The 461,373-nt window shown below is 30.3% G+C and carries 465 protein-coding genes, 6 tRNA genes, 3 rRNA genes, 2 other RNA genes, 8 pseudogenes and 4 riboswitches (1 of these 488 only partly in view); of the genes and pseudogenes, 404 read left to right on the top strand and 80 right to left on the bottom strand.

Annotated features, from left to right (window positions below):
• The 11 genes from grdD to EBB51_RS01200 all read left to right on the top strand — a co-directional run.
• Positions 1-804: the 3' portion of a glycine/sarcosine/betaine reductase complex component C subunit alpha gene (grdD, locus tag EBB51_RS01150; protein WP_123052760.1), read on the top strand. 354 nt of this gene lie to the left of the window's left edge; 804 of the gene's 1,158 nt are visible here — the last part of the coding sequence; its start codon lies beyond the left edge, outside the window; its stop codon occupies positions 802-804.
• A 236-nt stretch (positions 805-1,040) separates the two neighbouring features.
• Entirely contained in the window at positions 1,041-2,405 is a 1,365-nt protein-coding gene (gene rpoN / locus EBB51_RS01155) for an RNA polymerase factor sigma-54 (protein ID WP_190285344.1), read from the top strand.
• Positions 2,406-2,538: 133 nt separating this feature from the next.
• Entirely contained in the window at positions 2,539-3,567 is a 1,029-nt protein-coding gene (locus EBB51_RS01160; RefSeq protein ID WP_123052762.1) for a sugar-binding domain-containing protein, read from the top strand.
• A 105-nt stretch (positions 3,568-3,672) separates the two neighbouring features.
• Positions 3,673-4,677 (top strand): type I glyceraldehyde-3-phosphate dehydrogenase, encoded by a 1,005-nt coding sequence (gene gap, locus EBB51_RS01165; RefSeq protein ID WP_123052763.1) that lies wholly within the window; start codon positions 3,673-3,675, stop codon positions 4,675-4,677.
• 149 nt (positions 4,678-4,826) lie between these two features.
• Positions 4,827-6,026 carry a phosphoglycerate kinase gene (locus EBB51_RS01170; RefSeq protein ID WP_123052764.1) on the top strand — a complete coding sequence of 400 codons (1,200 nt, stop codon included), beginning with the start codon at positions 4,827-4,829 and terminating at the stop codon, positions 6,024-6,026.
• A gap of 62 nt (positions 6,027-6,088) precedes the next feature.
• On the top strand, positions 6,089-6,835 hold the full coding sequence (gene tpiA, locus EBB51_RS01175; protein WP_123052765.1) for a triose-phosphate isomerase: 747 nt from the start codon (positions 6,089-6,091) through the stop codon (positions 6,833-6,835).
• A 145-nt stretch (positions 6,836-6,980) separates the two neighbouring features.
• Positions 6,981-8,504 (top strand): 2,3-bisphosphoglycerate-independent phosphoglycerate mutase, encoded by a 1,524-nt coding sequence (gene gpmI / locus EBB51_RS01180; protein ID WP_123052766.1) that lies wholly within the window; start codon positions 6,981-6,983, stop codon positions 8,502-8,504.
• 48 nt (positions 8,505-8,552) lie between these two features.
• Positions 8,553-9,857, top strand: coding sequence for a phosphopyruvate hydratase (gene eno, locus EBB51_RS01185; RefSeq protein ID WP_123052767.1), 1,305 nt, complete (start codon positions 8,553-8,555; stop codon positions 9,855-9,857).
• Between the two features lie 153 nt (positions 9,858-10,010).
• Positions 10,011-11,603 (top strand): ClC family H(+)/Cl(-) exchange transporter, encoded by a 1,593-nt coding sequence (locus EBB51_RS01190; protein ID WP_123054946.1) that lies wholly within the window; start codon positions 10,011-10,013, stop codon positions 11,601-11,603.
• 48 nt (positions 11,604-11,651) lie between these two features.
• Complete coding sequence (locus EBB51_RS01195) at positions 11,652-12,656, top strand: acyltransferase (RefSeq protein WP_243103883.1); 1,005 nt, start codon at positions 11,652-11,654, stop codon at positions 12,654-12,656.
• 341 nt (positions 12,657-12,997) lie between these two features.
• Complete coding sequence (locus EBB51_RS01200) at positions 12,998-13,342, top strand: hypothetical protein (protein ID WP_123052768.1); 345 nt, start codon at positions 12,998-13,000, stop codon at positions 13,340-13,342.
• 140 nt (positions 13,343-13,482) lie between these two features.
• Here the strand turns inward: EBB51_RS01200 and EBB51_RS01205 are convergent, their stop codons facing one another.
• The 4 genes from EBB51_RS01205 to EBB51_RS01220 all read right to left on the bottom strand — a co-directional run bounded on the left by EBB51_RS01205 (position 13,483) and on the right by EBB51_RS01220 (position 18,032).
• Positions 13,483-14,757 (bottom strand): NCS2 family permease, encoded by a 1,275-nt coding sequence (locus EBB51_RS01205; protein WP_123052769.1) that lies wholly within the window; start codon positions 14,755-14,757, stop codon positions 13,483-13,485.
• Between the two features lie 24 nt (positions 14,758-14,781).
• On the bottom strand, positions 14,782-15,981 hold the full coding sequence (locus EBB51_RS01210; protein ID WP_123052770.1) for a nucleoside transporter C-terminal domain-containing protein: 1,200 nt from the start codon (positions 15,979-15,981) through the stop codon (positions 14,782-14,784).
• Between the two features lie 28 nt (positions 15,982-16,009).
• Positions 16,010-16,717, bottom strand: a complete 708-nt coding sequence (deoD, locus tag EBB51_RS01215; RefSeq protein ID WP_123052771.1) for a purine-nucleoside phosphorylase — start codon at positions 16,715-16,717, stop codon at positions 16,010-16,012.
• 295 nt (positions 16,718-17,012) lie between these two features.
• On the bottom strand, positions 17,013-18,032 hold the full coding sequence (locus EBB51_RS01220) for a LacI family DNA-binding transcriptional regulator (RefSeq protein WP_123052772.1): 1,020 nt from the start codon (positions 18,030-18,032) through the stop codon (positions 17,013-17,015).
• 249 nt (positions 18,033-18,281) lie between these two features.
• Here EBB51_RS01220 and secG point away from each other — a divergent pair, with 249 nt between their 5' ends.
• The 5 genes from secG (at position 18,282) to ssrA (ending at position 23,709) form a co-directional block, all read left to right on the top strand.
• Positions 18,282-18,515, top strand: a complete 234-nt coding sequence (secG, locus tag EBB51_RS01225; RefSeq protein ID WP_123052773.1) for a preprotein translocase subunit SecG — start codon at positions 18,282-18,284, stop codon at positions 18,513-18,515.
• 131 nt (positions 18,516-18,646) lie between these two features.
• Positions 18,647-20,791, top strand: a complete 2,145-nt coding sequence (gene rnr, locus EBB51_RS01230) for a ribonuclease R (protein WP_123052774.1) — start codon at positions 18,647-18,649, stop codon at positions 20,789-20,791.
• Between the two features lie 204 nt (positions 20,792-20,995).
• Complete coding sequence (smpB, locus tag EBB51_RS01235; protein ID WP_123052775.1) at positions 20,996-21,463, top strand: SsrA-binding protein SmpB; 468 nt, start codon at positions 20,996-20,998, stop codon at positions 21,461-21,463.
• A 112-nt stretch (positions 21,464-21,575) separates the two neighbouring features.
• Entirely contained in the window at positions 21,576-22,967 is a 1,392-nt protein-coding gene (locus tag EBB51_RS01240; protein ID WP_123052776.1) for a hypothetical protein, read from the top strand.
• A 382-nt stretch (positions 22,968-23,349) separates the two neighbouring features.
• Positions 23,350-23,709: a transfer-messenger RNA gene (gene ssrA, locus EBB51_RS01245) on the top strand.
• A gap of 20 nt (positions 23,710-23,729) precedes the next feature.
• Here ssrA and EBB51_RS13920 read toward each other — a convergent pair.
• The 3 genes and pseudogenes from EBB51_RS13920 to EBB51_RS01260 form a co-directional block, all read right to left on the bottom strand.
• Positions 23,730-23,972: pseudogene (locus tag EBB51_RS13920) on the bottom strand (tyrosine-type recombinase/integrase); the annotation flags it as partial.
• 25 nt (positions 23,973-23,997) lie between these two features.
• On the bottom strand, positions 23,998-24,162 hold the full coding sequence (locus EBB51_RS14005; protein ID WP_347560939.1) for a hypothetical protein: 165 nt from the start codon (positions 24,160-24,162) through the stop codon (positions 23,998-24,000).
• Between the two features lie 7 nt (positions 24,163-24,169).
• Positions 24,170-24,484, bottom strand: coding sequence for a hypothetical protein (locus EBB51_RS01260; protein WP_123052779.1), 315 nt, complete (start codon positions 24,482-24,484; stop codon positions 24,170-24,172).
• A 575-nt stretch (positions 24,485-25,059) separates the two neighbouring features.
• On the opposite strand from EBB51_RS01260, the gene EBB51_RS01270 reads away from it, so the two are divergent.
• The 9 genes and pseudogenes from EBB51_RS01270 to EBB51_RS01310 all read left to right on the top strand — a co-directional run.
• The gene (locus EBB51_RS01270) at positions 25,060-25,350 is read left to right on the top strand and encodes a hypothetical protein (protein ID WP_123052780.1); all 291 of its coding nucleotides are present in this window, start codon (positions 25,060-25,062) and stop codon (positions 25,348-25,350) included.
• 160 nt (positions 25,351-25,510) lie between these two features.
• Positions 25,511-25,753, top strand: a complete 243-nt coding sequence (locus EBB51_RS01275; RefSeq protein ID WP_123052781.1) for a hypothetical protein — start codon at positions 25,511-25,513, stop codon at positions 25,751-25,753.
• Between the two features lie 42 nt (positions 25,754-25,795).
• Positions 25,796-26,161 (top strand): type II toxin-antitoxin system HicB family antitoxin, encoded by a 366-nt coding sequence (locus EBB51_RS01280; protein WP_123052782.1) that lies wholly within the window; start codon positions 25,796-25,798, stop codon positions 26,159-26,161.
• A 250-nt stretch (positions 26,162-26,411) separates the two neighbouring features.
• Positions 26,412-26,543 (top strand): hypothetical protein, encoded by a 132-nt coding sequence (locus EBB51_RS13930; RefSeq protein WP_279221810.1) that lies wholly within the window; start codon positions 26,412-26,414, stop codon positions 26,541-26,543.
• Positions 26,544-26,640: 97 nt separating this feature from the next.
• Positions 26,641-27,213: a TetR/AcrR family transcriptional regulator gene (locus tag EBB51_RS01290; protein WP_123052784.1), complete on the top strand. Its 573-nt coding sequence runs from the start codon at positions 26,641-26,643 to the stop codon at positions 27,211-27,213.
• A 163-nt stretch (positions 27,214-27,376) separates the two neighbouring features.
• On the top strand, positions 27,377-28,732 hold the full coding sequence (locus tag EBB51_RS01295) for an MATE family efflux transporter (protein ID WP_123052785.1): 1,356 nt from the start codon (positions 27,377-27,379) through the stop codon (positions 28,730-28,732).
• Positions 28,733-28,951: 219 nt separating this feature from the next.
• Positions 28,952-29,533, top strand: a complete 582-nt coding sequence (locus EBB51_RS01300; RefSeq protein WP_123052786.1) for a TetR/AcrR family transcriptional regulator — start codon at positions 28,952-28,954, stop codon at positions 29,531-29,533.
• Between the two features lie 3 nt (positions 29,534-29,536).
• Entirely contained in the window at positions 29,537-30,514 is a 978-nt protein-coding gene (locus EBB51_RS01305) for a 2-dehydropantoate 2-reductase N-terminal domain-containing protein (RefSeq protein WP_123052787.1), read from the top strand.
• Between the two features lie 397 nt (positions 30,515-30,911).
• Positions 30,912-31,279 (top strand): annotated as a pseudogene (locus EBB51_RS01310) (transposase); the annotation flags it as partial.
• A 229-nt stretch (positions 31,280-31,508) separates the two neighbouring features.
• Here EBB51_RS01310 and EBB51_RS01315 read toward each other — a convergent pair.
• The 3 genes from EBB51_RS01315 to EBB51_RS01325 all read right to left on the bottom strand — a co-directional run bounded on the left by EBB51_RS01315 (position 31,509) and on the right by EBB51_RS01325 (position 33,623).
• The gene (locus EBB51_RS01315; protein ID WP_123052788.1) at positions 31,509-32,030 is read right to left on the bottom strand and encodes a DUF4489 domain-containing protein; all 522 of its coding nucleotides are present in this window, start codon (positions 32,028-32,030) and stop codon (positions 31,509-31,511) included.
• Positions 32,031-32,382: 352 nt separating this feature from the next.
• Positions 32,383-33,291, bottom strand: a complete 909-nt coding sequence (locus EBB51_RS01320) for an IS3 family transposase (protein WP_123052789.1) — start codon at positions 33,289-33,291, stop codon at positions 32,383-32,385.
• Entirely contained in the window at positions 33,288-33,623 is a 336-nt protein-coding gene (locus tag EBB51_RS01325; protein ID WP_123054948.1) for a transposase, read from the bottom strand. The genes EBB51_RS01320 and EBB51_RS01325 overlap by 4 nt, the downstream gene beginning before the upstream one ends.
• A 74-nt stretch (positions 33,624-33,697) precedes the next feature.
• On the opposite strand from EBB51_RS01325, the gene EBB51_RS01330 reads away from it, so the two are divergent.
• The 13 genes from EBB51_RS01330 (at position 33,698) to recQ (ending at position 46,662) form a co-directional block, all read left to right on the top strand.
• Positions 33,698-34,144 (top strand): TetR/AcrR family transcriptional regulator, encoded by a 447-nt coding sequence (locus EBB51_RS01330; RefSeq protein ID WP_123052790.1) that lies wholly within the window; start codon positions 33,698-33,700, stop codon positions 34,142-34,144.
• Between the two features lie 59 nt (positions 34,145-34,203).
• Complete coding sequence (locus EBB51_RS01335) at positions 34,204-34,857, top strand: hypothetical protein (protein WP_243103885.1); 654 nt, start codon at positions 34,204-34,206, stop codon at positions 34,855-34,857.
• 1,027 nt (positions 34,858-35,884) lie between these two features.
• Positions 35,885-36,136, top strand: coding sequence for a hypothetical protein (locus tag EBB51_RS01340; protein WP_123052791.1), 252 nt, complete (start codon positions 35,885-35,887; stop codon positions 36,134-36,136).
• Between the two features lie 110 nt (positions 36,137-36,246).
• Positions 36,247-36,948 (top strand): response regulator transcription factor, encoded by a 702-nt coding sequence (locus tag EBB51_RS01345; protein ID WP_123052792.1) that lies wholly within the window; start codon positions 36,247-36,249, stop codon positions 36,946-36,948.
• A gap of 171 nt (positions 36,949-37,119) precedes the next feature.
• Complete coding sequence (locus EBB51_RS01350) at positions 37,120-38,040, top strand: ABC transporter ATP-binding protein (RefSeq protein ID WP_123052793.1); 921 nt, start codon at positions 37,120-37,122, stop codon at positions 38,038-38,040.
• Positions 38,033-38,788, top strand: coding sequence for an ABC transporter permease (locus EBB51_RS01355; RefSeq protein ID WP_123052794.1), 756 nt, complete (start codon positions 38,033-38,035; stop codon positions 38,786-38,788). Before EBB51_RS01350 ends, EBB51_RS01355 begins: the two co-directional genes overlap by 8 nt.
• 81 nt (positions 38,789-38,869) lie before the next feature.
• The gene (locus EBB51_RS01360; RefSeq protein WP_123052795.1) at positions 38,870-39,778 is read left to right on the top strand and encodes a HAMP domain-containing sensor histidine kinase; all 909 of its coding nucleotides are present in this window, start codon (positions 38,870-38,872) and stop codon (positions 39,776-39,778) included.
• A gap of 170 nt (positions 39,779-39,948) precedes the next feature.
• Positions 39,949-40,644, top strand: coding sequence for a response regulator transcription factor (locus EBB51_RS01365; RefSeq protein ID WP_347560940.1), 696 nt, complete (start codon positions 39,949-39,951; stop codon positions 40,642-40,644).
• Position 40,645: 1 nt separating this feature from the next.
• Positions 40,646-41,563 carry a sensor histidine kinase gene (locus EBB51_RS01370; protein WP_190285300.1) on the top strand — a complete coding sequence of 306 codons (918 nt, stop codon included), beginning with the start codon at positions 40,646-40,648 and terminating at the stop codon, positions 41,561-41,563.
• Positions 41,564-41,644: 81 nt separating this feature from the next.
• Positions 41,645-42,574 carry an ABC transporter ATP-binding protein gene (locus EBB51_RS01375; RefSeq protein ID WP_123052797.1) on the top strand — a complete coding sequence of 310 codons (930 nt, stop codon included), beginning with the start codon at positions 41,645-41,647 and terminating at the stop codon, positions 42,572-42,574.
• Positions 42,558-43,265 (top strand): ABC transporter permease, encoded by a 708-nt coding sequence (locus EBB51_RS01380; protein WP_123052798.1) that lies wholly within the window; start codon positions 42,558-42,560, stop codon positions 43,263-43,265. The genes EBB51_RS01375 and EBB51_RS01380 overlap by 17 nt, the downstream gene beginning before the upstream one ends.
• Positions 43,266-43,585: 320 nt before the next feature.
• On the top strand, positions 43,586-44,413 hold the full coding sequence (locus EBB51_RS01385) for an alpha/beta hydrolase (protein ID WP_123052799.1): 828 nt from the start codon (positions 43,586-43,588) through the stop codon (positions 44,411-44,413).
• Between the two features lie 44 nt (positions 44,414-44,457).
• Entirely contained in the window at positions 44,458-46,662 is a 2,205-nt protein-coding gene (recQ, locus tag EBB51_RS01390) for a DNA helicase RecQ (protein ID WP_123052800.1), read from the top strand.
• A 92-nt stretch (positions 46,663-46,754) separates the two neighbouring features.
• On the opposite strand, the gene EBB51_RS01395 is transcribed toward recQ, so the two are convergent.
• The 4 genes from EBB51_RS01395 to EBB51_RS01410 form a co-directional block, all read right to left on the bottom strand.
• Positions 46,755-47,606: a Cof-type HAD-IIB family hydrolase gene (locus tag EBB51_RS01395; protein WP_123052801.1), complete on the bottom strand. Its 852-nt coding sequence runs from the start codon at positions 47,604-47,606 to the stop codon at positions 46,755-46,757.
• Positions 47,607-47,743: 137 nt separating this feature from the next.
• Positions 47,744-48,460 carry an ABC transporter permease gene (locus tag EBB51_RS01400; RefSeq protein WP_123052802.1) on the bottom strand — a complete coding sequence of 239 codons (717 nt, stop codon included), beginning with the start codon at positions 48,458-48,460 and terminating at the stop codon, positions 47,744-47,746.
• Positions 48,460-49,323 carry an ABC transporter ATP-binding protein gene (locus tag EBB51_RS01405; RefSeq protein WP_123052803.1) on the bottom strand — a complete coding sequence of 288 codons (864 nt, stop codon included), beginning with the start codon at positions 49,321-49,323 and terminating at the stop codon, positions 48,460-48,462. Before EBB51_RS01405 ends, EBB51_RS01400 begins: the two co-directional genes overlap by 1 nt.
• Positions 49,301-50,119 (bottom strand): MerR family transcriptional regulator, encoded by an 819-nt coding sequence (locus EBB51_RS01410; RefSeq protein ID WP_123052804.1) that lies wholly within the window; start codon positions 50,117-50,119, stop codon positions 49,301-49,303. Before EBB51_RS01410 ends, EBB51_RS01405 begins: the two co-directional genes overlap by 23 nt.
• A gap of 49 nt (positions 50,120-50,168) precedes the next feature.
• Between EBB51_RS01410 and EBB51_RS13790 the strand changes: the two are divergent.
• Positions 50,169-50,359: pseudogene (locus tag EBB51_RS13790) on the top strand (histidine--tRNA ligase); the annotation flags it as partial.
• Positions 50,360-50,372: 13 nt separating this feature from the next.
• Positions 50,373-50,537 carry a hypothetical protein gene (locus EBB51_RS13570; protein ID WP_190285301.1) on the top strand — a complete coding sequence of 55 codons (165 nt, stop codon included), beginning with the start codon at positions 50,373-50,375 and terminating at the stop codon, positions 50,535-50,537.
• Positions 50,538-51,231: 694 nt separating this feature from the next.
• Here EBB51_RS13570 and EBB51_RS01420 read toward each other — a convergent pair.
• Complete coding sequence (locus EBB51_RS01420) at positions 51,232-51,897, bottom strand: hypothetical protein (protein ID WP_243103887.1); 666 nt, start codon at positions 51,895-51,897, stop codon at positions 51,232-51,234.
• A gap of 278 nt (positions 51,898-52,175) precedes the next feature.
• Here EBB51_RS01420 and EBB51_RS01425 point away from each other — a divergent pair, with 278 nt between their 5' ends.
• The 5 genes from EBB51_RS01425 (at position 52,176) to EBB51_RS01445 (ending at position 55,231) form a co-directional block, all read left to right on the top strand.
• A complete protein-coding gene (locus EBB51_RS01425) occupies positions 52,176-52,430 on the top strand; it encodes a spore coat associated protein CotJA (protein ID WP_123052805.1) in 255 nt (84 codons plus the stop codon).
• Positions 52,423-52,683: a spore coat protein CotJB gene (locus tag EBB51_RS01430; RefSeq protein WP_243103889.1), complete on the top strand. Its 261-nt coding sequence runs from the start codon at positions 52,423-52,425 to the stop codon at positions 52,681-52,683. Before EBB51_RS01425 ends, EBB51_RS01430 begins: the two co-directional genes overlap by 8 nt.
• Before the next feature lie 17 nt (positions 52,684-52,700).
• Positions 52,701-53,300, top strand: coding sequence for a manganese catalase family protein (locus tag EBB51_RS01435; RefSeq protein WP_123052807.1), 600 nt, complete (start codon positions 52,701-52,703; stop codon positions 53,298-53,300).
• Positions 53,301-53,466: 166 nt separating this feature from the next.
• Positions 53,467-53,910 carry a hypothetical protein gene (locus tag EBB51_RS01440; RefSeq protein WP_123052808.1) on the top strand — a complete coding sequence of 148 codons (444 nt, stop codon included), beginning with the start codon at positions 53,467-53,469 and terminating at the stop codon, positions 53,908-53,910.
• Between the two features lie 136 nt (positions 53,911-54,046).
• Positions 54,047-55,231: a pyridoxal phosphate-dependent aminotransferase gene (locus tag EBB51_RS01445; RefSeq protein ID WP_123052809.1), complete on the top strand. Its 1,185-nt coding sequence runs from the start codon at positions 54,047-54,049 to the stop codon at positions 55,229-55,231.
• Between the two features lie 63 nt (positions 55,232-55,294).
• Here EBB51_RS01445 and EBB51_RS01450 read toward each other — a convergent pair whose 3' ends face one another.
• A complete protein-coding gene (locus EBB51_RS01450) occupies positions 55,295-55,864 on the bottom strand; it encodes a DUF6143 family protein (protein ID WP_123052810.1) in 570 nt (189 codons plus the stop codon).
• Between the two features lie 22 nt (positions 55,865-55,886).
• Positions 55,887-56,468, bottom strand: a complete 582-nt coding sequence (locus EBB51_RS01455; RefSeq protein WP_123052811.1) for a DUF6143 family protein — start codon at positions 56,466-56,468, stop codon at positions 55,887-55,889.
• A 261-nt stretch (positions 56,469-56,729) separates the two neighbouring features.
• Between EBB51_RS01455 and EBB51_RS01460 the strand changes: the two genes are divergently transcribed.
• Both EBB51_RS01460 and EBB51_RS01465 read left to right on the top strand, forming a co-directional pair.
• Positions 56,730-58,583 (top strand): APC family permease, encoded by a 1,854-nt coding sequence (locus EBB51_RS01460; RefSeq protein WP_123052812.1) that lies wholly within the window; start codon positions 56,730-56,732, stop codon positions 58,581-58,583.
• Positions 58,584-58,818: 235 nt separating this feature from the next.
• Positions 58,819-59,016 (top strand): cold-shock protein, encoded by a 198-nt coding sequence (locus EBB51_RS01465; protein ID WP_123052813.1) that lies wholly within the window; start codon positions 58,819-58,821, stop codon positions 59,014-59,016.
• A gap of 65 nt (positions 59,017-59,081) precedes the next feature.
• On the opposite strand, the gene EBB51_RS01470 is transcribed toward EBB51_RS01465, so the two are convergent.
• Complete coding sequence (locus tag EBB51_RS01470; RefSeq protein ID WP_123052814.1) at positions 59,082-60,143, bottom strand: Gfo/Idh/MocA family oxidoreductase; 1,062 nt, start codon at positions 60,141-60,143, stop codon at positions 59,082-59,084.
• A 189-nt stretch (positions 60,144-60,332) separates the two neighbouring features.
• On the opposite strand from EBB51_RS01470, the gene EBB51_RS01475 reads away from it, so the two are divergent.
• From EBB51_RS01475 to EBB51_RS01510, 8 genes are all read left to right on the top strand, one after another.
• Entirely contained in the window at positions 60,333-61,268 is a 936-nt protein-coding gene (locus tag EBB51_RS01475; protein ID WP_123052815.1) for a sugar-binding transcriptional regulator, read from the top strand.
• 94 nt (positions 61,269-61,362) lie between these two features.
• On the top strand, positions 61,363-61,761 hold the full coding sequence (locus EBB51_RS01480) for a cytidine deaminase (protein WP_123052816.1): 399 nt from the start codon (positions 61,363-61,365) through the stop codon (positions 61,759-61,761).
• 174 nt (positions 61,762-61,935) lie between these two features.
• Positions 61,936-62,580: a deoxyribose-phosphate aldolase gene (gene deoC, locus EBB51_RS01485; RefSeq protein WP_123052817.1), complete on the top strand. Its 645-nt coding sequence runs from the start codon at positions 61,936-61,938 to the stop codon at positions 62,578-62,580.
• Between the two features lie 95 nt (positions 62,581-62,675).
• Positions 62,676-63,857 (top strand): NupC/NupG family nucleoside CNT transporter, encoded by a 1,182-nt coding sequence (locus EBB51_RS01490; RefSeq protein WP_123052818.1) that lies wholly within the window; start codon positions 62,676-62,678, stop codon positions 63,855-63,857.
• 22 nt (positions 63,858-63,879) lie between these two features.
• Positions 63,880-65,061, top strand: coding sequence for a phosphopentomutase (gene deoB, locus EBB51_RS01495; RefSeq protein WP_123052819.1), 1,182 nt, complete (start codon positions 63,880-63,882; stop codon positions 65,059-65,061).
• A gap of 15 nt (positions 65,062-65,076) precedes the next feature.
• Complete coding sequence (locus tag EBB51_RS01500; protein ID WP_123052820.1) at positions 65,077-66,378, top strand: pyrimidine-nucleoside phosphorylase; 1,302 nt, start codon at positions 65,077-65,079, stop codon at positions 66,376-66,378.
• A 136-nt stretch (positions 66,379-66,514) separates the two neighbouring features.
• On the top strand, positions 66,515-68,581 hold the full coding sequence (locus EBB51_RS01505; RefSeq protein WP_123052821.1) for a helix-turn-helix domain-containing protein: 2,067 nt from the start codon (positions 66,515-66,517) through the stop codon (positions 68,579-68,581).
• Positions 68,582-68,754: 173 nt separating this feature from the next.
• Positions 68,755-70,155: an MATE family efflux transporter gene (locus tag EBB51_RS01510; RefSeq protein ID WP_123052822.1), complete on the top strand. Its 1,401-nt coding sequence runs from the start codon at positions 68,755-68,757 to the stop codon at positions 70,153-70,155.
• 343 nt (positions 70,156-70,498) lie between these two features.
• Here the strand turns inward: EBB51_RS01510 and EBB51_RS01515 are convergent, their stop codons facing one another.
• Positions 70,499-71,647, bottom strand: coding sequence for an SH3 domain-containing protein (locus tag EBB51_RS01515; protein ID WP_190285302.1), 1,149 nt, complete (start codon positions 71,645-71,647; stop codon positions 70,499-70,501).
• Positions 71,648-71,943: 296 nt separating this feature from the next.
• On the opposite strand from EBB51_RS01515, the gene aroD reads away from it, so the two are divergent.
• From aroD to EBB51_RS01530, 3 genes are all read left to right on the top strand, one after another.
• Positions 71,944-72,711 (top strand): type I 3-dehydroquinate dehydratase, encoded by a 768-nt coding sequence (gene aroD / locus EBB51_RS01520; RefSeq protein ID WP_123052824.1) that lies wholly within the window; start codon positions 71,944-71,946, stop codon positions 72,709-72,711.
• 87 nt (positions 72,712-72,798) lie between these two features.
• Positions 72,799-73,701 (top strand): 3'-5' exoribonuclease YhaM family protein, encoded by a 903-nt coding sequence (locus EBB51_RS01525; protein WP_123054952.1) that lies wholly within the window; start codon positions 72,799-72,801, stop codon positions 73,699-73,701.
• A 17-nt stretch (positions 73,702-73,718) separates the two neighbouring features.
• The gene (locus EBB51_RS01530) at positions 73,719-74,009 is read left to right on the top strand and encodes a DUF503 domain-containing protein (RefSeq protein ID WP_123052825.1); all 291 of its coding nucleotides are present in this window, start codon (positions 73,719-73,721) and stop codon (positions 74,007-74,009) included.
• Positions 74,010-74,380: 371 nt separating this feature from the next.
• Here EBB51_RS01530 and EBB51_RS01535 read toward each other — a convergent pair whose 3' ends face one another.
• Together EBB51_RS01535 and EBB51_RS01540 are read right to left on the bottom strand one after the other, a co-directional pair.
• Complete coding sequence (locus EBB51_RS01535) at positions 74,381-75,166, bottom strand: hypothetical protein (protein ID WP_123052826.1); 786 nt, start codon at positions 75,164-75,166, stop codon at positions 74,381-74,383.
• Positions 75,167-75,281: 115 nt separating this feature from the next.
• The gene (locus EBB51_RS01540; protein WP_123052827.1) at positions 75,282-76,049 is read right to left on the bottom strand and encodes a CsxC family protein; all 768 of its coding nucleotides are present in this window, start codon (positions 76,047-76,049) and stop codon (positions 75,282-75,284) included.
• A gap of 183 nt (positions 76,050-76,232) precedes the next feature.
• Here EBB51_RS01540 and EBB51_RS01545 point away from each other — a divergent pair, with 183 nt between their 5' ends.
• From EBB51_RS01545 to EBB51_RS01565, 5 genes are read left to right on the top strand one after another with little or no spacing between them, the layout of a single operon-like run.
• Positions 76,233-77,114 (top strand): hydrogenase small subunit, encoded by an 882-nt coding sequence (locus EBB51_RS01545; protein WP_123054953.1) that lies wholly within the window; start codon positions 76,233-76,235, stop codon positions 77,112-77,114.
• Between the two features lie 12 nt (positions 77,115-77,126).
• A complete protein-coding gene (locus EBB51_RS01550; RefSeq protein WP_123052828.1) occupies positions 77,127-78,515 on the top strand; it encodes a nickel-dependent hydrogenase large subunit in 1,389 nt (462 codons plus the stop codon).
• Entirely contained in the window at positions 78,512-78,964 is a 453-nt protein-coding gene (locus EBB51_RS01555) for a hydrogenase maturation protease (RefSeq protein ID WP_123052829.1), read from the top strand. Before EBB51_RS01550 ends, EBB51_RS01555 begins: the two co-directional genes overlap by 4 nt.
• A 12-nt stretch (positions 78,965-78,976) precedes the next feature.
• A complete protein-coding gene (locus tag EBB51_RS01560) occupies positions 78,977-79,396 on the top strand; it encodes a cytochrome b5 domain-containing protein (RefSeq protein ID WP_243103890.1) in 420 nt (139 codons plus the stop codon).
• A gap of 24 nt (positions 79,397-79,420) precedes the next feature.
• The gene (locus tag EBB51_RS01565; protein WP_123052830.1) at positions 79,421-79,702 is read left to right on the top strand and encodes a hypothetical protein; all 282 of its coding nucleotides are present in this window, start codon (positions 79,421-79,423) and stop codon (positions 79,700-79,702) included.
• 150 nt (positions 79,703-79,852) lie between these two features.
• Here the strand turns inward: EBB51_RS01565 and EBB51_RS01570 are convergent, their stop codons facing one another.
• Positions 79,853-82,909 carry a GtrA family protein gene (locus EBB51_RS01570; protein ID WP_123052831.1) on the bottom strand — a complete coding sequence of 1,019 codons (3,057 nt, stop codon included), beginning with the start codon at positions 82,907-82,909 and terminating at the stop codon, positions 79,853-79,855.
• Positions 82,893-83,870 carry a glycosyltransferase family 2 protein gene (locus EBB51_RS01575; RefSeq protein WP_123052832.1) on the bottom strand — a complete coding sequence of 326 codons (978 nt, stop codon included), beginning with the start codon at positions 83,868-83,870 and terminating at the stop codon, positions 82,893-82,895. Before EBB51_RS01575 ends, EBB51_RS01570 begins: the two co-directional genes overlap by 17 nt.
• Positions 83,871-84,106: 236 nt before the next feature.
• Here EBB51_RS01575 and EBB51_RS01580 point away from each other — a divergent pair, with 236 nt between their 5' ends.
• Entirely contained in the window at positions 84,107-85,024 is a 918-nt protein-coding gene (locus EBB51_RS01580) for a ketopantoate reductase family protein (protein WP_123052833.1), read from the top strand.
• Positions 85,025-86,365: 1,341 nt separating this feature from the next.
• On the opposite strand, the gene panC is transcribed toward EBB51_RS01580, so the two are convergent.
• The 3 genes from panC to EBB51_RS01595 are packed head-to-tail and all read right to left on the bottom strand — an operon-like array spanning position 86,366 to position 88,916.
• Positions 86,366-87,208, bottom strand: a complete 843-nt coding sequence (gene panC, locus EBB51_RS01585; RefSeq protein ID WP_123052834.1) for a pantoate--beta-alanine ligase — start codon at positions 87,206-87,208, stop codon at positions 86,366-86,368.
• Positions 87,209-87,223: 15 nt separating this feature from the next.
• Positions 87,224-88,051 (bottom strand): 3-methyl-2-oxobutanoate hydroxymethyltransferase, encoded by an 828-nt coding sequence (gene panB, locus EBB51_RS01590; protein WP_123052835.1) that lies wholly within the window; start codon positions 88,049-88,051, stop codon positions 87,224-87,226.
• Entirely contained in the window at positions 88,035-88,916 is an 882-nt protein-coding gene (locus EBB51_RS01595) for a Rossmann-like and DUF2520 domain-containing protein (RefSeq protein ID WP_347560941.1), read from the bottom strand. The genes panB and EBB51_RS01595 overlap by 17 nt, the downstream gene beginning before the upstream one ends.
• A 263-nt stretch (positions 88,917-89,179) precedes the next feature.
• On the opposite strand from EBB51_RS01595, the gene EBB51_RS01600 reads away from it, so the two are divergent.
• The 16 genes from EBB51_RS01600 (at position 89,180) to EBB51_RS01675 (ending at position 106,961) form a co-directional block, all read left to right on the top strand.
• Entirely contained in the window at positions 89,180-90,343 is a 1,164-nt protein-coding gene (locus EBB51_RS01600; protein ID WP_123052837.1) for an iron-containing alcohol dehydrogenase, read from the top strand.
• 133 nt (positions 90,344-90,476) lie between these two features.
• Positions 90,477-91,712 carry a serine hydroxymethyltransferase gene (gene glyA, locus EBB51_RS01605; RefSeq protein WP_123052838.1) on the top strand — a complete coding sequence of 412 codons (1,236 nt, stop codon included), beginning with the start codon at positions 90,477-90,479 and terminating at the stop codon, positions 91,710-91,712.
• A 218-nt stretch (positions 91,713-91,930) separates the two neighbouring features.
• Entirely contained in the window at positions 91,931-92,911 is a 981-nt protein-coding gene (locus tag EBB51_RS01610) for a type I phosphomannose isomerase catalytic subunit (protein ID WP_123052839.1), read from the top strand.
• A 1,347-nt stretch (positions 92,912-94,258) separates the two neighbouring features.
• Positions 94,259-95,344, top strand: coding sequence for a GerAB/ArcD/ProY family transporter (locus tag EBB51_RS01615; protein ID WP_123052840.1), 1,086 nt, complete (start codon positions 94,259-94,261; stop codon positions 95,342-95,344).
• Positions 95,345-95,371: 27 nt separating this feature from the next.
• The gene (locus tag EBB51_RS01620; protein WP_123052841.1) at positions 95,372-95,590 is read left to right on the top strand and encodes a hypothetical protein; all 219 of its coding nucleotides are present in this window, start codon (positions 95,372-95,374) and stop codon (positions 95,588-95,590) included.
• Between the two features lie 15 nt (positions 95,591-95,605).
• The gene (locus tag EBB51_RS01625; protein ID WP_123052842.1) at positions 95,606-97,213 is read left to right on the top strand and encodes a spore germination protein; all 1,608 of its coding nucleotides are present in this window, start codon (positions 95,606-95,608) and stop codon (positions 97,211-97,213) included.
• A 21-nt stretch (positions 97,214-97,234) separates the two neighbouring features.
• Positions 97,235-98,401, top strand: coding sequence for a Ger(x)C family spore germination protein (locus EBB51_RS01630; RefSeq protein WP_123052843.1), 1,167 nt, complete (start codon positions 97,235-97,237; stop codon positions 98,399-98,401).
• Between the two features lie 12 nt (positions 98,402-98,413).
• Entirely contained in the window at positions 98,414-98,629 is a 216-nt protein-coding gene (locus EBB51_RS01635) for a hypothetical protein (RefSeq protein WP_123052844.1), read from the top strand.
• A 35-nt stretch (positions 98,630-98,664) separates the two neighbouring features.
• Positions 98,665-99,765 (top strand): endospore germination permease, encoded by a 1,101-nt coding sequence (locus tag EBB51_RS01640; RefSeq protein ID WP_123052845.1) that lies wholly within the window; start codon positions 98,665-98,667, stop codon positions 99,763-99,765.
• Between the two features lie 141 nt (positions 99,766-99,906).
• Positions 99,907-100,500, top strand: a complete 594-nt coding sequence (locus tag EBB51_RS01645; RefSeq protein ID WP_243103932.1) for a type II toxin-antitoxin system PemK/MazF family toxin — start codon at positions 99,907-99,909, stop codon at positions 100,498-100,500.
• A 359-nt stretch (positions 100,501-100,859) separates the two neighbouring features.
• Positions 100,860-101,219 carry a hypothetical protein gene (locus EBB51_RS01650; RefSeq protein WP_123052846.1) on the top strand — a complete coding sequence of 120 codons (360 nt, stop codon included), beginning with the start codon at positions 100,860-100,862 and terminating at the stop codon, positions 101,217-101,219.
• A gap of 188 nt (positions 101,220-101,407) precedes the next feature.
• Complete coding sequence (locus EBB51_RS01655; RefSeq protein ID WP_123052847.1) at positions 101,408-102,739, top strand: transglutaminase-like domain-containing protein; 1,332 nt, start codon at positions 101,408-101,410, stop codon at positions 102,737-102,739.
• A 76-nt stretch (positions 102,740-102,815) separates the two neighbouring features.
• Complete coding sequence (locus EBB51_RS01660) at positions 102,816-104,492, top strand: WG repeat-containing protein (RefSeq protein WP_123052848.1); 1,677 nt, start codon at positions 102,816-102,818, stop codon at positions 104,490-104,492.
• Between the two features lie 257 nt (positions 104,493-104,749).
• Positions 104,750-105,625: an SLAP domain-containing protein gene (locus tag EBB51_RS01665; protein WP_123052849.1), complete on the top strand. Its 876-nt coding sequence runs from the start codon at positions 104,750-104,752 to the stop codon at positions 105,623-105,625.
• A 326-nt stretch (positions 105,626-105,951) separates the two neighbouring features.
• A complete protein-coding gene (locus tag EBB51_RS01670) occupies positions 105,952-106,503 on the top strand; it encodes a manganese efflux pump (protein ID WP_123052850.1) in 552 nt (183 codons plus the stop codon).
• Positions 106,503-106,961, top strand: coding sequence for a Fur family transcriptional regulator (locus EBB51_RS01675; RefSeq protein WP_243103891.1), 459 nt, complete (start codon positions 106,503-106,505; stop codon positions 106,959-106,961). Before EBB51_RS01670 ends, EBB51_RS01675 begins: the two co-directional genes overlap by 1 nt.
• Positions 106,962-106,968: 7 nt before the next feature.
• Here the strand turns inward: EBB51_RS01675 and EBB51_RS01680 are convergent, their stop codons facing one another.
• Positions 106,969-107,310, bottom strand: a complete 342-nt coding sequence (locus tag EBB51_RS01680; RefSeq protein ID WP_123052851.1) for a hypothetical protein — start codon at positions 107,308-107,310, stop codon at positions 106,969-106,971.
• 125 nt (positions 107,311-107,435) lie between these two features.
• Between EBB51_RS01680 and EBB51_RS01685 the strand changes: the two genes are divergently transcribed.
• Complete coding sequence (locus tag EBB51_RS01685; RefSeq protein ID WP_123052852.1) at positions 107,436-108,497, top strand: HD-GYP domain-containing protein; 1,062 nt, start codon at positions 107,436-107,438, stop codon at positions 108,495-108,497.
• 159 nt (positions 108,498-108,656) lie between these two features.
• Complete coding sequence (locus tag EBB51_RS01690) at positions 108,657-109,676, top strand: rhomboid family intramembrane serine protease (protein WP_123052853.1); 1,020 nt, start codon at positions 108,657-108,659, stop codon at positions 109,674-109,676.
• Between the two features lie 56 nt (positions 109,677-109,732).
• On the opposite strand, the gene EBB51_RS01695 is transcribed toward EBB51_RS01690, so the two are convergent.
• The gene (locus EBB51_RS01695) at positions 109,733-110,659 is read right to left on the bottom strand and encodes a DUF1232 domain-containing protein (RefSeq protein WP_123052854.1); all 927 of its coding nucleotides are present in this window, start codon (positions 110,657-110,659) and stop codon (positions 109,733-109,735) included.
• A gap of 247 nt (positions 110,660-110,906) precedes the next feature.
• Here EBB51_RS01695 and EBB51_RS01700 point away from each other — a divergent pair, with 247 nt between their 5' ends.
• From EBB51_RS01700 to EBB51_RS01780, 17 genes are all read left to right on the top strand, one after another.
• Positions 110,907-112,643, top strand: coding sequence for an FtsH/Yme1/Tma family ATP-dependent metallopeptidase (locus EBB51_RS01700; protein ID WP_123052855.1), 1,737 nt, complete (start codon positions 110,907-110,909; stop codon positions 112,641-112,643).
• Between the two features lie 91 nt (positions 112,644-112,734).
• Positions 112,735-112,914 (top strand): YtxH domain-containing protein, encoded by a 180-nt coding sequence (locus EBB51_RS01705; protein WP_123052856.1) that lies wholly within the window; start codon positions 112,735-112,737, stop codon positions 112,912-112,914.
• 238 nt (positions 112,915-113,152) lie between these two features.
• The gene (locus EBB51_RS01710) at positions 113,153-114,457 is read left to right on the top strand and encodes a helix-turn-helix transcriptional regulator (RefSeq protein ID WP_123052857.1); all 1,305 of its coding nucleotides are present in this window, start codon (positions 113,153-113,155) and stop codon (positions 114,455-114,457) included.
• Positions 114,458-114,475: 18 nt separating this feature from the next.
• Positions 114,476-115,729 (top strand): transcriptional regulator, encoded by a 1,254-nt coding sequence (locus tag EBB51_RS01715; RefSeq protein WP_123052858.1) that lies wholly within the window; start codon positions 114,476-114,478, stop codon positions 115,727-115,729.
• 132 nt (positions 115,730-115,861) lie between these two features.
• Complete coding sequence (gene clpB, locus EBB51_RS01720) at positions 115,862-118,477, top strand: ATP-dependent chaperone ClpB (protein ID WP_123052859.1); 2,616 nt, start codon at positions 115,862-115,864, stop codon at positions 118,475-118,477.
• 320 nt (positions 118,478-118,797) lie between these two features.
• Positions 118,798-119,040 carry an acyl carrier protein gene (locus EBB51_RS01725; protein WP_123052860.1) on the top strand — a complete coding sequence of 81 codons (243 nt, stop codon included), beginning with the start codon at positions 118,798-118,800 and terminating at the stop codon, positions 119,038-119,040.
• Positions 119,037-120,524, top strand: coding sequence for an AMP-binding protein (locus EBB51_RS01730; protein ID WP_123052861.1), 1,488 nt, complete (start codon positions 119,037-119,039; stop codon positions 120,522-120,524). The genes EBB51_RS01725 and EBB51_RS01730 overlap by 4 nt, the downstream gene beginning before the upstream one ends.
• Before the next feature lie 16 nt (positions 120,525-120,540).
• Positions 120,541-121,653 carry an acyl-protein synthetase gene (locus tag EBB51_RS01735; RefSeq protein WP_123052862.1) on the top strand — a complete coding sequence of 371 codons (1,113 nt, stop codon included), beginning with the start codon at positions 120,541-120,543 and terminating at the stop codon, positions 121,651-121,653.
• The gene (locus EBB51_RS01740; RefSeq protein WP_123052863.1) at positions 121,650-122,942 is read left to right on the top strand and encodes an acyl-CoA reductase; all 1,293 of its coding nucleotides are present in this window, start codon (positions 121,650-121,652) and stop codon (positions 122,940-122,942) included. Before EBB51_RS01735 ends, EBB51_RS01740 begins: the two co-directional genes overlap by 4 nt.
• Positions 122,943-123,075: 133 nt before the next feature.
• Positions 123,076-124,254: an acetyl-CoA C-acetyltransferase gene (locus EBB51_RS01745; protein WP_123052864.1), complete on the top strand. Its 1,179-nt coding sequence runs from the start codon at positions 123,076-123,078 to the stop codon at positions 124,252-124,254.
• 241 nt (positions 124,255-124,495) lie between these two features.
• Positions 124,496-125,941: a sigma 54-interacting transcriptional regulator gene (locus tag EBB51_RS01750; protein ID WP_123052865.1), complete on the top strand. Its 1,446-nt coding sequence runs from the start codon at positions 124,496-124,498 to the stop codon at positions 125,939-125,941.
• A 279-nt stretch (positions 125,942-126,220) separates the two neighbouring features.
• A complete protein-coding gene (locus EBB51_RS01755; protein WP_123052866.1) occupies positions 126,221-127,672 on the top strand; it encodes a 4-hydroxyphenylacetate 3-hydroxylase family protein in 1,452 nt (483 codons plus the stop codon).
• A gap of 57 nt (positions 127,673-127,729) precedes the next feature.
• Positions 127,730-128,011 carry a NifU family protein gene (locus tag EBB51_RS01760; protein WP_123052867.1) on the top strand — a complete coding sequence of 94 codons (282 nt, stop codon included), beginning with the start codon at positions 127,730-127,732 and terminating at the stop codon, positions 128,009-128,011.
• 6 nt (positions 128,012-128,017) lie between these two features.
• Positions 128,018-128,284 (top strand): hypothetical protein, encoded by a 267-nt coding sequence (locus EBB51_RS01765; protein ID WP_123052868.1) that lies wholly within the window; start codon positions 128,018-128,020, stop codon positions 128,282-128,284.
• A gap of 14 nt (positions 128,285-128,298) precedes the next feature.
• Positions 128,299-129,606, top strand: a complete 1,308-nt coding sequence (locus EBB51_RS01770; protein ID WP_123052869.1) for an acetyl-CoA hydrolase/transferase C-terminal domain-containing protein — start codon at positions 128,299-128,301, stop codon at positions 129,604-129,606.
• Between the two features lie 172 nt (positions 129,607-129,778).
• A complete protein-coding gene (locus tag EBB51_RS01775) occupies positions 129,779-131,146 on the top strand; it encodes a hypothetical protein (RefSeq protein WP_123052870.1) in 1,368 nt (455 codons plus the stop codon).
• Between the two features lie 291 nt (positions 131,147-131,437).
• Complete coding sequence (locus EBB51_RS01780) at positions 131,438-132,553, top strand: 4-hydroxybutyrate dehydrogenase (RefSeq protein ID WP_123052871.1); 1,116 nt, start codon at positions 131,438-131,440, stop codon at positions 132,551-132,553.
• Between the two features lie 117 nt (positions 132,554-132,670).
• Here EBB51_RS01780 and EBB51_RS01785 read toward each other — a convergent pair whose 3' ends face one another.
• Entirely contained in the window at positions 132,671-132,988 is a 318-nt protein-coding gene (locus tag EBB51_RS01785) for a thioredoxin family protein (protein WP_243103933.1), read from the bottom strand.
• 457 nt (positions 132,989-133,445) lie between these two features.
• On the opposite strand from EBB51_RS01785, the gene EBB51_RS01790 reads away from it, so the two are divergent.
• From EBB51_RS01790 to EBB51_RS01805, 4 genes are all read left to right on the top strand, one after another.
• Entirely contained in the window at positions 133,446-134,753 is a 1,308-nt protein-coding gene (locus tag EBB51_RS01790) for an acetyl-CoA hydrolase/transferase C-terminal domain-containing protein (protein ID WP_123052873.1), read from the top strand.
• A gap of 362 nt (positions 134,754-135,115) precedes the next feature.
• Positions 135,116-136,423 carry an acetyl-CoA hydrolase/transferase C-terminal domain-containing protein gene (locus EBB51_RS01795; protein WP_123052874.1) on the top strand — a complete coding sequence of 436 codons (1,308 nt, stop codon included), beginning with the start codon at positions 135,116-135,118 and terminating at the stop codon, positions 136,421-136,423.
• Between the two features lie 293 nt (positions 136,424-136,716).
• Positions 136,717-137,703: a UDP-glucose 4-epimerase GalE gene (gene galE / locus EBB51_RS01800; RefSeq protein WP_123052875.1), complete on the top strand. Its 987-nt coding sequence runs from the start codon at positions 136,717-136,719 to the stop codon at positions 137,701-137,703.
• Between the two features lie 114 nt (positions 137,704-137,817).
• The gene (locus EBB51_RS01805) at positions 137,818-138,660 is read left to right on the top strand and encodes a polysaccharide deacetylase family protein (protein WP_123052876.1); all 843 of its coding nucleotides are present in this window, start codon (positions 137,818-137,820) and stop codon (positions 138,658-138,660) included.
• Positions 138,661-138,725: 65 nt separating this feature from the next.
• On the opposite strand, the gene EBB51_RS01810 is transcribed toward EBB51_RS01805, so the two are convergent.
• The gene (locus tag EBB51_RS01810; protein WP_123052877.1) at positions 138,726-139,457 is read right to left on the bottom strand and encodes a type 1 glutamine amidotransferase; all 732 of its coding nucleotides are present in this window, start codon (positions 139,455-139,457) and stop codon (positions 138,726-138,728) included.
• Between the two features lie 25 nt (positions 139,458-139,482).
• On the bottom strand, positions 139,483-140,841 hold the full coding sequence (locus EBB51_RS01815) for a Mur ligase family protein (RefSeq protein ID WP_123052878.1): 1,359 nt from the start codon (positions 140,839-140,841) through the stop codon (positions 139,483-139,485).
• Positions 140,842-141,295: 454 nt separating this feature from the next.
• Between EBB51_RS01815 and pckA the strand changes: the two genes are divergently transcribed.
• The 8 genes from pckA to EBB51_RS01855 all read left to right on the top strand — a co-directional run bounded on the left by pckA (position 141,296) and on the right by EBB51_RS01855 (position 149,843).
• Positions 141,296-142,888 carry a phosphoenolpyruvate carboxykinase (ATP) gene (pckA, locus tag EBB51_RS01820; RefSeq protein ID WP_123052879.1) on the top strand — a complete coding sequence of 531 codons (1,593 nt, stop codon included), beginning with the start codon at positions 141,296-141,298 and terminating at the stop codon, positions 142,886-142,888.
• 107 nt (positions 142,889-142,995) lie between these two features.
• A complete protein-coding gene (locus EBB51_RS01825) occupies positions 142,996-143,829 on the top strand; it encodes an undecaprenyl-diphosphate phosphatase (RefSeq protein ID WP_123052880.1) in 834 nt (277 codons plus the stop codon).
• 615 nt (positions 143,830-144,444) lie between these two features.
• A 16S ribosomal RNA gene (locus EBB51_RS01830) occupies positions 144,445-145,957 on the top strand.
• Between the two features lie 87 nt (positions 145,958-146,044).
• Positions 146,045-146,120: transfer RNA gene (locus EBB51_RS01835), tRNA-Ala, on the top strand.
• A gap of 3 nt (positions 146,121-146,123) precedes the next feature.
• Positions 146,124-146,200 (top strand) — tRNA-Ile (locus EBB51_RS01840).
• A gap of 302 nt (positions 146,201-146,502) precedes the next feature.
• Positions 146,503-149,402: ribosomal RNA gene (locus EBB51_RS01845) — 23S ribosomal RNA — on the top strand.
• A 235-nt stretch (positions 149,403-149,637) separates the two neighbouring features.
• Positions 149,638-149,754: ribosomal RNA gene (rrf, locus tag EBB51_RS01850) — 5S ribosomal RNA — on the top strand.
• Together the 16S, 23S and 5S rRNA genes with 3 tRNA genes alongside form the textbook arrangement of a ribosomal RNA operon.
• 14 nt (positions 149,755-149,768) lie before the next feature.
• A tRNA-Asn gene (locus tag EBB51_RS01855) sits at positions 149,769-149,843 on the top strand.
• A gap of 115 nt (positions 149,844-149,958) precedes the next feature.
• Here the strand turns inward: EBB51_RS01855 and EBB51_RS01860 are convergent.
• Complete coding sequence (locus EBB51_RS01860) at positions 149,959-150,786, bottom strand: ComEC/Rec2 family competence protein (RefSeq protein WP_243103934.1); 828 nt, start codon at positions 150,784-150,786, stop codon at positions 149,959-149,961.
• Between the two features lie 496 nt (positions 150,787-151,282).
• On the opposite strand from EBB51_RS01860, the gene EBB51_RS01865 reads away from it, so the two are divergent.
• The 9 genes and pseudogenes from EBB51_RS01865 (at position 151,283) to argH (ending at position 162,068) form a co-directional block, all read left to right on the top strand.
• Complete coding sequence (locus EBB51_RS01865; protein WP_207667296.1) at positions 151,283-152,656, top strand: 2-isopropylmalate synthase; 1,374 nt, start codon at positions 151,283-151,285, stop codon at positions 152,654-152,656.
• 31 nt (positions 152,657-152,687) lie between these two features.
• Entirely contained in the window at positions 152,688-154,613 is a 1,926-nt protein-coding gene (locus tag EBB51_RS01870) for an aconitate hydratase (protein ID WP_123052882.1), read from the top strand.
• A gap of 107 nt (positions 154,614-154,720) precedes the next feature.
• Positions 154,721-155,725, top strand: coding sequence for an isocitrate dehydrogenase (NAD(+)) (locus tag EBB51_RS01875; protein WP_123052883.1), 1,005 nt, complete (start codon positions 154,721-154,723; stop codon positions 155,723-155,725).
• Between the two features lie 143 nt (positions 155,726-155,868).
• Positions 155,869-156,563 (top strand): annotated as a pseudogene (locus tag EBB51_RS01880) (hydrolase).
• A 429-nt stretch (positions 156,564-156,992) separates the two neighbouring features.
• Positions 156,993-157,817, top strand: a complete 825-nt coding sequence (locus EBB51_RS01885; protein ID WP_123052884.1) for an ABC transporter substrate-binding protein — start codon at positions 156,993-156,995, stop codon at positions 157,815-157,817.
• An 83-nt stretch (positions 157,818-157,900) separates the two neighbouring features.
• Complete coding sequence (locus tag EBB51_RS01890) at positions 157,901-158,551, top strand: amino acid ABC transporter permease (protein ID WP_123052885.1); 651 nt, start codon at positions 157,901-157,903, stop codon at positions 158,549-158,551.
• Positions 158,552-158,577: 26 nt separating this feature from the next.
• A complete protein-coding gene (locus tag EBB51_RS01895; RefSeq protein ID WP_123052886.1) occupies positions 158,578-159,357 on the top strand; it encodes an amino acid ABC transporter ATP-binding protein in 780 nt (259 codons plus the stop codon).
• A 189-nt stretch (positions 159,358-159,546) separates the two neighbouring features.
• Positions 159,547-160,749, top strand: a complete 1,203-nt coding sequence (locus EBB51_RS01900; RefSeq protein ID WP_123052887.1) for an argininosuccinate synthase — start codon at positions 159,547-159,549, stop codon at positions 160,747-160,749.
• 2 nt (positions 160,750-160,751) lie between these two features.
• Complete coding sequence (argH, locus tag EBB51_RS01905; RefSeq protein WP_123052888.1) at positions 160,752-162,068, top strand: argininosuccinate lyase; 1,317 nt, start codon at positions 160,752-160,754, stop codon at positions 162,066-162,068.
• A 60-nt stretch (positions 162,069-162,128) separates the two neighbouring features.
• Here argH and EBB51_RS01910 read toward each other — a convergent pair whose 3' ends face one another.
• Both EBB51_RS01910 and EBB51_RS01915 read right to left on the bottom strand, forming a co-directional pair.
• The gene (locus EBB51_RS01910; RefSeq protein ID WP_123052889.1) at positions 162,129-162,338 is read right to left on the bottom strand and encodes a DUF378 domain-containing protein; all 210 of its coding nucleotides are present in this window, start codon (positions 162,336-162,338) and stop codon (positions 162,129-162,131) included.
• Between the two features lie 209 nt (positions 162,339-162,547).
• Complete coding sequence (locus tag EBB51_RS01915; protein WP_123052890.1) at positions 162,548-163,033, bottom strand: Lrp/AsnC ligand binding domain-containing protein; 486 nt, start codon at positions 163,031-163,033, stop codon at positions 162,548-162,550.
• A 239-nt stretch (positions 163,034-163,272) separates the two neighbouring features.
• Between EBB51_RS01915 and EBB51_RS01920 the strand changes: the two genes are divergently transcribed.
• The 5 genes from EBB51_RS01920 to EBB51_RS01940 all read left to right on the top strand — a co-directional run bounded on the left by EBB51_RS01920 (position 163,273) and on the right by EBB51_RS01940 (position 167,493).
• On the top strand, positions 163,273-163,644 hold the full coding sequence (locus tag EBB51_RS01920) for a hypothetical protein (RefSeq protein ID WP_123052891.1): 372 nt from the start codon (positions 163,273-163,275) through the stop codon (positions 163,642-163,644).
• Between the two features lie 395 nt (positions 163,645-164,039).
• Positions 164,040-164,918: an ADP-ribosylglycohydrolase family protein gene (locus EBB51_RS01925; RefSeq protein WP_123052892.1), complete on the top strand. Its 879-nt coding sequence runs from the start codon at positions 164,040-164,042 to the stop codon at positions 164,916-164,918.
• Positions 164,919-165,079: 161 nt separating this feature from the next.
• Positions 165,080-165,931 (top strand): S1-like domain-containing RNA-binding protein, encoded by an 852-nt coding sequence (locus EBB51_RS01930; protein WP_123052893.1) that lies wholly within the window; start codon positions 165,080-165,082, stop codon positions 165,929-165,931.
• A gap of 127 nt (positions 165,932-166,058) precedes the next feature.
• Positions 166,059-166,877, top strand: a complete 819-nt coding sequence (locus tag EBB51_RS01935) for an MBL fold metallo-hydrolase (RefSeq protein ID WP_123052894.1) — start codon at positions 166,059-166,061, stop codon at positions 166,875-166,877.
• A gap of 193 nt (positions 166,878-167,070) precedes the next feature.
• Complete coding sequence (locus EBB51_RS01940; RefSeq protein ID WP_123052895.1) at positions 167,071-167,493, top strand: YaaR family protein; 423 nt, start codon at positions 167,071-167,073, stop codon at positions 167,491-167,493.
• Positions 167,494-168,326: 833 nt separating this feature from the next.
• Here the strand turns inward: EBB51_RS01940 and EBB51_RS01945 are convergent.
• Entirely contained in the window at positions 168,327-170,255 is a 1,929-nt protein-coding gene (locus EBB51_RS01945) for an NAD(+) synthase (RefSeq protein ID WP_190285346.1), read from the bottom strand.
• A 305-nt stretch (positions 170,256-170,560) separates the two neighbouring features.
• On the opposite strand from EBB51_RS01945, the gene EBB51_RS01950 reads away from it, so the two are divergent.
• The 4 genes from EBB51_RS01950 (at position 170,561) to EBB51_RS01965 (ending at position 173,485) form a co-directional block, all read left to right on the top strand.
• Entirely contained in the window at positions 170,561-170,992 is a 432-nt protein-coding gene (locus EBB51_RS01950) for an NfeD family protein (protein ID WP_123052897.1), read from the top strand.
• 14 nt (positions 170,993-171,006) lie between these two features.
• Positions 171,007-171,945: an SPFH domain-containing protein gene (locus tag EBB51_RS01955; RefSeq protein WP_123052898.1), complete on the top strand. Its 939-nt coding sequence runs from the start codon at positions 171,007-171,009 to the stop codon at positions 171,943-171,945.
• A 271-nt stretch (positions 171,946-172,216) separates the two neighbouring features.
• A complete protein-coding gene (locus tag EBB51_RS01960) occupies positions 172,217-172,939 on the top strand; it encodes a DUF434 domain-containing protein (protein ID WP_123052899.1) in 723 nt (240 codons plus the stop codon).
• Positions 172,940-173,068: 129 nt separating this feature from the next.
• The gene (locus EBB51_RS01965; protein WP_123052900.1) at positions 173,069-173,485 is read left to right on the top strand and encodes a hemerythrin domain-containing protein; all 417 of its coding nucleotides are present in this window, start codon (positions 173,069-173,071) and stop codon (positions 173,483-173,485) included.
• Between the two features lie 121 nt (positions 173,486-173,606).
• Here EBB51_RS01965 and EBB51_RS01970 read toward each other — a convergent pair.
• A pseudogene (locus tag EBB51_RS01970) lies at positions 173,607-173,794 on the bottom strand (ATP-binding cassette domain-containing protein); the annotation flags it as partial.
• Positions 173,795-174,318: 524 nt separating this feature from the next.
• Complete coding sequence (locus EBB51_RS01975) at positions 174,319-175,545, bottom strand: C39 family peptidase (RefSeq protein ID WP_123052901.1); 1,227 nt, start codon at positions 175,543-175,545, stop codon at positions 174,319-174,321.
• Between the two features lie 160 nt (positions 175,546-175,705).
• Between EBB51_RS01975 and EBB51_RS01980 the strand changes: the two genes are divergently transcribed.
• From EBB51_RS01980 to EBB51_RS02050, 15 genes are all read left to right on the top strand, one after another.
• Positions 175,706-175,957: a hypothetical protein gene (locus EBB51_RS01980; RefSeq protein WP_123052902.1), complete on the top strand. Its 252-nt coding sequence runs from the start codon at positions 175,706-175,708 to the stop codon at positions 175,955-175,957.
• 796 nt (positions 175,958-176,753) lie between these two features.
• Positions 176,754-177,434 carry an Ig-like domain-containing protein gene (locus tag EBB51_RS01985; protein WP_190285303.1) on the top strand — a complete coding sequence of 227 codons (681 nt, stop codon included), beginning with the start codon at positions 176,754-176,756 and terminating at the stop codon, positions 177,432-177,434.
• A 281-nt stretch (positions 177,435-177,715) separates the two neighbouring features.
• The gene (locus EBB51_RS01990; protein WP_123052904.1) at positions 177,716-178,441 is read left to right on the top strand and encodes a GntR family transcriptional regulator; all 726 of its coding nucleotides are present in this window, start codon (positions 177,716-177,718) and stop codon (positions 178,439-178,441) included.
• A 134-nt stretch (positions 178,442-178,575) separates the two neighbouring features.
• Entirely contained in the window at positions 178,576-179,757 is a 1,182-nt protein-coding gene (locus tag EBB51_RS01995) for an SIS domain-containing protein (protein WP_123052905.1), read from the top strand.
• 30 nt (positions 179,758-179,787) lie between these two features.
• The gene (agaV, locus tag EBB51_RS02000; protein WP_123052906.1) at positions 179,788-180,261 is read left to right on the top strand and encodes a PTS N-acetylgalactosamine transporter subunit IIB; all 474 of its coding nucleotides are present in this window, start codon (positions 179,788-179,790) and stop codon (positions 180,259-180,261) included.
• A gap of 69 nt (positions 180,262-180,330) precedes the next feature.
• Positions 180,331-181,098 carry a PTS N-acetylgalactosamine transporter subunit IIC gene (gene agaW, locus EBB51_RS02005; RefSeq protein WP_123052907.1) on the top strand — a complete coding sequence of 256 codons (768 nt, stop codon included), beginning with the start codon at positions 180,331-180,333 and terminating at the stop codon, positions 181,096-181,098.
• On the top strand, positions 181,088-181,909 hold the full coding sequence (locus EBB51_RS02010; RefSeq protein WP_123052908.1) for a PTS system mannose/fructose/sorbose family transporter subunit IID: 822 nt from the start codon (positions 181,088-181,090) through the stop codon (positions 181,907-181,909). Before agaW ends, EBB51_RS02010 begins: the two co-directional genes overlap by 11 nt.
• Before the next feature lie 107 nt (positions 181,910-182,016).
• Positions 182,017-182,439 (top strand): PTS galactosamine/N-acetylgalactosamine transporter subunit IIA, encoded by a 423-nt coding sequence (gene agaF, locus EBB51_RS02015; protein WP_123052909.1) that lies wholly within the window; start codon positions 182,017-182,019, stop codon positions 182,437-182,439.
• An 18-nt stretch (positions 182,440-182,457) separates the two neighbouring features.
• Positions 182,458-183,609: an N-acetylglucosamine-6-phosphate deacetylase gene (gene nagA, locus EBB51_RS02020; protein ID WP_123052910.1), complete on the top strand. Its 1,152-nt coding sequence runs from the start codon at positions 182,458-182,460 to the stop codon at positions 183,607-183,609.
• Between the two features lie 27 nt (positions 183,610-183,636).
• Entirely contained in the window at positions 183,637-184,494 is an 858-nt protein-coding gene (locus EBB51_RS02025) for a tagatose bisphosphate family class II aldolase (RefSeq protein ID WP_123052911.1), read from the top strand.
• Positions 184,495-184,589: 95 nt separating this feature from the next.
• Positions 184,590-185,069: an S-ribosylhomocysteine lyase gene (locus EBB51_RS02030; RefSeq protein ID WP_123052912.1), complete on the top strand. Its 480-nt coding sequence runs from the start codon at positions 184,590-184,592 to the stop codon at positions 185,067-185,069.
• Between the two features lie 151 nt (positions 185,070-185,220).
• Entirely contained in the window at positions 185,221-186,477 is a 1,257-nt protein-coding gene (locus tag EBB51_RS02035; RefSeq protein WP_243103892.1) for an MFS transporter, read from the top strand.
• 95 nt (positions 186,478-186,572) lie between these two features.
• A complete protein-coding gene (locus EBB51_RS02040) occupies positions 186,573-187,217 on the top strand; it encodes a DUF4397 domain-containing protein (protein ID WP_123052913.1) in 645 nt (214 codons plus the stop codon).
• Between the two features lie 79 nt (positions 187,218-187,296).
• Positions 187,297-190,752 (top strand): helicase-exonuclease AddAB subunit AddB, encoded by a 3,456-nt coding sequence (gene addB, locus EBB51_RS02045; protein WP_123052914.1) that lies wholly within the window; start codon positions 187,297-187,299, stop codon positions 190,750-190,752.
• A 290-nt stretch (positions 190,753-191,042) separates the two neighbouring features.
• Positions 191,043-191,582 (top strand): serine/threonine protein kinase, encoded by a 540-nt coding sequence (locus tag EBB51_RS02050; RefSeq protein ID WP_123052915.1) that lies wholly within the window; start codon positions 191,043-191,045, stop codon positions 191,580-191,582.
• Between the two features lie 54 nt (positions 191,583-191,636).
• On the opposite strand, the gene EBB51_RS02055 is transcribed toward EBB51_RS02050, so the two are convergent.
• Positions 191,637-192,587, bottom strand: a complete 951-nt coding sequence (locus EBB51_RS02055; RefSeq protein ID WP_190285304.1) for a C40 family peptidase — start codon at positions 192,585-192,587, stop codon at positions 191,637-191,639.
• Positions 192,588-193,218: 631 nt separating this feature from the next.
• Between EBB51_RS02055 and EBB51_RS02060 the strand changes: the two genes are divergently transcribed.
• The 7 genes from EBB51_RS02060 (at position 193,219) to EBB51_RS02090 (ending at position 202,325) form a co-directional block, all read left to right on the top strand.
• On the top strand, positions 193,219-194,277 hold the full coding sequence (locus tag EBB51_RS02060) for a sensor domain-containing diguanylate cyclase (RefSeq protein WP_123052917.1): 1,059 nt from the start codon (positions 193,219-193,221) through the stop codon (positions 194,275-194,277).
• Between the two features lie 89 nt (positions 194,278-194,366).
• Complete coding sequence (gene addA / locus EBB51_RS02065; RefSeq protein WP_123052918.1) at positions 194,367-198,101, top strand: helicase-exonuclease AddAB subunit AddA; 3,735 nt, start codon at positions 194,367-194,369, stop codon at positions 198,099-198,101.
• Positions 198,102-198,138: 37 nt separating this feature from the next.
• Positions 198,139-198,240: riboswitch (TPP riboswitch) on the top strand.
• 83 nt (positions 198,241-198,323) lie between these two features.
• Entirely contained in the window at positions 198,324-199,124 is an 801-nt protein-coding gene (gene thiD, locus EBB51_RS02070) for a bifunctional hydroxymethylpyrimidine kinase/phosphomethylpyrimidine kinase (protein WP_123052919.1), read from the top strand.
• Positions 199,125-199,183: 59 nt separating this feature from the next.
• Positions 199,184-199,981: a hydroxyethylthiazole kinase gene (thiM, locus tag EBB51_RS02075; protein WP_190285347.1), complete on the top strand. Its 798-nt coding sequence runs from the start codon at positions 199,184-199,186 to the stop codon at positions 199,979-199,981.
• Positions 199,972-200,580, top strand: a complete 609-nt coding sequence (thiE, locus tag EBB51_RS02080) for a thiamine phosphate synthase (RefSeq protein WP_123052921.1) — start codon at positions 199,972-199,974, stop codon at positions 200,578-200,580. The genes thiM and thiE overlap by 10 nt, the downstream gene beginning before the upstream one ends.
• A 271-nt stretch (positions 200,581-200,851) precedes the next feature.
• Positions 200,852-201,658: an amino acid ABC transporter substrate-binding protein gene (locus EBB51_RS02085; protein ID WP_123052922.1), complete on the top strand. Its 807-nt coding sequence runs from the start codon at positions 200,852-200,854 to the stop codon at positions 201,656-201,658.
• Between the two features lie 22 nt (positions 201,659-201,680).
• Complete coding sequence (locus EBB51_RS02090) at positions 201,681-202,325, top strand: amino acid ABC transporter permease (protein ID WP_123052923.1); 645 nt, start codon at positions 201,681-201,683, stop codon at positions 202,323-202,325.
• Positions 202,326-202,912: 587 nt separating this feature from the next.
• Here EBB51_RS02090 and EBB51_RS02095 read toward each other — a convergent pair.
• Positions 202,913-203,911, bottom strand: coding sequence for a hypothetical protein (locus EBB51_RS02095; RefSeq protein ID WP_123052924.1), 999 nt, complete (start codon positions 203,909-203,911; stop codon positions 202,913-202,915).
• Between the two features lie 137 nt (positions 203,912-204,048).
• On the opposite strand from EBB51_RS02095, the gene EBB51_RS13575 reads away from it, so the two are divergent.
• Complete coding sequence (locus EBB51_RS13575) at positions 204,049-204,216, top strand: hypothetical protein (protein WP_190285305.1); 168 nt, start codon at positions 204,049-204,051, stop codon at positions 204,214-204,216.
• A 94-nt stretch (positions 204,217-204,310) separates the two neighbouring features.
• Here EBB51_RS13575 and EBB51_RS02100 read toward each other — a convergent pair whose 3' ends face one another.
• The gene (locus tag EBB51_RS02100) at positions 204,311-204,637 is read right to left on the bottom strand and encodes a hypothetical protein (RefSeq protein ID WP_123052925.1); all 327 of its coding nucleotides are present in this window, start codon (positions 204,635-204,637) and stop codon (positions 204,311-204,313) included.
• Positions 204,638-204,758: 121 nt separating this feature from the next.
• On the opposite strand from EBB51_RS02100, the gene EBB51_RS02105 reads away from it, so the two are divergent.
• From EBB51_RS02105 to EBB51_RS02115, 3 genes are all read left to right on the top strand, one after another.
• Positions 204,759-205,232, top strand: a complete 474-nt coding sequence (locus EBB51_RS02105; protein WP_123052926.1) for a methylated-DNA--[protein]-cysteine S-methyltransferase — start codon at positions 204,759-204,761, stop codon at positions 205,230-205,232.
• 87 nt (positions 205,233-205,319) lie between these two features.
• On the top strand, positions 205,320-206,876 hold the full coding sequence (locus tag EBB51_RS02110) for an ABC-F family ATP-binding cassette domain-containing protein (protein WP_123052927.1): 1,557 nt from the start codon (positions 205,320-205,322) through the stop codon (positions 206,874-206,876).
• A gap of 239 nt (positions 206,877-207,115) precedes the next feature.
• Entirely contained in the window at positions 207,116-207,538 is a 423-nt protein-coding gene (locus tag EBB51_RS02115) for a YjdF family protein (RefSeq protein ID WP_123052928.1), read from the top strand.
• A 165-nt stretch (positions 207,539-207,703) separates the two neighbouring features.
• On the opposite strand, the gene EBB51_RS13580 is transcribed toward EBB51_RS02115, so the two are convergent.
• Positions 207,704-207,874 carry a hypothetical protein gene (locus EBB51_RS13580; RefSeq protein ID WP_190285306.1) on the bottom strand — a complete coding sequence of 57 codons (171 nt, stop codon included), beginning with the start codon at positions 207,872-207,874 and terminating at the stop codon, positions 207,704-207,706.
• A gap of 545 nt (positions 207,875-208,419) precedes the next feature.
• On the opposite strand from EBB51_RS13580, the gene htpG reads away from it, so the two are divergent.
• The 8 genes from htpG to cobO all read left to right on the top strand — a co-directional run bounded on the left by htpG (position 208,420) and on the right by cobO (position 218,063).
• Positions 208,420-210,294, top strand: coding sequence for a molecular chaperone HtpG (htpG, locus tag EBB51_RS02120; RefSeq protein WP_123052929.1), 1,875 nt, complete (start codon positions 208,420-208,422; stop codon positions 210,292-210,294).
• A gap of 175 nt (positions 210,295-210,469) precedes the next feature.
• Complete coding sequence (locus EBB51_RS02125; RefSeq protein WP_123052930.1) at positions 210,470-211,231, top strand: alpha/beta hydrolase; 762 nt, start codon at positions 210,470-210,472, stop codon at positions 211,229-211,231.
• A gap of 2 nt (positions 211,232-211,233) precedes the next feature.
• Positions 211,234-212,847 carry a UDP-N-acetylmuramoyl-tripeptide--D-alanyl-D-alanine ligase gene (murF, locus tag EBB51_RS02130; protein ID WP_123052931.1) on the top strand — a complete coding sequence of 538 codons (1,614 nt, stop codon included), beginning with the start codon at positions 211,234-211,236 and terminating at the stop codon, positions 212,845-212,847.
• Positions 212,848-212,897: 50 nt separating this feature from the next.
• Positions 212,898-214,088 (top strand): D-alanine--D-alanine ligase family protein, encoded by a 1,191-nt coding sequence (locus EBB51_RS02135; protein ID WP_123052932.1) that lies wholly within the window; start codon positions 212,898-212,900, stop codon positions 214,086-214,088.
• Positions 214,089-214,413: 325 nt separating this feature from the next.
• The gene (locus tag EBB51_RS02140; RefSeq protein WP_123054959.1) at positions 214,414-215,391 is read left to right on the top strand and encodes a membrane dipeptidase; all 978 of its coding nucleotides are present in this window, start codon (positions 214,414-214,416) and stop codon (positions 215,389-215,391) included.
• A 108-nt stretch (positions 215,392-215,499) separates the two neighbouring features.
• On the top strand, positions 215,500-216,954 hold the full coding sequence (locus EBB51_RS02145; protein ID WP_123052933.1) for a PLP-dependent aminotransferase family protein: 1,455 nt from the start codon (positions 215,500-215,502) through the stop codon (positions 216,952-216,954).
• A 21-nt stretch (positions 216,955-216,975) separates the two neighbouring features.
• Positions 216,976-217,527, top strand: a complete 552-nt coding sequence (locus EBB51_RS02150; protein WP_123052934.1) for an NUDIX hydrolase — start codon at positions 216,976-216,978, stop codon at positions 217,525-217,527.
• A 20-nt stretch (positions 217,528-217,547) separates the two neighbouring features.
• Positions 217,548-218,063, top strand: a complete 516-nt coding sequence (gene cobO, locus EBB51_RS02155; protein ID WP_123052935.1) for a cob(I)yrinic acid a,c-diamide adenosyltransferase — start codon at positions 217,548-217,550, stop codon at positions 218,061-218,063.
• A gap of 76 nt (positions 218,064-218,139) precedes the next feature.
• Here cobO and EBB51_RS02160 read toward each other — a convergent pair whose 3' ends face one another.
• Positions 218,140-218,742: a hypothetical protein gene (locus EBB51_RS02160; RefSeq protein WP_123052936.1), complete on the bottom strand. Its 603-nt coding sequence runs from the start codon at positions 218,740-218,742 to the stop codon at positions 218,140-218,142.
• Positions 218,743-218,928: 186 nt separating this feature from the next.
• Here EBB51_RS02160 and yjeM point away from each other — a divergent pair, with 186 nt between their 5' ends.
• The 4 genes from yjeM to EBB51_RS02180 all read left to right on the top strand — a co-directional run bounded on the left by yjeM (position 218,929) and on the right by EBB51_RS02180 (position 222,127).
• Positions 218,929-220,428 carry a glutamate/gamma-aminobutyrate family transporter YjeM gene (yjeM, locus tag EBB51_RS02165; protein WP_123052937.1) on the top strand — a complete coding sequence of 500 codons (1,500 nt, stop codon included), beginning with the start codon at positions 218,929-218,931 and terminating at the stop codon, positions 220,426-220,428.
• Between the two features lie 186 nt (positions 220,429-220,614).
• Positions 220,615-221,154 carry an XRE family transcriptional regulator gene (locus EBB51_RS02170; RefSeq protein ID WP_123052938.1) on the top strand — a complete coding sequence of 180 codons (540 nt, stop codon included), beginning with the start codon at positions 220,615-220,617 and terminating at the stop codon, positions 221,152-221,154.
• Between the two features lie 301 nt (positions 221,155-221,455).
• Positions 221,456-221,869, top strand: a complete 414-nt coding sequence (locus tag EBB51_RS13730) for a hypothetical protein (protein ID WP_207667288.1) — start codon at positions 221,456-221,458, stop codon at positions 221,867-221,869.
• 183 nt (positions 221,870-222,052) lie between these two features.
• Positions 222,053-222,127, top strand: a tRNA-Glu gene (locus tag EBB51_RS02180).
• A 103-nt stretch (positions 222,128-222,230) separates the two neighbouring features.
• Here EBB51_RS02180 and EBB51_RS02185 read toward each other — a convergent pair.
• Both EBB51_RS02185 and EBB51_RS02190 read right to left on the bottom strand, forming a co-directional pair.
• Entirely contained in the window at positions 222,231-222,740 is a 510-nt protein-coding gene (locus tag EBB51_RS02185) for a hypothetical protein (protein ID WP_123052939.1), read from the bottom strand.
• Positions 222,741-222,956, bottom strand: coding sequence for a hypothetical protein (locus EBB51_RS02190; protein ID WP_123052940.1), 216 nt, complete (start codon positions 222,954-222,956; stop codon positions 222,741-222,743).
• A 166-nt stretch (positions 222,957-223,122) separates the two neighbouring features.
• On the opposite strand from EBB51_RS02190, the gene EBB51_RS02195 reads away from it, so the two are divergent.
• From EBB51_RS02195 to EBB51_RS02265, 15 genes are all read left to right on the top strand, one after another.
• A complete protein-coding gene (locus tag EBB51_RS02195; RefSeq protein ID WP_243103893.1) occupies positions 223,123-223,308 on the top strand; it encodes an H-type small acid-soluble spore protein in 186 nt (61 codons plus the stop codon).
• 148 nt (positions 223,309-223,456) lie between these two features.
• On the top strand, positions 223,457-224,278 hold the full coding sequence (locus EBB51_RS13935; protein WP_279221815.1) for a M23 family metallopeptidase: 822 nt from the start codon (positions 223,457-223,459) through the stop codon (positions 224,276-224,278).
• Between the two features lie 20 nt (positions 224,279-224,298).
• Entirely contained in the window at positions 224,299-225,153 is an 855-nt protein-coding gene (locus EBB51_RS02205; RefSeq protein WP_123052943.1) for a M50 family metallopeptidase, read from the top strand.
• 68 nt (positions 225,154-225,221) lie between these two features.
• Positions 225,222-227,081, top strand: coding sequence for a TIGR03960 family B12-binding radical SAM protein (locus tag EBB51_RS02210; RefSeq protein WP_123052944.1), 1,860 nt, complete (start codon positions 225,222-225,224; stop codon positions 227,079-227,081).
• Positions 227,050-227,766, top strand: coding sequence for a TIGR03936 family radical SAM-associated protein (locus tag EBB51_RS02215; RefSeq protein ID WP_123052945.1), 717 nt, complete (start codon positions 227,050-227,052; stop codon positions 227,764-227,766). The genes EBB51_RS02210 and EBB51_RS02215 overlap by 32 nt, the downstream gene beginning before the upstream one ends.
• 87 nt (positions 227,767-227,853) lie before the next feature.
• On the top strand, positions 227,854-229,305 hold the full coding sequence (locus EBB51_RS02220; RefSeq protein WP_243103935.1) for an Rne/Rng family ribonuclease: 1,452 nt from the start codon (positions 227,854-227,856) through the stop codon (positions 229,303-229,305).
• Positions 229,306-229,453: 148 nt separating this feature from the next.
• A complete protein-coding gene (gene rplU, locus EBB51_RS02225; protein WP_123052947.1) occupies positions 229,454-229,768 on the top strand; it encodes a 50S ribosomal protein L21 in 315 nt (104 codons plus the stop codon).
• Positions 229,769-229,770: 2 nt separating this feature from the next.
• Complete coding sequence (locus EBB51_RS02230) at positions 229,771-230,097, top strand: ribosomal-processing cysteine protease Prp (RefSeq protein ID WP_123052948.1); 327 nt, start codon at positions 229,771-229,773, stop codon at positions 230,095-230,097.
• A gap of 3 nt (positions 230,098-230,100) precedes the next feature.
• Entirely contained in the window at positions 230,101-230,412 is a 312-nt protein-coding gene (gene rpmA, locus EBB51_RS02235; RefSeq protein ID WP_123052949.1) for a 50S ribosomal protein L27, read from the top strand.
• An 82-nt stretch (positions 230,413-230,494) separates the two neighbouring features.
• Positions 230,495-231,037, top strand: a complete 543-nt coding sequence (locus EBB51_RS02240) for a Spo0B domain-containing protein (RefSeq protein WP_123052950.1) — start codon at positions 230,495-230,497, stop codon at positions 231,035-231,037.
• Between the two features lie 18 nt (positions 231,038-231,055).
• Positions 231,056-232,330: a GTPase ObgE gene (gene obgE / locus EBB51_RS02245; RefSeq protein WP_123052951.1), complete on the top strand. Its 1,275-nt coding sequence runs from the start codon at positions 231,056-231,058 to the stop codon at positions 232,328-232,330.
• A 43-nt stretch (positions 232,331-232,373) separates the two neighbouring features.
• Positions 232,374-232,982, top strand: a complete 609-nt coding sequence (nadD, locus tag EBB51_RS02250) for a nicotinate-nucleotide adenylyltransferase (protein ID WP_123052952.1) — start codon at positions 232,374-232,376, stop codon at positions 232,980-232,982.
• Between the two features lie 25 nt (positions 232,983-233,007).
• Positions 233,008-233,577 (top strand): bis(5'-nucleosyl)-tetraphosphatase (symmetrical) YqeK, encoded by a 570-nt coding sequence (gene yqeK / locus EBB51_RS02255; RefSeq protein WP_123052953.1) that lies wholly within the window; start codon positions 233,008-233,010, stop codon positions 233,575-233,577.
• A gap of 203 nt (positions 233,578-233,780) precedes the next feature.
• Complete coding sequence (locus tag EBB51_RS02260; protein WP_123052954.1) at positions 233,781-234,161, top strand: RidA family protein; 381 nt, start codon at positions 233,781-233,783, stop codon at positions 234,159-234,161.
• A gap of 92 nt (positions 234,162-234,253) precedes the next feature.
• The gene (locus EBB51_RS02265) at positions 234,254-235,156 is read left to right on the top strand and encodes an RluA family pseudouridine synthase (protein ID WP_123052955.1); all 903 of its coding nucleotides are present in this window, start codon (positions 234,254-234,256) and stop codon (positions 235,154-235,156) included.
• Positions 235,157-235,209: 53 nt separating this feature from the next.
• Here the strand turns inward: EBB51_RS02265 and EBB51_RS02270 are convergent, their stop codons facing one another.
• On the bottom strand, positions 235,210-236,427 hold the full coding sequence (locus EBB51_RS02270) for a D-alanyl-D-alanine carboxypeptidase family protein (RefSeq protein ID WP_123052956.1): 1,218 nt from the start codon (positions 236,425-236,427) through the stop codon (positions 235,210-235,212).
• A gap of 127 nt (positions 236,428-236,554) precedes the next feature.
• Here EBB51_RS02270 and EBB51_RS02275 point away from each other — a divergent pair, with 127 nt between their 5' ends.
• The 31 genes from EBB51_RS02275 (at position 236,555) to EBB51_RS13535 (ending at position 262,567) form a co-directional block, all read left to right on the top strand.
• Positions 236,555-237,166, top strand: a complete 612-nt coding sequence (locus EBB51_RS02275) for a helix-hairpin-helix domain-containing protein (RefSeq protein ID WP_123052957.1) — start codon at positions 236,555-236,557, stop codon at positions 237,164-237,166.
• Between the two features lie 80 nt (positions 237,167-237,246).
• Positions 237,247-238,284: a selenide, water dikinase SelD gene (gene selD, locus EBB51_RS02280; RefSeq protein WP_190285307.1), complete on the top strand. Its 1,038-nt coding sequence runs from the start codon at positions 237,247-237,249 to the stop codon at positions 238,282-238,284.
• A 37-nt stretch (positions 238,285-238,321) separates the two neighbouring features.
• Positions 238,322-239,704, top strand: coding sequence for an L-seryl-tRNA(Sec) selenium transferase (selA, locus tag EBB51_RS02285; RefSeq protein ID WP_123052959.1), 1,383 nt, complete (start codon positions 238,322-238,324; stop codon positions 239,702-239,704).
• Positions 239,705-239,751: 47 nt separating this feature from the next.
• Positions 239,752-241,683, top strand: coding sequence for a selenocysteine-specific translation elongation factor (gene selB / locus EBB51_RS02290; protein WP_123052960.1), 1,932 nt, complete (start codon positions 239,752-239,754; stop codon positions 241,681-241,683).
• Positions 241,684-241,741: 58 nt separating this feature from the next.
• A tRNA-Sec gene (locus EBB51_RS13530) sits at positions 241,742-241,838 on the top strand.
• A gap of 153 nt (positions 241,839-241,991) precedes the next feature.
• Entirely contained in the window at positions 241,992-242,981 is a 990-nt protein-coding gene (locus tag EBB51_RS02295) for a tyrosine-type recombinase/integrase (protein ID WP_123052961.1), read from the top strand.
• A 112-nt stretch (positions 242,982-243,093) separates the two neighbouring features.
• Entirely contained in the window at positions 243,094-243,336 is a 243-nt protein-coding gene (locus tag EBB51_RS02300; protein WP_123052962.1) for a hypothetical protein, read from the top strand.
• A gap of 822 nt (positions 243,337-244,158) precedes the next feature.
• Entirely contained in the window at positions 244,159-244,341 is a 183-nt protein-coding gene (locus EBB51_RS02305; RefSeq protein WP_123052963.1) for a hypothetical protein, read from the top strand.
• Positions 244,342-244,374: 33 nt separating this feature from the next.
• Positions 244,375-244,668, top strand: a complete 294-nt coding sequence (locus EBB51_RS02310; protein WP_123052964.1) for a hypothetical protein — start codon at positions 244,375-244,377, stop codon at positions 244,666-244,668.
• Positions 244,669-246,748: 2,080 nt separating this feature from the next.
• On the top strand, positions 246,749-246,937 hold the full coding sequence (locus tag EBB51_RS02315) for a hypothetical protein (RefSeq protein ID WP_123052965.1): 189 nt from the start codon (positions 246,749-246,751) through the stop codon (positions 246,935-246,937).
• Positions 246,938-247,035: 98 nt separating this feature from the next.
• Complete coding sequence (locus tag EBB51_RS02320) at positions 247,036-247,602, top strand: DUF4355 domain-containing protein (protein WP_123052966.1); 567 nt, start codon at positions 247,036-247,038, stop codon at positions 247,600-247,602.
• Positions 247,603-247,680: 78 nt separating this feature from the next.
• On the top strand, positions 247,681-248,508 hold the full coding sequence (locus EBB51_RS02325) for a hypothetical protein (RefSeq protein WP_123052967.1): 828 nt from the start codon (positions 247,681-247,683) through the stop codon (positions 248,506-248,508).
• Positions 248,509-248,606: 98 nt separating this feature from the next.
• Positions 248,607-248,798 carry a hypothetical protein gene (locus tag EBB51_RS02330; RefSeq protein ID WP_123052968.1) on the top strand — a complete coding sequence of 64 codons (192 nt, stop codon included), beginning with the start codon at positions 248,607-248,609 and terminating at the stop codon, positions 248,796-248,798.
• Between the two features lie 2 nt (positions 248,799-248,800).
• Positions 248,801-249,121 (top strand): helix-turn-helix transcriptional regulator, encoded by a 321-nt coding sequence (locus tag EBB51_RS02335; RefSeq protein WP_123052969.1) that lies wholly within the window; start codon positions 248,801-248,803, stop codon positions 249,119-249,121.
• Positions 249,122-249,137: 16 nt separating this feature from the next.
• Positions 249,138-249,281, top strand: a complete 144-nt coding sequence (locus EBB51_RS13585) for a hypothetical protein (RefSeq protein WP_190285308.1) — start codon at positions 249,138-249,140, stop codon at positions 249,279-249,281.
• Positions 249,282-249,569: 288 nt separating this feature from the next.
• Entirely contained in the window at positions 249,570-250,382 is an 813-nt protein-coding gene (locus EBB51_RS02345; protein WP_123052971.1) for a hypothetical protein, read from the top strand.
• Between the two features lie 22 nt (positions 250,383-250,404).
• Positions 250,405-250,914, top strand: a complete 510-nt coding sequence (locus tag EBB51_RS02350; protein ID WP_123052972.1) for a hypothetical protein — start codon at positions 250,405-250,407, stop codon at positions 250,912-250,914.
• A 1-nt stretch (position 250,915) separates the two neighbouring features.
• On the top strand, positions 250,916-251,083 hold the full coding sequence (locus EBB51_RS13590) for a hypothetical protein (RefSeq protein WP_190285309.1): 168 nt from the start codon (positions 250,916-250,918) through the stop codon (positions 251,081-251,083).
• An 81-nt stretch (positions 251,084-251,164) separates the two neighbouring features.
• Positions 251,165-251,362, top strand: coding sequence for a hypothetical protein (locus EBB51_RS02355; protein WP_123052973.1), 198 nt, complete (start codon positions 251,165-251,167; stop codon positions 251,360-251,362).
• A gap of 73 nt (positions 251,363-251,435) precedes the next feature.
• The gene (locus EBB51_RS02360) at positions 251,436-252,320 is read left to right on the top strand and encodes a hypothetical protein (RefSeq protein WP_123052974.1); all 885 of its coding nucleotides are present in this window, start codon (positions 251,436-251,438) and stop codon (positions 252,318-252,320) included.
• Positions 252,321-253,042: 722 nt separating this feature from the next.
• Positions 253,043-253,372 carry a hypothetical protein gene (locus EBB51_RS02365; RefSeq protein ID WP_123052975.1) on the top strand — a complete coding sequence of 110 codons (330 nt, stop codon included), beginning with the start codon at positions 253,043-253,045 and terminating at the stop codon, positions 253,370-253,372.
• Positions 253,373-253,605: 233 nt separating this feature from the next.
• Positions 253,606-253,800: a hypothetical protein gene (locus EBB51_RS02370; RefSeq protein ID WP_190285371.1), complete on the top strand. Its 195-nt coding sequence runs from the start codon at positions 253,606-253,608 to the stop codon at positions 253,798-253,800.
• 1,174 nt (positions 253,801-254,974) lie between these two features.
• Positions 254,975-255,376 (top strand): hypothetical protein, encoded by a 402-nt coding sequence (locus EBB51_RS02375; RefSeq protein ID WP_123052977.1) that lies wholly within the window; start codon positions 254,975-254,977, stop codon positions 255,374-255,376.
• Positions 255,376-256,941: a terminase large subunit gene (locus EBB51_RS02380; RefSeq protein WP_123052978.1), complete on the top strand. Its 1,566-nt coding sequence runs from the start codon at positions 255,376-255,378 to the stop codon at positions 256,939-256,941. Before EBB51_RS02375 ends, EBB51_RS02380 begins: the two co-directional genes overlap by 1 nt.
• Positions 256,942-256,955: 14 nt before the next feature.
• Complete coding sequence (locus EBB51_RS02385; RefSeq protein ID WP_243103894.1) at positions 256,956-258,332, top strand: phage portal protein; 1,377 nt, start codon at positions 256,956-256,958, stop codon at positions 258,330-258,332.
• A gap of 1,047 nt (positions 258,333-259,379) precedes the next feature.
• The gene (locus EBB51_RS02390) at positions 259,380-259,718 is read left to right on the top strand and encodes a hypothetical protein (RefSeq protein WP_123052979.1); all 339 of its coding nucleotides are present in this window, start codon (positions 259,380-259,382) and stop codon (positions 259,716-259,718) included.
• A gap of 31 nt (positions 259,719-259,749) precedes the next feature.
• Complete coding sequence (locus tag EBB51_RS02395; RefSeq protein WP_123052980.1) at positions 259,750-260,196, top strand: hypothetical protein; 447 nt, start codon at positions 259,750-259,752, stop codon at positions 260,194-260,196.
• 86 nt (positions 260,197-260,282) lie between these two features.
• Entirely contained in the window at positions 260,283-260,576 is a 294-nt protein-coding gene (locus tag EBB51_RS02400) for a hypothetical protein (protein ID WP_123052981.1), read from the top strand.
• A 17-nt stretch (positions 260,577-260,593) separates the two neighbouring features.
• Positions 260,594-260,947 carry a hypothetical protein gene (locus tag EBB51_RS02405; RefSeq protein WP_123052982.1) on the top strand — a complete coding sequence of 118 codons (354 nt, stop codon included), beginning with the start codon at positions 260,594-260,596 and terminating at the stop codon, positions 260,945-260,947.
• Positions 260,948-260,958: 11 nt separating this feature from the next.
• On the top strand, positions 260,959-262,365 hold the full coding sequence (locus EBB51_RS02410; RefSeq protein ID WP_123052983.1) for an Ig-like domain-containing protein: 1,407 nt from the start codon (positions 260,959-260,961) through the stop codon (positions 262,363-262,365).
• Positions 262,366-262,487: 122 nt separating this feature from the next.
• Positions 262,488-262,567: transfer RNA gene (locus EBB51_RS13535), tRNA-OTHER, on the top strand.
• Positions 262,568-262,678: 111 nt separating this feature from the next.
• On the opposite strand, the gene EBB51_RS02415 is transcribed toward EBB51_RS13535, so the two are convergent.
• Positions 262,679-263,236: an SPOCS domain-containing protein gene (locus EBB51_RS02415; RefSeq protein WP_123052984.1), complete on the bottom strand. Its 558-nt coding sequence runs from the start codon at positions 263,234-263,236 to the stop codon at positions 262,679-262,681.
• Between the two features lie 267 nt (positions 263,237-263,503).
• Between EBB51_RS02415 and EBB51_RS02420 the strand changes: the two genes are divergently transcribed.
• The 3 genes from EBB51_RS02420 to holA all read left to right on the top strand — a co-directional run bounded on the left by EBB51_RS02420 (position 263,504) and on the right by holA (position 268,973).
• Entirely contained in the window at positions 263,504-266,110 is a 2,607-nt protein-coding gene (locus tag EBB51_RS02420; RefSeq protein WP_123052985.1) for a cation-transporting P-type ATPase, read from the top strand.
• An 80-nt stretch (positions 266,111-266,190) separates the two neighbouring features.
• Positions 266,191-267,909 carry a ComEC/Rec2 family competence protein gene (locus EBB51_RS02425; RefSeq protein WP_123052986.1) on the top strand — a complete coding sequence of 573 codons (1,719 nt, stop codon included), beginning with the start codon at positions 266,191-266,193 and terminating at the stop codon, positions 267,907-267,909.
• A gap of 20 nt (positions 267,910-267,929) precedes the next feature.
• On the top strand, positions 267,930-268,973 hold the full coding sequence (holA, locus tag EBB51_RS02430; RefSeq protein WP_123052987.1) for a DNA polymerase III subunit delta: 1,044 nt from the start codon (positions 267,930-267,932) through the stop codon (positions 268,971-268,973).
• Between the two features lie 32 nt (positions 268,974-269,005).
• Here the strand turns inward: holA and rpsT are convergent, their stop codons facing one another.
• On the bottom strand, positions 269,006-269,272 hold the full coding sequence (gene rpsT, locus EBB51_RS02435) for a 30S ribosomal protein S20 (RefSeq protein WP_123052988.1): 267 nt from the start codon (positions 269,270-269,272) through the stop codon (positions 269,006-269,008).
• Between the two features lie 219 nt (positions 269,273-269,491).
• On the opposite strand from rpsT, the gene gpr reads away from it, so the two are divergent.
• From gpr to ppdK, 25 genes are all read left to right on the top strand, one after another.
• A complete protein-coding gene (gpr, locus tag EBB51_RS02440) occupies positions 269,492-270,466 on the top strand; it encodes a GPR endopeptidase (protein WP_123052989.1) in 975 nt (324 codons plus the stop codon).
• Between the two features lie 80 nt (positions 270,467-270,546).
• The gene (locus EBB51_RS02445; protein ID WP_123052990.1) at positions 270,547-271,617 is read left to right on the top strand and encodes a stage II sporulation protein P; all 1,071 of its coding nucleotides are present in this window, start codon (positions 270,547-270,549) and stop codon (positions 271,615-271,617) included.
• Between the two features lie 101 nt (positions 271,618-271,718).
• A complete protein-coding gene (locus tag EBB51_RS02450; RefSeq protein ID WP_123052991.1) occupies positions 271,719-272,039 on the top strand; it encodes a hypothetical protein in 321 nt (106 codons plus the stop codon).
• A 114-nt stretch (positions 272,040-272,153) separates the two neighbouring features.
• Complete coding sequence (gene lepA / locus EBB51_RS02455; RefSeq protein ID WP_123052992.1) at positions 272,154-273,962, top strand: translation elongation factor 4; 1,809 nt, start codon at positions 272,154-272,156, stop codon at positions 273,960-273,962.
• A gap of 26 nt (positions 273,963-273,988) precedes the next feature.
• Positions 273,989-275,119 (top strand): radical SAM family heme chaperone HemW, encoded by a 1,131-nt coding sequence (hemW, locus tag EBB51_RS02460; RefSeq protein WP_123052993.1) that lies wholly within the window; start codon positions 273,989-273,991, stop codon positions 275,117-275,119.
• A 207-nt stretch (positions 275,120-275,326) separates the two neighbouring features.
• Positions 275,327-276,364 carry a heat-inducible transcriptional repressor HrcA gene (gene hrcA, locus EBB51_RS02465; RefSeq protein WP_123052994.1) on the top strand — a complete coding sequence of 346 codons (1,038 nt, stop codon included), beginning with the start codon at positions 275,327-275,329 and terminating at the stop codon, positions 276,362-276,364.
• A 42-nt stretch (positions 276,365-276,406) separates the two neighbouring features.
• A complete protein-coding gene (grpE, locus tag EBB51_RS02470) occupies positions 276,407-277,099 on the top strand; it encodes a nucleotide exchange factor GrpE (protein WP_123052995.1) in 693 nt (230 codons plus the stop codon).
• Between the two features lie 89 nt (positions 277,100-277,188).
• Positions 277,189-279,057, top strand: a complete 1,869-nt coding sequence (gene dnaK / locus EBB51_RS02475) for a molecular chaperone DnaK (RefSeq protein ID WP_123052996.1) — start codon at positions 277,189-277,191, stop codon at positions 279,055-279,057.
• Between the two features lie 140 nt (positions 279,058-279,197).
• Positions 279,198-280,346: a molecular chaperone DnaJ gene (gene dnaJ / locus EBB51_RS02480; protein WP_123052997.1), complete on the top strand. Its 1,149-nt coding sequence runs from the start codon at positions 279,198-279,200 to the stop codon at positions 280,344-280,346.
• 142 nt (positions 280,347-280,488) lie between these two features.
• Complete coding sequence (prmA, locus tag EBB51_RS02485; RefSeq protein WP_123052998.1) at positions 280,489-281,427, top strand: 50S ribosomal protein L11 methyltransferase; 939 nt, start codon at positions 280,489-280,491, stop codon at positions 281,425-281,427.
• A gap of 43 nt (positions 281,428-281,470) precedes the next feature.
• On the top strand, positions 281,471-282,223 hold the full coding sequence (locus EBB51_RS02490) for a 16S rRNA (uracil(1498)-N(3))-methyltransferase (RefSeq protein WP_123052999.1): 753 nt from the start codon (positions 281,471-281,473) through the stop codon (positions 282,221-282,223).
• The gene (mtaB, locus tag EBB51_RS02495; protein ID WP_123053000.1) at positions 282,223-283,521 is read left to right on the top strand and encodes a tRNA (N(6)-L-threonylcarbamoyladenosine(37)-C(2))-methylthiotransferase MtaB; all 1,299 of its coding nucleotides are present in this window, start codon (positions 282,223-282,225) and stop codon (positions 283,519-283,521) included. The genes EBB51_RS02490 and mtaB overlap by 1 nt, the downstream gene beginning before the upstream one ends.
• 79 nt (positions 283,522-283,600) lie before the next feature.
• Positions 283,601-283,945: a histidine triad nucleotide-binding protein gene (locus tag EBB51_RS02500; RefSeq protein ID WP_123053001.1), complete on the top strand. Its 345-nt coding sequence runs from the start codon at positions 283,601-283,603 to the stop codon at positions 283,943-283,945.
• Positions 283,946-284,070: 125 nt separating this feature from the next.
• Entirely contained in the window at positions 284,071-284,247 is a 177-nt protein-coding gene (gene rpsU / locus EBB51_RS02505) for a 30S ribosomal protein S21 (protein WP_066618478.1), read from the top strand.
• Between the two features lie 28 nt (positions 284,248-284,275).
• Complete coding sequence (locus EBB51_RS02510; protein ID WP_123053002.1) at positions 284,276-284,722, top strand: GatB/YqeY domain-containing protein; 447 nt, start codon at positions 284,276-284,278, stop codon at positions 284,720-284,722.
• 99 nt (positions 284,723-284,821) lie between these two features.
• The gene (yqfC, locus tag EBB51_RS02515; RefSeq protein WP_123053003.1) at positions 284,822-285,106 is read left to right on the top strand and encodes a sporulation protein YqfC; all 285 of its coding nucleotides are present in this window, start codon (positions 284,822-284,824) and stop codon (positions 285,104-285,106) included.
• Positions 285,090-286,250, top strand: coding sequence for a sporulation protein YqfD (gene yqfD / locus EBB51_RS02520; protein ID WP_123053004.1), 1,161 nt, complete (start codon positions 285,090-285,092; stop codon positions 286,248-286,250). Before yqfC ends, yqfD begins: the two co-directional genes overlap by 17 nt.
• 36 nt (positions 286,251-286,286) lie before the next feature.
• Positions 286,287-288,401, top strand: coding sequence for an HD family phosphohydrolase (locus tag EBB51_RS02525; RefSeq protein ID WP_123053005.1), 2,115 nt, complete (start codon positions 286,287-286,289; stop codon positions 288,399-288,401).
• 11 nt (positions 288,402-288,412) lie between these two features.
• Positions 288,413-288,913, top strand: a complete 501-nt coding sequence (ybeY, locus tag EBB51_RS02530) for an rRNA maturation RNase YbeY (protein ID WP_123053006.1) — start codon at positions 288,413-288,415, stop codon at positions 288,911-288,913.
• A 34-nt stretch (positions 288,914-288,947) separates the two neighbouring features.
• Positions 288,948-289,652, top strand: a complete 705-nt coding sequence (locus EBB51_RS02535) for a diacylglycerol kinase (protein WP_123053007.1) — start codon at positions 288,948-288,950, stop codon at positions 289,650-289,652.
• 156 nt (positions 289,653-289,808) lie between these two features.
• Positions 289,809-290,690: a GTPase Era gene (gene era, locus EBB51_RS02540; protein ID WP_123053008.1), complete on the top strand. Its 882-nt coding sequence runs from the start codon at positions 289,809-289,811 to the stop codon at positions 290,688-290,690.
• 41 nt (positions 290,691-290,731) lie between these two features.
• Entirely contained in the window at positions 290,732-291,481 is a 750-nt protein-coding gene (recO, locus tag EBB51_RS02545) for a DNA repair protein RecO (protein ID WP_123053009.1), read from the top strand.
• Positions 291,482-291,538: 57 nt separating this feature from the next.
• On the top strand, positions 291,539-292,168 hold the full coding sequence (locus tag EBB51_RS02550; RefSeq protein WP_123053010.1) for a DUF4342 domain-containing protein: 630 nt from the start codon (positions 291,539-291,541) through the stop codon (positions 292,166-292,168).
• A gap of 307 nt (positions 292,169-292,475) precedes the next feature.
• On the top strand, positions 292,476-293,117 hold the full coding sequence (locus EBB51_RS02555) for a helix-turn-helix transcriptional regulator (protein WP_123053011.1): 642 nt from the start codon (positions 292,476-292,478) through the stop codon (positions 293,115-293,117).
• 66 nt (positions 293,118-293,183) lie between these two features.
• Complete coding sequence (ppdK, locus tag EBB51_RS02560; RefSeq protein WP_123053012.1) at positions 293,184-295,817, top strand: pyruvate, phosphate dikinase; 2,634 nt, start codon at positions 293,184-293,186, stop codon at positions 295,815-295,817.
• Positions 295,818-295,857: 40 nt separating this feature from the next.
• Here ppdK and EBB51_RS02565 read toward each other — a convergent pair whose 3' ends face one another.
• Positions 295,858-296,928: a CotS family spore coat protein gene (locus tag EBB51_RS02565; protein ID WP_123053013.1), complete on the bottom strand. Its 1,071-nt coding sequence runs from the start codon at positions 296,926-296,928 to the stop codon at positions 295,858-295,860.
• A gap of 336 nt (positions 296,929-297,264) precedes the next feature.
• On the opposite strand from EBB51_RS02565, the gene dnaG reads away from it, so the two are divergent.
• The 7 genes from dnaG (at position 297,265) to rnpB (ending at position 303,915) form a co-directional block, all read left to right on the top strand.
• Entirely contained in the window at positions 297,265-299,037 is a 1,773-nt protein-coding gene (gene dnaG / locus EBB51_RS02570) for a DNA primase (RefSeq protein ID WP_123053014.1), read from the top strand.
• Positions 299,037-300,128: an RNA polymerase sigma factor RpoD gene (gene rpoD, locus EBB51_RS02575; RefSeq protein ID WP_123053015.1), complete on the top strand. Its 1,092-nt coding sequence runs from the start codon at positions 299,037-299,039 to the stop codon at positions 300,126-300,128. The genes dnaG and rpoD overlap by 1 nt, the downstream gene beginning before the upstream one ends.
• 87 nt (positions 300,129-300,215) lie before the next feature.
• A complete protein-coding gene (locus EBB51_RS02580; RefSeq protein ID WP_123053016.1) occupies positions 300,216-301,103 on the top strand; it encodes a PH domain-containing protein in 888 nt (295 codons plus the stop codon).
• Positions 301,104-301,130: 27 nt separating this feature from the next.
• Complete coding sequence (locus EBB51_RS02585) at positions 301,131-301,820, top strand: class I SAM-dependent methyltransferase (protein ID WP_123053017.1); 690 nt, start codon at positions 301,131-301,133, stop codon at positions 301,818-301,820.
• Positions 301,811-302,626 (top strand): Nif3-like dinuclear metal center hexameric protein, encoded by an 816-nt coding sequence (locus tag EBB51_RS02590; RefSeq protein WP_123053018.1) that lies wholly within the window; start codon positions 301,811-301,813, stop codon positions 302,624-302,626. The genes EBB51_RS02585 and EBB51_RS02590 overlap by 10 nt, the downstream gene beginning before the upstream one ends.
• Positions 302,627-302,750: 124 nt before the next feature.
• A complete protein-coding gene (locus tag EBB51_RS02595) occupies positions 302,751-303,467 on the top strand; it encodes a C4-type zinc ribbon domain-containing protein (RefSeq protein ID WP_123053019.1) in 717 nt (238 codons plus the stop codon).
• A 77-nt stretch (positions 303,468-303,544) separates the two neighbouring features.
• Positions 303,545-303,915: RNase P RNA component class A (gene rnpB, locus EBB51_RS02600), an RNA gene on the top strand.
• A gap of 252 nt (positions 303,916-304,167) precedes the next feature.
• Here the strand turns inward: rnpB and EBB51_RS02605 are convergent.
• Positions 304,168-305,364 carry a trypsin-like peptidase domain-containing protein gene (locus tag EBB51_RS02605; protein WP_123053020.1) on the bottom strand — a complete coding sequence of 399 codons (1,197 nt, stop codon included), beginning with the start codon at positions 305,362-305,364 and terminating at the stop codon, positions 304,168-304,170.
• Between the two features lie 465 nt (positions 305,365-305,829).
• Here EBB51_RS02605 and EBB51_RS02610 point away from each other — a divergent pair, with 465 nt between their 5' ends.
• From EBB51_RS02610 to EBB51_RS02630, 5 genes are all read left to right on the top strand, one after another.
• A complete protein-coding gene (locus EBB51_RS02610; protein ID WP_123053021.1) occupies positions 305,830-307,227 on the top strand; it encodes an MATE family efflux transporter in 1,398 nt (465 codons plus the stop codon).
• 40 nt (positions 307,228-307,267) lie between these two features.
• Positions 307,268-308,929 (top strand): TaqI-like C-terminal specificity domain-containing protein, encoded by a 1,662-nt coding sequence (locus EBB51_RS02615; protein ID WP_123053022.1) that lies wholly within the window; start codon positions 307,268-307,270, stop codon positions 308,927-308,929.
• A gap of 60 nt (positions 308,930-308,989) precedes the next feature.
• Positions 308,990-309,090: riboswitch (purine riboswitch) on the top strand.
• A gap of 87 nt (positions 309,091-309,177) precedes the next feature.
• On the top strand, positions 309,178-310,611 hold the full coding sequence (locus EBB51_RS02620) for an NCS2 family permease (protein WP_123053023.1): 1,434 nt from the start codon (positions 309,178-309,180) through the stop codon (positions 310,609-310,611).
• A 188-nt stretch (positions 310,612-310,799) separates the two neighbouring features.
• On the top strand, positions 310,800-311,390 hold the full coding sequence (locus EBB51_RS02625) for a YdcF family protein (RefSeq protein WP_123053024.1): 591 nt from the start codon (positions 310,800-310,802) through the stop codon (positions 311,388-311,390).
• Between the two features lie 72 nt (positions 311,391-311,462).
• On the top strand, positions 311,463-311,708 hold the full coding sequence (locus tag EBB51_RS02630; protein WP_123053025.1) for a hypothetical protein: 246 nt from the start codon (positions 311,463-311,465) through the stop codon (positions 311,706-311,708).
• Between the two features lie 65 nt (positions 311,709-311,773).
• On the opposite strand, the gene EBB51_RS02635 is transcribed toward EBB51_RS02630, so the two are convergent.
• Together EBB51_RS02635 and EBB51_RS02640 are read right to left on the bottom strand one after the other, a co-directional pair.
• Positions 311,774-311,965: a hypothetical protein gene (locus tag EBB51_RS02635; protein WP_123053026.1), complete on the bottom strand. Its 192-nt coding sequence runs from the start codon at positions 311,963-311,965 to the stop codon at positions 311,774-311,776.
• A 207-nt stretch (positions 311,966-312,172) separates the two neighbouring features.
• Positions 312,173-312,766, bottom strand: a complete 594-nt coding sequence (locus EBB51_RS02640; protein ID WP_123053027.1) for a GDSL-type esterase/lipase family protein — start codon at positions 312,764-312,766, stop codon at positions 312,173-312,175.
• Positions 312,767-313,007: 241 nt separating this feature from the next.
• Positions 313,008-313,108, top strand: a riboswitch (purine riboswitch).
• 126 nt (positions 313,109-313,234) lie between these two features.
• On the opposite strand from EBB51_RS02640, the gene purE reads away from it, so the two are divergent.
• The 10 genes from purE to EBB51_RS02690 all read left to right on the top strand — a co-directional run bounded on the left by purE (position 313,235) and on the right by EBB51_RS02690 (position 324,446).
• The gene (gene purE, locus EBB51_RS02645) at positions 313,235-313,711 is read left to right on the top strand and encodes a 5-(carboxyamino)imidazole ribonucleotide mutase (RefSeq protein WP_123053028.1); all 477 of its coding nucleotides are present in this window, start codon (positions 313,235-313,237) and stop codon (positions 313,709-313,711) included.
• 1 nt (position 313,712) lies between these two features.
• Entirely contained in the window at positions 313,713-314,420 is a 708-nt protein-coding gene (gene purC, locus EBB51_RS02650; protein WP_123053029.1) for a phosphoribosylaminoimidazolesuccinocarboxamide synthase, read from the top strand.
• Positions 314,421-314,469: 49 nt separating this feature from the next.
• Positions 314,470-315,915 carry an amidophosphoribosyltransferase gene (purF, locus tag EBB51_RS02655; protein ID WP_123053030.1) on the top strand — a complete coding sequence of 482 codons (1,446 nt, stop codon included), beginning with the start codon at positions 314,470-314,472 and terminating at the stop codon, positions 315,913-315,915.
• Positions 315,916-315,957: 42 nt separating this feature from the next.
• A complete protein-coding gene (gene purM / locus EBB51_RS02660) occupies positions 315,958-316,953 on the top strand; it encodes a phosphoribosylformylglycinamidine cyclo-ligase (protein ID WP_123053031.1) in 996 nt (331 codons plus the stop codon).
• Positions 316,941-317,552 carry a phosphoribosylglycinamide formyltransferase gene (gene purN / locus EBB51_RS02665; RefSeq protein ID WP_123053032.1) on the top strand — a complete coding sequence of 204 codons (612 nt, stop codon included), beginning with the start codon at positions 316,941-316,943 and terminating at the stop codon, positions 317,550-317,552. The genes purM and purN overlap by 13 nt, the downstream gene beginning before the upstream one ends.
• A 17-nt stretch (positions 317,553-317,569) precedes the next feature.
• Entirely contained in the window at positions 317,570-319,069 is a 1,500-nt protein-coding gene (gene purH / locus EBB51_RS02670) for a bifunctional phosphoribosylaminoimidazolecarboxamide formyltransferase/IMP cyclohydrolase (protein ID WP_123053033.1), read from the top strand.
• Between the two features lie 17 nt (positions 319,070-319,086).
• Positions 319,087-320,334, top strand: a complete 1,248-nt coding sequence (gene purD / locus EBB51_RS02675) for a phosphoribosylamine--glycine ligase (protein WP_123053034.1) — start codon at positions 319,087-319,089, stop codon at positions 320,332-320,334.
• A gap of 217 nt (positions 320,335-320,551) precedes the next feature.
• On the top strand, positions 320,552-321,565 hold the full coding sequence (locus EBB51_RS02680; RefSeq protein ID WP_123053035.1) for a phosphodiester glycosidase family protein: 1,014 nt from the start codon (positions 320,552-320,554) through the stop codon (positions 321,563-321,565).
• A gap of 13 nt (positions 321,566-321,578) precedes the next feature.
• Positions 321,579-322,634, top strand: coding sequence for a hypothetical protein (locus EBB51_RS02685; protein ID WP_123053036.1), 1,056 nt, complete (start codon positions 321,579-321,581; stop codon positions 322,632-322,634).
• Between the two features lie 414 nt (positions 322,635-323,048).
• The gene (locus EBB51_RS02690) at positions 323,049-324,446 is read left to right on the top strand and encodes an amino acid permease (protein WP_123053037.1); all 1,398 of its coding nucleotides are present in this window, start codon (positions 323,049-323,051) and stop codon (positions 324,444-324,446) included.
• A gap of 105 nt (positions 324,447-324,551) precedes the next feature.
• On the opposite strand, the gene EBB51_RS02695 is transcribed toward EBB51_RS02690, so the two are convergent.
• A complete protein-coding gene (locus EBB51_RS02695) occupies positions 324,552-325,445 on the bottom strand; it encodes an MBL fold metallo-hydrolase (RefSeq protein WP_123053038.1) in 894 nt (297 codons plus the stop codon).
• Between the two features lie 283 nt (positions 325,446-325,728).
• The gene (locus EBB51_RS02700) at positions 325,729-326,217 is read right to left on the bottom strand and encodes a DUF4883 family protein (protein ID WP_123053039.1); all 489 of its coding nucleotides are present in this window, start codon (positions 326,215-326,217) and stop codon (positions 325,729-325,731) included.
• A gap of 71 nt (positions 326,218-326,288) precedes the next feature.
• Here EBB51_RS02700 and EBB51_RS02705 point away from each other — a divergent pair, with 71 nt between their 5' ends.
• Both EBB51_RS02705 and EBB51_RS02710 read left to right on the top strand, forming a co-directional pair.
• On the top strand, positions 326,289-327,125 hold the full coding sequence (locus EBB51_RS02705; RefSeq protein WP_123053040.1) for a Cof-type HAD-IIB family hydrolase: 837 nt from the start codon (positions 326,289-326,291) through the stop codon (positions 327,123-327,125).
• Positions 327,126-327,218: 93 nt separating this feature from the next.
• Complete coding sequence (locus EBB51_RS02710; RefSeq protein WP_190285310.1) at positions 327,219-327,491, top strand: metal-sensitive transcriptional regulator; 273 nt, start codon at positions 327,219-327,221, stop codon at positions 327,489-327,491.
• A 5-nt stretch (positions 327,492-327,496) separates the two neighbouring features.
• Here EBB51_RS02710 and EBB51_RS02715 read toward each other — a convergent pair whose 3' ends face one another.
• A complete protein-coding gene (locus tag EBB51_RS02715; RefSeq protein WP_123054960.1) occupies positions 327,497-327,952 on the bottom strand; it encodes a threonine/serine exporter family protein in 456 nt (151 codons plus the stop codon).
• Positions 327,953-327,959: 7 nt separating this feature from the next.
• Positions 327,960-328,727: a threonine/serine exporter family protein gene (locus EBB51_RS02720; RefSeq protein WP_123053042.1), complete on the bottom strand. Its 768-nt coding sequence runs from the start codon at positions 328,725-328,727 to the stop codon at positions 327,960-327,962.
• A gap of 194 nt (positions 328,728-328,921) precedes the next feature.
• Between EBB51_RS02720 and EBB51_RS02725 the strand changes: the two genes are divergently transcribed.
• The 6 genes from EBB51_RS02725 to ribE all read left to right on the top strand — a co-directional run bounded on the left by EBB51_RS02725 (position 328,922) and on the right by ribE (position 333,509).
• Positions 328,922-329,161 (top strand): hypothetical protein, encoded by a 240-nt coding sequence (locus EBB51_RS02725; RefSeq protein WP_123053043.1) that lies wholly within the window; start codon positions 328,922-328,924, stop codon positions 329,159-329,161.
• 128 nt (positions 329,162-329,289) lie between these two features.
• Positions 329,290-329,607 (top strand): hypothetical protein, encoded by a 318-nt coding sequence (locus tag EBB51_RS02730; protein ID WP_123053044.1) that lies wholly within the window; start codon positions 329,290-329,292, stop codon positions 329,605-329,607.
• A gap of 62 nt (positions 329,608-329,669) precedes the next feature.
• Positions 329,670-329,787, top strand: a riboswitch (FMN riboswitch).
• Positions 329,788-329,973: 186 nt separating this feature from the next.
• Positions 329,974-331,047 (top strand): bifunctional diaminohydroxyphosphoribosylaminopyrimidine deaminase/5-amino-6-(5-phosphoribosylamino)uracil reductase RibD, encoded by a 1,074-nt coding sequence (gene ribD / locus EBB51_RS02735; RefSeq protein WP_123054961.1) that lies wholly within the window; start codon positions 329,974-329,976, stop codon positions 331,045-331,047.
• A 35-nt stretch (positions 331,048-331,082) separates the two neighbouring features.
• Entirely contained in the window at positions 331,083-331,748 is a 666-nt protein-coding gene (locus tag EBB51_RS02740; protein WP_123053045.1) for a riboflavin synthase, read from the top strand.
• A gap of 54 nt (positions 331,749-331,802) precedes the next feature.
• Complete coding sequence (locus tag EBB51_RS02745) at positions 331,803-333,005, top strand: bifunctional 3,4-dihydroxy-2-butanone-4-phosphate synthase/GTP cyclohydrolase II (protein ID WP_123053046.1); 1,203 nt, start codon at positions 331,803-331,805, stop codon at positions 333,003-333,005.
• A gap of 39 nt (positions 333,006-333,044) precedes the next feature.
• The gene (gene ribE / locus EBB51_RS02750; RefSeq protein ID WP_123053047.1) at positions 333,045-333,509 is read left to right on the top strand and encodes a 6,7-dimethyl-8-ribityllumazine synthase; all 465 of its coding nucleotides are present in this window, start codon (positions 333,045-333,047) and stop codon (positions 333,507-333,509) included.
• Between the two features lie 145 nt (positions 333,510-333,654).
• Here the strand turns inward: ribE and EBB51_RS02755 are convergent.
• Positions 333,655-334,408: pseudogene (locus EBB51_RS02755) on the bottom strand (TSUP family transporter).
• Positions 334,409-334,583: 175 nt separating this feature from the next.
• On the opposite strand from EBB51_RS02755, the gene EBB51_RS02760 reads away from it, so the two are divergent.
• The 6 genes from EBB51_RS02760 (at position 334,584) to EBB51_RS02785 (ending at position 340,744) form a co-directional block, all read left to right on the top strand.
• On the top strand, positions 334,584-335,822 hold the full coding sequence (locus EBB51_RS02760) for a DUF4434 domain-containing protein (protein ID WP_123053048.1): 1,239 nt from the start codon (positions 334,584-334,586) through the stop codon (positions 335,820-335,822).
• A 225-nt stretch (positions 335,823-336,047) separates the two neighbouring features.
• A complete protein-coding gene (locus EBB51_RS02765) occupies positions 336,048-336,755 on the top strand; it encodes an RDD family protein (protein WP_123053049.1) in 708 nt (235 codons plus the stop codon).
• 3 nt (positions 336,756-336,758) lie between these two features.
• A complete protein-coding gene (rlmD, locus tag EBB51_RS02770; protein ID WP_123053050.1) occupies positions 336,759-338,114 on the top strand; it encodes a 23S rRNA (uracil(1939)-C(5))-methyltransferase RlmD in 1,356 nt (451 codons plus the stop codon).
• Positions 338,115-338,363: 249 nt separating this feature from the next.
• Entirely contained in the window at positions 338,364-339,260 is an 897-nt protein-coding gene (locus EBB51_RS02775; protein ID WP_123053051.1) for a DUF5655 domain-containing protein, read from the top strand.
• 324 nt (positions 339,261-339,584) lie between these two features.
• Positions 339,585-340,193, top strand: coding sequence for a TIR domain-containing protein (locus tag EBB51_RS02780; RefSeq protein ID WP_123053052.1), 609 nt, complete (start codon positions 339,585-339,587; stop codon positions 340,191-340,193).
• 242 nt (positions 340,194-340,435) lie between these two features.
• On the top strand, positions 340,436-340,744 hold the full coding sequence (locus EBB51_RS02785) for a hypothetical protein (protein WP_123053053.1): 309 nt from the start codon (positions 340,436-340,438) through the stop codon (positions 340,742-340,744).
• Between the two features lie 76 nt (positions 340,745-340,820).
• On the opposite strand, the gene EBB51_RS02790 is transcribed toward EBB51_RS02785, so the two are convergent.
• Complete coding sequence (locus EBB51_RS02790) at positions 340,821-341,471, bottom strand: MutH/Sau3AI family endonuclease (protein ID WP_123053054.1); 651 nt, start codon at positions 341,469-341,471, stop codon at positions 340,821-340,823.
• 121 nt (positions 341,472-341,592) lie between these two features.
• Here EBB51_RS02790 and EBB51_RS02795 point away from each other — a divergent pair, with 121 nt between their 5' ends.
• The 54 genes from EBB51_RS02795 to EBB51_RS03055 all read left to right on the top strand — a co-directional run bounded on the left by EBB51_RS02795 (position 341,593) and on the right by EBB51_RS03055 (position 392,126).
• The gene (locus tag EBB51_RS02795; protein ID WP_035150410.1) at positions 341,593-342,309 is read left to right on the top strand and encodes a DNA methyltransferase; all 717 of its coding nucleotides are present in this window, start codon (positions 341,593-341,595) and stop codon (positions 342,307-342,309) included.
• 70 nt (positions 342,310-342,379) lie between these two features.
• Entirely contained in the window at positions 342,380-343,159 is a 780-nt protein-coding gene (locus EBB51_RS02800) for a site-specific DNA-methyltransferase (RefSeq protein ID WP_123053055.1), read from the top strand.
• Between the two features lie 17 nt (positions 343,160-343,176).
• Complete coding sequence (locus tag EBB51_RS13595; RefSeq protein WP_207667289.1) at positions 343,177-345,063, top strand: DpnII family type II restriction endonuclease; 1,887 nt, start codon at positions 343,177-343,179, stop codon at positions 345,061-345,063.
• Positions 345,064-345,380: 317 nt separating this feature from the next.
• On the top strand, positions 345,381-346,067 hold the full coding sequence (locus EBB51_RS02810) for an ImmA/IrrE family metallo-endopeptidase (RefSeq protein WP_243103895.1): 687 nt from the start codon (positions 345,381-345,383) through the stop codon (positions 346,065-346,067).
• A 64-nt stretch (positions 346,068-346,131) separates the two neighbouring features.
• Positions 346,132-346,518, top strand: a complete 387-nt coding sequence (locus tag EBB51_RS02815; RefSeq protein ID WP_123053056.1) for a helix-turn-helix transcriptional regulator — start codon at positions 346,132-346,134, stop codon at positions 346,516-346,518.
• Between the two features lie 12 nt (positions 346,519-346,530).
• Positions 346,531-346,899: a hypothetical protein gene (locus EBB51_RS02820; protein WP_123053057.1), complete on the top strand. Its 369-nt coding sequence runs from the start codon at positions 346,531-346,533 to the stop codon at positions 346,897-346,899.
• Positions 346,900-346,917: 18 nt separating this feature from the next.
• Entirely contained in the window at positions 346,918-347,628 is a 711-nt protein-coding gene (locus EBB51_RS02825) for an ImmA/IrrE family metallo-endopeptidase (protein ID WP_123053058.1), read from the top strand.
• A 206-nt stretch (positions 347,629-347,834) separates the two neighbouring features.
• Positions 347,835-348,062, top strand: coding sequence for a hypothetical protein (locus tag EBB51_RS02830; RefSeq protein ID WP_123053059.1), 228 nt, complete (start codon positions 347,835-347,837; stop codon positions 348,060-348,062).
• 196 nt (positions 348,063-348,258) lie between these two features.
• Complete coding sequence (locus EBB51_RS02835) at positions 348,259-348,693, top strand: sigma factor-like helix-turn-helix DNA-binding protein (RefSeq protein WP_123053060.1); 435 nt, start codon at positions 348,259-348,261, stop codon at positions 348,691-348,693.
• An 80-nt stretch (positions 348,694-348,773) separates the two neighbouring features.
• Entirely contained in the window at positions 348,774-349,475 is a 702-nt protein-coding gene (locus EBB51_RS02840) for an antA/AntB antirepressor family protein (RefSeq protein ID WP_123053061.1), read from the top strand.
• Positions 349,476-349,689: 214 nt separating this feature from the next.
• Positions 349,690-349,839, top strand: coding sequence for a hypothetical protein (locus EBB51_RS13600; RefSeq protein WP_164468663.1), 150 nt, complete (start codon positions 349,690-349,692; stop codon positions 349,837-349,839).
• Complete coding sequence (locus EBB51_RS02845; RefSeq protein ID WP_123053062.1) at positions 349,826-350,170, top strand: hypothetical protein; 345 nt, start codon at positions 349,826-349,828, stop codon at positions 350,168-350,170. The genes EBB51_RS13600 and EBB51_RS02845 overlap by 14 nt, the downstream gene beginning before the upstream one ends.
• Positions 350,167-351,303, top strand: coding sequence for a DUF2800 domain-containing protein (locus tag EBB51_RS02850; protein ID WP_123053063.1), 1,137 nt, complete (start codon positions 350,167-350,169; stop codon positions 351,301-351,303). The genes EBB51_RS02845 and EBB51_RS02850 overlap by 4 nt, the downstream gene beginning before the upstream one ends.
• 47 nt (positions 351,304-351,350) lie before the next feature.
• A complete protein-coding gene (locus EBB51_RS02855) occupies positions 351,351-351,887 on the top strand; it encodes a DUF2815 family protein (protein ID WP_123053064.1) in 537 nt (178 codons plus the stop codon).
• A 69-nt stretch (positions 351,888-351,956) separates the two neighbouring features.
• The gene (locus EBB51_RS02860) at positions 351,957-353,912 is read left to right on the top strand and encodes a DNA polymerase (RefSeq protein WP_123053065.1); all 1,956 of its coding nucleotides are present in this window, start codon (positions 351,957-351,959) and stop codon (positions 353,910-353,912) included.
• A gap of 68 nt (positions 353,913-353,980) precedes the next feature.
• Positions 353,981-356,350: a virulence-associated E family protein gene (locus EBB51_RS02865; RefSeq protein WP_123053066.1), complete on the top strand. Its 2,370-nt coding sequence runs from the start codon at positions 353,981-353,983 to the stop codon at positions 356,348-356,350.
• 296 nt (positions 356,351-356,646) lie between these two features.
• Entirely contained in the window at positions 356,647-356,934 is a 288-nt protein-coding gene (locus tag EBB51_RS02870; protein WP_190285312.1) for a VRR-NUC domain-containing protein, read from the top strand.
• The gene (locus EBB51_RS02875) at positions 356,909-358,288 is read left to right on the top strand and encodes a DEAD/DEAH box helicase (RefSeq protein WP_123053068.1); all 1,380 of its coding nucleotides are present in this window, start codon (positions 356,909-356,911) and stop codon (positions 358,286-358,288) included. Before EBB51_RS02870 ends, EBB51_RS02875 begins: the two co-directional genes overlap by 26 nt.
• Before the next feature lies 1 nt (position 358,289).
• Positions 358,290-358,712, top strand: coding sequence for a DUF1492 domain-containing protein (locus tag EBB51_RS02880; RefSeq protein WP_123053069.1), 423 nt, complete (start codon positions 358,290-358,292; stop codon positions 358,710-358,712).
• Between the two features lie 210 nt (positions 358,713-358,922).
• Entirely contained in the window at positions 358,923-359,276 is a 354-nt protein-coding gene (locus EBB51_RS02885) for an HNH endonuclease signature motif containing protein (RefSeq protein WP_123053070.1), read from the top strand.
• A 62-nt stretch (positions 359,277-359,338) separates the two neighbouring features.
• The gene (locus EBB51_RS02890) at positions 359,339-359,848 is read left to right on the top strand and encodes a hypothetical protein (RefSeq protein ID WP_123053071.1); all 510 of its coding nucleotides are present in this window, start codon (positions 359,339-359,341) and stop codon (positions 359,846-359,848) included.
• 224 nt (positions 359,849-360,072) lie between these two features.
• Positions 360,073-360,513, top strand: a complete 441-nt coding sequence (locus tag EBB51_RS02895; RefSeq protein WP_123053072.1) for an RNA polymerase subunit sigma-70 — start codon at positions 360,073-360,075, stop codon at positions 360,511-360,513.
• Positions 360,503-361,726, top strand: coding sequence for a site-specific DNA-methyltransferase (locus EBB51_RS02900; protein WP_123053073.1), 1,224 nt, complete (start codon positions 360,503-360,505; stop codon positions 361,724-361,726). Before EBB51_RS02895 ends, EBB51_RS02900 begins: the two co-directional genes overlap by 11 nt.
• Before the next feature lie 68 nt (positions 361,727-361,794).
• Positions 361,795-362,106 (top strand): DUF6329 domain-containing protein, encoded by a 312-nt coding sequence (locus EBB51_RS02905; protein ID WP_123053074.1) that lies wholly within the window; start codon positions 361,795-361,797, stop codon positions 362,104-362,106.
• Between the two features lie 178 nt (positions 362,107-362,284).
• Entirely contained in the window at positions 362,285-363,190 is a 906-nt protein-coding gene (locus EBB51_RS02910; RefSeq protein WP_123053075.1) for an amidoligase family protein, read from the top strand.
• A gap of 68 nt (positions 363,191-363,258) precedes the next feature.
• Positions 363,259-363,468 carry a gamma-glutamylcyclotransferase gene (locus EBB51_RS02915; RefSeq protein WP_123053076.1) on the top strand — a complete coding sequence of 70 codons (210 nt, stop codon included), beginning with the start codon at positions 363,259-363,261 and terminating at the stop codon, positions 363,466-363,468.
• 80 nt (positions 363,469-363,548) lie between these two features.
• Positions 363,549-364,031, top strand: a complete 483-nt coding sequence (locus tag EBB51_RS02920) for a phage terminase small subunit P27 family (RefSeq protein WP_069678882.1) — start codon at positions 363,549-363,551, stop codon at positions 364,029-364,031.
• Entirely contained in the window at positions 364,024-365,571 is a 1,548-nt protein-coding gene (locus EBB51_RS02925) for a terminase TerL endonuclease subunit (protein WP_123053077.1), read from the top strand. The genes EBB51_RS02920 and EBB51_RS02925 overlap by 8 nt, the downstream gene beginning before the upstream one ends.
• A gap of 92 nt (positions 365,572-365,663) precedes the next feature.
• Positions 365,664-366,923, top strand: coding sequence for a hypothetical protein (locus tag EBB51_RS02930; protein ID WP_123053078.1), 1,260 nt, complete (start codon positions 365,664-365,666; stop codon positions 366,921-366,923).
• Entirely contained in the window at positions 366,916-367,434 is a 519-nt protein-coding gene (locus EBB51_RS02935) for a hypothetical protein (RefSeq protein ID WP_123053079.1), read from the top strand. Before EBB51_RS02930 ends, EBB51_RS02935 begins: the two co-directional genes overlap by 8 nt.
• A complete protein-coding gene (locus EBB51_RS02940; RefSeq protein ID WP_123053080.1) occupies positions 367,422-369,350 on the top strand; it encodes an AAA family ATPase in 1,929 nt (642 codons plus the stop codon). The genes EBB51_RS02935 and EBB51_RS02940 overlap by 13 nt, the downstream gene beginning before the upstream one ends.
• Before the next feature lie 60 nt (positions 369,351-369,410).
• Positions 369,411-370,652, top strand: coding sequence for a phage portal protein (locus tag EBB51_RS02945; RefSeq protein WP_123054962.1), 1,242 nt, complete (start codon positions 369,411-369,413; stop codon positions 370,650-370,652).
• Positions 370,649-371,335 (top strand): head maturation protease, ClpP-related, encoded by a 687-nt coding sequence (locus EBB51_RS02950; protein ID WP_123053081.1) that lies wholly within the window; start codon positions 370,649-370,651, stop codon positions 371,333-371,335. The genes EBB51_RS02945 and EBB51_RS02950 overlap by 4 nt, the downstream gene beginning before the upstream one ends.
• Before the next feature lie 13 nt (positions 371,336-371,348).
• Positions 371,349-372,551, top strand: a complete 1,203-nt coding sequence (locus tag EBB51_RS02955) for a phage major capsid protein (RefSeq protein WP_123053082.1) — start codon at positions 371,349-371,351, stop codon at positions 372,549-372,551.
• A 23-nt stretch (positions 372,552-372,574) separates the two neighbouring features.
• Positions 372,575-372,850: a head-tail connector protein gene (locus tag EBB51_RS02960; RefSeq protein WP_123053083.1), complete on the top strand. Its 276-nt coding sequence runs from the start codon at positions 372,575-372,577 to the stop codon at positions 372,848-372,850.
• 6 nt (positions 372,851-372,856) lie between these two features.
• Entirely contained in the window at positions 372,857-373,183 is a 327-nt protein-coding gene (locus EBB51_RS02965; RefSeq protein WP_123053084.1) for a phage head closure protein, read from the top strand.
• Positions 373,176-373,562 (top strand): HK97-gp10 family putative phage morphogenesis protein, encoded by a 387-nt coding sequence (locus EBB51_RS02970; protein ID WP_123053085.1) that lies wholly within the window; start codon positions 373,176-373,178, stop codon positions 373,560-373,562. The genes EBB51_RS02965 and EBB51_RS02970 overlap by 8 nt, the downstream gene beginning before the upstream one ends.
• The gene (locus tag EBB51_RS02975) at positions 373,559-373,888 is read left to right on the top strand and encodes a hypothetical protein (protein WP_123053086.1); all 330 of its coding nucleotides are present in this window, start codon (positions 373,559-373,561) and stop codon (positions 373,886-373,888) included. Before EBB51_RS02970 ends, EBB51_RS02975 begins: the two co-directional genes overlap by 4 nt.
• A 3-nt stretch (positions 373,889-373,891) precedes the next feature.
• A complete protein-coding gene (locus EBB51_RS02980; protein ID WP_123053087.1) occupies positions 373,892-374,473 on the top strand; it encodes a major tail protein in 582 nt (193 codons plus the stop codon).
• 44 nt (positions 374,474-374,517) lie between these two features.
• Complete coding sequence (locus EBB51_RS02985) at positions 374,518-374,802, top strand: hypothetical protein (RefSeq protein WP_123053088.1); 285 nt, start codon at positions 374,518-374,520, stop codon at positions 374,800-374,802.
• Between the two features lie 201 nt (positions 374,803-375,003).
• The gene (locus EBB51_RS02990) at positions 375,004-377,448 is read left to right on the top strand and encodes a phage tail tape measure protein (protein ID WP_123053089.1); all 2,445 of its coding nucleotides are present in this window, start codon (positions 375,004-375,006) and stop codon (positions 377,446-377,448) included.
• Positions 377,448-378,152: a distal tail protein Dit gene (locus EBB51_RS02995; RefSeq protein WP_123053090.1), complete on the top strand. Its 705-nt coding sequence runs from the start codon at positions 377,448-377,450 to the stop codon at positions 378,150-378,152. The genes EBB51_RS02990 and EBB51_RS02995 overlap by 1 nt, the downstream gene beginning before the upstream one ends.
• A 195-nt stretch (positions 378,153-378,347) precedes the next feature.
• The gene (locus EBB51_RS03000; protein ID WP_150131712.1) at positions 378,348-379,319 is read left to right on the top strand and encodes a hypothetical protein; all 972 of its coding nucleotides are present in this window, start codon (positions 378,348-378,350) and stop codon (positions 379,317-379,319) included.
• 95 nt (positions 379,320-379,414) lie between these two features.
• Positions 379,415-381,268: a phage tail spike protein gene (locus tag EBB51_RS03005; protein ID WP_123053092.1), complete on the top strand. Its 1,854-nt coding sequence runs from the start codon at positions 379,415-379,417 to the stop codon at positions 381,266-381,268.
• Between the two features lie 2 nt (positions 381,269-381,270).
• Positions 381,271-382,392 carry a hypothetical protein gene (locus tag EBB51_RS03010; protein WP_243103896.1) on the top strand — a complete coding sequence of 374 codons (1,122 nt, stop codon included), beginning with the start codon at positions 381,271-381,273 and terminating at the stop codon, positions 382,390-382,392.
• A gap of 77 nt (positions 382,393-382,469) precedes the next feature.
• Positions 382,470-383,828, top strand: coding sequence for a hypothetical protein (locus EBB51_RS03015; protein ID WP_123053094.1), 1,359 nt, complete (start codon positions 382,470-382,472; stop codon positions 383,826-383,828).
• Positions 383,829-383,868: 40 nt separating this feature from the next.
• Complete coding sequence (locus tag EBB51_RS03020) at positions 383,869-384,276, top strand: phage holin family protein (RefSeq protein ID WP_123053095.1); 408 nt, start codon at positions 383,869-383,871, stop codon at positions 384,274-384,276.
• Positions 384,269-384,973 (top strand): N-acetylmuramoyl-L-alanine amidase, encoded by a 705-nt coding sequence (locus EBB51_RS03025; protein WP_123053096.1) that lies wholly within the window; start codon positions 384,269-384,271, stop codon positions 384,971-384,973. The genes EBB51_RS03020 and EBB51_RS03025 overlap by 8 nt, the downstream gene beginning before the upstream one ends.
• Positions 384,974-385,058: 85 nt before the next feature.
• Entirely contained in the window at positions 385,059-386,348 is a 1,290-nt protein-coding gene (locus EBB51_RS03030) for a recombinase family protein (RefSeq protein WP_123053097.1), read from the top strand.
• On the top strand, positions 386,293-387,624 hold the full coding sequence (locus tag EBB51_RS03035) for a recombinase family protein (protein WP_123054963.1): 1,332 nt from the start codon (positions 386,293-386,295) through the stop codon (positions 387,622-387,624). Before EBB51_RS03030 ends, EBB51_RS03035 begins: the two co-directional genes overlap by 56 nt.
• A gap of 143 nt (positions 387,625-387,767) precedes the next feature.
• Complete coding sequence (locus EBB51_RS03040) at positions 387,768-389,426, top strand: hypothetical protein (protein ID WP_243103897.1); 1,659 nt, start codon at positions 387,768-387,770, stop codon at positions 389,424-389,426.
• Positions 389,416-390,390, top strand: coding sequence for a hypothetical protein (locus tag EBB51_RS03045; protein WP_123053099.1), 975 nt, complete (start codon positions 389,416-389,418; stop codon positions 390,388-390,390). Before EBB51_RS03040 ends, EBB51_RS03045 begins: the two co-directional genes overlap by 11 nt.
• A gap of 13 nt (positions 390,391-390,403) precedes the next feature.
• Entirely contained in the window at positions 390,404-391,495 is a 1,092-nt protein-coding gene (locus EBB51_RS03050) for a hypothetical protein (protein ID WP_123053100.1), read from the top strand.
• Positions 391,496-391,616: 121 nt separating this feature from the next.
• Complete coding sequence (locus EBB51_RS03055; protein ID WP_123053101.1) at positions 391,617-392,126, top strand: helix-turn-helix domain-containing protein; 510 nt, start codon at positions 391,617-391,619, stop codon at positions 392,124-392,126.
• Between the two features lie 352 nt (positions 392,127-392,478).
• Here the strand turns inward: EBB51_RS03055 and EBB51_RS03060 are convergent, their stop codons facing one another.
• The 7 genes from EBB51_RS03060 to EBB51_RS03085 form a co-directional block, all read right to left on the bottom strand.
• Positions 392,479-393,627 (bottom strand): site-specific integrase, encoded by a 1,149-nt coding sequence (locus EBB51_RS03060; protein ID WP_123053102.1) that lies wholly within the window; start codon positions 393,625-393,627, stop codon positions 392,479-392,481.
• Between the two features lie 92 nt (positions 393,628-393,719).
• A complete protein-coding gene (locus EBB51_RS03065; RefSeq protein WP_123053103.1) occupies positions 393,720-394,028 on the bottom strand; it encodes a hypothetical protein in 309 nt (102 codons plus the stop codon).
• 38 nt (positions 394,029-394,066) lie between these two features.
• Positions 394,067-394,870: a hypothetical protein gene (locus EBB51_RS03070; protein ID WP_123053104.1), complete on the bottom strand. Its 804-nt coding sequence runs from the start codon at positions 394,868-394,870 to the stop codon at positions 394,067-394,069.
• Entirely contained in the window at positions 394,825-394,974 is a 150-nt protein-coding gene (locus tag EBB51_RS13605) for a hypothetical protein (RefSeq protein ID WP_190285313.1), read from the bottom strand. Before EBB51_RS13605 ends, EBB51_RS03070 begins: the two co-directional genes overlap by 46 nt.
• Before the next feature lie 278 nt (positions 394,975-395,252).
• Positions 395,253-395,582 (bottom strand): hypothetical protein, encoded by a 330-nt coding sequence (locus EBB51_RS03075; RefSeq protein ID WP_123053105.1) that lies wholly within the window; start codon positions 395,580-395,582, stop codon positions 395,253-395,255.
• A 27-nt stretch (positions 395,583-395,609) separates the two neighbouring features.
• On the bottom strand, positions 395,610-396,734 hold the full coding sequence (locus EBB51_RS03080) for a hypothetical protein (RefSeq protein ID WP_123053106.1): 1,125 nt from the start codon (positions 396,732-396,734) through the stop codon (positions 395,610-395,612).
• A 49-nt stretch (positions 396,735-396,783) separates the two neighbouring features.
• On the bottom strand, positions 396,784-397,206 hold the full coding sequence (locus EBB51_RS03085) for a helix-turn-helix transcriptional regulator (protein WP_123053107.1): 423 nt from the start codon (positions 397,204-397,206) through the stop codon (positions 396,784-396,786).
• 150 nt (positions 397,207-397,356) lie between these two features.
• Here EBB51_RS03085 and EBB51_RS03090 point away from each other — a divergent pair, with 150 nt between their 5' ends.
• Positions 397,357-397,584 carry a helix-turn-helix transcriptional regulator gene (locus EBB51_RS03090; RefSeq protein ID WP_347560942.1) on the top strand — a complete coding sequence of 76 codons (228 nt, stop codon included), beginning with the start codon at positions 397,357-397,359 and terminating at the stop codon, positions 397,582-397,584.
• Between the two features lie 121 nt (positions 397,585-397,705).
• Here the strand turns inward: EBB51_RS03090 and EBB51_RS03095 are convergent, their stop codons facing one another.
• Positions 397,706-397,972 carry a hypothetical protein gene (locus tag EBB51_RS03095; RefSeq protein ID WP_123053109.1) on the bottom strand — a complete coding sequence of 89 codons (267 nt, stop codon included), beginning with the start codon at positions 397,970-397,972 and terminating at the stop codon, positions 397,706-397,708.
• A gap of 12 nt (positions 397,973-397,984) precedes the next feature.
• Complete coding sequence (locus EBB51_RS03100; RefSeq protein WP_123053110.1) at positions 397,985-398,299, bottom strand: helix-turn-helix transcriptional regulator; 315 nt, start codon at positions 398,297-398,299, stop codon at positions 397,985-397,987.
• Between the two features lie 140 nt (positions 398,300-398,439).
• Here EBB51_RS03100 and EBB51_RS03105 point away from each other — a divergent pair, with 140 nt between their 5' ends.
• Both EBB51_RS03105 and EBB51_RS03110 read left to right on the top strand, forming a co-directional pair.
• Entirely contained in the window at positions 398,440-398,688 is a 249-nt protein-coding gene (locus EBB51_RS03105; RefSeq protein ID WP_123053111.1) for a helix-turn-helix transcriptional regulator, read from the top strand.
• Entirely contained in the window at positions 398,688-398,882 is a 195-nt protein-coding gene (locus EBB51_RS03110; RefSeq protein ID WP_123053112.1) for a hypothetical protein, read from the top strand. The genes EBB51_RS03105 and EBB51_RS03110 overlap by 1 nt, the downstream gene beginning before the upstream one ends.
• A gap of 1 nt (position 398,883) precedes the next feature.
• Here the strand turns inward: EBB51_RS03110 and EBB51_RS03115 are convergent, their stop codons facing one another.
• Complete coding sequence (locus tag EBB51_RS03115; RefSeq protein ID WP_123053113.1) at positions 398,884-399,120, bottom strand: hypothetical protein; 237 nt, start codon at positions 399,118-399,120, stop codon at positions 398,884-398,886.
• Between the two features lie 93 nt (positions 399,121-399,213).
• On the opposite strand from EBB51_RS03115, the gene EBB51_RS03120 reads away from it, so the two are divergent.
• The 19 genes and pseudogenes from EBB51_RS03120 to EBB51_RS03195 all read left to right on the top strand — a co-directional run bounded on the left by EBB51_RS03120 (position 399,214) and on the right by EBB51_RS03195 (position 407,654).
• Positions 399,214-399,660 carry a helix-turn-helix transcriptional regulator gene (locus EBB51_RS03120; protein WP_123053114.1) on the top strand — a complete coding sequence of 149 codons (447 nt, stop codon included), beginning with the start codon at positions 399,214-399,216 and terminating at the stop codon, positions 399,658-399,660.
• A 16-nt stretch (positions 399,661-399,676) separates the two neighbouring features.
• Entirely contained in the window at positions 399,677-399,904 is a 228-nt protein-coding gene (locus tag EBB51_RS03125; RefSeq protein WP_123053115.1) for a helix-turn-helix domain-containing protein, read from the top strand.
• A 139-nt stretch (positions 399,905-400,043) separates the two neighbouring features.
• A pseudogene (locus EBB51_RS03130) lies at positions 400,044-400,265 on the top strand (phage antirepressor KilAC domain-containing protein); the annotation flags it as partial.
• Positions 400,247-400,399, top strand: a complete 153-nt coding sequence (locus tag EBB51_RS13610; protein ID WP_190285314.1) for a hypothetical protein — start codon at positions 400,247-400,249, stop codon at positions 400,397-400,399. The pseudogene EBB51_RS03130 and the gene EBB51_RS13610, both read left to right, overlap by 19 nt.
• Positions 400,400-400,415: 16 nt before the next feature.
• Positions 400,416-400,652 (top strand): hypothetical protein, encoded by a 237-nt coding sequence (locus EBB51_RS03135; RefSeq protein WP_243103898.1) that lies wholly within the window; start codon positions 400,416-400,418, stop codon positions 400,650-400,652.
• Positions 400,649-400,873 carry a hypothetical protein gene (locus tag EBB51_RS03140; protein ID WP_123053116.1) on the top strand — a complete coding sequence of 75 codons (225 nt, stop codon included), beginning with the start codon at positions 400,649-400,651 and terminating at the stop codon, positions 400,871-400,873. The genes EBB51_RS03135 and EBB51_RS03140 overlap by 4 nt, the downstream gene beginning before the upstream one ends.
• Before the next feature lie 81 nt (positions 400,874-400,954).
• The gene (locus EBB51_RS03145) at positions 400,955-401,899 is read left to right on the top strand and encodes a lambda-exonuclease family protein (protein WP_243103899.1); all 945 of its coding nucleotides are present in this window, start codon (positions 400,955-400,957) and stop codon (positions 401,897-401,899) included.
• On the top strand, positions 401,899-402,087 hold the full coding sequence (locus EBB51_RS03150; RefSeq protein ID WP_123053117.1) for a hypothetical protein: 189 nt from the start codon (positions 401,899-401,901) through the stop codon (positions 402,085-402,087). Before EBB51_RS03145 ends, EBB51_RS03150 begins: the two co-directional genes overlap by 1 nt.
• A gap of 3 nt (positions 402,088-402,090) precedes the next feature.
• Positions 402,091-402,960, top strand: a complete 870-nt coding sequence (locus EBB51_RS03155) for a recombinase RecT (protein ID WP_123053118.1) — start codon at positions 402,091-402,093, stop codon at positions 402,958-402,960.
• 33 nt (positions 402,961-402,993) lie between these two features.
• Positions 402,994-403,878 carry a DUF4373 domain-containing protein gene (locus EBB51_RS03160; protein WP_123053119.1) on the top strand — a complete coding sequence of 295 codons (885 nt, stop codon included), beginning with the start codon at positions 402,994-402,996 and terminating at the stop codon, positions 403,876-403,878.
• Between the two features lie 6 nt (positions 403,879-403,884).
• A complete protein-coding gene (locus tag EBB51_RS03165; protein WP_123053120.1) occupies positions 403,885-404,712 on the top strand; it encodes a DNA adenine methylase in 828 nt (275 codons plus the stop codon).
• 154 nt (positions 404,713-404,866) lie between these two features.
• Positions 404,867-405,031, top strand: coding sequence for a hypothetical protein (locus tag EBB51_RS13615; protein ID WP_190285315.1), 165 nt, complete (start codon positions 404,867-404,869; stop codon positions 405,029-405,031).
• Positions 405,028-405,429 (top strand): DUF1064 domain-containing protein, encoded by a 402-nt coding sequence (locus EBB51_RS03170; protein WP_123053121.1) that lies wholly within the window; start codon positions 405,028-405,030, stop codon positions 405,427-405,429. Before EBB51_RS13615 ends, EBB51_RS03170 begins: the two co-directional genes overlap by 4 nt.
• Before the next feature lie 2 nt (positions 405,430-405,431).
• Positions 405,432-405,644 carry a DUF6011 domain-containing protein gene (locus tag EBB51_RS03175; protein ID WP_123053122.1) on the top strand — a complete coding sequence of 71 codons (213 nt, stop codon included), beginning with the start codon at positions 405,432-405,434 and terminating at the stop codon, positions 405,642-405,644.
• A gap of 32 nt (positions 405,645-405,676) precedes the next feature.
• On the top strand, positions 405,677-405,853 hold the full coding sequence (locus EBB51_RS03180) for a hypothetical protein (RefSeq protein ID WP_190285316.1): 177 nt from the start codon (positions 405,677-405,679) through the stop codon (positions 405,851-405,853).
• A gap of 46 nt (positions 405,854-405,899) precedes the next feature.
• Entirely contained in the window at positions 405,900-406,532 is a 633-nt protein-coding gene (locus EBB51_RS03185) for a hypothetical protein (protein WP_123053124.1), read from the top strand.
• Positions 406,533-406,562: 30 nt separating this feature from the next.
• Complete coding sequence (locus EBB51_RS03190) at positions 406,563-406,847, top strand: hypothetical protein (protein WP_123053125.1); 285 nt, start codon at positions 406,563-406,565, stop codon at positions 406,845-406,847.
• Position 406,848: 1 nt separating this feature from the next.
• Positions 406,849-406,989: a hypothetical protein gene (locus tag EBB51_RS13620; protein WP_190285317.1), complete on the top strand. Its 141-nt coding sequence runs from the start codon at positions 406,849-406,851 to the stop codon at positions 406,987-406,989.
• A gap of 143 nt (positions 406,990-407,132) precedes the next feature.
• Entirely contained in the window at positions 407,133-407,654 is a 522-nt protein-coding gene (locus EBB51_RS03195) for a hypothetical protein (protein ID WP_243103900.1), read from the top strand.
• Positions 407,655-407,815: 161 nt separating this feature from the next.
• On the opposite strand, the gene EBB51_RS03200 is transcribed toward EBB51_RS03195, so the two are convergent.
• Entirely contained in the window at positions 407,816-408,178 is a 363-nt protein-coding gene (locus EBB51_RS03200) for a DUF2513 domain-containing protein (protein ID WP_123053126.1), read from the bottom strand.
• A 147-nt stretch (positions 408,179-408,325) separates the two neighbouring features.
• Here EBB51_RS03200 and EBB51_RS03205 point away from each other — a divergent pair, with 147 nt between their 5' ends.
• Positions 408,326-408,544, top strand: coding sequence for a hypothetical protein (locus EBB51_RS03205; RefSeq protein ID WP_123053127.1), 219 nt, complete (start codon positions 408,326-408,328; stop codon positions 408,542-408,544).
• Positions 408,545-408,998: 454 nt separating this feature from the next.
• Here EBB51_RS03205 and EBB51_RS03210 read toward each other — a convergent pair whose 3' ends face one another.
• Both EBB51_RS03210 and EBB51_RS03215 read right to left on the bottom strand, forming a co-directional pair.
• Positions 408,999-409,403, bottom strand: coding sequence for a type II toxin-antitoxin system HicB family antitoxin (locus tag EBB51_RS03210; protein ID WP_123053128.1), 405 nt, complete (start codon positions 409,401-409,403; stop codon positions 408,999-409,001).
• A gap of 59 nt (positions 409,404-409,462) precedes the next feature.
• Positions 409,463-409,654: a type II toxin-antitoxin system HicA family toxin gene (locus tag EBB51_RS03215; protein ID WP_123053129.1), complete on the bottom strand. Its 192-nt coding sequence runs from the start codon at positions 409,652-409,654 to the stop codon at positions 409,463-409,465.
• Between the two features lie 111 nt (positions 409,655-409,765).
• On the opposite strand from EBB51_RS03215, the gene EBB51_RS03220 reads away from it, so the two are divergent.
• Together EBB51_RS03220 and EBB51_RS03225 are read left to right on the top strand one after the other, a co-directional pair.
• Complete coding sequence (locus tag EBB51_RS03220) at positions 409,766-409,948, top strand: hypothetical protein (RefSeq protein WP_123053130.1); 183 nt, start codon at positions 409,766-409,768, stop codon at positions 409,946-409,948.
• Between the two features lie 6 nt (positions 409,949-409,954).
• A complete protein-coding gene (locus EBB51_RS03225) occupies positions 409,955-410,242 on the top strand; it encodes a hypothetical protein (RefSeq protein WP_123053131.1) in 288 nt (95 codons plus the stop codon).
• Between the two features lie 22 nt (positions 410,243-410,264).
• On the opposite strand, the gene EBB51_RS03230 is transcribed toward EBB51_RS03225, so the two are convergent.
• A complete protein-coding gene (locus EBB51_RS03230) occupies positions 410,265-410,486 on the bottom strand; it encodes a hypothetical protein (RefSeq protein WP_207667303.1) in 222 nt (73 codons plus the stop codon).
• A gap of 83 nt (positions 410,487-410,569) precedes the next feature.
• Between EBB51_RS03230 and EBB51_RS03235 the strand changes: the two genes are divergently transcribed.
• The 38 genes from EBB51_RS03235 (at position 410,570) to EBB51_RS03415 (ending at position 438,832) form a co-directional block, all read left to right on the top strand.
• A complete protein-coding gene (locus EBB51_RS03235) occupies positions 410,570-411,076 on the top strand; it encodes a hypothetical protein (RefSeq protein ID WP_123053132.1) in 507 nt (168 codons plus the stop codon).
• 81 nt (positions 411,077-411,157) lie between these two features.
• Positions 411,158-411,370, top strand: coding sequence for a hypothetical protein (locus tag EBB51_RS03240; RefSeq protein WP_123053133.1), 213 nt, complete (start codon positions 411,158-411,160; stop codon positions 411,368-411,370).
• 300 nt (positions 411,371-411,670) lie between these two features.
• Complete coding sequence (locus EBB51_RS03245; protein ID WP_123053134.1) at positions 411,671-412,570, top strand: terminase small subunit; 900 nt, start codon at positions 411,671-411,673, stop codon at positions 412,568-412,570.
• The gene (locus tag EBB51_RS03250; protein WP_123053135.1) at positions 412,548-413,879 is read left to right on the top strand and encodes a PBSX family phage terminase large subunit; all 1,332 of its coding nucleotides are present in this window, start codon (positions 412,548-412,550) and stop codon (positions 413,877-413,879) included. The genes EBB51_RS03245 and EBB51_RS03250 overlap by 23 nt, the downstream gene beginning before the upstream one ends.
• Entirely contained in the window at positions 413,879-415,330 is a 1,452-nt protein-coding gene (locus EBB51_RS03255; protein ID WP_123053136.1) for a phage portal protein, read from the top strand. Before EBB51_RS03250 ends, EBB51_RS03255 begins: the two co-directional genes overlap by 1 nt.
• The gene (locus EBB51_RS03260; RefSeq protein ID WP_123053137.1) at positions 415,323-416,657 is read left to right on the top strand and encodes a hypothetical protein; all 1,335 of its coding nucleotides are present in this window, start codon (positions 415,323-415,325) and stop codon (positions 416,655-416,657) included. Before EBB51_RS03255 ends, EBB51_RS03260 begins: the two co-directional genes overlap by 8 nt.
• A complete protein-coding gene (locus tag EBB51_RS03265; protein ID WP_123053138.1) occupies positions 416,647-416,916 on the top strand; it encodes a colicin immunity domain-containing protein in 270 nt (89 codons plus the stop codon). Before EBB51_RS03260 ends, EBB51_RS03265 begins: the two co-directional genes overlap by 11 nt.
• Before the next feature lie 50 nt (positions 416,917-416,966).
• Positions 416,967-417,248 (top strand): hypothetical protein, encoded by a 282-nt coding sequence (locus EBB51_RS03270; RefSeq protein WP_123053139.1) that lies wholly within the window; start codon positions 416,967-416,969, stop codon positions 417,246-417,248.
• Positions 417,249-417,259: 11 nt separating this feature from the next.
• Entirely contained in the window at positions 417,260-417,484 is a 225-nt protein-coding gene (locus tag EBB51_RS03275) for a hypothetical protein (protein ID WP_123053140.1), read from the top strand.
• A gap of 48 nt (positions 417,485-417,532) precedes the next feature.
• Entirely contained in the window at positions 417,533-418,177 is a 645-nt protein-coding gene (locus EBB51_RS03280; RefSeq protein ID WP_123053141.1) for a phage scaffolding protein, read from the top strand.
• A 12-nt stretch (positions 418,178-418,189) separates the two neighbouring features.
• Positions 418,190-418,531 (top strand): hypothetical protein, encoded by a 342-nt coding sequence (locus EBB51_RS03285; protein WP_123053142.1) that lies wholly within the window; start codon positions 418,190-418,192, stop codon positions 418,529-418,531.
• A gap of 17 nt (positions 418,532-418,548) precedes the next feature.
• On the top strand, positions 418,549-419,589 hold the full coding sequence (locus EBB51_RS03290; protein ID WP_123053143.1) for a major capsid protein: 1,041 nt from the start codon (positions 418,549-418,551) through the stop codon (positions 419,587-419,589).
• Between the two features lie 51 nt (positions 419,590-419,640).
• Positions 419,641-419,838, top strand: coding sequence for a hypothetical protein (locus EBB51_RS03295; RefSeq protein ID WP_123053144.1), 198 nt, complete (start codon positions 419,641-419,643; stop codon positions 419,836-419,838).
• A gap of 35 nt (positions 419,839-419,873) precedes the next feature.
• A complete protein-coding gene (locus tag EBB51_RS03300; RefSeq protein WP_123053145.1) occupies positions 419,874-420,149 on the top strand; it encodes a hypothetical protein in 276 nt (91 codons plus the stop codon).
• Positions 420,146-420,520 carry a hypothetical protein gene (locus EBB51_RS03305; RefSeq protein ID WP_123053146.1) on the top strand — a complete coding sequence of 125 codons (375 nt, stop codon included), beginning with the start codon at positions 420,146-420,148 and terminating at the stop codon, positions 420,518-420,520. Before EBB51_RS03300 ends, EBB51_RS03305 begins: the two co-directional genes overlap by 4 nt.
• A gap of 5 nt (positions 420,521-420,525) precedes the next feature.
• Positions 420,526-420,960 (top strand): hypothetical protein, encoded by a 435-nt coding sequence (locus EBB51_RS03310; RefSeq protein ID WP_123053147.1) that lies wholly within the window; start codon positions 420,526-420,528, stop codon positions 420,958-420,960.
• Between the two features lie 9 nt (positions 420,961-420,969).
• A complete protein-coding gene (locus EBB51_RS03315; RefSeq protein WP_123053148.1) occupies positions 420,970-421,401 on the top strand; it encodes a hypothetical protein in 432 nt (143 codons plus the stop codon).
• Positions 421,402-421,406: 5 nt separating this feature from the next.
• A complete protein-coding gene (locus tag EBB51_RS03320; protein WP_123053149.1) occupies positions 421,407-422,327 on the top strand; it encodes an Ig-like domain-containing protein in 921 nt (306 codons plus the stop codon).
• Between the two features lie 21 nt (positions 422,328-422,348).
• Complete coding sequence (locus EBB51_RS03325) at positions 422,349-422,804, top strand: hypothetical protein (protein ID WP_123053150.1); 456 nt, start codon at positions 422,349-422,351, stop codon at positions 422,802-422,804.
• Positions 422,752-422,964, top strand: a complete 213-nt coding sequence (locus EBB51_RS03330) for a hypothetical protein (protein WP_123053151.1) — start codon at positions 422,752-422,754, stop codon at positions 422,962-422,964. The genes EBB51_RS03325 and EBB51_RS03330 overlap by 53 nt, the downstream gene beginning before the upstream one ends.
• 77 nt (positions 422,965-423,041) lie before the next feature.
• Positions 423,042-423,401 carry a hypothetical protein gene (locus EBB51_RS03335; protein ID WP_123053152.1) on the top strand — a complete coding sequence of 120 codons (360 nt, stop codon included), beginning with the start codon at positions 423,042-423,044 and terminating at the stop codon, positions 423,399-423,401.
• 251 nt (positions 423,402-423,652) lie between these two features.
• A complete protein-coding gene (locus EBB51_RS03340; RefSeq protein ID WP_123053153.1) occupies positions 423,653-425,869 on the top strand; it encodes a phage tail tape measure protein in 2,217 nt (738 codons plus the stop codon).
• Between the two features lie 19 nt (positions 425,870-425,888).
• Positions 425,889-426,323, top strand: a complete 435-nt coding sequence (locus tag EBB51_RS03345; protein WP_123053154.1) for a hypothetical protein — start codon at positions 425,889-425,891, stop codon at positions 426,321-426,323.
• Complete coding sequence (locus EBB51_RS03350; RefSeq protein ID WP_123053155.1) at positions 426,313-427,428, top strand: hypothetical protein; 1,116 nt, start codon at positions 426,313-426,315, stop codon at positions 427,426-427,428. Before EBB51_RS03345 ends, EBB51_RS03350 begins: the two co-directional genes overlap by 11 nt.
• Positions 427,429-427,432: 4 nt before the next feature.
• Positions 427,433-427,774, top strand: coding sequence for a hypothetical protein (locus EBB51_RS03355; RefSeq protein WP_243103901.1), 342 nt, complete (start codon positions 427,433-427,435; stop codon positions 427,772-427,774).
• A gap of 11 nt (positions 427,775-427,785) precedes the next feature.
• Entirely contained in the window at positions 427,786-428,349 is a 564-nt protein-coding gene (locus EBB51_RS03360; protein ID WP_123053156.1) for a hypothetical protein, read from the top strand.
• Positions 428,349-429,392: a hypothetical protein gene (locus EBB51_RS13625; RefSeq protein WP_190285318.1), complete on the top strand. Its 1,044-nt coding sequence runs from the start codon at positions 428,349-428,351 to the stop codon at positions 429,390-429,392. Before EBB51_RS03360 ends, EBB51_RS13625 begins: the two co-directional genes overlap by 1 nt.
• 7 nt (positions 429,393-429,399) lie before the next feature.
• A complete protein-coding gene (locus EBB51_RS03370; RefSeq protein ID WP_123053157.1) occupies positions 429,400-430,638 on the top strand; it encodes a hypothetical protein in 1,239 nt (412 codons plus the stop codon).
• Between the two features lie 12 nt (positions 430,639-430,650).
• Positions 430,651-432,678, top strand: coding sequence for a hypothetical protein (locus tag EBB51_RS03375; RefSeq protein ID WP_123053158.1), 2,028 nt, complete (start codon positions 430,651-430,653; stop codon positions 432,676-432,678).
• A 4-nt stretch (positions 432,679-432,682) separates the two neighbouring features.
• On the top strand, positions 432,683-432,940 hold the full coding sequence (locus EBB51_RS03380; RefSeq protein ID WP_123053159.1) for a hypothetical protein: 258 nt from the start codon (positions 432,683-432,685) through the stop codon (positions 432,938-432,940).
• Between the two features lie 11 nt (positions 432,941-432,951).
• The gene (locus EBB51_RS03385) at positions 432,952-433,947 is read left to right on the top strand and encodes a hypothetical protein (protein ID WP_123053160.1); all 996 of its coding nucleotides are present in this window, start codon (positions 432,952-432,954) and stop codon (positions 433,945-433,947) included.
• 11 nt (positions 433,948-433,958) lie between these two features.
• Positions 433,959-434,396: a hypothetical protein gene (locus EBB51_RS03390; RefSeq protein WP_123053161.1), complete on the top strand. Its 438-nt coding sequence runs from the start codon at positions 433,959-433,961 to the stop codon at positions 434,394-434,396.
• Entirely contained in the window at positions 434,397-436,145 is a 1,749-nt protein-coding gene (locus tag EBB51_RS03395) for a hypothetical protein (RefSeq protein WP_123053162.1), read from the top strand.
• An 18-nt stretch (positions 436,146-436,163) separates the two neighbouring features.
• Entirely contained in the window at positions 436,164-436,826 is a 663-nt protein-coding gene (locus EBB51_RS03400) for a hypothetical protein (RefSeq protein WP_123053163.1), read from the top strand.
• Positions 436,827-436,840: 14 nt separating this feature from the next.
• Positions 436,841-437,011 (top strand): hypothetical protein, encoded by a 171-nt coding sequence (locus tag EBB51_RS13630; protein ID WP_190285319.1) that lies wholly within the window; start codon positions 436,841-436,843, stop codon positions 437,009-437,011.
• Between the two features lie 235 nt (positions 437,012-437,246).
• A complete protein-coding gene (locus EBB51_RS03405) occupies positions 437,247-437,510 on the top strand; it encodes a hemolysin XhlA family protein (RefSeq protein ID WP_123053164.1) in 264 nt (87 codons plus the stop codon).
• A gap of 20 nt (positions 437,511-437,530) precedes the next feature.
• Positions 437,531-438,292: an N-acetylmuramoyl-L-alanine amidase gene (locus tag EBB51_RS03410; protein ID WP_123053165.1), complete on the top strand. Its 762-nt coding sequence runs from the start codon at positions 437,531-437,533 to the stop codon at positions 438,290-438,292.
• 60 nt (positions 438,293-438,352) lie between these two features.
• Positions 438,353-438,832 carry a hypothetical protein gene (locus tag EBB51_RS03415; protein ID WP_190285320.1) on the top strand — a complete coding sequence of 160 codons (480 nt, stop codon included), beginning with the start codon at positions 438,353-438,355 and terminating at the stop codon, positions 438,830-438,832.
• A 59-nt stretch (positions 438,833-438,891) separates the two neighbouring features.
• On the opposite strand, the gene EBB51_RS03420 is transcribed toward EBB51_RS03415, so the two are convergent.
• Positions 438,892-439,938 (bottom strand): hypothetical protein, encoded by a 1,047-nt coding sequence (locus tag EBB51_RS03420; RefSeq protein WP_123053166.1) that lies wholly within the window; start codon positions 439,936-439,938, stop codon positions 438,892-438,894.
• Between the two features lie 791 nt (positions 439,939-440,729).
• On the opposite strand from EBB51_RS03420, the gene EBB51_RS03425 reads away from it, so the two are divergent.
• From EBB51_RS03425 to EBB51_RS03440, 4 genes are all read left to right on the top strand, one after another.
• A complete protein-coding gene (locus EBB51_RS03425) occupies positions 440,730-441,251 on the top strand; it encodes a hypothetical protein (RefSeq protein WP_123053167.1) in 522 nt (173 codons plus the stop codon).
• A gap of 20 nt (positions 441,252-441,271) precedes the next feature.
• A complete protein-coding gene (locus tag EBB51_RS03430; RefSeq protein WP_123053168.1) occupies positions 441,272-441,838 on the top strand; it encodes a hypothetical protein in 567 nt (188 codons plus the stop codon).
• A 534-nt stretch (positions 441,839-442,372) separates the two neighbouring features.
• A complete protein-coding gene (locus tag EBB51_RS03435; protein ID WP_347560953.1) occupies positions 442,373-443,281 on the top strand; it encodes a PhzF family isomerase in 909 nt (302 codons plus the stop codon).
• A gap of 48 nt (positions 443,282-443,329) precedes the next feature.
• Entirely contained in the window at positions 443,330-444,250 is a 921-nt protein-coding gene (locus EBB51_RS03440) for a recombinase family protein (RefSeq protein ID WP_123053170.1), read from the top strand.
• 396 nt (positions 444,251-444,646) lie between these two features.
• Here EBB51_RS03440 and EBB51_RS03445 read toward each other — a convergent pair.
• From EBB51_RS03445 to EBB51_RS03455, 3 genes and pseudogenes are all read right to left on the bottom strand, one after another.
• Positions 444,647-444,805, bottom strand: a pseudogene (locus EBB51_RS03445) (DUF255 domain-containing protein); the annotation flags it as partial.
• 630 nt (positions 444,806-445,435) lie between these two features.
• Positions 445,436-445,666, bottom strand: a complete 231-nt coding sequence (locus EBB51_RS03450) for a transposase (RefSeq protein ID WP_347560954.1) — start codon at positions 445,664-445,666, stop codon at positions 445,436-445,438.
• Between the two features lie 163 nt (positions 445,667-445,829).
• Complete coding sequence (locus EBB51_RS03455) at positions 445,830-446,093, bottom strand: PepSY domain-containing protein (protein ID WP_123053172.1); 264 nt, start codon at positions 446,091-446,093, stop codon at positions 445,830-445,832.
• A gap of 146 nt (positions 446,094-446,239) precedes the next feature.
• Between EBB51_RS03455 and EBB51_RS13800 the strand changes: the two genes are divergently transcribed.
• Entirely contained in the window at positions 446,240-446,428 is a 189-nt protein-coding gene (locus EBB51_RS13800; RefSeq protein ID WP_243103903.1) for a hypothetical protein, read from the top strand.
• A gap of 457 nt (positions 446,429-446,885) precedes the next feature.
• Here EBB51_RS13800 and EBB51_RS03465 read toward each other — a convergent pair whose 3' ends face one another.
• The 5 genes from EBB51_RS03465 to EBB51_RS03485 form a co-directional block, all read right to left on the bottom strand.
• Positions 446,886-448,694 carry an ABC transporter permease gene (locus EBB51_RS03465; RefSeq protein WP_123053173.1) on the bottom strand — a complete coding sequence of 603 codons (1,809 nt, stop codon included), beginning with the start codon at positions 448,692-448,694 and terminating at the stop codon, positions 446,886-446,888.
• Complete coding sequence (locus EBB51_RS03470; protein WP_123053174.1) at positions 448,691-449,374, bottom strand: ABC transporter ATP-binding protein; 684 nt, start codon at positions 449,372-449,374, stop codon at positions 448,691-448,693. The genes EBB51_RS03465 and EBB51_RS03470 overlap by 4 nt, the downstream gene beginning before the upstream one ends.
• 72 nt (positions 449,375-449,446) lie before the next feature.
• Positions 449,447-450,484 carry a HAMP domain-containing sensor histidine kinase gene (locus EBB51_RS03475; protein WP_123053175.1) on the bottom strand — a complete coding sequence of 346 codons (1,038 nt, stop codon included), beginning with the start codon at positions 450,482-450,484 and terminating at the stop codon, positions 449,447-449,449.
• A gap of 8 nt (positions 450,485-450,492) precedes the next feature.
• Positions 450,493-451,179 (bottom strand): response regulator transcription factor, encoded by a 687-nt coding sequence (locus EBB51_RS03480; protein WP_123053176.1) that lies wholly within the window; start codon positions 451,177-451,179, stop codon positions 450,493-450,495.
• A 252-nt stretch (positions 451,180-451,431) separates the two neighbouring features.
• A complete protein-coding gene (locus EBB51_RS03485) occupies positions 451,432-452,856 on the bottom strand; it encodes a sigma 54-interacting transcriptional regulator (protein WP_123053177.1) in 1,425 nt (474 codons plus the stop codon).
• A 329-nt stretch (positions 452,857-453,185) separates the two neighbouring features.
• On the opposite strand from EBB51_RS03485, the gene EBB51_RS03490 reads away from it, so the two are divergent.
• The 5 genes from EBB51_RS03490 to EBB51_RS03510 all read left to right on the top strand — a co-directional run bounded on the left by EBB51_RS03490 (position 453,186) and on the right by EBB51_RS03510 (position 461,287).
• Entirely contained in the window at positions 453,186-454,604 is a 1,419-nt protein-coding gene (locus tag EBB51_RS03490) for an alanine racemase (protein ID WP_123053178.1), read from the top strand.
• A 19-nt stretch (positions 454,605-454,623) separates the two neighbouring features.
• Entirely contained in the window at positions 454,624-456,033 is a 1,410-nt protein-coding gene (locus EBB51_RS03495; RefSeq protein WP_123053179.1) for an APC family permease, read from the top strand.
• Between the two features lie 3 nt (positions 456,034-456,036).
• A complete protein-coding gene (locus EBB51_RS03500) occupies positions 456,037-457,149 on the top strand; it encodes an alanine/ornithine racemase family PLP-dependent enzyme (protein WP_243103904.1) in 1,113 nt (370 codons plus the stop codon).
• A 356-nt stretch (positions 457,150-457,505) separates the two neighbouring features.
• Positions 457,506-458,081 (top strand): restriction endonuclease subunit S, encoded by a 576-nt coding sequence (locus EBB51_RS03505; protein ID WP_123053181.1) that lies wholly within the window; start codon positions 457,506-457,508, stop codon positions 458,079-458,081.
• Entirely contained in the window at positions 458,078-461,287 is a 3,210-nt protein-coding gene (locus EBB51_RS03510; RefSeq protein ID WP_123053182.1) for an HsdR family type I site-specific deoxyribonuclease, read from the top strand. The genes EBB51_RS03505 and EBB51_RS03510 overlap by 4 nt, the downstream gene beginning before the upstream one ends.
• Positions 461,288-461,373: the final 86 nt, after the last annotated feature.

The following is a 461,373-nucleotide window of genomic DNA, read 5'->3' on the forward strand; positions in this document are numbered from 1 at the left end:
GCAAATGGAAAGGAAGTTATAATTGCAACTACGACAGGAACTACTTCTACAAATAGAGTTGAGGGAATGATAAGAAATTCAATATCTGGAATTGCAGTTGCAAAATCAGCAGGAATAGTAAATCCAACAGTTGGAATCTTAAATATAGATGGTGCAAGAAAAGTTGAAAGAGCTTTAAGGGAATTACAAAGTAATGGATATGAAATAAAATTTGCAGAATCACTCAGAAAAGATGGTGGAGCAGTTATGAGGGGAAATGACATATTAGCTGGTACACCAGATGTTATGGTATGTGATTCCCTTACTGGAAACTTGCTTATAAAGATTTTTTCAGCTTATACGACAGGTGGTAACTATGAAGTTTTAGGATATGGATATGGACCTGGAATTGGAGAAGATTACGACAAACTTATAAATATAGTATCTCGTGCATCGGGAGCACCACTTATATGTGAAGCACTAAAATATTGTTCAGTATGTGCTGAAGGAAAAGTTTTAAAGCTTGCAGGGGATGAATTCAAAAAAGCCCAAAAAGCAGGACTTTGTGATATATTAAAAAATACAATTGAAAGGGAAAAACAAACTTCAAGTAATAAAGAAGAAGTTAAAGTTCCTCCAAAGACTGTTGTTACCTATGCAATACCTGGAATAGATATACTTGAACTAGATGATGCATGTAATGCATTATGGAAGCAAAATATATATTGTGAAAGCGGCATGGGATGTACAGGACCTGTAATTTTGGTAGCAGATGATAAATCTGAAAATGCAATAAAGGTTTTGGAAGGCGAAGGATATAAATAAAAATTTAATATCTAAATAATTTAATCTAAACAGCTGTAATATTTAAAACTTAAGGAGAATTGCAATAGTTTTAAATATTATAGCTGTTTTTAAATTACTTATTCCGGTGGCATATGGTAAAACATATCAAAAATAAACGTTATATGTAGTTTTATATATTTTATCATTTTTCATGATATAATAAATTAAAGGGATAATTTTAAGTTTTATTATGGAAATGAGGTGTCACTGTGAATTTGGATTTTAGTCTAAACTTAACACAGGAGCAGAAGTTAGTTATGACGCAGCAGATGCAGCTTTCGATAAAGCTGCTTCAAATGTCGAGTCTTGAACTGGAACAATATGTTCAAAAAGAAGTTCAGGAAAATCCTGTACTTGAAGCTAAAGACACATCTAATAATGTAAATTCAGAAGAAGACAGTATAGATTATAAAAAGTTAATTAAATATTTAGAATTTGATAACTATAGTCATCACAATTATGTAAAGGATGATCAAGAGGAAGTATCACCGTTTGCATTTATTTCAGAAAAAAAGTCCCTAAAAGAATACTTAAAAGAGCAAGTAAGAGATATAAGCGAAAGTGATTATATGAAATCAATTTGTTTCTATATGATTGAAAACATAGATAGCAGAGGCTATCTTGATATAAGTGATGAAGAAATTATAAGAGAAGTTAACATATCAAAAGAATCAGAAAGGCATGCTTTAAAGATTATTCAAAGTTTAGAACCATATGGAGTAGGAGCTAGAAATATTAAAGAGTGTTTGAAAATACAAGTTGAAAAAAAAGGAATAATGGACAGCAATATTTATAAAATAATAGATGAATATCTAGAGCTAATAGCTGAAAATAAATACAGTACCATAGCTAAAAAGCTTAAAATAGATGTAAAACAAGCACAAGAATATGGAGATATAATAAAATTGTTAGAACCAAAGCCTTCAAGAGGTTTTTATACAGGTGAAGAAACAAAGTATATAGTTCCAGATGCGTATATAAGGAAGATAGATGATAAGTATTATATAGTAATGAATGATGATTTACTGCCAAGGCTTAGCATAAATACTATGTATAAAGATATAATAAATCATGAAGATGACAAGGATGCAGTTGATTATGTGAAGGAAAAACTCAATGGTGCTGTATTTTTAATCAAGAGTATACAGCATAGAAAGAGTACTATATATAGAGTTATAGAGAAAATATTAGAACTTCAAAAAGAGTACTTTGATTATGGTGAACAGTACTTAAAGCCAATGACATTGAAGCAAATAGCAGAAATTTTAAATATGCATGAATCCACTATAAGTAGAGCAGTAAGAGATAAATATATATACACGAATATGGGTACTATAAAGATTAAAGACTTATTCACTACTGGCATATCATCACCTTTTAATGGAGAAGATGTTTCTGTAAATTTAATAAAGAAAACTATAAGAGAATTAGTTGATAATGAAGATAAGAAAAAGCCGTTATCCGATCAAAGTATATGTAATATATTAAATCGAAAAAACATGAATATTTCTAGAAGAACTGTAGCAAAATATAGAGAGGAATTAGGAATAAAGTCATCTAAGGGGAGAAAAAGATTTTAATTCTCCCTATTGTTCACAATTTGTTCATGACTTTCGGAAAAAATACTATTTAAAAAAATTATGATTTGATTTATAATATAGGTGGGACGAAAAAGTTATCAGCGGGACGCTTTGTGACCAAAGAGGTGTTTGAATGGAGCAATTATTGAAATTACAACAAAAAATAGTTCCCGAAATGCTAGAGTTATTGGAAAAGAGGTACAGCATACTGAGGACGATATATTATAATCAGCCTATAGGCAGAAGAGTGCTTGCCAATAATTTAGGTATAGGTGAGAGAATAGTCCGTACAGAGATAAACTTTTTCAAGAGTCAGAATTTTATCGAAATAAATACTCCAGGTATGACAATAACAAAAGAGGGAGAAAAGATCATTGATAACCTTAAAGATTTCATACATGAAATGAAGGGTTTATCAGATATAGAATACATAATAAAAGATTACTTAAAATTGAAAGGTATAATAGTTGTTCCAGGGAATTTAGATGAAGATAATACTGTTATGAATGAACTTGGAAGAACAGCTGCATCTTATTTGAAAAGTATTATAAAAGATAATAGTATAATTGCGTTAACTGGTGGATATACGGTTAAAGAAGTAGTTGATAATATGGCTAGAATTTCAGGACTTAAAAATGTTAAAGTAATTCCAGCAAGGGGCGGTATGGGTAAAGATGTACAGACCCAAGCAAATACTTTGGCAGCAAATTTAGCAGGTAAATTAGATGCAAATTATAAGTTACTTCACGTTCCAGATAACTTAAGTGATAAGGCGTTAAGTACTATTATACAAGAAAAGGATATTAAAGAAACTTTAAATATAATACATAACTCCAATATTCTGATTTATGGTATTGGTAGAGCAGATCAAATGGCTAGAAGAAGAGGATTAAGTGAAGATGATGTACAAAAAATCGAACAAGTAGGCGCAGTTGGAGAAGCTTTTGGTTACTATTTTGATAAGAATGGTAAAGTTGTTTATTCAACTCCAACCATAGGAGTTAAAAATGAAAACATAGATAAGATTGAATTTCTTGTAGCAGTTGCAGGTGGAAAGGAAAAAGCAGAAGCTATAATTTCCACTGAAATAAACAATACAAATAGTGTACTTATTACAGATGAAGGAGCAGCACGAGAAATTGTAAATATTATAAATAGCTAAAAATAATTATTAATATAAATGTTGTATTTTTGTTAGTTTTACCTTATTTTATATTGTTTAACTAAATAAAAAGCAAATTATTTAAATAACAGGAGGAATTTTTAAATGATTAAAGTTGGAATTAATGGTTTTGGAAGAATAGGAAGAAATGTATTTAAAGCATTGGTAAAACATTATGCTAATGAATTACAAGTAGTTGGTATAAATGACTTAACTGATGCAGAGACATTAGCTCACTTATTAAAGTATGACTCATTATATGGAAAATTTGATGGAACAGTTGAAGCTAAAGAAAACTCAATAGTTGTAAATGGAAATGAAATAAAGATTTTCTCAGAAAGAAACCCTAAAGATATAGATTGGAATGGCGTTGGAGCTGAAATAGTTATAGAATCTACTGGATTATTCAGGGATGAAAAAGCTAAAGCTCATCTTGGAGGAACAGTTAAAAAAGTTCTTATATCAGCACCAGCAAAAAATGAAGATATTACAATAGTTATGGGTGTTAACGAAGAAAAATATGATCCAGCAAAACACAATGTAATTTCAAATGCTTCTTGTACTACAAACTGCTTAGCACCATTTGCTAAGGTTCTTGACAGAGAATTTGGAATAGTAAAAGGATTAATGACAACAGTTCATTCATATACTGGGGACCAAAGATTACTTGATGCTCCACACAAAGATTTAAGAAGAGCTAGAGCAGCTTGTGAATCAATGATACCAACAACTACAGGAGCTGCAAAAGCAGTTGCACTTGTATTACCTCAATTAAAAGGAAAATTAAATGGATTTTCACTTAGAGTTCCTACTCCTACAGTATCATGTACAGATTTAGTTGCAGAACTTAAGAAAGATGTAACAGTTGAAGAAGTAAATGCAGCATTCAAAAAAGCAGCTGAAACTGATATGAAGGGAGTACTTGGTTACAGCGATGAACCATTAGTATCTATAGACTATAGAGGAGACGAAAGATCTTCAATAGTAGATGGAATGTCAACTATGGTTGTTGAAGGAAACATGGTTAAAGTTGTTTCATGGTATGATAATGAATTTGGATATTCAAATAGATTAGCAGACTTAACTAAGTATGTTGCTGATAGACTATAGTAGATAAATATTATAAGGTCTGGTTTTGTAGTTTTGGCTATAAGGCTGGACCTTTTTGACCTGAATATATATGTATTGCTTTTGCGAATAATAAAATATATGGTAAGATAAAGTTATTGATAAATTTTAATTAAAAGAGGTGTACTTAAATGGCAGTTTATAACAAAAAGACTATAGAGGATATAGTTGTAAAAGGAAAAAAAGTTTTGGTAAGATGCGATTTTAATGTACCACTAGTTGATGGTAAGATTACAGATGAAAACAGATTAGTTGGAGCACTTCCAACAATCAAATACCTAGTAGAACACAATGCTAAAGTTATACTTTGTTCACATCTTGGAAAGCCAAAGGGAGAACCAAAACTTGAATTATCTCTAGCTCCTGTTGCAAAAAGACTTTCTGAATTACTTGGAAAAGAAGTTTTATTTGCTGCTGATAAAAACGTAGTTGGTGAAAATGCTAAAAAAGCAGTTAGTGAAATGAAAGATGGAGATATAGTTCTTCTTGAAAATACAAGATATAGAAAAGAAGAAACTAAAAATGAAGAAAACTTCTCAAAGGAATTAGCATCACTTGCTGAAATATTTGTAAATGATGCTTTTGGAACAGCTCACAGGGCTCATTGTTCAACAGTAGGGGTTACTCAATTTGTACCAACAGCAGTATGTGGATATTTAATACAAAAAGAATTGAAGTTCTTAGGAAATGCTGTTGAAAAACCTCAAAGACCATTTGTAGCAATTTTAGGTGGAGCAAAGGTTTCAGATAAACTTGGTGTTATAAATAATCTTTTAGATAAAGTTGACACACTTATAATAGGTGGTGGAATGGGTTATACATTCTTAAAGGCACTTGGCAACGAAATAGGTCAGTCACTTCTAGAAGCTGATAAGATTGATTATGCAAAAGATATGATAAAGAAAGCAGAAGAAAAGGGAGTAAAATTACTATTACCTATAGATATAACTTATACTAAGGATTTTGGAAAAGATGAAACTCCTTTTATTTCAGAAGGAAGAAGTATTCCAGCTGATCATATGGGAATGGATATAGGACCTAAGACAGCAAAACTTTTTGCAGATGCAGTAAAAACTGCAAAGACAGTTGTATGGAATGGACCAATGGGAGTATTTGAATTCCCTAACTTTGCAAAAGGAACTCGTGCTGTAGCTGAAGCAATGGCAGAATCAAATGCTATAACAATTATAGGCGGAGGAGATAGTGCTTCTGCTGTTAATAACTTTGGACTCGGGGACAAAATGACACACATATCCACAGGCGGTGGAGCATCACTTGAATTTTTGGAAGGAAAAGTTCTTCCTGGTATAGCAGCATTAAATGACAAATAATTTAAGTGCCGCATAAATAAATTAGTCAAAAATAGTAGAATATGATCGGGGGATTTTAGATTATGAGAAAAGCAATAATAGCAGGAAACTGGAAGATGAATAATACTGTTGATGATGCAAAAAAATTAGTAGAAGAGTTAATACCTCTTGTAAAGGACGCAAAGTGTGATGTAGTTGTATGTCCAACTTTTGTATGCTTAGATGCTGTATTAAAAGCAGTTAAGGATACAAACATAAAAGTTGGTGCACAAAATATGTACTTTGAAGAAAAGGGTGCATTTACTGGAGAAGTATCACCATCTATGTTAGAAAAAATGGGTGTTAATTATGTAATAATAGGACACAGTGAAAGAAGACAGTATTTTAATGAAACAGATGAAACTGTAAATAAGAAAGTAAAGAAAGCATTTGAACACAATATTCTTCCTATAGTTTGCTGCGGCGAAACATTACAAGAAAGAGAATCAAATGTAACTAGTGAAGTTTTAGGAAAACAAATAAAATTAGACTTGGCAGGTCTTACAAATGATCAGGTTGAAAAATTAGTAGTTGCTTATGAACCAATTTGGGCTATAGGAACTGGTAAAACAGCAACAGATGATCAGGCAAATGAAACTATAGGATACATAAGAAGTGTTATAGCCTCAATGTATGGAAAAGAAACTGCAGAAAAAACTAGAATTCAATATGGTGGTTCTGTAAAGCCAGCTACAATAAAAGCTCAAATGGCAAAGCCAGAAATAGATGGAGCACTAGTTGGAGGAGCAAGTTTAAAATCAGCTGATTTTTCAGCAATAGTAAATTATTAAAAACTATAATGCAATTTTTTAAAAGAGCAAAGTATAGATACAAATGATAATTAAAGGTGATTTTCTTGCTAATTTAAGAAAATCATCTTTATTTGAAGTTTGATATTTGAGCTTTAAACCTTTTTTAAAAGTTTTGGAGGTAAATATGAGTAAAAAACCAGTGTTATTAATGATACTTGATGGATTTGGATTAACAGATAGAGAAGATGGAAATGCAGTAAAAGCAGCACATAAACCAAATATTGATAAGCTTTGGGAGAGTTATCCCCATACACAAATTGGAGCAAGTGGAGAAAGTGTTGGTCTTCCAGATGGACAAATGGGAAATTCAGAAGTTGGACACTTAAATATTGGTGCAGGAAGAGTAGTGTATCAATCATTAACTAGGATAACTAAGTCCATAAAAGATGGAGATTTCTTTAAAAATCCAGAATTAAATAAAGCTGTAGACAATGCAATTAAGAATAATTCGACATTACACTTATTAGGACTTTTATCACCTGGTGGTGTTCATTCCCACATTGATCATTTAAAAGGACTTTTAAAACTTGCAAAGCAAAAAGGAGTTCAAAAAGTTTATCTTCATGCTTTCTTAGACGGAAGAGATGTTCCGCCGGCATCTGCTAAACTTTACATAAAAGATATAGAAGATTTCATGAAAGAAATTGGAATAGGCAAAATAGCAACTGTATCTGGAAGATACTATGCTATGGATAGAGATAAACGTTGGGAAAGAATACAACTTGCATATAATGCTTTAGTTCTTGGAAAAGGTGAAACAGCAGATAGTGCAATAGACGCAGTAGATAAATCTTATAATGATAATAAAACAGATGAATTTGTACTTCCCACAGTAATAGTAAAAAATAAGGATGCATCTATAAAAAATAATGATTCAGTAATTTTCTTCAACTTTAGACCAGATAGAGCTAGAGAACTTACGAGAGCTATAAATGATGAAATTTTTGATGGATTCTCAAGAGAAAGACTAAATCTTACATTTGTAACAATGACAGAATATGATGTTACTATCAAAGGTGTAGATGTAGCATTTAAAAATGATACTTATGTAAATACATTAGGTGAATACATAAGTAGTGTTGGTAAAAAACAACTTAGAGTAGCAGAAACAGAAAAGTATGCTCATGTTACTTTCTTCTTTAATGGTGGAGTAGAAAAACCAAATCCTGGAGAAGATAGAGTACTTGTACCATCACCTAAAGTAGCAACTTATGATATGCAGCCTGAGATGAGTGCATATACAGTAACAGAAAAACTGCTTGAAAAATTAGATGAAGATAAATATGACTTAATAATATTAAATTTTGCAAATCCAGACATGGTAGGTCACACTGGTGTATTTGAAGCAGCTAAAAAAGCTATAGAAGCTGTTGATGTATGTGTAGGAAAGATTATGGATAAGATATTAGAGAAGGATGGAACAGCATTTATAACAGCAGATCACGGTAATGCAGAACAGATGATTGATTATTCCACAGGAAAACCTATGACAGCACATACAATAGACCCAGTTCCATTTGTATATGCAGCAAAGGATGCTAAACCTCTAAGAGATGGTGGAATATTGGCTGATATAGCTCCAACTATTCTTCAAGTAATGGGAGTAGAATCTCCAAAGGAAATGACAGGTAAGAGTCTTATAAAGTAAGTTCTAAAACCATCAAATTTTTAAGTTAATTAATAAAGAGGTGTTTTTATGAAAAATTATGTTGAAATTGTCGATGTTGCTGCTAGACAAATTCTTGATTCAAGATGTAATCCTACAGTTGAAGTAGAAGTTGTACTCGAAGATGGAACAGTAGGAAGAGCGGCAGTTCCGTCAGGAGCGTCCACTGGAGCATTTGAAGCTGTGGAATTAAGAGATGAGGACAAATCTAAATATCTCGGCAAGGGAGTTCTAAAAGCTGTAGATAATGTTAATAACATGATAGCTGAAGAATTAATTGGACTAAATGTATTTGATCAAGTTTATATTGATAAAACCATGATAGAATTAGACAATACACCAAATAAAGCAAAGCTTGGAGCTAATGCAATGCTTGGAGTTTCATTAGCATGTGCAAGGGCTGCAGCTGATTATCTAGGGTTGAGCTTATATCAGTATATAGGCGGAGTAAATGCAAAAGTTCTGCCAGTACCTATGATGAACATAATAAATGGAGGAAAACATGCGGATAATAATGTTGATCTTCAGGAATTTATGATTATGCCAGCAGGAGCACCAAGTTTTAGTGAAGCACTTAGAATGAGTGCTGAAGTTTACCATACACTTAAGTCTATTTTAAAATCAAAAGGATATGATACTGGTGTTGGAGATGAAGGCGGCTTTGCCCCAAATTTAAAATCTAATGAAGAGGCAATACAAGTAATAGTTGAAGCTATAGAAAAAGCAGGTTATGCACCAGGAAAAGAAATATTTATAGCCCTTGATCCAGCTTCATCTGAAATATATGAAGGTGGAAAGTATAATTTAAAGGGTGAAGGAAAAGTTTTGACTCCTGAACAAATGGTTGATTACTATGTATCTCTTGTAGATAAATATCCTATAATATCAATTGAAGATGGCATGGCAGAAGAAGATTGGGAAGGCTGGAAGGTAATGACTCAAAAGCTAGGTGATAGAATACAACTTGTAGGTGATGATTTGTTTGTAACTAATACAAATAGATTAAAGACTGGTATAGAAAAAGGAGTAGCTAATTCTATATTGATAAAGTTAAATCAAATAGGTACTTTAACTGAAACTCTAAATGCTATAGAAATGGCAGAAAGAGCAGGATATACAGCAGTTGTTTCACATAGATCAGGAGAAACAGAAGATACAACTATAGCAGATCTTGTTGTTGCAGTAAATGCAGGACAAATAAAGACAGGAGCTCCAGCAAGAACTGAGAGAGTTGCTAAGTACAATCAGCTTTTAAGAATAGAAGAAGAATTAGAAGAAGCAGCAGAATACAGAGGATTAAATGCATTTTACAATGTAAAAAACATAGCAAAATAAATCTCTTGCAGTATATTAACTTAAGATAGCAAAATTAGAGCTTTTCTTAAATAAAAGCTCTAATTTTTATTGATAATTATTAAAAACCCTCTAAAAACATATGATTCCAGAATGCAATTTAAATAAGGAGGAATTTATGTGAAGAGTATAGCTATGGAAGAGGACAAAGATAATGTTCTATTTTACTGGTATAATTCTAAATTTAAGCTAGTATTAGAAAGTATAATAGTAGGCATATTTACAGGTCTTGTAGTAGTTTCTTTTAGGATTGGAATAGAACAATTAACAGTTTGTGTTAGTAATATTTATAAAGTTTTGCAGACAAAATTATGGCTTTTGCCATTATGGATTATACTTCTTATCTTGATAGGATATTTGTTAGGAAAAATAGTTAAACATGATCCTATGACAGGTGGAAGCGGCATTCCGCAAGTTGAAGGAGTTTTACTTAGAAAACTTGATATGAAATGGTATAGAGTTATCCTTGGAAAGTTTTTTGGTGGAATCCTTGGAATTGGATTAGGACTTTCACTTGGAAGGGAAGGTCCTTCAGTTCAACTTGGAGCTGCTGTTGGACAAGGTGTAAGTAAAATATTAAAGAAGATAAAAATAGAAGAAAAGTACTTGATTACGAGTGGTGCAAGTGCCGGACTTGCAGCTGCATTTAATGCACCTCTAGCAGGAACTATGTTTGCTTTAGAAGAAGTGCATAAAAATTTTTCCCCGCTCATTTTAATTTCAGCATTTTCAGCAGCATTATCTTCAGACTTTATAGCTAGCGGGCTTTTGGGATTTAAACCTGTATTTGACTTTAAGCATATATCGCCGATACCATTAAACTACTATATTTATATAATAATATTTGGTCTTATAATGGGAGTTACTGGCGTTATTTTTAATACTGTGCTTTTAAGAAGTTCAAATTTATATTCAAAACAAAAGTGGATTCCAAAGGAGTTTAATGCAGCGTTCCCACTTTTAATTTCAATAATGTTTGGATTCTTTTTACCTCAAGTTTTAGGTGGAGGCAATAATCTTATAATGTTATTAACTAATGTACATTTTTCAATTGCCTTTATTTTAATTTTACTTATCATAAAGTTTTTATTTACTATGGTATGTTACGGCTCAGGAGCTCCCGGCGGAATTTTTCTTCCACTTCTTACAATTGGAGCACTAATTGGGTGTGTATATGGAAGTTTAGTTGTAAATGTGCTTGGAATTGATGCAAGCTATGTAAATAACTTTATAATACTTGGAATGGCAGGCTATTTTACAGCTGTTGTAAAATCACCTATAACAGGTATCATATTGATTACAGAAATGACAGGATCATTTAACAATTTTCTCTCACTTAGTATTGTTGCAATAATTGCATATTTGACTTCAGATGTATTGGGTTCACGTCCTGTTTATGAATCTTTACTTGAAAAGTTTTTAATCAATAATTCAAATAATAAGAAAGTAAAAATAGAAGATACTAAAGAAAAATTTATATTACAAGTTTCAATTTGTATGGGATCTTATTTAGATGGTAAAAAAGTAAGCTCTATAAAATGGCCGGAGTACTGCTTAATAACTGAAATAAAGAGAGGATCTCAAAGAATAATACCAAATGGAGATACTGTTATATGCGGCGGCGATTATATTACAGTTCTTACAAATGAAGATAGAGCAGGTAAGATAAATGACATTTTATCTAATATGTCGCAGGACAATAGAAAATTTAATGAAAATGAAAGTTGAGATATGTTACAATATATATAAAAATAGATTAAGTGGTAAAATTGAGGGGTGATTGCAATAAAACAACGTATTTTAGCTATGGATGTAATAAGGGCTTTTGCTATTATTGCAGTTATTTTGATTCATGTAACAGGGTTAATGCTTTCGTACAGTACATTTAATACAAAAATTTATATGCAGTCGCTTATGGTAAACCAATTGGCAAGGTTTTCTGTACCAGCTTTTATAGCTTTATCTGGAATAGGAATTTCAATTAGCTATAAAAAAGATCAAGGTTACTTTAAGTTTTTAGGCCATAGATTATATAAAGTTGTGCCAAGGTACATAGTGTGGTGCATAATATATATATGCATTATAAATAAGAGTTTTAATATAAGTTCAGCAGTTAGTGATATATTACATGGAACAGCTTTTTATCATTTGTACTTTGTACCATTAATAGTTGAATTTTATATCATTTTCCCATTTGTATATAAGTTTATAGGATCTAAATCTTCACTGATTTTAAATTTTATAATAACTATGTTTATATTAATAGGGCTCCATAATTATGTATTTCCAAGCAGCCTTGAGAGTTTCCTTGATAGAAAAAATATGATTGATTGGATATTTTATTTTTCATTTGGGGCGTTTATAGGAAATAATCGTAATCTATTTACTGAAAAAATCCATAAGTTTAGGAAAGTAATATGTATAGCATTTGTTTTAGTTGTTTTTGGATTTATATATGAAATTATCATAAATACAAGAATGACTAAAAATATAGACTATACAACTACATTTTTAAGACCCAGCGTGCTCATATATAGTGTGATACTGATTTTATTTATTTTCAGCATAAATTGGAAGAACAACTTATTTATGAAAATAGTACAGTATATATCAAAATCATCTTATGGGATATATTTATCACATCCACTTATACTATATTATTTTTCAAAGTATTATACTGATAACTTGCTGCAAATAAATAGTATAGCATTTGGTGTTAAAGGTTTTTTAATTGCATTTTTTGGCGGAATCATTATAAATCAAATAAGAAAGTTTCCATAAAGATTAAAGTATAGTTCATATGAATTATACTTTTATTTTTTTTAAATAATTTTAACATTAAATATATGTTACTTTTATAACTATCTATAGTAATTATTTGGGTTTCTATACATGATTTGAAATTTGAATGCAAGATTATGTAATTAGGTATAATAGCACTTCACATAAATTAAAACATAATATATATAATAACAATGGTAATATAAAAAACTGTAAGAAAACCTATTGAATATGTGTTATTTATCTTGCATTTCATGAGTAATCTAGTGTATAATTAAGCTAACAAAGATTAATAAATTTTTAACAATCTTAAAATATATTAAGTAAAGGAGTTGGTTTGCATGAGTAAATATAAAGTTGGAGACGAGCTATTGATAATACAAAATCCTTCAGAGGATGCAAAAAAATTAGAAAGTTTAACTAAATTGCAAGTAAAAGGTGATTTTGCTCAAATATCATGGGGATTAAAAATAGTAGATATAGAATATGATAAACCTAATGTTACTTTAACTTACCAAAACTCATATGGCGATATAAACAAGGTATTTGCAGTATGTACAGATGTAGCTAACTTTAATCATGAAAAAGTTTTAGAAAAGGCACTGCTCAAAGCCTTTCAATCTGAGATTATAGATATAACTACAATTAAAAATGTTAAAAAAAATGAAAAGCACAGCATTAAGTAATTTTATGACGTGATTAGTTTTCTTATAATTATTTTGAATACTAGTAAGAGAGAGTTGATTAACTATTTATAAATAATTTTTCAACTCTCTCTTTTTATAAATAATAAAAAGTTTATATATTTTCCGCAAAATAATTTCAACTAAATAAGTGTAATAGAAATTAAGTTAAGTAAAAATAGAAAGGAAATAATATATAAAGGTGTTCTTAATTTTTTACCTTCTCCCTTCATTATCTTTAAAATAGGGTATATAATAAAACCAAATGCTAAACCATTTGCAATACTTGATGTAAGTGGAATCATTACAATAATTAAAAAAGCAGGGAACCATTCAGTAAATGAACTAAAGTCAATATACCTTAAGTTTTCCATCATGATTGCTCCAGTAATTACAATAACGGGACAAATAGCAGCAGAAGGTATGAATTTCAAAAGCGGTGTACATAGTATTGAAATCAAAAATAACATTCCACATACAACAGCTGTTAATCCAGTCTTTCCACCTTCTTTTATTCCAGCTGCACTTTCAGCAGCTGCAACAGTAGGGCTTGTTCCTAATATACTTGATAAACCTACCGTAAGTGCACTTATTTTAAAAGCATTATTAAATCTTTCTTTTTTCTCGATAAGACCTTGGAGCAATCCTATTGATTCAAATATTAAGATCATTGAAAGAGAGAAAACTGCGAGAAAAAATTTTACTGAAAAAAATGAAGAAAAATCAAGCTTAAAAAACAATTTATTATAATTAACAATGTTTGCAATAGAAAAAGAAGTAGAAACGCCATCATGTATGTTAAATAAAAAAGCAAAAACAGATATTATAACAATTCCAATAAAGAAGCTTCCTCTTATATTCTTTATATAAAGTGCTGCTGAAATTAATATACCAAATAAAGCCAGTAGGACTTGTGGCTCTGCTAAATTATTCATTGTCATAATTGTGTTTTTACCAGAGATTATTATGGAGCCTTTTTCAAGACCAATGACAACTAAGAATAACCCAATACCAACAGTTATACCGGTTTTTAAACTATCTGGAATAGCCTTTGCTATTGTGTTTCCAATCCCCGTAAATGCAATTATCATATAAATTATACTTGATATGAAAACAACAGCTAAACTTTGCTGCCAAGTAAGTTTCATGCTTACTACCATTGTATACGTAAAAAATGCATTAACACCCATACCTGGAGTTAAGATAATGGGCACATTTGCGAATATACCCATTAACATACAACCAATAAAAGAAATTAATACAGTAGCAATAGCACTTAAAGCTTTTGGCATACCAGCATCCGATAGTATTATAGGATTTACTATAATGATATAGGAGATAGCAAAAAAAGATGTTATACCTGCTAGTACTTCTTGACGTATTGTTGTATTATTTTCTTTTAATTTAAAAGTTTCCATTTTCACCGTTCCTTTATTATTATTTTACCAGACAAATAATCCTACTAATCCAGCACTCATTAAAGAAACTAAAATACCAGATAACAACATATACCAAACTCCTTTAGATAATTCGTTAGTTGTATCTTTATCTACTATTCCCTTAAAACATCCAATAATCATTCCAACTGTTGAAAAGTTAGCAAATGAAATAAGAAATGTGGATAAAACAGCTCTCATATGTGGAGTAAAGGTATTTATAATAGGATGGATTTGTCCCATAACTACAAATTCGTTTGTAACTAATTTTGTTCCCATGTATTGTGCCGTTTGGAACGCTTCACCTAATGGCAATCCTAATAGAAAACTAAATGGAGTCATAACTACTCCTAACATAACTTCCAAGGATAAATGCGGGTTAATTAAACCTAATAGTTTATCAATAACTGATGCCAAAGCCACAAATGAAATAACCATTGCTGTAATTATTAATACAAGTTTACCTGCCCCAATAATTGAATCACCTAAAAAAGAAAAGAAAGGTTGTCTTTCATTATTATCAATATCTACAATAATATCATCTTCCTTTCTAACAACTACAGGATTTAGTATACTTGTTATAATGATTGAGTTAATAATATTTAGTGGTATTGCAGTTAAAACAAACTGACCTGGCAGTAGTTGGGTATAAGCACCAACTATAGCAGCAGATACACAGCTCATAGACATAAGTGAGAGAGTTAAGAGTCTTTCAGGCTTCATTTCCTTTATTTGACCTGCTGATACAGCTAGGGCTTCTGTATTTCCTAAAAACATCATTTCTACTGCAAAAAAAGATTCGAATTTAGGTTTTCCAGTAATCTTAGATAATGCCCAACCAAGACCTTTTACAATACGAGGTAGTATATGAAAATATGTAAGTATATCAAATAGTGGTACAACAAGCAAAATTGGAAGTAAAGCACTTATTGCCATATCCATTTGCTTTTTAGCAACAAAACTTGCAAATGCAAAACCAATACCGTCATAGGCACACTGTACAAGCCAATTGAAACCTGCTGCCATTCCATTTACTATTGCTCTTCCAATTGGAAATGCAGTTAAAAACCATGCTAAAAACAAGTTTAGTAAAATCATTATACCTATTGATTTCCATTCAATAAGTTTTCTATTTTTTGAAAATAAAAAAGCCACACCAATAAAAACAACTATTCCAATTATATTTATAATGAGATAAATATTCATAATTAACCCTCTGCTTTCTAAAGAATGTTTATATGCTAGTGCCTGTTTTTAAAGCTATCTCAATCATATCGTTAAAAGTTTTTTGACGTTCATCTGGAGTAGTTGTTTCACCAGTTAAAATATGATTACTGATTGTTAAAATAGATAGTGCCCTGCAATTAAATTTAGCAGCTAATGTATAAAGTGCTGTAGTTTCCATCTCAATTCCTAAAATACCGTACTGATTTAATTTTTTTAAGTCCATTTCATCATCGTAAAAACGATCTGCTGAAAATACATTACCAACTTTAACTCTCTTTCCTTCTTCTTCAGCAATTTCATTTGCCAAACTTAATAACTTAAAGTCAGCAAGTGGTGAATAATCTATGTTATTTCCAAATACATTTCTATTTACAGATGAATCTGTAGATGAACCTTGTGCTAATACAACATCTCTAACTTTAATATCATCACGAATTCCACCCATAGTTCCAACACGAATTAAGTTTTTAACACCATAGTATGAAATTAATTCATTTACGTATATAGATATGGATGGAATGCCCATTCCTGTACCTTGAACTGAAATTCTTTTCCCGTTGTATTCTCCAGTATATCCAAGTATACCTCTAACATTATTGTACTGTTTAGCATTCTTTAAAAAGTTTGCAGCAATATATTTTGCCCTAAGTGGGTCTCCAGGTAATATAATTGTTTCAGCAACTTCTCCTTTTTTAGCTTCAATGTGTTCACTCATTTTTTATCCCTCTTTCTTTCATATTAAAGTTTTATTTTAATTGTTTGCTATTATTTAGCAAATTGATAAACGATTACATTATGCGCTTTAGTGTATGTTCTATTGTATTTTTAATGCTTAAAATCAATATATTACTTAGTAAACGCTTTTACTAAACCAGTTTACCAAAATGAGTTATTATATTTTAATAAGCATTAGTACAATTGATAATCAGTAAAGTTGTTATATTCTAACATGTATTAGCACAATTAACCATTAGTAAACAGGTTTACTAATAAACAATTACATCATACTCCTATTTATAAACGTTGTCAATTTCTTTTACACTCTTTCTTATAATAAAATTAGTTTTTAATAAAACATTCTTTTTTTCACAATCAGGATTTTTTATTTGATTCATTAAAGTAACTGCTGCATTTTTGCCTATGTCATAAATAGGAAGAGATACTGTAGTTAATGGCGGTGTTAAGTATTTGGATATATCTATGTCGTCAAATCCTATGATCGATATATCGTCTGGAATCTTCAATCCTTTTTCATAAATAGCAGAATAGGCCCCAACAGCAAGTTGATCATTTTCAGCAAAAATAGCTGTTACTGAAGCATTTTCTAGAAGATTTTTAGCTGCTAAGTAACCACCATTGAAAGCTAAAATTCCCTGGCTAATCCAATTTTCAGGTACGTGAATATTATTTTGTTCCATGCATTTAAGATAAATTTCTAATCTATTGTTTAAATTATAATATTGATTATCTGAAACCAAAATACCTATTTTTCTATGTCCCATTTTTACAAGATAAGATATTGCCTTGCTAACTCCAGCTTCCTCGTCAGCTAAGACCTTACTTCCTAAGTTTTCATTTAAATTCCTATCCAATAAAAGATATGGTGTATTGTGTTCGTTTAACATACCTAAGGTTTCTTTTGATATTTTATTAGGACTTGCAATTATGACTCCTTCAACTTTTCTATAAATAAACTTTTCAATATATTTTTTTTCTCTATTAGGATCATGAGAAGAATTGCATAATATTAGCGAATATCCTTTTTCTTCTAAATAATCTTCTACGCCCTTGACGACTAATGAGAAAAATGGATCTGTTACTTCTGGTACAATCATACCTATAGTTTCAGTATCATTTTTAATCATATTTTTTGCATAGTAATTTGGCTTATAATTCATTTTTTTAACAGTATCAAACACTATTTTCTTTGTTTCATCACTAAATCTTTCACCTTTATTATTTAGTATTTGTGAAATTGTAGTTATGGATAATCCTGTTTTTTTTGCCAAGTCCCTAATTCGAGTAGTCATAAAAATTCTCCTTTTATATAAAAAACTTAAGATCTTTAAATATAGAATACATCAGCATTTATTAAAAATCAATCTTGATTCTAAGTTAGTAATACAGTATGATTGTATTACTGAAATATTGGAAGTTATAATTTTAAAATATCCTTAGTGATTAGTACATGAGAAGTTGAGTTTGAAAGTACTTATTATTGTACTTTAATTTTTAATATGTTAAAATATATCTTGTGTTGTGCATGGAGGTGAGTTATTTTGAGAACCTTTTTAATAATTCTGCAAACTATAATAGCTATTGCAATAATTGCAGTTATTTTAGTTCAACCTGGTAAAACAAATGGATTGAGTGGATTCATATCAGGTGGAGTTAATGAAACATTTTATTCTAAGAATAAATCGAGAACATCTGAAGCTATGCTTATTAGAACAACAGCTGTGCTTTCTATAATATTTGCAGTGCTTTGTATTGTTCAAAATTTAATAAAATAAAGTGTATTTATTATGTAATTTATGTTAATAATAAGAATATGTTAGTGATTATCATGCCTTTAGGTAGGGACAGCTCTGCTTAAAGGCATAGTTTATATTACAGGAGTTTAAGCATGAAAGGGGTGTTGACCTTGAATATAAGGGAAACAATATTAGACTTTATGAAAGAGCAAGCATATAAACCTATGAATATAATAGAACTTGAAAAAATATTCAGTATACCAAAAGAAGAGAGAAAAGAATTTTCTAATGTACTCAAGTCAATGGAAAAAGATGGTGAGATAGTTAAAACACGTACAGATTATTATGGAATACCCGATAGAATGGGGCTTGTAGTTGGAAAGGTTCAAGGTCATCAAAAGGGATTTGCTTTTGTAATACCAGAAGATGAGGAACGACCAGACATATTTATACCATCATCTTATTTAAATGGAGCAATGAACGGTGATAAAGTAGTAGCAAAAATAAATAAACAAGAGAATAATGGGAAAAAGTGTGAAGGCGAGATAATAAGAATACTTGACAGAGCAAATAAAACTGTAATAGGAACTTATGAAGATAGTAAAAATTTTGGATTTGTAGTTCCAGAGGAAGTTAGAATATATCAAGATATTTTTATACCTAAACATTGTAAAGGTAGTGCAAAAACTGGAGATATAGTAGTAGCAGAGATAACTACATGGCCAGAAAAAAGAAGAAATCCAGAAGGAAAAATATTAGAGGTAGTTGGTAGAAAAGGTGAAAAGGGAATAGATATATTAACCATAATAAAGAAAAATAATCTTCCCGAAAAATTTCCTGAAAAAGTTGAAGAATATGCACAGTCAATATCTGAAGAAATACCAGAAGAAGAATATAAGAGAAGAAAAGATTTAAGGGATTTGACTGTGGTCACTATAGATGGAGAAGATGCAAAAGACTTAGACGATGCAGTTTCATTAGAAAAACTTCCTAATGGCAATTACTATTTGGGAGTACATATTGCAGATGTATCAAATTATGTTAGAGAAAAAAATCCTATAGATAAGGAAGCATTAAAAAGGGGAACTTCAGTTTATCTTATAGACAGGGTAATACCAATGCTGCCTAAAAAGTTGTCAAATGGAGTATGCAGTTTGAATCCTAAAGTTGATAGGTTAACCTTAAGTTGTTTTATGGAAATAGATAAAACAGGTAAAGTTCTTGATCATAATATAACTGAAAGTATTATAAATAGTAATGAAAGAATGACTTACACCGATGTAACCAAAATACTCAGAGATCATGATGAAGAAACTATAAAAAGATATGATTATTTAGTAGATACTTTTAAGTTAATGGAAGAGCTTTGTAAAATACTTTATAAAAAGAGAATTTCAAGGGGAGCCATAGATTTTGACTTTGAAGAATGTAAGATAATTTTGGATGAAAAAGGCAAGCCAGTTGAAATCAAGCCTTATGAAAGGGCTGTAGCAAACAGGATAATAGAAGAATTTATGCTTGTATGTAATGAAACCATAGCAGAGCATATGTTTTGGAATAACACACCGTTTGTATACAGGATTCATGAGGACCCCGATGACGAAAAGCTCATGAAGTTTAATGAGTTCGTTCATAACCTTGGTTATATTGTAAAGATGAATAAGGAAAAAGTACATCCTAAATCACTTCAAGAAGTAGTTGAGAAAGTAAGAGGTAAATCAGAAGAAATAGTAGTAAACACTTTGCTTTTGCGTTCTATGAAGCGAGCAAGATATTCACCTGAATGTGTAGGTCACTTTGGATTGGCAGCAAGGTATTATTGCCACTTTACTTCTCCAATAAGAAGATATCCGGATCTTATGATCCACAGAATAATAAAGGAATTTATAAATGGTAAGCTGGATCAAAAGAGGTCAAGTAAACTTGTACCTCAAGTCGAGTATGCATCAAAGCAGTCTTCAGAAATGGAGAGAATTGCACAAGATGCAGAAAGGGAAGTTGATGATTTAAAGAAAGCTGAATACATGAGCGAAAGAATTGGTCAGGAATTTGAAGGTATAATATCATCTGTAACCAACTTTGGAATGTTTGTAGAACTTTCCAATACCGTAGAAGGACTTGTACACATGAGTACCCTAGAAGATGACTATTATATTTACGATGAAAAACATCTTAGTCTTATAGGTGAAAGAACTAAAAAGATATATAGACTTGGGGATAAAGTTAAGATTAGAGTTTCAAGAGTTGATATGTTTGCACATGAAATTTACTTTGACTTACTTAAGGAAAATCAAGAAAACGAAGATGCGGATTAGCAGCAAATTACATGATAGATATGTCTACCATGTAATTTATTGTATAATTAACCATATATATGATGTAAATGATAAATGTTATTGAGTTTGCCCTGCAGTTATAATAATATTATATTATAGAATATTATATAAATTTTATAGTTTATAATATATTAATAATAGTTAATGGCTTATGTTAACTTATAAATTGGAGTAGGTGTTTATATGAAAAAGAATAGTGGTAATAAAACTCTTGCTGAAAATAGGAAGGCAAGACATGATTATTTTATAGAAGAATCTATGGAAGCTGGAATAGCTTTAGTTGGTACAGAAGTTAAATCCATAAGAGCCGGCAGAGCAAACTTAAAGGACAGTTATGCAGAAGTTCGAAATGGAGAAATATTTATTTGTAATATGCATGTAAGCCCATATGAAAAGGGAAATGTATTTAATAGAGATCCCCTAAGGGAAAGAAGATTGCTTTTGCATAAGAATGAAATAAGTAGGTTAGTTGGCTTTACTGCACAGCAGGGATATACGCTTATTCCACTTGCATTATACTTAAAAAGTGGAAAGGTAAAAGTCAATTTAGCAGTAGCTAAAGGTAAAAAGAATTATGACAAGAGAGATGCAATGCTTGAGAAGGCAGCTAAGAGAGATATAGACAGGCAGATGAAACAAAGATTTAGATAAGGTGTTTTCAAAGAAATATAATAATGTTGTATAAGTAGTTAATGAATACAGTCACCATTATAGTATATCAGCATAATTTATTAGTAAATAATATTTTATGTAAGGTAACAGAATGAGTATAACGCTGACTTCAATACATTATATTTACTTGGCTTTTATATTTATAATTATAGCGGCGATGATAAAAAAGAAGGATATATCTTTAATTTGTATAATTGGAATATTCCTTCTTGGACTTGTGAGTACAGGTTCTATATACAGATCTGCTATGGGTGTATTTAATAGTTTCGTCTATGCGGCAAAAGAACTTATGCCTACCATATTTATTATATCTGTTATAGTTGCAATGAGTAATGTTTTAATAGAAGCTGGTATAAATGAAGAAATGGTTTCACCATTTAAAGGTATAATAACAAATTATTGTATTGCTTATTGGGTTATAGGAATAGTTATGATGGTACTATCATGGTTTTTTTGGCCGTCACCAGCTGTAGCGCTTGTAGGAGCATTATTTTTGCCGATAGCTAAAAAGGCAGGTTTACCGGCTATAGGAGCAGCTATATCAATGAATTTGTTTGGACATGGAATTGCCTTATCAAGTGATTATGTAATTCAAGCAGCCCCTAAACTCACTGCAGATGCCGCTGGAATACCAGTATCTCAAGTAGTTTATGCTAGTATTCCATTAACTATTACTATGGGACTAGTGACTACCACAGCAGCATTTTATTTTCTTTCGAAAGACATTAAATCAAAAAATGTTCCTGCGGAATATAAATTTGAAGAAGAACAAGATGAAACCAAGAAATTATTAATCACTTCAAAAAGAACGAGGATACTTTTAGCGGTATTAATTTTGGCTTTATTTTTGGGAGACATTTTGATAATGTATATTGCTAAACTGCAAGGCGGAGATGCAACGGCGTTAATAGGCGGCACAGCTATATTTGTATTAAGCTTAATATCAATATTGACTTATAAACATGAATCTTTAGAAAAAATAACAATTAACCTTGTGAAAGGTTTGCAGTTTGGATTTAAGATATTTGGAGTAGTTATACCAATAGCAGCTTTTTTTTATCTAGGTGATTCTGCATTTAATGATATATTTGGAAAAGTTTTACCACAGGGTTCTCAAGGAATTGTTAATGACTTAGGTGTATACTTAGCAAGTGTAGTTCCTATTAATTCTATTGTTGCATCTATAACACTTACTATTGTAGGAGCTATAACAGGTTTAGACGGTTCAGGTTTTTCCGGAATATCATTGGCAGGTTCTATAGCTAATTTATTTTCTAAAGCTTTAGGTGGTGGTACAGCTACACTTACTGCATTAGGACAATTAGCAGGCATATGGGTTGGCGGAGGAACTATAATACCTTGGGCAGTAATACCAGTAGCTGCTATATGCAAAGTAGATCCTTTCGAACTTGCTAAAAGGAATATCAAACCAGTTGTAATAGGTCTTGTTGTTACAACTATTGTGGCAATGTTTATAATATAGAACTTACAACTTGTAATGTGCAAAAATGCGAGGCATTTTTAGAGGACATAGGACAGGGAAGGAGGATTTTTCTCCACTGCGCTTAAGAAAAATCTTTAATTAAATTTTTAGTAAATCGTTTCGATAAAGCGAACATTGCCAACTTATATAAATTTAAAAATTCTTTTGCGTTAGCAAAAAATCAACCTTCACTGTCAATTGTCCCCTGTCCTCTGCTTTTAAGTTATGTATTAGGGATTAACTTAATTTACTATTGATTATTAACTTAATTTGATGTATTATAGTAATCGTTGAGAATTGAATATTACTCAAATTAACTTACATTTGCGTTATTTATCAATTTTAAATTAAAAATTTTTAATTGATTACAATTTACAAACATGGGGGCGTATTTGGCTTCGACGGGGGTAAGTTGGGCTTGAGCAGCGAGTCGAAGGTTTCCTGGACCTGCGTTAAAAAACTGGGAATTAAATTTAAACGCAAATAACGAAGATAATTTAGCTTTAGCAGCTTAGTCTGCTAGCCGTCCTTCCTTTGAGTCCCGCGGCTTAGGAAAGGGCGTCGATAGCGGGGAAACGAGCCTCACAAAGCTTTGAGTGAGGAACGGAATTTATGAAGCTACTGAAACTAAAAGCCTGTTTGTAGGCGTTTAGTAGAGGGAAATTTAAAATACAAACTGCACTCGGAGATACTCAGGTGTTTCTACTTTCGGACAGGGGTTCGACACCCCTCGCCTCCACCATATTTATCAAGGGTTCAGAACTATTTGACATCCATTTTGACATCCGAATTTTTTATAATACTATCAAGAATATCAGCGGGTTTAGTTTTCATGTTACCTAGTATATGCTGATATTTTTTAGTCATATTTATATCAGAGTGACCTAGTCTTTCAGCTGCCTCTTTATCAGGAACCCCATGTTTTAAAATCATAGCAGCATTAAAATGTCTTAAGTCATGAAAACGTGTATGCGGCAACCCCGCATTTTTTAATATTCTTGAAAATCTTTTGCCATAATTTCCACCATTTTCAGCAGATCCATCTTTCTATTACATATGAAGGGGCAACTACCTTTCTATAAGATGTTCTTGTCTTCGTGCTTTTTTCTATTACTGCACAATTTACGTGTACATTAGTTCTTCTAATGTATATTACATGGCTATTAAAATTAATATCATTCCATGTCAGACCCATAATCTCGCTAACTCTTAAGCCGCAAAGACCTGCCAAGCAGTATAGGAAATTCTTCTCTAGTACCTGTAACAGTGGCAAGTAATTTATTAAATTCAGCCTCATTATAAATGTAATATTGGTATTTATTAGTATCAAGTAGTATTTTAATATCTTCACCAATATATTTAATAGCATATTTTACATATTTTTTATATCCATCTATAGTAGTAGGAGATAAATTAACACAATATGTATCTAACCAAATCTCAGCAAATTCTTTAAAGGTAGCTTTAGTTGGATTTATTTTCTTTGACGTAAGCGTTAATCCCAGTAGTATCAGCAATTATAATTTTTGATAGGTTGGAATTCAGTTGCTGTCAGATAGTTCGGTAATATCAACTAAATGATTAAAAAAATCTTGAATATTAGCAATAAAGTCAGTTTTAAATCTTGAGAATTGAGATTCATCTTCTTTAAAATAGTCTTCGACTTCTTCAAATACATCTCAGAGATGAATTTAGTTTTTTAATTTGTTCATAAAGGATACCTCACAATGCATATTTTTTCTTGATAATAATATATATTCGACATTAAGTGGGGGAAATCCTTTTTGATATATCTTGAAAATTCTTGAACCCTAACGGGTTCGAGGTTTAGCAAGTGGCTAAATTATATATGTAAGGAGGTGATAGCAATGTGGTCAAAAAACAAAGAAAATAGTTACTCACTAAAAGAATTTTAAATGTTTATTGAATACTGCACCGACAATAAACAAAAGCCAACAGTTGAAAATCTAATAAAATTTCTAAGATTGTTGAGAGAAATCCAAGAAAATGAGTAACTAAATTCAGTATGGAAGGTAGCCACTAACTACCTTCCATATGTAAATTATATTAAAAGTAAAAGGGGTTGTCAATTATGATAGATATAACTAAATTGCCACCAGACACAATAATTACAAATGAAAGGTTATCCACCCAACAAGGTAAACGTTTTATGGTTATAGAAGATGAGGGAAAATGTAATGAGATAGTGAGGGAAAACACCACGATTGAATTAAAAGCATACAGAGCATATCATAACATTAAACATAAAGACAAAGTTTTAATTAGAGCCATGGTAACTTACTCAGATTTGGGTAAACATTTTTATGATGATGAATTTATATTAGACTATGAAACAATAGAGATATTAGAAAAAGGGATGTAACAGTGGATAGAGGGCAACTTGTAAAATTAGCCCAGATTTATTACTTAATGTAAATGAAGGATTATTTAATAGTTATTTTTAAGGTATTTTTATTTAAAATATTTGATACCATATGCGGTACCATGATATAATTATATATGTAAGGGGGAAGGGAAAACATATGAGTAAATTTGAGAAACTAATCATGAAACTAAAAAATAATCCTAAGAATGCTAGATTTGAAGAATTAGAAAAAATTCTAAATATCTTGGGGTACATAATGAATCAAACAAATAAAGGTAGTAGTCATTACGTGTTTAGGAAAAAAGGTGCTTATAGTATAACAATTCCATATGCAAAACCAATTAACCAAGCATATGTAAAGTTAGTTTTAGAAGTACTTAAAAATGAAATGGGGGAATAACCCCCACTTCCTCCTAATAAAATTTAAAATGAGGTGTTGTAAATGGTTAAAGACTTGGATTACTACATGGGACTTAAATATAAAGTTGAATTAATTCCGGATGAAGACGGGACCTATGCTGTAAGAATACCAAAACTTAGGGGTTGTATAAGTTGTGGTGACACTGTACAAGAAGCTTTGGAAATGATAGAAGACGCTAAAAAATGCTGGTTAGAAGCAGCATTAGAAGATGGTATCAACATTCCTGAACCTGGTGAAGTAAATTCATATTCCGGAGAATTTAGAATAAGAATGCCAAAATCATTACATCAAGACTTAGCAATTGAAGCTGAAAAAGAAGGTATTAGCATGAACCAATATTGCATATACCTATTAAGTAAAGAATTTGGAAAAAATAAGAGGGCATAATTTGTGCCCTTTATTTTATAGTGCGTCCAGCGAAGCTGGACCATGCTTACTGGTGAAAGTCTAGTCTAGGTAATTACCACAGGAAGCCTAGCAGCCAATCACAATGCACAGTAGAAATACTGGGTGGGAAACGTGAGGGTAAAGTAACCCACAAGGGTGCGAGTAAGAATACAGGCTGCAACATAAAGTGAATTCTGCCGTATCGTTAAAAAGGACTGCGAAAGCAGACAAAAAGGAAGTTCATAAACTAATGAAAATGCTGAATGATGGACAGGTGGAAGAAAGTTTTGAATACCTAACAAAGTTAATTAGTATTATATTGGGACATGCATATCTTGCAGTGACTACCTGGCTTATGCCTTGTCCACTTAAAATAAAATAATAATAGCAATAGTTGAAAAGTCAATGAATATGGTTCATTGACTTTAATTCATTCGAGTAGTATACTATGTTTAGAATAATAAAAGGAGGTTTTAAATATGGCACGAATTTCAAAGGCGCCTGAAGTTCGCAAACAGGAAATATTAGATACAGCAATGAGATTATTTTATACTAAAGGATATGAATCAACTTCTATGGCTGACATAGCAAAGGAAATGGATGTGGTACCAGGGTTATGCTATCGTTACTTTAAATCAAAACAAGAACTTTTTGAAATTGCAATGGATAGTTATGTTGAGGAATGTGGACAAAAATTTTTAAAAGTTATTTGTGATGATAAAAAAACATTAATAGAGCGTATGGATGATATGGCTAAATTAATGCTAATTGAAGAAGATAACAGCAAATATCATGATTTTTATCATAAGACTGGTAATGAAATATTGCATGAACAACTTACTATAAAAATTGCAAAATATTTAATCCCAAGTTTATGCAAAGAGTTTAAAAAGCTATGTGAAAAAGGGGAAATTCATATTGAAAATGTTGAAATAATGACTAATTTCATTATGTATGGACAAATAGGTGTTTTGTCATGTAAAAACGCTTCTATAGAAGAAAAAGTTAAACAAATTCGTGAATTTATAAATTCAATATTAGAAATAAAGTAAATTTAAAGTATAAATATTATGATGCTTAGTTATTAAATAAACATCCCTAATAAGGTATTGCTATAAAGTGATATTTTGTTAGGGTAAAAAAATGCTTAATGGGTGAATATAATTCATTGACTGCAATTCATTAAGCGATAATCAAAGAAAGAAGGGGATTTAAGTGAATAATAAATTAGAAAAAGATTTTACAACAGGTAGTGTAAGCAAAAGATTAATGGAAGCTACTATTCCAGTACTTATAGCATTTATATTTAGTATGGCATACAACATAGTTGACAGCCTTTGGGTTGGAAACTTACTTGGTGAAAAAGCAATGGCAGCGCTTACTGTATCAATGCCACCTATACTGCTAACAACTTCTATTGCAATGGGTGCTACTAATGGAGCAGCAATTTTGTTATCAAAACATATTGGAGCAAAGGATAAGGATAATCAAAATAAAGTAATTTCAACATCTTTTATAGCAGCAATTATTTTCAGCATAATTATAACTGTTATTTGTGAATTTAGTGCTAAAGCTATTTTAAATCTTTTAAATACACCAGATGGGATATTTTCTATGGCAAAAGAGTACCTTATTTTATATATGGCTGGGTATGTTTTTTTATTTATGTACTTATATTTTGCTGCTGTATTACGAAGTTTTGGAAATACAACTATGCAAATGATACCTATTATTATCTGTACAATGCTTAATATAATTTTAGATCCTATATTCATTAATAAAATTGGATTTAAGGGAGCAGCAATTGCAACCTTATTGTCTCAGGGAATAATGATGTTTATTATGATTGTATATATTATTAAAAGAAAATTAATTGTAATTGATTTTAAGTTGTTTGATAAAAATACTTTAAAGGAACTTACACTTAAAGCAATCCCATCTATTATTCAACAAAGTATTCCTGCAATAAGCACAAGTTTTATTACTTACTTAGTTAGTGCATTTGGGGTAATGCCTCTAGCTGCATTTGGTATTTCGGGAAAGCTGGAAACAATTTTATTTTATCCTGCTATGGCACTTAATATGACAATTACTACTTGTATTGGTCAATGCTTTGGTGCTAAGAATATAAAAAAAGCAAATGAGTATCTTAAATCTGGGATACTATTAGGTAGTGGATTTTTAATTATACTGACAATTATAGTAGTGCTTTTTTCAAGAAGCTTGGCACAAATGTTTGGAGCAAGCACAAGTGTTCAAAATTTAGTTAAAGTTTATTTTTCAACTATTTCAGTTGGATATATTTGTAATGTTATTACTAATTCTGTTCTCGGTGCAGTAAATGGTTTTGGAAAACCAATGGAATCAATGTTTTTAATGATTTTTTACTATATTATTGTTCGTATGCCTATGGCAAAGATATTATCTATGAGTAATTTGGGGTTAAATGGAATTTGGGCAGCTGTTTTGATAAGTCATATTGCAGCAGCCATAGCAGGGATTTGCTATTTTAAAATATTACTAAAAAAAGATTATATGAAATTAGATATGGACTCAGTGACTAATTATTAAGTTGAAACTAAAATGATGTTTTATTTATTTATTTAAACAACTCAATAAATGCTATGTATTGTACACAGTATGAGAAAAAGGCTGATAGAAAGATGTTCACAATAATATAATTACGTGCATCTGTTTAAGCAGGTGCATTTATTATGTGTTGACAAAAACGACATGCGTGTCTTATAATTAAAGCGACAAGTATGTCGTTTTTAAAAAGGGGATGTGAGTATGAAAAAAGGTGAAGAAACAAAAAGGTTAATTATAGAAAATTCATATAAGATTTTTGCACAGAAAGGTTATAAAGATGTAACTATGAAGGATATCTGTGAAGCGTGTAAACTTAGTCGAGGGGGTCTTTATAGACATTATCAAAGTACCTATGATATTTTTCAAGATGTATTAATGCTTACTCAAAAAGAAGATATAGATGAATTTGAAGAAATGATGAAAAATAAAATTTCTGCTGTTAACATTTTAGAGAATTTTATAGATGATTTTATTTTGCAAATCCAGTGCAAAGGGGCTTCTATTAATAATGCAATATATGAATTCTGTATTGTACATAAAAATGAAATAGGAAAAAGGATTTTTGAAAAACAATTTAGAAGAGGAATTGAAGTATGGACTAAACTAATACAGTATGGAATTTCTTTAGGTAAATTTAAAGAGGTTGATGCAAAAGCTGTAGCTCAGATGATTTTATTTTCAACAGAAGGATTAAAACTATCTGGAGAAGTTTTAGAAATATCATCTGAAATTGCGAAAAATTACAAGAAACAAATTTTAAATTTATTATTAAAGGAGATATAGAATATGAAAATTATGATATTAGGTTTGGGGGTTATAGGAACAACTTATGGATACATATTTCAGAAGGCTGGATTTGAAACAGAACATTTTGTCCGTGAAGAAAGAAGGCATAATGTACCAGAAATAATTAAGATAAAATTATTAGATGGAAGAAATAAAAAGACACAACAAGTTGAGGACATATATAAAGTAAAGAACGCTGAACCTAACTCTGAATATGATTTCATCTTAGTAAGTATTTCAAGCAATAAACTAGAAGCAGCAATTAGAACTTTAAATGATAATAATATTTCAGGAACTATTTTATTGTTTAATGGAGTTTGGCAAAATAAATCTCAGATTGAAAACATTATGGGATGTAGAAAATACATTTTGGGATATCCAGTTGCTGGTGGAAAGATGGATTTGAAAAATGGAATATTGGATTGTGTTATATTTGATAGATTTATGCTGGAAAGAGAAGCTAAAACTAATGTGGAAAATTATAATAATATATTAAAGGTCTTTGAAAAATCAGCAATAAAAGCAGAATATCCATATGATATGTTGGAATGGATTTGGATACATATGGCTTTAAATGCTGGGGTAATATCCACAGCTGCTAAATATGGAAATATTAATGATCCTACTGGAGCTGCAAGAACACTTATGGAAAGTACAAAGGCTTTAAAAGAAACAATTTTATCTATTAGGGAAGCAATGAATATTATTAAAACAAGAGGGGTAAAACTCAAAAATTACAGGAATGAATTATTATCTTATTATATGCCATCAAATATTGCAGCTATCTTAATGAAAAAAATGTTTAAGACTAATGAACTTAGCAGAAAAATAATGGAACTTCATAGTAACAAGAATGATTTATTTTATGTTTGTAGTAATGTATATAATACTGGTAAGCAAAATAATGTTTCATCAGTTAATCTATATAATAATTATGAGATGTATATTAGCCATCTTTTAACGAATATTGATGCTTAGCTTATATTTTACAAAACAATTAGTTTCTTTAAAAAACTTGATGTACATGTAGTGTATAGCAATATATGTATATTATAGTTGTGTGCATCTTTTAGAAGAAATCCCATACAATTTAGCGATAATAAAATCAATAATCTTATTGAAAAGTCGCTAAATTGTATCAAAATCATAGTCATTAGACAAATAAGAACTTAAATATTGATACAAACGAAACCCACTGATTTCAGTGGGATTCAGCGTTTTTTGAAGAAAATTAAGGCGCTAAAAATAAGTTTTGAATTTAAAAATATGAAAAATTACTGGATAAAATGCACACACCTATGGATTTTAACTAAGGGGTGTGCATTTTTTAGCAGTATTATTTGCAAATATGTGAACTAAACATACAACAGAAAAAAAGTATGAAAGAAATTCTAAGAACAATGGTAAGAATTATCAGAATGGATATAGTAAAAAAACATAATAAGTAGTTTTAAGGATATAGATGTAGATATTCCAAGAGACGGAAACTCTAAATTTGAACCAAAGGTAATAAAAAAATATTAAACAGTTTGTAGAGAATTAGATAAGAAATTTATTGCTCTTTATGCAAGGTGGATGTCTACCCGTGATATACAAGCATAGATAAAGGAGCTTTATGGGATAATAATATCACCACTATCAATAGTATCAAAAATAACCGATAAGGTTATGGGGGAAGCCACTGCATGGCAAAATAGGATGCTTGATAAAATCTATCCTATAGTTTATATGGATGCTATGCATATTAAAAAAATTTTAACATATAATATAATTAGGTATAAATAAGTATTATTAGGATCTGTTAAACATAAAAAAATATTACTAGAAAAACTAATTTCCAGTAATATTTTATGATAGTTTTATAAATTACACAAATCTATTTATATTCTCCTGAATTCAAAATAATTCAATCCATTTATTTGAAGCAATACTAACAACTAAATAAAGATTTAATATTTTATATTTCTTTTATTTAGCAACAATCGTTTTCTACAGCTATAGCAGAAACTGTTCCACTAACAGTAGTTCCTGCTTGAGCCAATGTGGCATTAGATATCTCTACAGTATAAGTAGTGCATCCACAACAGTCTCCACAGTCACAAAATTGGAATGAAAAAGATTCACTATGAATAAGCTCAAAAGCACTACTGAAGGTATAACTTCCACCAACAGATTGTGAAGAACCATTACATGTTTTTATCAACCTAAATGTTATACTGGGTATTACCCCTGCAGGTACATTTATAAGTCCAGTAAAATTAATTAATACACTTGGGCATTTTAATCTTCTTGTATCTATTGTAACACTAGCAACTGAGTAAGGATTTATTATGCTAGCTCCTGCCAAATCTAAAATTGGCAATGGTCCAGTAGCTCCAGAACCACATTTCATAACAGCTCCTCCAACTTCTGGAGAGCATGAACATTGATTTGAGCATTCCTTTGATAAATTATAATTTAAATTATCACAATTTGAATTTTTACAGTTATTCATAATATATGCCTCCCTTTAGTAAAAACGTTATATTGATTTTAAATTTATCTTGTATAATTTTATATTATGCTATATATTATAAAAAGTGATATATTAATTCTGGAATTTGTTAAATAGGGATACAAACTTTTTCTGGATTACTCCCTTTATTTTGGATATTGTCCAAAATAAAGGGATCAATTTGCAATTTCCTTTTTATGATTATTCAAACCTTATACTTTTTAAAGTTTTTATAACCATACATAAACTTATAGTTATCATTAAATCATATGGAAGAACTTAGTTAACAACTAAACGAGGTGAGGTGATATTGTCAATATTACTTGACAGTTTTTTCTCGCATAGTTCGTTATTAAGCAGCTGTATTTAGAGATCCATAGTATCTGTGTCTCTTAACCATAGGCGGTAACCTACCATTGGCAGAGCAAATCCTTCTGTTATTCCAATAACTGATGAAATATCGCCATATAAGAATCTTAAGTTCTTCAACAGTCATTTCTTTAGTGTTGTAGCGACCATAAAGCAGTTCTTCCTTCATTCTGGCCCACATACTTTCGCACCTTGCATTGTCATGGCATCTGCCACCATCACTGTTCATACTTTGCTGTATGCCATATTTATTTATTACATTGCAATATTCATTGCTGGTGTACTGTGTACCTCTATCAGAGTGAACAATGGCACCCCTGAGTTTAGGATAAGCTTTAAAAGCATTATCAAGAGTATTTACACACAAGATAGCTTTAATATTTGTATCCATTGAAAGCCCAAGAACTGCCAAATCATAGCAGTCAAAAATTGCAGATACATAAAGTTTACCATCCTTTGCTTTAATTTCTGATATGTCTGTTACAGCCTTTTTAAGAGGCTCAGATGCTTTGAAATCACGCTTAAGAAGATCAGCAGATTTTCTGGCTTCGCGGTCAGCTTTGGTTATACCATTAAGCTTACGTTTAGGTTTATGACTAAGACCAATTTCCTCCATAACTCTATAAACAGTACGTTCACTAGGGATATGGACATTTTCAGGATTTTTTAGAAATAAGGCTTGATGCATACGGATTCTTCCATAGGTATCATTGTACTCATCTTCAGAATTGATTTTTATCATTTCTTCAGCGAAAGCCTCATACTTCCAAGGTTTATCTTTATTTGCAATGTAATTATGAAAGCCTTGACGGCTAACTTTAAGCATCTTACAATAAAATGATATTTTGCCCTTAGTCATGCCATCATCAGTCTTAATAGCTATAAATCTCATTCGTGAGTTTTTGCTGACTTCCGACGGCTGGCGGCGAAAAAAGCGCTTGCTTCTTCAAGAAATTCATTTTCTTCCTTCAAACGTTTGATTTCCTTGTTTTGCTCTTTAACCTGTTTTTTTAGGGCAATAAGCTCTTCTGTGATGGGAAGAGCGCTATCAGGAGTGTGTGTACCAGCTTCCAAATCAAGTGTTCCTTCTTTGGCGACCTTTACCCATCCATTTATCGTGTTTGGAGCAACTCCTATTTCTTTAGCAACTTTGTTAATACCAATTTCCTTGGCTAGCTTAACTGCCTGAATTTTATAATCCTTATAATAACGTTTCTGTGCCATAATAAGCACCTCATTATCCTCTTAATTATACGAGAATAAGGTGTAAACTTTATTTATACGACATCAATACTATTTTGCCAAAATCTTTTGCAGATTCATTTGGAAACTTCAATTATAATATATTTACGATTTTAACAGAAGTGTTTATAAATAATCCTCAAGACATAGAAAAGTATATTCCAACAGATGAACGTATAGATTATTTAATAGCAAATCGTAAAAGATTATTAATTTTGTTAAGGTACAGCAAAGGAACAATTTATGAAAATTTGAAAGAAAAGATGATAGAAAATATAATCCAATGTCAAAGTGTATTTTTACAAAAATCTGATTTGCTGGATAATTGTAATATAGGTAAAAAGTTTAAAATTATAAGAATGGTATTTGAAAATATACTTAATATGTTGCTTGATTCATTGGAAGATGATATAGGTGTAGAGGAACGAAGATATATAATAAAATTTTCTTATGAATATAACTTATGTGGATTTAAGAGGTTAGTTAAAGAATATGTTAAGTAAAACTACTTTTAGTATTTAAGTATTGAACAAAAATTACAATTAATATGGAGGGAAAAGTGATGAATTATTATGAAGGTGCAGATTTTCTGGGTAATTGGGAGTTAAGAAATAGATGTCAGACCAATCCTATATATCAAGTAAATCTTAATATTGAAAAGACAGGAGAAACATACAAATGTATTTGGAAGATAAATAAGGCGAACACTCAACATGAATATTTAGGAATTGGAATAGTTATTGATAATCAACTATTTGTATCAAGATTTTCTAACAAAGTGCCTGGAGGGGGAGTAGGTTTATATAGACCAATTGGTGACTTAAGGTCTAACTCAGCACTTTGGGCATCTACACAAAATTTCAATACATTAGGTTCAGGAATCGCATTAAGGGAAGACACGAGTGAAAATTTTGAATATAATTATAAAGTTAGATATTTTATTAAAGGAAATGAATCTCCGACTTTTGATTTAAAAATTCTTAAAAGTCAACAAAATGAAATATATTTACTTAATTGGTCTGTAGATGATGAAGTTAAATTACATGGTGTTGGAATGATTAGTAAAGGACAAATGCCCCTTGCCTATGGAGGTACAAATTTTGATTATGAAGTAGTTATCCTAAATATTGAACATGAAAATGGTAGAACCACTTTGAAGGAAAAATGCGGTTCATTAAGTAATGGGTTAGCAGTAGAAACATTAGTTAGATGTTAGTTTTATAGTATCTTTACATTGGCTGGAAGAAAAGTGAACTTAGATTCAGTAAGAAAACTGCTCCTACATGGTTTTTCTGTATGTCTTACTTCCTTACTAATGGCTACAGGAATATACTGATACTTACTGATTATATTAATAGCGATTTGTGAAATCGACATTAGTACTGTTTACTCGCCAGCCCTTTGGTCTGTCGGTATCCTGTATACTATAAAAATAATCTATCTACATAATTACAATAATATAGTAAACTGGCACGAGATACATTTATGCATCGAAGTGACAGGATACCACAACCGAATGAAGTGAGGGCGTGAGTTAACAGTTTATCATTCCTGTTTCTTTGCTGTATATTTCAGATATTCATTAATACTAATAGCAAATCTTTTTGCAAAATGGCCCTCTATACATTGGTATGACTAGGCTGAAAGGCGTTTTTAGGTAGTGCTAAAAACAGTGCATTGATTTTTCAGCAAAACAGATAAAAAAGAATACCAGCAGGAGTTAACCTACTGGCTTCACTGTTAACCTATTTTCTTTCTGTATATCTTAAAACGTATCTTCTAAACTCCCAAATACTCTATAATCTATATTTTTAATTGCTCTACGGATTATTACAGGATTTGCAAGATAAGCATTAACCCTGCTGCCCCCAGCAGAGCATTTTCCAAATACAGGCACTTTGTATCAACTTTCTTTAAATTCATATTCAAAAGTCATTTTAAAATATTTAGACAGTACATTTCTTGTCATACCTAAATACTCACATAGGCTGGAAATGTCATGAAGATTATCAATGTCATCCTCACTATTACTTCTATCTTTAATCAGTACATATCTATTGCAAGCTAATAGGAACAATACTGCATCATATATAAAGCCTATTTCTGATAATGATAGACCTGCTTCTGTAGCGCCTTAACTCCATCTACATAAGTTCTTGCAGATTTATTAGCTTGTGGGATTTCCGCCAACAAAATGATAGTTGCTGTTGATTATATATACAGGCTTCTTGGGAGTACCCTCTGTGATAACTATTCCGCAAGCTTTTAATTCATCCATAACCCTTATAAAAGTTCTTCGTGGAGTAATTAGTCATGTTTATTATAGTTCAGCAGTAGAAAGTGGTTTGTCTTTCTATGTAGCCAGTGTATTGTCACCATTATTCAATCTACAGTATAAGAGTAATAGAAGTCACATAGCAGACATGCTGATTTTTTCCTCTTATAACAATGAACTAATATCATCCAAGTTTTTCCAATCAACTCAGAATGGTTGAACTTTACCAAGGGTGTAGAAAAGGTTATGGTAAGATATACATGTGGCAATATATACATATAGAAATTACAGAATAAAAAATAATTTTATATAAATTAGAAGGGATAAATTATGAATAAAAGGGTTAGAATTTTAGTAGTTGAAGATGACAATGATATTAATAAATTACTTTGTAGTATTTTTGAAAATAAGGGATATAGAGCTAGAGCGGCTTTTTCAGGAACAGAAGCTTTAATGTGTGTGGAAAACAAAAGTTGGGATATGATCTTATTAGATCTGATGATTCCAGGGCTTAGTGGAGAAGAAACTATATTAAAAATAAGGGGAATCACAAAAGCTCCAATTATTATTGTTAGTGCAAAAACATCTAAAAGGACTAAACTAGAATTATTAGAAAAGGGAGCAGATGACTTTATTTGTAAGCCTTTTGATCCAGATGAAGTGGCTGCAAGGGTTAACTCTAATTTGAGAAGATATTTAGAATTTTCCACAGATGATGAAAGGAAAAATAACATTTTAAGTTATAAAGATATTACTTTAAATACAGAAAGTAAGGAAGTAAAAGTTGGACAAACTATAATTACATTAACAGCAAGAGAATTTGCAGTATTGGAGTTATTATTAACTAATCCTAATAAGGTGTACAGTAAAGCTAACATTTTTGAAAGTATATGGGGAGAAGAATTCTTAGGTGGCGATAATACTGTAAATGTACATGTAAGTAGGTTAAGAAATAAGCTATCTAGAGCTAATAATAATGGTGAAGATTACATAGAAACAGTTTGGGCAATGGGGTATAGATTAAGGAAATAGTTAATTAAAATTTAATAAAAAAGTATATAGTAAAAAGATTTAATACTTTTGAAAGGTTTTAGCAAAGTTTTCTTATAAAATATTGCTTATTATAAACAGAGTGCGATGGAAGTATTAGAGCAGGTAGTCATTGGATAAAAGCATGTTTTATAAGAGGAGGTAAAATTTTAAATGAATGAATATGTAATTAGATCTAATAGAATCACGAAAATATATAAAAAACATAAGGTGCTAGACAATATATCTATTAATATTAAGAAAGGTGATATATATGGATTCGTAGGAAAAAATGGTGCTGGTAAAACAACTATGATCAGGGTACTTACAGGACTTGTTATACCTAATGAGGGACAAGTTGAACTATTTGGAAGTAGTGAAGAGAAAGAAGTTATAAAAGAAAGAAGAAGAATTGGTACATTAATAGAATCACCGCAGCTATATCCAAATATGACCGCAAAAGAAAATCTTGAACTTATAAAAATTCAAAGAGGAATTCCAGGAACTAAATGTATTGATGAAGTTTTAGATTTAGTAGGACTTAATAATACAGCAAAAAAGAAAACTAAAAATTTTTCACTAGGAATGAAACAGCGACTAGGAATTGCTGTGGCACTTTTAAGTGATCCAGAACTTTTGATTTTAGATGAACCTATAAATGGACTGGACCCAATTGGAATAAAAGAAATAAGAGAACTTTTAATTAAATTAAATAAAGAAAGAGGAACTACCATTTTAATATCAAGTCATATATTATCTGAACTTACTCAAATTTCAAATAGATATGGTTTTATAAATGACGGAAAATTAATTGAAGAGGTAACCGCAAGTGAACTTTCTAATAAATGTAGAATGTATCTTCACCTTAAAATAAACGATTCTTCAGATGTTTCAATTATTCTAGAAAATGAACTTGGAATAAAAGATTATGAAGTTTTCCCAGATAACATTATAAGAATATACAATGAATTTGACGGGGAAAAAATTACTTTGGCTCTAGCTAAGCATAACATAGGAGTTAAGGAAATAATGAAAATGGGTGAATCCCTAGAAGATTATTTTACTAAATTAGTTGGAGGCGAAGATAATGAGTAATTTAATTAGAGGAGAATTTTATAAATTAAGAAAAAGTAAGTATCTTATTGCAATTATATTAGCAATATTGGCGGTTATATTTATTTTGCCTAAAGGTTTTGATGCAAATATGACAAGTATGAGAGGTTCACTTCCTGAACAAGTCGCAAATGGAATATATTCAATAGGTTATGCATTTGCATGGATTCCAATGACAAGTTTTATATTTGCTTTATTTGCGGGAGAATTTATCGCCAAAGATTTAAAAAATACTATGAGCAAAAGTTTTATTTATGGATATAAGAGAAGTAAAGTTATATTAAGTAAATTAATAGTTTTTATAATATCTTTTTTGTTTTTAGAATTAATATATATAACGTCTTTATGTATATATGCTTCAATTAACTATGGATTTTGTAGAACTTTAAATTATAGTACTATATTATATTTAATTAGAGTGATTGGTATTGGAATAATGTATAGTGCAGCAACCATGTCTATAGTTTATATGATTGCTATAATAACAAAAAGTAATGTGTGCACAACTATTTCACCATTTTTATTTATGTTAGCAATGGCAGCATTAAATGATAAAGAACCTACCGCCTCAATAATTAAATTTATATTCCCTTTTATGAGCGGCAGTGAGGCAATGGCTAGATTTGCACCAAAATCAGTTATTATAACGGGGATAACTTCATCAATAGTAATTTTTGCAGTAACAACATTAATAAGTATTTTATATGTAAAGTATGAAGATATTAAATAATTAGGGAAAAAAAGGTTTAGATATATGTTAGAATAAAAGATCTATAGAATTTTGTTTATTACATAAGTTAGGAGAATTGAGATGTATTTATTAGCTATTATCTTATTTATAATTTTTATAATTATACTTTCAATAGTAATGTGTATTAAATTATTTGCATATAAAAGGCAAATACGGTATATCACGGATCAGATAAGAGAGTTTAAGGAGAGAAAAACAAATAAAAAGATTAATACTGAAATAAAAGATAAAAATATAGAAGAACTTGCTTATGAGATTAATGAGTACCTAGAACTTTATAAAAAAAATGAACAGGAAAAGATAGTATTTGAAAATACATTAAAACAAGGAATAGCTAATATGTCTCATGATTTAAGAACTCCATTAACTTCAATAATAGGGTACTTAAAGTTACTTCAAAATGATGAAATAGATAAAAAAGAAGCGCTGGATATACTTAAGGATAAAACTAATAAATTAAATGTACTTATAAATGATTTTTTTGAGCTAGCTTCAATAGAAAGTGAAGATTATGAATTAGATATGACAAAAGTAAACCTAACTAATGTATTAAATGATGAAATCTTATCACTTTATGAGGCTTTTCAAAGCAAAGGATTTGAACCAAATATAAATATTTTGGATAAACCAATTTTTATAATAGGTGATAAAGACAGCTTAGAGAGAATAATAGATAATTTACTTTCTAATACATTGAAATATGCAGAAAAAGACATCGAAATAAATTTAAAAGAATCTAATGATAAAGTTATTTTAAAAATCTCCAATATATGTACAAGCATTGATGAAAAAGATGTATTGCATATGTTTGATAGATTTTATGTGGCAGATAAGGTAAGAAAAGAACAAGGAATAGGACTTGGCCTTTCTATTGTAAAAAGTTTAATGGAAAAAATGGACGGAATCATAACTTCAAAGTTTGAACAAAATAGAGTTTCCATAATATGCGAGTGGGAATGTATAAAATAATATTGTTTTATATGTTTTTTAAGATGGTACACATAGAAACGGTAATAAAGTTCGTAAAGAAACAAGAATAAATAGGTTAAGGCCCTTGAGTGTAGATTGTACACTTGAGGGCTTTGTTGTTTTGGAATATAGTAATTATAGTTAATAAAATGAAGGGGATGAGAGGTATTTTGCCTAAAATATTATTAGTAGAAGATGATAAAAATATAAGCGAAATGATTACTGAGTATTTAATAAATGACACATATGAGATTACACAAGTTTATGACGGAGAATCAGCAATTGATGAATTTCGAGCACATTCCTATGATTTGGTTTTGTTAGATTTAATGATTCCTAAAATTAATGGCATGAATGTTATGAAGAAAATAAGAGAGCATGATGTTACACCTATTATTATTATAACAGCTAAAGATAATGATACAGATAAGGCAATGGGGTTAGGATTTGGAGCAGATGATTATTTAACAAAACCATTTTCTTTAATTGAACTTTCAGCAAGAATTAAAGCAAATATAAGGCGTGTAACAAAGTATAACAAAGAAAAAAGTGGTCATGAAGATGAGATAATTTATGTGAAGGACTTGGAAATTAATATATATAAACACTCTGTTATTAAAGAAGGAAAACAATTAAATTTGACTTGTAAAGAATTCGAAATTTTAAAGCTGCTTGCTTCAAATTTGGGAAGAGTTTTTTCAAAAGAACAAATTTACAATCAAGTTTGGAAGGATCCTTATTATGGAGATGAAAATGTCATTAATGTACATATGAAAAGATTAAGAAATAAATTATCTGATGGTAAATCTAATTTTGAATATATTAAGACTTTGTGGGGAATTGGATATAAGATGGAGGAAAAATAGGATGATAATATTATTATGTGTGTTAATTTTAATATTAGGGACAAGTTATATATTGGAACATAGAAAATATACTCTTCAATCAAAACAAATTCAATATATATCTAACAAAATAGAATCTATTATTAAAAATGAAACAAGAGAATTAATTTTGATTCCTACAGAAAATGAATCAATAAAATCTATTGCGTCAAGTGTTAATCATTTATTGGATTATAGCAATCAGAATAAGAGTGCATATGAACATTCTAAGATATCTATGATGAGAATGTTATCAAATATTTCACATGATTTGAAGACCCCCTTAACTACTTTAAAAGGATATGTGGAAATGTTAAGGATTAGATTCAATAATGATCAGATGATTATGAAAGTTGATTTGAGAATTAATGAAGTTGTGGAATTAATAAATAAATTTTTTAATCTTGCTAAGTTAGAATCTGGTGATAAAATACTTAATATTGTTAAGGTAAATGCATGTGAAATATGCAGAAAAAATATGTTTGAACTTTATAATATACTTTCGCAGGAAGAATTTCATGTTGATATTAATATACCGGAAAAACCTATTTATGTTAGTGCAGATGAAGAAGCATTGAATCGTGTATTAAAAAATATATTGAATAATGCTATTGAATATGGAAGTGATGGGAAATACATAGGTATAAGTATTGATGCATATGAAAACACAGTTTGTATTGAAATTGAAGATCATGGCAAGGGAATTTTGGAAAAAGATAAAGAGAATGTTTTTGAAAGATTGTATACATTAGAAGATTCAAGAAGTAAAGATTATCAAGGCAGCGGATTGGGATTAACAATATCGAAGGAACTTATTGAACATATGAATGGAAAAATTGAGCTAACTAGCATTCCAAATAATAAAACAATATTTAATATAATATTACCAAAAGAAAAATAGCAACTTAATAAAAAAGTAAGATTCATGACAGAAAAAAGATAAATTGGTTTGTTATATTAACTTATGAAAGGAGAGATCAATATGGATTATATATTAAAAACAAATGGACTTACTAAAATATATAAAGATAAGAAAGTAGTAGACAATGTAGAAATGCATATAAGAAAAGGTGAAATTTACGGATTTCTAGGCCCAAATGGAGCAGGAAAAAGTACAATACTTAAAATGATCCTTAATTTAGTAAGACCCAGTAAAGGGCAAATTATTCTTTTTGGAAAAGAAGTTAATGACAATAACTTTGAAACCTTAAAAAGGATAGGTTCTATTATAGAAAGCCCTTATTTTTACAGTAAATTAACAGGGAGGGAAAATCTAGAGCTTCATTGCGATTACATGGGTTATCACAATATAGAAAGAATAGATGAAGTTTTAAGCTTAGTAGGGTTATTGGATATTGAAGGAAAGGCAGTTTGCAATTATTCATTAGGTATGAAACAAAGATTAGCAATTGCAAGAGCAATTCTTGCAAAACCAGAATTTCTTATATTGGATGAGCCAATTAATGGCTTGGATCCAGAGGGGATTAAGGAAGTTCGTTCACTTATAAAAGCATTAAATGAAAAATACGGAATGACAATAATTATTTCAAGTCATATCCTTTCTGAAATAGAATTAATTGCAGATACAGTTGGTATTATAAAAAATGGTAAGTTATTAGAAGAAGTATCTATGGAGAAAGTTCATGAGTATAGCAGCGAATTTATAGAATTAGAAGTAAATAATCCAAGTAAAGCAGGATACTTAATTAAAGAAGAAATGGGGATTTCAAACTATAAGATGATTTCTGAAAACAAAATTCGCATATATGATATGGAGAAGTCCCCGAAGGTAATTTCAAGAGTACTCATTGAAAACGGTGTTGAATTAGAAAGCATAGGTAAAAAGGAAAGCACTTTGGAAGAATATTTCTTGAAATTGATACAGGAGGATAATTATGCTGCAATTAATTAAATTGGAAATAAAGAAATATAAACTTAAAAGGTATATTAAAGGAGTAATTATAGCTATTCTTTGTATAATGGCTTTTTTAACTATGTCATTTATTGATAACAAGGTAAATACACCAAATGATTTAGATACATATGAAAGTGTTATATGGATGATAAATATTTTATCATTTGATGTTTCTTTGATATTTTCTTCAACAATAATTGGAAAGATTATTATAGGAGAATATAGGGATAAAACAATTTTAGTAATGTTTTCTTATCCCATAAATAGAAAAAAAATAATGTTGGCAAAACTATTTATAGTTGTTGTATTTGCAATGTTATGTGTACTTGTTAGCAATATATTGTGCATACTATATACAGTAATTTTAGATTCTATTGTGGATGTGGCTGCAGGAAATTTTAGTTTTAGTTATATTTCTGCTGCATCTTTAACATTCTTGGCATTTACTGTAATGGCAGGAATCATGTCATTACTTCCCTTTATTGTTGGCATGAAGAAAAAATCAGTACCTTCAACAGTTGTAACAGCAGTTGTAATATCAGCTTTAATGCAGCCTGTAATAGGGCATGATCCAGAATTAACAGAAACGCTTGCTAAATTAATTATTATTACTTTGATTACCCTGTTTTTTGCAGCATATACCATAATAAAAAGGATAAATAATATAGATGATGCAGATGCTGCTTAATTTAATAATTACAGATGGGAGCTTTAAGGTGCAGTAATTAATTTGGCTTGAATACAGGGACTTTTGGTATTTTTTTTGTGAAGTGTGTAACCCTTGGCAGAAATGGATATAATTTAACATAGGGTTATTAAGTGGAATTATCTATGTTATAATATTTATGTAAAATATAGTATGAAGTCACTAAAATGTGTAATATAGAGTTGCTTTAGAGATTTTATCAAAAGGCCTAGCAGCACCTGCTTGGGTAAACCTATTAGAAACATATTGATATTACCATACTTCAAATTTTTATATAATTATTTATAGGGGAGAGTGATTATATGTTAAATCATTTAGAAGGTAAATTTAATACATTTGATGGTATTGAATTATTTTATACTAAAGATATAGTAGATTCTGCAAAAGCAGTAATTGTAATAGTACATGGACTTTGTGAACACCTAGGAAGATATGATTATTTTACAAAAAGATTAAATGATTTTGGTTATACAGTTTATAGATTTGATAATAGGGGACATGGAAGATCTGGAGGAGAAAGAGGTTATGTAGAAAATTTTCAGGACTTTTTTAAGGATGCAGATAAAGTTGTAGATATGGCTTTAGAAGAAAATAAAGGGTTACCTGTATTTATGTTTGGTCATAGTATGGGAGGATTTATTGCTGCGGGTTATGGAATAAAATATAAAGATAAATTAAAGGGCCAAATATTATCAGGAGCTGCAGTTATAGAGCCGCCTGCTTTTAAAAGTTTAAAAAAAGATGACTATTTTGAAAAGCATCCAAGAGAAAAATCACCTAATCTTTTAGCTAAACTTATGTGCAGAGATAAGGATGTAGTTGAAGGCTATAATAATGACCCTCTTGTACTTAAAGAAACTAATATAAAGCTCTTAGGAGAAGTGTTTATAAAGGGCTCTAGGTGGATTAATGAGAATATTAAAAAATATGAGTATCCATGTCTCATACTTCATGGAGAAATGGATAGACTAGTTAAAGTTGAGGCTTCTAAATGGATGATTAACAATATCAATTCAAGTGATAAATCTATAAAAATATACCCTGAATGTTATCATGAAATATTAAGTGAAAAAAATGAAAAAGAAGGTGTTATACAGGATATATATAAATGGATTGAAGAAAGAATCTAATTCTCTAAGAGTGCAAATTAGGATATTATAATTTCTATGTTATAATGAAAAATATAGATTATGGTATAGGGGTGAAATCGTTGCTTAGCAGTGCTTTGGAAGTTCTCCATAAATATTATGGATATAGTGATTTTAGAAAAGATCAAGAAAAGGTAATTACAAGTATATTAAATGGAAAAGATACTTTAGCTGTAATGCCAACTGGAGGAGGTAAGTCCATATGCTATCAAATACCTGCAGTATTATTTGATGGGGTAACAATTGTCATATCTCCTCTTATTTCACTTATGAAAGATCAGGTAGATAGTATAAGGGATTTAGGTATAGGAGCAGCTTATATAAATAGTTCTATTTCACACCAAGATATTTTACATATATGTGAAAGCTTAATTGCAGGAAATGTAAAGATTTTATATGCTGCGCCAGAAAGATTGGAATCTCCTGAATTTTGCAATATCATGAAAAATATAAATGTATCTCAAGTAGCAGTAGATGAAGCACATTGTGTCTCACAATGGGGACATGATTTTAGATCTAGCTACACATATATATGGAGGTTTATAGAAAACCTTCCTAAAAGACCAGTGGTTACAGCTTTTACAGCTACTGCTACTAGGGAAGTTAGAAAAGATATCATAGACCAAATAAAGCTGGATAGACCAGCGGTTTTTATATCTGGCTTTGATAGAGAAAACTTAAAAATTGGATGCTTGAAAATTGGAAATAGACTAGGGTATATAATAAAATACATAAAAACTAATGAAGAACAATCTGGTATAATATATGCATCTACTAGAAAAGAAGTAGATAGCATATATGAAAAGCTTAAAGACAACAACATATCTGTTACTGAATATCATGCAGGTCTTTCTGATAAGGAGAGAAAAAATAATCAAGAGGATTTCGTATATGATAGGGTAAATGTAATAGTTGCAACCAATGCCTTCGGAATGGGTATTGATAAATCAAATGTACGATACGTGATACATTACAATATGCCTAAGAATATAGAAAGTTACTATCAGGAAATAGGTAGGGCAGGTCGTGATGGGGAGAAGAGTGAATGTATTTTAATGTTTGCTCCCCAGGATGTTATCACTCAAAAATATCTAATTGAAATGAGTATTCAATCTCCTAAAAGAAGATTAAATGAATATAAAAAGCTCCAGCAAATGATAGATTTTGTTTACTATAATGGATGTTTGCGAAAATATATATTGAATTATTTCGGAGAACATGTGGATCATGAGGAATGTGGAAATTGCAGTAATTGCGTAAGCGAAGGAGAGTATGTAGATAAAACTATAGATTGCCAAAAAGTACTTTCTTGTATATATAGAATGAAAAGAGAATTTGGAGTAAACATGATAGTAGATGTACTTAGGGGCTCTTCTCAAAAAAAAGTAATCCAATATGGATTTGACAAATTGTCCACTTATGGCATAATGAAAAATTATTCAAAGGAAGAACTTTCAAATTTTATAAATACTCTTATAGCTCATGGGTATATTTCATTAAAAGAAGGTGAATACCCTACAGTAGTACTCAATCCAAGTTCTATAAAGGTTTTAAAAGGAGAAGAAAAGGTAACATTAAAAGAAATTACTAAGACCAAAAAGATAGTTTTAAATAATGATTTGTTTGAAATTTTAAGGGCTTTGAGAAGAGAGATAGCAAGTGAGGAAGCTATACCTCCTTATGTGATATTCCCAGATACTACATTAAAGGAACTTAGCAGTAGATGTCCTACAGATTTTGAGCAGATGTTAGATATATCTGGAGTAGGTCAATTGAAATTAAAAAAATATGGTGAAAGATTTTTAGAAGCTATAAAAAGTTATTTGGATGAAAATAAGATAGAACCGCAGTGGGTATTCAAGGACGAGTTAAAAAGCAGGAAAAATAAGAAAAATAATAAGAATTCAAAACCAAAAACGCATGAAATAACGGTAGAGATGATTAAAGAGCATAAAGACATTAAGCAGATAGCAAGGGATAGGCAGATTACATTATCTACGGTAATTTCACATATAACAAAGTATGCAGAAGAAAAAGGTATTTTGGATTTAAATATAAATTTTGGTGGAATATTTACAAGTGAAGAAGAGGACCAAGTTTTAAAAGTTGCAAAAAAAACAGGAATATCAAAATTAAAACCTATAAAGGAGGAACTTCCTAAAGATATAAGTTATGATAAGATAAGAGCGATTATATTAAAAGATTATGTTTTAACAGACAAAAATGCGTAGTGGTACTATAAATTAATATGTTTTTTTATTTTGTATATTTTCAAGTAATTCTCAAGTTTGTATATAATAAGTGCTTTAAGGATATAGATATTCTAAATATCTATATCCTTTATATATTTACCTAGTGTATAAGCAATGCCGTCTTCTTCATTAGATAAAGTCACTTCATCAGCTATAGATTTTAAATCATCTACAGCATTAGCCATAGCTACTCCGATCCCAGCATATTTAACCATTGAAGCATCATTATGGCCATCTCCAAAAGCAATCATTTCTTCTTTTTTATATCCCATAGGAATTAATACAGAATCTAAGGCTTTAGCTTTATCAATTCCTTTAGCAGTAAATTCAAAGTAGAAATCTGCTGTAAACATACAATTTAAAGTGTCCTTGAATGGCTCCATCATTTTTTTATAATTGGCTTCTAAATATTTAGGTTCTCCTGCAGTTAAAATTTTGTTTAATGGATAATCAGCAAAGGCTGCTAAATCATCAGTTTCGCACAGCTTGAATTTATCACCACGAGCTTCATATTGAATTATGTTAAAAGGTTTACCTTTGTATTTTATTTGATTGTTGAAAACATCATTAACATACATATAGTCACCTTTGTCTATCATAGGTTTAACATCAAAATTCTTCATGTGTTCAAGTACTGCTTGTCCTTCTTCGATGCTCATAGTTTCATTAAATAAAACTTCATTAGTTTGACAATCAATAACCTTAGATCCATTAAAAGAAACTAAAAATCCATTGTTTTCATCCATTTTTAATTCTCTAGCAAAATTTATTAATCCAGATGTGGGTCTTCCTGATGCTAAAACCAAGATGGCTCCTGCTTTTTGTGATTTAATTAAAGCATTTTTAGTCTTTTCGGTGATTACTTTTTTACTATTGGTTAATGTACCATCCACATCCATAATAATTACTTTTATATTACTCATATATTTTCTCCTCTGTATAGTTCTTTTTATTTAATTATACAATATTACTTTTATAAGTGAATAGACTAATTAAATAATGAGTAATACATATCAAAAATGATAAAAAAATTATGCAGTGATTAGGTTCATAATCTGTATTAATCAATCCTCAGCTTCCTAATGCGCCAAGCACTTGTGCAGCCACAAATGATGATAATAATCAAAAGGGGCAGCAGAAGCTTAAAGTTCATGCTATTCTCTTTCATCATTTCAAAACCCAATGCTGCTGGAAATATCTTGCCAACAGCTGTAAGATGTTTTGGCAGCATTTTAGTAGGGAACATTATACCAGAAAGCATAAGTGACGGTAGAAATATGAGCTGAGACACCATTGTAAGTTTTGATGTAGTTTTAATTGTAAGCCCCAAAATGGCTCCAATGCTTAAACTGGCAATAATGAAAATAGCCAACATGATAAAGTACATTGTAGTATTTTTCGGAAGGGATGCCTTAAAAGCAAGAGGTGCAATAAAATATATTATAGTGCTCATTATAAGGAGATGTACAAATGCCGAGATCAAATTGTTTATAACAGGTATGCACATAGGAATACCACCTATTTGATATGACTTTTTTAGTTCGCTTTTGTAAGTTTCTGAAATGGAAGCCGGAGCACCTAAAATTGCCCCCATTGTAACACCAAAAATAGACATGGACTGTATCAGTGTACTTTTAGTATCTGGTGTTATTGAGGTAAATATTACACTCATAAAGCCGAAGAATACAAGCGGTATCACATAGTATGTGAGCAGAATCCCTTTATTTCTTAGATCAAGCTTCCACTGAAGCAATATACCATATAAAAATGCTTCCATCATTTACCCTCCTTTGCAATATCCAAAAAACTTTCTTCCAAAGACTGATGAACAATCCTGATATCAAGGACAGGATTGAATGAACTTTTAAGAAAAGTTAATAGTTCGATTAGAACGTCACTGATATTGGTAGTGATAAAAGTATGATAATCATTTTCAGTTTCAACATAGGTAGAATGGACGAAATCAGTCTTTTTCAGAGGCTTACCAGTTTTGATTTGTAGTCTGATTTTTGAATGTATCTGTGTAGTAAGCTCTCTAGCAGTGCCTATATAAGCGATTTTACCATCCTTTAATATGGCTAGCCTGTCGCATAAATTTTCAATTTCATTCATATCATGACTTGATAGAACTATTGTCTTGCCGTTACATTTAAGCTTTCTGATTTGCTCATGAAGTGCTGCTCTGCCCTCTACGTCAAGTCCAGCGGTTGGTTCATCAAGAAAGATGATATCTGGGTTACCTATCAATCCAAGTGCAAGATGCAGACGTCTTTTTTGTCCCGTAGACAATTGACCATACTGCTTATTTTTTATTACTGATAACCCAAGGCTTTCAAAAATGGATGGGTCTATATTTGATTTATTCCACTTGCAAAACAGCGTAAATGCTTCAATTACTTTTATATTAGCTGGCAGAGAAGATGACTGGAGTTGTACCCCAAAGTTGCCATCAATTGAAACTTTACCGCTTTCATATTTCCTAAGGCCTTCGATGCATTCAAGGGTGGTAGTTTTACCAGCGCCATTTGTACCCAAAAGTGCAAAGACTTCACCTTTTTTTACATCAAAGGATATTCCTTTAATAACTGTATTTTGTCCATAATTTTTTATCAGGTTTTCAACCTTTATTGCTAATGTCATTATACTTCTCCTTTCTAAATGGATTTTGTTTACCACTGGCTTGAAAATATATATCCAGCGCCTTTCCTATAAACCCATCAGCTATTTGCTGTTTTTTCTGCATTTCTTTGCTCCATCCTTGTTTGGTCTCGCTGAACTTCTTAAGCTTTGGGAGCATACTCATATCACCACCTGTGAAATCCATTATGAGTGACCACCATTGTTTAGCAAGTTCTTGTCCTTTGCTACTTTCTGGAGTTATCTTTTGCTCACTAAGCAGTACAATCTCATCACACATGCTTTTCCATTTTTTAAAGAGTGCAAGGCCACAGTCAGGTTGATTTGTGAATCTGTCTTTAATGTGCGTCATAAGGGTGTCATCAAAAAATTTAACAACCCAATATCCTTCGTTGTTTTTACGAATCAGTGTAATTATATCAGCATATTTATTGAAGTCCACTTCATGAATAAGGGATACCTCATCCCTTAAGGACTGTACCGCAGATATAGCCTCCGTTAACTTTTCTATTTGAGATTTCAATGACTGTTCTTGAGAATTCAGCATTTTTACAACATCATCAGGGTTGTCTAGGGAGATTAGTTTGTCCTTAATATCTTCCAAAGAAAAACCTAAATATTTAAAAGATAATATTTGATGAAGCTTTACTATATCTTTTTTAGTATAAAGTCTCCTGCCGCCTTCGCTTTTGCATGATGGAGTAAGCAATCCTTCTTTGTCATAATATTGAAGGGTACGTACGGTTATGCCCATTAGCTTTGCAAGTTCGCCTACTGTTAACAAATCTTTATTTTTCATTTACTTTACCTCCTTATTCACATTATACAATATGACGTAACGTCACAAACAAGAGATATTAGATGAACTATTGAAACTTGACATAAAAAATGAGTATTTTATTGAAGAAATAAATGAATTAAGTCAGGTTAAACCAATGCTAGAAGATTTAGAATAAATATAAAGACTATTAGAGGACTAGATTACTATACTGGAACTGTTTTTGAAACAATACTAGTAGAAGACTATGGTTCAATTTGTTGAGGTGTAAGATATGATAATTAAGGGAGATTTAGTTGTCATGAGTATTGAAATTTATGAAAAACTTGTGGGTAGATTTCAATTGTATAAATTGATTGATGAAGGTATAGATGCGATGGAAAAGAAAAAAGTGAGACCATTTAAGGAAGCATTTGATGATATACAGAAAGGTTTATAAAATGGGTATGTATAATGTTGAAATTACTGAACCTGCTGAAAAAGATCTATATGAAATTGGTTAAATTTATTATAGACAAAAATGTTGATTCCAATATTGTATTGAATATGCAGTATGATTTAAAAAAATATAATAAAAAAGTATTGACTTATACAAACGTTTACTATATAATAAAATCAAGAAGAAAGATATAACTTCTTCTAGCAATCCTAACTCGAAAAGAGTACTAAGGAAATTGTTTTAAAGAGGTAGAAAGTTTAAAAAATCAGATATTAATACACTTATTTAGAACGAAAGTAAATATGATTAAATATTCACTGGAGTAAGTTATAAGAAAGTATCTGAAAAATGCTTGTGGATATTTAATTTGTAAGAATGTTCAACAAGAATGTATGAAATTTGGTAAGTTTAGATTAAAGCGTTATATAATAAAGCAGTATAGTTTTAAAGGTAAGTCTTTTGTTAGAAAGTTAATTGAAGTTTTTTAGAAGTGTGTTTGAAGAAAAATAATAAATTAAATTTTTATAGTGTATTAATACATTGTAATGGTAATTGGAAAAAGGTGATAAATATTCAGGTAAGATCAGAGTACTCAAAAGAGTTAGGATTTGCTTAACCACCAGTTAGTTATATGATAGCTAATTGGTGGTTTTAATTTTATTTAGAAAAGTTAAAATGTGCCCAAATAATCAGTTTAATCTTCCATATCCTTAATTATCATCTTTACAATTCGTATATTTTTGCCTTTTATATAAAGATACATAAGAAAGCATGAAAAGCTTCCACCTGTAGTTCCACAAATAATGTCACACATAGTATCATGAAGACTATTATTTTGTGCTGTAAATCCAAAAATTTGATCTGTTGTAAATTCCCAAATTTCCCATGCCCCTGCACATGCAATTGCAAATAGCAGCGGAAATATAACCATAGTTATAGGTTTCATTGACGGATTCTCTTTGTTACCACATAAAAAAATATATATAATCAATCCGTAAAATGCCAATAATGCTCCGGATATCAAATGTAAAAATTTATCATAATGTGATATGCTATAAAAATTCATTATATTTGTTAAATACATGGAAAAAAATATAAAGACCAGTGCTAATAAATAACCTACTTTAGACTTTTTTAAAAATGTTTTATTAAATAACCATCTTATTATAAATATAGTTATATAAATTAATACAATTCTAAAGACTTTTCCGCCGCCTCTGGCAAATACATCCCATACTAATGTAATGGTTAATAATACATAAAATATATAAGTAATTATTGTGTTATATTTCATATGCTTTTTTATTGAATATCTCCTAACTAACATGCTTTCGTAATTATTATACCATAAAATTTCCATACGGTTTGCATGCTTTTATTTTTAGTTTGTGTAAAATTACTGCAGGATATTACTAAACAAAAAATAGAAAAGAAATTTAGTTTGTTGTTTTTTATTAAAATCTTATAGTAGGGATAGATACTTAGCCCATCGAATCAATCAAATGATTTGATGGGCTTTTTTTTGAAAAAGTGGACACTCTAGAGTTAAGTATTCTTTTAATATCGAAAGTAACAATCATATATAGCTAATCATAAGATAAGACTAGGTAAGCAAAAAATGAGGAGGATATAATAAGTATGACTAAAGGTACAAAACTAGATCTTGAAGATATCAACTTGCCACAGGACAAATGTATTCCACAAGAAACAGTAATAAAAAATGTAAGATTGGCAGCTGCATACGTGCCATATCAAAAATTATGCACACTTCTATGCCCTATTGAAGCCCTTAAACACGGAACTGTATTTCCTGAGCTTTATAGCCCTTATGAAGGAAAAGAAAAAAAAATAAAGAAGTTTGGAAAAGATGGAGGGGGCGCTTATTGTGAATGATAAAAAAGAACTTTTAAAACAAATTACTGCTGTAGATTTCATGGTTATAGATCTTCATTTATATCTTAACACTCATCCCAATGATCGTAATGCCCTTTCAAAGTATAACTCATTTGCAGTTGAAGCTAATAGGTTAAAACAAAATTATGAAAGATGTTTTGGACCTTTATCTTATGGAGCTTGCAGTGAGTATCCATGGCAATGGATAAGTGAACCATGGCCGTGGGAATATGAAGCTAATTTTAGGCTTTAAAGGGAGGAGAGAAGTATATGTGGTCATATGAAAAAAGGTTGGAATATTCAGTAAAGATTAAAAATCCTGATCCTCGAATGGCAAAGATAATTATTACACAATATGGTGGTCCTGATGGAGAGTTAGGAGCATCACTTAGATACCTTAGCCAGAGATTCTCTATGCTGACATCTCAAGCTATAGCAACGTTAAATGATATTGGTACAGAGGAATTAGCACATCTTGAAATGGTTGGAGCAATGTTTCATCAGCTCATAGAAGGTGCAAGCCTTGAAGAACTTAAAGCAGCAGGTCTTGAAGCATACTATGCAGATCATGGTAAAGGGATTTATCCTGTAAGTGCTTCGGGTGTCCCATTTACTGCAGCTTATATCCAATCAAAAGGAGATCCTATAGTGGACTTAACTGAGGATTTAGCAGCTGAACAAAAAGCAAGAGCAACTTATGAATATCTTCTAAATTTCGCTGATGATCCAGATGTTATAGAACCTTTAAAATTTCTTAGGGAAAGAGAAATTGTACATTACCAAAGATTCGGTGAATCGCTTAGAATAGTGCAGGAGTATTTACAAGAACCTAAGTTATTTATGATGTCAAAACATGATCTTATGAAATAACGTAAAGTATCTAAGTACTTATATAATCATTTTCAATTAACCCTTGATGTTTCAAGGGCTTTTTACTGCTATTAAAAAGATAGGATTATTTAAAATACTAATATGCATAAAAAATGTACTAAAACAAAAACTAATATGTAAATATTAGTTTTTGTAGGAGGAAAATATGAAAATTGAAGCATTTTTTAGAGGAATAAAAAATACAAATGAAGTTGTTGATAAACTCAAAAGTGAAGGTATTAATGCTTATGCAGATATAAATGATCACTATCAATTAAATATGGGCGTAGAAAGTAACAAAGGACACCTTTTATCTAGTCCAACTAATTCTGGTTTAGTGATTAATTCTGGACTTCCAATGGAAGATAGAGATAAATCTCCTTTGCTTGCAGCTAGCCCTATGGTAAGTGGAATGGGAAATTTTGAAGAAATAGAAGATATAAATTACAGAGTTATAGTAGATACAGATTCTAGCAGTAAAGAAAGAGCTGAGGAAATAATAAAATCCCTTGGAGGATCATTAGATGACCCTAATTTAAATATTCAAAATCATGTAAAAGCAGTAGATCTTACTAAAGCAGATCCGGGATTTTTGAAAACACTTAAATGAGTAAAGCCCTTGTTATTTCAAGGGCTTTAATTTTTATAATAAAAATTTAGATTAAGTAATTTAGGTAAATAAATGTTGACATACTAGTTACTATATGGATTATAATATTAAGTATATCTAAAAGGGGGTAAATTTTATGGTTTCGGAAAAAATGTATGAACTAGGTAGTAAAGAATCAACAATAAGGGCTATTTCTGAATATGGGAAAAAAAGAGCAAGCATAGTTGGACAAGACAATATATTTGATTTTAGTTTAGGAAATCCAAATGTTCCAGCACCAAAATATATCAAAAAAGCAATAATAGATATTTTAAATACTGAAGATCCTTGTAGTGTTCATGGTTATACAGCTGCACCTGGAGACTTAGAAGTTAGAAAATTAATAGCAGAGAGTTTAAATAAAAGATTTGAAACAAGTTTTTCAGCTAAGAATTTATTTATGACAAATGGAGCAACTGCTTCGATAAGTACTTGTTTTAAAGCATTAAGTGAACCAGAGGATGAATTTATTGTTTTTGCACCATATTTCCCTGAATATAAATGCTTTGTAGAAGCTGCAGGGGCAAAACTCATAGTTGTTCCAGCTAATATAAATGATTTCCAAGTTAATTTTTCAGAATTTGAAAAAAAAATTAATAAAAATACTAAAGCGGTTATTGTAAATTCACCTAATAATCCAAGTGGAGTAGTTTATTCAGAAAAAACAATTATTAAATTAGTAAATATATTGAGAGAAAAGGAAAAGGAATATAATCACCCAATATTCTTAATATCAGATGAGCCTTATCGTGAAATTGCATATGATAATATTCAAGTACCATACTTAACAAAGTATTATAATAATACTTTAGTATGTTATTCATATAGTAAGTCTTTTTCACTGCCTGGTGAAAGAATTGGATACATAGTAATTCCTAATGAAATTATCAATTTTGATGTCATATTTAACGCTATTTCTGGTGCAGCAAGAGTTTTAACTCATGTAAATGCTCCATCATTATTTCAAAAAGTAGTTGCAAAATGTGCAGGTATGCCTTCTGATATAAGTATTTATGAAAAGAATAAAGATTTATTATACAATGGTTTAATTAAAGCAGGGTTTTCGTGTGTAAAGCCTGAGGGAGCTTTTTACTTGTTTCCACAGTCATTAGAAGAGGATGATGCAGCTTTTTGTGAAAGAGCAAAAAAGTACGATTTATTATTAGTTCCGGGAAGAGATTTTGGCTGCCCAGGTCATTTTAGAGCAGCATACTGTGTTAAAACTTCAACAATTGAAAGATCACTTCCACTATTTAAAAAGTTGGCAGATGAATATAAATAAGTTATGTAATAAAATATACAAAAAGTACTAAGAAGTCAATTGATTTCTTAGTACTTTTTTACTCTAACGACTTATCTTTTCTTCCCACCATGAATAACCTACAGTTGCTGCAGCAGGTTGATTAGGTGTCTCAGGATTTGATAAGAAAATTAAAAATGATCCGCCAGGAGGGAAAATGAACTTCCCAACTTCTTCATCACCAACAGTAGTATCTGGAAGAGCTCTTCTAACAAATGCTTTTGTTCCGCCGCGTGGATCATTAATTACATTAATTGCTTCAAGCAATCCTATTTTTGGTTCTGGTAGTGGACAAAGAGTTGTATTACCAGGGGTTACTGTTGTAACTCTTTTTGGGTGTCCTGATGGATGACTGTTAAACAATATTTGTACCCTTATTGGTGATTCTCCGGTATTTGTAACCTGCCAAGAATAAACGTGCAAGTTAACATCGGAACTAGTAGGATTAAATAAGCCTGCCCATGCATTCCTGCCATTTCCAAATTTCAATTCATTTGTAGCACCGATAAAGTACTTTCCTTGAAGCGATAGATACAAGGCATATGGCATGCCGGCTGCTTGAGTTATTGGATTTGGTAAAAAAGTTGAGTTCTTATTATTATTGCATGTTTCCATTTAGGTTAATTCCTCCTATCGTTTATTTATTTTCTCGAATTTTTTCTTCCCACCATCCAAAAGCAACTCGGCCTTTTCCAATTTGATTTGATGCTTCTAAATTGGATAAGGAAATAATAAATGATCCCCCTGGTGGAAATATAAATTTACCAACTTCTTCACTTGCAATTGTAACCTCTGAAGTAACTTTTATTGTAAATATATTGTCTCCATCATATGGTTCATCAATTACATTGTTTGCTTGAAGCAAGTTTACTCTTGGTTTTGGCAGTGGTCTAAGAGCAGTATTAGCTGGTGTTACTAATTCTGATTTAATAGATTCTCCAGATGGCTCTGCATTAAACCATATTCGTGCTATTAATGGTGCTTCTCCAATATTAGTAACAGTCCAAACGTATACGTGAAGATTTACTCTAGAATTAACTGGGTTTACTAGTCCTGCCCATGCTATATTTTCATTTTCAAATTCCATATTATCTGCATATCCTACAAAGTATTTTCCTTGAAGCGATAAATATAAAGCATAAGGCATATTAGCTGCTTGAGTTATTGGATTAGGCAAAAAAATTGAATTTTTATAATTGTTATACTCTCCCAATTTCATCACACCTCCTATTAGAGCATTTCCTAATAGAAATACCCTCCTTAGTCATATAATATTTAGAATTTATTAGTTTGGTGCGAATAGATACATAAAAACTGTTTAAGACAAGATATTTTATTTTTATGAGCAAAATATAATAGAAAAGTATAAATTAAAAAAAATAACTAATAATAGGTGATATAAATGATTACAGTATGCATTTAAAAGCATTACTGCCATAAAATATTTTCCGTAATGTGATATAGGGGGATAGGATAACTAATGCTTAAAAAGTTTTTAGACGTTTTATTAGGAGAACCTTTATCTAATGAACAAGGTAGTCATGAGAAGTATAATATTCCTTTTGGACTTGCAATCATGGCTAGTGATGCAATATCATCTGTGGCATATGCAGCTCAGGAAATTCTTTTTGTCTTAATAGTTTTGGGATCAGCAGCTTATAAGTGGCTAACATGGACTTCTTTTATGATCATAGGATTACTTATAATACTTACTATTTCATATATTCAAATCATTAGAGCTTATCCTCAAGGAGGAGGAGCCTATAAAGTAGCAAGAGAAAACCTAGGAGATAAGCCAGGATTAATTGCTAGTGCAGGTTTAATAATCGATTATATACTTACAGTTGCAGTTAGTGCTAGTGCTGGTGCAGATGCCATTGCCTCTGCATTTAGCAGCTTAATGCAGTATAAGGTTATTTTTGTTTTAATTATAATTACAGTTTTGACTATTTTAAATCTAAGGGGTATAAGTGAATCGTCAAGGATTTTTGCCGTACCTACATATATCTTCATTTTTAGTATGATTTTCATGATCGTTTATGGTTTGTTTAAGTATTTTATTTTGAACATTCATCCGCAGCCTATGTATGCTGTACCAAAAGTTGTAGGAGATTTATCAATATTTCTTATTTTAAGAGCTTTTTCTTCTGGATGTTCTGCCTTAACTGGATTAGAATCAGTAAGTAATTCAGTTCCAAACTTTAAGGAACCCAGCCAGAGAAATGCAAAGATTGTTATGATATTATTGGCAGCTTTAATACTTTTTATATTTGGAGGTACTTCAGTACTCGCAATATTTTATACAGCGATACCAATTACAAATGGGCCTACAGTTGTTTCACAAATAGCTTCTGCTATTTTTAGCAATGGAATAATGTACTATGTTATACAATTTAGTACTGCTGTAATTTTACTTATGGCATGTAATACGGCTTACACAGGCTTCCCGATGCTGATGTACGTAATTGGGAAGGATGGTTTTGCTCCAAGACAGTTTACTATTAGAGGCAAAAGACTTAGTTTTTCCTTTGGTATTGTTTCCTTATCATTTATAGCTTGTATTTTAGTTATTATATTTGGGGCTGATACGCATAGGTTGATTCCATTGTATGCAGTTGGAGTATTTACTTCTTTTACTTTGGGTCAATTTGGTATGGTAAGTCACTGGAGAAAAGAGCACAGTAAAGGTTGGATGAAACGTGCTATTATAAATGGCTTAGGTGCTGTGATTAGTTTGATGGCAACAGTAATAATTTTAGTTGAGAAATTTAGCCAAGGTGCATATATAGTTGTAATTTTAATTCCAATAATAATTTTAATTCAGTTAAAGATTAAAGCTCATTATAATAAAGTTGCCGAAGGACTTAGTATTAGCAGATTAAATTTAAAAAAGATAAACTTTAGAATAAAATATAATCATATTGTAGTAGTTCCAATTGCAAGTTTAACCAGGGCAACTATAGGAGCACTTCAATATGCTCAAAGTGTAAGTGAGAATGTTATTGCCCTTAATATTTCAACAGATAAGGAAGAAATGGAAAAGTTAAAACGCAGGTGGAATGAATTAGATACAGATATATTACTTGTTACAAGGTATTCACCTTATAGAACTGTGGTTACTCCTTTGTTAAGAAGTATAGAACTAATTGCAAAGGCAGCAGGTGAAGATGAGAAGGTAACGGTGGTAGTACCGCAGTTTGTTACTCATGAACGATTTGGAGAAATCTTGCATAATCACACAAGTTTTTTTATTAGGGAATCACTGCTCAGAAATGATAATATAATAGTATCTACTTTCCCATATCATTTATCAGATGAAGATATTGATAAATGATATATAAACTTAGAGTATAATTTCAGTAGGCAAAGATAGTAATAATTACTATATAAAAAATAACTTGATTTATATAATAAACTATGATAGAATAAATCGTAACTTAAATTAATGATAAATAATGTAACGCAAATATATTTCAATTGGTACCTAATAATATAGTATACTAAATCGAGAGTTTGTTGGTTAGTTATTACAGTGATTTAAGAATAATATTATTTTTGGAGGTATACATATGAATGGTATAGTAAAATGGTTTAATTCACAAAAAGGATTTGGATTTCTTACAGGAGACGATGGAAAAGATGTTTTCGTACATTTTTCTCAAATAAAAACAGATGGTTATAAGACACTTGAAGAAGGTCAAAAAGTTTCTTTCGACGTAGTTGAAGGACCAAAAGGACCTCAAGCAGAAAATGTTAAAATTCTTTAATTAGTGAATACTTAACCCCTTGAATAGTTTGCTATTCAAGGGGTTTTTGTTTTTAAAATATAGACTTATTCAAACTTTACCCACTTTCTTTCTAAGCTGCTCTTTTGGGCAAGCTCAATTATTCTTATTGTATTTCTTGCTTGTTTAGGAGTTACCTGCAATTCAGCTTCTCCAAGAATTGAAAGATAGACATTTTCATAAAATTTTCTATAGTCACCTGCTTCACTTTCAATTTTACCTGTAAAATGCAAGTTATTTGTTTCGGTATTTATATTTCCCCACAGAGAGCTTGGTTCTACACCCCAATTTTCAATATCTTTTGGCATTAGACCATTTTTCAAGTTTTCTTCTTGAACATCCATACCATATTTAATAAAAGAGCCTTTTTTACCTAAAATAGTGAAATGAGGTCCTTGTTCTCTTACAAGCATTCCTGCTTTTAATGTAACCTTTAAATTGTTGTAAGCTAGGATAACCTCGAAGTTATCAATGACTTTTCCAGAATTCCTTTGAATTCTCAAGTCACCAAATACTTCATCTGGGAGCCCAAAAAGGCATTGAGCTTGATCTATGAGATGAGAGCCAAGATCATATAAAATTCCGGAACCTGGCAAGTCCTTTTCTTTCCATGGACTCTTTTTAATATAATTTCTAAATCTATCAAAATGGGCTTCATACTCTACTATATTCCCAAGAAGACCGCTTTCTATAACTTTTTTTACAGTTCTGAAGTCACTATCCCATCTTCTATTTTGGTTTACAGTTAATATCTTATTTTTTGACTTTGCAAGTTTTAAAAGTTCGTCAGCTTCCTTTGAAGTTACTGTAAGTGGTTTTTCAACTATTACATTTTTATAGTTTTCAAGAGCAGCTTTTGCAAGTTTAAAGTGTATACTGTTTGGAACTGCAAGTACAACGAGATCTATATTTTTGTCATTTAAAATTTCGTCTGTATTAGAAGTTATAAGTGTATTTGGATATTTGGAATTTAGGTTTTTTATATTATCTTCCTTTGTTTCGTAGACCTTATATAAGTTTAATCCAGATACACTTTCAATTATAGGTGCGTGGAAAACCCTCCCGGCACCCCCGTACCCAATTAGTCCAACATTAATTTCTTTACTCATGAAAATCTCTCTCCTTTGATTAATATTATCCTTATGATATGTATAATGAAGATATTTACTTTTATTAATTATTATAACATCTATTCTAGAAAGTATTTTTAAAATCCAAAATATTTTTAATTTTGATTTGTCTTGTAAAGGATTATATAATATGTTTGAGGGATAATGTATAAAAGGGAAGTGTATTTTGTGGACAGTGAAAAACAGCAATTGAGTATTGAAGCAGCAAAGTTATACTATAAGTCAGATTATAGTCAGCAGCAGATTGCATGCCAACTTGGAATATCAAGACCTACTGTGTCGAGGCTTCTACAATATGCTAAAGAAAAGGGTTTCGTGAAAATTAACATTGTAGATCCATTTGATGATTTAGATAAGATGTCATATCAATTAAAGGAAAAATATGAACTAAAAGATGTCCGCGTTGTTTTTTCACCAAAAGATGACTATGAACTTATAAGAAAATATATTAGTAAAGAAGCAGCAGAATATTTAAGCGAAGTTTTAAAAAATGGTGATATGCTTGGAGTGAGTTGGGGAACGACCATGTACGAGGTTGCAAAGAATCTTGTACCTAAAAACCTTAAGGGTATTCAAGTAATTCAGTTAAAAGGAGGTATTAGTTATTCAGAAGTAAATACATATGCTTTTGAAACTATGGAGCTCTTTGCTGAAGCATTTCATACAGTACCAAGGTATTTGCCACTGCCTGTGATATTTGATAATGCAGCCGTAAAAGAAATGGTTGAAAATGATAGAAATATTAAGAGTATTATAGAAATGGGAGTACACGCCAATATAGCAATTTTTACAGTTGGTACTGTGAGAGATGACGCATTACTGTTTCGTCTTGGATATTTAAATGAATCTGAAAAGAAGAGATTAAAACAAGAAAGTGTAGGAGATATCTGTTCAAGATTTTTCGATGAGAATGGTAAAGTTTGTAGTGAGGAGATAAATAATCGTACTATAGGAATATCTCTAGAAAATTTAAGGAAAAAGGAAAAGTCAATTTTAGTTGCAGGAGGATCACATAAAGTTAAGGCAATTAGGGCAGCTTTAAAAGGAAAAGATGCTAATATATTTATTACAGATAAATATACTGCAAAAAAGCTTTTAGAATAGCAGCGTGAAATAAATTTCATACTACTATTTACAATTGTTCAAAAAAGATTTATTATGTATTTGTAATAGAAATTGAAGGGAGGATGTAATTTCAATGGATTATAAAAATTTAGTTTCCAAGGCTTTTGAAGGAAGAAAAAATGCGTATGCTCCTTATTCTAATTTTAAAGTTGGTGCAGCTGTACTTGCTGAAGATGGGAAGGTTTATACGGGCTGTAATATAGAAAATGCTTCATATGGTGCAACAAATTGTGCAGAAAGAACTGCTATATTCAAAGCTGTATCAGAAGGAAATAAAACCATAAAAGCTATTGCGATTGTAGGAGTAGAAAACGATTATACATACCCTTGTGGTGTTTGCAGACAGGTTATATCAGAATTTGCCTCAAAGGACACAAAAATAATATTGGGGAAAAATGAAGACGAATATTTAGTTAAAACATTGGATGAATTACTGCCGGGAGCTTTTACTAAAGAAGATTTAAATAAATAAATGTTTTAATTTTAAGTAAAAAATATATTAAATGAATTATAAAGAAGTGTTCTTTTATTTTGAAATTGGTTAAAAGAATGCTTTTAATTTGGAAACTTGTGAACAAAATTTTATAGGGTTTACAAATGTTCAAAAAATTTATTATTATATTGTAGTATGAAAGGAAGATTTATTATGAATATTGCTAAGATGATTGATCATACATTATTAAAGCCAGAAACAACAAAAAATCAGATTGTTAAATTGACAGAAGAAGCAAAACAATATAATTTTGCTTCAGTTTGTGTAAATCCAACATGGGTTAAACTAGCAAGTGAGAAGTTAAAGGGCAGTGAAGTTAAAGTATGTACTGTTATTGGATTTCCTCTCGGAGCTAATACAACTGCAGTAAAAGTATTTGAAGCAGAAGATGCAATTAAAAATGGTGCAGAAGAAATTGACATGGTTATTAATATTGGGGAATTAAAAGATAAAAATGATGCTTATGTAGAAAATGATATAAAATCTGTTGTAGAAGCTGCAAAGGGAAAAGCAATAGTAAAGGTTATTATAGAAACTTGTCTTTTAACGCAGGAAGAGAAAGTTAGGGTTTGCAATATAGCTAAAAAAGCAGGTGCAAATTTTGTAAAGACATCAACAGGATTTTCAAAGTATGGAGCAAAAGTAGAGGATGTTAAACTTATGCGTGAAACAGTAGGAAATGATATGGGAGTTAAGGCATCTGGCGGTATTCATACTAAACAAGAAACTTTAGACATGATTGAAGCAGGTGCAAGTCGTATAGGTGCAAGTGCAGGTATTGCTATTGTATCTGAATAAAATTTTATATAGAATTAAACGTTAGTTAAAATAGGATGTAATCGTTACTTAAATATTTAAACATTTAAATTAAAGGTATTCGTGGAGGACTAAAGATGAAATTTGTTATTGGAATAATTGGATTAGCTATTGTAATTGGGCTTGCAGTACTTGCCAGTAATGATAGAAAAAACATAAAGATAAAACCTATAATCACAATGGTTGTTTTACAATTTATTTTCGGATTTATTTTATTAAATACTGAAATAGGTAATATTTTAGTAGGTGGAGTAGCAAGCGGTTTTGAAGCACTCTTGAAGTGTGCAGCAGAAGGTGTAAACTTTGTATTTGGTGGTATGGTGAATGATGGTAAATATACATTCTTTATAAGCGTTCTTATGCCAATCGTGTTTATTTCAGCTTTAATTGGTATCTTACAGTATTGTAAAGTACTACCTTTCATAATTAAGTACGTTGGAAAGGGATTAAGTAAAGTAAATGGCATGGGTAAATTAGAATCTTATAATGGAATAGCATCAGCAATTCTTGGGCAGTCAGAAGTGTTTATTTCAGTAAAGAAGCAGCTTGGGCTATTACCTAAAAATCGATTATATACTCTTTGTGCGTCTGCTATGTCAACAGTATCAGCATCTGTTATTGGTTCCTATATGGTTCTTATAAATCCTAAATATGTTGTAACAGCACTTATACTAAATTTATTTGGTGGATTCATTATTGCTTCAATTATAAACCCATATACTGTAAAAGAAGAAGATGATATTTTAGAGGTTGAAGCGAAAGAAAAACAATCATTCTTTGAAATGCTTGGTGAATATATTATGGACGGATTTAAAGTAGCCATTACAGTTGGTGCAATGCTTATTGGATTCGTTTCAATAATTGCCTTAGTTAATGCAATATTTAAAGGCATATTCGGTATTTCATTCCAAGACATTCTTGGATACATTTTCTCACCATTTGCATTTTTCATGGGTATACCATTTAATGAAGCAGTAAAAGCAGGAGGTATAATGGCAATAAAGCTTGTATCAAATGAGTTTGTTGCAATGACTACACTTGCACAGGGAAGTATTGAGCTGTCTTATAGGGCAACAGCCATTGTATCTGTATTTTTAGTTTCATTTGCAAACTTTTCATCAATTGGAATTATAGCAGGTGCAGTTAAAGGATTAAATGAAAAACAGGGTAATGTAGCTGCACGTTTTGGATTAAAATTGTTATATGGAGCAACACTAGTAAGTATACTTACAGCAACTATTGTTGGATTAATTATATAAATATGTGTAAGGAGTGATTTTAATGAATGAATTTAAGAGAATACATGTTATAGTTATGGATTCTGTCGGTATTGGTGAAGCACCAGATTCCAAAGAATTTGGTGATGTTGGTGTCAATACATTAGCACACATTGCAGAAAAAAAGAACGGATTAAATATACCTAATATGGAAGCTATGGGGTTATCTAATATTTATCAAATTAAAGGAGTAAAAAAGGCAGCACGTCCAAAAGCTTATTTTACGAAAATGCAGGAATCTTCCCGCGGGAAAGATACTATGACAGGTCACTGGGAAATGATGGGGTTATACATTGATAAGCCATTTAAAGTTTTCCCTAATGGTTTCCCAGATGAATTAATTAAGAAGATTGAAGACTTTTCTGGAAGAAAAGTTATAGCAAATAAACCGGCTAGTGGTACGGAAATCATAAAAGAACTTGGTGAAAGACAGCTTAAAACTGGTGAATTAATAGTATATACATCTGCAGATTCTGTACTTCAAATTGCTGCACATGAAGAAGTTATACCATTAGATGAGTTATATAAGATATGCCAGTATTGTCGTGACATAACACTTGATGAACCATATAAATTAGGAAGAATAATTGCTAGACCGTTTGTTGGAAAAACAGCAGATACATTTGAGAGAACTTCAAATAGACATGACTATGCACTAAAACCTTTTGGTGAAACAGTAATGAATTACTTAAAGGATGCAAGTTTAGATTCTATTGCCATCGGAAAAATTCGAGATATATTTGATGGTGAAGGAGTTACAAGAGCAATTAGAACTAAATCAAATATGGATGGTATGGATAAGTTTATTTCACTATTGGATGAAGATTTTCACGGACTTAGTTTTACTAATTTAGTTGATTTTGATGCAGTTTATGGTCACAGACGTAATCCAATAGGATATGGAGAGGCTATAGAAGCATTTGATAAAAGACTTACTGAAGTATTTGAAAAGTTAAAAGAAGATGATTTACTTATAATTACAGCAGATCACGGCAATGATCCAACATATACAGGAACAGATCATACGCGTGAATTTGTACCTTTACTTGTTTATTCAAAAAGATTTGAAGGAGGAAATGATTTAGGAATCCGCAGGACTTTTTCAGATTTAGGTGCAACAATTGCAGATAATTTTAAAGTTAAGATGCCTAAATACGGTCAAAGCTTTTTACAAAAATTAATATAAAGGTGGTATGTAAAGATGAGAATGGTAGATATAATTGAAAAGAAACGTGAAGGTGGAGAATTAACTACAGAAGAAATTAAGTTTTTTATAGAAGGTTATACTAATGGCACAATTCCTGATTATCAAGCAAGTGCACTTGCAATGGCAATTTATTTTAAAGATATGACTGATCGCGAAAGAGCAGATCTTACTATGGCAATGGTTAACTCTGGAGAAACTATTGATCTTTCAGCAATTGATGGTGTAAAAGTTGATAAACATTCAACAGGCGGAGTAGGAGATACAACAACACTTGTTCTTGCACCTATGGTTGCATCTCTAGGTGTACCTGTTGCAAAGATGTCAGGACGCGGACTTGGACATACAGGTGGAACTATTGATAAACTTGAATCAGTAAAGGGATTCCATGTTGAACTTACAAAGGAACAATTTATTGATTTTGTTAACCACAGCAAAGTTGCAGTTATGGGTCAAAGTGGCAACTTAACTCCAGCAGATAAAAAGTTATATGCACTTCGTGATGTAACTGGAACTGTAAACTCAATTCCACTAATTGCAAGTTCAATAATGAGTAAGAAAATTGCAGCAGGAGCAGATGCAATAGTACTTGATGTTAAAACTGGTGCAGGAGCTTTTATGAAGACAGAAGAGGATTCAGAAAAACTTGCACATGCTATGGTCAAAATAGGTAATAATGTAGGCAGAAATACTATGGCAATAATTTCTGATATGTCTCAACCTTTAGGATTTGCAATTGGAAATGCTCTTGAAGTAAAAGAAGCTGTCGATACATTAAAAGGCAAGGGACCAGAAGATTTAACAGAACTTGTTTTAACTCTCGGAAGTCAAATGGTTGTACTTGGTAAAAAGGCAAATACATTAGAAGAAGCAAGACAAAAGTTACTTGAATCAATAAAGAATGGTAAGGCACTAGAAAAATTCAAGGAATTCCTTAAAAATCAAGGTGGAGATCCATCAGTTGTAGATAATACTGAAAAATTACCCCAAGCAAAATATAAAATTGCTGTTCCTGCAAGAACAAGTGGATATGTTTCAAATATAGTAGCTGACCAAATTGGTATAGCAGCAATGCTTTTAGGTGCAGGAAGAGCTACAAAAGAAGATAAAATTGATTTAGCTGTAGGAATAGTTCTTAATAAAAAAGTTGGCGATAAGGTAGAAAAAGGTGAATCACTTATGACTATTTATTCAAATCGTGAAAATGTAGAAGATGTAAAGAATAAGATTTATGAAAATATTTCTATTAGTGATCATGCAGAAAAACCAGTTTTAATCCACAAGATTATTACAGAATAAATTAAAGATTTCACAGCTGCTTAATAAAACATATAAACCCGGCATCCTTTTATAGATTATTTAAAAGAGTGTCGGGTTTTATATTAACTCAATATGGTATAATATTTACAAACTGATTGAGGAGCGTTACTTACTTATGAGAAGAGAATATATAAGTTATCCACAAAGTATTCCAGTTTCAATATCATGTGCAAATGTAACTGAATATCCAGTACACTGGCATAATTCCATAGAAATTCTTTATGTACTTAAGGGAAATTTTTATATAACAATAGATTCAGATAAATATGAACTTGTTGAAAAGGATGTAGAAATTGTAAATATAGATGAAGCACACAGTATCCACGGTATGGATAAAGATAATATGATTCTTATATTTCACATAGACCCTAACTTTTTTGAAAAATATTATAGTGATATTCAAAACATGTTTTTCTATACAAATATGACTGATGATAATGGACAAGAAGGGGAAGAGTACGATGAACTTAGAATATTTCTTTCCATGATAACATGTGAAGTAATACAAAAACAGGATAACTATGATGAGGAAGTTGAGGATATACTTGTAAGGGTTTTGTATCATCTTATAAATAACTTTCATTACCTTACAAGCAGTATGGAGGATATTGGGGAAAACGAAGAGGTATTTGAGAGATATCATAGAATTATAAAGTATATTTTTAACAATTATAATGATAATATAACACTTCAGGAAATAGCAAAAAAAGAATTTTTAAGTACCCACTATTTATCACATGGAATTAAAAATACAACAGGTTACAACTTTACGGATTTGCTCAACTTAACTAGAGTAGATGAAGCATTAAAACTTTTACTTGATACAGATAAGACAATATCTGAAATATCAGAAGAAGTTGGATTTTCTCATACAAGGTATTTTAATAAGCATTTTAAAATTCATTTTAAGTGCTCACCATCTCAATATAGAAAGAAATTAAAGGTAGATTCCGAAACTTTAGAAAGTCATAAGAAAATAAAATATATGGATCTTTCAAAAAGTCTTGAATTTATAAGTTACTATCTTGAAGGTTATGACAGATTTAATTATGAAGATAAAATAACAAAAATAAATTTAGATATGTCTCAAGATATTGGAGAGTTTGATAAAAGTTTTAAAGAAGTTATAAATATTGGAGATGCGTTTGATCTTTTAATTGAAGATAATAAGGATATATTAGAAATGCTTCAAGATGAAATTGGATTTAAGTATGCTAGAATATTAAATGTTTTTAGTCAAGACATGGGAATATTTCCGGAATCAAGATTTTGCAACTGGAATCGTGCAAGAGATGTATTTGAATTTTTAGATACTATTTCAATAGGTGTCATTATAGTAATTAATAACAAAGGATTTAAAGAAGATGAGTTTAAAATAATACTAAAGTCATTTTTAAAATATTTCAGTGAACTTGAGAGTGTAGATTTTAAATCTTTTAAATTTGAATTTGCATCTAGTATGGATCAAACTTATGTTAATGAAATTGCTGATATTTTGGCTAATGAGTATGAACTTGAAGTTTGCATGGATAGAGTATCATATGATGACAGTGTTAATTTTATTTATGATACTGCATATATGCTGCCTTTTACAATTAACAGTATAATAAATAAAAGCGATAGTTATAATGTTTTAAGAGCATTTGATGTTTTAGATAAACAAGTTAATCTTACAAATGAAGTGTTTTTTGGATATCCTGGTTTAATTAATGATAAGGGTATAAAGAAACCTTCGTATTATGCATATTTTTTAATAAATAAGCTTGGAGATACCTTGGTTGAAAAAGGTGATGGATATATAGTTACAAAAGACTGCAGCGAATATCAAATTTTACTTTATAGTTATCATGAAGATATTGATAATCTCAATTTATTTGAAAACTTTTCTAAATTTAGAGGAAGTAAAAGCTTAACTGAAAAGAAATTTTCACTTAATATTGTAAGCATATCTTCTGCTGTTAGAGTGACTACTTATGAAATAAATGAAAAGGTTGGTTCATCATATAACTATTGGGTAGACATGGGCAAACCAAAGCGGCTTAACAAGGAAGAAAAAGAAATATTACACAAAGCTTCTTTTCCGAGGATACATTTTAAAAGTATAAAGAAGAGTACAGTACTTAATATAAGAACTAAAATTCAAGGTTATGGGGCAGTACTTATAATAATAAAAGAGGTATGAATAAGTAAAAAAAGCTGGTTTTTCCTGCTTTTTTTATAAAAAATCTAAAGTATCAATATAGCATATTGGTACTTTTATGTGAGCATTTTAGTTGATGAAATCCACCCGCACAAAGTATTATAATTAACTTATAGTTAAATGTGCTTCTAAACTTAAGAAATTGAGGTGGTTTAATGGGAGCAGACGACAAGACTTTTTTTAATCAGCGGATTAATAGTTTGCTTTTTAGATTTGCTGTTCCTGCGATATTTTCATTATTGGTAAACGAGATGTATAATATGGTAGCTACAATATTCGCTGGAAGATATATAGGTGCTAATGCTATAGGTGCTCTTACAGTAGAGTTTCCAATACAGAGATTTTTTGTAGCATTAGGATTACTTATAGCAATTGGAACATCAACGTATACTGCAAGGGTAATAGGACAAAAGAATATTATTGAATTGAAAAAGATAATAGTAAATTCCTTTATGTTAACTTTAACTTCTCTAATATTAATTTCGATTTTGGTTTTTATTTTCAAAAATCCTATTCTTCATGCACTTGGTGCCAGCCAGGAAACATATCCTATGGCAAATATTTATGTATCAATTGTACTTTTTGGAACTGTATTTCAAGCATTATCTATTGTAGCTTGTTATATAATGATATCCTTTGGTCAAACCAAAATGATGGTATATACAAATTTAATAGGAGTTTCACTTAATATTGCAATTAATTATGTTTTAGTTGTTAAAGTGGGCATGGGGATAGAAGGCAGTGCTATTGCAGCTGTAATTGCTCAAGTAGTTTCATTTATATTTGCGGCTTCCAAGTTTGTAAGTATAAATAGAAAACTTCATATAAGGATTTCAGATAAGTTGATTTTAAAATCTTTAAATACTGATATTTTAAATGAAATAATTATTGGTGGTTTTTCAACTTTTGTAGTTGAAATATCAGATGCGGTTGTAACGGCAGTATTAAATAATGTACTGTATGCAAGCGGTGGAGATTCTGCAATAATAATTGTCGGAATAGTCACAAAAGTCTCAATGTTTCTTTATATTACAGTGATAGGGATAAGCTATGGTCTGCAGCCTATAGTTGGATATAATTTTGGAGCAGGGAATTATAAGAGAGTCAAGGAAACTTTAAAAGTTTCACTTAAGTATGTAGTTATAATTTCCACTGTATTTTGGGTTATATTCGTGTATTTTTCATATGATATAATAGGCTTTTTCCTTAAAGATAAAGTATTACTTACTCAAACTGTAAGTGCTTTTAAGATATGTGTTTTAATGCTTCCACTGCTTGGAATATATTATGTAATAATGTATTATTATCAGGCAATAGGCGAGGCAAAGAAGAGCTTTTTATTATCTATATACCGAGAAATGGTTATTTTTATACCGCTTGCAGTTCTTCTTACGAGAATACTTGGAGTAAAAGGTGCAATTATAGCATATCCGATAACTGATATTTTTGTAATACTAACTTCAGCTTATTTTATAAGGAAAGCTTTTAAAGAGGAGCTTGGATCAGAAACAACTGAAGACAAACATAACCAACTTGTAGATGTAAATGCAAAATAAAATTAACAATGCTGAATCTGCAATAGTAATATGCTAAAAATGCAAAGCATTTTTTAGAGGACAGAGGACATAGGACAATGAAGGTAAGTTTTCTTCCTTACGTCAGAAAACTAATTTATTTTTTAGGCTTGTTTTGCTAATGCAAAACATCGCTTAAGCAGGCATCTAAAATCTATGATTTTTAGATGCCTGCTTACTTTTGATAATTCGTTTCGCTAAAAGCGAAACATTGCTAACTTATATAAACTTAAAGATTTTTTTGCGTTAGCAAAAAATCAACCTTCTCTGTCCTATGTCCTCTCAAAAAAATATTGCATCGCAATATTTTTAAATTGTGAGTGCATTATTGAATATAGATTAAATATTTGCTGTAAGACCAGCCTTGAATTCCATTTATGCTTAATTTATACCAGCTTCCGTCTGAAGTTTCTTCAATTTTTTGAGCATATTGTCCTTTAGAAATTATTCCAAGTATTTGTGCTATTGATGATGGATTTGCTCTTATATTTAAGTGATAAACACCATTAATTTTGACATAGGTATTTAAAGGAACTTGTCCAAGAACAGTTTCTGAAATCCAGCCAGTTTGATCGTTGTAAGTGATATTATACCATCCATTTGAATAACTCATTAAATTTAATACAGTACCTTTGGGAATAGTAGTTAAAATAGTATAATTTGTCCCCGTGTTTGCTCTTAAATTTGCATAATTTATTACATTTGAAACCTGTGCATATCCTCCAATTTTAAATTTAGGAGTTAGGGTAGTTGTATCTTCAATTATATATTTGTATCTAGCTGGTATATATCCGCTGTTGATTGTGTTCATACTTAAAAAGTATCTTTTTGTACCTTGAATGCCGCCATAAGTTTGATCTGGTGTTGATTCATAAGTAAAAGCACCGCAGACACCATTTAAAGTTCCCCATCTGTCAAAAATAGATACATGACTACCTAGCTTGTCCAGAATATCCATATGACGTAAACTATTAATGCCAATTGGTGTAAAATAATTATTAAGTAATGCTGTAGTTGACTGCTTATAATCAGAAATATTGAAAGAAGCTTGTACAAAACCAGAACAATCCATACCTGCAGTTCCAGTTACATATCCTAAACCTGCTTTTGCATTTACATTTCCAGTAAAAGCTCCCTTATTTACTGCATCAAAAAAACTTGTCCATGAAGTATTGTAAGAAGCAGTATCAATTCCATCTATTCCGCCCCATGCATAAGGTATACCTATAAAAGTACCTGTTGTTATACCTTGAAATTGTTTTGGAAGGGTTACACTTGCTGCATACTTTGGGTCTATGTTACCATTTTTACTAACAGAATATCTCCAAGTTAAGTTCATTAAGTTGTTTGCCCTTTGTTCTACTTGACTTCTTGATATTGGAGTTTGTACTGAAGCTGCATTAGCTTTGTATAATGGCACTACCATCACGGAAGTTAAAGAAATTACTAGGGATAAGGTTTTTGCTAAATTCATATTTATACTCCTTTAAAGATATTTTGAATACGTTATCTAAACTGCATAATCAAATTATAATAACCAAAGCTTAGTATATCAACAATCAAAATGTGGAAAGCTAACTATGTTTAAATCCCTTTCTAAATTTGCCGTATGAACTATAATATAGTCATAGTATGTTAAAAAATAATTATTTGAGTTGTTAAAAACAGTATAGTTTTAAATTGGAAAAAGTTTTAATATAAAAAGAGGACTAGCTTTTAATTTTTGTGAATTATGATAATGGTTACTATAAAAAGTGAAGGGATGAAAATATGCAAAGCATGGTAAAGGTTAGAAATGTAAAATTAGGAGAAGGAATTCCTAAAATTGCAGTACCTCTTATGGGAAGAACTAATGAAGAATTAATTGATGATGTTAAGTACTTAAAGACAATTAGTCTTGATATTGTTGAATGGAGAATTGATTACTATAAAGATGTAGAAAATATTGAAAAGGTAAAAGAAATTTTATCTGAGCTTAGGGCTGCGTTAGAAGATATTCCACTATTAGTAACTTTTAGAACTGCAAGAGAAGGTGGAGAGAAAGAAATTACTCTAGAATATTATGTTGAACTCAATAAGGCAATTGCGGTAACTAAGAATGCAGATTTAATTGATGTTGAATTATTTATTGGTGATAATAAAGTAGTAAAAGAAATTGTTGATTCAGCCCATCAAAATGGAGTAAAGGTAATTATGTCAAACCATGATTTTCATAGTACTCCATCAAGGGAAGAAATAATATCTACATTGTGTAAGATGCAGCAGTTAGGAGCAGATGTACCTAAGATTGCAGTTATGCCTTCAACTCCTGATGATGTGCTTGAGCTTTTAAGTGCAACTAATGAAATGAGACGTGATCATGGTCAAACTCCAGTTATCACTATATCAATGGGGCATCTTGGAATTATAAGCCGTTTAGCAGGAGAAACTTTTGGTTCAGCACTTACTTTTGGATCAGCTAAAGCAGCATCAGCACCAGGGCAATTACAAGCAGATGAATTATATAAAATACTTAAACTTATAACAGCAGCTAAATAATAGACTGAATATAGGAGTATTATTTACACATACTATAATTAAAAATATATTTGATTTGGAGGACGTATGAGTATATTAGAGAAACGAATGAATAGAAAAGAAATCTTTTTAAGTGATATAAAAAGTGGAGAAAATGTAACGATATCATTAATGGTAATGAAGATAATATTTAGAGATCCTAATAAGATTGTATGTATACTTGCAGATAAAAGTGGGGATGTAAAGGCTAATATGCCAAATAAAAATGATAATATTTCTCAAGGAAGTGTAATAAACATTGAGGGAATTAAAGATGGAATACTTGCTGTAAAAGATTATGAATTTACAGTAGATTACGAGATTTCAGATTATCTTCCAACTGTAAGCAGACCTATTGAGGATATTATGGATGAGATTGAACTTTATACAAATAAATATATTATCTCAAATGAAGCCAGAGCTTTGAATGACTATTTTTTTAAAGATGTTGTATTCCTTGATAAATTCAAAAGAGGAATAGGTGGAGTTTCAATGCACCATAATTACGTAGGAGGACTTGCAGAACATACATTAAATGTTATGTATCTCACAATCATGCTTTGTGAAAGATATAAATGCAGGAGAACAGAAATAGCAGTACTTTCAGCAAAACTTCATGATATTGGAAAGATATATGAATTATACTATGACGGTCCTTTTAAATATACGTTAAGGGGAGAAATGGAAGGGCATATTGTAATTGGCACGGAGCTTATAGATGAAGCAGTAAAAGAAAACCCTGGACTTTATAGTGAAGATTTTGTTATGAGAGTAAAAGGTTGTATTGTTCAACATCACGGAAAACTTGAATATGGTTCACCGAGAGAAATGAAAATGGAGGAATCCTTTATATTAAATTATGCAGATTCTATAGATGCTTCTATGAATAAAATTTCTCAAATAAAGGGTAAAACAGAACCTGGCAGCTGGTCAGATTTTGACAGAAGAATAGAAACTAGGCTGTACCTATAATAGGAGAAATGTGAATTATGAATATATTGGTTATGAAAATTACACTAAGGGCATCTTGGGTACATTCGCTTAAAGAAAAGAGAATGGTTGTAAAAAGTATAGTTCAAAAGTTGAAAAATAAGTTTAACATATCAGCAGCGGAAGTTGAGGACCAAGATATTCATCAAACAATAGTTATAGGAGCTGCAGGAATATGTGGAACTTCTGCACAAATTGATTCCACCATGGAAAACATTATAAATTTTATAGAGTGTAATACTGATGCAGAAATAATAGATATTCAACAAGAAGATATTATGGGTATATAAGTTGATTCAATGCAATATTTTTGAAGGGACATAAAAACAGAGGACAAAGGACAGAGGACATAGGACAGAGAAGGTAAGTTTGTTTTGCTAATGCAAAACATCGCTTAAGCAAGTATCTAAAATTTATGATTTTTAAATAATTGCTTACTTAGGAGGGTACTCCCCAAGAAATAAAAGAAAGTATCTAGATTTGATTTACACAAATCTAGGTACGTTCTCATGATTACACAATGTTTCGCTTCAGCGAAACATTGCTAACTTATATAAATTTAAAGATTTTTTACGTTAGCAAAAAATCAACCTTCACTGTCAATTGTCCTTTGTCCTCTGTCCTCTGTTTTTTTGCCCTCTATCTTTTTAAAAATTGCAGGTTATTTATTATTAGATTGACTTAAAACATAAACATTTTGATTTTGAATTAATCTTATAGTTAAATGCACAGCCATTTTTTGTTTGATTGTCTTAAATGTATAAATTTCGTTAAAGTCAATAGGAGTATCCCTATTAGATTTTAGGTTTAGTTCTTCAAAGCTTACATGAATAAGCTGACAATATATTTTTTCTACTTCACTATAACTTTCAGTAAAAACTTGTTCATCATCATTGTTTTTGTATACCTTTATATTATTTTCATAATTTTTGTTGATGTCTACAGGGTTAACAATGTATTCAATTTCTGTAACAGAGTCAAAGAGAGTGTTTACAGTAATGTTTTTTATATCTCCTTCTATTATGTTATTATTACTACATACGGCTTCTGAATACTCAATGTTTTTTTTTATAGTACCACTTAAAAAAACTTTTCTAATTTCAGGAATTAAGCTGCATTTATCAATAAGTACTCTTCTATTAATAGATTTTATATAAATCGCAGGTCTAGGTAACTCGATTGTATTTTCAATATTTATATTGACTATTGGCTGAGCTATAATAATAGGTACTCTTACAGGAAAAAGCCCAGTGTTAATTACTGGCTTTGCTAGATTGCTATTACATTCAGTAATCATTTTAGAACTTAGAATTTTTGAATTACACTGTATATTACTTTCCCCTTGAGATGTATTTTTTTCAACTTGTATTTCTATTATATCTTTTTTTAATTCATTTTCTGTTTCATTGTTATCTTTGGATTTTTGATATTCGTTAGGTGTACTCAAGGCTACATAACACTCCAAATCTTACTTTCTATGTATCATATGCATTTTAGTATGTTTTGTTAACTTAAAAGAGCTAGCTTAATAACTAGCTCTTATGCTCTTATATTAATAATATTTATTTCTGTCTTGTAAGGTCGGTGATTGGAAAATTCCAATTTGAATTTATTAAAGAAGATGGTTTCTTTGAAGGTTCTTTACAAGGACCTTTATTTCCCCAACAAACTTGCTGTTTTTGCAGTAATTTTACACATACATATGCAACTGATTTATCAGTGAATTCTTGGAATTCTTCTTCATTAGGAAATCCGTCGATTGGAGTACCTCTATCATCAATATCTGCATCAGCTATTGCTGACCATTCAAGTTCACAAAAAACAGGTTCATTGAAAACTTCAATGTTTAATCTGTCGGCTTCCCTAATATTTTTACCCATTCTTTTATCATCAAAATATCTAGCTATTGAAGGGGGAACATTTGGATGAACCTTAGGGAAGTTTTTAAATTTTACTTGAGTAAAAGTCTTTATTGGAATATGAACAACAGCATCTTTAATAGTTCCGCCTATTCCAGAGCCTGTTGTACAGCTTCTTGTAGCATATTCTATATTTTTCCTAATATATCCGGAAATGAAAACTTTATCAGTTGGTGCAATATACCTACATTGATTTAAAAATATTTGCTTTTCTATTCTCTTTATTTCATAAGCAGGCTCATTGAGTCTAATTTTTGATTCTGAATCTATTTGAATTACAAATTCAGCAAGAACTTTAGGAACTTTAAATTCTCCTCCATCATAAGGGTAATTAGTGGAACCTGGAAGTGTTTCTGCACTTACAACACTGGCATTACATATTGAATCATAAGAATAATTAGTGTTATCCATTCTTTTATCTCCTTTATTAAAATGTAATTTATAATGATTTTTTATATCATACTGTATAGTATTCTAGGGGAGAAAGTTTTGTTAATAAATTTATCAGATAATTTTAAGTTGTTTAGGTTATATTGCTGGGCATTAAACTATATAAATATATATAGAAAGCTAAAAGGCAGTGATGATTTTCAGATGTCTACAAAAAATAATGAGTTTTGTCCTTTAATTGCATATAAAGAACGCAGCTCAAGAGCGATTGTCCGTGAAGCTATAGATTTGATCAAAAGTGAAAAAGCAAAAAAGTTAAACGCAATATGGCTTGAAGTAACCGGATGTTCTGGTAATATTATTTCTTTTTTAAATAGTGAAAATCCAGGACTTGATTACATTTTAACAGAACTTATTAATTTAAAATACAATAATACACTTATGAATTCAGAAGGAGAGTATGCATTTAAGGAGTTCTTAAATACACTTAAAACTGAATTCATATTATTAATTGATGGGGCAGTATCTACTGCAGAAAATGGATTTTACAATATCGTTGCAAATTATAATGGAAAGCCTGTTACTGCACTTGATGCTGTAAAGATGGCAGGAGAAAAAGCAAAGTATGTGCTTGCTGTTGGCACTTGTGCTTCTTATGGAGGAATATCTGCTGCAAAACCAAATCCTTCAGCTAGTAAAAGTGTCAAAGAGGTATTAAATCGTGAAATTATAAGGCTTCCAGGTTGTCCGTGTCATCCAGATTGGGTAGTTGGAACTTTAGCTAGTTTAATTGCCTTTGGAAAATCACAATTAGATGATGAGGGAAGACCTCTTCTTTTTTATGGAATTACTATACATGATGCTTGTAGTAGAAGAGGCTTTTTTGAGAAAAGAATTTTTGCTAAAAAATTTGGAGAAGAAGGATGCATGTTTAAGCTTGGATGCAGGGGTCCTGTTACTAAAACTGATTGTCCAAGGAGAAAGTGGAATGGATATGTTAATTGGCCTGTCGAAGATAATACTAATTGTATAGGATGTGCAAACTCAAGATTTCCAGATGGAATGGAGCCATTTGTAAGGTATTAAAAGGAGGCTGTTATGAAAAAGACAATTGTAATTGATCCAATTACGAGAATAAGTGGTTTCTTGGAAACTAAAGTTAAAGTAGAGAAAGATATCATAGTATATGCTCAAACTAGCGGATTGCTTTTCAGGGGATTTGAGAAGATGCTAAAGAGCAGACAGCCGCTTGATGCAGTGTATTTTACGGAGAGAATTTGTGGAATATGTTCAACAGCACATGCTGTTGCAGCTACTATGGCACTTGAAGATGCTTTAAAAATAAGTATAAGTTTAAATGATTCATATATACGTAATTTAATGCATGGCTTTGAATTTATACAAAATCACATAAGACACTTTTATAACATGACAGTACCAAGTTATGTAAGAATGCCGGATATAAATCCACTTTATTCAAATCAATATGACGACTATAGGTTACCGGATAATTTAAATAAGAAAATAAGTCAGGATTATATTGAGAGTATTAAATACAGTAGATTAGCCCATGAAGGATTAGCTGTGCTTGGAGGAAAAGCCCCGCATAATCATGGCATTTTTGTTGGAGGAGTTACTGTAAATATTGATTCATATAAATTAGTAAAGGTTAAGTCAATAATATCTAAGATAAAAGAATTTGTAAATAACACAATGATTGAAGATATGAATATAATTTCAGAGTACTATGCTGATTATTTTAAAATAGGTGGGTCTTATGGAAACTTTATGACTTATGGAATTTTTGACAAATATGAAGATCCAAGTATAAGTTATGTAAAGCCTTCTGTTTTAATAAATGGGCAAAGGAGTAACTTAAACAGCAGCAAGATTACAGAAAATGTGCTTAATACATGGTACATGAATGACAATGAGGAAACAATCAATTTATCTAAAGAAACAGGCTACACTTTTATAAAATCTCCTAATTATGAAGGGCATCAAATGGAAGTAGGACCGCTTGCAAGGCTCATACTTTCAGGTGAATATAATGGTGGAAGTTCATGTATGGATAGAAATGCTGCTAGAGTTCTTGAAACTAAAAAAATAATTGGAATAATGGAGGAACTTTCAAAGCGTATTACGGTGCAGCCAAATGGGCAGAGAACATATAAAATTCCAGATAGTGCATATGGAGTTGGACTTACTGATACTACTAGAGGTGCTCTTGGCCACTGGATAAAGATAGAAGATAAACTTATAAAATATTACAATATTATAACTCCTACAGTATGGAATATGGGACCTAAAGATGAAACAGGTAAATTTGGAGTAGGGGAAAAGTCTTTAATTGGAACTAAAATAAAAGACATCTCACAGCCGATAGAAGTTGGGAGAATTATGAGATCATTTGATCCATGTGTTTCCTGTGCAACTCATTTGATAAGTGATAAATATAAACCAGTTGATATTGAGGTCATAGTATGAAAGTTAAAGTTATTGCAATAGGAAATGTCCTTATGGAAGATGACGGCATTGGAATTAAGGTATTAGAAAAAATAAAAGATAAGCTTAAAGATAAAAATATAGAAGTTATAATTGGGGAAACAGATGCTGAGTATTGTATTTCTCAAATAGAAGATGGAGATTTTATATTTATAATAGATGCTTCTTGTAATGAGAAACCTCCAGGTACAATAACGGTTGTTGATTTAAAAAATTATAGCTATAAAAGAAAATATTATACACAGCACAACTATAATGCAGCAGATTTGATAAAACTATATAATAAATCAATAACTGGATTTGTTATTGAAATTGAGGTATCAAGTGTAAGTTTCAATTTTGGACTTAGTCTTGAACTTCAAAAAAAACTTGATCAAATTTCAAATCAAGTTTTAAAAAATATACTTTCTAAGGTGGAATCCTGTGAATAAGGAGGAATAAGGTTGGAAAGTAATTTGGCTAAAGAATTTAGAGTAATTCAACAAAAAATTGTTTACTTTAATTATATTACTGTGATTAATCCATGTCCTTATATGAGGAATTATTGTGGATTTTTAATAAATAATGAGCTGGAGAAATTGAATAAGTTTATATACTTGATAGATGATAAAGACTGTGGAAGACAAGCCAAAAATGAATTTACATTAGAGGAGCTTGCAAAGTACGATGGTGCCAATGGAGCACCAGCTTATGCTGCCGTTAACGGTGTTGTATATGATGTAAGTTTATCACCAGCATGGGGTGGAGGAACACATTTTGGACTATATGCAGGGAAAGACTTTACTAGTCAATTTAGAGCATGTCATAAGGATCAAGTTACAATACTTGATAAGTTACCGGTAGTTGGAAAGATAAAGTCTTAATATAAATTAAAAGGGGTGATTTAAATGCATGATATGATTCTATTGAGTAAAATATCAAAAGCGTTAAATGAATGTTGTGTTTCAGGTAATATTTCAAAGGTAAATAAGTTAGTTGTAGTTGTAAATGAAGATAGCCATATTAATTCATGTAATTTATATGATTATTTAAGAAGCTACAATACTGATATAACTCACAAATCCACAGAAGTTAAAATTGAAATTGATGATTTACCAGATCAGGTTGCAATTATCAAAAGTATAGAGGGTGACAAAGATGAGGAGGGCTCAAAAGATAAAACATCATGATCCACTTGACAGAAGATTTCATGTTTGGAGGTAGAATAATTTTAAATGCACTAGATAAAGAAATGCTGCAGGGGATATGTCAGTAGAAATATGATAAAACTTTAGGTAATCTATAAACTAAAGATTACTTAAAGTTTTATCTTTTTGATTCTACAAAATAAGAATCAAAAGTGAAATTATACTTATAATAATTCCGGGAATCAACCCTGGAGTGGTAAATGTAAGCTCAATATTATGATTTCCAGGTTCTAAGGAGAGTCCTGTAAGTACACCATTTACCTTTGTCAATTTCTGATTTTTACCATCTACTTTTGCAGACCAGCCGTTATTAAATGGTATATTAAGTGCAAGAATACCTTTTTCGTCATTTTTAATAGTTCCTTTAACTTTTCCACCTTTTATATATAAGTTTTTGAGATTGTATTTATTTAAGTTATTTACCCATTTTTGATAGTAGTTATATGAATTAAACCACAGATGGGCATTACTTAAAATATAAGTACCCTTTGAAATAGTTATATTTAATACTTTAGTATCACCAGGTAATTTAAAGGTAAATGTATTAAGAGGATATACATAAGGATAATTTTCTTCCATCTTTTTTGTGGATTTATCATTTACATTTAGAATTATTTGCTGACCATTTACAGGTTTTAAATTCATTGAAAATAGTAGTTCACCTGCATCGCTTCTTTGATTATTTATAGGTATACTTATTGAAGCATTTTCGCCTGCAGTAATTATACCATTCTTAAGTCTTAAATTTTTAGCAACTGCATTTTTTAAATCAGGTTTTAGTTCAGTTGTAACATTATTAATGTTAGGTATATTCCCGTCTGAACGTATTATATTTTGATCAACTGCAGCAGCTTGGAGGAGCGATGTATCTTTTTGGGCAATATTCATTTTATCATAAACTTGTTTATCAACTATATTTGTATACCATAGATCAAAGCCAACATTGTTATTATTTTTATATATTGAGTAGTTATCTGTTTTTTTACTGAGTGTATATCCATAAGGAGGTACATAATTATCATCTTTATATTTAACCATATATTTACACCCAAAAAAAGTTTCAAGAAAAAAACGATCATCAAAGTTTGCATATGTACTAGGTGTAACAGTACGATTTAAGATATTAAGATCAACTTTTAACCATTTGTGAAGATTTCCATCTATCATGCTGTTATATGCACTTGCACCATAATAGCCATAGCTCATTGGTGAATTTTCTTCACTTAAGTTTCTAAAAATTACCCTATAAAATTCGTCTGACAGCGGAGTAAGATTTTCAAATATTTGTCTTTCTTCTTTATTGTCCATTCCTGATCTCTGCAGTATAGAATAACTCATATCAGGTTTAGCAATATATAAATAAGCATTTGAATTTATAACTAATGCAGCTGCTGCACAGCAAACTGTTGTAAAGTTTAAAATTAAATTTGAAGAACGTTTTAAAGTATATTTTTTGAAAGTTATGGTTAAAAATGATGTTAAACCTAAGACCAAAGTCATTATGTGTATAAGCTTAGTTTTTGATGGACTAATAGCTGTAAAATTAGAACCATCAGGAACTTTTACATTGAAAAGTATTAATATTAATGTACTTATAGCAAAAAAACGATATAAATTTACACTTTTTAATTTATCATTTTCATCAAGCCAATCTGGAACCGCATAAGCCACAGAAAATATAAATAGATAAAACCATCTATCTGAAGAGTAAGAAAAACCATTAAAAAAGCTGCCTGAAAGCGGTGTTAAATATAAAATAAAAAATATAAGTGCTAAAATAGTTTTCCTTTTTGTAACCCGAGAAAACTTTTTCCACGGCAAAATAAGTATAATTAAAATAATTAGAGGAAATCCCAAAGTACTATAGTAAGAAAATAATCTGCTGGGTTGTTCTAACATAGTATTCATGTTATAAAAAATAGGAACATAAAACTTAGTTGAAAAACGATCTGTATTTAAAAATGTTATAACAGATGGAATAAATGCAGCAGCTGCAATACCCAATGCTAGTATAGTAAACATAGAATATTTTAAAATCTCTTTAAAAGAAGAATGAATTTTTTGACTTAAGGTACTACCTTTGAGTTTCATAAATACAATTATAAAAATAACATAAAAAACAAAACTTATAAAGCCAAAGTAAAAGTTGTTAGCAATAGTTAGTGCTGCACTTATAACAAATAAAAAGTACTTTCCAGTTTTATCATATATCCTCCATCCGAGTATAGTAAGAGGAAGCCATATGTATGCATCAGCCATAAAATCAAAGAAAAGAGAAAAATGTATAAAACTTATGCAGCCTCCATATATCAATGCACCTATGACAGAAGAATATACTTTTCTACCTTCATATCTTAATAAGTAATATAAAATTAACATGGATAAGAGCTGCTTAAAAATACTAAATAACAATTTCCAGCTTAATGTACTTGCTAAAGTTAAACTTCCAACCCCCAATTCCCTTATTAAGAGCAGTAAGTAAAAAAATGGACTTGTGCTGTAATAGTAACTGAATCCACCTAATATATCTCCACCCAGTCCATAGCTCCAAGACCAAAGGTGCTGACCTGAAGTTAGAGCTTTTTGTATAAATGGAACAAAGTACATGAATTGCATTGTATTATCTGTGCCCGATGTACCAAATAAAACTCCTTTATAAAAAATATATAGATGGCATCCTATTGAAAAAGACAGCAAAAAAATGAACACAAATAGATTCCTAAAAAGTTTAGAATAATTTTTGCTCACATTTGTGTTAGCATGTGAAGGCTTCAATATGTAATGTGTAACTGTAAATGTTATAGGTATAGGTAGTATAGAAGCTAGCAGTGCTGCAAGCTTAGGACTTATGCGAAACATGTTTACGAGCAATATTAGTGAAAATGTAGAAACAAGATAATTTGTTAACGTAGTTAATGGAAACTTGACGAATTTTGCAAATGTTGGCTTTACCTTAAAGGTAAAATAGCAATTTAAAAAGTATGATCCAATCATGCTGAATGTGAATGATACTGTATGGCTTATTATGTAAGGTACTTTGAGCCATAATAGCAGAATGTACCATATGTAATAGTGAATAGTATTTACTACACCAATTGTACCAAATCTTAGAAAGTTAAATAATTTGCTTTCATTATTTATAAAGTTATTAAAATGTTGTTTCAAATATAAGTTAAACTTGTTTGTCATGCCTTACTCCTTGATTATTAGAATTTGATACTTTAATATTTGTTTCCTTTATGATGAAGTGGGGTCTCATTTTAACTTCAGAATAAATTCTGCCAACATATTGCCCTATTACACCTATTGATATGAGTTGAACTCCACTTATAATTAAAACAGCTATTATTATTGTAAAATATTTAGGAGTATTAATCCCTGATATTAAAATTTGTATTAAGGAGTATAGGACATAGGCTATACCACAAAGTGTTATTATAACACCAAAGTACAAAGTTGTAGTAAGTGGTTTATCATTAAATGATAAGATTCCGTCAATTCCATAGTGAAGTAGTTTTTTAAAACTCCATTTACTAGTTCCATTTAATCTACTTTGATTTTCATATTCTATTATTTTTGAATCAAAGCCAATCCATGAAAATATTCCTTTTGAAAATCTGTTGTATTCATGCATTGACAAAATTGCATTTACAGCTCTTTTGCTCAAAAGACGAAAATCACCTATTCCATCTGTTAATCTTACACCAATTAGATAATTTACTATTTTGTAATATAATTTACTTAAAAAAGTTTTTGATTTAGAGTCACCAGTTCTATTTCGTTTTCCAATAACTTGATCATATCCATCTTTATAGTATTTGATCATTTTAGGAATTAATTCAGGTGGATGTTGTAAATCTGCATCGATTAAAATGACTGCATCTCCAATAGAATATGCAAAACCAGCTAACATTGCAGCTTCCTTTCCAAAGTTTCTAGAAAACGATAGATATTTAATATGCCTATCATATTTTTGAAGTTTTTTAATTATATCTAATGTATTATCATTACTCCCATCATCAATGAAAATTAGTTCATAATCATAATTTTGTTTTAAGGAATCCTGCAAGAGTATAAAGTTTAGTTCTTCATATAATGATTCAATTGAATCAGATTCATTGTAAGAAGGAATAAGTACCGTTAAATTCACAGTATACCACCTTTCTAATAGGTAAATAAAGTTATGCATATAGTTATGAATATGCCCAATTTATAATATTTTAATATAATTATAATATTTTAACACAGCTCTAGTGTATAGTAAACATATACAGTATAGAATTGGTGCTGCCATTATTTGGGGCATTTGAATAATAAAAATTTTGAGAGTATTATATTTTTATAATATAAATATTTTTACAAGGTACGAGAGGGGTATAATAAAGGATGAGGACAATAAAGAATATATCTGCTATAGGTCTAGGGGCAGTTGGATGCACATATTACAGCAAGTTATATGATTTTAATCCAGATGGAATAAAAATTATAGCTGGAGGCAATAGAGCTTTAAGGTATAATAAAAATGGATTTATAATCAATGGAAAACGATATGATTTTACATATGTTGATCCAAAAGAAAAATGTACTCCAGCAGATTTAGTTATTGTTTCTGTTAAATCTAATCAACTAGATCAGGCAATTGAAGATATAAAAAATCATATAGGAGAAAATACAATTATTCTTTCTCTTTTAAATGGCATTACAAGTGAAAAAATTATAGGAGAACGTTTTGGAATGGACAAAATGCTTTATTCATTTTGCGCAGGAGATTCAAACCGTGATGGCAATAAAGTTGATTTTTCAAATGTATGTAATATAAACTTTGGTGAAAAGAAAAATGATATATACTCGGAAAAGGTTAGGGCCGTTAAAGATATTTTTGATAAGAGTAAAATTAAATATAACATTCCAGCAGACATGATGCATGCGCTGTGGCGTAAGTTCATGGTAAATGTAGGTATAAATCAAACATCAGCAATTCTAAAAGTAACATATGATTCTTTTAAAAGTTCCACTCATGCAATAAGACTTATGGAGGCAGCAATGTCTGAAGTAATAAAGTTGTCAGAAAAGGCAGGAATAAACTTAAATGAAGATGATCTAGCTGAGTGGTATGAAAGGTTAGATAGCATAAATCCTAAAAGCAGAACTTCGATGTGTCAGGATATTATATATGGTAGAAAAACTGAAGTTGATATATTTGCAGGAACTGTTTGTAAATTAGGAGAAAAATATGGATTAGACACACCTGTAAATAGAGTATTTTTAAATATAATAAAAGCAATTGAGGAAGTTAACGATTAGTGGATGTCTCAAAATAATTTATAGAATTTCTAGTTTGCAGCTTAACTTACCACTCCGGGAAATATATACAGTCTTTGATACTGTCTGCAATTCGTAATATGCATATATTGCGTATCAAGCATTGTTGTTAGATATATGCAGCATAAGGACAAACTTAACTCATACTCCAAGGTATACTCACAAACTTCAGCACTTTAAAAAAGTTTTAACATTTCTAAGCTCGTCTTTTGAAAATTTAAGCAGATTATATAAACTCGCAAAGCTCAAACATATATAATCTACTAAAATTTTTCCAAAAGACTTCGCTAAGAACTGTAAAAAACTTTTTAAATGTGCCTTCAGTTTGCAAGTATACCTTTGTGTATGAGCCAAGTTTGTCCTTATCACGTATATAACTGTTAACAATATTTTATACATCAATTTATACAAATGTTCCATTAAGTATTGTATATATTTGCTTATTTAAATGGCTGATAAAACATAATAAAAATAGATTTAAATCAGCAAATTATATATCATAAGTGGAATAATTCGTTTAGTGATTTTGAGACGATAGTCTCTTGAAATACATATTTTTGTGGATTTTTATGTATGTAATTAAATTAATCTAAAACTTAGACGATGAGGCTCTGATTTTCATGCTCAAATCGCAAGTGTAACTGTAAATCTTATTCTGTATGTATTTCTTTCGTAATATCGTAGAATTAATACATATGAATCATCAGGTGGATTATTTGACATGATAAAAATTTAGCTGAAAGGTTAAGGAAAATTTTTAGTGAATTATTACAAATAATTATTGATACTGATTAATAAAATTTAAAATTCCGATGCTGCGCATTTTATTATTGATTTTCTTAAAGCTTTTGTAGCAAATAAAACTAAGTATAAAATTAATGGTCTATCGACCTGAGGGCTTTTCAGCCTTAGTAAGTGCAAGATAAGTATTTATAATTACTTCAACATAATTTATAATACTAATATATACAGATGGTACAGTTAGCATTTTGTATTGTAAATTACGCTTAAGCAAAAATAAATTTAAACTGCAGAAAGCTGATATATGCCTTAAAGAACATTGGAGCAAACCTTAAAGTTCTTTATTGTTTTATTTAAAAATGTCGTAATTCGGATCAGGACGATCCGAGCTTTGAGCGTGCCAGGACGGCACATGCGAAAAGGTAGACATTTTTAAATAAAACAATTATTAGAACTTTTGGTGAAGCGGCAGGTTCTTTGAGGCATATATCAGCCGATGCAGTTTGAATTTATTTTGCTGCAATGCAATGCTTGATACGCAATATCTGCATATTACGAATTACAGGACACTATAATTTTAAGTTAGCTCCAAATGAAGTTGTCTATAAGTCGAGTTTTGCCGATATATACTGCTATTGCAACTAAGGTATTTTTATCTATTACTGAAACTTTATTGAGATTTTCACAGTCGACAACTTCGACGTAATCTATTTTACTTAGAGGTTCTTTTTTTATTTCATCTTCTATTATTTTTGCTATATTTTCAGAATCCTTTTCACCACATTTGATTGCTTTTTTTGCTTTTAGGAGACTTTTATTTAAAACTAAAGCAGCTTTTCTTTCTTCTTTTGAAAGATATGTGTTTCTAGAACTTTTGGCAAGTCCGTCATTTTCTCTTATTATAGGACAGCCTATTATTTCTATATCAAAATTTAAATCTCGAACCATTCTTCTTATAACTGCAAGCTGCTGTGCATCTTTTTCTCCGAAATACGCTCTGTTTGGAGTAACTATATTAAATAACTTTGAAACTACAGTACATACCCCTCTAAAATGTCCTGGCCTTCTAGCACCACATAATACTTTGGTTATTTTGTCTACATTTACATATGTTTGTGCATTGTCAAAATACATTTCAGAAGGCTCAGGATTAAATAAAAGAGCTGCTCCGGCACTTTCACATAATGATTGATCTCTATTAAGGTCTCTTGGGTAGACGTTTAAGTCTTCTTTTGGTCCAAATTGAATTGGATTTATAAAATCACTTACAACTACTCTATCATTTTGCTTTGAGGCCTTTTCTATAAGACTTTTATGACCTTCGTGCAGGTACCCCATAGTGGGTACAAGGCCTATTGAAAGCCCCCCTCTTTTCCATATATTTATATATTCTCTAACTTCTTTTATAGTATGAACTGTTTTCACATAAAACACCTTCTCTTAATAAAGTTTTTCAATTATACTTTTGTCGATTTTAAATGAGTGGCTTTCATCTGGGAAAATACCATTTTTAACTTCTTTTATATATTCTTTAAAACACTGTGTCATCTGCTTACCTATTTCGCCATAGGTTTTAACAAACTTAGGTTTAAAATCACTAAACATTCCAAGCATGTCCTGATAAACGAGTATCTGACCATCACAGTACTTTCCAGCACCAATTCCTATTGTAGGAATGTGTACACTTTTTGTAATGATATCAGCAACTTTATCTGGAACACATTCAAGAACTATTGCAAAAGCTCCAGCTTTTTCTACGTCTTTAGCAGATTCAATTAGTCTTCTTGCTTTTTCTTCATCCTTTCCTTGTATTTTAAAGCCGCCAAAAGCATTTATTGATTGAGGGGTTAATCCTATGTGGCCCATTACTGGAATTTGGGCATCTACAATAGCTTTTATTTTGTCACAAATTTTAGTGCCGCCTTCTAATTTAACTACTTCAGCACCTGCTTCTTTTACAAGCCTTCCAGCATTTTTTACAGCATCATAAACTGAAGTTTGATATGACATAAAAGGCATGTCAGAAACTACAAGAGCATCTTTAGTGCCTCGTACTACAGCTTTAGTATGATGAATCATATCTTCCATTGTCACACTCAATGTATTTTTATATCCAAGGCATACCATGCCAAGAGAATCGCCAACAAGTATACCATCTATGCCAGAAGCATCTATGAGTTTTGCAGATGAGTAATCGTAAGCTGTGAGCATTGTAATTTTTTCATCAGTTTTCTTAAGCTTTTTAAAACTTTCAGAAGTTTTTTTCATTTAAAGTCCTCCTAACATTATCATAATTTTTTTCTGCGTTTTTTTTAACAGATAAGTTTAATAGCTGCATTGAAAGTGTTTTATATACTTCAAAATCCTCTTTTTTAAGTACAGTCATATGTTTTTTTATTGTTCCAACATCACCTCGAAGAACTGGGCCTGTAATTGAATCAAGTATTCCCTTATCCCCTATATTTTTGATATTTTCAAAGATAAGAGGATATAGGGATTTTAATGCAATATCCTCATCGACGCCGCAGTTTATAAGATAATTTTCACCTATACTTATTAGTGCAAGTACTAAATTTGAAACCATTACACTTGCAAGGTGGTATGATGACTTTTTATTTGAATCGATGAAAAAAACATTATTTCCAAGATCCTCAAGGAAAAGTTTGAGGTCATTAGCATATTTTTTATCACCTTCAATTGAAAAATAGATATTATTTAATTGTTTGTAGCTATTGTATTTATCCGAAAATGGAAACATTGGATGGATTGAATATCCGAAGGCACCTTTATTTTTTATATCAGAAAAGACATTAGATGATAAGCTTCCACTGGTGTGAATTATAAGCTTATCTTTTAAATCAAAGTGTTTTATGTCATCCCAAATTTTTTCGATTTGATCATCTGGAGTCGTAATAAATAGTATATTGCTTTTTAATACTATATCTTTTAAAGTCTTATAAGCTGTAGAAGATGTAAAAATAGATGCTTCTTTTGCACTATTATAGTTTTTACTATAATAGCCTGATACATTTATTCCTTTTGTGGAAAAGTATTTTCCAAGTGAAAAGCCTACTCTACCGGCTCCTATAAATCCTATTTTCAATGAATCACCTCCATATTGAGGTAATGACATAACTTTTTAGTTTTCTGTCTTATTCAAAGATATAAGCAGAATAAAAACTTAAATAAAATTAAAGGTGAAGTTCTCTAAGGATACTTCCCATCCTAAAAATAAAGTAACACATATTATAAAATTTTACAAGAAATATTTGTAGTATATAATCTACAATTTGTAATTTAGGATGTTAATAGAGTGTGAAACAAATATTGGTAAACAATAATATAGATGATATAATTAAAATATGATAAGAATTATTAAAAAATGGGGTGATAAAGATGATGGATTTTAATTATTCCATTCCAACAAGAGTATTTTTTGGAAAAGGTAAATTAAGTGTACTTTCACAAGAGATAAAGAAATATGGATCAAGAGTTTTATTTGTATATGGCGGTGGAAGTATTAAGAGAAATGGGTTATATGATGATATTGTGAACTTATTAAAAGAAAATTCAATTGACTTTTGGGAACTTCCTGGTGTAGAACCAAATCCTAGAATAACTACTGTAAGAAAAGGTATAGAGTTATGCAGAGAAAACAATATAGAAATTGTTATTGCAGTTGGTGGAGGAAGTACAATAGATTGTTCTAAAGTTGTAGCTGCAGGCTATTATTATGAAAAAGATCCATGGGATATTGTAAGAGCACCTTCAAGGATAAAAAAGGTATTACCTATTGCAAGTATACTAACTATTGCAGCAACTGGTTCTGAGATGGATTCATTTGCTGTTATAACCAATATGGATACAAATGAAAAACTTGGTACAGGACATCCTGATATGGCACCTAAGTTTTCTATACTTGATCCTACATATACATTTACTGTACCTAAAAATCAAACTGCAGCTGGAACAGCAGATATAATGAGTCATACTTTTGAAGATTATTTTAGCGGACCTAAATCAGCATTTCTACAAAACAGAATATCAGAAGCTATTTTAAAAACATGTATAAACTATGGGAAAAAGGCTGTAGATGAACCTCAAAATTATGAGACAAGGGCAAACTTGATGTGGGCTTCAAGTTTAGCAATAAATGGGATTACTAGTTATGGTAAGGATTCAAATTGGTGTGTCCATCCAATGGAACATGAATTGAGTGCGTTTTATGATATAACTCATGGAGTTGGTCTTGCAATTTTAACTCCCGTATGGATGAAATATATTCTTGATGATAGTACAGTGGATAAGTTTGTAGAATATGGAGTGAATGTATGGGGATTTGATAATAACAATGATAAATATGAAATAGCAAATATGGCTATAGAAAAGACAAGAGAATTCTTTAATTTATTAGGTATTCCATCCAAATTAAGCGAAGTTGGAATTGGAGAAGATAATTTAGAAAAAATGGCTAAAGGTGCAGTAAGGTATGGTAAAATTGGAGGAATAAAAAAGTTAGATAAGAATGATGTATTAAATATCTATAAAGCTTCACTTTAAAGATGAAATAATTTAGTGCATTTTGAAATTAACATGCATATAAATTTAATAAATATATAAATTAAATTTGATCGAAAAATTATATATTTAGACTAGCAGTATTATACATTATTATTTTAAAGGGGGTAAATAAATGAATTTTGAAAACTTGAAAAAAACAGACAAGGATATATTTGAGATTATAGAAAAAGAGCACTTAAGACAGGAAAATGGTATAGAACTTATAGCTTCAGAAAACTTTACAAGTAAATCAGTAATGGAAGCTATGGGATCATTTTTAACTAATAAGTATGCAGAAGGACTTCCAGGAAAGAGATATTACGGCGGATGTCATATTGTTGATGAAGCCGAAAATTTAGCAAGAGATAGAGTTAAAAAATTATTTGGGGCAGAACATGCTAATGTTCAACCTCATTCTGGAGCTCAAGCAAATATGTCAGTTTATTCAGCAGTGCTAAAGCCAGGAGACACGGTACTCGGTATGAATTTGACACATGGAGGACATTTAACTCATGGAAGTCCTGTTAACTTTTCAGGAAAGTTATATAACTTTATACCTTATGGTGTAAATAGACAAACTGAAACTATAGATTATGATGAGATGAGAAATTTAGCATTAAAAAATAAGCCAAAGATGATAGTATCAGGAGCAAGTGCATATCCAAGGGAAATAGATTTCGCTAGAATAAGACAAATTTGTGATGAAGTAGGAGCTTATATGATGGTTGATATGGCTCATATAGCAGGTATAGTAGCTGCGGGAAGACATATGTCACCAGTTCCATATGCAGATTTTGTAACTACTACTACTCACAAAACTTTAAGAGGTCCAAGGGGTGGAGTTATCTTATGCAAAGAAAAATATGCTAAAGAAGTAGATAAGGCAGTATTTCCTGGAATTCAAGGCGGACCACTTATGCACGTAATTGCTGCAAAGGCAGTATGTTTTGGCGAAGCGCTTAAAGATGAGTATAAAAGTTATATAGATCAAGTTCTTAAAAATGCTAAAGTTTTAGCAGAAGAATTAAATAATTATGGATTTAAGTTAGTTAGCGGTGGTACTGATAATCATCTTATATTGATAAACTTAACTAATAAGAATATTACTGGAAAAGATGCAGAAAAGCTTTTAGATTCTGTTGGAATCACAGTAAATAAAAATACCGTACCATTTGAAACTTTAAGTCCTTTTATAACAAGTGGATTAAGAATTGGAACTCCAGCTGTTACTACAAGAGGATTTAAAGAAGAAGAAATGAAGAAAATTGCTTATTTCATAAATTATGTTGTAGAAAACAGAGATAAAGATTTATCTAACATAAAGCAGGAAGTAAATGAATTGTGCAAAAAATATCCTATATATGACTAATTAAAAATATAGAGAAAATAGGAGACAGAGGACATAGGACAGAGAAGGAGGTTTTTTCTCCGCTGCGCTTACGAAAAATCTTTAATTAAATTTTTTATATCTCGTTTCGCTAAAGCGAAACATTGCTAACTTATATAAATTTAAAGATTTTTTTGCGTTAGCAAAAAATCAACCTTTATTGTCCTCTGTCCTCTGTATCCATAGAGGGAGGAATTATTGTGTATCCGTTAAAGTTTGAAAAATTATATTATGAAAAAGTATGGGGAGGGAGAGATCTTGAATTATTCAGGGATGATCTTCCGGATGGAAAGATAGGTGAAAGCTGGGACGTAGCTTGTCATCCCCACGGCACAAGTATAATTTCAAATGGGAAATTTAAAGGTTATAGACTAGATAAACTTATAGAAGAACAGGGAAATAATATACTTGGAACAAAGATTTCGAAAGATAGGTTTCCACTACTTATTAAACTTATAAATGCTTCTGATAAATTATCAATACAAGTGCATCCTGATGACAAATATGCTGGTAAAGTTGAAAATGAATCAGGTAAAACAGAAGCATGGTATGTAGTAGAAGCTTTTGAAGGTGCAAGTTTAATAGTTGGGACTAAGGATGGATGCAGTAGGGAAGAATTTAAAAAGGCAGTTTTAAATGGTAATGTTGAAAAGTACTTAAATAGAGTACCTGTAAAAAAGGGTGACATTTATTTTATAAAAAGTGGAATGGTCCATGCTATATGTAAAGGTGTTATCATTGCTGAAATACAGCAAAATAGTGATATAACCTATAGAGTATATGATTATAACAGGGGAAGGGAGCTTCACATTGACAATGCACTTGATGTTATAGACTTTAGTTTAAGAGGAGAAAAAAGTAGAGGAATTAATATAAGGATGGATGGATATATAAAAACATATGCATGCTTGTCAAAAAAATTTTCTCTTGAGTTATATGATGTAAATGAATATTTTTCAGAAGACAGCGATCTAGAGAGATTTTACATATTTACTTGTGTAGATGGAAGCGGAAAACTTACATATTTAAATGGAAAAGAAAAAATTTATAAGGGTGAAAGTCTCCTAATTCCAGCATCACTTGGAAAGTATAAATTTGAAGGAAAAATGAAATTACTGAAAAGTTATGTCCCTGATATATCTAAGGTTGAGCATGATATATTAAGTCAGATAGAAAAATAACGCCTATTGGAGTTTATTGCAATCTACAATTCATAACTTGCATATATTGCGTATCAAGCATTGCATTGCAGCAAAATAAATTCAAACTGCATCGGCTGATATATGCCTCAAAGAACCTGCCGCTTCACCAAAAGTTCTAATAATTGTTTTATTTAAAAATGTCTACCTTTTCGCATGTGCCGTCCTGGCACGCTCAAAGCCCGGATCGTCCTGATCCGAATTACGACATTTTTAAATAAAACAATAAAGAACTTTAAGGTTTGCTCCAATGTTCTTTAAGGCATATATCAGCTTTCTGCAGTTTAAATTTATTTTTGCTTAAGCGTAATTTACAATACAAAATGCTAACTGTACCATCTGTATATATTAGTATTATAAATTATGTTGAAGTAATTATAAATACTTATCTTGCACTTACTAAGGCTGAAAAGCCCTCAGGTCGATAGACCATTAATTTTATACTTAGTTTTATTTGCTACAAAAGCTTTAAGAAAATCAATAATAAAATGCGCAGCATCGGAATTTTAAATTTTATTAATCAGTATCAATAATTATTTGTAATAATTCACTAAAAATTTTTCTTAACCTTTCAGCTAAATTTTTATCATGTCAAATAATCCACCTGATGATTCATATATATTAATTCTACGATATTACGAAAGAAATACATACAGAATAAGATTTACAGTTACACTTGCGATTTGAGCATGAAAATCAGAGCCTCATCGTCTAAGTTTTAGATTAATTTAATTACATACATAAAAATCCACAAAAATATATATTTCAAGAGACTATCGTCTCAAAATCACTAAACGAATTATTCCACTTATGATATATAATTTGCTGATTTAAATCTATTTTTATTATGTTTTATCAGCCATTTAAATAAGCAAATATATACAATACTTAATGGAACATTTGTATAAATTGATGTATAAAATATTGTTAACAGTTATATACGTGATAAGGACAAACTTGGCTCATACGCAAAGGTATACTTGCAAACTGAAGGCACATTTAAAAAGTTTTTTACAGTTCTTAGCGAAGTCTTTTGGAAAAGTTTTAGTAGATTATATATGTTTGAGCTTTGCGAGTTTATATAATCTGCTTAAATTTTCAAAAGACGAGCTTAGAAATGTTAAAACTTTTTTAAAGTGCTGAAGTTTGTGAGTATACCTTGGAGTATGAGTTAAGTTTGTCCTTATGCTGCATATATCTAACAACAATGCTTGATACGCAATATATGCATATTACGAATTGCAGTATAGCAATATGCAGTCTTTACATATTAAAAGGCTATTTGGTAATACTATAAGTAAATTATTAACCGTTAAGAGGAAACCTATAATGATACGATTGAGCAATCATCAACTTTTTACATTAATGCTAACATTTGAAATAGGAAGTACAACACTTTTTGCACTTGGAATAGATGCAAAGCAAGATGCATGGATTGTAATATTGATTGCATTATTAATTGGAACAGGGTTCATTTGGGTTTATACAGAATTGCAAAATTCATTTCCAGATAAAAATTTTGTTGAAATAATTATTGCCATATTGGGAAAGCTATTTGGAATTCCACTTGTATGTCTTTATATACTTTCTTGTTTATGGGTAACATCAAGAAATCTTCGTGAATTTGGAGAACTTATAAAAATAACAATACTTCCTAAAACACCATTGTGGATTATCTTATTTTTATTTTTACTTGTAAGTATATATACATTAATTAAAGGAACTGAAACATTGGCTAGAGCAAGTGAAATAATTCTCCCAATTCTCATCTTTTCTATAGTTTTGGCTTATATTTTTTTAGCTTTATCAAAAAAGTTAGATTTTAAAAGACTAATGCCAATTGCACCTAATGGAATTATGCCAATAATTAAAGCAGTACCAAGTGTAGCTATGTTTCCATTTGGAGAAATGTATATATTTCTCATGTATTGGCGCTATGCAGCTAAAAAAGAAGACGTTAGAAAAGTTTCGATGAAAGTGATTTTATTATCAGGTATATTACTTACCTTGTCTTCTATTGTAAATATAGGTGTGCTAGGTGCTAAGTATACTGCTATTACAACTATACCATTTGTAGAAACAATAAAACTTATAAATATAGAAAATATAATAACAAATATAGATAGCATAGCAATAATCATAATATTTTTCGGCGGATTTTTTAAAATGTCTGTTTATTTAAATGCTACTATTTTGGCTTTAAAGAGCTTGTTTAAAACTGAAAAGTACAAACTTATACTTTTCATATTTAGCGCTATTTTATTTTGGTTTTCGATAGTATTTGAAAAAAATTATATGTATCATAAATGGATGTTCCCGTTTGATTCACTTTATTTTCAAATTATTTATTCTAATGTATTTCCTTTACTTTTACTAATAGTGTATTTGATTAAAAAGAAAAGAGCTGAATTATAAAATTTTTAGTTTTTGGAAGTGATTTTTATGAAAATCATTCAACTTTTACAAAAGCAATTTGAAGGAAGAGGAATCTTTCCAACCTTCTTTAGTATAGTTTCGTGGGTGTATTTAGTTATCATACTATCATATATAATGTGTCAGTTTTTACTATACGTTTTTAGAGTCAAATGTAATGATAAAAATTTTTTTGATAACCTTAAAGAAAGTCCTGGTAAAGATAATAAGAATAAAATTAAAAGTTAAGTAAGAGGAAAAAAGATGTTTAAGTATATATATAAGAAATTAAATTTTATAAGACTTAAAAATTTAGGGATTTTAGATGAAAATATAGAAGATAACACTGAACAAGTTAAACTTTCATGTGATCTTAACGAAAACATAAAGATTTTAAAGAATATATTAGGCGGCAGTGATGATATAGTTTATCGCGCATTTTCATTTGGTGAAAATAATAAAATGAATGCTGCTATAATATTCTTGTCAGATATGGTCAAGGGTTCCTCAGTAAATAATATCATGATGCAATTATTTAATTATAATAAACTCAATAATATGGAAATTAAAGTTGAACTCAATGACATGGATATCATAAAAAGTAACATTATTTCTGTAGGCGAAGTTAATAAAACACAATATATAAATGAAGTTGTAGATGGCTGTTTATCAGGAGATGCTGTATTGCTTATTGATGGATTAGATGAAAGTCTTATTATCTATTCAAGAGACTATAAAGGACGCAGGGTTGAAGAATCAAAAACAGAAGCTGTTGTTAGAGGTCCTAGGGAAGGATTTTCAGAAAATATATCTATAAATATATCATTATTGCGTCATAAAATAAGAAATCCAAATTTAACCTTCAAGTCTATTCGAATTGGAAGGCAGACTAGAACTAGTATATATATTGTATATTTAAAGGGAATTGCTAATCCCAAACTTGTAGGGGAAGTATGCAAAAGACTAAAAAGGATAAATACTGATGCTATTTTAGAATCAGGATACATTGAACAGTTTATAGAAGATACACCATATTCAATTTTTCCAACTGTGGGTAACTCTGAAAAACCAGATACTGCAGCTGCTAAAATATTAGAAGGAAAAGTAGGCATTTTAGTTGATGGAACTCCATTTATTTTAACAGTACCAATGCTATTTATTGAAGGATTTCAAAATGCAGAAGACTATTACTCAAGAACATATTATTCTTCTATCTTGAGAATACTTAGGTTTATTTGTTTTATTATAACAATATTATTACCAGCAACATATGTAATGTTAGCAGCTTTTCATCAGGAACTTATACCTACTACCCTATTATTTACTATAGCTGCAGGTCGTGAAGGAGTTCCATTTCCAGCAATAATGGAAGCTGGTTTAATGGTAATAACATTTGAAATTTTGAGAGAAGCAGGAGTAAGACTTCCACGTCCTATAGGTCAGGCAGTTAGTATTGTTGGAGCACTTGTAATAGGTCAGGCAGCGGTATCTGCAGGACTTGTAGGAGGAATCTTAGTTATAGTTGTTGCACTTACGGGAGTTTCCAGCTTTGTAGTTCCAGTTTTTACAGATACAGCATCAATACTCAGAATAATATTATTAATATTATCTGGAACTTTAGGTATATTTGGAGTAGGACTTGGATTACTTGTTACACTTATCCATGTTGTATCTATAAGGTCATTTGGAACGCCGTATTTATCTCCGCTGGCACCCCTTGAAAAGGATGATCTCAAGGATTCATTTATAAGAACTCATATGTGGAAAATGTCTAAAAGACCTCATAATATTGGAGTTAAAAATATTAAAAGACAAGGAGAAAATTTAAAGCCAGAACCACCTAAAGATGATGATAAGCTTAAAAATGTCTAAGTTAAATTAGGGGTGAATTTAGTGAAAAAGTATGTAAAAATTATAATATTAATCATGATTTCATTAAGTTTAACTTCTTGTTGGGATGCTCGTGAACTAAATAAACTAGCTATTGTGATGGGGATTGGTATTGACAAGATAGATAACTTAAGTAATGTTCAAACAACCATTCAAATTGCTAAGGTGCTCGGAATAAAATCTCCTGCAGAAAATGCAGAAGGAGTTGGTCAAAACAATAAATTTTTAAATTTAAAAGGAGAAGGGATTACTATATTTGATGCTATAAAATCCATAAATAGAGAATTAAATAGAACTCTTTTTTTCCCACATAATCAAGTTATAATATTTGGTAAGAGTGCTGCTGAAGAAGGAATAGATAAATATATTGATTTTTTTATGCGAAATAGAGAAACACGTCTTTCAGAATGGATAATTGTATCTGATGGAACTGCAGCTGAAATACTAAAATCCAATCCCAATATTGAATCAACTACAGGAAGAAATATAGGAGAATTAATTGAAAATCAAAAGAATATATCAGAAGTACCTAATGTGGATTTAAAGGAATTTTCACAAAAATTAATGAGTAAAACAACAGCTCCTGTTGCACCTATAATTAAAGTGGGTAAAGATGAAAAAAGAAATACATTATACCTTACAAGTACAGCAGTATTTAATAAAGAAAAAATGATTGGAGTTTTAAATAAGACAGAAACAAGGGGTTTTTTGTGGGGGACTGGCAATATGAATGGTGAGGTCAGTATAATAAATATGCCAGATGGTAATGGAAAAGTGAGTATTGAAATAAGAAATGTTAAATCTAAAATAATACCAGCAGTTAAAAGTGATGGAGTATATATAACCATGAAAATAGATGAAAGAGGAGACATATCTGAAAATACCTCTTCTGAAGATGAGTCTAATCCAGAGATTATCAAAAAATTTGAAAGAATTCAAGAAGACGTAATAAAAAAAGAAGTAATATCAACACTCGAAAAAGCAAGACAAATTAATGCTGATGTATTTGGATTTGGCGATATTATATATATGTACCATCCAAAAGAATGGAATAAAATGCAGACTAACTGGCAAGAAAATTTTAAAAACATTAAAGTTAATGTAAATGTTAAAGCAAGTATAGAACGAAGCGGGAAAATAATAAAATCAATTAAGTCAAAGGATATATAAAGAGGTTTAAAGATGTTATTAGTTATAATATTTCTTATAATCATGGTACTTATTGAAGCACATAATCTCATTAAAGGAAGGTACTGGCGTGAGTTTAAAGCATTTTGTATAATAATATTTTTCGCATTAATCATATTAACTCTCTATATTTTTAACATTCAAGTCTTAAATCCAGTAGTTATTATGAATTATTTTATAAAGAATGTATTACATTTAAATTATGATTGAATTTAATATTAATATATTATAGGAGAGTATTACCTATGAAAATTGAAAATGGTGTTATATCAAGTTCACAATTAATGTTTCTAATTATTGGATTATTTCAAGGATCTGCACTTACAGCATCTTTTATAGTTGAAGTTGTAAAACAAAATATGTTAATCATTGCAGTAATAAGTGCTATTTTGATGATACCATTATTTTTAATCTTTATATATTTAGGAACAAAATTTTATGGTAAAAATTTAATAGAAATAAATGATATAGTATACGGCAAGTATATCGGAAAAGTTATTTCGCTTTTATATATAAATTTTTTTGGGCTTATAGTATTTTCAAACTTTAGATATACGTCCGACTTTTTTACTACATATATGTTTGAAAAAACAAACATGATAGTATTCATATTTGGCATTGCATTTGTTTCAATGTATGCAGTAAGAAATGGAATAGAGACTATAGCAAGAATTACTCCTATTATTGCAATATCAACTATTTGCGTTATTATATTTATTACAATAGCTACAATAAAAGATGCTAGTTTAAAAAACTTTCTACCATTTTTGCAAATCAACTTAAAGGATGCTGTACAGGGTATAAGCTTTATGTTGAGTATCACATTTGGTGAATTAATTTCATTACTTATGATATTTCCATGTGTAGGCAGCTCCAAAAATAAAATTAAAAAATATAGTTATATCGGATATGTAATAGGTACAATGTTCCTACTTATGGGTATTATAAGAAATACGGCTGTACTTGGAAATATTGCAAGTATACATAGAATTCCAAGTTATCAAATTGCTAGGATTTTAAGAATAGGGGAAATCATAACAAGGGCTGAAGTTTTAATTGCAATGGTTTTATTTTTTGACACGTTTGTAAAGGTATGTATTATGTATTATGCGGCTGTCTTAGGTATAGCACAATTGTTTAAATTAAGATCTTATAAGCCGCTTGTTCTCCCAATTGGAATTGTAGGTATAATACAGGCATTTTTTGCAAGTACTTCTAATGCAGATTATTCATATTTACTTTCCAGCATATACCCCATATATGGCATTATCTTTGTAGTCATAATTCCCATTATTTCCTTAACTATAATACTGATTAGAAAATTATTTTGTAAAAGTTTAGTGTAACCTCCAAAACATGTACCATAGTATGCAATACTGCGGTCTGTAATTGTGAAATCATATGAAGCCCTGAAAACATATTTAAATTAAAGGAATAAATTGTGATATAATGTTAATAAAACATGTGAAAGGAGGAATATTTTGAATATTGGTTCGATCAGGGGTATGGATAATATGGGATTAGAAAAGTACATCAAAGATACGAAGAGAATAGCGGAAAAACTATTAAATGAATATGTTGACCTAAACAACAAGAAAATTGTAAGCAGCGAACAAATTCATGACTTGAGGAAGAGGGCTTATAATATTAAGGAAATTTATGAATATATACATTGGGCAAATAATAAAATATATATTAATGACAGTGTTCCCGAAAGTCTCTGTAGAATACCAAAACGGGGGGAAATCTGGACGTGCCAACTTGGAAAAAATATTGGGTCTGAGGAAAATAAGATTAGACCTGTGATAATTGTTCAAAATGATACTGGAAATGAAAAAAGTCCTACGACAATAATAGTTCCAATATCAAATAGACCTAAGAAGATAGCTACACATATTGAACTTAGAAATAGTGATTATAAGTTAGTTGAAGGTGAAAAAAATAAAGTTACTGGTACAATTTTATGTGAACAAATTAAAGTTGTATCAAAGGCAAGATTGGGAAGACACGTAGCTACTTTAAAAAGTAACTTTGTGGAGAATATTCTAAATTCAAAATTAAAAGTATCACTTGAATTATAATTTTAATTAATTGCAATCATAAAAAAACTTAAGGTTTATGTTGATTAAATAATAAATTAATGGTATTATAAATAAGTAAGTGTTCTTACATACCTAGTGTTGATTAGGAGATTCTATCTCATATTAGTTTGATTTCATACCTGACATAGGTCAGGAGATTATATAACATAGCAAAAGGATTGGTATAACACCAGTCTTTTTAATTTTATAATAAATTATCTTAACATTACTTAATTGTATTCCAGTCAATAATAAGTTTGAAGGTTAGTCATGCAAATTGGGAAATGTCAAGTTTTGACCTCAAATCAGTATTGTAGTAAAATGTTTATAGCAAATTTAAAAAGAGAGGTATTTTAATTATGAAGCGGGCGTTAAAAAAGTTAGTTTTGTTTTTTATTACAGCTGCCATACTTATTTCAGTGGTAGGCTGCTCTACTAAGAGTAGTCAGGTTAAACCAGACAAAGATCCTAAGAAAGTAGTGCAGGATGGTAAAATGACACAAAGACTTAAAAAAGAAAAAGAAGTATCCAATGGTCAAGTCTATGTACGGAATAAAACAGCAGTGGCTGCCATAGTATTAAAAAATGATGTTAGTAAAAAGGATGCTGAAACACTTGCTAATAAGTATGCTGATGATCTAAAGAAATCTTATAAAGACTTAAATGTAAATGTACAAGCTGTTCAAAATAATAAAAACATTGTAAATATAAGCAAGTAAGGAAAAATACCAGTTCGATTGAACTGGTATTTTTCTTTATGCTAATATTGGGTTTGTCTCAAATAAAGAATAAGTTTAGGGCAGTCCTAATTTACTTTGGTTAGCTTTTACAATTAAGTATTATTTTTATTGTTACTTATTATTTAATATGCTATATTAAGAATATATATAGAAGGTTGGTGAGTCTTATGAAACATGTTAAATCAGCAGCAAAGTATGTTGAAAATAAGAATTTAAGTGTATTTAAGTTTTTAGTTATTTCAATGTTTTTTTCTTTATTTTTACTAACGCCTAAAATGGTTTTGGCAGATAGTTTGTCTTATAAGGTGTTTCCAACACAGCAAAACATATCTGTAGACAAGCCATGGAAAATAATGTTTTCAGATAATATAGATTCAGCTTCAGCAAACAATGACAGCGTCAAAGTTGAGGATGAAAGTGGAAATCCTGTTGATATTGATATAAGTTCAGGTCAAAATTACATTATTGTAAAGCCTAAGACTAGTTATCAAGCGGGAAAAAATTATATATTATATGTTAACAATATAAAATCGCTAAAGGGAAATACTTTAAAAAGTCCTGGAATGATGAAATTTTCAACCTTAAGTCAAGCTTATGATCTTGTAGATACTCATAATTATAAGATCACAGATACTTTTACAGTTACATCAGAGGAGCCTACTAATGTAGACTTGACATTTAATTTGGGAACTCAAAGCAATTCACCTTATCAAAAGGATTTGAGTTTAGAGGTTTCAGGAGGAAATGCAAAATTGACTTCTGATGATTCTTCACATAAAAAGATGACTGCATCAGCTTATGTTGAACCAGGTACTAGTGTAAAGTATCAAGCAACAAGGACAATCCAAAATAGTGGAATAAGGTATACAAAGGATTTATCAAAAACTTCTAATGATTATAGTAAATTTGGTGACTATAGTAAATATACTTCTCCAGAACAAAACATAGAAAGTAATTCACCGGAAATAAAAGACAAGGCAGCACAGCTTTTTAATAGAATAGATAATCCTTACTATAAGGCAAAAAAAGCATACGAATTTGTAAATACTTATATGACTTATGATCAAAACAATGGAAATAAGGGAGCTTTAAATGCTCTTTTAACTGGGAAAGGTGTTTGTGAGGATTATGCAGAGCTATTTACAGCTCTTTTAAGAGCATCGGGGGTTCCTGCAAGAGTTGTAACTGGGTATTGGGTTGATTCAGGAGAATTTAGCAGCAGAAGTACTTTAAATCCATCATATGATGCACATGCTTGGGCAGAGTATTATCTTCCAGAGTATGGATGGATTGTAGTTGAGCCAACCAATGCGTACTTTTATAATGATGAAAGGATTGTAGACTACAGTTACTTTTCAAACTTAAGCAATTCAAGCCATTTTATAGAAGGTTATACTTCTCAAGGGGACGATAAGGATTCAACTTTGTATTATTCGTATACTGAAGGAAGTGGAGTAAAAATAGACAGAGAAACAACTATACAAATATTGGATAAATAAAGTCATATAAGTGCTTGAAGTTTCATAAACATATTAATAGCTATTTTAAAAGGATAGAATTGGGAGGTTTTTAAAAATGAAGCTAAAAAGGTATTTTAAAGTTATTTTAATTTTTTCTATCTTTTGTTCTACCCTACTTTTTTATAGTAATTCACATATTGCATTTGCAAATGATGATATTAAATGTTTAGATGTTAATTCAAGTGACTCATTTAATAGTATGTCTAGTTTTCAATATGGATTACTAAAAATAGAGAAGAATGGACTTTATGGATTAGCTGATAGTACTGGAAAGGTTATAATAAAGCCTCAATTTATATCTATAGATAACTTTAATAATGGAATTGCAAGAGTAAAAAAGGGTTCAAAATATGGTTTTATAGATAAAACAGGTAAAGTCATAGTAGAACCTGAGTTTGATAATATGTATGACTTTAAAGAAGGAATTGCACAAGTTAGTATTAATTCAAAATGGGGATTTATAGATGACAGCGGTAAGATTATAGTATCTCCTCAATTTGATAATGTATATGATTTTGAGGACGGCACGGCTAAAATAATGAAAGATGGTAAGTACGGTTTTGTAGATAAAAAAGGTAATGTAATTATAACACCTAAGTTTGATGATGCATGTGATTTCAATAATGGTATAGCACCTGTTAAAAAAGATGGAAATTGGGGAGTTACTGATAAATCCGGAAATTTTAAAGTTCTGCAATTTGATAGAATGAAGTCATTTCAAGACAAAATTGCACCTGTGGAGAAAGATGGAAGATGGGGTCTTGCAGATGATACGGGAAAAGTTATATTAGAGCCTCAATTTGACAATGTATATTTTTTAAATAAAAATCTACTAGTAGTTTCAAGAAATAATAAATATGGTGTTGTAGATAGGACAGGTAAGACAATTTTAGATATAGATTATACTAGTATAACTTCTACAAATAGCGGTTCATTTATAGTTGTTAAAGATGGATTAAGTGGTATTATAGATAGTACAGGCAAAATTGTAGTATCACCTAAATTTGATCATATATCGGATTACTATGAAGGAAAAGCAATTGTAACATATAGTGGAAGAGATTATTTCATAAATGAAACAGGAAAAATCAATTATAAATCTAAAGTTAAAACCATATATTCTTTCCAAGATGGACTTGCCAGAGTATTTGATGGATCAAAGTATGGATTTATAAATAGAAAAGGTCAAACTGTAATTGAACCAAGGTTTGATTATGCATCTGACTTTAACGAAGGTACGACTGTAGTGAAGATAAATGACAAATGGGGAATCATAGATAGACTTGGAAATACTGTTGTTGAGTGTAAATATGATTATGCATCTAATTTTGAAGATGGAGCTGCTGTAGTTAAAAAAGATGATATTTATACTATACTAACTAATACAAATATGAGTTCATCATGGAATAATGAAAAAGTTGATTCCAATAAAGGGTGGAAAATAACATTCAATAGACCAGTAAATCTCGGCAAAAGTACTGACAGCGATGATGATGATAATTACGGTGATGATATAGTAGATAATGTGAGTGTTAAAAATAGTATGGGAATTGAGATGAATGTATCTTTAAGCTGTCCAGATTCCAGGACTATAATCATAAAACCGCCTTATTCTGGATACATTCAAGGAAAGGATTATACTATCACTATATTAGATGGTATAAAGTCTAAAGATGGAAAAACCTTAAATCCAAAAGTTATAAAAAAGAATTTTACTATAAGTGACAACTAAAGCCTTGGAAAATAAGTGCAAAAAGGCTATATACAAATGACTAGTGCAGTTCTCCTGTACTGTGAAAATACAGCAGCTGCATTAGCATTTTATTGAATAAATTTCACCCAAATCATTTGATTTTACAAGTCTATTATGATATATTAAATTAGAAAATGAAAATTATCGTATTTAACTATAATTTTATGGGATTTTATAGTTGATTTGAAATTGATGCTTAAGCGTTTGTAGTAATTATAGAAGCTTGGAGGTATATAATGGTAAAGAAAGTACAAAAAACAAAGACAAGCAGTGCTAAGAGAGATGCAAAGGCAGAGGTTCCAACAGTTCTCTCACTTGTGGAACATGATCAAGTTGTAATGTCTGATGTTCAAAAAGAAATATTAACAGATGAGATAGAAAAACTTCCTCCTATAAAAGAAGGAGAGTTAAATGTATCCGGCATCTATGCTTATGACTTAGGAGATAAATTAGAGGTTAAGGCTTATATAAGAAATGGATATTCCAGAAGTATTGCTTTAAAATACATACCATTTATGTTATTAAATTCTAAGGATGAAAAACTAGCTTATCAGATGTTTAATCTAGAAGAGTTAGGAGAAATTCCATCTGGTGCAGCAAGACCAGTAAAACTTTACTTTGAAAAAAAGAATGTTTATGTAGACAAGATTTCTTTAGATGATTGGAAAATAGCTTTTGATGCAAGATTAAAAGTTCTTAAAAAGGTTAAAGTATCTTATCAAGATTTGCCAATAATAGATTTAAACAGCAGAATGGTATTTGAAAGCTTTTTGGATGAGCTTCCTGACTTAAATGAAGGGGAATTTAGCATTTCTAAATTTAGCATTGGAATCGAGAAAAATGGTAATATAATAGTTACAGTTATAATGAGAAATGCAACAGCTAAACCAATTAAGTTGGAAGAGATGCCTGTTAGTGTAAAAGATCAAAATGGGAATGTAGTAAAATCCAATTTATTTCAACTTAATGATTTTGTAGTTAATCCACTTAAAGCAAAAGTATGTAATTTTGCATTTCCTACTAAAATTAGATTACAAGAAAATATAGCATTAGATGATTGGGATATTTCTTTTAAATTAGAAGAATTAGCGAAAACTCCAGAAAATGCATAAATATTAAATAAAAGACACTTTAAGGAATCTTGAGGTGTCTTTTTGTTATTTTAAGATGTAATAAAATGTTATAAAGTACTTGTATTTTTGTTGGTTAATGTAGTAAGCTTTAATTATAAATGTAGAATATGTTGAATTCTGAAAGTAAGTCCAGGGTAGGTAAATGGAGATATGGATGAGTGAAAAAATTAGGCTTAGTTTGTAAATTTTTAATTGCAGTATTTATGACTGAGTTTATATAAAAAATTTTTTTATAAAATTAATTATATAAACATAAATAATATATAGAGAAAGTAATTGTACAGTTTAAGGAGGATATAATCAAAGTGAATTTTTATTCATTACTTTTAATTGCATTAGCCCTTTCCTTGGATGCTTTTGGAGTAGCTTTAGCTATAGGCTTAAATAACAGCGTAACTGTAAAAGATAAACTTCTTTTTATTTTTTCTTTTGGCTTTTTTCAGTTTTTGTTCTCATTTTTAGGGTCTTATATAGGTGTATTATTTAACAAATACATAACCTCTGTACCAGAGATCGTAGGAGGAACCTTAATAGTTATAGTTGGACTCATGATGCTAAAAGAAGGATTTGAAAAGAAAAGTGAATGTATTTTAATAAAACCAGAGATGTTTGTTATACTTGGAGTATCAGTAAGCATAGATGCAGCAGTTATAGGCTTTACGATATTTAATAATATAGCAAGTAATTTTATTGTATTAAAATATACATTATTTATAGGAATTGTTACATTAGTTATGTCTAGTATTGCATTTTTAATTGCAAAATTTTTAAAACGTATTGAAATATTGAGTGAGTATGCAGATTATGTAGGAGGGGCGATACTTATTCTATTTGGTATCAAGATGATATTCTTGTAATGGAAACTTGGGGTGAGATTGTTTTGGAAACAAGTAAGTATTTGAAGAAAAAAGGATTAAAGGTTACTAAAGCCAGAGTAAATATACTTAATATATTACTTGAGAGTGAAAAAGCAATTAGTGCTGAATATATATTTGAAGAATGTAAAAGTAAAAATGAAAATATAGATTTGTCAACGGTTTATAGAACTCTTGAATTATTTGAAAACAAGAATATAATAATACGATTTAATTTGGATAAACAAAGATATGTTTATGCAATTAAGAAAGAGCATCATAAACACATATTAAAGTGCATAATGTGTCATAAGAGGGTAGAAATAGACTGCCCTATGCAGCAAGTTAAACAGATTATTAAGAATAATACTGGTTTTGATTTATTTGATGAAGGATTAAAAACGAATATTGAAGGAATTTGCGAGGAGTGTCAAAAGAAAGTAAAAAGTAAGAATAGATAAAAGTTACCTATTCTGAAGAATTATTTGAATTTGATTGGCTGGGATAAATTCTTTTTATTTTCCAGATTCCTTTATTATTCTTTTCTAAAAATACGTTATAAATTAATCTTTTATGAGGAGATTTATATGCTGAACCATCCACTTTTACTACAGCTATCTCTCCATTGGAAAATGATAATTTTGTACTGTTAATGCTTGCCAGCCTATAATTATTAAAAAAACCTGTAGTAACATGTTTTTGAACTGCATAGTTAATATTTTTACACTTAATATTATGATATGTATGCTTTGCAAACATGCATGATGAAGTTACTAATATAATTAATAAAATAATAGACCACTTTTTCATATTAGCCTCCTACAATGTAGATATTATATAATAATATAATAACCAAAAATTGTAAATAAGTAAACACCTTCAATTTTGGAAAGGGTTACAAATTCATAAAAACACACTAATTAAGAGGTGAAAAAATGAGACTTGAATCTATAAATAGGATAAAAGTAGGAGATGTACTTGCTAAAAATATTTTAACTAATAATGGACAAGTTCTTTTAAGAACAGGTGTTAAGTTAAATCAATTATATATAGATAAACTAAAAAAATTAGGAGTATTTTATATCTATGTATATGATGATAGATTAGATGATATAATTGCAGAAGACAGCAGACTCATGAGTTTAAAGCAAAGTTCAATAAAAAGTATGAATAGAATAATGAAAAATATTCACGATTGTAATGGCAGAGATCTTAAAAAATCATTAGCTACTGTAGAGAGTTTAATAGATTATATATTAGAAGACGCTGATGTAAACAGCAGTTTATATGATATACAGACATATGATAATTATACATATGTACATTCTTTGGATACCTGCATAATGGCTACTTTTTTGGGGATATCATGCAATTATACTGGATGGGATTTAAAAAAACTTGGAATTGGTGCTGTACTTCATGATGTAGGTAAAACAGAGGTTCCTATAAATGTTCTTAATAAAAGTGATAAATTAACTGATGAAGAATTTAATGAAATAAAGAAACACCCAATATATGGTGTTGATATATTAAAGAAATTTATTTCAATACCTGATTCGGTAATCAAAGTTGTTGGTCAGCATCATGAAAGAGTAGATGGAAAGGGCTATCCGTATGGCCTAACTGATCTTCAAATAACCAACTTTGCTAAAATTGTATGTATATGTGATGTATATGATGCTGTGAGCAATGATAGATGCTATAGGAAAAAGTTTAGTCCTAATGATGCATATGAATTAATACTTGCTGGAAGCGGTGTGAGTTTTGATGATAAGATAGTTCAAAATTTTAAGAATACTTTTTCAGTGTATCCACTTGGCTGCTGCGTAAGACTGTCAAATGGGAAAGAAGGTTACGTTGTAAGACAGAACAAAGGATTTCCAGATAGACCAGTTGTGAGAGTATTATATGATGCAGAGACGATGATACCAATACCCATTTATGAAATAGATTTAATAGAGAATACTAATATTGTTATAAGTGAGGTAGTTATTTGACATTCTTTCATAATATGTATAAAATCTTATTACACAGTATAAAGTAAATCTTGGATTTATTATTGTATACTGTGTATTTTTATTCGATAAAATTATACTGAATTTTTGTTTGAATGCAGCCCATATAGTTAATTATTTTATAATTTTAAGGAGAAGCTTATGGAAAGGTTTGTTAAGAACTTAATAGAAGGTTTGTGCCGTTTATATAATTTTAATATTGTTGAATTCAATAATGCATATGGTTTAATTGGCAATTTTGGTGTAATTAAAAAAGGTAAAAATAACATGGAAGTTATATTTTTTTCAGACTTTAATTATAGAAATCATTTAGATAAAGATGAACTTAAGAGCTTTTTAAAATCTGAATTAAAATGCAATAATTTAAGCTTAGTTGAAGTTTCAATAGGAAGCAGCTTAAATTTAAAACAATATAATAGTCAAATTAATCCACAATGTGGATTAATTTTAATCGACGTTGTGGAAAAGAATATATTGTGTTCTGATTCGACTCTCAAAGAAACTGCAAATAAATTAGCTTATTGTATGAATATAATAACAACTAAACACGATAACGTGAGGAAAAAGACCCCAATGCCAATAATTACATATGTTATAGCAGCTTTAAATATAATTGCTTATATTATTACAGCTTATCTATCCAATAATATTGTAGATAGCAATATAAATGTATTGGTGTTTCTTGGAGCAAAGGTAAATAGTCTCATTTCTCAAGGAGAATATTATAGATTAATTACCTGCATGTTTTTGCACGGCGGTATCATACATATTACCTTAAACATGTATGCACTAGTTGCTTTAGGACCTCTGATTGAAAATATATATGGAAAGTCAAAATATATAATTATATATTTTATATCTGGAATAATGTCATCAATCTTTAGTTTTAAGTTTTCGCCGAGTATTTCAATTGGAGCTTCAGGAGCCATATTTGGACTGCTTGGAGCAGCTTTAATATTTGGAATTAAGATGAAAGGCAGGATAAATAAAGATTATACTTTTAACATTGTATCTGTTATAATCGTAAATTTGATTATAGGATTTTCAATGCCTAATGTTGATAACTTTGGACACTTAGGTGGATTAATTGGCGGTGTTTTAACTTCAAGTCTTTTGTTTCCGCATGTTTCGAAAAATTTAAAAGGGGGAGAAAGTGTTTAAAACAAATTCGTCCCCTCTGAATATTAAGTATAGTTAAATCTTAAATATGTATTTTATTAGCCCCTCTTTTTAAACAAACTTTTTACAGAAGATAGAAGCTTACTTACATTTTGAGTTCCAATTATTTTGGATGCGTTATTTATAAATTGTTTAGTTAAAAGAATTATATTTTCCTTACCTTCCCAATTTTCTAATATGATTTTTTGTGGTATTTCATTTATTATGCAATTTAATATAAAAAATATTATAACTACATCATCAATTTGACCTATAAAAGGTATAAAATCAGGAAATATATCAATTGGACTTGCTAAGTAAGCTACTGCTCCTGCTAACATTATCTTAATCGTACTTTTAACTCTTTTATCCTTAAATAACTTCCACAGTAATATTGTTATATCGGGAATAAACATTGCATATTGTATTATATCTTCATAACTGTTTGGAACCTTATTTAAAATTTGTTCTCTTTTCTCTCTATATTTGTTTTTTAATAAAGATTTATTTGCTTTTTTTTTAAAAGCCTCTGTAGGTTTATTTGGATCATAGACTATATTTTGAGCATCTATTTCCAATTTGTCTTTTACAATTGTTATTTGTCTTAAGTTTAAGTTCAAGTATGGAATCAACTTGTATATTAAATCCAAGTTGACAGTTAAAGTATCTTTTTTTAGTTCTACCCCATAGTCAGCATAATCATTTAACAGCTTTTTCAAAAACATATTTTTAAAACTGCTGAGCATACCTATTTTTGAAACATTTATGCTAAATATTTTTAAATTAATTATATTACCATATATACTGCCTATTCCTATTTTAGCTTGAAATGGAACTATAAGTTTCATATTATAGCTTCCTTTTATAGTTATTATCTCTTGTATTTCTATACTATCTATTTTAAGATCATCTATCTTTACAAAATCGTTTATAATTTCAAGTATATCCTGTCCGGTTAAAATAAATTTAGCAGCCGAAACCTTCATATAAATTCTCCCCTCTTAATATTTATAAATAAAGTATACAATAAATTTGAATCTTCTTCTACTGTGAAAATTATCAAGTTATAAAGACTCTAACTAAAACTAATCTTATGCTGAATTAAAACAATTATTCCATAAACTACTTTAACAAATTTTATGATTTTGATTAGACTAAAAGGTAAAAGTATTATAATATCTTTAAATAGAGAGAAGAACATAGAAATATTATTGATTAGAAAGGTGAAATTTAATGAAAAAGTATAAAAATAAGTTTAGAATAATTCCGATAGTTACAGCTATTTTGTTTGGGATTGCTTTAATATTTGCTAACTTCTCACATAGATCTGTAAATTATAGATCTTATGTTCTATTTCAAAAGGATGTATCAGCTAAAAAAATAACTAATGTTTATGTAACTAATTCTTCTAAGATAATGGTTAAGCTTAAAGATGGAAAAGTTTACGAGACTGATAATCCAAGAACAGATGATTTTAAGGAAGATTTATTAAAACAAGATATATCAGTTTCAGAAAATTTACCACTCGATTTTAAAAGTTTAATACCTACTATAGGATTGATAGCTTCGATAGCTATATTTTTAATAATGACAATGAAATCTTCAACTATAAAATCTAAGAGAATGCTGTCTGTTGATTCTATGGATGCCTCGGAAGCAAAGGATACTAATTATACATTTGAGGATATAGCTGGTAACGAGGAAGCGAAGGAAAGTGTACAGGATATTGTAGATTTTTTGAGGAGTCCTGAAAAGTATTCTTTATATGGAGCTAGAATGCCTAAGGGTATTATACTATATGGAGAACCAGGTACTGGTAAGACGCTTCTTGCAAAAGCAGTTGCAAATGAAGCAAATGTACCATTTTATGCTGTTTCAGGTTCGGATTTTATCCAGGTTTATGTTGGGGTTGGAGCAAGTCGTATAAGACAGTTATTTAAAAAAGCTAGAAGTAGTGCTAATGGAAAAGCTGTTATATTTATAGATGAAATTGATGCTATAGGTAAAAGGAGAGACAGCGGAAAATCAACAGGTGGATCAGATGAAAGAGACCAAACCTTAAATGCACTATTAACTGAGATGTCTGGATTTAATGAAAGCCAGGGTATCGTTGTAATGGCAGCTACAAATAGGCTGGATATGCTGGATCCTGCACTTCTAAGACCGGGAAGATTTGACAGACATATAGAAATAATGCTTCCTGATAGATGTGCAAGAGAAAAAATCATAAAGTTGCATTTATCAAATAAACCTATTGGCAATATAAATATAAGTGAATTAGCACAAAAGACATCGTATTTTTCAGGAGCTAAAATAGAAAATTTAGTAAATGAAGCGGCAATACTAGCATGTAAAGACGGCAGTAAAGTTATAAAAAACATTCATCTTGATAAAGCCTTTTCAATAGTTCTTGCTGGATATGAAAAGAAGAATAGAGGTTATATAAAAGATATTGATAAGAAAATTACAGCTTATCATGAAGCTGGACATGCTATTGTTTCACTAAAGGTTATTCCAAACGAGAAGATATCTAAAATTACAATTATACCAAGTACTAAAGGAGCTGGGGGTTATACATTGAGTATACCAGAAGATAGATTGTATCAAAATAAAAAGTATTTGCAAAATAAAATAATGGTATTACTTGGTGGAAGAGCTGCTGAAGAAATTATATTTGGTAATGATTATATAACTACTGGTGCACATAATGACTTAAAACAAAGTACTAAAATAGCACTTAATATGGTAACTCAATATGGAATGGGAAATACTTTAGGACTTCTTAATATAGATGAAATTTCAAGTTTAAATTTAAATCAAGATGAAGTTGTAAATGAATGTAAGAATTTTATAGATTCAATTTATGAAGAAGTTAAAAAATTACTTATATGTGAAAAAGATAAACTTGAAAAATTGTCAAATATGCTTTTAGAAAGAGAAACTCTCAATTCAGAGGATTTAGTATTATAATTCTATAATTTTCATTGTTTAATAAATAAGAAAGTGCATATTCTATGTATGAAGTCATACGACTCACAAATAAATATTGGGAGGAATTCATATGCATAAAAGATTTGTAACTACTGTGACAGCTGGAGCAATACTAGGTGCAGCAGCAATGGGAATGATGTTTATGCCGGGACTTGATAGGTCAACTAAGAAGAGAGTAAGAAAAACTGCTAGATGTATGAGAAATGCTGCTGGGGATGTGTTTGATGACATGAGAGGTTTTATGAGATAATTTAAAAATTTGATAAATTGTGTGCTTTGATGGTATAAAATATGCTCAAAGCACACAATTTTTTACTTGATTTGATAAAATTAGTTAGTAATGATAAACTTATAAAATTAAAAAACCTATTTTGTTAAAATTTTTTATATTATTGCCATAAATATGTTATAATTAAGTAAGTACTTTACGAAATTTTTAATAGATGAAATTCCATAACAATTATATTGTAGTAAAGGAAGAGGGATTTATGGAAATATTATCTTTGGGAGAAAAGATAAAAAGAAGAAGAAAAGATCTTAATATGACACTTAAAGACCTGGCAGGTGATAGAATAACCCCAGGACAAATAAGTCTTGTGGAATCTGGCAAATCAAATCCAAGCATGGATTTATTAGAGTATCTTGCAAATACTTTGAATACATCAATAGAATATCTTATGGAGTCAGAAGAAACTCAAGCAGAGAAAATATGTACATACTTTGAAAATATAGCTGAATCATATATCATAAATGATGATCTAAATGAAGGAGAACGATATATAGAAAAGGCTTTATATTATGCAGAAAAATATAATTTGGAATATAAAAAAGCAAAAAATTTATATCTTAGGGGTATGATGTACATAAATAAAAAAGAATTTGCTTTAGCACAGCAATTTTTCTTGTCAGCTAATGTGCTCTTTATAAAGCATAATAATTATGAAGAAACAATTGAAACATTTGTAAATTTAGGCAAAATCACAATGCAGCTAAAGGCATATCACTCGTCTTGCAGTTATTTTCAGCAAGCAGAAAGTGTATATAACGACAACGAAATAGGAAATGACTTTTTACTTGGAGAAATTTATTATTATATAGCTTGTGTATACTTTAAACTAGAAAGTTTAGAAAAGTCCATTAATTATTCATATCTTGCAAAAGAAAAATTTAGGCAGCTTGGTAGTAAAGATGAATATGCCAAAACTCTTTTGCTATTAGCGGAGGAATATAGTAAAAATGGTGACGTTGATAATGCAATAAAGTATTCCAAAAAGACATTGAGTATATACAAACAAATGGAAGATGTCAGCTGTGCAGCTAAGATAGAAAATAATTTGGGAAAGTTGTTTTACGAATTTGATAATATTGAAGAATCTTTTTTACATTTAAACAAAGCTAAAGAGTTAGAATTGAGGACAAAAGATAAAAGTATAGTTGATACTTTAGTGAATATATGTGAAAATTACATAAAGCTAAAAGATATTGAAAATGCAAAAATTACCTTAAATGATATAATGGATAACATTGATAATGGAAGCGATAGAGCGTTAGTAAGCTACTACTTATTAAAATATAGAATAGATATAATAGAATCAAATTTAAAAGAGGCAGAAAGTACTTTAATTATGGCATTAAATTTTGTGAAAAATATGGGATATACCAAAGACGCTGCAGAGATATGTATAATGATAGGAAAATTTTATATAGATAATAATAACGATAAGGAAGCTGCCAAGTATTTAAATGAAGGTGTAGAAACTTTTAAAAAAGTTGGCATATTAAAACAGCCTTAGTGCGGATAGGTGAAAAATATGGAGATACTTTCTACAGGTCAAAAAATAAAAAGAGCTAGAATATATAAGGGATATACATTAAAAAGGTTATGTAGTAATAGGATATCTGTATCTAAAATGAGTTGTATTGAAAATGATAAAGTTGTTCCTGAAAAGTGGGTACTAGATTTTATTGCAAAAAGATTAGAAATAGATGGAGATTATTTAAAACAGGATGTTAAATATCAAATAACACAAAACATAAATAATATAAAAAATAGTGGGTATTCCAATCATTATGAAAAAGATTTAAGTTATAATTTGAAGTTCGCAGAAAAGTACCATTACTATGATATATGCCTTAATATAATGCATTTTCTATTCAATTACTATTTAGAAAAAGGTAAAACTGAAAAAATACAGCTAATTATATCAAAATACTATGATTATTGTCACAAGTGTTTTAATAAAGAGAATGAAATTATATATTATATGGATATAGCTAAATTTTTTTATACCACTAAAGAATTTTCTCAAGCTGCAAGTTATTATAACAATGTTAGAATAATATCCAATGATATGAAGAATTACGAACTGTTAAGTAGGGCTACTTATAATGAAGCAGCTTGTTACCTCATGCTTGAAGATTATGAAAAATCATATAGTATAGCTGAAAAGATGATTACTTTAATTGACTATATGGAAGATGACAGCAAGAAAGCAGAAGCCTATCATATGTTAGCCATACTCTCACTTAGGAAAAACTCAGGTAAATTTGAGGAATATGAAAAAAAGTCTTATGAATTATATAAAGATGATTTAGTGCATAAGTCTCAAGCAATGTACAATTATGGTGCTGTTATGTTTGCACTTGGGCTTAAAAAAAGAGCAGTAAAGTATGTGAGCAGTGCTATAGAATCTTATCCTAAAGATGATAAAATGAATCTTGTTAAATTTTTGCTCATGAGTATTAAAAAGTTAATTGAAAATGATGTCTTAGAGATAGCACAGGATACGTGTGATACAGCTTTAAATTATGCTATTGACTTAGATAATGTAGTTTTTATAGAAATGGCTTACCATTACAAGGCATTGATTTTAGAGAAACAAGGAAAGATGGATTTGGCGGAAATGTATATGAATTTATCTTTAGATGCGCTGCTTAAGTTTGCTAATAGCAGTCAAATCTGTAATAGATATATTGAAATGGGAGACATGTATCATAAAATGGGAGATGTTAGAGAATCAATAAAGTATTTTAATCTTGGAATACAAATGGAAAAGAGGATATAATTTAATATAAAAAGGTAAAGTATTGAATTTTATCATAGTAATAATAAATTACTATGATTTTTTGTATATAATTTTTAAAGTTGAAATTAGTTGAATTTTGACTATAATATATTTATTGGAGGTGCTGCTATTATGAATATTGAAAAATTGACTACAAAAGTTCAAGAATCTTTAAATGAAGCTCAACTTATAGCGGTAAGACACAATCATCAACAAATAGATACAATTCATCTTTTTGATGCTTTAATATCACAAAAAGATGGGCTGATTCCAAATATATTTGAAAAGATGGGAGTTAATGTAGCAAATCTCAACAGCGAAACAGAGAAAGTTCTTGAAAAAATGCCAAAGGTATTAGGTGAAGGAGCTCAAAACTCTTCAATATATGCTACAAGGAGATTTGAAGAAGTATTAGTAAAAGCCGAAGAAGCTGCAAAAAAGTTTAAGGATTCATATATTAGTGTAGAGCATGTAATGATTGGAATCATGGATGTTAATTCTGCAGATACAGATGCCCTTTTAAACAAGTTTAATATAAAGAAAAAAGATTTTTTAGTTGCCTTATCTAAAGTAAGGGGTAATCAAAAAGTTGATACTCAAGATCCTGAAGGAACGTATGAAGCTTTAGTCAAGTATGGAAGGAACTTAGTTGAAGAAGCTAAAAAGCATAAACTAGACCCAGTAATAGGAAGAGATGAAGAAATAAGAAGAGTTGTAAGAATACTTTCAAGGAGAACTAAAAATAATCCAGTCCTCATAGGTGAACCTGGTGTTGGTAAGACTGCAATAGTTGAAGGTTTAGCTGAAAGAATTGTAAGAGGAGATATACCAGAGGGACTTAAAAATAAAATTATCTTTTCACTTGATATGGGAGCACTTATTGCAGGTGCAAAATTTAGAGGTGAATTTGAGGAAAGACTAAAAGCTGTACTCAAAGAAGTTGAAAAGAGTGACGGAAAGATAATACTTTTCATAGATGAAATTCATACTATAGTAGGAGCAGGAAAGACAGAAGGATCTATGGATGCAGGTAATTTGATAAAACCAATGCTCGCAAGGGGTGAGCTGCATTGTATTGGAGCTACTACTTTTGATGAATATAGAAAATATATAGAAAAGGATAAAGCTCTTGAAAGAAGATTTCAACCTGTAGTTGTTGACGAACCTACAGTAGAAGATTCTATATCAATTTTAAGAGGTCTTAAGGAAAAGTTTGAGATATATCATGGTATAAGAATACATGATTCGGCTATAGTTGCATCTGCAAAGTTATCAGATAGGTATATAATGGGCAGATTTTTACCAGATAAAGCTATAGATCTCATTGACGAAGCATGTGCAATGATACGAACTGATATAGACAGCATGCCGGCAGAAATGGATACGGTAAAGAGAAAAATATTTCAACTTAAAATTGAGAAAGAAGCATTATCAAATGAGAAAGATATAGCATCTCAAGAAAGATTAAAAACTGTTGAAAAAGAACTTAGTAATTTAAATGAAAAGGATAAGGAACTTACTTCAAAGTATGACAAAGAAAAGTCACAAATTACAGAGGTTAGAAACTTAAAAGAGCGATTAGATAGTGCAAAAGGACAAATTGAAAAGGCAGAAAGGGAATATGATTTAAATAAAGTTGCTGAATTAAAATATGGAGTCATACCTAAAATTGAAAAACAAATTGAAGAAAAAGAAGCAGCATTAAAGCAAAATAATGAAAATGCAATGTTAAAAGAAGAAGTAACCGAAAAGGAAATATCTCAAATAGTCTCAAAATGGACAGGAATACCTGTATCTAAATTAGTAGAAGGTGAAAGACGAAAACTATTGAGGTTAGAAGATGAACTTTCAAAGAGAGTAATAGGTCAAAAAGAAGCTGTAGCTGCAGTTTCGAACGCTGTCATGAGAGCTAGGGCTGGAATGAAGGATCCAAGGAGACCGATAGGTTCATTTGTATTTTTAGGACCTACTGGTGTTGGAAAAACAGAACTTGCAAAAACCTTAGCAAGGAATTTGTTTGATAGTGAAGAAAATATGATTAGGATAGATATGTCTGAGTATATGGAAAAATACTCAGTATCAAGACTTATAGGTGCTCCTCCAGGATATGTTGGATATGATGAAGGCGGTCAGCTTACAGAAGCAGTTAGAAGGAAACCATATAGTGTAATATTATTTGATGAAATAGAAAAAGCTCATGATGATGTTTTTAATATATTTTTGCAAATACTAGATGACGGCAGGCTTACTGATAATCAGGGGAAGACTGTTGACTTTAAAAATTGTATTATAATAATGACATCAAATATAGGAAGTAATTACTTACTTGAAAATAAAGACCAAAATGGTATAGAACAGCATATTAGGGATAGGGTAATGAATGACATGAAAATTAAATTTAAGCCTGAATTTCTAAACAGGATTGATGATATAATACTCTTTAAACCTCTAACTACAGATGAAATAAAAGGTATAATTGATATATTCGTTAAAGATATACAAAATAGATTAAAAGATAAGAATATATCACTTAAAATTACAAACTCTGCTAAACAGTTAATGGCACGTGAAGGCTATGATCCAGTTTATGGTGCAAGACCACTTAAAAGGTATATAGAAAATACACTTGAAACTGAAATTGCAAAGCAGATAATAGCTGGAGAAATATATGATGGATGTACTATAGGTGTTGATAATGCAGAAGATAAAATTAAAATTGAGAGGATAAACTCAGATTTAAGTATATAGGATATAAACGCAGCTGCAGTTTTTAATCTGCAGCTGCGTTTATCTATGTTGCAAAAAAGAAACAAGATGCATAATAGCAACATCATTTTACGTAAAGCAGTGCAATTTATAGCTTAAAGTTGTTGCATTGCTGCACCAGGTGATTTATATTTAGGCTCTGTTTAAGGATAGTGTTGATTTTGAAATACTATCCTCAAACTTCACTGCAGCTTACTTTAATGAATTTGTTAAAAAGTATTAAATCATGGGAAATTAAGGACCCCTGGGGTGGCATGACAATTGCTTTTTAAATATGTAAAAATGCTCAAGGAGGTAAACTTATGAATAATTTGGAAAAGTTCAATAAGATAATTTCAGAAACTTTAAATATAAAGAGTATGGAAAAGTTAAAAGATGATATGGGACCTGATGAAATAGAAAGTTGGGATTCTCTAGCACATGTAGAGCTTATATCAGGATTTGAGGATAACTTTGGAATAAGTATAGATGTAGTTGATGTATCAAGAATGTACACTATCGGTGATATAAAAAGAATATTAAAAAAGTATGGAATTGAAATATGACTTTTACAGATTATGTTTTTGAAAACTCATGCAAGTTAAATAAAACAGCAGTAATAGATAAAATAGAGATAAGTTATGAAGAAATATATCAAGGTATAAAGTATATAACAAATTTACTAAGATGCAAAGATTATGGTAAACATGATAGTGTACTTATAATTTCAGAAAACTCTTTGTTTTTTATAAAAACTTACTTTGGGATTATTAAAAATGGCAGCATTTGTGTTCCAATAAATCCATCTATCTCAACTGAAGATATAAAATATATAATACAGTCCTTAAATATAAAATTAATATTTGCACAAGAAAGATATAAGAAAAAGATAAAGGATATAATTAAAGAAGATGTTGATCTATATACTGAAAAGGATTTAAATGGACTTAAGTATATTAAAAAAATTGAGATAAGAAATGATATTGATTTAAAAGATGATACAGCACTTATAATGTTTACTTCAGGATCAACAGATAAACCTAAAGGTGTAATGCTAACTCATTATAATTTAGTCTGCAATACAGATTCTATAATAAAATATTTAAAATTAACAGAAAAAGATAGGGTAGAAGTAGTACTGCCATTTTACTATTGCTATGGTACTTCTCTTTTAAATACGCATTTTAGATGCGGCGGCAGTATTGTTATAAACAATAGATTTATGTTTCCACAAACTGTTTTAGATCATATAAATAAATATAAGTGTACAGGTTTTGCAGGAGTCCCAAGTACTTATCAAATACTGCTTAGAATGACTAATATGAAAGAACTTAAGTTTCCATCTCTGAGGTATGTAACACAAGCTGGAGGAAGGCTTCCTGAAGTTTTTATATCTGAGTTATCATCTATATTAAATGAAACAGATATTTATATAATGTATGGTCAAACTGAAGCTACAGCAAGGCTGTCATACCTTCCACCATCCAAATTAAAAAGTAAATTAGGATCTATTGGCAAAGGAATTCCAGGTACAAAACTCATGGTGGTAAATAAAGAAGGACTTGAAGTTAAGACAGGAGAAATTGGGGAAATAGTAGCTCAGGGTGGAAACATAATGAAAGGTTACTTTAATGATGAAAGTGAAACAAAAAAAGCTTTAAAAAATGGTGTGCTGCATACAGGAGATATTGGGAAAATAGATGATGATGGATATATATATATAGTATCGAGAGAAAAAAATATAATAAAAAGTGCTGGAAATAGAATAAGTCCTAAAGAAATTGAAAATGTAATAGTTGAGATTAACGAAGTAGTGGAATGTGCTGTTATTGGTGTAGAAGATGATATTTTAGGTGAAGCAATTAAGGCTTTTGTTGTTTTAAAAAGTAATAGTACAAATATAAATTCAAAGTATATAATTGATTATTGCCGTGATAGATTACCTAATTTTAAAGTACCTAAGTATGTTGAATTTTTAATAACATTACCTAAAAACTCATCTGGAAAGGTATTACTCAAATCTTTAAAGAATAGAGAAAAAATGAAATGAAGTAGGTGGCGCATGTATGACAAATCAGGAATTATTGGAGAATATGATATTGAATACTCAATTTATGATACCGCAGAGCGAAAAAGAAAAGATTTTACTTAAGATACTGAAAAGTGAGCTTGAACATAATAAAGTAAATGTCAATATCAAGAGTATGTATGAAAAAAATAATATAGATATCTCTAAAATTTCTAGATTAGATGAAATTCCATTTATACCTGTAAATATGTTTAAGGAATTTGATCTTTCATTATGCGGTGAAAAAGATATTGTAAGAGTATTGAATTCTAGTGCAACTACAACTGGAAAACCAAGTAAAATATATTTAGATAGAAGGACGTCAATTCGTCAATCACAAGCATTAATATCTACACTTAGGAGTTTCCTTGGTGATAAGAGGAGACCTATGCTTGTGATAGATAATGGAGATGTAAATGGAAAAAAAAGTGTTTTAACTGCAAGAGGTGCTGCAATTAGAGGAGTAAGTAGTTTTGCAAATAAAATGACATATGTAATGGATAAGTGCGGTGAAGATCTTAAAATAAATATGGAAAAGCTTAATGTCTTTCAAGATAAATATAGTAATTCGGAAATTTTAGTTTATGGGTTTACTTATATAATATGGTCAAAATTTGTGAAGGTATTAAAAGAAAAAAATATAAGATTGTCTTTCCCAAAAATGAAGTTATTGCACAGTGGCGGATGGAAAAAGTTAAAATCCCAAATGGTATCAAAAGAAGAATTTATTAAGGACACTTCTGAAGTCTTTGGTACTGATCCTAAAAATATAATAGATTTCTATGGTATGGTGGAGCAGGTAGGTGTAGTTTTTTTAGATTGTGAGTACGGATATAAACATGTTCCAGACTTTGCAGATATCATAATAAGAGATTTCAATACTCTAAATGAAGTTAAGTGCGGACAAAGCGGCATGATAGAAGTAATGAGTGCACTTGGTTCTAGTTATCCATCTCAAGCAATTTTGACAGAAGATATTGGGAAATTAGTTGGTATAGACACATGTAAGTGTGGAAGAAAAGGTAAGTATTTTAAATTTAAATCACGTGTTGAAAAAGCTGAGATTAGAGGATGTGGAGATACATTTGCAGAGAGGGTGAATAAAATTTGATAAATTGTTATTCATTAAATGGAAAGTTATATGACACTCCAATAGAGTTTAATGACTTCAATGAAATAAAGTTAAATTTGGAGAAAAATTTGGATGCATTAAATTCATTACCATTTGAAGTTATTGTTTTGATTTTTGATGCTTATAGTAAGAAACTTAGCTCAAATAGGGAACTTTTAAAAATAGAAGGAGCTCCTTTTCTCTCATTTTATTTAAAGAAGGCAAATATAGAAAGTTTGATAGATAATAGTTTGAAAAATAAAAAGTGTTTAGATGAATTTATTGATATAGGAAATGGAAAATTTATAAAAGCACAGGGAAGAGGAATTGTATGTCATTGGATAGCAGGAAATATACCCACACTTGCAATTTACTCTATGCTTCAATCATTAATAGCTAAAAATTTAAATATCATAAGGGTATCAAAAAAGACCATGAATACGGCATTGAAATTATTTGAACTTTTAAATGGAATAAAGGTTGTATATGATGAAAGAGAATATTCCTCAGATATATTATTAAAAAGTATTTCTTTTGTGTACTTTGAAAGCAGTGATAAATTACTTAATAGGAGTATGTCACAAGCTGCAGATGCAAGAGTTGTATGGGGGGGAGAAGATGCTGTAAATTTAATAACAAGCCTCCCTAAGAAAACTACTTGCAAAGACTTAATTTTTGGACCAAAGTATTCTTTTGCAGTTTTCGATAAAAGTGCCATTGAAAGTAACGATTTTGAGAATTATATAACAAAGTTTGTACTTGATATAGTTTTGTTTGGCCAGCAAGCTTGTTCATCTCCACATGTATTATTCGTAGAAAAAAGTAAAATGCCATTAAAAAAGATTGTGCAGGTTTTATCACAAGCTTTTGTGAAAATAAATAACAGATATCCGAATATACTTGATCAAAGTACTGCAGCAAAAATAATAAATGAACGTGGATTGTACGGCTTGAGTCTCAACAAGGATTTGTACTGCCCTAAAGGTCTTGAGTACACTATTTTGATTAATAATGATTTTACTTTAGAAGAGCCAATTGGCGGAAGATGCATATTTGTAAAACAAGTAGATAATATATTTGATATAAAAAAGTTAATTACCCGCAGAGTTCAAACAATAGGTATTGCAAGTAAGGATAGAAGCAGAGTGTTAAAATTTGCAGATGAAGTAACTAGCCTTGGAGTTGATAGAATAGTGAGTGCTGGCATTATGAATATTTATGATTCTCCTTGGGATGGATATTATATGATAAATGAACTCATAAGATGGTGCTTAATAAATTTAGAATAAATTTATGCTGAGTTTGAACCAGTTATTTACATATTTGGTTCAAACTTTGTTATGCTTTTATCAATGATTGTTGTATAATATAAATGACATTGTTAAAAAAATATTTATTTAATATTTGTTAGGAGGATTACTTATGGGAAAGATAGTTATAGCAAGTGCTGTTAGAACAGCAATAGGTAAATTCGGGGGAGCATTAAAAGATGTTTCAGCAGTTGACATGGGAGCTGTAGTCATAAAAGAAGCATTAAAAAGAGCTAATGTAAAACCAGAAGCTGTAGATGAGGTTATAATGGGAAATGTACTTCAAGCAGGACTCGGACAAAATCCAGCAAGGCAATCTCTTATAAAAGCAGGAATTCCACAAGAAGTATCTGGATTTACAATAAATAAGGTTTGTGGATCAGGACTTAGAGCAGTAAGTTTAGCAGCTCAGATAATAAAAACTGGAGATGCAGATATAATAGTTGCAGGTGGAATGGAAAATATGTCAAGAGCCCCATATGTCTTAAATGGAGTAAGATGGGGAGAAAGAATGGGAGAAGGAAAATTAGTTGATGAAATGATAGAAGATGGATTGTGGGATGCATTCAATCAATATCATATGGGAATGACAGCAGAAAACATATCAGAAAAATGGGGAATCACAAGACAGATGCAGGATGAATTCTCAGTATCTTCACAAAATAAAGCAGAAGCAGCAATAAAGAGTGGAAGATTTAAGGACGAAATAGTTCCAATTACAATAAAAACTAGAAAAGGCGAAGTAGTATTTGATACAGATGAGTTCCCAAGGTTTGGAACAACAATGGAAGCATTATCAAAATTGAAACCAGCATTTAAAAAGGGTGGAACAGTTACAGCAGGAAATGCATCAGGTATAAATGATGCAGCATCAGCTTTAGTTGTAATGAGTGAAGAAAAAGCAAAAGAACTTGGAATAAAGCCTATGGCAACTATAGTATCTTATGGAACAAAAGGATTAGATCCAGCAATAATGGGATATGGACCATTTTATGCAACAAAGAATGCTTTAGAAAAGGCTAATTTAACTATAGATGATTTAGATTTAATAGAAGCAAATGAAGCATTTGCAGCTCAAAGTTTAGCAGTAGCTAAAGATTTAAAATTTGATATGAGTAAAGTAAATGTAAATGGAGGAGCAGTAGCACTTGGACACCCTATTGGAGCATCAGGTGCAAGAATATTAACTACATTACTTTATGAAATGAAAAAGAGAAATTCCAAAAAAGGTCTTGCAACACTTTGCATAGGCGGTGGAATGGGAACTGCCATGATAGTTGAAATGGAATAAAGTTTTAAATAATATAAAAAAATTAAAGATATAGTTTAAGCTGTTGATAAACATATTTTATCAGCAGCTTTTGAATGTTTAGTCCAAAAGGGCTTTTTTTTGTTTAATTTATTTAATATTGCTGAATATTTTGAATATAAATACAAGCTATGTTATAATTCTATTTAAATAAAAATATAGTTATACATTGAAAATATACATATAGTTGTATATTTTTTAACAATCAAGGAGGAATTATGTTGTGCAAAATAAACATAAATTTGATTTTTGTGATTTAATCAGTGGAGATAAAGAAGTTCTGCAATCTAGAATAAAACAATTTTATGATATTATTGAGTGTTCTTATGATGGTATATATATAACTGATGGACAAGCTGATACTATATTTTTAAATAGGGCATATGAAAAGATAACTGGCATGAAGAAGAAAGAAATGTTAGGAAGAAATATGAAATACCTTGAGAAAAATAGATTTATATCTAAATCATGTACACTTATGGTTTTAAAATATAAAAGGAGCATAACAATTCAACAAAGCTTTAAAACGGGAAAAAAGGTTTTAGTATCTAGCAGTCCTATTTTTGATGAAGATGGCAATATAACTATGGTTGTTACAAATGTTAGAGATGTAACTGAATTATATGAGTTAAAAGAGCAATTGGAAAAAAATAAAAAACTTACTGAGAAGTATTATTCACAAGTAGAGGCTATGAGAAATCAACTCCTGGATTTTTCAGACATTATAGCAGAAGATAATAAGATGTTAAGTATTTTGGAAGTTGCAAAAAAAGTTGCAAAGGTGGATACAACTGTGCTCCTGTTAGGTGAAACAGGTGTTGGAAAAGAAGTAATAGCAAAATATATACACAAAAATAGTAAGAGAAGTGATAAAAGTTTTATAAAGATAAATTGTGGAGCCATACCTGAAAATTTAATAGAATCAGAGTTATTTGGGTATGAGAAGGGATCATTTACGGGAGCAAACAAGAATGGAAAAATTGGTTTGTTTGAATTAGCTGATGCTGGAACAATTTTTTTAGATGAAGTAGGAGAACTTCCACTGAATATGCAGGTAAAGTTACTTAGAGTTCTTCAAGAAGGTGAAATAAGGAGAATAGGTGGAATTAAAAATATCAAAGTAAATGTTAGAGTTATTGCTGCTACTAATAGAAATTTAGAAGAAATGGTAAAGAAAAAGGTTTTTAGAGAAGACTTATATTATCGTTTAAATGTAATACCAATTACTATTTTACCACTTAGAGAAAGAAAAGCAGACATAGAGCCACTCACAAAGCATTTTTTACAGATGTTTAATAAGAAGTATGATTTTAACAAACAAATAACTTCTGGAGCAATAGATTCTCTAAAAAAGTATGAATGGCCGGGGAATGTTAGAGAATTAAAAAATATAATAGAGAGAGTTGTAATCATGAGCCAGGGTGGCAAGATACTTAGAAGTGATTTACCTATCAAAGAAGTTTGGAGCAGTAATAGTAATCAAGTAGGTATTGAGAATAGAAATGTTACATTAAAAGAAGCTGTTGAAAACCTAGAAAAAAACCTTATAGAAAGTGCATTTGAAGAATACGGAAATGTAAGGGCGGCAGCCAAAAAACTTGGAATAAATGCTTCTACTTTAGTTAGAAAGAGAAAAAAGTATAATAACAAATCTATGTTGCAAAAATAAAGTTTGTTGCAATTATGCACTTGGCGGCATAATGTGGGTTTAACCCTATAAGTTATGAATTAACCAAAATTATATATAATTATTGCTGCGATAATGCAACAATTATGACTAATATATCTTGGAAAAGTTTAAGAGACTCCTGATGTTGGTTAAGTGTATTTGACTAACATCAGGAGTCAAGTTATTTTATTTAATAGATTTAAAAGTTTGGCATGGAGTTTGCTAGATATATAAGTGAAAATAAAAAATATATGTTTATTATGAAGGGAAGGGTTTTAAATGGCTTTAATGACAGGAGAAGAATATGTAGAAAGTTTGCGTAAATTAAAGTTAAACGTTTATTTGTTAGGAGAAAAGATAGATAATCCAGTAGATCATCCAATACTTCGTCCATCACTTAATTCAGTAAAGATGACTTATGATTTAGCTCAAATGCCTGAATATGAGGATTTAATGACTGTAAAATCAAGTCTTACAGGAGAAAAGATAAATAGATTTAGTCATTTACATCAGAGTTCAGAAGATCTTATAAAGAAAGTTAAAATGCAAAGATTATGTGGACAAAAAACTGCAGCATGCTTCCAAAGATGTGTTGGTATGGATGCTTTTAATGCAACTTTTAGTACTACTTATGAAATAGATAAAGAATATAATACAAATTACCACAAAAATTTTAATAAGTTTTTAAAGTATGTTCAAGAAAACGATTTAGTTGTAGATGGTGCTATGACAGATCCTAAAGGAGATAGAGGATTATCTCCAAGTAAACAAGCTGATCCGGATTTATATTTAAGAGTTGTTGAAAGAAGACCTGATGGTATCGTAGTAAGAGGGGCTAAGGCACATCAAACTGGTATTTGCAATTCCCATGAGGTTCTAGTTATGCCAACTAGTGCAATGAAGCCTGATGATAAGGATTATGCAGTTGCATTTGCAATACCAACAGATACAAAAGGAATAACAATGATAGTTGGCAGACAATCATGTGATACTAGAAAGATAGAAAAAGATGCTGATATAGATGTTGGTAATAAACAGTTTGGAGGAGTAGAAGCTTTAACAGTATTTGATGATGTATTTGTACCAAACGATAGAATATTCTTAAATGGAGAAACTGAATTTGCTGGAATGTTGGTAGAAAGATTTGCAGGATATCACAGACAAAGTTACGGTGGATGCAAAGTTGGTGTAGGAGATGTATTGATAGGAGCTGCTGCACTTGCTGCAGATTATAATGGAGTTGCAAAAGCATCACACATAAAAGATAAATTAATAGAAATGATGCATTTAAATGAAACACTATACGCTTGTGGAATTGCTTGCTCGGCTGAAGGATATCCAACAAAAGCAGGAAATTATCAAATAGATCTTTTATTAGCTAATGTATGTAAACAAAATGTAACAAGATTCCCATATGAAATAGTAAGATTGGCAGAGGATATAGCCGGCGGACTCATGGTTACTATGCCATCTGAAAAAGATTACCACAATCCTGTTACTGGAAAATATGTAGAAAAGTATTTAGTAGGGGTAGCATCTGTACCAGTAGAAGACAGGATGAAGATATTGAGATTAATAGAAAACATGTGTCTTGGTACTGCGGCAGTTGGTTACAGAACTGAATCAATGCATGGTGCAGGTTCACCGCAGGCACAGAGAATAATGATATCAAGACAGGGCAATTTAGGACAAAAGAAAGCATTAGCAAAAGCTATAGCTAGAATAAAATAAAAAATGGGGGTAAATTTTTTACCCCATCCTCCTAAAAAGTGAGGTGTTTTATTAAGGATGAATGAAAAAATACTTAGTGTAATTGATGAAAAAGTTAGACCGTATTTAAGCAGTCACAATGGAGATATTCAAGTTTTAGATGTTAAAGATGGAGTAGTTAAAATTAAGCTTTTGGGAAAATGCAGCGGTTGTATGTCTGCAAAATATACTGTGCAGGATGTAGTTGAAACTTCATTAAAATCTGAAATCCCTGAAATAAAGAAAGTGGAACTAGTAGATTATTTAAGTGAAGAAACTTTGAATATGGCAAGAAAAATATTAAGTAAAAAACATAGGTGATATGATTTGAATATAGGTGTTAAATATTGTGGAGGCTGTAATGCCAAATATGATAGGAAACAATTTTTATGTTCATTAGAAGAGGATTTTAATTATAATTTTGAAGTAGCTAAAACGGATAAAATTTATGATGTGCTTTTAGTTTTATGCGGCTGTACAAGCTGCTGTGCAGATTACTATGAACTTAAATTTAAATTTGAGAAAATACTTGTAACGTCTAAAGATGATTATTACGCAGTCAAAAGGGCTTTAGATAAATATTCTAATATATAGAAAGGATGATTTTTATGAGTTGGAAAGACATATATGAAAGTAAATTAGTAAGTCCAAAAGAAGCTGTATCTAAAATAAAGTCAAATGATAGAGTAGTTGTTGGTCATGCAGTTGGAGAGCCTTCAACTCTTATTGATGCATTAGTTGAAAATAAAGAAAATTACGAGAATGTAGAAATAGTTCATATGGTAGCTATGGGAAAAGGCGAATATGCAAAAGAGGGAATGGAAAAGTATTTTAAGCATAATTCACTATTTGTAGGTGCTAGTACTAGGAATGCTGTTAATTCAGGTAGAGCAGATTATACACCATGCTTTTTTTATGAAGTTCCAAGGTTATTTAAAGAAGGATATATGAAGGTAGATGCTGCTTTAATTCAAGTAAGTAAGCCTGATGAACATGGCTACTGCAGTTTTGGAGTATCAAATGACTATACTAAACCTGCGGCAGATTGTGCAAAAATTGTAATAGCAGAAGTAAATGAAAATATGCCAAGGACTATGGGAGATTCATTTATACATGTATCAGATATTGATTATATAGTAGAAACTTCCCATCCAATAATAGAATTAAAACAGCCTAAAATAGGAGAAGTTGAAAAGGCTATTGGAAAGTATTGTGCATCATTAATTGAAGATGGTTCAACCTTGCAGCTTGGAATAGGAGCTATCCCAGATGCGGTACTCTTGTTTTTAAATGATAAAAAGGATCTTGGAATACATTCTGAAATGATATCTGATGGAGTAGTTGAACTTGTAAAATCAGGTGTGATAACTAATAGAAGGAAAACTCTACACCCTGGAAAGATAGTCGTAACTTTCTTAATGGGTACAAAGAAATTATATGATTTTGTAAATAATAATCCAATGGTAGAGATGTATCCTGTAAGTTATGTAAATAATCCTACAGTTATAGCGCAAAATTATAAGATGGTTTCTATAAATTCATGTGTTCAAGTAGATTTAATGGGACAAGTATGTTCTGAGAGTATAGGTATGAAGCAAATAAGTGGAGTAGGTGGACAAATTGATTTTGTAAGAGGAGCTAGCATGGCTCAAGATGGAAAGTCAATTATTGCTATACCATCAACGGCAGCTAAAGGAAAAGTTTCTAGGATAGTGCCATTCCTAGACCATGGTGCAGCTGTTACAACTTCAAGAAATGATGTTGATTATGTTGTTACAGAATATGGCATTGCAAGACTTAAAGGTAAAACTCTAAAAGAAAGAGCTAAAGTATTGATAAGTATTGCACATCCAGATTTCAGAGAAGGATTAATAAAAGAATATGAGACTAGATTTAACTGTAAGTTGGAAAATTAAGGACCCCTGGGGTAAAAAGTAAAGGTTGGCATGCCATTTATTCCAACCTTTACTTATAACAAATAATGTATATATCATACAAGTACGTTTATACCACGCAAATATATAATAGTTAATTTGTTTCTTCTTGTCAATGCAATTATGAAAAATAAATTATAGAGGAGAATGTTATATGGCTTATAAAAGAGAGGATGGAAAAGAACAACCGTATTTACCAGCAGGTCCTTTTAAAATACGTGTTCCAGGAATTCACTATAGATTTGAAATATCAGATTATATTCAGGGACTTTTAATGTGTGCAGTATGCCTTTCAGCAATTCCTATGCTTCAGCAGTATCTGGGAATGCCATTTAATGTTGCTTTGGCTATTGTTACGCTTAATGGACTACTTTACTGTGCCCACGTATTTCTAGGTGATCCGGTTGTACCAGGATGGGTTACACCGGCTATACCACTTTTGATGTTATATGTTAGTACTTATCCAATGGGGCCAGAGAGAGTTCAAGCTTTGATTGCATTTGAAATGTCTCTTGGTGTATTAGCTGCTTTCTTAGGTATCACTGGACTTGGCAGAAAAGTAATTTCACTTGTTCCAAATGCTATGCAAGCTGGAATTATAATGGGTGCAGGATTAGCAGCTGTAAATACTGTATTTGGTAAGGGTGGAAAGTTTGAAACTTATCCATGGACTATCACAATATGTATAGGTTTAGGATTTTACTTATTATTTTCAAATCACTTTAAAAGCATAAGAAATAAAAATAAAATATTGAAAGTAATTTCTAATTTAGGTATTTTACCTGTTATGATATTAGCAGTAATTGTAGGACCTATTGTAGGCGAAACTGTATTTCCTCATATTCAATGGGGATTTTCACATCCAGCATACGGTGAACTCTGGAGTAAGTGGACATTTTGGAGTATAGGTTTTCCACCTTTAAAAATGTTCATACAAGCTATTCCTATGGTGCTTTCAGCATATGTAATACTGTTTGGTGAAATGATTCAAGCACAGGCGCTATTAGAAGATGCAGGAAAAGTTCGTAAGGATGAAATTATAGATTACAATCCTAATAGAACTCACTTAATATTTGGATTACGTAATATAGTAATGTCCATTATAGGACCTGATATAACAATGTGCGGACCACTTTGGGCCGCAATGCAAGTTGTTGTATGCGATAGGTATAAACACGGAAGAAAAGCTATGGATTCTATAAACGGAGGAGCAGGCTCATTTAGATTTGGTACTTTAACTGGATACTTCCTCTTACCTATAGTTACTTTAGTTACTCCTATACTTAATATAGCAATGGCACTAACGATGTTAATACAAGGATATGTTTCAGTTAGAATAGGAGTATTAAAAGCTCGTACTATTAATGATCTTGGAATTGCAGGAATTATGGCAGCTGTAATTATAGCAAAAGGAGCAGCTTGGGGACTTGGTGTAGGTATAGTATTATGCTTGCTAATATTACTTGGAAACAAAAAAGAATACGATGTTAATATTTTTAATGATGATAACAAAAGTGCTTAATTAGATTTAGAGATATGTAGGGTTTCTAGATTGCAATTTAACTTACACTTCGTGAAAGTTAATGCATGAACTAGAAACCTTATAATAATTATAATATTAAAATTTAAAAGGGGAATCCATCTCAAAATGTTGAATATATTAAAAAATATATCAAATATAAAAAACATATCATATGATTATTAAAGTGTTATTTATTTGATTATCAAGAACTTTGCTATTACAATTATATATAACGAATAATATACTTGTTATTTGAATATATTAAGTGAATAGATAAGGGAGTGTTATACTATGAAATTACTTCAAGTAAAGCCTCAAATTTTTAAATTTGAGAATTGTAAGGATTTTGCAGATTTTTTCAATATAGGAGAAGGAGATTTTATATTAACTAATGATTATATATATACACCATTCATGGGTTCCTTCAATCTAAAGGCAGATGTTGTATTTCAGGAAAAGTACGGTGCAGGTGAACCATCAGATGAAATGATTAATTCTATCATAAAAACCATGAAAGGCAAAAAATACAAAAGAATTATTGCTATAGGTGGAGGCACTGTTATAGATATATGCAAAATACTTTCTTTAAAGAATACAGGTAATGCAGTTGATTTATATGAGAAAAAAGTTCCTATAGTAAAAGACAAAGAACTTATAATTGTTCCTACTACATGTGGAACAGGTTCTGAAGTTACTAATGTATCAATAGCTGAAATAAAACAAAAACATACAAAGATGGGACTTGCAGTAGATGAATTATATGCTAACTATGCTGTGTTGATTCCTGAATTAGTAAAAGGACTTCCATTTAAATTTTTCGTAACAAGTTCTGTTGATGCATTAATTCATGCTATAGAATCTTACGTTTCACCAAAAGCTAATGTTTACACAGAATTATTTAGCGTAAGAGCTATGGAACTAATTTTAAATGGATACATGCAAATACTTGAAAAGGGTGAAAACTATAGAACTGAAATTATTGAAGACTTTGTTATAGGAAGTAACTATGCAGGTATAGCTTTTGGAAATGCAGGAGTAGGTGCTGTACATGCAATGTCTTATCCTTTAGGAGGAAGCTATCACGTTCCTCATGGTGAAGCAAATTATCAAATGTTTACTGAAGTATTTAAAACATATAATAAAAAGAATCCAAACGGAAAAATTAAAGAAGTAAATAAGATTTTAGCTAATATATTAAACTGTGATGTATCAAATGTATATGAAAGCTTATCAGAAGTTTTAGATAGATTATTAACTAGAAAACCATTAAGAGAATATGGAATGAAAAAAGACGAAATAGAAACTTTCACAGACAGTGTAATATCAGGTCAGCAAAGATTATTGGTAAACAATTATGTTCCACTTTCAAGAGAAGATATGATAACTATATATAGTAATTTATATTAATACAATTAAACTTTATTTTAATGCTGTAAACTGTATAATAAATACCATTATTTATCTCATGTTGACAAGAACACCATTGATCGTCTTATGATTTAAATAATGGTGTACTTTTATATATTATTCAAAAAGCATATTATAGTATCTCCCTATCTTACTATCTACATCCTCAAGACTAATATATTTTGCTTCTCTAATTGTTTCTTTACCTTCAATAAATAAAAGAATAGCAGGTATAGTAAATATATTATAAGCAGCTGAGACTTCAAGAGATTTTTCTATATCTACTTGTGTACTTTTAATTTTCGGATAATCTTTAAGAAGCTCTTCTATCTTTGGTTTCATAGCAGCGCATACATTACAATTATTGCTGCCAAAGTACACCAAAACTATTTCATTATTCTTTAGTAATTCTTTTATATCTTCATTTGTATCCATTACCTTCAAAATATACACCTCTTAAATTGTTTTACGTTATTTATTAATAATTCAATTATAGTCTTATAAACAGCTTCCGGAACATATTTATTGACATTTCCTTCTTTATCAATTATGAATGCTGTTCAAAGAGTCAGTGTAAGTTAAGCTGCAAACTAGAAATCCTATATTATTAACTAGTAGATTTGCAATTCTCTGAGAATTCTAGAGATATTTTCAGATGTAGTTATATATTTAACAAGTATTTGCCTTTAACAGTATAATTTAGGTAAATAAATTTTAAAATCAATTTTGAATAAATAGAAAAATAGTAATATAATTCAATTAAATAGATGATTGTTATACTAAAGTAATTGCGTATTTTTTTACTTATAGTTGTATTTTTTTTAACAATTATAAATGGACAATTGTTCTTTAATTTTATGTATCAATTATATAATTATGAAAGGATGATAATATGAGTTGGGAAGAACTATACAAAGATAAGATTGTAAGCGCAGAGGAAGCTGTATCTAAAATAAAATCAAATGATAGAGTAGTTGTTGGACATGCCGTTGGAGAACCTTCAACACTTATTGATGCAATGGTTAAAAATAAAGAAAGTTATGAAAATGTAGAAATAGTTCATATGCTAGCTATGGGAAAAGGTGAATATGTAAAAGAAGGAATGGAGAAACACTTTAGACATAATTCACTATTTGTAGGTGCTAGTACTAGGGATGCCGTTAATTCAGGTAGAGCAGATTATACACCATGCTTTTTTTATGAAGTTCCAAGGTTATTTAAAGAAGGATATATGAAGGTAGATGTTGCTTTAGTTCAAGTAAGTAAACCTGATGAACATGGCTACTGCAGTTTTGGAGTATCAAATGACTATACTAAACCTGCAGCAGATTGTGCAAAAATTGTAATAGCAGAAGTAAATGAAAATATGCCAAGGACTATGGGAGATTCATTTATACATGTATCAAATATTGACTATATAGTAGAAACCTCCCATCCAATAATCGAATTGAAACAGCCTAAAATAGGAAAAGTTGAAAAAGCTATTGGAAAGTACTGTGCATCTTTGATTGAGGATGGTTCAACCTTGCAGCTTGGACTAGGAGCTATTCCAGACTCAGTACTCTTATTTTTGAAAGACAAAAAAGATCTTGGAATACATTCTGAGATGATATCTGATGGAGTAGTTGAACTTGTAAAAGCAGGTGCAATTACAAACAAGAAAAAAACATTACATCCTGGAAAAATAGTTGTAACTTTATTAATGGGTACAAAGAAACTATATGATTTTGTAAACGATAACCCTATGGTAGAGATGTATCCTGTAAGTTATGTAAATGATCCTACAGTCATAATGCAAAATTATAAGATGGTTTCTATAAATTCATGTGTTCAAGTAGATTTAATGGGGCAGATATGTTCTGAGAGCATAGGTATGAAACAAATAAGTGGAGTAGGTGGACAAATTGACTTTATAAGAGGGACTAATATGGCTCAAGACGGAAAGTCAATTATTGCCATACCATCAACGGCGGCTAAAGGAAGAATTTCTAGGATAGTGCCATTCTTAGACCATGGTGCAGCAGTTACTACTTCTAGAAACGATGCAAGTTATGTTATAACTGAATATGGTATTGCAAGGCTTAAAGGAAAAACTTTGAAACAAAGGGCCAAAGAACTAATAAATATTGCACATCCAGATTTCAGAGAGGGATTAATGAAAGAATACGCTGCCAGATTTAACTGTAAATTTGAGAAATAAAGGTTGACATACAATGGAAACGGCTAGAGCTGCAATACATGGAAAAGGCTTTACTGCAGTTGAAAAAATATAAATGTATAACCCTAGAAATATGTTTTAAAGGATTCTAGAGTTATTTTTAGAAATAGTTATATATTTAACAATCAATTATCCCTAATAGGGTAATTTAGTGGAATAAAAAGTAAAATCAATTTTGAATTAATAGAAAAATAGGAATACAATTTAGTTAAGAGGTAATTTTTATAGTAAGATAATTATGCGATTTTTTGATTATAATTGTATTTTTTTTAACAGTTATAGTATAGATAGGCAATTACTCTTTAATTTTATGTATCAATTATAATTTATGGAGGGATTACGATATGAGTTGGGAAGAATTATGTAAAGATAAAATTGTAAGTGCAAAAGAAGCTGTATCTAAGATAAAATCTGGAGACAGAGTGGTTTTAGGACCTGCTGTTGCAGAACCATTGGAATTAGTTAGAGCAATGGTAGAAAATAAAGAACAATATAGGAATGTAGAAATAGTTCATATGTTGGCCATGGGTGAAAGTCCATATGCACAGCCAGGTATGGAAAAATACTTTAACTATAATTCATTCTTTGTTGGTAAAAAGACTAGAGATGCAGTTAATTCTGGAAGAGCAGATTATACGCCTTGTTTCTTTTATGAGTTACCCAAACTATTTAAGGAAGGATATTTGCCTGTAGATGTTGCACTTATTGAATTAAGTGTACCAGATAAACATGGATTCTGTAGTTTTGGAGTATCAAATGTTTATGCTAAAGCTGGAGCAGAATGTGCTAAAATTGTAATTGCAGAAATAAATGAAAATATGCCAAGGGTTATGGGAGATTCATTTATACATGTATCTCAAATAGATTATATGGTAAAGGTTTCTTATCCAATACCAGAAATAAAACCAGCTAAAATAGGAGACGTAGAAAAAGCAATAGGAAAGTATTGTGCATCCTTAATTGATGATGGTTCAACCCTTCAACTTGGTATAGGTGGTATTCCAGATGCAGTGCTTTTATTCCTAAAAGATAAAAAAGATTTAGGTCTGCATACAGAGATGTTATCTGATGGAGTAGTTGAATTAGTAAAATCTGGGGTTATTACAAACAAGAAGAAGGCTCTTCATCCTGGTAAAGCAATTGCATCATTTTGCATGGGAAGCAAAGCATTATATGATTTTATAGATAATAATCCGATGGTTGAAGCATATCCAGTAGACTATGTAAATGATCCTACAGTTATAATGCAAAATTCTAAAATGGTATCTATAAATTCTTGTGTTGAAGTAGATTTAATGGGTCAAGTTTGTGCTGAAAGTATAGGTACAACACAAATAAGCTCAGTAGGTGGACAAATTGACTTTATAAGAGGAACTAGTATGGCTAAGGATGGAAAGTCAATTATTGCAATGACATCTACAGCTGCTAAAGGAAAAGTATCTAAAATAGTTCCATTTTTAAAGACAGGTACTCCTATTACAACATCAAGAAATGATGTTCAATATATAGTTACAGAATATGGTATTGCTCAGCTTAAAGGAAAAACTTTGAAACAAAGGGCTAAGGCTTTGATAAATATTGCACATCCAAACTTTAAAAAAGAATTGATAGATTCATACGAAAAGAGATTTAATTGTAAATACGAGGAATAAGTATAGAGAAGAATTAATTGCTTCATATGAAGAAATTTTTAAATGCAAATATGAAAAATAAAGTGCATGGTATTCAACTTATAGATTAACTTTATCTACTAGGACATAAGTTAATTTATAAATGGAGACGCTGCATTTTTACAATGCCAGTTATTAGATTTAATATAAATAGGAGTGTTAATAAATTAAAATTTTATTGAGCACTCCTATTTGTTTATTAACGCAGCAATTTAGGGTATTATGATATAATTAATGATAAGTAACAAATAATGCTATAAGGGAGAGATAATTATATGTCAACTTTGGTATGTGGAGGAGCTGGCTACATAGGAAGTCATATGGCAGCTTACTTAATAGAAAATAATAAAGACGTAATAGTATTAGATAATCTTGAAAAAGGACATAAAGAAGCTGTTGATGCTGCTCATACAAAATTTTACTTGGGAGATTTAAGAGATAAAGAAATTTTAGATAGGGTTTTTAGCGAAAATAACATAGATTCAGTAATAGATTTTGCTGCATATTCTCTAGTTAGTGAGAGTGTCCAAAATCCTTTGAAATACTTTGAAAACAACATAAGTTCTGCTGTTAATCTTTTGGAAGCAATGAAAAATCATAATGTTAAGTACATAGTATTTTCATCTACAGCTGCAACTTATGGTGAACCAGAAAGTATTCCAATAGTTGAAACGGACAAAACATGCCCGGTAAATCCATATGGAGAATCAAAGCTTGCTGTTGAAAAAATACTTAAATGGTGTGATAAGGCTTATGGTATTAAGTATACTGCACTTAGATATTTTAATGCAGCTGGAGCACATGAAAGCGGAAAAATTGGAGAAGATCATAATCCAGAATCTCACTTGATTCCTATTATTCTTGAAGCTGCTTCTGGAAAGCGAGAAAAAATAAAGATATTTGGAGATGATTATGATACACAGGATGGAAGCTGCGTTAGAGATTATGTACATGTGACAGATTTAGCTTCTGCTCACCTTCTTGCACTAGAAAGACTTAAAAGAGGAGGAGAAAGTTCAGTATATAATCTTGGAAATGGAAAAGGATTTTCTGTAAAAGAAGTAGTTGAAATGGCTAGAAAAGTTACAGAAAAAAGTATAAAAGCTGAAATTGCAGAAAGAAGACCAGGTGATCCTGCAATTTTAATAGCTTCTTCTGAAAAAGCTAAAAAGGAACTGGGATGGAAGCCAAAGTATGATTCTCTTCAGAGTATAATAGCTACTGCATGGAAGTGGCATGAAAGTCATCCTAATGGATATTAATGATTAAGTTTCATAAGATGGTATGTAATTACTAGACATGAATTTAGTTACTATAATCATTTATTGAATAAAGGTTAATATATATATATGGATTAAATAAGAGAAGGTGTTTCTATGAAAAAAGTTGTTTATTCATTTATATATAGTGCCTTTATTTTTTTATTGTTAGTTACTTTTATGTTTACACCATTTAAAATTAAAGATGAAAAATATTCTCCTGAAAGAAATGATAATCTACTAACTTCAAATTCAGTAAATGAAAAACATGAGCCACCGCTAACCAATACTGTACCAATGTACGAAAAGGAAGTATTCTTAACTTTTGATGATGGACCATCTGTAAATAATACTAAAAAAATATTAAAAGTTTTAAAGGACAATGATGTAAAAGCTACATTTTTTGTAGTTGGAATTAAATCAGAGGAAAATCCACAAGCCTTAAAGGAAATAAGTGACAGCGGCATGAGTATAGGTATACACACTTACTCACATGATTATAAAAATGTTTATGAGAATGTAGATTCTTATTTAAAGGACTATGAAAACTGTAAGATTAGTATAAATAAGATAACAGGTAAAAATCCAATAAATTACGTAAGACTGCCTGGTGGGTCAACTAACCAGACTACAAGTAAAGATAATATAAGGTGTATTACTAGTGCTTTAAATAAAGTAGGTATAAATTATATTGATTGGAATGTTTGTTCTGGGGATGCCGAAAGTCATGTAGTTGCTGTAGACAAAATTAAAAACAATGTTATGACACAATGTAAAAATAAAAAGGTTGCAGTTATACTAATGCATGATACATACTATAAGTATTTTACCGTAGAAGCTCTTCCAGATATAATAAAATATTTAAAAAGTGAAGGATTTGTTTTTAGGACGTTTGATGACCTGACGAAGGAAGAAGAAAATAAAATGATGAAGGAAGGTATAATAAATAAAAAACTATAGATATAAAATCAACTTATTAATATTACTAATAAGTTGGTATTATATCTATAAACTTGATTTTCAGTTTATTTTTTTGATTTTTCTCTATTTATAATAAATTCTTTAGCCTTAATTTCAAGAGTATCATTTATTGGTTCTAAGTTTACATCCTTATTGTATTTACTAGATAAGGCAGAGGATATTAATCTATCAGCTAGTTCTGGATTTTTTGATAGTAATGATCCATGAAAATAAGTGCAAAAACAATTTTTGTATATACAGCCTTCATAGCCATCTTCACCATTATTTCCATATCCGGCAATAACTTTTCCAAGAGGCTTTAAGCTGCCTATATAGGTTCTGCCAGAGTGGTTTTCAAAGCCTACATAGTATTCTTTAAATTCTTCATTGAAGATGACAGTATTACCTATAAATCTAGTGTCTCCACCTTTTGTATATATGTCAAGTATGTTAAGCCCTTCGAGTTCTTCCCCTTGAGGAGTAGTGTAGTATTTTCCAAGTAATTGATATCCTCCACATATAGCTAAGAATATCTTATTATTGTTTATGTATTCAACTAAACCTGATTTTTTGGTTTGATTTAAATCGTCAGAGACTATAGATTGTTCATAGTCCTGTCCTCCTCCAAAAAATGTTATATCATATTTTTGGGGTTCAAATGGATCACCTATAGAAACATTAAATACGTTAACTTTTATATTTCTTTTTTCTGCTCTGTACTTTAATATAAGTATATTTCCTATGTCACCATATACGTTTAATAAGTCTGGATACAAATGACATATATTAAGCTCCATTAGATTACACTCCTTTATTAACTATTTACCAAAGTTTTTTAATATAACCTTTGGAATTTAGAAATTTTCTAAAACTTATCATGGCAGTATAAGTAGCAAGTACATATATTGTGCCATTGCCGCAGGAATTTATTTCATGTAATAATTTTTCATAATCATTACACATAATAAATTTTTCATCTGGAATTCCAGCTACTTTTAGTCTTACTGCCATATCGTAAAGTCTTATACCTGAAACCATGATCTTATCAATGTTGAATGTAGATAACTTCTCAAATTTAACATCCCATATCCAAGATACATCTCTGCCATCAGCATAATTATCATTTAAAAGTACGCATAAATTAAATGCTTTTTTGTTTAAACCTATTGTATTTATAGCTTGATCATATCCAGCTGGATTTTTAACAAGAATTATATTTAAGTTTTTGTTATCTATTTCTATAGTTTCTTGTCTTCCAAAACTGCTCTGCTGATTCTTTAATGAGTGAAATATAATAGGGTCTTCTATACCGCATACTTTTGATACTGAATAAGCACATAATGCATTATATATGTTATAAGTCCCAGGTTGATTTATGTAATACTCCTTATTATTTATTACAACCAGCGAACCTTGAGGAGTTTGCTCTTTTATTTCTTCTACGGCGTAATCTAAATTAGGTCTTTTATAACCACAGTTTTCACAATAAAAGTCACCAAGGTGATTATAAGTTAAATAGTTGTATTTATATGGACTTTTACACTTTTTACAAAACTTTGCATCTGCATTGATATCAACGGTCTTAACATTATTCGTTGAACATTTAAAACCATAATATAATGTTCTATTAGGAAGTCCTAGATCACCTAGTAATGATTCATCTCCGTTTAAAACTAAGTTTGTCATTGGAACATTCTTAATACCACTTACTATCTTTTGCAAAGTTGTATATACTTCACCATATCTATCAAGTTGGTCTCTGAATAAGTTAGTTATAGTTACAACCTCAGGTGTTACAAACTTAGTAAATAATCTTACGTTAGCTTCATCACATTCAATGACTGCATACTTTGTTTCAGAACACCTTGCAAAAGAAAAATGCTCCACAAAACAGGAAACTATTCCTGGAAGCATGTTTGCACCCGTGTTATTTGTAATAACATGTTTTTCGCTGTCTTTTAAGATATGATATATCATACTAGTGGTTGTAGTTTTTCCGTTAGTTCCAGTAACGAGTATAACTTTATAATCTTTACATATACATTTTAATATGTTCTTATCTATTTTTAGAGCTACTTTTCCAGGAAAATTAGTACCGCCTTTAAATAATGCTTTTGATAGTTTTATTATAACTTTAGAAATAACTATACTGAAAAAAGATTTTATATTAATTTTTAACACCACCCTTTTATATAAATAAAAGTATTAATCTAAATTTTACATGCAGCCCTTAAATATTATAATACAATATTGACTTTTTTACATCACTAAAATTATAATCTAAGGTTTAACTTCTAGGGATTTAGCTCTTAAATTCCAGTAAAAGTCGAAATAAACACCTTTCTTGGTGATAAGTCACAAAATATTAAATATAAATCATATTTTTATGTATAAGTTTCAGGAATATTCGAATAAAATAGGTGTATACAAAAACAATAAAATAGTATATCATTTATATTAAATAGTGCAGCACTTATATCTTACACAGAAGTATTTATAGGGTTTCTAGTTCATGCGTTAACTTATATGCAGGACTGTATATATTTCCCGGAGTGTAAGTTAAGCTGCAACCTAGAAATCCTATACAATGTGCTGTAATGTAAAATTATTTTATTAGTAATTTGGGGGTAGTAATATGTGTACCGATTTAAATTATTTAAATATAAAAGAGTATAAAAATTTATATCAGAACTTATCTGTAAGTGAGCTTGTTGAGCTTTCAATAAAAAGGGGGGAAGGCAAGTTATCAGATACTGGGGCACTCGTTATAAATACAGGTAAGTATACGGGAAGATCACCTAAGGATAGATTTATAGTTAAACAAAAAAGTACTGCTCACCAAGTTAATTGGGGAGATGTAAATTTACCTATTAGTGAAGAAGTATTCAATAATTTGTATAAAGATGTTATTCAATATTTAAAAGATAAGGACTTATTTGTGTTTAATGGATTTGTAGGGGCAATTAAGGAATATTCTTTACCTATAAAAGTAGTATGTGAGTATGCTTCTCAAGCATTATTTTCAACTAATTTATTTAGAAAACTAGATTTAGATGAAATAGATAACTTTAAAGCTGAATTTAGTATAATATCTGCACCAGGATTTAAAGCTAAAGGCAAAGAAGATGGGATAAACTCAGAGGCTTTTATTATAATAAATTTTGATAAAAGGATAGTTCTTATAGGCGGAACAAGATATTGTGGAGAAATAAAGAAAGCTGTATTTTCAATTATGAATTTTTTATTACCTAAGAAACATGTTATGCCAATGCATTGCTCTGCTAATATTGATGAAAATCAAAACACAACTATTTTTTTTGGACTATCTGGTACGGGGAAAACTACTTTGTCTGCAGATCCCTTAAAAAAGCTTATAGGCGATGATGAACATGGCTGGAGTGATAAAGGTGTATTTAATTTTGAGGGAGGATGTTATGCTAAGACTATAAGATTGGATAAAGATAAAGAAAAAGAAATATATAATGCTATAAAGTTTGGAACTGTTCTAGAAAATGTTGTGGTTAATTCTCATAGACAAGTTGACTACAATAATAATAAGTATACTGAAAATACAAGAGCAGCTTATCCTTTAGAGTATATAAAAAATGTTAAAGAGGATGGAATTGGGAAAGTTCCTAAGACTATAATATTTTTAACTGCAGATGCATTTGGAGTAATACCACCTATATCAAAATTAAGTAGAGAAGCTGCTTTATACCATTTCATATCAGGATATACAAGTAAAGTTGCTGGTACAGAAAGAGGTATAGTAGAACCTAAAGTTACTTTCTCTGCTTGTTTTGGTGAGCCATTTATGCTTCTAGATCCATATGTATATGCCAAACTTTTAGGAGAAAATATAGACAAGTATGGTACACATATATATCTTGTGAATACAGGATGGTTAAGTGGGGGATTTAAAAAAGGAAGTAGAATAAAATTGTCATATACTAGAGCTATGATAAATGCAGCCATAGATGGAAAACTTGAAAAAGTTAAGTTTGTAGAGCATCCAATATTTAAAGTTTTGGTTCCACAAGAATGTCCAGGCGTTCCTAGTTATATTTTAAATCCTATTAATACTTGGGAAAACAAAAAAGATTACATTGATAAGACAGTATATTTAGCACATAAGTTTGAAGAAAATTTTAAAAAATTCAAGCACGTACCTGAATCTATTATAAATGCAGGACCAGCTGCGCCTAATGATACAGTGAAGTCTGCATAATATTTAATGTATTCCTATATATTCATGCTTGTGTAAGTATAAATAAAGATAGTATAATAATGATTATTGTTGATAAATAAAAATGTATTAGAGAGTGAGTGTGAAAAATGGATTTTATACTTATATTTAAAGCTATAATAATAGGAATAGTAGAAGGTATAACAGAGTTTCTACCGATTTCATCAACAGGACATATGATTATAGTAGAAAATTTAATAAACTTTAAAGCTCCTATGTATCCTAAAGCATATATAGATATGTTTGATGTTGTAATTCAACTTGGAGCAATACTAGCAATTGTTGTTTTATACTGGCAAAAGATCAAAGGTTCACTATTAAATATTAAACCAGGAAAATGGGGATTTAAGCTTTGGTTTAATATGCTAGTAGCTTTTATTCCCGCAGCTGTATTAGGATTTTTACTTAATGATATTATTAAGGCAAAGTTATTTAATTCTTTTACTGTAGCATGTGCATTAGTTGTAGGCGGTTTTTTGATGATTTTTATGGAGAATAAGTACAGAAAAGGAAACACGATAAGAGATATAGATGATGTAAATATTGTACAAGCATTTAAAATAGGATGCTTCCAGTGTTTATCGCTGTGGCCAGGTATGTCTCGTTCTGCATCTACCATAATGGGAGGATGGGTAAGCGGATTGAATAACTCTGCAGCAGCAGAATTTTCATTTTTCCTAGCTATCCCAACAATGGTTGCAGCTAGTGGATATTCATTATTGAAAGTAAAAATTGCAATGAATGTTTCTCAAATTGAAGCACTAGTTGTAGCTTTTGTCGTAGCATTTATTGTAGCACTTATAGTTGTTGATAAGTTTATAAACTTTTTAAAGAGAAAACCTATGAGAGTATTTGCTGTATATAGAATATTTGTTGGAATTCTTATACTGGTACTTACATTTACCAAAGTATTAACAGTTTAATTTTAAGGCAGTATTTTAATAAGAAAGAGATGAAGTTTTGAAACTTCATCTCTTTTTGGTACTGAAGATATTATCAACATTTTTGAGAGAACAGGACATAGGACAGAGAAGGAGGATTTTTTATAGCTCGTTTCACTAAAGCGAAACATTGCTAACTTATATAAATTTAAGGATTTTTTTGCGTTAGCAAAAAATTAACCTTCATTGTCCTCTGTCCTCTGTTTTTTATATTATGAATTTCAGTTAATATACGTTTCCTAGTGTATCTTTATATATAAAGGAGAGCATTAAGGAGAAATAGTAAAAATAATAAGTTATAAATCAATTTAATGAGGACAAATTATTCTTGCTTTAAATACATTTGTGATAAAATAGTTCATGTCGTCAAAACACATCATGCTTAAGTTCATAAAACTTTTGAAAGATGATGTTGACAACTTTTCTTAGATGTGATATTCTAAGAAAGCCATGTAAGTGGTAATGAACTTTGAAAATCAAACAGAGAAGAGAATAATAAACCAGCAATTCTTTTGAAAGCTGTGGAAACAGCTTAAAAGTAAGTAAATGAGCTTAAATTGAACTTGAAACTCTGGAAAGAGTTTATATATAAGAAATTAAATTGAGAGTTTGATCCTGGCTCAGGACGAACGCTGGCGGCGTGCCTAACACATGCAAGTCGAGCGAGAGAAATTCCTTCGGGAATGGATCTAGCGGCGGACGGGTGAGTAACACGTGGGCAACCTGCCTCAAAGAGGGGGATAGCCTCCCGAAAGGGAGATTAATACCGCATAAAGTTATTTTATCGCATGGTAAAATAACCAAAGGAGAAATCCACTTTGAGATGGGCCCGCGGCGCATTAGCTAGTTGGTAAGGTAACGGCTTACCAAGGCAGCGATGCGCAGCCGACCTGAGAGGGTAATCGGCCACATTGGAACTGAGAGACGGTCCAGACTCCTACGGGAGGCAGCAGTGGGGAATATTGCACAATGGGCGAAAGCCTGATGCAGCAACGCCGCGTGGGTGATGAAGGTTTTCGGATTGTAAAGCCCTGTCTTTTGGGACGATAATGACGGTACCAAAGGAGGAAGCCACGGCTAACTACGTGCCAGCAGCCGCGGTAATACGTAGGTGGCGAGCGTTGTCCGGATTTACTGGGCGTAAAGGGTGCGTAGGCGGATATTTAAGTGGGATGTGAAAACCCCGGGCTCAACCTGGGGACTGCATTTCAAACTGGATATCTAGAGTGCAGGAGAGGAAAGCGGAATTCCTAGTGTAGCGGTGAAATGCGTAGAGATTAGGAAGAACACCAGTGGCGAAGGCGGCTTTCTGGACTGTAACTGACGCTGAGGCACGAAAGCGTGGGTAGCAAACAGGATTAGATACCCTGGTAGTCCACGCCGTAAACGATGAGTACTAGGTGTAGGAGGTATCGACCCCTTCTGTGCCGCAGTAAACGCAGTAAGTACTCCGCCTGGGAAGTACGATCGCAAGATTAAAACTCAAAGGAATTGACGGGGGCCCGCACAAGCAGCGGAGCATGTGGTTTAATTCGAAGCAACGCGAAGAACCTTACCTAGACTTGACATCCCCTGAATTACCTGTAATTAGGGAAGCCCTTCGGGGCAGGGAGACAGGTGGTGCATGGTTGTCGTCAGCTCGTGTCGTGAGATGTTAGGTTAAGTCCTGCAACGAGCGCAACCCTTATCATTAGTTGCTACCATTAAGTTGAGCACTCTAGTGAGACTGCCCGGGTTAACCGGGAGGAAGGTGGGGATGACGTCAAATCATCATGCCCCTTATGTCTAGGGCTACACACGTGCTACAATGGTGAATACAGAGAGATGCAAACCCGCGAGGGTGAGCCAAACTTCAAAATTCACCTCAGTTCGGATTGCAGGCTGAAACCCGCCTGCATGAAGCTGGAGTTGCTAGTAATCGCGAATCAGAATGCCGCGGTGAATGCGTTCCCGGGCCTTGTACACACCGCCCGTCACACCATGAGAGTTGGCAACACCCGAAGTCCGTGGGGCAACCGTAAGGGGCCAGCGGCCGAAGGTGGGGTTAATAATTGGGGTGAAGTCGTAACAAGGTAGCCGTAGGAGAACCTGCGGCTGGATCACCTCCTTTCTAAGGAGTCGTAAGATAGTTAATTCTATCTTAAAAGACTGGTTTAATATCGATACTCTGTTTGATTTATATTGTTCTTAATTATATGGGGGTATAGCTCAGTTGGGAGAGCATCTGCCTTGCACGCAGAGGGTCAAGAGTTCGAGTCTCTTTATCTCCACCATAAGGGCTTATAGCTCAGCTGGTTAGAGCGCACGCCTGATAAGCGTGAGGTCGATGGTCCGAGTCCATTTAAGCCCACCATTTGTTCTTTGAAAATTGCACAGAGAAAATAAGTTAAAAGTAAAGCATATTCATGTATATTTATTCTAAAAAGAATATTTATGCTGAATAAAGATTAATATAATTAATCGTACTTTGTAGAATTAAAAGATTCTTATAGTTATAGTTGATGTAATAATATATCAACTATGAAACAAAAATTAATAATAGCGAGCAAGACAATGAAAAACTTGAGTGAGGAGCGGAATTTACTTATGTAAATGAGCACCGCAGGGAGAGTTTTGAAGCAGTATTGCGAAGCTAGTAGTAATTTTTAACTTAAAGGTCAAGCTACAAAGGGCGCATGGTGAATGCCATGGCACCAGGAGTCGAAGAAGGACGTGATAAGCTGCGATAAGCTTCGGGTAGGCGCAAATAGCCTGTGATCCGGAGATTTCCGAATGGGGAAACCCACATGACTAACGTCATGTACTTTAAACTGAATTCATAGGTTTATAGAGACAAACCCGGGGAACTGAAACATCTAAGTACCCGGAGGAAGAGAAAGAAAAATCGATTTCTTAAGTAGCGGCGAGCGAAAGAGAAAGAGCCCAAACCAGGAACTTGTTCCTGGGGTTGCGGGTAGATCATAAACACTTTTATTTCCTAATTGAAGAGAGCTGGAAGGCTCCGCCGCAGAAGGTAAAAGCCCTGTAAATAAAAAGAAATTTAAGTTAGATCTATTCCAGAGTACCACGAGACACGTGAAACCTTGTGGGAAGCTGGGAGGACCACCTCCCAAGGCTAAATACTACCTGGTGACCGATAGTGAAGCAGTACCGTGAGGGAAAGGTGAAAAGAACCCCGGAAGGGGAGTGAAATAGAACCTGAAACCGTGTGTCCACAACCGGTCGAAGCACATTTAAGTGCGACGGCGTGCTTTTTGTAGAACGAGCCAGCGAGTTGCGGTATGCAGCAAGGTTAAATACTTAAGGTATGGAGCCGAAGGGAAACCGAGTCTGAATAGGGCGACTAGTTGCATGCTGCAGACCCGAAACCGAGTGACCTATCCATGGACAGGATGAAGCGGAAGTAAAATTCCGTGGAGGTCCGAACCGCGTTGGTGTTGAAAAACCATGGGATGAGCTGTGGATAGCGGAGAAATTCCAATCGAACTCGGAGATAGCTGGTTCTCCTCGAAATAGCTTTAGGGCTAGCGTCGAGATTGAGTAATGGAGGTAGAGCACTGAATAGGCTAAGGGCTGAAAACAGTTACTGAACCTTATCAAACTCCGAATGCCATATACTCGTATCTCGGCAGTCAGACTGCGAATGATAAGATCCGCGGTCAAAAGGGAAACAGCCCAGATCATCAGCTAAGGTCCCAAAGTGTAAGTTAAGTGGTAAAGGATGTGGGATTTCTAAGACAACTAGGATGTTGGCTTAGAAGCAGCCACTCATTTAAAGAGTGCGTAATAGCTCACTAGTCGAGAGATCCTGCGCCGAAAATGTCCGGGGCTAAAACTTACCACCGAAGCTATGGACTCGAAAGAGTGGTAGAGGAGCTTCCTGTATGGATTGAAGCTGTACCGTAAGGAGCGGTGGACTGTACAGGAGTGAGTATGCTGGCATAAGTAGCGAGAAATAAGTGAGAATCTTATTGGTCGAAAACCTAAGGTTTCCTGGGGAAGGCTCGTCCTCCCAGGGTTAGTCGGGACCTAAGCCGAGGCCGAAAGGCGTAGGTGATGGACAATTGGCTGACATTCCAATACCGCCAGCTTCCATTTGACAGATGGGATGACGCAGGAGGATAGGATGTGCACACTGTTGGATGTGTGTCTAAGCACTTAGACGTGCCCAGAAGGTAAATCCGCTGGGATTAGTTGAGGTGTTACAGGGATTTCTTTTCTAAGAAAGAAGTATCCGATTCCACGCTGCCAAGAAAAGTCTCTATGGAGGAAACTGGTGCCCGTACCGCAAACCGACACAGGTAGGTGAGGAGAGAATCCTAAGACCATCGGAAGAATTGCTGTTAAGGAACTCGGCAAATTGACCCCGTAACTTCGGGATAAGGGGTGCCGTCCTTACGGACGGCCGCAGAGAATAGGCCCAAGCAACTGTTTAGCAAAAACACAGGTCTCTGCTAAAGCGAAAGCTGAAGTATAGGGGCTGACGCCTGCCCGGTGCTGGAAGGTTAAGGGGAATACTTAGCGCAAGCGAAGGTATGAACTTAAGCCCCAGTAAACGGCGGCCGTAACTATAACGGTCCTAAGGTAGCGAAATTCCTTGTCGGGTAAGTTCCGACCCGCACGAATGGCGTAATGATTTGGGCACTGTCTCAACAGCAAATCCGGCGAAATTGTAGTGCAAGTGAAGATGCTTGCTACCCGCAGTTGGACGGAAAGACCCCGTAGAGCTTTACTGCAGCTTAACATTGAGTTTCGGTATTGTCTGTACAGGATAGGTGGGAGACTTAGAAACTAGGGCGTCAGCCCTAGCGGAGTCATCCTTGGGATACCACCCTGACAGTACTGAGATTCTAACCGGAGGCCATGAAACTGGCCACGGGACATTGTTAGGCGGGCAGTTTGACTGGGGCGGTCGCCTCCTAAAAAGTAACGGAGGCGCCCAAAGGTTCCCTCAGAACGGTTAGAAATCGTTCGAAGAGTGCAAAGGCAGAAGGGAGCCTGACTGCGACACATACAGGTGGAGCAGGGACGAAAGTCGGGCTTAGTGATCCGGTGGTACCTCGTGGGAGGGCCATCGCTCAACGGATAAAAGCTACCTCGGGGATAACAGGCTGATCTCCCCCAAGAGTCCACATCGACGGGGAGGTTTGGCACCTCGATGTCGGCTCGTCGCATCCTGGGGCTGAAGTAGGTCCCAAGGGTTGGGCCGTTCGCCCATTAAAGCGGCACGCGAGCTGGGTTCAGAACGTCGTGAGACAGTTCGGTCCCTATCCGCTGCGGGCGCAGGAAATTTGAGAGGAGCTGTCCTTAGTACGAGAGGACCGGGATGGACTGACCTCTGGTGTACCAGTTGTTCCGCCAGGAGCACGGCTGGGTAGCTATGTCGGGACGGGATAAACGCTGAAAGCATCTAAGCGTGAAGCCCACCTCAAGATTAGATTTCCCATAGCGCAAGCTAGTAAGACCCCTTGAAGAACACAAGGTTGATAGGTCAGAGGTGTAAGCATGGCAACATGTTCAGCTGACTGATACTAATAGGTCGAGGGCTTGACCAAATTAACTAAAATCGTTTAATTTAACTTTTAACTTAACTATACTGTGCAATTTTGAGAGAACAAATTCTCAATAAAAATGATATACAATATGTATCAATTAACAATAAAAATCGATAGAAGCGAACAGTACAAGGAAAAACTTGAATGAGGAGCAGAATTTACTGTGATGTAAATGAGCACCGCAGAGAGAGTTTTGACGCAGTAATGTGAAGCTTATAGCAATTTTTAAAGTTAATCTGGTGGTAATGACGTAAAGGTAACACTCCTTCCCATACCGAACAGGTAGGTTAAGCTTTACAGTGCCGATGGTACTTCAGGGGAGACCCTGCGGGAGAGTAAGTCGCTGCCAGGTGTAAAACATATTGTTCCGCGATAGCTCAACGGTGGAGCATTCGGCTGTTAACCGAAGGGTTGAAGGTTCGAATCCTTTTCGCGGAGCCATTTTTATTTTTTGTAAAAGTTGATATATGTAGCTGTAGAATTAAGAAAGAGTACTTAATTTTACAGCTTTTATTTTTAGATGTGTTTAAGTATAGTGTTGATTTTGAAATACTGTCTAATATTTGAATATTTTATTACCATCGCTGAGTAATATAATATTTCCATCTAGATCTGTTCTATATACTTGGATATTCCTTTTCTTTAATTCTTTTAAAGTCTTTTTATGCGGATGCCCGTAATCATTGTTCTTACCGCAGCTTATGACAGCAATCTTGGGGTCTGACTTATCTAAGAATTCTTCTGATGAAGATGAATTACTTCCGTGATGACCAACCTTTAATATATCACAAGAAATGTCGATATTGTTATCAAGTATTTCTTGTTCACTTAGCTTCTGTGCATCTCCCATAAATAAAAACTTACAATTCTTGTATGATAGTTTTATTACAGCTGAATAATTATTTAAATTTTCATAAGTGCTGCTATTTGGAGCTATTATACTGCAGTTAACATCTTTACCTAAATCTAAAGTTATTCCTGATTTAGCTTCATATATTTTCATATCTTTATTTCTTAATGCAATTACCATATCTTCAAATGACTTTGTATTTGTAATTACTTTTGGTGCATAAAAGTTATCAGTAGAATATCTTTTTATCACAGCAGGCATTCCCCCTATATGGTCTTCATGTGGATGAGTAGCTATAACGTAATTTAACTTCTGTATTTTTTGTTTGTCTAAAAATGAAATCAACTTATCAGTATTTTCATTGGGACCTGCATCTATAAGCAAATTTTTATTATTGACTTGAATTAATATGCTGTCACCTTGACCTACATCAATGTAATTTATTTTAAGATAATTCTTATTTACATTTGATGAAGTTTGAATATGAGTACAGCCTACAGCGGCAAAAGTAAAGATTAAAAATATAACTATGATTTTAAGATATCGTTTATAAAGATTTATAATAATCACTTCCCAAAACTTTTAAATAGGTAGATATTAGTAATATTTACAAGTCATCTGGTTTTAAACAGCTAAATTTATAAAAGTTTGCTAAATTAGATGAATATTTATTTTAAGCTCCTACATTTGATGTTAGCATTTAATATATGAATATATAGTGCCAATCTTGAGAAAAAAAATCCTTTTTCACGGAAAAATCACCTAAAATGATAATAGCATAAAATATCCTACAAAAATATGAAAATTTATATTTGCTTATACAGAATAAAAATGTTACAATATAAGAATAATTATACTGCAATTAATAGAGTATAAGCTGGTTTACGAATAAGTATTCAATAAAAATGTATAAAAACAAATTTGTAAGATATTTCTGAAACACTTACAAATGCATTTCCATAACATAATTATTGCAAAAAAGGCTTGAAAACAAACAAGCCAATAATTTATAAATATAACGTTGGAGGGTATTATGGATATTATGAAAAAATCTTCGTATGAACATGTTTTGCAAGATGTGGAAGTTCCTAATCTTTATAAAGATATATTTCCTTATTCTGAAATCCCGAAGGTAACTTTTAATCAAATTCAGGTACCTATGGATTTGCCAAGGGATATATGGATTACGGATACTACTTTTAGAGATGGGCAGCAATCGATGCCTCCTTATTCAGCCGATCAGATAATTAGAATTTTTGATTATCTTCACCAATTAGATAATAATTCAGGAATTATAAAGCAAACAGAATTTTTCCTGTATACTGAAAAAGATAGAAAAGCTGCAAATGTATGTATGGAAAGAGGTTATAAATTCCCTGAAGTTACTTCGTGGATAAGAGCTAATAAAGAAGATTTTAAACTAGTTAAAGAAATGGGAATAAAAGAAACAGGAATGCTCATGTCATGTTCAGATTATCATATATTTAAAAAGTTAGGTAAAACGAGACAACAAGCAATGGACATGTATATTGAAATAGTTGAAGAAGCTTTAAGTAATGGCATACGTCCAAGATGCCACTTGGAGGATATTACGAGAGCTGATTTTTATGGATTTGTAGTGCCGTTTGTGAATAAGCTCATGAAGCTTTCTAAAGAATCTGGTATACCTATAAAAATAAGAGCTTGCGATACTCTTGGATTAGGTGTTCCATATGCAGGTGTATCACTTCCAAGAAGTGTACAAGAATTGATACATGGTCTTAGAGTTAATTGCGGAGTACCTTCAGAGATGATAGAATGGCATGGACATAATGATTTTAATGCAGTTGTTAGCAATTCAACCACTGCATGGCTATATGGTGCATCTGCAATAAATACATCTCTTTTGGGAATAGGAGAGAGAACAGGTAATTGCCCGCTGGAATCTATGATATTTGAATATGCCCAATTAAGAGGTACAACTAAAAACATGAATTTACATGTTATAACTGAAATAGCCCAATACTTTAAAAAGGAAATGAAGTATGATATACCGCCTAGAACTCCTTTTGTTGGTAAGCAATTTAATGTTACAAGAGCAGGTATACATGCAGATGGAATCCTAAAAGACGAAGAGATATACAATATTTTTGATACAGATAAAATACTTGATAGACCTGTAATTGTTGCTGTAAATCAATATTCTGGACTTGCAGGAATAGCTGCATGGATAAATACCTATTATAGATTACAAGGCGAAGAAAAGGTAGGTAAAAGGGATTCTAGAGTTAAAGAAATAAAAGAATGGGTTGACGAACAGTATGTTAATGGCAGAACTACAATAATAGGAAACAATGAATTAGAATTATTAGTAGAAAAGCTTATGCCAGAAGTTATAGAAAAAAAAGATACTAGGGCAAGTTAAATTACATTTTATAAATGGAGGTAATATTATAATGGAACTAAATATTGCGCAGAAGATAATAAAAAGACATCTTGTGAAAGGAGAAATGGTTCCAGGACAGGAAATTGCAATAAGGATAGATAGAACCTTAACTCAGGATTCAACTGGTACTATGGCGTATCTTCAATTTGAAGCTCTTGGAATAGATAGAGTTAAAACTAAGAAATCAGTTGCATATATAGATCACAATATACTTCAATCTGGACCTGAAAATGCAGATGATCATCTTTATATTCAAACTGCAGCTAAAAAACATGGTATATACTTTTCAAGACCTGGAAATGGTATATGCCATCAAGTTAATCTTGAGAGATTTGGAATACCAGGTGACACTTTACTTGGATCAGACAGCCACACACCTACTGGAGGCGGAATAGGAATGCTTGCAATTGGTGCTGGAGGACTTGACGTTGCTGTAGCTATGGGCGGCGGAGAATATTATATAAATATGCCTAAGGTTGTGAAGGTAAATTTAAAAGGTAAGTTAAGTCCGTGGGCTGCAGCAAAAGATATAATCCTTGAAATTTTAAGAAGACTTACTGTAAAAGGTGGAGTTGGAAAGATATTTGAATACTCTGGAGAAGGAGTAAAAACTTTAACTGTACCTCAAAGAGCAACTATAACAAATATGGGAGCAGAGCTTGGAGCAACTACATCAATATTTCCCAGCGATGAAGTTACTCATGAATTTTTAAAAGCTCAAGGTAGAGAAGAAGATTTTATTGAAATAAAAGCTGATAATGATGCAAGTTATGATGAAGAAATAGAAATAGATTTATCAACTTTGGAACCATTAGCTGCTTGCCCACATAGTCCTGATAATGTAGTTCCTGTATCTGAACTTAAAGATATAAAAGTAAATCAAGTTTGTATAGGAAGTTGTACTAATTCTTCTTATGTAGATATGATGAAAGTATCAAAAATACTTGAGGGAAAAACAATAGATGAAAATGTATCATTAGTTATTTCACCAGGATCCAAGCAAGTTTTAAATATGATGGCTAAAAATGGTGCACTTTCAAGTATGGTAGCTGCTGGAGCAAGGGTACTAGAATGTGCCTGCGGACCATGTATAGGTATGGGTCAGTCTCCATCAACTAATGCAGTATCTCTTAGAACTTTTAATAGAAATTTTGAAGGAAGATCAGGTACTGTTTCAGCACAAGTTTATATAGTAAGTCCTGAAGTTGCAGCTGCATCTGCATTAACGGGGCATATTACTGATCCTAGGAAACTTGGATGCGATATTGAAATAAAAGTTCCAGAAAAGTTTTTAGTAAATGATAATATGATAGTTCCACCTGCAGAAGATGGAGAAAATGTTAAAGTTGTTAGAGGACCAAATATAAAACCATTTCCAAAGGCAAAACCTCTATCAAATGTGGTAGAAGGTAAGGTTTTAACTAAGGTTTCAGATAATATAACTACTGATCATATAATGCCTTCTAATGCTAAGCTTTTACCATATAGATCAAACATTCCGTATTTATCAGAATATTGTTTAACACCTTGTGATAAGGATTTTCCTAAAAAGGCTAAAGAAAATAATGGTGGATTTATTGTTGGAGGAGTTAATTATGGTCAAGGTTCAAGCAGAGAGCATGCAGCATTAGCACCTCTGTATCTTGGTATAAAGGCTGTATTTGCAAAATCATTTGCTAGAATTCACAAGGCAAACTTAATAAACAATGGGATAATACCCTTGGTATTTGGTGATTTAAATGATTATGACAAAATAGGTGAAATGGATGAACTAATTATAGAAAATGCGCTAGATCAAGTGAATAATAGTGAAGTTATAGTTAAAAATAAAACTAGAAATGAAGAATATAAGATGCTTTTAGAAATTACAGAAAGACAAAGAAATATGATAAAACTAGGCGGACTTTTAAACCTAGTAAAGAATAAGAAAAACTAAAGTATTTGTTAATGCTTATAATTTTAGAACATTCGATTGATTTAAACTTAAATTGTCTTTAAGCTTATCGAATGTTCTTGATTTTTAAAATTGTGGAGGTGTAAAATTTGTTACATAATATTACCCTTATTCCGGGAGATGGAATTGGACCAGAAGTTACTTTGGCAGCAAAAAAGGTATTAGATGCTAGTGGAGTGAATATAAAGTGGGACATAGTAAAAGCAGGTTCCGAAGTTATAGAAGAATATGGTACTCCTCTTCCAGAATATGTACTAGATAGCATAAAGAAAAATAAGATAGCATTAAAAGGACCCGTAACTACTCCTGTAGGAAAGGGATTTAGAAGTGTAAATGTTACTCTTAGGAAGACGTTAAATTTATATGCAAATGTAAGACCTATAAAGACATATGAAGGTGTAAAATCTAGATATAAAGATGTAGATCTTGTTATATTTAGAGAAAATACTGAGGACTTATATGCAGGAATAGAACACATGGTAAGTGAAGATATTGCAGAAAGTGTTAAGATAATATCTAAAAAGGCTAGTGATAGAATTATAAAGTTTGCATTTGAATATGCAAGAGATAATAAAAGAAAAAAGGTAACAGCAGTTCATAAGGCAAATATTATGAAGCTGTCAGATGGTCTTTTCTTAAGATGTGCGAGGAACATAGCCGAAGAATATAAAGATATAAAATTTGAAGATGTCATAGTAGATGCTATGAGCATGAAACTTGTATTAAATCCAGAAAACTATGATGTACTTGTAATGCCTAATCTTTATGGTGATATCCTTTCAGATATGGCATCTGGGCTAGTTGGCGGACTTGGATTAGTTCCTGGAGCCAATATAGGAGAAGATTGTGCTGTTTTTGAACCAGCACATGGATCTGCACCTGATATAGCAGGTAAAGGAAAGGCAAATCCTACTGCTGCTATTTTATCAGCAGTTATGATGTTAAGACATATAAAAGAATTTGATGCAGCAGATAAAATAGAAAAGGCTGCTGAAAAAGTACTTGCAGATGGCAAATGTGTAACAGCTGATTTGGGTGGATGTGGTACTACTCAAACATTTACAGAAGCTGTACTGAAAGAAATGAATAATTAAAGACTGCATAAAAAATTTTTAGTTGGTTTATTCCTTATATTAATTAAGCTGCAAATTACATTGTGATATTTTTATATAATATATTAAAAAATTGCTGGCTAGTTGAAAAAATTTATAATAAAATATATATTAATGAAAATAATATGGAGGTATGTCTTATGGAGAGAAGTACTAAATATATACCAACTATAAAGGGAACACTCAGAAGTCATATGATAAATGTGCCGGAGGTAATAAGGAGTGCAAGTGGTATAAAAGTATTTGGAAAGAGAATAAAGTCGTTTGTATTTACTACAGATGTAGCTGTTATAAAAAATAATAATGCAGATGCAATACTAGCAGTTTATCCTTTTACACCCCAACCACTTATAACTCATGTACTTGTGACGGCATCTGATGTTCCAGTTTTTTGCGGCATTGGAGGAGGACTTACTACGGGCAAAAGAGTTGTGAATTTAGCTTTAGATGCCGAGTTCCAGGGTGCAATGGGAGTTGTTGTAAATAGTCCTACTTCAAATGATGTTATAAGAGCAGTAAGAGATACAATAGATATTCCAATAGTTGTGTTACTGTTGTGTCTGAAAAAGAAGATTTGGATAAGAGAATAGAATCCGGTGCTACAATCTTTAATATATCTGCAGGAAAGGAAACTGCAAATGTTGTTAGAAAGGTTAGAAGTAGGTTTTCTGAATTCCCTATAATTGCAACAGGTGGGAAAGATGATAAGAGTATAAAGGAAACTATTGAAGCAGGAGCTAATGCAATTGTATATACTCCAGATACTACAGGCCAAATCTTTAAGGGAATAATGGATAAGTATAGAGAAAGTTATATATAGTTATTATGCAGCTGAATAAATTTATTAATTTTATATATTATAAATAAGTAGAAAATTTTAATTTAATATTAAAAGATTTCTACTTATTTTTTTAATGACTTTTACTTATAAATATAATATAATAAATAAGTTAAATGTTTTACAGCGGTACAGTGATATTTATGCATGATTAAAATAAAGTATATAGTGCAAGGCATTAGTTTTATCACTGTTTGAATTATAATTTTATAATCAAACTTATATAAATACAATAATATGTATAATAGAGTTAATAATATAAGACTAGGAATCTTGTTAAACATGTTTATATATTCAAATTTGTGTATTAAAATGTGAAAAAACTATTGCATATTTATAAAAACGGCTGTATAATTATTATATGATTTAAGGAGTTAAAAATTAAAGTTCTTTTGAAAAGGGGAGTAAATTATGAAAAATTTAAAGAAACTATTAACTTTGATGTTTGTAGTTATTTTTTCTACTGTATTATTTGCAGGCTGTGGAAGTTCAAGTAATGCTGGACAAAGCCAATCTAAAGGGGAAAATTCATTAGAAAAGATAAAAAAAGAAGGAGTAATTAAAATAGGATTAGAAGATTCATTTCCACCTATGGAATTTAGAGATAGTAAAAATGAGTTGAAAGGTTTTGATATAGATCTTGCAAATGAAATTGGCAAAAAGTTAGGAGTAAAAACTGAATTTGTACCTACTGATTTTAATGGAATAATTTTAGCACTTAAAACTGGGAAGTTTGATGCTGTAATTTCAGGATTGAGTATTACAGATGAAAGGAAAAAAGAAATAGCATTTTCCGATCCGTATTTAATGGATTCTCAAATTATAATCGTTAAAAATGGAAACACTGCTATAAAGAAGTCAGAAGATTTAAAAGGCAAAACTGTTGGAGTAGGGCTTGGAACGACAAGTGAAAATGTCGCAGCTAAATTACAAGGATTAAAAGAAGTAAAAAAATATGATAAGACAACAGAAGAACTTCAAGATTTATTAATAGGTAGAATAGATGCAGTTATAGTAGACGAACCTGTTGGAAGATATTATTTATCAGATAAAGATAAGCAGGGTAAATATACAGTATTAGATGACAAGCTTACAAAAGAACCAATGGGAATAGGATTTAAAAAAGAGGACAAAGAATTGCAAAGTGCTGTTCAAAAAGCTGTAGATGATTTAAAAAAAGAGGGAGAACTTTCAAAGCTTTCAGTAAAATGGTTCGGAACAGATATATACAAATAGATAATTCAGCATATTTGTAAGCAGACAATAGGTAAAACTAGCTTATTGTCCTAAATTTAAAAATTTGAAGTGGAGTGAATACATTGGACATAGGAATTATCGTTAAAACATTGCCGGTACTCTTAAAGGGAAGTGTTATGACTATAGAGTTAACAGTTATTACTATAGTTATTGGAACAATACTTGGAATACTCTTAGCACTTTTAAAACTTTCAAAAAATGTTGTGCTAAGGATTATATCAGGTTTTTATACATGGATATTTAGAGGAACCCCACTACTTTTGCAATTATTTTTCTTTTACTATGGTTTACCGTTTATAGGAATAAAACTTACACCGTTTGAAGCGGCTGTAATAGGACTTTCACTTAATTGCAGTGCTTATATGGCTGAAATAATAAGAGGTGGAATACAGTCTATAGATAAAGGACAATTTGAAGCAGCAAAGGCTTTAGGGTTTAACTATTTAGAAACTATGAGAAAGATAATATTGCCTCAAACCTTTAAATTAATAATACCTCCTGTAGGAAATGAGTTTATAGCAATGCTAAAAGATACATCTTTGGTATCTACAATAGCAATGGTTGAACTTATGAGGTCAGCTCAACAAATGTATGCAACTACATTTAAACCTATAGAAGTCTTTTTGACAGCAGGAGTATTATATCTTTTAATGACTACAGTATTTACAGGAATATTTTCTGTATTTGAAAAGAAACTTTCTGTGTATGATTAAGTAAAAAAAGTATAGGAGGAAATTTTATGGAGAATGTGATTACAAATAATTGTGTGGACTTTAGTCCCAAACAGTTTATGATAGAAGCTGCAAATTTAACTAAGAAATTTAATGATTTAACTGTTTTTGAAAATTTAAATGTTAGTATAAAAAAAGGAGAAGTGCTGGTTGTTATAGGACCATCCGGATCTGGAAAAAGTACATTTTTAAGATGCTTAAATCATTTAGAAGAAATAAATGAAGGAAAAGTAGTTATTGAAGGAGAAGAATTAAATCCTAAGGATAAAAAGTCACTCAGAAAAATTACTACTAAGATGGGTATGGTTTTTCAAAACTTCAACTTGTTTCCACATATGACTGCTTTAGAAAATGTAATGATTGGACCTTCAATTGTAAAAAAGGAGAAAAAAGAAGAAGTTTTAGAAAAGGCTAGAAAGCTTTTAGCAAAGGTTGGACTATCAGACAAGGAGGATTACTATCCAGCTAAACTTTCAGGTGGCCAAAAGCAGAGGGTTGCAATTGCAAGAGCTCTTGCAATGAATCCAGATATAATGTTATTTGATGAACCTACTTCAGCACTTGATCCTGAACTTGTAGGTGAAGTATTAAATGTTATAAAGGATCTTGCTAAAGATGGAATGACAATGGTCGTTGTAACTCATGAAATGGGGTTTGCAAAGGAAGTAGCAGATAGAGTTATATTTATGGATGGAGGAAAAATTGTAGAACAAGGCAGACCTGAGCAAATATTTTCTCATCCAAAAGAAGAGAGAACAAAATCATTTTTGAAAAAAGTTCTTAAATAAAGTAATAATTGATTTTTTATTTGTAATAAGACTATAGTAAATTTAACTAAATGTCTTATTACAAATAAAATATTAGATTAAAGTAGAACAAAAATGTTTAGAATATTATGAATGTAAATTAAATTATGATAAGTTATATTAAAAATTTGACTGGTTAATATAAGTCAATAATAGTGGGAGGATAATATTATGAAAGATAAAGTTGTATTAGCATATTCAGGAGGATTAGATACTTCTATAATAATTCCATGGCTTAAGGAAAACTATGATTTAGATGTTATAGCAGTTTGTATAAATGTCGGCCAGGAAGATGATATGGAGGAAGTTAGAAAAAAAGCACTGAGAACAGGTGCAGTTAAAGTTTACATAGAAGATGTAAGAGAAGAATTTGTAACAGATTGTTTATTTAAAGCTGTAAAAGCTGATGCACTTTATGAAGGAAAATATATGTTAGGTACATCACTTGCAAGACCTTTAATGGCAAAAAAACTTACAGAAATAGCTCATGCGGAAGGTGCAAAATATATAGCTCATGGCTGTACAGGAAAAGGAAATGACCAAGTACGTTTTGAAATTGGGATAGCTTCTTTTGATCCTTCCATAAAGATAATTGCACCTTGGAGAATATGGGATATAAAATCAAGAGAAGATGCAATAGATTATGCAAATGCTAAGGGAGTAGATGTTCCAGTAACAAAGAAGAAGATATACTCGGTAGATAAGAATTTATGGCATACAAGTCATGAAGGTGGAGATTTGGAAGATCCTAAGAATGAACCTAAACAAGATTTATATATGATGATTACACCACCTGAAAAGGCAAAAGATGAAGCAACTTATATTGATTTATATTTTGAACAAGGCGTGCCTAAAAAGTTAAATGGAAAAGAAATTAAACCAGTTGAATTAATCGAAACTTTAAACAAATTAGGTGGAGAAAATGGAATAGGAATTGTTGATATGGTAGAAAATAGACTTGTAGGAATGAAGTCAAGAGGAGTTTATGAAACTCCAGGTGGAACAATTCTTTATGCAGCACATAGGGAACTTGAAGGATTAACTTTAGATAAAAATGCATTCCATTTTAAACAAATAGTATCTCAAAAATATGGGGAATTAGTGTATGATGGACTTTGGTTTACTACATTAAAAGAAGCATTGGATGCATTTGTAGAAACTACACAGAAAAATGTTACAGGTACAGTTAAACTTAAATTATATAAGGGCAATGTAATTACAGCAGGTGTAGATGCACCGCATGCTCTTTTCGATCAAGAAATTTCATCATTTGGAGCTAGTGATCTTTACAGTCAAAAGGATGCTGGAGGATTTATAAATATATTCTCTCTCCCATCTAAAATTAAAGCTGTGGTAGATAAGAAGGAAGATTAATTATGAAACTTTGGGGTGGAAGATTTAAAAAGGCAGAAAATAAGCTTATGGAAGACTTTAATAGTTCCTTAAGTTTTGATAAAATTTTATACCGTGAAGATATAGAAGGCAGTATTGCACATGTAAAAATGCTTGCAAAATCAAATATATTAACTGAAGAAGAGTGTGAAAGCATACAAAATGGCCTGAAGTCAATACTATCTGATGTAGAAAGCGGCAAAATTTCCATAGATGGTGATTATGAAGATATTCACAGCTTTGTTGAGACAAATTTGATAGAGAGAATAGGTAATGTAGGTAAAAAACTTCATACTGCTAGAAGCAGAAATGATCAAGTTGCTTTGGACTTGAGATTATATGCAAAAAAGAAGGCATATGAAGTTATAGATAATATAGAAATTTTACAAAATACAATAATTAAACTTGCAGAAAAGAATAATTTTATAATGCCGGGATATACGCATCTTCAGAGAGCACAAGTAGTTACTTTTAAGCATCATATAATGGCATATCATAATATGCTTCTTAGGGATAAGAAAAGGATTATGAATGCAATTGAGATACTTGATGAAAATCCACTAGGATGCTGTGCATTAGCAGGGACTACATATGATATAGACAGAAACTTTACAACTAAGGAATTGGGATTTAAGAAGCCAGTTGACAATTTTTTAGATGGAGTAAGTGATAGGGATTATATTATTGAATTATTATCTTGTTTTTCAATAATTATGATGCACTTAAGCAGACTAAGTGAAGAACTTATTTTATGGAGCACGAAAGAATTTGATTTTATTCAGATAGATGATGAGTTTTCAACAGGAAGTAGTATTATGCCTCAAAAGAAAAATCCAGATGCTGCAGAACTCATAAGAGGCAAAACAGGGAGAGTATATGGTTCGCTAATTGCACTACTTACCGTTATGAAAGGCATTCCCCTTGCCTATAATAAAGATATGCAGGAAGATAAAGAGCAGTTTTTTAACTCCTTAGACACTGTATTGAGCTGTTTGAAAATTATGAACGGTATGCTCTCTACATTAAAAGTAAAAGAAAAAAATACATTCAAGGCAGTTAAACATGGTTTTTTAAATGCAACAGAAGCTGCTGATTATCTTGTAAACAAAGGTATGCCATTTAGAGATGCACATAAGGTTATAGGAGAAATTGTACTTTATTGTGAGCAAAATACCAAATCTATAGAAGATTTATCTCTAGAAGAACTTAAAAAATTTAGTACGTTGTTTAAAGAAGATGTATATAGTTTTATAGATTATGAAAACACTTTAAGTAGGGGCATAAAAAAGGAATTGAAATAGATAATATAATTGATAAAAATGGTCTTTTCTATATAAAAATAGAAGAGACCATTTTGACATTTATTTAACTTCTCTAGTTTCTCTGTCTCTACCTAAAAATGAAAATGCATATAAACCTGCTATTCCGACAAGAGCATATACTATTCTAGTTAATGCAGACATTGTACCAAATAAGGATGCAACTAAATCAAATCTAAAGAATCCAATTAAGCCCCAGTTGACAGCACCTATGATTACTAAAATTAGTGCAGTAGTATCTAATGATTTCATAATTACATCTCCTTTAATAATTTATACAAAGTTATTATTTACACATTTCAAAAAAATATAATCAAAAAATAAAAAATCAGGGAAAAGTTTTCCCTGTAATGAAATAGTTACAACATATAAACATTTGTAGAATAGAGGATGTGTATTTGTATGCTTTGTAATATATATATTAAATTACCTATAATTTATTACAACTAAAAAACTTGGCATTAATTTCTTGGACTTTCTATATCTAATTCTATATTTCTATCAATAGGTTGAAATAAGGAGACAAAAGTATCTGTCCTTTGAACTCCATCAACAGATTGAATTCTATTCATTAGTAAGCTTTGTAAGTCATTTATATTTTTACAAATAACTTTTAAAAATAAAGCAAATTCTCCAGTTGTATAATGTAATTCTACAATCTCTTTTATCAAAGCTAGTTGATCTACAACGGTTTTAAAATCTTTAGCTGTATCTAAATATATTCCTATAAAACAACAAACATCGTATCCAAGTTTTGAAGGATCTATTATTAATTTAGTTCCTTTAATTATATTCATGTCTTCCATCTTTTTCATCCTAACATGAATTGTACCGCCGCTAACATGACAGTGTCTTGATATTTCAAGAAATGGAGTTCTTGAATCATTTATTAGGATATCTAGTATTTGAAGATCCAAATCGTCTAATCCGTTTACTTTTAAGCTCATATTATTCACTCCCTATCTTAAACAATGAATCAATTAAAAATAATTCTCTAATCTCCATTATAAAAAACGCTCACAAGTTCAATTATAATCTATTTTTATAATTATAGCATATTTATAGGCATAATATAATTATATTTTCAAAATAAACATATATATTTTTATTAAAGTAAAAAAAGTATTGATATATAAACAAAATTATATAATAATATAAGTAATGACATAAAAAAGGAGGACTTTACATGCCTTTATGGTTAAAAGTAACTTTACAAATAGTATTTTTTGTATTTATTTTTATGGTTGTTTACAATCAACTAAAAATTCATGTATTATCAAAATTTTATCCAAATAAGTGGATTATTTTAGCTATATCCATAGCTTCATTCCTTTTGCCGCCGATGATAGCTGCTTATTTTAGGTATAATTTAGCAAATACTGTATGGCAGTACTTGCAATCAATAGTATTTATAGTATTCTTTTTATGGTTTGTAGATTTAAACACTGGTGCAATATATAATACTTCTGGTAAAAAATCTAGAGGTAAAAAAGATGTGGTTATAAAACCAAAACCTAAGCCAAACAGGGTAAAAAACAATAAGAAAAATAAAAAATAGTACATATATGCTCTAATATTAATTTTTAATGAGGGAATTATTGACTAACTATGTTATAAATGATACTATTATAGCATAAGTTGAGTCGAAAATTATCAATAAAAAACTTGAATTTATAGGTTTACTATTGATATCTTAAAGACTTTTTATTAAACAATATCCCTTAGAAGCCGCATGCTCCCCCATGCAGGCTTTTTTTTACTATCATGAATATTAGAAATATATCCATAAGTTTTACAACATTAATCATTCAATAGCATATATGTTTGTTCATAAAAGAAAAATTACAGCATAGGTTTAGTAATAATAAGCAGTCTGATTTTTAATGTATCTTAAAAAATAGTGATTGAGAATATATATAAATCTTAATTTTAAATTTTTAGGGGTGACTTATTATGAAAAGGATGGATAGGATACTCGGTGGTTTGTATGGTCTAGCTTGTGGAGATGCATTAGGTGGTACACTTGAATTTTTATCAAAGAAAGAGGGAAGAGAAGAATACGGATATATAAAGGATATAGTCGGCGGCGGAGTTTGGAACTTAAGACCTGGAGAAGTTACAGATGATACTATGATGACCATAGCAGTAGCTGAAGGAATTTTAGAAAATCCGCAAAATCCTATAGAGTATATTGGTAAAAATTTTTTAAAGTGGTATGATGGAAATCCAAAGGATGTTGGAAACACAGTAAAGTTGTCATTGGAAGCTTATAAAAAGTATGGAAACTGGAAGGATGCAGTACTTTATGCACATAAAAAGTTAGATGGAAATAGTGCTGGAAATGGCAGTATAATGAGATGTTTACCTTTGGCACTATACTATAGAAGTTTAAAAAAGATATTGAAGCTGAGCAAGCAGCAATCTATGCTCACACACTATGATAAAAAAACGTGGCAAGCCTGCCAATTATATAATACTATTGCTTATAGATATATTAATAATGAGGATAAAATAAAAGCAATTGAAGAAGAAACAGCTAACTACGAAGATTATGAGGAGATATTTTATACTAATAAAATAGAGTTAAATTCATCTGGATATGTTGTTGACACACTTCAATGTGCCCTATGGTGTATTATAAATACAAGTAATGCTGAGAATGCGATATGTGAAGCTGTAAATTTATATGGAGATCCAGATACTATTGGTGCCGTAACAGGAGGCTTAGCAGGGGTATACTATGGAATAGATTCCATACCTAAAAGATGGTCAGAAAAGATATTATTAAAGAATAAGCTAAATTACATTGCACAAAAATTTAATGAAGTATAAGTATGTAATATTTGTAGTAAGTTTTTATATATTGGTATATAATAAGTAATGTAAATAAGTTATTATTTGCTATTAACTAAGATTTAAGTGAATTTTATACCTATAATCCCACCTGAAAAGGTGGGATTATTATTAATGATATAAACGAGGAGAGGATAATAGTGATACACATTGGAAAATTTAATAGTTTAAAAATCGTAAGAAAAGCAAGCTTTGGATATTATCTTGATGCAGGTACTGGCAATACTAGCGATGATATTTTGCTGCCAAATGGAAATGTAGTTGATGCTGATATTGATGTTGGAGATACAGTTGAAATCTTTTTATATAGAGATTCTAAAGATAGACTTGTAGCAACTATGAAAGAACCATTAGCTGAAGTGGGTGACATAGCATATTTAAAAGTCGTGTCTAAGACGAATATTGGAGCTTTTGTAGATTTTGGACTTGAAAGAGATATTTTTGTACCAATGAAAGAACAAAAATATGAAATTGAAAAGGACAATTATTATTTATTTTACATATACTTGGATAAAACAAATAGAATAGCAGCTACAACTGATATTGATAAATATCTAGAAAATGTCGAAGACGATAGCTATGATATAGGAAGTGAAGTTGTTGGTATAGTTTATGGTTTTCAAACGAATCATACTATAATGGTTGCAATTGATAAGAAATATAGAGGCATAATATTAAAAAATGAAATATTTGTAGATGTTAAAGAAGGATATGAATTAAAGCTTAGAGTCAAAAAAGTATATGAAGATGGAAAGTTAGGATTAACTCCTAGAAAAAAGGCAGTAGATGAGAGAAAGTCACTTGAAGACGATATATTGAATTATTTAAAGAAGCATGAAGGTTTTATGCCTTATAATGATAAAAGTTCTCCTGAAGATATAAGAAAAGTATTTAAGGAAAGTAAGAATTATTTTAAAAATGCACTTGGCGGCCTCATGAAACAAGACATAGTAATACAAGATGAAAAAGGAACTTTCTTAAAAAATAAATAATTAAAAGCTTAGTTATAATTTAAAGTCTAATTGAATATAAAAAATCTATATTACAAAAAATAAGTCCAGATCTTACTGAATAATTAATTATAAAGTTATTAAAAAAGTAATATCTGGAGGTAATATAGTGAAAAAAAGGATACTTATATTATTTATTATATTTATATTTATAGGAAGTACCGTTTATGCAAAACAAGGAGAGTATGAAGTCCATTTTTTAGATACCGGACAGAGTGACTGCATATTAATTAAGGCAGAAGATAAGAACTATCTCATAGATACTGGAGCAGCATACTATACTGACAAAATATTAGCGTATCTAAAAAGCTTAAAAGTAACTAAGATAGATGGACTTATACTCACTCATTATCATGATGATCATTATGGTGGATTACTAAAAATAGCCGATGAAATAAATGTTGATACTGTTTTTTTACCTAGTCATTATAGTGAATTTAAAGATTACTTTCGTAAAGAACTAACAAATAAAAACGTAAATATCAAATATATAAGTGATAACTATGATATAAAATATAAGAAGATGGAATTAAAATCCTTAGCTCCTAGTGAAGTTAGCAAAAAAAATGAAAATAATAATTCAATTATGCTCCAGGGGAAAATAGATGATGTACATTACTTGTTTGCAGGAGATTGTGAAAAGAAAGAGGAAAAGTACATGATAGAGATGAATAAATTAGAAAAATGTGATGTACTAAAAGTACCGCATCATGCTTTAAATACAAGTACTACTGATGAGTTACTTGATAAAATTTGTACTAAAATAGCAATTGTAACTTCCAATGGAGTAGAAACTCCTGATATGAAGGTAATAAATAGAATGTCTCAAAAGGGAATTATAGTTATTAGAACGGATATATACGGGGGCATAATAATAAAGAAACAAATTTTAACTACAGCTAGAGGTGGAGTTAGCATAAAGCTTTAACTTATTCTGCAAAAATGGAATTATGGCATATCCATTACCTTACATTTCGCATTGACAAAGTAAAAGATAGTTCAACACAGTAACTTATGTTTTGATCTTAATATTAAGTTTTTGAAATAATAACTACATTTATATATATTATTGATATATAATAACTATATTGAATAAATTAATTGTAAGTGGAGGTAATTTTATGGAGATATCCAGGGTTGGAAATACCTCAATGGTACCTTCTGAAAAAAAAAGGGTCTCAATAAAAAAGGATTTTTCTCAAAGTTTTAATTCGCAGATGGAAAAAAGATCAGAAGAACAATTAAAAGAGATGTTTGACGATATAAAGAAAAAAGGTAATAGACTTTCTATAACTAAATGCTATAGTGATGTAAAGCAGTATAAAAACATGATAAAGGATTACCTGCAATCTGTTTTAAATCATATGTATAAAGTAAAAAAAGATATAAGTTTTTGGCAAACACAATACTTTATAACAGTTGATACTATAGACAGCAAGTTAGAAGAGATTACAAATATACTCATGAGTGAACAAAAGGACAATCTTAATGTGGCTTCAACTATTGATGAAATTACAGGACTACTAGTAGACATATATAAATAATTTCTACATAAGACAGGGGACGGGAGGCATAGGACAGAGGACATAGGACAATGAAGGTGAGTTTTCTTCCTTATGTCAGAAAACTAATTTATTTTTTAGGCTTGTTTTGCTAATGAAAAACATCGCTCTAGGGCTGGAAAGTCCGCAGGCCGGTATGCATTTAATTTTAAGTTTAGTTTTATTTGCTGTAAAAACTTTAATAAAATCAATAATAAAAAGCGTAGTATTGGAATTTTAAATTTTATCAAGCAGTATCAATAACTACTTGTAATAATTTAATCGTGTTAATTCTATGATAGTACGAAAGAAATACATACAGAATAAGACTTACAGTTACTCTTGTAATTTGAGCATCAAAATGACTAGATTGATATTTACAAAGACATAAAAAAATAAATTTTAAACTTACAGCCTCATCGGCTAGTTTTAGATTAATTTAGTACAATCAATTAAAAACTCACAAAAATATGTATTTCAAAGGAGCTACCGCTCCAAAAACATAGAAGAGAAGATGATGTATCAAATATTGTTGACAGTTATATACGTGATAAGGACAAACTTGACTCGTACGCAGAGGTATATTTGCAAACTGAAGGCACATTTAAAAAGTTTTTTACAGTTCTTAGCGAAGTCTTTTAGAAAAATTTTAGTAGATTATATATGTTTGAGTTTACGAGTTTATATAATCTGCTTAAATTTTCAAAAAACGAGCTTAGAAATGTTAAAACTTTTTTAAAGTGCTGAAGTTTGTGAGTATACCTTGGAGTATGAGTCAAGTTTGTCCTTATGATGCATATATCTATGAGCAATGCTTGATACACAAATTCCGGAAATTATGAATTTGTGGTCCACAAGTTGTAACTTGCATCTGATGGCATTCTCCAATCACCTCTAGGTGAAAGGCTTACACTTCCGACTTTAGGACCGTCAGGGATTGCAGAACGTTTAAACTGTTGGGTAAAGAATCTTTTTATAAATTTATTAAACCACTTGTCTATAGTGTCTTTATCATAATCTTCCTTAAATGCTTGATAAGCTAAAAATAGTATTTTTTGAGGTCTATTTGCATTCCTTATAAATTGATATAAGAAGAAATCATGGAGTTCATATGGACCAACTATGTCTTCAGTTTTTTGTGCTATCTTTCCATCTTTATCTTTAGGAAGTAGTTCAGGACTAACAGGTGTATCCAAAATATCCATTAGTATATCGGATGTTTCTTTATTGACTTCTTTTTGTGCTACATATTTTACAAGATATCTAACAAGTGTCTTAGGAACTGAGCAATTTACTCCATACATTGACATATGATCGCCATTATATGTGGACCATCCGAGGGCTACTTCAGATAAATCACCTGTTCCTATTACAAGACCACCTTCTTTATTTGCAATATCCATTAAAATTTGGGTTCTTTCTCTTGCTTGAACATTTTCATACGTTACATCAAGTTTTTGAGCAGGATGATTTATATCCTTGAAATGTTGAAGGCATGCAGGTACTATATCTATCTCTCTTAAGTTTGTACCGAGCATTTTGCATAAGTTTACTGCGTTGTTGTAAGTCCTATCAGTAGTTCCAAAACCCGGCATTGTAACAGTTATTATATTTTCCCTTGGAATTTTTAAAATATCAAAAGTTTTAATTATAACTAAAAGAGCTAAAGTTGAATCAAGTCCTCCCGATATACCTATTACTGCTGTAGTCAAATGTGTATGAGATATTCTTTTTGCAAGTCCTGAAGTTTGGATATTAAATATCTCCCTGCAGTGCAATTCTCTCTTTGTTTCGTTTGAAGGTACAAAAGGATGTTTATCAATAAATCTATCAAAGTTTTTGTAATCATTATTTTTAAATGAAAATTTAATTTCAAGCGGCTCAAAAGGTATAAGTTTTGAACTATCTCTAAAACTTATATTTTTTAACCTTTCATTATTTAATTTATCTACATCAATTATAGAAGTTTGAATTTGATTTTCTCTTTGAAATCTAGTATTTTCACTAAGTAAAGTTCCATTTTCAGCTGTAAGCAAATGACCGCTAAAAACAAGATCTGTACTTGATTCAAAAACTCCTGCAGATGAATATACATAGGCAGACATGCATCTAGCACTTTGTGTTTTTACAAGTTCTCTTCTGTAATCTGATTTACTTACAATTTCATTTGAAGCCGACAGATTTGATATTATATTTGCACCCATAAGGCTTAAATAAGAGCTTGGAGGTATAGTTACCCATAGGTCTTCGCATATTTCAAATCCAAACTTAAAATCATTATATGTAAATATTAAATTAGTTCCAAATGGTATGTCCTGCTGAAATGTAAAATCAACATTTTTATTTATAAGACCTATTCCTTCTGTAAACCATCTTTTTTCATAGAATTCAGTATAGTTTGGCACATAACTTTTAGGTACTATTCCAAGGACTTTTCCTTCAAATATTATGTATGCACAATTATATAAGCAGGAACTATACTGAAGAGGTGCACCTACAGCTATAAGTATATCTTTATCTATAGAAAAATCACATAAATCTTTAATTGCTTCATTTGATTTATCTAATAAGATCTGCTCACAAAAAAGATCTGCACATGTATAAGAAGTTATACTAAGCTCTGGAAATACTATAAGCTTACAGCCTTTTGTGACTGCTGTATCTATGCATTTTTTTATATTATTTAAGTTAAATTGTATATCTGCAACATTTGTCAAAGGACAGGCAGAAGCTACTTTTATAAAACTATAATCCGTCATTGATATCATTCCTTTCTTTAGAATCATTAATTATAATTATTGATTACAATACATTAATTGTCAATGTAAACACAGGTTTTTGTAAATATTAATTACGAATAGTGTATAAACTTTATAATATAAGAGAATTTAAGAAAGGGTTAGAAAGTAATATGTAGTGATAAATAGGATTATTTTAAATGATATTTAATGTCGCATTTTGTCTTATTTAAGGCTTTGTTTCTTGCAATAAATAGTGTATTATTAGAACATAAATTAAGAGGCTGGCATTAAAATATTATAAGAAGTAAATTTATAAGGGGGGGAACTTTATGAATAATTTTTTGATATTATGGATTGTAATTGCAATTGCAGCTTTACTCATCGATATATTTACAAGTAGTTTTTTCTTTGTCTGGTTTACAATAGGAGCTGTAGCGGCAATTTTTGCTCAGGTTCTTGGATATTCAATAATTGTACAAAGTATTGTATTTTTAATAGCGAGTAGTTTATCAATAGTAATTGGTTATCCTATAGTTAAGAAGAATATAAAGGCTACAGTAAAACCTACTTTACTTAGAGAACAAACGTATATAGGTAAAGAATTTATAGTAGATGAAAATATGATAGATAATAAGACAATAAGGATCGATGGAGTACTTTGGAGCTTAGAGAATATAGGAGAGAAGGTATTAAAGGGAGATAAAGTAACAGTTGTAAGGTTAAGGGGAAATAAAATATTAGTTAAAAAGATAAATAAATAAAGGAGGAGTTATAAATGTTAAAAATATTTTTATTAATTGTTTTAATTGTTTTGTTTTTAATTTTTGTTTTCTGTATAAAGGTTGTAAATACAGGATATGTAATTATAATAGAAAGATTTGGTCAATTTCATAGAATACTTAAACCAGGATGGCATATTATAATACCATTTGCAGATTTTGCAAGAAGAAAAATTTCAACTAAGCAGCGAATATTAGATATTCAACCTCAAAGTGTTATAACTCAAGATAATGTAAAGATATCAATAGATAATGTAATATTCTATAAGGTTTTGAATCCAAAGGATTCAGTATATAATATTGAAGATTATAAATCAGGTATAATATACAGCACTATAACAAATATGAGAAATATAGTAGGTAATATGACTTTAGATGAAGTTTTATCTGGAAGAGATAAAATAAACTCTGAACTTTTAAAAGTTGTAGATGATATTACAGATGCTTATGGAATAAAGATTCTCTCAGTTGAAATCAAGAATATACTGCCTCCTGCTGAAATACAACAAGCTATGGAAAAACAGATGAGGGCTGAAAGAGATAAGAGAGCAGTTATTTTGCAGGCAGAAGGAGAAAAGCAAAGTGATATAGCTAGAGCAGAAGGAGAAAAGCAAGCTAAGATACTTCAAGCAGAAGCTGAAAAAGAAGCAAATATAAAAAGAGCAGAAGGATTAAGACAATCACAACTTCTTGAAGCTGAAGGTAAGGCAAATGCTATAGAAGCAATAGCTGCGGCTCAGTCAGAGGCTATAAGGAAAGTTAATGCTGCAATACTAGAGTCAGGTACTAATGAGACAGTTATTGCATTGAAACAAGTTGAAGCTCTTCAGGAAATGGCTAAAAATCCTGCAAACAAACTCATACTTCCAAATGAAACTTTGTCATCACTAGGATCAATAGCAGCTATAGGTGAAATGTTAAAGGGAAATAAATAAGCTTTAGTAAGTTATAGAGAACGTACCTAGATTTGTGTAGATTAAATCTAGGTACGTTCTCTATAGAAATGTTCAAAAAAGGAATTGCCAACTAGAACTTGACACAAACCACAAACTAAACAATCTATTATTATGATATTTTATAAAAAGGAGTTGATGCTATGAACATTCTAAAAGAACTTATTATTAGAAGTGTATTAGTTGTTGTATTAAATGATGCCAAGTATTTATATTAAGTGAAATTATAGATTGAGGTGAATTACAAGAAGATATGTTAAGAACAAAAGTAGGAAGAAGAGGATTTTATGAAGAAGATAAAAAGTGGTTTTCAGATGATGCTATTTTAAAGTTAAAAAAAGCTCAAGAAGAAGTAAAATGGCTGCTTGATAGGGGATATAATACAAATGCTATAATGCAATTTGTAGGAGGCAATTATCAATTTTCAATAAGGCAAAGGGACGCATTGAGGCGATCAACGAGTTCAAAGGCTAAATGTCAAAAAAGGAAGTCAGCTCTTCTTCCTATTTCAGCGGTAAAAGATGGATGTATATATATAGATGGTTTTAACTTAATCATAACCATTGAGGTTGCTCTTTCAGGTGGAACACTAATACTTGGAAACGATGGAACCATAAGAGATGTGGCTGGCTTAAGAGGTACTTATCATATAATAGATAAAACCGATAAGGCACTTATACTTATTGGAAAAATGCTGCAAGAATTTAAGGTGCCGGGTGTTAAATTTTTTCTTGATGCTCCGGTTTCAAATTCAGGAAGACTTAAAACAAGGATATTGCAGCATTCATCAAGTTGGAAGTTTCACACAGAAGTTGAACTAGTATCAAATCCAGATACTATTTTATGTAAGATGGAAAGGATAGTAACAGCTGACTCTATAATACTTGATGAATGTGTAAGTTGGTTTAATATATCGAGAGAAATAATTAATAATTATATAAAAGATGCAAGAGTAGTGGATCTTGGTGGAAAATAACATACTTGTTATGATTTAATATATTAAAAATAAAGAAAAAATAAACTTCACTTGTGTAACCTGTGTTACATAAATTTACCATATATATGGTATAATGTTATTAAGGTTAAAAGTGAGGAGTGATTTTAGATGTCAAATATAGAAAACCTTAAAAGACAACATAAAGATATTAGAAAAGAAATGGATAATATAGATGCAATAATAAATAAAAGAGATTATGAAAACTACTTGGATGATTTTGTAATGTACGTAAATAATTTAGCAGGAAAACTGAATGTTCATTTAAATTCTGAGGATAAATTTTTATATCCAGACTTGATTAATGAAAAAGATTTAGAATTAAAAAATATTGCAAATAGGTATATACATGAAATGGGAGATATATCTAAAAAGTTTATGGAGTATAAAAATAAATTTAATACTAAAAGTAAAATAAATGAAAAGTTAGATGAGTTTGTACCTCAAACAAAAATTATAATTAGTCAAATAAAAAATAGAATTTCGAGAGAAGAAAATGAACTTTATAAGTTAATTTTGAAAAAATAATAATATTTTATTTATTGGAAAGAGAACGTACCTAGATTTGATTTACACAAATCTAGGTCCATTCTATTTTACATAAACCTATGGACGCTCATGGATGAGTATTTTGAATACTAATTCGCTAAATTATAACCTCACCTTCATTGGGAAGCAGCATACTTATTATAATTTTAACAAGTTTGGTTTTGTCTGCACCATTTCTCCCTACAAATCCACATACTTCACCCTTACTTATGGAAAGATGTCATCCAATACTTTTTTCTTTCCACGTTTTTTTAAAATGTGTTTTACCTCTAAAATCTTATCATTCATTTTAATTACCTTTTAAATATTTATTTGATATTCATTATAAAAGGCAAAAATATATTAAAAATAAAGAAAAAATAAATTCTTATATCCAGGTTTGATTAATGGAGAAGATTTAGAATTAAAAAATATTGAAAATAAGTAGATAAGAGTAGAGAGTATATCCAAGAAGTTTATGGATTATAAAAATAATTTTAATACTAAAAATAAAATTATTGAAAGTTTGCCGGCAATCAGTCTCTTTCTTTTCATTTTAGATATGTAAACAATGAATCTACTTTCCTTTTATCTTTAATTGGATCCATAACCATGCCTTTTATCCTACAAACTAATGTACTATTTTATATCATATAAAACAATATATTCAAAGATAAAATAAAAAAAAGGCTTATAGTTAGAATTACTACAAGCCTATATATATCAATATCTTAACCTATTTTTATGAATGTAATCTTTTAAATAAAATCGTATATTAGTTTAACTAAATATAATTACTATAAATATTTATTTGTAAATTAATTAAAAAATTATTACCACCTTGCATAAGCCATCTCCACTGGATTTAAATAAGAATATGTGCACCATGTTTGATGACTGCTTGTCCAACCATCTGCAAGTCTAAGATAATTACCATCTGAGTTATTTTCATATCCAAATACTACTATAGCATGGTCACCATATTTTTCATTATTATTAACACCAATTTTAACAGGATTACCATTCGATATATTGCTTTCTATTGTTTGTAATGGAGCACCATTTGAAATATAGTCAGATCCTACTGCAGGACAACCTACACTCTGAGCATATTGTAATAATCCATTATAAAAATCATTTGGGTAAGTTTCTATATTATAATCTGTTTTCATATCATCATAAAGTTTTCCAAAAACATTTCTTGCAGTATCATAATCAGTAGACATCTTATCGCTTGAACTAACTAAATTTGTTATTCCTCTTTGCTTATACCAGTACATTATAAGACTTGTTCCAGCAGTTGGAGCACAGTTACCTCCACCCCAAAATTGCCCTGTAGTATAAAAAGTAGCATTATCACAATATGGAACATCTGCTTTTTGATAAACTGTAGTCATTGGTTGCATTGAATTTTCACTGCTTATACTGGTCAAATTAGAGTCTTCTGTATTTGTAGATTTCATTTTATTTATGATGTTTATTGAATTTGTATCTCCTAAGTTTTGTTTGATTTTTTTATAGTCAGCTTTAAGTGTTGTTCTATTATCGCTGATTTTTTGTTTAGAAATTGCATCATAAAAAACATCTTTATTTAATTCTGTGTTTTTTACTAAAATGTTGTATGGAGATATAAAATAATACTTTTTATCTAATTTGTCAAAATTCTTATCATTTTTAAAGTTTTTATCAATTACTTGTTTCAAATAAAAACTTTCATCATAAGAAAATTCGGCTACTCCAGGAGTGTTAGCATTAGCATCTACTAAAATATGTCCTATAGCTTTATTACCTTGTTTTAGGTTAAATACATATGCATTTGGAATATCGTCGAAATCATACATCGTTATAACGTCTCCGATACTGACACCATTTTTCCATGGACAACTTTTATCTGTAGAAATTCTTGTTAATATAGTATGTTTAGCTAAAAGCTTAGCATCATTTAAACTAATATATTGACTGGTATTAGTATCTACCGAATTAGATTTAGCAGATACACTAAAACTACATGTAGAGAAAAGTAATACTAAAGAAAAAAAGAAAGCTAATATTTTTTTCATTGCGGTTCCTCCCTTATTCGTTGTTTGTAATTAACCACTTGCTAAACCCCGAACCCGTTAGAGTTCAAGGGTTTTCAAGCTATATCAAAAAGGATTTTCCTCATTTAATGTCGAATATATATTATTATCAAGAAAAAATATGCATTGAGAGGTATCCTTTATGAACAAATTAAAAAATCAAATTTATCTCTGCGATGTATTTGAAGAAGTTGAAGACTATTTTAAAGAAGATAAACCTAAATTCATCAAGCTTTTTGAGGAATATATTGATTTGGATGTATTAATTCCTCAAACATTTTTTAATGCTTATTATTCTTCAACTGGTCACCCAAGAGATTACTCTCTTTCTTCGATGCTAACCGCATTGATTGTCCAAAAATACTTGGTTTGTCTGAAACAAAAACATTTTTAAATATCTTGTGTCTCTCTAAAAAAATTAGGATCTTTTTGTAATTTTTCTAAGATTACTCGTGAATCTCAATTCTCAAGATTTAAAACTGATTTTATTGCTAATATTCAAGATTTTTTTAATCATTTAGTTGGTATTACCGAACCTATCTGTCGGCAACTGAATTCTAACCTATCAAAAATTATAATTGCTGATACTACCGGGATTAACACTTACGTCAAAGAAAATAACCACAAGTTTTTTGAAATCCTTTTGCGTACATGAAAATAGGCTAACAGTTACTGAAAGAACAAACAATATTATTAAAAATCCTCTAGGTCTATTGACCTTAAAGATAAATAAAACTGATTCTTTAAAGCCTAAATTATTTATTGCTGGTATAACTCAATTGATAGCCCTATTAATTAACTATAAAACCAATAATAAAAATAACGTTTTTTTAATAAGAAAATTAATAACTTAAAAATTTTTTTCAAAAAACTAAGTTCTTTTTGTCATGCCCTTTTTAACTGATTATCTAACATGAAATAATTCGACAAGCTTTATTCCGTTTATTTCCTGAAAACTATCTTAGTTTTGAAACCAGATACGTTGTTTATAATAATGGGAAATATATTAAATTATGTAATTATAGTAACATATTTTAAGAAATATGTAAGGTGTTCCAATATTATGCACCATATTTTATAGACAATATTATATTAAAGGTGTATAATCGTGTTGTAAGTTTTTATATTATAAGGAGGATATTACCCTGAAGTGGAAATATAAAATTATAACTTTAACTTTGGCAAGTAGTTTGTTATTACCAACTTGTGTATATGCTAAGGAGCTTCAAATACAAGACAATATTACAACTGATAAATCATGGTCTATAAAATTTAGTATTCCAATTGATACTAAAACATTAGATAAAAATATAAATATAACAGATAGTACAGGAAATCTACTTGATACTAGCTTGAATGTAACTGATAACAATAAAGTAGTTACGGTAATACCAAAGAAAACATATGTTCCTAATGAAACATATATTTTAAATGTAAATCAAAATGTTAAATCAGTTAAAGGAAAATCCATTGAAGAAAGTTTAGTTAAAAAGTTTACAGTTTCCAATATGTATAGTATAAATACTGAAAATGAGAAAATTATAAAAGAATTTCGTTCTCATTATGGGTATACAAATGAGGAATTGAAAAATATGAAAATTAAGTATTTAGGAAATGTTGAAGGTTATTTTATTTATTATGTACCTTTAAAAGAATCAGCTGATTATGGGAATAGTATGCAAAGTTATGAAGCAGACGGATATGTATTTCCAGCCGTAAGTATGTCAAGAATCATAGGTATTAAAGATAGCAAATTATATACATTAGGAAATTTGATATTTGAAACATCACTAAAGGATCATGCAGAAGAAGTATATAATTTATTAATAGACGAATTTAAAGATCTAAATAAAATACCTTATGAAATATAATTATATTATAAAAGTTGACAAAGTATGTTTATCAATAGTCTGATAAGAAGGTGTTTCAAAACTAAGTAATTAGTTTTGAAACACCCATTTTTCTATTAGTTACTTATGTATAACAAAAAGTAAATTGCAAACTAGAACTTGACACAAATCTATATTTAATTTAGCATTGACAATGCTAGAATAATATATTATTATAAATATAGGTGGTACGAACCACATGATGAGAGCTTAAAATAAAAAGAGATAAAATTATAATATAGTTAGTTTCGGGAGGCAAAAAAATGAAGCAATTAGATAAACACAGCAGAGTTCCACTATATTCTCAATTGATGGATATATTAATTGAGCAGATAGAGGGGTCAATGCAAGAAAATGATCAAATACCTTCTGAAAGGGATATATGCGAAAAGTATGATGTAAGTAGGTCAACTGTAAGGCAGGCTGTGACTGAGCTTGAGACAGATGGGTATATCTATAAAGTTCATGGAAAAGGAACTTTTGTAGCACCTAAAAAACTAAATCAAGATCTTATAAAATTTTATAGCTTTACAGAAGAAATGAAAAGAATAGGAAAAAAGCCAGTTTCAAAGGTTCTTAAATTTGAAGTAATAGGTGCTAATAAAAAAATAAGCAAAAAAATGAAAATTGATGAGGAGGAAGTTGTTTATAAGTTTACTAGACTTAGAATTGCAGATAACACTCCTATGATGCTGGAGACTAGTTATGTACTTTATGATAGGTTTCCAGGTATAACAAAAGATGATTTGGAAAAAGAAGCATTATATGATATATTGAAGAATAGGTTCAATGTAGATATAACGATGGCTGAAGAGACATTTCAGCCAGTTGCAACTAATGAAGAAGAGGCAGTTAATCTGAATATACCAAAGGAATCACCAAGTTTAAAAATTGAGAGATTTGCTTATAAAAATGATGATATAATAGAATACACTGTAAGTATAGCACGGGGTGATAAGTTTAAGTATAGAGTAAGATTAGAACGATAGTATTCTAGAAAAGATATCAACAATAGTTAATTATAGCTATTGTTAACATATAAGTAATTTTTTTAACACAACTGGTAATGACGTCATTACGATATGATGACGTGAAATAATAAAATGAATGAGAGGGCAATTTGATGGAAAAATTATTTAACATACCAACAGACCAATTAGAAAGAGCTGGAGGATATATTACAGCTGAAGAGATTCACCATCAGCCAAGGTTATGGGGAGAAACCATAGAGATGATAAAGAAAAACAAAGAAAAAATTTCAAAGTACATTGAAGAAAGGGTAAATAAAAAAGGTATAAGAATAATATTCACAGGAGCTGGTACATCTGCTTATGTAGGAGATACTGCAGCACCTTATTTATCCCAATTATTAAATATAAGAGTAGAAGCTATAGCTACTACAGATATAGTAAGTAATCCGGAGCATTATTTAGAAAAGGAGACACCAACTATATTAGTATCTTTTGCTAGATCGGGTAATAGTCCTGAAAGTGTTGCAACTTATGATCTTGCTGAAAAATTAGTAAACGATTTAAATCAAGTTGTGATAACTTGCAACAAGGAAGGAAACCTAGCTCTAAAAGCTAATGAAAATAAAAATAATCTTGTAATACTAATGCCAGATGAATCAAATGATAAAAGCTTTGCTATGACAAGTAGTTTTAGCTGCATGCTTTTAACAGCTTTACTTATATTTGATATGAAAAACTTAGATAAAAATTTAATAACTATTAAAACTATAATAAAAAATGGAGAAAAAATATTAGATAATGAATCGGATGAGATATTAAAACTTGTTAAGCTGGGATATGACAGAATAGTTTATCTTGGGTCATCATCTTTAAAAGGGCTGTCAAGGGAAGCAGCTTTAAAAAGTCTTGAGTTAAGCAGCGGAAAAATTAGTACAAGCTGTGAATCAGTGTTAGGTTTTAGACATGGTCCTAAATCCATAGTAAATGATAAAACAATAGTATTTATGTTTGTTTCAAATGATGAATACGCAAGAAAATATGATAAAGACCTTTTAAGAGAAATACACAATGACGAAGGAGAAAAAAAATTAATTGCTATAACGTACAACAATAATGAGGAAATAACAGGATTAGCAGATAAGTTGTTTGTTGTTAACAAAGATAAAGAAGAAGCTGTAGATGATGCATTTATATCTTTAAATTATATATTATATGCACAGATATTTGCACTCCTTTATTCACTGGAGTTAGGAATTTCACCTGATAATCCTAGACCTGATGGAACTGTTAATAGGGTAGTTAAGGGTGTTATAATACACGATTATATAAGATAAAAAAATTTAAAAATCATGGAGGGGTTAATTATGCCAAATATTTTATTAACTAGAATCGACAACAGACTTATACATGGACAGGTTGGAGTAACTTGGGTAAATCACTTAGGGGCAAACTTGATAGTGGTTGCTAATGACGAAGTTGCAGAGGATGAAGTACAGCAAAGTTTAATGGATATGGTTGTACCAGATGTTATAGGTACAAGATATTTTTCAATTCAAAAGACTATAGATGTCATTAACATGGCTGCAGATGATCAATTGATATTTTTAGTTTGCAGAACTCCTCAAGACGCATTAAAGATTGTGGAAGGTGGAGTTGATATTAAAAAGATAAATATAGGAAATATGCATTTTGCTAAAGGAAAACAACAAGTTACAAGCACTGTATCACTAGATGAAAGTGATAAGGAGGCATTTAGAAAGCTGCATAAATTAGGTGTTAAACTTGAAATTCGCAGGGTGCCAGATGAGAAAGCACAAGATATAACTAAATTTCTATAATAATATAAAATCCATAAGTTATTTACGTATATCAACAAAGGTAATGAAGCAAATCAAGGGGGGAATTTTATGTTAACTAAAGCAATACTAATTGGTATATGGGCTGGTATAGCAGGTGTAGACCTATTTGATGGTCTCCTGCATATACATAGACCGCTCGTAACCGGGGTTGTAGTTGGTCTAATTTTAGGAGATATGCATACAGGGATTATAACTGGTGCAACGTTAGAACTTGTTTGGATGGGAATGGTTCCTTTAGCAGGGGCACAGCCGCCTAACGTAGTTATTGGAGGTATTATAGGTACATCATTTGCAATATTAGCGCACCAAGATCCTAAAGTAGCTGTTGGTATAGCAGTTCCTTTTGCAATAGCTGTACAAGGTTTAATTACATTGTTATTTACAGCATTTTCACCATTAATGCATAAAGCTGACAAATATGCAGAGGAAGCTAATACATCAGGTATCGACAAAATAAATTATTTGGGAATACTGATGTTATTTGTATTTTATTTTATCATAGCATTCTTACCAATATATTTGGGCGCAGATTCAGCTAAATATATAGTTGAACTGGCACCAGATTGGTTATTAGGCGGATTATCTGTTGCTGGAGGTATAATGCCTGCTATAGGATTTGCAATGCTTTTAAAAATAATGTTAAAGAAAGAATATGTTGCGTTTTTATTAATAGGATTTATCATGGTAAGCTATGGAAAGATGCCAATATTACCATTGGCAATAATAGCAACTGCCATAGCACTGTATGATTTCTTTAGCAATAAAAACAAAGGTGAAAAGATTGCTAAAAAGGAGGTGCGTTCAAATGGAATCTAATATAGAAGGGTATCAAGATAAGAAAGTTGAAAAAGTAATAACTAAAAAAGATCTGAATAAAATGGCTTGGCGTTCATTCTTACTTCAAGGATCCTTTAACTATGAGAGAATGCAAGCCTGTGGGTGGTTATACAGTTTACTTCCAGGACTTAAGAAGATACACAAGAATAAGAAGGATTTATCTGATTCTATGAAGGACCATTTGGAATTCTTTAATACACATCCATTTCTAGTAACATTTATTATGGGTATAGTTATAGCTATGGAGGAAAATAAAGAGGATAGAAACACAATAAGAGGTATAAAAGTTGCTACTATGGGTCCTCTTGGCGGAATAGGAGATGCATTATTCTGGCTGACAGCCCTTCCAATATGCGCAGGTATAGGAGCATCGCTGGGAATGCAAGGTAATATTGCAGGTCCAATTATATTCTTACTTCTATTTAACTCAATTCACTTTAGTTTAAGATTTGGATTGATGCACTATGGTTATAATACAGGAACTAGAGCTATTAAAGCATTAAAAGAAAATACTAGGAATATATCACATGCTGCATCAATAGTTGGTATAACAGTTGTTGGTGGATTAATCGCATCATATGTAAATTTAAAAACTCCATTAATAATCCACGCTGGAAAAGCTAAGGTTGCCCTTCAAGCAGATGTATTAGATAAGATATTATTAGGCATACTTCCATTAGGTTATACATTTTTAATGTACTACTTATTAAAGAAAGGCTTCTCACCAGTTAAACTTATAGTAATAACTGTTGTATTAGGTGTATTAGGAAGATTTTTAGGCATTCTATAAGATTAATAATGATTAATTAAAACAAAGGTTTCATGACAGAAACCCTATCATTAAGCCAAGAAATTTATAATTGAATTTGCAGTTGAAGAAAGTGAGGAGATAGAAAGATGATAGGAATAATAATAAGCGGACATGGAAATTTTGCAACTGGAATGATGAGCCCATTAGAGCTTATTGCAGGAAAGCAGGAGAATTTAATAGGTGTAGATTTTACTATAAATGACAGTACTGAAACTTTAGAAACTAAGATAAAAAAAGCTATAGATGAATTAAAAAACTGCGAAGGAATATTATTTTTAACAGATATTGCTGGCGGATCACCTTTTAAAACTTGTGTTCTTTTGAGCAGAGAAATGGAAAATACTAAAGTTGTTGCAGGAACAAACCTAGGAATGTTACTTGAAGTAAGTTTAAATAGAGATAGTGTAAGTGTAGAAGAGCTAAAGAATATGGCTTTAAAGTCAGGAAACGATTCAATCAAAGCTTATGAAGCTAAGTCTAGAAAGCATGCTTCTAATAGTGGAATATAAAATTGGAGATGAATAAAAGTGTACTATGGAATAAAAGCTAAAAAAATTTACTGTGAAGATAGAATCTTAGAAAATGCAGTGATTGTAGTCAAAGATGGAATCATAGAAGACATTATAGAGGGAGAATATGATGGAAAATTAACCAACATATTAGACCTAAGAGAATACAATATAATTCCTGGTCTTATAGATTTGCATATACATGGTGCAAATGGATTTGACACAATGGATGCTAATTTTAAATCGCTTAACGAAATATCAAAATATCTTGCAGGCAAAGGAATAACTTCATTTTTGCCAACAACAGTAACTGATAACATTGAAAAAATAAAAAACGCAGTAATTAATATTCACAACTCCATTGGTAGAGTGGAAGGTGCTGAAATATTAGGCTCTTATGTAGAAGGACCATATATAACTAAGGAACATAAGGGTTCCCATCCCGAAGATTTAATAAGAGATGTAGATATAGCTGAAATAGAAGAATTAATACAGGCTTCACAAAATACAATTAAAGTAATGACTATAGCTCCAGAAAAGAAAAATGCTAAAGAAGGCATAAAATACTTAAGAAAAAAAGGAATACAGGTATCTATGGGACATACTAGTGCAACTTATGATGAGGCTATTGAGGCAATTAAGTACGGTGCGAATGTTGCAGTTCACACATTTAATGGTATGAGAGGTTTTAAGCATAGAGAACCAGGAATATTAGGAGCAGTCTTAACAGAAGATGAAGTTTTTTGTGAAGTTATATGTGATCTTGTCCATGTGCATCCAGCAGCTATAGATTTACTTTTGAGGTGTAAGAAAACTGGTAAGGTCGTGCTTATGAGTGATTCTATGCGAGCAGCTGGACTAGAGGATGGAAAGTATATGCTCGGGGCTTTAAAGGTTATAGTTAAAGATCATATAGCTAGGGTAGAGAGTGGTTCTTTAGCAGGAAGTACTACTAATATTTTAAACTGTGTTAAAAACATGGTAGAAAAAGTTGGAGTAAATTCAGTAGAAGCAGTAAATATGGCATCTTTAAATCCCAGCAAGCTTTTAGGGGTAGATGATGTTATAGGAAGTTTGAGAAAAGGAAAGAAAGCAAATTTTGCTGTTATAAATGATAATTTTGAAGTGTTTAAAACAATAATAAATGGACAAGTAGTAAATGAGAGGTAAAAATCTGCATTTGTGGAGGTAACTTATATGAATGATATAGTAACAACAAAAGAAATGTTAGAAAAAGCCCAAAGAGAAAATTATGCTGTACCAGCATTTAATATACACAATCTTGAAACCATGCAGGTAGTTGTTGAAACTGCAGCTGAAATGAAGTCGCCAGTAATAGCTGCAGGAACTCCAGGGACAATAGAATATGCTGGAGGGGATTATCTAGTTGCTATTGCAGGAACAGCATCTAAAAAGTATGATATTCCAATTGCACTGCATTTAGATCATTTTGAAGATATAGATAAAATAAAGGAATATGTGGATACTGGATTTACTTCAGCAATGATAGATGCTTCAAAAGAGGATTTTGAAAATAATATAAGTAAAGTTAAAAAAGTAGTAGAATACGCCCACGCTAAGGGAAGTGTTGTAGAAGCAGAACTTGGAAAATTAGGCGGAGTAGAAGATAACTTAGTTGTTAATGAAAAAGATGCTATGTATACAAATCCTGATTCAGCTAAAGAATTTGTAGAGAGAACAGGAATAGATTCTTTAGCAGTAGCTATAGGTACTGCTCATGGTCTATATAAAGGAAAACCAAAACTAGATTTTGATAGATTAAAAGAAATAAGGGCAAAAGTAGATATTCCTCTAGTATTACATGGAGCATCAGATGTGCCGGAAGATTTAGTAAAGAAAGCTATAAAGTTTGGAATATGTAAAGTTAATATAGCAACAGATTTAAAGATACCATTTTCCAATGCTGTAAAGCAGTACTTTAAAGAAAATCCAGATGCAAATGATCCAAGAAAGTATATGACACCAGGAAAAGAAGCTATGAAAAAAGTAGTAATTGCTAAGATAAAAATGTGCGGAAGTCAAAACAAAGCATGATTACAGTTATAAATTTAAATGCATCTGTATATTTACTTGACGTACAAATATGTAAATGTTAAGATACAATTGGAATTTATAGGAGGTAAAGTGTAATGGATAAAATTGCAAGCTTCACAGTTAATCATCTAAAATTACAGCCGGGAGTTTATGTTTCGAGAAAAGATAAACTTGGAGAAGTGGTCTTAACTACATTTGATATAAGAATGACTAAGCCTAATTCTGAACCCGTTATGAACACTGCTGAGGTACATACTATTGAACATTTAGGAGCAACTTTTTTAAGAAATAACAGCGCTTATGGGCCTAAAACAGTGTATTTTGGACCAATGGGATGTAGAACAGGATTTTATTTGATTTTAAGTGGAGATTATGAATCTAAGGATATTGTAGACTTGCTTAAGGATATGTACAAATTCATTTCTGAATTTGAAGGAGATGTACCTGGTGCTGCCCCACGAGATTGTGGAAACTATCTAGATATGAATCTCCCTATGGCAAAGTATCTGGCAAACAAATTTTTAAATGAAGTTTTGTTGAATATTTCTGATAAAAATCTAAATTATCCACAGTAGTATTTCAATTAAATAATATAGTATAAATTAACCCCGATCATAAGTATATGACCGGGATAATTTTATTTTCACAACTTTTAAGCATATGTGATTAATGCTATAATAGTCATTATGTTAATTCAAAATCATTAAAAAGGAAGAATTTAAAGTAATGAGACGATTAAAACAAATGAAACGTTGGGAAATAAATCTATATATTGTTTGGTTTTCACAAGTCCTATCTTTGATGAGTTTTAACTTTGGTATGCCTTTTTTACCATTTTATATACAGCAGCTTGGAATTACAAGTGCAAATAGCGTTAAATTTTATTCTGGTATTTTAAATGCAGCACCAGCTATAACTATGGCAATCATGTCTCCTATTTGGGGCATTGTCTCAGATAAATATGGTAGAAAGCTCATGTTAATAAGGGCCATGCTTTTTGCTTCGTTTACAATCGGAGCAATGGGTATAATTACTAATGTAAATCAATTGATTATCTTAAGACTTTTACAGGGGGTATTTACAGGAACTGTTACAGCAGCTCAAATTTTAATAGCAGCCAATACACCTAAAGATAGAATTTCCTATGCACTAGGTTTTCTATCTTCTTCAACGTTTATTGGACAATGCATTGGACCGGTAATTGGCGGTGTAATAGCAGAATGTGTTGGATATCGTGTAAGCTTTGCAATTGGCGGTATCTTAATGTTCCTCGACTTTTTACTAGTTTTATTTTTGGTAAAGGAAGAAAAAAGTACAGACATTAAGGATACTCAAGTGCAAACAAAAAATAAGGATACCTCAATTATTTCTGTTTTTACAACTGCAACTGTTTCAATGCTATTTATTATCTTATTTATAAGAATAGGCCGCAGTATATTTAGTCCGTATATTCCAATATTCGTACAAGAAGTTAGGACTATAGCTAGTGGAGCAGCAGGTATAACAGGTGTAATAAATGGAGTTTTAGCATTAATGACAGCTATGGCTGGATTAACTTTAAGCAGACTTGGTGATAAATATGACAAAATGAAATTACTTATAATATATTTGACACTAGGTGCAGTAATTTCAGTACCATTAATTTGGATAAGTAAATTGTGGCTATTTACATTTGTGCTTGGAATTGTATTCTTTATAACAGGAGGAGTTGAACCTATTATAATGTCTATTACAACAGAAGATACACCTGTGGATAAAAGAGGGGTATTATTTGGTGTGCAGGGAACTGTAGGAAGTATTGGTTTTGCAGCAGCACCTTTACTTGGAGGAGTAATTTCAATAAAATACTCTACAAGAGCGATTTTAATATGTATACCTTTATTTTTAGTTATTTCAGCTTTAGTTGTTTTAGGCGTGATAATTCATAGGATTAAACAGAATACTAATTTAAAATTAGATTTAAGGAGTATATTTAAGTTATAGAGGACAGGAGACATATGATGTTAAATAAGTCTTAACTTCAGGCTCCATTTTGCATATAATGTAAGGTATAAATAATTATTTTAAGGGTGGTATTAATGTTCTCGTGTCCATATTATGATAACTACCTAAGGCAAAGACAGGCATCTTCACATATTAGATTACTCCATGCTTCTCCAAATTTAGCAGCAGTAGATGTATATGCAAATGGATCGCTAATTGCTAGAAATTTTAGATTTAAAAATTTTACGGAATATATGCCAATTTCTCCGGGAAATTATAGAATTAGAGTGTATCCAGCTGGTGCTTCAAATAATATTGTCTTGGATGCAAATGTAAGTATTGGACCAGATCAAATATTTACGATAGCAATAGTAGGGCTGCTTCCAAATATATCTTTAAAGTCTATATTAGATCCTAAAATGCCTATAATGAGAAATAATGTAATGTTAAGGTTTGCAAACTTAGCTCCTAATGTTTTAAAAACAGATTTAGCTTTTCAAGGTGGAAAAGTTATTTTCCCAGGTGTCAACTATCTTGGAGTAACAAATTATACTATGTTAAATCCAGAAACTTATAATTTTGAGTTAAGATTACCAAATACAAACAAAAGAATACTGCTAGTACCTAATGTTAGACTTAAGGGAAATAGATTTTATACTATGTATGCTGTAGGATTAGCAGAAGGAACTCCTGCATTACAAATGTTAATACCATTAGACGGAAACAGCTATATAAGATAACTTAAATATAGAGTTCCACAGTAAAAACCTAATTTACCCTCTGGAACTCTACATATGTTTGGAAAGTGGAGGTGTGTTAATGAGTTTACGATTTATATATGGAAGAGCCGGCAGCGGCAAGAGCTATTATTGTTTGAATGATATAAAAAAGAAAATTGATGAAGGATGTACTAATTCTTTAATTTTACTTGTACCTGAACAATTTTCATTTCAAGCAGAAAAAAATCTTATAAATACTATAGGTGAAAAGGGGATGTTTAAGGCTCAAGTTATGAGCTTTAGAAGTATGGCATATAAGGTTTTAAGTGAAGTTGGAGGAATTACTCTTGAACATGTAAATGCAGCAGGTAAGAATATGCTCATATATAGGATAATGGATGAAAATTCATCTAATCTTAAAACTTTTGCAAAATCAGCAAGGAGACAAGGATTTGTAAGTATGATTTCTGATATCATAACTGAATTAAAAAGGTATGATGTAAGTCCTCAATTGCTTCAAAGTACACTTGAAGAAGTTGAAGATGAAAATTTAAAAGATAAAATTTATGACATAAGTTTAATTTTTTCTGAATTTGAAGATAGGTTACATAAACAGTATATAGATGCAGAAGATGACCTCACAATACTCGCAAAAAACTTGCCAAAATCACATTTATTTGATGAAAGTGAAATTTGGGTAGATGAGTTTATAAGTTTTACCCCTCAAGAATATAATGTTTTGAATAAGTTACTGCTTAAAGCTAAGCGATTAAATGTAACAGTATGTACAAATTCTTTAAATGAAAAGGGTACTATTGAAGATACGGATTTATTTTTGCCTACTAAAACTACTGAAACAAAACTTTTGCAAATAGCTAATGATAATAATATAAAATATGATAAACCAATAGCTCTAAATTGTAATCCATGTTACAGATTTAAAAAAAGTTTGGAAATACAGCATTTAGAGAAATACTTATTTTCATTTCCATATAAAAAATACAGTGGGAAAAATTCAAATATAGGTATTTTAAGAGCTTTAAATAAATACACGGAAATAAAGGAAACTGCAAAAGATATAATAAGGATATGTAGGGACAAGGGTTTTAGATTTAAAGATATTGCAGTTATAAGCGGTGATTTGGATGGATATGAAGCTTTAATTAGGGCTGTTTTCTCAGAATATAATATACCATTTTTTATAGATAAAAAGAGGAAAATATTTAATAATCCCATAATAGTTTTTGTAATTTCAGCAGTGGAGATAATAGCAAAAAATTGGTCTTACGAATCAGTATTTAAATACTTAAAGACAGGATTTTTAGATATAAGTACGGACGAAATAGATATTATTGAAAACTATGTACTGTCAAATGGTATAAGCGGAAGCAAGTGGATTAATGAAGATGATTGGAAATTTAACATAAATTATAGTATTGAAAATAAAGATGTCAGCGGCTATGAAAAAGAAATGCTGAGTAAAATAAATGACATTAGAAATAGAATAAGAAGACCTCTTTTAAAATTATCTAAAAGTATTAAAGGAAAAAAGACAGCACGTCAAATTTGTGAAGGAATTTACAATTTTCTCTGTGATATAGATTTTGTAAAAAAAATTGAAAATATAATGAATGACTTTAGAGAATGCGGTGAACTTGATAGGGTAAATGAGTATAATCAAATATGGAATATTATAATAGAACTTTTAGACCAAATAGTTGAAACTATAGGTGATGAATCTTTTACTGTTTCAGAATTTTACCAAATACTAGCTGCTGGATTTGAAGAATACGAGATAGGAGTTATACCACCAGCTTTAGATCAAGTGCTGGTTGGAAGTGTAACTAGAATTAAGAGCCATGATGTAAATGCTCTTTACATAGTTGGAGTAAATGATGGTGTGTTTCCAGCTCCACTGCCTGATGAAGGTATGTTATCTGATAAGGATAGGGAAAATTTAAATGATCATGGTGTAGAAATATCTAAGAGTACTAGAAATAGAGTATTTGAAGAACAATTTTTGATTTACAGCACTTTGACAATTGTAAGTAAGTATTTGAAGCTGAGTTATGTTGTTTCAGATGAGGATGGAAAAGGCAAAAGACCTTCAGTTGTTATATCTAGAATGAAAAAGCTATTTCCAAATTTAAATGAGCAAAATATTGTAATTGGAAGAAATGATGATAATTCTAATATCGACAGTATTACAGGACCAAATGCAGTATTCAATGAGCTCATAAGTAATATAAGAAAACATTCAGATGGAGAATATATGAATGGATTGTGGCTGGATGTCTACAGGTGGTATAAGTTAAATGATGACTGGAATGAAAAATTAGATAAGGTTTTAAAAGGGTTTTACTATACTAATGAAGTTGAAATCAATGACACTAGCAAGGTTAGAAAATTATATGGAAGACATTTAAATATGAGTATTTCAAGACTTGAAAAGTTTGTACAATGTCCATTTGCGTATTTCATGCAGTATGGATTAAAAGCAAAGGAAAGAAAAGTTTATAAGTTGACTCCACCTGACTTTGGAAGTTTTATACACAATATGTTGAAGCTATTTTCAGATAAAGTAAGTGAGGAAAATCTTTCATGGAGTAACTTGGATGAAGAATGGTGTAAAGATCAGATAACTTCAATAGTTGATGAAACTTTAGAAAATGTACCGGGTTCAATATTTAACAGCTCAAAGAGATATAAATATGAAACAAATAAAGTGAAAAGAATACTTATAACATCTATATGGCTTATAACAAAGCATATGAAAAAAAGTGATTTTAAACCTTTAGGTTATGAAGTTGATTTTAAGAATAATGGCAAGTTTCCACCTATATCTATAGAACTTCATTCAGGTGAGACTGTTACCTTGACAGGTAGAATAGATAGATTAGATGGAATGAGTGAAGAATCAGAAACTTATCTTAGAATAGTAGATTATAAATCTGGCATTAAGGAATTTAAGTTATCAGATGTATATTATGGACTGCAGATGCAGCTTTTAATATATTTGGATGCCATTTTAACAGAGTTTGAAAAGATGTGTGATGGTACTTGCATTCCGGGCGGTATATTATATTTTAAATTGGATGATCCAATTATAAAAGTTGAGCCGAATATAAGTGATGAAGATATAGAAGAACGAATAATGAAAGCTCTTAGGATGAATGGACTTATTTTAAACGATCCTGAGGTAGTAAAAAGGATGGATAATAGTATAAATAAGAGTTCAGACGTAATACCTGTAACTGTGAAAAAAGATGGGAGTATATCAAATTCTCTATCTTCAGTAGCTACATTAGAGCAATTTAATATTTTAAGAAAGTATATACGGGATACAATAGCTGAGCTTTGTGAGCAAATATTAGAGGGAAATATAAACATAAGTCCATGTAAGAATAAGAGAAATACAGCATGTAATTATTGTATTTACTCTTTTATATGTCAATTTGATACCCTTATGAAAGGCAATAAATATAGAAATATGAAAGAAAAGTCAGATCAAGAAGTGTGGAACGAATTACAGAACAGGTATGATAAAGAGGAGTAGTAATGTTTTTTTACTGCTCCTCTCCATTATATTGGAGGTGATAGGGAAAATTAAAAAACTAACTTGAACATCTATATGATTTGAAAAATTCATGTTATATATTTATTATATGAAATATTAAAATATCTGTGCATGATTTATAAAACATTTTTTAATTAAATTAGTTTGTCGTTATTTAATAAGCTGTGCCAATCTAGGTATATACCGTTAAATTCACTTTTTAAGTCTGTGATTAATATAGTGATAATTAAGGAGGGAGTTTTAAATTTACTAGATTGGAGGATTCATACATGGAAAACATCAATTTAGACGATTGTAAATACTTGGGACATGGAGAAAATGGAAAAGTTTATTTAATGCCTAATGGAAAAGCAATCAAAATATGTAAGAATGAAGAGGTTTGTAAGGAAGAATATGAAGTACTTAAAATAGCAAAAAAGAAGAAAAGTCATTATTTCCCTAAAATATATAAAAGAGATGGAAATATAATGATAAGAGAATATGTGGATGGAAAAAACTTGAGGGAATATATTAAAAAGAATGGCTTAAGTAAAAAATTAGCTGTTAATTTAATTAAGATGATTGAAGAATTTAAAAAATTAGGCTTTAAAAGATTAGATATGAGAGGGGCACATATATATGTCGTTAAAAATGAAAAAGTAAAGGTTATAGATCCCTCAATGCAGCTTATAAAAGAAGTAAAATATCCTAGAAGAATGCTTAAGGATTTAAAAAAACTAGAAGTACAAAAAAAGTTTTATAGAGTTTTAAAGAAAAAGAGACCAAAGTTATATCATGATTGGAGGAAACTTGAAAAGCGTAATAACTGAGGCTAGGTATACTGCAAGATGTAACTTTGAGTTACATCTTGTCTATTTAATTACTTATTTAATTCTTTTAGCTGATGTATAATTTCCAAGTACTGATATTTTTACAACATCTCCTGTGTGAGGAGCCTGTATGAATTTATTATCTCCTATATACATCCCAACGTGATAAGCTGGTTTCCCAAAGAACACTAAATCTCCAGGTAAAAGAGATTCTCTATTTGGAACATCTGTTCCAAAGTTTTGCTGGTCCTGTGATAACCTTGGTATTTGTATACCAAAATGTGAGCAAACATATTGAACGAATCCTGAACAATCAAATCCAGGGTTAGGAGAAGTACCGCCCCATACATATTTTATACCTAAAAATTTAAAAGCATAGTTTACCATAGGGTCACTGCTAATTACGGCATTTAAACCTTTTAAATCATCATCGTTTAATTGACTTAAAATAGCATTCTCTGAACTTTTTTGCTCATTTAATAATGATATTTTCTTATTTGCATCTTCTTTTAGTTTTTCAACATCTTTCTTATCCTTTTTTAGTTTTTTACTCTTAAGCTCTATATCTTGTTTATTATGTTTTAAACTTTCAAGAGTATTTTTATCAAAACGAAGTATACTTTTAACAGCAGCTGCTTTATCTGAAAAATCAATTAAATTTTTAGATGATAATATAAGCTCAAGGTAACCTTGACCCATACCATTCATATACACAGCTCTCATTCTTTGTTTTGATGTATCATTTAATTTTTGCATTTGACTTGATACATTTTTAAGATCTGTTTCATTTTTAGATATATCTGTTTCAAGTGATTTTATTTTGGCGTTATATGTATTTAAATCTAAAATATTTTTTTCTATATCATTATCTATAATTTCTATTTTTTTTTCTAGTTCATCTTCTACATTTGCATTTGTATTTGGAGTAATTGGCGGCGAAACTTGAGTTGAAGCTGGGTAAGCCGTAACATTTCCAGCAGAGGTTATATTAATTAGTAATCCCAATAGTAAAAAACTTGTTATAAACTTCTTTCTAAACATTTTAAAATTTAGGCAATAGTATTAAATTTTGCCCACTCACATCCTTCCATATAAATATATACATTTATATTATAGACATATTTTTATTATATCTTATTTTTATGATATATTTTTTTGAATTTTTAATTTATAATGTATTGTAATAGGCTGTCAAAAAATAAACTTAGCTGTGTAAAATATGTATATTTTTATATTTGAATTGCGGCGACATAGATAAGGAAAATTTAAATTATAATAAGCAGAGACGTTAAGACTTATAGTTACATATAATAAATATATAGTTAACTATAAAATAAATTTTAGATGGTTTAAACATATCTCCCTAAATATAAACTAAAAAATAAATTTGCATATTATAAATATTTATATTAAAATATAGTTGGGTATTGTTTCATATAATTACATTAAATGACAAAATGAAGATAAAGTGTAAATTTTAAAATTAGTAATATAGTAATATATATGATAAATTTAATTATAAAGGTAATATAGTAAATTTTCTAGAACAAATTTGTTTTGTACTAGAAAATTTACATAAAATATTTTATAATAATCTAACTTTAAATAATAAATGTAATTGAGGGGATATATATATATGTCATCATTAGAAGATAAGTATAATCAGTTAAAGAGAGATTATGAAAGCTATCAAAGAGTAGCTGAGGAAACTATGCAGAAACAAAGCTGCATGATAACTGAATTAGACAAAAAGCTGAATATGTTATCTCTCATAGTGGAGATAAGTGGGTATATAAATCAATATCTTGGAAGTAATAAACTGTTATTTACTATAAATGATATAATGATAGGAATACTAGGGGTAACTTATTCAAGTGTGTATCTTTATAAAAATAATAAATTAGAATTAATGGTTTCTAATTTAAATAATACAAATCATCATTTCATGATCAAAAATTTTAATGAAAACAAAGGTAAATTGAGTATTTCATTAATTAATTCACGTGATAATATTTCAGAAGATGAAGATATAAAAATACATTCTTGCATATGTATGCCTGTATATTTAAAAGAATCGGTTTTAGGGGCAATTGTAGTAGAACACAATATGTATAATTATTTAACGAATGAACATGTTAAACTCTTAACGACATTGAGTAATCAACTGGCAATATGTATTGAAAACAATAAGCTGTATAAGCAAGTTAAAGAGGATTCTGAAAAGGATTTTTTAACAACATTGTATAATAGAAGTTATTTTTTCTCTGTATTAAACAAGAAGCTGTTATCTGGTGAAAGAGACTTTTCAATAGTTATGGTAGATATAGATGATTTCAAAAGATGTAATGATACTTGCGGACATCAATTTGGTGACTTAGTTTTAAAAAGTATATGTAAAATTATAAGCAGTAATATTAGAAAACAGGATATAATTGCAAGGTATGGTGGAGAAGAAATAATAATTTATTTGCATAAAGTTAACAATGCAGAATATGTTTATAGTAGAATGGAGTCTGTAAGAAGAGCTATAGAAAGCACTGCGATAAGATACGAAAATATGGATTACAAGATAACGGTATCTATAGGAATTAGCATATCTAGGGATGATGATAAGGATTTAAATGAAATTATTGAAAGGGCAGATGTCAACTTATATAAAGCTAAAAACTTAGGTAAAAATAAAGTTGTGTATTAAATAAAATTGTGAAGTTTATAATTAATTTGTTCTTGTTGTAAACTTCACAATTTTTATATTATAGTAGTAAAATGAAATTGGGTGATTTTATGAGTACAAATTGGACTTATGAACAAAAACAAGCTATTTATACTAGAAACTGCAATTTATTAGTAGCTGCAGGGGCTGGAGCAGGAAAAACTGCTGTCTTAGTCAAAAGGATAATAGAGAAAATAACAGATGATAAAGACAGTACAGACATAGATAAACTTCTAGTAGTGACGTTTACTAATGCAGCTGCATCTGAAATGAAAGAGAGGATAGCAGATGCGATATCTAAGGAATTAGAAGAAAATCCTGAATCTAAAAAATTTCAAAAGCAGCTTGTACTTTTAAATAAGGCAAATATAATGACAATACATTCATTTTGTCTTAAAGTTATAAGAGATAATTTTCACGCTGTAGATTTAGATCCTAACTTTAGGGTATGCGATGATACAGAAGCAGTACTACTCAAGCAAGAAGCTGTAGATGAAATAACTGAAGAAATGTATGACAGCGATAATGGGGAATTCTTAAAACTCTTAGAATGTTATGGTAGAAAGAGTGATTTAAATATACAAAATCTCATTTTAGATTTGCATAGATTTTCTACAAGTAATCCTTATCCTAAAAAGTGGCTTTTACAAATGGCAGAGGAATTTAATGTTGATGAAAATTTCGATTTTGGAATGTCTAAATGGGCACAAATTCTAATTGAACATATAAAGTTTGAGGTACATGCATGTAATAATAAATTAAAGCAGGCAGTTGAAATAGTTAAAAATGCAGTGGGAATAGATTATTATATAAATCCACTTGAAAATGATATAAACTATATGGAAGTTATACTTAATTGTAATGATTGGAACTCCATGAATACTGTATTTAAAGACTTGTCTTTTGATAAGTTACCTGCAAAGAGAAATAAGGATGCAGATAGAGAAGCTAAAGAAGAAGCCAAAAAGATAAGAGATGATGTAAAAAAGAAAATCTTACAGATAAAAGATGATATATTCTCAGAAAATTTAAATATAGCAAGTGATATTAAACAAGTATATATTTTATTAAAATCTTTAATTGATATGGTTATAGCATTTGATGAAAGATATAGTATTAAAAAAAGGGAAAGAGGAGTTATAGATTTTAATGATATAGAACATTTTTGCTTGGAAATACTTACAGAAAATAATGATGGTAAAATAGTTCCTTCTAAAGCAGCTTTAGGATATAGGGATGCTTTTGAAGAAATACTCATAGATGAGTATCAAGACAGCAATGAAGTTCAAGAAGTTATAATGAATTCTATAGCTAAAAAGGCTCCTTCACCAAATATGTTTATGGTCGGTGATGTAAAGCAGAGCATATATAAATTTAGAAAAGCTAAACCTGAATTGTTTCTCGAAAAATACAATACATATTCTGAAGAGGACGGCAGTAAAAATAGAAAAGTAAAGCTATTTAAGAACTTTAGAAGCAGACAGGAAATAATAGATGGTGTCAATTATATATTTAAACAAGTAATGTCTAAAAAGGTTGGGGAAATTGATTATAATGATTCTGAATTCCTTGAATGCGGTGCTGATTTTAAAGAAAGTCAAAGTGATATATCAATTGAGCTTAACTTGATAGATAAAAAAGAGTTAAAACGACCTCAAGGTAAATTTGATAAGTTTATACCAAATGATGAAGATGAAGAAAACCCAGATAACATTCAGGTAGAAGCAAGGTTAGTTGCAAAAAAGATAAATGAGATTGTGAATGAAGACAATGATTTTATGATTTACGATAAAAGTACAGATGATTACAGGCATGTTGAGTATAAAGATATTGTTATACTTCTGCGTGCAACATCAAATTGGGCTCCAGTATATGTTGAAGAACTAATGAATCAAGGTATACCAGTATTTGCAGATACAGCTGTAGGATATTTTGATGCTGCGGAAATAAAGACTATTATGTGTTTACTAAAAATAATAGATAATCCTATGCAAGATATACCACTTTTAGCTGTATTAAGGTCTCCAATAGAGTCATTTGAACCAGAAGAGCTTATAGATATAAGAATGGTAAATAGTGAGATAACTTTTTATAGTGCAATGAAGATTATAGATAAATACTTTGAATATAATCCTCAGAATAACGGTGAAAATATTATAGAATATAAACTAGACCATATAAGTCAAGAACTCAAGTTAAAGGTATCTACATTTTTAAAGAGATTGGACACTTGGAGAAGCAAATCTTTACATATGGATTTAAACAGTTTTATATGGTACTTGTATACTGAAACAGGTTATTATGGTTTTGTTGGTGCTATGCCAGGTGGAAATCAAAGGCAGGCAAATTTGAGAATGCTATTTAATAAGGCTGTGCAATATGAAAATACTAGTTATAAAGGATTGTTTAACTTTATAAACTTTATAGATAAGATTAAAAATAGCAGCGGAGATATGGGAAGTGCCAAAATACTAGGAGAAAATGAAAATGTAATTAGAATTATGAGTATACATAAAAGTAAAGGACTTGAATTCCCAGTCGTTATACTCTCTGGAACAGGTAAAAACTTCAACTTCATGGATATGAACAGGAGTATATTATTTCACAGCGAGCTTGGATTTGGAGCTGATTTTGTCGATCCTAAAAGGAGAATAAGTTATCCTACTTTACCTAAACAAATAATAAAGAGAAAGATAAAAGTTGAAACTTTATCTGAGGAAATGAGAATATTATATGTAGCATTTACTAGGGCAAAGGAAAAGTTAATTTTAACTGGTATGGTAAATGATACTCAAAAGACGTGCCAAAAGTGGTGTGAAGGTTCTAAATCCAGTCAACATAAAATACCAGAGTACTATACGATAAGTGCAAGAAGTTATCTTGACTGGATAGGAGCAGCACTAGCAAGACACAGAGATGGGAGTATAATAAGACAAATTGGAAATCTCACGACTTCAAAGTATATTGTAGAAGATAAGTCTAAGTGGAAGGTTAACTTGTATAATAAATCTGACTTTAAAAAGAATTTGGATAACCAAAATGATGAAAAAAATATAGTTGAGTATATAGATAATATAGACTTAAGTTCGGATATCAGTAAGTTTAGTAAAGAAGTTTATAGAAGGCTTAATTGGAAGTATAAGTATGAAGGGGCTCAGAATATAAGCGCTAAGATGTCAGTATCGGAACTTAAAAGAAAGTTTTTGCTTGTTCAAGATGACGATAGTAAATTGCTGTTTGATAATATATCATTGAATACGCCTAGGTTTTTACAAAAAACTAGAAACATATCAAGTGCTGAAAGAGGAACGATTGTACATCTTGTTATGCAAAAACTAAATTTAAAAAAGGTATGTACTTATGAGGAAATAAGTGATCAAATTGAAGGCTTAGTTACTAGAGGATTTATAACAAAAGAAGAAGCAGAGTGTGCAGATGCTAAAAAAATACTAAACTTCTTTAATTCAAGTCTTGGAAAAAGAATGTTAAATTCAAATAGTGTATATAGGGAGAAACCCTTTATTATAAACTTAAGCAGCACAGAGATATATAGGGATTTACCTAAAGATCTATATGAAAATGAAAAAATATTGATTCAAGGAATTATAGATTGCTATTTTGAAGAAGACGATGATCTGGTTTTAATAGATTATAAAACTGATTATGCTAAAGATATACAGGAAATTAAACAAAAATATAAATTTCAGTTAGAATATTACTCTAAGGCTTTAGAAAAGATAACTCAAAAAAAGGTTAAAAATAAATATTTATATTTGTTTTCAAATAATACAGCTGTTGAAATTTAAAATTTATGTGTATATAATGATAATATAAATTGAATAATAATGATTGTGGGGGTGCCCTAGCGGCTGAGAGGAAACTTTTTCTAACCCTTTGAACCTGATCCAGTTAATATTGGCGTAGGGAAGCAGTAATAAAGAAATCTAAATGCATTGCTTTTCGGCAGTGCATTTTATTTTTATAAAAATTTATTATTAATCTATTTCATTTAATGAGAGGTGTATAATATGAAAAAAGTATTGACTATTGCAGGTTCTGATAGCTGTGGGGGTGCAGGAATACAAGCTGATTTAAAGACTATGAGTGCTCTTGGTGTATATGGTATGAGTGTTATAACTGCGATAACTGCACAAAATACAGTTGGGGTTCAAAAATCTATGGATGTTAGCCCTGAAATGGTTGAAGCTCAAATTAAGTCTATATTTGATGATATAAAAGTCGATGCTGTTAAAATAGGAATGGTTTCAAATAGTAAAACTGTAAAAGCTATAAAGGAACTTTTAATAAAGTATAAGGCTAAAAATATAGTGGTTGACCCTGTTATGGTGTCTAAAAGTGGATATCATTTGCTTAAGGTTGAAGCAGAAGAATCTTTAAAGGAGCTTATTCAAATTGCTGATTTAGTTACTCCAAATATACCTGAAGCAGAGGTTTTATCCAAAATGAAAATAAAAAACGAAGAAGATATGAAAGAAGCAGCAAAGAGAATAAGTAAGTTAGGAGTAAAAAATGTACTTATTAAAGGTGGACACAGGCTTAATGATGCAAATGATATATTATTAAGCGATAATTATTTTATTAGGATAGTTGGCAGACGAATTGATACAAAAAATACACATGGTACTGGATGTACATTATCTTCTGCTGCAGCTTCGTTTTTAAGCCGCGGTTTAAGTGTATCAGAATCTGTTAGACTTTCTAAGGAGTACATAACTAAAGCTATAGAAAATTCTTTTCCTATTGGGAATGGGGTTGGACCTGTTGGCCACTTTGTAGAATTGTATAAATTAGCAGGTATAAAATTTTAAACAATATAAAAATAAATTTAAATTCATTTTGAGGGGGATATAGAATGTATAATGAAGGCATGATGAATAAGGTTTCTCAAGTATTAACTAAAATTAAAAAGAATGTTCCGCTTGTTGACTGTATTACTAATAGTGTAACTATAAATGATTGCGCAAATATATTACTTGCATTTGGAGGATCACCAGCCATGTGTGAAGCTTATGATGAGGTTTTTGATTTTGTAAAAATTTCATCAGCACTTTATATAAACTTGGGAACACTTAATAAGGAACAAGAAGCAGCTGTGATTTTAGCAAGTACTTCTGCAAAAATAAATAACATTCCAGTAGTGCTTGATCCAGTAGCATGTGGAGCAATTCCCAGAAAAATTTCTGTTATAAATAGAATTTTAGAAGTAGGGCATGTGGATGTAATAAAGGGAAACGCCGGGGAAATAAAATTTTTAGCAGGAATGGATGCAAAAGTTAGAGGTGTGGATTCATTAGATGATGGGAAAGGCGTATTGGAAGCTTGCATTAGTGTTGCAAACAAATATAAATGTGTAGCTGCAGCTACTGGAAAAGAAGACTATATTACAGATGGAACGCGAAGTGCTATTATTAAAAATGGTGTTGAAATGTTCACTAAGGTAACTGGATCTGGATGTATGCTTGGAGCACTTTGTGGTGCGGCTGCTGGATGTGAAGAAGATAAATTTTTATCATGTGCTGCAGCAATACTTTCCATGAATTTAGCAGGCGAAGCTGCTTATAAGGAAGCTAAGTTCCCTGGAAGTTTTAAAGTTAAGTTAATGGATCATATTTACAGCTTAACTGAAGATGATTTAAAGAAGGAAGGTAAAATTGAATGGAAGTAGATTATAGATTATATCTTGTAACGGATAGGAGTTTTTTAAATGGAATTGAGTTAAAAGATGCAGTCGAGCAAGCAATATTAGGTGGAACTACTTTAGTTCAAGTAAGAGAAAAAGATGCATCTACTAGAGAATTTTATAGAACAGCACTTCAGGTAAAATCTGTTACTGATTATTACAATGTACCTATAATAATAAATGACAGGATAGATATTGCTCAAGCTATTGATGCTGATGGAGTACATATTGGGCAAAGCGATATGCCTCTTAAAATAGCAAGAAAAATACTTGGAAAAGACAAAATCATAGGAATATCAGCAGGAAATGTAAAAGAAGCCGTAGAAGCAGAAAAAGGTGGAGCAGATTATGTTGGACTTGGAGCTGTATTTTATACAGGAACTAAAAAGGATATAGAAACTCCTATAGGAATAGATGGACTTAAAAAAATATGCAGCGAGATAACTATTCCATCTGTTGCAATTGGCGGTGTAAATGAGACAAACTATAGAGAAGTCTTAAAAACAGGGGTTACAGGAATATCTGTAGTGTCTGCAATACTTGCAAAAAAAGATATAAAAAAAGCCTCACAGAGTTTATTATAAAAACATAGGACAAAGGATAAAGGACAGAGGACAGAGAGAGAAGGAGGATTTTTCTCCGCTAAGCTTACGAAAAATCTTTAACTAAATTTTTGATAACTCGTTTCGCTGAAGCGAAACATTGCTAACTTATATAAAAGGTCACTTTTTTAATTATAATATTAAAGAGTGATTTTTTATATTTTAAAATAATTTATTCTGTATTACTTTACAAATTTAGCATACTAAAGTATAATAGTATCTATAATAAATTTATACTTTAGGGGGATAAAAAATGAAAAAGAAATTTATACTTGTAACTTTGACTTTATTTATTGTAAGTATATTATTTGCCGGATGTGGTTCAAATAAGCAGTCCAGCGATAATTCATGGAATGATATTAAGCAAAAAGGACAATTTGTAGTTGGATTAGATGATAGTTTTCCACCAATGGGATTTAAAGATGATAAAGGTCAAATTATTGGTTTTGATATTGATCTTGCAAAAGAAGCTGCAAAGAGAATGGGAGTAAAGGTTGTATTTAAGCCAGTTCAATGGGATGGAGTATTATTGAGCTTAAAAAATAAGGACATTGATGTTATTTGGAATGGACTTACAATTACCGATAAGAGAAAACAGCAAATAGCTTTTTCTAAACCTTATCTTGAAAACAAACAGATAATAATTGTAAAAAATGATTCTACTATTAAAAATAAAAAGGATTTAGCAGGTAAAAAGGTAGGACTTCAACTTGGAAGCAGCAGCGAAACTGCATTAAAAGCAGATAGTGCTGCACTTAAATCTTTAAAAGAAGTTAAAAAATACTCTAATAATACTGAAGCATTAATGGATTTAAAAGAAGGCCGTGTAGATGCTGTAGTTGCTGATGAAGTAGTTGCAAGATACTATATGACAAAAAGTAAGGATATATATAAAGTTTTAGATGATAACTTTGGTAAAGAAGAGTATGGTGTTGGAATAAGAAAAACTGATGCAAGTTTTAAAGCTGAACTTGATAAAACTTTAGATGCTATGAAAGCTGATGGTACTGCTGATAAAATAGCACAAAAGTGGTTTGGTAAGGCTATTATTGAAAAATAAATGAAGTTGGGAAGTGTTTTAGGTGTCTGATTTTACGGATATGATAACAATTATGTTAAATGGAGGTATAATATCTTTAAAATTATTTGGAATAGTAGCTGTACTATCTGCAGCAATAGGTATTTTTGTTGCTATAGGTAAGATTTCAAAAATTACTCCATTAAGGGTGATCTTAAGTTTTTATACATGGATTTTTAGGGGAACTCCCCTATTATTACAACTTTTCTTTATTTACTTTGGACTGCCTGCAGTTGGTATAAGGTTAGACCCTATGACAGCTTCTGTTATAGCTTTTACTATAAATTATGCTGCTTATCTTGCTGAAGTATTTAGGTCAGGTATTGAATCAATAGACAAGGGACAATTTGAGGCAGCTAAAGTTCTTGGTATGACTTATAGTCAAACTATGATAAAAATAATAATTCCACAAGCTGCTAGAAATGTTATTCCACCTGTTTGTAATGAGTCAACAAATCTTATAAAGGATACAGCTATGGTTGCAGCTATTGGAGTTGGTGACTTGCTTAGAGGTGCAAAAGAAGTTGTTATGGACAATTTTACAATAACACCTTTTATAGCAGCTGGTATTGTATATCTTGTTATTATATCTGTCTTGATTTTGATATTTAAAAAACTTGAAAATAAGTATGTTACATCTCAATTATAATATGCATAAAATGCGAAGCATTTTTTAGAGGATAGAGGACAAAGGACAGAGGACAATGAAGGTAAGTTTTCTTCCTTACGTCAGAAAACTAATTTATTTTTTAGGCTTGTTTTGCTAATGCAAAACATCGCTTAAGCAGGCATCTAAAATCTATGATTTTTAGATGCCTGCTTACTTTTGATAACTCGTTTCGCTAAAGCGAAACATTGCTAACTTATATAAATTTAAAGATTCTTTTGCGTTAGCAAAAAATCAACCTTCTCTGTCCTATGTCCTCTCAAAAAAATATTGCATTGCAATATTTTTAATGTGCCTACAGTTTGTAAGTATTTCCTGCGTATAAGTTAAGTTTGTCCTCATAAACCAATTATATCATCGGTCACAATGCTTGAAACACTTGATGGTTTTGGAGACGATAGTCCCTTGAAATACGTATTTTGTAAATTACGCTTAAGCAAAAATAAATTCAAGTCGCTTTCTTCTCTTCGGCTCAACTTCCGAATCCAACTCTATTCATATGGTGTCTATTACCTAATTTAAAATAAGATATAATGTTGTTATACTTTCCGTTCCATAATCAACTATTTTTATAATCCCTGCTTTATCAATTCTTCTTTATACTGATCACAGAAATCTGAAAAATTATTTGATATAGAGTCAACGTATTCATCAATTGACGCTCTTTCAGGAGTGTCAGAAAGTTTACCAGGTGAATCTATAGCAATATAGGTAACGATATTATTTTGTGACCTCTTTTCAAAATCATTTACTTTATCAACAAAAGCTGAGCTTCCTGAGAAGAAAGAAGTTACATCGATTCCTTCATAATTCATCATTGAAAGCACTTTTCCATAAAGCTCACTTATGTCGAAAACATTATTTTTAGGAGTCTTAAAACTAGAGCACACTTTATAAAATGCATCCTTTGCTTTTTTTGCATTAGTAATGTCAGTGCTCATTTTAGACAGCTCATCCGATGACTTATTGAGAACTTCAAAACTGACTCTTTTTTCAAATTCTTTTATAGGGTCAGGACATTTTTTGTTAGAAGGTGGATTGATAGCGGTGTTAAGTCCTATTACACTAATTACATTGTTATAATAATCATTTTTAGGAATAGGAGTAGTATCAGTGACGCCTGCCTGTATAAGTCCTTGCTTGTATGCATCACAAAATTCGCCAAATTTATTAGTTAAAAGAGGAGGAGAAATTTGTGCTTTTAATCCGAATTCTTTCACAGTATCCACAAAAGATGGATTTCCAGAGAAGAAAGGAGATACATCAATTCCACTATCTTTCATTGCCCCAATTATTATAGTATATGAAGCATCCATACTGTAGACCCCGCTAATAGAACCCCACATGCCTTTTTTTATAAATTCATTGCTAGTTTTAAATAATACATCCTGTGCTTTTTTTGCATTAAATATTCTCTGATCTGTTTGTGATAGGTGAATTGAATCCGAGCCTGTATTTGCTTTAGCAGTTTTATTTGAAGCAGCCCTTGCCGATGCTTTTAAATCATTAGAACGGTTAATTGTATTCACATTGTAGTTTGAATAATTTTTAGTATAAAAGTTTATCATAAATTAAGTAGTCCCCCTTACATAAAGTATATAATATTACATTACTCGGATTAAACATCAAAAACTTTACACAAAAATAGTTTATTTGATTATATGGGAAAATAGTGTTAATATGTAAATGTGAGGGAAAATAATCTATGAAATTTAAAAAGATTGTAACAGTATTTTTAGTGTTATCATTCACGTTAGTTATGATGTACATGACTAATACGCAAAGAGTATACGCAAATGAAAACTTAACTGATGTGGAAAAATCTAATATATCTGCAGCACAATATGATGATCCTAGTTTTTTACTTGAATAAAGTAAGAGATGCTATAAGGTACTATTTATTCAATATCAAATTTGATATAAAATTAAATTTAGGCAGGCAAAAAAATGCCTGCCTAAATTTAAAATTACTTGCTAGTACCTTTGTTTGCTGCAGATTTCTGATTTGCTTTTTTTGCTTCCTCAAGGTCAGCATCTTGAATGCTGCTTGTAAAGCTTCCAGCTGCAGCACCACTAGTCATACCAGCTTGAGCCATTTGAGATGCACCCATGCCGCCGCCTTTTGCTGCAGATTCTTGATTTAATTTTATTGCCTCTTGAAGATTTGGATCTTGAGCACTGCTTGTGAAGCCTCCTGATGCAGCATCACTAGTTGTGCCAGCTCCACTTATGCCTTTTCTTGCTTCAGACTTTTGATTTAATTTTTTAGCTTCCTGTAAATTATTATCATTCATATTTTAATCTCCTTTATTAATAAAATTGAACTTAATATATAATTTATTTAGTTCGTTTTATAGTTTGTGTATTTCTTAAAGATATATGTTGGAAAGTGTTGTTTGTAAATGGAGGAATGATATGTTAAATATATTTTATTATGATACACCAATTGGCAAAATAGGAATTGCAGAAAATGGAACTCACATTACGCATTTGAGTTTTAATGAATTTATAGCTGAAGATATAAATATAATTGAAACACCTTTGATAAAGAAAGCTATTTTAGAATTAAATGAGTATTTTACAAAAAAAAGAAAAATATTTGATTTGCCACTTGCTCCAGAAGGCACAGAATTTCAAAAAAAAGTTTGGAGTGAACTGTGTAAAATTCCATATGGCACAACTTGCAGTTATAAGGATATAGCAAGGGCTATTGGAAATGAAAAAGCTTGTCGGGCAGTTGGTATGGCAAATAATAAAAATCCCATTGCAATTTTTATTCCATGTCATCGTGTTATTGGTTCAAATGGAAAGTTAGTTGGTTATGCAGGAGGACTTGACACAAAGAAAAAGCTATTAAATATTGAAAAAGAAAATTGTAAGCACTCATAAAATTGTTTTGACATGAATTAAAGCTTCGCTTAAACTATTATGCATGGAGTAATAATTTTTATAGTAAATGATGCTGTGGAGGTAAAAATGAGCATTTTAAATGTTAAGGATATTAGCCATGGATTTGGAGACAGAGCAATTTTTGAAGATGTATCATTTAGGTTATTAAAGGGAGAACATGTTGGATTAATTGGTGCAAATGGTGAAGGTAAGTCTACTTTTATGAATATAATAACAGGGAACCTTATGCCGGATGAAGGAACTATTGAGTGGTCAAATAACGTTAGAGTTGGATATATGGATCAACATTCAAAGCTTCAAAAGGGAAGCAGTATAAGAGATATATTAAAAGAAGCATTTAAGTATCTTTTTGATATGGAAGCTAAGATGATAGAAATTACAGATAAAATGGCAAGTGCATCAGAAAAAGAATTGGAAAAGCTTTTAGAAGATATGGGAAATATTCAAGATACTTTAGATAATAATGATTTTTATACAATTGATTTGAAAATTGAAGAAGTTGCAAAGGGACTTGGACTTGCAGATATAGGGCTTGATAGAGATGTAACTGACTTAAGTGGTGGACAGAGAACTAAAGTACTTCTTGCAAAATTACTTCTTGAAAAACCAGATATATTTTTGCTTGATGAGCCTACAAACTATTTAGACGAAGAACATATTGAGTGGCTAAAGAAATTTTTAAGTAATTATAAAAATGCATTTATTCTCATATCACATGATATACCTTTTTTAAATGATGTTGTTAATATCATATACCACATAGAAGATAGAAGATTGACAAGGTATGTTGGAGATTATAATAACTTTATGAGGGTTTACAAAGCAAATAAAAAGCAAATTGAAGCAGCATATGAAAAGCAGCAGCAGGAGATTGCAAAACTTAAAGATTTCGTTGCTAGGAATAAGGCTAGAGTTGCTACAACTGGAATGGCAAGAGCTAGACAAAAGCAGCTTGATAAAATGGAAATAATAGAAATGTCTAAAGAAAAACCAAAACCTGAATTTAACTTTAAAGCAGCGAGAACTTCGGGAAAGCTTATTTTTAAAACTGATAAGCTAGTTATAGGATATGACGAAGCATTGACTAAACCTCTAAATTTAGTGATGGAAAGAGGACAAAAAATAGCATTAGTTGGCTCAAATGGACTTGGAAAGACCACACTTTTAAAGAGTCTACTTGGAGAAATTAACTCTATATCTGGAAACGTAGAACTTGGGGACTACCAACATATAGGATACTTTGAACAAGAAATCAAAAAAAATAATTATAATACATGCATAGAGGAAATTTGGAGTGAGTTTCCATCATATAGCCAGTATGAAGTTAGAGCAGCACTTGCAAAATGCGGTCTTATGACAAAGCATATAGAAAGTAAGGCAGCTGTGTTAAGTGGTGGTGAACAAGCAAAAGTAAGATTATGCAAACTTATAAATAGAGAAACTAATATTCTTGTACTGGACGAGCCTACAAATCATTTAGATGCTGATGCAAAAGATGAACTTAAAAGAACACTTAAGGAGTACAAAGGAAGTATTTTAATTGTATGTCATGAACCTGAATTCTATAGGGATATTGTAACTGACATATGGAATTGTGAAGAGTGGACAACTAAAATTGTATAGTGTTTCTAGATTGCAACTTAACTTACATGCATGAACTAGAAACCTTATAATATTAAAGGTAAAATTAAAAAAATAATAGTTTATTGTATTTTGTAAATAATTTTGATAAATTAGTAAGTAGAGATAAAAACACAGTTTCTGTTGGTAGTCAGAACCTATATAAATTTAATATAGCAGTAACCTGCCCTCCTGGGGTTGTCCATTCTCTAGAAATTTTAACTTAACAGGAGGAGATGTTTATGATAACATCAATTAAATTAACAGTTTTTTTCAATGAACCTTTTTGGATAGGTATATTTGAAGAATATGAGAATAATGGTTATAAAGTATGTAAAGTAACTTTTGGAGCAGAGCCTAAAGATGAGGAGATTTATCAATTTATATTAAAAGAATTTAAAAATTTAAAATTTAGTAGTATAATGAATGCTTCAAATGAGAAATTAGTTACAAGAAGAGAAAATCCAAAAAGGATGCAAAGAAAAATTAGAAAAGAAACTAAAAATGAGGGTACAGGGACTAAGTCTCAAATAGCTTTAAAAAAACAGTATGAAGAAAATAAGTTGATTAACAAAAAAAATAACAAAGAGCGAAAAATTGAAATGGAAGAAAGAAAGTTTCAATTAAAGAAGATGAAAAAGAAAGAAAAGCATAAAGGGCATTAGAATAATAATTACACAGTATAAAATTAACGGTTTATTTTTAAATAATATCTGATATAATATAAATAAGGATTAGCTTAGTGCTGGTAACACTAAGCTAATCCTAGAACGTTTTTAGTTTTAGGGCTATCAGATTTTAGTTAAATAAACTAAGTTAAGAAAAGAGTTCTACTTCTTGCTGGATGGGGAACTTTTTTCTTTTGTCGTAAACTTTACTTTAAGACCTTTAATACTAAAATTAATTTCAAAATCACACGATTTTGAGGTTCGTTTTAACCCTATAACCATAACTAATATAATTATAATAGTTATTAGAAATAAACAACTAACTAGTATCATATCCAATACCACCCCCTTAAGCTATGATGAGAATCACCAATAGCCCAAGGTGGCTAACGTACAACCACCGCAGCCATCCACTTCTACGGTTACGAAATTTACTTGGATAGTATAGCATAATTCTAATATAAAGTATAGTGAGATATTGAAGATCTATAATTCGTAATATAAAAATATTGCAGTGCAATATTTTTGAGAGGACAGTAAAAATTGCATATTTTTTATATGAAAGTTAAAAAACATATTGACAAAGTCAAAATAATTGCTAAAATGAAGTTAGCACTCAATAGTAATGAGTGCTAATAAAAGAATAATTTCAAAAAGGCGTTTTTATATTCTAAATAACCCAACTTTTTATAGAAAAATAGTAAGAACGGCTTGACTACTATTTCCACTTCTAAAGTGGGGGTGAGTTCACTAACCACGCTAAATTACAACATGGCGCGGTTTTATTGAATTTATTTTAATATTAATATGTAAAGTAATTTAAATAAAATATTTTTAATATCTATTATCTTGAATTTATTATGAAAGGAAATGATAAAATGGCTACAAAACAATTTAAAGCTGAATCAAAGAGACTCCTTGATTTAATGATTAATTCAATTTACACAAACAAGGAAATATTTTTAAGAGAACTCATATCAAATGCAAGTGATGCAATTGATAAGAGTTATTATCGCTCACTTGTAGATGAAAATGTTAGCTTTAATAAAGATGATTTTTATATAAGAATAACTCCAAACAAAGAAGATAGGACACTTACTATAACTGATACAGGTATAGGAATGACTAAAGATGAGCTTGAAAATAACCTTGGTACTATTGCAAAGAGTGGTTCTCTTGCTTTTAAAAATGAAAATGAAGCAAAAGAAGGCGTTGATATAATAGGTCAATTTGGAGTTGGCTTCTACTCTGCATTTATGGTATCTGACTTAGTAACTGTAAAAACACGTGCTCTTGGTTCTGATAAAGCATATAAATGGGAATCAAAGGGTACAGAAGGATACGATATCGAAGAATGTCAAAAAGACACAACTGGAACAGAAATAATATTAAAAATTAAGCAAAATACTGATGATGAAAAATATGACGACTTTTTGGATGAATATAGATTAAAAGCACTAGTTAAGAGGTATTCTGATTTTATAAAATACCCAATTAAGATGATTGTAAAGAAGAGCAAATTAAAAGAAGGCAGCAAAGATGAATACGAAGACTATTTTGAAGATGAAACTTTAAATAGTATGGTTCCTATATGGAGAAAAAATAAAAATGAGCTTAAACAAGAAGATTATGATGAATTTTATATGAATAAGCACTTTGGATATGAAAAACCGCTTAAATCAATTCATTCAAGCGTTGAAGGTGTAGTAAGTTACAATACATTACTCTTTATTCCAGCAAAGGCTCCATTTGATTTCTATACAAAGGAATTTGAAAAAGGACTTGAATTATATTCTAATGGTGTACTTATAATGGAAAAATGTTCAGATTTACTTCCAGATTATTTTAGCTTTGTACAAGGATTAGTTGATTCTGCAGATCTTTCTTTAAATATTTCAAGGGAATTATTACAACATGACAGACAACTTAAATTTATAGCAAAGAAAATAAGAGAAAAAATAAAAGACGAACTTTTACAGATGCTTAAAAAGGATCGTGAAAAGTATATTGAATTTTATAAGAACTTTGGAAAACAGCTTAAATATGGTGTTTATTCTGACTACGGAGCTAACAAGGAAGTACTTCAAGATTTATTAATGTTCTATTCTTCAACAGAAAAGAAGCTTGTAACTTTAGATGAATATGTATCAAGAATGAAGGATGACCAGAAATATATATACTATGCAGCAGGTGAAAATGTGGATAGAATTGAAAAATTACCACAAACTGAAATTGTAAAAGATAAAGGATATGAAATACTTTATTTCACAGATGATGTAGATGAATTTGCAATAAAAATGCTAATGAAATATAAGGAAAAAGAATTTAAATCAGTTTCAAGTAATGATTTAGGATTTGAATCTGATGAAAAAGAAAGTAAAGAGGAAACAGAAGAAAATAAAGAACTATTTGATTTTATGAAAGAATCATTGAAGGATAAAGTAAAGGAAGTAAGAGCATCAAAGAGATTAAAGAGTCATCCTGTTTGCCTTGCAAATGAAGGCGAGCTATCAATTGAGATGGAAAAAGTACTTAAAACAATGCCAAACAATCCAAATATAAAGGCAGATAAAATTTTAGAGATAAATACTAACCATCCTATGTTTAATGCTATTAAAAATGCATTTGCAGAAGACAAGAGTAAGGTTAAGATGTACTCAAATCTTTTATATAATGAAGCATTATTGATTGAAGGGCTTCCAATAGAAGACCCTGTTCAATTTGCAAATGACGTTTGTTGTTTGATTAAATAATTATTACTGCAGAATTTAATGTGTAAATTAAAGGCTTCTACACTATAAAAGTGTAGAAGCTTAATTAATGTAACCACACTATAGAAAAAACAGTGCTTGAGTGGTACTGTTTTTATTTAGTTAATTGTATAAAATATAATATAGATAGAATATTGTATAAAAGGGGTAGTAATTTATGTTTGTAAAAGTTAATGATATGAATATATTCTATAAAAAATCTGGCAGTGGTAAAAAGGTTGTATTATTACATGGATGGGGCGGAAGAGCAGATAGTTTTCTTCCAGTATATAATTACTTGTCTTCAAATTATGAGGTTTATGCTATAGACTTTCCGGGATTTGGAAGATCAGATGAACCGCCTGAAGCATGGGATGTTACAAACTATGCAAATATGCTCTTAAAACTATTTGAAGTCTTGAGTATTGATAAGGCAGTTTTAATAGGACACTCATTTGGAGGAAGGGTTTCAATATTATTTTCATCAATGTATGGTGACAAGGTAGAAAAAGTTGTTTTAACTGATAGTGCTGGATTAATACCAAAGCGAACTTTAAAGTATTATTTCAATGTGTATAAATTTAAAGCACTTAAAAAGTTATATCTTGCATTTACACCTGGTAAGGATAAGAAAGAAAAACTTGAAAAGTTCTATAGAACTCATGGTTCCAGCGACTATAGGGAAGCAAAAACTATGAGAGGAACTTTTGTTAAGGTTATAAATCAGGATTTACGTCCTTATTTACCTAAGATAAAGGTACCAACACTTTTAATATGGGGTGATCAGGATAAAGATACTCCACTATATTTTGGACAGATAATGGAAAAGGAAATACCTGATGCAGCACTTATAGTGTTTGAAGGGGCAGGTCACTTTGCATATTTAGATAAGATAAATGATTTTAATACAGTTGTTTCGAAATTTCTTGGAGGTAATTAAATATGGAAAAAGCACTATATGTAATTATTATTTTATATTTCTTTTGGAATTGTTATGCAGAAGTCAAAAAACAACTTCATATGGCACAGCTTGAAGGTTATAAGCCAATAGAGTACTGGTGGTGGGTCAAAGATAATATAAAATCTGTAAGTATGGCAAATATAGTTCAGTTAATATTCAACTTTATAATGCTTATGGTATCTATTTTTTATAACTACAATATAGTAATAGTATATACTACAATTATAGGTTGGATTTTATTAAATACATTTATTCCTGTTATTAAAAAGAATAATGTTAAAGCAAAGAAACCTCTTGTATTTACACCAAGGGCTACAAGACTTTTTATGACAAATTACATTTTAATTACAGTATTTTTGATGGTAAGTTTTATATTGAGTCAAGATTTAATACAGTTTTTATTTTGCCTTGCAGTAATCAAGTTCTTTGCATGGCTTATAATGTGGGTGTCAACTAAGATAAACTATCCTATAGAAATGCACATACAAATGGGATTTAAAAAAGAAGCTGCTAAAAAAATAGCTTCAATGGATAATTTAAAGGTTATAGGTATTACAGGAAGTTATGGAAAGACTAGCACGAAGTATTTTGTAAAGACAATTTTGTCTGAAAAGTATAATACACTTATGACACCATCAAGCTTTAATACTCCTATGGGAATTACAAAAGTAATAAGAGAAGATCTTACTAAGCAGCATGAGATATTTGTATGCGAGATGGGTGCAAGAAATGTAGGAGACATAAAAGAATTATGCGATATAGCACATCCTTCAATAGGTGTAATAACTACAATTGGACCGCAGCATTTAGCTACATTTAAAACTATGGAGAATATTGCAAATACAAAGTATGAGCTTATAGAAGAACTGCCTCAAGATGGGATGGCAGTATTCAATATGGATAATGAATACTGTAGAAAGATGTGGAATAAAACTAAAATTCAAAAATATAGTTACAGCATAGAACCAAACGAAAAAGAAGAAGTTAGTTTGAGAGCAGAAGATATACGAGTTTCTAAAAAAGGACTTGTATTTACAATAAAAGGACAGAATGGAATTGAAATTGAATGTAAAACAAAACTCTTAGGTAAAGTTAATGTAAGTAATATTCTTGCTGGAGTTTGCATAGCTTTAAAATTGGGATTATCTCCAGAACAAATAAAGAGGGGGATAAAGAGAATAGAGCCAGTACCTCACAGACTTCAAATACTTGATACTAATAATGGAGTAACAGTAATAGATGATGCATTTAACTCAAATCCAAGTGGAGCTAAGGAAGCACTAGAAACCATAAAGGAATTGACCGATGGAAATAGAATAGTCATAACCCCTGGAATGGTTGAACTTGGAGAAATAGAATATGAAGAAAATAAAAAGTTTGGAAAGACTATGGCAAAGTGCTGTGATTATGCTATTTTAGTTGGAATAAGGAGAACTAAACCAATAGTAGAAGGACTTAAAGAAGAAAATTTTCCAGATGATAGGATAATAGTTGTTAAAACTCTTGATGAAGCAACTCAAAAACTTGGTCAAATTTCTAAGGTTAGCGATGTAGTTTTATTTGAAAATGATTTGCCAGATAACTACAATGAGTAGGTACTTATATTAAATAAAATAATTTAAATTAGTTTGAGGAGGAAAAGATTATGTCAAAAATAAATGTAGCAGTTATGTTTGGGGGACGTTCAGTTGAACATGAAATTTCAACCATAACAGGACTTCAGGTTATTGAAAATATAGATAAGTCAAAGTACAATGCAATACCTGTATATGTTGATAAAAAAGGTGATTGGTATACAGGAGATGAATTGCTTGATATAAAAAACTATAAGGATATACCAGGACTTATTTCTAAGAGTCAAAAGGTGTTTATGCCGCCAATACCTTCTATGAGTAAATTATATATATATCCTATGAAAACTAGTTTATTTAAAAAGGAGCCTGAATCAATAGACGTAGATGTAGTTTTCCCTGCTTTCCATGGTATGCATGGTGAGGATGGAACTATTCAAGGATTTTTCCACCTAGCTAACATCCCCTATGTTGGAAGTGGAGTTACAGGTTCTGCTGTAGGTATGGATAAAATTATAATGAAGGATATATTTAAGGCAAATGATATTCCAATAGTTAATTATACATGGTTTTTAAGAAGCGAATACGAGGAAAATAGTGAAGCTGTAGTGGATAAAGTAGAAGAAGAATTAAAATATCCTATGTTTGTAAAACCTGCAAATCTAGGATCAAGTATAGGTATAAGTAAGGCTAAAAATAGAGAAGGTCTTATAGATGCAATAGATGTTGCAATTAACTATGATAGAAAGATAATAGTTGAAGAAGGTGTAGATAATCTTATAGAAATAAATTGTTCAACATTAGGAAATGAACAAATACTCACTTCAGTTTGTGAACAACCTATGTCATGGGAAGACTTTTTAAGTTATGATGATAAATATTTAAGACAGGGAAATTCAAAGGGAATGGAAAGTACTGTTAGAAAAATACCTGCACCTATTCCGGATGAACAAACTAAAAAAATCGAAGAACTATCTAAAAAAGTATTTAAAGTTTTAGATTGTGCCGGAACTTCAAGAATAGATTTTATGATAGATAAAGGTACTGGTAAAGTATTTGTAAATGAAATAAATACAATGCCAGGTTCAGTAGCATTTTATCTTTGGGAGCCAGCTGGAATTAAGTTTACAGAGCTTATAGACAAATTAATACAATATGGGATTGAAGCTCATAAAGAACGTAATAAAAATATATACACATTTGATTCACAAGTTTTAATAAAAGCAAGTTCAGGAAAAGCAGGCGGAGCAAAAGGTGTTAAATAGAATCTTGATGAATTTATAGTCTCTAAACTTTAAGCAGCATATTTTCAAAATTTTGAAGATATGCTGCTTTTTTTGATGAATAATACATATATTTGCGAATATAGCTAAACATTAACAATATTTATTGATTGCATAAAGTTAAAAAGACAATTTAGAATATTAAAATATATTCTGGAAAAGTTGTAATAATAACAGCAATATTGATAAAATAATAATTATATTTCAATATAGTGAAATATATCGCGAAAATTAGAATTTTACAATATACTACTATAGGTGTATATTTAGGTTATCATCAATATATTGAAGAGGGGGAATCATGGTGATGAAAGTTTTCGATGGACATTCTGATATATTTACAGATGTTACTATTAGAAGATCAAATGGAGAAAAAGATGTAATAAAAAAATATCATTTTGATAGACTGAAAAAAGGAGGAGTCCAAGCATCTATACTTGGAATATGGATAGATCCACCTTATACTAATCAAGATCCAACAGCTAGAATGCTTCAAATAATGGGATCAATAGCTGATGAAATAGAAGATCTAAAAAGTTATGGAGGAATAGTGTATAGCTATGATGACCTTTGTAACTTAAATAAACAAGATAAGCTTGCCATATTGATAGGACTAGAAGGCATAAGCGGTTTTAAAAATAATGCAAACTTTATAAATGCGATGTATAGGTTTGGAGTAAGACATGCAATGTTAACATGGAATGAAGAAAATGAATTTGCAACAGGAGTACTTAGTCCACATAAGGAAAGAGGAGTTACAAAACTTGGAATAGAAGTTTTAAAGAGGATGGAAAGCCTTGGCATGATAGTTGATGTATCTCATGCAAATGAAAAAACTTTTTGGGACATTTATGAAAATACTACTAAGCCATTTATAGCATCTCATTCTAATGCATATTCAGTATGCAATGCAGCCAGAAACTTAAAAGATGATCAGATAAAAGCAATAGGTGAGCGTGGTGGAGTAATAGGTATGAATGCTTGGCCTGATTTTATAGATAGTACTAATCCATCTGCTGAAAGATTAGCAGACCATGTTGAATATATAGCAAATCTTATAGGAATAGATCATATAGGTTTTGGATTTGATTTTTGTGATTTCCTTGGTTCAAGTACAACTTCATCATTTGAAGAAAGTGGAACAACAGTAACTCCTAATTTAGAGGATGCATCCAAAATACCTAATCTTTTAAACATTTTATCCAAGAGAGGTTATAAAGATGAAGACTTGGAAAAAGTAGCTTATAAAAATATGGAGAGAATCATTAAAGAAATATTAAAATAAATTGATATTGAAATTTGATTATAGAAATATTAAACACTTGCTCAAAAGCAGGTGTTTTTTATTATAATATGATATACTTTATCTATATATTTTTTAGAGGTGAAGTTTGTGTTTAGTGATATTAAGTTGAATAAGAAAACACCAGTTTATATTCAAATAAAAGATTACATAAAAAGCATGATTTTGAAGGGAATGCTTAGAAAAGATGAAAAACTTCCTTCTACTAGAGAATTTTCTTCTCTTTTAAATGTGAGCAGAAATACAATAGTATGTGCTTATGAATCATTGAGAGATGAAGGATTTATATATACAAAAAGGGGTAAGGGAGCTTTTGCTGCAGATGTTCAAATAAATCATCAGAGTAAATGGAATGTAGATTGGACTAAGAGGATTAATTCTTACACTAGAAATGCAGAAAAGCTTGACATAGTAAAACATGAGGCAAAGTGGAAAAAGGGAATGATCTCATTTAAGAGTATAGCACCTGATGAAAGTCTCTTTGAAGTCGAGGAATTTAAAAAAGCTTTTTTAAATCGTATATCCATAGAAGGAGAGAAAATACTGAATTATGGATATGCAAAAGGATATAAGCCGCTTATAGAATATCTTTTAAAGTATATGGAAAATAAGGGAGTCAATGTTGAAAATAAAGATATATTAATTACAAATGGATTTACTGAAGGGTTTGATATAATTTTATCCAGCATTTTAAATGAAGGAGATAAAATACTATGTGAAAATCCAACTCATAATACAGCTATTAAGATAATGAAACTTCATAATCTTGATATAGAGGGAGTTAAATTGGATGATGATGGTGTGAATTTAGAGGATCTTAAAGATAAACTTTCAAATAATGATTTTAAGATTGCTTATCTTATACCTTCTTATCATAATCCAACTGGAATTGTAATGTCAGCAGATAAAAGAATTAAAGTATATAATCTATTAAAGAAGTACCAAGTTCCAATAGTAGAAGATGGATTTAATGAAGAGCTAAGATATATGGGATCACACATAGCACCAATAGCTGCGCTAAGTAATGATGGTAATAGTGTACTGTATGCTGGGAGCCTTTCTAAAATATTGTTTCCAGGTATAAGAATAGGCTGGATACTTGCGGATGCAGAACTTATAAGTTATCTTGAAAGTGTTAAAAGAAGTAGAAATATCCATACTTCATTTTTAGATCAAGCTGTACTTTATGAATATTTAGAAAGCGGAAATTTTGAAAAGTATATAAGAAAGGCAAGAAAAGTATACAGGGAAAAGTATGAATTTACAATAAAGTGTGCAAGTAAGTATATTCCAGGTGCTAAGGTTTTTGGAGAAGGTGGATTGCACATTTTTATAAAGTTAGATAATATAAACGCAAGAAATGTTCTGGATATATGTTACAAAAGAGGGGTTATTTTCACCCCAGGGGATATATTTTATACGGATGGATCAGGATCTGATACGTTTAGACTTGGATTTTCGAGACTTAATATACAGCAAATAGGGTCTGGACTTAAAATAATAGGAGATGTAATTAAAAGTTTATCACATAAAAGAAATGCTTAAATAAATGGAGGAGATATAGTTATGAAACAAGTAAAGAATAAGACTTTGTATAAAGGAAAATGGCTAGCTTTGAGGCAAACAACGTATACAAGTAAAAATGGAAAAGAAGTTAACTGGGAAAGCATAGAGAGGACCAATACTACTAGAACAGCAGTTATAATACCTAAATTAGTTCCCTCAAACACATATATATTTATAAAGCAATATAGACCGGCTATAAACAATTATATAATAGGTTTTCCGGCAGGACTTATAGAAAATGATGATTTAGAAAAAGAAGCACTTAGAGAATTGGTAGAGGAAACAGGGTATCATGGAAAAGTAAAAAAAATAAGCCCTTTGTTATATTCAAATCCAGCACTGCTTACTGATACTGTAAATTTAGTGTCAATTGAAATTGATGAAATCTCAGAAGAAAATAAGAATCCAATACAGCATTTAGAAGAAGAAGAGGAAATTGAAATAATCCATGTAAAAAAAGAAGAAATAGTAAACTTCTTAAGGAAAGAACAAGAAAACGGCATGGCTATAGGTATTGGACCATGGTATGTGTTTGGCGACATATTAATTTAAATAAAAAGAGGGGTTGAGAATTGGATAGGGGTTATATTCAAGTTTATACAGGAAACGGTAAAGGAAAAACTACTGCTGCACTTGGATTGAGCTTGAGAGCGGTATGTGCAGGTAAAAGGGTGTTTTTTGGACAATTTGTAAAGGGTATGAATTATAGTGAGCTTAAAGTTCCTGAATACTTGCCCAATTTTACATTAGAACAGTTTGGAAAAAATTATTTTATACATAATAATGCTAATGAGGATGATATAGTTAGTGCTAGAAAAGGTCTTAAGAAGGCAGCTGAAGTTATAAAAAGTGGAGATTATGATTTAGTAGTACTTGATGAGATAAACATTGCAATATATTATAATTTATTCTCAGTAGATGAAGTTATTGATATGTTAAATCATAAATCTGAGGAGGTTGAAGTAATACTTACTGGAAGATATGCAGAAGATAAGCTTATTGATATGGCAGATTTGGTAACTGAAATGAAGGAAGTAAAACATTATTATAAAAAAGGTGTTGCCGCAAGAAAAGGAATAGAAAATTAACTATCCATATATGGTTCGCGCTTCATATAAAAAATACTACTTCAATTCGTAATTTAGGCACAGCCCTCCAACCCTGCTATACTAAAGCCAAGGTTGGATCAAGAAGTCTCCTGACTTCTGCGAAGCAGCCAGCATACAAGTGAATAAATTCAATAAAGGAAAATACACCAAAATATTGGTCAGGATATATTATAACGGACTTTTGCTTATCTTCTTTATAGTTCTTAAGAACTACTGGGAGGGACTTGCCTGAAAAATTTCGTCCCTCCTCCATATTTTTAAATAGCTGAAAATACATATTTTCCTGTAGGTTATATTGAGTAATTAAGTTTCTCATAATGCCTTCGGCGAATAAACCTTTTTTAAGGTTTCTATCTGTATCTAACATATTCCATCCAAACTCTGATAATAACTCACTGTCAGTTACAGCAAAAGTAACATTAGTCAAGCTAGTTTTAAGCTTCATTTTGGCTGTAATTACTAGCGCAATAAGTATATCGAAAGGTATATGTTTATTTTGTTTTCTCTTATCTTTAAGGTTTTTAGATAACTTGTTTATAAGTCCTGCGTTTTTCATTTTTAATATTATTGTATTTATAAGGTTAGGAAAACTTATATTAGCAGCATCAATTTTTCCAGCTCTTATAGCTTTTAATACTTTATTTTTACATATTTTCATATTACGAATTGAATTTATCTTTAAAATTATATTGCAATAAATATTTTTCATATAATTGAAAAAAGTATGTAATTTATAGAAGGAATTTTAAAATTAATGAAGAATATGTGATATAATAAAATAAATATTCAATATATTGAATATTTATTTTCAAATAAGCTTCAATAAAATGAAAGGGTGAAAAATATGTCAGAAAGTATTAAAAGCAAAAAGAAATTAACATTAATACCACTAGCACTAATGGTTGTAACATCTGTTTTTATGTTTCCAAATGTCCCTAGAGCATTTTTGCTAATGGGATACGCTGCAATTCCATGGTATATACTAGCTGCAATTACTTTTCTAATTCCATTTGCATTCATGGTTGGAGAATATGGTACAGCCTTTAAAAAAGAAAAAGGTGGAATTTACTCGTGGATGCAAAAAATTGTAGGTCCAAAGTATGCATTTATAACAATATTTATGTGGTATATAGGATGGCTTGTATGGATAATCTTAACTTGTAATTCAATATGGGTTCACTTTTCAACTATAATATTTGGTACAGATACAACTTCAAATTGGTCTCTACTTGGTATGAATTCAACTCATACATTAGGATTATTATCCATAATATTTGCTGTACTTCTAACACTTATAGCAACTAAAGGATTGGATAAAATAATTAAAATAACCTCTATTGGAGGAATTTCTGTTGGATTTATTAATATAGTAGCCTATATAGGTGCAATAATAGTTTTCATAGCAGGCAAAGGTCATATAGCTCAGCCAATAAATGTTAGTGCATTTTTACATTCTCCAAATCCATCATATGAATCCGCAGTATCAGTATTATCATTTATATCATTCGCTATACTAGCATATGCTGGAATAGAAGTTGTAGCTGGAGTTGTTGATGATACTGAAGATCCCGAACGAACATTTCCTAAAGGTGTTCTAATTGGTTCTATATTTATTGCAGTTGGATATATTTTGGGTATATTTGCATGTGGTATATTTACTAACTGGCAAGGTGTATTATCGGGCAAAAATATAAACATGGTAAATGTTACAATAGTAATGATGAACAATATGGGATATCAAATTGCTACTGCCCTTGGATTAAGTCATTCTACTGCAATAGCTTTCAGTACATGGATAGGCAGATTTGTAGGATTATCTATGTTCTTAACGTACTTTGGTGCACTTATTTCTTATTCATATTCTCCTTTAAAACAACTTATAGTAGGTACACCTAAAGAATTATGGCCTGGAAATCTATCTGAAATAAAAGATGGTCTTCCTAAAAATGCTATGTGGGTTCAATGTATTTTAATAGTTTTCTTTATGCTAATAGTAAGTTTAGGTGGACAAGGTGCTAGTAAATTCTTTGATAAATTAGTTCTTATGACAAACGTTGCAACAACACTTCCTTATATATTTATGTCAAGTGTATTTGCTAAGTTTAAAAAGAATACAAGCATAGAAAAACCTTTTGTAATATATAAAAGTTATACAAGCTCAGTAATATGGACTATTATAGTTACGTTTACTGTTGTATTTGCAAATATAACTGTAATAATAAAACCGGCTTTAACAGGAGACATAACATCATCTATATGGATGATCGCAGGTCCATTAACATTTTCAATAGTTGCATTATTTATGTATTCTAGGTACGAAAAAATTGCAAATATTCAAAAATAATTAAATTTTAGAACTTTTATAGGACTATTTGATATGAAGTTATCAAGTAGCCCTATAATTATAGATTAATTTGAACACTATACTAAATTAAGGTTTAAAGTTGCAAACATATGTAGTATTATTTTATTATGGTTATGTTTTTAAAATTAAATTTTTGTTAAATAATCTATTTAGAGTGGTGAAATTATGGAATTAGGTGAAAAAATAAGGAAGTTACGTAAGCAGCAAAAAATTAGTATTGAACAATTATCAAAAAAATGTGGTTTGAGTACAGGTCTTATAAGTCAAATGGAGAGAGGAATAAACATACCATCCGTAATATCTCTATGGAAAGTTGCAAAGACACTCAATGTACCAATGAATTATTTCTTTGATGATTACAAAGATGACTTACCAATTATACGAAAAAGTGAAAGAAAGAAAATAATAATTCCAAATTCAAATGTTACCTATGAATTATTAAGTCCTAACTTAAATAAGAAAATGGAATTATTACTAGTAAAGCTTGAACCTGGGAAATGCAGCTCAGATGATCAGATAGGCCATAAAGGTGAAGAATGTGGATATATGATACATGGTACTATGAAAATAAAATGGGGAAACAAGGAATACATTCTCTATGAAGGCGACAGCATCTATTACGACAGTACAGTACCACATAGGTTTGTAAACATTGGTGACGTCGAAGCCATATCAATATGGACAATGACTCCTCCTAGCTTTTAATCCATCTCATTTTATATGCTATTCAAAATATTTATCAAAACTTAAAATCAGAAGTATTTCTAGATTTTAAGCTTTCTTAATATGCATATTATTGAATCGCAAAAAATAATACAGAGGTTTAGCACTTAAAAAATTTTTTAGGATGATAGCCCTTTGGATTATAAAGGTTTATGAGTATTTATAGTAGAATTAATAAATTCCGATTTTTACTAGAAATTATATGAGAAAAATTTGAATAATAAAAGCATCCTTTTTATAATGGTTTTGTTGGAAATCAAAAAAAGAAGTCCTTTCCATAGGAATGGATGCAGTAGTGAGAGTAAAAGATGCGTTAGCCTTATTTAAATGCCGTGGGGCAGATAAATATTGGACTGTAAGGAAAAACATAAATGCTTATAGAAATATTAAAGCTTGGGATGATGATAATTTTCAAATGTCTAATTCAGATATAAAAGTAAGATTCATAAAATTTATAGAAGAAATCCATACTGGGGATAAAATAGAGATTAAAGAAGGATGGATCATAACAACAGATAAATTTATATTAGTAGAAACTCTATGGAAAGTAATGCATAAAAGGTGGGATATTGAAAATAATGTCTTTCATAAACTGAAGACTAAGCGGCATTTAGACCATTGGGGAACGTACCTAAATTTGTGTAAATCAAATCTAGGTACGTTCCTGATAAGTTTAAAATTCCAGATAAAAAGTTAAGGGGATAAATACGCCCTTTCGGGCTGCGGGCAAAGCCCTTTGAAAATAGAATTTTTAATCACATTTATAATGGAAAAAATTTAAAAAATAAATTGCCCAATAGAACTTGACACAAACAAATACTAACTTATTATTGACTTATATGACATACTATAGTATACTAATTAAGCAAGTTAATTTTATGGCCTCTTGGTCAAGCGGTTAAGACGCCACCCTCTCAAGGTGGAATCAGGGGTTCGATTCCCCTAGTGGCTACCATAAAAAATGCTTTAAGCATTGTGCTTAAAGCATTTTTTCTTTTTTGAAACTTGTATATTTATTAAATTTATTGTCTGTTGAAGTTTGTTACTATATTTAAAGATTAATATGGTAGAGTGACAGGCGATTTAAATGTTACAGATGAAACTTGACATAAGCCTACAGCTGCTCCAGTCTTTTTATCAGGAAGACGAATTAATGCCAGTGCACCTCCAGTTGCTACAATTGTATTATTAGTACCTTGTATTATATTATTTGTATCAATACTAAATACGGTATTATCTGAAGTACCTACTTTGCTTTGGAAGAGTTTTCTTAATTGCTCCTGACAGCAATCACATTCAGGATTAATACTCTTATCTAATAAAGCTTTCAAAGCATCAGGAACAAAGTCAGAAGAAGTATCGATTAATGCTTCGCTTTGTATATTTTCTATTTCACATAAAGATATAATTGTATCTTTGTTATTACCTTCGGATTTACCGCTAACCTCAACTAAAAATGCTGTAGATGCATCATTTGCATTAGGGAAAAACCTTACTATAGTTCCATTGTTTATAGCTGGTTGAGGTGCTGTTGTTTCAATTCTTATATCAGCTGCATTAACACTCATTTATTCCTGGAGGCCCCCTTGAGGTCCTTGAGATCCCTGAGGTCCTTGAGGTCCTGGTATAAATTTAGGGCAGCATTTATGCCTAAATACATGTTCATCTTTACAATATTCTTCTTGATTGCAGTCATTACAATTATTATCACTGGCTTCCCAATGGTAATACTTTTGATTATCTGCGGAGTATTCTATACTATGTCCATCATGTTTATTATTCAAAAGTTATAACCTCTAAAATCAAATCTTAATCTTCTATATTGCAATATGTAAAAAAGTTGATATTGCTACATTAATATACATGCATGAACTTTTATATAGTGTTAAAAGATTCTTTTAATTTTAAAGTATAAAAAATTTATGATTTAAAATCCTATATATTTAGGAGGTGATAATTTTGAATAAACAAAGAGTAAAAGAAGTATTAGAATCCAAAGGGATTATAGAAGTGAAGTATGGAAATGATCCAGTATGGCTTGAAGGTATAAGTACAGATCAGGATAATAAAATACAAATAAGAGATATAAATACAAATCAGCGATTTAATGTTGATATTTCAGAACTAAAGGAATAATTTTAAATGTAAGTAGTTAGAAGACAGCTAATTTTAAGTGAGTTAGCTGTTTTTTTGTTGTATATAAATTTTAAAAGCAACATAAAAGTAAGTCATAAAATATTAATAAGAAAATATATATATATATATAGTTGCAGTGTAAAAATGTATGTATAAAAAATGGGGAGACGATTTAAATATGGGATGTTATAATTCACAATACGAAGACTACTACAATTCATTTAGAAGAAGAAACAATATAAGACGTCCTGTTAAATACAATGGTTTAGATAATAATTTAAGAAAGAAAAATTCAAATAGTAATTATTTTACAAGGAGAATTATAATAGATTTAGTAGGTGTGCTAGTGCTTTTTGGAATAGTTATAGGCTGTAAACTTGTAGTTAACTCAAAAACACAAGCTGTTTATAATTATTCTAAGCAGTTGATAAATCAAAATTATGATTATAAAGCTTTAATAAGTCAAATTAAGAATATAAATTTTAATGATGTTAGTGAAGGATTTATGAATTTTATAGAAAATGTTAAGTCTAAGGTTACAGGAATAAATACTATAGATAATAAAATAAAAAAAAATTTTGCCTTACCTATAAGTGGTATCGAAACATCTGCATTTGGATATAGAAAAGATCCAGTTACAAATAAAATAAGTTTTCATGAAGGTGTAGATATTGAAGTTAATGAAAATGCCAATGTGAAGGCAGCTTACTATGGTAAGATAAAAGATTGTGGAAATGATAGTGCGGGATTTGGAAATTATATATTAATTGATCATGGAGATGGCATAGAAACTAAATACGGACATTTAAAAAAAATACTTGTTAAAAAAGATGATGCGGTTAAAAAAGGACAGATTATAGCTAAAAGTGGTAACACGGGCAAATCTACCGGACCGCATCTTCATTTTGAGCTTTTATACATGGGGGAAAATAAAAATCCAGATAAGTATTTTAATATAGTCAAAAAGTAATGAATAGGGGTTAGACTGCAGTGATTAAAGTTAATAGATATTTTATTCCGTACATTATTTTTTTGTTTATTATAGGTTATAAAGGCCAGATAATGTATACTATGTTTATCGTAATATCCCATGAATTTGTTCACTATATTTTTGCCAGACTTTATGGCTTTTATGGAATGGGAATAGAACTTATGGTTGTTGGTGCAGCACTAAATTTTAAGGAACTTGATGATGCTGAACCAAAGCAAGATTTAATAATATCTTTATCAGGGCCTGTATTTAATATAATAATGGCTGTAATTTTTTATGTATTGAGTAAAAAGTATTACTTTAATGAATTCAATATACTTTTTTTAGGTAATTTAGCAATAGGTATTTTTAATTTGATACCAGGATTTCCATTAGACGGAGGAAGAATTTTAAGGGATTTACTCTGTTATAAATATAGTTATAGAAAATCCAATAAAATAATGATAGATATAAGTATTATAATTGGAATTTTACTTATGTTTTTTTATATACTTTTATTCCTTAAAGGCTTTAATAATTTTAGCCTTGGAATAATAGGACTCTTTATAATGATATCATCTTTAAAAGAAAATGAAAGGATACCTTATATAATTATGGGGGATATAATTAAAAAGAAATATAAATTTATAAAAAAAGGATATATTGAAAATAAGGTTATTTCAGTATATTATAAAAAAGATATTTTAAGTTTAATGAGTATTTTTGATAAAAATAAATATAATGTTTTCGTAATACTCGATGATAAAATGAAAGTTATTGATATAATATATGAAAATGACATAATAGAAGGTTTAAAAATTTATGGTAATATTACAGTAGAAGAGTTTTTAAATAAGCTAGATAAGAATATATAATTTGTGTAAAATTATATACTGTTGTGATAAAATATAAAAATATGAAAAATATTTACGGAGGATAATAAATGAATAGGATTTCAGATGATATATTGTTTAAAGTTGAAAAACCAGCACGTTATATAGGAGGAGAATTTAACTCCTATGATAAGGATAAGGAAAAGGTAGATATTAGATTTGCATTTTGTTTTCCAGATGTCTACGAAGTTGGAATGTCACATTTAGGAATGAAAATACTTTACTATGTATTAAATGAAAGGCAAGATACATTTTGTGAAAGAGTTTTTGCACCGTGGCCTGATATGGAAAAACTTATGAGAGAAAATGATATACCGCTTTATGCACTTGAGAGCAAGGACCCATTAAATGAGTTTGATTTTATTGGCTTCACATTACAATATGAAATGAGTTATTCAAATATTTTGAATATGCTTGACTTGTCAGGGATACCTGTTAGGGCATCTAAGAGATCAGAAGATGATCCTATAATAATGTGCGGCGGACCATGTGCATATAATCCTGAACCACTTTATGATATAGCAGATTTCTTTGCAATGGGTGAAGGCGAAGAACAAATGGATGAAATAATGGATCTTTATAAAAAGTATAAAAATAAGAAAAGTAAGAAAGAATTTTTAAGGGCGGTATCACATATAGAAGGAATTTATGTGCCTTCATTGTATTCAGTTGATTATAATGAAGACGGTACAATAAAGGAATTTAAGCCTTTATATGATGATGTACCAAAGAAAGTAAAAAAGAGGATAATAAAAAATTTCACTGATGTACCATATCCTGATAAAATTGTAGTGCCTTATACTGATATAGTGCATGATAGAATAGTTCTTGAAACATTTAGAGGATGCACTAGAGGATGTAGATTTTGTCAAGCTGGAATGATATATAGACCAGTTAGAGAAAAGAAGACAGATAAGCTATTAGGGCTAGCAGAAAAATTAATACATAGTACAGGATACTCAGAAATATCATTAACTTCTCTAAGTATATGTGATTATTCAGATATACAAAATCTAATACATAAGTTAGTTGAAAAGCATGAAAAAGATAAAGTAGGAGTGTCACTTCCATCGCTTAGAATCGATTCATTTTTTGTTGATCTTATAAATGAAATACAAAAGATAAGAAAAACTGGTTTGACTTTTGCTCCTGAAGCAGGTACTCAGAGAATGCGTGATGTTATAAATAAAGGTGTAACAGAAAAAGATTTGATAGATTCTGTTAAAAGTGCATTTGAATCAGGATGGTCAACTATAAAACTTTATTTTATGATAGGACTTCCATATGAAACTATGGAAGATGTTCGTGGAATAGCAGATCTTGCATATAAAGTAGTTAATGAATACTATTCAGTGCCAAAGCAGGTGAGAAAAAAAGGACTTAAGGTTACAGTAAGTACATCAATTTTTGTACCTAAACCATTTACTCCTTTTCAATGGTCACCTCAAGTTAGAATGGACGATGTTAGGGAAAAGATAAATACATTGAGGAGTTTGATAAAAAATAGGAACGTAGTTTACAACTGGCATGAAACACCTGTTAGCTATCTTGAAGCTATATTTGCAAGAGGCGATAGAAAATTATGTGATGTTCTTGTGAAAGCTTTTGAAAAAGGTGCTAAATTCGATGGATGGTCTGAATACTTTAACTTTGATGCATGGATAGAAGCATTTAAAGAGTGCAATGTTGATGGTGATTTTTATGCATACAGGCAGAGAAGTTATGATGAAATATTTCCATGGGATTTTGTTGATGTAGGTGTAGACAAAGTATTCTTAATACGTGAAAATGAAAAGGCTAAAAAGGCTGAAGTAACTCCGGATTGCAGACAAGGTTGTAAGGGCTGCGGAGTAAATACTAATTTAGATGGGAAGTGTTTTGAAGGTGCGTTATTTAGTGAAGTTCAGTAAAGAAGACATTATAAAATTTGTAGGCCATCTTGATCTTATGAGGACTATACAGAGACTCCTTAGAAGGTCTGGACTTCCTCTGGAGTTTTCTAAAGGTTTTAATCCACATGTAAATATGTCATTGGCACAGCCTTTGGCTGTTGGAGTTTATTCTTCAGGAGATTATATGGATTTAGAACTTAGCGAAGATGTAGATATTGAAGTTGTAATGGAAAAGTTAAATAAGGCAACCCCACCCGGTATAAAGATTTTTAAAGCAGTAAAGGTAAAAGAAATTCAAAATAAAAAGGTATTTAAGTCTATGGCAGCAGTAGATGCAGCTAAATACTCAATAAATATAAAATACAATGATACAACTTCACTTGAAAGTGAAATTAAAACTTTACTAAAAAAAGAAAATTGGGAGACTATAAAAAAGAGCAAAACTAAAGAAAGCAGTGTAAACATAAAGCTGCTAATTAAGAAATTTGAATATGCTATAAGAGATAATGTTTTAACAATAAATACTTTGGCTGCTTGTGGAAGTAGGCAAAACTTGTCACCTGAACTTATGGCAAAGTTTATACAAAATAATACTCAAGGTGCTAATTTAGATGCATTTGTTGACATAAAGAGAGAAGAGATGTATGCAAGCTCAAAAAAGGGCTTAATTCCACTTTATGAAGCTGCAGAAGAATACAATTAGTAATATAAAAATAATACTTTGTATTATTTTATGCTGCGAATTGCAGCATAGATGATCATATATAAGTAGGTGATTTACTTGAAGGAAATGTTTATAGAAAGACAAGAATATCTTTTAAGAATAGCTATAAAAAATAATAATAAATTAGAAGAATGCCTTATGGAACAAGATACTGTAAATCCTTGTTCAGGAGAAATATATAGTGGTATTGTAAAAGATATTATCCCTGCTATTAGAAGTGCTTTTATAGATATAGGCTATGAGAAAAATGCTTATATGTATCTTGATGATAAATTTAACAATAGTGATTTAAAAAAAGGTGAAAAAGTAATTGTTCAGGTTGTTAGAGAAGGAACTTACAATAAAGGACCAAAGGTAATAAATGGTATAAATTTATCGGGTATATATTCGGCTGTAATTACATCAAACAATAAAATAAATTTTTCTCAAAAGATAACTGACGAGGAAAAGAAAAAATTTATATCCTCCAATATTAAAAAGCCAGATGGAATTGGAGTAATTGTGAGAACTGCAGCAAAAGATGTAAAAGTAGAAGTTATAAATGATGAATTAGAAAAGTTATACAAAGTATATAATGACATAGTTAATAAATACAAATCTACTAACAAAGCAGGATTGATATTTGATAATGGCGGTGTTATAGGAAAGATCCTTAAAGACAGAATAAATTATGATAATTATAAGATATATGTAAATTCGGAAAGGGATTATGTTTTTATAAGAAATTTTTTAGAAAATATATTAGATAATAAAATTGATTTAGAACTTTTTAATGGTACAAGTAATTTATTTGAGTACTATGGTATAGAAAAAGAGCTTTTAAGTCTTTTAAATAATAGAATTTACTTAAAGTGCGGTGGATACATAGTTATAGATAAGACTGAAGCCATGTATGTCATAGATGTTAATTCAGGAAAAAATGTAACAAACTGTACTATGGAAAAGACAGCGTATATTACAAATTATGAGGCGGCAGAAGAAGCAGCGAGACAAGTGAGACTTAGAAATTTAAGCGGCATAATAATAATAGATTTTATAGATATGAAGAATGAAGATAATAAATGTAAAGTCATAAGTAAACTTCAACAAGGTTTTTTAGATGATAAAAATAAAACTGTCATTTATCCTTTTACACAATTGAATTTGATTCAAATAGCAAGAAAGAGATTGAATAAATCAATATATGAATATATGCAGGAAAATTGTAATATATGCAGAGGAAAAGGTAAAATGTTAAAGCTTGAATATCTTTGTATGCTTATAAAAAATAAAATAATCAAGGTAAGGTCTAACAGCAATATAAAAGATATACATATAGTAATTAACCAAATATATAAGAAGAATGTAGAAGATGATATTTTAAAGTTTATAAGTGATATTGATGCTTTGAATTTAAACATATATTTAACTTATGATTTAAAAGATTATTTTAAAGTAGAACCATTGATTTTTTTAAGTCAAATAAATGCACTAAAAAAGTTTAATATATACAATAGTAGTTCTGTAAAGCTAAAATAGTGTATATATTGTTGAATATAGTACAAAAAGTGCTTTACAAATAACTTGGCATATGTTACAATGGCTGTTGTAGACCGCGCAGATTAGGTTCCTAAACATAGAATATATGTACCTTAATGGCGAGACTGGATAGAGGAGGTGTTTTAATATGTATGCAGTTGTAGTTACTGGAGGAAAACAGTATAAAGTTTCAGAAGGAGACGTTATATACGTTGAAAAACTAGAAGCAGAAGTAGATAGTACAGTTGAAATGGATAACGTTCTTGCAGTTTCAAAAGACAATGGTGATTTCGTAGTAGGAAAACCTGAAGTTGAAGGAGCAAAAGTTACTGCTAAAGTAGTTGCTCAAGGAAAAAGCAAAAAAGTTATTGTATTCAAGTATAAGAGAAAAAAGGACTACAGAAAGAAACAAGGACACAGACAACCATATACTAAATTACAAATAGAAAAGATAAATGCATAATTATGGTTGATATAGAATTTGTAAAGAAATCTAGCAACTTTGTTTCGGCTAGATTAAAAGGTCATGCCGAATCAACTAATCAAGAATTTGATATGGTGTGCAGTGCCATTTCAGTTATATCTCAAACTATTTTGATTGGTATGTTAGAAGTTTTAAAAGTTGATGCTGAATATTCAATAGATGATGGCTTTTTAAGTTTTTCTATTGAAAAGTTGTCAGATGATGATATAAAAAAGTGTCAAGTACTTATAAAGACTATGTTGTTAGGTTTGAAAAATCTTGAAATAAGTTATGGAAAATATATAAAGATTAGTGTAAAGGAGGTGTAGTATATGTTACTAATAAACCTTCAGTTATTTGCTCATAAAAAAGGGGTAGGTAGCTCAAGAAACGGAAGAGATAGTGAATCAAAGAGACTTGGAACTAAATGTGCAGACGGACAATTTGTTTTAGCTGGAAATATATTGGTTAGACAAAGGGGAACAAAGATCCATCCAGGAGATAATGTTGGAAAGGGTGGAGATGATACTTTATTTGCAAAAGTAGATGGAGTAGTTAAATACGAAAGAGTAGGAAAAAGCAAAAAGAAAGCTAGCGTTTATCCTGTAGATGTTGAAAAAGTAGCAGCAGAAATAGCAGAATAGCTTACAATAAGGCACCCTAAGTTAGGGTGCTTTTTTTGAAAGTTTAATGACTTAATTCTTAAATTATTGGTGGTGAAAGTATATGGACGATATTACTAAGTGCATTGATCTTATGAGAAAGCAGCGTCATGATTTTATGAATGATTTTCAAATTATATATGGATATTTACAAATTAATGATGTTGATAGGGCAGTTAATTACTTGGAAAAGCTAAGTAAAGAAAATATAGTTATAAGTTCTATATATGCATTAGGAGACAATTATTTTGGATTTTGTTTCGAGCAAAATATAAAGTCTATTATACAAAAAGAATATTCAGTAGAAGCCAATGTAGAAATAGAGAAATTTTACAAGAAATTTTTTGAAAAAGATTATATCAAAAAAAATAATTTAGTAAAGAATATATTTAGTAGTTTTGAAAATAATAGCGTTAAGTATATTTATATATATATTTTTGAAGACAAACTAGGGCAAAGTTTTCTCATATCGAATAATGAAAGTTTGATTGATGAATTAAATTGGATGGAAAATTGGGACTCTATGGATGTAGGTATTGAAGAACTAAAATTACATAAATGTAGTTATGAAAATAATTTAGGATATAGGGTTACATTTTTATTATAAAAAGAGGAGTTGGAAATAGTGTTTGTTGATACAGCAAGGATATTTGTAAAATCAGGTGATGGTGGGGATGGATCTATTTCTTTTAGAAGAGAAAAATATGTTCCATTTGGAGGACCTGATGGTGGTGATGGAGGCAGAGGCGGCGATGTTGTATTAGTTGCAAGTTCTAATATGACAACACTTTTGGATTTTGCATATAGGAAAAAATATAAAGCAGAAGATGGTGGAAATGGTTCTGGCTCTAAGTGTTTTGGAAAAAATGGAGAAAATTTATATATAAAAGTTCCAATTGGAACTGTAGTAAGAGATGTGAATACAAATAAAATAATGGCAGATTTATCACATAATGAAGATAAGTGTATAGTAGCCAAAGGCGGCAGAAGTGGAAGAGGGAATGTTAGATTTACTACTTCTACAAGGCAAGCACCTGATTTTGCAGAGCCTGGAATGCCTGGAGAAGAAAGGCTTATATCTTTAGAACTAAAAGTCCTTGCTGATGTAGGATTAGTTGGATTTCCAAACGTAGGGAAGTCTACTTTGCTGTCTGTAGTAACTAAAGCAAAACCTAAAATAGCAAATTACCATTTTACTACTCTAAATCCTAATTTGGGAGTAGTTGATATTCCGAAGATAACAAGTTTTGTAATAGCCGATATTCCTGGAATAATAGAAGGTGCTTCAGAGGGTGTTGGATTAGGTATTCAATTTTTGAGACATATTGAAAGAACTAGGTTGTTAATTCATGTTGTCGATATTTCTGGAGTAGAAGGAAGAGATCCATTTGAGGACTTTTTAAAGATAAATGAAGAGTTGAAAAAGTATGATGTAAAATTGTGGGATAGACCTCAGATAATTGCTGCAAATAAGGCTGATATGCTGTATGACGAACAAGCATTTCAAGACTTTAAACAAAAAGTTTCAAAATTAGGATATGATAAAGTATTTAAGATATCTGCTGCTACAAAACAAGGCGTAGATGAGCTTATGAAAGAAGCAGCTAGAATGCTAAGCTTAATTCCTATTACAGATACTGAAATACCAGAGAATGAAAAGTTTGTACCTGAGGAAAAAAGATTTACATATACAATAAGAAAAGAAGAGGATATGTATATTGTAGAGGGAAGTTTTGTAGACAGATTGCTTGCAAGTGTAAATGTAAATGATGCAGATGATTTAAGATACTTCCACAAGGTACTTAAAAATAAGGGAGTACTTAATGAACTTAAAGATATGGGAATAAAAGATGGGGATACCGTAGTTTTAAATGACTTCCAATTTGAATATATGTTGTAATGAAATTATTATTTTAAGTGATTGACATAGGAGAGATAGTTATATGATTAAAAAGGCTATTTTTGGAGGCACTTTTGATCCTATTCACAATGGACATTTACATATAGCCTACGAAGCTTTATATAAATTAGATTTAGATAAAGTTATATTTGTACCTTCTAGCAATCCACCGCATAAATTAGATGAAAATATAACAGAAGTAAACTTAAGATATGAAATGGTAAAAATGGCTGTAAGCCAAGAAAAGAGCTTTTGCGTAAGTGACTATGAAATAAAGAATGATAATTTGAGCTATACGTATAAAACTCTTGAATATTTCAATGAATTAGAAAAAGATACAAAGTGGTATTTTATAACTGGTGTGGATTGTCTTATGGACATAGAAGGTTGGAAAAACTATGAACAAGTTTTAAAATTATGTAATTTTGTAACCTTTAATAGACCAGGATATTTAATAGATGATATAAAAAGAAAAAAATATGAGTTGGAAAAAAAGTATGATAGTAATATAATATTTTTAGATATACCTCTCTTAGATATATCTTCAACTAACATAAGAAAGTTAATACAAATGGATAGAAATGTAAGTTACTTATTACCATGTAATGTTTATAACATGATAAAAAAATTAGGCTTATATAAAAATAAATAGTTGTTATAGTTTTGGAGTGATTAGGGTGTGGAGTGAAGATCAAATCATAGATTATTTAAAAGATAATCTTAAAGATGCAAGGTATGAACATAGTTTAAGTGTAAGAGATACTGCAGTTAAACTTGCAGAAATTTATGGCGCAGATATTGAAAAGGCTAGGATTGCTGGTCTCTCACATGATTGTGCTAAGAACATGAGTAATGATGATTTATTAAGTATAGCACTTTCGCATAATATAAATGTGGATAATGTATATAAGGAAAATCCAAAGTTATTACATGGATTTATTGGTGCTGTGGTTGCAAAAGAAAAAATGGGAATAGAAGATGAAGAGATTTTAAGTTCAATTGCATATCATACAACCGGAAAAAGGGATATGAATCTTCTTGAAAAAATTATATACATAGCAGATTATGTAGAACCATTAAGAAATTTTCCGGGAGTAGATAATTTGAGAAAAGAAGTTACATATGACTTAAATAAGGCAATGCTTATGGCTTTTAACAATACAATCAAATATGTCATTGAAAAAGAGCAACTTCTTCACGTAAATACTATAGAAGGAAGAAATTACATATTGTATAACAGCAAATAAACTATTATCAAAAATGATAATTAATTATTATTTTTGATAATTAGTGTATTGTAAAAATGTATATTAAACACTAAATAACACGCATTTTAGCTTAAAAGATCATATTAACTACTTATTGGCATAGAACTTGCTTTGCTATATAAGTACAATTTAATTATAAATTTTAAATATGATTTAATTATAAATTTTAGGAGGGTTTAATTATGAAAAAAGAAATAATAAGTACAAATAAGGCACCAGGAGCTGTTGGACCTTATTCACAAGCTGTTAAGGCAGGAAATTTTTTATTTACATCAGGTCAAATACCACTAGATCCATCAACTGGTGAATTGGTATCAGGTGACGTAAAAAAAGCTGCAGAAAGATCTTTAGAGAACATAAAAGCTTTACTAGAGGAGGCAGGTACATCTTTTGATAAAGTTGTAAAAACAACTGTCTATGTAAAGAATATGAGTGATTTTGGAGCTGTAAATGAAGTTTATGCAAAGTATTTCCAAAAGGATATGCCAGCTAGATCTTGTGTAGAAGTAAAACTTCCAAAAGATGCACTAGTTGAAGTTGAAGTAATTGCACTTTTAGACTAGAATTTATTACCCTATATAAGTTTCAACTTATATAGGGTTTCTACGTTTTAGCAATCATTTTTTAATTTATATTTAGTAAAAGGAGCTTTTTTATGCAGGAAAATAGTCTTATATTTGAGGTTGATAAATATAACGAGGGTACGAAATTAAGGCAATATTTAAAAACTGTATGTAAGTTATCAAGCAGACTTATAAAAGGTGCAGCATTGGATAAAAGAATAATGGTAAATAATGAAGTTGTAAGACTTAATTATGTTGTAAAGGCAAATGATAAGATAAACATTGATTTACCTAAAAAGGAAGAACAAAATATAGAACCTGAAAAGATGGATATAGATGTCGTATATGAAGATATGGATATTATAGTTGTAAATAAGAGACCTGGAATGGTTGTACACCCTACTAAGAGCTACCAAAGTGGTACGCTGGCAAATGGTCTTCTTTATTACTTTAGGGAAAATGGAGAACAATGTATAGTTAGATTGGTAAGCAGATTGGATATGAATACTTCAGGTCTTATCATAGTTGCAAAGAATCAATTTTCACATATGGCATTATCTCGAGATATGCACAGCGATGATTTTGAGAAGAGTTATCTTGCAGTAGTGCATGGTAATCTGCCGAAAAAGAGTGGAGTAATTGATCTTCCAATTTATAAAACTGAAGATGGAAGTATAAAAAGAGTTGTAGATGAAAGAGGACAAAAAAGTATAACTTGTTATGAAGTTGTTAATAGCTTTAACGGCGGAGACTTGGTAAAGCTTACATTAAAGACAGGTAGAACACATCAAATAAGAGTGCATATGTCGCACATTGGATATCCTCTTTATGGAGATGATTTATATTGTAATGAAGACGATACAAAGTACATAAACAGGCAGGCACTTCATGCTTACAAGTTAAAATTTCCTCATCCAAGAACAGGAAAAGAATTGAGCTTAGAAATAGGACTGCCAGAAGATATAAAAAGTTTAATAGATAAAATAAAATTTTGATAAGCTTAAGTTATCAAAATTTTATTTTAACATATTCTAAATTTTAAGGTCACTTATTTTGAAAGATGAAATTTTTTAAAAGTATATACTGCTGCTCCTAAAATTATTAATCCAGCAGGAATTAAGTACGTTAATTTAACATGTAACCCTGGGATTAATGTTGACTGCATTGCTTGTTTAAAATTATGGTCTGTACCACTTTTTAAATTTAGCGTTCCTATGCTTTTGTTATTTAAAAGAATATTTCCAGCTGCGACAGTATCACCCTTATTGAAAAATTTTAAATTCAAGTTTTGATTTTTTAATTTAAAGTTAGGTATATGATTATCTGTCTTTGATTTTATATAGTAAAAATCAGAAGCTGCTAAAAGTGGAACTGTCAAGCCTCTATTATTGTATGTAGTTACTAAATCGCCTTTTGAATATAATTTTACCCAATCAAAGTTGTCAAAACCATAATTGAACAAGGCTATAGAATCTGGAAAAAAGGTCTTATTCTTATCATGTAACAAAGCAACTATAAGTGTTCTGCCGTTTCGCGTTGCACAAGCTACATAAGAATGAAATGATTGAACCGTATATCCAGTTTTACCGCCAATACAACCAGGATAATAAAAATTAGATGACTTTTGTATTAATTTATTTTCATTCCAAAGTGGTCTTGCATGAGGAAATTTATTTGTTGATGGTATCGAGTAAAAACTAGTAGCAGCAATTTTTACATAGTCAGGTTTTTTTGAAAGTTCCCTCATTATAAGTGCTAAATCTCTCGCTGAAGTTTTATGTTTATCATTAAATAAACCACTTGGATTTACGAAATTTGTATCTTTACATCCTAATTCAAGGGCTCTTTTATTCATTGCAACTGCAAATTTATCACATGAACCACTGATGTATTCGGCAAGTGCTTCGGCACAATCATTACCGGAAACTAACATAAGTCCATATAAAAGATCTCTTACCTTTATTTCTTCACCTTCATATAGATAAATTTTACTTCCATCAGCTAGTGGAGGGTTTTTACCAATTGTTACAACATCATCTAAATTACAGCTTTCCAATGTTAAAAGTGCTGTCATTAATTTTGTAGTAGAGGCTGGTGGATAAGCAGCATCTTCATTTTTCCCATATAAAAGAGTTCCTGTTGCCGCATCCATAATAACTGCACTGTCTGCTGATACAGATGGTGGATCGTTATTTGCTTGAACTTTATAAGAAAGTTCTGCAAATACTATAAAAAAACATACAAAAAAGGTTAAAAATTTTTTCATTCTTGCCTCCTAACGCATCAATATTAATAATTATATCAAAAAACTTAAGTTTGTGCGACAGAATTTCAAAAAAGCTGTCAATAATGTAAATAGTAAAGATAAAAATTTATAACAAGGAGGAATTATTATAGATAAAAAGAAAAAAATAATAGGTTCTGTAGTTATTTTAGTTATATTTTTAACCTTTTTAATAGCAGGCTATTTTATATCAAAACCAAGCAAAGAGGTTAATACCAAAGAGGTTTTTAATGAGATTTCGACTGACAAAAGTGTTAATCATAACGAGGAAAATAAGAGTATAACTGCCTATATAAACGGCGAAGTAAAAAATCCAGGTGTATATAAGATGAAATCTGATAGTAGAATTCAAGACTTGGTTAAAGCTGCAGGCGGATCTACTGAAAGTGCAAATACATTAAAATTAAATTTAGCTAAAAAGTTAAAAGATGAAGATTATATATATGTAGAAAAGAAGACAAATACTCCAAGTGATCTACAAGTTCAGTCTTCTACAGGAAGTTCAACCGGAAGTTCAAGTGATAATCAAAAGATTAATATAAATTCAGCATCAAAGGAAGAACTTAAAAAAATTCCTGGAATAGGAGATATAACGGCTCAGAAAATAATAGATTATAGGGAGGAAAATGGGGGATTTAAGACTATTCAAGACCTTAAAAAGGTTGGCAGAATTGGTGATAAGACATTAGAAAAGATAAAAGACAAGATAGATGTTAGTTAAAGTTTTTATACTCAATTGCCAATATACTAAAAATTGTTATATAATGAAAGCTGTAAATTTAAAATGAGAGGTGTATTATTATGTCTATAAGCACAAAACTTACAGAGCTCACAAGGACCTCTGGATGAGCTGCTAAAATAGGGCCGGAGACCCTTTCAAATATATTAAATAAAATACCTAAAATGCATGATGAAAATTTGATAGTTGGTATTGAAACATCAGATGATGCTGCAGTTTATAAATTAAATGATGATACAGCTGTAATACAAACACTGGATTTTTTTACTCCGGTAGTTGATGATCCATATACTTTTGGACAAATAGCAGCAGCTAACTCATTGAGTGATGTGTATGCCATGGGAGGAATACCAAAAGTAGCACTTAATATTGTTTGCTTTCCATCGTGTTTATCAACAGATGTTTTAGGTGAAATTTTAAGAGGTGGAGCTGACAAGGTAATAGAATCAGGGGCAGTAGTTATAGGAGGTCATACTGTTGATGATAATGAGCCTAAATATGGTTTGTCTGTAATGGGAACTGTAAATCCAAACAAGATACTTAGAAATTATGGCTCAAAGGTTGGGGACATAGTTATAGTTACAAAGCCGCTTGGAACAGGTATAGTAAATGCTGCTATAAAGGGTAAAGTAGTTTCGGAAAGTGCATATATTGAAGCTGTAAAGATTATGTCTGCCTTAAATAAGTATGCTGGGGAAATAATAGCAAAGCATGATATTACAGCATGTACAGATATAACTGGTTTTGGACTAATGGGACATTCGTACGAAATGGCGTCTGCATCCAATGTTACATTAAAACTTCATTCAAGTAATATACCATATATAAAAGAAGCAGAAGAATATGCAAAGATGGGTCTTGTACCAGCAGGATGCTATAATAATAGAAAACATATAGATGGAAAATTTGAATTTAAAAACGTACCTGAATGGATTCAAGATATCACGTTTGATCCACAAACTTCCGGCGGACTCATGATTACATGTTCTGAAAAAGAAGGTAGTAAAATCATGGGTGAATTATCAGGTTTAGAACTAAAATCAAGTATTATAGGAGAAGTTATTCCAAAGCAAGATAATAAGTTCTTAATAGTAGATTAAGCAGCTAAATAATTGCTCCTTAAGGAGGATTTTTATTATGTTAAAAAAAGATTTGCTTAGAAAATTGCCTAAAATAGATCAAATGTTAAGTGAAGCTGTTGTACAAGAACAACTGAAGTATATGCCAAGAACAATAGTTATAGAATCACTTAGAAAATCAATTGACAATTACAGAAGCTTGATATTAAAAGAACAAATAGTACAATTTGAAGATAAGGATATATTAAGGGAATTTTTAAATATAGTAGATGATGTTAAAGGAAGCAATTTTAAAAAATTAATAAATGCAACTGGTGTAATAATACATACTAATTTGGGAAGATCAATATTAGCAAAGGGAGCTTTAGATAATGTAATAAATGTGGCACAAAATTATAGTAATTTAGAGTATGATTTAGAAAGTGGTAAAAGGGGATCAAGGTATAGTCATGTAGAGGAACTTATAAAAAAGGTCACTGGAGCAGAAGCTGCTTTGGTAGTAAATAATAATGCAGCTGGAATTATGCTGGCCTTAAATACATTGTGTAAAAATAAAGAAGCAATCGTGTCTCGTGGACAACTCGTTGAAATAGGGGGATCATTTAGAATTCCAGATGTCATGGCTTTTAGCGGAGCTTCTTTAGTGGAAGTTGGAACTACAAATAGAACTCATTTATATGATTATGAAAATGCTGTAAGTGAAAATACTGGAGTTTTTCTAAAGGTGCATACTTCTAATTTTAAAATATTGGGTTTTACAGAAGGTGTTGATTTAGACAGTTTAGTTAAACTAAGTTTGGAAAAGTCGGTTCCAATCATAGAAGACATAGGAAGTGGAACTTTAATTGACTTTTCAAAATATGGTTTTACATATGAACCTATGGTTCAAGAAAGCTTAAAACGTGGAGTTGATGTAGTAACTTTTAGTGGTGATAAAATGCTGGGTGGTCCGCAAGCTGGAATAATAGTTGGAAAGAAAAAATATATAGATAAAATGAAAAGCAATCAATTAACAAGGGCACTTAGAATTGATAAGATGACACTGGCAGCGCTAGAAGGTACCTTGAAGTATTATTTGGATGAAAAAGAAGCAGTGGATAAAATACCAACATTGAATATGATATTAAGTGATAAAGACAAGCAGAAAAAAAGAGCTCAGAGATTGAGAAGAAAGCTTAAAAACAGCACTCACAAATTTGAATTCATAGTAGACTATGACTATTCAATGGTTGGCGGTGGATCAATGCCAGCTGAGAGAATACCTACATGTATTATAAAGGTGAAAAGTAGTGAAATTAAACCTGAAGAGTTAGAAACTAAACTTAGAAATAATAAGGTACCTATAATAGTCAGAGTATCAAATGATGAAGTAATAATGGATTTGAGGACTATATTTGATAGAGATTTTGATACAATCGTAGAATCATTTAAAAATATATAAAATTCACTTTAAAAATGTTATAGATTAATGGGAAGGTGTGTTGCTGCATGAAACATGTCATAATAGGAACAGCTGGTCATATAGATCATGGAAAGACTACACTTATAAAAGCACTGACTGGCAGAGAAACAGATACCTTGAGAGAGGAAAAGGAAAGAGGTATATCTATTAATTTAGGATTTACTTTTTTTGATTTACCTTCTGGAAAAAGAGCTGGAATAATAGATGTTCCAGGTCACGAAAAGTTTATAAAAAATATGTTAGCTGGTGTCAGCAGTATAGATGCAGTCCTTCTAGTAATTGCTGCGGATGAAGGAATAATGCCTCAAACAAAGGAACATTTTGAAATACTTCAACTTTTGGATGTAAAAAATGGGATAATAGTTATTACAAAATCAGATATGGTAGATGAAGAATGGCTTGCTATGGTTAAAGATGATGTAAAAAAAGAGGTTAAAGGAACATTTTTGGAAAATGCAACGATACATACTGTCTCATCCAAAACTGGAGAAGGCATAAAAGAACTTGTATATGACATAGATAAAATTACAGATGAATTAGAAGAAAAGGACATTGAAGGTCATTTCAGACTGCCTGTAGATAGAGTGTTTTCTGTAACTGGATTTGGAACTGTAGCTACTGGAACTGTCATTAGTGGGACTATTAATGAAGGAGATACTATAGAAGTATATCCTTCTAAGACTGTATCAAAGGTAAGGGGAATTCAAGTGCACGATGAGTCTGTGAAGATGGCTGAAGCAGGTCAAAGATGTGCCTTGAATATATCAAATGTAAAAGTAAAAGATATTAAAAGAGGAGATGTAATCTCTGTAGAAAATTTAATGGAACCATCTATGATAGTGGACTGCAGTTTATATTATTTAAAAAGTGCAGATAGACCTTTAGAAAACAGACAGAGGGTTAGGTTATACCATGGAACTAGTGAAATAATATGCAGGGTTGTTATATTAGATAGGGAACAGTTGAATCCAGGTGAAAGTGCATATGTACAATTAAGACTTGAAAAGCCGCTTACTGCCCAAAGAAATGACAGATATGTAATTAGATCTTATTCTCCAATGTATACTATAGGTGGTGGATCTATAATAGATCCAAATGCTAAAAAAGCAAAGAGATTTTATAAAGATTATATTGAACAGCTTAAGACAAAGAAAAGCGGAAAAACACAAAATATACTTGAGGATACTGTGAAAAAGTTGAGCAGTAAATATCCTAATTTTATTGATATATTGAAGTCATTCGGTAAAAACGAGCAAAGTATTAAAGATGAACTTAATAAATTAGTAGATGAATGTAAAGTAATAAAATTAGGAGATGGAGATAAAGCAGTATATATTGATGCAAACTTTTTAAGTGAAAAGGCAGCAAAAATAAAGGACTTAGTTAATAAGTTTCATGAAGAAAATCCTTTAAAATTAGGATTTCCAAAGGAAGAAATAAAGGGTAAAGTATTTGGCAATAATATAAAACAAAAGGTATATGATGAATTAATTGATTTGTTAGTTAAAAATAAAGATATAAAAGTTGATGGAAACTTTATATCTAGAATTGATTTCAATGTAAATTATACTCAAAAACAAGAAGAACTTAAACAAAAAATAATTGATAAATTTAAAAAGTCCGGTTTTTTAACTCCTAAGTTTAGTGAAATTGAAGAAGAGATAGGAGAAACAAAAGATTTGAGGATGGTCTTTGATTCTTTAATAGAAAACGGAACAATTGTTAAAGTAAGTGAAGATTGTTTTTTCTTAAAAGATGATTATAATAAAGCGATAAAAATAGCGTATGAACTTATACAATCAAAGGGAGCTTTGACGCTAGCTGAATTTAGAGATGAATTAAAGACAAGTAGAAAATATGCTGTTGCCCTGCTGGAAAACTTTGATGGTATAAAGTTAACTAAGAGAATTGGTGATAAAAGAATATTAAATAATTCTATAAGCAATTATTTAAATTAAAAAATTTGACACAATAAAATGAATACTTTATAATATGATAGTGATGTGTTGTAAGCATGGGGGTAGATAGGTGCTGGTGTGCCTGCCGGTCTTCAAAACCGTGTTGCCGTGCTAAGACCACGACGGGTGGGTTCGATTCCCACATATTCCCGCCATAATGATATTACAAGCACTGAAATTACTTGATTTAATTACATATTTAAAAGAGATTTTTATAAATAGTTATATTTATAAAGGTCTCTTTTTTTATGCAATAAACTGTTATGTTGTGTTGAAAATTATGAAAAGAAAGGAGGGTAGATGTATCAATGGCTAAAAGAAAGATTAAATTAAACCACATTACAAATTTAAAAAAAGTAGGTAGAACGACTGACAATATATCAATATCTGAATTTTTTGATTTACATGAAAAATTTATGGAAGAAAAAGAACTAGAAAACCTTAGAGAAAGAACACTTGAAGAATATAATGTACATTTAAAATATTTTAAGAAATATGTAGAAAGTGAAACACAATTTAAACAAACTGATATGCCAATAAATTCAGATATTTTTAAAAGTTATGTGTACTATATGACCTTTGAAAAAAAATATTCACCTTTTACAGTTAATTTAAGATTAAGAACTTTGTTAGCATATCTGAGATGGCTTTATAACAATAATTATATTACAGAAAACATAGCAATAAAGATTCATTTGCAAAAAACACCAGATGATGCAAAAACACCGCTTACTGATGTTGAAGTTAAAAAACTATTAAATGGGTGTGATTTAAATACTTATACAGGTTTTAGAGATTTCTCGTTGATGCTTTTGATTTTAGATTGTGGTATTAGGATTGGTGAAGCAACGGAATTAAAAATTAGTGATTTTGATTTAAAGAATGGACTTGTAACAGTTAGGGCAGATGTATCTAAAACGAGAGTATCAAGACAACTACCAATTTGTACTAGAACAGCAAAAGTATTAAAAGAGTTAATAGATATTGCAATAGAAATGAGAAGTGGAGATTATGTATTTCAAAATACTTATGGTGGATATATAAAAAAACAAAATTTAATGCTTAGTTTTAAAAAAATAGGTAAAAAAGTTGGATTAGAACATAGATGTTCACCTTATTTGTTTAGACATACCTTTGCCACAAACGCAGTTAAATCAGGCATGGAAATATTTACACTCCAGAGGATCATGGGACATTCTTCGATTTTGACCACTAGAAAATATATACAATTAGAAACGAAAGATTTAAAAAGAAATCATAACAAAATTAATACTGTTGATAGATACTTTAGAAAATAATTACATGAATTGCCATATATAAGACACTTGATTTAAGCAGACAAGCAATTAATACTTCTACATGATAAACTCTCTCAGAATGGCTCTATGGAGCATATAAGGGGCAAGGTGAATGATCGTGTTAATTAAAGAAGAATTATACAAACAAATGAAAGATATGGAAGATGATAAGCAACCTATTATATATGAGAATGATGAAGTAAGAGAAGGTGTTGAGATTTATATAGTTATTGTAAGAATTGCTTCTTATGGGTATAGGATTTATCAAGCAATGAAACACACTACAGGCATGATAACAATTAAATACATGAGCATTGATAGTAATATGTTTAAGGCTATGTATAAAAAGAAATAAGCCACCTAAAAAAGGTGACTAACAATTAAATATCAATAATAGATTTTGCATAAACCTAAAATTGATAATCTATATCCAACTAATATAGATTTTATCAAAAAAAATTTGGTTTTGCAAGGTGTATTTCCTATACTTTTTTTTAAGTATATGTGAGTTGTGTTTACATACTAGCAACGTTAAATAATTAGTATGGTGTAGTAGAGCCAATGCAATAAATCTACTGGGATGTATAATAATTTCTGCTATTATAAAAACACCCCTCAAATGGGTACACATGACCATTAAAAATATTATGTGGGAGCGGTTCAGTAGTCGAAAGACGGCAATGTATTAATTATCCACAGAAAAATGTGGACAAGTATTAAAGGGTACTGATTTTGATATAAAAGATACATTACAATAGCAGTAAACAAAGAAACTTCAACTCATTATACAGAGTTTAATTTTTGTTTTGCTCTTTCTTAGGGCAAACTATATCCAAATTGCTTAACTATTGCCAGAGTTTAATATATGTAGATCAAAAGTCAAGTGTATAATCAAAATTTAGTAGTAAATCCTTAATAAATTTATTAGAAATTAGAGTGATAAATCCAGTACAGGTATAGTTGGTATACTGAAAGGTTGATATGATGAATTCTAATAAATTATACATGATTAGTAAAATATTAGGACTTTGATTTAAAGAATAAAATATAAATACTAGAGCATTTGATTATAAAAATAAATAATGAAGAGATAGAAAGAGGTAAATTAAAATTATGATATAATATGGTTGATTTTAATTAAATATATGGTATAATAGATAATAAGGGGGTGAGAAACATGAGTAATGTATTAGAGATTAAACAGGATCAATTAAAAAAGAAAATAGGACAGATAGTACCATTCGATTATGTAGGGAAACTAGAAGAGAATGAACACGTATTTACAGTCTATGTTGGAGGAGAAATACCTGTCCGAGTTAAAAGCAAATTGACTTACAAAGAATTTTGTAGGTTATGTTAAAACACAAATATTATAAAATTAGGAGGAGTTAAAATGAGTAATTTAATAGAAACATTAAAAAAACTAAATGGGGCAGATAGAATCATAGTATCTTGTTTTAATAGTGTTGATGTTGGAGTTAATACTAATTTTGAAATGAAAAATGTTAAATTTAATATTGAACATGATAATAGTATAAGATTAAGTGGAGATAAAATAGATAGATTTGAAGAAACTTTTATCTCCATAGATATGGATAAAATTACAGATGTTGAGTTTTTTGACTATAAACCAAAAAGAATGGGCATAATAACAGAAAATTCTGTTATTACAATAGAATATAATTAACTGAAATAACTAGGGGGTTACTTCCCCTTAGTTCAGGATTTAATTTAAAAAATAAAATAATAACTACCTCCTAATTTAATATATAACGGTCAAGGTATCTTATATTTAAAAAATAAATTAAAGCAATAGAATAAAATATAAGATACCTTGAGGATGCAGATTAAAAAATAAAGAAAAATAATATAATTCGGACGAAATAAGAAAACTTGCAAATTGGCTTATATCAACGGCTGAGAGCCACTTTTAAAGTTGACTATATTTTCAGAAAACTTTAATAAACCGCATAGTATCAACGGTTTATAGGCACTTTAGTAAATGAGTCTCTAAGGGAAAGAAATAAGTGTAACGGAATAGAACCACCAATAAAACTATCATAAAATGTTTTAAATAAAATGATTATAGACTATTTTATAAATTTCACTTTAAGGGATATATAAAATAAAAAAACGTTATAAAGTAGAAAATCTTGCAAACCATTTTAAATAAAAGGATTTAAGTACCTTCAAATCAAAAAATGCACATTTCCTAATATGAGGAGTAAAAGGTGTTTTTTATAATTTGGGGACATGAAAATTTTTTCATACCTTTTAAAATAAGTAAAATCAATAGGTTTGAACTTTTGCTAATTCCTTGTATATAGAGAAGTATACATTTTTATAAAATTGCAAGGCAAAAAATTTTTAACACCCTTTAAAGTAAATAATATCAATAGGTTCAGAAATTAGTTAATTCCTTGTATATGAGTATGAAGCAATAAAATAGTGCGATTATAGAATGAGGTAAAACTAAGTATTAAAAATCCTCACAAACATAGTAGTATCAATGGATTACAGGTTTTAACGGATATGCTACAATAGGAGTGGGAACAACAAAAGTTGAAAAATGATGGTTTAACGATTTGGAAAATATTTTTATAAACTGGCTGATATCAATGGCTTGAAGTATATCAATCTCGGGATATATGGAAGGATATAGAAATAAGAAAAAATAAAAAATGTTAAGAAAATAGAAATGTCATGTAAACTGGCTTATATCAAGGGATTGCAGAATTTTTATGATTTTTACTTTAAGGGATACATAAAATAAATAAAATAGGGCGATGACCATTTCATCAATAATCATAAAAATAAATAATTCGGACGGTTTTAAAAATCATGTAAATTGGCTTATATCAACGGTTAAGGCTATTTTTGAATCAAAAAATGCAATTTTCCTAATATGAGTATATATAATAATATAAAGAAATGTGATAATTGTAATTTATTAATAAAATCTAAAAGCAATAAAACAAAATATTGCAAACAATGTGCAAAAGAAATTGAAAAAGAAAATATAAGAAAAAGAGTACAAAAATATAGAATATTACATAAAGATGTAACGAAATAGAAATCTTCATTAAATGGCTCAATATCAATAACTAGAGCGTGTTTTTAGTGTATATATTTATCAGTAGTGGAAAAGAGTTAAATAAAAAAAATTGTTTGAAATAGGAAACCTTGTAAACTGGCTTATATCAAGGCTTTAAGGTTAATTTTTGATACTTATTTATCAGTAGTGGAAAAGAGTTAAATAAACGAAATAGTCGAAAATAGAATTATACGCAAATTGGCTTATATCAAGGCTTGACAGCGTTTTTAATAAATTCATTATATAGAGATATAAATATAAATAATAAAATAGGGTGATGACCTATCATCAAAATAAAAAATGGTTAAAATGAGTTATCAATATATTTGATAGTTGATTCTAACTATTTAATTATAGTTAGTGTATTGTATTGTTATTTATGACATATTATTTTAGGTAAGTTTTATTACTTTTGTAGTAGGTTCAAACCCTACCCTCTCCGTTAATAAGTATAAAGTAATGGGCAACGGGAATTTATACGTTGTAAGTATCATTAATAAAATAAATTATTGGTACTTTAATTTTGTATATTTAAGAATAGATTAATTTCTATTCTTTTTTTTTATAGCACAAAATAACCAAAACAAAAATAAAATATATAATTACATAAGTTGATATTACTAACTTTATAAAAAAGTAAATTAAATATTTAAGCACAAAGGAGGGAGGAGTCATGGATGATGTTAGAGAGTTAATTAGAGAAAAAATAATATTTCTAAAAAAAGAAAAAGGTGTTTCTTATCAATGGATTGCAGATAAAGCAGGAGTAACACGTTTTGACGTGGCACATTTAGCAAGTGATAACAGAAAATTAGGCAAAAATAAATTAATTAAACTAAAAGAGTTTATACTAAATTATTAAATAAAAATTTAAAATAAGGTCTTGATATAAAAACTTAAAGGCAGTTTTACTATCTATAAGGGTTTATATTTAAGAACTTGAAAGGATGTTGATTATTAATGGATTTTAAAGAATTAGGTTTATCAGATGAACAGGAAGCAAAGGTTACTGAATATGTTACAGGCGAGGTTACAAAGGCAAAGGAAGTATTTAAGGACTATATGCCTAAATCTGATTTAGACAAAATATTGCAAAGCGAAACTGATAAAGTAAGGACAGAATATAGTAAAAAATTGAAGGATGCTACAGACGAAATAAATAAGTACAAGCCAAAGGATAAATCTGAAGCAGAAATTGAAATGGAGAAAAGATTAAAGATTCTTGAAGATAAGGAAAAAGAAGTTGCTCAGAAAGAAAAAGTATTAAATGTTTCTAATAAATTAGAAGAGAAGGGGCTACCAAAACAACTAAGCAAATATTTAGTAGGTGCAGAGGATTTAGAAACTTCTATAACAGAAATAAAGGAATTATTTAATAATGCTCAAATAAATAGTGGTTTTAAACCAGATAGTCATAAATCTAAAGAAGATAGTATTACTAAAGAACAGTTTAAGAAGATGGGTGTAGTTGATAGGATGAATCTTTTTAGAACAAATGAAGAATTATATAAAAAATTAAGCAAATAAAAAGTTACTTACTTATAAAAGTAGGTGACTTTTTTATTATAATCAAAAATTTTAAATAAGAAAGGAATTGATGTTTATATGGCATTAATAATACCAGAGGTATATTCACAAGTTACAAGAGAAAAATTTGAAGGAAAGATTAGAGTTGCACTTTTAGCATCAGCATTAGGAGATTTACAAAATACAACAGTGGGGGAAACAATCCATTTTCCAAAATTTCGTACTATCGGAGATGCTAATACTGTAGTAAAAGGAACACAATCTCCAATACAGTCATTAGATCAAGATGATTCTACTGCAAAAATAGTAATGAAGGATTCCATTGTAAGAGTGTATGACATAGATGATATGACAGCACTGGGAAATCAGATTGAAGAAGCAAGTAGCCAGCAAGCCGTAGTGTTTAGTCGTAGTTTGGATGGGGACTTAATTACAGAAGCAAGTACAACACCTCTTAAAACTGCTACAGCAAGTGCTATAGCAATTACAGCAGCAGAACTAGATACTGCATTAGCAAACTTCGGGGACGATGCAGATGTTGATGATATGGCAGGAATTGTTGTTAATAGTAGGATAGATAGTTCATTTTATTCTATGGATGAATTTGTAGATGTGAATAAAACATTTACACAGGCAGGAAATGGTATAGTTAGAAATGGCATGATTGGTTATTTTAGAGGAATACCAGTATTTCATTCTAACCACTCAACTTTTGATGCTACTTCAAATGAATGTAAATCATTCATCATAAAGAAAAATGCACTTGCTTATATGGAAAAAAGGGCAATAGATATAAAAGAAGAAAGAGAAGAAAAATTACACGCTAGTGACATCGTGGGTACATATATATATGCTACAAAATTAATCGATGATAGTGGCGTTATTATGATGAAAAAGACTATATAATAGTGCAGTATTCTTTTTAAAAGGAAAGGGGAAAATTACCTCTTTCTTTTTTTTTAAGTGATTTTGTTAACATAAATTAATTAGGGAGTGGTTTTTATATGGAAAAGGAAAAAGATACATATACAAAGGAAGAAGTACAACAAATTGTAGATGGCTATGTGAAATTATTGCAAAGCCAAGAAGATATGATACAAAAATTAAAAAACCAACTCGATAAAGACAACATACAATTTGAAAAAAATAATAAAATGTTAGATAAAATTAGTAAATTAATAGAAAGTGAGGAATAAAAATGTTAAGTGCGGAAAAAATGAAGTTCTTAAGACAATTACATAATTTGTCACAGAAGGATATAGGAGATTATATGGGAGTTTCTAAAAATTATATAAGTATGATAGAGAATAGGAAACATCCTTATTCTAAGGAACAGCATGACAAGTATATAAATGCTATTTATGCAGTATCTACAGCAAAGAAAAAACAGAAAGAAGATACTACTGAAATATTAGATGATGTTAAAGAAGTTGAAGAAAATAATAAAGATAAAGAGGTTGAAAATGTTGAAGAAGTTCAAAAATCAGATAAAAAATCAAGCAAAAAAACCACTAAGTAAGGAAGAAAAATTTAATATGATGATGGAACAGTTTAAGAAAAAAAGTCATGAAATAATAAAAGACTCCCAGCATAAAAAACATACAAAATCTGAAGAGAATAGATTAAAACTGAAAATTAATAATGACAGAAAACTTAAAAATGCTAAAAAATATAAATAATATATATTTTTAAGGTGGGTTGGATAATCCGACTACCATTAATGAGTGATAGGAGATGAGTAAATTGGAGATTAAAATTAAGAATTTAAAAATTGAAGGAGTTGAAATAATGGGAAAAATGACATGACTCTAATTCTTCTTAAATGAGAGAATTAGAGTAAAAATTAACATACCCAGTTTGACTAGGTCAGTTAAAAAATAAAAGTCCCAGTGATGGACACGAATTAAAGAATAAAATATAAATACATAGTAAGAAGAGTTAGAGAATGAAGTTATTCCCTAACAATTATGAACAAAAAATATGCAGCAAAATTTCCAGAATGGACAAAAAACAATAAATATAATATGTGTCTTAGTGATGATTTAGATAGTTTATTTAGTACAATTTTATTAAATAAAATATTAGGATATGAAGTAACTCATTTCTATGATTTTAGCAATATTTATAAAGCAATAGACTACAAAGCCAATGACGATGTTATAGCGGTTGATGTTGATACGATATATACAAAATGCTGGTCAAATCACGTTGTACCTTTTGATAATCCAGATAGTGCAAATTTGAATCAAGTTGAGAATATAGACAGATATAACTACTATTCAAAATATGCAGGTTCAACATTGCTTGAAATAATTAGTTATTATAATTTAAACATTAACAGTTTATCTGAGGAAGCAAAACTGGTATTACTTGCAGTTGATTCAACATATTTAATGTATAATTTCAATAAAGATAATTGTAAAAAAATATTAGCAAATGTATTGGAACTACCAGAATTATTTGAATTATGCAAAAAATATTCAGACAATAAATCTATATTCTATAAACTACAAGACAAATATAATCTTAAAAGCAAAATATACATAGATGATAATGGAAAATTGAAAACTGATATTAATTTAGAAGGACTATCAAAATTGTTTGGTATGTCTTTTATTTTGCTTAAAAATAAATTTAAGGCAACACATACATTACATATAGAGCATCTATATGATGTGCAACTAGATAATTTTATTAAGGAATTACAAGAAAAACATCAAAGTATTTTTAGTGCAGCAAGGACAAGAAAAAATTATATAAAACTATCATATTTAAATTAATATTGAAAAGGAGTAATTTATAATGGAAAAGAAATTAAATGAAAAATTAGAAAATGTAATGAGGGCAATTAATATAGGTCAGCAGATTTATCTAGGAGAAGAAGGTTTAGATGTAATTGAACTAAGTCAAAATAATGGATATATTGTATTAGATATAACGGATGATAATGACAAATACCAGTATACATATAAGTTACAGCAAAATGATACAGAAGAAACAATAATTCGTGGCTTGATAGATAGTATATATCAGGAGAATTTACTACCTCTTAAAAATAATATCAAGAAAGCAAAAAAATATCTTAAAAGAAAAATAGAAGAAATATATAGATGTGAATATAAATTGGAAAATTTAAGAAACAATCACGTATATGATCCAGCAAAGAAAGATCCAATATTGGCTGAAGATGTAATCAATCATGAGATATTTTTAAAATATAGAGAATTAGATTCAAATAAAATTGATTATGAACAGTATAGTCTCTATAAGAATATATTATTCCAATCTCTAAAAGAATTGGAGGTTGCATAATATGTCAGAACAGATAAGATGGGAAGTCAGAAGAAGTCCTTATGATTCACGAGACTATAAAATATCAAATACAAAATGGTGGAAAGATATACAGGCAGAACATGAAAGGCAGGAGCAAGAATATAATAAATTAAATATATTCCAGAAAATATTATATAAGTTTAAATAAAAAAGTAAAGGGGACGATATAACGTCTCCCCTTTAAAATTACAGAGGTTATTTAATGACCTTAGTTAGGAGATATTTGAAGATGGAAGAAAATAAAATAATTACATATAACATAAGCAATAAATATTTAAGTGATGCTTTGAGTTGGTGTGGGTATCACTATTACAAGTTTATTGCAGCAGATGGCAAAAAGATATATTCTTTTGAAAGAACTCCAGAGTTTATGGAGTGTTTACACCAAATAGTAGAAACAAAAAAATTATATGGAAGAGAATTTTAAGCAAAGGTACTGATTTTAATAGGTCGGTATCTTTTTTTTATTATCGAAAAAATGAAGGGAATTGATATTATAAATGGAAAATAGTTATACATTAATAAAAAATGATACTGGAGAAATAGTTGACGAAAACTTTGGTTTTGAAACTTTAGAAGATAGAGAACGTAAAAAACAAGGTGCTATAAAAGCAAAAGACTTTGAAGAATTTAAACAGTTTCAAAAGGAGAAAATGGGTAATTTTATATTTTTTTTATATAATTCATTAGATGATTTAAAGAAAGTCTTATCTGATGCAGACCTATGTAAATATATATATTTGGCTACTTACATAAGGAAAACTGGCTATTTAATGTTAGATAACAATAAATATATGACTAAAAAGAAAATGCAGGAAGTTTTATTGGTCACAAAAGCAAATTTTAATAAATTTTATAATAACCTTATAGAAAATAAATTACTTATTGAAGAAGAAAAGTCCAAAAAATATAAAATAAATATAAACATATTTTGGCGTGGATATGAAAAAGATTATAAAAAATTGACTGGTAATAAATTAGAAGATTTTACTAGAATATACATAGATGCAACTAGAGAATTATATAATCTTAATTATAAGAAAACAAAGAAATTAGCAATAGCATATAAATTATTACCTTATGTAAATTGGAAGTACAACGTGTTATGCTCTAATGTTAAAGAAATTGATAAAAATAAAATAAATCCTTTAACAATAAAAGATGTAATGAATATTACTGGTTATGATAAGTCACATATGGCAAATTTTAAGAAAGATTTTTATGGAATAAAGTTTTATGATTACATATTATTTAAGACATTGCAAGATGATCCAGATTATACAACTTCAACAATAATAGTAAATCCATTATTTGCTTATAGAAATAAAGAAATGGAAGAAATACAAGGTTTATTTGTAATATTTAATATAAAAGTAAAACATTAAAACCTCACAACCGTTGATATGACTGGTATACAGAGGACAACTCGCAATCAGCGATACATATTTGACCTATAACTCGCAATCAGCGATACATATTAAAAACCTGTAATCCATTGATATGACTAGGTTTGTGGGTGATATTTACCCACTTTGTCCCTCTTTACTCTTAGGATATAGGCACTCATTCAGAGGAGAGACTACACCAAGGAGAAATACAAAAAGTATGAACAATGATTAAGTTAGTACATATATATTTAAAATTATAAAAAGTTGGCACTTTTTCAAAACCTCATATAAATAAAAATAATATACTATATAGAGTTTTAAGAAGTGCCAACTTTTGAAATATTAAAAATAAAAAATCTAATATACATTCAATTTTGATTGGACTTGCGGTTTTTGCAAGGACATATCAAAATTATGAGGTGTGTTGAATTGCGGTTTTTGCAATTCATAAACACCGAACAGTACATACAAGTAAATTTAATTAATAAGGTGCAAATTTTGCATTAAAAGGTATGTATAGTAATTATATATATTAACACCTTTTAGTGCATTTTTTTGCACCTTATACTGACTAAGTTAAGTTTAGGTTAATATGTAGTTTCCCAACGGGGCAAATTAATTAAAAATTATTAAAGTTCCACGAAAACAAGTTTCGTTCCACTTTAAAATTTATTAATTAATTTGATTTTAAATTTTTTTTGAAAAGGAGAGATTTATTAATGGCAAAAATAAAAAAAGATAAAATTAATTTAGATACAACTCTTATAGATATAAGTATATTACTTAAAGGATTTAGGCAGGAAATAAATATAAATACTACTATAGCAGAATCTACAGAATTTGTGGACTGGTTAAATAACAATAAAGCACTACAAAGTAATAAGGTAGAAGATAAAGAAAAATTTACTAATAAATATTTTATTTTCAATGATTATAAGATGAAGAAAACTATTTGTGTTAATAAGGATCAGATAAAAGCATTTAGTGTTCCGTTTTTTACTGATGCTGGAAATGATGAAATTGAATTTAAATATTTATATTTGAAATAAGGGTATACTCCAAAACGGGTGTACAGGTATACCGATGGATTTTAAATCGACCACTTATATAATTATATACTGGAGCATTTAAAATGCAGTGGTTGACCTGTACGGCTATTATGACATTACATCAATTAATTATCATTGGTAATTTTGCTTGATGAACATAATGTTAATGAAGCAAAACACAATTGGTGACCAAAATAATTTGGGTGACCAAAATAATCTTAATGGAGTTACTCATGGTAATCATAAAATTAAGGATAGAAATAATTTCGTTCCTAAATCCTATGAAAATGGCTAAATGTATTATGGAATTAGAAAGAATTTATGGGATAAGACAAGGTAGTGCAGGAAATTCCGACCCACATTTTGTTGGTGGGCTAACTCAAGGAAAAATAGCAAAACAATTAGGTATACCTCTATATGACTCATAGAGCCGTTTTAAGACATTTTATCATTCAAAGGTATAATTAGTATAATATAGAATTATATGGCTTAAAATGTGGCTCATTAGTGGATAGCGTTCCCTTGCTAAGGGTTTGTATATAAAATTAACTGGTATTCATTTGAAGGTCAGTTATAGGTATATTCACAATAAGAATACCTAAGTTCGGTAACCAATTGAAGCACCTTGCCAAAATAGCATCACGTTTAAAACAGGTCGGTTCTAACGAGGTGTTTTTTATAAGAATAATCCCAAGAGTTTGGGAAAATAACTGCCTAAGTTAAACTTAGAATGTTATTACCGAAAATTAGTTCGTAAATAATTGATGTCACTGAAAATGATAACGGATTTTAAATCTATTGGCAGATATTAATGTCATAAGTTTAATTTATGATATAGGAAGACCTATTATATTCGTTAACGCTTGGAACGGTAACCAATACCTAAGCATATTAAATGCAGCGGAACATATCAGTAAAATAATTGGATGTCCTTCTCAGGGATAACCAATTATATGTTATCACAGAGTCAACAGGTTCTAATGATTCATGCAGTATGATCACACATAGTGATCTTAATTCCCTATAGGGGGAATTTTCACTTATCCAATTATTTTTGATAAGCAATCATTAAGTATGAGATATTTATAAATCGGTTAAATCTATTTACAAAGGGTACTCTAAAAAATGAGTATCCTTTAATTTTGTCTGACTGACGGAATACAAAGGGTGTCCCACTCTAGGATATAAGAATAATTATAATTCGCCATACAAGGCGATTTTGTAACCAATATATATATTTAGATACTAAGTTGTCCATGGGTGGAAACTATTTGACCTCATGTCAAACTTACCATAATCCAAAATTGGATTGTGATGGCAAAATTAACCCGTTACATTTTGTGACACTGAGTTGCACAGAGGACTGAATGTCCCTCACATATAGCATCCTCTATATTTGCATTTTAATTAATCTACAATGTTGCTATGTATAATTAGTCATATACTACATACAGGATTAATTTATTTGATGATATAGGAACTAAAGTGGCTAAAACCCTTATAAATCAATGGTTATAGAGGGTTTGCCTATAGTAGCAGAAAGTGTTGATATATAAGGACTTTAGAGGTATCTAAAAAATTAGTGAAAGGAGAAATTTATAAATGAAAAAGACTGTAAATGATGATATAAAAAAATTAATAAAATCTAATGTAATTAAGATAAGTTATTTTGTTAAATGGTATGTAGATTCAGATAGATCTGAAAAAAGTTATGACAAAGAAATAAAGGGCATGACACAAGTTGAATATGATACTGCTATGAATGACTGGCTTACACGTGAAGATGTACAGGAAGCAATAAAAGCATATTTGAAGCAAGTACAAAATTTAAAAATGCTTGATATTTATAATAGTATGTATAATAAAGCAATAAAAAAAGGTGATGTAAATTCGGCTAAATGGTGCGAAGATTTTTTTAAAAGTGATTTCTTTAAAAATGGAGAAGATGAGGTTAATGAATATCTTGATGGAATTAATATACCTGGACTGCAAGGTGATAAATAATGTCATTGAGCATAGAAAATGCTAAGAAATTAAAATATTTGTGGCAGGATGGACATGAAATTAAATGGATAGGAGCATTTATTAAAATAGTTAATAAAGATACTAAAATAGTACCTTTTATACTTACACCAGAGCAAAGAAAATTTGTTGAAAATATTAGTAAATATAATATTGTACTTAAAAGTAGGCAATTAGGATTATCTGTATGTACAGTTGCTTTATCTATAAGACAGTGTATAGTTTATCCTAATTCAGCGTGTTTATTAGTATCACATGACCAGAAGAGTTGCAATACTATTTTTGATAAATTAAAGCAGCAGTTTAATTCATTGCCCGATTGGTTAAGACCTAAGACAATTGCTAACAATAGAATGGAAATTAAAATGGTAAATGGTAGCAAGATTACTTGTGTATGTGCAGGAAATAAAGATGTAGCAAGAGGAGATACATTACATTTAGTACATTTATCAGAGTTTGCATTTTGGAAGATGCCACAAAGACAACTTAATAGTATTACCCAGGCATTAGCACCAGATGGAAAATTAATTATTGAATCTACAAGTAATGGTCTAAATTATTTTCATGATCTATATTTCCAAGCAAAAAACAATGAAAATTCTTATAAATCATTCTTTTTTAATTGGATTGATGGCAGCACATTATTTGAAAAGGACTATGTGAATAGTGTTGAAATATATAAAGCAAAACATGATAATAAATCACTTACTAAAGAAGAATTAGATGATGAAGAAGTAGGATTAATTAAATTAGGTGCTAGTATGGAACAATTAATGTGGAGAAGATTAAAAGTTGCTAGTAGTGGATTAGATGCTTTTCATCAGGAATACCCTTCTACAGATATAGAAGCATTTATAAGTACAGGTGCAAATATATTCAATAATAAAAGAATTACAGATGTGCAAAGAAGTATTCCAAAGAATAATTATATAAGGAAAGATAATTTGATTGACTTGCCTAATGAATTGAAGAAATATTATGGCAAGTCATTTTTTGTGTATAAGACAAAGAAGGCAGGAGAACGTTATTTTATTGGTTGTGATTTATCTGAAGGTGTTGGACAAGATTTTAGCGTATGTGAAGTATTCTCCCAAGATGGCATACAGGTAGCGGAATTCTATAGCAATAAGATTAAACCTTATCAAATGGCAGAAATAATTGATACATTAGGCAGATATTATAATAAAGCAATATTAAATGTTGAAAGAGCCAGTGGTGGTAATAGTGTTATTGAAAGATTGAGATATACTTTCAAATATCAGAGAATATACAAGCAAAAATTATTTGATGAAAATAATAAGATGATAACCAGATTGGGATTTGATACCAATGCTAAAAGTAAAGGGATTATTATAAATGATTTTGTTGAAAATTTTGATACTGGAGCAATACAAATTAATTCAGTAAGACTGCTTCAGGAAATGCAGGTTTTTGAAATAAGTGATAGTGGAAGTATGGGTGCAGTTTCAGGTCAGCATGATGATAGTGTAATGGCTACAGCACTTGCATTATATATTATAAAGCATGGAATAAATTATAAATGGTAGAAAGGATTGATTAAATGGATATAAATGAATATATTAATAAAGTATATAGTGGTGATCCTGAATGGTTTGTTCAAGAAGCAAGTCAGGGATTTCATTTAAATAGAATTAATAGAACAATAAGCAATAAAGAATATCTTCATGGAGTACATAGAATATTACAGAAAAAAGATATGCAATATAAAGGTAAACAATATAGAACTAAGAAATTAATTATACAGGAAGCAAAAACAATATTAAATTTTCACAGTACATATTTACTGGGAAAGCCGTTGTCATTGACGGGTTCTGAGAATAAAGTAAGTGAATATCAAAATATATATAGGAAAGGTAATTACAATCAGGTAGATTATAATATTATAGATAATATAGGAAAGTATGGAGATGCTTACGAATACGTATATTTAGATAATAATAAGAACATTGTATCTAAAATAATAGATTCTGCTGATGGCTATCCAGTTTATACTGAAACTAATGATTATGTTGCTTTCATAGAATACTGGACTGTAAATGCTATTGATTACTATAATGTATATTATCCAGATAGGGTGGATAGTTATAATAATGAAAATGAAGGTATTAATATAATATCAAGTAGTCCTAATTTAAGTGGACTTCCTATACATTATCATAATAAAAATGATTGGAATATTAACTATGGAGAATCTCTATTATATGATATATTGCCTATTCTTGATGAAATAGAGGACTTATTATCCAAGTTAGGTGATAGTATATATACATTGTCATTAAGTCCTATACCAGTAATTACAGGACAACAAATAGAAGGTACAATTGATAAGGATGCAGTAGGTTATTCCATTTCACTTGAAAATGGTAGTGATATGAAATATGTAAATGCTACTATGGATTATAATACCATTAAAATGTATATTGATAAATTGGAACAGAAACTCAATTTTGTAGCACATATGCCAAGCATTGCAACTGGTGGTAATGGTAATATATCTAATGTATCAGAAGTTAGTTTGCAGATACTTTATCAACTGGCTGATGTATATGCAATGGTAAATGAACAATGCATAAGAGCAGGATTAATCCAAAGGTTTGATATGATAGATAAGTTACTATCATTAAAGGGAGTAACGTTTAGTGATGATGAATATATTGATGTAGAATTTAATTATAGTAGACCAGTAAATGCACAGGATTTATTGAATGAATTGAATACTCAGTATAGTATGGGTGCTATTAGTAAGAAAACTATTATTGAAAAGAGTCCCATTACAACTGACGTAACGCAAGAAATGGACAGATTGAAAGAAGAAGGGGGAAGTGATAATATAAATAGTAAGGATAATAGCGGTATAAGTAGCAATAATAGTGGAAATAATAATGATAATGCTAAGAATAATAACACATATAAATAATATGTAAACAAATTGTAAATTATATATGAACAATATATGAACAATGGATTGATAATGGATTGATATATAGTAGTAATATATATGTAGTAATAATGATTATTATATATTAATTATTATTGTAAACCTATAATTATATTTGGTTAACAATTAATGATGTTATACTGACTAGTCAGTCAGTTTTTAAAAAGTCTATATTGTTATGGAAAAAATTGATTTTAAGGTATCTTTTAAAAAAAATAGAGATATTGTTAAAAAAATTTAAAAAATTTAAAAATAATTTTTAAAAAAATATTATATAGTATTTAAAACCATGTACACTACAACAATATATAACTTAACCGTACTAAAGTATGATAGAGGTGCTGACATATTATAAATGTATAATATACGTCAATATACAAAAATAATGCAAGTATATACATTATACAATAATTAACATAAAATGAATATATACAGTAATATACATAGTTTTCTGCATAAATATACTGTATAAATCTAAATGAGAATATATGATTTACGAAATAAAAAAGCGAAGTTAGCGGTATGCCAGTGATATCAACGGATAGAAGGTAATTTAAGATACTTTACTAAGTTCGCTAAGGATTTATTTAGCGAAGTTGATGTATCAATTGAATTATATTATCAATTAGAAAAATTATAAAAATGTATAAAATCCATAGAATATTCAATAAAAATATTTTGGCAGAAGGGCATAGAGATATGCTTTTTATTTGATTTAAAGTAAAATATTTCCCAAAAAATAATAATCAATCACTCTTTTTTCTGACAAGCCCTCTATGTTAGTACAATTTTTACCCACAGCAAAATTTGACTTTTTATAAATATAATTTTCAAATCTGAATTGCCTTCAAACGGGTTAATGTGGTACGTTTGAGGGCATTTTATGTCATGAATATTGCTGTCCTGACATGAATATTTTAGAAGGAAATTTTTAATATAATAGAATATTTTAGCAGGAAGTTATCATGTTTTGTAGAATATTAAGTCATATAAATACAGGATTAATGATAAAAAGGGGGGATTATTTTGAAATTAAATAAGAAAACATTTATAATTATTTTTTGTTTTATTATTAGTATTTTTATGGTTGGATGTGGGGATGATTCATCATCAAATTTTAATGTAGGTGAAAAAATTACATTATCAGCAGATGCTCCAGTATGTTCATCAAAAGATAATGTAGATAAAATGATTAATTATTTACAAAATAAGAATGAACAAGCAATTGAAGATATGGAGAATAATGGAGAAGCAAAAGTTATTCCTCAAGGATCTGATGTAACAATAGTTAAATTAGGTACGGTAATAGAAATAGAGGATTCTGATGGACAAGATTGGTATATTCCTTCTCAATCTTTAAAGTAAGTAAAAAAATAAATGGAAGAGGGTATTTTATATGAGTAATGACGAAGAATGTTGTATATGTGGAACAGGAGTTATTACATTAGGTTCGGTTGTTGATCCTAAAAATAAATATATTTGTGGTGAATGTAATAAGAAAGGTTATGATGTGTGTAAAATTGATAATAAAGTTTTTAATAAAAAATTCAATCAAAATTTCAAGTTAAATAACAAAGAAATATATAAATTAGAAGGAAATTTAGAAATATTAAATAATGAAATAAAAATTAATAATTCATTAAAATATAAAGTATGTAGTGAAAGATGTTTTAATAGATTGTATTTGAAAAAATATATAGAGGAATTAAAAAGTTATTTAGGTCAAATGTTACAAGGGGTAGATTATAATATATTTAATAATAATCTTCAAAACGAAAATATAAAATTGATAAAATATAAAATAAATGAATTAGAGATTTATAAGAGTCAAATTAATAAATAATGTTAAAAGGTGTTGCTGCATAGCAATGCCTATTTTTTCATGTCTAAAAATAAATAAATCTAAAAAATAGAAAGGATTTGATATAAATGGGAACTGTAAAATACAGTACAATAAAATCCAGTAATGGTGTAATTAAATTTAATAGTACAGATGCAACAAAAATACAAGAATTTGACTGTAATAACTATGAATATTTAAGAATTTATATGATAAATGGCGGTGGATTTAAAGTATACATTAATAATTCTACTGATTATATATTAGTTGGTGGTAATGATGGATTAAATGAATTATTATTAAAAGATTTTGCTATAAATCACGTGAAATTTGAATTTATAGGTGATATATCAGGACAATTACAATATTATTTATGCAAATAATGGAAGGGAGTATATAAATGAACGTATTAGAAAGATTAAAAACTGAACTCAGCCACAAAGATTATTTTACGGATGATGAATATAGTATGTACTTATCTGAAAATAAATTGAACTCTACAGATACATATAATAAAACTACTATGCAGCGTAATTTATTATTAACTGTAATAGACATATTGGAAGCAATAAGCAATGATATTGACATAATGAGAAAAGTGGAAGACACTACTACAAATATGAGTGTATCTGAATGTGCAAAATACCTTGAACAGAGAATTGAAAGAATCAAAGATAAAATTGCAACTTTACCTGATCCAGATGATACAGGTGAAGATTCTAATGTTTTTATGTTATTTACGTCAGATAGGTAGAAGGTGATTAATTGAATACAGTATTAAACTTTTATAATCAATGTATAAAAAGAAGTGGCTCACAACTCAATAATTATAAAAAAACTATCTTCTTTAAGGGATTAATTAAGGAAATAGATGATAAATTACAGTCCATAGATAGTAAATATCTTTTTACTATGGAAGATTTGCCACAAGGTACTGAAATATCATGTGGTAATATAAATTATTTGGTTATGACAAGAAATGAAAAAATCAATGAAGTATATTACAAATATACAATACAAAAGCAACCTTATGATGTTAATTTTGCACCAGGGGGTATACTTCAAAGAATACCCAGTATTATTGAAACTAAAACTGTAGATATACAGACAAATGAAAGTATTATATTACCAGCAGGAAAGATAATCATAGTTATAAGCAAAAATACTACAACGGACAAAATAGAAGTAAATGATAGATTTATAACTATGGGTTCAGCATGGAAAATAAGTGGACTTGATAAATCACAGGAAGGATTAATTAAAGTAAATGCAGATATAGACCAAACAATGACAGGTGATGATTTAGTAAATGAAATAACTAATGGAGTAGTAAAACCTTTTTATACATTTAATATAAGTCCCAATCCTGTAAGTATAAAGAAAGGACAAACACAACAATTAAGTGTAGTTTTAAGCGAAAATGGTACTACAATAAATAATCCTACATTAATATATACAAGTTCAAATGAGAATATAGCAACAATAGATTCTAAAGGATTAATTACTGGAATCGGTGAAGGTTCTTGTAGTATAGATATAACTTATTATGGTGATTATGATACGGCAGACACAAGTGTTAATATAGAAGTAAATGCTATTGCAGACCATAATTATATATTATCTGTTTCACCTGAGAGTATTAGCATGGATACTGGAAATACTCAACAAATAACAGCAACGGTTACTGACAAGGGAACGGCGATAAGCAATCCTACTTTTACATATAATTCAGACAATACAGGAGTTGCAACGGTAAATAATACTGGACTCATTACTGCTATAAGTGCTGGAACTGCAAATATTACTGTAAGTTATATAGGTGAGGATGGTAATACATATTCTAAGACAATACCTACAACAATTAATGAAGCATTGGCAAAAACTATAGCAATTACAAGTACAGCAACAAACCCTAATAAGATTAAATTAAATAATACACAGAATTATACTATTGCTGAAACAAGTAATGGAAGTACCGTAACAGATACATTTACTATTACTGCAAGTGGTTGTGATTCTAGTTATTATACTGTTACTAGAACAGATAATAATAACTTTAGTATTACTAATTTAAAGGGTGATGGTACGCAATATCTAACTATAGTTGCTTCAAGTACAACTAATGCTACAGTAAGTGGAAGTATTAAAATTAGATTAGCAGGAAGATGGTAAATCTATCTTGACAAGATAATCATGAAGAGTTATGCTTAAATCAATTCAAATGTCAATTTGATGTGTAGAATATACTATTTATATTGTAATTATAGCAATATGTAAATAAACAAGTAATCTAAGGGGTATAAGTGAAACTTCAAAACCGTGTTGCCGTGCTAAGACCACGACGGGTGGGTTCGATTCCCACATATTCCCGCCATAATGATAATGAAAGACGTTAATATATCAAGGATTTGCATGAATTATTACATTCATGCAAATCCTTTTTTATCTGTCTACTTGACAGGGAACTTCAAATCAGTAATTTGTTTTAGTTATAACATGTTCTTGGAGGAGATGGTTTCAATGGAATATCCTCCATTCTTGTAACTTTAAGAGTAACTTTTACAATCATTTTTTCAAGAAGTTCATTAAAAGTAACGGCCCAATCTGGTGCACCTGCTTCTACAGGGTTAGGGCTCATTAACTCATCTTTTTCACCTTCTACAACAGCACTTAATATTTCAACATGGTCAGTTGGAAGAAGTGGGCATGATGCATTTACTATAACAAATGTTGAAAATTCTATTCTTGTTGTAAATTGGTCTAATGGTCCATCTACAGCCTCCGGTGTAAACTCTGCTATTGTCTTGTAATTTATATTTTTATCAATAAAGCCATCTATAATTACTTTTTCTGCTCCTGGAACTAATAACGTATTTGTAATTACAACTTCTTTATCAATATCTTTAATACGAAATACTGGAGGACTAGGTGGTGAAATTGTTAATACTTCAGTAACTAATTCTTGTTTTTCTCCTCTTCCAACAATTACAGGCACTTGCATAAATGCTTGGTGACAATTAGTTGAACTCATTTTATCATCCATATTGTTTAATACTCCTTTTGTTATTTTAATAAGATAGCTCAATCGTAAAAATGATTAGCTAAAGCTTATATTATACATATATAAATTTTTGCTTAGTATATTTTATGACTATATGTGTATTATGTTACTAATATTTTATTAAAGTCTTTTTAACGAAACACGAGTATTAAAGTGGAATAAATGATTATATAAGTAGTAAAAAATAAGTTTCGTATACAGTAGAAATTTTATAAAACTAAAGAAGTTTTTATAGAAAGGTGAGACTATATGTTTGAATGGTATGGTAAACCGTGGAGCGAAGTTGTAAAAAAACTAGGCAGCAGTATATATTCTGGCTTAAGTGAAGCACAGGTTAGATCTTATAGAGATAAATACGGCGATAATAAGATAATTATACCAGATATTAGCGGTATAATTATCTTATTTATAAAGCAAGTTAGTCAATTTTGGATGTTACTTATGCTTATTTCTGTTATTATGTTTTTTTATACTGGTGAGTATAAAAATGGAGCTATAGCACTTTGCGTAATTATAGTTAATGCCTTATGTGCGGCTATAGAAGAGTACAATAATGATAAAAGTTTAAAAGAATTGCAAAGACTAAATATAGGTTACACTAGAGTTATGAGGCACGGCGCAGCTTCAAATATTCCAATAGAGGAATTAGTGATAGGCGATATAGTTATAGTTGAGAGAGGTCAAATTGTACCAGCTGACTTGAGGATTATAGAAAGTAATAATTTGAGAACTAATGAAGTATCAGTAACCGGTGAAAAATTTATATGTGAAAAATATGAAACTAAGATAGAAGATAAAGGATTAAGATTGTCAGATATGAAAAATATCTTATTTAAAGGTTCAAAAATTGTAGCTGGGCATGGTACAGGTATTGTAATAGCTTCAGGTGGTAAGACTCAAATAGGAAAAATAATAGAATTATTTTTGCGAGAAACCACAGAAGAAAAGTCATTTGATCAGAGAATTAACGAGATTTTAAACTTTTTTAGCATATTTATTATAGGCGGTACAGCTGTCAATTTAGCGTTGAATTTATTGAATAAACAAAATGTTTATCATAGTATAAACTCATCTGCAATAATTTTACTGAATTCACTGCCTCAAAGTATGATGATTATTTTGACTATCTTATCTTTCGTGTTGTTAAATCAAATGAGAAAAAGGGGAATGGTGTTTAAAAATTTATTTACGATAGAAAAATTTTCATCTGTAAATGCTGTTTGTACTGATAAAGTAGGTGCTTTTTCTGATGAAAAAGTGTATGTAAGTAAAGTCTATGTTGATAATACAATCATAGATAGATATGACGAACGTTTGATGAATATTAAATTCCAAAGTGAAGCTGAATCATTAAAAAGAATTTTAATTATAGCACTGCTTTGTAATGATACTATAATTTCTATGGGTGAACTTGTAAACCCAAGAGATGATTTAATGGAAATTTCATTAGTTGAGTTTGGTATGATGATTCATGTAGATAGTACAAAGTTGGAGGATGAGCAGATTAGAGTAAATGTCATACCATTTGATACTGATAGAAGGATGATGACAAGTATAAATAAAGTAGATAAAAACTACAGGGCATATGTAAAGGGAGCAGTTGATTCCATTTTAGATAGATGTACTCATATATTAAAAAATGGAGTTGAAGTTGAGATAACAGAAGATGATATTAATTCAATAAAGAATGCAGATATAAAGATGTCAAATGAATCTTTAAATGTAATGGGATTTGCATATAGAAATTTTAATTATGAACCAAGTTTAGAAGAAAATATTGAGAGTAATTTAGTATTTGCAGGATTAATTGGATTTGAAAATGTTATAAAAAGTGATTCATATAATGCAATTGAAAAGGGAAATTTTTTAAATGTAAAACCTATAATTGTTACAGAAGATAGTAAGCTTACTGCATATGCTTTTGGCAAAAAACTTGGATTAATATCTAGAATACAGCAGATACTATCTGGAATTGAAATTGATAATATGGAAGACGACGAATTTGAACGGATAGGTGATAAAATAGGCATATTTTCAAGGATAAGTGCAAGGCATAAAATAAAGATAGTTAGAAACTTAAAACGCTGTGGATATACAGTTGCAATTATAGGTTCTAAAATTATAGATTTACCATGTTTAAAGGCAGCAAATGTTGGAATAACAAATTCTAATAGTAATGTCATTAAAAAATTATCAGACGTATTTACAGCAGATATTAATTACAAAAGTTTACTTGATATACTTGAAGATTCTAGAAAAATGGTTAATTCAATAACTAAGATAATTGTGTACATAATGAATTGTAGTTTAAGTATGTTATTATTTAATATTTTCATAGGTATATACAATTACAATATGCCGCTTATAGCAGAAGAAGGACTTTGGTTTAATAATATAATAATTATGCTGTCCTCTATTGCTTTAATACTTAATTATAAAAGTGAAGATAACTCATGTTCATACTCTATTATCAATAAAGATGTTATTATTAGCAGGATCAGCTTTATTATATTAAATTCAATTTTAACTTCAACAGCAGCCTTGGTTACTTTTCAATTGTCATATAGAAATGGAGCTAAAAACGCCCAAATGTTTTCCTTTTTTGTATTAAATATATATTCTGTATTGTTATCACTTAGTTTTTCAAATAGATTGTTTTTTAAAAACAAATTTTCAAATTTAGTACTTTTATTTAATATCATAATTCAAATAATTATAATGTTTCCATTAGGTTTACTTATGATAAAGGATAAAGTTGATACAAGAAATATAATAATATTTACAGCAGTATGGTTTATAATAACTATGTTTTATAAGTTTGAAAAAAATGATAATTATGATTATGACTATGATTAAGTTTACTATAGTTGGATAATATGCTAGGTGGAGGTGAAGAACTTCTGCGTTAAATTTATAAATAGCAGCGGTTGAAAGTTATGAAAAGACCTTTAGTTTATTATTCAATATCAGTTTTTGCAGGATGTTTTTCCATATTGTTATTATTTGAAAATGTATTTTTGGGTGCAGTTGCAGCTGCATCCTTTTTTGCAATATTATTTTTTACAGTAGATAAAGAATTTTTTATCATATGCAGTGCATTTACTGCAGTTGGTATTTTTAGTTTTATGCTGTATTTTAATTTAAAAGTTCCTAAAAGTGCAAATTTACGTGTGATTGATAAAAAAGGATATTATTATATTGCTAACTATAAAGGTAGAAAAGTTAATTTAAAAGGCATAGGTAAATTTGAAATTGGAGAGAAGATAAAAGCAAAAGGTGACTTTGAAAATATAAAAAACCATAATAGTGGTGTAATTGGAACATATGATATAAAAAATTACGAGGTTTTAAACAAAGATTTTATTTATTATATGTACGATTTGAAGAGAAAACTTTATGATAAATTTAGTAAAAATATAGGCCCAGAAAAATCAGCTCTTATAATGTCACTTTGTTATGGAGATACTACATATCTTTCAAAGACACAAAAGGGGCAATTTCAACAACTTGGAGTATTTCATGCTATAAGTGTTTCGGGATTTCATATGGCTATTATATACAAACTATTGGAAAGTATAGCTGGACTTAAATTGGCGGTATTTTTCTCAGCCCTATACGTTTTGTTTACAGGTTTTCAAGCAGCAACTTTAAGGGCATTTATAATGATATTTATATTTAAGTTTTCAAAAATTGTTTTTAAAAATTATGACAGCATATCTTCACTTAGCTTATCTGCATTAATCATACTCGTAGTAAAACCTTATTATGCAGCTGATATAGGATTTATGCTGTCTGTTACAGCTACTTTAGGTATAATTTTGTTTTATAAAAACTTCTTAAAATTATTTAGAAAGTTTCCACAAAAATTGAATGAATCATTGAGCGTAACCATGAGTTCACAGATATTTTCAGTTCCATATATAGCATTTACAATCAAAAATTTTAGCAGCGGTTTTATACTTGGAAATATATTTTTGTTACCTATATATTCAATTATAGTTGTACTTGGGAATATAGCTATTTTTGTATATAATATAGATATTCTTTTTAAGCCATTATGTATTGTTATCAATATAGTAATGACTGCTTTAACTGGAGCAAATCATATTTTGTTAAAGTGCTGTCCTAGTGTCAGTTTTTTAACTTATTTAGATGGAATAGCACTTTCTATTATGTTTGTAAGTTATATGATTTTTAAGATTGGATATAAAAGGTGTAAGTATATACCGTTTTTTATGATTGCTGCTATATTAATTCAAAACTATAGTTTTTTCCCTCAAATATACAGCTTTAAGTTTGAAGAAGGTCAAGGTGTAGTTATAAAATATAAAGATAAAAATATAATGCTGTGCAGCGACAGCGGAGAAAACGTAAAAGATTTTATTAACTTGAAAGATCATATAAAAGTAGATAAGGTAATAACAAATGCTGAATATGGAAACAAGATTAAGATCGATAATGAATTTTATTTAAAAGTACTGCCTCATTCTTTAAATAATATACAATTGGAGATAGATAGAGGAAATTTTAAGTATTATTTTAATGATGATAAACCAGGTAAAGTTAAAAGAAAAGACGAATATATGCCATATGATTATGAAGAAGATTATAATTTATATGTTATAATATTCGATAGAATATTTGCATTTAATTAAAATAATGAGGAGTGTAAATTTTGATAGATATATTTACATTAAATGAAAATTTAAAAAAAGGCAAAGTTGAGAATTGTTATTTATTTTGCGGCAGTGATGAAAAACTTATGAAGGATACTATAGGTTGCATAGTAAATAGAAATGTAGATAAAAATCTTAGAGATTTAAATTATGTGCAATTTGATGGAACTTCTCTTGAAAGTTTTGAACCTGTAATCAATGCATGTGAAACAATGCCATTTATGTCCCGTAAAAAAGTAGTGCTCGTATATAGAGCTTCGTTTTTAAATGATGATAAGTCTGGAAATCCAAAGCTTCATAATGAAAGAACATTTAAAGATATTTATGACTATATAATAGATGTTCCAGGGCACTGCATACTTATATTTTACGATGTTTTTAGAGGTAAGAGATATAAACCTGGCAAAAGAATATATAGACTAGATAAAAAAATATGTGTAGTTAGAGTAGATAAAATAAAAGGACGTCAATTGGAGGCCAGGGTTAAAAATTTATTTGAAATTAGGGGAAAGCAAATTGGAAGAGTAGAGCTTAGGATTTTTTGCAGTTTGATGCAGGAAAACGACTTAAATATTGTAGAAAATGAAGTGGAAAAGTTATGCTGCTATGTTCAAGATAAGCCTATAACAAGAGAAGATATAAAAACTCTTTTCTTTAAAAATAATTATGATGATATATTTGATTTAACTAATCCAATAGCAAATAAAAAGATAAAGGAGTCAATAGAAGTTTTAAATGAACTCATATATAAGGGAGAAAAAATACCTTATTTATTAAATATGATAGAAAGACAGTTTAATAAGCTGCTTAAAATTAAAATTCTTCTGCACTATAAGAAAGATAAACAAAATATAATGCATAGTTTGAATATACGATCTGAGTATGCATATGAAATTACTGCTGCACAGAGTAAAAAATTCACATTTAGACAATTAGAAAATGCTTTAAAGTTATGCCTTGATGCAGAAGAAAAAATTAAAAGTTCTACAATAGATTCCAAAACGGAAATGGAACTGCTTATAATAAATACTATTGTTGGATAAAATAAATAACCGGTTAAAAACCGGTTTATTTATTAAGCACTTAAGTTGTTTAATTTTGCTGATAATCTTGATTTGTTTCTTGCAGCCTTATTTTTATGTATTACTCCTTTTGATGCAGCCATATCTAAAGCTTTAGCAGCAGATACAAAAGTAGTTTTAGCTTCTTCAACATTTTTAGCATCTATAGCAGCCAAGAATTTCTTTATAGTAGTCTTTAGTGCTGATTTAATTATTTTGTTTTGAAGAGTCTTTTTGTTTATAACTTTAATTCTCTTTTTAGCTGATTTTATATTTGCCATAATTTCACCCCCTTATATTTTAATAGGGTCTCAACAGCTTTGGGGAAATGCTAGTGAGTTTCGTTTATTTAACAAATGCTATTATAACATTAAAATTTTATTACTTCAAGTGTTTTTTAGTTACTCATGGTTGTTTTCAAAAAAGCTGTATCGGTTATGGATAGTTAAAATGAAAAAAGGAAAGATAATAGTAAATATTTATTATCGGGAGTGATGGATGTGTTCAGTATTAGAACTGATTTAGCAGTTGAAGCAAAGGAATTTTACGAACAGGAAAATAAAGAGAAGATTTCGGGTGTAGAAGTTGAAGAAAGTAGTGATGAGGATATAAAGATAACTAGTGTTAAAATAGTAAACAGCACTGGAGAAAAGATGATGAATAAACCAATTGGAACATATGTAACCATTGATATTCCGAAATTTACATGTTATGATGGAGAATCTATGGATAAACTCAGTATAGCATTTGGCAAGACACTTAGGAAGATGATAAAACTTGAAGATGATATGACAGCACTTGTTGTTGGACTTGGAAACTGGAATGTAACTCCAGATGCTCTTGGACCTAAAGTAGTTTCTAAACTTATGATAACAAGACATTTAAAACAATTGGTACCAGATAAAATTGATGAGAGGATAAGACCTGTATGTGCAATAGCCCCTGGGGTGCTTGGAATTACTGGAATTGAAACTAGTGAGATAATAAAAGGAGTTGTAAATAAGATAAAACCCAATTTAGTAATATGTATAGATGCACTAGCTTCAAGAAAAATGGATAGAGTTAATTCTACAATTCAAATAGGTAATACAGGAATATCACCTGGTTCTGGAATAGGAAATAGGAGAATGGAAATAAGCGAAAAAACTCTTAAAGTACCTGTAATAGCTGTGGGAATTCCAACTGTAGTAGATGCAGCTACTATGGCAAGTGATACTATAGATATGGTATTAGATTCCATGATAAAGCAAACTAAAAGCGGCGGAGAATTTTACAATATGCTTAAATCTATAGACAAAAATGAAAAGTTTACTATGATTAGAGAAGTTTTAGAACCGTATGGAGCAAACCTAATGGTTACGCCTAAGGAAGTTGATATGGTTATGAACTCAATATCGAGAATAGTAGCTGGTGGAATAAATATAGCACTTCAGCCAAAACTTAATTTAGATGAAATAAATAAATTTTTAAATTAGTACTCAATTGAGTAATATAAATTTAGCCTGTCTCATATAGATTATTATGAATTCATTTAATAATCACATAAGAGGGGGCGATGTTATTATTGAATTACAGAAGAGTAGATAATAATAGCAGTAACTTTAGATTGAAAATTTTTATTTTGATGATGAGCGTACTTTTAGTAATAATTTTACCATGTGCTGTAAGGGCTAATATGTACAGCAGCAGTGTAAATAGAAATTTGTCATATGTTAAAATTTTGAATTATACTATGCCCATCATCAAAGTTACATCATTTAATGAAGAAGATAGAGCAGAAAATAAGTTTTCTATAACATCATCATTATTATCTATGATTGGTTTTAAGATGAACGACCCTGTTTCTGTTGTATCGAAGGAAGTATCTTTTATTAATTTAGGTAAAAATAATTCTAATCCGAATGAATTTAAATTAGATGATAAACAGGTTGCAAAAAATGATTCTAAATCCAATTTAAATAATAATGGATCAAATTCAACGAATAAGGCTGCTAATGTTTATGATCCTAAATTGAAAAAAACATTAAGTACTCAAAAGCCAGAAGTTTTAATATATCATACTCATACTACAGAAAGTTATAAACCTGGAGGTCCTACAAACTTTGACAATTCACAAAATGTATGTGCAGTTGGAGATGAGCTGGCATCCGAGCTTCAAACTAATTATGGAATATCAGCTATAAATGATAGAACTGTACATGATGCTGAAGCTTATACTAAAAGTTATCAACGTTCAGCTGTAACAGTAGACGAGTATTTAAAGAAGTATGGAGACTTTAAACTCATAATAGACCTCCATAGGGATTCTGTTGAGGATAAGAGTGCAATGACTATGAATATAAATGGTGAAAATGTAGCTAAATTTATGATGGTTATGTGCAAAAAAAATCCTCACTTTGATAAGAATATGGAACTTGCAAATAAAATAGTGCAAACATCAGATAAATTGTTTCCAGGTTTTTGCAAAGGAGTTTTTTACTATAATTACGGCACAAGATATTTTAATCAAGATAAGAGTAATAATGCAGTACTTATTGAAGTTGGAGGCGATATAAATACTACTACTGAGGCTAAGGCATCAGCTAAGTATTTAGCTAGAATAATTGCAGAATGTTTAAATAGATAATGCATTCAAATATGAATAAAAATATAAAATATGTACATCCTTAAATAATAGGTTATGTGTGTAAAAAACGTTAAAATCTATAATTTGGGGGTGTATTTTTATTGAAAAATAGAATTAAGGGAATAGTTTTAATAATACTTGTTTGTATTTTTATAATAATCTACGGCTTTATAGTAGTAAGTGGAAACTTACCAAAGTTTATAAAAGATAGATCATATGTTCAAGTTAATTACAATTTTAAACCTTTTAATTTTACTGTAAATGTAGGAGAGTATTCTTTTTATATAAATAAAAAGATTATTACTAATTTAAAAACAGGATCAGAAAGAATTGTAGATGATATACACAAAAATGCCAGCATAACTACGGAAAAGGCTGTTGAAAAAACTAAGGGAGTATTTAATAAACTAGGCATAAAATAAAGTTAATACAATTTCGTAAATTTTTAATTTTAGTATTACTTCTTTTATATTAAGCTTTGTTATGCTATAATTTACTTTGATTATTTAACAGTAGTTAATGGAGGGTAGAGAAATATGCAGAGCCAGAGACAAAAATATATTAGAAACTTTTCAATAGTTGCTCATATAGATCATGGTAAGTCTACACTTGCAGATAGATTAATAGAAAAAACTGGTACACTTACAGAACGAGAGATGGATGAACAAGTACTTGATAATATGGAAATTGAAAGAGAAAGAGGCATAACAATAAAATCTCAAGCTGTAAGACTTGTATATAAAAGAAGTGATAATGAAGAATATATACTAAACCTCATAGATACTCCAGGACATGTAGATTTTAATTATGAGGTATCAAGAAGTTTAAAAGCATGTGAGGGAGCTGTACTTGTAGTAGATGCAACTCAAGGTATACAAGCACAAACTTTAGCTAATTGTTATTTGGCTTTAGACAATGATCTTGAAATAGTTCCCGTTATAAATAAAATAGATTTAGCCAGCGCAAGACCTGATGAGGTAAAACAGGAAATAGAAGACGTAATAGGAATAGAATCATCGGATGCACCCCTTGTATCAGCTAAGACAGGACTCAACATTGATCAGGTGCTTGAAGCCATAGTAAATAAGGTTCCAGCTCCAGATGGTGATGAAGGTGCCCCTCTTAAAGCTTTAATATTTGACTCATATTATGATAGTTATAGAGGTGTTGTATGTCATATAAGAGTTAAAGAAGGAACGATAAAGCAGGGCATGCAAATCAAACTCATGAATACGAATAAGGTTTATGAAGTAGTTGAAACAGGAGTTTTTGTACCAAATTATATGCCTGTTGATGCATTAAAAGCTGGAGATGTTGGCTATTTTACAGCTTCAATAAAGAATGTTAGGGATGCACGAGTTGGAGACACAGTTACAGAATATAATAGAGAGACAAAAGAGGCTTTAGAAGGATATAGACCAGCAGTACCTATGGTATTTAGTGGTATTTACCCTGTAGATGGTGCAAAGTATGGTGAATTAAAAGATGCACTTGAAAAACTTCAAGTAAATGATGCAGCATTATCTTTTGAACCAGAAACATCTGTTGCCCTTGGTTTTGGATTTAGATGTGGATTTTTAGGATTATTACATATGGATATAATTCAAGAGAGAATAGAAAGAGAGTTTAATTTAGACATTATAACAACAGCTCCTTCGGTTATATATAAGGTATGTAAGACTGATAACACTATTATAGAGTTAACTAACCCTACTAATTTACCTGATACCGCTGAAATAAAATATATGGAAGAGCCTATGGTTAAAACTTCTATAATAACTCCATCTGAGTATGTTGGTGCAGTTATGGAATTGTCTCAAAATAGAAGAGGAATATTTAAAGATATGCAGTATATAGAAACTACTAGGGTATCTTTAAACTATGAAATTCCATTAAATGAGATAGTATATGATTTCTTTGATGTTTTAAAGTCAAGGACAAGAGGATATGCATCTTTGGATTATGATTTATGTGGATATAAGGAATCAAAACTTGTAAAACTTGATATACTTTTAAATGGTGAAATGGTAGATGCACTTTCTATGATAGTACCTGAAGAGAAGGCATATGCTAAAGGAAGAGCTATAGCACAAAAATTAAAGGATATAATACCAAGACAGCTATTTGAAATACCAATTCAGGCAGCTGTTGGAGGCAAAGTAATAGCAAGAGAAACAGTAAAAGCAATGAGAAAAGATGTCCTTGCAAAGTGTTATGGTGGAGATATAAGTAGAAAGAGAAAACTTCTTGAAAAACAAAAAGAAGGTAAAAAGAAAATGAGACAAATTGGAACAGTAGAAGTTCCTCAAGAAGCATTTATGGCAGTACTAAAGACAGACGAATAAATGATTTATTGGTGGTGAATCTTATAATGGCTTGTATATCTTTATACGTTCACATTCCGTTTTGCAAACAAAAATGTTTATATTGTGATTTTCCATCTTACAGCGGTAAAGAAAACATCATGATAGATTATGCCAAAGTTTTGGCAAAAGATATAGAACAATCTGTAGAACAAAATGAAGTAAGTACTATATTCATAGGTGGGGGAACTCCCACCTATTTATCTTTAGAAGCGTGGAGAATTATAGCAAAGGCTATAGAGAAAATAAATAAATCTAATAATATAGAATTTACAGTTGAGTGCAATCCTGGAACAATTACAGATAAGAAACTTAAACTTTTTAAAAACATTGGTGTCAATAGACTTAGTATAGGACTTCAAGCATGGCAGGACGATTTGCTAAAAAAAATCGGTAGAATACATAATGTTAGAGAATTTAAGGATTCATTTAACTTATCAAGAAGTTTGGGATTTAATAATATAAATGTGGATTTGATGTTTGGACTTCCAGACCAAACTTTAGAAGATTGGAAAGACACCTTAAGTAATGTTGTAAAATTAAACCCAGAACATATATCATGTTATAGTCTTATAATTGAAGAAGGTACATTTTTTTATGAAATGTATAATAAGGATAAGTTGAGATTACCTGATGAAGAAGTTGAAAGAAGTATGTATAATTATACATTAAACTTTTTAAAAGAAAATGGATACTTACAATATGAAATATCGAATTTTGCAAAGAGTGGAAGGGAGTGCAAACATAACTTAGTATATTGGAACCTTGGAGAATATATTGGATGCGGTGCAGCTTCACACTCATATATAAATGAGATGAGATATTTTAAAACAAGAAATGTTGAAGAATATATTGCTGAAGTTAATAATAACAAAGTTATAAAAGAAAGCCTCCATAAAAATTCACTTAAAGATGATATGGAAGAATTTATGTTTATGGGTCTTAGAAAGATTGAAGGTATATCTGTAGATGATTTTTATAATAGGTTTAAGAGAGATATATATTCCGTATATAATCCTATAATAAAGAAGTATTTAAAGCAAAATTTATTGATATTGGAAAATGGAAGGCTATTCTTAAGTAAGAGAGGAATAGAGGTCTCTAATAGCATTATGTGTGATTTTATACTTGATACATAGTTTACAAATTTTAACTTACATGATTATCTATAGCTAGAGGGAGAAATAAGGAGAAATTATGAGAAAAAGTATACTCATACTAAATTAAAAATGATTTGAATTAATTTAATAATATATAAGCAGTTGACAAAAAAAAATATGAGTGATATTTTTTAATCATAGCAATTAGCACTCAACTTAAACGAGTGCTAATAAAGAGGTGGTAATATGAATATCCATGAAAGAAAAATAAAGATACTCCAGGCTATTATAGATTACTATATAGATACTGCAGAACCAATAGGCTCAAGGACAATAGCCAAAAAATATAATTTGGGAATAAGTTCTGCTACTATAAGAAATGAGATGGCAGATCTTGAAGATATGGGATATCTTGAACAGCCTCACAGCTCCTCAGGAAGGAAACCTTCAAATAAAGGTTATAGACTTTATGTTGATAAGTTAATGCAAGTTTCTGGTTTAACTCAAAAAGAAAAATTACTCATAAGGAACAAAATATTGAGTATTACGCTGCAGGAAATTGATACTATATTAAAACAGGTCACAGCAATTTTATCTGACCTAACTAAACTTACTTGTGTGGCTAAATCTCCTTCTGTTAAAAAAAGTAGTATAAAGTATGTACAATTAGTAAGCATTGATATAAATAGCATATTACTTGTTATAATAACTAACAATGGTATAATTAAGAATAATGTCATAAGGATAAGAAAAGATGTAAGTCAAGATGTTTTAGCTAAATTGAGTAATATTTTAAATGCAAGACTTAAAAATTTAAATTGTGATCAAATAAATCTTGAAGTTATAAACAATTTAAAAAATGATTTAAAAGGATATGATGATATATTCAATGCTATAATTCCAGTTTTATATGACAGCTTGAATTCAACAGATAAATCTGAAATATATATGGAAGGTACAACTAATATATTTAGTTACCCAGAATATAACGACATAGAAAGAGCACGTGAATTCTTATCACTATTAGACAATAAGGAAAAGGTGAGTAGTTTACTGAATAGTGGAGCAGGTATTTCGGTTAAAATAGGAACTGAAAATTATATTGAAGGTGCTCAAGATTGCAGCGTAGTTTCAACAATTTATAGTATAAATGGAAGACCATTAGGTGAGATAGGGGTAATAGGTCCTACAAGAATGCATTATTCAAAGATAATATCATTAATGGCAAACGTAGTTAAAGAATTAAATTCCATGTTAGACAGTATGTATCCCGAAGATGGATAGGGTTTACTTAAATAAGAATCAATAAGGGGAGGAAGTATTTAAATGGAAAATAACAAAAATGATATAGAAGGTGTTACTAAAGAGAATATTGATCAAGAAGATGTTACTAAAGAGAATGTTGGTCAAGAGGATGTTAATAATGCAGATGAAAAATGTAAATGTGAAAATCTAGATGACAATGATGAAACTTATAAAAATGAAGACGAAGACAAATGTGAGACAGCAGAATGTGATGAAAATTTTAAAAATAATTTTGAAGCTCTAGCTAAATCATTAGAGAAAAAAGCTGATGAATTAAAAGAAGAAAATTCTAAATTAAAAAATGAAAATGATACGTTAAAAGATAGATTAGCTAGAAATGTAGCAGAATACGACAATTACAGAAAGAGAACAGCAAAGGAAAAGGAAGGAATTTATACAGATGCATGTGAAGATATACTAAAGGCAATTCTTCCTGTATTAGACAACTTAGAAAGAGCAGTAAGTGTAGAAGGAAATGTTGATGACTTGAAAAAAGGTGTTGAAATGACTATGAAACAATTTAATACCGCTCTAGAAAAGTTAAGTGTAGAAGAAATTAATACAGATAGTGAATTTGATCCTCATTTTCACAATGCAGTAATGCATATTGATGATGACAGTTATGATAAAAATCAAATTGTAGAAGTATTTCAAAAAGGTTATAAAAGAGGAGAAAAAGTACTGAGATACAGTATGGTTAAGGTTGCAAATTAACTTAATTTATAATTGTTGATTTTGGATTTAAAATTTTGATATCAACTAAAATAATTTGAGTATATTTATAAATTTAGGAGGTAAATAATATGTCAAAAGTTATAGGTATTGATTTAGGAACAACAAACTCTTGTGTTGCAGTTATGGAAGGTGGAGAACCAGTAGTTATAGCAAATTCAGAAGGAGCAAGAACTACCCCATCAGTAGTATCTTTTCAAGCTAATGGTGAGAGACTTGTAGGTCAAGTTGCAAAAAGACAATCAATTACAAACCCTGATAAAACAATAATGTCAATTAAAAGACATATGGGAACAAGTTATAAAGTTAATATAGATGGCAAGGATTATACACCGCAGGAGATATCTGCTATTGTATTACAGAAAATAAAGGCTGATGCTGAAGCATATCTTGGAGAAAAAGTTACTCAAGCAGTTATAACAGTTCCAGCATACTTTAATGACAGCCAAAGACAGGCAACAAAAGATGCTGGTAAAATAGCAGGACTTGAAGTTTTAAGAATAATAAATGAGCCAACAGCAGCATCACTTGCTTATGGACTTGATAAAATGGATACAAACCAAAAAATATTAGTATATGATTTAGGTGGAGGTACTTTTGATGTATCATTACTTGAATTAGGTGATGGTGTATTTGAAGTTAAGTCAACAAATGGTGATACACATCTTGGTGGAGATGATTTTGACCAAAAGGTCATGGATTATATAGCTGAAACATTTAAATCAGAAAATGGAATAGATTTAAGAAATGATAAGATGGCATTACAAAGATTAAAGGAAGCTGCAGAAAAAGCTAAGATAGAATTATCTTCTTCAATGCAGACTAATATAAATCTTCCTTTTATAACAGCAGATGCAGCAGGTCCAAAACATATAGACATGAATTTAACTAGATCTAAATTCAATGAATTAACTCAGGATCTTGTAGATAGAACTATAGAACCAATGAGAAAGTCATTAAATGATGCTGGACTTTCAATCAATGAAGTAGATAAAATAATACTTGTAGGTGGTTCAACAAGAATACCAGCAGTTCAAGATGCAGTTAAGAATTTTACTGGAAAAGAGCCTTCAAAGGGAGTAAATCCTGATGAATGTGTTGCTGTAGGTGCATCTATTCAAGCAGGAGTTTTAACTGGAGATGTTAAAGATGTATTACTTCTTGATGTTACACCACTTACACTTGGTATAGAAACTTTAGGAGGAGTAGCTACTCCATTAATCAGTAAAAATACTACTATACCAACTAAAAAGAGTCAGGTATTCTCAACAGCTGCAGATGGTCAAACTTCTGTTGAAATTAGTGTAGTTCAAGGTGAAAGACAGATGGCTGCTGATAATAAGTCACTTGGAAGATTTACACTTTCAGGTATAGCTCCAGCTCCAAGAGGAGTTCCTCAGATAGAAGTTACATTTGATATAGATGCTAATGGAATAGTTAATGTATCTGCAAAGGATAAGGGAACTGGAAAAGAGGCAAATATTACGATTACAGCTTCAACTAACTTAACTGATGAAGAAATTGATAAGGCAGTTAAGGAAGCAGAAAAGCATGCAGAAGAAGATAAAAATAGAAAAGAATCAATAGAAGCTAAGAATAATGCAGAACAAATTATTTATCAAACTGAAAAGACACTAAAAGATCTTGGAGATAAGGTATCAGCAGATGATAAGAAGTCTATAGAAGATAAAGTAAGTGCTCTTAAAGCAGTTAAAGATGGTGATGATATAGAGGCAATCAAAAAAGCTACTGAAGATTTAACTCAAACATTCTATGCAATTTCATCCAAAATTTATCAGGCTGCTAATCCTCAAGGAGCAGCTCAAGGCGGCGCAGGTTCTAATCCAAATGGTGCAGGCAATCAAAATGCAGGCGGCTCAAGTGCAAAAAATGATGATAATGTAGTAGATGCAGATTATAAAGTAGATGATGATAAATAACTTTAATTAATATATTCACTGATTTATTGGAAATAACGTATAATATATAGGATTAAGGGATGAGTAAAGCTCTTCCCTTAATTTAAGTAATTATATATTTTCCTAATGTATAAATTATTATTAGGTGGTGAGCAAGTAGGATGGCAAACAAAGATTATTATGAAGTCCTTGGGTTGCAAAAAGGTGCCAGTGATGATGAAATAAAAAAGGCATTTAGAAAATTAGCTTTAAAATACCATCCAGATAGAAATCAAGGGAATAAGGAAGCAGAAGAAAAGTTTAAGGAAATCAATGAAGCATACCAAGTGCTTTCAGATCCTGACAAAAAAGCTCAATACGACCAGTTTGGAACTACAGATTTTAATGGAGCTGGTGGGTTCAGTGGAGCTCAAGGATTTGACTTTTCCGACTTTGGCGGATTTGGAGATATATTTGATTCCTTCTTTGGTGGCGGATTTGGAGGCAGTAGCAGCGGCAGAAAGAGAAAAAATGCGCCTCAAAAGGGAGCAGATCTTGAATACAGCATAAATTTAACATTTAAAGAAGCAGTTTTTGGTGCTGAAAAGCAGATAAATATAACTAGAAGTGAAAAATGCGAAAAGTGTAATGGAACAGGTGCAAAGCACGGCACTAAACCTCATACCTGTGACAAATGCGGCGGAACAGGTCAAGTTAGAGTCCAAAGGAATACACCGCTTGGAAGTTTTGTAAGTATGAGTACCTGTGACAAATGCGGTGGTAAGGGTACTATAATAAAGGATCCTTGTCCAGAATGTAAGGGTAAAGGCAGTGTAAGAAGACAGAGAAAAATAAATATAACTATACCAGCTGGTGTAGATACAGGTAATGTAATTCCAATTAGAGGACAAGGCGAACATGGAATAAATGGAGGACCTGCTGGTGATTTGTATATAAACATAAGGGCAGATCATCATTCTAAATTTAAGAGAAAACAGTTTGATATATATATAGATACGCATATAAGTTTTGGTAAGGCTGCATTAGGGACTGAACTCACAGTTCCAACTGTTGATGGTGATGTAAAGTATCAAATACCTCCTGGAACCCAACCTGGTACTGTATTTAGACTTAGAGGTAAAGGTGTCCCTAGAGTAAACAGTCATGGAAGAGGAGATCAATATGTTAATATAATAGTTGATGTTCCTAAGAATTTAAATCAAAAGCAAAAAGATGCATTATATTTATTCATGGCTGCTAGTGGTGAAGTACCAGATACAGAAGGCAGCAAGAAATCTTTTATGGATAAAATTAAGAATAGCTTCAAGTAATTAAACTTTGTTTCTCATTTATGGGAAACAAAGTTTTTACTGTATAGGAAATATATATTTTCTTACATATATGTTGACAAAAATAGTGCAGAACTATAAAGTAAATGGTATTGAAATATAAACAAATTTGGAGGTATGTCTTATGGGTAAAGAGTGGGTGGAAGTTAGTATATTTACATCCAGTGAAGCAGTAGAAGCAGTTTCAGGAATATTATATAATACTGGTGTTAAAGGACTTGCCATAGAAGATCCTCAGGATATGGAATTTAAGAAAAAACATCCAGGAGATTGGGATTATTTTGATGAATCAATATTAGATGTAAAAGATGGTGCTTTGATAAAAGGATACTATAAGAATGACAGTAAATTAAACGAGTATTTAAGTTATATAAAAGAAAGTATAAATAATTTAGAACAGTTTGGAATAGACAAAGGAAAAGGATTAGTTACTGCGGCAAATGTAAACGAAGAAGATTGGGAAAATAATTGGAAAAAATATTATAAACCAACTAAAGTTGGTGAAAGAATAGTTGTAAAGCCAATATGGGAAGAATATAAACCAAAAGATGATGAATTAATAGTAGAACTTGATCCGGGTATGGCTTTTGGAACTGGGACACATGAGACTACAAGAATGTGTATAAAAGCCTTGGAGAAGCACGTTAAAAATGAATCAACTGTGTTTGATATAGGAACTGGATCAGGAATTTTGTCCATATCTGCTGCAAAGCTTGGAGCAAAGAAGGTTGTTGGAGTTGATTTGGATCCTGTTGCTGTAAAGTCAGCATCAGAAAATATTAAGTTCAATGATATAAACAATGTAAGAATATTAGAAGGCAACCTTATGGATGTTGTGGAAGGTAAGGCTAATATAGTAATTGCCAATATAATTGCAGATGTTATAATATCACTAGCAAAAGGTGTAAAGAACTTTATTCTTAAAGGTGGATTATTTATATCTTCTGGAATAATCAATGATAGGAAAGATGATGTTATACGTGAACTTAAAAAAAATGATTTTGATATAGAAGAAGTTAATGTAGATGGCGAATGGGTATGTATAGTAGCCAGGGTTAAATAAGCTTTGATATAGCAGGCTTAATATTATATAAAGGAGTTTTGTTATGCACAAGTTTTTTGTACATAAAGATAATATAATTGATAATAAAGCATATATTAAAGATGATGATGTAAAACACATATATAAAGTTTTAAGACTTCAAGTTGGAGATTCAGTAAATATAAACAATTGTGATGGAGAAGAGTTTTTAGGTGAAATAGAGGAAATAAATAAAAAGGTAGTCGTAGTAAATTGCATTCAAAAACTTGAGATTAACAATGAAAGTAAAATAGAAATCCACTTGTTTCAAGGAATGCCAAAGTCAAATAAGATGGACTTAATTGTACAAAAATCTACAGAGCTTGGTGTAAGAGAAATTACTCCAGTTATTACAGAAAGAGTTGTGTCGAAAAATGAGTCAAATGAATCGAAAAAAATTGACAGATGGAGTAGAATTGCTCTTGAAGCTTGCAAACAAAGTAAAAGAAGTTTGATTACTAAGATCAATAATTCTTTAAAATTTGATGAAATGCTGGAATACTTAAGAAATATGGATTTAATTGTAGTTCCATATGAAAATAAAGAGAATTATGGAATAAAAAAAATGATTAGTACAATAAATAAATCAAGTATACACAAAATTGGCATTGTAATAGGACCAGAAGGTGGATTTGAAGAAGAAGAAATTGAGATGCTTAATAATATAGGAGCACATATAATAACTTTAGGACCTAGAATACTTAGAACGGAGACAGCAGGATTCGTTTGTGTTTCATTACTTATGTATGAGTTATCAGACTTAGGAGGAGTATTTTAATGAAAGTTGGTTTTGCTACATTAGGCTGTAGGGTAAATCAGTATGAAACGGAAGCTATGGCAGAAAAGTTTATAAAGCAAGATTATGAAATAGTCAAGTTCGAAGATTTTGCAGATGTATATGTGATAAACACATGTACTGTCACAAATATGGGTGATAAAAAATCAAGACAAATGATACATAGAGCTAGAAGGCAAAATCCAAATGCTGTAATAGCTGTTGTAGGATGTTATTCACAAATCAAACCTCAAGAAGTTTCAAAAATAGATGGAGTAGATATAGTATTAGGTACAAGAAATAAAGGCGATATATTACATTGGGTAAATGAAGTAATGAATGACAGGAGTAAAGTAATAGAAGTAGGAGACGTACTAAAAAACAAGGTATTTGAAGATTTAAAAATAAAAGAATATCAGGACAGGACGAGGGCTTTTTTAAAAATCCAAGATGGATGTAATAGATTTTGTTCATATTGTCTTATACCTTTTGCAAGAGGTGGAGTTTGCAGCAGAGATCCTAAAACTGTTGTAGAAGAAGTAAAAAGGCTAGCAAGTCACGGGTTTAAGGAGATAATATTATCTGGAATACATATAGCTTCTTATGGAGTGGATTTAAGCGGTGATTGGAACTTGCTTAAAATGCTTGAAACATTGGACAATATTGAAGGTATAGAAAGAATCAGAATTGGTTCAATAGATCCCCAATTTTTTACGAGCGGTGTAGTAGAGAAAATTTCAGTACTAAAAAAGTTGTGCCATCATTTCCATTTATCCCTTCAAAGCGGATGTGATGCAACCTTGAAAAGGATGAATAGAAGATATACAACTTTAGAATATGCTGATATTGTAAAAGACTTAAGAAAGTATGTAAAGGATGTATCAATAACGACAGATATTATAGTTGGTTTTCCCGGTGAAACAGATGATGAATTTGAATCAACATATAATTTCTTAAAAGATATTAAACTATCTAAAATGCATATATTCAAGTATAGTTCTAGAAAAGGAACAAAAGCAGCAGAAATGAAAGATCAGGTAGATGCTAAAATTAAAGATATAAGAAGTAAGAGATTAATACAGTTAAACGAAATATTGGAAGGTGAGTTTATATCGAAGTTTATAGGAAAGAATATGAAAGTACTTTATGAACAAAAGATAAGCGGAACCGAAAATCAGTATGAAGGATATACATCGAATTATATAAGGGCAGTATCTGAAAGTGATCAAAATTTACAAGGTAAGCTTGTTTCCACTAAAATATTAAAAGTAAATAAAGATCATGCTGTTGGAATTATATAAAAAATGTGTAAATTTTAAAGATTTTAGTAGGAAAATTTATTATTGTATTGAATATTATATATTTAAGGGAGGTGAAATAATGCAAAATTGTATTTTTTGTAAAATAATCAAAGGCGAAATACCATGTCAAAAAGTATATGAAGATGATATGGTCTTAAGTTTTAAGGATATAGAACCTGCGGCTCCATCTCATGTTTTAATAATACCAAAAAAACATATATCGAGCTTAAATGATGTTACAGAAGAAGATTCAAAGATAATAGCTCATGTTTTTATGGCCGCCCAAAAAATAGTTAAAGAGCTTGGAATAGATAAAGATGGATACAGAATAGTTAGCAATTGTGGAGAAAATGGAGGACAGTCAGTTCCTCATGTCCACTTTCACTTACTTGGAGGAAGATCATTGCAGTGGCCGCCGGGCTAAATATTAAAGCAGGTTGTTGACATTATACAAAAACATGTTGTATAATATTTAGTGTGTTATGTAACCCACATTGGCTGCATTTAATTTTTGAGGAATTAAATTGGCTAGCGGAGGGAGGGATAAGTATGTCAGAAATAAGGGTTGGAGAAAACGAAACAATAGAAAGCGCATTGAGAAGATTTAAAAGAAAATGTGCTAGAGCTGGTGTTCTTTCAGAAGTTAGAAAAAGAGAACACTATGAAAAACCAAGTGTAAAAAGAAAAAAGAAATCTGAAGCTGCAAGAAAGAGAAAGTTTAAATAGAATTCTTGTGAAAGAAGGTACTAGGTTAATGTCTCTTAAAGAAAGACTGCAGGAAGATTGGAAGCAAGCTTTAAAAGCAAGGGATAAGTTTAAAGCTAATACTATAAGCATGGCAAGATCAGCCATATTAGTAGCTGAAAAGAGTGGAGAAGGAACTTTAGATGATGAGAGAGTTATTGAAATATTATCTAAAGAAGTAAAACAAAGGCGTGAGTCTATATTAGAGTTTGAAAAAGGAAACAGACAGGATTTAATTGATGAAGCAAAAGCTGAAATAGAGATCTTGTTAGATTACCTTCCTCAGCAGTTAAACGAAGAGGAAATTTCCGAAATTGTTCGTCAAGCAGTTGATGAAGTGGGTGCTAATGACATAAAATCAATGGGAAAAGTTATGGCAGTTGTTGTACCTAAGACTAAAGGTAGAGCAGATGGCAAACTTGTAAGTCAAATTGTAAAAAAATATTTGAATAAATAAAAATAAAAGGTTGAGTATATCTCAACCTTTTTAATTTTGTCATTTATTAAATTTGTTCTTCATAAATTAATATGAAAGTGTTTTTGGGAGGATTAAGGAATGAAGAACAACTTAAGTACAGCAAAAGAAATTATTGTAGACAAGTTAGATTTACCAAGGGATATAATTTTAAATGTGCCTAAAATTATAGTTACGGGAGATAGTGAAATAACAATAGAAAATCATAAGGGTGTTGTTGCTTTTTCAGAAAATCAGGTTAAGGTAAGCTCAGGTATTGGATTGATATCTATATATGGCAGTAATTTTGAGATAATATTTATGGGAGGAACCACCATAGTGATTGGTGGAAAATTTAAATCGGTTATATATGAGTCAAGAAAATAAATCTAATTTCAAAAAATTTGGGAATGGTATTATAATTATAGAAATTCAATCGTTAAAACCTGAAAAGTTTATAAATGCAATGTGGAAAAACAACATCTATGTAAGAAATATCGTAAGAAAAAATATAACTACGATAGTTATGAACGCTAACTTAAAGGATTACTACAAGATAAAATCAATAGCTGATAGAACTCACAGTAAGATGAAGGTAGTTGGAAGAAAAGGTCTTGCATTCTTAGTTATGAGAATAAAGAGAAGAATAGCTTTAGTAATTGGAATAATATCATTTATGGGTATAATATATTACTTATCTACTTTTGTATGGAGTGTACAGGTGAGTGTTGATAAAAACTTGACTCCTTATGAAATAAGACAGCAGCTTGCAAGTTATGGTGTACATTCTGGAATTAGAAAAAAGAATATAAATGTATATGATATAGAAAATAAATTAATAAAAAATAATGATAATATAATGTGGGTGAGAGTAAGAATAGAGGGCTCTAAATTAAAAGTATCAGCAATGGAAAGACAATCCCCACCTAAAGTAGTAAATGATGATACTCCATGTAATTTGGCTGCCAAACGTGATGGAGAAGTCTTAAGGGTGTATACAAAAGCTGGAACACCTGTTGTAAAGGAAGGTGACATTGTAAAAAAAGGTCAGCTGCTTGTGAAAGGAGAACAGGGAGCTGAAGATTCAACTTATCCAGTTCACTCGGTAGGAGACGTCATATGTAAGACTTTTTATGAAGAAGTTAAAAATGTAAATATTAATAGTGTAAAGAGAGAAAGAACAGGAAATAAAATTGAGAATGTATACTTTTATCTTGGAAAAAAGAAAGTGTATATAAAAAAATCTAAGAACAAATTTATAAAGTATGATAAAATAGATTGTAATAAATTCTTTGTACACTTTGAAACTTATTATGAGGTAAAAGAAACTACTATTCGTAATGACACTAAGAAGCTGGTAGATGATACAGCTAATGAGCTTTATAATAAGATATGTTTAAATCTTGATAAATCTATTAAGGTCAAAGATAAGATAGTAAATTATAAAGCCCAAGATACTACATATAAAGTAAGCGTTTTAGTTGTAGCAGAAGAAAATATAGCTTCACCTGATAATATCGATAGTAAATAGGATATAAAATAGTGTATATTTTAAAAGGTGGTTGAAATGAGTAATTTATCACTTAAGAAAATTCTTGGTAAACAAAAGATAAATAGAATTTTAATTTTTGTTATTACCTTTTTATTTATTTATTCTATAGTTGCAACTTCGATCGTTACTAAAAAGTATAATTTAAAAGAGGGTGATATTGCAAGAATAGATATAAAAGCTCCTAGAGAAGTAAAGGATGAAATATCTACTGAAAGCAAAATTCAACAGGCAATGGATTCTGTTCCGCTGCAGTATAATAAAAAGCTTGAAATAAAAAATGAAGTTTTGGACAAGATTACAGCATTTTTTTCAAAAGTAGATCAGTTAAAAGATGCTCAAGGAGAAGATAAAGATAAGGTTCAGAAATTAAAAAGTGATGCAGATATAAGTTTGTCAGATGAAGATTATTTAGATCTTGTAAGGAGCAGTAAGGATGACATTAAGACAGTTCAAGATTTTTTAAGTAAGGTTATGGCTGATATATATGATAATAATAATATAAGTGACAATAGTCAAAAGGACAATCAGGAAGATATTAAAAAAGTTCAGGAAAGTATATTGTTAAAAGTAAATGAATCAAAGTTACCTAAAAGTTTAAAAGATGTATCCGTAGATTTAGGATATTCTCTTATAACACCTAACTTTTTTTATGACAAGGATAAGACTGAGGATTTGAAAAAAGATGCTGCACGTAAAGTACAACCTGTTATGATAAAGAAGGACCAGATAATTGTAAAAGAAGGAGAACCAATTACAAAGTATCAAGTTGAAATACTACAGAGTTTAGGATTGTTGAATGACAATTCTCATTCAGAGTTAAATATATATGTATTCCTTGGAATTTTTACACTTTTAATTATATTGCTTGAGTGGATATACATCTATAAATTTTATAATAAATTTTATAATGATACAAATAGGCTTATAATGATAAATATATTAAGCTGCATATCAATACTTTTAGCCAGAAGTATATCGGTAGTATCTCCATTTTTGATACCACTTTCATGTATACCTATGGTATTTACACTGCTAGTCAATGATAGAGTTTCTCTTATTATAAATATATTAAACTCAATACTTATAAGTTCTGTAGTTGACTTCAATGTAGAAATAACACTTTTAGCTATAATAAATGCTATGCTTGGATCAATAGTTTTAAAGAAAATGCACCAAAGGAACGATATATTATATTCTTCAATGTATATAGCTATAATAAATAGTATATTTACTTTTTCAGCTGGTTTTCTTTTAAGTAATAATGCAGCTGATGTATGGCAGAAAACGTTATTTTCTGCTGTAGCAAGTATATTTTCAGGAATACTTACAATAGGCCTTTTACCATTTTTTGAAAATGTATTTGGTGTGGTGACTACAATAAAGCTTTTAGAATTATCTAATCCCAACAATCCATTACTCAAAAGACTTTTAATGGAGGCACCAGGCACATATCATCACAGTATTTTAGTTGGAAACCTTGCAGAAGTTGCTGCAGAAGAAATAGGAGGTAACCCTGTACTTGCAAGAGCTTCAGCATATTATCATGATATTGGAAAAGTAAAAAGACCTTATTTTTTCAAAGAAAATCAACCTGGCAAAGAAAATCCTCATGATAAGATAACTGCTAATTTGAGCGCACTTATAATTATCTCACATGTTAAAGATGGAGATGAATTAGCTAAGGAGTATAATATTCCTAAGGTTATACGTGATATTATAAAACAGCATCATGGTACTTCTCTTGTAAAGTACTTTTATATCACAGCAAAGAATTCAAGTGAAAAACCTGAATTTGTTAATGAAGAAAACTTTAGATATGAAGGTCCTATACCTCAAACAAAAGAGGCAGGTATAATAATGCTTGCTGACGAAGTTGAAGCAGCAGTGAGATCGATAAATGAGCCTACAAAGAGTAAAATAGAAGAGATGGTAAATAATATTATAAAAGGCACATTGAATGAAGGGGAACTAGATGACTGTGATTTAACTTTGAAAGATATTGCAAAGATAAGAAAGACATTTTTGAAAGTTTTAAGTGGAATATACCACCATAGGATTGAATATCCAGAAGATAAATGGAAGAAAAATAACAATAAAAATGTTGATAATCAACATAAAAGTGAAAATTGAGGGGTGTACTTATGATTTTTATAGACAATAGGCAAAATAAAATAGAGGCTTCGGATGAACTTAAAAAATCTATGAAGGAAATTATAGAATATGCATTGAATGTTGAAAAAGTTAATTTGCCTTGTGAAGTGAGTATTGTATTTACTGACAATGATGGAATTCGTGAAATAAATAGGGAAAATAGAAATATAGACAGCCCAACGGATGTACTTTCATTTCCAATGTTAAATTATGAAGAAGGAAAAGTATTTAAGGATGTATATTGTAATTATAAATTTGACGATGTTGATTTAGATGATGGTAATCTAGTGCTTGGAGATATAGTTATATCCCTTGAAAGGGCAAAAGAACAGAGCATAGAATTTAATCACACATTTGAAAGAGAGGTTCTGTATCTTACAATACATTCAGTACTTCATTTACTTGGATATGATCATATGAAAGTAAATGAAAAAGTGATTATGAGAAGACGAGAAGAAGAAATACTTGGAGAATTTAAAATAACTCGATAATCAAATTTTTATATATTTAAAAGTGGAGAATAATATGAAGGTTAGAAAATTGTGGGATAGTTTTAATTATGCTATCGAAGGTATAATATATGCAGTTAGAACACAGAGAAATATGAAAATACATATGATTGCAGCACTTATTGTTCTAACTATTTGTTTTTTTTATGACTTAAGTAAAACAGAATTATTAATTGTAACAATTTCAATAACTATTGTAATAGTGGCAGAGCTTATGAATACTGCAGTTGAATTTGTAGCAGATGCTGCAGCTAATTACTACCATCCTCTTATAAAGCTTGCAAAAAATGTAGCGGCAGGCGGGGTACTTATTACAGCTATAAATGCTGTACTTGTAGGATATGTTATATTTTGGGATAAACTTAAATATATAAATTTTGTTATGATAAAAAAAGTTAAAAATACAAATCCATATGCAATTTTTATAATACTCGTTATTGTGTGTATAGCAACAATAGTTGTAAAGGCTATATTTGGTGAGGGAACTCCTTTAAAAGGTGGAATGCCAAGTGGACACAGCACAATAGCTTTTTCTATAGCTACTATGATGTCGCTTATTACGGGAGAACTTGTAATTGTCATATTAAGCTATATTTTAGCATTTATAGTTGCACAGAGTAGAGTAGATTCAAAAGTACATTCTGTATTTGAAGTAACAGTAGGAGCTGTATTTGGTACTTTGGTGACGGTACTTTTGTTCAGAATATTTTATATTCGGTAGTTACAAATAATATAAATTCTTATATAATATAATTATTGAAATATATAAAAGTAATGCTATAATTTACTTAAAATAAACAGAATATAAATGTTATATTGGATAAAAATAAAGATAAGTATATTACTAAAAAGATTTACAAAGATAAGGAGACTCTATATGTTTAAATCTGGATTTATAACGATAATAGGAAGACCTAATGTTGGAAAATCTACATTGATGAATTCAATAATAGGTGAGAAGCTATCTATAGTTTCTTGCAGACCTCAGACTACTAGAAACAATATACAGACAATTTTAACGGAAGAAGACTATCAAATTGTATTTGTTGATACTCCAGGAATTCACAAGCCAAAGCACAAATTGGGAGAATACATGATAAAGATAGCAGAAGATTCAATAAAGGAAGTTGATCTTATATTATTTTTAACTACTCCTGATAAGGAAATTGGCAAAGGAGATAGGTTTATTTTAGAACAGTTAAAAAAGTGTAAAGTTCCTATTTTTTTAGTTATAAATAAAATAGATGAAAATACCAGCGAAAATGTAGCAAAGGCGCTGTCCAATTATGCTAAGGAATTTGATTTTACGGAATTTATACCTATATCAGCTATGAAGGGAAAGAATGTAGATGAGTTAAAAAAACTTATCGTAAAGTATTTGCCAGAGGGTCCAAAATATTATCCAGAAGATATGATAACTGATAAACAAGAAAGATTTATAGTATCGGAAATTATAAGGGAAAAAGCATTAAGGCTTCTTTCACAGGAAGTTCCTCATGGTATAGCAGTAGAAGTTATATCTATGAAAAAAGATAAACAAAATGTATATGATATAGAGGCAACTTTGTTGTGTGAAAAAGATTCACATAAAGGAATAATAATAGGCAAGGGTGGATCGATGTTAAAAAAGATATCATCATATTCTAGACATGATATAGAAAAATTTTTAAATGAAAAAGTTTATCTTAAGCTGTGGGTAAAGGTAAAGAAAGAATGGAGGGATAATCCCAACATTTTAAGAGAACTTGGGTATAAATAATAGATAAAAATTAAGTATATTATTCAAAGTGGGGTGTTTTTCTGTCTGTAATAAAAACGAGAGCGGTAGTAATTAAAACTCAGGATATAAAGGAAAAAGATAAATTAGTATGGCTATTTAGTGAGAAGCTGGGGAAAATCTCTACTATTGCAAAAGGAGTAAAAAGACTTAAAAGTAATTTATTTTCTACTACACTTCAATTTTGTTATGGTGATTATATAGTTCATAAAGCTAGAAACTTTTATGTTATAAATGAAAGTTTGATAATAAATTCATTTCAAGACTTACTTGATGATTTGGATACATTAACATATGCTTCATACTTTTGTGAACTTGTTGATATATCTATGGATGATGAAGAAAGCAATGCACAACTTTTTAGGTACCTTGTTATAGCACTTTATCTGCTTAAAAATAAGGCAGTTGATATAGAAACTTTGGCAAGAGCTTTTGAAGTAAAAGTTTTAAAGTGTACAGGATATGCTTTAAATTTAGAAAACTGCTGTATTTGCAAAAAACAAATTAATTCTTCTAATTATATCAACTTCCAATACTTTGGAGGAGTATGTGAAGATTGTAATAAATATAGTGGTGCCTATGTGGACTTTGCAACATATAATGCTATTAAGTACTTATATAAAATACCATTAGAGAACACATATAAATTAAATTTATCAAAGAAAATAAAAGATGAAGTTTACAAGATCCTAAAAGTCTTTATAGAACAAAGTTATTTTAGAAAGCCTAAAAGCTTGAACACACTGAATAGTTTGACAAACTTTTTAAAATAATAAAATTATAAATAAGGTAAAGGTACTTTAAAAATTCAAATATAAGGAGTGAAATAAATGAGCGAAATAACTTTGGAGAAAATTGACGTTGTGAGAGAGAGAACAGGGGCAAGTTATGCAGAAGCAAAAAAAGCATTAGAAGCTTGTGATGGAAACATTGTTGATGCATTAATTTATATGGAGCAAAACAAGAAATCTACCATGGATAACATATATACAACTAAAGACGAGTTTTTAAGTTGGATAAAGGATATAGTTAATAAGGGTAATGTAAATAGAATAAAGATAAAAAAAGATGATAAGACTGTAGTTGATATACCAGTTAATGCAGGTATAGCAGCTAGTTTGACAGTATTGATATGGCCGCCGCTTATTGCAATTGGCATACTAACTGCTGTTGTCACAAGAATAACTATAGAAATTACTAAAAGCGATGGTACAGTTGAAATAGTAAATAAAAATATAAGATCAAATGTTACAGACGTAAAAGATAAGGTTGTTGATGCAGCAGTTTCTGTGAAGGAAAATGTAAAAGAAAAGTTTCATCATAAAGATAAAAATAATGATGAGGAAAATATTTATCAATACACAGTTAAATTTGATGATATAGATAAAAATGATGACGAAAAAGCAGAAAAAGATACGGACGAAAAAACAGAAAAAGATGCGGATAAAGAAGATCAATAATATATTTTAAAATAAAAGTCAGTAAATTAATGTTTATGCTGACTTTTGTTTTGTTTGATATTATTAAGGTATTAAGATATTTAATAATATTCTAATAATACTTTAATATATGGTAATATTGTATGCAGAAAAACAATTTAATTGAAAAACAACTTTGACAAATAAGAAACATTTAATAAAATTATATTTAAAAATGGAAAGTGATATACTATTTATTAATATATAGTGATATAATAACTTTAAGTAAGCTATAAATCATATGTTAAGAATTTATAGAATGTTGTTATTAGTTTACTTAGGAAAGAGGGTGAATACTATTAAGTTAACATCAAGGCAAGAACAAATAATAAAATTAGTAAAAGAAAATGAACCAATAACTAGTGAAAAGTTAGCATCTAACTTAGGTGTTACAAGAGCAGCATTGAGGCCTGATTTAGCTATACTGACTATGACTGGAATTTTGGATGCAAAACCTAAAGTTGGATATATATATTCACGTAAACCCTCTTATAGTTTAGTATATGATTATATAAGGAACATAAAAGTAAATGATGTAATGTCAAAACCTGTGATTGTAGATGAAAACACTACAGTATATGATGCAATAGTCCATTTGTTTTTAAATGATGTAGGTACGCTGTTTGTAGAAAATGATGGATCACTTACTGGTGCTGTTTCTAGAAAAGATTTTTTAAAGATAGCTATGGGGGGAACCGATATGCACAAAGTTCCTGTAGGCATAATAATGACTAGAATGCCGAATATAGTTTTTGTTGAAAAAGATGATATAATTTACTCTGCGGCACAGAAAATTATAGAGCATGAAGTTGACAGCCTTCCTGTAGTTGAAAAAGTATCTGATGGTAAGAAAGAGTGTCTAAAAATTGTTGGCAAAGTTTCTAAAACCAATGTGACTAGATTACTTGTAAAAATGGGAAGTAATAAGTAAGGTAAATTGATAAAATCCTTTTGCCTTACTTAACTTATAAAAAATAATACGAAGGGATGTTTTCTTATGAAGGGCAAAAAATATATTTATCTTTTTAGTGAAGGAAATGCAAGCATGAGAAATTTACTGGGGGGTAAAGGTGCTAATCTTGCAGAAATGACTAATTTGGGGATAACAGTTCCGCAGGGGTTTACTGTAACAACAGAAGCATGTACTAGATATTATCAAGATGAAAAAAAGTTAGGAAAAGATATACTTGAACAAATTTATGATGCAATGTCTGAACTTGAAAAATCAACTAATAAAAAGTTTGGAAATATGGAAAATCCACTGTTAGTTTCGGTAAGATCTGGAGCTAGGGTATCAATGCCTGGAATGATGGATACTATATTAAATCTAGGTTTAAATGATCATACTGTGGAAGCGTTATCAAAGTTAACTAATAATGAAAGGTTTGCATACGACTCCTATAGAAGGTTTATACAAATGTTTTCAGATGTTGTTATGGGAGTTGAAAAGAGAAAATTTGAGGATATACTTGATAAATTAAAAGATTTAAAAGGAGTTAAGTTTGATACAGAACTTAGTGCATCAGATTTGAAGGAAGTAGTAAAACAATACAAAGTATTGTACAAAAATGAGCTTGGTAAGGACTTTCCACAAGATCCAAAAGAACAGCTTATTGAAGCCATTACAGCTGTATTTAGATCATGGGATAATCCAAGAGCTAATGTATATAGAAGATTAAACGATATACCAGGGGATTGGGGAACTGCTGTTAACGTTCAATCAATGGTATTTGGAAATATGGGAGATACATCTGGGACGGGAGTTGCTTTTACAAGAAATCCTGCAAATGGTGAAAATGCTATATTTGGAGAGTATTTAATAAATGCTCAAGGTGAGGATGTTGTGGCAGGTATTAGAACTCCTCAGGAAATAACAAAGTTAAAAGAAGATTTGCCAGAATGTTATGAACAGTTTATTAAGATAGCTAAAAAATTAGAAGAACATTATGCGGATATGCAAGACATGGAATTTACTATAGAACAAGGAAAACTATATTTCTTACAGACTAGGAATGGTAAGAGAACAGCTCAAGCTGCATTGAAAATAGCTGTAGATATGGTAAATGAAGGTCTTATAACTAAAGAACAAGCAATATTAAAAGTTGATCCTAAACAATTGGATGCACTGCTCCACCCAAACTTTGATGAAGGTGAATTAAAAAAGTCTAAAATAATAGCAAAGGGTCTTGCAGCTTCACCAGGAGCTGCTTGCGGTAAGGTTTATTTTACTGCAGAATCGGCAAAAGCTCACCACGACAAAGGTGAAAAAGTAATACTGGTAAGATTAGAAACTTCACCTGAAGACATAGAAGGAATGGTTTCATCCGAAGGTATACTTACTGTAAGAGGCGGAATGACTTCACATGCAGCAGTTGTTGCAAGAGGTATGGGAACTTGCTGTGTAGCAGGCTGTGGTGATATAAATATAAATGAAGATTTGAAGGTATTTGAAGTTTCAGGGAATACGTATCACGAAGGAGATTATATATCACTTGATGGAAGTACAGGTAATGTATATGGACAAGCGATAAAAACTGTAGAACCTAAAGTAAGTGGATACTTTGGAACATTTATGGAATGGGCTGATGATATAAGAGTATTAAAGGTTAGAACTAATGCTGATACTCCAAAAGATGCAGCTCAAGCTGTTAAATTTGGAGCACAGGGAATAGGTCTTTGCAGAACTGAACATATGTTTTTTGATGAAGACAGAATACCAGCTGTTAGAGAAATGATAGTTTCAAAAACTGAAGAACAGAGAAGAAAAGCTTTGGAAAAGATATTGCCAATGCAAAAAGAAGACTTTATAGGAATTTATGAGGCTATGGAAGGCAAACCAGTAACTATAAGATTTTTGGATCCACCACTACATGAATTTTTACCTTCTGATAATGAAGACATAAAGAATTTAGCGAAAGAAATGGGAATAACTTTTGAAGAGTTAAAAGCAACTGTTGAATCATTACATGAGTTCAATCCAATGATGGGACATAGGGGATGCAGACTTACTGTATCTTATCCAGAAATAGCAGAAATGCAGACAAGAGCAATTATAGAAGCTGCAATAGATGTCAAGAAGAGAAAAGGATATGATATAAAACCAGAAATAATGATTCCGCTGGTTGGAGAAGTTAAGGAATTAAAGTTTGTAAAGGATGTAGTAGTAAATGTTGCAAATCAAATAATAAAAGAATCTGGTATAGATATGAAGTATGAAGTAGGTACAATGATAGAAATACCTAGAGCAGCACTTACTGCAGATAAAATAGCAGAGGAAGCAGAATTCTTCTCATTTGGAACAAATGATTTAACACAAATGACATTTGGATTCTCAAGGGATGATGCAGGTAAATTCTTAAAAGATTATTATGATAAAAAGATATATGAATTTGATCCATTCCAAAGAATTGACCAAGTTGGAGTTGGTAAATTAGTAAAGATGGCTGTTGAACTAGGAAAATCAACAAGACCGAACATACAGCTTGGAATTTGCGGAGAACATGGTGGAGATCCTTCATCTGTTGAGTTCTGTCATAATGCTGGACTTGACTATGTATCATGTTCACCATTTAGAGTTCCAATTGCAAGACTTTCAGCAGCACAAGCTCAGATAAAGAATCCAAGGAAATAAACAAGAAAAGGTATCGTCGATTTAAAATCAACGATACCTTTTAAGTTATTTCAATGTTAAACTTATTTTCTATATACTTACTAAACTTTAATGAAAAATTTAATTGATCCACATCATTTTCAACGGCTTTTTTTAATAAATAAAAAAATGAATTGTGATTACATTTTTTTATATTATTGTAGTAATCTCTTGATAATTTCCAAAACTTTTGAGGAAAAGATAAGTAAGATAAAATATATTTGTATTCATTAAAATTCAAAGGATGAACTTTCTCATATAATTCAAGACACTCTATCGTGAGGTCAGTATTCCAATTTGTAGCATCTCTTCTTAACAACCTTCTTAAAAAATATGAAATATCATGAGTACAATAATCAAGAGAGCATTTATCAAAATCAATTGTCCAAATGTTACCATCCGTGCCAAAAATAATATTTTTATTTACATAATCAAGATGGCATAGAGAAATACTTAAGTTATCATTGCAAATAGAAGCAGCTGTTGTAAGAGAAATCTTTGCTAGAGTTAAGTTTATATCAAAGTGCTGCAAAAATTCTTTTGAAAATTTATCTTTATAATTAAACGCCAAATTAGAACAATTCAAAAGTTGTTCAAAGTGCTTTTTTATTGACGAATAGATGTCGTTAAAGTTTTTGCGTATAAAGCTTCCTTCAATTGGAGTAAAGTTTTTACATATGTTATGAATAAGTGACAGATTATATATAGATGATAAAATCTGTTCTTTATTATCATAATTGCATTTATCACCATCTATCCATGGAGTCAAAATAAATAGCATGTTACTATAGTTTACAAATCTGCTGTTTTCTTTTGTGGCTAATATTCTGGGAACTTTTATGCCATATCGAAATAACCACTCTACTGCAGAATATACAAAAAGTAAATCTTCTTTTGAAAAGTAAACTTTTTTTAAACAATAGTTTTGATCTAAATTAGTTACTTTGTAAACAGCTCTTTGTTTATCTGTATTCTTAAACTTAACCCTTTTTATATCTGCATATTCAAGGTTATAATAGGGAAGCACATATTTCCTCGCATTTTCTTCAGATAACAGATTACAATTATTGTGTTTTGCAACTGAATAGGGCATTAAATAACACTCCTTAAAAAGCTATCTTATTATAATAATATTAAAAAACTTTTTACAATATACATTAATATTAAAAAAGGAGTTTTTGTTATTAATATAGAATTACATAAAACATAAGTTTTATAATTTAATATTTAAATATGAGAATATTTTTTATTGCTAAATGGGAAAAATAACAATTGAATTTAAATAAAAAAGGAAATTTAAAATTTGTATAGAATATGATAATATATTATAATCTTTGCAAAAAATATATATTTATTTAGAAGGAATATAGTAACTTATGTCGAATATATTAATTCTTGTACAATAAAATATGATAGGTGGGAATGTTTATTGATATCGGAAGATGTCGTTGAAAAAGTAAAGTATTCAAATGATATAGTTGATGTTATATCTGAAACTGTAAAATTAAAAAGGTCTGGAAAAAATTATATTGGATTGTGTCCATTTCATAATGAGAAGACACCATCCTTTAGCGTGTCTATAGATAAACAAATCTATAAGTGTTTTGGCTGTGGTGAGGCAGGCAATGTAATAACTTTTGTTATGAAAACTAGGAATTTAACTTTTCCAGAAGCAGTAGAATCTTTGGCAGATAGGGCTAATATAGATATACAATTTAAAAATAAGGGCAGTAATTCACAAAAAAGATCATTTCAAAAATTATATAAAATAAATATAGAAACTGCTCGATATTTTTTTAATTGCCTCCAAAAAAATAAATTAGCTAAACAATATTTGTTCAATAGAGGAATAACTGAATATACTATTAGAAAGTTTGGATTAGGTTATTCGCTTGTTGGTTGGCATAACACAATTAATCATTTAAAAATTAAAGGATTTACAGAATTAGATATGCTGGAAGCTGGCCTCATAATTAAAGGTCAAAAGGGGTCTTATTATGATAGATTTAGAAATAGAATAATGTTTCCAGTTTTTGATTATAGAGGCAGAGTTATTGGATTTGGTGGAAGGGTTATGGATGATTCAAAACCTAAATATTTGAATTCACCAGAAACAGCTTTGTTTAAGAAAGGCATAAATCTTTATGGATTGAATTTTGCTATAAAAAATAATGTAAATAGGACACTTATTATAGTAGAAGGATATATGGACTGCATATCATTATGCCAATATGGTGTGAGTAATGTAGTTGCTTCGTTGGGGACGTCTCTTACGTTAGAGCAAGCACGACTTATAAAAAAGTATGCTGATAAGGTTATAATTTCTTATGATGCAGATAGTGCAGGGCAAATGGCTACAATGAGAGGTATTGAAATACTTAAAGAAGCTGGATTGGATGTAAAAGTTTTAATTATTCCACAGGGTAAAGATCCAGATGAGTTTGTAAGGAATAATGGTAAGGATAAGTTTTTGGAACTTGTGGATACATCGATGTCACTTATAGATTATAAAATAGATAGGATAAAACAAAAGTTTGATTTCAATAAATCTCAAGATGTTGTATCGTATTCTGAGAAGGTTTTAGAAGTTCTTAATGGATTAGATCCTATAGAAAAAGGTGTATATATTAAAAAGTTATCGGAACAAACTAAGATTCGTGAACAGGCATTATACGATATGTTAAACAGTAGTTTCCAAAAAAATGTAAGAAAACAAGAAAATATGAATATTGACAATAATTTTGGACAAAAATTATATTTAGAGCCTGCATATTTAAAGGCAGAAAGATGGATCTTAAAGTTTATGCTTGAAGATAATGAATCATTTCAATATATAGTTCAAAATTTTAGTAAGGATGAATTTATACTTGAAAGTCATAAAAAAGTGTACGATTATATCGTGCAAAATATACAATATGAAGAAGGAGAAAAAGAAAGACGTATAGAACTTAGATGTAATGAATTAGACACAGAAAAAGAGTGGATAAACATATTAGATTTAAAAATAGTATATGATAAAAGTGAGTATAAAGATATTATAAATGATTATATAAATATTATCAAAAAGTTTAAGCTTAAGAAGAGCAAAAATTATATTATAAATAAAATAAAACAATGTGAAAAAAATGGTGAAATTCAGGAATCCCTAGAATTAGCACAAAAACTTATAGAAATACAAAAAAAGATTGGTGGTATACGGTAATGGCTGAAGGAGGAAAAAAAATGAAAGATAAAAGTGCAAAGATGAAAATAGTTAAAAAACTTATAGAAAAAGGTAAAAAAAATGGCACTTTGACTTATAAAGAGATAATAGATGAACTAGATGAAATAGACTTGAGTCCAGAGCAAATTGAAAAAATATACGAAATATTAGAATCTATGAATATAGAAGTTACTGGTGATATACATCAAGCTGAAGCTGAAGCTGATGAAAAAAAATTAGATTTATCTGTACCTGAAGGCATTGCGATAGATGATCCAGTTAGGATGTATTTAAAAGAAATAGGTAAAGTACCATTACTTTATCCTGAACAAGAAGTTGAATTAGCACAAAGAATTGAAAATGGTGAATTGGCTGCTAAAAAGAAGCTAGCTGAGGCCAATTTAAGACTTGTTGTAAGTATTGCAAAGAGATATGTTGGAAGAGGAATGTTATTCTTGGATTTAATTCAAGAAGGAAATTTAGGTCTCATAAAGGCTGTTGAAAAATTTGATTATAGGAAAGGATATAAGTTCAGTACCTATGCTACATGGTGGATAAGACAGGCAATAACTAGAGCAATAGCAGATCAAGCTAGGACTATAAGAATACCTGTACACATGGTTGAAACCATAAATAAATTAGTGAGGGTTTCAAGACAGCTGCTTCAAGAATTAGGTAGAGAACCTCAGCCAGAAGAAATAGCAAAGATTATGGAGATGCCTGTAGATAAAGTAAGAGAAATAATGAAAATAGCTCAAGAGCCAGTATCCTTGGAAACACCGATAGGCGAGGAAGAGGATAGTCATCTTGGAGATTTTATACCAGATGATGAGGCGCCGGCACCAGCAGAAGCAGCAGCTTTTACAATGTTAAAAGAACAACTTATAAATGTTTTGGATACATTGACTCCAAGAGAAGAAAAAGTATTAAGACTTAGATTTGGATTGGATGATGGAAGAGCAAGAACACTTGAAGAAGTTGGAAAAGAGTTCAATGTAACTAGAGAGAGGATAAGACAGATAGAAGCAAAAGCACTAAGAAAATTAAGACATCCAAGTAGAAGTAAAAAATTAAAAGATTATTTAGATTAAATGAATAATAAGAAGAGAAACTTTTAAAGTTTTCTCTTTTTTTATGTATATGGAATTATGGTATAATGAGAAAAAGAAGGTGATGGTGTGAAAAACTATAAATCAACTAAAGGTCATGGAGTATTATCTATACTTGGAATTACTGCAGTATATGATTTGTTGATTATAACATTATTATTTATAGTAAATTCATATGAGATATCTACCTTACTAAAGATTACTATAATAGTTTTTAATTTGTATCAAATATACTATATACTTATTTATAGTTCCCTAGAATACTCGATTGATGATTATAATATTTATATTAAAGGTTCATTTGGATTAAAAAATTTAACTATACCTTTTAAAGATATAAAAGGATATAAGCAAGAATCAGGGCATATAAAAGGAATTAAATTATCTGGATATGGTAAAAATCATTTTGCAATTGGAAGAGCCATAATAAAAAAAATAGGCTCTACATATATGTTTGTTACATCTACTAAAAATGTTATTTACCTAAAGACAGATGATGCAAATTATGGATTATCACCGGAAAACTTTAATGATTTTAAATTGCAGCTGAATAATAAAAATATATATGAGATGGATTGGGAATATAAACCTAATAAAAATATAAACCTTTATAAAGATAAAAAATTTTTTATACCATTTTTAATAGTGGCTGTAGTTGTACTTGTGATTACATTTAATCCAATAATTCTATATTTAAATAATAGACTTCCAAATAAAATGCCTTTAAGTTTTAATTCTAATTTTATAGCAGTAGAGTTTGGTACTAATAAACAATTTGCATTTAAACAGATGTTTTATGGCTTACTCAATATGGCAGTACTATTTTGTATGTACAATGCAGCGTACTTGTATGCAAGATATGATAGAAAGTCCGTATATAAGTTTATTTATATACCACTTATATTATCATCATTTTTTCTTGTAGTGCAAATTAGAATACTGAGTAGATTTATATGAAGTAAAGGGAATGGAGAGTAACTAATTATGGAATTGAGTAATAGATTGAAAACTGTTGCAATGATGGTTGACAAATGTCATTGTGCTGCTGATATAGGCACTGATCATGGATATGTTCCTATATATCTTATAAAAAACAATATATGTGAAACTGCAGTAGCTTGTGATATAAATAAGGGACCGCTTCATAAAGCTCAAATTAATATAAATTCTTATAATTTGAAAGATAAAATAGAATGTAGATTAGGTAATGGATTGAATAAGTTAAAGCCAGGAGAAGTTCAAGGTATTATAATTGCTGGAATGGGTGGAAATTTAATAAGGGATATTTTAGAACAGGGATTAGAAGTTTTTAAAAATGCAAACTTTGTTGTACTGCAGCCTGTTCAAAACCCAGAAATTCTAAGAGAGTATATTTATAAAAAGGGATATAAAATATTAGATGAAAACTTATGTATTGACGAAAATAAATTTTATGAGATAATAAAAATAGTATATGATAACAAACCTAAGATTGTAGATGAAATATTTTATGAAGTAAGTAAAAAATTAATAGATATTAATCATCCTGATATAAAAAAATTTATTTTGGCAAAAATTAATAGATATAAGACAATACTTGAAAATATAAAAGATACTAGCGATTTAGCTTTAGAAAGAAAACATGAAATAAAAAATAAAATTCGAAAATTGGAGGAAATATTAATATGTCTTTAAAAGTAATGGATATAAGCAATATAATGGAAGAACATGTACCTTCAAAATTCAAGGAGAGCTATGATAATGTTGGACTTATGGTTGGTGATAAAAATTGTGAAGTAACTTCTATACTTGTAGCTTTAGATTGTACTATGTCTGTTATTAATGAAGCCATACAAAAGAAGTGTAATCTTATATTGACGCATCATCCATTATTATTTAAAAAACCATCCAGCATAACTACAGATACTCTTTTAGGTAAGAAAATAATAAGCTTAATAAAAAATAATATAAATTTATATTCAAGTCATACAAACCTGGATTCTGTAAGAGGTGGAATTAATGATATAATAGCAGGTCTTTTAGATTTAACTAATTGTAAAACTATAGATCCTTCCCCGTTTAGAACAGATGATGATGAAGTTTCTGGTATAGGTAGAATTGGCGATATTAGTGAGCCTATTATGCTATTAGAGTTATGTGATAAAGTAAAAATGTGTTTGAATGTACCATACTTAAGGTTTTGTGGAAATGAAGCTAAGTTAATTAAAAAACTAGCAGTTATAAATGGAAGTGGACAGAGCTATTTTGAAAATGCTAGGAAAATGGGAGCAGATTGTATAATAACTGGTGATACATCATATCATTATGTGAGTGATTTTGCGGAAGAAGGTATTGCTGTAATAGATGCAGGACACTTTGGAACTGAATGGGCTGGAATAGAAGTATTTGCTAGATGGCTCAAAAATGTAATAGAATTTAAAGGGTTTAAAAATTCTGTTTTATTATCAAAAACAAATAAAGATCCATATAAATATAAGTAGGAATGAGTATGCAAAATTCTCATTTCTATTTTTTTATAAGTTTATATAAGATTTTAAGCCCGCAAATACAATATTAACTATTTTAATATAAATAAAAATCGTGCTATTTTAGGAGGATAAATTTATGGATTCATTAAAGTTACTTTTAGAAGTTCAAAAAAATAGGGAAGCAATAAAAAGATATAATGGTGTACTTAAGGATAACTCATATATATCTACGTTAAAAAAGATGAAAGTAGAATTTGAAAAAAATAAGGGTAAGTTTAAACAAAAAGTTAGTGAAATAGAAAAAGTGAGGCTTAATTATAAGAAAACAAATGAAGAATTGGTGAGGTCAAAGAAGGAATTAGAGGAATTAAAGTTTAAACTATACAATTATGCAGGATGTGATTTGAAATTTATAAATGCACTTCAAAATGAAATTAGCACTAAAGAGGAAAATATGAAATCTTTAGATGATAAGTCTTTGGAATTACTTGAAGAAGAGGAAAAGTTGAGTTTAGATATTGAAAAGTTTAGATCTAAGTTATCTGAGTTTAAAGATAGTTTTTATAACTATAAAAAAGCTGCCAATGAGAAATTAAATGATGCCAAAAGTGGTATTATAAAAAATACAGAGTCCATAAGTAAAATAGAAAGTGTTCTTCCAAAGGAACTTCTAAAAGAATTCAATAAAATATTTAATCTAACAGGAATAGGTGCTGGTGAATTAAACAAACATACTTGTTCAGCATGCAGAATGAAAGTATCTTCATTAACTATAGATTATATAAAAAAAGGTGAAAAAATAGTTTATTGTGATAACTGCGGAAGAATAATATATTATAATGATGCAAAATAGTAAGATAACAGTCAGTGAAATTTTGTGGTAAAAATTTCATTTGTAATTGATTTAAAGATATGATATTATAATACATGCGAGTAAGTCGAACAATCGCTGCCGTTCTTACGGGAGAGGAAAGTCCGAGCTCCATAGGGCAAGGGTGCTGGGTAATACCCAGTCAAGGTAACTTGAAGGAAAGTGCAACAGAGATATACCGCCAAAGGTATTTATAATATACTGGCAAGGGTGGAAAGGCGAGGTAAGAGCTCACCAGCGCAATGGCGACTTTGCGGCTATGTAAACCCCATCTGGAGCAAGATCAAATAGAGAAGTGTCTTACAACATTTGTTAGTAAGAGAGGGCGGCCCGTCCTTCTTCTGGGTAGTATCGCTTGAATTTACTGGCAACAGTAAGTCTAGATAGATGATTGTTTAAACAGAACTCGGCTTATAGATTTAGTCGCATATATACCGTGAAAAGCATTAGGTTAACGCCTAATGCTTTTCTAATTTAAGGCCTAATAAAAAGGATACCCCAGTAATTTATAATACGGTCATTACTTAGGCATCCAAATGGAGGATAAAACTATATAAGTTGTAATATATTTAGATTTAAATAATTGCTATAAATAAATTATATCATTAATTATATATAATGATAAAGAAAAATATAAATAAAAAGTGAACTAAAGGTGTACTTTAATTCACTTTTTATTACATTATTCACTTAATTTTAATGATAGGGTTTTATTCTTGCCGTCCCTTGAAATCTCTATTTTAACAGTATCTCCTGAATTATGACTAGCTTTTATTTTATTTATGTCATTTACTGATTTTACTGATTTACCATCAAATTTTGTTATTATGTCTCCAGGCTGAAGACCACATTTCTCAGCTGGACTAAACTCTTCTAACTGTACTACATATACACCTTCAGGTTTATTATATTCTTTTGCTACTTCAGGGGTTATATCTCTACCTGCAAAACCTATTTTTAAAATTGGCTTCAATAAACTATTGATTTTTGGTTTTACTATGTCTATAGGTATTGCAAAACCTAATCCTTCAACACCACTTCCACTTACTTTAGCAGAGTTTATACCTATTACTTGACCCAATGAATTTACTAGAGCACCGCCGCTGTTTCCTGGATTTATAGCAGCATCTGTTTGAAGTAATGTCTGTGATGAATTTCCAACACTTATTTGTCTATTAGTTGAACTTATAATACCTGAAGTTACAGAACCTAATAATTCCTTTCCAAGAGGATTACCTATTGCTACTACTGAATCACCAACTTGCATGTTATCAGATGAACCCAATTCAGCAACTGCCGGCATTTTTACATCTTTAGTTACTTTGATTACAGCTACATCTAAAGCTGAATCGTAATTTATAACTTTTGCAGGTACTTCTGTCTTATTATTTAAGATTACAGTTACTCGGTTTGCATTACTTATTACGTGATAATTTGTAAGTATATAGCCGTCATTACTTATAATGATTCCTGAACCCATACCATCTTCTTCATTACTTTCGCTGCCATTATCGAAAAATCCATTACTATAGCTGCTTGTTGATTTTACCGATACACCTACTACTACAGGTCCTACCTTCTTAGCTATTTCAGAAACAGTTAACCCGCCTTTAGATGATGATACTGTAGATGCAGAAAGAGATGGAGAGTTTGTGTTGGCATTTTTAATTATATTTTCATATAATGGTGTATTCGTAAATGCACTTGATTTAGGAATTATATATAAGCAAGCTAAGGTAGAAATACCTCCACCTAAGATACTGCAAATTAATCCAACTAATACATAGGAAATTATCTTGCTAAACTTTTTCTTGTTAAATTTTTTCTTAAAATTTTTATTGTTTGTTGTTGTATCTTTTACATTATGAAAGTCATCCATTATTGGTTTACCCCCTAAAATTTATACTAATTTTATACTAACATATTTAACAATTGAATTAAGAAACTTTATATAATTATATTAATTTAATATTGTGACAGTTTTATGACAAAATTGTTAAATCAATATAACAATTTTTAAAAGGCATATTAACATATTATATTGATTATTTAATTTGACAACAAATAATTAATGGTATATAATTATATTTTAGTCGCTTAAAATGATAAACAAATTATTTTATTGAAGAAAGTAATTGTGATTTCGTATTAAAGGTTAAAAAACTAAAGATAAATAATAAGATTTAAATGAATCTAAAAACTTTAATAATCTATTCATATGAATAGAGTTTTTTTATGGGTTTCAAACAAAATTAATTTATATAAAAGGTATTTAGAATATAAATTAACTTTAGATATTGAGGCCCTATAAATTTTGAAAAAAATATACAGGAGGTAATCGCTTATGGAGAGATCAGAAGACTTAGGAAAAGAATCAATTGGCAAGTTACTACTTCGTTTTTCTATTCCAGCAGTTATAGGAATGGTAGTAAATTCTTTATATATTATTATAGATAGAATATTTATAGGTAGAGTAGTTGGAGCTATGGCTATATCTGGAGTAAGCCTTACTTTTCCTATAGGTATTATAATCATGGGATTTGGTATGCTTATTGGGGTAGGAGGTTCAGCTTGCATATCGATAAGATTAGGACAAAATAGGAAAGATGAAGCTGAAAAGATATTAGGCAACTCATTTATTCTGCTTATAGTTATCTCAATTTTAGTTACCATTGTTTTATCAATCTTTATAGATCCAATACTTAAGTCATTTGGAGCAAGTGCAAATACTATAGAATATGCAAGACAGTTTATAAGTATAATAATATATGCTTCCGTTATTCAAAATCTTGGATTTGGGTTAAACAATATTATTAGGGCAGAAGGAAATCCTAAAAAGGCAATGATGACTGCATTAATAGGAGCACCAATAAATATATTGTTAGACTATATCTTCATTTGTGTTTTGGGATTTAAGATAAGAGGAGCAGCTATTGCAACTGTCATATCTCAAACCATTACTTGTATATGGGTAGTTACTTATTTCTTAGGTAATAATAGTATGTTAAAATTAAAAAAGGAAAATTTCAAATTAGAAAAAAATATTGTTTCAAATATAATTGCAATAGGAATGGCTCCTTTTGCAATGCAGGTTGCATCTAGTGCTGTTAATATAATATTAAATAAGAGTTTAGCTGTTTATGGTGGAGACTTGGCTATAGGAGCTATGGGAATAATAAGTGGTATATCAACCTTAGTTTTAATGCCTATATTTGGTATTAACCAAGGGGCACAGCCTATAATAGGATTTAATTATGGTGCAAATAAATATAAACGTGTAAAAAAGACACTAATAATTGCATGTATTGTTGGAACTTTAATTTCATCTGCAGGTTCTTTAGTAGTTCAAATTGCTCCAACAGCGTTAGTACAATTGTTCAATAAAAATGATGCCAATTTAACTAATATAACCGTTCATGGACTTAAGATATATATGCTTATGTTTGCTATTGTAGGATTTCAAATAGTTAGCTCAAACTTTTTCCAAGCTATAGGAAAAGCAAAGACAGCAATGTTCCTTGGACTTTCAAGACAGGTAATAGTTTTGATACCAATGATTATTATATTACCTCATACATTTAAACTGGATGGAGTATGGATGGCAGCACCTATATCGGATTTTATAGCATCAATAATAACAGCTGTATTTTTATTAATTGAAGTTAAAAGACTTAATTGTAAAGAAGAAAGTGAAAATTTAGAACAAGCTAGTACTAAGATATCATTAGACTGTGCAAAATAACTAGATTAATATTTAAAAATTATGCTTGAGAAGTGATTTTATGTTAGATAAAGATAGTATACTTGGTTTACAATATGAAAATTTAATGGATAAGTCTAAAAGAAAAGATTATGGTACTTTTTATACACCAGATTTTATAATAGATTATATAATGGTAAATACTTTGGAAAAGGTTAATGTAGTTAAAAATCCTTTTCTAAAGGTATTAGACCCTTCTTGTGGAAGTGGTTATTTTTTGATTAAAGCATATGCTGTATTGCTAAAAAAGTTTCTAAGTTCTATAGAAAAAATTAAAGATAAGTATTTAAATTACATATATATCGATGGCGGGATTAAAGTAACTGGCGGCGAGTATTGGGTAAAAGAAAATATGCCTTATCATATATTAAAAAATTGTATATATGGTTCTGATATAGATAATAATGCAGTTGAACTAACTAAACTGAATCTCATAAAAGCGGCTAAGCGTAATTTGAATATAAATGATAATATAGTTTGTTGTAACAGTTTAATCAAGTGGGAAAACATGAATGGTAATAAAAAGCTGCATAATTTTTGGAATAGTTCGTATGATTTTGTAGTTGGAAATCCACCGTGGGTTTCAATGAAAAGAAAATATGGCAGAAATATAGATAAATCTTTGATGGAGTATTACATTAAGGAGTATAATGGAAATTTATATTTACCTAATTTATATGAATATTTTATAAAACGGTCTTTACAAGTTTTAAAAGACAGCGGTAAGATGGCTTTTGTAATTCCTAATACATTTGCAAGAAACTTACAGTATATGTTTTTTAGAAGAGAAATATTAACTGAATATAATATAACGAATTTAGCTTTTGAAATGAAGTTTCCAAATATAATTACTGATATAATGATTATGATTTTAAGTAAAAGTCATGACAATAATAATAGAGTATGTTTAGATATATATAATAAGAGAAAGTATTATGTGTACCAAAGTGTGTATTTAAATAATAAAAACTGCGAATTTTCATATGAAGCTAATAATTTAAATAATATTATAAAAGCCTCTATGGAGGATAATAGCATTTCATTAGGAGACATTAGTCTTACATTTACTGGATTTATAGGTCAAAAAACAAAGATAACAAAGGAAAAGACAAGTAACACACAAGTAAAAATACTTAAGGGACAAAATATATCGAGTTTTAAAATACTTGGTACAAATTATTATGAGTTCAATAAAGATACTATAAAAGGTGGAACCAAAGATATTAAAAAATTAAAATGCAAAAATAAAATAATTGTTAGAAAAACAGGGAATAGTATAATTGCGGCACTAGATACGGATGGAATTATTATTGAACAATCATTATATGGTGTAATAAATTTAAATGAGAAGTTTTCATATAAATATATTTTAGGTATTTTGAATTCCAAATTAATTCAATGGTATTATTTGAACTTTTTAATTACAAATGAAAAGTCTGTTCCACAGATAAAGAAATATCATTTAGATTCTATACCAATAAGATACTGCAGTGAGAGATATCAAAGCTTAGTTGGAAAAATTGTTGATATGTTAATTTGCAGTGATCAATCAAAAACAAAATTACAAAATGATTTAGATAATATTATATTTAAAATATATGGTATAGATGAAGTATATATAGATATAATTAATTCATCATTTGAATTTGGCAGCAGATCTAAAAGAAAAATACGAACATTATAAGAAAAAAATAAAAAAATGTATTGATTTTATATAGTATCAATGTTAATATATACACTATAAGATAGTTTAATAATTTAAGTCCGTATAATCTTGATAATATGGTTCAAGAGTTTCTACCAGAGTACCGTAAATCTCTGACTATGGGTCGATCCGTTGGATATTATATAAACAGATTAGTTTCTAATTCCGGATTTACTCGTAATCCTGAATATAGGAACTTTTTTTATATTTTGGGGAGGATTCAAATAATGTACTTAGAAAAAACTAAACCAGACAAACATAACAAAACTTTTTTGGACTCATTTTTTCATTTATCAGAAAATGGTACTGATGTCAAGACAGAAGTGCTGGCAGGAATAACAACTTTTATAACTATGGCTTATATAATTTTTGTTAATCCTAATATTTTAATGCAAGCTGGAATGAATGCAAAAGGTTTAATGGGAGATGCAGCTGTGAAAGCAGGTATATCAGCTATAAATGATCCAGTTGTAGCTTCAATATTTACTGCAACGTGTATAGCAGCAGCAGTAGGTACTTTTGTAATGGCACTTTATGCTAATCTTCCATTTGCACAAGCACCTGGAATGGGACTTAATGCATTTTTCACATATACTGTTTGCTTAACGTTAGGATATACATGGCATCAAGCATTAGCAGCAGTATTAGTATCAGGAATTTTATTTATTATAATTACAGTAACTTCAATAAGAGAAAAGATAGTAGATTCTATTCCACAAAATTTAAAATTTGCAATATCAGGTGGTATAGGTCTCTTTATAGCCCTTATAGGTTTAAAAAGTGGTGGAATAATAGTAGCAAATCCAGCAACTTTGGTTGGTTTTGGAAGTTTTACAAATCCACATACTCTTGTTACTGTAATTGGAATAACAATTACAGCAATATTAATGTCAAGACAGGTTAAAGGATCTATATTGATTGGAATATTACTTACTACTATAATAGGTATTCCTTTTGGAATTACACATTTGCAAGGTATAAAATTGATAAGTGCACCGCCTTCACTTGCTCCTACATTCTTTTCATTTGATTTTAAGGGATTACTTGGAATTGGTAAGGCTGGTATACTTGGAGCTTTTACTAGCATAATAATGGTAATTATAACTTTTAGCTTAGTTGATTTATTTGATACAATAGGAACATTAGTTGGTACAGCTCAAAAAGCTAATATGCTGGATGAAGATGGTAAGGTTAAAAATATGCACAAGGCTTTGTTATCAGATGCAGTTGCAACTACTGTAGGTTCGTTTCTTGGAACTAGTACTGTTGTAACATATGTTGAGTCAACTGCAGGTGTATCACAAGGTGGAAGAACTGGATTAACTTCATTTACTACAGGGGTTATGTTTATTTTAGCTATGTTCTTCAGCGGATTAGTTGGAATAGTTCCTTCAGAAGCTACAGCACCAGCACTTGTAATAGTTGGAGTTCTTATGATGGGCGCTGTAAAAAATATAGATTTTGATGATTTTACTGAAGCACTGCCAGCATTTCTTACCATAGCGTTAATGCCATTTAGTTATAGTATTGCCAATGGTATAGCAGCTGGAATAATCTTTTATCCTATAGTAAAGATAGTTACAGGAAAATATAAAGAAGTTCATCCGATAATATATATACTTGCAGCATTATTTATTTTGAGATTTGTATTAATGCCGTAATAATTTAACTTTTAATTAATTAATAAACCTAGAATAAAGGTCTTTAAAAATCTGTTTACTGGATTTTTAAAGACCTTTATTTAATTTTAGATTGTAAATTATTTATTAATCGTGATTATTTTGTATTGAGTTCATATAATGAATAAACTAATATTATATCATCCTATTTTAATGAAGGTGATTTTAAAATGAAAGTTAGAAAAATAGTTATATTACTCATATTAATTTTTACTGCGGCTATAATATTAACTGGTTTGGATATAATTTGCTTTGGTAATAATGCTGTACCAAAAAGGTCAGATTGTATAATTATCTTAGGATGTAGAGTTTACGGAAGCACTCCAAGTAGTTTTTTGAAATCAAGAGTAGAAAAAGGATTTGAGCTTTATAAAGATGGTTATGGAAAGTATATTATAGTATCTGGAGGAAGAGGAAGTGGAGAAAATATATCCGAAGCTGAAGCTATGAAAAGATATTTAGTGTCTAAAGGAATGGATTCTTCTAAGATATTGATAGATGATAAATCAGCATCTACTATAGCTAATCTTATAAATTCTAAAGCTATAATGAAAAAGAATGATTTGAAAACTGCAGTAATAGTTTCAAATAAATATCATTTGAATAGAGCATCTCTTATGGCAAAACATGAAGGTATAGAAGCAAGTTGTTCAGGTGTTTTTGTTGCATCACATAAATATGATGAAGCTTTAGGTTATATTAGAGAAATACCAGCTTTGTTTAAATATTATATTATAAAAATGCGTTTGAAACTATTTTAAATTAGAGGGAAAATTCAAAAAACATAGAATATATACACTATAATGATGAAAAGTATTTAGGAGGTATTGACTATGGGTAAAGTTTATTACTGTAATGACTGCAGGAGAGTGATAAATGACAGTGAATCATGTGATTATTGTAAAAGCAATAATATAAAAGAATTAAATTTAAAGGCACCTGTTAATGTGATTGGAACTAAAATTAAGGGCCGAATTCTAAAGTTTAAAAATGAATCCATTGATTTATTGGTAAAAGATGAGTTTAACAATAAAATGATTAAAGAATTTAAAGTAAACGAATTGAGAAAAATTTTGTAAAATGCAGATAAAAGATTACCTCATAACTTTTACGTTATGAGGTATAAATTTATATAAAGTTGGAATTAATCTATAAAACTGTTCCAGTAATCACCATAAGCTAAATCCAATGGGGTTTCCTTTTTTGTTAAGTCAACATGATATGATTTAGCCAATAGTTTTATGAAATCATTTGTAGATACATTGGATTTGGATATTAAACTATCCATTTGTCTTTTTACGTCTTCTGAAATTTCAAGGTTATAGTTATTAATCATGATATATCCCCCTAAAAAATAAATTATTTATCCTATAATATAAATTATAGTAATATATTATGTAAGAAAATTAAATCATATAACTTATATCTGCTATTTAAGTATAACATTTCTTCTTAAATAAAACAATAGTATATCTTATTTAATTTTAATGTGCTGTTTACTTATAGATTAGTGATATACAATTAGTGGTGTAGAAAATTATACCTATAAATTACATATATTCATGGATTCAAGGACATCTTTAGCACATTTAGCTATTAATTTATGTCCAAGTGGAGTTGGGTGTATTCCATCTATATATAATTCTTCAGGAAATTTATTTTTTAAACTTAACTCAAAGCATTTTTGAAAGTCTATATAATTAATGCTGTTTTTATTACAAAAATTTATGATCCAATTTCTGCAGGAGGATTGAATTGAATTTATGTTTTCATAATTTATGCTGCTGCTCCATCTTTCTTTTGCAATTGAAGGGTTTAAGAGAGGTTCTATCCCAATTATAGGAATTATATTGTGCTGCGAGGATTCCTTTACCAATTCGCTTAAATTTGATGTTACTGAGCTTAAACTTCTATTACACATGAAATCATTAGATCCTCCCATTATGATGACATAGTCCGGCGAATTTCCTATTATATCTTCATAAGATCTAGAAAGCATTCCTGCAGTTGTATCACCATTTACTCCTTTATTTATTAAATCTATATCCAATTCTGACTTGAGTAATTGAACCCAGGAATTTCTTTTAGATACACCATATCCAAATGTGAGACTATCACCTATACATACAAGTTTCACAAATAATCATCTCTCTTTCCATAAAATAAATGTTTAAAGGTTACTATATATTTGGTTTATATAACAATTATATTATAAATCGAAAAATAAAGGTATATTATAACTTAAAAAAATAATGTTTTGTACAGTACGAACAATATAATATAAAACAAGTATTTAATATTTATATATACGAATATTTTTTAATTTAATCATTAAAACATATTGATATTTTCACAGCACTATGCTAACATATGTATATAAGATAACTGAATAAGTCATCCATATAATCCTAATAATATGGTTTGGGAGTTTCTACAGGTTAACCGTAAATTACTTACTATGGATCTGAATTGATTAAAAATACAGAATTATTTTGCTGTATCTTTTATAGAATGTATAAATTTCACTAATCGGATTCTCCATACCATAGTGGAATTTTTGTTATTTACAGAATTTTTCATTACATTATACAAGGAGGAATAATAAATGAAAGTAGCCATTATTTTTGGAAGTAAGTCAGATACTGAAAAGATGAGAGGCGCAGCTAATGCACTAAAAGAATTCGATATAAAGTATGATGCATACATACTTTCCGCACACAGAGTTCCAGAAAAGCTTATTGAAGTTATAAGTAAAATAAATATGGAATGTGATTGTATAATAGCAGGAGCAGGTTTAGCAGCTCACCTTCCTGGAGTTGTTGCATCTCATACAACTTTGCCGGTTATAGGGGTTCCTATAAATGCTGCCTTAGGTGGAATGGATGCACTGCTGTCAATGGTACAAATGCCTAAGTCAATTCCAGTTGCAGCAGTAGGTATTGATAATAGTTATAATGCTGGTATGCTTGCCACCGAGATGCTATCTTTAAAATATCCTGAGATTAAAGAAAAGCTTATAGAATTTAGAAAAAATATGAAAGAAAAATTTATAAGAGACAATCAAGAAGGGGTGGAATTATAAAATGGAAAAAAGAGAATTATTATATGAAGGAAAAGCTAAGAAAGTTTATGCTGCAGATGACAAGGACAAAGTAATAATATATTATAAAGATGATGCAACTGCATTTAACGGAGGGAAAAAGGGACAAATATCAGATAAAGGCGTTTTGAATAATTCTATAACATCTATGTTATTTGAACTTTTAGAGAAAAATGGAGTTGAAACACATTTTGAAAAGAAGTTAAGTGATAGAGAACAACTTTGTAAAAAGGTTGAAATAGTTCCACTTGAAGTTATAGTTAGAAATGTTGCAGCAGGAAGTATGGCTAAAAGATATGGTATAGCAGAAGGTACAGAGCTTAAAACTACTGTTTTTGAAATAAGTTATAAAAATGATGAATTAGGAGATCCACTTTTAAATGATTATCATGCAGTAGCAATGGGAATAGCTACATTTGATGAGCTAAAAACTATTTATGAAATGACAGGAAAAATTAATGATATATTGAAGGAATTTTTCTTAAAACAGGGAATAAAGTTAATAGACTTCAAACTTGAATTTGGAAAGTTTGATGGAAAAATAATTTTAGCAGATGAAATTTCACCTGATACTTGCAGGTTGTGGGATGCAAAAACTAATGAAAAATTGGATAAAGATAGATTTAGAAGAGATCTTGGTAATGTAAAAGAGGCATATGTAGAGATCTTAAACAGAATAAGCGGAAAATAAAATTTTATTATAAATATGATGGTGGATACAGAAAAGAGGAGAAGTTCTAATGTGCAATTTCGATAAAAATGTTAATTTACCTTTGGGTGTGGAAGAATTTGAAGAAGATAAATTTAAAGATGAATGTGGTGTATTTGGAATTTTTTCTACAGAAGAAGATATTGATGCAGCATCAACGGTTTACTATGGATTATATGCACTTCAACATAGAGGACAGGAAAGTGCCGGTATAGTTACATCGGATGGTAATGAACTAAATGTTTATAAAAATATGGGACTTGTATCTGATGTTTTCAATGAACAAATTATAAGAAGTTTAAAGGGAAAGTCAGCAATTGGTCATGTAAGGTATTCTACAACAGGAGCCAGCAGTATAAATAATGCACAGCCATTACTAGTAAAATATAAGTTAGGCTCTATTGCAATTGCTCATAACGGGAATTTAGTAAATGCTGATGTAGTAAGAGAGCTGTTAGAAGAAGGCGGATGTGTTTTTCAAACATCTATTGATTCTGAAGTAATATTAAATCTTATAGCAAGAGGAGCTAAAAAAGGCATAGAAAGGGCAGTAGTAGATGCTATACAGGCGGTCAAGGGATCTTATGCAATTGTACTTCTTACTCAAGACAAACTTATAGGAGTTAGAGATCCTAATGGTATAAGACCTTTATGCATCGGAAAAATTAATAACAATTATATACTTTCATCAGAAAGTTGTGCACTTGATTCAGTTGGTGCAGAATTTATACGTGATGTTGAACCGGGTGAAGTTGTAATCATAAGTAAAGATGGAATAAAATCTATAAACTTTGCTGAAAAAACCAAGTGTGAAACTTGTTCATTTGAATATATATATTTTGCAAGACCAGATAGTACAATAGATGGAATAAATGTATATGAATCTAGAATTAGAGCTGGTAAGAAGTTGTTTGAAGAATGTCCTGTAGATGCAGATATAGTTATAGGAGTGCCGGATTCAGGAATACCTGCTGCAGTTGGTTATGCAGAAGCATCAGGTATTCCATATGGTATCGGACTTATAAAAAACAAATATGTTGGAAGAACGTTTATATCTCCAACACAAGAAATGAGAGAAAGGGCTGTTTCTATAAAACTTAATCCTTTAAAAGTAAATATTGAAGGTAAAAGAGTTGTAATCGTAGATGATTCTATAGTAAGAGGAACTACTAGCAGAAAATTAGTTGAAATTTTGAGAAATGCTGGCGCAAAAGAAGTACATTTTAGAATATCATCTCCAATTGTAAAATATCCATGTTACTTTGGAATAGATACACCTTATAGAAGCGGACTTATAGGTGCAAATGCTTCAGTTGAAGAGATAAATGAACAAATAGGAGCGGACAGTTTAGGTTATATAAGTATAGAGGGACTTTTGGAAACATTGAATGCCGATAAGGGATTTTGTATTGGATGTTTTAATGGAGTATATCCAGTATCTGCACCGATGGAGGTACCAAAGAATCATTTGAAATAATCAATTTGCATCTTAGAATTTAAAATAAAAGGCGGTGGCTTTGTGATAACATATAAAGATTCTGGAGTTAATATAGAAGAAGGATATAAATCTGTAGACATTATAAAGAACCATGCATCAAAAACATTTATACCTGGAGTTATGAATAACTTAGGAAGTTTTGCAGGAATGTTTGAACTTGGAAATTTTAAGAATCCAGTATTGGTTTCAGGTACAGATGGTGTTGGAACAAAATTAGATATAGCTTTTAAAACTAAAAAGTATGATACAGTTGGTATTGATTGTGTTGCCATGTGTGTAAATGATATTTTGTGTAATGGGGCAAAACCTATATTCTTTTTAGATTATTTAGCTTGTGGAAAATTGGATGCAGAAGTAGCAGCAGATCTTGTTAAAGGAGTTTCAAATGGATGTATTCAAGCTGGATGTGCACTTATAGGCGGTGAAACAGCTGAAATGCCTGGATTTTATCCAGACGGAGAATATGATATAGCAGGTTTTTCAGTAGGAGTAATAGAAAAAGAAAAGATAATTGATGGAAGCAATATAAAAGAAGGTAATGTTTTAATTGGCATAGCTTCAAGCGGACCTCACAGCAATGGATATTCACTTATAAGAAAAATTATAAAGGATTATGATGAAGAATTTAACGGCAAAAAGATAGGTGAAGTTTTACTTACACCAACTAAAATATATGTAAAGCCTGTTCTTAAACTGCTTGAAAGGTTTAAAATAAATGGAATGGCACACATAACAGGCGGCGGATTTTATGAAAATATACCAAGAATGTTTAAAGATGATTTCACAGCTGTAATAGATAAAAATAGTTTCGAAGTTCCACAAATATTCAAACACATTATAAGCCTTGGCGTTGAAGAAGAGCATATGTTTAACACTTACAACATGGGAATAGGATTTGTGCTGTGTGCTCAAAAAGAATCAGCAGATCAAATTATAGAGGAGCTATTTAGTATGGGGGAGACTGCATACAAAATTGGATATGTTGAAAAGGGAGACAAGAAAGTATGTTTAAAATAGCAGTATTAGTATCCGGCGGCGGAACTGATTTACAATCTATTATAGATGGTGTAAAGAGTGGATATTTATCAAACTGCAGTATTGAACTTGTAATAAGTGATAGAGATGGAATTTATGCACTTGAGAGAGCCAAACAGAATAATATAAATACTTGTGTTGCTGCGAGAAAAGTATATAAAGATAAGTTATCAGATAAGATACTAGATATAATTTATGGAAAAGTTGATTTAATAGTTTGTGCTGGATGGCTCTCTATTTTAAAGGGTAATCTAATAGAAGCATTTAAAAATAAGATAATAAATATACATCCATCCTTAATTCCGTCTTTCTGTGGAAATGGAATGTATGGTATAAAAGTACATCAAGCTGCAATTGACTATGGAGTAAAAGTATCAGGATGTACTGTACATTTTGTAGATAGTGGAACAGACAGCGGACCTATTATACTTCAAAAAACTGTGCCAGTTCTTTCAGATTATAGTGCAGAAGACCTTCAAAAAAGAATACTTGAGGAAGAACATAAGGCGCTTCCAGAAGCAGTGAAGTTGATTTCTGAAGGAAGAATTAAGGTTGTAGGTAGAAAAGTAATTATACTATAAAAAATGGGGGTAATGATATGTTAAAGCGTGCTTTAATTAGTGTTTTTAATAAAAATGGTATATTGGATTTAGCTAAATTTTTAGTGAAAAAAGATGTTGAAATAATATCAACTGGTGGTACATATAGATACCTTAAAGAAAATGGTATACCTGTAACTGAGGTTTCAGAAGTTACAGGATTTGATGAGATATTGGATGGAAGAGTAAAAACACTTCATCCTGTTATTCACGGCGGAATACTTGCAGTAAGAAATAATAAGGAGCATATGGAAACAATAAAAAAGAAGAATATAAAACCAATTGATATGGTAGTTGTAAATTTGTATCCTTTTTTTGAAAAAGTAAAAGAAGATTTGACATTCGATGAAAAAATAGAATTTATAGATATAGGCGGACCTACTATGATAAGGGCTGCAGCTAAAAATTTTAAAGATGTCATAGTTTTAACTGATGTAAATGATTATTCGAACATAATGAGTAAGATAGAGGAAAATGGAGAAGTTGATTTTGAAACAAGAAAGAAACTTGCAGGAAAAGTTTTCAATCTTATGTCAGCTTATGATGCTGCTATAAGTAATTTCTTACTTGATGAAGAATATCCTGAGTACTTAACACTTTCTTATAAAAAATCAATGAAATTGAGATATGGTGAAAATCCACATCAAAGTGCAGCATATTACACAAATACTGTAGAAAAGGGTTCTATGAAGGATTTTGAACAATTAAATGGTAAGCAATTATCATACAACAATATAAAAGATATGGATGTAGCATGGAAAGTTGTAAATGAATTTGATGAAATTGCATGCTGTGGAGTAAAACACAATTCACCTTGTGGAGCTGCTGTAGCTAAAAGCTTACATGAAGCTTATGTAAAAACTTTTGAATGTGATAAGACTTCTATCTTTGGTGGAATAATAGCTGTAAATAAAAAATTGGATAAAGAAACAGCAGAAGAAATAGTAAAAATATTCTTAGAAATAGTTATAGCTCCTGATTTTGATGAAGATGCTTTAGAGATACTTAAAACAAAGAAAAATTTAAGAGTTATAAAATGTGATGTAAAACCATCATTAAAAATGGAATTGGTTAAAGTAGATGGAGGCATACTTATTCAATCTTCTGATGACAAGTTGGCAGACGAAATTAAAGTTGTAACAGAAAAATCTCCTGCAGAAGAAGAAATTAAGGATTTAATATTTGGTATGAAAATATGTAAGTATGTTAAATCCAATGCAATTGTAGTAGTTAAAGATGGAATGGCAAAGGGAATAGGCGGGGGTCAAGTTAATAGAATATGGCCTGCATGTCAAGCTCTTGACAGAGCAGGTGATGGAGTAATACTTGCATCCGATGCATTTTTCCCATTTGATGATGTAGTAAAAGAATGTGCTAATCATGGAATAAAATCTATAATTCAACCAGGTGGATCTATAAGAGATAAAGATTCTATTGAAGAGTGCAACAAAAATGGTATATCAATGGTATTTACAGGTATGAGACACTTTAAACATTAATAATAGGGGGCTATAAAATGAAAGTATTAGTAGTTGGATCAGGCGGACGTGAACATGCAATTGTATGGAAAATAGCTCAAAATACTAATGTAGAAAAAATTTACTGTGCACCTGGAAATGGCGGCACGGCATTAGAAGATAAATGTGAAAATGTAAATATAGAAGACAAACAAGAATTAGCTGAGTTTGTCGAAAAAAATAATATAGAACTTACTGTAGTTGGTCCTGAAGTATATCTTACGGATGGTATAGTTGATGAATTTAAAAAAAGAGGCTTAAGAATTTTTGGACCTTCTAAAGAAGCAGCAAAACTTGAGGGCAGTAAGGCATATTCAAAAACTTTTATGGAAAAGTATGGTGTTAAGACGGCAAGTTATGAAGTTTTTGAAGATAGAGATAAGGCTTTAGAGTATTTGAAAAAATGTGAATATCCAATAGTAATAAAGGCAGATGGATTGGCTGCTGGAAAAGGTGTAGTTATATGTGAGGACTATACACAAGCAAAATCCACTATAGATGATTTTATGATAAATGATATATTCAAAGGATCCGGTAAGAAGGTAGTTATAGAAGAATTTTTAGAGGGACCAGAAGCATCTATACTTTCTATAACGGATGGAAACATCATAATACCATTTATGTCTGCTAAAGATCATAAACAAATATATGATGGCGGGAAAGGCCCTAATACAGGAGGAATGGGTGCTGTATCACCTAATCCATATTGCAGCGAAGAAGTTTTAAAAGCATTTGAGAAAGATATAATGAATCCAACTTTAAAAGGAATAAAGACAGAAAAGTTTGATTATACAGGTATAATATTCTTTGGAATTATAATTACTAAAAAAGGACCATATCTTCTTGAATACAATGTTAGGTTTGGAGATCCAGAGACTCAAGCTGTTCTTCCGCTTATGAAAAGTGATCTTGTTGAACTCATAAATTCTGCTGTTGATAAAAAGTTGAGTTCATTTAATTTAGAATGGTATAAGGGAGCTTCATGCTGTGTAGTTGGTGCTTCCAAAGGATATCCTTTAAGTTACGAAGTTGGTTTTGAAATTGAAGGATTTAAAAATCCAAGCAGAGTGTTTGCTGCAGGAGTTAAGTATGACAGTGGAAAACTAAAGACAAGTGGTGGAAGAGTTTTATGCACACAAGCTTTTGGAAAAACGTTGGGAGAAGCAATTGACAAAGCTTATGAGAATTTAAAATTAGTTAATTTTAAAGGTATGTACTATAGAAAAGATATAGGTAGATGTAATTAGATAAAAACCTCAATTAATATAACAATTTATGTGAAAGCATGATAAAAGGTTAAATTTTTGCTAACTTTAACTTTTTATTATGCTTATTTTTTGAAAATAAGTAAATGATTAAAGATAGACCATAAAAAAGTTATCATTATTTACACTTTATACACAAAAATAGTTTATAATAAACAAGTAAAGATTTTATATAATTATTTAGAAAGGTTGACTTTATATGAAAAAAGGGAGCAAGGTAAATGGTAAACGAAAAAGAAAAAAGAAAAGCTCATTTAGGATTGTAATGAAATTTATAGCTTATGAACTTTTAGTGTTTATTATAATAACTCCACTATTAGTATTTTATGGGCCTTTTGAAAATGTAAAGAGAACTATAGTTGGAACTGCTATGGCTACTTTTTCACATCAATATATAGCAACCACATTTTTGCCAAAAGATAAGATAGATGAGATATTAAATAGTGGAAAAGCAGCAGGTGTTTCAAGCAGCGAGGCACAAAATTTAGGTACTGTAAGTGTAAGTCATACAAGAGATAAGGAAATTGAAAGATATGATATATCTGATAGTAAGTTTACCGGTTATATATTAGAAATAAAGGATCCAACTAGAATTAAAATAGGATATTCTAAGAGAATAGGAGAAGTTGGTGAAAGAACAAGTCAGATAGCTCAAGATAATGGAGCTGTTGCAGCTATAAATGGAGGAGGTTTTACTGATAAATCTGCTAATGGTAAGCTTTGGACTGGTACAGGAGCTTATCCAGAGGGAATAGTTATATCAAATGGGAAAGTTATTTATAGTGATGTAAAGCAAAATGAAGCAGTTAATGTAACCGCTTTTACTAAGGATGGCAAATTAATAGTAGGAGATCACACTTTAGGAGATTTATTAAATCAAGGCGTTGTTGAAGCTGTATCTTTTAGAAATAGTTTAGTTATAAATGGTAAACCTGTTGCTGTGCAGGACGAAGGTTTAAATCCTAGAACTGCAATAGGTCAGAAACAAGATGGAACTGTTATAATGCTTGTTATAGATGGAAGAAAAGGCTTAAAACCTGGAGCTTCACTTAGAGAAGTTCAAAATATACTAATTCAACAAGGAGTTGTAAATGCAAGTAACCTAGATGGAGGATCTTCATCTACTCTATATTTTAATGGAGAAGTTATAAATAATCCATGCGATTGGAATGGAGAAAGAACAGTTGCAACAGCTATATATGTAAAACCATAGAGGAGAATGTGATATGAGGGGATTAAAAAGATTACTAGTTTGGACTTTGATTCCTGTGATTTTGGAACTTACCGGTTTGGTACTTGTTGATAAATTTTATCTAAGCGATGAAAGTACATTTAACACTAAAAGAGTTGATGTAAGTACAAAAAAGCAGTCTAATAAGATAAATGTAAAAGTACCAGATAGTGCTGCCGATATTGGAGTTTCATACACAGGAAATTATATTTCTTATTGTGATGATAATGGACTCAAAGTTGTAGATACTTCAAATAATAAGAAAAAAGAAATTAACCTTGATAGTGGTGCTGAATTATCTGCATATAAGTGGCTTGCAGATAGAGATATGCTTTTTATAGCAGAAAAGCTAACATATGATGATGGTTCCGCCTATTTAAAATTTGAATCATATAATCCTAAACAGGATGAAAAAAGTGCATTAAGTGATGAAAATAGGAAGGAATTAAGAATACCTTTAGATGATCCTGGATACAATGTAACACAAATTGCATTATCTTCTTTGACAAATGTTACTTATGTAAGAGTAGATAAGGAAAGGTCTAAAAGTAAAATATATCGTATAAATGTTATGGCTCAGTCAGAGGAAATAAAGTATCCTATGTGTGATCTTGGAAATATTGCTGCTGAAAATAAGGAAGATAGGTTAATTTATGAAGATTCGAGTAGTAATAGGATAAGAGTGTTAGGGCTTAAAAATCCTATAGCAACAGGTGAAAATGCTGTGCATTATCTATTAAATGTTGATGCTGAAGATAACATTTATATAGGTAATGGAAATGATAATAAAGTAAGTAAGATATTTGTTGCTAACTTAAAAAAGACAAGACAGCAGTGGAATACATATGCATTAAGTCAGCCCGTTGATAAGAGTGATATATATATAACAACTTCAGGAAAAGTATACATAAACAATCCTTCACAAAATACTATTACTGAACTTGGAAGTGGAAAACAAATAACATATACTGGAGATTTAATAAAAATATATAATGAGGGAATTATATACAGGGATGGAAAAAAGGTTATGGGAAAGTTAACAGAAAGCTAAAAATTAATTATAAAATTTGATATTATATAAATTCAGGGTGCTCTCTTGTAGTGTTTACAAGGGAGCATCAATTATATGAATAAATAAATGTATTAAATGTCATTAATAATAATAGTTATAATGTATAGAATATTCTAAATATAGATTAAAATAAATTTTGTTTCCATTATATGTAAACAAATTTATTCACAGAATAACACGATATTGGCTTGCATAGTGGGATTGTGGAAAGGATGAAATTGTTAAAAAGTATACAAGTGATGGAATTTATTCACAAAATTTTAAAATACATCTAAATACATAATATTCACAATGTTCAAAATTATAGATAATAATTAGAAAGATATGCTATAATTAAAATAGTCGCAAGATTCAATATAAATTATTCTTTATTAGGAGGGAGTGTTTAAGTGAATGGCTGGTAGAAATTCTGTTTTTAGGAGAAAGTCTATTGCAGAAACGCTTGCAGAAACTAAAGGTGGAAAAGAACTAAAGAAGACACTTGGAGCTTTTGAATTAACAATGCTCGGTATTGGTGCAATTATAGGTACAGGTATTTTTGTTTTGACAGGTGTCGCTGCAGCTGACTATGCCGGACCAGCACTTGTATTGTCGTTTATATTTTCTGCCATTGCTTGTACTTTTGCTGCATTGTGCTACGCAGAACTTTCTGCAATGATACCTGTAGCAGGAAGTGCTTATACTTTTGGCTATGTAGGACTTGGTGAAATATGGGCTTGGATTATAGGATGGGATCTTATACTTGAATATACTGTTGCGGTTTCAGCAGTTGCTGTTGGATGGTCAGGCTATGTAGTGGAATTCTTTAAAGGATTTGGAGTAACAATACCTAGTGCATTCTGTAATCCACCGGGGCAAAATGGAGGAATAATCAACTTACCATGTGTTATAATTTTATTTATTATAATGCTTGTGCTCATTAGAGGGGTTGGTCAAAGTGCTAAACTAAATGATGTTCTTGTTATTATAAAGTTATCAGTTGTAATTTTATTCATAGTTGTTGGAGTAGGTCATGTTAAAGTTTCAAATTGGAATCCATTTTTCCCTTATGGTGTAAGTGGAGTATTTAAAGGGGCAGCAATCATATTTTTCTCATATATAGGATTTGATGCAGTTTCAACGGCAGCAGAGGAAGTAAAAAATCCTCAAAGAGACTTACCAATTGGTATAGTTGCTTCATTAATTATATGTACTATACTTTATATTTTAGTTTCAGGTATATTAACAGGAATGCTTCCATACTACGAATATCATAATAATGCAGCTCCAGTTGCATATGCACTTGAAAAGGTGGGAATGAACTGGGGATCTGCCGTAGTAGCTGTAGGTGCTATTTGCGGTCTTACATCAGTATTGGTTGTCATGTCATTTGGTGGAACACGTATATTATTTGCACTATCAAGAGATGGATTACTTCCAGGATTATTTTCAGAAGTACATCCTAAGTTTAGAACACCTATAAAAAGTACTATATTAATTAGTTTTACGACAATAATACTTTCAGGTTTTGTACAAATATCAAGGCTTGCAGAAATGACGAACATAGGTACACTTGTGGCATTTTGTATAGTTTCACTTTCAGTTATAGTTCTTAGAAAGAGAGAGCCAAATCAAGAAAGACCATTTAAGTGTCCGGGTTCCCCAATAACTCCGTTATTGTCAATTATATTTTGTGGATATTTAATTACTCAGCTGCCTACTTTTACTAAAGAAGTATTCCTAGTTTGGCTTTTAATTGGATTTGTAATTTACTTTGCATATGGTAGAAGTCGCAGCTTGATGAATAAGTAAAGATCTGATTTAATTTAGAGGGAAAACGGTTTCGTGTACAAATAAAATTGTTTTCCCTTTATTTTGTATTAAGTTAAAATTTTTTTCTTCAAAATATAAGCATTATTAATGTTTTTTAAAATAATATAGCTTACCATCTTCAATAGAATAATCCAGCATACCTTTTGAATACATATACTGCAAAAATGCAGATATACCTCCAAAGTTTAAATGATATTGGTAAAAGTTAAAAGATAAATCATTTAAAATTACTATATTTTGTAATATGTCTTCACGAGTAAGTGGCTGATCGAGCAATTCAGATATTTGTTCAATATAATTTTGTATGTTGTCTAAATTTTTATCTGCTAAACTTAAGATTCCTTGTTTATCCAATACCGTGTTTGCATGACTTATAACAAAATAGTCTGCATCTATTTTCTTTATGTTATTTAATGTATTTATACTGTTTTCTATATCATAGAGATATGGAAAAGAATATTTATCTAAAATTTCACGACTAAATATTGAATCACCTAAAAAACAAATTTTTTCTGGTGTTATAATTCCTATTTGTTCTATTGAATGTCCACTTAAGGGTATTATTTCAAACTTTTCATCACCTATTTTATTTGTTCCATATTCTAATACAAAGTCAACATTAATTGGTTTATTTGATTTATCAATACCCTTAATAGGTGTAGAAGATGATAGTATAGAAGCTTGTAATTCTGGATTTTCCATAAATATTTTTTCTTTTAATGAAGTATATACTAAGCATCCTGGATAATTTTTTTGAAAATAGACATCCCCACCGCAGTGATCAAGGTGATTATGAGTATTTATTATATATTTTGGATGCAGGTTATTTTCTAAAACTGCATCTTCTATTTTTTTTGCATCTGTATTATTTATTCCAGTATCTATAATTAAACAGTTTTTATTTTTAAAAGTGTAAATTCCAGAATTAGTTGAAGCACTTATATAATAAGTATTTCCTTTAATTTTTTTTAGCGACATTGTAATCATTTCCTCTCAATATTGTTAAACTTACATGTATTATATCAAAAATTACAATTATATACTATATAAAAACAGAGGACATAGGACAGAGGACAAAGGACAGAGAAGGTTGATTTTTTGCTAACGCAAAATAATCTTTAAATTTATATAAATCAACAATGTTTCGCTTTAGCGAAACAAGTTGTCAAAAATTTAATTAAAGATTTTTCATAGTATAGCGGAGAAGAATCCTCCTTCATTGTCCTCTGTCCTCTGTCCTCCGTCCTCTGGTTCTACTAAGTTAATTTGTAGAGTCACTATTAAATATGTAATCACATAAATTATATATATTTAATGCTATTGGTAAGCCTTTCATATCTATATAATCCATTGAGTAATTTCCGTCCCATGGGTATACTGATACATACTGTTGATCATATACATTCATTACCATCTTTTTATTGTTGAAAGTAAAAAATATTTTATATGGAGGTTTTGAATTTAAATTTTCAGGCTTTGATACAAAATTATTTTTATTTAAGGATTTAATCATAGAAGTTATTACAGCAGTGTTTTTATTATCTAAATCCTTCCTCTTATAGAAGTTTACATTCAATATACTGCACTTGTATGAAGGCTCGGAATCTATACTTTGAGATAATATGTTTGTGTAGTAAAAATTATTTGGTTTTTTGTGCATATATATTGTATTATCTAAATCATGATTGCATCCTGTAAGTAAAATAGATATAATTAATGCAGTAAACAAAAAATATAGTAATTTTTTCACATACATCACCTCTGTATACTAAAATATGTTTGAAGGTTACTATTTATTACCATAAACTTAAGGAGGAGACTATGAAATATAAAATGATAGCTGTCGATATGGACGGCACTCTTTTAAATGATAAAAAACATATATCAGATTATAATATAAAGATGATAGATAAGGCTGTTAAACTTGGAATTAAGTTTGTAATAGCATCTGGAAGAATACCAGCTACTTTAAGACTCTATGAGGAAACTGTATCTAAAAGTCAGCCAATGATTTGCTGTAATGGAGCTGTAGTTTTAGATGATAACAAGAATGTAATATCTTCAAGTGTAATATCTAAGAAATCTTTACTCCAAGTAATAGATTTAATAAGAAAACAGGATAGAGATGTATATTTTCACATTTATCATGGAGATATAATGTGCAGTGAACAATTTAGATATAGTACAGAAAGTTTTTACAAATTCAGTAAAAATGTTGATAGAAAGTATAGAATTGAAATCCGTATCTTAAAAGATGCAAGGGAATATATAGAAGATGGAGATTATGATATAAATAAATTAGTAATTGTAGATGAAGACATTAAATTTTTAGAAGATATGAGAATGCAGTTAGATAAAATAGATGAGATAGAAATTACTAAGTCAGAAGCAAATAATTTAGAAATATTATCTAAACACACATCAAAGGGAAATGCACTAAGTATTTTATCAAGCCATTATAATATACCATTAGAACAGTGTATAGCTGTTGGAAATGATGAAAATGATGTGAGTATGATTAAAACTGCCGGACTTGGAGTGTGTATGAAAAATGGAAGAGAATGTGCTAGAAAATATGCTAACTACATAACTGAAAAAGATAATAATGATGGAGGAATAGGAGAAGTTATAGAAAAGTTTATGTTAAATGGCGACTGATATGGTAGAATTAAATAGGCAATAGGCAATAGGCAATAGGCAATAGGCAATAGGCAATAGGCAATAGGTATAAGTGTATACTATAAATCAGGAGTGATATATAAAATGGAAGATAGTAAAAAGAATATTCAAACTAGGCTTAGAAAAATAGAAGGCCAAATAAAGGGAATAGAGAAGATGATTGAAAATGATACATGCTGTAAGGATGTTTTAATTCAAATAACAGCTGTTAGAGCAGCTGTAAATAAGGTTGGCGGATTAATACTTGAAGGTTATGCTAAAAATTGTTTTAAACACACTGATTTTGAGTCAAATGATGATAAAATACAGGAGCTTATATCAACTTTAACAATGTTTTTAAAGTAAGAACTTTATTTTTTTACAACCCTTGAAATAAATTTTTGCCTAAATAAAAAAATAGTTTTTGATACTGAAGATATGAAAAATACTCCTACGGCTATTATCCCGGCAATAGATAAAGTTTTAAGTCCTAAAATTAAGGATTGATTTACATTTCCTTGAACCATTTCAAACATGGCATTGTACATACCACCGCCAGGTACTAAAGGTATAATGGCACATATTATAAATGTGGTTACTGGTGTTTTTACAACACGTGCCATGATTTCGGAATAAATTGCACCAACTACAGAAGCAATAAAAAAAGAAAACATATTTGAAATATGAAGGTACGAATGTGTAAGGAGGTAAAAAAACCATGAGAGAGCTCCTCCTATAGAGGCAAATAATAAGTTTTTACCCCTTATGTTTGATAAAATGGCAAAACTCAAGGTTGCAATCAAAGTATAAAATGAATTTACAAGCATTGACATTTCATATACCTCCTAATAACATAAACCACAATTTGAGCACTACACCTGTACCTAAAGCAATGGCTGAAGCTATTAAAATTGCCTCAATAGCTCTCGAATTACCTGATATAAGATCTCCTGCAATTGTATCACGAATTGCATTAGTTATTGCAATACCGGGGACTAGAAGCATAATAGAACCTATAATTATATTATCTACATGTGAACCAATATTAAAGTGTACACTAAGTAATGCCGCGATAGCAGTTAACGCACCGCATAAAGTATTTATTAAAAACTCGTTTGTTTGTACGAGATTTAAAATTAAGTAAGTTAATCTTATTAAACATCCTATTACAAATGAAACAAAAAAATCTTTCAAGTTACCGCCAAATACTAAGGTAAAAAATGCAGCAGCAGTTCCGGAAAAAAACACTGCTATTTTATCACTATATGGTTTAATATCATTTATCTTGTTTAACTTGTCTTCAACATATTCTAAAGTATGACCCTTATCTTTTATGTGTCTTGATACGTCATTTACTTGAGAAATTTTTTCTAAATTTGTAGTTCGGCCCTTTACTCTTTTTACTATTGTAACTGTTCTATCGTATTCACTAGAAGCACATACAATTATAATATTTATTGTTACAAAAGTATCTACTTTTTTTATATCATAGGCATTACAAATTCTAATTATGGTATCTTCAACTCTATAAATTTCAGCTCCATTTTCAAGAATTATTTTACCTGCAAATGCAGCATCATTTATTATTCTTGTAATATCCATATTTTTATTCTCCTCAATAAAAATAAAGAAATAATTAATAACGTTATTATAACATAAAATTGTAAGTTTACAATTGGAATTTTAAAAATAAATTTAATCCCAATTCATATTCTGAATTGAAATTAAATATACTTTAAATAACAAATACATGTTAATGATATTGATTAAACCAAATGGAGAAGTGGGGGATATGTTTGATAAATAAAGGTACTTTAATTGAAGTTGAAAGTTCAATTGGAAAAAGTGTAATGATGCATTCTAGAATTTATGTTATAGGCAAAAGTTTAAGCAATTGTGAAATTGGAGATATAGTTGATGTTAAAACGATTTCAGGACATATAGTGAGGGGAGTTGCCTATAGAACAAAGTCTTACTATGGTGCACATCAAAAAAATGTAAAAGAAATTTTATGCATAAGACAAAAAAGAAAATAAAATGGAGCTATTAATTTTGAATTTTATTTCTATAAATGATATAATTTAGTATATAATAAAGTGATTAAAGTTTACATATATTTTTTAGAATATTTAAATTAATGAATCACAATTTATGGAGGTAAGATATGGATTCAACAATGACTAGTTTGATGACACTTCTAGGCATATGTGGCATTATTCAAGGTCTTGGAATGAAGTATAGTAAATCAGTTAGAAAAAAACTTAAAATTGATTCGGAAAAGGTAAATAAAAAATATATTAATTTTAAAATAAACTTTCTGATCTTTGCTGGAATTTTAATATTAATAATTCAGTTAATTCATTATTTTAGTCCCGAACTTGGAAATAAATTATACATACTGTTACCAGCTTTTCTACTTACAGCTATAACAGCAGACATGGTATATAGAAAAAGTAGGGAGGGAAAGTCTATTAAAAAATAGTTGACAAAATTAAATAAGTGATTTATATTAGGCTTAAAGTAATAAATAAAATTAAATAAAGTTGTAACTTTCGGGGCAGGGTGTAATTCCCGATCGGCGGTAAAGTCCGCAAGCTTGTTTCAAGCATGAACTGGTTAGATTCCAGTACCGACAGTAAAGTCTGGATGAAAGAAAGAAAAATACGTATAAGGTGATATTCTAGTAATATCTATTTTTCGTACGATATAAAGCCCCTGAGGATTTTCTTCAGGGGCTTAAATTTTTGATTTTAAACTGGCGCTAGTTTAAGAATATTGTATTTTAAAATGTATTTATAAGAAGGTGTATACAGTGGATGTAAAGTCAAATAATTTAAATGAGCATTATATGAAAATAGCTCTAAAGTTAGCTAAATGTGGAGGAGAAAAGGTATCACCTAATCCACTTGTAGGTGCTGTAATCGTTAAAGATGGGAAGATAATAGGACAAGGCTATCATAAGTTATATGGCGGTCCGCATGCAGAAGTTTATGCTTTAGAAGAAGCAGGAGACAATGCAAAAGGTGCAGTAATATACGTAACACTAGAACCATGTTCACATTATGGAAAAACTCCACCTTGTGCAGAGGCACTTGTGAAAGCAGGAATAAAGAAAGCAGTTATAGCAGTGTCTGATCCAAATCCTATGGTATCAGGAAAAGGCATTGAAATTTTAAAGAAGAATGGAATAGAAGTTGAATTAGGAGTTTTAGAAAATGAAGCTAAGGATATCAACAAAATATTTTTAAAATATATTACAACTAAACTTCCTTTTGTAATACTCAAATGGGCAATGACTTTAGATGGAAAAATAGCTGCAAGTACAGGAGAATCTAAGTGGATAACATCTGAGGAATCAAGGTACTATGTGCATAAAATTAGAAATAGAGTTATGGGAATAATGACTGGGATAAATACTATAATAATGGATAATCCACTTATGACAACAAGGTTAAAAGATGGAGGGAAAAGCCCAAAGGCTATTATACTTGACTCCAAACTTAGAATTCCATTAGATGCCAAAATTTTGGATACAGTAAGTGATAGGGAAGTCATAATAGCATGTACTAAAAATATTGATAATGATAAAAAAGTTAAATTAGAACAAAGAGGAATTAAGTTCATAATAACGCCTGAAGATGAAAATGGGAGGGTTGATTTAAAATATTTAATTCGTGAACTTGGAAATAGGGGAATTGACAGCATATTACTTGAATGTGGAAGTAATTTAAACTTTTCTGCCATATATAGTGGAGTTGTAGATGAAGTTATTTGTTTCATAGCTCCTAAGATTTTTGGAGGAGATAAAGCTAAGACTCCAGTTGGAGGTATTGGATTTGAAAATATTTCTGAAGCTCAACTATTAAAGAATATGGAAATTCAAAAAATAGGTGAAGACTTTATGATTAGAGGATATTTATAATAAGTACATTTTTTTGATAAAGAAGGTGAAAAAAGTTGTTTACAGGTCTTATAGAAGAAGTAGGAGAAGTAAATAGTATTTTAAAAAGTACAAAATCAGCTCAAATTAGTATATATGCAAATGACATTTTAAATGACGTTAAAATTGGAGATAGTATTGCTGTAAATGGAGTTTGTGTTACAGTTACTGATTTTTATAGTAATAAATTTTCTGCTGACATAATGCCTGAAACTTTAAGAAGGAGTAATTTAGGAAGCTTAAAAAGAGGAAGTAAGGTTAATTTGGAAAGAGCAGTGTGTGCTGGAGAAAGATTTGGAGGACACATTGTAAGTGGACATATAGATGAAACCGGTAAAGTTAAGTCAATTGAAAAAGAAGATACAGCAGCTTGGATTACTATAGAAGCAAGTTCAAATATACTCAAATATGTAGTTTTAAAAGGTTCTATCACACTAGATGGTGTAAGCCTTACTGTAGCAGATGCAGGTAGTGATTATTTTAAGGTATCTATCATACCACATACAAAGGAAGAAACTACTCTTTTATCAAAAAATGTAGGTAATGAAATAAATATAGAATGTGACATAATAGCTAAATATCTGGAAAAACTTTTTAAATTTGATGATAAAGATAATGATAAATCCAAAGCTAATGAATCCGGAATAAGTGAAAGTATGCTAAGAAAAGCTGGATTTATCTAAACTCTGATTATGTTGTTTAAGTCAATATTTATTTAAAAATGGAGGAATTTAAAAATGGGTTATAAATTTAATGATATAAAGGAAGCTGTAGAAGATATAAAAGAAGGCAAAATGGTGGTCGTAATTGATGATGAAGACCGTGAAAATGAAGGTGACGTCATAATAGCAGCTGACAAGGCATCCCCTGAAAGTATAAATTTTATGGCTAAATATGCAAGAGGACTTATATGTGTACCAATGGATGGTAAAAGGCTTGAAAAGCTGGGTATAGATCGTATGGTAGATGAAAATACGGATAACTTTTGTACAGCCTTTACTGTATCAGTAGACGCAGCTGATACTACAACAGGTATATCAGCATTTGATAGAGCACTTACAGTACAAAAGTTAGTATCAGAAGATAGTAACCCCCAAGATTTTAAAAAACCCGGACATATATTTCCCCTTAAAGCAAGAGAAGGTGGGGTACTTGTTAGAACTGGACATACAGAAGCAGCAGTTGACCTTGCACGCCTGGCTGGACTTACCCCTGCAGGAGTAATCTGTGAAATAATGAAACCAGATGGTACTATGGCAAGAGTTCCAGAATTAATGGAATTTGTAAAAGAACATAATTTAAAGATAATTACTATAGCTGACTTAATAGCATATAGGATGGAAAATGAAAGTCTTGTTAAGAAAGTAGTGGAAGCACATCTTCCAACTAAATTTGGTAATTTTAGAATAATGGCGTATGAAAGTACTGTCACGGGAGAACATCATATTGCCCTTGTAAAAGGAAATAATTTTGAGGATGAAGATGTACTTGTAAGGGTACATTCTGAATGTTTTACTGGAGATGTATTACATTCAACTAGATGTGACTGCGGCGATCAGCTTGAGGCTTCTTTAAGGCAAATAGAACGTGAAGGAAAGGGAATATTGCTTTATATGAGACAAGAAGGAAGGGGAATAGGTCTTATAAATAAATTAAAGGCTTATGTACTTCAGGAAAAAGGCATGGATACTGTTGAAGCAAATATAGCATTAGGGTTTCCTCCTGATCTTAGAAACTATGGAGTTGGTGCACAGATTCTTAAAGACCTTGGGGTTAGAAGGATGAGACTTATGACTAATAATCCTAAAAAGATAGTAGGCTTGTCAGGTTATGGAATAAAAGTAGTTGAAAGAGTTCCAATACAAGTAAAGTATTCAAAAGAAAGTGAAGGATATATGAAGACCAAAAAAGAAAAAATGGGACATTTATTGAATATATAATTTTGAAGATTAAATTAAAGTTATTTGGAGGTATAATAAATGAAAGTTTACGAAGGAAAATTAACAGCAGAAAATTTGAAGGTTGGAATAGTAATTGCAAGGTTTAATGAATTTATAGGTTCCAAACTTTTGGATGGAGCATTAGATTGTCTTAAAAGACACAGTGCTTCAGATGATAATATAGAAATAAGCTGGGTACCTGGAGCCTTTGAAATTCCGCTAGTAGCAAAAAAAATGGCTCAAACTAAAAAGTACAATGCAGTAATATGCTTAGGAGCAGTTATAAGAGGAGCAACACCGCATTTCGATTATGTATCAAATGAAGTTTCAAAAGGAGTTGCACAAGTTGCTCTTAATGCAGAAATACCTGTAATATTTAGCGTTTTAACAACAGACAATATTGAACAGGCAATAGAAAGAGCAGGCACTAAATCAGGAAATAAAGGATATGATGGTGCTATGGCTGCTATAGAAATGGCAAATTTATTAAAACAAATTGGATAATGTTATAGAGTTTCCAAGTAAAAACTTAACTCATGCTCCGGGATATATTTGCAAACTTCAGCACGTTAAAAAGTTTTAACAGTGTCAAAGGCTGTATATATTTCCCGGAGTGTAAGTTAAGCTGCAATCTAGAAATCCTATAAATTTACCACATTCCATATAAAACTTTTACAGCAACTGCAAATGACATCACTATAAAAATGGGTTTAATTAATTTTGAACCTTTTTTTAGTGCAAAACCTGTTCCAAATTTAGCTCCAATTATCATACATATTGCAACAGGTATTCCAAGTTTATAGTTTACTTGTCCATTTAATGCAAACAAGCCAAGTGATGTTATATTACTTACAAAGTTTAAAAATTTTGCGTTCCCAGCTGATCGTAAAAAATCAAATTTAATATATACCTATAAGTCCGAAAATTAAAAATGAACCTGTACCTGGTCCAAAAAATCCATCATAAAAACCTAAACTAAATGCAAGAAGTATTCCTAGGAATAAAGTCTTTTTAGTTAATAACTTAAACCTATCTTGAGCTCCAATTGTTTTTGAAAAAAAACTGTAAATTCCAACAAATAATATGAGTATAAGAACTATTGTATTTAAATACCTTGTATCTATCATAAGAACAGTATTTACACCTAAAATAGCACCTATAAGTGTAAATGGAAAGAGAAATTTAACAATTTTAAAATCAATTTTTCCAGAGGTCATAAATTTTATAGAACTTGAGAGTGATGCAAATGTAGATGAAAATTTGTTGGTACCCAAAGCAATGTGTGCAGGTACTCCGGCAAATAAAAAAGCAGGTACACTTATTATACCGCCGCCGCATGCTATTGAATCAACGAAAGCTGCGATAAACCCAGCAAAGCATAGAAATAGTAAAGATATAGACATATGAACACCTTCTGTAAAATCAATTTATTTCTAATCTTATCACATTGTTATATAAGTTATCAATCTATACATAATTAGCTGTTGAATAATAACTGTAAAATGTATAAGTTCTACAAAGTTTTTAGAATTCATACTTATTTCATAGTGAGTATAAAATGTTTGGAGTGTATGATTTATGAAACAAGAACTTTTGAATAATGATTATCCAAAGGCTTCGGGAACTTTTATTCAACCGGATATGGTGATGAATTGGGATGATTCAAGGTGGCAGAAAGAGTTAAGTTATTTAAAAGAAGTTAAAATGGAATACCTTATAATGAACACATTTATTGTAAAGGATAAAAAAATTAGAAGAATATACAAAACTTCAATAAAAGACGAAGAAAGAATAGGAATTCATGATGTGGTCAACAAGTGTTTAAAAAACTCTAAAAAATATGGATTTAAAGTATTTCTTGGAATTGATTACAATGATAAGTGGTGGAAATACGGACCTAGAAATCCTAAATGGCTTTATATGCAAATGCATAATGGAAATTTAGCGATACAAGAGTTATATGAAAAATACTATGGAAAATATAAAAATACTTTTTGTGGATGGTATTGGGTGTACGAAGTAGACAATTTAAATTTTAAAAACTATGATGATTTTAAAGTACTTGCAAATGCTGTAAATATAAATTTAAATTATATGGATGCTAATGGTATGAGACTTCCATTAATGATATCACCTTTTATGAATTCACGATATTCTACTCCGCAAGCATATGCAGAAAATTGGAAGTGCTTTTTTGAAAATGCAAATTTAAAAAAAAGAGATATTTTTTGCCCACAAGATTCAGTTGGTGGAGGCGGACTTAATATAAGTGAAGTAAAAGATTGGTTTAATGCTTTAAGTAAAGCAGTAAAGTCAAATGATAAGGTATTATTTTGGGCTAATACTGAAACTTTTGATCATACTAATTGGTCAAGTGCCCCTATTAAGAGATTTATACAGCAAATGAATATTGAAATCCCTTTTGTAAGTAATATAATAACTTTTTCATACAGCCATTACTACAGTCCGAATAATATAAACCATGGATTTCATAGAGCATATAAAGAGTATCTATACAAACATATAATTTCTAATGTAAAGCCTGATCCACCTAAGTGGATGAAAGTTACCAATTTAAATTATAATAAAATTTTAATTGAATGGGAAGTTAATAAAAATTTAGCTGGATACAAGATATTCTGTGCTGAACTTGAAATAGCGTCTATGTGTGTGCAGAGAAAATATGGTGGAAATAATAAAGAAGTAATGGGAAAATTAATTTGTAAATGTAATTGTAAAAAATCAATATATAAAATAAGATCATTTGATTTTTGGGGGAATTTATCAGATGTATTAATAGTGAATAATATAAAGTGAATATGTTAATAAATTATGTATAGTGAGTTAATAATTTATAAAATTATATCTGAACAAATTTTTAAATTAAGGATAACTATTTACAGAATTAAAATAGTATAGCATAATATACTTATTATTAAAATCGTTTTTTATTAAAAAGCGTTTTAGAAAATGAGTTAATTAGATGCTTTAACTTTCATGCAAGTTTCTTAATTAGAAAACGAAAATTTAGGAGGAATAAGAATGTCAGAAAAAGACGAATCTAATGAAAAGATTTTGATAGATGATGAAGAAAAAGCCAAACAAGAGTTTTTAGAAGAACTTAGAAATAAAAACTTGGAGGAGACAATTCAACTTAAGAAAATTCAAGAAGCTATAAATCAAAAACTTAAAGAAAAGGAAGATGAAAAGAAGAGAAAGGAAGAAGAGCAGGAGAGAAAAGAAGAAGAACAGAAGAGAATGGAAGAAGCTGAAGCAATTGAAAAGGCAAATGCTGAAGCTGAAGATGCAAGAGCTGAAGCTCAAACGACAAGTACTGAAGATGAAGATGCAAGTACCAAGTCGGAAGAAATAAAAGCAGATGAAGCTGAAAGCGAAGATAAAGGCAGTGAAATAGTAAAATCTGAAGAACCTGTATTAGCTGTTACAAGTGAAGCAAAAGCATCTCTTCTTAATATGGAAAAAAAGAAAAGCAGTTTTTCATTAAAAATTTTAACAGCAACTGTAGTTGATACAATAGTAATAGCTGTTATTTCAGCAATAGCAGTACTTTTGTTTAATGCACTTTTGAGACTTTTCACTGGATACTATGTAGTTGATTATGAAGGTGTTTATATGATAACATTCTTTATTGTAATGATTTTGTATCCAGTATTGATGCAAACTTCAAAATACAAGAAAACATTAGGACAAAAGTTTAGTAAGATATGTATTAAAGAAGGAGAAGAGTAGAAATTGAAAAAGGGGCAAGTTTACGATTTTTATGTAGAAGATACTGAATTTCCTGGTACCGGAATAGCTGTAGTGGATGGAATTAAGGTATATATTAAAAATGCTGCAGCAGGACAAAAGGTTAAAGCTAGGATATTTAAAAAGAAAAAGGAATATGCTCAAGCAAAGCTTGTTGAAGTAGTTGAAAATGTAGATTATGCAGTAAATCCGCCGTGCAGTCATTTTAATTTATGTGGTGGATGTACTACCCAATTTATACCTTATGAAAAACAGCTTGAACTTAAAGAGAGACAGGTATTAAAGCTCTTTAAGGATGGAGGTATTGAGGACTTCGAATTTTTAGGCATAGAAAAGAGCCCTGAAGAATATGAATATAGAAATAAAATGGAATTTTCCTTTGGTGATGAAGTAAAAGGTGGAGAATTGACTTTAGGTATGCACATCAAGGGTAGAAATTTTGGAATTGTAAATGTTCATGACTGCCAAATTGTAGATGAGGATTTTAGGAAAATACTCACTGCAGCAGTAGGGTATTTTAGGCAAAAAGAGTTTCCTTATTATAGAGTAATGAAAAAAGAAGGGTACTTAAGAAACCTAGTTATAAGGAAGGCAAAGAATACATCTGAAATACTTATAAATTTAGTTACTACGTCTCAAATTGACTTCAATTTAGAAGAATTTAAGGATTTGCTCTTAAAGGTAAAGTATGATGGTATTGTAACTGGAATTTTACATACTATAAACGATGGACTTTCAGATACAGTTAGAGCAGATAGAGTTGATATATTGTATGGCAGAGATTATATAATAGAAGAACTTTTAGGACTTAAATTTAAAATATCACCTGAGTCATTTTTTCAAACTAATTCTAAGGGTGCTGAGAAACTTTATAGTATAGTTAGAGAATTTTTAGGTGATATTTCTTCGAAAGTGGTATTTGATCTTTACTGTGGTACTGGAACTATAGGACAGATAGTTGCAAAGAAAGCTAAAAAGGTATTGGGAATAGAAATTGTAGAGGAAGCAGTTAAATCTGCAAATGAAAATGCAAAGTTAAATGGTCTTAACAACTGTAATTTTATTGCTGGAGATATTGCTAAGGTAATAAAAACTGTAAATGAAAAACCAGATGTCATAATACTTGATCCGCCAAGACCAGGTGTCCATCCAACAGCACTTGATTACGTAATAAAATTTAATGCACCAGCTATAATTTATGTATCTTGCAATCCTAAAACTCTAGTAACAGATCTGAAAGTTTTAATGGATTCAGGATACACTCTTGAAAAAGTAAAATTAATGGATATGTTTCCACAAACTTCACATGTGGAGACTGTAGTGAAGATAGTACGCAGATAGGCTGATATCAAAGGTTTTGAAGGATTTCAAGTGAATATTGAAGTGTGTTTTATGTTCCCTCAGACTACGGTTTGAGGGAATTTTTAGGTTAGGGGGTTGTATAAATACGCAGAATAGAGGATTTTGCGTTAAGATATTTAATTTGCGTATTTGTTTGGCTACAGCAAAATGGATTATGCTTCTTGTGGTAGTAGATGGTTATGATATAATTAAGGAGATTAAAAAAGTTTTATAGATGGAAGGGATAATATGTCAGATATTAAGCTGTTTAAAATACATAATGGAGTAGAAGAACTACCAGCTACATGGGCATCGCTAGAAAGAGAATTACAGACATTGATTGAAAAAAATATGCCTATATTTTTTGGAGTTACTTTTCTTAAAAGTGAATATGTAACATCTAATGGTGGTCGTATGGATAGTTTAGGCATTGATGAAAATAATTGTCCTGTAATTTTTGAATATAAAAGAGCTAGCAATGAAAATGTAATAAATCAGGGATTATTTTATTTAGATTGGCTGTTAGACCATAAAGCAGATTTTGAACTTCTAGTTATGAAAACATTAGGAAAAGAATACTCTGATAAATTAGATTGGAGCATGCCACGTCTTATTTGCATAGCAGGAGATTTTACGAAATATGATGAATATGCTGTAAAGCAAATTAATAGAAATATAGATCTTATCAGATATAAAAAATTTGGAGAAGAATTGTTAATGTTTGATTTAATTAACTCAAATGTAGCCACACCAATTAATAATGTAAATGAAGAAAAAGTATCAAAACAAAGTACGGATAAGACATTTGATGATCAACTAGAAACTACAAGTGAAAAACTAAGAGAATTGTATGATTCCATTAGGAATTATATTTTAGCACTCGGTGATGATGTAACGGAGAATAAGCTTAAATTGTATAGTGCATTTAAAAAGATAAAGAATATTGTATGTGTAGAAGTTAGGATGAAAAGCATAATGCTATATTTAAGATTGAATCCCGAAGAGATTACTCTTGAAAATGGTTTTACAAGGGATGTAAGTGAAATTGGTCATTGGGGAACTGGTGATTTAGAAGTTACAATAAAAGATACTCAGGATTTTGAAAAAGCTAAGGAATATATTGATAGGGCTTATGAGATGAATTAATAATACAAGATGTGGGATAATTGAATTAGCTGTAGGAATTTCTTTAAATGTAATGTTGGGAAACATTAATTTTGCATAATTTTATAGAAATTTCAAATAATTAGAATTATAATATAATTGCATTGATTTTAGTTGGTGCAATTATTTTTATTGAAAGTTATAATTTTTTGAGAAATTTATTAGCTATTAATTATATAATTAGAAAAATAGTAAAATATAATAAATATACTTGAAATGTTAGGATATTTTTAAAAAATTATTTAAAATGCGTTGAAATAGAATGGTTTCAAATAAGGCTGTAAATAACAAGAGAGGGGAGATATAATGAAATTTGATTACGAGGTTGCATTATCATTTGCAGGCGAAGATAGGGAGTATGTTGAAAAAGTTGCTGAGATATTAAAAGCCATTGGTATACAAGTTTTTTATGATAAATACGAAGAAGTGGATTTATGGGGAAAGAATTTATACACACATTTGGATGATATTTATCAGAAAAAATCAAAGTACTGTATTATGTTTATTTCTAAGCATTATAAAGAAAAATTATGGACAACCCATGAAAGAGAAAGTGCTCAGGCAAGAGCATTTGAATCAAAAGAAGAATATATTTTACCAGCTAAATTAGATGATACTGAAATACCAGGAATTAGAAAGACAATTGGATATATAAATATAGAGAAACTTAGTCCAGAAGATTTTGCTTATAAAGTGGCTAAAAAAATTAGACCGGATATTGATGTGCAAGGCATGATAAAATATTTGAAAGAATGCTTAAAAGACTATGATATATCAATAAAAGGAACTAATGTTGTATTCAAAAGTGAATTGGAGGATTATTATGGTGAATTTTCTTTAAGATTGCTAATTGAAATGTATATGATTGATGAGTTAGATAGAATGTTCCTAATTCCTGGGATTGTTCCATACTAATAAAAAAGGTAGATAGATGAAATGTAGTTATAGCTATCTGATTTTTTGAATTTTTTTTATGAATAAAACAGGACATGTTTTTTACTAAAATGAAGAGGAAATGAATACTTTAATAGACAGTGACTAAAGAAAAGGGTTTAATCAGTTATTTTTAGAACTATACAATAATTGGAGAAAATATATAATGCTATTAATGTATTTTAAAATAGTAATATGAAATTTTTTATAGGGGATGATAGGATATGATAATGAGAATTCCAATAAGATTTGATTACCCAGTTCAAATAAATTACCATGATGGAAGTGTAGAAACTTCTTCAGTTTTTCCAGCAGGTAGAGGTTTGATAAGTTGTACATTTTGTAAAATCAATGGGTATGATGCAAATAATAATCGTGTTACAAATTTGGTTGGATATGATGGAATAGAGCTTATGAAGAGGTGTCCTCATTGTAATTATGATAAGCATGTAACTGATTTTGGATATAGTGGGAGAACTACTAATAGAAAGAGAGATCAAAGTCAATGTACTGATTGCAGGGGGAGGTATTAAGCTTATAGTTTTCATATGAAATAAATAAAAATAAGCTCTGAATTTAAAATACAGAGCTTATTTTAGTGTATGAATATTATTTTATATTTACAATATATTTCATAAATTCTTTTTTAAAATAGAAGGCGTGATTTTTATTTGAAATTTCTTTATTATATATATCAGAATGAATAGGATGATAAGGTTTTGAATCTTTACTACGAATTTGAATGTATTTGCCATTTGAAGTATGAATAAAGCCATCGCTACTAGTTTCAATATGTTCATTAAGTTGAGTACAAATAGAATAGTAATCTTTTTCTAATTGTAATTTTAAATCATGGAATTTAGGCTCATCTAAATTTACGTGAACACAAGGTAAGAACATCCAATCACATGGGTCACCAACTTTACTTATTGGCACATAAAGTAGATTATTCATTTTTTTATAAAGTTTACTTTGATAAAAATCATTGCTATTTAACAGTTCATCTATCATTGTTGAAATTTGAGTTATAAACATTGTTTCTAATGGCTTTCCTGTAGTGTCACATTTATTTGTTTTAAGTTCACCATCTTCAAAATCTAAATTGGTGTTAGACAAATTAAGACCTATTGTTATTTCTAAAAGTTGTCCACTTTTTCCTTTGTTTTTTATAATATCCCTCATTTGCTCTTCTTTTAAGACATGTCCAAACTTTTTACCTGCTAAATCATCTATTAGCTTTTTAGCCTCATCTAATTTCATAATATCGCTCCTTTTAGTAATGTATTTTTGTATAAGTACACCATTAATTATATAATTAATAGCATAATTTGTATATAAAGGAGATATATTGCCTAAGATTATATGTATAGAGGTGAATAAAATGGATGAAGCTTTTAAATTAGAAACAAAATCATTATGGAGTTTTAAAGAAAGAGGAGAATGGGCTACTCATAAAGGAGATTATCCAGGTAATTGGAGTCCATTTGTTCCTAAAAATATTATTCTAAGATATTCAAAGCAAAATGATGTAGTGTTAGATCAATTTTTAGGAAGTGGAACTACGCTTATAGAAGCAAAATTATTAAATAGAAGAGCCATTGGGTGTGATATTAATCCTAAGGCATTAGAGATAGCTAAAGATAGAATTTCAAGAGTTAAAGCGAATACTGCTATACAATTAATGGAATGTAATGCTAGAAATTTGGATTGTATTAAAGATAATTCGATAGATTTGATATGTACTCATCCGCCATATTCAAATATCATAAAATATAGTAAAAATATTCAAGGAGATTTATCATTATTAAATCTTAATGAATTTTATGAAGCAATAAAAGAAGTATCAATAGAATGTTTTAGGGTATTAAAAAAAACAAAATACTGTACAATTATGATGGGCGATATAAGAAAAAATGGTTGTGTAATTCCATTAGGATTTAATGTTATGAATTTATTTTTAAATCAAGGATTTAAATTAAAAGAAATAATTATAAAAGAACAGCATAATTGCAATTCTACAAAATTTTGGAAAGAAATAAGCTTAAAAAAGAATTTTTACCTATTAGCCCATGAATATCTATTTGTTTTCTTCAAATAATAATTGGATTTATTTTTAAATACCTTTATAATATAGATTGGATGATGCTAGATATAAAGGTGGAGATAGTATGCAGTATGTGAAAGATAGCAATTATAAGTTGTTATTAGGAGATTGTATTAAGGAATTGAAGAAAATTGAAAGTAAGTCAATAGATATGATATTTGCAGATCCACCATATAAACTTAGTAATGATGGAATAACATGTAAGTCAGGGAAAATGGTAAGTGTAAATAAAGGAAGTTGGGATAAATCTTTAGGACTTGACCTTGATCATAAATTTAATATGAAATGGTTAAAAGCTTGTGATAGAGTTTTAAAAGATGATGGAACTATATGGATATCAGGCACATATCATATTATACATTCAATAGCTTTTGCACTTCAACAAATGGATTACTACATAATAAATGAAATTACATGGGTAAAACCTAATGCTGCACCTAATATGGGATGTAGATGTTTTACTGCAAGTCAAGAAACAATACTTTGGCTGAAGAAGACAAAAAAAGCAAAGCATACTTTTAATTATCAGCTTATGAAAGAACTGAATGGCGGTAAACAAATGAGAAGTGTATGGGAAATATCAACAACTCCAAAACGGGAAAAAATGAATGGTTACCACCCTACTCAAAAACCTAAAAAACTATTATATAGGTGCATAATATCTAGTACTAATGAAGATGATTTGATATTAGATCCATTTTGCGGCTCTGGAACAACAGGAGTTGTGGCTAGAGAAAACGATAGAAAATTTATTGGAATTGATATTGATAAGGAATATTTAGAAATTACAAACAAAAGATTAAAACAAGTAATGGAACAAACTATTGAAGAAGTAAAAAGATGAATTTAGGAGTGATAATGATGAATTTTAATGTAAAACCATTTCTAAAATGGGCGGGGGGAAAATCACAGCTTTTACACGAAATAATCCAAGAATTACCGATAAATATTAAACAGATAAAAAGATATGTAGAACCCTTTGTTGGTGCTGGTGCCGTATTTATACATTTTTTAGAAAATAATTATTTTGAAGAATATATTATAAATGATATAAATTCTAAATTAATAAATTTATATAAAGTTATTAGAGATAGACCAGATGATTTAATTGAAAAACTTGAAAAACTAAAAGCTCAATATTTAGAATCTGATTCAGAAGAAAGAGAGCAACTGTTTTATAAAATAAGAACTAATTTTAATAATGAAGAATGTGATATTATACAGTCATCTGCATATTTTATTTTTTTAAATAAAACTTGTTTTAATGGATTATATAGAGAAAATTCAAAAGGTGAATTTAATGTTCCATTTGGTAAATATAAAAATCCAAGTTTTTTTGATGAATTACAATTAAGAGAAATATCAAGATTGTTGAACTTAAAAAATGAAAATGGGGAATTCAAAGTTAAGATACTAAATAAATCTTTTGATGAACTTGAAGAATATGTAGATATTAATACATTTGTTTATTGTGATCCGCCATACAGACCAGTAACATTGGGAGGATTTACATCATATAATAAAAGCAATTTTAATGATAAAGAGCAGATTTTATTAAGAGATTTCTTTGAAACACTACATAAAAAAGGTGCAAAGGTAATGTTAAGCAATTCCGATCCTAAGAATTTAGATGAAAAAGATAATTTCTTTGATGATTTATATTCAAAATTTAATATAAAAAGAGTTTATGCTAAGAGAGCTATAAATTCAGCAGGTGATAAGAGAGGAAAAATTACAGAACTATTAATAACAAGCTATAAAGAGCAAGCTAATAGTGAAGCAGCAACGACTAAGATAGATGAATGTATAAAAGAATACTTAAGAACTGAATCTAGTGATTTAGTAAAAATATTCACTAAATCTTTATTAGAAACAAATAGAGGGTTTAATTTCTATGTGAATTGGCAAAGACCAGCTACAATTGTAAGTCAATATAATATAGAACTTAATACTTTGAATGCATTAGTTAAAAATAAAAACTATGATGATGATTTTAAAAAAATAGTTAAGAGATTTCCAACAGTGATAAATGTCTTACCAGCTTTATTTGCTTTATCAAAAGATGAAAGAGAAAACTTAAGAAAAGGTAAGGATGTTTTGAAAGTTGTGAATATAGATGCGTTAGAAGATGATTTGCTTGAGTATAGATTTAATATTGGAGAGGAAGAAAATCTAACTGAAGAAGAAATAGAAAAATATTTAGACTTTACTAAAAAGATAGGATTGAAATACTTATTTACAGATTTATTAGAAAAACACTTAATTGATTATCTAATAGGATGTGAAGTAGGATTAGATAGTAACGGAAGAAAAAATAGAGGCGGATTGGCATTTGAGTTAGCATTAGAACCAATAATATATAATATCGCAAAAAAATATGATATAAAAATGTTAACTCAAAAACAATTTAAAGTTTTGAGGAAAATGGGATTTGAAATTTCAGAGGATATAGCTAATAGGAAGGCTGACTTTATATTAATTAAAGATAATAAAATTATGAATATAGAAGCGAATTTTTATGGTGGTTCTGGATCAAAACCAGAAGAAATAATAGACTCATACATAAATAGACAAGAAGATTTAAGAAATAATAATATAGAATTTGCACTTATAACTGATGGCAAAAAATGTTGGGGGAATGACCATAAGCCACAATTGTTAAAAGGATTTAGACATTTAAACTATCTATTGAATTTCAATATGTCTAAGAATGGAATGTTAGAGGAAATAATAAACAACATTTTTTAAATTATTTATAATGTAGCTTCTATTTTATTATGTGTAAGAATTAAAAAAAAGAATATTTAATAAATAATGGACAGACACTTTTCAATGATTTTAAAATACCCGTAGAGTTAAAGTTAACTCTATGGGTATTTTTTATATATTGACAGGAATAATTTGGAGATGTATAATGTTCTCATACAAGCATACACGCAACAATGAAAGGGGCGATGGAATGATTAACTTAGACTTTAAACAAAAAAAAGAATGGTGTTCCCGTTCTATCAAAAGATGAAATTGATAATTTAGCGGAAATAGTAATTAATGATTATAATTCTAAAATGTTAAAAGAAGCAAGTGCTTTAGATGTTGAGGAATTTTTAGAATTTTATGCTGAATTAGAAATGGATTATAAAGATTTAACCCATAATCAATCCATATTAGGTATGACAGTTTTTAATGATTGTAATATACCAGTGTATGATGCTAAGAATAATAAGGCTAAAAGAATACCTGTAAATGAAGGAACGGTTCTTATTGATAATAGCCTTTTGAATGAAGATCAATTAAGAAGAGGACGATTTACTATAATGCATGAAATAAGTCATTGGCTTATACATAGACAAGTGTATCTAGTAGACAAAAACCAATTATCATTATTTGATTTTATGGAAGATCAAAAACAGCCAGTTGTAAAATGTCGTACTAGTGATATCGAAAGTACTAGAAGAAAAAAATTAGTAACTGATGATGATTGGATGGAATGGCAAGCTGATTCAATGGCATCAGCATTGTTAATGCCTAAGTCAATATTTGTAAAGATTACAAGGGATAAATTTATATCTGTTGGAATGGAAAAATGCTATTATGAATTAGGTTCTGATTTTGAAAAAGATTTATGGGCAGATTTATTACCTTATGAATTAGCAGATATATTTGATGTATCAGTAACTGCAGCTAAAATAAGACTTAAGAATTTAGGATTCATACGTGAAGAACAAGGAAATCATCAATATTTTCTTGTATAAAATAAACAAAAAGCTTAATTATATAAACTAGCATGTTTTGCTAGTTAAAAGGGAGGTGTAAAGAATGAGTCCAAACAAATTTGGAGAGTTTGTATCAGAGAGAAGAAAAGAAAAAAAGATTAGTTTAAGAAAAATGGCAGAACTTTTGGATCTTTCTCCAGCATATTGGAGTGACATTGAAAAGGGTAGAAGAAATCCACCTAACATTAACAAACTTCAAGAAATCGCTAATATATTAGGTCTGTCTCATGGTGAATTGGATGATATGATAGATATAGCTTCAGAGGATAGAGATGAAATTCCTATGGATTTACCAGATTATATAAAAGAAAGTAATTTAGCTAGAACTGCTCTTAGAAAAGCTCGTAAAATGGATGAAGTCGAAGGCAAAAGTGGCGTTACAGAAAAAGCATGGAAGGATTTTATAAAGGCTTTAGAAGAGGAAGAATAAGGGGGCTTGTTTGTGAATGAGATATTTAAAAAGATGATTGAAGATAATTTTTATGGAGATATATTTAATTCTTTGCAAGCAGAAATTACAAACAATTATGATGAATATGATTTGACTCTAAGAGCCAATGTTGTTCAGGAAGTGCTAGAAGCAGAACTTGATAGCATTGATGTTTTAAGAATTTTTGATATTAATCAAGATGAAGAAGATGTAACTTTTAATATGTTAGTTAGTTGCAATATTCAGATTAGTGATTATGCTTATAATGAAAACATATCAGAGTCAATTTGTCAGTGGTTTAAGCTAAGTTGTAGTGCTATCTTAGAAAATGCTACATTAAAAGATTTTACTGTAGATGAAATTGAAGCCTATAACAAGTAAAAAGGTGGGGATATGTTAATGAATTTAAGTAAAGATTTAGTGCCAATTATATATAAAAAGGATATGGATAAAGAGGCAACAAAATTTTTGCTAAAGTACTGTCCAGAAGCTTTAGAGAAACCTATGCCTATACCAGTAGAAGATATTGCAGAATTAGAAATGAATCTTGAGATTGATTATGTAAATATTGATAGAAATTATGATATATTAGGCATGATGATATTTTCTGATGGGTTAGTAGAATTATATGATAAGGAGCAAAACCAGTGCATTAGAAGAAAATATAATAAAGGAACTTTACTTGTAGAAAGTGATCTTTCTGAGCCAAATTCCAGAGGTAGAGAAAGATTTACTATTGCTCATGAGATAGTTCATTGGGACAAGCATCAGCTAAGATTTATGGCTCTATCCTATAAAGAGAAAACATCAGCCAAGGCATGTCGTTGCCCAAAAGATAAACCATACAAACCTAAAACACCAGATGAATGGGTTGAATGGCAAGCAGATAATTTAGCAGCTGCAATTTTGATGCCATCATCTATGTTTAAAAAGAAAACACATGAACTTAAAAAAACTTATTTAGTAGGGGAGAAAATTAATGATTTTATGTGGAAAGGATTTAGTCCAGAGATGGTAAAAGAATTTATTATTAATGAATTAGCATCAACTTTCCAAGTGTCAAAACAGGCGGCAGAAATAAGATTAAATACTTTAGAGATTTTGTTATAAAGGATAATAGCATAGAGTTAGTTTATGTTGTTATCTTTTATACACACTAATATAAGTGTATAAAAGACGAATAGAGTGTAGGTCTTATTTTTTTACTCCTTATGTTCGCTTATATGCAGACATGACACATAACGACAATTTTTTTTAACTTCAATGTTCGCTTGAAAGCCTACAAGACATAAAATGAATAAAAAATGGAGGTGCCTATGGTATTAAAAGAAGTGAGAGACAAAGGAAAACACCAAAAGTTACTATTTAAAATTATTATTGAAAAAGATTCCTTTCTAATATCAACTAAATGTAGAGATTATAAAGAACCTATCTTAATTGATATTGGTTCAATTGTTAGTCCATATGTAGATAAAGAAACAATGGAAAAAATGAAAGCAACTTGTAAATTAATTTATAAACAGAAAACTAAAGAATTATCTTAAAAATTCAATAAATACAATCCCTTGTGAGCTGCTTGATAGCCGGATTGAAATGTCAATGCAAATTGAGAATTATTTCTCAGTGCAGGACATTTCTCCGGCTATTTTTTTTGCCCTTTTTTGGGTCAAGTCATGTGTAAATACAGCATTTTCATCAGTAATACAGTTTTAAATTCCAAAATTCAAGGAGGTAAATAAAATGAAAAGAGTTATTAAAATAGGTAAAGAGTTAGTGGAAGTAAGTGAGGAACTTTATAAAGAGTACTATAAAATGGGAAGACGTGAAAGATATATGCAAAATGATATAAAGGTAGGACGTATTGATGTAGATATGGAGAAACAAAAGGTTACTTTTGTTGATAGTAAAGAGGATTCTGTTGAAAGGTTAATAGATAAAGGATTAGATTTTAAAGATGCCCAAGCTGTAGAAGACATTGTCTGTGATAAGGCAATGCTTTTTATTTTACAGAAGGCTATGGAAGAACTAGATTGTGAGGAGCAAGAACTTATAAAGAGCATTTATTATAAAAACCTTACAGTAAGAGAAGTCGCAAAAGAAGAAAACGTTTCTCATGTAGCTATTGTTAAAAGACATAAAAAAATTTTAGAAAAGCTTAAAAAATATTTTTTATAAATTTGGTTACCAAACATACCTCCTTATTGGCTAACAAGTGAGGGGGTTATCTCCCATCACAATATACGGAGGTTATATAAATGAATGAATTAGTTAAAGTAGATTATAGCAAAGAAGAACCAACGGTATCTGGTAGAGAATTACATGAATTTTTAGAAGTAGAAACTAGATATAATGATTGGTTTAAAAGAATGTGTGAATATGGATTTACAGAGGGTGTGGACTTTTACTCAAATTTGAGTAAAACACATGTATGCGGTGGAAGACCATCAACTGATCATGAACTTACAATTCCAATGGCAAAGGAATTGTGTATGATTCAAAGAACGGAAAAAGGAAAAATGGCACGTCAGTATTTTCTTTCTATAGAAAAGGCATGGAATACACCTGAAATGGTTATGTCTAGAGCATTAAAGATGGCAGATATAACAATAAAAAATCTACAGATAGAAAATGAAGAATTATTAGTTGCTAATACTAATATGCAACCCAAGACTGAATATTTTGATGAATTAGTAGATAGAAATTTACTTACTAATTTTAGAGATACAGCTAAAGAATTAAAGGTTAAGGAAAAAGCATTTATTAGTTTTCTTCTAAATATAGGATATGTCTATCGTGATAAAAAACAAAAACTTAAGCCTTATGCAGATAAAAATGATGGATTGTTTGAAATTAAGGAAGTAAAAAATGAAAGAACAGGATGGGTTGGTACACAGACACTTATTACTCCAAAAGGAAGAGAAACTTTTAGGCTTTTAATAAAAGGATCATCTATATAAAAATTTTCAAACATATGTGACCCAAAATGTATTTTTAAAGGTTAATAACTGAGGAGTATTACTTAAATTTGAGTAATACTCCAGGAATAAAGCAACTTTTATTATTTTGAAAAGAAGAACTAATAAAATTTTTAAATTTTGGTTACAAAACATACCTCTTTATTGGCTAATAAGTGAAGGGGTTAATTAAAAAAAATGAAGGGAGTAAAAAGATATGGAGGCAAATGTAAACAAAGAAATGCAAGAGGAAATGGTTGGTGTTCTTACAGCAATAAGTATTGTATCTAAGAGATTAGCTACAAGATTAATAGAACAAAGTGAAAAAGAAAATAAGAAAGGAGAAGTAAAGCATGAACAAAACTAAAATAATTCAAGACATTATAGTAAATCTAAAGGGTATTACTGGGAGTTTAGAAACTTTAACAAAAGTATTAAATGAACCAGTAAATTCACAAGAAGTAGAAGGAAAAGAAAATGCAGTAAAAGAGTCTAATGTTAAAGAAAATAAAGAAGATTCACAAGCGCAAAAACAACCAACTCTAGAAGAAGTAAGAGCAGCTATGGCTGAGAAAAATCGTGAAGGACATAGAGAAGAAGTTAAAGCAATTATAGTAAAGTATGGAGCAAATAAGTTAACTGCACTTGAGCCAAAGTGCTATGCAGATGTACTTAAGGAAGTTGGTGAAATAAAATGAGTGGTTCTTATAATGAGCATTCTAAATTTTCACCTTCAGCAGCTCATAGAATTTTAGCTTGTACACCTTCAATGCTTTTAGAACAGCAGTTTCCAAATGAGACAAGCACTTATGCAGAAGAAGGAACTGCGGCACATGATCTCGCTGAACATAAGTTAAAGAAAGCTTTAAAAATGAGGTCAAGAAAACCTGTTAGTAAGTATGATTCAGATGAAATGGACGAGTATACAGATACTTATGTAGAATACTGTTTAGGAATTATAGAAAAGGCTAAGGAAAATTGCAAGGACCTTCAGATTTTAATTGAGCAAAAGTTAGATTTTAGTGACTATGTTGAAGGTGGCTTTGGAACTGGAGACCTTGTGATAGCTGGAACAGGTACACTTCATGTTATAGATTTTAAATATGGTAGAGGAGTTATAGTATCTGCAGAAAAAAATCCACAGATGATGCTTTATGCATTAGGTGCTTTATCTTTATTTGATATGCTTTATGACATTGAAAAAGTTACTATGACTATAGTTCAGCCAAGAGTAGATAACTTTTCTACTTATGAAATAACCGTAGAAGAACTTCTCAAGTGGGCAGAAGAGGAACTAAAACCAAAAGCAGAATTAGCATTAAAAGGCGAAGGGGAATTTTGTCCAGGAGAACATTGTAGGTTTTGCAAAGCTAAAAATCAGTGTAGAGCTAGAGCAGTTAAAAATTTAGAACTTTTAAAATATGAATTTTCAGACCCAACATTACTTTCAGATGATGAAATAGCTGAAATTATGGGAGTTGCAGAAGAACTTTCTAAGTGGGCAAGTGATATTTATACCTATGCTACAGCACTTGCTATTAATGAAGGCAAAAATTGGGATGGATTTAAACTTGTAGAAGGAAGGACTAGAAGAAAATATACAGATGAACAATCTGTAGCTGAAGCTGCAAAGGGTGCTGGATATAGTGATATTTATAAGAAGAACTTAATTTCCATAACTGAGATGGAAAAGTTAATGGGAAAGAAAAAGTTTAAGGATATCTTAGGTTCTTTTGTAGAAAAGCCAAAGGGTAAATTAACATTAGTTTTAGATACAGATAAAAGAAATGCAGTAGATGTAGTAGCTGCAGAGTTTCAAGTTGAAGAATAATATACAGCTTAAAATAGCTGAATTTAAAATATTAGGAGGATTTTGTTATGAGTAAAAATTCAAAAGTGGTAATACCAGGGAGATTAAGTTATACAAATCTATTTGAGGCAAAAAGTATTAATGGAAGTGAGCCTAAGTATAGTGTTTCTATAATTATACCTAAAGGTGATAAGAAAACTTTAACTATGATTCAAAAGGCTGTTGAAGATGCTAAAAAAGAAGGTATAGGTAAGTTTGGAGGAAAGATTCCTAAAAACTTAAAAACTCCACTAAGAGATGGAGATATTGACAGACCAGATGATCCAGCATATGAAAACAGCTATTTTATAAATACAAATTCAAAAGATGCACCTCAGATTGTAGATAAAAGAATACAGCCAATTCTTGATAGAAGTGAAGTTTATAGTGGATGTTATGGAAAGGTAAGTGTTAATTTTTATGCCTTTAATGTAAATGGAAATCGTGGAATTGCAGCAGGTCTTGGTAATGTTCAAAAGCTTAGAGATGGGGAATCTTTAGGTGGTCATAGTAGAGCAGAGGATGACTTTGAAATTGAAGAAGAAGATGATGATTTTATGTCATAAAAATAAAATAACTTTTATGCAGGTAGAGCCTTATTGGCTCTTTGCCTTGCATAAGGAGGTAATGAAAAATTGAAAATATTATCTATAGATATAGAAACTTTTTCTGATGTTGATATTAGTAAATGTGGTGTGTATCGTTATGCTGATAGTGTAAACTTTGATATTTTGTTATTTGGATACAGTATAGATGGTGGACCAGTAGAAGTAGTAGATATGGCTAGTGGAGAAAAACTGCCACAGTTTATTATAGATGCAATAATTGATGATAATGTTATAAAAACAGCTTTTAATGCTCAGTTTGAAAGGATTTGTTTAATGACATACCTTTCAAGATTATTAAATAAAAATATATACCTTCATCCATCTTCATGGAGTTGTACAGAGGTACAGGCTTCAATGCTAGGATTACCACTTAGTTTAGCAGGAGTAGGCAAAGTGTTAAAACTTGATGAGCAGAAAATGGATGAAGGTAAAGCATTAATTAGATATTTTTGTACACCTTGTAGAGCTACTGCAGCTAATGGAGGAAGAACAAGGAATATGCCAAAGGATGCTCCAGAAAAATGGGAGTTATTTAAAAAGTATAATGTTAGAGATGTTCAAGTGGAACTTGCCATTCGTGAGAAGTTAAAGAAGTATCCTATACCAGAAAGAGAGCAAGAATTTTATGTACTAGATCAGAAAATAAATGATCTTGGATTATTAGTAGATAAAAAATTAGAGGAAGAAGCTATTTCTTGTGATAGGCAGTTTACAGTTGCTGCTACAGAAAAAGCCTATGAGTTAACAGGACTTGAAAATCCAAACTCTGTAGCACAGCTGAAAGGATGGTTAAAAGAACGTGGAGTTAAAGTGGAGAGCCTTTCAAAAAAAGCCGTAACGGATTTAGTGGAAGAAACAGAAGGAGAAGTTGCTGAAGCTTTAAAGTTAAGACTTTTAATGGCTAAAACTAGTGTGAAAAAATATGAAGCTATAGAAAGAGCAGTTTGCTCTGATGGCAGGGTTCATGGATTATTTCAATTTTATGGTGCAAATAGAACTGGCAGGTGGAGTGGGCGTTTAGTTCAGTTCCAAAACCTACCTCAAAATCATCTTAAGGATTTAACTCTTGCAAGAGATTTAATAAAAGAAGGTAGATTTGAAGATGTAGAACTTTTATTTGGAAATACACCTAGTGTGTTATCTGAACTTATTAGAACTAATTTTATTCCTAAAGAAAAGTATCGTTTTATAGTAGCAGATTTTTCAGCAATAGAAGCAAGAGTAATTTCATGGCTTGCTGGTGAAAAATGGAGACTTGATGTCTTTGCATCACATGGAAAAATATATGAAGCAGCTGCATCTATGATGTTTCATGTACCTATTGAAAGCATTACTAAAGGAAGTCCTTTAAGGCAGAAAGGGAAAATATCAGAATTGGCTTGTGGATATGGCGGCGGTGTTGGTGCATTAAAATCTATGGGAGCTTTAGATATGGGAGTTGAGGAATCTGAACTTCAAGGGCTTATTGATAATTGGAGAACTGCAAATCCTCATATTGTGAAGTTTTGGTGGGATGTTGATAAGGTAGCTATTAAAGCAGTAAAGGAAAGAGGCATAGCATCTACCCATGGTATTATTTTTACCTATAAAAGTGGAATGTTATTTGTTACTTTGCCATCTGGAAGAAATCTTGTTTATGTAAAACCTAGGATTGGATTAAATAAATTTGGTAGAGAAGGACTTACTTATGAAGGCATTGGAGCAACAAAAAAGTGGGAGAGGATAGAAACTTATGGACCTAAAATTGTAGAAAATATTGTGCAAGCAACGTCAAGAGATTTATTAGCAGAAGCCATGCTTAGATTAGATAAAGCAGGGTATAAAATAGTTGCCCACGTACATGATGAAGCTATATGTGAAGTGCCTATAGGAGAAGGTTCTGTAGAAGAAATGTGTGCAATTATGGCAGAATCACCTAAATGGGTAAAAGGGTTACCCTTAAAAGCAGATGGCTATGAATGCAATTTTTATATGAAAGATTAAGTATGTACTTAACAAAAGGAAAGTACAACATAGAGAAAATATAGGAAGAAAGAGGAGGTAACAGTATCATGAATTTTGTTATTTCAACTGGCAATAGCCGTAAAGATAAATTATGGAAAAAACAATCAGTAACTTGGGAGGAGTTCGCACAAAAACTCTCCCATACAACTGTTACAAGTGAAACCCAAGCAGAGTATAGAAAAATGAAAAAATTTCAGCAGGATAATGTAAAAGATGTAGGTGGTTTTGTAGCAGGAGAACTTAAAGATGGTAGGCGTAAAAAAGAAAATGTTTTATCACGTTCCATGTTAACCTTAGATATGGATTATGCAGATGATGCAGAAGTAATAACCTCAGATATTGAAATGTTATATGATTATGCTTGTTGTATTTATTCTACTCATAAGCATAGCAAAGATAAGCCAAGGCTTAGAATTATTATTCCTTTATCAAAAACTGTAAATGCAGATGAGTATCAAGCTATATCACGAATGATAGCAAAGCAAATTGGTATTGAATTATTTGATGATACTACTTATGAACCAAATAGGTTGATGTATTTTCCTAGCACCTCATCTGATGGAGAGTATTTCTTTAAAGTTATTAATGGAGAATTTTTAAATCCTGATAATATTCTCTCTTTATATAAAGATTGGAAGGATACATCTTCATGGCCTGTATCTTCAAGGCAAACAGCTATTATTGAAAAGACTATGAAAAAGCAGGAAAATCCTTTAAAGAAACAAGGTATGGTAGGAGCATTTTGCAGAAGTTACGCAATTATAGAAGCTATAGAAACTTTTTTATCAGATATTTATGCACCTAGTATTATTCCAGATAGGTATGATTATATTCCTGCTGATTCTGCAGCTGGAGTTATTATTTATGATAATAAATATGCATATTCTCATCATGCTACAGATCCAGCCTGCAACAAACTTTTAAATGCATTTGACCTTGTAAGAATTCACCTTTATGGAGATATGGATGAAGATGCAGATGAAAAGAAACAATTACCATCTTATAAAGCAATGGTGGAATTTTGCAGAGAAGATGAAAAGGTGAAAAGGCAACTTTCAAAAGAACGTGAAGAAGAGGCTTTGGAAGAATTTAAAAATGATAATGAGTGGGAGCTTAATTTAGAACTTAATAAAAATGGAACAGTTAAAGATACTCTTATTAACATAACAGAAATATTTCGTCATGACAGTATGTTTGAATCTATTGCTTATAATGAGTTATCTCATACCATAGATGTTAATGGAGAACTTCCATGGAAACAAGTAAAAAAGGGATGGAATGATTCAGACCTTTCTTATGCCAAAGTGTATTTAGATAAGAAATATGGTATTTGGTCTCCAGGAAAGTTCAAAGATGCACTACTTGCAGGAGCATCAGAAAGAGCATTTCATCCAATTAAGGATTATTTTAATTCACTACCTAATTGGGATAAAGAAGAAAGATTAGATACACTTCTTATTGATTATTTTGATGCTGAAGATAATTTTTATACAAAAGAAGTTATGAGAAAAACTTTAGTTGCAGCAGTAGCTAGAATATATGAACCAGGCATAAAGTTTGATTATGTCTTAATTTTAAATGGCAATCAAGGTATTGGAAAATCTACGTTCTTTTCTAAGCTTGCAGGAAAATGGTTTTCTGACAGTTTAACTATATCAGATATGAGAGATAAAGCGGCTGCAGAAAAACTTCAAGGATACTGGATTTTAGAACTTGGAGAGCTTGCAGGTCTTAGAAAAATGGATGTTGAAACAGTTAAATCCTTTATAACTAGAACAGATGATAAGTTTAGACAAAGCTATGGAGTAACTGTTGAAAACCATCCAAGACAGTGCATTATAGTTGGAACTACTAATGCAGAAAAAGGCTTTTTAAGAGATGTTACAGGTAACAGAAGATTTTGGCCCGTTCAGGTTAAATTAGGTAAAAAGAGTGTTTGGGAAGATATTACACAAAATGAAGTTAATCAAATTTGGGCAGAGGCAATTGTAAAGTATAAAGCAGGAGAAGAACTAACCTTAAAAGGAGAATCAGCAGTAATGGCTTATCAGCATCAGCAAGAGGCTATGGAAGAAGATGATCGTGAAGGTCTTGTTAGAGATTATTTAAATACACTTTTACCAGATAATTGGGATAATATGGACTTATTTCAAAGGCGTAATTTTTTAGTAGGTGACAGCGAATTTGGAGCTGAAACTTTAGTAGGTACTGTAAAAAGAGAGAGGGTATGCATTCAAGAGATTTGGTGTGAATGTTTTGGTAAAAAGAAAGAAGATATAAAAAGAAGTGATTCTTTTGAAATACAAGGTATTTTAGTAAAAATAGGAGGGTGGAAGCGTTATAGGGGTAATAAATTTGGTAAAATGAGAATTCCTATTTATGGTCCGCAGTTAACATATATAAGAGATGAAAACTAAAGCAGATTTACAAGAACTAAATAATTGTTTCTAAGATACTTAAGATTAAAACAGGTACATTTTAAAAACTTGTACTAAAGACAGATAAAACAAAGGCTTATTATATATTAGTTCTTATGTTCTTATCTCTATTATAGAGTATGTATGTATATTATATATAGAGTATATAGGGTACGCATGTATATATACGCACGCGTAAGAGTTTAAAACCCTAAGAAACAGCCTTTAAGAACAAAAGATGGAAGGTAAAAATCATAATCTCAGCTATAGAAAAAAGCATGGGAGGTAAAAAAGTTATGAGAGAAAAAGATATAGAGAAGATATTAATTAGAAAAGTGAAAACAAGAGGTGGACTAGCATTAAAGTTTATTTCTCCGAGTGTCAATGGAGTGCCAGATCGTTTGGTGCTCCTACCTAAAAGTAAAATAGCATTTGTAGAATTAAAAGCACCTGGAAAGAAAATGAGACCTCTTCAGATAAAAAGAAAAACACAATTAGAATCATTAGGATTTTTAGTTTATTGCATAGATAGGAAAGAAGAGATAGAAGGTGTTATAGATGAAATTGAAAAAAGTAGATTATAAGCCACATGGATATCAAGCTTTTTCAACAGAATTTATATTAAAACATAAATCAGCAGGACTTTTCTTAGAATGTGGTCTTGGCAAAAGTGTAATTACTTTAACTGCAATTGTAGAACTTATGTATAATATGTTTGATGTTTCAAAAGTTTTAGTAATTGCACCACTTAGAGTAGCTGACACTACATGGCAAGATGAAATAGAAAAGTGGGAGCATCTAAAATATTTAAAGCTTTCAAAGATATTAGGAAGTAAGAAAAATAGGATAATGGCACTTTATAAAAAGGCAGATATTTATACCATCAACAGAGAGAATGTTCCATGGCTTGTGGATTTTTATAAAAATGATTGGCCCTTTGATATGGTAGTTATTGATGAACTTTCAAGTTTTAAATCTCCATCGGCTAAAAGGTTTAAAGCATTAAAGAAAGTAAGACATAAAATTAAAAGAATTGTAGGTCTTACTGGAACACCTGCACCAAATGGTTTATTAAATATTTGGAGTCAGATTTATCTTTTAGATGGTGGAGAGAGACTGGGAAGAACCTTTACTGGCTACCGCAACAGATATTTTCATCCACAAAAATATATAAATGGAGTTATTCCAGCAGATTATGTTATTAATGAAGATGCAGAAAAAAGGATATATGAGAAAATTTCAGATATATGCATTAGCATGAAGGCTCTTGATTATTTAAAAATGCCAGAGTGTATTTTTAATAAAGTTATGGTGGAACTATCAGAAAAAGATATGAAACTATATCGTAAGCTTGAAAGAGATTTATTATTACCTTTTGAGGATAGTGATGTTGATGCAAAAAATGCAGCAGTACTTTCTAATAAACTTCTGCAAATGGCAAGTGGTGCTGTTTATGATGAGTTTGGTGATGTTAAACTTATTCATGATAAAAAATTAGATGCACTAGAAGATTTAATAGAAGCAGCTAATGGTAAACCAGTTCTTGTGTATTATGGATTCAAACATGATAAAGATAGAATTAAGGAACGTTTTGAGGTAGAAGAAATTAATACTTCAGAAGATATTGCAAGGTGGAATGAAGGAAAAATACAAATTGCTTTATGTCATCCAGCATCTACAGGACATGGGCTTAATCTTCAAGAAGGAGGATGTACAATTATTTGGTTTAGTCTTACTTGGAGCTTAGAACTTTATCAGCAAGCCAATGCAAGATTATATAGACAAGGACAAAAGCACACTGTGGTGATTCACCATATCATAGCAAAATATACAGTAGATGAAAAAGTTATACAAGCTTTAGAAAATAAAGATACAAGTCAAACTGCTTTAATTGATGCAGTTAAAGCAAGAATTAAAAAGCAGGAAGGGAGAGCCTAATATGAATGCAAAAGAATATTTATCACAAGCTGTTTGGCTTGATAAAAGAATAGATAGTAAACTTGAGCAATTAGAATCCTTAAAGAGTTTAGCCATGAAAGTAAATACAGATATTACACAAGAAAGAGTATCAGGCGGACCTAATAGTAAAAGTCCAATGGAAAATGTAATGGTAAAGGTTATTGATTTAGAATATGAGATTAATAAAGATATTGATAAACTGGTGGATCTCAAGAAAGAAATTATGGAAACTATAAATAAACTTAGTGATTTGAATTACCAGTTGCTTTTAGAGATGAGATATATTAATGGTAGGTGCTGGGATGATATAGCAACATCTATGGGATATGATAGAAGTTCAATATTTAGAATTCATGGAAAAGCATTAAAAGAAATAGATAAATTAAAAGTTGCGACTAAATGAGACTAAATAAGACTGAATGCCACCCAGTATAAGTGATATAATATAAAGTGTAAAAGCATAGAAAAATTAAGAGCACCATATGCTGTAGTATATGCCGATGTTATATCGATTCGATTCTTAGGAAACGCAGCATTCTTGATAACAAAGCCCTTGGAGGTAAAACTCTGGAGGGTTTTTTCTATGCATAAAAATAAAGGATGGTGAAATAAAGTGCCAATGAAACCATTAAAACCTTGTAGGCATCCAGGATGCCCTGAACTTACAAAGAATAAATATTGTGAAAAACATATGAATTTACATAGAAATAAAAGAGAAAGTGCTGGAAGACGTGGCTACGATAGCAGATGGAATAAGATTAGAAAGATATTTCTAAAAAATAATCCTATATGTGTTGAGTGTAAAAAACAAGGTAGGATAACAAAGGCTACAGTAGTTGATCATATTATTCCTCATAGAGGAGATTATAAATTGTTTTGGGATAAGAGCAACTGGCAACCTTTGTGTAAAAAGTGTCATGATAAGAAGACAATGACAGAAGATAGGTATCAAGAATTTAAATATTAAAGAATAATTAGGTGTAAATAAAAATAATTATATAGTATATCAATTATTTTGAGGGTGTTTTCTTGGAATCTAGGAAGCGAGATATTATAGAATTAGTAAACAGGGCAAAAGAAGAAATTGAAAAAATTAAGAAAAGTAGCATAGAAAACAAAGAAACTATTGATGAAATTAATAGTTTAAAAGTAAAATTAAAAGAAATAGAGGATGCATTAAAACCAAATCAACAAAACATAAAACGTAGGATAGCTAGTTTGAATTCAATATTAGAAGAACTATCAGATATAAAGTCCGATATAGTTTTAAGTATGGAAGAAGAGATGTTTAATGTTATTGGAAAAAATTTATTAGATGGTATGGTACTTGAAAAAGTTGTAAACACTGAAAATTTAAAATCAATTATTTTTAAAGATGAAGAAGTTGGGAACATAGAGATCTTGGAAGATTGTAGACCTGATATTAAAATTAAAGTTAAGGTATATAATAACGTTGACGAGTTTACAGTACAGGACCCATTTAAAATGTATAGTATAATTTCATTTATAAATACTAAGTTTAATTATAAACAAGAATAATAAATATTAGGGTGAATGAGATTTTTTTATGGGTAGGGGGGTTCAAACCTCTAAAGAGGACATGCCAAGGACCGCCGCCCCCTCACGTGTGAATTTTCGCAGAATTAAACAAGGGGGATAGGCAAAAATCGCATAATATAAAGTTTAAATTAAGTAGCTACAAGTGTTGTGGTTACTTTTTTTATTGCGTAAAGATTTAATATTTAATGAAAGGAGCAACTCATATGACAAGTGATGAAAAAGAAAAAATAAGAGAACTAAGATTAAAAGGTATGGGATATAAAAAAATTGCTAACTTTTTAAATCTAACTAGAGATAGCGTTAGAGGGTTTTGTAAGCGTAATGGGTTAGAAGGAAATTCATGTGTTGTTGCTCTAAATTTTGAAGAAAAGATGAAAAGAAATTTACTTTGCGTCTATTGTGATAAACCCTTAAAGCAAAATGGTAAAGGCAGAATTAGAAGATTTTGCTCTGATGATTGTAGAAGAAAATGGTGGAATGAAAATCAAGATAAAAGAAATAGAAAAGAAACAGCATTTTATAAATATACCTGTGCTTACTGTGGAAAAGAATTTAGTGCTTATGGAAATAAAAATAGAAAATACTGTAGCCACAACTGCTACATTAAAGATAGATTTTGGAGGGATGAGGAAAATGGAATTTAAGAAATTAAAAATTTCAGATTTAGTTCCTGCTGCATATAATCCTAGAAAAAAATTAAAACCAGGAGATAAAGAATTTGATAAAATTAAAAGCAGCATAAATGAATTTGGATATGTTGAGCCTATTATTGTAAATTCTGATATGACAATTATAGGAGGACATCAAAGAGTTTCAGTTTTAAAAACATTAGGTTATGAAGATATAGATTGCATTGTAATAGATATTGATAAAACCAAAGAAAAAGCACTAAATATTGCTCTTAATAAGATTACTGGTGAATGGAACAAAGAATTACTTGCTGATTTAATAAAGGATCTACAGGAAATTGATTATGATGTAGAGTTTACAGGTTTTGAGCCACCAGAAATTGATGAACTTTTTAATGAACTTCATCCTAAAGGTGTGAAAGAAGATGGTTTTGATGAAGCACCACCAGAAGTTCCAATAACAAAGAATGGTGATATTTGGTTGCTTGGAAGACATCGGTTAATATGCGGTGATAGCACAAAACTTGAAACATATGAAAAACTTATGGAAGGAAAGAAAGCAAATTTAGTTGTAACAGACCCTCCGTACAATGTTTCCTATGAAGGAGCAGCAGGAAAAATTCAAAATGATAACATGGAAGATAAAAAGTTTTATGAATTTCTTCTTAATGCTTATAAGGGTATGTATGAAAGTCTTGCAGACGGAGGTTCTATTTATGTATTTCATGCTGATAGGGAAACAGTTAATTTTAGAGTAGCTTTTAAAGATGCAGGATTCTTTTGTCATCAAACTTGTATATGGATAAAGAATTCTCCAGTATTAGGACGTTGTGATTATCAATATAATCATGAGCCTGTACTTGTAGGATGGAAACCTACTGCAGGACATAAATTTTACGGAGATAGAAAGCAAAGGACCACTTGGAATTTTGACAGACCTACAAAATCAAAATATCATCCAACAATGAAGCCAATAGCTTTAGTTGCATATCCAATTACAAATTCAAGTTTAACAAATTCTATTGTGCTAGATCCTTTTGGAGGAAGTGGTTCAACTCTTATAGCTTGTGAGCAGACAGATAGAATTTGCTATACTATAGAACTTGATGAAAAATATGCTGATGTTATTGTTAAGAGATATATAGGACAAGTAGATAGTGATGAAGTCATATTTCTTATAAGAAATGGTGAAAAAATTTCTTATAAAGATATTGAAAAAAGTGAATAAAACCCTTGCTATATGTGTGCTTTAGAGTGATATATGTATGTAACGAAAACACACATGGAGGTTTAAAAATGAGAGCATTATTTGGAAGAAAGGTTTTAAATTTAAAGGAACTTAACTACCTTACAAAAGAAGCTAAGAAAGATGGAATGAAAGGAGAACTTTACGAAGTTACAAAAGAAATAAAATTAAGTGATGAGGAATTCAAAGAATTTGCAAAAGACTTTTGCAGAGATCAAAATTGGATAACAAAAGAAGATGGTGGATGCAATTCAAAAGGGGAATTAAGATGCATAAGAGTTAAAAATACAAAAACAAATAAAAGTATCTTAGTAGATTCAGAAGGTTATGATTATCCAAGATACACAGCAATAGAAAAGTAGAAATTAAGCCACCTAAAGGGTGGTTTTTCTTATGCTGTAATTATAGAAATTAGTCCATAAAAAATATATATTTTATTTGATAGAATCTTGCATATATAACTGGATATACACACCTTTCAGAGGTAATATGTACACTACCAAAAGGTAATAAACACACTTTGAAAGGAGTAGAAAAGAATTGAAGAACCAAACAATTGGTGTAGAAATTGAAATGACAGGAATTACAAGAGAAAAAGCTTCAAAAGTTATTTCAAAATTTCTAAATGGAGAAATCGAAAGAAACTATGATAGTTATGATACCTATAAGGTAACAGCACCAGATAAAAGAATCTGGAAAATAATGAGTGATGCAAGTATTGAAACAATGAAAAAAGAAAAGGGTACACTTATTTCAGCAGATAAAAGTTATAGTGTAGAACTTGTAACGCCTATTCTAAAGTATGAAGATATTGAAATCTTGCAAGAACTTATAAGAAAGCTTAGACATGCAGGAGCAGTTAGCGAAAGTAAGCTGAAATGTGGAATTCATATTCATATAGGTGCAAAAGGACATACTCCAAATACTTTAAAGAATCTAGTTAATCTTATAGCAGCAAAGGAAGATTTAATTTATAAAAGCCTTGAAATTGATCCAGCTAGGGTTAAATATTGCAAAAAGGTTAATAATCATTTGATGGAAACTATAAATAAAAAGAAACCTAAGAATTTAAAGGAGCTTGCAGATATTTGGTATAGCGATTATGGCGTTGAGAATAGGAGAAGGCACTACCATACAAGCAGATATCATGGACTAAATTTACATAGTACTTTTACAAAAGGAACTATTGAGTTTAGACTTTTTAATGGGACTATGCACGCAGGAAAAATTAGAAGTTACATAGTTTTTTGCTTAGCCATTAGCCACCAAGCATTAAAACAAAAAAGTGCAAGTGCAAAACGTACCAATACTGATAATGAAAAATATACCTTTAGGTGTTGGCTTCTTAGACTTGGGCTTATAGGAGATGAATTTAAAAATTGCAGAATGCACCTTATGAAATCTCTTGATGGAGATTCAGCATTTAGAACACCAAGGATTGCTTGAAAATAGAAATCACTTGAAAGTTTTATAGATTCCAAATTAAAAATAAACTAAAGTAGCGGAGGTTATTTATGGATAAATTTTTTACACAAAAAACTTGTGATAGATGTGGTGGTTCTTTAGGAAATGGAAGGATCATGTCAATGTTTAATACCGAGTGCATTTGCATGGAGTGCCATAAAAAAGAAAAACAAGATAAGGATTATGAAAAGGCAGTTAAGGCGGACCATGAAGAAATTAAAAAAGGTAACTATAATTACAAAGGCATAAGAGGTAAATAATTAGAAAATTATATGAAGAACTTACTAAATTACAGTAGGTTCTTTTTTGTTATAGATTTTAAAGATTGGAGGTGAAAACTATGGCACAAAGGGGAAGAAAACCAAAACCAACTGCAATTAAAATCATTGAAGGTAATCCAGGTAAAAGACCATTAAATAAAAATGAACCTAAACCAGAAAAGAAAGCGCCAAGATGCCCAAGTTGGTTAGAAGATGATGCAAAAAAAGAATGGAGAAGAATGGCAAAGCAAATGGAGCACCTAGGTACTTTAACAGAAATAGATATGGCAGCATTTGCAGGATATTGCCAGGCTTATGCAAGGTGGAAGGAAGCTGAGGAGTTTGTTACAAAACATGGTGCTATAGTAAAAACTCCATCTGGTTATTGGCAGCAAGTACCACAGGTTTCAATAGCACAAACTTATTTGAAAATAATGAATAAGTTTTGTGAACAATTTGGTCTTACTCCATCTTCAAGAAGTAGAATTATTACAGATTCAAATGAAAATGAAGATGACAAGATGGAATTATTGCTATTTAAGGGTGGTGGCAAGAATGTATGATGCAGCAAAGGCACAATATGTTGTTGATTTTATAAATTGTTTAAAACACACAAAAGGCAGATGGAAGGGACAAAACTTTGACCTTCTTTCATGGCAGGACAAAATTATAAGAGATATTTTTGGAAACATAAAGCCTAATGGATACAGGCAATATAATACAGCCTATGTTGAAATACCAAAAAAGAATGGTAAATCAGAACTTGCAGCAGCAGTTGCCCTATATATGACTTGCGGAGATAATGAATGGGGAGCAGAAGTTTATGGATGTGCTTCAGATAGGCAACAAGCGTCTATAGTTTTTGATGTAGCTGTTGATATGGTAGAACAATGTCCGGCTTTAAAAAGAAGGATAAAACCTATAATGTCAGTTAAAAGATTAGTCTTTAAACCTACAAATAGTTATTATCAAGTATTATCAGCAGAAGCTTACACAAAGCATGGTTTAAATGTTCATGCAGTTATATTTGATGAACTCCATAGTCAGCCAAACAGAGGACTATTTGATGTTATGACTAAGGGAAGTGGAGATGCTAGAACTCAACCCTTATTCTTTTTAATAACTACAGCAGGAACAGATAGAAATTCTATATGTTTTGAGCAACACCAAAAGGCTATGGATATTATAGAAGGCAGAAAAATAGATTCTACTTTTTATCCTGTTATATATGGAATTAAAGATGAGGATGATTGGACATCAGAAGAAAACTGGTATAAAGCTAATCCATCACTTGGACACACTATTGATATAGAAAAAGTTAGAAATGCTTTTAATAGTGCAAAAGAAAATCCAGCTGAAGAAAATATATTTAGGCAATTAAGGCTTAATCAATGGGTAAAACAATCCACTCGTTGGATGCCAATGGATAAATGGGACGAGTGTGATTCTAATATAGATATAGATTCACTAAAAGGCAGAGAATGTTATGGAGGACTTGACCTTTCAAGTACTACAGATATTACTGCTTTTGTTTTGGTTTTTCCACCAAGAAATGATGCTGAAAAATATATAGTTTTACCTTTCTTTTGGATACCAGAAGATAACTTAAAACTAAGAGTAAGAAGGGATCATGTACCATATGATGTGTGGGAGAAACAAGGATTTATAAAAACAACGGAAGGTAATGTTGTTCATTATGGATTCATAGAAACTTTTATCGAAGAATTAGGAATTAAATATAACATAAAAGAAATAGCTTTTGACCGCTGGGGAGCTATTCAAATGGTGCAAAATCTTGATGGTATGGGCTTTACAGTAGTACCATTCGGACAAGGATATAAAGATATGTCCCCACCATCAAAAGAATTAATGAAATTAACATTAGAAGAAAGAATAGCACATGGAGGAAATCCAGTACTTAGATGGATGATGGATAATATATTTATAAAGCAAGACCCAGCAGGAAACATAAAGCCTGATAAAGAGAAAAGTACAGAAAAAATTGATGGTGCAGTTGCTTTAATAATGGCTTTGGATAGAAGTATTAGAAATGGTGGAATTGGTGGTAGTGTTTATGATGAGAGAGGAATTTTAATTTTATGAATGATGTGGTATTATTTTACTATATACGTTTAAAAAAGAGATATGTTAATTAATAAACTTGTAAATTTGTGAATATGTATAGGAGTGAAATGATGCTGAATAATCTATTAAAAAAAGATGAAGAGATTAATACTGATGCTGATGCTAGTCTTAAAGGAATAGGGTTACAAAAATTAAGAGCGGTAGAGAGATTGTTACGAGCACTTATTGATGGAAAAAAAGCAGTTCTCTGTACTATTGAATACATAGATGATGTACTTGAAGTGGATATAAGCAATGAAAAAATATCTTATACAACAGAGCAAAACAAGTCTTATTCTTCATTGTTTTCAATAAATAGCCATGAAGTTAAGAACTCCTTAAGAATATTTTTTGATAATTGGAGGGGAATTACAGAAGATTCAGAATGTATTCAGTTTGTTTTTTATACAAATACTAAGATTGCTAAAGAAAATAAAGTTGGAGTATTAAAAAAAGTAGAAGAAGATTTACCCAAAGAGCCTTTATTAAAATTATTAGCGGATAAAAACTACGATAAAGCTCTTCCATTTGTATTGCCCGTATTTAAAGAGTACTATCTTGAACAACATAAAAAGCATACACAAAATATTAATACTTATGAGCAACTTTTAAATTCTATGACTGGTGAGCAGTGGAAAAAGTTTTTTGATTTAATTGAATGGAATTTTGGAGAAGGAGACGAGAATGAAGTTCGCAAAAATGTTTATGAGACAGTTAGTAAACTTTGCTCTCAGTACAGCATAGAAGTTAAATTCGTTGATAAAATTATTGCATCATTATTAGATATGATAGAATCTAGAACTTTTGAAAAAGATTTTTTACGTAGAGTTGTACATGTTGCAGAAGTAAAACTTTTATTTCTTGATTTTGCACGAGATGCAAAGGTTGTTGAAAAAATAGATCCAACACATTTGAAGTGGGATTCAGTTAAGTGCGATGATGTAAGGGACATAAATGATAAAATTTTAGAAGTTAGTCCAGCATACGATAAGGATATGTTAGAAGAATTGGAAGAAGAATATATTGATGGAGCTTTTGAACAGAAACATTATCCTGAAATAAGAGAAATTAAGGCTTATAACTATAGGGTTTATGTAGTATGTAGAAAAATAGTAAGACGAGCTATTAAAGAAAAAAAGACTAATTTTACACAAGATGAGATTAATGAGATTTTGGATAACTTAACTGATGAAGCAGAAAAACTTATTATAGATAAATCTAAGACATATAGAGTGCCGTTTAAGGATAGGGACATGGTTAGAAAAACTATACTATTACTTTTTCAAGAATGTTATCTAGCATTTGATGAGAGGAGAGGCGTAAATGAATAGTAAAAAAAGAATGATGTTTATTTTAGAAGAAGATTATTATTTTATTACAATTAAAATTCTCTCAATATTAAAGGCTTTAGAATGTGAAGTGAAACCTTTCGAAGATTACAGAAGGTTAGGAATTATATTTGAATTTATAAAGAATGATAACAATTTTTATTTTTTTAACAAACTTATAAAAGGCGAAAAACAGGATATATTTGATAATGAAAAAGCTATAAAAATATTTTGTGATTCAAAATTAGATATATCAGTAATAAAGAGAGTACTGTTTTTCTTAGAAAAACAGGATATTGTAAAACTTCAAAAAAACACTAAAAGCAGTAACATTGATGTTTTATTACTAAATAATAAAGATATTAATAATTTAATAAAAAGTGGAGTTCTAAAAGATGATTTAGAAAAGAGCTTAGTAATAAAACGAGCAATTAAAAGGTTAAGAAGTCTTAAGATAGACACTTTACAGACTAAGATATTTGGATATAGTGAGGTAACAAAATGGGAAATTTAGCTGTTAGAAAAGTTGTATATAATGGGAAAAAATATTATTTTGAGTCACCTTATTTAGAAGATGGGATTGTTATATTAGAGGGAGTAAATGGACATGGAAAAAGTACATTTATGAATTTAATATATTATGGATTAGGTGGTAAAGTACCCGGATTTAATAAAAATGATAAGGATGCTAATAATAAGCATACAGAAATTTATAATGACGAAGATAATTATGTTGAACTAGAGGTTGAAATAAACAATAAAAAATATGAACTTACAAGAACGATAGGTGATAACATCATATTTATTGTAGATGAAGATAAAAATGTAACTGAAACTTGTGTTTTTAGAAACCAGACAGATAAAGATACGAAGGTATTTTCAGATTGGATTTTGGGTACTCTAGGTATTAATGTTTTTGATATAGTTCAAGGGACTAGGAGCTTTAAACTAAACTTTTCAGATTTAATGAGACTTATTTATCATGACCAATTGACAGAGGTTGATAAAATATATAAAGAAGCTGACAATTCAAACTTTTTATCAGATTCTTTAGAAATTAGAAAAGCTATTTTTGAAGTATTGTTGGGTAAAATATATAATAAATATTATTCAGCATTGGGAAATTATAAACTTAAGTCTAAAGAACTTGAAAAAAATCAAGCGATAATGGATAGCTATGATGACTTTTTAAATGAAATTTTGAGCGAAGATTTATCAAATGTAGTTCATATCAAGGCTTTAATTGTTGAAAATGAAAATATGCGTAAAAAAGTAAATGCTGAAAGAAACATTGCAATTAGTCAGAAAGGTAGTTCTAATCAAATCTTAAAGTCTGTAGATGAACAAAGAAATATTTTAGCTAAATATCAAAGTGAAAGAGATACTTTAATTCAAGCTAAGAGTGCTATAAATCAATCCATTGATAAAATAATATTTCTCATTGATGAGGCGGAAAAAGAATTACAGGAAATAGAAAAAATTCGGCTTGTAAATAAAAAATTAAAATTATTTTCGCCTAATACATGTCCTTATTGTTTAAGAGATGTTGAAAGAATAAAAGGAAAATGTATTTGTGGTGAAGATGTTGATGAAGAGCAGTATGAAAAGTTTTTTTACACAGATCACGAATATTTTGATATTTTAAAAGTTAAGAAGAAGGCTATTAGTTCATTAAGTAATTTGCTTGATAAAAAAAATTATAAGATGAAAAATATAGTTTCAGAAACAGTAACTCTGGATAATAAAATTCTAAATGTAAAGAACTATATCAATGAATTAATGCAAAACATCACATGTGACTATAATTCAGCATATATTAGACAGTTAGATAACAGGGAATGTGAATTGAATGCAAAAATTATTGAATTACAGCAGGCAGAGGAATTGGCTCAAAAAAGAGAAAATATTAGTGTCGAATTAATAAAGTTGCGTAAGCAGGTTGAATCTCTAAAAATTGAAACAGAGGTATATCTGAGTGCAGCAAAAGAGGATATGTTAAACAGAAAAAGTAGCTTTAGCGATATCTATCTTCAACTGATGAAATTAGCGGATGCTCACTGCTATGCAGCATATATTGGTGACGATTATATGCCTAATATTAATTTTAGCCAATATCGTGAGAGGAGTGCATCTGTTCCCAAAAGGCTAATGTTTTTTTTAACTATGTTAATTCAAAGTTTACAAACTGAAGTAAATTTTCCTAAATTTCTTATGATAGATACTCCCAATAAAGAGGGAATTGATAAGGAAAATTTAATTAAAAATATTACATTGTTATCAAAAGCGAACGAAGTAAAAACACAATCGGAGATAAAATATCAGATTATTTTAACTACAGGAATAGATACCTATCCTGACGAATATAAAGATTTGGTGTTTTTAAAGTTAGACGATCAAAAATACTTACTAAAAGAGAAAAATGATATATAAAAAAGCATCTCATTGAGGTGCTTTTTTTATGCCCATTTTTAGGAGGTGTTCAAAATTAAAATATCAATATTTAAAAGAAAATCAAGAGATAAGCCTAAAAATACTTTTATAGGTTCTGCATATAGTTTTTTCTTCGGTGGAACATCTAGTGGCAAAGTTGCTAATGAAAGAACCGCAATGCAAACTACTGCAGTTTATGCTTGTGTTAGAATTCTTGCAGAGTCTATTGCTTCACTTCCACTTCATCTTTATAAATATAGTGAAGATGGTGGGAAAAATAAAGCTATAAATCAATCTTTATATTATTTATTACATGATGAGCCAAACCCAGAGATGACTTCATTTGTGTTTAGAGAAACACTTATGAGTCATCTTTTATTATGGGGAAATGCTTATGCGCAAATTATAAGAGATGGTAGAAATAAAATTTTAGCCATGTATCCGCTACTGCCTAATAAAATTACTGTAAATAGAGCAGATAATGGTGAGATTTATTATATTTATACCAAGAATAATGATGATGGAAAAGGATATGGTCAAGTTATTTTAAGAGATTATGAAGTGCTTCATATTTCAGGACTTGGGTTTGATGGATTAATAGGATATTCTCCAATTGCTATGGCTAAAAATGCGGTTGGAATGTGTATAGCTTGTGAGGAATATGGAGCAAGTTTCTTTGCAAATGGAGCAAATCCAGGAGGTGTACTTGAACATCCAGGAGTAGTTAAAGATCCTAAAAGAGTAAGGGATAGTTGGAATGAAGTATATAAAGGCACAGAAAATGCACATAAAATTGCTGTACTTGAGGAAGGGATGAAGTTTCAAAGTATAGGAATTCCACCAGATCAAGCACAGTTTTTAGAGACGAGGAAATTTCAGTTAGATGAAATTGCTCGTCTTTTTCGTATTCCACCACATATGATTGGGGATTTAGATAGATCTAGTTTTTCGAACATAGAGCAGCAAAGTCTTGAGTTTGTAAAATATACTTTAAACCCTTGGGTAATTAGATGGGAACAGGCTATACAAAAATCATTATTAAGTCCAAAAGAAAAAGGAAAATATTTTGTAAAGTTTAATGTAGATGGTTTACTTCGTGGAGATTATGAAAGCAGAATGAGGGGTTATGCAGTTGGCAGACAAAATGGATGGCTATCTTCAAATGATATAAGAGAACTTGAAGATATGAATCCAATTCCAATTGATGAAGGAGGAGATTTATATCTTGTAAATGGAAATATGACAAAGTTAAAAGAGGCAGGTGCATTTGCAAATAAAAGAAATGGAGGGGATAAATCATGAAAAAGAAATTCTGGAATTGGGTTAAGAATGAAGGAAGTAGGACTCTATATTTAGATGGTGCTATTGCAGAGGAAACTTGGTATGGAGATGAAGTAACTCCTAAAGAATTTAAAGCAGAATTAATAAGTGATGATGGGGATATAACAGTTTGGATTAATTCACCAGGTGGAGATGTATTTGCAGCATCACAAATTTATAATATGCTAATGGACTATAGTGGAAATGTAACTGTTAAAATTGATGGACTTGCAGCAAGTGCAGCTTCAGTAATTGCAATGGCAGGAAGCGAAGTTGAAATATCTCCTGTTGCAATGTTGATGATTCACAACCCCATGACAATTGTAAGTGGAGATACAAAAGAAATGAATAAGGCTATAGATATGTTAAATGAAGTAAAAGAGAGCATTATCAATGCTTATGAATTAAAAACAGGACTTAAAAGAAATAAAATAGCAAGTCTTATGGATGCTGAAAGTTGGTTCAATGCAAAGAAAGCTGTGGAACTTGGATTTGCAGACAAAATAATGTTTGAAGATAAAGAAGATATTAAAGATTTAAAAGGTGAAGTATTTAGTAAAAACATAACTAATAAAGCACTTTTAAATAAACTTTCTACAAATAGTAATGAATCAAAAATATCAATTGAAAATCTAGATAAAAGACTAGAACTTTTAAAATATTAAGGAGGACTACAGAATGAATAAGATATTAGAATTAAGAGAAAAAAGAGCAAAGATATGGGAAGATGCTAAAAAGTTTTTAGATAGCAAAAGAAATAAAAGTGGATTTATTTCAGCTGAAGACACTGAAACTTATGAAAAGATGGAAGCCGATGTTGTTAACTTAGGAAAAGAAATAAATAGACTTGAGAGGCAAGTAGCACTTGATTTGGAACTTTCAAAGGCAACTTCAACTGCTATTAGAAATATTCCTAATGGAAATTTAAGTGGTGAAACAAAAACAGGCAGGGCAACAGATGAATATAAAAAAGCCTTCTGGAGGGCTATGAAAAATAAAAATAGCTTAGATATTCAAAATGCACTTCAAGTAGGTACAGATAGTGAAGGTGGATATCTTGTGCCAGATGAATTTGAAAAAACATTAATTGAGAGTTTAGAAGAACAAAATATATTTAGACAGCTTGCAAATGTAATAACTACATCTTCAGGAGATAAGAAAATACCAGTAGTTGCATCTAAAGGAACAGCATCTTGGGTAGATGAAGAAGGTGCAATTCCAGAATCAGATGATGCATTTAGTCAGGTTTCAATAGGAGCATATAAATTAGCTACTATGATTAAGGTTTCAGAAGAACTTCTTAATGATAGTATTTTTAATTTAGAGAGTTATATAGCAAAGGAATTTGCAAGAAGAATTGGAGCGAAAGAAGAAGAAGCATTCTTTATAGGGGATGGTACTGGAAAGCCTACAGGAATATTTAATGCAACTGGGGGAGCAAGTCTTGGGGTTACAGCAACAAGTGCTACAGCTATTACATTAGATGAGATTATTGATTTATTTTATTCCTTAAAATCACCTTATAGAAAAAATGCTGTATTTACTATGAATGATGCAACAGTAAAGGCTATAAGAAAACTTAAGGATTCTAATGGACAATATTTATGGCAGCCATCTGTTACAGCAGGGGAGCCGGATACTGTTTTGAATAGACCAGTAAAAACTTCTGCTTATGTACCAACATTAGGAGCAGGAGCAAAACCTATAGCTTTTGGAGATTTTAGTTACTATTGGGTAGCAGATAGACAAGGTAGATCATTCCAAAGATTAAATGAACTATATGCAGCAACAGGACAAGTTGGATTTAAGGCAACTCAAAGAGTTGATGGTAAGTTAATACTTCCTGAGGCTATTAAAGTTCTACAAATGAAAGACAAATAGAAATCTAAAGAGGTGAGTGTATTTTGGTGGTAACTTTAGAAGAAACAAAACTTTACTTAAGAATAGATGGTGATGAGGAAAATACACTCATCACTAAATTTATTTTAACAGCTGAAGAACTGTGTGAAAATATTTTGAGATATAAGTTAACAGAGCTTGAAATAATACCTGAAGCAGTAAGACAAGCAATTTTATATGCTGTAGCAAATATGTATGAGATGCGTGAAACTTTTGACGTGAAATCAGTAATTGAAACCATGACAAGACTTTTATTTTTTTATAGAAGAGAGAGTTGGTGATGCTCTATGGATATAGGAAATCTAAAACATAGGGTTACATTTCAAAGATTTACTACAGTAGTAAATGACAATGGTTTTGAAGAAGAAGCATGGGTAGATTTTAAAATAGTATGGGCAGCAATATCAAATCTTCATGGTAGAGAATATTTTGAAGCTGCAGCTGTTCAAGCAGAGAAAACTGTGAAATTTACTATTAGATTTATTAAGGATATAGATGAAAGCATGAGAATAAAATTTAGAGATAAACAGTACAACATAACTTCTATAGATAACATAAAGTATGCGAATAAATTTATAGAAATTAAGGCTATGGAGGTTGATAATAGTGGCTAGTATGGAGCTTCAAGGTGTCGACGAATTATTAAATAAACTTCAAAGTATAGGAGCAAATGTAGGAAGACTTGAAAATAAAGCTCTAAGAAATGCGGCTGAACCTGTTCTTGAGGATGTAAAGGCAACAAATGCATTTAATGATAGAAGTGGAAAGCTTAGAAAGGGACTTAAAATAACCAATGTAAAAAAGAAAGAAGGAGTTAAATATATCTTAGTAGGTATAGATAAATCCGATAATTCAAAGATATTTTATGGAAAATTTATAGAATTTGGAACTTCTAAAATGCCTGCCAAGCCTTTTTTACAACCAGCTTATGAGAAAAATAAGGATAACATAAAAAGAACTATAGCTGAAACTTTGAAGGAGGGCTTGAAGTGATAAACAATTTAGTTATGAAAGCTTTAAAACCTCTTAATGTTCCAGTTTCTTTTCAAAAATATAGTGGAAAAGAGCATACTTATATAACCTTTTTCAGTTATTTAGAAAAAGGTGAGATGTATGCCGATAATGAAGAAAAGGTTACAGGACATTATATTCAAGTAGATATTTGGAGCAAAAAAGATTACACAAGCCTTTATAAAAGGGTAGAAAATGCAATGAAAGTCGCAGGGTTTAGGAAAACTTCTGCGGCTGATTTATTTGAAAAAGATACAAAAATATATCATAAAGCAATTAGATATTTTATTGAAAGTGAGGAGGTATAAGCCATGGATGAGATAACAAATAGTGCTCCTATAGGAGTTGAAAATTTGGTATATGCAGTTCTAACAAATGAAAAGACTAAAACTTATGAAACACCAGCAATTATTTCACCAGCTATAAAAGTTAAAGTAAGCCCTAAGAGTAATTCAGATACACTTTATGCAGATAACAGGGCAGTAGAAACAGTATCAAGCATGGGAGAAATTCAGGTAGAAATAGAAACTCAAGATTTACCGTTGGAAGTTCAATCAGTTCTTTTAGGACACAAGCTGGATGCTACAACTAAAGTAATGTGCTATGAAGCAGATGATATAGCACCATATGTGGCAACAGGTTTTAAGATTAAAAAGGCTAATGGAAGGTACAGATACGTTTGGCTTCTTAAAGGAAAATATAGTGAACTAGAAGAAGAACATGGTACTCAAGAAGATAAGCCTAAGTTTCATACACCAAAGCTTAAAGGTGTATTTGTTACGAGGGAAGATAAAAAGTGGAAATATACTGCTGATGAAGATAGTGGATTTACTGGTGGAGATACTTGGTTTAGCAAAGTTTATGATGAAGCACCAGTGAAACAAGGAGTTTAATAAAAATAAAAATATCAGATTGTAAAATATAGGAGGAATGCACTTTGGAATTAGTATTAAATGATAAAACATATGTTATGCCTAAAGTTAAAACAAGAATGCTTAGGCGTGCAATTGAAATAAGTGAGAGTATAAATTTTAATAACTTGAAGATTAAAGATTTAGATGGACTTGTGGATTTTGTAGTAGAGCTTTATGGTAATAAATTTAGTAGGGATGATTTTTATGATGGATTGGATGCAGATAAACTTATAGAAACTTTAAACAATAGTATAAATGGAATAGTGGGAAATCTAGGAAGTAAATTAAATGAGTTCCCAAACAAGTAGGCGGAGAAGCACAAGAAAAGCTATCTCCGCTTGATTTTATAAAGGAAATTTATTTAGAACTTTTGAAACAAGGCTGGACACTAAATGATGTTGATGAAATGGATATATTTTATTATTTTGATATTTTAATTTACAGAGCTAATAAGGAATACAAACAGAGCTTAAATGCTGTTTTAAATATATTGTAGAGAAGGTGAGAGAGTGGCAGAAGAAATTGGAAGTTTAGCTGTAAAAATAGGACTTGATTCTAGTGGATTTCAAAATGGTGTGAGCAATATAAATAGAGAACTTAGAGTACTAGATAGTGAGTTTAAAGCAAGTAATGCGGCACTTGGAGAAAACGCTAAAGGTTTTGATGGCCTTAAATTAAAGTCAGAAAGCCTTTCAAAACAGCTTGAACTTCAAAAACAAAAGGTAACTGCTTTAGAAGGTGCTTATAATAAAAGTGCTGAAACTAAAGGAAAAGACAGCAGAGCTACAGAGGAACTTGAAATAAAATTAAATAGAGCAAAACAAACTCTCTCACAAATGGAGAATGAACTTTCAAAAACAAATAAACAAATAGAAACTCAAAGCAGCAAATGGACAACAGTTGGAAACAAATTCAATAGTATTGGTGGAAAAATGCAAACTGTAGGAGAAGGGTTCTCAAGTGTTGGAAATAAGCTAAGTTTAGGAGTAACAGCTCCTTTAGTTGCGGCAGGAACAGCAGCTACAAAAATGGCTATGGATGCAGTGGAATCAGAAAACTTATTTGAGGTTTCCATGGGCAATATGGCTGGAAGTGCTAGAAAATGGAGTGAAGATTTATCTAAAAGCTTAGGACTTAATGCTTATGAAGTACGTAATAATGTGGCAACATTTAATGTTATGTTAAATTCTATGGGACTTACAGAGCAAGCCTCCTATGACATGAGTACATCACTTACAAAACTAGCTTATGATATGGCTAGTTTTTATAATTTAAAGCCAGAGGAGGCGTTTGAAAAACTACGTGCTGGAATAAGTGGAGAAACAGAACCTTTAAAATCACTTGGTATAAACATTTCTGATACTGCAGTAAAAACATATGCCCTAAAAGAAGGATTAGCAAAACAAGGTCATGAGATGACAGAGCAAGAAAAGATAACTGCTAGATTTGGTCTTATAATGCAAAGTACAAGTAAGGCTCAAGGTGATTTAGGCAGAACTATGGACTCACCTACAAATAAAATAAGAACCATGAAACAACAAGCAGAGCAGCTTGGAATACAGTTTGGTCAAGTTTTAATACCAGTATTGGAAACTCTTATGGCTGCAATAAAGCCTATAATGGATACATTTCTAGGCCTTTCAAAAGGACAGCAAGAGTTAATTGTGAAAATAGGTTTGATGGTTGCAGCACTTGGACCAGTATTATCTATTATAGGTAAAATAATAACTGTTGGTGGAAGTTTAGCGAGTATATTTGGAAAAGCAAGCACAGCAATTGGAGCTGCAGGAGGAGCAATGAAAATTTTAACTGGACCAGTTGGAATAGCAGTAATTGCAATAACAGGACTTGTAGCAGTTGGTGTGCTTTTATATAAAAACTGGGATACCATAAAAGCTAAAGCTACACAGCTTTGGCAAGGCATAACCACAACTTTTAATAATATAAAAACAACTATAACAAACGTGTGGGAAAATGTAAAAACATCAACTGTTAATGCTTGGAATAATTTAAAATCAACTATAACAAATGGATTAAACAGTATAAAATCATTTCTACAGCCAGCACTAGATTTTATTAAAACTATATTTGAAAATGTATGGGATGCAATAAAAAACATTGTTTTAGGGGCTGTACTTATAGTTATAGATGTTGTTACAGGAAATTTTACAAAATTAAAATCAGATATAGAAAACATATGGAATAACATAAAAACAGCTTTAACAAATATATGGAATGCTATAAAAAATGTAGCTGTAAATGCGTGGAATAGTTTGAAACAAACAGTAATAAATCTTTGTAACAACATAAAACAAGGAATAATAAACATCTGGAATGGCATTTTAAATTGGTTTTCACAACTTCCCTCTAAATTATATACTCATGGGGCAAATATGTTTTCAAGAATGAGAGAAGGAGTAAGCAGTACAATTGGAAATGTAAAATCAACTATAGTAAATGGTATGAATAATGCTATAGATTTTATAAAAAATATACCATCTAAGATGTATAGTTGGGGTAGAGATATGATACAAGGCTTGGTTAATGGTATCAGAAGTATGATTGGATCTGTTGGAGATGCAGTAAGTGGTGTTGGTAATAAAATAAGAAGTTTGCTACACTTTTCAGTTCCAGATGAGGGACCACTTACAGATTATGAAAGTTGGATGCCAGACTTTATGAGTGGACTTGCTGAAGGAATAAATAAAAGTAAAAACTTAGTAGTAGATGCAATAAAAAGTCTATCAGTTGATATGAAAATAAATCCAGAAGTAGCTGAAATGGCAAGTTTTAAGCCTAAAGATTTAGAATATAATAAAGAGCCACAAAACAATAACGGAATAACACTTCATATAGAAAATTTTATAAATAACACAGATAAAGATATTGAGCAAATTGCCTATGAACTTGAATTTTATCGTCAAAGAGTTTCTTTAGGAAAGGGTGGTGTATAATGCTAAGCTTCACATTTGGTAATAAAAATAGCTACACAGATTTTGGAATATTAATAGCTAAAAGACCTAACATACCACTGCCTAAAAGAAGAGTATCCAATGTTATAATTCCAGGGAGAAACTCAAGCTTAAAGTTTGATGAAGGAACTTATGAGGATATTACAATAACCCTTGAATGCTCAATCATAGATAAAAAAGATATTATAGAAAAAATAGATAGGATAAAAGAATGGCTAGTCATAACTGGAGAAAGTGATTTAATATTCAGCTTTGAACTAAATAAAAAATATATAGCACAAGTAGTAAATGCCATTGATTTTAAACAAGCACTAAAATACACATCAAGTTTTCCAATAATTTTTAACTGCAAGCCTTTTAAGTATTCAGTAGAAGAAAAAATAATTACAATAACTAAAAATAATTCTACTATATATAATGAAGGAACTTTTGAAAGTGAACCTGTAATTAAGGTTTATGGCAGTGGAGATATAAAACTAAAGATTAATGATGATGAAGTTATTGTAAAAAAGGTAGATGGATATGTAACTGTAGATTCAGTATTAAAAGATTGTTATAAAGACGATGTTTTAAAAAATGGTGATATGATTGGGGAGTTTCCAGTGTTTAAAGTAGGAAAAAATATTATAGGTTTTAGTGAAAACGTTAGTAAGGTGGAAGTTAGGGTTAATGAAGTATGGATATAGAAATGGTATATATTTGTATGTTATAATGTTTTTTGAAATATTATTTATAAAATAAATATATTACGTAATAAAGATGACTTGAGGAATACTTAATAACCTATAATAAATTTAGACTATAAATTATAATATATAATGTTATACAAGGGGATGAATGAATTGGATATAGCTAAAATACAATTTTTTAGGAGTATAATATTGGAATTAATGAAAGCAGCTATTACTTTTATTTTTGGGTATATAAGTTTTAAGTTGTTTCAAAGGTATAAAAACAAGAAAGATAATAATAAATTATATATTAAAATTATAAAATTAGAAAAGGAACTAAATCAAAACAAAGATAATATAGAAAAAATCTTAAATGAATACATAGAAAAAGAAATATTAGAAGAACAATTTTACATTGATAAGGAATATAGTGAAGAGTTATATAAATTATATTGTGATATTACACAATTGGAATTAACTTATTATGTTGAAGAACCAGTTTATGAAATGGGAGAACAAGTAGGTGTGGAATATGTTTATAGTGATACACCATATCAAATAATAGAGAATATACAATATGGAATAAGTTCTATAGAAAATGATAATGATTGTGATTATGATGAAATTAAGAGCTTAGAAGAACAGTTATCCTATTATGAAAATAAAAATATATATGATGAATTTGCAGTACTTGAGAATAGATTATGCAATTTTTTACATCGAGATTCTAAATTACATGAACCAATTAAATTTTTGTATTCTAAAGTTAAAAAGTATAATGATTTATCAAAACAAGAAAAATCAAAGTATTTAAATAAATTTTGTATATTAATATTTGAAAAAGAAAATCAGTTTACAGTATCTTTAGAGAATTTTAAGATATTTAAAAAATTGACGGATAAATTAGATAATAAAAATAAAAAATCAAAACTAAAATTGAATTTTAATTTATGGGAAACAATTGATATTGATTTATTAGCTGTTTATAGTGCAGAAACATATTTGATTTTAGAAGAATTATATTTAAAATTAAATAATTTAGAAATAATTATCAATGACGAGGAAAGTGTGAAAGAAGCATATAATCTTTTAATAAATAAATTAGAACCTATTATTGTAAAGGAAAGGGATAAGTTAAAGAAAACATTATTAAGAACTAATAGGTTATTTAGCGGGATATAATAATATAGCATTTAAATAATTTTAAGTTAAACTATGGAGAACGGAGTTTAACTTTTTTCTTTATATAAAAACTAAAAAAGGCAGGAGGTGATAGATTGATATGCATTTATGACAAGAAAACCGCAAAAGGTAACTTTGAAACCAATGGCCTTGGAGTTCTAGACCAAGTTATAAGCTGCTTTATTACAGAAGAACTCAATGGAGATTATGAATTAGAACTTGAATATCCAGCCAAGGCACGCAAAGCAAAGTACCTTGAAGAGTGGAATATAATAAAAGCAGATGGGCAGCTTTTTAGAATCTATAGAGTTTTCAAAGAAAGTAAAGATACCAAGATGTTAAAGGTTTTTGCAAAGCATATCTTCTATGACCTTCGTTATTATTTTATAGAAGATAGCAGGGCTGTAAATTGTAGCATTAAAACTGCTATGGAAAAAGCACTTCCAGGAGATTTAAGTCTTACATACAAAGTTGATAGTGATATTATTTTAGCTAACACTATTTATTTTGTGCAAACCAATCCTGTTGAAGCCTTGTTTTCTATAATTGTGAGATGGAAATGTGGAGAGATTAAAAGAGATAACTTTGATATAAAAATCTTAAAAAGTATAGGAAAAGACTCAGGAGTTTTAATAGCAGAGGGTAAAAATATTATAGGAATTAAATTCAACTCAGATACTACAGATGTTGTTACAAAGCTTTATCCATTAGGCTATAATGGTATAAAACTTACTGAAAAATATATAAATGTGCCTAATTGGAATAGTGATAAATATCCACCTTTTCCTATAGTTAAAAAGATTGAATTTAAAGATGCTAAAGATGAAGTAACCTTAAGAGCAATGGCTAAGGAAAGTATAAAAACTATAGGTCTTAGTAAAGTTAATATTGAAGTGGATTTTATAGAACTTAGCAAAACTAAAGAATATGAAAATTATAAGCATCTTCAAAAGGTTAATGTAGGAGATAAGGTTATTGTAAGATACAAAGATTTTGATATAGATATTAAAGTTCCAGTTATAAAAATAAAGAAAGATGTACTTAGGGGATTAAATGCAAAAGTAGAACTGGGTGAGCCTAAGGATAATATCTTAAATCAAATGGATACATCAGAAATTAAAACTACTGTGGATGAACTTGGAAACAAAGTAGCCGAATCTTTTAGTTCAATGCTTTATTATGCAAATCCAGTGGAGCTTACAGTTGGTACAAGTAAGATTCAGCCAGTGTATTTAGGAATATCAGCAGTATCTTCAACTAATCTTTCTATGAATATATCATTATATTGCATAGCAGATAATGAATGTACAATTACAATTCAAATTCAACTAGATGGAAAAGACATTACATTTACACCAAAACAAAAGCTTTTAAAAGGAGATAACATTGTAGGAATACCTATAGGAATACCACAAGTTAAAAGTGGTGCTCACTATTTAGGTATTTTTTTATGTGTTGATAATGGAAATTTACAAATACCAAAGTTTAATCTTCAATGTATGATTGATGGTAGAAATCTTCAAGGCGGACTTAGTGCAGAGCCACCTCATGCAGAAGTTAAAGAATATCAGCCACTTGTTAATATTAATGGAATGTATTTTGATAAGATATTTGCAGGTGATGAAGTAATTGATTTTGAAGAACCCATACCAGTAATTTTTAATGAATATATGATTAAGGAAAGAAAGCTTTTTAAAGATAAATACATGAACACAACTTATGATATATTTATTAAAAAATATGGAGCTATTTTATATTTTAATCCACAGTTCCAAAATAAATATTTAGGAGATGAAAATATAACTATTATAGATGATAAGGGATTATATATTAAAACTAATTATGAATCATTAGCACAAAAGGAAACAATAGATTCTGGAATTATGTATAGCTTAGAATTAGTGGATTTAAATAAAGTTAAAGCAATTGAGAACTTGGAGGTGAAATAGAGTTGTATAGTTCAAAAATTATTGAAGCTAAGGGGCATGAAGGTATGACGCTTTTAGCTTCGAGTATAGATGATGATACAAAGTCAATTCCAGATATAGGTTTTGATTTTTTTTACAATGGGGAAAATTGCAGAAATACATTAAAGATAAGTGGTAACTCATGGCTTGGCTTTACAGGATCTAATGAAGAATTAAAAGTTAATAGAAGAGATACAAAAGCAGATAAAATTTATTATGCAAAAGAAACGGAAGCAGGGAAATCAATATTTAGAATTAGATGGGAAGGTTTTAATTCTTGGTCATACAAAGGAAATTATAATATAGCTTGGGAAGTTATTTTATATAATGACAGTGCTTTTGTTTTAGTAGTTGAAAAAACCACAAAAGATGGAACTGATAGCTTTGAAAATCCTAGTAAAGGAAGAATTGATTTAGATTTTAAAGCAGGAATTTCCTATGCTTTTATTCCTTCAGAAGATGGCGGTAAAGCTTATTTAGTGCAAGAAGGTTCTTATATTCAAGCTAAGATAAAATATTTAATGTTGGATGGTAATGATATAAAGAGATGGGATGATAACTTAAAGCAATATGTTAAAGTATTGGAACTACCACTTACTAAAGAAAAGTTTATAAATTATGGAGATGATATTCTTCACAAAGAAAGGGCTGGAATAGTTAATACTAAACTAGTCCTTAAAATTTGGAGCGATGCAGAAAAGATGGTAGCACCTACAATAGTTCAAACTTTAGTACCTAAACCTACATTAATTGAAATGAAGGAAGATATTTTATTTAATGAAGATTATATTATTGCTATAAATAAAGCAGTAGTTGAAGCTGTGAATAAGGGAAATGGACTTATAAAGTTTATTGTAAGCACTGATAGTGGGGGCAACTTTAAATCGTGGAATGGCAGCAGTTGGATAAGTGTAGATAAAAACAATTTAGAGGATGTTAAAAATAATGGAATGAGCATAGATACACTTCAAGGAATTAATCAAAGTCAGTGGAATAATTTAGGACTAGAAAGTAAAAAACTAAGATTTGCTTTTTATATGGAAATATCATCAAGTAGTGATGAGTTGAAATTAAAGCAAGTAACTCTTAATTATGAAACAAAGTAAACATTACACAAACATAAATAATACAAAATATATCTTAATAAAATAAGTTCTAAATGTAGTTGAGAGGAGATGAAAACATGGCTTTTAAAGAAAGTATTTCATATAGTAAGGATTTTTTAACAGGGAGAAGAATAGAAAAAATAAAGCAGAAATTAATAATGCCAGTTCAAGGAATAGCTACAGTAAAGATTTATGATGACTTAACTGGAAAACAAATTTATGAAGCTAAAAGTGAAAATAGAATTACAGCGGTTTTAGCAAATCCAGCTTTTTTAGATGGGTATTATTACCCAATGCTTGATAATAGAAAGGAGGGGTTACTTGAAGATATATTTAGAACTTATCCTTTTAGAGTTTTAGCTTTAACCTCAGGAGATATAGAGGAAGATCCTTATGATTATTTTACATGGGGAAATATTATTGGTTATGCTGATGCATGGTACACATATAGCGGTGATTCAGAACTTATGGGAACTGTAAACAAAGGGGAATGGTCAAGAGAAGATAAGGATGGAAAAGGAGTAAAACACTTTGTTTTTGATTTTCCAACTCATGCGGCTAATGGAACCTTTAAAAGTATTTATTGGACAGGAGGTCAGCGTGATGATAGCTCAGCACAAACTCCAAGAATAAATTGTACTTATCAAAAGAGAACTATAAAAAAAGAAACTCATTCAATACCCTATTATAATTTATGTACTGATGAGAATAATCTTTATGCATTAGAGCCAGATAAAACTAAAATTAATGTGTATGACAAATTTACTGCTGAGAAGAAAAATGATGTAATACTTAAAGTAGAAGCAAAAGCTATGGCTTACGATGGTGAATGCTTTTGGTTACTTATAAAAGATGGTTCGTTTAAAAAGTTAGATAAGAGTTTTAATGTAATAGGAAGTTATTCAAAAAGTGCTAAAGTACCAGATAATTTGGTTTATGATGTTTATTATTATGATATTGTTGCTACAGAAAGCAATGTATATATAACTTATAATGGATGCATTAATAGGGATGGTAATAGCAGAGATTATAGAAGCTGCGTAGCAATGTATGATAAGGATGGTACTTTTGTTAAAAAAGCAGAAGTATATACTGGGACAGGATCTAGACTTTATATTACGAGAATACCAAACAACAGGTTATATGTAATAATTAATGATTATAGGGGCATCCAGTTAAATAGTGATTTAAATATTTATGGAAGTACAGGACTTACATCTGATGGATATTACAGTATAAGTTGGGATAAGAATACTCAAACATTATTTGTGTTTGATGATTATAATAACGGAAGTATAGATGAGTATTATATTGTACCAGCTTCAGCCCATACGCTTTTACCAGAACCAGTAACAAAAACGCCAGTTAATACAATGAAAATTCAATATGATTTTACTTGTGACTATGTAAATCCGTTAGATATGCCTGCTCATTGATTTGAGTGGGCTTTAATTATGTAAAAGGGAGGCTTTAAAAGTGAAAAATATTATTGAAACAATACAAATGATATTTGCTACTATTGGTGGCTATATTGGATGGTTTTCAGGAGGGGTTGATGGCTTTATGTATGCACTCATAACCTTTGTTATCATTGATTATTTGACAGGACTTATGGTAGCAGTGCTAGAGAAAAAGCTATCAAGTGAGGTAGGTTTTAGGGGCATCTTTAAAAAGGTCTTAATTTTTGTATTTGTGGGGATAGGAAATATAGTAGATGTTCAATTGATTAAGAACGGTAGTGCAATTCGTACTGCTACTATATTTTTTTATATCTCCAATGAAGGAATAAGCATTATGGAAAATTCAGCTAAGATAGGACTTCCAGTACCTAAAAAACTTCAAGATATTTTAGCACAGTTGAACAAGGAGGAGAAGAATGAGTAGATTATGTTTTGATTATGGACATGGTGGAGAAGATAGAGGTGCTTGTTACAAAGGAAGAAAGGAATCTAATGATGTTTTAAATATAGGTAAAGCAGTAGCAGAAGAAGTTAGAAGACATGGAATTACAGTTGATGAAACAAGAACTTCAGATGCTACAGTAAGTCTTAATGGTAGAAGCAGCTTTGAAAGTAGAAATAGCTACGATTACTTTATATCATTTCATAGAAATGCTTTTAAACCAGAACAGGCTAGGGGTGCTGAAACTTACACTTATTTAAGTGCAAGTACAAGAGCTAAAGCATTAGCTGAAAAAATACAAGCTGGACTTGTAGGTGTTGGTTTTGTTAACAGAGGAGTAAAGACTGCTAATTATCATGTATTAAGAGAAACTAGATGCCCAGCAGTTTTAATCGAAATTGGGTTTATTGATAACAGTGTAGATAACAATATTTTTGATTCTAAAAGGAATGAAATAATTAAGGTAATAACTAAAGCTATATTGGCTCAACTAGGTATAAACTATAAAGGAAATGAAGTTAACGAATCAACAACTTATAAAAAGCAGCAATCTGCAAGTGGACAAACTCTTTATAGGGTTATGGCAGGATCATATGCTCTGAGGGATAATGCAGAAAAGCAAGTTAAGAAGCTAAAGTCAGCAGGATTTGATGCTTGTATTATGATTTTTAACAAGTAGTTTTTTATAAATCCATAAACCTTGACTTCTATCACATTTAGAGTGATATATAGTAGTACAAATTTGATAGAAAGGAGGATTTACATTGCGTGTAAGAATTATTGAGCCTACTTTAAAAGTGCAAAATCAAAAGAAAAGAGTATGTGCTTATGCAAGGGTTTCAACAGATAGTGAAAAGCAAGAAGAATCTTTAGAAAATCAAATACAATATTATGAAAATCTTATATTGGCTAATCCAGACTATGAGTTTATAGGAGTATTTGCAGATAGAGGAATAACAGGAACTACTGAAGAAAGACCAGAGTTTCAAAAGATGCTGCAAATTGCAAGAAATGGAAAAGTGGATTTAATTATAACAAAATCTATATCAAGGTTTGCAAGAAATACTACTATAGTTTTGAAAACTGTAAGACAACTTAAAGATATAGGTGTTGAGGTGAAATTCGAAAAAGAAAATATAGAAACCTTATCAGGGGATGGTGAGTTAATGCTCACTGTCCTTTCTTCTTTTTCTCAAGAGGAAAGCAAAAATGTAAGTGATAACATCAAATGGAGAATGAGAAAAAAGTTTCAGCAAGGAGAAATGATTATAAATACTAAAAGATTTTTGGGATATGACAAGGATGAGTATGGAGATTTAGTTATAAATCCTAAAGAGGCTGAGGTAGTAAAAAGAATTTTTAATGAATACTTAAGCGGAAAAGGATGTTTTACAATTGCAAAAGGTCTTAGAGAAGAAGGAGTTCCTACAGTTGCCGGTGGAACATGGAGAGACAGTACTATTTTAAGAATACTAAAAAATGAGAAATACAAAGGGGATGCATTACTTCAAAAATATTATACATCAGATCATTTAAGAAAAAAGAAAGTTAAGAATAACGGAGAAGTTGAAAGCTATTATATTGAAGATGATCATGTACCAATAGTTTCAAGAGAAGCATGGGAAACTGTTCAAGAAGAAATTAAAAAGAGAGCAAAGAAAAAGGGGATTATTTCAGGAGATACAAAAAAGTATAAGAGAAGATATCCACTAACAGGAATGCTTTACTGCAGTAAATGTGGTTCTACCTTAAGAAGAAGAACATGGAACACTAAACATTCTTGCAAAAAGATAGTATGGCAGTGTAGCAACTACGTTAAAAATGGAAAGAATGCTTGCATGGGAACTTCAATAGATGATGAAGTTATAAGCAAGCTTAATATAAAGGAAGAAACTGTAGTAAAGGAGGAATTTAGAAATGGCAAGAAGTATTACAGTTATACCAGCAAAATCCAACAGAACCAACATAGTACAAGCAGCAAAGTCACAGAAAAAGAGAATGGCTGCATATTGCAGGGTATCAACAGACCAAGCAGAACAGTTATCAAGCTATGAAGCACAGGTAAATTACTATACTAATTTTATAAATAATAGTTCAGAATATGAAATGGTAAAAGTTTATGCAGATGAAGGAATTTCAGGAACTAACACAAAAAAGAGAGAACAATTTAATGAAATGATTAGAGATTGCAAGGCAGGAAAAATAGATGTAATTATAACAAAATCCATATCAAGATTTGCTCGTAATACTTTGGATTGTTTAAATTATGTAAGAACCCTTAAAGAACTTGGCATTGGAGTCATTTTTGAAAAGGAAAATATAAATACATTAGATGCTAAAGGAGAGGTATTGATTTCCATTTTAGCAAGCTTGGCTCAAGATGAAAGTCGCTCAATTTCTGAAAATTCAACATGGGGAATAAGAAGGAGATTTGAACAAGGAAAGCTGCACATAAACCATAAAAAATTTTTAGGATATACTAAAGATGAGGAGGGCAATCTTATAATAGATGAAAAACAAGCCAAGATTGTAAGAAGAATTTATAAGGATTATCTTGATGGAAAAGGTACAAATAGAATAGCAAAAGAATTTGAAGAAAAAGGAATTAAAGGTTGGAATGGAAAAACTAAATGGTATGAAAGCACTATAAGAGGAATATTAACAAATGAAAAATACAAGGGAGATGCACTACTGCAAAAAACTTATACAGTAGATTTCCTTACCAAGAAAAGGGCAGAAAACAATGGGGAAGTTCCACAGTATTATGTGGAGGAAAGCCACCCAGCAATTATAGATAAAGAAATGTGGGAGGCAGTACAACTCGAGATGGAGAGAAGAAGAATTTTTGCTAAAGAACATGATATTGTAAAAGTAGATTATGCTACAATAACTAATCCTTTTGCAGGGAAAATTATTTGCGGACACTGCGGCAATGTTTTTGGAAGAAAGGTTTGGAACTCCACAAATGAATTACGCAGGAGAATTGTTTGGAGATGTAATAGAAGATATATTAAAAAAGGGAAGAAAGGCTGTAATAATAAACATATAGATGATAAGGTTTTATATCAAGCTTTTATAGATACCTTCAATGCCATGATTGAAAATAAAGATTATTTCATGGAAAAGTGGAAGGAACATTTAAAAAGTGACAATGTTTTAGTAAGATATAAGGCAAAGCAATTTATGGGAATTTTAAAAAATGCAAAACCAATAAAAGAGTTTGATGAGGATTTATTTTTTAGGATAGTAGAGAAGATGACGGTGTTTGATGGAAAGAAGATTATTGTAAGTTTGCTTGATGGGACTGAGATTGAGGTTGTAATTGAATAATAAAATAAGAGGCTGATTGTGATAATTTTTGTCATAATCAGTCATTTTTTTCTTTATTAAATAGAAAAAGAAAGAAAATAATTAGTATAATTGAAATAGAAAGATGTTTCATAATAATTTTAAGAAGAAATGGAGGGGAGAAAATGCTCAAATTGGAGGAGTATATTTCAAAGAGAAAAAAGGAGGATAGAATTGATGAATTTGACTTTAAAAAACATTCAGAGAATATGGCAAGTGCTATAAAATATGTAACAGATTATTTTAATAATTATTTGAATTTAGAGGATTACGATTATGAACAAACAAAAATACAACAAACAGTAGAGAAGTTTAAGAAGGATATACAAAAAAGATATCCAGAAACATATGACTATATAATCTCATACTATTTAGATAATAAAAAACGATTGGATAAATATATTGCTAAAGCTTATGAAGAAATTAAAGATAGTGAGTTATTTTATAAAGAAGAGGATTATGATAGGGTTGCGGAGTATGTTATTGAAAAAAAATTAAATATTCCTATGAATGAAACATTATGTCATAAATTATCTGTGATGGCACGAGAATATAAAAAACATGAAAATGAATGTCCATCTATTTCTGAAATGAAGGAACTTGATAATGCACTAGTGGATTGGGTAAAATATGTATTCAGGAAATATGATGTAAATTTATTAAATTATGCAAGCGAAATAGCATATCATTACTATGAAACTTACGTGGTTACAGAGTATGATAGGGATACAGATACTTTTTATCATATAAATAAGTATGACTATAGGTATCAAGAAAATCCATTTGATATTAATACTATTTATGTTAGAAATGAGCATAGGGAGTTTATTAAGGATAATAAAGGTGAACTTGAAATGCTAATAATGTATTGCTGGTTAAATGACGAAATAAGAGATTTAGATTATTGGCCAGAATATGTTCAACTTTGCATTGATTCCAATAGAGTAAAGTTATCAAAAAGAAAGTGTGTATTTATACCAGTTCGGATTTCTAATATTAATTACCCACCCGAAATAGTAACTTCGGGTAAATATATTGAAACAGTTAATGGTTTAATTGAGAAGGATCCAGGAAAAGATTATATATTAAGGATAGCTTATCGAAAGAACAATGATGAAATATGGAAAGATAATATATTATTAGAATCTATAATTAAAAATATACAAAGTAGCTTTAAAAGATACGGAACTCCTAGTCTTGTAGAATTTCAATCCCCGTATAAAACAGTAGGATATAATAAAGAAAAGTTTTTTGATAGTTATCAGGTATTCGAGAAAGGTTTACGTAGATTTACTAATACTAAAATAGCTATAATAAATGGGAATACGAAAGGAAGTAAAGGAAAAGAATTTTTATTTTCAAATATAGAGGATATTATTAAATTACATAATACATGTAAACAATTAAATCTAAGATTAAAACTATCAGTGGATTTTACTGATAGTAATAGAAAAAATATTTTGAAGGAAAAAATTGAAGAAACAATTAATGCTTTATCTTCAATGAGAAGTTTTATAGTAGCAATTCATCTTAATAGTATTGATTGTTGGAGTAATTATAGGAGTATATATGATAAAGACAATAAACATGCATACATAAGTGCCCATGAATATCCAACAGTATCAATTTTTATGAAGGGTTTGGCTACTATTGTACAGGATAGTAAAGTACGATATTTAATTCCAGAGAAAGCTAAAAATGAAGATGTACTTGAAGGGTTAATAGATATACTGTATCGTGTTGGATTTAGTTTTAAAAAAGGCGGTAATATTAATGAAAAGTAGTGGAGCAATAGATATATATGATGAAACTGAGTTTCACTCATGGGTTAAAATGATTAATGTTACATTAGCAGAAAAGAATTATTGCAGCATGATTGAAGAACATAGTAGTGAGATGAATAATAGGAAAAATATAAATAAAGACAAGTATTTAGAAAACCTACCTTTTAATATAAGATGGAAGCTGAAAGGGGAAATTTACACTTACTCAAATGTAAGAAAAACAGTTGTATTAGATATAGATACTTCAGAAAAAATGAGGGATAAAACATATAGCTTTATGAGTGGTTTTATAAATAGCATTTATAAAATTGGTGGTGAAGTATATGTTGACAATATGCAAAATGCTGATAATACAATATTTACGTTATTAGAGAGTAGATACAAATGTAGATTATATGAAAAGCAAGTTAAGTTAAGGGATAAGATAAAAATAGAGGAAAGAAAAATGAGACCTTTATACGATTTGGAATATACTGGTGATTTGTGCTTTCAAGTCTTTGGTGAAGAAATAAATAAAAAGGATACTTGGAAATTATTACAGACTATAGAGTTTTATAAATCGCATACTATAGAAAATAAATTAATAGATTTGTTTTATAAATTAAGAGAAGATGCAATATCTAAAAAAATTATTATAGATCAAGAGATGGCAAAGCAACAACAAGAGAGGAAAAAAGAAATTAAACAATGGGAAGAAGAGAAGATGCGTGAAGATCAAGCCCATAAAGAAAAAGAAAAATTGCTAAAGAAACAAAAAATGCAAGAAAAAATAAAAAACCATATTGATAAATGGGAGAATATTAATAAAGTCTTAGAGTATGTTAATGATTTACGTAATATGTCAGGTATCAGTGATAATAAAAGAAAACTAATTTTAAAGTATTGCGATTATGTTGAAAAGACCTATAGTAAATCAGAATTTTACGAAGAAATTTTAGAATTTTCACAAAACTTAGAATTGTAAAGGAGAGATACAAATGAAAATAACTATTAAAGATACTAATTTAGTTGATAAAGAGCTAGAAAAAAAGATTAGTAAAGAATTAGAAGATAAAGTTCAACAATTTGATAAGAACAAAAAATATACTATGGATTTGCAATTTACTGAAGATTTTATTATATGTGAGTCTGAAATAGATTCATATAAGATACCAGAAGAGTCGTTGCCACCATATCAAAGGGGAAAAGAATTAAAAGGCAAAGAGAAAATGTATGCATTATTAAGTTATAGAATTCATACTGTTATAAATATAGTTAAGGAATATGGAATAAGTTTGGGGAATTCAGGTATTAAAGGAATGCCGTTTATGGAATTTAATAAAATAGAACTATGTTTTTCAGAAGAAGATGTGCAGTTGGATAATAAATGCAAACGAAAAAAGGATAAGCAAATTACAGTTACTGCAATAATGCCAAGTTTTTCAGGGTTTATTAAAAATCTTGAATCTGCTTTCAAGGATATTGAAAATAGAATAGAAAAAGAATTAGAGAATGTATTTGATGATAAAAAAGAATATGATAAATATAAATCACTTGTTGATAAATTTGAGTTATACAATATAGTAAGTGATTTTAAAAAAGAATATGGGAAAATGTGGATATATTCAAGGGAACATAAATCAGAATTGAAAAAGAAGTTTATAGAGACAATAAAAATTAAAGCTGGAATTGTTTCAGATGATATATTAAAAGAGCAGATATTACAACCACTTGAGTTTAAAACAGTTGTAATATGTGAAATTCCTGTTTGTAAAATAATTAAGAAAAATACTGGAGTAAATAAGTGTATTGGGCATATTAGATTATTAACAAATGGAAGAATAATTAATGTTAAGTATCAACCACATAGTAAGCCATATGTAATACCAGATGAAGTTTTTGAAGAATGCATTGTTAGTGTCACATCTCAAAACAATAATAAAAAATTACTTAAGATAATAGAAGAACTTGTTAATAAGGTTGATGAAATCTGCCAAGAGTTTGGATATGTACTTGAAAAGGATATAATTCACAATGTAATAGGATATATGGATATAAAGAGTATTATAAAAAAAGCTAGAGAAGCATAATGTGTAAGTTAATATAAAAAAAGTAATTAGTAAATATAAGTGCCGTACAGTAAATTCTATTTGACAAATATGAAATTTAGAGTAATTACTAGATTACTATTTGTTAAGGAGGAATAGAAAAATGACGAATGAGGAAAGAGATCAAATAATATTATTGAGATGCCAGGGTTTAAGTTATGAGAAGATATCAAAAGCATTAGGATTGAAGCGGGATACAATTAGGGCGTTTTGTAAAAGAAATGGTCTTAATGGTCAAGCAGCTGATATTAAAGAATCCCATAAAAAAATAGTTATTGATGAATTCACATACAAGATTTGCCTTTATTGTGGGAAAAAACTTGAGCAAAAACAAACAGGCCGAAGAAAAAAATACTGCAGTATAGAATGTAAAAGAGAATGGGAAAAAGGGCATAGAAAAATATATATTCTTAAATGCCAATATTGTGGCAAAGACTATGAGTCTAAAGGATTTAAAAATCGAAAATATTGTAGCCATGAGTGCTATATTCGAGATAGGTTTTGGAGAGAAGAAGATGCTGCTGAGATTTTAAGAAAATTATTTAAAAGAGAAAGTATTCCTTCAATACCTAAATGGGTAAAAGATTTATTGCTTAAAACAAATGATGAGTAAAATTTTACTAGGGTAAAAAATAGTATTGAAAAGCCTTAGGGTTAGAATATGAGAAGTTAGTGTTTAGCCGAAAGTAGCTTTAAAGTTATAATTTCTAGCTTATTTTAATAAGATTTTTTATTTATAAGGCAATAATACATTAAAGAAGGATTGAATTTGTTACACTTTTTAGTTCGACCCCCATTAAATACTAAAGCCCCCCGAAAAAAATATGCTTTTTGTGCGAAAATGTATTTACGGCTTGTCTACACACATGTGGAGACGGTTGTTAAACTATCTAGGAAATAAGCGGTATTACAAAGCATATAAAGATTTTTAAACACAAAATTCCTACATTCTTCCGACTAAAATTTTATAATGTCGGAAGTTTTTTTAATACTTCATTTTTTAGTATATTTATAGTATTATTTTTCATCTTTTTTGTAACATGAGAATAAGTATCCATTGTAGTTGATATTTTGCTGTGACCAAGTCGTTTCTGAATTTCTTTAGGTTGTGCACCTGATTCTAAAAGCATGGTAGCATGAGTATGCCTTAATGAATGAAAGTGAAATTTTATTCCAAGCTCATAATTGACTACACGGCTTAAATACTTTAAACTACCGGTAGTTATAGGTTCACCATTTTCTTTAGTACAGACAAAATTAGAATTTGCATAATATCTTCCGTATTTTAATTTATTTTCTTTCTGCCATGTTTGATGGCGCTTTAAAATTTTAACTAAGGTATCTCCAATATCAATAGTTCTATGAGAACTTTTAGTTTTTGGAGTACCAAACTCCCATATGCCCTTACCTTTGCCAATTAATATTTTTTCAACCCTTATATTTTTGTTTTCTAGATCAACACAACCCCAAGTAAGCCCACAAACTTCTGCAGCTCTCATTCCAGTATTAAAAGCTATCTGCAGTGGAATATAGAAATTGCTTCCTTGTGGAAATCTTTTAAGTATTGTTTTAAATTGATCTATTGTAATTATTTTTAGCTTATCTTCATTTTCGATATTATCAAACTTTGGCATTTTTACATATATCATAGGACTTTGTTTTATGAACTGATAAGGATACACAGCTTGCTTCAATGCCCCTGAAAGTACACCATAAAATCCACGTATAGAGTTTTTACTGAATCCTTCTACATACTTCTTGTTTAAGAAGCCTTGCAGTGTACTTGGCTTTAAAGTCTTTAATCTATAGGATCCCAAAGCTGGTTTTATATGTTTATTAATAATTCTTTTGTAATCTTGCTGGGTATTGTATTTAAGATTTACAAGTACGTATTCCTTGTACCAATAGTCAAAATAATCCGCTGTGGAAATATTACTTTCGTCAACTACAGAACCACATTTTTCAAATTCATTTAAAGCTTGTCTTAAAGCTTTTTCGGCTTCGGCTTTAGTCGATCCTCCAGCGCGTTCAACTCTTTTCCTTTTTCCATTTACTCGACCAACCTCAAAACTATAATACCATTTACCACCTTTTTTTCTAACTGAGCCTTGCACTATGATCATCCTTTCTTATTAAATTAGGAACACATGTTCCTACAAATATTAAAAATATATAGGAGATTAACTCCTATGAATATATTTTATATCTAAACTGATTTACGTCTTAATGTTCTTATTTCAGCTTCATGTGCGCCATACATTTCAAGCAGAGATTTATTTGTTTCATTTAAATCAGAAGAATTCTTATCTATATTATTAGACATATTTTTAACCGTACCTTGAAGCTCTGCAACTTGATGAGTTAAATTACTAATATCGGTTTTATGCACTTCTGAATTATGTTCCAAAGCCTTAAGAATTTGAGTGCTTTCATTAAGTTGAGATTTAATAGGTGATAGTTCCTGTCTTAATAGTTGTTTGATGGCAGACAAAGTTTCCTTATCCGTTAATATCATTCCTTTCTATGATTTAGTATAATCTGTGTTTGGTAAATTTATACTGATAGTTCTCTATATATTGCGATAGGTCGTATTACATTTGCATTATTTTTTAATACCATTGAAGCAAATACAGAGTTAGTACCATCAATAATACCTTTAAACTCTTCTGTCATGTTGTTTATAGTATTAAGTTCAGTAACATCTAGTATTCCGATTATAGTCCAAATGCTTGGGATAATATTCCCGTATGATCTAAATAAATCATCAGGAGATATTGTTAAATATTCTTTGTTTATAATACAAGTAGCGGTTTCATCTGTAGTTGTCTCTACTGAAAACTCCAATCCGTAAGGAATCATTTTTATGATATCCTGTATAGCTTTGCCTAAAGTATTATTTTTATTTTTCCCGCGCATATTTGGATTTATAGGTGTATTAAATTCGGGAACCAATTTGTTCTTTTCAATAAATGGAAATATTTGATCTATGATATTATAATCACGGTACGTTAGTTTGCCTTTAGTTGCAATTATAGAACCTTCATGAGCATCACTTAATGAATGAATAGTCAAGTTAAATCGTTGTAGTAACTCAAGCACTTTGTAATCATATGGATTTATGTTTTTTGTAATGTTTTGAGTATCTGAGCGTTTTGAAGATGTTGATCCGCTAGCAATTTTAATGCTACCTCCAATATTATTAGAACTTTCGTCAGCACATATTTCAGATTTACTAAGAGTCATTATGTCGCCGCCAAAAATCTGAGAGTAAAATGAATTTATTAGGTTTGTATCTTTATATAAGAAATCTATTAAGGTAATTTCTTCGCTATTTTCGTATTGTTCTTGTTTCCCCATTTTTCCCACTCCTTATTAAATGCAGTGGTTTTCCTATCAAGATCATCTGTAGTTTGATGTTGCTGCTTTTTTATGTCATTAATTAATTTCTTGAATTTAAACATAATAAACACCTCAACGTTATTACTTTATATTATTTATTATAGACTATCAAGTAAGAATACCAAAGTGTATTTTTTATTAATTTATTTTTCAAATTTATACTTAACCAATTGTTCAGGAACACCATAATAGTCAGCTAGTTGATTTATGCATATGTTTTCCAAACAACATTTATCTATATCTTTATCATTAATTAATAGTTCTACCGCAAACTTATATAATAACTTAATCTATATATCTATTTAGAACTTCAATTAATTTATCAGAGTATGAGTATAAATTACCTATATAACTTTTCTGCCATAGCATCAGCATTCCGTTCCATATATGTATATTGCATATCCAAACCTATCATATATCCAAGATGTGGCATATCGTCAGCTATGTGCTTAATTTCATGTATGAAAGTTTTACATTGAGTCTTATAATTTACTTCACCGTTTAAAATAAGATGATAATTTCCTCTTTTACTTAAATAGACAAATCCTAATATACTAGATGGTAGATTGCAGGCTATAGTAGTTTTTATATCAAATGCATTCATAGCTTCATAAAAAGGAATATCTTCATTTAAAAGGGCCTTTAGCAAAGGCTTGTCCAATATATCCATAATGTCATCCCCTTTAATGATTTATATTTATTTAAATAATGACTTTAGTTTTGCAAAGAATCCTTTATCTTTCTTTGTATTTGTACAATCTTTTTGTGAATCAATAGATATATTTAATTTAAAAGCAACATTATGATTTGTTGGTTGAATCCCATTATATGATTTTTGCCATTCCTTATTTTTTCTTAAATCTATTGTATCAGGTAAAGAATCTACAACAGATTTAATGTTTTCAATAGAAAAGCAAGGACACATTACATATGGCAATGAATATGTTTTAATTCTTTCTAGTATAGCTTGTTTATTAACACGCCATATTGAAGAAGTTATAAAATCACCTATTGTCCACCAAGGATGATTGTAGGCACTTATTTGAAGTCTATGACATCCAAAAGGATTCGCCGTCATTTCACTAGCTCCAAAACAAAAATCAGGATTACCCGATCTACATTTATCACCATAACAATAATTTAATCCACCAATTATTTTTCTATCCATAATAGTTCCATTTATTATAACAAAACAAGATTTCCAATTACTTACTAACTCATATAATTTTATAAATTGTAAGTATTCTGTAGGTTTATTTGAGTAAACAGCTTGGTATAAAATCTTATTACTAACGTTATTTTCAATATATTGTGGTGCACTTTGGGCAAGTGCTAATGCTTGAGAAAAACTTGGAGACCTAGATTCTCCAAAAGATATACTTACATACCAGTCGGGAAATTTGATATTTTTAGTAGAGATTTCTTTTGCTTCAATTGGTGTAATGGTTGTTGCTGAAGAATGTTTTACCGGTTTATTTGTAGTTCTATTTTTAGGGATAGCAACCTTAGAGTTTTTTTGTTTTTCTATTTTATTATTTAATCTGTTTAACCTATGTTCAAACATATCAGGTCTACAGTTAAAGTATTCTTTCCAAGGAACATTAATAGCTCTTTTACATATTTCAGCCGCTTCCTTGTACATTTTTCTACGTTCAAGTATTATTGCAGGCCTTTCATAATAATCAATTCCCCTAGGGCTATATCTATTTAATATATTAAGATATATCTTTAACGCCTCATCTTCCTTTTTTAATTTTTCCAAACTCCTAGCTTTTTCATATAAATTAAAGTATATTGAAAAATTTTCATCTTCAAAATACATAGTTTTCAACCTCCAATGCAAATAGGTCTAAGTTAAAATTATATGTTTTTTAACCATCATTTCTATCTTCTTCATCTTCGATAGCTTTTATAATTCTAATTATTTTCTTTATGTCATTAGAATCCATGTTCTTTGTTTGTTTGAAGAGTAATTTTAAATCTTCTCTTTCTTTTAATAGATTCCAGAATTCAGATAGTTCTGGATCATCATCTAATGATTTTGATATTTTTTCAACTGGTGTATCTTTTTTTTGAGCAGATAGAGTTCTATCGTCTGAATTTCCAAGAAGATAGTCTGTAGAAACATTATAGTAATTAGCAAGCTGATTTATAAAATCAGCATTTGGAGTTCTTAAGTTATTTTCATATCTTGACAAAGTTGATTTAGTTGTATTTAATGCTTTAGACAGTTCTTCTAAAGTAACATTTTTTTCGTTTCTAAGTTTTTTCATTCTTTGATTAAAAGTTGCCATAATAACACCTCTTTGAACTAATGATAACATTTAGTTGCCAAAAATAACAACTAAGTTGCCAAAAATAAAATATATTTATTAAAATTCATTGACAAGTTGCCAAATGTATAATATAATGAAGTTACCAAATAGATAACAAAAGGAAACGAGGTGGGAGTATTGCAAAAAAGAAAAGCTAACTTTAAATTGAAAGGATTAAGGGTAGAACATAATTTAAAACAGTCCGATATAGCTAAAAAAATTGGTATAGCAGAATCTACCTATAATAGAAAAGAAAACGGATATACTGATTTTTCAGCAACTGAAATGTATAAAATCAGCAAAGTTTTTAAAAAAGATCCTGCGTTTATTTTCTTTGATAATAAGGTTGCCAAATAGATAACAAAAGGAGGTAGCGAGCTAATGGATAAACAGTCAGAGCAAAGAATCAAGCAACTTGGGCAAAGGGTAGCTGTACTTGAAGAAGATATTAAAGCACAGCCTTAGGATTTTAATAAGTTTATTTAACAGATTTCAAATAAGCTATATCCATAATATTTTTACCTGTTGCAGTCTCAACAAAATTTAGATCCTTTGATATGGTATCAACCTTAGAGGTTAAAGTTTCGATTTTACCTTCAACTGATGCAGTTCTGTGGTTGAGTTGATCAAGTAACGCTTTATGTTCTTGCGAACTATGTTCAAGAGCTTTGAGTATTTGAGTATTTTCATTAATTTGAGATTGCATTGATTCAAGGATTTTTAATATTTTTTCTTCATTATTCATGATAACGCTCCTTTATTTTATTGATTTTATGAATTTAGAAAGTAGTTCAAGTTGTTCAGGAGTTAGGTCTTTAGCACTATTTAATAACTCTTTAAGCTGTTGATTAAGAATAACAGGTTCTGAATTATTATCATCATTGAAGAATTCAGAAAGAGTAATTTTAAAGTGATTACAAACTTTAATTAATAAATCAATTGATGGTTTTGCAGTACCTTTTTCAATCTTATTTATGGTTGAAGGGTCAACACCAATTGAAATAGCTAGTTTATTAGCAGATATATCATTAAGTTTTCTTATTTTTATTAATCTTTTACCAATATTAATCATAACATTACCTCATTTGAATATAATTCAACTTTAATTATACAGTAATAATTAACTTAAAAAAATATTGGATTATATTCATGAAGTTCTATTGACATGTTGAATTAAATCCAATATAATTAATTTGTAAGGAGGTGAAAATAGTGCTTGGCGACAAAATAAAAAAGCTAAGAGAAAAACATTCTTTAACCCAAATACAACTTGCTGACAAGGTTAACGCAGATATATCCACAATTTCAAAAATAGAAAATAACAAGTCCAATCCATCATTGCCTATGCTTTATAAAATTGCTAAGGTATTGGATTCTACTCCAGATGAATTAATAAAAAATACTGAAATAAAATATTTTAAACTGAAATCAGAAGAAACTAAAAAGGAGGTAGCGAGCTAATGGATAAACAACTAGAGCAGCGAATCAAGCAACTTGAGCAAAGGGTAACTGCTCCTGAAGGACAGGTTCAAGAGCAGTCAAGTGCAAAAATAGAAATTACAAATGTAGATGAATTTAAAAAATTAATTGCCGAAGCTATAGAAAAGTTAGATAAAATTAAAAATTTTAAATTCAATATTAAAGTATCTGACTAAATTATTTTCCAAAATCATCAAACATCTTTTTTAAATCATCAAGTGATTTATTTACTGATTCTTTTGTGGAATCGAAATTAGAATCTTTTTTAAGTGTAATTCCAGTTTTACAATGCGGACAGGTTATCGTTTTGCCAGCATCGTTAAGTGTATAAGGTATTTTACTTTTGCATTTTGGACATTCCATGTCAAGTTGTGCATTGCCATATAGAGAATCAAAATTTAAATCATTACTCATAAATTATCACCACCTTTCATGGTGATAAAATTCTACAAAATATATAAAAATCCTTTTATATATTAATTTTAGCAGTAAAAGGAAGTGATTTAAATGGACAAAGAGTGCAGAAATATCTACCAAATAGCAAGAGAAAGTGCAGGCTTGACTCAAGAAAAAGCATCCGAGTTAATGGACATATGTGTTGAAAGCCTGAGGGCATATGAAAGTGGTAGAAGAATACCACCGGATCGAATAGTTATCAAAATGATAGAGATATATAATACGCAGTATCTAGCATATCAACATCTTAAAACAAGCGCTGAGGTAGGACAGAAGTATTTGCCTGACATTATAATTGAAGATTTGCCAGCATCAATATTAAAACTTCATACAGAGATTAAAGATTATATTGATTGTGAAGATTTACTCATGGGAATCTGTTCTGATGGAAAAGTTAGTGAAAATGAAGCTTGTGATTTTAAGAAGATATGTAAAGAACTTGATGATGTACTTGAAGCAATTTACACTTTTAAATTTTCTAAGAAGAAATCTGAATAGAGAGGGGTTGAAATAAATGGACAATGAAATACTCTATACAGTTGATGAAGTAGCCATGAAGTTAAAAACTAATAAAAATATGGTATATGACTTGATAAGAAGAGGATATATTTCAGCATTAAAACTTGGCAGATTAAAAGTAACGAAGTTTGAACTTCTAAGGTTTGCAAAATGGGCACAGGGTAAAGACTTTACTAATTTGGACAATGTAAAAGATCTTACGTTTCAAAAAAAGGAGGCGTGAAAAGTAAGTAGCTTAGTAAAACATGCTTAAATATGTAGGTTATTGGAAGTTGGTACCAAAATATAAAGAAACGGAGGGGAATAAATGAACGACTTACAGATTTTTAAAGATCAGCAGTTAATCCCACTAAAAGAAAGGTAGAAAAGGAACTGACTATAATATGCCAACTCAGAGAGCCATGGATCTAGGATTATTTTCTATAAAGGAAACATCAATAAGCCATTCGGATGGACACATAAGTATATCTACTACTACCAAAGTGACAGGGAAAGGGCAAATATACTTTGCGAACAAATTTAAAGAGATTCAGGATAAGAATTTAATGGATAGGAGGGCTACCAAATGCATCTTAGAAAATTAACCAGGAGGCAAAAGGACATTTTAAACAAAATGGACATGGACCCAAAGAATTATTTAAGCCTTAAAAAGGATTTTGAAAGCTTTACAGTTGTTGATATTAGAACTATGAAGCCACTTAAACCAATCAGATATTAGGGGGTGAGAAATAAAAATGTTTGATGCAGAGGAAGTAAAAGGTTACAGCAAGCTAGGAACTGTTGATATTATGATAAAACGCTTATTCGAAAAGGCTGCTATTAAGATAACTTATGATGAACTTGAAGAAGTATTGCAGATTACTACAGATGATATAAGAGAAAATCGCATTAAATTTGGGAAGAGGACGAGTTTAGAGCAGATGGTTACTATTGCACTTAGAGTCTATTGTGTTTTAAAAAAAGTGGCATGAAAGGGGGTGAAATAGATATGCTTTCAAATGCACTTAATAAAGTCGAGAGTTTGGTATTTGAACATAACTACGGATATAAAGAAGCTATAGATGAAGTTAAATATGAACTTGATGGAGATAAGATTTATGATCCAAAGACAGGACAAACCTTAAACAGTATTGATGAAGCTACACAGAATCAGTTAGAAGAAATTTTAGGTATAAAAAAGACCCTCTGGTAAAGGGTAAAAGTTTAAATAAAAAATTCATTAATCCCATTTTATCGTGAAATGGGGAAAAAATCAAATATGGAGGGAGAAAGATTGTACAAGGTATTAGTTAAAACTAAAGATATGACAGAACTAGAATGGCTAAAAAGCAGACAGCATGGCATTGGCGGTTCTGATGCTGGAGCAATTATTGGAGTAAATAAGTGGAGAACACCATTTCAAGTATACATGGATAAAACTCAAGAAATAAATGAACCTAGTGAGCAAAGTGAAGCTGCTTACTGGGGGACTGAACTTGAAGATCTTGTTGCAAGAGAATTTTCAAAGAGGACAGGTAAAAAGGTTAGAAGGAGAAATGCAATACTTCAAAGTACTGAATATCCTTTTATGACAGCAAATTTGGATAGAGAGGTAGCAGGTGAAAAGTCATTACTCGAATGTAAAACAGTAAATGCTTTTGGAGCTAAAGAATGGGATTCTGATGAAATACCTGCAAGTTATTTAGTACAAGTCATGCATTACTTAGCAGTAACAGGGTATGAAAAAGCATATATAGCAGTACTTATAGGTGGGCAAAAGTTTCTTTATAAAGAAGTAGATAGGGATGAGGAGCTTATAAAAATGATTATAGATGCAGAAAAGAATTTTTGGGAGAATTTCATAGTTAAAAAGGTACCGCCTCCACTAGACGGATCTACAGCAGCAGAAAAATATTTAAGGGAAAGGTACAGCGCTTCAACTCCTGAAACTAGTGTGAATCTAAAGTCTGAATATAAGGACAAGATAAAGGATTATTTTGAACTTAAAAATACAATTAAGGATTTAGAATTACAGGCTAAGAAAATTGAAAATAACATAAAACTTGAACTAGGTGAAGCCGAGGTGGGATATGCACCTGATTATGAAATTGACTGGAAGAGCATAACTTCAAATAGATTTGATAGTAAGGGATTTAGGAAAGATCATCCTGAGTTATTTAAAGAGTATCTAAATACGAGTTCGTACAGGAAATTTAGTATCAAGGAGGTAAAAGCATAATGTCAAATCCAGCATTTACAGCACTTATAGATAATTTTAATGTTCAATTGGCGTCTATGAACAGGAACAATTTTAAAATGTATGATCCAGGTGATTCAGAGTACTTTATAGATTCAATTTACTATGACAGTGATGAGGACAAGATAATGTGCAATTTTAAAGAAGATTTGAGAAGAGAGGGTGAATAATGTATGGCTACAAGCAAGAGCTTAAAAAATGAATTGGCTAAGAAAGAAAAGGAAAAGTTACCTAAAGATCCATTCAAGGCTTTAGTGTATTCAGCAGGAATAAAGAAAAGATTTGAGGATATGCTTGATAAACAAGCTGATGGTTTTATAACAAGTTTACTTAATTTAAAGCAGGATAAATTAAAGAAATGCGACAACATGACAGTTTTGGGGAGTGCCTTAAAGGCAGCTTCCTTGAAACTTCCGATAGATCCTAACCTCGGTTTTGCATGGATTATACCATTTAAGAATCATGGGAAGCTAGAAGCACAATTTCAAATAGGATACAGAGGATTTATACAGATGGCTCAAAGGTCCGGACAGTATAAAAAGTTAAATGTTACGGAGATTTACGAAGGACAGCTCAAAAGTTTTAATCCACTTACTGAAGAGATAGAACTTGATCTTGATAATAAACAATCTGATGCGGTTATTGGATATGCAGCGTATTTTAGATTGCTGAACGGATTTGAAAAAATGGTTTACTGGAGTAAAGAAAAGGTAACATCACATGCTAAAAGGTTTAGCAAAAGTTTTGGCAACGGACCATGGAAAACAGATTTTGATGCTATGGCTAGAAAGACAGTATTAAAGAATATGTTATCTACTTGGGGTATCTTAAGTATTGATATGCAGGAAGCAGTCATAAGTGATAATAAGATAATTAAGACTGACGAAGAGAACTATGAACTTCTTGAGGAAGGAACAGAAGATCCTCAGGGAGTAGAAGCTACTGATGTGGAGTATACCGAAGCTGGAGAAGATACAAATAGTTCAGATGATGGTAAAGATCCATACGAAGGTACACCATTTTCGGAAAATACTAAGTCATAAGGAGTTATTGAACTATGGGAGAAGGTGATTACATTGGCTAGGCCTCAAAAAGAAGGATTGGAATATTTTCCTCTAGATGTAGATATGGATCAAGATGATAAAGTTGCACTTATAGAAGCACAACATGGATTAGTTGGTTTTGGTGTAGTAGTTAAGTTATTAATGAAAATTTATAAACACGGTTACTTCTATGAGTGGACAGAAAAACAGCAATTATTGTTTTCAAAGAGGGTTAATGTAGACATTAACTCACTTAATGCAATCATTAATGATTGCGTTAAGTGGGAATTGTTCGATAAAAATGCCTTTGAAACTTACAACGTACTTACTTCCAAGGGAATTCAAAGACGTTATATAGAAGCAGTAGGGAGAAGGCAAAAGGTAAAAATATACAAAGAATACCTACTTTTAGATGATGAAACCATTAATGTGTACAAAAACTTAGTTATTGTTGACATTAACTCTAATAACGAGGAAGTTAATGCAAACATTAATCCCCAAAGTAAAGTAAAGGAAAGTAAAGTAAAGAAAAGTAAAGAAGAGAGAGAAGGAAAAAAGGTTTCTGATGACAGAAACTCTCTCTCTGAAAAATCACTTGAACTTTGTAAATATTACGAAACATTAAAACCGGGTGAAAGTATAAGCAAACATGTGGCAGCTTTAAACGTGTTTATAAAAACTTATGGGTATGATTGGTGCAAAGAAGCACTACTCATAACTATCAGCAATAAAAATAGCTTTATAAAAGAGTATATGGCTAAAATACTAAAAAATTGGGCTGCAAATGGCAAGGAAAGCAGCACTAAAAACGTTAAGTATGGCTGCCACAAGGAAAGTACGTTTAATAATTTTGAGCAGAGGGACTATGATTTTAAAGACTTAGAGAGAAAACTTTTAGGAATAGATGGAAAGGGATAGATTGAATTGAAACTTAAGAATTTAAGCAATATCAAATGGATTGGTGGCAAACATGGGAAAGAAGAAAGATACCTTAAGCTTATGCCTGAACATAGAATATTTGCAGATGTTTTCTTTGGATCAGGGGCAGTTACTTTTTACAAAGAAACTATAAGACCTGCTGATATGACAGTTATCAATGACATAAATGATAGACTTGTAAATTACATGATGGTCCTAAAAGATGATCCAGGAAGTCTTTATAAAGAGTGCAACTCACTTCCGTATTCAGAGAGTTTGTATGAAAAGTGGAAATGGGAACCATGGCCAGAAGATCAACTTCAATCGGCAGTTAGGTTTTATTATTTAATGCGTGTTTGTTTTGGCGGTGGAGGTCACAAGTACAAGAATGGTATAGGGCTTTCAAAGACACAGAATAAAGCTAAACAGTTAGTTTCAGCAACGAAGTTAATCCCTAGGATGGCAGGGTTAATAAAAAACTGGAATATACTTTGCAGGGATTTTGAAGAAGTAATAAGGTTTTATGACACCAAGGATACGTTGTTTTTCTTAGACCCACCGTATATAGGACATGAAGATATGTATTTCGGAGGATTTAAAAGGGAAGACCACATAAGGCTAAATAAGATTCTTGAAAACATAAAAGGCAAAGCTATGGTTTGTTACTATCCGGATCCATTAGTAAATGAATTATATTCTGATTGGTACCGAGCTGAGTATCATACGGCCAGCCAAATAAAAAAGAGAACTGATGGAGATAAGTGTCCGGTACGGACTGAATTAATTTTAATGAATTACAAGCCAGAAGTTACAGAACAATTGAAAATTATATAAAAGCACAGCACATAAATATGCAAATTTTAGTCGAAAACAGGGTAAATTTTAAGGATAGGTGTACAAGTAATATAATTACACATTTTAAAATAAAAGTTGCTTAGAATTCGTGTATGAGAGTTTTAGAATATTAAAAAAATAGTAGGTGATGAAGATGGACCTCAAAACTCCTAAAGAAAAGGCAGAATGGACTTACAAAATGATACAAAGGGAAAGGCAAAATAAGAAATACGAGCAAAGGCGAATGGAAAGTGATTTGACTGCTATTGGTATAAAAGGTTTTGAAAAAACATCAAGAAGGAAGGCAAGGCAGATATGAACTGGACTCAAGAGGAATATGATGAGTTTTTAAAGCGAAGAGGTCAAGCAGCAGAAAAACCCAAAATTAAGGTACAAAAATATAGAAATAAAGGTGTTTGGTATGATGGATTGTATTTTAGATCTCAATTAGAGTGTCAGAGATATTGCCAACTGAAGCTATTATTTAATGCAGGAGAAATAGCAGGATTCATATTGCAGCCTGAGTTTGTTCTTCAGGAAGGCAATGGAGAAAATAAAGCAATAACGTATACTGCTGATTTTTTAATATTGAATAATGATGGAACATACGATGTTGAAGATACTAAGGGTTATGAAAGTCAGCAATGGAAAAGGACGTATAAGCAATTCAAGCTGAGATATCCTAAAGTAGATTTAAAGATATTAAGAGAGGTTTAAAAATGGATAGATGTCTTATCTGCCATAGGAAACTAAAGGATTCTGAAAGTAAGAAAAGAGGAATAGGACCGACCTGTTGGCGTAGGGTTATGAAGGTAGTTGAGGAGGACAAGGAACGGAGAAAAGCCAACATAGCCAAAAGAAGAAGATCAACTGGGGAAATACCAGGGCAGATAAATCTTTTTGAAATGGGTGAAGAGGACGAAAAAATGTAAGGAGTATGCATTATATAAGAGAAGGTGAAAAAATGAGAAGTGCATGGTTAATAAATTTTAAAAATGGTTATAAAGCTATTTTATCGGAGAAAATTTATGCTGAAAAATACCAAAAAGAAACTCCTAAAAAGGATGCTGAAAGTGAAGAACATTGGTTTAGCATGGAAAGTTGTATAGAAAAAAATCCTAATGTAGATGTATTTGATTAGTGTGGAAAATGAAATTTTTACGAATCAAAGTTAAGGGGGAATTAAAATGTTTTGTTTGACAAGATATGATATGAGATTTGGAGATATATTTATCCCTGCAAGAACTAAATGTACTGTAATAAATAAGATAGTTGATGATATAGTAGACGCACCTGGAATTCAAGTGAAAATGTCTGTAGACAACTATGATATTAAAAGACATTATAAAGAAAATGAAAATAAGGTAATTAAATATAATCAAAATTTAAATGATGCTTCTCTTTATGGCTTTGTTATAGATACAAATACAGAAGCAGTTTATATGGATGCAGGAGCAAATATCTATTTTCATGCAGGCGTTTATGATTGGCAACTGGAAAAAATTTTTGGCAAAGAAAACTTGCCTAAGAATTTAATTATAGGAAAATATGAATATAACGGCAAAGATGCCAAACTTAGAACAGTTATAGAGTACCTTGAAGATGAATTTAGCGAATGGGTCCAAAATAATTGTGAGTTTTATGCTCTTGATGAAGATGATATTGAAAATGGAGAAGGATTTGATGGGGCACAACCTGGAGACAAAATCTTATCAAGTTTTGGATTACAACAATTTTATATAAAAAAACTGGAATATCAAAACAAATTAGAAACTATTGGATTTACTTATGATTTTAAAGGCGGACTAATTTGGGACTAAATGAAATTTTTACGTCCAGGAGGTGAAAAGATGCTGGAAAGTGCAAAGGTAACATTAAGCTATAAAGAGCTTAAGGAATTGGTAGATAAAGCTGACATGTCAGAAACGTTAGATAAGGAAAATTTAAGGTTGGAAAAAGAACTTGAAGATAAGACTGAAAGAAAGGCACCAGATAAAGTATTGGATATATTGGTAAAGGCAAGTAACTGTAAAACATTGAAGGGTAAGCAAACATATATAGAAAAATGCATTGAAATATATTGTAAATTCTTCAATATACCTATGAAAGAATTATTAATATCAGAGGAGAAATGATATGGAAGAATTAACTGAGCTAGAAAGGTTGAAACTTTCTTTAAAATACAGCATCTCAGAGAAACATAAAAAGATACTTAAATCTAAGATTGACAAAATCAAGAACAGAGGGAATAGCAGTGTGCAACAAAGCTTTTTATAGGGGTGATTGAGTGAAAGTATTATTTGAATTTATAGTTTTGTATATAACAGCTGCCGTAGCATGTGTTGGAATAATGGCTGCGGGTGTAAAGATACTTAGAATTAGGCATAGACAATAATAAAATTTAAGGGGAGGATTTCAAAATGGTAGATAATAAAGAATTTAGAGATATGGGGCAAAAACTTTTTAATTATTTCAACAAGGATAAAAAGGTTAGTGTTCTAAACAAAAGGCTAGAAATTTTGAAAAAGCAAATATCTGAAATAGAGTACAAGTTAAGAAATATTGATATAGACCTCCCCGAAGAATCTAAATCAATTACTTATGAAGAGAGAGTGCAGACAAGTCCTACAGGCGAAAGCTATACCGAGAGGACTTTACTGCGTATAACCGACAAGTTGTTAAGAGAACAGTCTTGGAAAAAAGAACAGACCGCTGATATAGAAGAAACTATTAGGAATATTGAAGCAGACAATGCATTTATTGAAGCTAATATAAAAGACTTAAGGGCTGAGGACCAGGAGTTTTTAAAAGAGAGATATAAGTATGGAAAAAAAGATTGGCAGTTGGGAATGGAGTTTAATATGTCTCCAGGAGGAGCTACTAAAAGAAGGCACAGACTTGTTGAAAACATAATTGATTGGGATGTATGGGTTAGTGCATAAAATGAAATTTGGATAAACAAGTATAAATATTACAGGTTAATGCCAGATGGTCAAAAGATGTTCTATTCAGTTGAGCATATTGGGAAATATACCGTTGAAGAAATAGAAAAGGCTTTTAAAAAAATAAGTTAGCCAGAATCAACTAGCCAACTTATAAAGTATTATTTTATAAAATGTTTTACTATATCGGGGGCTTTTTCTATTAACACTGGTAAACTTACGGAAGCTAAATGTTTAGTTGCATCTTTTAATTTAGACCAAACTTTATCGTCTCTAATATTTGATATATAAATATTACCTTCCCAAGATAAGCCAGCAATATCTTGAGGAGCATCATCAGCATAACTAACTGAATTGACTAAATTAGCTTGATCAATTTGTCTTACATGATAATTAATAACATCCGAGCTGTATTTTTGTAATTTAGATTTTAAATCAGAAACAGAAACAAAAGGGTATTCATCAGTTGTGTGTTCTTCAATATAAAGAAGAATGTCTCGTATACAGTCATTATTTAAACGCATAATATCACTACCTTTCTAGGTGATAATTCTATAAAAGTAAAACAAACCCTTTGGAAGAATATAGAACGAAAAGTAAGTATATTTAAAATTATAAATATTAATGCATAAAATGAAATTTTAACGAATCAAAATTAAGGAGGAATTTAAATGAGTAAATGTAAAAAGGAATTTGAATGCGGTGGAAATTGTTGGATGAATGTCGCTGGTGATGGAGCTGTTTGGGATGTATTATCCGACCATTGTACAGGAACTTCAAAAGAACAAAAACTTATGGATGATTTTTTTAATGGAAGAAAAAACAAAGAGAAAGTATATGCAAAGTTTAATCTTTCAGAAGCAGAAAAATTAATTATAGAAAATAATTAAGTACTCATTTCAAAGATTTTGTTTATCAATATATCAGGAAGTAATGAGTAAGTAGGTAGTAATCAAATTGGAACTACAAAGGAATTAAAATCTTGCCAAAATGTAATATAATAAATATATAGGCGAGTGAGCCTAAATAAAATAAATTTAATATAAATGTACTGTGTTTAATACAGAATAAGCACCTAGGCAATACTTGGTGCTTTATTCATAGAATATTAAAAAAATATATATAAACAAGTAACAAAAATTACACAAAACCATAATATTTACTATATATAATAATAATTGTCCTAAGGAAATAACCCTTACAGAAAAAATTGAAAAGTGTATAATAAGTTCCCTTTATTATATAAATAAACTTAAGCACTAGGTGATTATACTGGTGCTTATTTTTATGCCTATAAATAAATGGATGCGAACTAATTTCACATCCATTTAACTAAGATAATTGTTAGCTTTTAATATTAAGTTTTTCTTTAAGAGCTGATTGAATAACTTGTGAAAAATTTATACTATTTTCTTCGGCTAAATTTTTCAACCATTGAGGCATAGTAACAGTTGTTTTAACAGAAGTATTTTGAATAGCTTCACGATATAATGGCATATAAACATCTACTAGTAAAGGGATCTCATTTTTATTGACTTTAATTCTATCTATTGGTGATGGGTCGGGTATTTCAATATTATCTTCTTCCATACCAAATAAGTGTAGAGCTAAAACTTCTTTAGCATTTTTAACAGCTTCATTCATATTATCAGCATTTGAAACACAACCAGGTAAATCAGGAAATGTGATACCTATATTGTCTTTATATTGAGTTAATATAGCTGGATAAATATAAACATCTTTTTTCATGTTTGTTTAACCTCCTATGGGAATAATATATATTAAACTTTCAAGGGAAAAGGGAGGGATTAAGTAAATTTAATCCCTGTTTGTTTTTGAATACTCTTTATGTTATTTAAGCCTATGTCTTTAACTGGATGTCTTACTGTTGTTAGTTGATGACCGTCGGTATATTGATAATGGTCACCAATTATTCTTTTTAAATACCATCCATGTTTTTCAAGTATTTTAATCACTTCCCTTGATGAGTAAGATTTCATTTATGTCCCTCCCTGTAATTACAGAATAACACGCCTTAAAAGACGTGTCAATGATTATTATATATATTGGAATAAGTGGAATAAAATCTAATTAGAAGATAGGTGAGAGGTGTGAAAGTTCAAAAAATATTAGAGGTACAGCAATCAGATAAACATAAGAAATTAAAAGAAAATAATAAAAAGAAGTCTGGGAGAGGTAAACAAGAACACCTCTCCTTTTCTGATATTTTGGAACTAATGAAACATAGTTCTTATAGAAGAGGTAAGGGTGGAGCTATTAAGCAAGTGAGGTGAATATTAATGTTACCTGAAAGTATAAAAATAGGTGGAATAGATTATAGGATTAAATTAGTTGATATATGTGATGAAGGTAACTTAAATGTTGATGGGAAAATAGTTTTTCCTACACAAGAGATCAGAATAAAAAAAGGTTTGGAGGAACAATATGGAGAGAATATTTTACTACACGAAATAATACATGGTATATTTGAATTCTGTGGATGGGAGCAAGATGAAGAAAGTATAACAAGGTTATCTAATGCTTTATATCAAGTTTTAAGTGATAATGATATTTTTAAAGTAAGGTAGCTGGCAATTTATTTAGGTTATATTAATCTTCCTTTGTTACTCCTTTAAATGGTTTACTATTTGAAGTTTTATTGTTTATAAATTTACCAGTATTTGAGTCTCTTTCGACCCATGAATTTGTTTTAGGATTATGAGTTTGAGAACGCCCTTTAACTGCACCTTTACGATATCCTTTACCTGTGTTTCCACCTATGGCAATCATCTCCTTAATAAGCCAGCTACCTTTTAATCCAATATTCAACACTTCGTGTTAAATTCCTGCTAATTTGGAAGGAATTTTGGGAACTGTGACGAATATATGAGTATGATATTAAGGAGATGTATGTTTTGGATAAAAAGGTTATTGAAAGTTATTACAGATATGCAAATGAGGAATTAGATATCAATAAGCAAGAAAAATTTGATAATATAAATAATGAGAAAGAATTAAATTTGAAACTCTTTGATTTGATTGAGCATATTAATACCAAATTCGATTGCAGAGATTTATATGGTAAAGTAAAAGTACATAATATTCCATATAGTCTTCTGAGTATAAGAATATATTTTAATAACAAATTGAAATTATGTGAGAAAAGAGAAAAAAATATTGATTATAGTTTATTTGTTGCATTTTTAGCAACAGGCATATCGATATTAGTGACTATGGCATTTAAGGCACTTGAAATTAATGTAATCTATTTTTTGTTTGATGTTATTTTGATTTTATTTATTTCGGGTGTTCTTTATTATGCCACAAGTAGACTTAAGCAAGGGTTACTAAATAAAATAAGGATTCAGTGTACATTTTATGAATTAGTTTTAAATATTTTAAATGAGAAAATTAATAATTAAGTTAGATATTGGCGAATGATAGTTAAAGGGCATTGTTTCTTTTTGTAAAAATAATAGGTAAAAGGAGAGTGGTGGTTTATTATGGATAAGAAAGGACTTATAAATATAATAGGAAAATCAGATGAAAAAGATTGGGATTATAACAGAGACGAGGAAATTTATATATTTAATCTAAATAAAAATGTAACCATTGAATTAGATATGGACTATAAAGAAAGTTTGTGTGGATTATGGACTCACGCTTTTGAGAAAACAGACGCTGAAAAAGTTAGATTTTTCTTGTGTTTTAAATGAGAAAAATTAGATACATTTTATGTTACAAAAGTAGATAATGATAGAATGTATATACCTAGAACGGATTCAAGTAATGACAAAGTATCAATAAGCTATATACAATATAATATATGTAATATTTTAAACAAAAAGTATTATACAGTAGTAAATGACTATGAATATTATTTAAAAAAAGCGAAAATTTATGTATAATGATCGATTAAATATCTCTAGAACCCTATATTAAGAATGTAAGATCCGATTATAAGGCTCTTTTCCAATCCAAAACAAAACGAATAGGCAGGTGGTGACAGTGTAGGGATGCCAAGACAGAGAAGCCCGAATCGAGACAAAGCATTTGAGATTTATAAAGAGAATGATGGAAATATTGATTTAGTAAAGATTGCAGAGCTTTTGAATCTTTCACCTGGAACCATAAGAGGGTGGAAGAATAAAGATAAGTGGGACAGTAAATTGAATGGAACGTTCCAAAAGAAAAGTGCAAAAAATACGGAACGTTTCAAACGTAAAAATAATATCATAAATAAAGAGCCAGAGCTTGAAGAAGTTACTGAGGTATTAAACCCAGAACTTACCGATAAGCAAAGACTCTTTTGTATCTATTATCCTAAATGCTTTAATGCAACTAAGGCTGCTATTAAAGCTGGGTATTCAAAAAATAGAGCCTCAGAAATAGGGTACCAACTACTACAGAAAACTACAGTTAAAGAAGAAATTCAGAGGCTAAAACAAAATAGGCTTAATAGAGCAATGTTAAGCCCAGATGATATCTTTCAAAAGTATATGGACATAGCATTTGCAGACATAACAGATTATATAAAGTTTGGTCAAAGAGAATATAAAGTTAAAGATAAAAAGGGTAAGGAAAAGAAAATTAAGTATAACTATACTGATTTTAATAATTATGATGAAGTAGATGGTACTGTCATTTCAGAAGTATCACAAGGTAAGGATGGTATTAAAATTAAGCTTCAGGATAAGATGAAAGCCCTTGATTGGTTGTCTAAACATATGGATATGGCTACAGAAGAGCAGAAACTCAGAATTCAAAAGTTAAAGGTTGATATTAGTAATTCTAATGGTACCAATGAGTACGATAAAGAAGGTATTAATAATTTCATAAAAGCTACTACATTAAATGAAGATGAAGTAAAAGAATTATTTAAGGATGATGAAAATGATGAAGGAAAAGAAGATTAAAGGATTTAAATTTCGGCCATTTTCATTAAAACAAAAAAAATTATTGTTCTTCTGGGAAAAAGGATCGCCATTTGCAGATAAGGACATAGTTATAGCTGATGGTGCTATAAGATCAGGTAAAACTATTGCTATGATATGCAGTTTTTTAAGATGGTCACTAAAGCATTTTAGTGGTGAAAACTTTATTCTTACTGGAAAAACCATAGGAGCACTTAAAAAGAATGTAATAGGACCTATGCAGCAGATATTAAATTCTTGGGGACTTAAATATGAATATAATAGGTCAGAAAATTATATTGTTATTGGTGATAATACTTACTATATGTATGATGCTAATAATGAGAAGTCACAGGATAGGCTCCAAGGTTTAACAGCTGCAGGAGCATTAGCAGATGAAGTAGCTTTATTTCCTCAAAATTTTGTAGATCAAATGATAGGCCGTTGTTCAGTTGAAGGTGCTAAAATTTTTATGAATTGTAATCCAGGTTCACCTTATCATTTCATCAAAACAGAATTCATAGATAAATCTAAAGAGAAAAATATACTCTACATGCATTTTACTATGGATGATAACTTAAGCCTTTCAGAGAAGGTCAAGGAGAAATTCAGAAGAATGTTCACAGGAGTATTCTTTAAGCGTTATATATTAGGGTTATGGGTACAAGCCGAAGGATTAATTTATGATATGTTTGATGAAGTAAAGCATAAGGTACAGACAATACTGAGAGATTACAAGGAATATTATATTAGCTGTGATTATGGTACACAAAATGCAACTACTTTTCTTTTATGGGGTAAGTATTTAGATAAATGGTATTTGGTTAATGAATATTATTATTCAGGAAGAGATAAAGGAAAGCAAAAGGCTGATGATGAGTATTATGAGGATTTAGTTAACTTTGTAGGAAATAGAAAAATAAAAGCTGTGGTAATAGATCCAAGTGCAGCAAGTTTTATAGCTTTGATAAAGAAAAAAGGGAAATTTAAAGTTAGGAAGGCTAAGAATGATGTACTTGAAGGAATAAGGAATGTAGCAAGTGCATTGAATGAGAGTTTATTACAATTTAATGACTGCTGTTTAAATACATTCAAGGAATTTTTCTCTTATATTTGGGATGAAAAAGCTGTTGAACATGGAGAAGATAAACCATTAAAGGTTATGGACCATGCCATGGATGCTGTAAGATATTTTGTTAATACAATTTTGTATAAAAATATTAATGATAAATACTCGGATAGTGTTTACAGTAAAGGCAGAGGTCTTAAAAGTAATATTTATCACAGAAGAAAAGGAGGCGCTGTATTCTAATGGATACTAGACAACAGTTGCTAGGATTGACAAATGCACAGTTAAAAGAAAGAAAACAATCTAAAAATGATTATTTTTATTACAAAGGGAAATGCCAGGATGAATCTTTAGCAATAAGTGATTCAGAAACCATTGGACAGTCATGGACAGTTAGTGATGATTTGGATTACGTACCAGCACAGGACATAAGAAACAAGGTGGGTCCGCTTCTCCGTAAACAGGCCAGGTTCATGTTTAGCATACCTCCTGATATTCTATTCAAGCCATATGATATAAAAGATAAATATAAATGCGAAGAACTAAGGCAGTTTATAGATAAAATACTTACTGATAACAGCTTCTGGAGTGATACTTTAAAGGCTTTTTTAGATTGTACTGTCAGAAGAAGAGTGCTTTTAAGAATTGAAGCTAATCCCGAACAGCCAATAAATATTTTTTATAATCCTATAGATGACTTCACTTATAAAACCACATCAAGTAACTATAAAAGGTTACAACAAATTATTTTAGTAGTTCAGGAACCGGACACAGCAGATCTAGAGCAGGACAAGCAAATATGGTATAGGCATACTTATAGCTTAGAAAATAACACCTGCATGCACCAATTAGAGACATTTACTAATGGAAACTTTGATAAGCCAGTTTCTATAGAAATAGTAGATACAAAACTTGATAGACTGCCTGCATGGGTTATATTAAATGATGCTATGCTTGGAGATATACATGGTAAAAGTGATGTAACAGATCTCAGAGATGCACAAAATAGCTATAACAGGAAAGTTTCTGACTATGCAGATGCCCTTAGATTCAATATGTTTGGAGAAAGGGTAATTATAGATGCTGATGAAAACAGCGTAAATAGTTGCAAGGTTGCTCCAGGAGCTATAATCCCTCTAAAAAGTGTAGATGAAGATCATAAAGCTGATGCAAAAAGGCTTGAAAGTTCATTTACCTCTGCCGATCCTGCTGAAAAATTTCTTGATAGAGCTGAAAAAGATATGTATGAAACTTTAGATATGCCGAGACAGGAAGAACTTAAAAATGTTCCTTCAGCTAAGGCATTGAAGTATCTTTATAATGACCTGATAGCCAGATGTAACGAGAAATGGAATACATGGGAGCCAGTAATAAAAGATTTAATTAAGCTGATTATTGAGTGCTGCAGTAAGTTTAATTGTTATAAGAATTGGAATCATGAATGGGATGATTTAGAATTTAATATCGTGTTTAATCATAATTTCCCCATTCCAGAGGACATGGACGATAAAAAGATGTTGGCCATGAATGAGGTTCAAGCCAATGTAAGAAGTCATAAATCTTACATCAAGGACTTTTCAAATACTGAGGATGCAGACGGCGAGATGGATGAAATAATTAAGGATATATCTGATATTACTGCAGCTGAAAATGATGAAATGCAATCAACCCAGGATGGTAATTTAGATGAATGAGTACCAAAGATTAATTAAGCAAGCCAGGGAGAACAGAGATAAGCTTACAAGAAAGCAGTTTAAACAAATTAGAGATTTATATAAAGAAGCTGCTAAGGATCTTCAAGTTAAAGCTGATAAGGCTAAAAAAGGAAGTTTAACAGAGAGATGGGCAAAAGACTATAAAAAAGCTGTAAAGTCTCAAATAAAGCAGATAAACAAAATTTTATTCAAACAGATTGTAGAAAATATTTTGAAAAGTGCAAGCATAGCCACAGGCATTCAGCTTGATTTCTTTAATCTTATAGATAAAAAGTATAGGTTAAATATGAGTAAATCATTTACTAATATGTTTTCTCAGGTACCTAGTGATGCAGTAGAAGAGCTTGTTAAAGGCAATATCTATAAAGATGGTAGAGGACTTTCTAAGAGAATATGGTGGAGTGGTAATAAAGTAAATGGTGATATTGATAAGATAATTCAAAAGGGCATAACTGAAAAAAAAAGTGCATATGAATTAGCTCAAGATCTTCAAAGCTGTGTTAACCCAGAAGCAAAAAAGGATTGGAAATGGAAAAAAGTTTATCCAGGTACTTCAAAAACAATCGATTATTGTGCTCAAAGACTTGCTAGAACTTCAATAAGCCATGCTTATACTTTGGCTATGCTTAGAAGTTGCGAAAGGAATCCATTTATAACCAAGATTAGATGGCATAGTGTTTTTGCACCGGGTAGAACCTGTCCTTTATGTAAGGACAGGGATGGGAGAGAATATTTGCTTAAAGATTGTCCTATGGATCATCCTAATGGACTATGTTATCAGGAGCCTTTACTGGATGATAGTTTAGAGAATATAGGCTCTAGGCTAAGAAATTGGGTTGATGGTAATTCTAACACTATGTTAGATAATTGGTATAAGGAATATGGTGGCTATTTCAGTAATAATAATGGTTCTGTAAATATAAAAAACAGTAAAAGCAGTAATCATAAAAATGATGGTGCACAAGGTCAAAATAGTAGTAAAATAGATTTGAAAGGTAATTATAATCCTAAATATGCACAAAAGCTTAATGATATGTATATATACTTTAGCAGCAATGGATTTGATGTTTCAGAACATGCTTTAAATAAGATAATGGGGAGAATTAGACAGGGAAGAATTGAAAGTAAAGAACAAATATTGGATACATTAAATAACGATTTTAATTATGTAGAACCTGATGGAACACAGGTTAAGGCATATAATGGAATATCAGCGCATTTTGATAAAGATACTGGTAAGATAATAACTATAACACCGAGAAATAAGATTCCTGATGATTGGGAGGAGATAGACAATGACGAGTGAAGCAACTAGTCTCATAGATATAACAAATGAATATCTTAATGATAAGATTGATGTAGAACAATTTATTAGTTCTTATCAAAATAGATATGAGGATATTCAGGTAAAATTAAGCGGAATTGAGCTGGATAGTCTTGATAAAGTATATATGAGTTGTGAAATGTTTGAACCAGACAGTAATATTGCTGAAACAGACAAAAATTTAATTGATGAATTTGAACTTAGGAAAAGAGTTAAGAAATATAGTTCATTGATTCAATAAAAACACTTACTAGGTAAAATAGTAGGTGCTTTTATTTTTAGGAGGACATTATGAAAAATAATTTAAAAGAGACGTTGAAAAGGTCAGAAATAAAATGTGATTTTTGTGGTAAAACATTTAAAATAAAAAAATTAAAAACTAAATGGATAGACAATAATGTCCAGAGAACCTATTTTATTTGCCCACATTGTAAGAAAGAATATACTTCTTTTTATGCAGATAGAAGAATAAGAAAAAATATTAAAAAAATAGATGATTTACAAAGGCAACATGATGCAATAGTTAAGGAAAATAAAGAAATAATGCATGAACTTAGAGAAAAATATGATTAGAGGTTGAGATCATGAAAGATTACTTAATATGGCTTAAAAGTGGTGAAACCATAAATGGAACTGCTGAAGAAGATATTATAAAAATGTTACAATGTAGATTTAAAGATCATATAGGCGGAAAAGAAATCATTTCATTTGCTGATGAAGATGGTACTGTAGTTTTAGATATAGATAGAATTGAGGCTGTGGCAATTAACAAATATGTGGAAAATAATAAACTAGGATTTAGGTCTTAGAAATAAGGCTTTTTATTATGCCTAAAATTAAGAAAGGAAGAGGATATAATGCCAAAGTTAAATGAAATTTTAGGAGAAGAAGCTTACAAAGCTATTCCAGATGGAGTAAAGAACAAATATAAAGATATAGATCTAGTGGATAGTAAAAGCTATGTTGAAAAATCTGAACTTGATACCGCAAATAATTCTATTAAAGATTATAAAAAGCAGCTTAAAGACAGGGACAAACAGCTTGAGGATCTAAAGGAAAAAGCGAAAGGCAATGAAGAACTTACAACTGAGATTGAAAAGCTCAAAGAAGAAAATAAAAATGTTACTAAGGACTGTGAAGCTAAAATTGAAAAACTAAATTTTGATACTAAATTAGATAAGGCTCTTGCAAGTGCTAAGGCTAAGAACCCTAAAACGGTCAAAGCACTTTTAAATATAGAAAACTTGAAGCTTGATGGTGGAGATATTATAGGACTTAAAGAGCAACTTGAAGGTTTAAAAGAATCTGATGGATATTTATTTAATGAAGATGGTAAAGAGAATAATTTAGGAGGTAATGCAAACCCAGGTGGAACTGGGAATATAGGTAATCCAGGATCTACAGGAACAGATAAAGTTATGAACATAGGTGAAAGGCTTGCAAGGCAAAGGACAGAACAGCAAGCAGCAGCTAAAGGTATCGACGACTTTTTATTAAAATAGGAGGAATAAAAATTGAGTATTCAATCATCAAAAACAATTTTTGGAGAAAATAAAAATATACTTAGGGATGCGCAGCACTTTATAAGTTTACCAATCAAAGTTAATTCAAGTTTAATTACAGCAGATGCCAATGGCAAGAAGGTATTAGCAGCTGGAAGTATCGTAGACAAGACAGGAAAGATAGTTAATGACAATACTGCTTATGGACTTGTATATGAAGATGTTGATTTTACTAACTCTACAGGAGTAGAAACAGTTCCAGTGGTTGTTCATGGAATCATAGATAGCAAACAGATACCTACTCAACCGACAGCAGAGGCACTTTTAGCAATGAAACTCATAGAAATAGTCTAGAAAGGAAGATGATATTAATGGCAATTAATTTTATGGATGTTTTGAATCCTGAAAATGTGACAACTTATATAACAAATTTACCACCCCAGAACTTATTAGGTGCGGCTTTATTTCCGGCATCAAAACAAATGGGAATAGATATAACCCTTATAAAAGGTGCTAAAAATAAGGCCGTAGCATTAAAACCAAGTGCTTTTGATGTAGCAGTAAAGGTTAGAGCATTAAGAGCCAGCGTTGATGAAAAAACTAAGGAAATGCCTTTCTTCAAGGAATCTGTAGTTATAAAAGAAAGAGATAGGCAAAATTTACTTTTAGCTATGCAGGCAAACAATCAGCAGATGAGAGATTTAATCCTTAATAATATTTATGGGGATATTTCTACTTTAGTTGATGGCGCAGACATTCAAGCTGAAAGAATGAGGATGCAATTACTATCTGATGGGAAAATATATATTTCAACTGCTGATGCAGACATTTCTTTAGATTTTGAAATACCTGCAGGGCATCAAGAAGTACTTACAGGAACTGCTAAATGGAGTGATTTTGATAATGCGGATATTGTAGGAGATATAGAAAGATGGGTAAATAAAATTGAAACAGATCAGGGGGTTACTCCTTCAATACTTGTTATGACTAAAGCTACTTTTAATTTGATAAAGCAAAATAAGGCTATAAAATTAGATATAAACAAAGACGGCACAACCATAATGACAGATGCAATTATAACTGCATATCTGCAAAACAAGTTAGGTGTTAGTGTTGCTATTGAGAATGGAAAATATTTTGACGAGGATGGAACTACTCAACTTCCATATTATCCAGATAATAAAATAACTTTAATTCCTAAAGGCACTCTTGGAAATACTCACTACGGTACAACTCCAGAAGAAGCTGATTTAATGAGTGGTGCCTCTGCTAATGTATCTATAGTTAGAAATGGAATAGCTGTAACAACAGTAAAGAAAACAGATCCGGTGCAGATACAAACCAAGGTATCCCAAATTTGTATGCCTTCATTTGAACATTCAGATGAAGTATTTATAGCAACTGTAGCATAGATAGATTAATTTCTTATCTATACTTAATTTATTATGAAAGGATTGATATAAATGGCAACAACTAAGGCCAAGGAAGATATGATTGAGGTAATTGCAAAGGTTAATATAAAATATGATACCAAAACTAAAAAAGTTGGAGAAAAGCTTCAAATAAGGCAATCTGATTTAAAAGAATTACAGGATAAGGAATATATAAGTTATACTCCATCAGTACAAACACAGCAGACTGGGCAGGACAATGGTCAGTAAGTTCCTCCAGCTGATAAGTAAGCAGGTGAAAAATTATGGTTACTAATTTAGATATTTTAAAATTCAATTTACAAGAAAAGGAGTATCCTTATTTTGATGATGAGGACCTTCAACTTTTGTTGGATAAAAATAATGGAGATGTGCAAGCAGCATCTTATAAGGGCTGTATGAAAAAGGCTGTGGCAGATGATTCACTTACCTTATCCGATATAAAGTTAACTAGCAATAGAGAATATTGGCTTGCATTTGCAAAACAATTTAAACCAGCACCGAATTATATTACAAGCATGAAAAGAGCTGATGGCCAATGAGATGGGATGAAACTAGAAAACAGAGGATAAGGAATCAACTAATTAGAAAAGTAACACCTTTTATGAAAGAAGTAAAAGTTTTAAGACAGGGTGAAAATATATTTGGAGAGAAGCAGGAGGATCAGTTCGTTTGCAAAGTAAAAGGATATTATCACGCTGGAGGTACTTCTATTAATGTAGTTAATTATAGTATAGATGCTGCAAATCTTAATAGAAACTATCAGGACAGGTTTTTAATAGTGGTTGATGATGAAGTTAGGAAAATAAAAGAACATGATTATTTTGATCTAAGTGGTATTAAGTACGAAATAGTTGATAAGGGTAACATAGAAGATATTATATATGATTCATATTTAAAAAGATTGGAGTGATTTTTATGTCTGGGTTTAAATTTGATGCTGCTGATTTACTAAAAAGGATTGCTGAAAATGGTGAAGTAAATAATAGGATGAAAGCAGCTGCAGGAATTTATTGTGATAGTGCGGGAAAAAAGATGGAGGGTTATGCTAAAAATAATGCCCCTTGGAAAAATAGAACCGGTAATGCAAGACAAACTATAAAAGGTGGATCTAAATGGGAGAGCCAAAGTAAATGCAGTGCTTATATTGCAGGAAATATGGAGTATTCACCATATCTAGAATTAGCTCATGCCAAAGGGAAAAGTCAAGATGATGAAGTCGGCATGGAAGTAGCTCCTTCTTTTTCAAAGTTGGAACTTGCTAGTGAAGGCAAGTATGCAATACTTAGACCAACAGTTAGAAAACTTACACCTGAATTTATTAGTGGCATGGCGAATTTATTAGGAAAATAGGTGTTTTTTATGGCAGAAATAGATTTTAAATATGCAGTTCCAGGAGATATCTTAGAAAACTATATAAAAGGAACTTATAAACCGCGTACCGTGTGGGAACGTGTTTTTTTATGTTTAAAAAGTAAAGGGGTAGACATATATTCTCCTGGACAACATAAGGGCAAATGTACAAATCCTTATATAGTTTTAAAGAATACAGGAACTACAGGATTTGAAGGAAGTAATCAAATAGGATCACAAACTTTAGATGTTATTATTTATTGTCCCTCAAGTAATTATTCAAATACGGAGCCTTATACATCACAGATCCAAAGCTTTTTAAGCGAATTAAAAGAATATATACGACCTACTGGGAACATTACACCTATAGTTTTAGATGATAGTGTAAATGGATACACACAATCAATAGAATATCAAACATTTCAAAGATTAAGGAGGTAGATATAATGTCAGAAAGTACAAGCTCAACCGGAACTGAAATTCAAGGTATGCCAATAGCAAATATTGCACTAGCTGAAATTATAAATGAAGTTACCGGACAAAGGTATTATTTTGATACTGCTGAAAAAGCTGATATTAAGCCGGATTTGAGTAAAGGCAAAGAAGATATACTTAGGGTGAAGAATAGAATAATTGCTATGAACCGTACAGAAGATATTTGCATTGGATATAATATAAAGTTAACTGACAATACTTTTCCACCAGAGTTAATGTGCTTAGTAGATGGTGGAACTATGACAAGCAGTGGTTATGAAGGACCTCAAATTGGAGTTGCAGTGAATAAAACACCTTTTACTCTAAACCTGTACAGCGAAGAAAAAGATTATGATTCCTCTACTGTAAAGTATGTTAAATTTGGTTTTAAACATAATAAAGGGACACCAGTAGAATTTAAATTTGAAGATGGTAAGTTTTATGTGCCTGAATTTGAAAGCCATAGCAGACCTAAAAAAGGCGAGAAACCTGTATACATTGAGTATGTGGATAGGTTGCCTAATGGGGATGAAAGTGATGACCCAACTAAGCCAAGTAGTGTAACAGTACCAGATCCACCAACTCCAACAAGTCCTGATTCATCTAAAGGTATTCCAGGAGTTACTGTAGGAACTGATTGCAGAGTAACATGGACTTTTGCGGATGCTGTAAATGATGCAGATGTAACAGCTGCTAATTTTAAAGTTACTAAAAAATCCGATGGTTCAGTAGTCACTGGTAATGTAACTATGGATACAACTAAAAAGATAATTACGTTTATACCTACTTCAATAGCTGCAGGAGTAACATATGAAGCTACAGCTAATGCAGTTAGAAAAGCAGATGGAAGCGGAAATACAACAGCTATAACGGTTGAATTTACTACAGCATAGAGTTTAGGAGGGTAAAAATATATGGAAGAATTAAAGGTTACAAGTTTGGAAGAGTTAAAAAATATGTCTACAGAAATAATAGAATTGAGTTCTTTTTCAGGGAATAAGCCTTTTTATGTAAGAGTAAAAAGGCTTTCTATTTTAGGGTTATGCCAAAGTGGGCAAATACCTAATCAGCTTTTGGGTGTAGCCAGAAGATTATTTTATCAGGACAAGATAGATCAAATAGATCTAAAAGAATATGGAAAAGTTATTGACATAATTTGTGAAAGTACATTAGTAGAGCCAAGTATAGAACAACTTAAAGGAATAGGATTAGAGTTAACTGATACACAAAAATTTGAGTTATGGGCATATAGTCAACAGGGGGTAGAAGGTTTAAAATCCTTTCGTACAGCAGCAAAGGATACTCTCAATAATAGTGATGGCAAGGACGTACAAAATAAGACCAAGCAAAATTTTAAACATAGAAAATGATTATGATGCATTTTGTTTTGATGAAGCGTGTGATTATATACTATATGAATTAAGCAAGGAAAATCCTAAAGCACCAAGATGGAAGAATGAAGAAAAGAATACAGCTAATGATAATAAGTCTACAATTGAATGGATGATGAAACATAATAAATCCCTATAAAATGGTTAATATTGGACATAATGTGAATAATTTTGATATAATGTAGTAAATTATATCATTCAAGAGGGGACATTATTATGGAATTGGATTATATATTTGCGCTTATTTCTATAATTTTTTTTATTACAATGATAGTTTTTTATTTTAAAAGACCTAAATTTATGAATAAATTAGAATCTATGCTTGTATGTTTGCTTGGATGCTTACTTTATGGATTTTTGTGTGGAGATTATTATGCAAGTAGTAAGTATCGATTTGAATCATCAGCATTATCTGCTGTATTTGGCATGGTAGGAGAGATATTCCTTGTGGCATTAATATATGTGTCTTTTAGCGAAATAAAATGCATGGAGAAATGGCAAGCTATTGTTATATCTTTATTTGGATTTTTATTTTACGAGGCTCTAAGCGGGGTTTGTTATGGAATCATAAAATAGTCTAAAAAGAATCACTTAGGTAGTTCTTTTTTCTTTGAAAATACACATAAGGATATTGTTAAATCTCTAAATGAAAAGGCTAATGTAATAGAACTGACGGTTAAAGATGTGAAGGAACTGAAACAGAACCAAAATGAAATCAAAGATGATCTTAAAAAGGTTAAAATGGATTAAATAAAATTTAATATATGAGTGAGCACTTACTTTTTTAGTAGGTGCTTTTCTCATGTCTGAAAGGAGATGAGGTATATTTGGCAATAAATGCAGGATCTGTAGTTGCTTTTATGGAGTTAGACACTTCTAGATTTACAAGTGGATTAAGCAGTGCAGGCCAGCAAATGAAACAATTTATGAATTCTAATAATTCTGCAGAAGCTAGGATACAAAGTTTAGGCGGGGCAATGAATACTGTGGGTAAAACAGCAACAAAGGGTTTGACAATTCCTTTGGTAGGTGTTGGAACAGCTGCTACGAAAATGAGTATGGATTTTGGAGCCCAAATGTCTAAGGTTAAGGCAATTAGTGGTGCAACTGGAGATGATTTTAATAAATTAAGAGAGCAGGCTATAAAGCTAGGAGCTGATACAAATTTTAGTGCAAGTGAAGCTGCTGGAGGTATGGAGAACTTAGCTAGTGCAGGATTTAGTGTAAATGAAATAATGCAAGCTATGCCAGGAATGCTGGACTTAGCAGCAGCAGGTGATGTAAGTATTGCAGATGCGAGTGATATAGCAAGTGGTGCATTAAGGGGTTTTGGTATGGAAGCCGATAAAACCTCCCATGTTGCAGATGTCTTAGCAAAAACAGCAGCTGATACTAATGCAGGAATAACAGATACTGGAGAAGCTATGAAGTATATTGCTCCAGTTGCACATTCACTTGGAATCAGTTTTGAAGATACGGCAGCTGCTATCGGATTGTTAAGTAATGCCAACATCAAAGGAAGCCAGGCGGGTACTACATTAAGAAGTGCTTTAACTAATCTTGCAAGTCCTACTAAACAGGCAAGCAAGGTTATGCAAGAATTAGGTATGAATTTTTTTGATGCACACGGTAAGATGTTACCTTTAGGACAAGTAATACAGCAATTACAAGATAAGACTAAAGGATTAACAGAACAACAAAAGGCAAGTGTTATGGAAACATTGTTTGGTAAAGAAGCTATGTCAGGAATGCTTGCCTTAGTTGATCAGGGGCCTGATAAATTTAATAAGCTTACAAAAGGGTTAAAAAATTGTGATGGTGCGGGTCATGAAATGGCAACTACCATGCAGAAAAACCTAAAAGGTGCTATTGAATCAATGAAAGGATCTCTTGAAACTTTAGGAATAAGGGTAGGAGATGTCTTAGCTCCTGGAATAAAGAAAGCTGCCAATTTTGTAGCTGCATTAGCAAATGCTTTTAATAAACTTCCAAGACCAATGCAAACTATAATTGTTTATGCTGGGGTTATGGCTGCAGCATTTGGACCTACAATGATTATATTTAGCAAAATAATAACATCAACTGCTACAGTAGTTGGGGCTATGGGTAAAATAGGAGATGCCACAAAAGCAATGGGGAAAGCTTTTAAGGATCTTAAATCAGCTGCAAGTATTTTTGCCAAACTACCGGGATTAATTAAGCCGAATGTATTAATAACTATAGGAATTATTGCTGGATTAGGACTAATAGTATATGAGGTTGTAAAACATTGGGATTGGTTTAAAAAGAAAGCAATAGCTCTAGGGCAAGCTATAAAAGGAGTGTTTACATCTATAGGTGATGCTCTTACTACATTAATAACATCGTTTAAAAAATTACCTCAAGTCGTTGTATTCATGATTGACGGTATCGTAAAGGGTATAGCTGAAGGAATACCAAAAGTTATTAAATCTATAATTAATCTTGGAAAGAGATTACTCGAATCATTTAAAGATTTTTTTGGAATTCATTCACCGTCAACAGTTTTCACCGAATTAGGGGTTTTTATGATGGAGGGACTTGTAAATGGTATAAGTGGTATGGCTAGTAAAATAAAAAACACGATATCGTCTATAGCTAATTCCATAAAAAATACATTTAAATCACTTTTAGGAATTCATTCTCCTTCTGTAGTTTTTACAGAATTCGGAGTAAATACTGGTCAGGGTTATATAAATGGATTAGACAAAATGCAAAGTCCTATTAAAAATAGGCTTGTAAGATTAGCAAATGGTATTAAAAGCTTAGGCAGTGTAAGACCTAAATTAGACGATATTGCATTAAGTGGTGCTTATGAAGGACATTCAGGTGGAAGTTTAAGTAATATAAGAAATAACTCCAGCAAACTTCTTAATTTTGAACCCAAAATTAATCTGTATGTAACAGTTGCAGATACAGGAGAAAAAGGCACTGCAAAACTTACTAATGAAGTAAAATCAATGGCTAAAAGTTCACTTAAAAATGGTCTGGTTGATTTCTTCATGAATGATGTTATAAGAGATTAAGATGAGGAGGTAGTTTATAGTGGATATATCTAGACTTAACGAATTTAATATACAACTTTTATATTCAGATGATGCAGATACAGGTGCTGCAATTACAAATTATAAACCTCCTCGTCCTGCTTATTTTAGAAAGGCTGTTAGAACTGTTTCAGGATATAGTCAGTTTCAGGATAATGTTAAAAGTGACTGTATAATTGAATTTACAGCTGCTTTTAACATTAAAGGCAATACAGATGCAGAGACTCAGGTAAATGCACAAAAATATCTGGAATTTGTTAAAAGATACAGTGAGAGATTAACCTTAGTGAATGAATTTGGAGTAACATACAAAGGTTATCTACAGGAGAAATTTGATCTAGATACAACAATTGAAGGAGATATTTATTATATAGCTACACAGATGCTTTGCAATCATGATGTTTCTGGATGGACAGGTGATACAGATGCAGTATAGGGTGGAGATATATAAGAAAATTGGCAGTATGGGATACAGTAATGAAGATGGAGATAAGGTTATACTGCAAAATAGTAATACAAGTATAAGGATAAATAGGGCTAGAGATACTCCAAATAGTGAAGCAACTATAATTGCACAATTTGAACATTTACCTCTTGCAGAATATAAAGGTGGCAGCAAAGGCATAATAGATAACTTTGCAAGAGTTGAGATATATTTTGATGAAAATATAGAGTTCTCTGGAATTATTAAGAAGTATGAGTATGATGAAGTTGAAAAAGTTATTACTTTAACCTGCCATGATATGATTTATAGGCTTTTAAATCTTACATTTGAAAATATAGATTATGTGAATACTACTGCAGTTAATGTAATAAGGGATTTAGTAATTAGAGCAGGATTGAGTTTTTATAGAAGTGGCGGCACTGATTATTCTATTCCAAAGCTTCATATAGAGGAAGGTACAGCTTATATGGATGTTATACAAAGCCTTTTAGAAACAATGCATGCAAATATAAGGTGTAGCAAAAGTGGCACTATATTTTTAGAAGAACAATATCCAGATTATGTTGAAAGTGGTGGCGATATAAACCACTTTGATTGGACATATGTTGATAGTAAAAATGTGGCTACAGACAATGCTGGTAGGGATGCTTCTGAGATGAAAAATATCTTGAAAATAATGTGCCAGATTCAAGATGGTGATAAAACTCAAACTGTTTTTGACAAGTTTGAAGATCCGAGCATGACTGAATATCTTAATGGTGAGAAATGGTATGAAATAGTAGATAATGCATTGGCAAATACACAGGAAAAAAGGAAAGCTGTTGCAGGATGGCAGTATCTTGAGTATTGGAGAAAAAGTACTCCGTTAACTATTTTACCTACTAAAGGTAATAAGGATATAGAATTAGGACAGGTTGTAAAACTCATAAGAGATAACACAGATCCAGGATATTATTTAGTTGTTGGTATAGATACAGAGGTAACAGCAGACAACGGATACACTGATACTTTGCAATTACAAGGTATGAGAGATAAAAGGACTATATACGAAATACCTAAGCTGCTTGCTTCTGGTGTAATGAAGGAGGCAAGTTAAATCTATGAGTATGGGATTTAAGAATTTTAGAGACCCAGTAGTTTACGTATTAAACCAGGAACTAAGGAAGAAAAACCTTAAAAATAAAATATCTATGGATACTTCACCAGCTGAATATAGTGGTGACCTTGTTGAATATCCGGTCCAGCTTGTAAGAGATTCTAATACGAAGAAAGTAGTTAAATGTATATATGGAACTGGGACAAATCAATGGAGTGAGGAACTTATAAGAGATACCAACGGGAAAGTGTATAGGATTAAAACAACCTATCCTGATGGAAGTATAAAGACAATACAGATTAATAAGGATTTAGATAACCTTGTTGATAATATAGATTATGTTTAGAGGTGATTGAGTTGAGCCTGCCAAGTTATGTTATAAATTTTGATGAATTAGCAGATGCAATAAAAGATTATTTACAAAATGGAGTTAAAGTTGATATAGGAAGTATAACAGTTCCTACAGATAAAATGGAAGATTTGCTTACCCAAATAAGAGATAAAATACAGGGCGTAAATTATACAGATTTAATTAATGCATTAAATGCTCTTGGAATTAAATTAGATGGATTGGCTGGTAATTTAGGTATAAGTGGTATACAAAAAATATATGGAGAAATGCTTGAAATACCCGCAAGTTTAGAAACTTATACAATAGAATTTGCAGTTCCTAAAAAAGGTAGAATTACTGGCATAACTTATTCTCAATCAGCTTGGAATTTCCAGGATACATGGGACTTAAAAGTAGGAGATAATATATTATTTACTGGAGTCCGAACCAAAGAATATGGAGAAAATAAATTCTTTAATGTGTTTTATCCAGTAACTGCAGGCCAGAAAATAGACTTTGTATTTAACAATACCAGTGGATCTTCTAAAATATTGTGGGTAGATTTTAATATATTGGAGGATTCACAATAATGAGTTTGCCAAGGTATGTTATAAATTTTGATGAATTGGAAGCTGAATTAAGGTTTAATTTACTAAAGTTAATAGATGCTGCAATGAAGAATAAGTATCCACAGCTTGATACAGGAGATATTGAATCTTTAATGGCTGAAATAGAAGATTTATTACCTGATGAAAAATACAGAAAACTTAAAAATAAAATAAGGCAATTTGTAACACGTAAGTATAATGGTGATCAAAAAGTTAACGGAGCCTTAATTTATATTCCTGCAATTAGAAGCGACTATAAACAGGATTTTATATTTGATGAAGATGTATACTTAACAGGTTTTAATTTTGACCAAACAGGGTGGAAGAAAGAGGATAGATATAGCTTATCCATAGATGAAGAAAAAATAATAGACTGTGCAACTACAAAAGAAATAGGAGAGCATAAATACTTTAATACATATTATTATGTAAATGCTGATATCCCTGTTTCTTTTATTTTGCATAATATTAGTGGAAACAGCAGACAGGCTTTAGTAGATTTAGAATACTTAACTGCAGGCAGTTTACCGCCATCTGGATCTACTATAATATTCTTAGATGTGAGTGGAAGTATGCGAGCATTATTAAAACAAATGTCTGCGTTAATGTTAGAGTATCTTCAAAATTTATATGATATTGATAAAGTAAGTCTATGTTTTGTATCTGGTATAGAAGACAAATACAAACATGGAACTTACTTTTTTAAAAGAAAAGATTTTGAGGATAAATATAAGGCTATTGATTACTTATCTGTGGATTCTAATATACCTTTAGAAGGCGGTGGCACTTATGACATAGTAACTGTGCAGTGTGTGATAGATTATAATATTAGAAATTTTGATAATTATATATTTTGCACAGATCAAGTTTTAGAAAGTGATCCTATTCCGGACTTTATTGATAAACTTAAAAAGTTTTTTAATAAAGACCAAAATGTATTTTCTCTTCCGGTAGATAAACAGAATGAAAATTATTGGAAGAATGAATTTGAAGAGATTAAATTGTTTAAACCTATAAAACCATAAGGAGGTAATGAAATTGGCAGTAAAAGAAGATTTTTATTATGCAGAGGGAAATTCCAGCGTTAAGAATTTAGTTAAAACTCTTGTTACAGAGATAACTCAAGCAGGAATTTATAAATGGGATTTAGTTGTACCCGATAGTATAGATAAAATAGGATCAGCAGGAACAGCGCAAACACTAAACTTAATAACGGATGGAAGTACTACAGATAAGGTTCAGACACAATATACAACAAGTAAACAAAATGATACATGCATATTGAAAGCTACTACAAGTTATGGAAAAAGTTTTTATGTAAAAATTGATAGACCCATGAGAGAATTGACAGTGGCAGAAAATCAGGCTATAAAACTATTTAAAAGTTTACATTCATATACCAATTATGACCATATAGAACATAGGACAGATGCAGAAGTTCTTGAAATAATGTATGGAAAAAATCCTATCGTTGAAGGTAGTGGCTATAATGATTATGTAAGTGCTATGACAGTAGGATTTGCTTTAAACAATATAAGGTTTCAAATAGCAACTGAACTTAATTCTGATAATACAGATATTAATATAAGTAAGGATATACAAGATAAATATAATTATAGGCTGGCTTGGTATAGAAATTTACAGCCAGAAATAAAGGATTTTTTACCTGTACAGTATTGGATTTGCGTAACCAAAGATAGTATTAATCTAGTATTAAGAGGAGATCCTTCGGCTGATGTGGTACCATATAATAACTATTTAACAAGTTATGCTTATATTGGAACTTTGAAGCCTGTAGAAGATTCGGCTTATACAGATGATGAATATAATTTTGGAATAACTGTATCTTCAGAAATTGAGCCTGAGTACAATAATCCTTATGGTGAGAGAACTGCTACAGGAGTGACAGATGTATGTATGATAGCGAACAAAATAGGAATGCCGTATCAACCGCATTACCCGGCATTTTATAGTACCAATCCATTTATGGACAAGTGCAGTACAGAAGGGAGCAGGTGGAACCATAAAAAACACCAGTTCAGTGATATAACATTAGTTCATCCAGTAGATATGGAACGTGGAAAGATGATTAATGTCTTGGTAGGAGATGCATCTTCCATATATGATGGAGATAAATTGGTATATATGAAAGGAACGGATTCAGAAGAAAATTATAAGAAGTTTAAGATAACAGCACCATTTAATTTTTTAAATAATAGTGCAAATATAAATTATTGTATAGCAATAAGATGCCCTCAATCTACTGAATAGGAAGTGAGATAGATGCCCCTGCATGGTATTCCCTTGTGTGATTTCAAATATGCGGGGGAGATTTATTCTGGAGCAACTTTTAAATATGATACTGCTGGAACAATTTCGAAAGTTAAGTTAAAATTGCTTTCTAAAAGTTCAAAAGAGATTAGCTTAGATTCTGAAAAATTACTTTCTAAGTTTATTAATCCTAATATATTTAAAAACAATAAAAAATCTTTACTTAGAGAATCTTGTGAAATAGGGAAAGACAATCTTACTAAGGAACTAAAGGCTGGAGTTAAAGAAGAAAACAAATTATATAAAACATGTTTACTAAAAATAGAAGATTCATATTTTATAAAAAATAGCACTATAAGACTGAGAAGAGAAAATTCTTTTATGAATATGAAATCAGGAATAAGCTTAGATGTTATGAAAAATAACGGCTTAAATTTGAAGCCAAGTAGAAGTTTAAAAAATGAAAGTAATAGAAAACTAGGAATAGAAATAAGCAGAACACTAGGTAACACCGAATTCAATGGATTAAGTATAGAGAAAAGCAAAGAACTGAGTAATGAGGGAAACAAAAATTTAATTATAGAAATTGGCAGGCAGATGTTAAGAATTTGGGATAATGGGTTCAACAAAGATAAAGCTTTTAGTCTTACAGCAGTAGATAGAGAAAATGTATTATTAAGCAAATTAAATAATGTGTTTCTAAGTAGAGATATATGTGTATTTAATAAACATGATATTGTAAAACTTGCTAGAAATAAGGTTAAAAATATTTGTAAGCCTGTAGAAAGATATATTGTAAGGAATGATTTAAAGCAGATTTGTTTTGATTTAAGTAAAAGACTTTATAGAAAATATAATTTAAAAGAGATGTTTAAAGACAATTACAGGCTTATTAATAAAATTGCTTTCAAAGGCGCTGACAAAATAAGCTTTCAATTTACCTTAAGAAAAAATCCATCAAAAAATATAAATAAAAGTTTTAATATAAATTATTTAAGAAAATTAAATTTGAAAAACATATCTAAAGTTAGAGAAACAAAACTTGTTTATAAATGGAGTAATAAAAATATTAGTAAAGTAGGTATTTACGGTCTTAATAAAACTGCGTTAAAGAATATTTTTAAAAGTAACTATAGATTGTTCAGGAAAATAATAAATAAAAATATTTGTTATGGTAATGAAGCTGTTGATTTAGTCAGGTTTAGGTCAAGTAATATAAACAAATATGATAATAAATTCTTAGACTTTATAAAAGTTATAGATATTTATAAACAATTGGAAAAGGGATTAATTGATTTAGCCACAACTGATATATCACAAATTCAAAGTTACTATTTAAAAAATAATTTTAATAGAGAAATTTATAAAGAATTTAAGAATAATAAGTTTATTAATGTCATAAAACGCTGGTGGTGGTTGAATGCTACAGATCCAAGAGATAGTTTGATTGTTCCAAATAAAGATTTTGATTATGACAGCAGCTTATTAAATAATCCGGGTTATGAGTATTTAAGATTCAACAATCATCCCATTTCATGGGGGAATGACTGGGGTATTGATTTTAATATTCCTGCTTATAGAGTAAGCATAGAAATTATGTTAGACTTAGTAAATATCTTAATTATGATATGGCATGATAGTGTACAGGCATGGATGTGCTGCAGTGGAAAAGAATCTATGCAGTTCATTATGGAACTTTTATATGATTGGTACACTTTAGATATTTCAAAGTCTAATACAGATTACTGCAGAGCTTATAGATGGATAAGGTGGGAGATTGAAAAAGTCTATTTTTTAAATTTAGATACAGGGTTACAGGCGGTAGGAGTACTTATATCGAATTTAATAGATTATTTAAAGCAGCATCATTTTAATATAGTTCCAATATGGAAGAATCCAAAGGCTATGGATATAGAAAGAAATTTTAATAGAATAGCTCAGAATGGTGATTTGATGAAATCTTTAAATAAGGCAAAAGGTAAAAGATATTACTATATAGAAACACAGAATATAGAAAAGAAAAATATTTTTGGGAGATGATACTATGGAAATTCCTAGCACGATAGATTTTAAGAAACCCAGACAAAAAGAATGGGGTGTTCTTCAAGGCAGGACGCTGGCTTCATTGAATTATGGTGAAATAGTAGATGAAAGTGGAAAAGCTATTAATTCAGTTTCAACAAATTGTTATCAGGATGCACTTGAACAAGCTAAAATACTTATAGCAAAAGGGACGGGTACAGCTAATGTGCAGGTAGTTGAATTTGTACCATATGATTACATGATGCAGCCTAATGTATAGGAGCTGGTTAAATGAAACTTATAAAAGTTAAAGATGGATTACTTGAGGTTGAGAATTTTTTCTTAACCTCTTCTTTTAGTGATTTTGCTGGAAGTTCCAATATAACTAGAGATATAAGTACTGGAAAGGTCAAACTTATTTCAAATAATAAAATTGAAAGAAATTTTAATTTCAATGAATTTGTTATTGAGGTGGAGAAAGGAAATTTTAAGGATATGGCTGTCGATAATTATTCAATGATTTATTTGGGAAATGATAAGTATACTTTTGGAATCAGGGATAAAAAGCGAGCTCAGCAGCATAAGTTTTGGAAAATACTTAAGCAAGATAATTATGTACAGGCATATGTATCGGATGATGGTGTTACCTATACCAACATAGGTGGCATGAACTTTGCAGATAAGATACTACATCAAGGTTTTCAAAAATACAGTGATGAGGATTTTGTATTGGATAATTATAAAGTATATGGGAGCTCGTATGTTACTGTACAAAATTTCCCCGAAAATACTGTTTGTGAACTGTATGATTTAGATAACAATTTGTTAAAAACAAGAACATTTGATGGCGATCTGGAGTGTAAAGTATTTCTGGATTGTAATATACAAGGATATTTTATTTTCAAAGATTCCACTGGAAATCAGATATATAAGTCAGATTTATTGGATTTGAAGTATGGTGATGTATATGTATTTAGCAAATACGAACTTAAAGTAATTTATAATGGGTTGGTTGTAACTAACACAACCCCTGGAGTATTAAAAGATTTGGATGAAAGCATAACTATTAGAAATACAGATACTAAAGATTATGCAGAGCTAAAAATAGGGATACAGACTGCAAGTGATGATTTAATTCAATTAAGTTTGGATGGTGTAGCATATTCAGATAGTGTAAGTTTAGATTTACTTGAAGGTCAAAGTAAAGATATATTTGTTAAGATAACTAAAAATGTTGATAATCACAATTTTTCTGTGAGAGATTTCCAACTAGTAATAGATGAGTAGGTGATGACTGTATGAGTGAATTTTTTAATGTAACTCTCAGCAGTGATGTTATTATAGATGATTCCAGCAATGGGAAAAATAATACCTGGAGTGCATATCAAATAAATGAAAAGTTATCTGAAATGGATAAAAAAATTGAAGAAAATAGGTTTTATACAGAAACTTTAAACAAGCGGTTTTCATATATAACATTTACTACTATAGCAAACCTAAATTCTATAAGTGGTACTATATTAAATTCGGTTGTGGATATTGCAAATACATCATCAATTAAAAGTTTATCTTTTAAAATTACAGAAGGAAATATATTGCTATATGGTGGAGTAATACCTCCACAAAGGGCTATTTCTTTTGAAACTCAAAGAACTGATTTAATAATCCAAGTAGATGGTGACGGAACAATAAATATGATAACAAAACACATAGGGCCAAAGGAGGCTGCAAATTAAATGAATACCTTTTATGATTTTGGGGCAAAGACTGTTAAGGGAAATAATATAAGTAATTTATCAACAGCATATTCATATGCTGCATCAATTCCACATTTTTTTGAAACTGATGATGCAATTTATTTGGATGGAATACCTTGTGATAAATATACTCTTTCACCTATAACATGTTACAAGGATAAAATTAGAATGAATATGGCAGGCATAGCATTTATGACTTCCCCATTTACTTCAACTAGATATTTTAATAGAAGTATAGGTGATGAAAATAAATTTCCATATAGGATGCCGTATTTGCCTGTGAATACATTATTTAAGAATAATGCTAGATTAAGCAATGGGGATGAAGTTATAATAACTCCTACTAGTAATTATAATAATGCAGGCAAAAGTACTTTTGTTATGGTGATTAGTAAAAATACAAATAAGATAACCTGGTTAAATTCTACTGATATTGCTAATTTTAAGTCTGGAATTATAGCGTTAGATGATAATAAATTTATAACTAATAGAGTTGGGTACAACAAGGGTACCAATCAAGACAGTATTGGCAGCCAAGAAGGCACTTTGCAGTGTATTGATAGAGTTAGTAATATTGTTTCAAATATTACATTATCTCAATATGGATACATCCATAACATAATAGGACGGACTGTCCAAGGAGACTTAGTTGTATTACACGCTATTCAATCTGGAGTACCATCACAAAACACTATTAAAGTTAATTTCACAGTATCTAAAATATCCAAGTCAGATTTAACTGTAACTAATCTACTTACAATACCGATAACACAAACTGATAATTCAAAGTTTTATACTAATCTTCATTTTGAACCGGCTGTTACGCTGGATAACAAAACTATTTATTTTGTAGATGGTACTATTGACGATACTGCTAATAGAGGTGCTAAATATACTATAGGCAAATGTGAAGTGGATTTAGATAATGGGGCAGCAGTTCAGACCCCTATAAGTGTGGATTTAAATGGACTTGTAGATGCACTTTATCATATCCCTGAGTATAATCAATACAAGTCCTGCCAAAGTACAAATATTATATTGAATTATTTGGAATTCGGCGATAAGAAATATTTAGCTGCAACAAATACGTCAAATGCTGAAGCTATCCTATATAATAATGCAAATGCAGCGAATTACAATGCCTATTGCTTTATGTATTTATTTGAAATCAATGGTAATACGTTAAAATTAGTAGATTATAAGCCGGGTCTAGGTGGCAGTGCAGATATTCCCCAGGCAGTTTTCCCGTTAAATAATGCTAAGAATTTATTGGTTATTAGAAATAACGGACTAGATATAGTTACAGTTGATACCTCAACATCTAAATTTATTATACAGGATACTATAAGTGAGCCAATTTATTCATGTGGAATAGATGAATTAGAAAGAGTCTGGTATGTAACAAGTTTGGATGGCTTAGTTAATGATGCAAAGTTAAAGGTATTTTCTGTTGGGGCTGTAATCACAGTTAATACAGCTTTTGAAAATCCTAATATTACTTACGAGGAAAAAGACATAGATTCTAATGTAATTGTATCAACTAGAAATAATGAAGGAAATCGTGTGGTAACTAATTTGCAGTTGTTACTAGAAGGAAACGCTGTATTTAGCAGTACAAGCTCCAAAACAATAACTATAACAACAAGTAAAGATGTTGATACCTCTGTACCTATTAAAATTCAGGGTGATGGCATGATATCTATATATACAAATATTGTTCCAGCTTAATAGGAAAGTGGTGAAAATATGGCTAATATTACACTAGAAGACTATGTAAACACATATAGAAACAAAATAGGAGGATTTAGAGTATCCTCTGCAAATACAAATATAATGAACATTAGTAGAAAGAGATCTGTGCAAATTCCTAATAATAATAAGTTTAGTTTTTTGGAGACTGCAGTTAAGGTCAAGGTCAGCAGGATGTATATAATAAAAAGTGATGTTGCATATAAAAAACAGTCCAGTCCGGTAATTAACATAGTGTCTATGAATATTAAGAAGAAGAACAATGAAGAATTTAACTATAGCAACTATCACAATTTTATATATACAACCTGGAAAAATATAATGATGGTAGATACCCTTTATAGTAAGAGCATCATTAGCTTAGACATATCAGATATTGTATTTCCGCCAGTTCCAACAAAAGGGAGAGGAATAACTGATATAGAACTGACCTTGATTTCAGGAAAGCATTATAAAATTGTATTAAAAAATTCTGATAAAGTAGGGATATCTTCTGTAGAGAATTTACCAGCCAGCTTAAGTTTTGACTCTGCAGAAAATTCTATAGAGGGAGTAGTTTTTTTAACCGGAACTACTATATCTAATATTACTCTATCCGATAAAACAGAAATAAAATTAACTTTTAATGTAATACCGGCAAGTTTATCTGATGGAATCTAAGGGGGAAGGATAAGATGAATTACAAAATAATAAATGATGAAAATGGTCTGAGAGTAGAAGGATATAACGAAGATAAAAAGTTAGCATATGTCCAGCCTTTTAACTCATTTACCGGACAGAAGTTTACTTCAATTGATGAGTGTAAGTCATATTGTGAAGCATTAGGTTATGATATAGCAGAATAATTTCATAAAATAATTAATAGGACTAGAGATAGTCTTTTTATTTTGCTTAAAATGGAAGTGGTGATATGGAAAAATAAGATATGTAAAGATATTACTGGACGAGACTATACAGCATAAAAAAGTTATTTAAATATATTGTGAACTGAATTAAGAAAAATATACGTAAATAAACTAAGAAGGTATGAGTTCTGGAGAAATCCAAAGCTTTTTTAATACTCAAAATTGGAGGTGCTATATGAGTGAAAATTATGATTCTGAGTTATGTGCAGAAAGGCATAAAAGGATAGACGAGAAATTAGATTTGCATGATACAAAACTAAATGATTGTTCTAATAGGTTGGATAAACTGGAACAGCGAGGTGCTGCAGTAGACGAAAAATTAGAAAATCTATGTGATCAAATTAAAAATTTAGTAGTTACCCTTAGGTGGGGTATGGGTATATTAGGAGCTTCATTCTTGGGGCTCTTTATTTATTTGCTTGAATTACATTTGAAATAGAAGAGAAAGGAAATGATTTTATGGTAATAACTTATGACTTTGGACATGGTACTGGTCAAGACAGAGGAGCTTCTGGCTATAGAAATGAGGAACACGATTGTAGAGAGTATGGAGCTTTAACTATTAAGAAGCTTCAGCAATTAGGACATACATGTTATAATTGTACCCCTTCAGCAAGTCCGGCTTTATCATTAGGTCAATCATTAGCTTATAGAGTTAACAAAGCAAATTCTATAGATTCACAACTATATTTATGCTTTCATGTAAATGCGTTTGAAACAGATAAAGCAAACGGATGTGAAGCTGAATATATAAGCGCTTCAGGTAAAACATATGCTGACAGGATATGCAACGAAATATCTAGCAGTTTAGGGTATAGAAATAGAGGTAGCCAATTAAGAACTGGATTATATGTTTTAAAATATACCAATATGCCAGCAATATTAATTGAGCCATTCTTCTGTGATACTAAGAGCGATTGTGATAAGTATGATCCTGAAAAGTTGGCAACAGCAATAGTAAAAGGAATTACAGGACAAACAGTTTCAAGTCAACCGGTTGCACTTAAACCAGTAGTTAAAGCAGCACCAAAGTATCCCGGAACTATTCCAGAGGGAGTATTTCAAATACCAGGTACTAAAGGATATGTTGAACCACGTACAGATGGGGGAATAGGTATACATTTAGATAGAGGTAATTATATTACTATAGGCAAGGGGTATATAGATGCATATTGCAATGACAATAATGGACATGGTACAAGCAAAAGAATAGTTGGTTAGCAATTGAGCTATTAAGGCTTTTTTTAATTGCCAAAAATAAGATTTTAGGAGGAAAAAAGTATGTTAGGAAATGAAGTAGCAAATATAATCTCAAGTGGGGTATTAAGTATTTTAGGGGCTATAGCATTTTATGGTGTGGCAGTAGGAGTTACTTATCTTAAGAAGAAAAGGGAAGCTCTTATAAATCAACTTGGCGTGGATCAGTACAATGAAGATTATAAAGTTGCGCAGGATATTTATTATATTGTAGAACAGCAGTTTAAGTTTATTCCACAGGCAGGAGAGCAAAAGAAAAAGGAGTTTAATAAGTTACTAACTGGGAAAATACCAGGAATATCTCAAGAGGAATTGGACCATTTCAGAGAAACTATTTGTGGGAAAGTTAATTCAGAGTTTAAGAGTGCTAATATATTGGCTCCTGCTTATGATGAAAATAAGGATGTTGCTGACGTGATGGATGTTAATAAAAGACAAAATAATGATATTGCTAAAGAACAGTATCAAGAACAAAACATACAACCCCAAGCAGCAGCTCAATAAGAATTTTTTTAAGCTTAGAGTAGAAAAAACTCTAAGCTCTATTTACTACACGATATAAACTATAGGCTTTGATTATTTGACATTTCAACATATTCAAATAAATCATATTCTTCCCTATTTTCCCAATCACATACATAACCATTAAAGAAATATGATTCTGTAAAATTATCACATATATTAACTGATATATCAAAATGATTATATAAGGATAATAAACCTAGAAGTTTGTCATTTACTTTTATAATTGATATATTGTGTACTTTTCCTGGTAGAGAAAATTTCTTAGGGTATTTTCCTCTATCTATAAGAACAGAAAATTTATTTTTTCCACCATTAACAATCCAATTTCTTATAGGATCAAATTTATTCTGTAATACAAACTGTGAACCATTTGAGAATGCTAGAAAATTAAAAACAATTTTAGCACAAACTCTATAAAAGTTTTCTATATCAAATTTTGTAGATTGGTGAGATATAACTTGTTCTGACTCAAATTTAGGTTGAGGTTTTGATACTATAATGCTTTTAATTATCTTATTGATGTATTCCAATGAAGGAGGTTTAACTGTATCATCGTGTACTCCTAAATACCACTTATTTTGAAAATTACCTAGTAACATTATATTTGATGGTATATTATTATCTTTTATAGTTATATATTTATTATTGAAATTTCTAAGTGCTTCGATTAAATTTGATAACTGAATATTATAGTTACCTTCTGATGGATCTAAAATAGTGTCTATTCTAGTTTGATTTATAATTTTAAATTGCGGTATAGGATGTGGAGTTGCAAGTTTAGTATAGCCTAAGATCACATTGCTTGGATCATTACTAAAAGACATAACATGGATTTTTGATTTAGTTGCGTTCTTAGTACATAAAGATCCCCTTTTACCTGGACCTTCAAATTGTCTTGGTATAGCAATAATTGAATTTCGCATAAAATCTAATTCTATACGTGAAAATATATCAGTATTAAATTGGTCACTAACCATACCTTTAGGTAGCTTAGCAATTCCACCTATACCTGCAGGGATAATGTGTTCCCTTTCTTTAAATGTCACTTCTGGTTCCGTTTTTTTTAAATATATACATTTGCTCATTTATATATTCCCCCTCATATAGATGTAAAAATAACTTTATTTTACATCTATATAATTATAATAACATATCTATTGTAGATCTATAATAGATATGTTATTATCTTAAAATAGGACATATGTTCGTATATAATAGTATTATCTGGAACATAGGAGGTACTATATGAATAGTTTTATAGGATGGATAGGTGGAAAGAAACCATAATCTAGCTAGAAGATATGAAAATAAAGATCATACTTATAATGAATTGATTATTAGAAACTATTAATTAAAACAATTTAATAAACAAAAGTACCACATATCTAACTAAATATACGGTACTTTCTCAGGTTGATTTATAAAATAAATGAACATCAAAAAATTTTAGACATAATATGTTTATATAAATGCTACAATAATATTACGCCTATGTCAAGTTTTAGTAGGCAACCTACCTTTTTACAAAACATCATATAATATATATGTAAATCAGCTTGACCATAAGGATAAAACGGATGCTGAGAAGGAAACTGAAAAACATGCATTACAGGCTCAGTTATCACAAGTGCAACAAGAAAATCAACAATTAAAGCAAAAAATTGCTACTGTACAAAGTGCCATAGCATCTTGACAAACTCAAACTGGGTTTGCACAATCAGTACAGAAGTAATTTTCCTCCCTTATGGGAGGACTTTTTTTGTTTTTGTAGAAGTTATTGTTATTATAATTCAATAGCTGTTTTACATATTAAGATAATGTAATATAATAAAACTATAAGTAATTTATATATATATATGTATTCGGGAGGACAAAGATGGAAGATAACGAAATAGAACAATATTTTAACATATTGTTGGAAAATTACAGGAGTGGTAAATTCAAGATTAGTTGGAGACCAAAATCTGTATTTATAGCTGATGATATAAATTTTAATGATGCACATGAAGAAAAGGGATTTAGAGAATTTGTTTCTAAATTCGTAGATGCATTAAGAGATAGGGTATTTGAAAATAAGAATGATGAAAAATATTCAAAATATGTTAATACCTTTTTAGAAGAAGATAAATATCTTAAAGATGATATGCAAACCAGATGTACAAGCATTTCAAACCTATGCAACTTTTTTAACATAGAAATTTTAACTAAAAGGGACCGTAATCAAAACACAAAATGTTATTCTGCTTTAGTTAATATGAATTTGCAAAAACCATGTTTAGAAGGCAAACCAATAATAGAGCCAATTACTTTTGAATTGAGTATAAGAGACTTAAAAACATTTTCTGATTCCTTAGAAGATACAATAAGGAATATAGAAAAACTAAAGGATAATTTATAAAATTAATAGTGGGTGATATTATGAATTATAATAGAAATGGTAATAATAACTTACATATTGTCAAAGGTGGTATTGCAAATAAAATAGAGATTAACTGTACTAGTGAGGTTAAGAAGTTAGATTGGAAAGACAATGGAATAATATGGGGACAAGATGGACATATATATAATAGTACATATAATAGAGTGAAAGGTAATATGATAAATAAGGAGGTGTTTTCTGATATGGACAATGACGAATTATATGATAAAAAACTTGATTCTATAAATCAGCACATTAGGGATATGGAAAGTAGAGTTAGGGAGGATAGAATCGAAAGTGAACAAAGAATTGAAGAACAAAGAAAACGCTCTGAAGATAGAATAGAAAAAAGGTATGAAGAATCGCTTAAGAATACACAAAATTCTGAAGAACGAATGGAAAAAAGGTTTAATGAAACTATGGATGCTATAAAGTATCAAAGTGATAAGGTAGAAAAGAAAATAGATAATATGGATACCAAATTGGGTACTATATATAGGTGGATTATTGGATTATGTTTAACTACTATTCTTGCAATAGCGGCATTAGTGATAACTAAACACTAGCATTTCATGCATATATTAAAATAAGAGTTGTAGGAAGTATTAAAAAATCCTACATACTTCCTACCATGTGTAAGATACGTTAAAATATGAAATAATATATAAATATATTTAATGATATTGAGTATCTAAAATGTTGTACATATAATGAGGTTTGTTTATATCATGTAATAATTTATTATATTGTACAGTATTTATGTTAAACAAACTTCACATGTGGAGACGGTAGTATTGCTGTCAAGGGTGAAAAAATAAAGTGTCGGAAAACGGTTTAAACAAGGAATTTCTAGGATTTGAGCCGTGATTTTTTGACGGTTCAAAGTTACGAAAGTTCCTTTAAAATCAATACTTGGGAACATATCAATCGGTAAGGTTGAGTTGACAGAATTGTCTTTGGGTAGGTTGTGTAGACAGTATTGATTTTTACAGGTTGAGTTGATAATATGATTGTATATAGGCTAACAATCATTGGCGAAAATAGATTATATGATAATTAGCCATATGACAGTGGATCAGAATTTATCTTTAAGGAGTATGATTATGAAAACATATAAGATTTACCAAGTAGATTCTTTTACACGGGAGAAGTTTCATGGTAATCCGGCGGGTGTTGTTCCGAATGCGGATGGTTTAACAGACGAACAGATGCAACGAATTGCGAGGGAATTGAACAATTCAGAAACTGCTTTTGTTTTTTCGTCGAGTGTTCCCGATTATGATGTTGAGGTAAGATTCTTTACCCCAACGACAGAGGTTCCTCTTTGTGGTCATGCAACAATAGCTGCTCATTATGTTAGAGCGGTTGAGGGAACAGCAGTTTCGGGAACGGTTTTACAGAAAACAAAAGCGGGAATTTTACCTGTAGATATTGTACAGGAATACCATGATTTTAGCATTATAATGACGCAAGGAGCACCAGAAGTAAGCGAGCCATTCAGTTCCGACTTGGTAAAAAGAATTGCGCGGGCACTGGGGATTGCGATAAACGACATAAGGGAAGATTGTCCGATTGCTATTGCGTCAGCGGGACATTCAAAAATCATGGTAGGAATAAAAGAAAATGGTCGATTACATTCGCTTAAGCCTAACATGGAGGAATTGTCTGCTATTAGTGCAGAGGTTGGCTGTAATGGATATTATGTTTTTACTTTGAATCCTGATGAAGAGGTATTGGTTCATGGTCGTATGTTTGCTCCTGCAATTGGTATTTCAGAAGACCCCGTTACGGGAAATGCAAATGGCCCGTTGGGCATGTATTTAGTACATTATGGTATTTGCAAGTCATTAGAAACACAAAACGAGCTCTCATTTTTAATTTTACAGGGAGAAGCGATAAAACGAGATGGCGGTATGCGTGTAAATGTGAAGATTGAAAATGGGAATCCGATTTTAGTACAAATTGTTGGTCAAGCTGTTGTTGCATTTAAAACGGAGATTGAGGTATAAATTCTGATTAGCCTAGTAGTTGAGAACATATTATAAGGGAGGTGCAGTATGCAAGAAAATTCAAAAATACACTTCATACCTGCAATACCAAAGCGAGAAAAAAGGGTCGCTATTTATGCTAGGGTAAGTACAAACGATGCAGAACAATTAAAAAGCCTTGCTGTACAAGTATCTGCATTTACACGATTGGTAGCCTCCACTCCACAATGGCTTTTGGTAGATATTTATATGGATACTGCATCAGGTAAAGCAGGAACAGCAAGAAAAGAATTTGCCCGTATGCTTGAAGACTGCAAGGCTCATAAAATAGAAATTATTCTGACAAAGAACATTAGCCGTTTCGGAAGAGATACTGTTGAGATACTGGAGGCTTTAAATCAGTTAAAGGTTCTCGGTGTTCGTGTAATATTTGAACAAGAAGATTTGGATACTGCAAATACAGATAGTGATTTGATGATTTCTATTGTAGAAGCAATTGCTCAATCAGAAAACGAATCAAGAAGTGAAAATATTATATGGGGAATAAAGCAACGAGCAGCTAATGGAAGTTCTAAACTTTACGATAGAAAGTGTTATGGCTACACGCACAATGCTGATGTCAGTCTTATTATTGATGATGCTGAAGCTAAAAATGTACAAATGATTTTCAATCTTTATCTTCATGGCAAGAGCGTTCTTGGAATTCTTAAAGAGTTAGAACAGCGTGGGGTTAAATCTCCTACCGGAAAAGACAAATGGTGTAAGCGTACAATTGATGTGATGCTGAGTAACGAGAAATATACTGGTACAGTTCGGCTCTTGGATTCTGGCAAACATGAAATGCAATATGTTTCTGAAAATAATAATCCGGCAATCATATCAAAAGAAATGTTCCAAGCAGTGCAGATTGAAAAGGCTCACCGAAGTAATGTGACGCAAATCGAGAATGGAGACAAGAGAAAAAACAAGAAATATAGTTCGAAAAAGTAAAATAGCCTAATCGAGATCGATTACCCCGACATGACAAGAATACTATTCAAACCGCTTAAACACAGTGTTTTTACTAAAAAAAGTACAATGTGAAAAATAGCCTAAAAATTACACGTGGAGACGGTTGTAAGGCTTAAAAGGAAAGACAGTTAGAAGTATTGATATAGCTGGGATTAAAAAGTGGTAAAAGCTGTATATGTTTGGTGGTACGGGAGTAGGAAACAATAAATATTTTACTAGAATATAAAACTTCTCGTCTCCATCATACATAAACTATAATTTTGATACAATAGAAGTCCTTGATTTTCAGGGACTTTCAGTGCTTTTTGAAGGAATTGAAATAGAAGTTGCTAGTAATGATGTGTCTTCAATGGCACGTATAGAGAGACGAGCCTAGCTATACCCAATAGATAGGAATATAGGCTTATCTTCTGATTTTGCTTTTGTAAATGCTTCTTCTCCCCAGGGATACAAGTTTACTGGATTGTGTGCATGTTGTAATAGATAGGGGTATTTTTCATTTATTAATCTGCTGGGTGTGCTTGTTAGGTTCATAGAATCACCTCCTAGTAATGTATTCTTATTATAGATTTATCTTTTAGAAAGAAAATTATTCAAACAAAATGCTAAGCTACAAAATGAATTTGAAGTAGCAGCAGAATTATTAAAAAAGTGTGCGGAGGAAAATGCATACACAGCTTTAGGTCAAGCTGAATATGAAGAACGTTATAATTCATTAATAAAACGTTATTTATATATGAGCAATAGAGCTGGTTTAGTATTAGCAGGTGGTGGAGGAAAAGGAGCATATATAATTTAAAACTTTGATATCTAAATTTTTTTGTATCGAAGGGGGAAAAGGTATTGAATTCTAATGAAGTAGTAAATGAGAATATGAATGGAATGTTAAGTGATAATAGATTATGGCTAAGAGATATCACCAAATAGAATATTTTTATATTTAGCATGTTCATTATGTGAAGATATAGAAGATACATTAGCAGAGAATTTTCAGTGGAATCAATGTGAGCTGACCTGTATCAATGAAGTTCGGGCTGAACCTAATAAAAATGTGAAAATTTCAGTATTGCAATTTCATATTAATGAGAAATATAAAAATGCATTGTATGATGTGATGTGTTACGAAATGAATAGTACTTCAAAAAATATTGATATAGAAGCTTTTTAACATATAAATAATGATGAGATAATAAATATGTTTTTTATGAAATCCCAGTTATTTTGCCATGATTGTATAACTATAGGATATTTATCTCCCCAGTTATCGTCTAGTGATTGTAATGCCTGACTTGCCATCGTTTCATTAACTGCCCTATATACTTGTTTTAAATCCTTCATAAAAGCTCTAACATTTTTTGATGGTATATATTTTATGAGAACGTACCTAGATTTGATTTACACAAATCTAGGTACGTTCTCAAATTTTGCTCATAAAAAGATGATAAATTCTTTATTAATACGTATAAATGTTAATGACCACTGCAATTATTAAACAATGCAGTGGTCATTTTGTACTTGATGTTTAAATTGAGTATTATGCTTTAAATATCTTAACTTTTTAATCAGAATTAAAATCTCTTTCAACTTTTAATATCTGCCCTGTAATCGCATTAATGTGAACCTCATATACTCCTGATGTGGTACGTATGTCAATTTCATAAACCAATATACCATTGTCATAGTCTAATTCCACTTTAATAACTTGACCAGGAACTCGCTGCAAAGCAATTTGAATCGCTGCCTCGCTGTTAATTCGATAATTCCTCCAGTAATTATCCCAAAGACTATAATACAAGTTATTGTTGTAACTGTTGTTAACCATTAAGTAAACTCCTTCTAAATATTACTTTTACATTATTAATATATTCATAAGTTTCTAATGTGTCACTAAACAAGGATACTGCTCATTCATATTTTTAGATTGACTATGTCAATGTAAATTTAGTGAAGAAATGGAGAGTGATATAAATGGCTAGTCAAATAGGCTTAAAAAATATTCATATTGCCGTATTGAAAAGCGGTGATAATATGGGAGTAAAATATGATTCACCAATAAATCTAGAAAGGGCAATAAGTTCAAAGCTTAAGGGGAAATTTTATTCAAGGGACTTTGATGGAAACTACATGATGAAGAAGGAGGGGATGCAAGTATTATAAGTGGATGGTCTACGGCAGTACCAAGTGAGCCGGCAAATGCATAAATTTAACTTAAAGTATAATTTTAGTAGGCAAAAGTAGTAAATATTACTGCATACAAAATTAAAAGGAGATACAAAAAGTACCTCCCACATACATAAAAAGTCCATTATAATGTAAGTTGTGCAGACTATACAAGAAAATGGATAAGATTATGTACAATTTAAGTTTAAATGATAAAAGTATAACTTTCAATGATTTGGAGAAAAAATATATAAACGTGTATATGATGAGGGATTTACATATTTGCCACGCACTCTGGCAAAGGAATATTTTGAGCTGTCGTTGGCTCGGCATCCAAAAATGCTCGACTGAAAAAAACTCAGTCGGGCATAGCAATAATCATATCTTACTGGATGATGTGTATGTTCATCTCAGTTTGGTTTAATCTTCTTTACCCATTTCATAAATAACACTTTTACAGTTCATTTATCGTATCAGTTATCGCCATCTTCCGAATCCGTTTTGATGGAACATAAACCGCAGCAATAGATGCAGCAAATACGAACAGAAGAATAATTATTACTGGCATAACAGGAAAGTTCCAAATAGCATAGCTAAAATGGCTAGTAATAAGATAGTTATATAACAGCTTACTAATAAAAATACCAACTGTACAGCCCACAGCACAACCGGACACAGCATAGGTAAACGCTTCGGCGGCTATCATTTTTGTTATCTGACGTTCATCCATACCAACTGCACGCATAGCTCCGTATTGCTTTATTTTTGCGGATACGCTCATAGAAATACTGTTCATAATATTTAATACAGAAACCAAAGTTATAATTGTCAAAAATCCATATACAAAAAACGTAAATGCCATATATGTGCTGGATTGCATAGTCTGCTGATCCCGTTTGTCAGTAAACTTGTACTTTTCACCTGCGACATTATGGATGGCTTCAACATTTCTGTCCGCCGCATCTTTTGTCGTTTGTATCATAATAAGTGAATAATCGGTTACACCGGTAAGGCGAGTAAAAGTTTCCCCAGAAGTAATGAGTGTTATTTTCCCATTTGGATTACCGTCATCGCTAAAAGGGTCACATTTTAACATCCCTGCGATTTCAAGCTTTTTGTTGCCTACTTGTATTTTATCGCCTACCTTTAAGGGGTTGTTCTTGTCCCAGATTGTAAGTACGTAATTACTGTCTCCATACACTTTTGAAATATAGCTGCCTTTTCTAAGTTGCTTATCTTTTGTAAGACAGTCAAAATCATAATCATCGTAGGAAATCATATCAATCGTGTTTGTTTGAGAATTTACTTCTGCCGAAATATCAAGACAGCTCCTTCGGCCAAAAACATGTTTTACACCTGACATACCACTTATTTTATCAAGCAATGCACTGTCTATTGAATTTGAACTGTTATTACTATCAATGTTGATGTCAGGAGTATTCGACAACTGGGGCATAATATATCCGATAAACTCTATTAAGACTGAAAAGCTCAAAAACAGGATGATGCTAAGAGCAAATGAGCTTGTCATAAGTATTAAGTTTTTCTTTCCTGATACTGCATGATGAATGCCGAGAGCAGTTTCAATTTTAGAAAAACGGGTATTCAACGAATGTTTTACATTTTTTGTGCTTCCCGAATTGCCCGATACTGCCGTTACAGGAGATACCTTTGCAGCTCGTTTTGCAGGAGACCTAGCGGCAATGAGTACTGTAACAACTCCAACAATTATTCCGCTGATAATGCCTGGTAGACTGACTCCCCAAAGTGGTATATTGGAGAACTCTACACTGACAAGAAACCGTAACGCAGCGCATAATCCCCATGTAACTACAATTCCAAGTATTACACCTATTGGAACCGCAGTTTTGCACCAATTAAGGGCTTCCAGTCTGACAAAACGGATAATCTGTTGTTTGCTCATTCCAATACAGCGCATCATTCCGAAAAACTTTGTCCTTTGGGCAACATTACTGTTTATACTGCTTGAAATCATCAGCACACCTGCAATCAGTATGAGAATAAATAGCACAGCTGCTGTAGAATACAGGGTTTGCGCCGCTGCACTTTCACCAAGTTTTTGTAGTGCCTGACCGCCATGCTTATTTAGTAATCTTGTTGCCTCCATTCTAACGCCCATATCTGCCATGCTGAAAACAGCCGTTACTAAAAATACAGCAAATATGATACATAGGAGCGTCATGCGGTTCTGACGTCTGTGTACCTTTGCAGAAATTGGAATAAGACTAAGATAGCTTTTCATTCCTGGCACCTCCCAAAATCGGTGAGTACGCCGTCGGACACTTGCAGTATCCGGTCTGCTGTCTGTGCAATACTTCGGCTATGAGTAATCATAATAATGGTCTGCTCATACTTCTTTGCAGCTTGTTTCAGCAAAGTTATTACTTCGCTGCTGTTCTGAGTGTCCAAATTACCCGTTGGCTCGTCGGCAAGGATAAGCGATGGCCGAGTAATCAGCGCACGTCCTATTGCCACACGCTGTTGCTGTCCACCAGATAATTGACTGGGTAAATGGCTGCGGCGTTCTTTCAGATTAAGTACCGTAAGTAATTCTTCCAGATACTTTTTGTCGGGTTTCTGGTAATCAAGCAATACGGGAAATATAATGTTTTGCTCAACAGTTAATTCTGGAATTAGATTAAAACTCTGAAAAATAAATCCAATATTCCTGCGGCGGAAGATTGTTAAGCTACTATCTTTCATTGAAAAAATATCTTTACCATCAATAAATACCTTGCCGGAAGTGGGCATATCAAGCGCACCTACCATATTCAGAAGTGTACTTTTGCCGGAGCCAGATTCTCCAACGATTGCGACAAATTCGCCTTTTGGAACGGAAAAGCTGACATCTTTTAATGCGTGTACGGCAGCTTCACCGCTGCCATAGGTTTTAGAAATTGATTTAACTTCTAGTAAATTCATAGGTTATCCACCTCTTTCTGTCTTTATATTGAAAGGTTATCACGCCAACCCTACTGTTATATGACACTCACCCTACAATTTTGTAGGAATTAAAAAGTTGATTGTAAAAGTAGTACCAATACCCAATTCGCTGTCAACCTCGATCGTTCCACTGTGTGCTTCAACAATAGCTTTCGCAAGTGGCAGTCCAAGTCCGATACCTTGCGTGTCTTTAGAAAAACGACTGCGGTAAAATCTTTTGAAAATGTGGTGTAAATCCTCTGGGTGAATACCGCTTCCGTTATCTTTTATGGTAATTTGAACAATAGACGCAAACTGCTTCCATTCAATACGGATAGCATTACCTTTTTGTGTATGGTCAAAAGCATTTTTAACAATATTGCTGATTGCTTCCATTAGCCAGTTACGGTCACACAATAAGGTAACGGTATCATTACCAGATAGATATATTTTCTTTTCCTCTTGCTCGGCACGATATGAAAAGTGTCTTTCTATACAATCCATCATTTCAGATACATTTTCCATAGTTTTTTCTATCATAATTGTTCCAGCATCAAGCTTTGTGATTTTTAAGAGATTTTGTACCAGCATTTCTATTCTGTCAAGTTCCTGCTCTGAAAGAGCAGTAAACTCCTTAATTGTAGGTAAATCTTTTGCTTCCTCTTGCATAATACCGTTATAGACATTAAGGGCGGCAAGAGGGGTTTTCAACTGATGAGAAATATTGGATATAGTATTTTTCAAAAACTTTTTTGCGTTTTCCTCGTTTTTAGCATGGGCATTCAAAATGGAAACTAAGGAATTTACTTCGTGAAATAATATGTATAGTTCGCCCTCATCATTACACTCAATACGTGCATCTTGATTTCCAGAAATATATTCTTTGATTTGAGTTACGGCATTTTCCATGATTTTATTCTGTTCTTTGAAGTACCTGTAACCCGTTGCCAATATGGAGATACTCATGCAAAAGGAACATATCAATACACATAGTGCTGCATTTTCAAATTTCAAACCTATGAAAGCAGCAGAAAGAAGGGTGAATGCAAATATGAACAGCAGTACCCAACTGAATAGCAATTTGATTTTTCTGTTTGTCAGTATTTTCATCGTACACCTCAATCAATAGTATTCCATTTATATCCCATACGCCGAACTGTCACTATTTTCTGTGGTTCGCCCGGATTATCTTCAATTTTCGTACGCAGTCTGCGTATATATACAGTAAGGGTGTTGCTATCTACATAGTTTTCGTCGCAATCCCATAGTTTGCTTAAAATCTGCTTCGGCGAAAGGACAATATCTGGATTTTCCATGAACAGGCACAACAATTTATACTCGCTTGCTGTTAAGTCAAGCTGTTCTTCATTTTTATAGACTTCTCTTTTTAACAGTTGTACTTTTATGCCATTAGAATTTAATTCAGTATCTGCTTGATTAAAATTATCACTCCTGCGAAGCAGAGCATTTATTCTTGATAGGAACACCGCCAGTTTGAAAGGCTTTGTGATATAATCGTCACCTCCTATATCCAGTCCCATGATGATATCCGTTTCCTCATCAGCCGCGGTAAGAAACATAATCGGTACCATTGATGTTTTACGGATTTTTTTGCATAAATCATAGCCAGAGCCATCGGGAAGTGACACGTCCAAAATTACTAAATCATATTTCCAATTTATCCATAATGTTTCTGCTTCAAGACTTGTACGGGCAACGTCTATTTCGTATCCTTGCTTTTTGATGGCAAAAGATAAACCACTAATTAGGCTCAAATTATCTTCAACAAAGAAAATATGTTTCATATGTTTTCACCGTCCTTTATTTTTCTACATTGATATAGTATTGCAGTTGATGAGTTTGACTTTTTTTAGCTTTGCCGTAGGGAGGTAATTACATGGGGCAGTATTATAATTCTGACGATGAAGAAGTCATCGAAGCCGGAGTTCAGAATGTCGTTAAATTTATGTAGTGGACAAAAATTATAGATAAATGTAAAAATAGCTGGTATTACTATGATGTGAAATTAGCTCAATTTACTTATAAAATTTTTTATTTTAATTAGCAGTTTTTATATCATATTTTAGAAGTTTATACTGAAGGGTTGAGCGAGGTATTTTTAGTGCTTCTGCAGCCCTTTTTATGTTGTTTTTATATTGGATCATTGCCTTTTCAATAATTTCTTTTTCATAGTTATCTACCATTTCAGTTAGTGAACTGCCAATAGGTGTAATAGTATCATTTGGTGAATCATTTGGTTCTATTTTATTTGAGAAAATTTCTTCACCCATATCAAAAACAAGATCATTAAGTGCAATATGGTTCTTGTCCTCTAACATAATACTTCTCTTTATAACATTTTCAAGCATTCTTACATTTCCAGGCCAGCTATTTTGTTCTAATCTATTAATAACTTGAGGATTTATATGCTTAAGATTATGTCCAAGTTCCTTTGAGTATTTTTCAAGAAATAAGTAAGCCAATAATGAAATATCTTCCTTTCTATGCCTTAATGGGGGTATAGATATCATGCAGGTACTAATTCTATAAAAAAGATCTCGCCTTAAGGCACCTTTTTCAATTGCTTCCTCTGGGGATTGGTTCATTGCTGCAATTATTCTTACATCTACATGAATTTGTTGATTGCTTCCAAGCCTTAAGAATGTACCATCTTGAAGTACACGAAGTAACTTTGGCTGAATATTCATAGGCATTGAATTTAACTCATCTAGAAATAAAGTTCCTCCATCAGCAATTTCAAAAAGCCCCTTACGCTTTTCAGCACCTGTAAATGCACCTTTTTCAGTTCCAAAAAGCATACTTTCAAGTAAGGTATCTGGAATTCCTGCACAATTTAAAGTAACAAATGGTTTGTTTGCCCGTTTACTTTTTTTATGAGCTCTTTTAGAAAATAGCTCTTTTCCAGTGCCAGTTTCCCCATAGATGAGAATTGGGAAATCAGTTTGTGAATATATATCAAGCTTATTTATTTGTGAAATCATTTTCTCATTTCTTGTTAGAATCTCATCTTGACCTTCTAGTTGGTTTGGATTTTCTTCATAATGTGTATATAATTTTGCAGATAAGTCAAGTACAGTATCTGTTAACTGTTTTATTTGACTTATATCTCTGCCAATTTCTATAGCTCCTATTATATTTTTATTCTCATCATATAAAGGAAGGGTTGTATGCATATAGTCAACAGTTTTTCCTGTTTTAGTTATATATATCTGATGTTTATCAATAAATCTTTCTCCGTGTTTTAGGGATCTTAACATAGTACTAGTTTCTTCTGTAAGATTTTTATATGAATCTAGAATGTATTTTCCCAAATTATCCTTAACGGAGGATTTGTCAATTTCGGCATCATAAATATTATAATATATATATTTACCTTCTTTATCTATTACTGCAACTGGGTATCTTAAAACTTCGAAAAAATCACTAAATAAATTAACCGCATTTTTTAAATTATCGTTCATTATATATCCTCCAAAGTTTTATATACTAATATTTCTCTTATAATATTTAATTTTACCATATTTTTTACATCATATCATCATTTGTACGAAATCTCATCACTTTTTACAAGTTTCGAAAAACCATTTTTACGGTAACGGAAAATTGGCACAACGCAAGCCCTAAGTTTTAATACTTTGTGAATTTTTTAATTAATAGTAATGAAAAATGGTTATTTTAAAACTTTTATTTTTAAATTAACTGTTATTCATTAGTTATAAATCGAGCATTTACTAAGTTGGTATAAGTCTTGCTTTATATAATTGTAAAATACATAAAGGAGGAATTCTAAATGAGTTCAACAGAAACAGCTAAAAAAACAAGATCAGAGTTAGGTAAAATTTTTAATGAAACAAAAACCAACATCCTTCAAAAGGATAGAAGATTTACTTCAAAGAACAATCATTTACATTTTGAAGGCGTTGACCTAACAGAAGTTGGTAAAAAGTATCCAACACCATTTTATGTATACTCAGAAAAAGAAATTATAAGAAATATTGATGAAATTAAGGATGCTTTTAAATCACATCCAAATACAAAGATATTCTATGCATCTAAAGCTTGTTCAGTTATGAAAGTTTTAAGAATAGTAAAAGAAAGCGGTATATGTGCAGAAGCTAACTCAATCTATGAAGTAAAAAAATGTCTTGAGATTGGATTTAGTGGAAACCAGATAGTTTTCAATGGAGTTGTTAAGAAAAAAGAAGACTTAGAATATGCAATTAAAAATGACTTATATTTAATTAATGTAGATAGCTTCTTTGAACTTGAACTTATTGAAGAAATAACAAATAGACTGAAAAAGGTTGCAAATGTTTGTGTAAGAATAGAACCAAATGTTTCTTCACCAACACATCCAGGACTTATTACAGCATATCATGCAAAATCAGGAATAGATCTTCAAGATGCAGAGAAGATGTGCAAGAAAATACTTAAAATGGAATATGTACATTTAAAAGGTCTTCATATGCATGTAGGTGATCAAGTTCCAACAGCAGAGCCATTTGAACTTGCAACAGCTATTATGGTAAAGGAGGCTGCAAGGCTTGAAAAGGTTCTCGGAATTAAATTTGAACTTATTAACGTTGGCGGTGGGATTCCTGTTCCATATAAATATGGAAATGGAGATGCACTTGAGGATTATCTTTATGGAGGCATAGATTCATATGACTTTGCTAATGTAATAATTAAGGAAGTTCACAAATGGAGAAAAGACATCGAAATATGTATTGAACCAGGTCGTAAGGTAGTAAGCAGCGCAGGAGTTTTGTTAACTACACTTAGCTGTGAAAAGACAAAAACTAATTATGATGAAAACAACAATGTTCAAGATATTGTAAATTGGAAGTTTGTAGATGTAGGTTATAGTATATTATCAGATAGCCTTCACTTTGACTGGTATTTCAATCTATTTAATGCAAGTAACATAGATACAGAATATAATGATTGGTTTAAAGTTGCAGGTCCTCTATGTGATGGAGGAGATTATTTCCATCAAGGTGTTGACGGCGAATTTTATCCGCTTCCAAAGGATACTAAGTTTGGTGATGTTTTAGCATTTATTGATGCAGGTGCATATGTTATTGAAAGCCAAACAGTATATAATAATAGACCACGTACAGCAGTTGCCCTTATCAATAAAGAAGGTCAAGTTGAATTAATTAGACGTGAAGATAATTATGCTGACTTAGTTGGATACGATATTTATTAATTAAAAGGGAGTGTACGTTATGAGTGATAACGATAAAAAGCTAGGTGTAAAGGATATTCTTTTACTTAATGTAGCAGCAATACTTAGTATAAGACAGATACCTAATGTTGCACCATATGGAGCAGCATCAGTAATGCTTTGGCTATTAGCAGCTATATTTATGTTTATTCCTTTAGCAATGGTTTGTGGAGAACTTTCTACAGGCTGGCCAGAAGAGGGAGGACTCTTTGTATGGATAAGGGAAGCTATGGGAGAAAGAATAGGGTGGATAAACGTATTTTTATATCTATGTTCATGTATAGTTTTCTTCCCATTGATGCTTCAATTTTTAACAACAACTGTAGGATACACAATCAATGCCTCTTTAGCAGAAAATAAGGTTTACATTGGAGTTACCTCTATTATAATTATGTGGATATTAACTATGTTAAATATTAAAGGTATGGATTGGACAAAAAAGATAAATAACTTTGGAGCAATATTTGGTGTTTTTGTCCCAGCTGGTGTGCTTATTATTCTTGCATTATATTGGCTTGCAACTGGACATCCTATGGCAACAGATTATTCTGCAGCAAAAAATTGGATACCAAACTTATCAAAATGGGATAATATCGTATTCTTATCTTCAATGATGTTTGCATTTGCAGGAATGGAAGTTGCTCCAATGATTGCTGGACATGCTAAGAATCCGCAAAAAGATTTTCCAAGAGCTATTTTTCTATCAGCACTAGCCATTGTTGGAATTTATATAATAGGTACAATTTCAATGAATACTTTGTTTCCAGCAGCAGATTCAAATATAGTTGCAGGAATTATGCAGGCTATGAGTGCTGCTTCGGTTAATCTTCATATGCCATGGTTACTTCCGGTTATGGGAATACTTATTGCATTTGGAGCATTGGCACAGGTAAATTCCTGGCTTGTTGGACCAATCTATATGCTTAATGTAGCCAGCGGAAAAAATAATATACTTGGTAAAAAAATAAGTGAAGTAGACCCTAAAACAGGTGCACCCAAATATGCATTATATGTACAGGCCGTTTTAGTATCAATATTCTGTCTTTCAACATTTATATCTCCAAGTGCTGAAGCAGCCTACTGGACACTTACAGCTTTAACAACATTAGTTTACTTTATACCTTATCTTTTCATGTTTGCGTCATACTTAGTATTAAGAAAGAAAAGACCAGAAGTAAATCGTACATTTAAAATACCGGGAAAGGTTTTACCAATTGTCCTTCCTATATTTGGATTTGCTTCTACTTTATTTGCAATTGCCTTACTTTTCATTCCACCTTCACAAATAAACACAGGAAGTCTTTTCGTATTTGAATTAAAGGTAGCTGGTGGTGGAATAGTAGCTGCTATAGCTGCAGATTTATTGTATAAAAAAGCTAAGAAAAATAATGAAAAAGTACAAATTCAATAGGAGATGAGTTATGTGAGTTATCCAAGACTTGAAATAAATTTAAGAAAACTTAAATACAATGCAAAGGTAGAAGTGGAAAGCCTAAAAAAAATAGGCATTGATGTAATGGGTGTTAACAAGGTTTTTGATGGTGCTCCTGAAACAGCCAATGCTATTTTTGAAGGAGGAATAAAGGCAGTCGCAGAATCAAGAGTCTCAAATTTAAAAAAAATAAAAGATGTTAAGTGTGAAAAGGCTCTTTTAAGAAGCCCTTCATTAAGTGAAATACCAGATGTAATAAGATATGCCGATATATCCTTAAATTCAGAAATAGAAGTTATTGAAGCATTATCTAAGGAAGCTGTAAAACAAAATAAAGTGCATAAAGTATTGCTTATGCTTGACCTTGGAGATTTAAGGGAAGGAATATGGTTTGAAGATACAGATAAAATTGAAAGTGTATTAAGAGCTATTCTTAAGCTGCCTAATATTGAAATTTATGGCCTAGGAACTAATTTTAACTGTTATGGAACAGCACTTCCTACAGTGAAAAATGGAAATAAATTTGTATCAATTGCAAGAGATCTTGAGAAAAAGCTTGGTATTAAGTTTAAATATCTTTCAGGTGGAAATTGTACAAGCTACCATCTTGTAGACAAAGGCATTTTACCAAAAGGCATAAATCATCTTCGCATTGGCGGACTTCATCAATTTGGAATTGAATACGTTGAAGGTAAATATCTTGATGAGTATTATCATTCTTCAATGGATATAAATAAATATGTATCAAATCTTTATATATTCAAAGCAGAAATTATTGAGCTTAATACAAAACCTACTGTCCCTGTTGGAGAATTAGGGGTTGATGCCTTCCTTCAAACGAAAACCTTTGTGGATCGTGGAAATAGGAAAAGAGCACTATTAGCATTTGGACGTCAGGATATTCCATATGAAAATATACATCCAATTGATAGTAAAATAGAAATACTGGGACAGACAAGTGATCATACTATAATTGATATAGAGGACAGTGACAATTATAGTCTGGGAGATATTATACCATTTGAAATAGACTATACCGCACTTTTGGCTGCATGTAACTCTCCTGGTATTGAAAAAGCTTTTATAAATGATTAAAAAATGAGTAATCTTCATATTAAGGTCATTTCTATAGATGCTTAAATATCATTTTTAGGTGAGAGCCTTACAATGATTAACTCTCGACTAATGTCTGTAAGCGTCAAATAGTCCACATCTGAATAATAGGTGTGGATTTTTACGCTTACTTTTCAATCAACCGCATTATAAGGTGTGTTCATCAATATTTTCACCCCTGTAGTTTTGCGAGACGGAGACGAACTCGTTAATGTTTATTGCAACTATTGAAAATGTAATTTTTAAAAATTACATTTTTAATAGTTGCAATAAAATTTCTTTTGAGCTATGATTACATCATAGCAAATAAAGTTAGTTTTAGAAAGGCACAATATTTTATGAAAAGGTTGAGTGAATTGGTTGGATTAGTAAGTGGATCGCCTCAGTTTAGAATTACTGAAGTGTTTGATGAGAAAACACCGCTTTTTACTTATTATAGTCAAACGGATTTAACAGATGATTTGGTAGGTATTATTTCAAACAATGTGGACAATAAACAAGTCAGAACAAATGATAAAGTAAATATCTTATGCTATGGTGATGTGGTGTTTAGTTTAATCACAGGAATTGCAGCGATGGTAAGAAAAGAGCACGAGGGATATCTTTATACGCAAAACTACGTTAAGTTATTACCTAGCCATAACATTGATTCAAAGTTTTTGGTTTATCTCATTAATGAAAACAAAACAATTAAGAAGCAGTTTGCTTTGGGACTGCAGGGTTCGCAAGTTTTAAAATATACTCTCAGGCAGCTTAAAGAGCTCGAAATACCGAAAATACCTTCCATAGATAAGCAAAAAATTATAGGACAAGTATATTTTAATCAGTTAAGGCTGCAAGCCCTTAAAAATAAGGCAGCAGAACTTGAAACAAAAATCAGGTTATCCAAGTTAGAGGAGGCAAGTCAGAAATGAATGAAGAGCAATTTGAAACTGAACTAATACAATACATTACCAGTGGAACCATAACCAAACCTGAACACCTAGAAGGAATCACCGGCTTTATGGTTAGTGAAAAACCTGCTGATTACTGTGTAAAAACAAAGCTGTGGAAGTATGAACCAAAAATTAAAACTACAGAAGAGCTTTGGAATAACTTCAAAGAGATTCTTGAGAGGCACAATCAAAATACACTTGATCATCCACTAAGTACTATTGAATTTAATCAAGTTAAAAAGATTATATCTGATATTCAAACACCATATGAAGCTGGACAATTTTTATATGGACTTAATGGTGTATCGCAAATCGAAATTGATTTGGATGACGGCCGCCACGTGTTTTTAACGGTTTTCGATCAAAAACAAATCGGTGCTGGAGATACAGTGTATCAAGTAGTTAATCAAATTGAACGCCCTGCAGTTATCCCTGGGAAACAAAATCGCCGTTTTGATACGACACTTCTTATTAATGGTTTACCTATCATACAAATTGAAGAAAAACGTGATACACATGATGTCAATGAAGCACTAAATCAAATGCATCAATATTCCGAAGAAAACCAATATAGTGATATTTTTTCCACTTTACAAATATTAGTGGCAATTACGCCCAATAACGTGAAGTATATGGCGAATACCACTCCGGATAAGTTCAATAAGGACTTTGCTTTTAACTGGCAGCGTAAAAGTGATAATACGATTGTGCGTAATTGGAAAGAGTTTGCTGATTCAATGTTAAGTATTCCAATGGCACATCAGATGGCTACTAATTATATGATTTTGGACGGCACAAAAAATAAACAAACGTTAAAGGTAATGCGTCCATATCAAGTATACGCAACTCAGAATGTAATTGAAAGTTTAAAGCAAGTTGATTTTGAACTCGGCACAAATAAAGTAGGTTATGTTTGGCATACCACTGGTTCTGGTAAAACTATAACTAGTTTTAAAACAGCATGGCTTGCAAGCCGCATGCCTAAAATTGATAAAGTTGTCTTCGTAGTAGATAGGATTGCTTTAACGAAACAAACAAATGAAAATTATAGGGCCTATGATCCAGATGCTGCTGAAGATACGATTGGCAGCGTTCAAGATACTTGTAATACTAATGATTTGAGTCGTAAACTAAAGAGTAAAGATAATAATATCATTGTTACTTCTGTTCAAAAGCTTGATACTTTAGTGAAACGTAAATCTTTTAAATCACCTGATAAAAATATTGTATTTATCGTGGATGAAGCACACCGTTCAACTGGTGGTGAAAGTTTTCAAAAGATACAAAAAGCTTTTAAAAAGTCTGCTTGGGTTGGTTATACAGGAACGCCGATGTTTGATGAAACTACTAGTGGCTTACGAACAGAAGATATTTTTGGACCATTGTTACACGCTTATACCATTCGTGAAGCAATTGCAGATAGAAATGTTTTAGGCTTTAAAGTGGATTTTGAAACAACCATTGATGAAGAACAAATGAAATTGAAGTATCTACCAAATTTCTATAGAGAACGCTATCCGAAGTGGACTGAAGAACAGATTCAAGAGAAGATTAATAATCTAAGTCAAGAGGATATGGATGATGCGGTTGAACCAAGTTTTTATGATGAAAATCCAGATCACATCAAGTTAGTAGTTGAAGATATTTTTAAGAACTGGCGAAATCGTTCAAATGAAGGTAAGTATAATGCACTTTTTACCACTCATGTTGGTGGTGGGAAAGCTAGTACTCCAATGGCAATGATGTATTTTAATGAATTTCAACGAGTAAATAATGAGAACAGGAAGAACGGTGGACAAACATTAAAATTAGCAGTTACATTTAGCCAAAACTCATCCAATAATGATAGTATGCTTGCCACTAATCAAGGTTTACATGATGCTATTAAAGCTTATAACAAAGAATTTGGTACAAGCTTTGGTATGGATGATGTAGCAGGATATACACAAGATGTTACTAGTCGTTTGAATAAAACTGCTACCGACAAGAACTTCTTAGATATTGCGATTGTGGTAGATCAACTTTTGACTGGATTTGATGCACCAGAACTTAATACTCTTTATGTAGATAGAACACTTAAAGGGGCTGGACTTATTCAAGCTTATTCAAGAACAAATCGTATTGCTGATATGCAAGAAAAACCCTGGGGGCGTATTGTAAATTATCGCTGGCCTGCTCAAAATGAGAAGTTGATGAATAAAGCTCTCGCAATTTATGCTAATAAAGCTTCTGCAATTTTATCAGAAGATGACCAGCGTAAATCTAACCAAGATGATGGTATTATCGCTAAATCTTTTGAAGATGTATTTAAGGAAGTTAAAGGGGTTGCTCAGAAATTATCCAGCTTAACTAATAAGTTTCAGCAATTGCCACCTTCTGAGAAGCAAAAAGAGTATATGCTTGATTTGCTGCATGGTTATAATGCTGGTATGGCTAAATTAAAACAATATGCACCTAAAGAAGTTGATGGAAATGCAGTAGGCTTCAATTACGACAATCCTGATGAATTAGTTGAAAAATTAGGGATGACAAGTGAACAGGAAACCATGCTTACTACAGTTTTAACCAATGAACTTAAACAACATATATCAAAAGAAAAGAAAATTCCTTTTGATCAAATTGAGTTAAGAATGACTCATGTCAAGGATGTGAAAATAGATTATGATTATTTAACTGAATTGGTGGAACAATTATTAAACCAAGTGCATGAGGGCAAGAGTCAAGAAGCACAAGCTACGAAAGAGAAAATTAATCAATTTGCCAGTGGCTTGGAAGACAGAAATTATGCTGCGAAGATTATGAATGCAGCAATTGCTATTATCAAAGGGCATTTTCCGCCGGAAGGTTCTAATCTTAAATATCCAGTAAAATTGAAAAATAGTGAACAGATTATTCAAGCGGCTAATAATGTCAGCCTTGATAGAATGTTTTTAGATTTTCGAGTGAAGTGGGGAATCACAGATATTATCACAAGTGCCCAGATGCGTGAATTATTTAGTCGTCATCGTTATGGCTTACAAGATTTAGACGATACTGGTCAAATTCGAGATATAATTGCAAAAGCAAGCGTGGATTATAAGACGTTAGCACATGACGAGGAGATACAATCTTTGTCTAAAATCAAGTATCGTAATGGTTTACGTGAAGCTATTTATGAATTAGCTGATGATCAAGCTGAAAGTTAAATTATATCTAAGGATACTTTAAAATTAAAGCATTTAATGAGATGCTTAAGAATAGTAAAATTAATTATTGAACTGTCGACCATCAA

This window comes from Clostridium sp. JN-1, from assembly GCF_003718715.1.
In the GTDB taxonomy this organism is placed as follows: domain Bacteria; phylum Bacillota; class Clostridia; order Clostridiales; family Clostridiaceae; genus Clostridium_AV.

Excerpts from the sequence above, each read along its gene's own strand:
- EBB51_RS01160 (WP_123052762.1), top strand. The coding sequence starts at position 2,539 with ATGGAGCAATTATTGAAATTACAACAAAAAATAGTTCCCGAAATGCTA.
- gap (WP_123052763.1), top strand. The coding sequence starts at position 3,673 with ATGATTAAAGTTGGAATTAATGGTTTTGGAAGAATAGGAAGAAATGTA.
- EBB51_RS01170 (WP_123052764.1), top strand. The coding sequence starts at position 4,827 with ATGGCAGTTTATAACAAAAAGACTATAGAGGATATAGTTGTAAAAGGA.
- tpiA (WP_123052765.1), top strand. The coding sequence starts at position 6,089 with ATGAGAAAAGCAATAATAGCAGGAAACTGGAAGATGAATAATACTGTT.
- gpmI (WP_123052766.1), top strand. The coding sequence starts at position 6,981 with ATGAGTAAAAAACCAGTGTTATTAATGATACTTGATGGATTTGGATTA.
- eno (WP_123052767.1), top strand. The coding sequence starts at position 8,553 with ATGAAAAATTATGTTGAAATTGTCGATGTTGCTGCTAGACAAATTCTT.
- EBB51_RS01190 (WP_123054946.1), top strand. The coding sequence starts at position 10,011 with ATGGAAGAGGACAAAGATAATGTTCTATTTTACTGGTATAATTCTAAA.
- EBB51_RS01200 (WP_123052768.1), top strand. The coding sequence starts at position 12,998 with ATGAGTAAATATAAAGTTGGAGACGAGCTATTGATAATACAAAATCCT.
- EBB51_RS01205 (WP_123052769.1), bottom strand. The coding sequence starts at position 14,757 with ATGGAAACTTTTAAATTAAAAGAAAATAATACAACAATACGTCAAGAA.
- EBB51_RS01210 (WP_123052770.1), bottom strand. The coding sequence starts at position 15,981 with ATGAATATTTATCTCATTATAAATATAATTGGAATAGTTGTTTTTATT.
- deoD (WP_123052771.1), bottom strand. The coding sequence starts at position 16,717 with ATGAGTGAACACATTGAAGCTAAAAAAGGAGAAGTTGCTGAAACAATT.
- EBB51_RS01220 (WP_123052772.1), bottom strand. The coding sequence starts at position 18,032 with ATGACTACTCGAATTAGGGACTTGGCAAAAAAAACAGGATTATCCATA.
- smpB (WP_123052775.1), top strand. The coding sequence starts at position 20,996 with ATGAAAAAGAATAGTGGTAATAAAACTCTTGCTGAAAATAGGAAGGCA.
- EBB51_RS01240 (WP_123052776.1), top strand. The coding sequence starts at position 21,576 with ATGAGTATAACGCTGACTTCAATACATTATATTTACTTGGCTTTTATA.
- EBB51_RS14005 (WP_347560939.1), bottom strand. The coding sequence starts at position 24,162 with ATGGGTCTGACATGGAATGATATTAATTTTAATAGCCATGTAATATAC.
- EBB51_RS01270 (WP_123052780.1), top strand. The coding sequence starts at position 25,060 with ATGATAGATATAACTAAATTGCCACCAGACACAATAATTACAAATGAA.
- EBB51_RS01275 (WP_123052781.1), top strand. The coding sequence starts at position 25,511 with ATGAGTAAATTTGAGAAACTAATCATGAAACTAAAAAATAATCCTAAG.
- EBB51_RS01280 (WP_123052782.1), top strand. The coding sequence starts at position 25,796 with ATGGTTAAAGACTTGGATTACTACATGGGACTTAAATATAAAGTTGAA.
- EBB51_RS13930 (WP_279221810.1), top strand. The coding sequence starts at position 26,412 with ATGAAAATGCTGAATGATGGACAGGTGGAAGAAAGTTTTGAATACCTA.
- EBB51_RS01290 (WP_123052784.1), top strand. The coding sequence starts at position 26,641 with ATGGCACGAATTTCAAAGGCGCCTGAAGTTCGCAAACAGGAAATATTA.
- EBB51_RS01300 (WP_123052786.1), top strand. The coding sequence starts at position 28,952 with ATGAAAAAAGGTGAAGAAACAAAAAGGTTAATTATAGAAAATTCATAT.
- EBB51_RS01305 (WP_123052787.1), top strand. The coding sequence starts at position 29,537 with ATGAAAATTATGATATTAGGTTTGGGGGTTATAGGAACAACTTATGGA.
- EBB51_RS01315 (WP_123052788.1), bottom strand. The coding sequence starts at position 32,030 with ATGAATAACTGTAAAAATTCAAATTGTGATAATTTAAATTATAATTTA.
- EBB51_RS01320 (WP_123052789.1), bottom strand. The coding sequence starts at position 33,291 with ATGAGATTTATAGCTATTAAGACTGATGATGGCATGACTAAGGGCAAA.
- EBB51_RS01325 (WP_123054948.1), bottom strand. The coding sequence starts at position 33,623 with ATGGCACAGAAACGTTATTATAAGGATTATAAAATTCAGGCAGTTAAG.
- EBB51_RS01335 (WP_243103885.1), top strand. The coding sequence starts at position 34,204 with ATGAATTATTATGAAGGTGCAGATTTTCTGGGTAATTGGGAGTTAAGA.
- EBB51_RS01345 (WP_123052792.1), top strand. The coding sequence starts at position 36,247 with ATGAATAAAAGGGTTAGAATTTTAGTAGTTGAAGATGACAATGATATT.
- EBB51_RS01350 (WP_123052793.1), top strand. The coding sequence starts at position 37,120 with ATGAATGAATATGTAATTAGATCTAATAGAATCACGAAAATATATAAA.
- EBB51_RS01355 (WP_123052794.1), top strand. The coding sequence starts at position 38,033 with ATGAGTAATTTAATTAGAGGAGAATTTTATAAATTAAGAAAAAGTAAG.
- EBB51_RS01360 (WP_123052795.1), top strand. The coding sequence starts at position 38,870 with ATGTATTTATTAGCTATTATCTTATTTATAATTTTTATAATTATACTT.
- EBB51_RS01370 (WP_190285300.1), top strand. The coding sequence starts at position 40,646 with ATGATAATATTATTATGTGTGTTAATTTTAATATTAGGGACAAGTTAT.
- EBB51_RS01375 (WP_123052797.1), top strand. The coding sequence starts at position 41,645 with ATGGATTATATATTAAAAACAAATGGACTTACTAAAATATATAAAGAT.
- EBB51_RS01380 (WP_123052798.1), top strand. The coding sequence starts at position 42,558 with ATGCTGCAATTAATTAAATTGGAAATAAAGAAATATAAACTTAAAAGG.
- EBB51_RS01385 (WP_123052799.1), top strand. The coding sequence starts at position 43,586 with ATGTTAAATCATTTAGAAGGTAAATTTAATACATTTGATGGTATTGAA.
- recQ (WP_123052800.1), top strand. The coding sequence starts at position 44,458 with ATGAAAAATATAGATTATGGTATAGGGGTGAAATCGTTGCTTAGCAGT.
- EBB51_RS01395 (WP_123052801.1), bottom strand. The coding sequence starts at position 47,606 with ATGAGTAATATAAAAGTAATTATTATGGATGTGGATGGTACATTAACC.
- EBB51_RS01400 (WP_123052802.1), bottom strand. The coding sequence starts at position 48,460 with ATGGAAGCATTTTTATATGGTATATTGCTTCAGTGGAAGCTTGATCTA.
- EBB51_RS01405 (WP_123052803.1), bottom strand. The coding sequence starts at position 49,323 with ATGACATTAGCAATAAAGGTTGAAAACCTGATAAAAAATTATGGACAA.
- EBB51_RS01410 (WP_123052804.1), bottom strand. The coding sequence starts at position 50,119 with ATGAAAAATAAAGATTTGTTAACAGTAGGCGAACTTGCAAAGCTAATG.
- EBB51_RS13570 (WP_190285301.1), top strand. The coding sequence starts at position 50,373 with ATGATAATTAAGGGAGATTTAGTTGTCATGAGTATTGAAATTTATGAA.
- EBB51_RS01420 (WP_243103887.1), bottom strand. The coding sequence starts at position 51,897 with ATGGAAATTTTATGGTATAATAATTACGAAAGCATGTTAGTTAGGAGA.
- EBB51_RS01425 (WP_123052805.1), top strand. The coding sequence starts at position 52,176 with ATGACTAAAGGTACAAAACTAGATCTTGAAGATATCAACTTGCCACAG.
- EBB51_RS01435 (WP_123052807.1), top strand. The coding sequence starts at position 52,701 with ATGTGGTCATATGAAAAAAGGTTGGAATATTCAGTAAAGATTAAAAAT.
- EBB51_RS01440 (WP_123052808.1), top strand. The coding sequence starts at position 53,467 with ATGAAAATTGAAGCATTTTTTAGAGGAATAAAAAATACAAATGAAGTT.
- EBB51_RS01445 (WP_123052809.1), top strand. The coding sequence starts at position 54,047 with ATGGTTTCGGAAAAAATGTATGAACTAGGTAGTAAAGAATCAACAATA.
- EBB51_RS01450 (WP_123052810.1), bottom strand. The coding sequence starts at position 55,864 with ATGGAAACATGCAATAATAATAAGAACTCAACTTTTTTACCAAATCCA.
- EBB51_RS01455 (WP_123052811.1), bottom strand. The coding sequence starts at position 56,468 with ATGAAATTGGGAGAGTATAACAATTATAAAAATTCAATTTTTTTGCCT.
- EBB51_RS01460 (WP_123052812.1), top strand. The coding sequence starts at position 56,730 with ATGCTTAAAAAGTTTTTAGACGTTTTATTAGGAGAACCTTTATCTAAT.
- EBB51_RS01465 (WP_123052813.1), top strand. The coding sequence starts at position 58,819 with ATGAATGGTATAGTAAAATGGTTTAATTCACAAAAAGGATTTGGATTT.
- EBB51_RS01470 (WP_123052814.1), bottom strand. The coding sequence starts at position 60,143 with ATGAGTAAAGAAATTAATGTTGGACTAATTGGGTACGGGGGTGCCGGG.
- EBB51_RS01480 (WP_123052816.1), top strand. The coding sequence starts at position 61,363 with ATGGATTATAAAAATTTAGTTTCCAAGGCTTTTGAAGGAAGAAAAAAT.
- deoC (WP_123052817.1), top strand. The coding sequence starts at position 61,936 with ATGAATATTGCTAAGATGATTGATCATACATTATTAAAGCCAGAAACA.
- EBB51_RS01490 (WP_123052818.1), top strand. The coding sequence starts at position 62,676 with ATGAAATTTGTTATTGGAATAATTGGATTAGCTATTGTAATTGGGCTT.
- deoB (WP_123052819.1), top strand. The coding sequence starts at position 63,880 with ATGAATGAATTTAAGAGAATACATGTTATAGTTATGGATTCTGTCGGT.
- EBB51_RS01500 (WP_123052820.1), top strand. The coding sequence starts at position 65,077 with ATGAGAATGGTAGATATAATTGAAAAGAAACGTGAAGGTGGAGAATTA.
- EBB51_RS01505 (WP_123052821.1), top strand. The coding sequence starts at position 66,515 with ATGAGAAGAGAATATATAAGTTATCCACAAAGTATTCCAGTTTCAATA.
- EBB51_RS01510 (WP_123052822.1), top strand. The coding sequence starts at position 68,755 with ATGGGAGCAGACGACAAGACTTTTTTTAATCAGCGGATTAATAGTTTG.
- EBB51_RS01515 (WP_190285302.1), bottom strand. The coding sequence starts at position 71,647 with ATGAATTTAGCAAAAACCTTATCCCTAGTAATTTCTTTAACTTCCGTG.
- aroD (WP_123052824.1), top strand. The coding sequence starts at position 71,944 with ATGCAAAGCATGGTAAAGGTTAGAAATGTAAAATTAGGAGAAGGAATT.
- EBB51_RS01525 (WP_123054952.1), top strand. The coding sequence starts at position 72,799 with ATGAATAGAAAAGAAATCTTTTTAAGTGATATAAAAAGTGGAGAAAAT.
- EBB51_RS01530 (WP_123052825.1), top strand. The coding sequence starts at position 73,719 with ATGAATATATTGGTTATGAAAATTACACTAAGGGCATCTTGGGTACAT.
- EBB51_RS01540 (WP_123052827.1), bottom strand. The coding sequence starts at position 76,049 with ATGGATAACACTAATTATTCTTATGATTCAATATGTAATGCCAGTGTT.
- EBB51_RS01545 (WP_123054953.1), top strand. The coding sequence starts at position 76,233 with ATGTCTACAAAAAATAATGAGTTTTGTCCTTTAATTGCATATAAAGAA.
- EBB51_RS01550 (WP_123052828.1), top strand. The coding sequence starts at position 77,127 with ATGAAAAAGACAATTGTAATTGATCCAATTACGAGAATAAGTGGTTTC.
- EBB51_RS01555 (WP_123052829.1), top strand. The coding sequence starts at position 78,512 with ATGAAAGTTAAAGTTATTGCAATAGGAAATGTCCTTATGGAAGATGAC.
- EBB51_RS01565 (WP_123052830.1), top strand. The coding sequence starts at position 79,421 with ATGCATGATATGATTCTATTGAGTAAAATATCAAAAGCGTTAAATGAA.
- EBB51_RS01570 (WP_123052831.1), bottom strand. The coding sequence starts at position 82,909 with ATGACAAACAAGTTTAACTTATATTTGAAACAACATTTTAATAACTTT.
- EBB51_RS01580 (WP_123052833.1), top strand. The coding sequence starts at position 84,107 with ATGAGGACAATAAAGAATATATCTGCTATAGGTCTAGGGGCAGTTGGA.
- panB (WP_123052835.1), bottom strand. The coding sequence starts at position 88,051 with ATGAAAAAAACTTCTGAAAGTTTTAAAAAGCTTAAGAAAACTGATGAA.
- EBB51_RS01595 (WP_347560941.1), bottom strand. The coding sequence starts at position 88,916 with ATGTCATTACCTCAATATGGAGGTGATTCATTGAAAATAGGATTTATA.
- EBB51_RS01600 (WP_123052837.1), top strand. The coding sequence starts at position 89,180 with ATGATGGATTTTAATTATTCCATTCCAACAAGAGTATTTTTTGGAAAA.
- glyA (WP_123052838.1), top strand. The coding sequence starts at position 90,477 with ATGAATTTTGAAAACTTGAAAAAAACAGACAAGGATATATTTGAGATT.
- EBB51_RS01615 (WP_123052840.1), top strand. The coding sequence starts at position 94,259 with ATGATACGATTGAGCAATCATCAACTTTTTACATTAATGCTAACATTT.
- EBB51_RS01620 (WP_123052841.1), top strand. The coding sequence starts at position 95,372 with ATGAAAATCATTCAACTTTTACAAAAGCAATTTGAAGGAAGAGGAATC.
- EBB51_RS01625 (WP_123052842.1), top strand. The coding sequence starts at position 95,606 with ATGTTTAAGTATATATATAAGAAATTAAATTTTATAAGACTTAAAAAT.
- EBB51_RS01635 (WP_123052844.1), top strand. The coding sequence starts at position 98,414 with ATGTTATTAGTTATAATATTTCTTATAATCATGGTACTTATTGAAGCA.
- EBB51_RS01640 (WP_123052845.1), top strand. The coding sequence starts at position 98,665 with ATGAAAATTGAAAATGGTGTTATATCAAGTTCACAATTAATGTTTCTA.
- EBB51_RS01650 (WP_123052846.1), top strand. The coding sequence starts at position 100,860 with ATGAAGCGGGCGTTAAAAAAGTTAGTTTTGTTTTTTATTACAGCTGCC.
- EBB51_RS01655 (WP_123052847.1), top strand. The coding sequence starts at position 101,408 with ATGAAACATGTTAAATCAGCAGCAAAGTATGTTGAAAATAAGAATTTA.
- EBB51_RS01660 (WP_123052848.1), top strand. The coding sequence starts at position 102,816 with ATGAAGCTAAAAAGGTATTTTAAAGTTATTTTAATTTTTTCTATCTTT.
- EBB51_RS01665 (WP_123052849.1), top strand. The coding sequence starts at position 104,750 with ATGGTAAAGAAAGTACAAAAAACAAAGACAAGCAGTGCTAAGAGAGAT.
- EBB51_RS01675 (WP_243103891.1), top strand. The coding sequence starts at position 106,503 with ATGGAAACTTGGGGTGAGATTGTTTTGGAAACAAGTAAGTATTTGAAG.
- EBB51_RS01680 (WP_123052851.1), bottom strand. The coding sequence starts at position 107,310 with ATGAAAAAGTGGTCTATTATTTTATTAATTATATTAGTAACTTCATCA.
- EBB51_RS01685 (WP_123052852.1), top strand. The coding sequence starts at position 107,436 with ATGAGACTTGAATCTATAAATAGGATAAAAGTAGGAGATGTACTTGCT.
- EBB51_RS01690 (WP_123052853.1), top strand. The coding sequence starts at position 108,657 with ATGGAAAGGTTTGTTAAGAACTTAATAGAAGGTTTGTGCCGTTTATAT.
- EBB51_RS01695 (WP_123052854.1), bottom strand. The coding sequence starts at position 110,659 with ATGAAGGTTTCGGCTGCTAAATTTATTTTAACCGGACAGGATATACTT.
- EBB51_RS01700 (WP_123052855.1), top strand. The coding sequence starts at position 110,907 with ATGAAAAAGTATAAAAATAAGTTTAGAATAATTCCGATAGTTACAGCT.
- EBB51_RS01705 (WP_123052856.1), top strand. The coding sequence starts at position 112,735 with ATGCATAAAAGATTTGTAACTACTGTGACAGCTGGAGCAATACTAGGT.
- EBB51_RS01710 (WP_123052857.1), top strand. The coding sequence starts at position 113,153 with ATGGAAATATTATCTTTGGGAGAAAAGATAAAAAGAAGAAGAAAAGAT.
- EBB51_RS01715 (WP_123052858.1), top strand. The coding sequence starts at position 114,476 with ATGGAGATACTTTCTACAGGTCAAAAAATAAAAAGAGCTAGAATATAT.
- clpB (WP_123052859.1), top strand. The coding sequence starts at position 115,862 with ATGAATATTGAAAAATTGACTACAAAAGTTCAAGAATCTTTAAATGAA.
- EBB51_RS01725 (WP_123052860.1), top strand. The coding sequence starts at position 118,798 with ATGAATAATTTGGAAAAGTTCAATAAGATAATTTCAGAAACTTTAAAT.
- EBB51_RS01730 (WP_123052861.1), top strand. The coding sequence starts at position 119,037 with ATGACTTTTACAGATTATGTTTTTGAAAACTCATGCAAGTTAAATAAA.
- EBB51_RS01735 (WP_123052862.1), top strand. The coding sequence starts at position 120,541 with ATGACAAATCAGGAATTATTGGAGAATATGATATTGAATACTCAATTT.
- EBB51_RS01745 (WP_123052864.1), top strand. The coding sequence starts at position 123,076 with ATGGGAAAGATAGTTATAGCAAGTGCTGTTAGAACAGCAATAGGTAAA.
- EBB51_RS01755 (WP_123052866.1), top strand. The coding sequence starts at position 126,221 with ATGGCTTTAATGACAGGAGAAGAATATGTAGAAAGTTTGCGTAAATTA.
- EBB51_RS01760 (WP_123052867.1), top strand. The coding sequence starts at position 127,730 with ATGAATGAAAAAATACTTAGTGTAATTGATGAAAAAGTTAGACCGTAT.
- EBB51_RS01770 (WP_123052869.1), top strand. The coding sequence starts at position 128,299 with ATGAGTTGGAAAGACATATATGAAAGTAAATTAGTAAGTCCAAAAGAA.
- EBB51_RS01775 (WP_123052870.1), top strand. The coding sequence starts at position 129,779 with ATGGCTTATAAAAGAGAGGATGGAAAAGAACAACCGTATTTACCAGCA.
- EBB51_RS01780 (WP_123052871.1), top strand. The coding sequence starts at position 131,438 with ATGAAATTACTTCAAGTAAAGCCTCAAATTTTTAAATTTGAGAATTGT.
- EBB51_RS01785 (WP_243103933.1), bottom strand. The coding sequence starts at position 132,988 with ATGGATACAAATGAAGATATAAAAGAATTACTAAAGAATAATGAAATA.
- EBB51_RS01790 (WP_123052873.1), top strand. The coding sequence starts at position 133,446 with ATGAGTTGGGAAGAACTATACAAAGATAAGATTGTAAGCGCAGAGGAA.
- EBB51_RS01795 (WP_123052874.1), top strand. The coding sequence starts at position 135,116 with ATGAGTTGGGAAGAATTATGTAAAGATAAAATTGTAAGTGCAAAAGAA.
- galE (WP_123052875.1), top strand. The coding sequence starts at position 136,717 with ATGTCAACTTTGGTATGTGGAGGAGCTGGCTACATAGGAAGTCATATG.
- EBB51_RS01805 (WP_123052876.1), top strand. The coding sequence starts at position 137,818 with ATGAAAAAAGTTGTTTATTCATTTATATATAGTGCCTTTATTTTTTTA.
- EBB51_RS01810 (WP_123052877.1), bottom strand. The coding sequence starts at position 139,457 with ATGGAGCTTAATATATGTCATTTGTATCCAGACTTATTAAACGTATAT.
- pckA (WP_123052879.1), top strand. The coding sequence starts at position 141,296 with ATGTGTACCGATTTAAATTATTTAAATATAAAAGAGTATAAAAATTTA.
- EBB51_RS01825 (WP_123052880.1), top strand. The coding sequence starts at position 142,996 with ATGGATTTTATACTTATATTTAAAGCTATAATAATAGGAATAGTAGAA.
- EBB51_RS01870 (WP_123052882.1), top strand. The coding sequence starts at position 152,688 with ATGGAACTAAATATTGCGCAGAAGATAATAAAAAGACATCTTGTGAAA.
- EBB51_RS01885 (WP_123052884.1), top strand. The coding sequence starts at position 156,993 with ATGAAAAATTTAAAGAAACTATTAACTTTGATGTTTGTAGTTATTTTT.
- EBB51_RS01895 (WP_123052886.1), top strand. The coding sequence starts at position 158,578 with ATGGAGAATGTGATTACAAATAATTGTGTGGACTTTAGTCCCAAACAG.
- EBB51_RS01900 (WP_123052887.1), top strand. The coding sequence starts at position 159,547 with ATGAAAGATAAAGTTGTATTAGCATATTCAGGAGGATTAGATACTTCT.
- argH (WP_123052888.1), top strand. The coding sequence starts at position 160,752 with ATGAAACTTTGGGGTGGAAGATTTAAAAAGGCAGAAAATAAGCTTATG.
- EBB51_RS01910 (WP_123052889.1), bottom strand. The coding sequence starts at position 162,338 with ATGAAATCATTAGATACTACTGCACTAATTTTAGTAATCATAGGTGCT.
- EBB51_RS01915 (WP_123052890.1), bottom strand. The coding sequence starts at position 163,033 with ATGAGCTTAAAAGTAAACGGATTAGACGATTTGGATCTTCAAATACTA.
- EBB51_RS01920 (WP_123052891.1), top strand. The coding sequence starts at position 163,273 with ATGCCTTTATGGTTAAAAGTAACTTTACAAATAGTATTTTTTGTATTT.
- EBB51_RS01925 (WP_123052892.1), top strand. The coding sequence starts at position 164,040 with ATGAAAAGGATGGATAGGATACTCGGTGGTTTGTATGGTCTAGCTTGT.
- EBB51_RS01940 (WP_123052895.1), top strand. The coding sequence starts at position 167,071 with ATGGAGATATCCAGGGTTGGAAATACCTCAATGGTACCTTCTGAAAAA.
- EBB51_RS01950 (WP_123052897.1), top strand. The coding sequence starts at position 170,561 with ATGAATAATTTTTTGATATTATGGATTGTAATTGCAATTGCAGCTTTA.
- EBB51_RS01955 (WP_123052898.1), top strand. The coding sequence starts at position 171,007 with ATGTTAAAAATATTTTTATTAATTGTTTTAATTGTTTTGTTTTTAATT.
- EBB51_RS01960 (WP_123052899.1), top strand. The coding sequence starts at position 172,217 with ATGTTAAGAACAAAAGTAGGAAGAAGAGGATTTTATGAAGAAGATAAA.
- EBB51_RS01965 (WP_123052900.1), top strand. The coding sequence starts at position 173,069 with ATGTCAAATATAGAAAACCTTAAAAGACAACATAAAGATATTAGAAAA.
- EBB51_RS01975 (WP_123052901.1), bottom strand. The coding sequence starts at position 175,545 with ATGAAAAAAATATTAGCTTTCTTTTTTTCTTTAGTATTACTTTTCTCT.
- EBB51_RS01980 (WP_123052902.1), top strand. The coding sequence starts at position 175,706 with ATGAACAAATTAAAAAATCAAATTTATCTCTGCGATGTATTTGAAGAA.
- EBB51_RS01990 (WP_123052904.1), top strand. The coding sequence starts at position 177,716 with ATGAAGCAATTAGATAAACACAGCAGAGTTCCACTATATTCTCAATTG.
- EBB51_RS01995 (WP_123052905.1), top strand. The coding sequence starts at position 178,576 with ATGGAAAAATTATTTAACATACCAACAGACCAATTAGAAAGAGCTGGA.
- agaV (WP_123052906.1), top strand. The coding sequence starts at position 179,788 with ATGCCAAATATTTTATTAACTAGAATCGACAACAGACTTATACATGGA.
- agaW (WP_123052907.1), top strand. The coding sequence starts at position 180,331 with ATGTTAACTAAAGCAATACTAATTGGTATATGGGCTGGTATAGCAGGT.
- EBB51_RS02010 (WP_123052908.1), top strand. The coding sequence starts at position 181,088 with ATGGAATCTAATATAGAAGGGTATCAAGATAAGAAAGTTGAAAAAGTA.
- agaF (WP_123052909.1), top strand. The coding sequence starts at position 182,017 with ATGATAGGAATAATAATAAGCGGACATGGAAATTTTGCAACTGGAATG.
- EBB51_RS02025 (WP_123052911.1), top strand. The coding sequence starts at position 183,637 with ATGAATGATATAGTAACAACAAAAGAAATGTTAGAAAAAGCCCAAAGA.
- EBB51_RS02030 (WP_123052912.1), top strand. The coding sequence starts at position 184,590 with ATGGATAAAATTGCAAGCTTCACAGTTAATCATCTAAAATTACAGCCG.
- EBB51_RS02035 (WP_243103892.1), top strand. The coding sequence starts at position 185,221 with ATGAGACGATTAAAACAAATGAAACGTTGGGAAATAAATCTATATATT.
- EBB51_RS02040 (WP_123052913.1), top strand. The coding sequence starts at position 186,573 with ATGTTCTCGTGTCCATATTATGATAACTACCTAAGGCAAAGACAGGCA.
- addB (WP_123052914.1), top strand. The coding sequence starts at position 187,297 with ATGAGTTTACGATTTATATATGGAAGAGCCGGCAGCGGCAAGAGCTAT.
- EBB51_RS02050 (WP_123052915.1), top strand. The coding sequence starts at position 191,043 with ATGGAAAACATCAATTTAGACGATTGTAAATACTTGGGACATGGAGAA.
- EBB51_RS02060 (WP_123052917.1), top strand. The coding sequence starts at position 193,219 with ATGTCATCATTAGAAGATAAGTATAATCAGTTAAAGAGAGATTATGAA.
- addA (WP_123052918.1), top strand. The coding sequence starts at position 194,367 with ATGAGTACAAATTGGACTTATGAACAAAAACAAGCTATTTATACTAGA.
- thiD (WP_123052919.1), top strand. The coding sequence starts at position 198,324 with ATGAAAAAAGTATTGACTATTGCAGGTTCTGATAGCTGTGGGGGTGCA.
- thiM (WP_190285347.1), top strand. The coding sequence starts at position 199,184 with ATGATGAATAAGGTTTCTCAAGTATTAACTAAAATTAAAAAGAATGTT.
- thiE (WP_123052921.1), top strand. The coding sequence starts at position 199,972 with ATGGAAGTAGATTATAGATTATATCTTGTAACGGATAGGAGTTTTTTA.
- EBB51_RS02085 (WP_123052922.1), top strand. The coding sequence starts at position 200,852 with ATGAAAAAGAAATTTATACTTGTAACTTTGACTTTATTTATTGTAAGT.
- EBB51_RS02095 (WP_123052924.1), bottom strand. The coding sequence starts at position 203,911 with ATGATAAACTTTTATACTAAAAATTATTCAAACTACAATGTGAATACA.
- EBB51_RS13575 (WP_190285305.1), top strand. The coding sequence starts at position 204,049 with ATGAAATTTAAAAAGATTGTAACAGTATTTTTAGTGTTATCATTCACG.
- EBB51_RS02100 (WP_123052925.1), bottom strand. The coding sequence starts at position 204,637 with ATGAATGATAATAATTTACAGGAAGCTAAAAAATTAAATCAAAAGTCT.
- EBB51_RS02105 (WP_123052926.1), top strand. The coding sequence starts at position 204,759 with ATGTTAAATATATTTTATTATGATACACCAATTGGCAAAATAGGAATT.
- EBB51_RS02110 (WP_123052927.1), top strand. The coding sequence starts at position 205,320 with ATGAGCATTTTAAATGTTAAGGATATTAGCCATGGATTTGGAGACAGA.
- EBB51_RS02115 (WP_123052928.1), top strand. The coding sequence starts at position 207,116 with ATGATAACATCAATTAAATTAACAGTTTTTTTCAATGAACCTTTTTGG.
- EBB51_RS13580 (WP_190285306.1), bottom strand. The coding sequence starts at position 207,874 with ATGATACTAGTTAGTTGTTTATTTCTAATAACTATTATAATTATATTA.
- htpG (WP_123052929.1), top strand. The coding sequence starts at position 208,420 with ATGGCTACAAAACAATTTAAAGCTGAATCAAAGAGACTCCTTGATTTA.
- EBB51_RS02125 (WP_123052930.1), top strand. The coding sequence starts at position 210,470 with ATGTTTGTAAAAGTTAATGATATGAATATATTCTATAAAAAATCTGGC.
- murF (WP_123052931.1), top strand. The coding sequence starts at position 211,234 with ATGGAAAAAGCACTATATGTAATTATTATTTTATATTTCTTTTGGAAT.
- EBB51_RS02135 (WP_123052932.1), top strand. The coding sequence starts at position 212,898 with ATGTCAAAAATAAATGTAGCAGTTATGTTTGGGGGACGTTCAGTTGAA.
- EBB51_RS02140 (WP_123054959.1), top strand. The coding sequence starts at position 214,414 with ATGAAAGTTTTCGATGGACATTCTGATATATTTACAGATGTTACTATT.
- EBB51_RS02150 (WP_123052934.1), top strand. The coding sequence starts at position 216,976 with ATGAAACAAGTAAAGAATAAGACTTTGTATAAAGGAAAATGGCTAGCT.
- EBB51_RS02160 (WP_123052936.1), bottom strand. The coding sequence starts at position 218,742 with ATGAAAATATGTAAAAATAAAGTATTAAAAGCTATAAGAGCTGGAAAA.
- yjeM (WP_123052937.1), top strand. The coding sequence starts at position 218,929 with ATGTCAGAAAGTATTAAAAGCAAAAAGAAATTAACATTAATACCACTA.
- EBB51_RS02170 (WP_123052938.1), top strand. The coding sequence starts at position 220,615 with ATGGAATTAGGTGAAAAAATAAGGAAGTTACGTAAGCAGCAAAAAATT.
- EBB51_RS13730 (WP_207667288.1), top strand. The coding sequence starts at position 221,456 with ATGGATGCAGTAGTGAGAGTAAAAGATGCGTTAGCCTTATTTAAATGC.
- EBB51_RS02185 (WP_123052939.1), bottom strand. The coding sequence starts at position 222,740 with ATGAGTGTTAATGCAGCTGATATAAGAATTGAAACAACAGCACCTCAA.
- EBB51_RS13935 (WP_279221815.1), top strand. The coding sequence starts at position 223,457 with ATGTATAAAAAATGGGGAGACGATTTAAATATGGGATGTTATAATTCA.
- EBB51_RS02210 (WP_123052944.1), top strand. The coding sequence starts at position 225,222 with ATGAATAGGATTTCAGATGATATATTGTTTAAAGTTGAAAAACCAGCA.
- EBB51_RS02220 (WP_243103935.1), top strand. The coding sequence starts at position 227,854 with ATGTTTATAGAAAGACAAGAATATCTTTTAAGAATAGCTATAAAAAAT.
- rplU (WP_123052947.1), top strand. The coding sequence starts at position 229,454 with ATGTATGCAGTTGTAGTTACTGGAGGAAAACAGTATAAAGTTTCAGAA.
- EBB51_RS02230 (WP_123052948.1), top strand. The coding sequence starts at position 229,771 with ATGGTTGATATAGAATTTGTAAAGAAATCTAGCAACTTTGTTTCGGCT.
- rpmA (WP_123052949.1), top strand. The coding sequence starts at position 230,101 with ATGTTACTAATAAACCTTCAGTTATTTGCTCATAAAAAAGGGGTAGGT.
- EBB51_RS02240 (WP_123052950.1), top strand. The coding sequence starts at position 230,495 with ATGGACGATATTACTAAGTGCATTGATCTTATGAGAAAGCAGCGTCAT.
- nadD (WP_123052952.1), top strand. The coding sequence starts at position 232,374 with ATGATTAAAAAGGCTATTTTTGGAGGCACTTTTGATCCTATTCACAAT.
- EBB51_RS02260 (WP_123052954.1), top strand. The coding sequence starts at position 233,781 with ATGAAAAAAGAAATAATAAGTACAAATAAGGCACCAGGAGCTGTTGGA.
- EBB51_RS02265 (WP_123052955.1), top strand. The coding sequence starts at position 234,254 with ATGCAGGAAAATAGTCTTATATTTGAGGTTGATAAATATAACGAGGGT.
- EBB51_RS02270 (WP_123052956.1), bottom strand. The coding sequence starts at position 236,427 with ATGAAAAAATTTTTAACCTTTTTTGTATGTTTTTTTATAGTATTTGCA.
- selA (WP_123052959.1), top strand. The coding sequence starts at position 238,322 with ATGTTAAAAAAAGATTTGCTTAGAAAATTGCCTAAAATAGATCAAATG.
- selB (WP_123052960.1), top strand. The coding sequence starts at position 239,752 with ATGAAACATGTCATAATAGGAACAGCTGGTCATATAGATCATGGAAAG.
- EBB51_RS02295 (WP_123052961.1), top strand. The coding sequence starts at position 241,992 with ATGGCTAAAAGAAAGATTAAATTAAACCACATTACAAATTTAAAAAAA.
- EBB51_RS02300 (WP_123052962.1), top strand. The coding sequence starts at position 243,094 with ATGATCGTGTTAATTAAAGAAGAATTATACAAACAAATGAAAGATATG.
- EBB51_RS02305 (WP_123052963.1), top strand. The coding sequence starts at position 244,159 with ATGAGTAATGTATTAGAGATTAAACAGGATCAATTAAAAAAGAAAATA.
- EBB51_RS02310 (WP_123052964.1), top strand. The coding sequence starts at position 244,375 with ATGAGTAATTTAATAGAAACATTAAAAAAACTAAATGGGGCAGATAGA.
- EBB51_RS02315 (WP_123052965.1), top strand. The coding sequence starts at position 246,749 with ATGGATGATGTTAGAGAGTTAATTAGAGAAAAAATAATATTTCTAAAA.
- EBB51_RS02320 (WP_123052966.1), top strand. The coding sequence starts at position 247,036 with ATGGATTTTAAAGAATTAGGTTTATCAGATGAACAGGAAGCAAAGGTT.
- EBB51_RS02325 (WP_123052967.1), top strand. The coding sequence starts at position 247,681 with ATGGCATTAATAATACCAGAGGTATATTCACAAGTTACAAGAGAAAAA.
- EBB51_RS02330 (WP_123052968.1), top strand. The coding sequence starts at position 248,607 with ATGGAAAAGGAAAAAGATACATATACAAAGGAAGAAGTACAACAAATT.
- EBB51_RS02335 (WP_123052969.1), top strand. The coding sequence starts at position 248,801 with ATGTTAAGTGCGGAAAAAATGAAGTTCTTAAGACAATTACATAATTTG.
- EBB51_RS13585 (WP_190285308.1), top strand. The coding sequence starts at position 249,138 with ATGATGATGGAACAGTTTAAGAAAAAAAGTCATGAAATAATAAAAGAC.
- EBB51_RS02345 (WP_123052971.1), top strand. The coding sequence starts at position 249,570 with ATGAACAAAAAATATGCAGCAAAATTTCCAGAATGGACAAAAAACAAT.
- EBB51_RS02350 (WP_123052972.1), top strand. The coding sequence starts at position 250,405 with ATGGAAAAGAAATTAAATGAAAAATTAGAAAATGTAATGAGGGCAATT.
- EBB51_RS13590 (WP_190285309.1), top strand. The coding sequence starts at position 250,916 with ATGTCAGAACAGATAAGATGGGAAGTCAGAAGAAGTCCTTATGATTCA.
- EBB51_RS02355 (WP_123052973.1), top strand. The coding sequence starts at position 251,165 with ATGGAAGAAAATAAAATAATTACATATAACATAAGCAATAAATATTTA.
- EBB51_RS02360 (WP_123052974.1), top strand. The coding sequence starts at position 251,436 with ATGGAAAATAGTTATACATTAATAAAAAATGATACTGGAGAAATAGTT.
- EBB51_RS02365 (WP_123052975.1), top strand. The coding sequence starts at position 253,043 with ATGGCAAAAATAAAAAAAGATAAAATTAATTTAGATACAACTCTTATA.
- EBB51_RS02370 (WP_190285371.1), top strand. The coding sequence starts at position 253,606 with ATGGTAATCATAAAATTAAGGATAGAAATAATTTCGTTCCTAAATCCT.
- EBB51_RS02375 (WP_123052977.1), top strand. The coding sequence starts at position 254,975 with ATGAAAAAGACTGTAAATGATGATATAAAAAAATTAATAAAATCTAAT.
- EBB51_RS02380 (WP_123052978.1), top strand. The coding sequence starts at position 255,376 with ATGTCATTGAGCATAGAAAATGCTAAGAAATTAAAATATTTGTGGCAG.
- EBB51_RS02385 (WP_243103894.1), top strand. The coding sequence starts at position 256,956 with ATGGATATAAATGAATATATTAATAAAGTATATAGTGGTGATCCTGAA.
- EBB51_RS02395 (WP_123052980.1), top strand. The coding sequence starts at position 259,750 with ATGAGTAATGACGAAGAATGTTGTATATGTGGAACAGGAGTTATTACA.
- EBB51_RS02400 (WP_123052981.1), top strand. The coding sequence starts at position 260,283 with ATGGGAACTGTAAAATACAGTACAATAAAATCCAGTAATGGTGTAATT.
- EBB51_RS02405 (WP_123052982.1), top strand. The coding sequence starts at position 260,594 with ATGAACGTATTAGAAAGATTAAAAACTGAACTCAGCCACAAAGATTAT.
- EBB51_RS02415 (WP_123052984.1), bottom strand. The coding sequence starts at position 263,236 with ATGGATGATAAAATGAGTTCAACTAATTGTCACCAAGCATTTATGCAA.
- EBB51_RS02420 (WP_123052985.1), top strand. The coding sequence starts at position 263,504 with ATGTTTGAATGGTATGGTAAACCGTGGAGCGAAGTTGTAAAAAAACTA.
- EBB51_RS02425 (WP_123052986.1), top strand. The coding sequence starts at position 266,191 with ATGAAAAGACCTTTAGTTTATTATTCAATATCAGTTTTTGCAGGATGT.
- rpsT (WP_123052988.1), bottom strand. The coding sequence starts at position 269,272 with ATGGCAAATATAAAATCAGCTAAAAAGAGAATTAAAGTTATAAACAAA.
- EBB51_RS02445 (WP_123052990.1), top strand. The coding sequence starts at position 270,547 with ATGTTATTATTGAATTACAGAAGAGTAGATAATAATAGCAGTAACTTT.
- lepA (WP_123052992.1), top strand. The coding sequence starts at position 272,154 with ATGCAGAGCCAGAGACAAAAATATATTAGAAACTTTTCAATAGTTGCT.
- hemW (WP_123052993.1), top strand. The coding sequence starts at position 273,989 with ATGGCTTGTATATCTTTATACGTTCACATTCCGTTTTGCAAACAAAAA.
- hrcA (WP_123052994.1), top strand. The coding sequence starts at position 275,327 with ATGAATATCCATGAAAGAAAAATAAAGATACTCCAGGCTATTATAGAT.
- grpE (WP_123052995.1), top strand. The coding sequence starts at position 276,407 with ATGGAAAATAACAAAAATGATATAGAAGGTGTTACTAAAGAGAATATT.
- dnaK (WP_123052996.1), top strand. The coding sequence starts at position 277,189 with ATGTCAAAAGTTATAGGTATTGATTTAGGAACAACAAACTCTTGTGTT.
- dnaJ (WP_123052997.1), top strand. The coding sequence starts at position 279,198 with ATGGCAAACAAAGATTATTATGAAGTCCTTGGGTTGCAAAAAGGTGCC.
- prmA (WP_123052998.1), top strand. The coding sequence starts at position 280,489 with ATGGGTAAAGAGTGGGTGGAAGTTAGTATATTTACATCCAGTGAAGCA.
- EBB51_RS02490 (WP_123052999.1), top strand. The coding sequence starts at position 281,471 with ATGCACAAGTTTTTTGTACATAAAGATAATATAATTGATAATAAAGCA.
- mtaB (WP_123053000.1), top strand. The coding sequence starts at position 282,223 with ATGAAAGTTGGTTTTGCTACATTAGGCTGTAGGGTAAATCAGTATGAA.
- EBB51_RS02500 (WP_123053001.1), top strand. The coding sequence starts at position 283,601 with ATGCAAAATTGTATTTTTTGTAAAATAATCAAAGGCGAAATACCATGT.
- rpsU (WP_066618478.1), top strand. The coding sequence starts at position 284,071 with ATGTCAGAAATAAGGGTTGGAGAAAACGAAACAATAGAAAGCGCATTG.
- EBB51_RS02510 (WP_123053002.1), top strand. The coding sequence starts at position 284,276 with ATGTCTCTTAAAGAAAGACTGCAGGAAGATTGGAAGCAAGCTTTAAAA.
- yqfC (WP_123053003.1), top strand. The coding sequence starts at position 284,822 with ATGAAGAACAACTTAAGTACAGCAAAAGAAATTATTGTAGACAAGTTA.
- yqfD (WP_123053004.1), top strand. The coding sequence starts at position 285,090 with ATGAGTCAAGAAAATAAATCTAATTTCAAAAAATTTGGGAATGGTATT.
- EBB51_RS02525 (WP_123053005.1), top strand. The coding sequence starts at position 286,287 with ATGAGTAATTTATCACTTAAGAAAATTCTTGGTAAACAAAAGATAAAT.
- ybeY (WP_123053006.1), top strand. The coding sequence starts at position 288,413 with ATGATTTTTATAGACAATAGGCAAAATAAAATAGAGGCTTCGGATGAA.
- EBB51_RS02535 (WP_123053007.1), top strand. The coding sequence starts at position 288,948 with ATGAAGGTTAGAAAATTGTGGGATAGTTTTAATTATGCTATCGAAGGT.
- era (WP_123053008.1), top strand. The coding sequence starts at position 289,809 with ATGTTTAAATCTGGATTTATAACGATAATAGGAAGACCTAATGTTGGA.
- EBB51_RS02550 (WP_123053010.1), top strand. The coding sequence starts at position 291,539 with ATGAGCGAAATAACTTTGGAGAAAATTGACGTTGTGAGAGAGAGAACA.
- ppdK (WP_123053012.1), top strand. The coding sequence starts at position 293,184 with ATGAAGGGCAAAAAATATATTTATCTTTTTAGTGAAGGAAATGCAAGC.
- EBB51_RS02565 (WP_123053013.1), bottom strand. The coding sequence starts at position 296,928 with ATGCCCTATTCAGTTGCAAAACACAATAATTGTAATCTGTTATCTGAA.
- rpoD (WP_123053015.1), top strand. The coding sequence starts at position 299,037 with ATGGCTGAAGGAGGAAAAAAAATGAAAGATAAAAGTGCAAAGATGAAA.
- EBB51_RS02585 (WP_123053017.1), top strand. The coding sequence starts at position 301,131 with ATGGAATTGAGTAATAGATTGAAAACTGTTGCAATGATGGTTGACAAA.
- EBB51_RS02590 (WP_123053018.1), top strand. The coding sequence starts at position 301,811 with ATGTCTTTAAAAGTAATGGATATAAGCAATATAATGGAAGAACATGTA.
- EBB51_RS02595 (WP_123053019.1), top strand. The coding sequence starts at position 302,751 with ATGGATTCATTAAAGTTACTTTTAGAAGTTCAAAAAAATAGGGAAGCA.
- EBB51_RS02605 (WP_123053020.1), bottom strand. The coding sequence starts at position 305,364 with ATGGATGACTTTCATAATGTAAAAGATACAACAACAAACAATAAAAAT.
- EBB51_RS02610 (WP_123053021.1), top strand. The coding sequence starts at position 305,830 with ATGGAGAGATCAGAAGACTTAGGAAAAGAATCAATTGGCAAGTTACTA.
- EBB51_RS02615 (WP_123053022.1), top strand. The coding sequence starts at position 307,268 with ATGTTAGATAAAGATAGTATACTTGGTTTACAATATGAAAATTTAATG.
- EBB51_RS02620 (WP_123053023.1), top strand. The coding sequence starts at position 309,178 with ATGTACTTAGAAAAAACTAAACCAGACAAACATAACAAAACTTTTTTG.
- EBB51_RS02625 (WP_123053024.1), top strand. The coding sequence starts at position 310,800 with ATGAAAGTTAGAAAAATAGTTATATTACTCATATTAATTTTTACTGCG.
- EBB51_RS02630 (WP_123053025.1), top strand. The coding sequence starts at position 311,463 with ATGGGTAAAGTTTATTACTGTAATGACTGCAGGAGAGTGATAAATGAC.
- EBB51_RS02635 (WP_123053026.1), bottom strand. The coding sequence starts at position 311,965 with ATGATTAATAACTATAACCTTGAAATTTCAGAAGACGTAAAAAGACAA.
- purE (WP_123053028.1), top strand. The coding sequence starts at position 313,235 with ATGAAAGTAGCCATTATTTTTGGAAGTAAGTCAGATACTGAAAAGATG.
- purC (WP_123053029.1), top strand. The coding sequence starts at position 313,713 with ATGGAAAAAAGAGAATTATTATATGAAGGAAAAGCTAAGAAAGTTTAT.
- purF (WP_123053030.1), top strand. The coding sequence starts at position 314,470 with ATGTGCAATTTCGATAAAAATGTTAATTTACCTTTGGGTGTGGAAGAA.
- purN (WP_123053032.1), top strand. The coding sequence starts at position 316,941 with ATGTTTAAAATAGCAGTATTAGTATCCGGCGGCGGAACTGATTTACAA.
- purH (WP_123053033.1), top strand. The coding sequence starts at position 317,570 with ATGTTAAAGCGTGCTTTAATTAGTGTTTTTAATAAAAATGGTATATTG.
- purD (WP_123053034.1), top strand. The coding sequence starts at position 319,087 with ATGAAAGTATTAGTAGTTGGATCAGGCGGACGTGAACATGCAATTGTA.
- EBB51_RS02680 (WP_123053035.1), top strand. The coding sequence starts at position 320,552 with ATGAAAAAAGGGAGCAAGGTAAATGGTAAACGAAAAAGAAAAAAGAAA.
- EBB51_RS02685 (WP_123053036.1), top strand. The coding sequence starts at position 321,579 with ATGAGGGGATTAAAAAGATTACTAGTTTGGACTTTGATTCCTGTGATT.
- EBB51_RS02690 (WP_123053037.1), top strand. The coding sequence starts at position 323,049 with ATGGCTGGTAGAAATTCTGTTTTTAGGAGAAAGTCTATTGCAGAAACG.
- EBB51_RS02695 (WP_123053038.1), bottom strand. The coding sequence starts at position 325,445 with ATGTCGCTAAAAAAAATTAAAGGAAATACTTATTATATAAGTGCTTCA.
- EBB51_RS02705 (WP_123053040.1), top strand. The coding sequence starts at position 326,289 with ATGAAATATAAAATGATAGCTGTCGATATGGACGGCACTCTTTTAAAT.
- EBB51_RS02715 (WP_123054960.1), bottom strand. The coding sequence starts at position 327,952 with ATGCTTGTAAATTCATTTTATACTTTGATTGCAACCTTGAGTTTTGCC.
- EBB51_RS02720 (WP_123053042.1), bottom strand. The coding sequence starts at position 328,727 with ATGGATATTACAAGAATAATAAATGATGCTGCATTTGCAGGTAAAATA.
- EBB51_RS02730 (WP_123053044.1), top strand. The coding sequence starts at position 329,290 with ATGGATTCAACAATGACTAGTTTGATGACACTTCTAGGCATATGTGGC.
- ribD (WP_123054961.1), top strand. The coding sequence starts at position 329,974 with ATGAAAATAGCTCTAAAGTTAGCTAAATGTGGAGGAGAAAAGGTATCA.
- EBB51_RS02745 (WP_123053046.1), top strand. The coding sequence starts at position 331,803 with ATGGGTTATAAATTTAATGATATAAAGGAAGCTGTAGAAGATATAAAA.
- ribE (WP_123053047.1), top strand. The coding sequence starts at position 333,045 with ATGAAAGTTTACGAAGGAAAATTAACAGCAGAAAATTTGAAGGTTGGA.
- EBB51_RS02760 (WP_123053048.1), top strand. The coding sequence starts at position 334,584 with ATGAAACAAGAACTTTTGAATAATGATTATCCAAAGGCTTCGGGAACT.
- EBB51_RS02765 (WP_123053049.1), top strand. The coding sequence starts at position 336,048 with ATGTCAGAAAAAGACGAATCTAATGAAAAGATTTTGATAGATGATGAA.
- EBB51_RS02775 (WP_123053051.1), top strand. The coding sequence starts at position 338,364 with ATGTCAGATATTAAGCTGTTTAAAATACATAATGGAGTAGAAGAACTA.
- EBB51_RS02780 (WP_123053052.1), top strand. The coding sequence starts at position 339,585 with ATGAAATTTGATTACGAGGTTGCATTATCATTTGCAGGCGAAGATAGG.
- EBB51_RS02785 (WP_123053053.1), top strand. The coding sequence starts at position 340,436 with ATGATAATGAGAATTCCAATAAGATTTGATTACCCAGTTCAAATAAAT.
- EBB51_RS02790 (WP_123053054.1), bottom strand. The coding sequence starts at position 341,471 with ATGAAATTAGATGAGGCTAAAAAGCTAATAGATGATTTAGCAGGTAAA.
- EBB51_RS02795 (WP_035150410.1), top strand. The coding sequence starts at position 341,593 with ATGGATGAAGCTTTTAAATTAGAAACAAAATCATTATGGAGTTTTAAA.
- EBB51_RS02800 (WP_123053055.1), top strand. The coding sequence starts at position 342,380 with ATGCAGTATGTGAAAGATAGCAATTATAAGTTGTTATTAGGAGATTGT.
- EBB51_RS13595 (WP_207667289.1), top strand. The coding sequence starts at position 343,177 with ATGAATTTTAATGTAAAACCATTTCTAAAATGGGCGGGGGGAAAATCA.
- EBB51_RS02810 (WP_243103895.1), top strand. The coding sequence starts at position 345,381 with ATGTTAAAAGAAGCAAGTGCTTTAGATGTTGAGGAATTTTTAGAATTT.
- EBB51_RS02815 (WP_123053056.1), top strand. The coding sequence starts at position 346,132 with ATGAGTCCAAACAAATTTGGAGAGTTTGTATCAGAGAGAAGAAAAGAA.
- EBB51_RS02825 (WP_123053058.1), top strand. The coding sequence starts at position 346,918 with ATGAATTTAAGTAAAGATTTAGTGCCAATTATATATAAAAAGGATATG.
- EBB51_RS02830 (WP_123053059.1), top strand. The coding sequence starts at position 347,835 with ATGGTATTAAAAGAAGTGAGAGACAAAGGAAAACACCAAAAGTTACTA.
- EBB51_RS02835 (WP_123053060.1), top strand. The coding sequence starts at position 348,259 with ATGAAAAGAGTTATTAAAATAGGTAAAGAGTTAGTGGAAGTAAGTGAG.
- EBB51_RS02840 (WP_123053061.1), top strand. The coding sequence starts at position 348,774 with ATGAATGAATTAGTTAAAGTAGATTATAGCAAAGAAGAACCAACGGTA.
- EBB51_RS13600 (WP_164468663.1), top strand. The coding sequence starts at position 349,690 with ATGGAGGCAAATGTAAACAAAGAAATGCAAGAGGAAATGGTTGGTGTT.
- EBB51_RS02845 (WP_123053062.1), top strand. The coding sequence starts at position 349,826 with ATGAACAAAACTAAAATAATTCAAGACATTATAGTAAATCTAAAGGGT.
- EBB51_RS02850 (WP_123053063.1), top strand. The coding sequence starts at position 350,167 with ATGAGTGGTTCTTATAATGAGCATTCTAAATTTTCACCTTCAGCAGCT.
- EBB51_RS02855 (WP_123053064.1), top strand. The coding sequence starts at position 351,351 with ATGAGTAAAAATTCAAAAGTGGTAATACCAGGGAGATTAAGTTATACA.
- EBB51_RS02865 (WP_123053066.1), top strand. The coding sequence starts at position 353,981 with ATGAATTTTGTTATTTCAACTGGCAATAGCCGTAAAGATAAATTATGG.
- EBB51_RS02870 (WP_190285312.1), top strand. The coding sequence starts at position 356,647 with ATGAGAGAAAAAGATATAGAGAAGATATTAATTAGAAAAGTGAAAACA.
- EBB51_RS02875 (WP_123053068.1), top strand. The coding sequence starts at position 356,909 with ATGAAATTGAAAAAAGTAGATTATAAGCCACATGGATATCAAGCTTTT.
- EBB51_RS02880 (WP_123053069.1), top strand. The coding sequence starts at position 358,290 with ATGAATGCAAAAGAATATTTATCACAAGCTGTTTGGCTTGATAAAAGA.
- EBB51_RS02895 (WP_123053072.1), top strand. The coding sequence starts at position 360,073 with ATGACAAGTGATGAAAAAGAAAAAATAAGAGAACTAAGATTAAAAGGT.
- EBB51_RS02900 (WP_123053073.1), top strand. The coding sequence starts at position 360,503 with ATGGAATTTAAGAAATTAAAAATTTCAGATTTAGTTCCTGCTGCATAT.
- EBB51_RS02905 (WP_123053074.1), top strand. The coding sequence starts at position 361,795 with ATGAGAGCATTATTTGGAAGAAAGGTTTTAAATTTAAAGGAACTTAAC.
- EBB51_RS02915 (WP_123053076.1), top strand. The coding sequence starts at position 363,259 with ATGGATAAATTTTTTACACAAAAAACTTGTGATAGATGTGGTGGTTCT.
- EBB51_RS02920 (WP_069678882.1), top strand. The coding sequence starts at position 363,549 with ATGGCACAAAGGGGAAGAAAACCAAAACCAACTGCAATTAAAATCATT.
- EBB51_RS02925 (WP_123053077.1), top strand. The coding sequence starts at position 364,024 with ATGTATGATGCAGCAAAGGCACAATATGTTGTTGATTTTATAAATTGT.
- EBB51_RS02930 (WP_123053078.1), top strand. The coding sequence starts at position 365,664 with ATGCTGAATAATCTATTAAAAAAAGATGAAGAGATTAATACTGATGCT.
- EBB51_RS02935 (WP_123053079.1), top strand. The coding sequence starts at position 366,916 with ATGAATAGTAAAAAAAGAATGATGTTTATTTTAGAAGAAGATTATTAT.
- EBB51_RS02940 (WP_123053080.1), top strand. The coding sequence starts at position 367,422 with ATGGGAAATTTAGCTGTTAGAAAAGTTGTATATAATGGGAAAAAATAT.
- EBB51_RS02950 (WP_123053081.1), top strand. The coding sequence starts at position 370,649 with ATGAAAAAGAAATTCTGGAATTGGGTTAAGAATGAAGGAAGTAGGACT.
- EBB51_RS02955 (WP_123053082.1), top strand. The coding sequence starts at position 371,349 with ATGAATAAGATATTAGAATTAAGAGAAAAAAGAGCAAAGATATGGGAA.
- EBB51_RS02965 (WP_123053084.1), top strand. The coding sequence starts at position 372,857 with ATGGATATAGGAAATCTAAAACATAGGGTTACATTTCAAAGATTTACT.
- EBB51_RS02980 (WP_123053087.1), top strand. The coding sequence starts at position 373,892 with ATGGATGAGATAACAAATAGTGCTCCTATAGGAGTTGAAAATTTGGTA.
- EBB51_RS02995 (WP_123053090.1), top strand. The coding sequence starts at position 377,448 with ATGCTAAGCTTCACATTTGGTAATAAAAATAGCTACACAGATTTTGGA.
- EBB51_RS03015 (WP_123053094.1), top strand. The coding sequence starts at position 382,470 with ATGGCTTTTAAAGAAAGTATTTCATATAGTAAGGATTTTTTAACAGGG.
- EBB51_RS03025 (WP_123053096.1), top strand. The coding sequence starts at position 384,269 with ATGAGTAGATTATGTTTTGATTATGGACATGGTGGAGAAGATAGAGGT.
- EBB51_RS03035 (WP_123054963.1), top strand. The coding sequence starts at position 386,293 with ATGGCTGCATATTGCAGGGTATCAACAGACCAAGCAGAACAGTTATCA.
- EBB51_RS03040 (WP_243103897.1), top strand. The coding sequence starts at position 387,768 with ATGCTCAAATTGGAGGAGTATATTTCAAAGAGAAAAAAGGAGGATAGA.
- EBB51_RS03045 (WP_123053099.1), top strand. The coding sequence starts at position 389,416 with ATGAAAAGTAGTGGAGCAATAGATATATATGATGAAACTGAGTTTCAC.
- EBB51_RS03050 (WP_123053100.1), top strand. The coding sequence starts at position 390,404 with ATGAAAATAACTATTAAAGATACTAATTTAGTTGATAAAGAGCTAGAA.
- EBB51_RS03055 (WP_123053101.1), top strand. The coding sequence starts at position 391,617 with ATGACGAATGAGGAAAGAGATCAAATAATATTATTGAGATGCCAGGGT.
- EBB51_RS03065 (WP_123053103.1), bottom strand. The coding sequence starts at position 394,028 with ATGATATTAACGGATAAGGAAACTTTGTCTGCCATCAAACAACTATTA.
- EBB51_RS03070 (WP_123053104.1), bottom strand. The coding sequence starts at position 394,870 with ATGGGGAAACAAGAACAATACGAAAATAGCGAAGAAATTACCTTAATA.
- EBB51_RS13605 (WP_190285313.1), bottom strand. The coding sequence starts at position 394,974 with ATGTTTAAATTCAAGAAATTAATTAATGACATAAAAAAGCAGCAACAT.
- EBB51_RS03075 (WP_123053105.1), bottom strand. The coding sequence starts at position 395,582 with ATGGATATATTGGACAAGCCTTTGCTAAAGGCCCTTTTAAATGAAGAT.
- EBB51_RS03080 (WP_123053106.1), bottom strand. The coding sequence starts at position 396,734 with ATGTATTTTGAAGATGAAAATTTTTCAATATACTTTAATTTATATGAA.
- EBB51_RS03085 (WP_123053107.1), bottom strand. The coding sequence starts at position 397,206 with ATGGCAACTTTTAATCAAAGAATGAAAAAACTTAGAAACGAAAAAAAT.
- EBB51_RS03095 (WP_123053109.1), bottom strand. The coding sequence starts at position 397,972 with ATGAATAATGAAGAAAAAATATTAAAAATCCTTGAATCAATGCAATCT.
- EBB51_RS03100 (WP_123053110.1), bottom strand. The coding sequence starts at position 398,299 with ATGATTAATATTGGTAAAAGATTAATAAAAATAAGAAAACTTAATGAT.
- EBB51_RS03110 (WP_123053112.1), top strand. The coding sequence starts at position 398,688 with ATGGATAAACAACTAGAGCAGCGAATCAAGCAACTTGAGCAAAGGGTA.
- EBB51_RS03115 (WP_123053113.1), bottom strand. The coding sequence starts at position 399,120 with ATGAGTAATGATTTAAATTTTGATTCTCTATATGGCAATGCACAACTT.
- EBB51_RS03120 (WP_123053114.1), top strand. The coding sequence starts at position 399,214 with ATGGACAAAGAGTGCAGAAATATCTACCAAATAGCAAGAGAAAGTGCA.
- EBB51_RS03125 (WP_123053115.1), top strand. The coding sequence starts at position 399,677 with ATGGACAATGAAATACTCTATACAGTTGATGAAGTAGCCATGAAGTTA.
- EBB51_RS13610 (WP_190285314.1), top strand. The coding sequence starts at position 400,247 with ATGCATCTTAGAAAATTAACCAGGAGGCAAAAGGACATTTTAAACAAA.
- EBB51_RS03135 (WP_243103898.1), top strand. The coding sequence starts at position 400,416 with ATGTTTGATGCAGAGGAAGTAAAAGGTTACAGCAAGCTAGGAACTGTT.
- EBB51_RS03140 (WP_123053116.1), top strand. The coding sequence starts at position 400,649 with ATGAAAGGGGGTGAAATAGATATGCTTTCAAATGCACTTAATAAAGTC.
- EBB51_RS03150 (WP_123053117.1), top strand. The coding sequence starts at position 401,899 with ATGTCAAATCCAGCATTTACAGCACTTATAGATAATTTTAATGTTCAA.
- EBB51_RS03155 (WP_123053118.1), top strand. The coding sequence starts at position 402,091 with ATGGCTACAAGCAAGAGCTTAAAAAATGAATTGGCTAAGAAAGAAAAG.
- EBB51_RS13615 (WP_190285315.1), top strand. The coding sequence starts at position 404,867 with ATGGACCTCAAAACTCCTAAAGAAAAGGCAGAATGGACTTACAAAATG.
- EBB51_RS03170 (WP_123053121.1), top strand. The coding sequence starts at position 405,028 with ATGAACTGGACTCAAGAGGAATATGATGAGTTTTTAAAGCGAAGAGGT.
- EBB51_RS03175 (WP_123053122.1), top strand. The coding sequence starts at position 405,432 with ATGGATAGATGTCTTATCTGCCATAGGAAACTAAAGGATTCTGAAAGT.
- EBB51_RS03180 (WP_190285316.1), top strand. The coding sequence starts at position 405,677 with ATGAGAAGTGCATGGTTAATAAATTTTAAAAATGGTTATAAAGCTATT.
- EBB51_RS03185 (WP_123053124.1), top strand. The coding sequence starts at position 405,900 with ATGTTTTGTTTGACAAGATATGATATGAGATTTGGAGATATATTTATC.
- EBB51_RS03190 (WP_123053125.1), top strand. The coding sequence starts at position 406,563 with ATGCTGGAAAGTGCAAAGGTAACATTAAGCTATAAAGAGCTTAAGGAA.
- EBB51_RS13620 (WP_190285317.1), top strand. The coding sequence starts at position 406,849 with ATGGAAGAATTAACTGAGCTAGAAAGGTTGAAACTTTCTTTAAAATAC.
- EBB51_RS03195 (WP_243103900.1), top strand. The coding sequence starts at position 407,133 with ATGGTAGATAATAAAGAATTTAGAGATATGGGGCAAAAACTTTTTAAT.
- EBB51_RS03200 (WP_123053126.1), bottom strand. The coding sequence starts at position 408,178 with ATGCGTTTAAATAATGACTGTATACGAGACATTCTTCTTTATATTGAA.
- EBB51_RS03205 (WP_123053127.1), top strand. The coding sequence starts at position 408,326 with ATGAGTAAATGTAAAAAGGAATTTGAATGCGGTGGAAATTGTTGGATG.
- EBB51_RS03210 (WP_123053128.1), bottom strand. The coding sequence starts at position 409,403 with ATGAAAAAAGATGTTTATATTTATCCAGCTATATTAACTCAATATAAA.
- EBB51_RS03215 (WP_123053129.1), bottom strand. The coding sequence starts at position 409,654 with ATGAAATCTTACTCATCAAGGGAAGTGATTAAAATACTTGAAAAACAT.
- EBB51_RS03225 (WP_123053131.1), top strand. The coding sequence starts at position 409,955 with ATGTTACCTGAAAGTATAAAAATAGGTGGAATAGATTATAGGATTAAA.
- EBB51_RS03240 (WP_123053133.1), top strand. The coding sequence starts at position 411,158 with ATGGATAAGAAAGGACTTATAAATATAATAGGAAAATCAGATGAAAAA.
- EBB51_RS03245 (WP_123053134.1), top strand. The coding sequence starts at position 411,671 with ATGCCAAGACAGAGAAGCCCGAATCGAGACAAAGCATTTGAGATTTAT.
- EBB51_RS03250 (WP_123053135.1), top strand. The coding sequence starts at position 412,548 with ATGATGAAGGAAAAGAAGATTAAAGGATTTAAATTTCGGCCATTTTCA.
- EBB51_RS03255 (WP_123053136.1), top strand. The coding sequence starts at position 413,879 with ATGGATACTAGACAACAGTTGCTAGGATTGACAAATGCACAGTTAAAA.
- EBB51_RS03260 (WP_123053137.1), top strand. The coding sequence starts at position 415,323 with ATGAATGAGTACCAAAGATTAATTAAGCAAGCCAGGGAGAACAGAGAT.
- EBB51_RS03265 (WP_123053138.1), top strand. The coding sequence starts at position 416,647 with ATGACGAGTGAAGCAACTAGTCTCATAGATATAACAAATGAATATCTT.
- EBB51_RS03270 (WP_123053139.1), top strand. The coding sequence starts at position 416,967 with ATGAAAAATAATTTAAAAGAGACGTTGAAAAGGTCAGAAATAAAATGT.
- EBB51_RS03275 (WP_123053140.1), top strand. The coding sequence starts at position 417,260 with ATGAAAGATTACTTAATATGGCTTAAAAGTGGTGAAACCATAAATGGA.
- EBB51_RS03280 (WP_123053141.1), top strand. The coding sequence starts at position 417,533 with ATGCCAAAGTTAAATGAAATTTTAGGAGAAGAAGCTTACAAAGCTATT.
- EBB51_RS03290 (WP_123053143.1), top strand. The coding sequence starts at position 418,549 with ATGGCAATTAATTTTATGGATGTTTTGAATCCTGAAAATGTGACAACT.
- EBB51_RS03295 (WP_123053144.1), top strand. The coding sequence starts at position 419,641 with ATGGCAACAACTAAGGCCAAGGAAGATATGATTGAGGTAATTGCAAAG.
- EBB51_RS03300 (WP_123053145.1), top strand. The coding sequence starts at position 419,874 with ATGGTTACTAATTTAGATATTTTAAAATTCAATTTACAAGAAAAGGAG.
- EBB51_RS03305 (WP_123053146.1), top strand. The coding sequence starts at position 420,146 with ATGAGATGGGATGAAACTAGAAAACAGAGGATAAGGAATCAACTAATT.
- EBB51_RS03310 (WP_123053147.1), top strand. The coding sequence starts at position 420,526 with ATGTCTGGGTTTAAATTTGATGCTGCTGATTTACTAAAAAGGATTGCT.
- EBB51_RS03315 (WP_123053148.1), top strand. The coding sequence starts at position 420,970 with ATGGCAGAAATAGATTTTAAATATGCAGTTCCAGGAGATATCTTAGAA.
- EBB51_RS03320 (WP_123053149.1), top strand. The coding sequence starts at position 421,407 with ATGTCAGAAAGTACAAGCTCAACCGGAACTGAAATTCAAGGTATGCCA.
- EBB51_RS03325 (WP_123053150.1), top strand. The coding sequence starts at position 422,349 with ATGGAAGAATTAAAGGTTACAAGTTTGGAAGAGTTAAAAAATATGTCT.
- EBB51_RS03330 (WP_123053151.1), top strand. The coding sequence starts at position 422,752 with ATGGCAAGGACGTACAAAATAAGACCAAGCAAAATTTTAAACATAGAA.
- EBB51_RS03335 (WP_123053152.1), top strand. The coding sequence starts at position 423,042 with ATGGAATTGGATTATATATTTGCGCTTATTTCTATAATTTTTTTTATT.
- EBB51_RS03350 (WP_123053155.1), top strand. The coding sequence starts at position 426,313 with ATGCAGTATAGGGTGGAGATATATAAGAAAATTGGCAGTATGGGATAC.
- EBB51_RS03355 (WP_243103901.1), top strand. The coding sequence starts at position 427,433 with ATGAGTATGGGATTTAAGAATTTTAGAGACCCAGTAGTTTACGTATTA.
- EBB51_RS13625 (WP_190285318.1), top strand. The coding sequence starts at position 428,349 with ATGAGTTTGCCAAGGTATGTTATAAATTTTGATGAATTGGAAGCTGAA.
- EBB51_RS03370 (WP_123053157.1), top strand. The coding sequence starts at position 429,400 with ATGAAATTGGCAGTAAAAGAAGATTTTTATTATGCAGAGGGAAATTCC.
- EBB51_RS03375 (WP_123053158.1), top strand. The coding sequence starts at position 430,651 with ATGCCCCTGCATGGTATTCCCTTGTGTGATTTCAAATATGCGGGGGAG.
- EBB51_RS03380 (WP_123053159.1), top strand. The coding sequence starts at position 432,683 with ATGGAAATTCCTAGCACGATAGATTTTAAGAAACCCAGACAAAAAGAA.
- EBB51_RS03385 (WP_123053160.1), top strand. The coding sequence starts at position 432,952 with ATGAAACTTATAAAAGTTAAAGATGGATTACTTGAGGTTGAGAATTTT.
- EBB51_RS03390 (WP_123053161.1), top strand. The coding sequence starts at position 433,959 with ATGAGTGAATTTTTTAATGTAACTCTCAGCAGTGATGTTATTATAGAT.
- EBB51_RS03395 (WP_123053162.1), top strand. The coding sequence starts at position 434,397 with ATGAATACCTTTTATGATTTTGGGGCAAAGACTGTTAAGGGAAATAAT.
- EBB51_RS03400 (WP_123053163.1), top strand. The coding sequence starts at position 436,164 with ATGGCTAATATTACACTAGAAGACTATGTAAACACATATAGAAACAAA.
- EBB51_RS13630 (WP_190285319.1), top strand. The coding sequence starts at position 436,841 with ATGAATTACAAAATAATAAATGATGAAAATGGTCTGAGAGTAGAAGGA.
- EBB51_RS03405 (WP_123053164.1), top strand. The coding sequence starts at position 437,247 with ATGAGTGAAAATTATGATTCTGAGTTATGTGCAGAAAGGCATAAAAGG.
- EBB51_RS03410 (WP_123053165.1), top strand. The coding sequence starts at position 437,531 with ATGGTAATAACTTATGACTTTGGACATGGTACTGGTCAAGACAGAGGA.
- EBB51_RS03415 (WP_190285320.1), top strand. The coding sequence starts at position 438,353 with ATGTTAGGAAATGAAGTAGCAAATATAATCTCAAGTGGGGTATTAAGT.
- EBB51_RS03420 (WP_123053166.1), bottom strand. The coding sequence starts at position 439,938 with ATGAGCAAATGTATATATTTAAAAAAAACGGAACCAGAAGTGACATTT.
- EBB51_RS03425 (WP_123053167.1), top strand. The coding sequence starts at position 440,730 with ATGGAAGATAACGAAATAGAACAATATTTTAACATATTGTTGGAAAAT.
- EBB51_RS03430 (WP_123053168.1), top strand. The coding sequence starts at position 441,272 with ATGAATTATAATAGAAATGGTAATAATAACTTACATATTGTCAAAGGT.
- EBB51_RS03440 (WP_123053170.1), top strand. The coding sequence starts at position 443,330 with ATGCAAGAAAATTCAAAAATACACTTCATACCTGCAATACCAAAGCGA.
- EBB51_RS03455 (WP_123053172.1), bottom strand. The coding sequence starts at position 446,093 with ATGGTTAACAACAGTTACAACAATAACTTGTATTATAGTCTTTGGGAT.
- EBB51_RS13800 (WP_243103903.1), top strand. The coding sequence starts at position 446,240 with ATGGCTAGTCAAATAGGCTTAAAAAATATTCATATTGCCGTATTGAAA.
- EBB51_RS03465 (WP_123053173.1), bottom strand. The coding sequence starts at position 448,694 with ATGAAAAGCTATCTTAGTCTTATTCCAATTTCTGCAAAGGTACACAGA.
- EBB51_RS03470 (WP_123053174.1), bottom strand. The coding sequence starts at position 449,374 with ATGAATTTACTAGAAGTTAAATCAATTTCTAAAACCTATGGCAGCGGT.
- EBB51_RS03475 (WP_123053175.1), bottom strand. The coding sequence starts at position 450,484 with ATGAAAATACTGACAAACAGAAAAATCAAATTGCTATTCAGTTGGGTA.
- EBB51_RS03480 (WP_123053176.1), bottom strand. The coding sequence starts at position 451,179 with ATGAAACATATTTTCTTTGTTGAAGATAATTTGAGCCTAATTAGTGGT.
- EBB51_RS03485 (WP_123053177.1), bottom strand. The coding sequence starts at position 452,856 with ATGAACGATAATTTAAAAAATGCGGTTAATTTATTTAGTGATTTTTTC.
- EBB51_RS03490 (WP_123053178.1), top strand. The coding sequence starts at position 453,186 with ATGAGTTCAACAGAAACAGCTAAAAAAACAAGATCAGAGTTAGGTAAA.
- EBB51_RS03495 (WP_123053179.1), top strand. The coding sequence starts at position 454,624 with ATGAGTGATAACGATAAAAAGCTAGGTGTAAAGGATATTCTTTTACTT.
- EBB51_RS03500 (WP_243103904.1), top strand. The coding sequence starts at position 456,037 with ATGAGTTATGTGAGTTATCCAAGACTTGAAATAAATTTAAGAAAACTT.
- EBB51_RS03505 (WP_123053181.1), top strand. The coding sequence starts at position 457,506 with ATGAAAAGGTTGAGTGAATTGGTTGGATTAGTAAGTGGATCGCCTCAG.
- EBB51_RS03510 (WP_123053182.1), top strand. The coding sequence starts at position 458,078 with ATGAATGAAGAGCAATTTGAAACTGAACTAATACAATACATTACCAGT.